We start from the raw sequence: 461,373 nt of genomic DNA, 5'->3' as shown, positions 1-461,373 counted from the left end.
CCGGGCGTAAACAACGGGCTGCCGGTCCGTGTGCGGTACACGATGGCCATTGCATTCAATATCGGGTTATAGGGTATAGTGAAGTAGGGTGAAGGTCGTCCGGCACATGCCGGCGGCCTCGTTATGTCCCTGGAGGCTGCATGCAAAAGGCCCCGGAATTTATTCCGGGGCCTTGCTGTCATATATAGGTTAAGCCTGGCTGACGGCCTAAGCCTGAACGGTTTGTTTTTCTACCCATTTTCGAGCGTTGACGAAAGCTTCAAGCCATGGCGAAACCTCGTCCTGCCGGCCTGCCGGGTAATTGGCCCAGTGCCACTGGAAGAGCGAGCGTTCAATGTGTGGCATCATGACCAGGTGACGGCCGGTAGGGTCACACAGCATGGCCGTATTAAAATCTGAGCCATTCGGACTTGCAGGATATGCCTCATAGGCATATTTGGCCACGATGTTGTACCTGTTCTCTTCATACGGCAGCTGGAAACGGCCTTCTCCGTGCGAAACCCAGACACCCAGGGTGCTTCCGGCGAGCGAGGAGAGCATGACCGAGTCATTTTCCGCTATCGTGAGTGATGTGAAAACGCTTTCGTGCTTTCCACTTTCATTGTGCAGCATTTTTGGTTTTTGCTCATGATCGGGATTGATCAGCCCGAGCTCCACAAACAACTGGCAGCCGTTACAAACGCCGACCGAAAGGGTGTCTTGCCGTTTGAAAAACTTTTCAAGGGTTAACCGGGCCGTTTCGTTATACAGAAACGCACCGGCCCATCCTTTGGCAGAGCCCAATACGTCAGAATTTGAAAAGCCGCCTACGGCACCGATAAACCTGATATCTTCCAGAGTTTCACGGCCGCTGATCAGGTCGGTCATGTGTACGTCTTTCACGTCAAAGCCTGCCAGGAACATGGCGTTGGCCAGTTCACGCTCAGAATTGCTGCCCTTCTCGCGAATGATCGCCGCTTTCGGGCGAGGGCGGGCCGGATCAATGGCCGGTTTACGGCCATCAAAATGGTCAGGGAAACGGTACTTTAACACCTGGTGTTTGTAGTTATCAAAACGTTCTTTGGCCTTCTTTTGCCCGCTTTGTTTACAATCGAGGAGGTATGAGGTTTTGAACCAAACATCGCGCAATTCGTCGATATCAAAGGAATAGGCTGTTTCACCGTTTTTAATTTCCAGAACGGCCGACTGGCTAACGCTGCCAAGCTTTGTGAAGGCAATGCCTTCCTGGCTAAGTAATGTGGCCGCTGCCTCCTCAGCCTGGAAAACAACAGCGATGTTCTCGGCAAAAAGCAGTTTGATGCTGTCTGTTTCGTTTAGTTCGCTTAAGTCAAGCTGAGCGCCCAGGTCCCTGTCGGCAAAACACATTTCAAGCAGTGTGGTAATGAGGCCACCGCTGCCTACATCGTGGCCGGCCCGGATATGTCCGCCTTTGATCAGCTGCTGCAGGGCATTGAACGCCCGGCTAAACTGCCCTGCGTCGGTCACGTCTGGCGCTTCATTTCCAATGCCGTTCAGGATCTGCGCGAAAGACGAACCGCCGAGTTTGTAAGCGTCGCCAGACAGGTTAATGTAATAGATGCCGCCGCCGTCTTTCTGCAATACAGGCTCGACAACCTGCCGCAGATTGCTGCAGTTACCGGCGGCCGAGATGATAACGGTGCCCGGAGCAACTACGTCGCCATCCTTGTATTTCTGTTTCATTGACAGGGAGTCTTTTCCTGTCGGAATGTTGATACCCAGGTCAATGGCAAAGGCAGAACAGGCAGCCACGGCCTGGTATAGCCTGGCGTCTTCGCCCTCATTCTTGCAGGCCCACATCCAGTTTGCCGAAAGCGAAACGCTTTTCAGTCCGTCTTTCAGCGGTGCCCATACAATATTAGACAATGCTTCGCCGATCGCGAGACGACTGCCGGCTGCCGGGTCAATCAGGGCTGCAACCGGAGCATGGCCTACTGAAGTTGCAATGCCTTCAATGCCCTGGAAATCCAGTGCCATGACGCCGCAGTTATTCAAGGGCAGCTGCAGCGGTCCTGCACACTGCTGTTTTGCTACCCTTCCGCCTACACAGCGGTCCACTTTATTGGTGAGCCAGTCTTTCGAAGCTACTGCTTCAAGCTGCAGCACCTGCTGCAGGTATTCTGGAAGCTTTTGCTGATCGTAGGCCAGCGCTTTATAGTTCCGAGCAACAGACCGGTCTTCCATGACAACTTTCGGCGAGCTACCGAACATGTCTTTTAACTCAAGATCCATTGGTTTTACCCCGGTGGTTGCTGATTCGAAGGTGAAACGGTTATCGCCGGTTACAGCGCCCACCGTGTACATCGGGGCCCTTTCGCGTGCGGCGATCTTTTCAAGCCTTTTCACGCTCTCCCGGCCAATAACCAGGCCCATGCGTTCCTGTGATTCGTTGCCGATGATTTCTTTGGCTGAAAGGGTAGGGTCGCCCACCGGAAGTTTATCCAGGTCGATCCTGCCGCCGGTTTCTTCAACGAGTTCAGAGAGACAGTTCAGGTGGCCGCCGGCGCCGTGGTCATGTATGGAAATGATGTCGTTGTTGTCACTTTCAACCATGGCCCTGACGGCATTGGCTGCGCGTTTCTGCATCTCAGGATTGGAGCGCTGAATGGCATTAAGTTCAATACCTGAACCGTGTTCGCCCGTGTCGGCAGAAGACACGGCTGCACCGCCCATGCCGATTCGGTAATTTTCACCACCCAGAATAACGATCTGGTCGCCGGTCTGTGGCTGTTTCTTTTTCGCCTGGCTGGCTTTTCCGTAACCAATGCCGCCAGCCAGCATGATGACCTTGTCAAAGCCGAGTTTGCGGGCAGGGGCGTCGAGCGCTTCATTGTGCTCGTCATGTTCAAATGTAAGCACTGAACCGGTAATGAGCGGCTGTCCGAACTTGTTGCCGAAATCAGTGGCGCCGTTCGAAGCTTTGATCAGGATATCAACCGGGGTTTGGTACAGCCACTTCCGTTCTTCCATACCCTGTTCCCAGGGCCGGTCTGCCTCAAGGCGGGGTAACGCCGTCATGTAAATGGCCGTGCCCGCAAGCGGCAGCGAACCCTGACCGCCGGCCAGCCTGTCGCGGATTTCTCCGCCCGAGCCGGTTGCGGCACCATTGAAAGGCTCAACTGTGGTCGGAAAATTATGTGTTTCTGCTTTCAGGGAAATAACTGACTCGAAATCAGAGACCTGGTAAAAGTCAGGTTCATCGGCGCGCGCAGGCGCAAATTGCTGCACGACCGGACCTTTAATGAAGGCCACGTTGTCTTTATAGGCAGAAACAATATCGTTGGGGTGTGTTTCTGAAGTTTTTCTAATCAGCTTGAAAAGCGAGGTTTCCTGTTCTACGCCGTCAATGACAAATTTGCCGTTAAATATTTTGTGGCGGCAGTGCTCGGAATTGACCTGCGAAAAGCCGAATACTTCCGAGTCGGTAAGCGGGCGGCCCAGGCGTTTCGCCAGTGCTTCGAGGTAGGCGACTTCTTCCTCGCTTAGCGAGAGGCCCTCCTGTTTGTTATAAGCGGCAATGTCAGTAATCTGCAGGATTGGCTCGGGCTGGATGTGAATGGTATACGTTTCCTGAGTCAGGCCATCATATTTTTGCGAGAGCATCGGGTCGAAATCTGCAAACGTGGCATCGACCTTTTGAAACGCTTCAATGCGAATAATACCCTGTATATCCATGTTCTGGGTTATTTCAACTGCATTGGTGCTCCAGGGCGTGATCATGGCTGCCCGGGGTCCTACATAGAAACCATCCAATCCGGAGGTTTGCTGCAGCCTGGCGCCGCCAAAGAGCCATTCGAGTTTTGTAATATCGGCAGGGGAAAAATCCTTCTCGGTCTGAACCGCGAAAACCGAATCAGACTGGCTTAAAAAGAAATGAATCATGCTTTGATTTTCAAGTCGCAAAGTTACGGTAAATTTTAAAAAAAAGTTCGGTGGGCGGGGTATTTTGTTGGGTTTTTATTAATTTTACGGGCAATTAATTTAGCCCTTCTGCGGCTTTTTCACCAGCAAAAAAGCATGTTTAACCGCATTCACCATGTCGCAGTCATCTGCTCCGATTATGAACGTTCAAAAGATTTTTATGTCAATAAACTTGGCTTCGAAATACGCGGAGAATATTACCGGGAAGACCGGCAGTCGTACAAGCTGGACCTGGCGCTGAAGGGCGAATACCAGATCGAATTGTTTTCCTTTCCATCTCCGCCCGCACGGCCTTCGCGCCCCGAGGCCCGCGGGCTCCGGCACCTCGCGTTCGAGGTCGGTGACCTGGCAGCGGTGATCGCCCAGCTCAATGAAAAAGGTATTGCAACCGAGCCGGTACGCATCGATGAATTTACGGGCAGGGCCTTTACTTTTTTCGCTGACCCCGACGAGCTCCCCATTGAGCTGTATGAGAAATAAAGATCAGCCTTTCCGGTTCAAAAGATTTTCGGTTGAGCAGGAAGGCTGTGCCATGAAGATCAATACCGATGGTGTACTGCTCGGCGCAATGGCATCTGCCATACGGCCTTTGCGCATTCTTGATGTTGGCACAGGAACCGGTGTGATCGCGCTGATGCTTGCCCAGCGTTTTCCGCAGGCACGCGTCGAGGCGGTAGAGATCGATCCGGCCGCAGCACACCGGGCGGGACATAATTTTTCTGCATCACCGTTTGCTGCACGTATGGCCCTGACCGGGGCTGATATCAGAACGTTCCGGGCTGCAGAACCGTATGACATGGTTGTTTCCAATCCGCCTTTTTTTAGCGGCGACCTGAAGAATCCCGACCTTAGAAAACAGCTGGCCCGCCATGCTGAAGCCGGGTTTTTCGAGTCTCTTTTTGCAGCAATCTCGGGACTGCTTACACCTGATGGCGTATTTTGGATCATTATTCCTGCCAGACAGGCAGCAGTGCTGATTGAAATCGCCGCGGAGGCCGGCCTTTTTTGCTGCCGGCGTGTACGGGTGCGTTCAGACGATTCGAAGCCTGTTATTCGCGAGATCCTGGTTTTTGGCTACAGCGCGACGCCGGTCAGTACAGGGGACCTGTCGATCTATGCGGCGCACCAGGTTTACAGTGCCGCATACCGCGCCCTTCTGGGCAATTTTCTGCTGGCCTTATAATATGATCCGGCTATGCCGGATCGGGGGCAGCACGAGTATATTTGCAACATGAAAACCATCGGACTGATATCAGACACGCACGGCTACCTGGACCCGGCCGTTTTCAAACATTTTGCCGACTGCGATGAGATCTGGCATGGAGGCGACTTCGGTGCAGGCGTTGCCGAAGCCCTGGCCGATTTCAAGCCGCTGCGGGGCGTCTGGGGTAATATTGACGGAAAAGAGGTCCGTTCGGCATTTCCCGAACATAATCGATTTAGCTGTGAACAGGTAGATGTGTGGATGACCCATATTGGCGGTTATCCTGGCCGGTACGCTCCGCAGGTTAAGCCGGAAATTTACACTAAGCCACCGAAATTGTTCATTAGCGGGCATTCGCATATTTTAAAAGTGATGTTTGATGAAAAAATCAAATGCCTGCATATAAACCCCGGTGCGGCCGGAAAATCGGGCTGGCATAAAGTTCAAACCTTGATTCGTTTTTGCATTTCTGAAGAAAATATCCATAACTTAGCCGTCATAGAATTAGCGAATAGATAACGTATAAAGTACACTAAGTATGAATTCAGGAGTAAAAACCCTTGGCCAGTTTATCATTGAAAAGCAGGCAGACTTTCCCTATGCAAAGGGCGAACTGTCGAGGCTGCTGCGCGATATTGCCATCGCTGCGAAGATCGTGAACAGGGAAGTAAACAAAGCCGGCCTGGTCGATATTCTGGGCGATCTGGGCACAACGAATATCCAGGGTGAAGGGCAGAAAAAACTGGACGTGTACGCCAATGAGCAGTTCATATCTGCTTTGAGCAGCGGAGGTGAATGCTGCATCGTGGCATCAGAAGAGAACGATGACATCATTTATATTGATTCGGCGGTGTCGCACAATGCAAAGTATATCGTTTGCATCGACCCGCTCGACGGCTCTTCGAACATCGATTGTAATGTAGCCGTTGGTACGATCTTTTCCATTTACAGGCGCAAGAGCACAAACGGACGGGCGGCGCTGGAAGATGTGCTGCAAAAAGGAACTGAGCAGGTAGCCGCCGGTTATGTGATCTACGGATCGAGCACCATGCTGGTCTATACCACAGGTAAAGGAGTAAATGGGTTTACACTTGACCCCTCGATCGGTGAATTCTGTTTGTCGCATCCCGAATTAAAGATCCCTGAAGACGGCACGATTTATTCAATTAACGAGGGGAATTATGTGCATTTCCCGGAAGGTGTGAAAAAATATATCAAACACTGCCAGGTGGAAGACGCCGGTACCCGTCGTCCTTACACATCCCGTTACATTGGGTCGATGGTGGCAGATATACACCGCAACCTCATAAAAGGCGGCATTTATATTTACCCCACAACGGCAGCCTCGCCGGGGGGCAAGCTCCGGTTACTTTATGAATGCAACCCGATGGCGTTCATTGTGGAGCAGGCAGGGGGCAAGGCGTCAGACGGCAGCAGCCGCATTCTTGACATCGATCCTGTAACCCTGCATCAGCGTTGCCCGATCTTTATCGGTTCGGCGCGGATGGTGCGCCAGGCCGAAGCATTCATGCAGGGCAATGCTGCAGCCGGGCAGGACACGCAGGCTGAAGCCAGGCTTGAAGAGCTGGGCATTATAGGTGGTATCGACTAACAGGCGGCAGACTGAGGTCAGCCAGTTTGCGGCCGCATGGTTTACACCTGTGTTTAATAAAGTTTGTTTTGTTGTTCGGCTTCAAACACGGTGTCTATGGCCAGGCTGGCGGGGTTCTGATAGGCCGCAACGGCCAGGCGGTCGCAGCGTTCATTTTCCGGGTGGGCATTGTGACCCTTGATCCATGTAAACCGAACCTGATGCTGTTTGTACAGGGCCAGGAAGCGCAGCCAGAGATCCTTGTTTTTTTTGCCGGCAAAGCCTTTTGTTACCCATCCGAAAAGCCACTTTTTCTCGACCGCGTCGACAACATATTTAGAGTCTGAAAACACCATGACCTGCTGCCCCGGATTTTTGAGTGCACGCAGCCCTTCAATAACCGCAAAAAGTTCCATGCGGTTGTTGGTGGTTAACCGGAACCCGCCACTCAATTCTTTATAATGCTGTCCCGAACGGAGAATGGTACCCCAGCCGCCGGGCCCCGGGTTACCGCTTGCAGCGCCGTCTGTATAAATTTCGATCATTGAAGCGCAAAGCTAAATTATTTGTTCAAAAAAGCGGATAACCGGCGAGCGGCATGTTAGGAAATCAAAACACGGCAAGACGGCGACTGGTACTACCATCCCATGTGGTGTGTATTAAGCAGCCTTTTTGATAAACCGCCTGCGCAAAAAATTTCTCAGCGGAATGTCCACCCACCGCATGACTACGTAAGCAAAAAGCACCAGTAAAATTGTGCCAATGGCTGTAATCCAGCCCATTTCAGTCATGCCGGGCCTGAACTTCTCGAGGTAACTGTAAAATATCCAGATAAATGGGTAGTGGACCATGTACAAGGGATAAGATAACTCGCCCGACAAGCGGCAAAGTTTGTCGAAAGCGGGCCTGAGTACGGCGCCTGCGCCGAGTGCAACCAGCAATGGGCTGCAGAACATGATGAGCAGCGGATCAACAAAAGGACTGGTTTTTGTGTCAAACGGCACCATAAAAATGAGCATGGCCACAATGGCCAGCGGCAAAAAACCAAGACGCGTTTTGATGATCCAGTTTGATCGGTAGATCAGGATACCGGCAAGGAAGGAGTAAGAGACCCGGATGGCACCACCGCTGACGTTGTCGCCGCCCCAGCCCACGCTTAAAAATCCCGTTTTCCAGGCCTCATAACAAACAGCCAGTGCGGCCAGTACCAGCAATACCCACAGCATTTTTTTGCCCAGGCGTATCAGCACAAACGCGTAGACTATGTTCGCAATGTATTCCCAGAACAATGACCATGTCGGCGCGTTGAGGTGGAATAAATTCAGGTAACGCTCGGGTACTATGGGATAGGGTATCATGAAGCAGGAGGTCAGGAACAGCGCCAGGATCTGCGATGAATACTTTTCGGCCAGGTTACTGAAAGGATCAGTTACAAAAAGAACGAGGCCGATAACAGAACCGATGATCACCAATGGGTGCAGGCGAATCAGTCGAAGTTTAAAAAAGTTCCATGTGCCCAGCGAAGGTAATTTGTCATCGTACGCATAAGCCATGACGAAACCTGAAAGGCAGAAGAAAAAGTCAACTGCGAGATAGGCGTGGGCGATAAAGTTGTCGGCCGGGTTTGGCTTAACGATCTCCATGAAATGGAAGATGACAACGGCCAGTGCGGCTACGCCGCGCAAGCCGTCGAGAATGGCAAAATGCTGCTTGCTTTGCAGCAAGCCGGTCGGAGATGTGTTTGCGGTCATTTCTGTGTGTCTGGTCAAACTTAAAAAAACTTTCAGTTTTTTTCTTACACCTTTTAGGTTTCTAAAACCTAGAAGGTGTAAGAAACTGGAAGGTGTGTGTGTAATATGTTGGCACGGATATTAGGCGATATGAGACCCTGGCGTTTGGCGATAAACAGCTGGCCGGGCAGGCTTAAAATATGAAAGCACTGGTAACTGGCGCTACTGGCGCTACTGGAAAAGACCTCGTAAAGAAGCTGCTGGCAGACAATGCGTTCAGCGAGGTGCATATTTTTGTACGCCGGCCTGCGGGCCTGCAGCACAATAAACTCACGGTTCATGTGGTCGATTTTGACCGGTCGGATACCTGGAAGCACCTGGTAACCGGCGATGTCGCTTTTTCCTGCCTCGGCACAACCCTCAGAGCGGCGGGCAGTAAAGAGGCACAATGGAAAATAGATCATGATTACCAGTACAGTTTTGCCAGCGCCGCCCGCACCAACGGTGTACCGAATTACATTCTGGTTTCGGCTGCGGGTGCGAACCCGGCATCGTTCATCTTTTACAGCAAAATGAAAGGCCAGTTGGAACAGAAGATTGAAAAGCTTGCCTTTGATAAAACGGTGCTGTTCCAGCCTGGTCCGCTGCTGCGTGACAACAGCGACCGTGCGGCTGAACAATTTGGCGTAGCTGTTATCAGGTTTTGCAACAGGCTTGGCCTGCTCCAAAGCCATAAACCGTTGCCTACAGAAACATTGGCAGCTGCCATGGCAAATGCAGCACGTACCGCCAAACCTGGTGTTCAACGCCTGAGTACGAAACAAATATTTGCGCTGGCGTACTAATTGGGCTTGGCCTGGATACACTCCAGGAAACAACATATTTTCTGTGCAACAGGCTGGGAACCTGCAGCCTGCAGTGTTCCGAGCTTCGCAGGCGAACTGTCTGTTGTTGCTAAACCTGGGCGGCGCGGGCACGAAGCGGAGCGGAGTAAAGCAGCGCACAGGGCTACCGGCTGCCATGGGCACTGCGCCTTCATTTCCAGAAAAGACAAAACATACTTCTGGCCCGACAGACTTTGTGCATCTATAGCCGTGCATGAAGAACAGGTCGCGATTTTGCTTTGCTTAGGAACATGCTGTCCTTAGCAAGCATAAAAATGCCGTACTTTGACGCCGTTCACTTTATGGATATACAGGAAAAACAAGCTCACCTCAGCGCTCTAAAGGCGAAATTCGATAGTTATTCGCCGATAACGTCTGAATCATGGGCGTGTATACAGGAAGCGGTACGGTTCCAGCTTGTAAAAAAAGGAGAAGTTTTGCTCCGCGCATCGCAGATTTCCAGGCGTCTTTTTTTTATCTGCAAAGGTGCTTTACGGGCCTTTTGCACGGATGTTGCGGGCAACAGCTATAACAAGAATCTTTTTCTGGAGAATGACTTTGCCGGCTCTACCGTATCTGCCATTTTGAAGACCCCGTCAACATTCACGCTCGAATGCCTGGAAGACTCCGTTTTGATCAGTATTGATTACAGCAGCTACAGAAACCTGATCTTTAGCCGCGGCGACCTGAAAGACTTTTATATTGCTTACCTGGAACGCAACTGGGTCATTGAAAAAGAACAGCGCGAGGTTTCGATTGTCCAGGAAAATGCAACATTGCGTTACCTTCGTTTTCTGCAGCAGCACCCTGATGCAGACCGGCGCATCGCCCTGCAGCACATCGCCTCGCACCTGGGTATTACGCCGACGCAACTCAGCCGCATCAGAAAAAATATAAAAAAATAGACTTTCAACATATGTAAAGGGTTCCGGAAAATCTCCCGATTACCTTTGTTTCATGAAACAGATTTTTGTGATTTGTCTGGCGTTTGCCGGTGGTGTTTTTCTGGCTGTTCAGGCGGCCCTGAATTCCCATCTCGGCCTTTTGCTAAAGAAACCGCTTCTTGCCACCGTAGCCCAGTCAGCCAGCGGACTGATCTTTTCGCTGCTGCTGGTCGCCCTGGCAGCAAAAGAGCTGCCGGCGGTCCAGACCGTCAGGCAGGTTCCAGCCTACCTTTGGTTTATGGGCGGCTTGTTCAGCGTGCTGGGCGTCAGCCTGTATTATTTTGCCATTCCGAGACTTGGGCTTTCTACGATGATTTCGCTTGGACTGTCAGGGCAACTGGTGTTCGCTATCATGGCCGGGCACTATGGCTGGTTAAACGTTGCGACCGAACCCCTGACGCTGAAACGCCTCCTGGGTATCGTGTTCATGTTAGCGGGAATTTTACTCATCAAATTAAAATAAAATGGATCGAAACGACCTCATCAATGCAAGTATCGCGAACCTCACCACCCTCTGGAAAGCGGCCGCCGCACCACAGCAGGGCTATTTTCCCGGGAATGATTTCGACTATTGTCTTGTACCCGGATCAGACTGGCCAAACAAACTTTGGTTCAGTGAAAATATCCAAACCGGTACCTTGGAGCGCGCCCGGATCGTTTGCCTTTCACTGGCGGCAAACATGACCGTTCCGGTTTGGCAGACGGCTGCGACGCCAACCCAGATGTTTGCCGATGCCGGGTTCAGACTACGGTTTGAACAAATTGGGATGTCGATGCAGCCGGACCACCGGCCGCAAAGCAAAACCCAGCTTCGATTTGAGCGGGCAACAACGCCTGCGCAATTCACGGCCTGGACAGCAATTTATCCGCAGGCCTTTGGCTACGGGATAAATCATTCGGTCCTTGAGGGCGCCTTCAGGACAATCGGCTTCTATCTGGCCTTCTGCGGGGAGGTTCCAGTCGGAACAGCCATGGTTTGCCAGACTGGCAAAATATTTGGCGTGCATGGCGTGGGTATCGTGCCTGACATGAGAAGGCGCGGTTTTGCTGCTGAGATCATGGAATTTCTGCTTGATCTCGCTTTTGAAAGCCGGGCCGAACTGGTCACGCTTCAAGCCTCTGCCATGGGCCGGGAACTGTATACGAAACTTGGCTTTCAGGAAGATTTTATCCTCAGAACCTATAGCCTCCAGGACTCAGCATGCACCTGAATGCAAAGCGGGACCGGCTATCGGTGATTCTTTGAAGCGACAGACCTCATACCAACCCGAGGCCTGTACATTGCGTATTGCGTTCAGGTAAATTCGCGGACAAATCCTAACTTTATAAAAAGCTTTTTATGATCCCTTTCCACGACATTCTTGTATTTGCATTTGCCGCCTTTATCCTGGTCATTAGCCCGGGCCCGAACATGATTTACCTGATATCCCGTTCCATTACACAGGGCAAAAAGGCTGGGCTGATCTCCCTGCTTGGCGTTGCCTGCGGATTTCTTTTTCACATCCTGATGGTGGCTTACGGGCTTACAGCCTTGCTTTTTGCGGTTCCTCTTGCGTACACCGCGCTGAAGGTTTGCGGCGTTGGATACTTATTGTATCTCGCTTTTCAGGCGGTAAGGCCCAATGGTACGAACGTTTTTGCCGCCACCCGCGATCTGCCTGCAGACAAGCCAGGCAAGCTGTTCAGGATCGGACTGTTCACGAACGTGCTGAACCCGAAGACAGCGGTCTTTTACATGTCATTGTTTCCGCAGTTTATACACCCGGAGCATGGTTCGGTTGCGGCGCAGTGCCTGCAGCTTGGCTTTGTGCAGATAGCGGTCAGTTTCAGCATCAATTTTCTGATCATCATGTCGGCAGCCCGCGCCGCCCGTTTTTTTGCGAGGCAGCCAGCCTGGATCAGTGTTCAGCAATGGGTTATGGCCAGCGTGCTGACCTGGCTGGCGCTTAAGATTGCGTTTTCAAAGGCAAAGTGAAACACAAACCGCATGCTTGGTTTAAAAAAAGCCGCGTGTCTGCGCGGCTTCGTGATTTGTTCATAGGGGTGAACCGAACTGATAACCAGCCGCGGCAATCCGCCATCTTTGCGGATTTTGCTGCAGCTAAAACAGCTGTTCTTCAGGTGGTTTAACGCCACCCATGCGCAGGTACACCGTGGTCTGTCCGCGGTGGTGTGCCTGGTGCTCAAGGGTTTTCACCATGGCAATTGCCCTGGTCATTTCGAACTTGTTAAACACGCGCACGTTTTCACGCATTTGCTGTTCGGACATTTTTCTTAGGTTGCTGATCACAAAATCATAGCTCTCCATCACGATCTTAGTCACGTTTGCTTTAGACTGGTCTGTGCTTTTTTCCAGCGATCCAAGTGCAACAGGGCTTTTTAGGTCAGCGCCGGCTGCGAACAGTGCGTAGTTGGCATCGGCAAGGTGCAAAAACTGCGCGGCAAATGAACGCATCTCCTGCGTAGGTTTCAACTCGTATTTCCCATCGGGCATGGCGTCGAGGTAAGCCTGAGTGTACGTTTTGGAGCGTTCCCATTCTTTTACCAATTCGTTTATACTGACTTGTGCTGCTGCGGTAAGGCGACCAGCGAAAACCAACAGGATGATAGCTAAAAATCTGAGTTTCATAATTAATTGTATTTGTTTAGGTATTGATAAATAATTGCGGGCGTAAATGCCGGTTACAAGGATGGGGGCTTGCTCCTGAACCTCCGCCCGCGAAAATGAGGCCAGTCGCCCGCAGCTTGTGCCGGGTGCCGGTTTTGCAGCGGAAATATAGAGATAAGATCTGGCATGAGCGTGGCAAGCAACGTTACAAATGTAGCTATTTTGGATTGTACCGGATAGGGGTAAACGCGGCAATATGCCGGGGCGATTCGGACCTTCCCAATAGAAAATGAACAAATCCCGATTTTATCGATCATCTTAAACATCTTGGCTGGAACAAGTTCGAACCACTGATGTTATGGTCGTATCGCGGCAGTTCGGGTACCCGGCGGCGGCGTAAGGTGGGCTGAAGGTCTTCTGTTGCGATTTGTTTATAGCGCCTCAGACGATGTGATAAAATGAACCGGACAGACACTTGCCTTGACAAATTTTTCCCGGTAGTGTTCAATGTCAGCCGTGGTTACCGCTTCGTGATAAAGTTTAGCCTACAGTCTTGATAAGAATACCAAGAACCGCTGCGATGGCGATGACATGTGGTTCTTTTATCCGCTTGCTGTATACCAGTGCGAGCCCGCTGCTCAAGGCGATAAGCAGGGTAGGCAGGTCAATAATTGACCGCATAGCAATGATCATAACCGAGCCGACGAGGGCGCCGATGACGGCAGCCGTGATCCCATCTACAAAGGCCCGGATACTTGCATTTTTGGCAACTTTTTTGAAAAACGGCGCCAGTACAACCGTAAATAGAAAGCATGGCAAAAAGGTTGCCAGTGCTGCCACAGAAGCGCCAGGAAAACCGCTCACAAGGTAGCCAATAAAGCCAACGGTAATCACCACCGGCCCGGGCGTGATCATTGCTACCGCAACCGCATCGACAAATTCGTTTTCGGTTAACCAGTGGTGGTTGCTTACAACCCCGGCATAGAGAAACGGCACGATAGCCAATCCGCTTCCAAATACAAATGTTCCGGCTTTCAGAAAGAAAAGACCAAGAGTTACAAGCGTCTCTTTCGGGTAACTTCCCAGGCCGGTGCCGGCAAATATGATTATCGGTAAGCCTTCCGGCTTTCTGGCCCACCGGGGGGGTGCTTTAACAAACATGTAGATCAGACCACAACTCACTAACAGTATGATCTGTTCTTCTTGAGTCAGAACCGTCATCATGATCGCAAGAAGATAAAACAGCCACAATAACCAATTGCTCTTTACTGAGGAAAAGTTCATTTTGCCGACAGATTTCAGGGTGAGTCTGCAGGCACTGATCCCAATGATCCCGATTACGGCTGCACCCACGCCATAAAACACATCCTGCATCCAGCTCATTCCGCTATAAAGTTGATAAGCCATTCCTAACAAAAGGACCATTATGAAAGATGGTAATACAAAGGCCAATCCTGTTAGCGTGGCGCCGCGCAAACCGTAATGAACAAATCCAATGTAAATCCCCAATTGCGCAGCCAAAGGTCCAGGCGCCAGTTGCGCCAATGCTAGCCCTTCTCTGTACTCCTCTTCCGTAAGCCACTGTTCCCGTTCGACCAGGTCACGGTGCATATAGCCAACCAATGCCACCGGCCCGCCGAAACCCCAGGTACCCAATTTTAGGAAATATAGGGTGATGTCTTTTAAGGTGTATTTCATGTCCCGTTAGAATGCGATACCGAACTGAAAACCAAGGGTAAGCGAGGTGGGTTTGTCGTTCCCAAAGCGCACCGGCAGCGGAACAGCAGCGAACATGCTGCTGGTTTTTCCTTTTATAATTGTCTTGTTAAGTACCGGCGTGAGGCCATAACGCCCCGAAGTTTCAAAAGCGGCCCGGCCGGCAAAAGTAAAACCTTTGCCAAGCGCAACCAGCAGGCCGGGGTGGAAGGTGAAATTCGCCATCTTACTGGTGCGATTTTCGGCACGCACAGTGGGAACGAATTCGGCAGAGAAACCTATCGTCTTGTTTTTCCAGATGTTGATGCCAACCGGCATGCCGACAACGTAGTGATCACCAAAGTTCGCATCGGTCCCGGTTTTGCTGAAAGTCACAACAGGATGGAGGATGCCCGCATAGACGGCGATTCTGGGGTAAGCCTGCACCGGGGCTTGTTGGGCATAACTGCCACCGGTCGTGACCAGCAACAGAGGAAGAAAAATTTTATTTTTCATAAATAGCCTTGCATATGCTGCAAGGTTATCAATGATTTGAAAAACGAAATTGTACGAATTTAACGAATGGTCTGATTTTTACTTTTTGAAGGACTTTCGGTAAGCTGATGGACTCTCACCTGTGAACTTTTTGAAGATCCGGTTGAAATGGCTTTGATCTGAAAAACCTGTCAGATAGGCGATTTCGGTTAAACTGTTGTTGGATGCAGCGATCAGCTCCCGGGCCTTTTCGATGCGCAGCTTGCGCATGTAATCGCCAAAACTCAGGCTGTCAAAGTATTTGGAAAACTCGCGCGAAAGGTAGGCCGGGTTGATCTGGAGTTCCTGCGAGGCTTGTTGCAGGCTCAAGGTCATCGTGGTATCTAATTGATCCTGAATCATTTCTTTGAGCGTTTCGGCCCATTCTGGGCGCTTTTTGCCTTTTTCCCGCTTCAGAAATTGGTTATAGACCTGGAGCAAAACCTGCTCTACCGGTCCGTCCTGTACATGTTTTTTTTTGAATAAGTGTGTTGCCCAACTGTAAAGCCCATCATAAATGGTCATGCCGACCTTCAACAGTTCCTGATCGTCTTCAATGTTGTACGCCAAACCCGAGAAAATGGCTTCTAACCCGGCAGCCTGCCTGGCAAAATCATGCCGGTCTGTATCAGCGCCCCGCACGATGTCGGCCATGCGCCGCAGTGCCGGATCTTTTAGCTGGTGCTTTTTGATGATGTAGTCAAATGTGCATTGATCATTATAGTGGCTGTATTCAACATCTGGCAAGTCAAATGGTATAGCGCCGAATTTTTCCGCTGTGGTCAGTACTTCGGCATATGGCGTATAAATGATTTCAGCATCGGGATCGACGAAACGTTTAATCAGCCAGGGGCTGGCAATGCGGTCAATCTTGGGGCGTTCCCGGGTAATCCATTTCATGCTAAAAACTCTAAAGATGGATAAATGTAGCAATCACAACAGATTTAAAGATGTCAGTGATAGCTTTCGCTGGCAGAATTAACTAACGACTAAAAAACTGACTAGAAAAAAAGCAGTTCTGAACAGAACTGCTTTTTTTTAATGCTGGGGTGGAATATGGGGCTCGAACCCACGACCTCCTGAACCACAATCAGGCGCTCTAACCGACTGAGCTAAAACCACCGTGTTTTAAGAGACGCAAAAATACGATTTTTTACATTCGGCGCAAATATTTTTGTCCCTGCACGCCACAACGCATGATTAAGCCGCTGCAAAACAATAATTTATTTTTTCTTGCCGCTTGGCATGCGGGTAGTGAAGCAGCTCATTACAGGGCCAGCGACCTGAATTGACAAGACAAAGACATTCCAAACACGTTAAGCAAATCGGCAAATATTTATCATTGTGTGTCTGATCCCGAACCTAAACTTAAATACAATGAGAATCCTCATCATCGGTGCGCACGGTACCATTGGAAAAAGATTGACCCCAGCTTTGGCCGGCAGGCATGAAGTACTCTCTGCCGGAAGAAACAGCGGCGACTACCGAGTAGATGTTTCAGACGAAGCATCTGTCAAAGCATTGTACAACCAGGTTAGCAACGTGGATGCCTGCATCTGCGTGGCCGCTTCCGGACCACTCGACAATTTTAGCACCCTAACCGAAGAACAATTGCTAAAGGATATGAAAGGAAAACTCTTTGGCCAGATCAACCTCGTTTTGCTGGGCCAGAATTGGTTGAATACCGGCGGATCGTTTACCTTAACATCAGGTATATTTGCCGACCAGCCTTATCCGGGGGTCACGGGCGGAGCAGTGACCAGCGGCGCCCTGCACAGCTTCACGCGTGCTGCAGCCTGCGAATTGAAAAACAAGATCAGGGTTAATTGCGTGAGTCCCGGCATGGCAGCAGACGCTGCCGAAGCATTTGGACACCTGTTTCCCGGGCTGAAAGCGGTTTCTATGGAAGAGTTGGTCGCTGCCTATGTGGCTAGCGTGGAAGGGTCGGAAAGCGGCCGCATTTACCGTGCCTATGGGTAGGCCGCTTCTGCCGCATTAACTCCTGGATACTCTGCTTGCTCGGTTTTACCGCTTTCTGCGGAAAAAATAACGGATAACTTACACCTATGATGTTTACTGATTTACCGATTTCATTATATTGCAGCCAAAATCATCGAATTTGAGCTTTCTAACCGTAACCTATGGCTTGTCGCGGAGCGTAAAGGGGGAATTTCTGGACCCGTCGGCGCTACTCCTGATTTACGATGTGGTCAGCCATGCCGTTAGCTGGGAACATTCAGGACGGCTCAGCTCTCCTGAACGCAAAGCCCCACAGGACGAGTTCAGGCCAAGTAACCTGATCCTGCACCCCGATGAGATCCTGTTGCTTCGGGAAAAGGCCGGCGAACTTGTTGCCATGAACGAGCCCGGTTTCCAGCTTTCGTATTTTACCCGATTAAAGTTATCTGCAAGTGAAGAATGGCGCTGGTATTCCAGTTCACTAAAAATACTGGCCCGCGATGCGCAAAACAATGTAAGCCATGTGCTGATCTACAGCTTCCCTATGCAGCTTGACGCAAACGTAAAACGCAAGCTGGAGCGTTTGCAGGCCGACCAGCTTTTTATGCTGCGTCATGCCGACCGTTTTGACACGTTAACCAGCCGGGAGCGGGAAATTCTGCAACACCAGGCATCTGGCAAGACGGCGCAGGAAAGCGCAGATGCCTTGTTCATCTCTGAACAAACGGTAAAAACCCACCGCAAAAACATCCGGGCCAAACTCGACTCACCCTCGCTGCCGGTGTTGTTCCAGTTTGCACGTGCATTCGACCTGGTGTAAACCGGCAGACCCGCTGCTGCGCGCTTTGCTTTAAGACTGCGTATTTGCTTCATGCGATTCAATGGCCTCGCGAATGGAATTAAGGAGAGGTAAATCAATCTCGCAACCTTCCTGCTCGCAATGATCATGGGCATTGCCGTCAAGTCTGATGTTTCCAAGTACTTCGTCCTGCAAGCTGATCTGGTACCGGCCTTCGCCAAGATTTTCGATCGTGAACACTTTGCCTTCACCGCCATCGGCCACTTCTACTCTGAATTGTTGCATATCTTTTTTTACGAATAAACGCGGGCGGCGGCTAAATTGTTCGGGCAGGACCCTTTCGGGCGACCCGCAGCTTTCAATTGTCCAGATCTGCACTTTATGAAACAATGGCAGCCCAGCGTTGTTAGCATTTTAAATACTACAGCTATGAAATACAGAAAGTTATTCGCGAAAGCGTTCATGAGAAATTCAGGCAACGATGCTGCGGTAGCCACAGCACTGGTGGCGGGACTTGCAGTTGGTGCCGTATTGGCGGTTTTATTCGCTCCAGACAGCGGTCGAAATGTGCGGCGCAGGATCGGGGAACAGGGTGGCGGACTGGCCTCAGGAATTAAAGATATATATGGCTCCCTGCGGGCAAAAATAAATGGTGCATCTGAAGAAGCCGCAGATGCGGCAACCGAACATGAAGTGCCGCACTTCAAGAAACAGGTTCAGAAAAAACCAAAGTCTGACATCAAAGAGATTCTTCATGAAGCGCATGCCGACGAGCCGTCGCAGCAGCAAGAGGAGCAGAGCTAGTTGCGACTGACTTTCCAGGAATATTAAGTACCGGTCGTTGTGCCGGTACTTTTCTTTGAAAGTCGTACGCGCTTGCGCAAAATATTCATCAACAATTGTCGGAGGATTTCCGAAACTCAACCATTCGTAAAAGCGTGCCGTCAGCCCGCCTGATGTCGTAGCCGGCCGCAGGCTCGAATCCCAGTTTATGGCCAATGGTAATTCCACTTTTATTGCCTTGTTCTACCAGGAAATAAAGGTACCGGAACTGGAACTGTTTTTTGGCGAGAGATACCAGGAAACGGACGCATTCGGTGCCAAAGCCAAGGCCCCGCGCTTCGGGGGCCAGCCATAGACGGAGTTCGAGACCCGGCGTGCCTAGGTGGCGCAGCGCAGCGGTGCCTGCAAACTTTTCATTTTCTTTTTGTCTGATGGTTAGCCACAGCGACAGGCCAGACGCCGTTTCCTGCTTAATCTGCTCCATGCAGGCCTTATCGCCTTTTTCAACAGCGCCCGGCACACCTGCAGGGAAAAGACTGCTATCCGTACAAAAACCGGCTGCCAGACGGTCAATATCTGCCGGAGTCAGCGAACCGAACAAGAGCCGTTTGCTCCTGGCATGCGTAAACTGGTGGGCAGATGTCGCCATAGGTTGCCGAAATTTTTCTTTATGTTAAAGGTCTTGTAAGCTGATAAACAATAAGTTGTTCCTGTATAAACGGCGCACTGTACAATGCGGCCTGCCAGGCAGTGTGCAAAAAGTAGCGTAGCTTTTCGTTGCGACAAAGTCCAGCCAGCCGTACCGCCTGTACATACTGCTGCGTATGCAAATGTACTTGCCTGTTATAGGTTTTGCAATACCGGGGTAGCCCTTAGTTTTTGTTCCGTGACAGCTGTTTATTCAGCTCGAAGGCCGCACTGATCAGTGCGAGATGTGTAAAGGCCTGCGGAAAATTGCCCAGGTGTTCCCCGCGATGCCCAAGTTCTTCACCGAACAGCCCGAGGTGGTTGGCATAACCAATCATCTTTTCAAAGTTTTCTACTGCACGTTCTACCTGCCCGCCTTTAGCCAGCGCCTCGATAAACCAAAAAGAACACATGTTAAAGGTACCTTCTTTACCGTCCAGGCCGTCTACCTGTTTAATGTCGTTGCGGTACCTGTAGACAAGCACATCCTGCATTAAATCCCTGTCTATGGCTTCGAGGGTCTTGACCCATCTTGGTTCGAGCGGTGAAATGAAGTGGGTAAGCGGCATCAGCAAAACACTGGCATCAACGTGCTCAGCACCTTTGTATTGAACCCAGGCCTGGGCCTTTTCGTTCCAGAAATTGGTATATATGTCTTCATACAGCTCGCTTCGTACCTGGTGCCACTCATTTTCAGGATAAGGAAAGGAGCGGTGCTCGGCAATCTTAATGGCCCTGTCCATGGCTACCCAGCACATGAGCCTGGTATGCAGAAATTCCTTTTTGGTACTCCTGATCTCCCAAATGCCGTGATCGGGTTTTTTCCAGTTTTTGATAACGCATTGCACCTGCTTTTCGATCAGCTGCCAGAACTCGAAGGTAATGGGTTTGTGCGATTTGTCGTAAATATAGATCGTATCGATCAGCTCGCCGTAAATATCGATCTGCAGCTGGCTGGCGGCATCATTGCCAATGCGTACCGGTGCAGAATCCCGGTATCCCCTAAATTGTTTCAGGGTCTTTTCTTTCGGTCCGGGTTTGCCGTCAATGGTATAGACGAGCTGCAGGTCAGTGTTTTTACAGAGGCTAAAGATCCAGTCAATGAAGGCGGTCGCCTCATCGTTAAATCCCAGGCGCAGAAAGGCATACATAGTAAAAGCTGCATCCCTGATCCAGGTATACCGGTAGTCCCAGTTGCGTGAGCCACCCAGAATTTCTGGCAGTCCAAAGGTGGGCGCGGCCACTACAGAACCAAATTCGGCCGAGGTAAGCAGTTTCAGGGTGATAACCGACCGCTGGATGAGTTCGCTGTACCTGCCATGATAGGTGCTTTTGCTGATCCAGTTTCGCCAGTAATCGACCGTTTCCCGGTAGGCGGCGCCTTTATATGTTTCAAAGTCGCATTGCAGTTCATCCTGTTCGGGCAGCTCGAGCACGACGTAGGCTGTCTCGCCTTCGGCCAGGACAAATGTGGCATAACCATTACCATTGCGCTGCACCATGTCGAAATCGGCCATCAGGCGGAGCTCCAGCTTTTCCCCCTCGGTGCTGAACCGTAATTCCCCATCGGCTGATGTGCAGGTATGCGGTTCCGACGCATAAGCAAAACGGGGTACACAGCGCATGCGAAAGGTAATTGCACCGCGTATGGTATGTATTTTTCGTACAATGGCTGTTGGCCTGCGTCCGTGGCCGTTTTCAATGGGCATGTAGTCGGTCAGTTCGGCAATGCCTTCCTCCGCAAAGAACCGGGTAAGCAATACTGCTGTGGCAGGCTGGTACAGCTGTTTGCATGTGTAATCGGCCAGGTCAGGTTCTATGGAAAAATAGCCACCCGTTTCGCCGTCGAGCATACCGGCAAAAACCGTAGCCGAGTCAAACCGGGGCAGGCACATAAAATCGATCGAACCGTGAAGTGAAACAAGGGCAACCGTTCGCAAGTTGCCGATAATGCCATAGTTTTCTATGGGCTGAAATGGCCGCGTTTTGTGTTTCATGTACATGTACAAGGTTTAAGAAGCCACATTTGTTTTGCGGAGCCACCTGCAGAGCTGCGGAGCGGGAAGATTGCGTAAACGCCGGGTTGATTTGCAAAGTGAATGGTTAGCACTTGATGCGATGGCACGTGACCTGTGAAGCCTCTTGCCTGATGTCTGTTAGCGATCCAAACCCACCGATAGGGAAGATAGATCAGTGCTGCATCGCTTCAGCCTGGCCAGGTTAGCAGGCAGGGCCCGGTAAAGGCAGGCCGACCAGGCCGGGCACACTCCCCGTCAGGCTGGTTCTTTATGCCCGAGCAAAAACAGTGTGGAAAGGATAAGCAGGCTGCCCGCATAATCGAAGGCCGAAAAGTCGACATGCAACCAGGATACTGCGATGATCGCCGCAGAGAGTGGTTCTGCAGATGCAAGCAGGCTTGCCGTCTGCGCACCGACCAGGCGGATGGCCGTCAGGTAGGCGTAGAAAGAAACCAGGCTACCGCAAAGAATAATGAATGCGAGAAAAGCCCAGGTGTAAATGTCCCAGGTTCCTGATACCTGCCAGGGCGCGTGAACAAAAGAGAAAACCAGTCCGCCAATGAACATGGCCCAGCCAATCAGCTGCACAGAGCTGAACTTGGACATCAACCTCGTGGGATAGATGCTGTAAAAGGCTAGTGTGACCGCCGATGCGATTCCCCAGAAAAGAGCGGCAGGCGTAATGGACAGCTCGCCCGGGTCGCCATGCGTAACAAGCAGGAATGTTCCCGAAACAGCCATGGCCAAAGCCAGGTACGTAACCGGAGCTGGCCATCTGCCTTTTTTAAGGGCCAGATACACGGTAATGAGCACAGGGCCTGCATACTGCAGTACCGTCGCGGTAGCGGCATTCGAATGACTGATCGCGGCAAAGTAGGTGTACTGCACGGCCAGCATACCAAACAGACTAAAAATAATTAACTCCATGCTATCTCGTGGCTCTTTCCAGATGGCAAGAATTCGCTTTCCCGTTGCTGCCGCGCCAACCGAAAGAAGAATGAGCCCTGAAACCAACAGTCGCACGGTAACAAGCCATTCAGTATTGATACCCCGTTGCGTAAATAAAAATTGCCCCAGCGCTCCGGATACACCCCAGATCGTAGCGGCAGTGATGACCAGGACGAAGCCTTTGAATTTGTTGTGTGCGTGTGCCATTGACAGTGCAAAGGTAATAGATCTCGGCAGCAGGCCGGTCTGCCTGCGCCTGCCTGTCGCTATTTCCTCAAACAATTTTTTTTAGTGTCGGTTCTACATGCAGTCTGGCTGCTGCAGTGTATTGACCCCGCAATCAAACCAGGATGCCAGTTGATAGATCAGAAACACAGCATTACTTACACGGAATATATGACCACGAACACAAAAGCAGAAAAGCGCAAAAAGAAGAAAGTAACCCTTAAAGGTCTTTGGGAGGTATTGAAATCGGCCTTTACCGGATTTGGCGAACATAAAGTAACCAAAATGAGTGGCTCACTGGCTTACTATACGGTCTTTTCCATGGCTCCGCTATTGGTCGTGATCATCTCCCTGTGTGGTATTTTCCTGGGCCAGGAGGCAGCGGAGGGTACCATTTACAGGCAATTAGACGAGTTTATGGGCAAGGACACAGCAGTGCAGCTGCAAGACATCGTGAGAAAAGCCTCACTGGGCGACAAGGGAACCGTAGCGTTCATCATCGGCCTTGTCACCTTACTTATTGGCTCAACCACCATTTTTGGCGATATACAGGACTCGATCAACACCATCTGGGGGCTGAAACCCAAACCCAAACGGGGCTGGCTCAAGATGTTACAAAACAGGTTTTTGTCTTTTTCAGTCATCATCAGCCTGGGTTTTGTGCTGCTGGTGTCGCTTGCTGTGACAGCGGTGCTCGACGGACTAAGCCAGGCCCTGCAGGCCAGGTATGAAGATGTGTCTGTTGTGCTGTTTTACATTCTGAACCAGGCTGTCACGCTGGCTGTGATCTCACTGATCTTTGGCGTAATCTTTAAAGTGCTTCCCGACGGCATTATCAAATGGCGGGATGTGATTTTGGGCTCTATGGTCACCGCCGTGCTGTTTATGCTTGGTAAATTCGGGATATCCATTTACATTGGCCAGAGTGATGTAGGCAGTACATATGGTGCCGCGGGCTCGCTCGTCGTGGTGTTGTTGTGGGCTTATTATTCTTCCATTATCTTGTATTTCGGTGCTGAATTTACAAAAGCGTATGCCATGGCGTATGGTTCGGAGATCCATCCGAAGCATTATGCTGTGACGACAAAGGAGGTCGAAGTGGAAACCGGCGGACAGTCGGTACAGGAGACTGAAGCCGAAAAAGGCTCAGCATAAACCCCGCAGCGGTCAGGATTCAACCGTCTTTTTGACACAATGCAGACTACTGATGGGTCACACAACCGGGATTTTCTGCTCATCTTTGCGGCTTCCCAAAAGCAACCCCGATGAAAAGACCCGGCCATTTCGTTTTAATCCTGATATTGGGCAGTCTTGCTGCCCTGAGTCCTTTCTCGATAGACATGTACTTGCCGGGCTTTGACGTCATTGCCCGAGATCTGAAAACAAGCGTGCCGTCAGTATCGTTGTCCTTATCAGGTTTCTTTATCGGTATATCGGCAGGGCAGCTGCTGTATGGCCCCTTGCTTGACAAGTTCGGGCGTAAACTGCCTTTGTACTTTGGCATGGCGCTGTATATCGCGGCCTCGCTGGGTTGCCTGGCTGTTACTGATATTGATCAGCTTATTGTGTTGCGGTTTGTACAAGCCATTGGCAGTTGCGCGGCTTCTGTTGCGGCCATGGCCATGGTGCGCGACCTGTTTACGGTGGCAGAGAGCCCGAAAGTTTTTGCATCGCTGATGCTGGTTATCGCCGTTTCACCCATGCTTGCTCCAACTGCGGGCGGATATCTGATCGAAGCCTTTGGCTGGCAGTGGGTCTTCGTTTTTCTGGCTTTCATGGCCGCTGCCATTCTGGTCGCCGTGATCTTTTTCCTTCCTGAAAGTTACCAGCCAGACCGCGCTTATTCGCTAAAGCCAGGACCAATTCTGCGCAGCATGACAGCTGTAGCTACGAATCCACAGTTCTTCACCTACTGCCTGGTCAACGCACTCACCTTCGCAGGGCTTTTCGCTTATGTAGCTGCCTCGCCCATTGTGTTCATGACCATTTTTGGGGTTAGCAAAACCGGGTATGGATGGATCTTTGCGTTGTTATCTGTAGCTTTTATTGGCCTGAGTCAGGTGAACAGCCTGCTGCTACGCTGGTTTAACAGCAATAAGGTGATCGCACTTGCTCTGCCTGCCCAGGCGCTGATCAGTCTGGCATTTCTTGCTGCTGCTGCTGCCGGCTGGCTTAACCTGTATTCGACCGTCGCATTTATCGCTTTGTACCTTGGCTGTCTGGGGCTCATCAATCCAAATTCTGCAGCCTTGACGCTGGCCCCGTTTAACAAGAACGCCGGCAGTGCCTCTGCGCTGATGGGCGCCCTGCAAATGGGACTTGGCGCGCTTGCTTCTGTTGTTGTGAGCCTGTTTCCTGAAAAGTCCAGCCTGCCCATGCCATTGATCATGGCCGTTGTTGCCGTACTGGCCTGGTTGATTCTGCTCGCCGGACGCAGGCTGATCACCCGTCAGGTGGAAGCAGAGCCTGGACTGAGCACAGTCGCGCACTAGCTGCGCCTGGTATTTTAATTTTTTTATTTTTTACTGTAGCGAAACCAGGATGGTGCCCGTAGTCAAATCTGTAGGTCTGATCGAAGCCTTAACTGATATGCCGATATTGTCAGTTAAAGCTCACAAGTCAAAGCCAGCTGAAACGATTAAGCCCTGACGCCTTATATTTGAATTAATCCCCGATACCGCTAACCACGGTATGTACTATAAGAAACCTGAACCGACCGATGGGAAACGTAGAAATCTTTCCGCCACCTGAAATTCTTAAAAAATACGTCCGGTACATTTGGGCGTTGAACATCAATGACGATGCGACGAATAAAAAGATCCTGCACATTTTTGCCGACAAATATCCGCGGCTGATTTTCCAGGACCTGGACACTAAAGAAGCGCTCAAACAGATCGACGGTTCTCCGCTGGCGCCAACTTTCCTGGCAGGTATTGTAAATAAATACAAAAATTACATCATAGAGGGATCTTATGCCCATGTGGGCGTAAGCTTTTTTCCGGGCGCCATTAAAAAACTATTTGGCATCGACGCTTTCGAGCTGGTCAATATGGTTCCCGACATCAGGGATTTCTACAGGTTCGAATTGAATGAGCAGTTAACCGAGACTAAAAGTAATGCAGAAAAGGTCAAGCTGATTTCAGACTATTTGGTCAGTTGTTACCACCGGCAGTACGGAGAGGATTTCATCGTGGCCGACTTTCTGCGCAACCACCAGCAGCTGACCTACAAAGAAGTTTTAAAGAAATATTCGATTTCTGAACGGCAGTTTCAACGCCGCTTTTACCAGTATGTAGGCATCAGCCCGGTTATGTACAAGCGGCTCAGCAGGTTTGAAAATGCTTTAAGCATGCTGCGCAATAAAGAACACCGGAACACCTCCGATATTGCTTACGAACTGAATTATACCGATCATTCGCATTTTATCAGGGAGTTTAAGGAATTTACCGGCCTGACACCGAACAGCTTCCTGAAGCACCCCAAGATCGTAGAAGAAAGCAGTTCGTTTTTGAGTCAGATATGAGGCCTTTCCGGTCAGATCTGACTAACTGGCTTTATTCATAAAGTATGGCCTTCACTTGTGTGTAATATAGGGTCGTCATTGCTTCAAAGCCTGAATCCGTCCCGATGCAAAGCCAGATTTCCCCTTTGCTGTTCGTCGATCCCGAAAAGCTGCCGAGTCTTTTAACCAGCCGGTACTCCTCTGTCGTCGTCCCGTTTGTGACGTTGCCGATAACCTGCATGTCTTTGCCGTCTACCGCCTGGTTGGCCTTATCAATGTTCATGCGGTAATAGCCGGTTTGCTGGTTCAATACCTTCTGAGGTTCGAGTGGCATCATCCCCGCCTTCAGGTATACGCTTTCGCCCGGTGCGCCGCCTGCACCGGCCCGGCCTGATGGTACAGCTGTGGCGAATGTGACTTCGAGATCCATCTGATACACTTTATTCGGGAGCAGTCCTGTTAATTTTTTTCTAAAGAACATGAACAGGTCATCGCTGCGGTTCATGCCTGAAATGCGAAAGCCGCCTTTCGATGCGTCGAGCGGCGCGGGGAGCGTGGCATAACCCTGTTGGAGCTGGAATTTCGTTTCTTCGCCGGCCGGATAGTCGGCAAAGTCGGCCGTCCAGCCTGAAACAGCACTTTCAAAAGAATCGTTCACCGACATTACAGGAACAACCTGCGGTTTGTCTGTTTTTTTGCATCCCGAAAGCAGGACAAACACAAGAGAAATGAAAGGTAAGTAGTTGCGTAGCATGATGTACCCTTTAGTATGGACACATACGTATACCGGCTCCGCATCGCTACGCCGGGAATTGTGGCGGTTAATTTATTTTTCAGAACTTAGTTGCAGATGGACCAGATCAGAACTTACTTTGAACGCTTTGCGCCGGTCGGAGAGACCGACTGGGCGTTTTTCTCCTCAAGGCTGCGCTACCGCAAAGTACCCCGTAAAACGGCTTTGCTCCAGGCCGGTTCGGTCGAAAACTACCTGTCTTTTCTGTCTGAAGGCATAGTGAGGTGTCTGGTAACCAGGGAATTTGAAGAAACGACCTTCGCATTTGTTTTCCAGGGAGAATTTATAAGTGGCTACGATTCCTTCCTGACGCGCCGGCCATCCGGTTACCGGATCGAAACGCTAACAAACGCGGTGCTTTGGCAGATCAGCTGGGAAGACCTGCAGGAAGTTTATAAACATACGGAAGTGGGCAATGCCATCGGCCGTTTTGCAGGAGAACATCTCTTTCTGGAAAAATCCAAACGCGAACTCTCGTTTTTAACCCGCAGTGCCGAACAACGGTACCGCGATTTGTTCAGCGAGAAACCGAGGTTGCTGAAAGAGATTCCCTTAAAATATCTGGCTTCTTATATCGGTATTACGCCACAGGCACTCAGTCGCATTCGCCGCCGAATTACTTAACCTGGGTTCATTGACAGCAGGGTAGCGGTTTGCGACATTTGGCGTATGAAGGTTATATGGGTATTACTCGTTGTAACGGCGGCAGCTTACTTGTGGCTGCGCCTGTTTAGAAACCGCCACGATTGGCAGTTGGCGGCACGCACAGGCCTGTCGGCCATGCTTTTGTTCACCGCGCTCGGGCACTTTATGTTTACTGCCGGCATGAGCCGCATGATTCCGGATCCCGTACCGGGAAAAGTATTTCTGGTTATACTGACCGGTATACTTGAAATTGCGGCAGCTGTTGGTTTACAGGTCAAAAAAACACGGCAGCTTACTGCAAGGCTGCTGCTGGTCTTTTTTGTGCTGATTTTGCCTGCAAATATTCATGCGGCACTGACGCACCTGAATTTGTACACCGCCGAAGCAAATGGGCCGGGGCCTGAGTACCTTTGGATCAGGATACCTGAACAGGTATTTTATTTCGCATGGGTGTATTTCTCGGCGATTTGGAGGCCGCGCAGCGCCCCGGCAGGATGTTAGTCCGGCGGATTGCTGCCCGGCTCACTTCCGGTTTCGCCTTTATTCCCTTTCCCGGCGTCTGCACGTGCTTCCTCGGCACCATAATCACCGCCGCCAAAGTCTTTGGCAAGGTTTCCGGCATCGCTCTCAACCTTATTCTCCGATTCATTTTCGTTGCTTTTGTACACCGGAACCTGTCTGTGAGGCATATTTGATGTTTCAGCGTCTTGTTTTATTTCTTTTTTCTTATCCGTTTCCATGGTGCTTTTTGAAAATAAACACCTCCTGAAGTCAATAGTTTTGAGACTATCGTAATAGTCTGTCTGCCATGATATTACCTGAACAGGTGATGCGTGTACATAGGGCCGGGACTTTCGGCTCAAGCCAGGTTAAAGGCATGATTCGGGAGGGGGAGTATGCGCATTGTTCGGCAGTCGCCTGCAGCCCACTGAGTTCTCAAAAAAAAAGCCGCCTCATCCATGTGATGAGACGGCTCTTTAAAGGCTGTTGCTGCCCGATCAGCGCGTACAATTGGCTGTCCAGGTTTGGTTACCACGTTTAACCAGCATTTTTAGCGAGCTTGCGTCGATGGTAATTCCCGTCACGCCAGAACCCACACTCACGTAGGTGTTGTCGCCGGCTTTTTCAAAATTGACATCAGTAATGTCAGGGATATTGTTTCCAAAGAAAAACTTGTACGATGTAGAACCGACCTTGGTCACGGTTACTTTGCCGTCAGAGCTGTTGATGTTGTTGGTGCCATCGTTATAGCTAACCGTTCCCCGATAAGTGCCGACGAAGAAATCTGTCGTTGCCGGATCCTTATCCTTTTTACACGATCCAAATCCCACAAGGGCGATCATTAACAAGCTGAGCAATTGAACTGTCTTTTTCATATAGGTATTTTTAATAATGTATTTGTCCAGAGACAAAGTGAATGCCAAAAAGTTGTTACAAAGGGCTGGTCCGCCAAGAGTCAACCGGAATAATGCCCGGTTTTTTTACTATAATTGACTCATTATTAGTTTGATGCATTTTTGGTCGATTTTTGGTTCGCATCAGCTGGTCAGGGTTCACAGGTATGGCGGTGAACAGACCAGTTATGTGTACAGTATCGGCCGATCGCGCCCGGACCGGATGTTTAAAACCCGTAAGCCCAGCCGGAATCTTTGCCGGGAAGCACCAAATTCGTACGTTTGTCTTAGCCAGATATACCAGATATGAGCAGGTCCTGCGCCATTCTTCTTACGTTTGTGTTGTTTAGCCTGCAGGTCGCCGCCCAGTCTGGCGCAAGGCAGGAAGTAAACACGTTGATCGATAGCCTGCAGGCGCATACACGCCGCACTGCGCCCGAACGGCTTTACATACACACAGACCGGGACGGGTATCTCGCTGCTGACACCATCTGGTTCAAAGCCTATTTGTTTAACGGTTCTTTGCTCGGTCCTTCAGAACAAAGCCGCATCATGTATGTAGAGTTGATATCTGACAGCAATGCGGTCGTTGCCAGACAGATGATTCCTGTTGCCTACGGTCTGGCAGGCGGAACAATCGTCCTGCCCGACAAACTGACGCAGGGCACGTACCTGCTTCGGGGGTATACGAATTGGATGCGCAACCAGGGTACAGCACATTTTTTTAGCAAAGAGCTTTTTATTGGCACGCCTGCAGCGGGCGACTGGCTGCTGCATTACAAGCCGCGTTTTGCCAGCGCCCCAGGCGCGCGGCAGGTCAGGCTCGACTTGCGGTTCAGGCAGTTGGACGAAACGCTGGTTGGGCTTCGCGAAATGAAACTTGCCGTTAGCCAGGGTAAAAAGAACCTGGTCAGGACCAATACCGAAACCGGCCTGGATGGCGATGCGTACGTGGATTTTGAACTGCCCGAGTCTAATGTGAAGCCTGACCTTGTTTTGTCTGTTCAGGACCGGCGCAAGACCGGCAACCAGCAAACCATTCGCCTGCCGCTCATTTTTAACCGTGCTGAACACCGTGACATCCAGTTTCTGCCCGAGGGCGGAAATCTGGTTGCCGGCCTTCCTGTCTTGGTGGCCTTCAAGTCGCTTCATGAAGATGGCACCGGAGCCCATGTGGGCGGCCAGGTCATTAATCAGGAGGGTAAAACCATTGTCGAGTTTGTTTCCGAACACCTCGGCATGGGGGCCTTTCGCTTTACGCCGGAGCCTGGCTCAACCTATAAGGCCAGGATTATTTTGCCCGGCGGGGGAAGCAAAGACTATCCGCTGCCGGCGGTAAAACCATCAGGGATAATCCTGTCTGTCTTTAATGACCTGGCAAACGATTCGTGCCTCGTGCGAGTGCTCGCAGCAGGAACCGCAACACCGACCGGCCAGCGTTACTTCCTGGTTGGTCACAGCCGGGGAATCGTGGCTTTTGCCGCAGCGATTGGGTTGAGCCAGAGTTTTGCGACGCTGAAAATAAGTAAAAAGGCGTTCCCCAGCGGCGTGGCGAGGATTACGCTGCTTGATGCAAACAGACAACCCCTTGCCGAGCGGGCTTTTTATGTAGACCACCAGGATGCGCTGCGTGTAAAGATCGTGCCCTCTAAAACCCAGTATGCGCTGCGCGACTCGGTGAACCTGACCCTGCAGGTTACAGACGCGGGAGGGAAGCCGGTCAGGGGTAGTTTTTCGCTGTCGGTTACCGCCAATAGCCAGGTTCGTTCAGACAGCTTGCGGAATGATAACATGACCCGTTCGGTTCTGCTGCACGCTGAACTGAAAGGAAACGTTGAGCAGCCTGCCTACTATGAGGGTGCCGCGGGTAGCCCCCGTAAGTGGCGGCATCTTGATCTTCTTCTGCTTACCCAGGCTTGGGTGAAATTTGATATAGCCGCTGCTTTCAGGCCGCCTGCTGTGCCCGCTTATGCGGCCGAAAAAGAATTTGTGGTGAGCGGTACGGTAACCAATGCCTTCAATAAGCCCGTTCCCGGGGCGCCGCTGGCACTTTTTTCCAAAAAGCCGGTAACCGTTCTGGATACGGTGGCAGATGCACGCGGCCGCTTTATGTTTACCGGCCTGGTTCCCGTTGATACGGCCATATACTTTATTCAGGCCAAAAACAGAAGGGGAAAGAGTTTTAACGTTGGGCTGGAAGTCGATATTATCCCGCCCCCAGCTTTGCCGGCCCCGGTTCTGCGTAGACTTCCCTGGTTTGCGAACATTGATACCGCCAGCCTGGTTAAAAGCCAGCAGCAGGTTGCGCTCAGGCGTGAGCAGGAGTCGGCCACCGGCATCCGCCTTCAGGAGGTGATAATCAGGGGTAAGAAACTTGTGCCCGATTCAAAAAACGTGAACGGGCCGGGGGCCGCCGATGTCATTTTTGATGAGGCGGATATGATCAAGGCAGGACGAACCACCCTTGGCGACCTGCTCAGAAGCCAGCTGAAAAATTTCGGCGAACGGACTTCGAAAACCGGCGAGCGCTTCCACACGGTTAATTTTGTGCCTATGCATCTGATCATCGATGGCAAGGATGTCGACTTTTTTTTACCGCCGGGAACGCCGCGATATGAATACTTCAGGCAGCTGCTCGATTATTTCAGTGCGGAGGAAATTAAGGGTATTGAGGTCATGTATTCGGGAAAATACCAGATGGGCTATACCAGCCGTTACCTGCACCCTATGGCTGTTTTTTATGAACACTCGTTTGTCGAAGTCACCACCCGCTCAGGCCACGGCCCGATGATGCGAAAAAGCATTGGTACCCTGGTGCACCGTCCGCTGCCATTTACCTTACCCAAAACATTTTACACCCCTCGATACCGGCCGGGTGCAAAGGCCGACGGTTCTGATATGCGTGCAACGATTCATTGGGAGCCTAACCTGACCACCGATTCGGCAGGTATTGCCCGGATCGGCTTTTTCACGGCTGATAAAGCAGGCACCTATGTTATCAACGTACAGGGAACTGATCTGGCTGGTTCATTGGGCTTTGGCCGGGCCGATCTGCATGTGCGGCGCACGAACGCAAACGAACCGGAGGCCGCAACAGGCTTGTGACCGGCAGATGGGATGGACTACCGGGAGTTTGCAATCTGGACTACCGGGACATGCCGGCAGGGACTTAATTTAGGGCGTTTTAAAAGAACATCCGCCGGCCCCCATGGATCTAACTTCAGGAAAAATATGCAGTACATGCGGCACGCAGTACCCACAGCAAGAATTGTCAGGTACCTGCGTCATCTGTGCAGATGACCGTCAGTATGTGCCGGCGGGCGGACAGGTCTGGACAGACCGATCGCAGCTGCACGATACATTCCATGTAAGCTGGCAGGAGCTGGGCCCCCGTCTTTCTGACCTCCGGTTAAGCCCGAGGTTTGCCATTGGGCAGCGCGCCATCCTCGTCAGAAGTCCGGGAGGAAACGTGCTCTGGGACTGCATTCCATTGCTGGACGAGCAGACCCGCATACGCATCGAAGCGCTGGGGGGACTGCGCGCCATTGCCTTATCACACCCGCATTTCTGCAGCAACATGAACGAATGGGCCGAAGCTTTCAACTGCGAAATTCTGATTCACGCATCAAATTCGCCCTGGATTGTCAACCGGACGCCCAGGCTTAACCTGTGGCAGGGAGATATGCTTTACCTTTGGGATGACCTTTCGCTGCTGAAACTGGGCGGGCATTTCCCGGGCAGCAGTGTGTTATACGCGCCTTCTCTTTCTGCAGGCGGAACCGTTTTACTCGGCGATACGCTGATGGTTTCGCCAAACGGCCGCCACTTGTCTGCAATGTACAGCTACCCGAATCGCATGCCATTACCGCTACAAACTGTTGCAGCTATTTTCGACCGGCTTGACATGTTGGCTTACGATACGGTACACAGCTATGACCGTGCCCTCAGCATTTATGGAAATGCCCGGCAGATTGCGGCAACCTCCCGCGAACGATACGGCGTGTAATTTCCGGCTAAACCGGGATTCCCATTTGTGTGACCGTTAAGAGGCAAGCGGGCCGCTCCATTTTTTTTCCATTCCTCCGGTTTTCTGTTGCTTACTGTTAAGTCACGGTTTCGCAGGCGCGCCTGTCTTAAAACAAAACAGCGGCCCGACTCGCTCGTTCCGCTGTTTCTATCATTAACTAACTTTCTACAAAGTATGAAAGTGGGAGTTGGCCGCTTGTGCCAGGAATGCATTAATTTACATCCCAGAATATCTTAGAGGTAATCAGGTCGCCACCTATAGCTGATGCGGCTGCTGCGCGATTGGCTGTGTTCAGAGTTTGTTCATTGATCGGATAGATCAGGCGGACAGGGATGACCAGGCCTGGTGAAATGGTTTCTCCCGGAGGCGCCGTTGCCGGACTTGGGGGTGCAAGCACCGGGTAGTCAAGGCGTTTCCATTCCACCCAGGCGTCGTAGCCGCGGTTATACAAAGCAATCCATTTCTGCAGGCCGATTTTCTCGCGGTAGTTTGCCGAAGCAGAACTCCAGGCCACGTCAGGACGCGCCAGATAGGTGGCTGCCTGCGCTGTGGTTCCGCCCCAGTACAGAATAGATGAAGTAATGGCGTTGTTGTAATGTGTTTCAGCAGTGCCTGGAACCGTGAATCCTCTGGCAGCGGCTTCTGCCAGCGCAAACTCCACTTCGGTATAGTCCAGCAGCAGTGCTTCGAAGTCATACGCCGCGATTTTGGGGTTCAGCGTTGAAAAGTTACTGTATGAGTTCGAGAAGCCATAATAACCTCCTACAAAATTTCCGCCTACGGTGGTAAAGAACCCAGCGCGTCGCGGATCCTGCAGGCTGTTCAGTTTGTCAATAAATGGCTTGGCACCCACGTAGTCTTTACGCGTGGTTAACCCCGGATTAGTCGCATTGGCAATTGGATTGTTGTTTGGGGTGGTTTTCATGTACCTAAAGGTCAGGTTGTCAGCGGCGCTGGTCATGACATTCGGTGCAGCCGCTTCAATCAGGGTCTTTGCTTTTGCAGGATCCTTATCGGCCAGGATCAGCCCCAGGCGCAGTTTCAAGGAGTTGCCAAATTTTCGCCATTTGGCAATATCGCCGTTATAAAACACGTCGGCCGCGCCGTAGCCGGTTGCGCCGCTGTTAAGCGTTGTCAGGGCGGCGTCGAGCCGGGTCAGCAGGTCAGCATAAATCGTGGCCGCGTCATCGTACTTAGGCTGTGTCTTCGTTACGTCAAGGGCCTCTGAATAAGGAATATTTCCATACGTGTTGACGAGTGTAGACCAGGCCATTACCTCCATTATCTCAGTTTGGGCAAGCTGCGAAGCTTTGGTTGGCGCAGCCATAAACTGATCGGCGGTAATGAGTTTCCTCGCCTCGCGCAGGTCCATCAGCACGTCGCGGTACAACGCCTGCCAGAACGCCTGCGGAATGGGCCGGGCGAGCAGGTTATACCTGGGCTCGTCCAGGTATTCTGTCGAAGTCCAGTACTGGGCATAAAACCTGAAAGGGTTGTTATTCACGCTGGGCGAGGTGATGATATCAGAAAAACTTTTCGCTGCGGCTGTGAACAGCGGTGGCGCAGTGGCCACCTGCGGGTTTTTTATGTCGATATTATAGTCGGATTTATCCTTGGCGCAGGCGCTCAGCAGCGCGGCGGCAGCAAGTATACAGGTTATCTTTTTCATTTGTGTAGGCTTAAAGTTTGAATCTCAGGTTAAAACCAATCGTTCTCACGGCAGGGTACGAGCCACTTTGGTAGCCCGACAGGTTGCCTGAACTAAGTGCGTCTTCAGGATCTGCGTAAGGTACATTTTTGTGAATGATCCAGAGGTTGCGCCCGATCAAAGAAGCTTCAACGCCTTTGAAGGGCCTGATTTTTTCAACAAGGCGGGCCGGCAGGGCGTAGCTGAGTGAAACCTCGCGCAGTTTGATGTAACTGGCGTCATAAATCCGCATGGCCCTTGGCGGGTTTTGCGAGTAGCCAAAAGGTGTAATTGCCGAAGTCGATGCATCCACACGGATGTTATTTGGTGTGCCGTCTTCCTTAACACCGGGTAAGATGATCCCGCCGCCATTGGCAAGCGTATTTCGCAATGGGTTACCAAGGTCGTTCAGGCCTGCAGTACCAGGATAAAGACCGGTTCCGTTGCCATACCACTGGTCAAGTGAAAACAGGTCGCCGCCCTGCCGCATGTCGATCAGGAAATTCAACGCGATGTTCTTGTACTTGAGCCCGTTCTGAAGTCCGGCCATAAAGTCCGGGTTCGGGTCGCCAATAATGTGATTGGATTGTGTTGTGACCTTGTAGTAACCGGTAGGCAGCACAACCGGCTGGCCATTCAGGTATACGAAGTCTGTTCCGCGGATCACGCCGTAAGGCTGTCCTTCTGCGGCATTCAGTGTTACCCCGCCCTGAAGTGCGGCCAGTTCGATGTTTCCGCCTGCATCGGGATCCAGCTTAAGCACGATATTGCGGTTGCTTGTAAAGTTAAGGTTGATGTTCCAGGAGAAATTCTGCGTCTTCACAGGTGTGCCGTACAAGCTAAGCTCAATACCTTTATTTTCAACCTCGCCAGCATTTACATACCTGGCAGTATAGCCGGTTGCCGAGCTCACCGATACCGGCGTAATCTGGTCAATAGACAGTGTGCGGTATAACGTTACGTCAAATCCGAGCCGGCTTTTAAAGAATGAGGCTTCGACCCCTGCTTCCAGGCTTCGGGTACGTTCAGGACGCAGCGCAGGATTGTTTTTTGTGTTTGATACCGAAAAAAGCGGCAGCACATCGAATGAAGTAGGTTTGGTATAGACATCATACACGCTGAGCGGCGGAGCATCGTTTCCCACCTGGGCGTAGTTGACACGCAGTTTACCATAGGATAACCACGTTTGCTGTTTCATCAGTTCTGAGAATGTGAAACCGGCCGCGACCGAGGGGTACCAGAACTCGTTGTTCGTGGTGGGCAGAGTAGAGGATACGTCGCGACGTATCGTGGCATCGAGAACGAGCATGTTGCGGTAGCCGAACGTGGCGCTGGCAAAGTGGCCATCTACTGCCCGGCGCTGGTAAATTTCAACCGGCGCTTCGATCGGACTGACGGAGTTCAGCAACGAATAAAGATCTGGGGCCACCAGGCCGCCGTTGGTCTGCGCACGGATCGAATTGACATTGTCGCGGCGCAGGTTGGCACCAAGAAGTCCGCGGAATGTGAACACCTCTGAAAAATCATGTTTGAAGTTCAGCAGGAGGTCATAATTTGTTTCGCTGGCGTTCCGGTTGGTGCGGGCATAAGAAGAAACGGCGTAACTGCCAACTGCAATTCGTTCTTCCTGCAGGTCGCCCGTGCCGTCGTAAGTAACGCGGCCAAGCACGTCGAGCCACTCCGCGAATTTATAAGTGGCGGTAATATTTCCGAAGAAATGGTTGCGGGAATCTGTTACAAGGTTCTTATAACGGGTAAAGTAAGGGTTATCAGCGTAAATGGGTCGCGTGCCTGTTGCATCAGACCAGTTCCATGTAATATTGCGGCGGTTCCTGAAAAATGCATCTTTGAGTTCCAGCATATCCACGTTGGTCTGGTACCATTGACGGAAATTCTGGTTCGGGTTCAGGTTGGCATAACCTGTGCCGTAACGCCCCAGCCCTTCAATACGTGAATAGTTTGCGGAGGCCTCGACACGCAGGTTTTTCGCCATTTCGCGCGATGCGCCAAAGTTGAACAGGTTTTTGGTAATCTTGCTGTTCGGCAATACGCCGTTTTCGTCGTTGCGGGTGTAGCCTACTTTATACGTGGTGTTTTCACCTCCGCCGTCAATGGCGATACTCTGGTTAGATACCAGGGCGGTTTCATAAAACTTGTCAGGTCCGTTTGCCGCTGCTACCCATGGGGTTTTTTGTTTATAGGTGGGAGAGGAGGGATCAAGCGAACCCCACTGGTAAACAAGCAGGCTCGGGTTAAACCGCGGTCCGTAAGAAGCATCGGAAGTAAACTGGGTGATCAGCTCTTTGCCGTTGCCAAAAATGTCCCGGTACCAGAAGCCGGGTACAGGAACCGGGTTTCCTGCACCGTCGGTAGCTGGTGTGCCATAGCCTGCGCCATACTCTTTCTGGTATTCAGGGAAAGTCGTTTTGTCAATATTGCCCCAGGTCAAGCCACTGTTAACAGAGAAATTTGTACTGCCTTTCCGGCCTTTTTTGGTCGTAATGATAATTACTCCATTTGCGGCACGTGATCCGTAAAGCGCAGTTGCGGCAGCGCCTTTCAGTACGTTCATGCTTTCTACATCGTCGGGATTGATGTCTGCAGCGGCGTTACCGTAGTCAAACCCGGCGCGGCCGGTCTGCTGGTTGGCGGTGTTGATATTCGCATTACTGACCGGCACACCATCTATTACGAACAGCGCCTGGTTGTTACCGCTTATTGACTTGAAACCGCGGATCACGACGTTCGTCGAACCGCCCATCGTGTTGTTTCTCCTGATGTCGAGGCCGGCAACCTTGCCGCCCAGGGAGTTGACCAGGTTGTTGTCGCGGGTGCGGGTAATGTCTTCCGCGCGCACTTCCTGCGCGGCGTAAGCCAACTCATTTTTTTTCCGGGTAATACCGAGGGCGGTCACTACCACTTCGCTGAGTTCTTTTGAGTCTGAAGCCAGTTCCACATTCAGGGTAGTGCCGCTGCCTACCTGTCTGGTCTGTGTTACATAACCTACAGAACTGAAGACCAGCGATGCGCCGGCCTGTACAGAAATCGTATAGGTACCATCTGCATTGGTAGAGGTGCCGGTCTGGCTGCCGCTAACGCGTACACTGACGCCGGGTATCGGCTGTCCGTCTCCCTGGTCGCGGACCGTGCCGCTCACGTTTTTTTGCTGTGCAATTGCATTCCACGAGAGCAGCAGAATGCCGAGCAAGCTGAGTAAAGTTTTTTTCATATGAATCTTTGGTCGGTTAATTACCTGAAATCCTGACGGCCTGCCGGCAAGGCAGATCCTCCGGAAATTTCAGGCCGTTAAAATAATCGCCGCCGGCCCGGAGAGGTGGTCAGCTGGATGTGTTATATGGTCAATTCAGAAGCCGATTTGTCCACTTTAGCTTTTACCTTCGCGAATAACGGGTGCAGAAACCCCAGCATGCAGGAAATTTTTGCTCCAGCCGTTCCGTTCCGGTACAGCCGGATCTCCTGCCGCAGCCTGGTAAAAAACTGAAGGGCCTGGTATGATAGCCTACCCCCGGGCCGGCAGAGCCCTCATTATTCGTCTCACTGCGTCGGATTTGTACTATTATTTGCAGCAAGACGCAGACATATTTGTAATGCATTACCTAAACTTCACTACCTATTGTCATGAGAAATCCAAAATTTTTTCACCCGGTCATTAATTTACAGGATATGAAGCCCATTGAAGGCCTTGATATTCCCGGCCCCCGCTTCAAACGCCGGTTCCTGGTCACCTTCCGGGAAAAGCTTATTCCAGTGTGTGAAGCAGAGATCGGCGCTTTTTGTATCGATGACAAAGCTCTGTACCTCCATACCATGGGCCACCGTCAATATGTGATCGCTTATACCCTCGATCAACTGGAAACTTTGCTCGATCCTGAGCTGTTCTTCCGCGCCAACCGACAGAGCATCATCGCATATCATGCCATCAAAGAACTTGAATATTACGATGAGCGGAAACTGAAGGTAATCCTTAAGTGCGAAGGCCCCGCAGAGGTGATCGTTAGCAAAGCCCGCGCCCAGGTGCTGATCGCCTGGCTGGAAAACCAGTACAACTAAGCTACTGGTCTTTTCGGAATTTTATTTGTCTGTACGTTTGCAAGACGTCAATTGCCTGTAAAACCGAAAGGCTGTCCCTCGCGGACAGCCTTTTCGCAATTAACAAAACAAATATATGACGAGCAATCATATGAATTTGCTTCCCTGGAACCGGGAAGCTGGAATAGGAGCGGTTTGGGGGCGGATTCGAACCGCCGTAAAAGGCTTATGAGGCCTCCACCTGAGCCACTCGGTCACCCAACCAGTTCACTTGCGGATATGTTGTCTCTTCACAGGCGCCATGCCCGCCTGCCTGATGTTCTTCTTCTGCAGCCGGGTATCCTGACGATACGCCTTGTGTCGGGAAGGCATCGAAGTCGGCAATACAGGGATATTCAAAATAAACTGACATAACCATCTAAATTTAGCTGAAACCCTGCGCAGCCCCGGCCTCTTCTGAAACAACCATCCGGAACAAATATAAATACAAAAACTATATTTCCTATAGAAATAGTAGAATTAATTCTAATTTTTTTAAAATCATTGTTTGAATGCCCCGGATAGGGTATTTAACTGGTGTCAGGTCCAGTTGCCCTGCCGAATCAGCCGATCCGGACCGGTAAGTCATGGCAAAAAAAAAACCGGCACGCAGGGCGTACCGGTCAGTAATTATATGTCGACAATCTTATTCGCTGTCGCGCAGCGCCTTGATTTTGTCGTGTGCTACTTTAAGACCTGATTTCTGTTCGGTGATCATGTCACGCAGCGCTGCAGAAATATCGGTTTCATCGAGTGCCATTTTATAGGCCTTTTGGGCAGCGTCTTCGCCAAACTCGCAATTTTCAAGTACGGTCTTCCGGTCATGTCCGGTAAAAACCGCTTTAACGTCCATCCAGGCCCGGTAGATCTTTCCCGAGGTGGTTGTGCCCTTCTCCATTTCCTCGCCCATTACTTCAACTTCCTGTCCGAGTGCCATTCTATACTGACGGCTCTGATCGATCATTTCCAGGAAGAGCGTGCGCAGGTCTTCGTTTCCTTCTTGTAATTCTTCAAGCGCTTTCTCATATCCGACAATGCGGTCATTATTAATTTCTACCAGATCGTTAAGCACTTCGGCGCTTACTGTTGCTGTTTTCATAGTGATTCAATTTTGTTTGTATTTTCAACATGCCCGAGGCGAAAAGGTTTGTCACAACTTTAAACAGCAGGGGAGTGGCGGCTGCACAGCGGTTCGCTGTCATTGCGTATATTTGCCCCGATGAATGCCTTAAAGCTGCGCCGGGTGCGCGTTACCCGATACGTTACGCCATTGCGCGAAGGCGGCTCCATGCCAGCCCTTGCCGAAGCAGATGACGGATTTTTGTATGTACTTAAATTTCGCGGCGCCGGACAGGGCGAAAATGCCCTGATCGCCGAACTGATTGGAGGTGAAATAGCCAGACGACTTGGACTGCGGGTACCGGAACTGGTATTTGCCGACCTGGACGAGGCCTTTGGCCGGACCGAACCTGATGAGGAAATACAGGACCTGCTAAAATTCAGTACCGGGCTCAACCTGGCGCTGCACTTTCTTTCAGGATCAATCACCTTTGACCCTGCCGTTTCCGTTGTAGATGAAGAAATGGCATCGAAAATCGTCTGGCTGGATTGCCTGCTCACCAATATGGACAGAACTGCCCGCAATACCAATATGTTGTGGTGGCACAAGGAACTCTGGCTAATTGACCATGGTGCCTCGCTGTACTTTCACCATTCCTGGCACAACTGGGAAGATCAGGCTGTGAAACCTTTTTTGCTGGTTAAGGATCACGTGTTGCTTCGCCGTGCGGGCAGGCTGGAAGAAATGGATGCCTTACTCAAACCTCTGCTTACCCCGGAAATCATTGCCGGAATAGTCGGGCTGATCCCCGACGAGTGGTTGACCGGCGGCACATTTGATACACCTTCCGCGTACCGGGCAGCTTATGTTCAGTTCTTAACCTCCAGGCTGGCCCACTCGGCAGTCTTCGTAAAAGCGGCAATCGATGCAAGAGGAACTGTTTGAGTATGCCGTGATTCGCCTCGTTCCGCGTGTGGAGCGTGAAGAGTTCATCAATGTTGGTGTGGTGCTGTATTGCGCGCGCGCAAAATTCCTTCAAACGAAAACCGCGCTGGCAGAAGAACGGCTTTCGGCACTCTCGCCAGAGACCGATGCTGCAGAGATACACACGCATCTGGAAACATTCTGCCTCATCAGCGAAGGCCGCCCGTGTGGTTCGCCAATTGCCGAACTGGACGCAGCCTCGCGCTTCAGGTGGCTTACGGCGACCAGGAGCACGATTCTCCAGTGTTCAAAAGTGCATCCTGGCTTTACCGCCTCGCCGGCTGAAACCCTCTCGCGGTTGTTTTCGCAGCTGGTTGGGTAAGGTGTTACAGCAACCGCGTATGCACGAAGATTGATATCGCCCTGCTCAGGAATGAGCGAAAAGCCGGGTCTGAGCCGCCCTGCTCCAGGGTAAAGCGTTCGTCGTTCAGGTAAAGCTGGCCCAGCCCTTCGTATGCCTCGGCCTGTTTGTCTGCTGCGCCGGCTGTGCCCCAGAGCTGACGCGTATTGTGGTAGTGCACCTCCACAAGATCCTGTACCTGGATATCTGCGGGATCCTTATGCTTCAGGCGGGAAAGCTCGGCAGCGAGCGATTTTTGCCTCGCCACCAGCAGCTTCAGTTCGTCTTTCGACAGTTTTTCCAGGTGGCGCTCGGCGTGTGCAACAACTTCTGCGCCATAGGCGGCTACAGCACCTTTCCGATAAGCTGCAGCCTCATCGTGTGGCATGCCGTCATAGAGTTCTTCTGGTGATAACATGGTTTTGCTCTTTAGTTTATAAATGGTGTTGTCAATATTTTTTAGCAGTGTGCCGAGCCGCGCCCGCTTGGCTGAAAGCGCTTTGCGGTGACCATTAAGGGCTGCAACAAGGTCAAATCCGGGCTCATCCAGTATGCGGGCGATCGCTTTCAGCGGTACATCCAGCTCCCGGTAAAACAGGATCTGCTGCAGACGCAGCAGCTGGGCCGATCCATACAGGCGGTATCCGGAGGGCGACCGCAGGGCTGGCTTCAGCAAACCATTGCCGTCATAGAGGTGCAGCGTGCGCACACTTACGCCAGACAGGCGAGATACCTGCCTGACTGTATACTGTTGTTTATTCATGGTGTACGATTTACCCGCAAAGCTAGGCCATGACCCGGGGTGAGGGTCAAGGAAAATTTTAATAAATACAGTAAAGTGGTGATTTAGAGCAAATTATTTTGATGTGTTGCCCGCGATCTGGCCTGAAGCAGACGCTCCAGCTCGGTGATCAGGTCGGCTTGTGCGGCGTTTATTTTAACCCGCGCGGTGCCTGCATCGAACCACTCGATCCGGTCGACCTCTGCGAACTCGCCGAACTTGCCCGAACGGGGCGGCCATTCCATTCGAAAGGTGTTGGCCTTTACCTGTCCACCATCGAATGCGCCTTCACAGGCCCAGCAATGCACTTGCTTGCCGCCTTTTTGTGTAATGGGCTGGAGTTCAAGATAGGGGCCAGATGGTGTCAACCCGGTTTCCTCACTGAACTCCCGCAAGGCCGCCTGCAGGAGCGCTTCGCCGGGTTCGGGCTCACCTTTGGGAACGGACCACCAGCCCTCATCGCGCCGTACAAACAGCGGTCCGCCAGGGTGTGCAAGAAGGAATTCCGGCCCCCGGGGCGTGTTGCGGTAAACCAATAAACCGGCGCTGAGTTTTGCCATTTTGCCTCGTGTTTCCATTTAACAAGTCGCAGGCTGCCTTGTTTGGTGGACAGGCGTAACTTTCTGTCTGTACCGTTTTAAGGCATGATAATCATCTTGGCGCTTTTGGAACCATAACCCGTGGTAAGCCTGTAAATGTAAATGCCCGGCGCCAGGCCGCCCGGTTTATAATCGAACTGATGGCTTCCCGCTTCGAGCAAGCCGCTTGCAATCACGGCCATACGCTTTCCCTGAGTATCGAATACAGCCAGTTCGGTTTGCCCGCCTTCGGGCAGGTTAAATTCTATCGTGGTCAGGTTACTTACCGGGTTGGGGTAATTTTGTTTCAAAACAAGGGCATTCTCAGTGCCTGCATCACCCGGAACGGGGTAGGCCTGCGCGAGTGCAGCTGCGGTTTGGGTTATTTCTTCTTGGCTGTCGCCGGCTATGATCGCAAAACTAAATACCTGTTTCGCGCCCGCGGCTATTGAAACCGGTCCGTAGCCCGTCACAAAACAAACATCTGCATTGCCATTTACATTCTGGCCAAGGCCGTCGCTGCTTACGCCCGAAAGCAGCAGCTGCAGTTTTTCACTGGCCGTGAAGCTGCGGTCGGTCAGCGCGTTGCCCGCCAGCGAAGCTGAAAGGGGTGTATACAGTGCACGGAAAGATCTGTTAAGCAGTTTGATCCCGACATAGGGATGTTTGCCAGTTTTTGCTTCGAAAAACGCCGTTTTGGTTGCCTTATCATAGCGCGCAAGTTCGCCGGTTCCATCGCCGAAATCCCAATCGGTAAACAGGCCAAGGTACAGGCCTTGCAGGCCCGCGGTTCCCGGATTGCTTACCTCGTAATTGACGATCACTGCTTTTGCGCGTTCAGTATCCTTGAAAGCGATATGCCTGTTTTCAACAACGACACCGGGTCTGTTCGGCGCATCGCGATCGTCGAAGCTGGCGCTGGCCTCAAAAAGGCGCGCGTCGTTGCTGACCAGTTTGGCAGCCGTTCGTTTGACGAAATCTTCATCTGCAGTGAGGTCGGTCGCCCGGACGTTGTTGGCCAGTTTTCCGGACTCCGTACCGATCATCAGAGAGGCCTCGAACAACAGGTTCTGGTCTTTGTAGCGAAAGCCCTGCCCGATGTTACTGGTATTTTCCTTAAAGCCGATGCGTCCGTTGCTGGTCAGGGTGGTACTGATTTCATTGACCCGGTAATTCAGGTAATCGAGCGCAAAAGTTTGGTTAAAATATGCATAATCCTGGTACACTCCGCCGTTGCCATTAAGGCTAAGTCTGAATTCAACGACTTCATTATCAGATATTCCTGGCAGAACGTCAATGCTGAACGGCTCAGTGGCTGTCCTGATTGCTCCGGTAGCCATATTGCCGACAGATATTTCGGGATTGCGGATTCTCACTGAGGGGTTGGTGGTGGAGAGCCTGACGCTAAGGCCGGTAACGGGTATCAGAAAGTTTTTGAGGTCTACAAAAAGGCGGAGCGTATCGCCGGCGCGGTAATTACCAAAGGGATTTGTTGCCCGCAATGCTGCAATGCGCACTGAGGCTGGGTTTTCTGTCATGGCACGGAATACGTTCAGCCTGCCGCTGCCCATTTTTTCGCTGTAGTTCGTGCCGTTGAAAATTGGATCGGCAGTTACGCGAAGCAGTTCTCCGATCTGCCGGGCATCATAGGCGGGACGGTGCGTTTTGACCAGGGCAGCAGCGCTCGTCACGATGGGCGTTGACATTGATGTTCCTGAAAGAAATCCGTAACTTTTGTCGTACATGGTGCTGTAGATCGATGTTCCGGGCGCGGCGATACCAATGTGGCGGCCATAGTTCGAGGTGCCGCTCTTTGCATCGGTACCGTTAACATCGGCTACTGCCAGCACGCCTTCATAGGCCGCAGGATATTCTGGCTGCTCAGCGTTACTGTTGCCGGCGGCCGCAACGATGAGACACCCGCGGGCAAGGGCATAATTCACGACATCGCGGCCATAGGCGCCACCTACCGGACCCGACCAGGAGCAATTGATAATTTGCGCGCCATGGTCGGCGGCATACTTGATGCCTTCATAGCCTTTCGAAATCAATGTCGCATTATCATCCGGCCCGGCTTTGATGATCATGAGTTTTGCTGAACCGGCAATGCTTGCTACGCCGAGGCCATTGTTTGAAACTGCTGAAGCCAGGCCGCTCACGTGAATGCCGTGCTGGCTGTTGCGGGATTTTACGTTCGGGTCATTATCGGTGACCGGGTTATTGGTGCTTGCGCCGGCGAAGTCCCAGCCATAATAGTTATCTGTAAATCCATCCCCATCATCATCCACGCCGTTTACCGGGTCGGCGGTGTTCAAAAATAAGTTGGGTGCAAGGTCAGGGTGGCTGGTCTCGCTGCCCGAATCTACGATTGCAATGACCACGCCCGAAGCCTGTGTCAGCAGATCCCAGGCCTGTGGCGCACGTACCTGCGACAGGTAAGGGCTTTGTGCTACGCCCGGGTCGTTCGGTGTATAACCAGTCCGGTAAATGTAACTCGGTTCGGCATAGACCACATTCTGGTCTGTTAGTAATTCATTTATCGACGCGACCACATCTGCCTGTGCAGACAATTTGAGCTCATAAATCTTATCAAGACCGGCCGGCACCGCTGCGGTTTGTGGCAACCTGGCTGCGGAAGCGAATGGCTGCCTGACAGACATGATGCGGCCTTTGCCGAGCGTCATGTTCCCCTGTGAAACCGCTATACCATTCACTTTGGGCTCCTGCCTAAATTTTACGATCACGGTATTGGGCAGGTAATGCTGGTCGGTGACGCCGGCGGGAAGTACAAATCGCCGTTTTTGGACCGGGGCGACCTGCGCCAGACATTCGATGCTGCAACAGAGCAGGATGAACAGAATTTTTTTCATATAATTTTGGCTGGCAGCCCTTCGTTCTCCCGGCACCGGCTGAAATTAGCCAATTTCCGGGAATTGGAAAAGATGCACCAGCCATTCGCAGCAAAATCTTCCTGAGCGCCCGGCACATGTGCCCCATGGCCGGCCATTTGCCAGGGCCGTTCCTCCGGTTGCCATAGTCAGGCCTTTATTTCGTTTGCTTGCGATTTTGTTTTATTTTGCTCACCTGTATCAGGAAGTTGGCAATTAAAATTAACGTAATAAAACGACGAGACAGAACAGTACAGGACGCCGAAATGGGCGCGGTTGCGCATTTTTAGCTAAACCAAATATTGTAAGCCGGGCTTATGACTAAATTTTCATTCAAAACCCTGATGTTTTCAGGATTTTATATTGTTTCGCTTTTATTGTTCACTTTTTCTGCGGGCGCACAACTGAGTACGCGGTCGCTGCGCACAAATTACCGGTACAACCCGCTGGGTACCGATGAACCCCGGCCAGCCTTCAGCTGGAAGCTGCACAGCCAGGTAAGGGCTGCCATGCAAAAGGCATATGAACTGCGTGTTTTTACCCAACCGGGTACAAAAACAATCTGGACAAGCGGAAAAGTTAGCTCCGATCAAAACCTCCATGTTGAATACAAAGGCCCGGCACTTACTTCGGCAACTCGGTACTTCTGGCAGGTACGGGTTTGGGACAACCGCAACAAAGTATCGGCCTGGTCTGAACCTGCCTTATGGGAGACCGGCCTGCTGCAGACCGACGACTGGAAAGCACAGTGGATTACGAGCGTACGCGAAACCGGTGGCAAGGCAGCGCCCGCTGCCGAATTCAGGAAGGTCTTCAGGATCAATGGCCCCATCAAATCGGCCAGGCTTTATACAACCGCCCTCGGGCTCTATGAAACCTTTCTGAACGGCAGCCGCATCAGTGAAGATTGCCTGGCGCCCGGCTGGACCTCCTACAACCACCGCATCCAGTACCAGACTTATGATGTGACAGCGCAGCTTAAACCCGGCGACAATGCCGCCCTCACCATGGTAGGCGACGGCTGGTACCGGGGCAACCTGGGTTACAAAGGGAGCCGGGCAATTTATGGCCGCGAGGCCGCGCTGCTTTACCAGCTTGTCATTACCTACGCAGATGGCCGCAAACAATATGTCGTATCAGACAACAGCTGGCAAAGCGCTTTTGACGGGCCTGTACGCGCGTCAGACATTTACAATGGAGAAGTCTATGATGCCCGCCGCGAACGCCCTGCTTCTTTGCCTGGCTTCGATGCAAAAAATTGGCTGGGTGTGAGGTCCATGAATGCTCCTGCCGGCAAACTGGTTGCACCGGTAGGGCCGGCTGTGAAAAAACAAGAGCGTATCCGGCCGGTAAAGATCACCCGGCTGGGCCCGCAGGAGTTGCTGGTCGACTTCGGTCAGAACCTGGTGGGCTGGGCCATACTCAGGTTAAAAGGAAGGCCCGGCGACAGTGTACATGTACAACACGCTGAGGTACTCGACAAAGAGGGGAGGTTTTATACCGAAAACCTGCGTGCAGCCGCGCAGCAAAACACCTTTGTTCTCGACGGTAAAGAGCGGTGGTACAGTCCGCGGTTTACCTGGCAGGGCTTCCGATATCTCCGCATTACCGGATATCGTGGCTTGCCAGACAGCAGCAGCCTGATGGCCAGGGCGCTCTACTCTGATATGGATCCGAATGGTACGTTCCTCACATCGAACGCCCTCGTGAACCAGCTGCAGCACAACATTCAATGGGGCCAGAAGGGTAATTTTATTGACGTACCGACCGACTGTCCGCAGCGTGATGAGCGTCTCGGCTGGACCGGCGATGCACAGGTCTTTTTCAATACAGCCGCTTTCAACATGGATGTATCGGGCTTTTTTATCAAATGGCTTCGCGACCTGAAAGCCGATCAGCTACCGAACGGCATGGTCCCTGCCGTTATCCCGGACATCCGGGAGCAGGCCAATTCAGGATCGGCGGGTTGGGGAGATGCTTCGACCATCATTCCCTGGAATTTTTACCTGGCTTACGGCGACCGTGCCTTACTCGATTCCCAGTACAACAGCATGAAGGCCTGGGTCGGTTACATCAGGAGCATGAGCAAAAATGACCTGTGGAACAGCGGCCGGCATTATGGTGATTGGTTGTTTTATGAACTTGATGACGATCGTGACGGAAAATCTGCGATTACAGATAAGTACCTGATCGCGCAGGCGTTCTGGGCAGCCTCACTGCAGCATGTAATCGATGCGGCCCGGATTCTGGGCAGGGAACAGGACGAGAAACAGTATACTGCGATGCTTAAAGACGTGAAGAACGCATTTATGCGGGAATATGTTACCCCATCGGGCCGGCTGGTATCCGGTTCGCAAACGGCTTATGTGCTCGCACTGCATTTTGACCTGCTGCCAGAAGCGCTGCGCAGCCAGGCGGCAGAACGGCTCGTTGAAAACATCAGGTCTTACAACGATCACCTCACTACCGGATTTTTAGGCACACCTTACCTGTGTCATGTGCTCAGCCGCTTTGGCTACAATGACATTGCCTACAGGCTGCTTTTACAAGAGACCTATCCGTCCTGGCTGTACCCGGTAAAAAAGGGAGCGACCACCATCTGGGAGCGATGGGATGGCATCAAGCCCAACGGTACTTTTCAAACCGCAAAAATGAATTCTTTTAACCATTATGCCTATGGCGCCATTGGCGAATGGATGTACCGGCAAATGGCAGGAATCGGGCAGGAGCCGGGCTCTACTGCATATAAAAAGATACTCATCGCACCAAAACCAGGAGGCGGATTTTCTGAGGTAAAAGCTACGCTCGAAACCGGAAATGGCAAGGTGCTGTCTGCCTGGACGCTCAAAGAAGGCAAATTTAACCTGACGGTCGAAGTGCCCGCGAACAGCACGGCGCGCATCATCCTGCCCGCTGCTGCCGGTGCAGCTGTTGCAGAGGGCAACGCGCCACTGGAGAAAGCAACCGGGTTGAGCCGCGTAACCAGGCTTGGGAACGACCTGCAGGTGGAGGCCGGGAGCGGCCGGTATGAATTCAGCTACGTTCAGAAGAAATAATGGCGCTGAACAGAAGAACATTTATACGACTGGGCACGCTGGCAACAGCCGGCTGCGCCCTGCACGATACGCTGTTGTACGCCACCGTACCAGCCGTGCAGCCCGAGAACAGGGCGGTGGGCGTGCTGCGGAAGCATTTCCTGGAGCCACCAGATGCCAGCAAATCGTCAGGATACTGGTGGTGGTTTAACGGCAGGGTAGACCGCAACGGCATTACACGCGACCTGGAGGAGTTTCACAACAAAGGCATCGGCGAGGTATTGCTGGTTAACACGGCAGGCGGGCTTGGCGGTGTTCCTTATCCACAGGGCGCGAAGTTTCTGTCAGACGAGTGGCGGGCGCTGTACCGACATGCCATGTCAGAAGCGAAAAGGTTGAACATCGGTGTAGGCATTAACATGAGTTCGGGCTGGTGCATGGGCGGTCCCTGGATCGAACCTCAGGATGCCGGACGCTGGTACCTGCAGGCCGAAATGGAGCTCGACGGACCGCAGAATTTTTCGGGCGCTTTGCCGCTTCCTGGAAACCGCTCGGGCTATAAACATGTGTTTAACCCGCCGGGCTACAAGGACTATATTGACCTGCCGCTCGAGCAGCTCGACTACCGCGATACCGCCGTCGTGGCCATACCGGTCCAGGAGGGAGCCAGGTTAAATGACCGCCGTGCGGCGGTGCTGCCTGCCAAAGCAAACCGGCGCGACGCCAGCAATTTCGCCCGTGCTTCAGACGTGTATGGTCCTGCGCTTTTTGAATGGAGCCCCGCAGCTGGCGACCGCCCCATAGCGCCCGAGGCCGTGATCGATCTGAGCAACTGTATCGATCCTGAAGGCAACCTGCAATGGGCAGTTCCTCAGGGAAAATGGAAAATTATCCGCACCGGACACCGGATGACAGGCTCCCGCCTCATGATCGCCCAGCCTGAAGCAGACGGGCTTTCCATCGGTTGGTTTGACCGCCGGGGTGTCGAAATCCAGTTTGAAAAGCTGGGCAGGATTTTTATTGAAGAAGCGGCCAGGGTTGGCAACAAGCCGCTGTACTTTTGCGACGACAGCTTTGAAGACGGGTTTCCGAACTGGACGGACCGGATTATTACACAATTTAAAAAATACCGCGGTTACGATCCCGTTCCCTACCTGCCGGTACTTTCCGGTTACCTGGTCGGCAGCGCCGGCATTTCAGACCGTTTTCTGCATGACTACCGCAAAACGATGGCTGATCTGATGGCCGATGAGCATTACGGGCGTTTTGCGGAACTTTGCCATGAACACGGCATGCTGGTGCAGAATGAGTCTGCGGGACCCAGCCGTTCGGCCACCGTGTGTTTGGACGGTATGAAAAACCTGGGTCGCAGTGATTTCCCCATGGGCGAGTTCTGGCTCGGCATTACCCACGAAGATGAGGCAACGCTCGCGGCAGACCAGCCCTATGGTGTATCGAGGCTGGACAGCGGGTACAACAAGGTCACTAAAATGGTGGCATCGGCTGCCCATACCTATGGAAAAAAAATGGTCTCGGCAGAAGCATTTACAAGCATGCGGCACTGGCTGGATTATCCCGGATCCCTGAAACAGTCTTTGGACCGCGCGTTCTGTGAAGGTGTTAACCGGGTTGCGATCCATACCTTAACGGCATCCAGGCCATCAGATGGCAAGCCGGGCTATGAATACGGGGCAGGTACCCACTTTAACCCGAATGTAACCTGGTGGGAGTTTTCGAAGCCTTTTCTCGACTATATTGCCCGGTCGCAACATTTACTGCGGCAGGGCCATTTCGTAGCTGATGTACTTTTTTATACCGGCGATTTTGCCCCGAATGTCGCGCCCCAGAAGCATGTACCGCCTACCTTGGGTGCGGGTTATGATTATGACCACTGTAACGAAGAGGTGTTGGTGCAACGGCTGGAGAGCCGTGCTGGTAAACTGATCCTGCCCGATGGCATGACTTACCGTCTGCTTGTTTTACCAGACCTAAAACGAATGTCGCTGGAGGCGCTCGAAAAGATCGTTTCGCTGGTACAAAAGGGTGCCACCGTGCTGGGACCGCCCCCCGGGGAGGTCTCTGGACTGAAAAATTATCCGCAATGTGACGGCGACCTGAAAGCGCTGGTCAACAAGCTCTGGGGCAGCTTAGATGGCCATCAACGAACCACCGGGAGGTTTGGCAAGGGTCGGATAATCTGGGGGAAATCTGCGCGCGAGGTCCTGTCCGGTGACGGCGTTCTGCCAGATTTTGAATACCGGGAGAGGGATAAGGCAGAGCTGGACTTTATTCACCGTAAGCTGCCTGAGGCCGACGTTTATTTTGTATCGAACCGGCATGGGCGGCCGGCAACGGCAGTTTGCAGCTTCCGCGATGCAGCAGGGCCTGCCGAGCTCTGGGACCCGGTTACCGGCAAAAGCCAGCCGGTCGCTTTCGACCGCCGGGCTGGCCGCGCAGATGTGCAGCTGCAGTTCCATGCCTTTCAGTCCTGGTTTCTGGTGTTTCCGCACGGCGCAAAAGCCGTCAGACCAATTCCCGTTTGCCCGGCGTTTCAAAACCGCCTTATCCTGGATCGGCCATGGTCTGTAGCGTTCGATGCTGCCTGGGGCGGACCGGCGCAGCCTGTTCTGTTCGGTTCGCTGACAGACTGGACAGCACATGAAGACGAACGCATTCGTTATTATTCAGGTAAAGCTGTTTACCATACCACCTTTAGCCTGCCCCATGAACCGGCCGGGCAGGCGTTCATTGACCTCGGTACAGTTAAAAACATTGCATCAGTAAAACTGAACGGGCAGGACCTGGGCATTGTCTGGACTGCGCCCTGGCATGCAGCTGCGGGGAACAGCATGAGGTCCGGCAATAACGAACTTGAAGTCACGGTGATCAACCTGTGGCCGAATCGCCTGCTCAAAGACGCGACCTTGCCAAAGTCAGAGCGGCTTACAACTACCAATATTCAACTTAAAAAAGATGCCCGACTATTGTCGTCTGGGCTTCTGGGGCCGGTTACAGTGAAGTGGTAACAAAAAAAACCGGATCTAACGATCCGGTTTCCTTATTACATATTGTGCACTGGTTATTTTGAGCAATCGAGCCTGGTCAGGTTAACCCCGTTAACCAGGATTTCAAATTCTGTGCGGCGGTTAAGCTGCTGCATGGCCTCGGTACATGGCCGGTCGTTGCAATTGTTAACCAGGTGGCTTTTCCCATAATACTCGACGCGGATCCTGCCGGCATTTATACCCTGCGAGACCAGGTAACTTTTCACTGAATTACCCCGGTTCAGTGAGAGTTTCTTGTTGTAGGCTACAGAGGCCCTCGTATCGGTATGACTGGATGTGATCACAGTCATTTCAGGATGCGCTTTCATCAAAGCAACGAGTTTATTCAGGTTTGGCTGGGCATCGGGACGAATGTTGTACTTGTCGAGGTCATAATATACCGGATCTGCCTGGAAGATGCGTTTCAGTGAATCGCAATGTTCTAAAACCCATTGCTGATCAGTTTTTGGCCGGTGCAGTTCGATAACAACATTCATGTTCTGATCGGTCCGCAGGCCGGTTGTGGTCAGGAATTTGCCGTTGTTCAGGTATCCGGGTTTGGAAGCAAGCAAATCGTAATCGGTTTCCTTTTCGAGTTCCAGGTTAAACCGGCCATCGACATCGGTGGTAACGGTTCGTGTAACACCGTCTGCAGAAATCGCGACCAGGCTGTTTGACAGCCGCTGACGGCTCAGGGCATCGATGACAAGGCCTGACAGGGTGAGCTTGAACACTTTATGCTCAAATGCATAAATGTCATCATTCCCCGTGCGGTTGGACGAGAAAAATCCCTTATCGCGTTCGTCGTTGGTAATCATGCCGAAATCATCTGCCGGCGAGTTGATCGGGCTACCCAGGTTTACCGGAGGGTACATTGGTTTGATATCGCGCAGTGTGGTTTCGAAGATGTCAAGTCCGCCAATACCGGGATGCCCGGTAGAGGAGAAGTACAATTTATTGTCCTTATCCCAGTAAGGAAACATTTCATCGCCTTCAGTATTGATCTTAGGTCCCATATTTACCGGCTTGCCCCACAAACCCTCCGGTCCGGTCCTGACCGAATAATACAGGTCCGTACCGCCGTATCCGCCTTTTTTGTCGCTTACGAAAATCAGGACGTCACCTTTTGGACTCAGTGCGGGGTGGCCTACAGAGTATTCATCGTTGTTATATGGAAATTCTTCAATGATATCCCATTCCTTGCCCTTGGCTACAAAAAGTTTGAGTTTATTCACGCCGGTGCTGCTGGTACGCGTACGGCCCGCATTGTAATTGTTCCGGGTAAACATCAGCGAGCCTTCGGGCAGGATAATGGCCGAGCCTTCGTGGTAACTGCTGTTGATGTGGCTGTTCAGTTTCCTGGCCGGCATCAATGTTTTTTCCTTGATCTCGACGGTATCTAACCGTACATGGTCGAGCTTGTCAATAAAGTACAGGTCGGTAAAGGCCGAGCGGTCCCATTGAAACACATACGCGCTGTTCACGGTGCGGTTGCTGCTGAACATGAGGCCATTTTTGTAATAAATTGGCGAATACTCGGTTGCAGGACTGTTGATATTGGTGTAAAAAACCCGCCAGTCGGCTGCATTTTTGGTAAACCGGCGCACGTCGGTGCGGGCAAAAGCCTGCGCACGTTTGTCTGACGGAACAAGATTCAGGTATTTGCGGTACCACTGTTCTGACAGCTCGTACTGTTCGTTGTTGGCCAGGGCTTCGGCATAGTGAAGAGCCCATTCAGGCTTCACCTTATCTTCGGTAACCAGCTGCCCGTACCAGTGCAGGGCACGTTCATAATTTTTCGTCTGCCGGTAACTTTCTGCCAGCATTTCGGTTGCCGGCACGTAGTAAGGATATTTCTTTTTGAACTGCAGCAGGGCATCGATGGCCGCGGTATATTGCAGTGTTTCATACGCATCCGTAGCTTTTTTCAGGACCATGTCATTCTCCCTGGGTTGTGGCGCACTGAAATTTTGTGCCATCGCCCCGAGTCCGATCGTCAGGAAAAAACAAATGGAGAGAAGTTTCTTTGTCATGTGATCTTTATCAGAAGAATCTGGGTGATAATATTTTATTCCTGTCGAAGCTGAATTCATAACGGATCATGATCTCGTGGCTTCCTGAATTGAACCGCTTGAGGGCAGTGGTGCTCGCATCGTAAGCGTAACCAAGGTAAAACTGCGGACTAACCTGAATGCCCAGTAAACCGGATACATCGGCATTGGTGCGGTAAAGGCCACCGACAGAGATGAAATCTTTAATCCAGAATGTGGCCTGGATATCGCCCTCTACCGGGGCGCCCTTGACAGCCTTGACGAGAACTGAAGGCTTGAACTTGAAATCTTCGCCTACCGGGAACACATACCCTGTGGTGAAAAAGAAGTGCGGCACCTGGCGGGCACTGAGTTCTGTGTTCTCGTTCAGCTTATTGGGCAGCAGATCTAGCGCAGATAGTCCGGCATAGAATTTTTCGGTGTGGTAAAAGGCGCCCGCACCCGCATTTGCTATGGTTTTGCTTACATTCTGGCTAAACGCCGGATCGATCGCAGCGCCGCTTCCGAGATCTACCGAGCCATAGTTTGCTTTGTACTGCATGGCGCTGGCCTGCAGGCCGAACGAAAGTTTGGCCTCATTGTTCAGTGTCAGGTGGTAGGCGTAGCTGCCAATTGCACCTGTGGTGCTGGTTATGCCGAGGCGGTCGTCAAAAACCTGGATACCAAGGCCCATGCGCTCTCCATTTAAAGGCGATTGCACGGTGACATTACCGGTTCGGGGCGCCCCGTCAATGCCCGACCACTGGCTCCGGTAAAAGGCCGAGGCAGAAATGGCGTTGCGGTTGCCGGTGTAGGCCGGGTTAATGGCCATCATGTTGAAAACATATTGTGAGTACATGGCATCCTGCTGTGCTTGTGCCGTGCTGATCAATCCAAGTATAAAAAGGAAGATTTTAAAGAAGTTGCGCATAATTATCTGTTAATCGTGATATAGCCTACATATTTTTCAGTATCGTCCAGGATCACTACATAATAGTAGGTTCCTGCCGGCACGTCGGAGCCAATGTGCAGACCGACATTGCATTTACCATCCCAGCTGTTGTCGTAAGTGGTGTTCTTGTAGACGCTGTTGGCCCAGCGGTTAAAGACCTCGAGGCTCACCTTGCGGTTACCGGTATTGTTTACGATAAACTTATCGTTGATGCCGTCGCCGTTTGGCGAAAAACCGCCTGGAATAAATAAAGGTTGCTTTTTCAGTTCGACGGGGGTCGTGGAAGGCGTGTTCGTCTGACTTGGCGTGAGCGTGTTTGACGACAGCTTGAAGGCGATGTTTCCGTTCAGAACGGATGCACCCTCAATAATTGCTGTGTTTTGGAATGTTCCCTCTTTCTCGGCCGGTAAGATATTAAGTTTTAGCTCAATCTGGTTGGTAGCGCCAACGGCCAGCGTACTGGAAGCATCGAGCATTTGTTTAACCGAAGTTCCATTGAACGCATTATTTACCTTAAGGGTCGCGTTGCCGACCGTTGATAGTGAGGTGACGCGGAATGTCGTTCCTGCAAAAACATCGGCCAGGTCGTCGATCAGGCTCACTTTTTCCAGGTCAACAACCCCGAAATTGCTCGCTTTGAACAGGAAGGTCACGTTATAACTGCCGTCTGCGGCCTTGGCCAGCGAGGTAACTGCTTTTGTAAGACCGATCTCTGGTTTTGGAACAGTCAGGTCTACCGGGGTAGGTGAGGGCGGCAGGTCAGGACCCGGGGTAACGCTGTTGGCCGAAGTAGCCGTCGCTGGCGTGTTATCGAGCGTTGACAGGCCGCGGGCGACGGCTGTGTTCAGGAAGGTGCCGTCGCGGTTCGTCGCGGTCACATTCAGGTCCAGACTGATCTGTCCTGTTGCGCCAACGGCTAAAGTGCTGCTGCCTGCAAGCAATTCCCTGTTGCTGCCGCCGTTAAAAGCATCGTTGATGGCCAGTGTGCCGGTTGCGTTTTTGGCCACGACCGTATATACAGCGCCGCTGAATACAGCAGCCAGGTCGTCTGTTACGCTAACCTCTTTCATCGGAGCCTGTCCGTAATTGCCTACCGTGAACTGGTAACGGATGGTATAACTGCCGTTCGAGTTTCTGACCGAGCTAACCAGCGTTTTTGTCAGGCCGATCTTCGGCGCCGGGGCGGTTAGTGGAACCGGTGTTGGTGAGGGCGTAAGGTCAGGACCTGGCGTCGCGCTATTGGCTGAGTTTGCAGTAACAGGGGTACCTGAGGGCGTTACGCGGCCTGCAGCCACAGCGGTATTTTGGTAGGTGCGGTATACAGCTGGCGTGATGCGGATGTCCAGGGTTACCTGTCCGCTTGCACCCACCGCAAGTGTACTCTGCGGATTCAACAGTTCTGTATTGCTGGTTCCGTTAAAGGCTGTATTGATCACCAGGCTGGCGCCGTTTGAAATGCGTTTGTCTGCTACTGTAAATGTACTGCCCGAGAAAGTTGCAGCGAGGTCGTCCTGCAGGCTTACACTCTGCAGGGCCACATTGCCGTAATTGCTTACGGTGAACTGGAAGCGGGCTGTGTAGCTGCCGTCCGGATTGTAGGAAAGTGTCTGAAGTGCCTTTGTAACGCCGATGCGCGGAGCAGGGGCGGCAAGCGGAACGGGCGTCGGCGAAGGGCTGAGGTTGGGGCTCGGCGTGGCGCTGTTTGATGAATTCGCGCTTACCGGTGTGTTGTCTGCTGTCGATATGCCGGATGCGGTTGCAGTGTTTTCGTAGGTCTGGTAGACGGATGGCGTGACGCGGATATCCAGACTAACCTGACCGCTGGCGCCTACAGCCAGTGTGCTTTGCGAACCGAGCAATTCCGTTTCGCTGGTGCCGTTGTACGCATTATTGATAACCAGGTTTGAATTGCTCACCACACTTTTCGCTGTTACGGTAAATGTGCTTCCGGCAAATGTTGTTGCAAGGTTATCGCGCAGGCTCACATTGCGAAGTGCAGCGTTGCCGTAGTTGTTAAGCGTGAACAGGAAACGGGCAGAATAACTGCCGTCCTGATTCAGGGTAAGGTTCTGCAGAACCTTGGTAATGCCGATTTTGGGTGTTGATACCTCGTTCACCGTCACTTTAACATCGTCTGTACCCTGACAAGTCCCTGTTCCGCTCACGGTCCAGCGAAACACATACTCGCCGCCCAAAAGATTTGATACGCCGGTATTGTACTGCGTGGTGCTGGCAAATACGGGGGCGGGCGCACCGGCAGGGGCAGAAACAACAGTCCATGTACCGCTCTGGCCGGCTGTGGGCTGGCTGGCGGCTAAGGTGGTGGCAACCGGAGCAGCCGTGGTTTTTGCCACGGTTTGATCGGGACCTGCTTGTGCGGCGGCCTGCGCCTGCATGGTAACGGTAATGCCAGCCGGACTCGAAGACTTGCCCAGGTTGTCCCTGATCGTATACGAGGCTGTAAAGGTTCCCGGTGTTGCGCCGGCTTCTGGTGTGAATATGATGCTGCCTGTTTGGTTATTCACCGTAAACACCCCTTTTCCGGGCACAGTCAGGCTTTGCTGCAGATTTGGAGTGTAGGGGTCAAAGTCAATCGTGGCCGGATTAATTGTGCCGCCACTCGTTGATGGCGTGGCCAATTGGGCAACGTTCGTCGTTGCACTGGAACCCTGGCAGGTCGACATGGTGATATCGGCCGCTGTCGAATACGTAGTGTTGTATTCCTCAATGCGCACATTACGGATTTCGTGAAAGTTGGTAGACAAGCCTGTCGAAGCAGCAATGCCATACGCCAGGTTAGCCGGGGCCGCTTCAAGGTAAGCATAGTTGTCGATAATGGTCCGTGTAACCGGTGTTGGCCCGCCGGTAATGACCCGCACGGTAATGTCAAAGCCAACAGTGGCCGAGGGCTTCAGTTCAACAATTATCCGACGGTAGTTCGGGTCGGTTAGGCTGGTATTGCGGACGCCTGTTGCAGGAATCAGGTTAAAAGGCGGGTTTGCTTCATCGGCAGGGGTGAACCGTTTCAGAAACTTGTAGTTGTTCGGGTTGTTGAAGTCCATGCCATCGCCTTTTCCGCGGAGCGTAATCGACCCGGGACGGAACCCGTCACCGCCTTGCCGTCCTTCGCTGGCATTCGAAAAGTTACCGTATTCATCGATTCCAATGCCAAGGTATCCTTTACTGACCCCGGCCGACTGGCCCTGCGGGATGTTGATCTGCGAATAACCAAGTGAGCCGCCGAATCCTCCGATCGTAAAGTTTGATGTGGCTGCCGCATCGAACAGAAAAAAACAGATGCCGTCAGCACCCGTGCCGCCATACGTGTAATACTCCACATCGATCTTAAGGCCATTTACCGAGGGAAAGGACGTTGTGTTGTAGATGTAGCCTTTTTGGTATTCCCTGTTATTGGTTAACCGGAGAAAGCCCTGTCCTTCAGCATCGGTAATTGTGGTGCCGTTGGGGCCGTCTATCGGGCCCTTGCCGGCCGTCAGAAACGCAGGTGATTCACCGCCGAACTCTGTATAAGGGGCCGTAGAGTTGCGGAAGCTGAATACATAAGGAAAGGTAGCCTGCTGGGCTGATGCGAAATGCGCACTGAAAAAAGCAAACAGCAGAAGAATAGGAAGTAACTTTTTTACCATAATGATGATCTAGTAAATGTAATTTTAGGTAATCTTACTGACCATCTTATTGGCAAAACATGAGCCATTACAAGGCAATTGTTGGTCGCGTAGCCGCGCTTATACAGACAGGGGTATGATTACAAGGTAAAAATACATAATTCCATGAAAACTATCTGCCGAAAAAACGTGGCGTCACCGGGAAGAAATGTCGATATTGATCGAATAGGGCAATTCTGAAAAGCTGAACGGGACCTTCAATCCGCAGGGCAAAAAATAACACCATAAATTTTTTCGCTTTGTGCTGATCGCCCGCGGAACGCTCAAAATTCAAAATATGGGGAAATTATTCCTCGTTTTTTAGCGGTCTTACGGGGAAAATCTGTTACGTGCCTCAAATAGGCTCCCTGCATTTTCAACAGCAATGGCTCCGGTCTGTGACTGCATGAAATAAACAGCAGGGGAGTAGGTTTCAGCCCTGGCCCGGCACATGGCAAATTGCTCGATGTCAGTGTTGTGACCGCTGAGCGGGCATGAGGCTGTAGTTTTTGTCGATGAACTGGAGCATTCTTCGGGGCTTTTTACCTACTTTGGCGGCCTGAAACCTATGTTCAAGTATCCGTGCACCACTACTTATCGAACCGTTGCCAGCCTATCGGGGCCTTTGGCTTGAAACTTGCCACCACCCAAGCTGCCTGGAAGACTTGTTTTTCTCTACGGCAAAACCTTATATTTATAACCTATTATATTCCTTATTGATGAGATCTGCTACCCGAAGTATTGTTTGTTTTACTCTACTTTCAGCCTTTTGCCACTTGGCACGTGCCCAGGAAAGCATGATGGGAGAAATTTCGCTGGTTTACCTGGAGAAACTGATTGCTACCGCGAAAGAAAATTATCCCCGCATGAAAAATTTCAACGACCAGGTGGCGCGCGCCAAGCTCGACATTGGCCGCCAGAGCGTTTCCTGGCTCGATTTCTTTAACCTGTCTTACGTTAAACAGCCTCAAAATAACATAACCGTTACAAATCCCATTACCGGAGCTCCTGAATCTGGAAGTACGTTGAGCCCGGTTCTGTTGAACGGCTTCCAGTTTGGGGTGGGTGTGAACATCGGAACGCTTTTTCAGAAACCTTACAATGTAAAGCAGTCCCGAATCGATTACCGCATTGCGCAGACAAACCGTGAGGAGTATATCCTGACCCTCGAATCGGAGGTAAAACGGCGTTACTACCAGTATATCCAGAGCCTGGAAGTGCTTCGCATTCAGACAAAAGGTCTTGTTGACATTCAAAACAGCTTCAGAGATGTGCGTGCAAAATACGAGAAAGGAGCTGCTACATTTTCTGAATACAACAGCGCCATGACAACAGTAAGTGCCCAGGCGCAGGGTAAGATTGCTGCCGAAGCCGCTTTCCTGACAGCCAAAGTTGCACTGGAAGAAATGCTGGGTAAACGATTGGAGGAGGTTAAATAAGATGGAGCTTAAAAAATTTTTACAACTGCTGCTGAAGAACAGGTATGTCCTGATCCTGGTTCCGATCATTACCGTCATCATTACTTATTTCCTGACCAGGAAAATGCCCGACATGTACACCTCACAGGTCCAGATCGCAACAGGTATCGTAGACAATACCCAAAGTGTACCCAGTATCCTGGGTGCAGACGTTCTGCAGGAGAACCGGATTAACCAGGAATTCAGCAATCTGATTGAAATGATGCGGCTTAAAAAAATCATTGACCTGGTTTCCTACCGACTCATGCTGAATGACATGGAAGGGCGCAAGCCGTTTCGTTCGGCCAGCAATATGGTGCAGGGCCTGAGTCCCGAGGCCAGGCGCAAAGCCATAGCGGTATTCAAAGAAAAATACCGTACCAAACAAAGCCTGAACCTGACTAACCCCGAGCAAAAGAACCTGGATGACCTGCTGCATTCCATGCAGTATCACGAGTCAGACCTGCGCAACAAGCTCAGCATTTTTAGGTTGGGTTCAAGCGATTTTATTTATATCCAGTACGAGTCTGAAAACCCACAATTGTCAGCATATGTCATCAATACGCTTGCCGATGAATTCCTGGCCTATTACTCAGCCCTGCTTCGTGAAAACCACAACCGGTCTGTCGCATACCTCGAAGACCTGTTGAAACAGAAGTTTAAAACCATGAACGATAAAATTCTTGGTTTGCAGGATTATAAGATCAAAAATGGTGTACTGAACATCAGCGAGCAATCTTCGAGTATATACGGGCAAATGATGGCATTCGAGTCGAAGAAAAAGGAGGCCGAAAAAGACGTGGCCTCGCTTACGGGGGCCATCCGGAACATCAACAACAAATTTGAGCCGAATGCACGGGAATATGTCGAGTCCACACTGATCAGACCGAACCAGCAGATCACAGAAACGCGCGAAAAGCTGCGCAACTTGTATGACAAGTATGTAGAGAATGATTTTGATGAATGGTACCAGCCAAAAATCGACTCGCTGCAGAATGTCATGAGCCGGCAGATCAATGCTGTGAATGATAATTATGTGGGTAACCCGCTCAGTACAGCGCAAAGCCTCCGCCAGCAGAAGGTTACGCTCGAAATCCAGCTAGACCTGGCAAGATACAGCGTTCAATCACTCAACAAATCGATTGAAAACCTCAACAAGCAGTTCAGCGCCCTCGTGCCGAATGAGGCTGTGGTACAAAGTTACGACCGCGATATCGAAGTGGCCAGCAAGGAGTACCTGGAAATCTTAAATCGTTACAACCAGATCAAGATGGAATCCGGTTTTTCGGGCAAACTGCGGATTGTACAGGATGCGATGCCGGGAACGCTTGTACCATCTAAAAAAATGCTGCTGGTCATCATCAGCGGCGTGATCAGTCTGATCTTCTGCCTTGTGGTGTTTTTTGTAATCTATTACTTTGATAGTTCCATCCGCAACGCGAAAGACCTGGCCAATCAGACCGGCCTGCCTGTTCTCAGCGAACTCAACCGGATCGATGCAGGCAGCCTGCAAATGAAATCACTCTGGGAAAGCCGCTCACTGCCTGCCGATCTGCAGCGTTTCAAAGACCAGATTCGCTCTGTACGGCTCGAGGTAGCGCGTGAAATGCAGCTTTTGTCGCCAGACAGCCAGGTGCTGATGGTTAACAGCATTGGCGACCGCGAGGGCAAGTCACTGATGACGCTCGGCCTGGCCTACGCTTTTGCCGTTACAAACCGTAAGGTGCTGCTCATCGACGGAAATTTCCACAACCCCGGCCTGACCAAAATCATGAGCCAGCCACTTATGCTGGAAGAATACCTGATGTCGGGCGAGATGGGACAGGTTTCGAACGAAAGAGGCAGTGTGTTCGCGCTGGGCAACCAGGGCGGAGACAAGTCTCTTCTGGAACTCATTGATTCAAAAACTGTTACCCAGCGTCTGGCTGTGCTCAAAGAACATTTCGATATCATTCTGGTCGAGACTGCATCGCTGATACACATTGACAAATCACGCGAATGGCTGGATTTTGCCGATGCGGTCGTTTCGGTATTCGAAGCAGATCAGTCGCTTACAGAGGAAAAGAAGGCGCACGTTGCCTTCCTGGAATCGCTGAAACCGAAATTTTTAGGGTGGGTACTGAACAAGGTAGGCACAGCAGCCGGCCGTAAATAAGGTGAACGCATGATGGTTGTCTGGATCATAATACAAGTGCTTATCGGGTTCCATCTGGTTTTCCCGCTGCTGCTTTATGGGTTTTACCTGCTGCGCAAAGCAGTGGGTAGCGGATCGGTCGCCGCAGTACCAACGGAGCCGGCAGACTATGCTGTGATCATTACGGCCTATGAGCAAACGCACCAGCTGCCTGCAGCCATCCAATCCATCCTGGATCAGCATGAGCAGAATTTTATTGTTTACGTGGTGCTGGATAACTGCAAACCAGGCAGCTTTGACTATTCGCACGAAAAAGTTGTGCTCCTCTGGCCTGAACAGGTACTGGCCGGCAACGTTCGTTCACACTTTTATGCGATTAACAGGTTTGTACGTCCGCACAACAGGTTGACAATTATAGACAGCGATAATCTGGCCGACCCAGCCTACCTGGCCGAACTCAACGTTTTCTTTGACCGGGGCTATGAAGCTGTGCAAGGGGTAAGAGATCCAAAAAACCTGAATACCACACTGGCCTGCCTGGACGCCGCCCGCGATATTTATTACCACTTCTATGATGGCCGGTTATTGTATGGCGCCGGCTCTTCCGCTACGCTGGCGGGCTCAGGAATGGCTTTTACAACACGTCTTTACCAGGACTGCCTGGCCGGTTTCGACATGCAGGGAGCTGGCTTTGACAAGGTACTGCAAAACCGCATTCTGCGAATGAATAAGCGAATTGCCTTTGCGGACCGGGCAGTTGTCTACGATGAAAAAACTACACAGGCAGGGCAGCTGGTGAACCAGCGGTCACGCTGGATCAACACGTGGTTTTCGTTTTTTTATTTTGGATTTGGCCTGGTGGGACAGGGATTATTCAGGCTGCGCATGAATCAGTTACTTTTCGGCCTGGTGTTGTTGCGCCCGCCGCTTTTTATCTTTTTGCTGCTCTCAATTGTGTGTATGCTGGCTAATGTCTTTGTGTCTGCAACAGCTGTGATCATTTGGCTGGCCGGTTTCGTCTGTTTCGTGGGCGGTTTTCTGCTGTCGCTGGCTCATGGCAAGACCGACCGGCGCATTTTTCGGGCGTTGCTGCATATTCCCAAATTTATCTGGCTCCAGGTTACCGCGCTGCTTTTTGCGGCCAGGGCAAACCAGCGGTCGGTAGCTACCAAACATGATTGATGCACCATGAGAACCAATCCCGACAAGAAACCGCAAACCACGGTCAAACTTGATCCTGTCAAGGAACTTTCACGTAAAGCGGCGATTATCCTCGCATTTATCAGTGTGTTTGCATTTTTTATTAAAATACTGTTTTTGTAACCGGGCAATCCTGCGCAAGCAGTTTGTCCGCCTATCTATATGAAAAGCACCCTGTCTGATAAAAATACTGCACTTTACGTGGTCCTGGTGGCTGGCGGCCTGGTCCTGTCTGCGCTGATCGGTATGCTCGGCATTGTAGGGGCAGGGCTCATCGGTGCACTGGTGGCCGGCGTTCCGCTTGTGTACCTCGTGGTTACCCGCCCTAAATTCGGCATCATGGTGCTGATCGTGATGGCTTTCCTGGTGATGTGGGTAATTCGAATGGGTGTGATCAGTTTTCCGCTGGGGACGCTGATGGACGGAATGGAGGCATTACTTATTCTTGGTTTTTTTATCAAGCAAAAGCAGCGCCCCGACTGGAGTTTTATGAAACAACCCATTTCGATTCTTGTGCTTGTCTGGGTTACCTACAACCTGGTCCAGGTAGCAAACCCCGTGGCTGAGTCACGCATGGCCTGGGTGTATACAATCAGGAGTGTGGCGGCCGTTATGCTGCTTTTTTTTGTGTTTTGTTACCAGGTTGACAAGGTCTGGTTTATTCGCTGGATCCTGAAGATCTGGCTTTTTCTTAGTTTTTTCGCCGCCCTTTACGCCATCAAGCAGGAGATGTTTGGGTTCTTTCAATTTGAACTGAACTCGATCAGCGACCCACTGACCACTAACCTGCTGTTTATTGACGGCCACTGGCGCAAGTTCTCTATTTTTTCAGATCCGGTAGCCTTTTCATACAACATGGTTATTGGCACCATTATCTGTATCGTGCTGATCTTTGGTAGGTTGCCTGTCTGGAAAAAGATTGTGCTTGCATGTCTTGCGGCCCTGTTTATGGTCGTCATGCTGTTCTCCGGAACGCGCGGTGCTTATGTGCTGCTGCCGGCAGCGATGGTCTTGCTTGCGGTTATGAATTACAACCGCCGCGTTCTCATTTTTTCGGTTATTGGCGGCGTGTTTTTCCTGCTGCTTGTGCGGCTGCCAACTTCCAACCCCGCCATTGTTCGTTTTCAATCTGCGTTTACGCCTTCAGACGATGCCTCTTTCAATGTGCGGAAAATGAACCAAAAACGTATACAGCCTTATATCCTGACCCACCCGATTGGAGGCGGCCTTGGCGCGACCGGTGTCTGGGGTGTACGCTTCGCGCCTTATTCTTTTCTGGCCAACTTCCCGCCGGATAGCGGTTATGTACGCGTCGCCGTAGAGTTGGGATGGGTTGGCCTGATCATTTTCTGCACACTGATGTTTATCATTCTCAGAACGGGAATCAATAATTATTACCTGATCCGCGACCCGGAACTCAAGACGTACACATTAGCCATGGTATTGGTCATTTTTGCGCTTGGTATCGGAAATTACCCGCAGGAGGCCCTCGTACAGTTTCCGAATAACATTCTTTTTTACCTGTCTGCCGCATTGATTGTGGCTTGCAAAAAGTTAGATGATCAACAACAATTAACCGCCCCGATACAGGCATAAGCTAACCAATATGCTCAGGAACAAAACCATATTCATCTTTAGCCTGATGAAGTTTGACGGCCTTGCGTCGACAAATTATACTATCGCCCGCGAACTTGCCAAACACAATACCGTTTATTATATCGACAATCCGTTCACCACGCGCGACTGCATGAGGCAGAAGGACAGCCTTGAATTCCTGGTGCGCAAACCGCATTTCAGGAATGGGGCCGAAGGTGTGATTGACACAGACCTGCCGGGTCTCAAAGTGCTGATCTGCCCGCCGGTGCTTACCATCAATTTTTTACCGGAGGGCTGGCTCTACAGGCTGTTGCTCAGAAGAAATGAGCGGCGCGTGGTCAGGCGCATCAGGCAGCTGATCAGGCGTGAAAATATCGGCGAGTATATTTTTATCAATGCTTTCAATTTCCACTACCCGGCCATCGGCAGGTTACTCCGGCCAGCTTTGCAGGTATACCATGCGGTTGATCCCATTATTGTTCCGTATGACCGCCGGCATGGGCTGAAATCAGAACGCGAACTGGTGGCAACGAGCGATCTTGTTATTTGCACAAGCAAGGCGCTTTATGAACAGCACAAGCGGCTCAATCCTGAAACTTATTTTGTGCCCAACGCGGCAGATTTTAGTCACAGCAGCCGTGCAGCAGACCCCGCACTTGCTTTACACCCTTCGCTTTCAGGAATTAATCGGCCCATAGCCGGTTATCTCGGTAATATTGAAAGGCGTATGGATTTTGCATTGCTGCAGGAGGTGGCGCGCAGCAATGCGGACCTGTCTTTCGTATTTGCGGGACCGGTAGAAGGGAACTTCATTCCTGACAGCCTGCAGCAGCTTTCGAACGTCCATTTCACGGGCGCCGTGCGCTACGACGAGATACCGGCGGTTTTGAAAGGCTTTGATGTGTGCATGATCCCCTTTGCGAAAGATGAGGTAAGTTCGACCATTTTTCCGCTTAAATTATTTGAATACCTCGGGGCAGGTAAACCTGTGGTAATCACAGACTTCAACCCCGACCTGCAGCAGTTTACCCACGGCGAAGCAAGATTCTGCAGTACAGCAACCGAGTTTTCAGACGCCATTCGCAAGGTGCTTCCCCTGCGCGAACCCGCCGATGTTGCGGCCCGGCAGGCTGTGGCGAAAGAAAACACATGGACCCGCCGGGGGGAGGAGTTCTCAGCGCTTTTAGAGACGGCGCTGGAAAAGAAAAAGCGGCAGATTTAAACAATATTTCTATATCTTCGAAACACGCGTTCTCAACTGCTATAACGAGCAAGCGACTAAAACCATCTACCAATGAGCAGTGACAAGGATAATTACTGGATTAAATCGGGTCTCATCAATCTGATTCAAAATTTCTCGGGAACGATACTGAGCCTTGCTATATTTTTTATCCTTGTGCGCCTGCTGGATAAGCATGATTACGGGGTGTGGGGATTGTATATGCAGACCATTACCATTCTTGAGTTTATTCGAAATGGGCTGGTGCAAAGCGCCCTGATCAAGTTCATGTCGGGAAGCGATGCAAAAGAACACAACCACATTTTCTCAGCAACATTGACTATAAGCGGCAGCCTGACTCTGGTATGCATCATCCTTAATCTGCTGTTTGCCGGTTACCTGGCCGATGCCCTGAATGCCCCCGAACTGAAACCCATGTTTTACCTGTATAACATTGTCTTCATTTTCTCAGGTGTGCTCACGCAGATCAATTGTGTAGAGCAGGCCAACCTGAAGTATGTAGGCGTGTTTGTAAGCAACACGGTCAGGCAAATTATCCTTTGTCTTTTCCTGGTGGTTGTCTTTTTCGGGAATATGAAAACCGATGTAATGACGCTTGTCTGGGTACAAATCTTCTGTACAATCGTGGGCCTGATCATTTCCTGGTTTTACACCCGTAAATACATCCATTTCAAATACGTTTTCAGCAAGGGCTGGATGCTGCGCATTTTTCACTATGGCAAATACGCTTTTGCAACCTGGGTCAGTTCGATTCTGGCGGGCACCATAGACCAATGGATGCTGGCTGGCATCATCTCGCCCGTGGCTTCAGGAGCATTCAGCATTGCAGTACGCATCGGAAACCTGATCGACATCCCGACAAACGCCGTGGCCACCATTGTCTTCCCGCAAAGTGCCAAACGCATTGAAACCGAGGGTAAAGGTGCCATCAAATACCTGTATGAACGCTCGGTAGGCATTATTCTGGCTATGGTCATCCCGGCGGTGATTTTTATTTATGTTTTCGATGCTTTTTTTCTCAGGCTGCTGGCGGGCGACAAATATGCCAATGCAGTTCCGATATTGAATGTTACGCTGCTGTACTGCATTTTCGGGCCATTTGGCAGGCAGTTCGGTGTAATCATGGATTCGATCGGTAAGACACGCGTTACCTCTTTTGTTGTGATCCTGAATGCAGTCGTCGTGCTTGTACTCAACTATTTCCTGATTCACCGCTATGGTGTAATGGGAGCTGCGTATTCCACGCTGATCGCCAATGTATTTGGTTTTATCGTAGCGCAAACCATTCTGCACAAGGAACTCAGGGTGAACGCCTTCAATGCGCTTATTTACGCCTACCGTTTTTACCCTGAATTCTGGAACAGGTACATCCGGAAACGCATGCCTGAATCCACATCATAACTTAGTTTCTGCCGAACAGTTTAAAGAAGAATTTTTTTAGTTTCTGCGTTCCCTTTTGCATAAAACGGTTGCTGCGCGCAGCCGGCCTGAATCCTCTGAAGGCGGTGCGGCCCAGGTAACCGTAAAATAGGTCGCGGAATTGCACATTACCCTGGTAGTCCTCATAAATTGGCTTTTGTGCAATGAAATGGACCAGGTTGGGCAGCTGCTGGTACTCAAACGAGGCAAATGCGTTCCAGGAAGGATCAATCGGCGTCCAGTTATCGGCCAGGGCCACATTGAGTCCGTATTGGTCCGGGAATTTAGCAAAACGCCTGTTTTCGTAAATAATGCGAAGTACTTCCTCACCCAGGTTCCTGGCTTTCCAGGCTTTCAGGTCGAGCAGCAATACGCCGCTGTTAAAATAGGGAGACTTGCCTGAAAGACCCAGTTCCCGGTAGTTACCTACCCCTGCAGGGTTGTCAAAGGTTCCGAGCGGGTCAAGCACGGCGCCGGCAATGCGGCCCTGCAGATCGGTATTCCAGAGTTCGCTGATCTCGCCATTTACAATTGTATCTACATCCAGGTAAATGACCCGCTCCAGTCCGGGCAGCGTTTCGCTGATGAAAAGCCTGGCATAAATGTTCAGGGGATACATGGTCAGGTCAATCGGTACCCTGGCATTTGCAGGAATAGCCTTTTTCAGAGGAATCCAGTTCAGTGTAAAGTCGGGTGCGGCGACAGACTGTTCGACCTGCTTTTTGCGCCCCGTGCTGATCTGGTCGTCGATGATGTAATAAGAAATAGGCTCGCCGGTATGGTGATTCTCGGCAATCGACTTCAACAACGCACACAACATTTCTGCATAATGGTTGTCACATATACTTACCAGGGTGATTGTTGTTGCCATAGTTTCTTTTTAGCTGCCGGTGTTAAACACCTGTATTGTTAGTCTTGTTGCGCGGTGTCAATTACATCCCGCCAGATAAACCGTTTGGTCATAACCTTTTTGGGATGTTCTTTGCCGATCCTGAAGCCCATCCAATTTTTAGGGGCAATGATCTTTGTCGTTTTGTCTGAGAGATAGGCCGCCCACCAAGAAAAACTGCTGTTTGATATGATCTTGATGTCGGCATTCAGGATGATCTGAAAATCGATGATCTCATTGTTGTACGAAAAGATAAAATTCGGTTTTTCGCCAAAGAATTTTTTTACGTAATCAATGTCGTCGCTTACAAAATAAACAAGGTAGGTATCCAGGTTCTCTATGCTGTCCAGCTGCGCTTTGAAATAGGTGATGGGAAGGGAAATGTCCCGTTTCAAATAGGTGAGGTAGTCTGTTCGGCGAATGTGAACGACAATGGTCCTGTTGTTTCTGAACGATTCGCCGAAGAGCGTGTCAAACTGATCTGTATATTTTTTCTTGATTTTAAATGTCGGTTTAAATCTTGCAGGCGTGTGTTCGTAATAAAAATCTGTTTGAAAAAAACCTGTATAAAGGGTGCCGTTAACGGGATCCACATGGCGCGGTACCTGGATATTCTGGATGTAATTTCGTTTCAATGGCAGGACATGCCCCATTGTCCGGGCAAAAACCGAATAGATCTTGGAACTGATGGTCAGGTTATGGTACATACCCAGGTCGAAATACTGGCCGATCCTGGAATGATGCGGGTTGACAAAAAACATGATCTTGCCCGGCGCACGCGATCTCAGGTAGCAGAAAAAGGCAAACTGAAAAAGCTGGTTACCCAGGCGGCCGTTAAATTTTACACCGATCATGTTCAGATTGTCTTATGCTTAATAGTTTCGGATAAATTGCTTGACTTCATCATCATTCTTTGCATGCAAAATCTGAGCTCCGGAAAACTTCGGATACAGTTTATGGTAACAGCCGAAATGATGTTCGGGGCCTTGTTTACTGAGAATAATATTGGTACCGCCAAAATAGCTCGCCAGCGTTGCCGTGCCGCCATGAATGGACAGGAATTTTGATGCATTGGCGTATACCTGCAGCTGCAGGTGGTTAAAATTATTTGCCTTAGCCCGGTTTTCCCGCCAGAGATTCTCCAGGAGAATGACCTCCGGGTGCGTCTTTTCCAGCCAGGAATACTCGTCCATGTCATAAATGTCGCTGTTGTCCATGGTAATGTTTTGCGGGCGGGGCCGGTTGTAGATAATGGTGTACCTGTCTTTCAGTTCAGAAATGATGTGGTCGAGCAGCTCAATGCTGAAAAAACTGATCGGGGGGCCGTCCCATTCCATGTTATAGCGGTTGGCAATGACCAGCACCGGCTTGTCAAAGACATATACATTGTTCTGGTACGTCTCTTTCAAAGGTACCTGCGCCCACTTATTCATGTCATAATCTTGGCTGTACAGGATCCTTGGCATTTCGAAATTATAGTTGCCCTCCGGACGGCGGGTGTCATATTTTTCCTCATGCGCCGGCGAGAAGAAGTAAAGCTCGCGGGTAAACTTAGAAGACTCGGTTTTTTTTAGCGTACCGTTCTTGTGATGCCAGTAAGCGAAGGGGAGGGCAAATTGCAGCTCGGGGGCAAATTCCCCGTCAAACGATGTGACCTTGTATTTTGGCTTGAAAATATAATCACGCAAAAGGTATTTTGCCTGAACGGCAATGCAATAATAGGTATCGCGGTAGTAGTACCGTAAACTCCAATGCATCTTGCCGTAACGCAGGCGCACGTAGGCGCTGAAAATTTTATTAAGGATGTTTCTTAGCATATTATCCCTTTACATATTCGCTAACGCGGCTAAGATGCAATTTTAACCGGTTCTTAAACGATTGCACAATGCCGCCCTCTGCAATAAGCCTCCTGGACGAGGTAAAGGCCCGCGTTTTGTCGCCGGTAACCAGCTGCAGCCGCCCCTGGGTCTTCAGGTTCACCGCCATCTTTCCGTCTTCAGCCTCGTCGACAAAATAATCGCTTCCAAGCGCGTTGTCAAACTTCCTGACCTGGCTTACCTGGAAGCCGGTGGTGCGCCGGGCAACTTCGGTCACAAAGCCCATATTCAGCCCCAGAAAGTTAATGTGTTCACGGTTTCTTTTCCTTACCCGGATCAGCAACCCGGCAACCTTCTCGTACAGGTAGTATGGAAGCCGGCTCTGGCCCAGGCCGGGCATGAAGCTGTAACGGCCGTAAACGCCTACAATTTCACTGTTCCGTTCCATAGGTCTGACCATATATTCCATCCAGGTAGGGGGATAGAACGTGTCTGAATCGGCGCACAGATGGAATTTTCCGCCCGCTACCTGCAATCCCAGCTGCCTCGCGTGTGGTGTGCCCTGCTCGGGCTGCAACACGTTGCGCACGCCAATGCGGTCCAGAAGCTCCTGAGTCCTGTCTGTCGAATTGTTGTTGATAACAACGATCTCAACGGCACGGGCGGTTGTATTGGCCGCAAGCGAGGAAAGGGTGCGGAAAATGTTGTTCTGTTCGTTCCACGCGGGTATCATGACCGAAATTTCTGGCGCATCGGCCTGGAAGCGCTTCAGGCGCTCACGCAGGTCTGCTATGTCTGCCTCAGTCAGGCTGTCATAATTTTTCCCTGTGTACAGGTGTGGCCTGATCCAGGCTGGAAGGTTAAAAATCGACATCAGTTTAAAAAATAATTGTAGTTAAACCTGAGGTGCCTGTACAGGTGCCTGGCTATACGGATCGGTAAATTTGTCGGGTGCCGACGCCAGTCGCGTTCAAACGTACTGGGCTCGTCGCTCGAGTTTTTTTGCTCAAAAAGGTCTTCGAACCGCTCGTAAAATAAGGCTTTTCCGTTTTTTTTCAGAAAAGACATCATCATGCTGTATTCCGCCTTCTCTACATTAACACCTTCCTTGTAGCTGCCAAATTTATCCATAAAGCTGCTGCGCCGCAGGTGCGGGTGGTCGCTGTACATGTAGAACTTTTTATAACTGCCCAGAATATTCAGGGCATTGAACTTCATGACTGAAAAACCGTCGCGAAAATGTTCTAGGTAAGGAAAACGCTGGTAGGCATAGTAGCGCACCATATCCAGCGAGGGATCCTCGGCCATCCAGGCAACAGAAGAAAGGAGTTTTGGCGGAAAAGCCGGCAGCGGTACGAAGTCTTCCTGCACATACAGGGTGAGCGGCCTGGATACCGCACGCTGCCCCTTGTTGATGTTGTTGCCCAAGCCGCGGTTTACCGGCGTAGTAACCAGGACAAAGCCATAACCTGCGGCCAGGTTTTGAAGCGCCTGCAGGTTTTGCGGCTGGCTGCCGTCATCAGACACGACAATTTCGCCAAAGCTGCATTCGAGGTCTTCCCAGGCTTGCAACTGCCGCTCGAGCGATGCAGGCCTGTTGTAGTGCGTAACGAGCAGACTGATGTCGGGGAAATGATTTTTTTGTGTCTTCATACCTGAAGTCGGAATTTACTGTTCCCCTGACCGGTAACAGGGAGATGTATTGAGCCGGAATATTAAAAATAAAGGTCCTTATAACATTTTGCAACTTTATACTGAAGGAATATTTTCCGGAGCGCGCGAACAAAGATATTGTTTTTGGTGCGCCAGTCGGGCCTGTAAGAAGCGGTGCTCGGCTCGTCGGCGTTATTCATCTCATCGAAAAGCGCATATACGTCGTGAAACAAAATGGCTTTGCCCTTCTTTTTCAGAAAGTCAATGGTCATGGTGTATTCGGTGATGTTCACATTCTCGCCCTCACGGTAGCGCCCAAATTTTTCAAGAAAGTTGCTTCGCCTCAGGTGCGGGTGGTCGCTGTAATAATGGAATTTCGGGTAACCGGGATAATACCATTTAAACACCAGTTCATCGAAACCCCTGGCATAGGGCTTTGTATAAGGGTAGGGATAGTACGCAAACAGGCGCGCAATGTCAATGGAAGCATCGGCCTCAAGCAGTTCAAATGCATCCCTGAAATGTTCGGTAAAGGCAGGTTTCGGTACGAAATCTTCCTGCGCATATAAAGTATAGGGCCGGGTTACGGCATCCTGTCCCTTATTGATGTTATTACCCAGTCCTTTGTTTTGCGGTGTGGTGATCAACCTGAAGCGAAAACGTTCCTGAAGCGCTTTCACCTTATCCAGGTGCTCAGGTTTGCTCCCGTCGTCAGACACGACGATCTCGCCGAAACTCACACCAAGTTGTTCCCAGGCCAGTAACTGCCGCTCCAGCGATGCTGAACGGTTATAAATGGTAACGAGAAGAGCGATATTTTCGTAGTGTTGAGCTGGCATATACAGTGATCAGACGTAGGATGATGTTAACCGGTTATCTTTTTAACTTTTTTCCAGAGTTTTAGTTTCACCTTTTCTATAAAAGCGCGAAGCCTGCTGCGCGGGGTAAACCCTTTCCAGGGCGTTTTTTCCAGGTAGGCAAAAAACTCGCTCGCGTATTTTTTACTGAAATAATAATGCTCGTAGATCGGTTTTACCATGATAAAGTGGATCAGCCAGGGGTCGTCCATCTCCTCAGTGGCGTACACGTTCCAACGGTGGTCCAGCTTGTGCCAGTTGTTTACAAAAACAATATTCAGCCCGTATTGATCCGCATAAGTGATGTGTTCCAGGTTCTTTCTGACCACCTCAAAGACCTGGTCAGTTACATTGGTCTTTCGCCAGAAATCGAGCTCCATAATAAGCAGGCCGCTGTTAAAATAAGGCGTTTCATGAGGATAGCCAAGTTCGCGGAAGTTTTTCACCGCCGCCCATTGCCGGCCCCCGAAACTCTCCATAGGATCCTGAACAGCTGCAATGTGTTTGCCCTGCAGATCTGTATACCAAAGAGCAGAAATGTCTTTGCGTACAATCATGTCAACGTCCAGATAGAGCAGCCGCTTGACTTTTTCAGGAATGAAATGAGGCGCGAACAATCTGGTAAAGACTGTGATGGGATAAATCGTATTATCGAGTGGGAAGTTGAATCCCTGAGGAATCACATCCCGGTTCTGGTGCCAGATTATGGTGATCTTGTCGGGATCGACAGACTTTTCCAGGCGTGTGATGTTGCGCCGGCTGATGCCCGTGCTGACAATGTGGTAATCGATGTGTTCGCCGCTGTGGTGGTTATCGCTGACAGACTTCAGGAGGGCCGCAAGCATGACGGCGAGTTTGTTGTCTGAGACCGATAAGATGGTGATGTTTTCCTGTTTCATTCGAAGTAGCCCGCGTAACGTGCCTTACAATCCGCTTAGCCGCGTTTTTTGTTGATCATTTTGCTTGAAGCCTTAACCAGTTTGTAATAGACCTTTCTCCATAACCTGATGTAATTGCTAACGGGGCTGTAATTGGCCCATGGCGTCATATCGAGGTATTTGTAGAAAGTATCCTGGTAATATTTGCTGCCATTATATGACTTGTAGATCGGCTTGATATCAATAAAATGCATAATATAGGGGTCCTTGATGTCCAGGATAGCCTTACAGTTCCAGCGCGGGTCAAGCTCGAACCACTTGTTGGCAAACACCACGTTTAGCGGGTATTGATCGGCCAGGCTCAGGTATTCTTTATTTTCTTCACTGCAGCGTATAATCTGCTCCGGAATATTTGCTTCGCGCCAGGCTTTTGTTTTTATGTGCAGCAGACCGCTGTTGAAATATTTGGTGTCAGGCGACAGGCCCAACTGGGCATAATTTCTGATGCCCGCCCATTCACAGCTCACAACCTGAGAGTGGTCCTGCACACAGCCTACCATGTAATCGCCGATATCGGTATGCCAAAGTTTTGAAATATCGGTTACCACGATCATGTCCACATCCAGGTACAAGACTTTTTCAGCCTCCGGCGGAATAATGTAAGGGGCAAACATCCGCATGTATGCTACGAAGGGCAGGGCTGAACCATCAACCGGCAGCACCATGTCTTTCGGCAACACCGACTTCATGTTGCAGAAATGAAGGCCATACGCCTCCGGATTCAGGATGGTTTTCAGCTTGGCGATGTTTTCGCTTGTGATGCCGTTATCGATAATGTAAAACTCGATCCGCTCTCCGGATGTGTGGTTCTGCTCAACAGACTTTAATAATGCAGCCAGGAGAATGGCGTAGTGGTTGTCTGTTGCGATGACGATGTATATGGTATCTTGTTGCATTGACATGGCGGTGCGCTAAGTTACAGATTTACACTCATTGTTTGGTTTCTTTTGTATTCTTTCCAGATACGCAACGCTGAGCTAAGGGACGGAACCGCAAAAAACGGCAACGAAAAAGCGGGACAATGCTGTCCCGCTTGATGATATGAGAAGTGGATATTACTTGGTGTAAATGTTCGCATGATTCCGGTAGCCGGCCGCGGTGTTGTAATGCCAGTCGGCAAACGATGCTCCGCCGGACCTTGCCCAGGCATCAAAATTCAGGTAGGCAGACGAAATGGACCTGGTCTCAACAGGGTAAAGAAATGAACCATAAATATCGATGGCAAACGGCCTGTTATCTGCAGTCATGTAAAATCTGCCGGTTGCAGGGTTCGAAGTATCGCCTTCTTTGCCAAACAAGGCCGTATTGGCTAGAGCCGTTGGCTTGTAATTAACCAAGTGCACTTCTCTGCCGCGTTCCAGTTTGCTGATCATGAACGGGTTAAAAGGTGCAGAGGCTGTGAATTCATCACTTTGCGGCGTACTGAACAGGATGTTCAGGGTAACCGGACTGCCTGTAATTTTCTGTGATGCGGTTTGTGTGTTCACCATCGTCGCATTTGTTCCGAATAGATTCCTGTAATTATCAAATGCAATGATGACCGCTTCGTTGTGTCCTTTTTCAAGTCCGTTGGCATCCAGCTGAATGTAACTTCCGGCAGAAATGCTGCTTCCGGTAACGGCGGCGACCTGCGACGGAGCCAGGCCGGTCAGTGCCACGCCGAATCCGTTTTGGAAACTCGCGCCGGCTGCAAGCGGTTTGTATTCTGCAGTAAGGTCTTTTACCTTGTTGCTGGCACTGATGGCGAACTTGTACCGGTAGCTTACCACCAGGTCGTTCATGTCATAATCGGCAACGATAGGCCACTGATCTTCGAAGGCGAGTGTACCCCAAACAGATTCGCTTGGATAATACCGGTTGTAAGCACGTTCAGGATCGTTCGGGTAGGCGTCACTTTCATCAGGAATACCATCGCCGTCCGTGTCTTCAATTTTATCGTCAAGAAAAGGAATGTCTTCAGGCGAAATGGCTTCTACCGGGTTTGACTGCGCGTAAAACATCAGGTCGTTGAAGTCCTGGTCGCTGCCTTGTCCGGCGGTGCGGTTAATGTCTTCAAAGCCAACAATAAATGTCTTCTGGCCTGAATTGTTCAATAATACATTGTGTCTTTTCAGTTTACCGTTCTCGGGGTTAAGTTCTTCGTTGGTGTAGAACTTCTGTGCGTTGAAGTCAACAGATCCATCGTTTCTGTAAGCATTTTGCAGCAGCACGAAGCCGATCGAGGTTCCAGGTGCAAAACGGCCGATCTTGACCTTATCGCCCTGAACCATGCTGCCTTCGCCGCGGGCGCCTGCCAGCGATGCATTCGGCAATACGAGGTGTACAGTACTGATGTCAGCTTCGGTGCGTGGCTTCTGCCCGGTCGGATAGGTATAATACCCCAGCGAGTTCCGGTAATCGGCGCCTTCGTGGATAAACGTGATCCACACATCTGCAGTTTTGGTGATCGTCAGATCGGTTGGCGCTTCAGTAGCGAGGTATTTTTCCTGTGCCACCTTCGATTCAGGCAACGTATGGTTGATCTGCTCCATCAGGCTTGCAAAGTCAATGTTATCTACTGCCTCACGTACCAGCGGTCTGCCCAGGTTGTCAAATTTAGTTTTGTCATACACATATTGTGTGGCCGCGGTCAGGGGCGAAGCAGATTTCAGCGGAACGTCGGTTGCTGCCGTTTTCTGCAGGCTGATGTTTCCGGAATAACCCGTAGGGCCGCCAATGATTGCGCTAACCGACTGGTCTCCGCCTATATAAGCCTGAACAAAACGCGCCAAACCTACGTAGGCTGGGTCAATAACCACCTCTTTCATTGCTGTCGGTACGTTAAGCGTAGTTCTTACATAACCATCTTCATCACTCATGACCGTGGTCAGGGCTGTGCCTTTGGCTTGTGTTTCCATTCCGTAAATGGAAACGAGCACTTTAGCAACAGGCTGGTTGGTGCGGGTAAGCAGCCGCACGTTCACCTTGATCTGGCGGGTTGTGTTGTATGCGAAACCATCTGGAGCCGCTTTTTCGGTGTTGTTGGGTAATGTCTCCTCCGGGCCGGCCTGCTTTTTACAGGACGTCACTGCAAATAGGGCAAGGACAGGGAGAATTGGTAATAGTTTCTTCATTTTCTTAGGGGGATACGTGTATTGTGTACGCACTAAAATGAAAGAATGGTGCCTGCGCCTATGAACTGGGTAATAATTATCGTAATTTCATGAAAACCAGTGTTATAAATAAATTTTTAATTTTTTGTTGTTGGTATTGTGGGGAAATTTTTTCCCTTTTTTATTTCCACTGATGCTGCAATTGGGGAATCTCCGCATCGCATCCAAAAACCGGAAAGCCGGGCCAACTTGCGCGAAACGGCGTTTTCTGGTAAACTTCCGGCTAGGAACCGGTTATGTTGAGAACGGCCATGAATTCATTGCGGTGCGTCTGCGGTTCGTAAGCATAAACAAAACGCTCGCTTGCATGCGTAATAATAGAAAGGCCATAACTTTCGGGCAGCAGTTCGATCGACGTCTCGTCGACCAGGGGATTCAGAAACCTGAACGAATAGGGGCCCTGCACGGCGATCAGGTGATTATTGTTTTTTCCAAAACTGATGTGCAGTTCCGTGGTGCCGGCGGGAAAGGGAAAACCGGCTTCTTCGCAGAAAAATCTGAGCGGCGAACCTGTATAAGTCTTGCAGATGGTAAGCTGTTCCACATCCAGCGTTACCAGCATCCGGGCGCGTGCATCGGTTACGTGTTTTAGGAAATTGGTCGCCATTTCAATAAGGACGAGCCGCACCTTTCGCAATAAACCTGCGTTGTGAACGCCATAGCTACGCAGTTTTTCCAGCACACTGCTGCTTACCTGGTATAGTCCGTCTGCAGTTTCAGGAATTTCAATCGGGATGGAAATAGGGAGGTGATTCATCAAATCAGGACGTGGCAGTTTCTGGAGAGTCTTTGATGACAAAAACTTTGTCGAGACGTGTCAGTTCAAAAAGGTTCTGGATGTCCTCGTTGAGCTCGGTTAGTGTCAGCTGGCCCTTTAAGGGCAACAGGTTCTTCAGTATCGCGACCAGGGCACCAAGAAAACTGCTGTCCAGGTAGGTGACGTTTTTGAAAGATATGACAAGCTGTGTTTCCCCGGATTGGATGTCTTGCAGAACCTTATCCTTGAAACTTTCCGCTTTAGAAAGGTTGGCCTCGCGTTCCTCGATCGTGATCAATAAAACGTCGTTGATCTTTTCTTTTTTTAAGTTCATGTTATTTGCGTTTAATAATGATGATGCTGCAGTCGTCTACCTGGGCCTGGTTTTTATTGAATAACTGGTCTTTGATGGTTTCGGTCGATACACCTTTGACTTTGAGGCCGAGAAGTTTGCCTTTAAACAACTCGAGGTCTGATTTTTTCTGGCCGTTCATTTCAAAATCGATCATGCCGTCTGAGATCATGTAAAGTTCTTCGCCACGCTCCATCACGATCTCGGTCTCATCAAACGGAAACTGCTCGGTAAAGCCCAGCAGAATACCAGACGACTGGAAACTGTGCAATCCCTGTTCGTGGTTGTCGAATTTGAGGATGGGCAGGTCTCCGGCACCAGAGTACAGCACGCGTCCTTCCTGATCGTCCAGCAACACGATGCTTACTGTTGAGAATATATCTTCCAGCAACTCGTCTGCAAACAGTACTTTATTCAGTTTTGACAGGATTTCAGACAGTGAGTAATTCTCATTATACACGCAAAGCCTGATTGCCGAGCGGATGTAACTCAGGAAACTGAAGGAGAAAAACCAGGCGCCCCAGCGTTTGCCCATTACGTCGCCAAGAATGACAAAGGTATAGCGGTCGTCTACGCGCACAAAGTCAATAAAATCGCCCCCTGGCTGGTCCTGGTAAAACTTGCTGTAATAGTTGATGCTGAATTTTTGAAGCTGAGGGGCCTTGCGTGGAATATTGCGCAGATTCAGTTTTTCGGCAATTTCCTTCAATTCGCTGAGCGACCGTTCATAATGTTCCCGTACCGCGAGCATCAGGTTGTTGATCTTGGAAAGGATGCGCGCGGGTGGAATATCCTTCGCCATATAATCGATCGCTTTCAGATCAAGCCCCTGCTGAATGAAATGCTCGTCGTTTACCGAGGTCAGAAACAGGAAGGGAACGTTGCGCAGCTGCTTGTTTTGAAGCAGCCGCTTTCTGAAGTCGAAACCATTCTTATCAGGCATCTCGTAATCAGAAATGATCAGGTCGGGTATGCGGTCTTCCAGTATCTTTTCAGCCTCATCTACAGAGAGGGCCGTGGCGCAGGAATAGCCATGGTTGGTCAGCAGCCGCTCATACAGCTTCAGCTGAATGATATCATCATCAACCAGAAGAATGTTTTTATCCATCGATCTTCGTATTTATCAGTGACCTGATCATTATAAAAATACCTGTAGCAACGATAATCAGACTGATCAGGTCCATCAGCGTAAAACCGTCATCGGCCGTAAAATAAAAAATGGTGAACATTTCAAAATAAGGCGGAGCCGGCATGACGATCATCGCGAAACCAAGTGTTATCAGCAAGATACCTACAAAAAGCCTGAATACGTTCACGACCCGCGCGTTCAACCGGATTTTTTTTGCTTCGCGCGAATCGAGGTGATTGCTTGTAAGCAGGAACTCAAGCTGGTCGAGGGTTTCTAGGTTAGCTCCACCCATAGACATGCGCTGAATTTCTTTTACAAGGCTCTTGTTGTTCAATTTGGTTTCCAAAGCCTGGTCAAGCTTTGACTTTAGTTTTTTTATGTTTTCAGAGTCCAGGTCACTGGCCTCCAGTAAATTAATAAATTCATCAAGTTTTCGATGTACCGCTTCACCGTCATCATCAAGATGCCGGAGGCGGTTTAAATCATCTGAAAGTTTATCGTTCTTCGCCAAAATGTACTAATTTCAGGCTTTCTTATCTGTAGCCTGATTCATGCCTCTTTTATCTATCATCACTGTTAACTACAACCAGCCTGAAGCTACGCTTCAACTTTTGGATTCGATCTCAGCCTGTGCTCCTGAATGCAGTTATGAACTGATCCTGGTCGATAATGGCAGCGGGCCTGAAAGCGTCGAACAATTTAAGTTATTAAACAAAGATATTCAATTTATCCGTTCAGAAAAAAATCTGGGCTTTGCAGGTGGAAATAACCTGGGAATCAGGCAGGCAACCGGCAAATATCTTTTCCTGGTCAACAATGATACTGAATTTACCCCTGGGCTGGCCGACCAGTTGATCGCCACATTGGAACGTAATCCGCAGGCAGGAATGGTATCGCCGAAGATCAGGTACTACGACGAGAAGGAAATTATACAGTATGCAGGTTTCACACCGATGAACTATTTTACCTGCCGGAACCGCTGCATCGGGCAGTGGGAGGTCGATAAAGGGCAGTACGACAATTATGAAGGTGAAACGGGTTTCGTGCACGGCGCCGCCATGATGGTAAGCCGGCAGGCGCTCGTGCGCGCAGGGATGATGGCTGAAAATTACTTTTTATACTACGAGGAAATGGATTGGTGCGACCGGATCAGCCAGGCGGGCTTTAAGATCATGCTGAACACACGTGCGCTGATTTTTCATAAAGAGTCGCTGGCGGTAGGCAAGAAAAGTGCTTTAAAGGAATATTTCATGAACCGCAACCGGATTCTGTTTATCAGGCGGAACGCCGGCGGCTTGCAGCGCACTTTTTTTTGGCTTTATTTTGTCACCTTTGTGGCGATGCGAAATACCTTCGCTTATCTGAAAAACGGCGACACTGCATTTATCGCCGTGTTCTGGCGGGCAGTGTGGTGGAACCTCACACAACGGCGCGACAGTACAAAACTCGGTTTTGACCTGAAATAAAAAACCATGGAAATAGTTTTCTGGATAGCTCTCTTTCTGATCGTATATACCTATGTGGGTTATGGCGTATTGCTTTTTATTCTGCTGAAAGTACGGCGGCTGCTGGCAGGCAGGCGGGTACCGCCAGAGCCGGCGTTTCATGATCTGCCCTCCTGCACATTGATCGTGGCCGTGTACAATGAGACGGGCCTGCTGCAGCAAAAAATTGCCAATACCCTCGCATTACAATATCCTGCTGGAAAATTAAAGTTTATTTTCGTTACAGACGGCTCAACAGATGGCAGCGATGCGGTGATTCGCTCTTTCCCACAGATTGGCCTCCTGCACAAACCTGGCCGTGCCGGCAAAATTGCAGCCGTTCATCGGGCCATGGAACAGGTCGATACTGAAGTTGTTGCTTTTACCGATGCGAACACGTTTCTAAACCCCGAAGCATTGCTTAAAATCTGCCGCCACTATGCCGATGCAGCGGTTGGAGCGGTAGCCGGAGAAAAACGCGTCATGATGGAAGAACAAGACGATGCCAGCGCTGCTGGCGAAGGGTTTTACTGGAAATATGAATCGAAACTGAAACAGTGGGATTCCGAACTGCATTCTGTGGTCGGGGCGGCCGGCGAACTGTTTAGCGTAAGACGTTCGCTGTATGTGCCCGTGCGTGCCGATACCATTCTAGATGACTTCATGATCTCCATGAACATCGCCAGTGCAGGCTACCGCATTGTCTATGAACCTGAAGCATATGCCATGGAAGGCGCCTCTGCCGATGTGGGTGAGGAACTGAAACGCAAAGTTCGGATTGCCGCCGGTGGCATTCAATCTGTGGTTCGCCTTAAGGCATTGCTGCTGCCCTTCAAATACCCGGTGCTCAGTTTTCAGTATGTGAGTCACCGCGTACTCCGTTGGACAATCACACCGCTGCTGCTCATCCTGGTGTTTATATTGAACGGCTTCCTGGCCTGGCAGCGCGCCGGGCTCATTTATGACCTGCTTATGCTGGCGCAGGTCGCTTTCTATACTCTTGCATATACAGGCTACCTCCTTGAAAAGCGGCAACTGAAGGTGAAGGCCGCCTTTATCCCGTATTATTTTTGCATGATGAATTATGCCGTACTGGCCGGAATAATCCGTTACATGAACGGCAAGCAATCAGCTGCCTGGGAAAAGGCCAGGAGAAAATAAAAGAGCGCGTCTGATCTGACGCGCTCTCAACATGGTTATTTATAAATGTTATTCGTTTGCCGGTAACCTGCCGCGGTATTCACATACCAGTCGAGGTAGCTGGTCCCGCCTGATTTGGCCCAGTCCAGGAACCGCAGGTAGGTGGAACTGATGGACTTGGTCTCTGAAGGGTAGCTGAAGGCATCGGCAAAGTTCAGTGCCCATGGCGAGTTGTTTTTATCCAGGTAGTACCGGCCGGTTGCAGGCGCGCTGTTATCTGCTCCGGTTGTAAAGAGGCTCTTGTCTGCCTTGTCTGTCGGCACATTGTTCGGCAGGTGAACCTCGTAGGCACGCCTGCGGTTGCTGATCAGGAAGGGATTGTAGGGAGCCGTGCCCAGTGCTGCCGTGGTGACGGGTGATGTGAACCTGACCGTTACGCTGGCAATGCTGCCTGTAGCTTTTGCTTTAGACGGGTCGGTATTGACCTGCGGGCTTCCGTCAGCGTTTTTAAGCAGGTTTTCGTGGTTGTCAAATGGAATAATGACAGCCCGTGCCTGACCCGCTTCAACGCCATTAGCCGCCTGGGTTACGTAACCATTGGTCAGACTCTGGCCGCTCACCGATGCCACGGCGCTGGATGCAACAGGAAGCTGAACACCAAAGCCGTTTTTGAAGTCGGCACCTGCCGCAATGGGCTGAAAGTCGCCCGTCATTTCGACCACGTTGTTGCCCGCGTTGCTGACATAGGTGTAGCGGTAGTTCACCACCAGGTCGTTCACATCATAGTCACCCTGGTTTGGCCAGTTGTCTTCGAAAGCAAGTGTTGCCCAGCTGTTTGCCGAAGGATAATAACTGGTGTAGGCCCTGGCTGCGTCATTCGGAAATTCGTCCAGGTCATCCTCGACGCCATCGCCATCGCTGTCCACGCGTGTGTCGATCAGCGCCACGTTGGTTGTCGAGATGGATCCTGCGCGGGAGCCAGAGGCATAAACAACCAGGTCGTTAAAGTCATTGTCTGAGCTCGATGTGCGGTTGATATCTTCAAATCCGAAGAGAAATAGGTTATGCCTGCTGTCGTACAGCATCACCGAATGTTTCCGCAGGGATGTGTTGCTTTCAGGGTTGAAACGACTGTCTGTGTAGAACTTGGTATTGGTGTACGAGACGCCCGAACTGGCGCTCCAGGCGTCCTGTATCAATACCAGCGCGACGGTTGTTCCGGCATTGAACCGGCCCAAACTTACCTTGTTTCCTGTTCTGAGACCGCCAGACGAGCCATAGGCAGAAGCATTCGGAAATACGTATGTAACGGCATCTATGGCCCCCACCAATGATGATCCGGATGCCTGCGTGGGCGGATTGTTGGTCGGATAACTATACCAGGCCAAGGAATTCCGGTAGCTTGCGCCTTCTGAGACGAAAGTGATGAAGACCTCGGTATCGTTCTGTGTTACCACGATGTTTGATTGTACTGTACTGGTCAAGTATTCAGGATGCGTCTGCGTCAGCGGCAGTCCTTCAGGGATAGAGGCGTTGATATAAGATAACAGGCTTGCATCGATCACGTCGGATGTCGTGGACAGGTATTTTGGCCTGCCCAGGCTGAAAGGGTACTCGCTGGTATTTACGACGGCATCGGCCGCGCTGGTGTAGGGAGAGGGAAAGCCGTAGTCGGTGCCGAAGAGACCCTGTGTGCTGGCATCACCGCGAAATTTCTCCAGGCTTGCCATGGCAGAATTGGCTGAACTGATCACAACATCGCCGCTTAATCCGTTTTCACCCCCAATTACAATATTTACTGTTGATTTTCCCTTAATCACCGACCTCACCTCGTTGAGCAGGCCGGTGTACTTAGGTAAGATGGCTATCGTATCCAGGTAAGAGGGAACGCTGATGACACCTTTTACAAAACCGGCGCCGTCACTGACCCCCTTCATAAAAGTCTTTTCAGGAGCATCTGCGGCGACCACAGTCACAACGGCGCCCGCCACAGGTTGGTTGTTGTTGCTCAGCAACTGGATGCTGACGTTTACCTGGTGGGTTGTCAGGTAACTGAACGAGGCGGGAATGCCGTTTCCGGGTTCTTCAGACGGATCTGGTTCAGGGCCGGAGCTGTCTTTTTTACAGGCTGCAATGCTGAGGATAACGAGAAGAAATCCCGCGAGGAGTTTAAATTTGTTCATAATAGGAATTGTTGATTGATAAAGGGAAAGTGAACGGGATGAGGATCCTCATTCAGAATGGCTTGGCATATGAGCATGTAGGGAATCATGTGCTATTGTTCCGGCCTTAAAGCTGTTACTTATAGCTTAACATGGCTGTGTAAAATTTGTTTTGGTGCCTGTAGTCCCGATTGCCGCTTAACCCCGGCGCTGTGTTCAGCATTTCCAGAACGCCAGCGGGGCGCCGGGCGGGAGTGCAAGGCTGGCCACATAGTTGCGGCTGATCTTGAAACTGTAAAGTTTATATGCGCCTTCAGGCATGGTGACCACATCGGGCAGGCTGCAGATCTGGTTCATGTTTTCGATGACCCGCTTGCCTGAGGCTTTGAGAAGTGCCTCTTTACGTGTCCAGATCTCATAAAAATAAACTGCATTGTTTCGCTGCCGCTGTACATAAGACATCTCATCGCTCGAGAAACTGTGAATCGATATACTTTCAAAGTCGAAAGCATGGTTCATAAATTCGAGGTCTATGCCGACCGCCGCCTGACCAAGGGCAATGAGAATCTGGTCCTCGGTATGACTGATGCTGAATTTTACCTGGTTCGTTTCAGCCCGCTTTCGCAACAGGACAGGTTCCAGGTGGTAGGTATGCAGCAGTTCAGACAGGAAGGTATTCAGAAAATACTTGCTCACGATATACCGTTCGCGTTCTTTTTTATTGAACAGACGGCTTACCTTGCCCAGTTCCCGTTCTGATAAATAATCTGAATAACTGCGCCTGATGTTCTTGAAGTGGCTGCTGGCCCGAATGGAGAAAACATGTGTTTTTTCAGGACTTAAGGATTGTTCCGGATGGTAATTTTTCCATTTCAGATCAATTATTAAGTTTTTTCCTGTGGTATTCATGTATGAATAGTGTTTGTATCGATTTTTTAAGGACGAATTAATGATGAAAATCGGTTGATGGCCTTTAAATCGATTGTAAAATATTGAAAATATACCTTAAAGTCTTACTTTGATTTCATAAAAGTAAAAAAATGAGTCCTGTGTGTGTTAATGTTAGTTGTTTGCACTTTTTAATAAAAAAGCCCGCTTCTATGGACGGCTTAAGACCAAATGTTAAAAACCACTAAATTATGCCGGCCCCCTGCGGAAACCACAGTTTCTTTATGTAGCTTTAGTTACAGAGTTAAAAAAATGTTTTATCTCCCTGTTGGTGTTATTCGGTGGTGGTAACAGACCGCAATTTCAGTGCTGGCAGACAGCGGTATTTATTACGGAAGCAACACAGGGGGTTTATCAACCCTAACATGAGCGCGGAATTTTTTTGCAGGCCTCTGACCCGTCAAGGTATTGCGGGTACCTTGTCCCGTCAGGGTAACGTTATGGTGATAGACCGGTATTTTTTTGCCTGCGCATGCCCGGTTACGCCCATGATCGCGTATCTTGCGGCACAACACATCAAATTTCTGCAACAGGGGAGCCTTTGGGTTTCGCCGATATACCGCAGAAAGAAACCTCGGTTATGAAAAGGATTCTTTCTACATATTCAGCTGCTACACGGGCAGACGAAATTGTTCAGGGCATGGACCTGAGTGGAAAGCGCTGTATCGTTACGGGAGCCGGTTCTGGCATTGGTGTGGAAATTGCACGGGTGCTGGCTTCTGCCGGTGCCTCGGTCACGCTCGCAGTCAGAAACATCAGGGCGGGGAATACGGTTGCTGAAAGCATCCGCATGCAAACGCGAAACCGTTCAGTGCATGCGGCAGAACTTGATTTAAACAGCCGCAAGTCGGTTCAGTCATTTTGCAAAAAATGGAAAGGGCCGCTGCACATACTGATCAACAATGCAGGAATTATGGCCTTGCCTCACCTGACCCTTAGTCCTGAGGGCTGGGAAATGCAGTTTGCAACGAACTACCTCGGGCACTTTGCGCTCGCCTGGGGTCTTCAGGAAGCCCTTGCAGATGCTGCATCGGCCCGGATTGTAACCGTCAGCTCGAGTGCCAACCTGCTTTCACCGGTAGTTTTTGATGACCTTCATTTCGCTTTTCGGCCGTATGATCCGTGGCTGGCTTATGCGCAGTCGAAAACCGCCAATATCTTGTTTGCCGTGGCCTCTTCCATTTGGTGGGAAGGTTTGGGGATTACGTCAAATGCCCTGAACCCCGGAGCAGTAGCCACAGGGCTGCCAAGACACATTGGCGGACAATTGCATGCGCCCATCGAGCCCCTCAAAACCGTTGAACAGGCGGCAGCAACGTCGGTGTTCCTGGCGGTGTCGCCGCTGGTAGAAGGCGTCGGCGGACGCTATTTTGAAAATTGCAATGAAGCCATTACAGTGGCGCAACGCCCTGATAATTACATTGGTGTGGCCCCTTACGCCCTCGACCAGCAGAACGCCATGCGGTTGTGGGACGAAACACTTTACCTGTTAAAGTAGTTATAGGTAAGACCAAAGTGATTTTCCCATGCCAGCTGTTCAAGAGAAGACCGTATCTTTTTCAAAGTTCAGACTCATTGTCCTGTTAATTATTTCCCTTTCGGTAGCTGCCGGTGCTGCGGCTGCGCTTGTCTTCATGGCAAAGGCCGCAACCCTGCCCCGCGAGGCGGGACTGCTGCGCGCTCTGGCCATTCTTTTTCTCGTCGGTAACGGACTTTTTTCCTTGTTCCTCTTCAGTAAACTGATGGCCGGACGGCCCGCCCTTGTGATCACAGCAGAAGGTTTTTACGATTCATCGGGTGGGATCCATTCTGGTTTTATCCATTGGAACACTGTTGAAAAAATTGAGCAGGTGCGCCTGGCCGGCCAGGATTTTATCGTGGTTTTTTTAAGTGATCCTTTCGCCTACCTGAGGCAACAGTCCGTTTCCTGGAAACGCCGCCTTCTTGCGCTTAAGAATGGTACGGTGGGATCGCCGGTCGTGATCAGTATGCAGGGACTGTCCTGCAGTGCGGCGCAACTGAGGCAACTGCTCGAAAGCTCGCACGCCAGGCAGGTCTGATCATGCGTTTATCTTAACAGGAGAATTCGCTGGTCGGATTAACGCCCGTCCGCATGCAGGCCTCTGTCGGCCAGGAGCAATTCGCCCTTCACCAGCCAGGAACAGCCAAAGGCCATGAGTGCAATTGCTTCAAGCCACAGCACAGGTTTCAGGTTAACCACGGCTGGGCATTTGTCGAGTGTAGAAAAGTAGAGCGCAAGGAGCAGGATACAAACCAGAATAATAGCCCCGCATGTTCTGAATACCCGGTTTCGCTTCCTTTTTTCAGGTGTTGTGCCGGCCGATGGTGCGGAACGGGTAAAGAGGAAAAAGCAAAAGTAAACCATGTCCAGAAAAAGCAGCGCCGCGGCAGCATAATGGATATATCCTGTCAGGCTGTCCTGCCTGTAGGGTTCGAGCCGGCAGCTGTCGAACGGCGGAATGGCGCCTGTGGGAAAAAAAGCCACTCCAAGCGCAAATACCGATGCAAGTTTTGCAGCCAGGCGGTCTGCCAGACTATAGGCCCGGTAGGCGAAGAAAAAGAAGGCTACCACGCACAGCACGCCGACAAAAAGGTCGCGCATGTTCGTGTGGTAATAACCGCTGATCGAACTTTGCAGTTCGGTACAGGCCCCTGAAAGGAGGGAGCCAAACGCCAGCGCAAAGGGAAAACAGAACCCCAACACACCGACCATTTTGCGTAAACGCCGGTAGGATAACGCATCGCCGTCTTTCATCGCTTGCCTGTTCGTGCTGTTAACAATTTGATGTCTTCTAAAGATAGGCATCCCGGGCTACACGCACAAGCCAACAGATGAACGCTGGCGCCTTAAGAATGCTGACCTAAATTTTTGTTGCATCTAAAATACTGGTTTCCTATATTTACAACCATTAGGTTGTTTTTATGAAGAGAGATATTTTCCAGGCAATAGCAGATCCGGCGCGCCGGGCAATGATCCTGCTGATTGCCGGCGGCACCGTTACCCAGCATGCCTTGGCTGAACACTTTGACATGAGCCAGCAGGCTGTAGCCAAACATATCGGTGTACTAATCGATTCGGCCCTTGTAAAAAAAACGCGGACCGGGCGCGAAGTATCTTATACGCTCGAGATGCAGAAGCTCGATGAACTGGAACAGTGGATTGCAACCTTCAGGAGTATCTGGGCCAGCCGCTTTGACCAGCTTGGCGAGCTGTTAACAGAATTAAAACAAGAAAATCCATGAATACGATAAATTCTTTTCAGTTCCGCACAGATAAAGAAAAGCGGATGATCTATGTAGAGAAACATTTTGATGCTTCAGGGCCGTTGGTCTGGAGAACGTGGACTGAACCTGATCTGCTTGACAAGTGGTGGGCCCCGAAACCCTGGAAGGCCCGCACCCGCGAAATGAAGTTTGAAAAAAATGGGTTCTGGCATTATGCCATGGTCGGACCGGAAGGTGAATGCCATTGGGCAATTTTTAATTACAACAGCATCGAACCTGAACGCGGCTTTTCAGGAAGCAGTGCTTTTACCGACGAACAGCGCAGCAGCACCGATGGCCCCGTTTCGTTTTGGTCAACAGTTTTCGACAGTTCGGCCGGCCGTACCAGGGTGAAGATCGATATTGCCTTTGAGGAACTCGCTGCCCTGGAAACGATGATCGGCATGGGGTTCAGGGAAGGTTTCGAATCAGGGCTTCAGAACCTGGATATGCTTCTGCCAGGGTTGTCATAGTTATTGCCTGTCAGCCTTGTTCGAACTGCCGTCTGCAGGGTCGAGCTGGCCATATTCCCAAATATCGAATTTGTGTTCGGGCAGGTAATACACCACTTTAAAATAGGGTTCAGGGTGCCCGGGTGCGCTGAGGCCGACTTCATAAACCGGTTCGCCGTTGATCTCTGTCTTTTTTGCGCTGAAACCGATGGGCTGGGTGGTGGTGGCGTCTGCCACGCGTCTGACGACGGGGTCTTTTATGTTAGCAAGGTAAAAAAGAAGTGCATTTTTTATCTGTTCGGTTCCCCAGTCTGACAGGGTACTGTCTTTCTCAGTCAGTTTCAGCTCGATGGGCTGCTGCTTCATCCGTTTGCCCAATCGCCCGCTGGCAAGCACCCGGAGCGAGGCAACAAAGGGCCTGACAGAAACGGCTTGCGCATCGCCGGCAGGTACATAACGTTTATTGTTCCATTGTACAGAAACGCGGTCGCCCCGGTAGAGCTGCGGCATATCGACCTGGCTGCAGATCATATCGAGCGTGTCGCCTTCCCCGACGAGCAGCAGCAGGTCGTCATCTCCGTCCTGATCCAGGTGCAAAAAAGTAAACTCTCCCTGTTCGATTGCGCCGGCAAGTTCAGGCTGCTGTACTGCGGCGGCCCCGCTGGTGTCGGTGTCAGCGCCTGCGGCGTAGCCGCCGGCTTTGTGATCTCCGCAGGAAAACAGCAACACAAATATCATTGAAAGCGGCACGGCGCGGATTGGTAGGGCAAACCTCATTTTTCAAACATTTAGGCGGCTAAAATACATAAACGCTGTGAAATGCGGCGGCTTAGCGCGCTGCCAGGGTCCGGCAACCCTGCATGTTGCCCTGGGGTGGCGCGTCGTAACAAAACGTTCATTTGGTTATCAAAGTGATAAAACAATTCAATCGTCATGAATAACAACAGGTGGCTGAGGTCTGTACTGCTGACCGTTTCTTTGTTTAGCCTTGCCCTCCAGGCGTCGGCCCAGGATCATAATCGTCGGCTGTACGATTCCGTCGCCAACCGGATTCGCACCAGTTACAATGGGCATCGGCCGCACGAGATATATGAACTGACATCCGAGTCCTTTCGTAAAAAGATGACTGCCGGCCAGTTCGCAGAAGGAATGAATAAATTCTTCGCAAAGGCAGGCAGCTGGCAATCTGTAGCCTACAAAGATGCAAATGAAAAAGGATTCGACTATCTCGGTAAGTTTGAAAATTCCGATTACCTGTTTTCCCTGAAGCTGGATCAAACTGGCCGGGCGAGCCGGATTAATTTCGCGGCGGCCCCGCGCGTTATTCCCGATAAGGTGCAAGCTGTTAAATCGAGCAACCGCTTGCAAGACAGCATTGACCGGATGGTCGAGAAGGTGGCTCGGCCCTATATTCAGAAGGGAAATACAGCGGGACTTCTGATTGCATGGATTGGAAATGACGGAGTGAGGCGGTACAGCTATGGTACGACGGCGGCTGGCGCCGGCAAACTCCCGGATGCCGATGTGACTGTCTTTGAGATTGGTTCTGTAACAAAGACCTTCACAGCCCTTTTACTGGCCATTGAGGTGGCCGCGGGCCGCATGAAACTCGAAGACCCGGTAAGCCGCTACCTGCCGGATTCGATACCCGAACTCGAATACCACGGAACTCCCGTGACTCTGAAGCACCTGGCAAGCCACACGTCCGGACTGCCGCGACTGCCGCAAAACATTTTCACAGGAAATGCCGATCCGCTCAATCCATACAAACACTACACGGCAGACTCGCTTTATCGCTTTCTGCGCACCCACCGCATAACGGTCGGGCCGGGCACCAAGTTTTCGTATTCCAACCTCGGCGCCGGGCTGCTGGGCACCATCCTGGCAAGACAAAGCGGCAAAACCTTTGGCAGGCTGATTGAAGAGCGCATCGCCCGGCCATTAGGCATGATGAGGACAAAGGTCAGTCTCACACCGGCTGAATTGCAGAATATGGCGCAAGGGCATAACGAGACCGGCAGGGGCGTACCACCCTGGGATCTCGGACCATTGCAGGGTTCAGGTGCCATCCGCTCTACTTTGAACGACATGATCGTTTATACACAGGCGCAGCTGAAACCCGGGGGTACTTTGAAAAAGGCTATTGAGCTGAGTCATCATGCTGTATTTACGGGTGGCGAGCAGCGCATGGCGCTTGGCTGGCGCATCGACAGCGTGTCGGGGCATTCCTTGCTGCATCATTCGGGGGGCACGGGTGGCTTCCGGTCTTTTGTGGGGCTCGATACCTCCAGGGGTATGGGTATCGTTATTCTCTCCAATGCTGCAGAGGAAGTGACTGAATTGGGTATGGAGTTGCTGACCAGGCAAAAAGCTCATTAACGAACCGGCTGGTGACTTTTTACGGTACGGCTGTTTCGTCGGGCTCACCGTGCGACTCAAAACGTCCGGTGCCTTCTGTAATATGGATCTTGTAAACGACCAGCCGATCATATTTTGCAGGATCAATGCCGTGCGACGGCCCGCCTAATGGCCGGTCAGAAATGGGCATGATTCGCCTGATGATTCCCTGCATGGCCTGCTGCCGCTCCTCGCCAGACAACTCTTCGAAAGTGCCCCATAAAATCACACTTTTCCAGCTGGAACTGCTGGCAATGGCGTCAACCTGGAAACAGACCTTCGGCGATTCGCGCATCATGGTCACCTTCTTTCCTTCGCCAGAATGGGCGTAAACCGCATTTTCGCTGTACACATAACTAACGGGCACGATGTAGGTCTCGCCCCCGGCATGACATCCCAGTCGCCCAATGGTCTGGCTTTCCAGCAAATCAATAATTTCTCGTTTGTTCAGTTCTCCAAGCATGGCAAATGTTTAACCGGGGCAAATTACAAATAAGAACGGCGCTTTACAACCGGGGGGGGTACTTTCCGGCTTTGCCCCGATTTAAATCCGACGAGTCTATGCACCGGCCTGATGAAGCGGCGACTGGCGAAGTTTCCCGAGCAGGCGGTGCAGGTCTGTAACCACCCGGCCCGCTGCAACCTATTCGTTTTCCAAACGGTAAATGGCGATGCCAGAGAGGATAATTTGCTCCCCGGTCGCGGCTATGCCAAGATATGGACCTTCGTGCGTACCCAGCAACCGCCAGCGCACAACTACCCTGTCATGCTCGGCTACCAGGTCATCCACTTCATAACGGGCATCCGGCAGGGCCCAGCGGATCTGTTCATAGAATGCCAGGAAAATTTCGGCCCGGTTGGTGTGCCGGCCGGCCAGTCATGCGAAGTGAAGCCGGGAGAAAGCAGCTCGCCGGCCAATTCAAGGTTCCAGTTGGCTGAAACTTCGGTGTAGAGCCGCCCGCTTTGTTTGTGGTTGAACATTCTGTTTTCATGTTGTTCTGTTGATGCCGGCATGTCTTATGTATGCCGACAGTGGCAGAACTACCGTATATAACAAACCGGAAATCGTGAAATCCTGCTGTGTTTGCGCCTTTTTTGTGCCCCAAGGCTGGACGTTTGTATCCTGACAGGCGGGAGAGCGGGCATCTGAAGGGGCAGGCTAGGGGATGTCGGGCCATTAGAAAGAAGCGAACGGCCGCAGCACCGGTAGCCCGCCCGGGCACTCCTGAATTAACAAATATACATGCGTTTCTATCTAACCATGCCGATTGAGGCAAGGTGCCTTCGATGCGAAGCGCAGGCGCGCAAAGAATTGGTTGACGTGGGTGCGTAAGGGGAGGACGTCGGCAAAAAAAAGGACTCTGAAATAACCAAAGTCCCTTTTCACCCTAATTGGGTTTTTAACCAGTACCCCGGAAGGGATTCGAACCCCTGACCCACGGTTTAGAAAACCGTTGCTCTATCCAACTGAGCTACCGAGGCCTTTGCCGGCATACGCCGGCTAAACGTGCTGCAAATATAGAATTTGAACCGGATTATGGCAAGAGGATTTTAAAATCACTTTACTGTTCATAACCAGCAATAAACCAGGTTGTTATTTTTGTTCGGTAAGCTTGCTGCAATTCTCACAGCGACCGGTTGCCACAAAACTGAGCTGCTGCAGGCTGAAACCCGGGGGCAGATTCAATTTAAAATGCGGCAAATGTGCATTATCGATGCAGTAAACTTTCTGGCAATTCACGCAATTGAAATGCAGGTGTTCATCGTGGTGGGCGTGTTCGCTGCAATTGTTGTGGCAAAACGCATAATTGGCAGTTCCCTGGTTGTCAATAATGCGGTGTATGATTCCTTTTTCCTCGAATGTTTTCAGGATGCGGTACAAGGTTACGCGGTCAATGTCTTTACCAACTACATGTTCTATATCTGGCTGGGAAGCTGCCGCCTCACTGCCTGAAAGAATATCCAATACCCGCAAACGGGCTCCTGTTTTTTTTAATCCGTTCTTAACCAGGAGCGCTTCATGCTGATTCAACTGATCTGTGTTCATGCCTGAAAAATATAGACAAAGATACCTAATTTTTATGAGCTCCTATTTCAGTTCAGCCTCGATGAGGGTAAAAGCAGGTTGTCCGTTTTCGCTCGTGTTAATAAGCAGCCGCCCTTTTAGTCTGACCGGTTCGGCATCAAAGGCAATGGGGCGCTTCATCCTGACGACTACCATTTCCGGAATATCGCCGGTTCCGCAATAGGGGCATTGGGCGATCGGCACCACAGACAAAAGGAACTCGGAGAACGTAGCTGTTGCCTTAGTCGGGTAGATATATCCCGGCAGCTCGACCGGCTTATTTGCAAGCGCTTTCAATTCGTCAGGAAATACCGCAACCCACTTTAGTTTGCCAACCTGTTTATCGTGTTTGAGCGCAAGTTTTTTCCAGGTCGGCGTCATGAGCTCCGTGTGGATATCCTGCGCAGACAGGCCTGAGGCGATCAGCAGCAGGCAAATCAGCAGCGCGGTTGGTCTTTTCATATTACATATTTTTGGATAGGATGCGCGCCACATCTGCCCGGTAGGTCTGAAGAGCAGGCAGCAGCGAGGCCACCAGACCAATGCCGATGCCGGCCAGGAGCAGCCAGCATTCTGCGGCAGCAAAAAACCACGGGTCGAGTCTGGCCTGGGACGATTCCTGGTAATGACCGATAAGAAAAAGTGCGCCATGGCCGATCAGGAGACCTGCCACAGACCCCACCAGGGTTACTAAAAGGCTTTCCAGGACCACGAGGAAAAAAATCTTGTACCGGGAGGCGCCCAGGCAGCGCATCACTGCCAGGTCATACTTCCTTTCTTTCATTGAATTGTACAGGCTGATGAATACACTCAGCGCCGCAATGACCATGATGAGCACTGCAAACCATTGAAGCGTTTCGACACCCACGCCGATGAGAGAGAACAGGCGGGCGCTTTCCATGGCCGGCGATGCAGCCTGCAGGCTGGTCGACTGGTTCACCATGCGCGGAAACAGCACGACCGACATTGGAGAACGGTATTGGATCAGCAGTGCTGTAATTTCTTCGGGTGCCGCCTCTTCTTCCGGATGTTCTCCCGCTTCTTCGTGATGCGGTTCCTCAGGTGCATGCATCTTGTAGATACTTCCCAGATTCGTCAGCACAAGGTTATCTGTTACACCGCCCGAAGGTTCGAGAACGCCGGTAACGGTATACGCGTTGTGCCGGTGTGTATCTTCTTCACTGCTGAGCCCATGCGCCCCATAAAATTTATCGCCGGCCTTAAGGCCTGTCTCGGCCGCCACCTGGCTGCCAATGGTCGCCTCCAGGTCTGCTTTCCAGAACCTGCCTGATGCAACCTGCAGATTGTACAGTTTTATAAATTTAGCGTTTGTGCCCACAATGCGGTGCCCGGCGTAATTGTCGCCCAGCGCCAGCGGAACAGCCTGTTTTACGAGCGGGTTGCGGGCAAGTGCATCGGCCTCTGCTGCAGGTATGTTTCCCGTTGGAAAATCAATGTGGTAAATACTGCTGAGGATGAGCTGCAGCGGACTGCCCTTGGCGCCAACGACTAGGTCTATGTCTTTTGCATTTTTGTCCAGCTTATCACTGATCTGCGCCGATGCAAGCAGCAGGATAGAAAGGATACCGATGCCGAACGCCACCAGAACGATGTTCAGGAAAGTGCTCAGTTTATTTCTAAGCAGGCTCTTAACGGCTATTTGAAAGATATTCATCAGAGAATGTATTCATTGTTCAGGTGGTCCCTGACACGTTTGTCATGGGTGGCAATCAGCAGGGTAGCCTCGTTGGCAGCAGCTTGTTCGCGCAGCAGGGCGATCACGCTCTCGGCATTTTGGTCATCAAGGCTCGATGTGGGTTCATCAGCGATCAGTACCAGCGGTTTGTTAACAAGCGCACGCGCAACCGACAGGCGCTGCAGCTGGCCCTGACTTAACTCATCCGGGTAGCGGTCAGATTTTTCTGAGAGGCCCAGTTCGCCCAGCAGAAGATCGATTCTCTTGCGATCAGACCGCAGGCCGGCCATAGACTGGGCCAATTCCAGGTTTTCGGCCACACGGAGACTGCGTACCAGGTGCGGACGCTGAAAAACGATGCCGATGTGCCGGCCCCGAAAACGGTCAAGTTCACGTGCACTTAGGCCGTAAAGCGAAGTGCCCGAAATTTCTACCCGGCCGCTCTCCGGCCGCAGGAGGCCACTCATGATGTTGATCAACGTACTTTTGCCGCTTCCCGATGCGCCTAGTAACAGCCACTGTTCCTGCTGTTTCAGGTGCCAGTCTGCAAATTGCAAAGTGGGGCCCTGTTTGTACCGGTAAGTTAATCCCTGGATAGAAATCATGGATGCTTGTGGTTAAAGGCTCAAATATACGTTTCTTAGAGGATGTACCGGGTGCGTTTAGTGGATTGAGGAACCGCCAGTTTCGCTTTGCACTGCCTGTTGAACCGCAGATTAAAAAAATGCGCCAGGGCAATGCTGATTCCTCCGGCGGGGACCAGCACACTTTCGGGCAGGCTCGTCTCCAGCAGATGCCCGCTGGCTATGGCTGCGAACCCGGCACCCACAAGCAGCAGGGGTAAGGGCCGCCGGTGGTGATACCGGTAGGAATGAAGAATAGATCCCAAAGCAAGCAGCAGGCTGAGCAGGATCATTCCGGCTTCGAGCGCCGGGTGTGCCAGGAAAGTCATGCCCCACAAGGGCAGGATTCCCATAACGAATGGCAATGCGGCACAGTGAATGGCGCATAGGCCTGAAGCGGTGATGCCGAGGCGGTCGGCCTGTAAGATGTTGTTCATGTCAGATAAATAAATCCAAATATAAACGCAATTTTGTTGCAATTGTTTAGCTCTCTTTACAACTGCAACAATATTGCATTAAAATGATTTATCAGCTCAAGTCTGGCGAAGGGCCTTGCTGGTCCACGATATGAAGTATAACACAGGTCCAGGAGGAATATGAAGGAAGGTGCCAGTTCAACATGAGCGTTATTGCGCCATTCGGGAAGCGGGGCGCTTTTTCTTTTTGCCCCACCAGATGATGAACCCGGTGATGGGAAGGGAGCCGGCAATGAAACTGGCACAGAAGGCAAGTATTTTACCTGGCAGGCCCCAGATGGCGCCTACATGGATATCGTAGTTCATGCCAATGATCTTTTCGCCCGCATTTTTTTCGCTATAGTTTCGGCGGTCCAGCAATTTGCCGGTAAACTGGTCGAACTGCAGCTCGTCGGTATCATAGTACGTTTCCAGGCCACGGTATCCGGTCACATAGATCACCGCTTCTTTGCCCGGGGCAGCGGGCGAAAGGCCAATGCGGTCTGCATCAGGCAAGATTTTCCCTGCCTGCGTAAAGGCTGCCTGAAGCGGGTCACTTGCCGGCACTGCGGTCGAGTCTGATTTAGTTAGCCTCGTTGCCGGCGGGGCTGTGCTGCCAGAGGCAACCACATACACGGTCTGCTGAAACCATTGGAACGCCCATACCAACCCGGTCAGCGCGAGCACTAGGGCAACCAGCATCGCGTAAAAACCAGGCACATTGTGCAGGTCGTAATTTAAGCGTTTGAAACCGGCCTTCCATTTGATCCTGAAGCTTTTATCGCGGTTGGCACGGTTCCATTTTTTTGGCCACCACATGATCAGGCCGGTAAAAAGCAGCACAATGAAGATGAGCGTAGCCACACCAACAATTTTCTGACCCGGATTGTCGTTAAGGAGCAGGCTCCAGTGGATCATCTTCACAATGTTGAAGAAATTGTGCTTGTAATCGAAGACTTTCGTCACTTCGCCCGAATAGGGGTCAACCGATACCATATCGTAATAATCGATAACTCCAAAATAGGTTGCCGCATTGGGATCTCCGACCTGGTAGGTCCCGAACTGCCAGGTGCGTCCGGGGTCCCTGAAGGTGGTTATGAAACTAATCTTTTTATTGCCGCCAAGTGCGCGCTCGGCGTTAGCCTTGAGTGTGTTCAGCGGCAAGGGTTGCTGCCCGGAAGGCGGCGTTTGAACATAAAAAGCCTGGGGGTAGAGAAGCTCGTTGATCTCCTGTTGAAAAACGAATAAACAGCCGGTCAGAGAAATGATAAAAACGATCAGCCCCGATGCAAGTCCAAGCCAGAGGTGAAGCCAGCCGGTTATGCGTCTGAAGGCAGATTTTTTCGATTTTTTTCGCCTGCGCAGAAGGCTGCGCAGGCCGGAAATCGCTGTTTTTTTTGCCGCCGGTGCTGTCCCGATCATCATTTAGCCGACTTCGGTGAAAAGCGTAACCATATGCCAGATCGTTTCATAGGGCTTACCCTGGTGAGTTCCGGCCTTTTTTTCTTCGCGCACGGCTTCCAGGAAATGGGCGCCGGCAACGGGTTTCCATGCCGCCTCACCGTTCGTACCTGTCTTGATTTCGACGGGTTTGGCGCCCGGCGCTACCAGGGTAATCGGGTGGGCTGCAAGCGGTTTCTTGTCAAAATGAAGTGCCAGTTTTGCATCCTTGCCCGCTTTTGCGCCAGCCAGGCCAGTGATATCGAAAGGCGCTGTACAACTGTGCTTGCCGGCTTTGGTTCCTACCTGAACATCGGCCAGCGCGTAATACTGCAATTTGCCTGCATTGTAAACGTCTGCTACTTCATGCACAATACTCAAGGTGTAAAGGCCGTCTTTCTCAGGCGTAAACGAGGCACTGTAAAATCCGGTTTCCTGAGTCGTAGGCAGGATGACCCGTTTGCCGTCAGGACCTGTCAATGCAAGTTCGAAACTGCGCAGGTTGCTGAACCATTTCGCGGTCGAGTCCCGTTCATTGTCTGCATATTCCCCGAAAAAGACTTTCACGTCTTGTTTCTGTCCTTTTGTTCCTCTGGTTTTCGTTTCGATCCAAAGGGCGTGTGCAAAAGCCTGTACGCAGCCAAACATTAACAGCAAAATAAATAATACCGGTTTTTTCATATCTGAATACTTTTATCTGGTAATTCAATCTTTATTTAGATTGATTAAAATTAAGCAAATGTACCATTGGAGCCGAATAAAATGAAATCTTATTCAAAATAATCTGCAGCTGCCCTGTGCCTGCGAGCAGGCGGGTGTTATCACGCTTTCGATTGCCGGCTAACCCATCTTACAGGCGTGTTCTGAATGAGTTGGGCGGCGGTCCGGCCTTTTCAGGCGTCGGCAGCTCAATCGCAGAACAAATGCTTAAAAAATTTAACATTGCCCTAATCCCCGCCAAACATCTCATCGCCAAATTTGTTATAACTAAGACCAAATGTATGAGCATGTTGAGCAACTATTTTCCCTTACAATTTGATGTAAAGGGTAAGCCTTTTAAAGGCTTTTGCATGAAAATTCAGGACGATTTCCATGAAACTTATGCGGTAATCCTGGAAGGTTACCATTCTTTTTGTGTGTGGATGGACGAAAAAGCAGAAAAATGGAAAACCTCTAAATCGGCCGGGATCGAAGAGGAAGCCATTGATCAAATCATTGGTATCCTGCACAATCCGGCAGAAAAAACCGGTAAAACCGCATAATTTTTTCTCCATTTTCCCTGTTCAAAGGTTCCTTTAGTTGATTTTGTGTATCTTGTTTGCATCTAATATCAACTAAACAGAACAAACTATGAACAGAAAAAGTACCCTTTTTCTGGTTTTTCTGCTTTTCGCATGTACCACTTTTGCCCAGCAAACCATTCGGGGCAAAATTACCGATGCGGAAACCGGCGAAGCCATTCCAGGGGTGAGCGTAGTGGTTAAAGGAACCACCAGCGGCGTCTCATCCCAGCCAGACGGCACCTATTCCATTATCACCTCCGCCAATGGCGCCGTGTTGGTCTTCAGTTCAGTCGGTTATCTCAGTCAGGAAATTCCCGCAGGAACACGCACGCAGATCAGCGTTGCCATGCGTTCCAGCAACACGGAACTTTCTGAAGTCGTTGTTACGGCATTGGGTATACGCCGGGAAGAACGTTCCATTGGTTACTCCGCGCAACAGGTAAAGGGCGAGAACCTGACCTTTACTAAAGAGCAGAATGTTATCGGCTCGCTGGCCGGGAAAGTTTCAGGTGTTCAGGTGACCGGCTCATCTGGAGCCAGTATGGGCGGTACGCAAAAAGTCAAGATCAGAAGCGTCAATTCCATTACCGGCAACGGAAGCCCGCTGATGGTTGTAGACGGTACACCGATTGCGCAAAATAATTTTGGCGGCGATGCCAATGGCGTTGATTATGGAAATGTGTCGCAGGACATCAATCCGGAAGACATCGAATCGGTTAACGTGCTGAAAGGGCCGGCCGCCTCGGCACTTTACGGGATACGCGGCCAATATGGCGTAATCCTCATCACAACCAAAAAAGGAAGCCGCGGCGCCAAAAAGGTATCCGTTAACCTGAACACCTCTTACATGCAGGAACGTGTCGGCAACTTCATGCCCCTGCAGAACATTTATGGCGTGGGTAACAACCAGACCTTCCTGACACTTGCCAATGGCCAGAAATATGTGAACGGAAACGACGAAAGCTGGGGCCCGAAAATGGATGGTACCCCGGTTCGCATGTATTACAGTTTTTATCCGCAAGATCCCCAGTTCGGCCAGCTCACACCTTTTGTACCACAGCCTGATAATATCAAGGACTTTTTCGAGACCGGTCATAACGTGAACAATGGAATTTCACTGACCGGAAATACCGAGAAATCAAACTACCGCGTCAGCTACAACAACGCCTATATTAATGGCACCATCCCCAACACCTGGCTGAAACGCAACAACCTGGGTTTTGCCGGAAGTTTTGATCTTGCAGAAAAATTGAAACTCGGCATCAATGCCAATTATGCCAACAACGAAGGACAACGCCCCACCCAGGGATACCAGGGTTCTTTTACAGGTGCTGTGCAGTGGTTTCAGCGCAATCTGGATATCAATCGCCTCCGCAGCTACAAATATCCTGACGGGACGATTATGAACTGGAATGTTAACCCGACTTCGGCAGGCATCATTACAAACAACCGTCCCAGCGACTGGAATAATCCGTTCTTCGATGCTTATGAATCGCTTAACAATGACAGCAGGGACCGGCTCTTTGGCGATATCAACCTCAGTTACCAGGTGCTGCCTTCTCTGAAACTGAGCGGTTTTGTACGTTCAGACATGTACACACAGAACATTTCGCACAAGGAAGCCGCCGGAGGCCGTTTGCTGGATGGTTATTCTGTGAATAAATACCAGAACACAGAAAATAACTACGAGTTCCTTGCCGAGTTTCAGAAAAAGTTCGGCGACATGTCGCTGAACCTGAATGCTGGCGCAAACTTATACACCCTGAATTTTGATTTTACCTCGCAGGCTACCGTAGGCGGACTGTCGAGTCCTGGCCTCTATACCATTGCAGCCTCCGTTGACCGGCCGGTCAGCACATCGGGCCGGCGCCGCAAACACGTGCGCAGCGCGTACGCCATGGCCTCGGTAGGATTTAAGGACATTTATTTTCTGGATGCATCCATCAGAAATGATGTTTCTTCCACGCTGCCGTCGAACAACAATTCGTACGTTTATCCCTCAGTATCGGGCAGTATGATGTTCAGCGAGCTGCTGAAATGGGAGCCTCTCTCTTTCGGAAAGCTCCGCGCCAGCTATGCAATTGCCGGTTCTGACCTCGATCCTTACCAGATCCTGATGGCGTACGGCCTCGGCAGCGTTTACCAGACCAATACTTCGTCTATCAATACCATCCTGGTGCCCGACTTGCTGAAAAACCCCAATATCAAACCTGCCTTTGCAAGGGCGTTTGAAGTTGGAACAGACCTTAAATTCTTTGGGGATCGCCTTGGGCTCGAGTTTACCTGGTACATGCAGCGCAACAAAGACCAGATCATTAACCTGTCTGTTTCCGGAGCGAGCGGATTTGACCGCACCATCGTCAATGCCGGTCTTATTGAAAACAAAGGCATCGAGCTTTCTCTGAACGCCTTACCCGTCAAATCAAAATTCCTGACCTGGAACACCAGCATCAACCTGGCACGGAACAGGAACAAGGTGGTCGATCTTTACCCCGGTGTAGATGTCTATGAGCTTGATGCGAATCTGTATTCGAGCCAGACCATGTTCCTGAATTCGACAAGGGGTGCTTCTTTCGGTAACCTCGTCGGACCCGGGTACCAGGTTGACCCAGCTACCGGAAAATATGTTCTAGGTGCTGACAACCTGCCTGTAACGGCAACAAACAAAGATTTTGGCAGTGTCCTGCCGCAGTTTACCGGCGGGTTTGTTAACAATTTCAGGATCGGAAGTTTTGACCTGGCGGCCGTAATCGATTTCCAGCAGGGCGGCAAATTTTTCAGCTGGTCGCGGATGCTTGCAGTTAAATCAGGTCAGGCGCTGGAGACAGCAGGTCTGAATGAAAATGGCGTCAATGTGCGCGAGCCGCTGGCAAACGGTGGCGGCGTGCGGATGAACGGCATTTATGCGCCAGGCACCCGCCAGACCATCAACGGTGTATCAACCGATGTTGGCGGGCGCGAATTTAACGGTTATGTAGACGCCCGCTCGTATTACCGCAATGCCATCGGCACCAGAATTTACGATGAATGGGTGTATGATGCTTCGTTCGTAAAACTCAGGGAAGTGAGTCTGGGGTATAACCTCAGCGCCGATCTGCTGAAAAAAACACCGTTCCGTGCTGCCAAGCTAGCCGTGATTGCGCGTAACCCGGTTATGATCTGGCAAAAAGCCCCTAAAGGGATAGACCCCTCAGAGCTGTCTTCAGGAAGTGCCGCCATCAGTTGGATCGAAAAGGGCGAATTACAAACTGTCCGTTCATTCGGTCTTAACCTGAATCTTACGTTTTAATTAGGAAACATGAAAAAATCACTAAAATATTTCGGCGTGCCCCTTATCCTGGGCATGCTGAGCTCCGGGTGTACGAAGTTCGACGATTCACTTAATATCGATCCGAATGCCCCGACCATCCTTTCCGGTACCAAACTTATCGCGAACGCTGAATTTTACCTGCCAGATATGAGTTCAAGCCCATACGGTGTACACTACCCGCAGTATCTATCGAATACTTCGTTCACAGAAAACAGCAGATACGTAACGGTTAACTTTAGCTTTTCGGGTTTGTATGCGGGACCGCTTATGAACCTGCAGGAAGTCATTAACAACAGTTCGCGTTTGCTGCCAGACGAGGGTGCGCCAGCCAACCAGCTTGCTGTGGCAAAAATTCTGAAAGCTTATTTCTTCTGGCACATGACCGATCGCTGGGGTGACCTGCCTTATAGCGAAGCGCTCAAAGGCGCTGACAACTTTACACCTAAGTATGATTCACAGCAGGCGATCTACAATTCACTTTTCACGTTGCTCGACGAAGCAAATGCCGCTATTGTAGCCGGAACGATCAAGAACGACATCGTGTATAACGGCGACATGACGCGCTGGAAAAAACTGGGCAATACGATTCACCTGCTCATGGCCCTGCGTTTAACTAAAGTGGACCCTGATAAAGGCCGTGCAGAATTTAACAAAGCGTTTGCCAATGGCATCATGACCGGCAATACGGATAACCTGGCTTACCCGCACCTGGCCAATACGGCCAACCAGAATTATTGGTATAACTCGTTTACCAATCTTGGCCGGAACTGGTTTGCCCTGAGCAAGCCGCTTGTAGATTACATGCTTCCGCTGAACGATCCGCGCCTGCCGGTCTATGGAAATAAAAACAACAGCGGGAATTACGTTGGACTGGAGTATGGCAAGGCTGTAGCCAATTCGGCCGATGCGAATACGGTATCGTTGCTGGGAACAGGTCTGCGTCAGCAGAATTCTCCGGTTTACCTGGTTACCTATGCCCAAGCCCTGTTCGCGCTCGCCGAGGCAGCAAAAATAGGATGGATAACCGGTGGTGACGCAGTGGCACGCACCAATTACGAACGCGCCGTCGAATATTCAATTCGCCAGTGGAACAACAACGATGTTACAAACCTGCCTGCTTACCTGGCCAATGCCGAAGTGGCATATACGCCGGCTGATGCGCTGCGTAAAATCGGTTACCAGCGCTGGTTGCACTTGTTCCTGCATGGCTATGAAGGCTGGGCAGAATGGCGCCGTACCGGTTACCCTGCACTGGTTGCAGCTCCCGGAGCGAACGGCGACAGAATTCCCCGCAGAGAGGCCTATGGTACACAGGAAAGAAGTATCAATCCGGCCAACTACAACGCCGCGGTTTCGGCGTTTCCCTACGGAGGGGCCGACGACCTGAATGCGCGGGTCTGGTGGGATAAACCCTAGTACCGCACACAAAAAAAATCCCCGGTCAGTACAACCGGGGATTTTTTCTTTTAGCCGAAGAAAAAATACGCGAGGAATATACCTGCAATGATCCCCACCAGGTCTGCAAGCAGCATGGCACCGACCGAATAGCGGGTGTTCCTGACGCTGATGGCGCCGTAATAGACGGCGATAATGTAAAATGTTGTATCTGTAGACCCCTGCAGTGTGGCAGAAAGCCTGCCGGCAAATGAGTCGACCCCGTGTGTTGTCATCGTATTGATCATCATGCCCCGGGCACCGCTTCCGCTGAGCGGTTTGATCAAAGCCGTTGGAATGCCATCAATGAACCGGGTATCTGTACCCAAAGCCGTAAAAACATACTTAAAGCCGCTGATGATGAGCTCAAAAGTGCCGCTGGTACGCAGCAGGCTGATGGCGATCAGCATGCCGACCAGGTAGGGTATAATTTTTACAGAGGTTTCAAAACCACCGCGCGCGCCCTCTACGAAGGCTTCAAAAACATTGATTTTTTTGTAGACGGCACCAAGAATGATCAGGAGGAAAATGAGCAGGATCAAACCGTTACTCAGAATGCCTGAAAAGGATTGCAGGCCGTCGGCGCTTAGCGTGTTCAGGTAAAGCACCAGCATCATGATGGCTGCCGAGATGCCCAGGACCCAGGCCATGATAACCGGCTGGAAAACCCTAATTTTCTGCTTGTAAGAAACGATCAGCATGGCGGCCATGGTGGTAATGAATGTTCCGATCATGCAGGGAATGAAGATATCGGTCGGGTTTGCCGCGTTCAGCGAAGCACGAACGGCAATGATGCTGACCGGAATCAGCGTTAGGCCCGAAGCATGCAGGCAAAGAAACATAATCTGCGCATTGGACGCGGTTTCCTTGTCCTTGTTTAGCTCCTGCAGGCTTTCCATCGCTTTTAGCCCGAAGGGCGTAGCCGCATTGTCGAGTCCGAGCAGGTTGGCCGAAAAGTTCATAACCATGTGCCCCGTGGCCGGATGCCCTTTGGGTATTTCAGGAAATAATCTGGAAAAAAAGGGACTGATGATCCTTGATAGAAGCCTGATGCCCCCGGCGCGCTCGGCAATGCTCATGAACCCCATAAACAGCGCCATGATCCCGATCAGTTTCAGGCAAATATTTACTGCTGTCCAGCAGGTCTCAATTACACCATCCATTTTAAGCGGATTGGCAGCATCATCTGCCTTGCCCACGACCATCCAGTTGAAAATGTCGCTCTGACCAAAAAAGAAGCACTTGATTCCCGCCACAACGATCGCCACAATAATGAAGGCAGACCATATCCTGCTTAATGCCATAGAATGTTTGTTTTAAAGCTATGAAAGTATAAAATTTTTGTTTCTCCGGCCTTTTCTGAACGACAAAATAATCCGTTCTCCGTCATGCAGGTCGAAATCGGCCTCGCTTTCAACATGCACCGGTACCGCAATGCGGAGCGCTTCGCCGGTTATCTCCTCATAAGCCTGGTAGCTATGCAGATCGCCGAGGTCTTTGACCTGGTAAAACTGTGCTGTGGTCGCTGCGTTGTGCTCGGGAATCTCCTGGTAATTGAGTCCGATATCGGCAACGACTCCGTTCACCTGCACCCTGCGCAGCATGACATGCATGAGGGTCTCGGAATTTTTTGGAATTTCAAAATAACGGTCCAGCGCATTTCCGGGGCTCACTCCGCCTGCAATAGCCTGCAGCCCTGCCAGTATCGAAAGAAAATAATATTCGCGCAGGCGCTGTTTTTCAGGGTCCCGCTGCAGTCCGCCGGCCTCGATGAGAATGGTTGCCATACCGGCCTGTTGAAAGTTGTCTCCAAATGCGCGCGGTTCGTGGCTGTCGTCAAAAAGCCCGATCTGGTCAGGCACTAAAGGCGAGATGCGGCTGTACATCTGGGCAATGACAGCGGCAGCCCTGGTCCGGGCCGGGCCGAAAGTAAGCCCGGGCGTGTCTGCCGGAGCCAGGTAGGAGAGGCTGGCTGGTTTGCCCGTTGCGGCAACGCTCCAAAGGGTAGACTGGTCATGCAGGTTAAAACCATAGTCGGGCGTGTGGCGTTCACGCGTTGCTTTCAGCACGCGGGCCTCGGCAGTGACCGTTTGTAGGTAATCTCGATTGATGTCGATTCCCTGCGCTGACCGGCGTGTAAAACGTTCGGCGCCATCGGGGTTGACCATTGGCAGCAGGAGCAGGGTACAGTGTTCCTGTATTTGTTTCCATTCCTCTTTGAATGCAGGGTGGTCAAGAAACCTGAACAGGTCAAACATGGCCATCGTTCCTGTCGCTTCATCACCATGCATCTGGCTCCAGAGAAAAATCTTCACGGGGCCGTTCCCCCACGAGACCAGTCGCAGGCTGCGGCCCTCGGCAGATTGTCCGATTTCTTCAACACTGAATGCCGGCGGCAAACGATCGAGTAAGGGCTGCAGGGCAGCGTGTTTGAAAAAGCGGTCGGTGAGTGCCGGTTCACGGAAGGTGCTGTACTGTGCTAGGAGGTGTTCCATAGAAAAAATAAAAACTCCGGCCCGGGGCCGGAGTTCAGGTTATGGTTTATCGTCTGTAAGTTCAAAACCCCAGCTTCGGCCTTTTTCGGTGGCTGGTATGCCGCCGGTCATCCAGAGCGGCGCTTTTGCACCCTTCAGGTAGTAATCGAAAAATTGCTGCTCGCGGATCTGGATGTCCTTTCGGTTCTGTCTTTCTACAAGATTGTGCGCCTCACCGTTGTAATTCAGCAGCCACACCGGTTTGCCGAGTCGTTTTAAACCGGTAAAAAGTTCAATGCCCTGGTACCATGGCACTGCTCCGTCAGCATCGTTCGCCATGATGGCCAATGGGGTATTGACTTTAGGGAGCATAAACAATGGTGAGTTCTGTATGTACAGTTCCGGTTTTTCCCAGAGTGTTGCGCCGATACGGCTTTGTGTACGCTCATACTGAAACTGCCGGTTCATACCGCTTTCCCAGCGAATGCCGCCGTAAGCCGAAGTCATGTTGGCTACAGGTGCGCCTGCCCATGCTGCGGCATACATGTCATTCTGGGTGATCAGGTAGGCTACCTGGTAACCACCCCAGCTCTGGCCCTGAATACCGATCTTGGTACCGTCTACCCAGCTGTTCTTTTTCAGGCTTTCTACACCCGAATTGATAAACTCAACCGCAGAAGGACCTGGCTGTCCAATCTCGTAGCTGATATCCGGTGCAAACACCAGGTATCCGTTGCTGACGAAAAACGGAATATTCAGGCGGGAAGGAGTAGGCGCAGGCGGTTGGTAACTGTACAGGGTTTCGGAAAGTTTTTCGTAGAAATACACGATCATCGGGTATTTCTTTAACGGGTCAAAGTTCTCCGGTTTGTACAGGATACCGTCAGATTTGTAACCTTTAGGTGTGGTCCAGTGAACGAGTTCTGCGGTGCCCCAATTATAATTGGCCTGCTGCGGATTGGTATTGCTAAGTTTGGTTTCAGTTTTAAGGTCGGTTGTGAAATAGAGATTTGGCGATTGCATATAATTGCCTTTGTCAAACAGGTACAGTTCTGCGTCTTTCGCCTTCGTAAGCGGAGAATATTTGAATTTCCCCATTAGCAGCAGCTCGGGATCTTTTGCAGTTCCGGTGTTGACGCGGTAAAAGCCATTCTCCTTGGTTTTTTCGCTGAAGGCGCTGACATAAATATGCTGCTTGCTCTTCAAAAACCTGTCTTCGTCTGATCCCGGGCCAAAAGGCAGGTTCAGGCGGCTAAAACGGCCATTCCTGTTTTCATAACGGAAGCTGAGGCCATTGGCACGGCCGAAACCATTGGTCAGGTTGCGCGGCTTGCTTTTTCCGTCAGGAGCGAAAGACCAGATATCGTAGCGGTCGTAAATCAATACCGATCTGTCGTCTTCGGTCCAGGCTGCCAGCCCATAGCTCTGTGCGTCGTCGGGTACATCGTTCAGCTCGTCTGCGAACTTTTCTACCATGCCCGCATTCAGCTGCACAACCTGGCCGGTCTTGATGATGTAGCTGTACCAGTTTCCTTTGCGGCGGTCAAAATAGACCACATACTGCCCGTTGGGTGAGACCTCTGCACTGCCGCTCAGATCGTCAATAATTTTTTTGCGGCTGCCGTCGGTGGTGCTGACCAGGTAATAATCGCGACTGGTCCCACCGAGCCACTGCTGCTGGGCGCGCCGTCCGAAATCAGTTGAAGCCAGAACAAAAGGCGCATTGCCCCGGTCTGCCAGCTGGGCATCGGGCAGCCGTTCATCTGTAAGCCTGATAACCTTCGGATTACTGTTGAAAACGTCTATCACGCTCAGGAAACTGCGTTTGCTTTCCCGATCGGCGTTTTTAAGCTGCATAGGTTGCAGGTAATCGTCCTTATAACCCCAGATGTCGAGCTTGGCTACCTCAGACTCGATGATCGTCGTGTCTTTGGGCTTACGGTCGGGCGCGATACCGAAAAACAACTTGTTGCCATCCTGGCTGAAGCCGATCTTTGCCTCGCCGCTAACCGACCATTTAGGCGGGATCCCGGGCATGTCGCCCTCTACCAGGACCTGCGCTGTGTCTGAACCCGGAAAGGCAAAGTAGATCCTGAAGTTTTTGGTCTCTTTTTTCTCGGGATCGGTTTCGCCTGTAAAGGCAATATTTTCGCCCTCTTCGTCAAAAACGAAGTTACTGAAATTGCCTTTGCCGGCAACCAGCGTGCGGGCGGTATTCTTTTCCAGGTTATGCAAAAAAACACCCGCTTTGACTTCGGGTGTCTTCGGCGAACCCTGAACCGCGTAAACAAGCTGTTTACCGTCTTTGCTGAATGCATAACCGGCTACCGAACGGAAAGTGCGCAGCGTACCGGCAGCCAGGTTCCTTAAAACAAGATCACTTGATTCGCGGCCGCTGCTCTTCTTGGGGTCTTCGGTGGGGGCTTTTTTTGCGGTATCGGCAGCTGGTTCAAGCTGGTAAGCCAGGAAAGCACCGCCTTTATCGGCGAACTTGAAGGTTCGCACGCGCGGCACTTTGACAATCGCCGTCCCACCCAGGGTTACAATGCCCAGGCTGTCTTTTGGCATGTCGGCCGGTTTTTTCTTTTTTATTTTTGCCTGCCGTAGGTCTTTGTAATGTGGTTTGATCAGGAAAGCAAGATATTTTGAATCGGCGCTGAAGTCGGCATCAGCCCCCCGGGGTACCGTTATTTTAACCGGCCCGTTTGTGCTTCCTGCATAAAGTACAGCATCGCCCTGCTGCCGGGTAACGGTATAAAAATACCAGTGCCCATCGTTGGTGAGGCGGCGTTCGCCGAGCGCTTCCCAGGAGTCATAAACGGAATGGTCGAGTGGCTTTTTTTGCCCATAAGCCAGGCTGGCCAGGCAGCAGCAAAGCAGCAGCAGTATTCTTCGCATTGTAATGGTTGTTTGGGTTATGAATAATCCCTAAAAATTGCAATTTTTTACGGTAGACCCAAAAGGAGATCAAAATTTTACAATAAGAATCAGAAAATGCACGAAAACAAAAAAGGGCCCTGGCGGACCCTTTCTGTTCAATAGCACTATTTATTTTTTACCTTTTGGCAGCGCTTGCTGTTGACGCATGTAATCGTCAAGACGCTGCTGGAACTTTGATTTTTTCCGTTTCTCTTCGGGTTTAGCCTTGTTTTCCTGGATCATGGCGTGAATTTTCTCGTCGTCTACCATTCTGCGAATGATAAACTGAAGGCCGAAGGTCATCATGTTGGCCAGGAAGTAGTAATAGTTCAGGCCCGACGGGTAACTGTTCAGTACGCCCAGGAAAATGATTGGCATGATGTAGCCAATGTATTTCATCTGGTTGTTGGCGGCGCTGCCGGATGTCAGGTTGTTGTAATAGGCCTGAACCAGTTGCGAAGCGGTCATTAGCAGACACATTAAACTGAGGTGGTCACCAATGAAAGGAATGGTGAAGCCGAATTTCACAAACTCATCATAGGTCGAGAGGTCTTTCATCCACAGAAAACTTTCGCCGCGCAGTTCAAAAAGGTTCGGGAAGAAAAAAAAGAAGGCCATTACGATTGGTAATTGAAGCAGCATCGGTAAACAGCCGCCCAGCGGATTAACCCCTGCCTTTTTATACAGTTTCAGGTATTCCTGCTGAAGCAGGGTAGGATTGTCATCGCCAACTTTGCCCTTGATTTCATCCATTTCCGGTTTCAGTACACGCATTTTCGCCATCGAAAGGTATGACTTGTAAGTGAGCGGCATGAGCACCAGTTTAAGAATAACGGTCAGCACCAGAATGATCAGGCCATAACCCCAGTTGAAACTCTCCAGGAGGTTGAACAGCGGGAGTACGATAAAACGGTTGATGTACTTAAGCGGCCAGTAACCCATGTTCACCTGTTTTTCGAGCTCATAGCCCTGCGCTTTCAATGCCGAGAACTTGTTCGATCCGAAGTAGAACTCCATGCTGTAGGCCTGGTCTGCCTGGTGCGTATAAGGAAGGTCCATATTGGCACCGTACCATTTCACTTCCCGGTTCCCGGTTGGAATGCGCACTTCCAGGCTTCCTTTGTCAAAGCCGTTTTTGTTGATCAGTACAGCAGAAAAGAAGTGCTGTTTAAATGAGAACCATTGAATTTTATCCTCCGTGAGCTCTTTTTTGTCATCTTTTGCTTCGCTCAGGTTGTCGACGCCTTCGTTCAGGTATTTGTAATAAGGCGCTGAGTACCGGTGTTCACTTTCAATGGATTGCTCCTGCTGCAGCAGGGTCGACTCCCAGTTCAGGGTCAGGCTGTTTCCTGAAATAACCTGTTGCATGCCCACCACGTTGATATTAAACTCGACCTTATTTGATCCCGGTTTCAATGCGTAACGGTATTCGAGGTATTGCCCCGGGCCATACATGGCACGCATACTCAATTCGCCGTTGTTCTGCTTTGGGGTAAAAAAGAGTTCGTTCGTATTGAACACCCGGCCGGCGGCATTAAGTTTAAACCCGAATTTGTTGCCCGGGCCGTTGAACAGGATCAGGGGCCGGCCATCGAAGGTTTTTGCGCCCTTTACTTCAGCTGAAAAAATTCTGCCGCCTTTGTTGCTGAAAGTCAGCTTCAGGTTTTCGTTTTCGAGCACAGATGTTTGCTCGGCACCTGTCAGCGCAGCGCCGAACGGACCTTTCAATGTAGCCGAATCTGGCGTACGCACGGCTGCCGGGGCGATGTTCCTTGCTGCCGGACCTGCCGTTTTTGTTGTAGCCTCTTTTTTCTGTCTTTCCCTTTCTTTCTGAATTTCTGCCTCGCTTGGTTTGAAAAAGTAGAACGAAGCTCCGAAAATGATCAGGATCAGGAAGAGGCCTGTGAATGTATTTCTATCCATTATAATGTTTGCTGCTTTTATTTGCTTGGTTTTTTAGCGTGTTCTTTTGCAGCGGCGACAAATTTAACAAAAAGTGGGTGAGGATTTGCTACGGTCGACTTTAATTCCGGGTGGAATTGTCCGCCAATGAAAAAGGGGTGGTTTTTTAGCTCAATAATTTCGACAAGCTTGCTTTCGGGATTGATCCCAGAGGCGATCATGCCTGCGTCTTCATACTGCTGCAGGTAAGCGCTGTTGAACTCGTACCGGTGGCGGTGACGTTCGGTGATGTGGGTGCGTCCGTAAATGGCAAATGCCTTGCTGCCTTTTTTCAGGTCGCACGGGTAAGAGCCCAGGCGCATGGTGCCGCCTTTTTCTGTGATCTTTTTCTGCTCCTCCATCATATTGATGACAGGATGTGCACAGTTTTCGTCAATTTCAGTGGTGTGCGCACCTTCCAGGCCAATGACATTGCGGCCATACTCGATAACGGCACATTGCATGCCCAGGCAGATGCCGAAAAAAGGAACGTTGTTTTCGCGAACATACCTGATGGTGTCAATTTTACCTTCTATGCCGCGGCTGCCAAAACCCGGCGCCACGAGAACGCCGTCCAGGTGGCCCAGTTTTTCATGCGCATTGTCAGGATAAATGCCCTCAGAGTGGATATATTCTACTTTTACCTTGCACTCATTCTTTGACCCTGCGTGTACGAAACCTTCAATAATGGATTTATACGCATCCGGCAATTCCACATACTTACCGACCAGGCCGATCCTGACCTCTGAAGTCGGGTTTTTGAGACGGCCAAGGAATTCTTTCCAGCTTTCCATGTCGGGCTCATTCTTCTGAGCAAGTTTCAGTTTACTGAGCACGGTTTTATCGAGCTGCTCTTTCATCATCAGCAAAGGCACATCGTAGATGGTCGACGCATCGCGCGACTCGATAACGGCATTGACATTGACATTACAGAACAGGGCGATTTTTTTACGGATGTCTTGCGAAATGGGATGTTCGGTGCGGCATACGAGGATATCCGGCTGGATGCCGTACTCAAGCAGCGCTTTGACCGAGTGTTGTGTTGGCTTGGTTTTCAGCTCGCCTGCGGCAGCCAGGAAAGGAATCAGCGTGAGGTGAATGACGATGGCGTTGTTTGCACCTTCTTCCCATTTGAATTGCCGCACAGCCTCGATAAACGGCAGCGACTCGATGTCGCCAACCGTACCGCCAAGTTCAGTTATTACGATGTCGAACTCGCCGCTGTTTCCCAGGATGCGCATGTTGCGTTTGATTTCATCTGTGATGTGCGGAACCACCTGAACGGTCTTGCCCAGGTAGGCACCCTGACGTTCGGCATTGATTACGTTCTGATAAATGCGCCCGGTCGTAATGTTGTTTGCCTGTGATGTAGGAACATTCAGGAAACGTTCATAATGACCCAGGTCCAGGTCAGTTTCGGCGCCGTCTTCAGTAACGAAGCATTCTCCGTGCTCATAAGGGTTTAACGTTCCCGGATCGATGTTGATATAAGGATCAAATTTCTGAATGGTTACCCGGTAACCCCTAGCTTGCAGGAGTTTAGCTAATGATGCGGAAATGATGCCTTTACCCAAAGAGGATGTGACACCGCCCGTAACAAAAATATACTTCGTCATGATTTGTGAGTTTATTCGGCCTTACCTGAAAACAGGTTCGGTTTTCATTTTGTACGGGATACAAAGGTAGAAAATTTAGGGGCATTCAGGGGTTTTGTTGATAAGATATTTATCAAAAGCTGAAATAAAAAATGCCCGGGGGAGACCGGGCAGCTCATTATATTTGGTTTGTTAGATTGGGTTCAGGTTGATCTTGCAACTTGCCTTATAAAAGGAACAGTGTCAAATTCTTTACACTAAGATAAAGTTAATTTAAAAATTGCAAGTTGCATGAAATTCACAGTAAAAAAAACGAATAAAACTGTAACTATTTGATAATTAGGATTATAAATTTAAATTATATCAATTCCACTCATTTTGTCGAATTTCGGCGACCGGGACGATATCTTAGTGTAATAATTACACTAAGTGCTGTCGGGATCTGAAAAGGTGACCTGGAGCAGCGCAACTTTGTTTCAGCTGCCTCCGTGTGTTTGCCGATTAGCAACATTTGTAATAGATGCGAACCCCGCCTGCGGCAGCCGACCAGCCGATGTAAACATTGGTCTCTTTTCCGAGCCGGTATTTAAAACCGTTAAGACGGCTTTTTTTGAGCTCTTCGTAAAAGGCTTTGTCAGGAACGTTGGCGTCAGCCTGTTCGTTTTCTGTAACGGCCGGAATCAGGAAGTTCTCCTCGTCGAAGAACCGGTTGACTTCTTCTGTCAGAAAGGCGGCCTGATTTTTTTCTTTAGAAAGGTCAAGTTCTGAATCGTAATTTGCAAAAAGGTCTTTCGCGGCGATGCTGGTCCTGTAAATTTCACGGCCGTCGGCCTTGCTGATGCTAAAAACCAGCGTGCCTGAAGCAAGGGTCTTCCCATTAAAGGTAAGCCGGAAAGTATCTTTTTTTGTGCTGTCTGAAAAATATACGGCAGCTTCTTTTGGCGGCAGTAGTATTGCGGTGTTTTGTTTGTCGGCACCGGGCTGACATGCGAGACACAGCAACGGAATCAGGGCATACAGGATTCTTTTCATATACATAGGTTACCGCCAAGATAGCTTTTTTTTCGAATTGCCGTTCAGATCAGGTGAGCAACCTTTTCGAGGTCTTGAGGGGTGTCGATCGCTACGGTTTCAAGTTCGGTTTCCCGGGTATAGATGCGCATACCATGTTCAAGCCAGCGAAGCTGCTCCAGGCTTTCGGCCTGCTCAAGCGGCGCCGGCAACAATTCACGGATCTGGCGCAAAGCTGCAGCACGATAGCCGTAAATGCCCAGGTGTTTGTAATAAACGTGCCGGGCCAGCCAGTTGTCTGTACTGTCATTTCTAAAGTAAGGAATGGGGTGCCTGCTGAAATAGACGGCCTCCTGCTCCTGGCTGCACACGACCTTGGGGATATTCGGGTTAAAAAGCTCTTCAGCTGCCGTTATCTTTTTGATGAGCGTGGCAAGCTGCACCTGCTTGCCTGCAAAACAACGCGCAACAAGCGTGATTTGCGCAGGATCGATGAACGGCTCATCGCCCTGGATGTTGATCAGTACATCATAACCGGGCAGCAGTTCGAGTACCTCGGCGCAGCGGTCAGTTCCGCTCTGGTGTTCGGCGGCGGTCATGATAAACCGGCCGCCAAAGCCCTTTACCTCGTCGGCAATGCGCTGGTCATCGGTTGCCACGACAACAAGTTCCAGTTCGCTGCACTTACTGGCTTGCTCATATACGCGCCTGATCATGGTTTTGCCGCCAATGTCTGCCAGCGGCTTACCGGGAAACCTGGACGAGGCATAACGCGCCGGTATGACTCCTAAAATACGTGACATCTTTTAAAATAAACCGTTTATTTCTGCTTCTACCGCCTGGATCACGAGGCTCAGGTCTTCGACATTGTTGCTGAAATCGAGGCGGTCTTTATCAAGTATCAACAAGCGGCCCAACTGATAGTTTTGTATCCAGTTTTCATATTTTTCATTCAGCTTAGACAGGTAATCGATCCTGATGCTGGCCTCATATTCCCTGCCGCGGCGCTGGATGTTGTTAACCAGCGTTGGCACTGATGCGCGTAAATAGATCAGCAGGTCAGGCGGTTTGATGAAAGAGGTAATGTTGTCAAAAATTGCGCGGTAGTTGTGGTAGTCGCGGGTGGTCATCAGGCTCATTTCATGAAGGTTCTCAGCAAAAATGTAGGCATCTTCATAAATCGTGCGATCCTGGATCACGTTGCGCTTGCTTTTTTCAATATCGACAAGCTGCTGGAAACGGCTGTTTAGAAAATAGATCTGCAGGTTAAAACTCCAGCGTTTCATGTCGCTGTAAAAATCTTCGAGATAGGGGTTGTTGTCTACCGCTTCGTACAAGGCTTCCCAACCGTAATTTTTTGCCAGCAGACCCGTCAGGGTTGTTTTGCCGGCACCGATGTTTCCAACAATCGCTATGTGCATATTGATTCAATTCGAGGTGCAGATTTTGCCCTTAGGCAGACTAATATAACATTCTCCCGCAACATGCGGGTTATGGGTATTTTTCTAAAAACTTCTGAATCCGATCAGCTCGCGAACTTCCCTAACGGTCTTAGACGCGCTTTCGCGGCCTTTTTCCCGGCCAATGGCAGCAACCTTTTTCAGATAGTCAGTGTCGGCCGCAATGACCTGCATGCGCTCCCTGATCGGCGCTGTAGCGAGGATCATGTCTTCGGCAAGTTGCTTCTTGAAATCGCCGTAACGGATGGCACATTGGTTGTACAGTGCTTCAAAGTGCGCAAGTGTATCGGGGGCAGAGACGACTTTCATCAGGTCGAACAGGTTCTGGATCGGCTCCGGCTTTGGTTGGTTCTCGACGGTCGGGCCGCCATCACTTACTGCCCGCATTACTTTTTTTCTGATTACTTCAGGCTCATCTGAAAGATTGATGACGTTGCCTTCACCCTCAGATTTGCCCATTTTGCCTTTGCCGTCAAGGCCTGGTACTTTGACCAGATTGGTTGCGTAGGTAAACGCAAAGGGCTCAGGAAAATAGTCGCTGTTGTAAAGGCGGTTAAACCTGTTTCCGAAGGTACGGGCCATTTCCAGGTGCTGTTCCTGATCTTTGCCGACCGGGACCTTGGTGGCTTTGTGGATCAGGATATCTGCCGCCATCAGAACCGGGTAGGTGAGTAAGCCGGCATTCACATTGTCCGGATTGCCGCGAACCTTATCCTTGAACGAGGCGCTGCGTTCCAGTTCGCCTACGTAAGCGTTCATATTCAGATACAGGTAGAGTTCGGTTACTTCAGGCACATCAGACTGGATATAAATGGTACTCAGCTCTGGGTCAATGCCGCAGGCCAGGTATTCAACCAGTACCTGCCTCACATTGCCGTGCAGGTTGGCTGGTGTGGGATGCGTGGTCAGCGAATGAAGGTCTGCAATAAAGAAAAAACAATTGTAGTCGTGCTGCATCTGCACGAAGTTCTTCAATGCCCCGTAATAGTTGCCAAGATGTAACTTTCCTGTAGAGCGAATCCCGCTCACTACCGTTTCTTTCATGCGGCGAAATTAAGAAAGAATTGAAACATTCGGCAGATCAATTCGCAGCACCCGGAAAATTCGTGGCATTTTTTTTTATTTTTGGCGGGTATATGAAAATCCTCAAACAGCTTCACCGTGTCTGGTTCATGCTCCTGGTTTTCATTTTTTTTCTCCTGTTTTTCCCATTTTATTACCTCAGTTCAAGAAATGAACGGTTTTACCCCGTTCTGAATTTTTTCAGACGCCTGCACAGTTTTCTGGCAAGTGCCCTGGCAGGAATCTTTTACGTGTATCATGTTGAACAGCGGCTACCGGCCGGCGCAACATATATTTACTGTGCCAACCATACGTCAAATCTCGATATCATGGTTTTTTGCATCCTGGCCAAGGGCAGTTACCATTTCATGGGAAAGGAGGAGCTGCTGAAAAACCCGATACTCCGGTTGTTCTTTAAGACCATAGATATTACCGTAAACCGGGATAGCAAGATATCTTCATTCCGCGCCTTCAAAAAAGCCGGCGAAAACCTGGATAAAGGGATGAGCCTGGTCATTTTTCCCGAAGGCAAGATAGATGACCAGTATCCGCCCCGCCTGCACAGCTTCAAAAATGGGCCGTTCAGGCTGGCCATAGACAAAAATATTCCGATCGTTCCGGTGTCAATTGCCGATATTTGGAAAGTTTTGTGGGACGATGGGAGCAGGCTGGGCTCGAGGCCGGGACGCTGCCGGATATTCGTTCATGCCCCGGTGAGCGTGACAGGATTATCGCTGGCTGATGATGAACAGCTCCGCGACCATGTTTTTGAAAAAATTAAAAGTAAACTGACAGACCAATGAACCTCGATAAAGAGCGTATTTATAAGATCGCCGACCTGGCACGTATTCACATAGAAGATAAAGATATTGATACATTGCGTGCAGACATGAACAGGATTCTTACATTCATGGAAAAACTGAACGAGCTTGATACCACTCATGTCGAGCCGCTCCGGTACATGAACGAACAGGTAAATACCTGGCGGGCAGATGAAGTGAGGAATGAACTGAGTACTGAAGAGGGGCTGATGAATGCTGCCGAACACAACGACCGGTTTTTTCTCGTTCCGAAGATTATTGAAAAATAAAGCGGGCTGTAACATTCACTTGGCACTGCCTGTCTAAAAAGAAAAAGCGATGCAGAAAGATACCCCACTGATCATTATCAAAGATATCGGCCGGAAGTACGTTATTGGAACGGAAGTGATCCATGCCATAAAGTCGGTTTCTCTTGAGATCAAAAAAGGCGAGTTTGTAGCCTTGATGGGGCCGTCAGGTTCAGGAAAGTCTACGCTCATGAACATTTTAGGCTGCCTGGACACGCCAAGCAAGGGCGACTACATTCTGAACGGCATCAATGTGAGCCAGATGTCTGATGATGCACTGGCTGAAGTGAGAAACAAAGAAATTGGTTTTGTATTTCAAACGTTTAACCTGCTTCCGAGATCAACCTCGCTTGATAATGTGGCCCTGCCGCTTATTTATGCTGGTGCAAGCCGTAAAGAGCGGGAAGAACGCGCCGCCAAAGCGCTGGAGAATGTGGGCCTTGGCAACCGCATGGACCACAAACCCAACGAACTCTCGGGCGGGCAGCGGCAGCGGGTTGCTGTAGCACGTGCACTGATCAATGACCCTTCTATTATTCTTGCCGATGAGCCCACGGGAAACCTGGACACCAAAACCTCGATCGAGATCATGGGATTGTTGGAAGAGATACACAGCCGCGGCAATACGATTATCCTGGTTACCCATGAAGAAGATATTGCGCAGCATGCCCACCGGATCGTCAGGATGCGCGATGGCCTGGTAGAAAATGATTACCCGAACACAGACGTAAAGTCGGTATCTCCCCGTTTGCAGGCCCTTCGCGATTCAGGATCAGACTGGGAAAAGATCAGCTAGACTTACAAAGTGCGAATAAAGAGCCTTAGTCCGTAAGGCTTTTTTTATACCTTATTCTCATGAAGATTTACACTAAAACCGGCGATAAAGGAGAAACTTCTCTTATTGGCGGCACAAGGGTTTCAAAGGCGCATGTACGCATTGAAAGCTACGGCACGGTCGATGAACTTAACTCATATATAGGCCTGATTGCGAGCCATGAAACCGGTGTGCATACAGGCCAGCTGCTGAAAGAAATACAAGACAGGTTATTTACCATCGGTTCATCGCTGGCTGCAGACCCGGAAAAATCCAGGATGAAAATCCCCGACCTCACTGCCGATGATGTCTTGCTGCTCGAGAACGAAATGGATCAGATGAATGCGGCGCTGCCTGAGCTCAGGCACTTCATCCTGCCAGGGGGAGGAACGGCTGCCGCTTTCTGCCATATTGCCCGCTGTGTGTGCCGCCGGGCAGAGCGTCTGGTTATTGCACTTTCTGCAGAAAGCTTTGTGGACCAGCAGGTTATAATTTACCTTAACCGGCTTAGCGACTACCTGTTTGTTCTGGCACGGAAACTGTGCAGCGATGCCGGAAAGGAAGAAAATAAGTGGATTCCACGCGTTTAAATACGTTGAAAAAAATGTTTGGATATTAGATTATTTTTAATATACTTTTGCGATTAATTGAAATACACTAAAATTTAACAACAGGGAATATGTATTGGACACTAGAATTGGCATCACACCTGGAAGATGCGCCATGGCCTGCAACTAAAGATGAATTAATTGATTACGGCATTCGTTCAGGTGCCCCTGTCGAGGTGATTGAGAACCTTCAGGCACTGGAAGATGACGGCGAGCCCTATGAAAGTATCGAGGAAATCTGGCCGGATTACCCGACCAAGGAAGATTTTTTCTTTAACGAAGATGAATACTAGTTTTACTTAACGATATCAGAGGCCGGATGCAAATCCGGCCTTTCTTTTTTTGTCTCCCATTCTTTTTGCCTAAGTGTCAGTGCTGTGTCTGTTTTTTGTTGGTCCAAACGAAACAATCAGTCGGCAGTGCATGTTTAATCACCAAATAACATACTTAAAAACTAAATTAAGAACCTATGGGAAATTTATTGTATTTGGTTGCCGTTGTATTGGTTATACTCTGGGTAATCGGCTTTTTCTTTAATGGATTTGGTGATGTGGGTGGTATCATTCACGTCCTGCTCGTCATCGCAGTTATTGCCATCTTGCTCAAAGTGATAAACAGGGCAGCATAATCGCCAGAAAATATATTAATCAACCCGGTTGCAGACAGCACCGGGTTTTTTTATGGCTTGGGCACAAGCAGTGCTTCGGCCAGAATGAGGTCTGCAGGATAAGTGATCTTGATGTTCGTGCGTTCGCCCTGCTCCAGGAAAATTTCCACACCTGAAGATTCCACTACACTCGCATCATCTGTATAGCCCTTGTTATAGGGTCTGCCATAGGCGGGCAGTAACTGCGATGACCGGAACACCTGCGGCGTTTGGACCAGGAATACCTGCCGGCGGTCTGTCGCTCGGTTTTTCCCCCCGGCTGCGATCCGGATGCTATCTGTAGCCTGCACTGCGGCTACGGCATTTCCTTCGCGTGCGGCACTGGTATAACAGCGGTCAATCAATTCGGTACTGACAAGGGGGCGGGCAGCATCATGGACAGATACAATACCAGGTTCTGTGATCAGGGACAGCGCGTTTTTAACAGAATGGAAGCGTTCAATACCCGATTGTACGATCTGGTGGGGGATGCGGAAATCAAAGGTTTTGCACAATGACGCCCAACGCGCCTGTTCAGCTGGATGAAGCACAAGGATGATGTCCGGCTGAAATGAACTGGAGGCGAAGGCCTGCAGCGTATACATCAGCAGCGGCCTGCCATTCAGCGGCAGGAACTGTTTAGGTACGTCTGCACCCATCCGGTTCCCGCTGCCCCCGGCAACGACAATAGCGTAGTGCCTCATGCCACACCGTTTAGATGATCAGCATGGCGTCGCCATAGCTGTAAAAGCGGTATTTTTCTTTCACCGCAATCTCATAGGCGTTCATGACATTGTCATAGCCGCCAAAGGCTGCGATCATCATGAGGAGCGTAGATTCTGGTGTATGGAAATTGGTGATCATCGAGTTTGCGATGCTGAAATCATAAGGAGGGAAGATGAACTTGCTCGTCCAGTCGCTCGCTGCTTTCAATGTATGGCTGGCAGATACAGCAGACTCGATCGCACGCATGCTTGTCGTTCCGACCGCGCAGATGCGTCGTTTCTCTTCGAGTGCTTTATTTACAATACGTGCGTCGCGGTCTTCGATAATAAACTGCTCAGAGTCCATCTTGTGTTTGGTCAGGTCTTCCACTTCCACCGGACGAAATGTGCCAAGGCCCACATGGAGGGTTACTTCAGCAAACTCAATCCCTTTAAGTTCGAGCCGTTTCATCAGCTCACGGCTAAAGTGCAGGCCGGCTGTCGGAGCCGCTACTGCGCCCTCGTGTTTAGCGAAGATGGTCTGGTACCTTTCTTTGTCCTGGGCTGTAGCCTTGCGCTTAATGTATTTGGGAAGGGGTGTTTCGCCCAGAATCTCTACATTTTTCCGGAACTCTTCATCCGTACCGTCGAACAGGAAACGTATGGTGCGACCGCGTGAAGTGGTATTGTCCACAACTTCGGCAACGAGCAGATCGTCATCGCCGAAATACAGCTTGTTGCCCACCCGAATCTTTCTTGCAGGATCTACAAGTACATCCCAGAGCCGCAATTCCTTATTCAGCTCACGAAGCAAGAACACCTCGATGGTGGCGCCGGTCTTTTCCTTGTTGCCATAAAGACGTGCCGGGAATACTTTCGTGTTGTTCAGGATCATGACATCCTTATCGTCAAAATAGTCCAAGACATCTTTAAAAATCTTGTGTTCAATCTTACCACTGTCTTTATGCAGAACCATTAAACGGGCTTCGTCCCGGTTTTCTGAAGGAGTACTTGCGATGAGCGAGTCGGGCAAATTGAACTTAAACTGCGATAATTTCATAATCTGACTTGATATTTTAAGGGCGCAAATTTACAAAAATAATTTCTTTTTTAAGATTGCATAAAACGCATCAGGTAATTAACCGGTTACAGGGCCAATTTGTTGCTGTCAGACCACTATAAATTTGCTTTTGTATCTTTTTTACTAAGACGCGGCTTTATGTAACCTTTTTGGTTAGTTTTGGTCTAAACGTTAATTATGATCGTTTTCAGACTTATTGGCGAAAGCTTTCGCTTCGCGCTCGACGCCATTCGCCAGAACAAGCTTCGCACCATTTTGTCACTGCTGGGCATTACCATCGGTATTTTTACCATTATAGCCGTTTTCACTGCTGTAGATACGCTTCGCAATAAACTGCAGGAAAGCGTTGATAAACTGGGCTCTAAAACAATCTTTATCCAGAAGTGGCCCTGGGGAGGTTTCGGCGATTACCCCTGGTGGAAATACATGAACAGACCTGAGCCTTCACCCCGGGATTATGAACAGTTGCGCAGGCGCATGGAGAATGCCCAGGGCATTACTTACGAGGCAGCTGCACAAAACCGGGTCATCAAATACCGGAGTTCTTCGGTTGAAGGCGCAACGGTCTGGGCTGCCTCGGCCGACTTTGACAAAACCTGGAGTTTTGAATTGCAGGAGGGACGATACTTTACTGAAAACGAAAGTAAATCAGGCACACCTATCTGCGTGATGGGCGCTGAAATAGCCGAAGGCTTGTTTGGCGGCGGGGCTGCCGTAGGTAAACAGGTCAAGGTAATGGGCAGGCGCGTTACCGTTGTGGGCGTGTTCAAGAAAGAGGGCGAAGATATGCTGGGCATGTCGCAGGATAAAAACGTCCTGATCCCGATCAATTTTGCCAAAGGACTTTTCGATATCAGGAATGAACGGTACGACCCGCAGATTACGGTACGGGGAAACGATCAGGTAAGTCTGGAGGAGATAGAAAGCGAACTTCAGGGGCTGATGCGTTCTATTCACCGGCTCAAACCCGGCCAGGAAGATGATTTTGCGCTGAATAAAACGACCATCATTTCCAACCAGCTCGACACCATGTTCAGTATGGTTAAAATTGCCGGTTGGGTCATCGGCGGTTTTTCCATCCTGGTTGGTGGTTTTGGTATAGCCAATATCATGTTTGTGTCGGTCAAGGAGCGCACCAACATCATCGGCATACAGAAATCACTTGGGGCGAAAAACTATTTTATTCTGCTGCAGTTCATGTTCGAAGCAATTTTGCTTTGTTTGCTGGGCGGCCTGCTTGGACTGCTGTTTGTCTTTATCTTCACGCAGGTGTTCACGCATCTGCTCGATATAGAGATCATTCTGGATATGGGCAACATCATACTCGGGATTGGCATTTCGGTGATTATTGGCAGCATTTCCGGTTTTTCGCCGGCATTTTCCGCCTCGAGGCTCGATCCCGTCGAAGCGATCCGTTCCTAAGTTCCAGCGCAATTTAGCTGACACTATAAAAAAATCCCCCGCGGGCTGTTGCTGGCGGGGGATTTTAATATGTAAAGCTGTTTGTTAATTCAACTTGGCCAAGGCTGCTTCAATCTGCTTCATGGCCTTTATGAGTTGCTCTTCAGCAGCTGCGTAAGAGATCCGGATACAATCGGCATTACCAAAGGCTTCGCCGGTAACCGTCGAAACGTGCGCTTCGTTGAGCAGGTAAAGGCTCAGGTCTTCGGCCGAGTAAATGGTTAAACCATTGTAGCTTTTTCCAAAATAACTTTTTACCTCCGGGAAGAAATAAAACGCTCCTTCAGGCAAATTTACCTGGATACCGGGAATTTCTTTCAGTAAACCGTAAACCAGGTCCCGGCGCTTTTTAAATTCTGTACGCATATCTTCCACGCTGTTCAATCCTGCATTGTAGGCAGCCAGCGCAGCGCGCTGTGAAATCGAGGAGGTTCCGGACGTGATCTGGCCCTGCAGTTTGTCGCAGGCTTTCGCGATTTCTCTCGAAGACACCGAATAACCGACCCGCCAGCCGGTCATGGCGTAGGCTTTTGAGAAACCGTTGATGATGATGACACGGTCTTTCACACTGTCGAATGATGCGATGGAGGTATGACCTTCACCAAAATTGATGTGCTCGTATATTTCGTCAGATATGATGAAAATATTAGGGTGTTTTTCAAATACCCTGACCAGCCCCTCGAGCTCGTCTTTTGAGTATACTGAACCTGTTGGGTTACAGGGCGAAGAGAACATGAAAAGTTTGGTTTTCGGCGTGATCGCCGCCTCAAGTTCCTCAGGGGTTATTTTAAAATTGTTTTCTACAGTAGCGTTAATGAAAACCGACTCGCCCTCGGCCAGTTTGATCATCTCAGAATATGATACCCAATAAGGGGTAGGTACGATCACCTCATCACCCGGGTTGACCAGGCACATAACGACATTGGCCAGGCTTTGTTTTGCGCCTGTTGAAACCACAATATCATCTGCTTCGTAATCAAGCCCGTTCTCGTCCTTCAGCTTCTTTACAATAGCTTTCCGCAGGTCAGGATAGCCTGATACGGGCGTGTAGTAAGAGAAGTTGTCATCGATCGCCTTTTTTGCAGCTTCCTTTACATCCTCAGGAGTGAAAAAGTCAGGTTCGCCAAAACTAAGGTTGATCACATCGATCCCTTTGGCAGACAGCTCACGGCCAAGTTTTGCCATTTTGATCGTTTGCGATTCAGACAGGTTGTTGATTCTTTTAGATAAATACGTCATGGTCAATTCGTTTGGCGCAAATATAGGAACCAAATATTATTCTGCGCCAAAAAAGCGGCAATTTCACTAAGTAATTTCTGTTATTACTGTATTTTTGGCAAAAAAAAGGCATGACGAAGAGAAAGAAGGCAATCGTGATTTCTTTGTGTATCAGCGTCCTGCTTATGCTGGCCAAGTTTACGGCGTTTTTCATCAGCGGCTCGAATGCCATTTTAACTGATGCTGCCGAAAGTATTGTTAACGTCATTGCAAGCAGTTTTGCGTTTTACAGCGTTTATCTGAGCACACGTCCGCGCGATGAGAACCACCCTTATGGCCATGGAAAGGTCGAGTTCTTTTCGGCCTTTGTAGAGGGGACACTCATCCTCATTGCCGGTATCATCATTATCGGAAAATCCATTTATAGTATCCTCAGCCCGGAGCCCCTGCAGCAGCTCTTTGAGGGTACGCTGATCATCGCCATCGCGGGATTAATTAACTTGGTAACAGGTCTTTTCCTGATCCGCACCGGGCGTCAGGAAAATTCGATGGCCCTGGTGGCCGATGGCAGGCATCTCCTGACCGATACGTATACCAGCGCTGCGCTCGTTGTGGGCTTGGTACTGATGCTGCTGACCGACCTGTACTGGCTGGACAGCCTGTTGTCTGTCGCAGCCGGCTTATACATTGTCTTTACTGGATATAAACTGACACGCGAGTCTGTCGGTGGTCTGATGGACGAAAGTGATCTGAAACTTGTTTCGGCCGTTGTCGATATCCTGCAGGATCACCGCGCTGATGCCTGGATCGATGTCCATAACCTGAGAACCCAACAATACGGGCCCGAACTGCATATAGATTGCCATGTAACCCTGCCTTATTATTATGATCTGACTCGGGTACACAAAGAAATTTCTGATATTGACGATCTGATCAACGAAAAGAAACTGCGCGAAACGGAGTTGTTTATACACGCTGATCCGTGTCTGCCCCAGTGTTGCCACTATTGCCGCATGAAAGATTGCCCGGTCAGACAGGAACCGCAGTCAAAAGACTTTACCTGGACCATCGAGAATACCACCCGCAACAAAAAACATTTCGAAAATGAGCTACTTTAACGTACGGGTTTATGGCCTGCTTGTGAACGACCGGCAGGAGGTGCTGGTTAGCGATGAGGAAGAGTTTGGTTTTCGCTTCAGCAAGTTTCCGGGCGGGGGCCTCGAACTGGGCGAAGGCCTGATTGATGGGCTGAAACGTGAGTTTATGGAAGAATGCAATGCAGAGATCGATGTTTTGCGGCATTTTTACACCACTGATTTTTACGAGAAGTCGTCTTTCAATGACAGCCAGGTGATCAGCGTTTATTACCTGGTGAAAGAGCGGGCACCCTTGCGCCTTCATTTCAAGGAACAGGTGTTTGATTTTGATGCCGATGGCGATATCCGTCAGGCATTCAGATGGGTGGGCATCGCGCAACTTGACCCTGCCGATATAACGTTCAAAACCGACAAAACCGCAGTAACACTACTTAAAGAACATTACACAAATGACATTAGCCGAACGTGACAGAAAGGTGGTCTGGCATCCATATACCCAAATGAAAAATGCCTTGCCGGCCATCGGTATTACGCATGCCGCCGGCCCTTACCTGTATGCAGAGCATGGTAAACGGTATATAGATGCCGTATCGTCCTGGTGGGTCAATATTCACGGGCACTCACATCCGTACATTGCAGAAAAGGTATCCGCGCAACTAAAGAGCCTGGAGCATGTGATTTTTGCCGGATTTACCCATGAGCCCGCGGTCGAACTGGCCGAGCGGCTGCTGCCACTGCTGCCAGGGCAGCAGGACAAAGTATTTTATAGCGATAACGGATCGACGGCGGTTGAGGTTGCGTTGAAGATGTGCATACAGTTCTGGGGAAATGCCGGCAAGCCACGGAGAAAGATCCTCGCATTCAGAAACGCCTACCATGGCGATACTTTCGGCGCCATGTCTGTAAGCGGAAGAAGCATATTTACCGATGCTTTCGCGCCCTACCTGTTTGATGTCGAATTTATCGATCTGCCCACCGCTGATAATATAGCGGCTTTGAAGGCACATATTACCTCGCTTGGCGAAGAACTTGCCTGTTTTATTTTTGAGCCACTGGTACTCGGCTCGGGCGGGATGCTGATGTACCAGGCAGCATTGCTGGACGAACTGCTTGAGTGCTGCCGCCAGCAGGAGGTGCTGTTGATTGCTGATGAAGTTATGACAGGTTTTGGCCGTACCGGCCGGTCTTTCGCTACCGGTTATCTTGACCAGGCGCCCGATATTTTTTGCCTCAGCAAAGGACTTACAGGCGGTACCATGCCGCTGGGCATTACGACCTGCACAGACCGGATTTACGAAGCATTTTTTAGCGACGACAAACTTAAGACGCTTTACCACGGACACTCTTTTACAGCCAATCCGATAGCCTGTACCGCGGCCCTGGCGAGTCTTGACCTGTTTGTTGAGCCGGAAACACAGCTGAACCTGTACCGGATCAGCAGGCAGCATGCCGCATTTGCCGCCAAACTCAGCGGACATACCCGGCTCAGAGACATCAGGCAGACTGGAACCATACTTGCCCTGGAATGGGAAACAGGTTTAGATACCTCGTACCTGAGCGGCCTGCGCGACAGGCTTTATACCTGGTTTCTGGAACGCGGCATTTTGATGAGGCCCCTGGGAAATATCATTTACCTGATGCCGCCTTATATCATTGCTGATGAAGATTTAGCCTATATTTACACACAAATTGAACAGGCACTTGCCGAAATCTGATATGGAATTTACACAAGTTTTAGATAAAATAGTAAAAGACAACTTTTTGCATGCCAAGTGGTTAAATACGTTATCATTCATGGAAAATGCAGGTGCACGGAAAATCTCTGCCTCAGAAAGTAAGGACCAGGTTAACATCATTGTGCTTAAGCATGCTGCTGAAGAACACCGCCACGCATACTATTTAAAAAAACAAATTGCCAAAGTAGATCCGCTGGCTTGCAAGACTTATAAAAACGATGAATTGCTCACGCCCCGGTCTACGCGCTTTTACCTGCATGCGCTCGATATCGCGGTGTGCCGTTACCTGAAAAAGCAATTTGCTTTATCAGGTGAAGACCTGAAATTCGCGGCTTATTTATTCGTGACCTACGCGATCGAAGTACGCGCTGATGAACTATACCCGGTTTACCAGTCAGTATTGGACCAGCACAGCAGCAAGGTAAATGTTAAATCCATTATTCTCGAAGAAGAGGGACATCTTGAAGAAATGATCAGTCAGCTTGAAACCTTCAGTCCGGAGTGGAAAGCGCATGCGGCACATGTTGTTGAGATAGAAACAGCACTGTTTAACCAGTGGGTTCAGGAGCTTGGTAAAACCATGCAGCCTGAGCCAGTGAACTAGACGGCGACCACTTTACCGGGAGTAATGGCATAGGAGCGGTCTCCGGCCGACTGTCTGATCGTGCTCAGGCCCGTAAAAAGGCTGAAAGCCGGTAATACGGCAAAGTCTTTCCCGAAGTAATAGCAAGGAAACCGAAGTTTTTGCCGTGCTTTTCCCTGTAGGGTGATACCTGGATGGATATGTCCGCTAATCGGGTACAATTCTTCTTCCGTGCATTTTGGCGCATCATGAATAAAACAAAATGGCCCGAGGCAGAAAGAAGGACTGTGCAGTTCAATACCAAGCGCAGCATAGTCGGCATCGCTTAGCAGATCATGATTACCCTTTACAAGAATAAGGCGCAACGCCGAATGCTGCTTACGCCAGTCGGCGAAATGCGCAATGTCACTGTTCAGGCTGTGGTGAAACATATCGCCTGTTACCAGCAGGCAATCAGGCTGATAACGTTCCAGTAAAAATGACAGTCTTGAAAGGTCATTGATGCCGATTGTTGCAGGGACAGGAACACCGGCACGCCTGAAATGCGCCGATTTTCCGAGGTGAAGATCACTCAATACCAGGAAGCCGTGATCAGGCAGGTAGATTGCACGCTCTTCATCCAGAATAATTCTCTCTCCCTTGCAATTTATTTCCATTCGTCTTCCTTTTGCGCTTCGGCAGTCATTCGTACCACGCGTTGTTCGAGCTCTTCAGAACTCATGTTTTCCCGGAGACTGTCTACTTTGATCGGGAAAGATAGCGGTGTGAACGACTGCGGTTCGGTTATTACGATGCGGCTGTCCTGGATGCGGTGTAGGGCGGCAGCAAGCCGCGGTTCCTCCAGCTGATCGTAGAACACTTCGTCATAAGCCTGGCGCAAAAGTAAGTTATGTTTATCGTAGTCTGCAAAAACATTAAAAAATAAACCCGCTGAAGACTGCAGATGCCGGTTTGCCACATGTTTACCGGGATAACCCTGAAAGACCAACCCTGAAATACACGCAATGTCCCGAAATTTACGTCTGGCCATTTCAGTCGAGTTGATGCTGAGTGTGATGTCTTCAGAAAGGTTTTTGGGCGAAAATACATCATAGGCAATGCCTTCATCGAACGGGATCTCCTGGTCGCTGAGCAACTCGAAGCCATAGTCGTTCATTGCGATCGAAAAACTGATTGGCAACAGCCGGCTCAGCCTGAATGCGACCAGTGCCGCGAGCACTTCGTGAACGAGGCGGCCTTCGAAAGGGTAGGCGAACAAATGAAAGCCTTCTTTATTGCTGATCAGCTCGATCAGCAATTCATCATTCTTGGGTACGTGCGATGTGCGTTGCTGGCGCAGAAAAAGCGGGTATATGAACCTGAGTTCGGGGTCAGGATGGTTTTCCTGCAGGGCTTCGTTGTATTTCTTGCGCAAAACGGAACCGAGGTTTGATGACAAGGGCAGCCGGCCTCCGTTCCAGCTGGGGCTGATTGCTTTCTTTTTTTTACTGCGTCGAACAAGAACGGTCATGTCTTTAACCTGCGCAAGTTCAAGGATGCGGCCGGCGAGCGTAAAACTGTCGCCGGGCTTAAGTTTAGAAATGAAGGTTTCTTCGACCATACCGATGTAGCCGCCGCTGATAAACTTTACTTTCAGCATGGCATCGCTCACAATGGTCCCAATGTGCAGGCGGTGCCGCATGGCGGTCATTCGGCTGGTCACTTTCCAACGGCCGTCTGTGTCGCGAATTACCTTTTTAAATTCCTCATAGGCACCAAGCGTGTCGCCGCCCGAGGTGATAAATTGCATGATCCAGTTCCATTCCTCGGGCAGGATGTCTCTGAAGGCATGTGTTCCCTGAACCTCGGCAAATGTTTCGGCATCGTCAAAGCCATCGCCTACAGCCAGGGTAACCAGGTATTGAGTCAGCGTATCGAATGACAGGATAACGGGTTCACGGGGTTCTATATTTTGATTCCTGGCCGCTTCTTTTATGGCTGCGGCTTCAACCAGTTCGAGCGCATGGGTTGGCATAAAATAAATGACAGACGTTTCGAAAGGGGAGTGGCCGCTCCTGCCGGCACGCTGTAAGAACCTGGCAACACCTTTCGGCGAACCCACCTGAACAACGGTATCAACGGGCTTAAAATCGACGCCAAGGTCGAGGGAGGAGGTGCAGATAACGGCTTTTAATGCTCCCGAGTGCAGGGCATCTTCGATCCAACCACGAAGTTCATTATCTATAGAGCCATGATGCACGGCCAGCAGGCCTGCCAGGTCTGGATCTACCTGCAACATGCGCTGGTACCACATCTCTGCCTGTCCACGGGTATTGGTAAAAATAAGGGTTGTGCGGCTTTTGTTAATGATCGGCACCAATTTCTCGGCCATATTGAGGCCAAGATGCCCGGCCCATGGCAGGGTTTCCAGGTTATCGGGAAGTATGGAGTGTATTTCGATTTTCTTTTCCAGCTCAGCTCTGACAATGGTCCTGGGCTTCTTCGGGTCCGGCACCAAAACTTCCAGTGCCTGCTCGATATTGCCAATGGTGGCCGATATGCCCCAAACCCGCGCCTCAGGCAGATTTAGCTTTCTTTTCATGCCGTTGATGCGGCTAATGGCCAGTTCCACAAGCACACCACGTTTGGAGCCGAGCAACTCGTGCCATTCATCTGCAACGATACATTGCAGACCTTCGAAGATTTCCGAACTTCCTTTCTGAGCCAGCAACAGATGCATGCTTTCGGGCGTAATGATCAGGATTTCGGGCATGGAGCGTTTTTGCCGGGCCTTTTCAGCGGTCGTCGTATCGCCGTTGCGGATACCAACCTCCCAGTTCATCTCGAGTTCCAGGAGGCTCTCGATCATTGCCCGGCCAATGTCTTTGCCAAGCGCGCGAAGCGGTGTAATCCAGATCAGCTTGAGCCGGTTTTTGCTGGTTTGCCTGGGAAGTTCTTTCAGGCCAAAGGATTCAATCAGCGGAGCGAGGAACAGTGAGAAGGTTTTTCCGAAGCCTGTGGGGGCATTAACCAATCCATTAAACCCCTGAAGATACTTTTCCCAGGCCCGTTCCTGGAAGGGGAAGGGCTTTCGTTTTGCAGAACGAAGCCAGGACTTGATCTTTTTATAACCCGGGTGGTTGCTGAGCATGTATTTGTTGCGGGGTGAAAGGAATCGTAAAATTAATGCAATAGAGCCAAACAGGTTCTATTCCGCACGCTTTTTTGCCTCGTCGCCGGCTTTTGTCAAGGCCTGGCTTGACAAGAGCAGTTGGCGAAGGTCGTCGAGCGTATTAATTTCTGCCGCGGTTTTATCTTTGCGCCAGCGTAAAATACGCGGAAATCGGAGTGCAAGCCCTGCTTTGTGTCTTTTGCTTTCTGCAATACCTTCAAAAGCAATTTCGAACACGAGTTCTGGTTTAACCGTACGCACGGGACCAAATTTCTCTATCGCATTTCTTTTTACAAACGCATCTACCTGCCTGATCTCCTGGTCGGTAAGACCCGAATAGGCTTTTGCAATGGTAATCAGATTTTCTCCGTCGCGTACTGCGAAGGTATAATCGGTAAAAAAATTTGCCCTTCGGCCGGCGCCCTTCTGGGCATAAATCATAACGGTATCGACCGTATACGGGTTCACCTTCCATTTCCACCAGTCTCCTCTTTTTCGCCCACTGTGGTACAATGAGTCGAGGTTTTTGAGCATCACGCCTTCGCTGTTGTTGTCGCGGCTTGATTCGCGTACAGTTGCGAGATCTGCCCAGTTATGGTAGGTGATAATCTGCGATGGCACGATGCCTGCAGAAGGAGGTAATTTACTCAGGATCTCTTCGAGTATTTTGCGGCGTTCGCGCAAGGGTTGATCACGAATGTCACGGCCCTCGTGTTCGAGAAGGTCGTAAGCAAAAAAACCGATGGGCGCATCTTCCAGTTGCTTTTTACTGATGGTTTTGCGGTTTAAACGCTGCTGCAACGTACTGAAGGGAAGTACCTGTCCATTCCTTGCGGCGAGGATTTCACCGTCTAGTACGGTCCCATTATCCAGGATCCCGGCCAGCACATGCAGTTCAGGGAATTGATCGGTAATCAGTTCCTCGCCGCGCGACCAGATAAACAATTCATCATTGCGTTTAATGATCTGACCCCTGATTCCATCCCATTTCCATTCGGCCTGCCAGTTCGCTTCCGGACCTAATGTTGCGGGTTCCTGTTCCAGGGCATAAGCAAGACAGAAAGGGTAGGGCCAGGAATTGTCTGTATTTACATGGCTGCCGCCTACAAGGTCTTCGTAAGCAATGGTATATGGGTCCCATTTGCCCATAATGCTGTGCATGATTTTGTTGCTGTCTGCCGCTTCTTTTTTTGCCAGCGAGTTGACAAGGGTTTTTGCTGAAACGCCGATGCGAAAATTGCCTGATATAAGTTTATTGAAAATGAACCGTTCTGCGGTAGCCAGGTGATTCCAGGCGTTCAGGATAAATGTTTTTTTTTCATCTTCCGGTAGTTTTTCAATGGCCTGAAGTTCTGCGATCCATTGGTTTAGCGGCAGTTCGAGCAGGCTTGCTGCCCTCGGAAGAATGAGTGCGATTGTTTCGCTCAGGTCTCCAACGTTATGATAACTTTCATTGAAAAGCCATTCAGGGGTGCCGCTTAATTCGCAAGCCCACATCTTCAGCAAGCTTGAGTTTACGGGTCGTTTGGGTTTTTTACCGGTAAACAGGGCAATGACCCAGACGCGGTCCTGTTCGTCGGCAGACTGAAAATAGTTAACAAGAGCTTCAATCTTATCGTTGGTCTTGTTGCTGGTTTCCAGTTCCTGTATCAGTTGGGCGAAGCGTTTCATGATGGGGTTTCTGTTGTTATAGCGTCTTCATCTTCTTCTGCACCGTACTGCGTTCTTACTTCTTCCGAATAGATGCCTGACTCATTAAGAAAGCGGCTGAATGCTGCGGTAAAGCCGTGCGTTACATATACTGTTTCAGCCCCTGTTTCGCGGATTGCGCTTAACAGGCCGGGCCAGTCTGCATGGTCGCTCAGGGCAAAGCCTGCATCTGCACTTTGCCAGCGGCGGTGCGACCGCACCTGCATCCACCCTGAACAAACACCCGTAACGGGACTGATCAATGTTTTGATCCACCGGCTTGTACGCATCACCGGCGGCACGATCATGATGCCTTGCTGCAGCATATCTTTGGTTGTTTCGGGCGAGATTCTGGTGGCTTCGGGAATGGTTACACCGGCCTGTCTTAAGGCATCATTCAGGTTGGCAATTGAACTGTGTACGTATACGGGGTGCGCTCCCGCCAGGGCATTAAGCAATCTTTGGGCCTTACCCAGACTGTAGGCAACCAGTACAGTGCTTTTACCCTTCGAAATGTTCTCCCGGGCCCATCGCAAGATTTCTGCCATGACAATCTCTTGCGGCTGCCATTTATATACAGGGAGTCCGAAAGTGCTTTCAGTAACGAACGTATGGCATTTTACAGGTTCAAAGGGCGTACTGATGCCGTCGTATTCGGTTTTATAATCACCCGAAACGACACAGATCTCACCTTTATATTCAAGCCTGATCTGTGCCGATCCGATAATGTGGCCGGCAGGATGGAAAGAAATCCGAACGCCATTTCTGGTTATTGATTGCCCATAATCAAGGGTTTCTATCTTAAGGTCTTCGCCTATGCGCCGGTGCAGTATAGGTTTAGTCAGGGTGTGGCACAGGTAATGTGCATTACCGGCTTTTACGTGGTCACTGTGGCCGTGAGTGGTTACTGCATAATCTACAGGACGCCAGGGGTCGATGTAAAAATCACCTTGTTTGCAATATATACCTTTGTTTGTGAAACTGATCAGGCCCATGCTGAATTTAACAAACCACCACTTGTTTAGTTTGAACCTGTAAATTATCGGCTCAAAACCCGATAATTTGAAATATCGGCTCAAAACCCGATAATTTTAAATATCGGCTCAAAACCCGATAATTTTAAATATCGGCTCAAAACCCGATAATTGTAAATATCGGCTAAAAACCCGATAATTGTAAATATCGGTCAAAAGCCCGATATTTATTTGACATGGAAGCAATCATAACAGGAGATGTTATCGGCTCGCGCCAATTGGAAACAACCTGGCTGCAGGTTTTAAAAGCGGCCCTGCGTAGCCAGGCACAAGCCGATAAAAACTGGGAAATTTATCGTGGAGATAGTTTTCAACTCCGTGTGCCGGCAGAAGAGGCGCTACACGCCGCATTTTATATCAAAGCTTGTATGCGTACGCTGAAAAATGGCGATGTGCGTATGGGAATAGGTGTTGGCCAGCCCGGCAACCAGACGGTTAAACTGACAGAAGCCATGGGAGAAGCCTTTGTTCATTCGGGCAAAGCTTTTGATGAACTGGAAGAAAAAAAAATGAGCCTGAATTTCGCCAGTGCCGATACTGCATTTGATAAACATATCAATCTCATGATCAGCCTTGCATTGATCGCAGCAGATAACTGGAGCCCCGTCATGGCAGAAACGGTCAAAGTTGCAATGGAAAACAAAGATCTGGTTCAGGCCGAACTGGCTGTGAAAATGGCTAAATCGCAATCTTCTGTAAGTGAGTCGCTTAAACGCGCTTATTTCCAGGAAATCATGGATCTGGATGCCTATTACCGTGAGGAATTGCAAACCTCGGCCTAGGTATACACCACATGAAGAATTGAATCATCAGCAATATGGAAATCATCCTCATCAAATTACTCCTGGCTCATCTTCTGGGCGATTTTGTTCTGCAACCGAACGCCTGGGTGGCAGACAAGGAGCGTCTTAAACTGGCTTCAGGAAAACTGTACCTGCACGTGGCGCTTCATATCATACTGGCCTTTGTGTTCCTGGCAAACAGCGAAGCATGGACGGCGGCATTACTGATTGGTATTTTCCACTTCGTTATCGATGCTGCAAAGCTTAAATTCCAAAAAGACAACACCAAACGAACCTGGTTTTTTATCGATCAGCTACTTCATCTATTTACGATTGCGGTGGTCAGCTGGCTGTATAGCGGGCAACCCGCTTTCTGGCCTGGTTTTATAGCTGAAACAAAATTATGGGGAATAATTTGCGCCGCACTTTTTTTAACCATGCCTGCTGCTACAATAATTCGGGTCGTCATTGCCCGTTGGATTCCCGAAACACCGTTAAGCGCCTCCGCCGACAGAAAATCATTGCAGGATGCTGGCCGTTTCATCGGAATCCTGGAGCGGCTTCTGATTTATATCTTTGTGTTAACGGGACATTTTGAAGCTGTTGGCTTCCTGCTGGCGGCCAAATCGATTTTCAGATTCGGAGATCTGAAAGAAGCTCAGGATATCAAGTTAACGGAATATGTGCTCATCGGTACCCTCCTTAGTTTCGGAATAGCGACCGTAACGGGATTGCTTGCAGCAGGCCTATCATGAAAATGCCCGGTAAGCAGCGCTTCCGGGCATCAGAACTTTTTCTTCTACCTTGCACCAGGCGGACAGTGCTCCTTTAAAAACCGGGTGTATGTCAGGCTCAGGTGTTTGCCCGTGCCTTCGCCCTCAGAGATACTGTGTGTACGGTTGGGGTAAGCCATCATCTGAAAAGTTTTTCCATGTCTGATCAATTCATTGATCAGCATTTCAGCATTCTGATAATGAACATTATCATCGCCTGTTCCGTGAATGTACAGGAGATTGCCTTTAAGGTTACCAGCATACGTGATCGGCGAACCTTTTACATACGCTTCGGTTGTTTTAAGCGGTGAACCCATATAACGCTCCTGGTAAATATTATCGTAGGTAAGCTGGTTGCCTACCGCAGCAATTGCGATCCCTGTCTGGTAGATATCAGGATATTGGAACAGCAGGTTCAGAGTAGATGAACCGCCGCCACTCCATCCCCAGACCGCCACACGGCCCGCATCAAGATAAGGCCGGCTTGCAAGCAGTTTTTTGGCACCCTGAGCCTGATCACGAATGTTAAGCGTGCCAATCTTCTGGTAAATGCTTTTTCTCCATTCGCGGCCTTTCGGGGCAGGCGCGCCGCGGTTCTCCAGTGAAACATATACATACCCATCGGCCATCATATCGCCCGCATACAAAAAATTCTGACCAGCACCCCAGGTGTCGGTTACAGTCTGTGATGCTGGCTCGCCGTATACATAAAATACCACCGGATATTTTTTTGACGGGTTAAAATCAGCCGGTTTCTGCATCCAGCCGTCAAGCGTAACTCCGTCTTCTGTGGTAACCTGGAAAAACTCCACCTTATTTTTCGGGGGCGTTCTCTTGGCCAGCTGGTTGGTTAAACTTCCATCCATGGTCAAGGGATTTCCTGTGCTGAGGTTCATCCATTCCTGGATTGGCGCTACAGCTGCGCTGCTGAAGGTATGCCGGGCAAACAATCCATTGGGCGAGATATCATAATTATGCGTTCCAGGAAAAATACTTGGTGTAACCTGCTCCAGTTTTCCCTTGCCATCCAGCTTTGTTCTAAACAGGTAACGCTGCGTAGCGTTTGCAGGTGAAGCCAGAAAATAGACATAGTTGTTTTTTTCATCGACCAGTTTCAGTTCGATGATGTCATAGTCGCCTTTTGTGATCAAAGAAGATCTTTTCCCGTCGCTGGTCAGGCGATAAAGGTGTTTCCAGCCATCTTTTTCACTTTGCCAGATGAATTCCTTACCCCCGCTGATCCAATTCCAGCCAGGGGCTGCATCGATCCAGGCTTTGTCTTTCTCACTAAAGATTTGTCGTACGCTGCCATTGGCTGCATTGCCTATGAACAGTTTACTTTCATTCTGCTCCCTGTTCAATTGCTGCAGAATGATGTTATTTGTGCCCGGAATCCATTCCATTCTGGGAATGTAATTCTGTACCTGGTCGCCAGGCACATTTACCCAGGAAGTTTTTGCAGTAGCGATATCCACGATGCCGATTTTACATGCCGAGGGATCCTGGCCAACCTTCGGATACTCGACCGGAATGGTGTAAGAGTAAATCGAATCAATGTTATCGATCATCAGGAAATTTTTAATCTTCGTTGCATCGATTTGCCAGTAAGCGAGAGACCTACCGTCAGGACTCCATCTGAACCCATCCCTGCAGTCAAATTCTTCTTCATAGGCCCAGTCAAACGTTCCGTTGATCAGCCGTTTCGTCCCGTCGAGGGTTAAGGCTTTGGTAATCCCGGTACTCAGGTCATCGACATACAGGTTGTGTTCACTGACATACGCTACCTCGTTTCCCGATGGTGAAAATTTAGCAAACATAAGCGAAGAAGCGGGTTTGTCGCGGCCAATCCGGGCGAGCTTCTGTGTTTTGAGGTCAAGCACCCAATAGTCGCCCCGGGTGTCATACCGCCAGACCTTTTTGCTGTTTGTGTAAATAAGGACTTTTGATCCATCAGCAGAAAATGCGAAGTCGCGGATGTTGATCTGCTTTCCTTCAGCTTTGAGATTGGCAGCAGCAACAAGCACTTTTCGTTCAGTTTTCGGTAAACTGACGGAAACCAGGTTTCCCCGTTCTATGGCATAATAACCATTTCCGTCTTCAGTCCACCTGATTTTTTGTGCCGCGGCCGGAAGAACCATGCAGACACTCAGCACAGCAACAGCGATCAGTTTTTTGGTAACTTTTAAGATCATATAGGAATTTATTCAGTTGAAGCTTACAAAAAAAAGCTTTTTAACCAGCCTTTCAAAAATAAGGAGGTTAAAAAGCTTTCAACTAGCAGATTGCCGGATCTATTGTCCGCCCATCTTCATCAGATCTTCCATGGTGGTTACTTCGTAACCGCTCGGAACGGCGATAGATAAGGCACCGATTTTTTCTTCTTTTAAGGATTTAAGTGTCGCGGTCACGCCCACGCCGTTTTGTACAACGCTGTATTTTACAGGGAAAGCCTTGAGCTCTGGAAAATAGCTCGCTGCGCCGATCTGCGGAAGTTCGACGTCTTTTGTAGCCCAAAGCTCGTGGCTTGTGCCTTTATCATCTTTATAGGTATACTTTTCTGCATTATAGCCAGCAATCGTTTGTTTTTCGCCAGTGGCTTTGAAATCGCTGTATTTCGTTGTACCCATTACTTTTTCGATATCTTCTTTTGTCTGTTTAACAGCAAACTGTTTTTGCGCAACAGGAACGTCAACAAGCATCACACCTGTTTTTTGTGCATTATCGGTGATGATGCTGATCAGTGCAGGTCCCTGCTCCATTTCGATCTTTGTAATATTGCCATTGAATTTCAACTTGGTTTCATTCGGCAACGGCATGCCTTGCATCATGTCTTGCTGCTCTTTCGTCAGCTTGTACTCCACGCCGTAAGTCAACGACCCCTCGTTGATCTTTTTCTGTGCCTGAGCATAAATGGCCGAGCTTGCTAAAATGACGGCAAGTACACCGGTTTTGATTGATTTGAACATATAAATTAATTAAATTTTTTACCAGTTGAGTTTCTCTTTACGTAAAAAGGAACCTATGCCTTTCTTGAAATCTTCACTTTCCCTCACCTCAGCATTTATTCTTATGGCGTTTTCCAGGCTGTCTTCCAGCGAGGTATTTAGGTTCATCGTGACAAGCCGTTTAGTTACAGCGAGGGAGTTTCCGGAATTGTTTTCACACAAATCTATAGCAAATTCACTTACTTTTTGAGTGATCTCTTCTTTTTTTGTTACGAAATTGATCAATCCATAAGTCAGGGCTTCTGCTGCGCTGAACGTCCGCCCTGTCAGCAAGAGTTCCCGCGCCACATTTCCGGGTATTTTTCGGAGGAGGAAGGATGCCACGATTGCGGGAACAAATCCAATCCTGGTTTCGGTATAGCCAAATATCGCTTCGGGAATCGCAAATGAGATGTCACACACTGCAGCCAGGCCGCATCCACCAGCAATCGCATGGCCTTCCACCTGCGCAATGACGATCTTTTCCAGCCTGTGAATCAGTCTGAAAAGTTCCGCAAGCCGCTGAGAGTCTTTCAGATTTTCTTCGTAACTGTTGTTGCCGATTTGCTGAAGATAGGCCAGGTCGGCACCTGCGCTAAAGCTTGAACCGGCAGCCTTGATGACGATCACTTTAACTGCCGGATCTTCATCTGCAGCCCTTAAGGCATCTTTCAATTCGCTGACAAGATCGGGGTTAAGCGCATTGCGCTTGTCAGGCCTGTTCAGGGTAATTGAGGCAATACGGCGATCGACCGCATAAAGAATAACTTTTTCCACAGCTCAGTTTTTTCAAATATAACGATCTATGCCGTGTTTGGGTGCTATTGCGACACATGAATAATGACAGCGGGCTCGGCCTTCAATTGCTGAAAAGGCACACCGGCTGATTTTGATCTTTCTTCCCAGTATGCGGTTACTGTTCGGCTGCAAGTAGCGTCTGCAACAATCAGCCGGGGTTTGCCCTGAAATTTAGCAGTTACATGACGTACCTGATGCAACCATACGATATCATATTGCTGGTCGCTGACGCCTGGCGGCTCGTATTGCCCGACAAGAATTCGTTTGTTGCCAAATGTGATGACCTGGTTCCGTGCTGGGACCTGTTGAACTGGCAGAAGCTTTATATGCCTCACCTGTAAACTGTCCAGACATGGCTTTACGGCCATCTGGTAGGCCTTGTCTTTCAGGGCAAGATCACTAAGCACCGTTGCTTTGTTACCATGAATAAATGCAGCTGCGTAATTGGAATGCAGACTATAAAAAACAATTAGTCGCCGGTTGGCCATATTACAATTCTTCCAGGAGAAAAGCGCTTCAAGTGTGAACAAGGAAAAAAGCGCAAGCCAAATCCACACTGCCTTAAACGTCTGTGCGGCGCGTGTAAAACATAGGATGACGACAGTGATAAGCGCTACCTGTATAGGTGATAGCCAGATCTGGTCAATTGTTGCGCCCGGTAGCTGCGCCATCCACTTCAAACCGGCATTCATCCCGACTATAATCAGTTCGGTAAGTTTACCCAAAAAGTCTATTCTGAACAGCAGCAATGCCATTCCCAGGTACATGACCAGCGCCACAGGCAGTGTAAGAAACAGGTTTGCAGGCAGGAATAATACAGGAAACTGGTGGAAATAATAAAGCGCGACAGGATAGGTGCTGATTTGTGCCGCAAGTGATGTTGCACACAGGCGCCACAGCTGATCGGCCAGAAGATTACGTAGTGGCAGCAGACAGTAAATTGGGTACTGAAAAGTTAAAAGTCCGAAAACCGAGAGGAAAGACAGCTGAAAGCCGACATCTGTTAAAAGAAAAGGATCAAAATTGAGCAGGAGGAAGGCTGAAAAGGCGAGTGTGTTGTAGGCGTTTGTATTCCTGCCGCTCGCATCGGCAATCAGGAACACACTGATCATGACCGCCGCGCGCAAAACAGACGGAGAAAAGCCGGTAAGCAGGGCATACAGCCAGATAACTGCACCGGCGATGGCCGGCTTTAGCCATCGCTTAAACAAACGGTGCGTAAACTGTTTCAGCACCTGATCAAGCATGAAATAGACGAGGGCCAGATGCATGCCAGACACTGAGAGCGCGTGTATGGTACCCGTTTCTGCATACGCCTCCATCACTTCGCTGCTTACGTCTGTGCGTGTACCAAGCAGCAGGGTGGCTGCAACGGCCCTGGCTTCGCTGTCTTGCATGGCCCGGTTCAAAACCGATGCACAATTTTCGCGCAATGACAGTGCGAAGGCCTTTATCGGGTGGCCCTGATGTGATTTAACCTTCTTTACATAACCTTTGGCTGCCGTGAGCCGGTGGTAGATATTTTTCCCTGCCAGCCAGTTTCGGTAGTTGAATTGCGCAGGATTAAGTGGCCTGGTCGTTTCTGTGATTTTACCCCTCAGCAGCAGCACATCCCCGTAAACCGGTGTCTGAACTGGTTTCAGTAAAATAAGCTGCAGTTTTCCGCTGGTGCGGAACTTCTGCTGCCCAATGAATGTCGCTTCGACCCTTCCGGTAACAGCAAAAGTTTTGGCTGTATTCCTTGGCTCCTCAATAATTTTTACCAGGAACACCTGGGCATTTAACCTGCTGAAATGGTCTTTTTTGAGCCGCTCATCGGCATGTGTATAACAAAAAGCGCCACCTGTATAGGCTGCAAGTATGCAAAGCATACCTGACAGATATTTTTTCCTGTTCAGCGTGAAACCGGTATAAAACACGAAACACAGCACCATCAGCAAGATCATGGAAATCGGAAGTAACCCGCTCAGAGGCCTGTACAGATCTCTGTACGACACGTACATGCCGGCCAGCCAGGGCAACAACAGGCGAACAAAAACTATCTCGGCCGCAAATACCTTTGCTTTCATTCGAACAGGTAGCGCAGTTGGATCCTGAAATCAACGTAAGGTCTGGTCTCGTCTATTCCGGCAGCCTGCATGCGCCAGAGCGTGCCCCAGCGAAAATAACAGTCTGCCCCCTTAAAGAGCTTGTACCTGGCATTGAGGTAAGCCTTTAGTCCGCGGCCGCTAAAGACGCCGAATGCAGCACCATAAAGAACATCATTCTCATAGGCATAGATGCGACTGTTGTACGACGCCGTACGGAACCATCCAAGCCGTAAATTCGCGCTTAACCTTGCGAACGGTTTTGCCCATTGTACGTCCTGATAAATGAGCAGGCCATATTCTGGTAAAGCAAGTTTCCGGTAATTTGATAATTCAACCCGGGTTTGCAGGGTAACCTGTCGGCCCGGCATCCATTGGCCTTCCAGCCGGTAATTGCTGCGACCTGTATCTTCAGGAAACGCGCTGTACAGCACACTGCCGTTCTGCGCCTTGGTTTCCGTTTTCATTCGCAGCGTAAACCTGGACACTTTATCCGGGGTCCAGCTCAACTCAGCAAAATGTTCGCGACCGGAAGACGGCGCATCTACCCGGTACCGAAGCCATGGAAAAGAAAACCAGTCTGTGTAGGCTGAAAAATTCCATTTGCCAAGGTGTAATTGAATTCCGGTATACAACCCCCTTTCGTTTGAAGTTTCCGATCCTTCTGCAACGCCCTGCGCAAAGAAGTTTTGAAAACTGGCGGCGTAGTTCCTGTAGCTAAGCCCCAGCGAAATAGCCCTCGACAAACTGAGTAGCATCCCTTGAATCAAAGCCACCCTACCTGACCCGTCTGCTGCCACCTCGCCGGAAAACGATACATTTCGCAACGTATAGCCATAAGCAAGTCCACAATTGAAAAGTTTGTCGCCCCTAAAATCAAGCAATTCGTATACCTGTTTGCCCGGGGCAAATGTCCTGTTAAACATCGTGACAAAGCTGGTAAGGGTCGCCTCGAGCCGGCCCCTCGTAAACTGCATCGCGCCGCCATAAACCAGCTGCCCGAGACGCTGCCGGTTGCGCAACTCTGAAGGTGTGCGGTGCAGGCCCGATTGCTGCAGTGCCGTAACCGTTCCGTCTTCAGAAACAGACGCGTCAAGCATCCGCTTTGAGCCAAAAAGGGTTAGCTCATGTGTTAGGCCGGTCTTGAGCGTAATCGCCAGGCCGCGCAGAAAGGCATACTCATTTACCGAGTAGTAGGGGCGCAGTCCAGTTTCTTTCCGTGCCGTACTGGTTATATCCGGGCTTTTACCAAAGCTGAAGCCCGTCCACATGGTCAGGCCCTGCCCAAATTGCAGGCCGTAGTCGCCCAACACGATTTGCCTTAAAGGTCCATTGCCCTTGAAAGACAGGTTAGCCGAAACAAAATCCGGAAGGTGAGCACCGCCGGCTACCAGGGGTTCGCCCGGGTCTTTTTCCAGTGTAAGCCCGGCATTGACCGCCCCTGTGCCGCTTAACCGGTACCTCAGCAGCATGCGATCAGGGGAACCGGTTCCTTTGTTTTCCGCACTGTCCTTCAGGCCAAGGCCATATCGCAGCAGCAAGTCATGGCCAGCACTGAACAGGGCCCGCCGCTGGGTGGGGCTTGGCGCACAAGTCACGAAAGGCTTGAGCGCCTGTATCACTTTTTCACTGAACCCCGGCAGCGCCTGCAGCTCAAGTAAGTCTAAAAGCGCGCCGCTTTCCTTTATATGAGCAAGCAAGTTGGTAATTTGTATTGGCGAGAGAAAAAAAAGTTGTTTCAGTTCTGTCGCAGTAGCCTGGTTGAGGTTCAGGGGATGTTTCTGCAGATACTCGAGTGTACCTGTCAACTCGCTCATGTCGTAGTGTTCAGGAATGGCTTCGGCCATGCTCTCGATCACGTCGGTAATTTCCTTTTCACCAGCCTGACGCGCAAACGCCGGCCTGACGAGACAGATCGCCAGCAGCAGCAACCATCTAAAAAGCATAACCAGCAGAGATTTGCGGTGACAAACCAAGAACCGGGTGCGCGGCAACGGCCAGCTCACATTGTAATGAGCCTGGCCGCCAGCCCAGTCCAGCGTACTGCACAAAGGGCTTTGATTGCAGTCCGCCGCGGAATAAAACTCTGTTTAATACCGCGTACTCGAGCCCTGCCCGGATACCCCTCATTTCTGGCGAGTCTGTATAGAAATCGCTAAGCAGCAGCAATCTGTCTGATGCCTGCCAGGCAAGTCCTAAACCGATAAGGGGCTTTGTCGGGAAATGTTTTGTACTGAAATCCCGGATAAAGGCGCCTGCGGTCAGCGATTCAGTACACGCGATATGAATACCTGCGGAGGCAGCCGCCCCGAGTTCTGACCCATATCCTGCAATCGCCTGCCTGGAACAGGAGAGGGCCAGACCGGCAGAGACACGCCTGCCAAACTTGCGGCTATACGCGAGCCGTGCGCCTGTCTGCGTAAAGGAATCAAACCCGTAGCGCTCAGCCGATAAACTGAATGCACCCCCGTGGGAGGGAATGACCACTGCGATGGCGGCCGTAGCCAGGTCCGTCACAAGATGTTGGCGTGTATGCGACAGTCCGATAAACACCCTTCCGGATAGGGATACGCCTGCCGGATTTCCGTTGACTGACCAGGGATCAGTTAACGCAGCGGTGCATTGCGCCATGCCATACGAACGCGCGCCCTGCGAGACCTGGGCAAAACACGGCGATGCGATAAAAAATAAAAAAAGAAAAAAGTACATAGATCAGGGATAGTTTCCTAATCTACGATAAAAATTTAATTAAAAATAAAATAATTATATTTCTTCGTTTATTTTTAACAGAAATGATTTGATACGCTCGAGTGAGTCAATAATCTTCTGGGTTTCCCTAACATCACCCTTGTTATTTTTGAGGTATTCTTTAGCTCCTTTGAGCGTGAAGCCTTTTTCATCGACCAGGTTAAAAATGATCCTCAGGTTTTCAATGTCTTCGGGTGTAAAAAGGCGATTTCCCTTTTTATTCTTTTTCGGCTGCAGGATATCGAACTCTTTTTCGTAAAACCTGATCTGGGATGCGTTCACACCGAACATTTCAGTGACTTCACCCATCGTGTAGTACATTTTATTGATTTCTCTTTCCTTGTATGGCATATTTTTATATTGACTATGAGCGATTTAGGATGTTTACTTAAAGTATTCAAATGTAATCGGATTTTAGCTGAAAACCACAATAAAATTTTAATTTTGTCGCTTCAATTCCATCAAGATGACAGCAAAAGAGATCAGGCAGGCGTTCCTTAATTTTTTCGAACTTAAACAACATCGCATTGTAAGTTCAGCACCGATCGTAGTTAAAAACGATCCGACGCTGATGTTTACGAATGCAGGCATGAACCAGTTCAAGGAAATTTTTCTGGGTGAAAAACCTGCCAGCTTTAACCGGGTTGCCGATACCCAGCGCTGTCTCCGGGTTTCTGGGAAACACAACGATCTTGAGGAGGTGGGCATCGATACCTACCACCACACGATGTTTGAAATGCTTGGTAACTGGAGTTTTGGCGATTATTTTAAAAAGGAGGCCATATCCTGGAGCTGGGAATTGCTTACTGAGGTTTACCAGATACCGAAAGACCGGCTGTATGTTACGATTTTTCAGGGCGATGAGCGTGAAGGCCTGCCCAGGGATGAGGAAGCCTATCAGATATGGAAGGAGTTTGTTCCGGCAGAACGTATACTTGAAGGAAATAAGAAGGATAACTTTTGGGAGATGGGTGAGACCGGACCCTGCGGCTCCTGTTCAGAGATCCATGTAGATTGCCGGAGTGACGAGGAACGAAGCGAGACGCCGGGAGCGGCGCTTGTAAATGCGGATCACCCGCAGGTAATTGAAATATGGAATAATGTCTTTATGCAGTACAACAGGCTGAAAGACGGCAGTTTACAAGATCTACCTTCCAAACACGTTGATACGGGAATGGGTTTCGAACGCTTGGTTCGGGTGTTGCAGCGAAAATCTTCGAACTACGACACAGACGTGTTCCAGCCGCTTATTGAGTTTATTGCATCGCATTCAGGTATTGCCTACGGTGCTGATGAGCAAAAAGACATCGCCATGCGTGTCATGGCAGACCACGTACGTGCCATTTCGTTTGTGATTGCTGACGGGCAGTTGCCATCAAACAACAAGGCTGGCTACGTGATCAGGCGTATTTTACGCAGAGCGGTTCGTTATGCCTATACTTTTCTTTCGCTGAAAGAGCCATTTCTGAACCGACTGGTGCCGGTCCTTGCAGACCAGTTTGCAGGGGTATTTGACGAACTTTCCGCCCAGCGGGATTTTGTTCAGAAGGTCATTCTTGAAGAGGAGCAATCTTTTCTTCGTACGCTGGCCACCGGAATTCAGCGCTTTGAGCGCTATTCCGCCGAGGGCGGTGTAATTACAGGCGCTTTCGCTTTTGAACTGTATGATACTTTCGGCTTTCCTATTGATCTGACCGAATTAATGGCCAGGGAGAAAGGGCTCAACGTCGATATGGATGGTTTCCAGGCTGCACTGACGCAACAGAAAGACCGTTCAAGGGCAGCTACGGCTATAGATGCCGGCGACTGGATCGTACTTTCGCCGCTCGAAGAAAGCACCTTTGTTGGCTACGATGAGCTCGAAATCGAAACGGAAATCGTGAAATACCGTAAAGTTAACAGCAAAGGGAAAGATCAGTACCATCTTGTACTGCGCGAAACGCCGTTTTACGCAGAAAGCGGCGGCCAGGTTGGCGATACAGGCAGGCTCGAAGATCACAGCCGGCTGTTTTATGTAGATGTCATCGACACGCGCAAAGAGAACGGACTTACCATACATATCACAGAAACCCTTCCTGAAACACTTGAAGGGAAATTCTGGGCGGTTGTTGATGAAGACAGGCGCCGTCTTACAGAAAACAACCACTCTGCTACGCACCTGCTTCATGCAGCCTTGAAACAGGTCCTGGGTGGTCACGTAAATCAGAAAGGGTCGCTGGTTAATGCAGATTATCTGCGTTTTGACTTCTCTCATTTTGCAAAAATTACCGATGAAGAGCTACTTCAGATTGAACAGATCGTCAACGCCAGAGTGCGCGAAAACATCCCGTTGGTAGAAGCGCGAAACGTGCCCTATCAGCAAGCGCTTGACAGCGGGGTCACGGCCTTGTTCGGTGAAAAATATGGTGATTTTGTTCGGATCATCACATTCGATGATCATTTCTCGAAAGAGCTGTGCGGCGGTACGCATGTCAGGGCAACGGGACAGATCGGTTTTGTAAAAATCGTGGCTGAAAGTGCAGTCGCAGCAGGTGTTCGCAGAATTGAAGCCATTACTGCCGACCGTGCCCAGGAGTTTATTTTAGGCCAAAACACGCAGATCCAGGCCCTGAAATCCCTGCTTAAAGGAGCCAAAGACCTGCCCGCTGCAGTTCATACCCTTTTGGATGAGAACAACCGGCTGCGTCGTGAAATGGAAAAACATTTAATGGAGCGGGCCGCCGGCATGAAGACCGAAGTGGCAGCGGCTGTACGCATTGTTAACGGACTGAACCTGATTACTTTCGCTGTCGATCTGCCCAGTGCTGATGCTGTTAAGAATCTTGCATATGCTGTAAAGGACATGGTGCCTCACCTGGTCCTGGTATTGACCAGCCTGATTGATGGCAAGCCAGGCATCACTGTACTGTTATCTGATAACGTAGTTCAGGAACGCGGCCTGAACGCTTCTGCCATGGTTCGTGAGCTGGCAAAAGAAATTCAGGGTGGTGGTGGCGGCCAGCCGTTTTTTGCTACGGCCGGCGGCAAAAAGTCCGAAGGACTGGCATTGGTTCCGGCAATTGCAGAGCGTCTGATCAGCTAAAAAGAAAGGCCTTTCAATGACTGAAAGGCCTTTTTACTTAGTTATATATGGTTATCGGATAATCCTATCCATATGCGGGCCACGTTTATAAGCCCGGCCATGATCTCGGCCACTGCTGCGATAATATGTTTTTGAGTGTCTGTAATATTCGCGTGAACTTCGCCCGTAATACCCGCTGTGGCTGCTTCGGTAGTGTTTAGGATGTTTGTAACTCTTGTAATATACTTTCTGCGTGCGATAACTGTTGTAGGGATTTCCGTGGTATACGACCTTTCGGGCCCTGTGGAAATTGTAGCCTCTGTGACGTGCCGGAACGTAGTGTGAGCGCACCCAGTGCCCGCGATTCATGTACACATACTGGCGCTTGGGCACATAATAGTACGTGTCAATGTCTGGAAGGTAGTAGTAATTGACCCGGTTGTATCCTGCCGGAAGCCAGGTCGGCGCTGTACCGATGTTCACGTTGATGCTGACTTGCGCATGTACTTCGCTGCTGGCCAGGGAACCCAGTCCGATCAACAGCATTACCCATAATTTTTTCATAATAAATGCATTTGTGTGTACGTATAAAACCTTTCCCAAATTCATGCCAATCGGTCAAAATACGCATAACTTAACCGGGGATAGCCGAATTTGGTTATATTTGTAAAAACGGTCTCCCTTCGTTTTTAATATAGATACTGCCTGTAAATGCATACAGATCACGAAATTGATACAACCGAATTTGAGCTGGTTTCAGGACTTGAAATCCACGTTCAACTCAATACCAAAAGCAAAATATTTTGTTCTGATAGTGCAGCTTACGGCGCCGGACCTAACGAACACATTTCGCCTGTATCTTTGGCTTTGCCAGGCGCATTGCCGAAATTAAACCGGGAAGTTGTTGCCAAAGCCATCAGGATGGGGCTGGCCCTGAACTGCCAGGTCAACCAGCATAATTTTTTTGACCGTAAAAATTACTTTTACGCTGACCTGCCCAAGGGTTACCAGATTACGCAAGACCGCATGCCCATCTGCGGGAAGGGCTATCTTGATGTGACGCTCAAAGATGGAAGCACCAGCAGGATCGGAATTAACCGCATTCACCTGGAAGAAGATGCAGGTAAGAGTATTCATGACCAGGACGACAAGTTTTCTTACATTGACCTGAATCGTGCAGGCGTTCCGCTCATAGAAATTGTGACTGAGCCTGATATCCGTTCGGCAGAGGAGGCTGCGGCACTGTTTTCGGAGATCAGGAAACTGGTGCGCCATCTGGACGTGAGCGACGGTAACATGGAAGAGGGAAGCCTGCGTTGCGACGCCAACATCTCCATCCGGCCGCAGGGCGAAAAAACATTTGGCACCCGCTGCGAGGTGAAGAACCTCAACTCGATCCGGAATGTCAGGAGAGCCATTCAACATGAATTTTCCCGGCAGGAACGGCTTATCCGTTCGGGCGGTTCGGTTATTCAGAGCACGCTGAATTTTGACGCTGAGGCGGGCACTACCTCGCCCATGCGCGAAAAGGAAGAGGCCAATGATTACCGTTACTTTGCAGATCCCGACCTGCAGCCTGTATACATATCGGATGCCTGGCTGGCGGAGATCAGGGCTGCAATGCCGGCGATGCCTGAAGAACTCGCTGCCGGTCTTCAGCAGAAATACGGACTTGCTGCTGCCGATGCGTTGATCATTGCTCGCGATGCAGACCAGTACGGTTATTTCCTGGAAGGCGCAGATCTGGTGCAGCAGCCGAAGATCCTTGCTAACTGGATGCTTGGGCCTGTTAAAAGTATTTTGAATGACCGCGAGGCAGACTTTAATACGTTTGCAGTTCGTCCGGCAAGACTGGCGGCCGTTATCAGCCTGGTCGAGTCGAAAAAGGTTACGCAGAACCTGGCTGTTCAGAAACTACTTCCTGCAATGGCCGAAGCTCCCGATCACGATCCCGCAATGCTGGCCGAGCAGATGAACCTGCTGATTGTTGAAGACAGCGATGAACTTGAATCTTTTATCGCTGCCGTCTTTGAGAAGTTTCCGGCCCAGGTCGAGTCGTTCAAAAAAGGGAAGAAAGGTGTACTCGGTCTGTTCGTAGGCGAGGTGATGAAACTTGCCAAAGGCAAGGCTGACCCGAAAACGGTCAACGAAAAAATAATATCAAAACTTAAGTAACGACACGTGAAAAAATTATATGCATTGCTGTTCGCCGCCGCCGCCCTGGCTGCCTGCGGTCCTTCAGACAGTTTTACAATTTCTGGAACATTTAAAAATCCGGGCGAGAACACGAAAGTTTTTCTCTATGGCCTGAACAACGGCCAGATGATACCGGTAGATTCTACCGTACTTTCTGCCGGTGGTGAATTTAAGTTTGAGCGCAAGGCTACGGGCGCCGATTTTTACCGCGTGGGCAGCGGAAACTCCGAGTACATGCTGATCGCCAGGAACGGGGACAAGATCACACTCGACGCCGACCTGACCGATCCCCAGCAAAATTACAAGATTGAAGGGGGGGAGGAAACCGATAAACTTACTGAATTCAACAAATTACGTGGCGATTTCGGGAAAAAGCTTGGAGCAATTCAGCAGCGTTTTGAGGCTGAAGTTTCGGCCAATCCTGCGCAGCGCTCGGCGATCTATGAAAAAATACAACCCGAATACAATGCGATTAAATCTGCTGCTGATGCTGCGACCTTAAAATTTGCGAATGACAACAAAGATAACCTTGCGGGTTTTTATGCGGCAAATACGCTAAGTCCGATCGAATATGAGCAGGAATTGATCGCCTTTTCTGACGCCATCAAAGGCAGAGTGGCTGGAAATGCTGCCGTCGATAAGTTCGTTAAGCAAATGGCCGATCTGAAAACGGTATCAGTGGGACAGCTCGCACCTGCATTTACCCTCAAAAGCATAGACAACAAGCCTGTAAATCTTGCTGATTTTAAGGGTAAATATGTGCTGATCGACTTCTGGGCATCCTGGTGCCAGCCATGCAGGCAGGAAAATCCGAATATTGTACGGGTGTTTAAGAAGTACAGCACAAAGAATTTCACGATTTTAGGCGTCTCACTGGATACTGACCCTGCAGCCTGGAAACAGGCCATTGCTGCAGACGGACTGACCTGGACTCATGCCGGCGAATTAATGGATTTCAACGGCCCGACAGTCGAAAAGTACCGCGTACAGGCTATTCCTACATCTTTTCTGGTCGATCCTTCAGGCAAGATCGTTGCTAAAAACCTGCGGGGTGACGATCTTGAAGCCTTCTTAGCCAAAACGTTATAAGAAACTGATTGTTAATGGCATGTTGCCTCTTAACGATTTATTAACCTTGCATTAACCTTACAATGGATCTGAGTGCATACTTTCGTAACAAACTTTAAGACATGAGTAATGCCAAGCAAAAGATCCTGGTAGTAGACGATGAACCGGATATCCTTGAACTGATCGAATACAATCTGAAAAAGGAAGGATACCAGGTATTCCTGGCACCCAATGGCCAGGAAGGAATTTCCGTAGCGAAAAAAGTTCAGCCCGACCTGATTATCCTTGACATCATGATGCCAAAAATGGATGGGATAGAGGCCTGCCGGATCATGAGGGGTATTCCGGAATTTAAAAATACTTTCATGGTATTTCTTACGGCTCGCAGCGAGGAATATTCTGAAATTGCCGGATTTAATGTAGGTGCAGACGATTACATAGCCAAACCGATCAAACCGCGGGCACTTGTTAGCCGGATCAATGCGATTCTGAGACGTAATTCAAGCACTGATGAGGTGTCTGAAAACAAAGTCGAAGTAGGCGACCTCGTCATTGACCGGGAATCTTACCTCGTGTTCCAGGACAGTAAAAAGGTTGTACTCGCGAAGAAAGAATTTGAACTTCTTTATCTGCTGGCCTCGAAACCCGGCAAGGTTTATACACGTGAAGCGATCCTGAAGAACATTTGGGAAGATTCTGTTGTCGTGACCAACCGCACCATCGATGTCCACATCCGCAAATTGCGCGAAAAGCTGGGCGAGCATTATGTTTCTACCGTAAAAGGCGTTGGCTATAAGTTTGAATTAAGTTAAGGGCACTTCGTTAGCAACCTGCTTATAAATAATGAATATCAGGTAGGTCCGGTGCCTGGGAAATCGTATTTTTGCACTTTATACTGAATTGTGAAAATACCCGCCTTTAAATCGATGGTCCTGTTTGAAAACGATGATTATGTTGTCGTTAACAAACCGCCCTTTATTGCCTCACTCGATGAGCGAAACGCGCCTGGTGATTTGAATATGCTGCGTCTGGCCAGGCAGTACAGCCCGGATGCCCAGGTCTGTCACCGGTTGGACAAGGAAACGTCAGGTTGCCTGCTTATTGCTAAAACACCCGATGCCTACCGCTCTGCTTCCATGCAATTTGAACGGCGTAAAGTGACGAAGAACTACCATGCCATTGTAAACGGCCACGTGATTTTCACAGACTTGCTGGTAGACCTTCCCATTTTGAACGCAGGCAACAAAAATGTTTCTATTGACAGGAAGGAAGGTAAACGCGCCGAGACCATCTTCAATTCGCTAACCTATTTCAAGCACTATACCCTGGTTAATTGCCAGCCAATTACAGGTCGCATGCACCAGATCCGGATTCATCTCGCTACGCAGAAAGCATCGATCTGCGGCGATGAATTGTATAAAGGCAAACCGGTTTTTCTTTCGGCGATTAAGCGCGGTTTTCGCCTGGCCAAAGGAGAGGAAGAGCAACCGATAATGAAACGCTTTGCGCTTCATGCCCGCTCGCTCGTATTTAAGGGAATGGATGAATCTGAAATCCTGGTCGAAGCGCCATACCCTAAGGACTTTGCCGTACTGCTTAGCTTGCTTGAAAAATACGACAGTTAGCAGTAACCGTACGCAAGCACGTTTGTTTTCCGGCTGGTAAGGCTTACCTTTGGGCAACTGCATAAGTCGTGCCCATGTATGAAAGTCTCACCAGGGCGGTAAACAAGATCAATTCCTACCGCAAAACGAAAATATCGAACCGCAATTTCCTTGTCTTTGCTGCCGTCGTAGTTGGCATACTCTCCGGCCTGGCCGCTGCCTTGCTGAAGTCATTGACGCATCATATTGAAGACTTTTTGCAGACCGGATTTCACTGGCAATACAAGTACTATCTCTACCTGTTGTTTCCCTTCATTGGTATCCTCTTGTCGGTATTGTATGTGCGTCGCTTTATTGTGAAAGGTAAGTTTGAAACCGGGCTGACGCCGCTGTTGCGCAGCATCTCGGGGCGCTCAAGCCGTGTTGAGTTTCACAACATCTATTCGCAGATCATTACCGCAGCTGTCACCGTCGGTTTTGGCGGTTCGACCGGGCTTGAAGCGCCGGTGGTAACCAGCGGGTCGTCAATTGGGTCAAACCTCGGCCGCTTTCTTGGCTTATCTTACCGGGAAGTTACTCTGCTGCTGGCCTGTGGGGCTGCGGGCGCCATTGCCGGAGCATTCAACAGCCCCATAGCCGGTATTGTCTTTGCCATAGAGATCCTTCTTCCTGAGTTTACCATACCGGTTTTCATTCCGCTATTGCTAGCGTCGGCAACGGCTTCAGTGGTAGCCCGGCTGTTTTACAGCGAGCAGCTGTTTTATATTGTAAGCCAGGGCTGGGAAACAAAGGCACTCATCTGGTACGTTATCCTGGCCTGTTTGATCGGCCTCTTTTCGATCTACTTTATCAAAGCCAACCAGGCCGTGAAATCATTTTTTTACCGCATCAAAAGTCCCTACAGAAGAGTTGTTGTAGGCGGACTTGCCCTTGGAGCACTGGTTTTTCTTTTCCCGACACTGTATGGCGAGGGCTATGTAACTATCAAAAACCTATTGCTGGGTGATTACAATTCCGTTATAAACAACAGCATTTTCTCGTCTTATAATGAATTTCCTGCAGTTTTACTGCTATTCACGCTGTTAACGGTTTTTGCCAAATCCATTGCAACGCTTGTGACCCTGGGCGCCGGCGGTAACGGAGGTACATTTGCGCCAAGCCTGATCATAGGCGGATTGCTGGGTTTTACACTTGCCTATACCATTAACCTGACCGGTCTGGCCCACGTCAATGTGGGTAATTTTATCGTAGCTGGTATGGCGGCAGCGCTCGGCTCTATTATGCATGCGCCGCTCACAGGCATTTTTCTCATAGCCGAGATTACAGGTGGATATATTTTGATGGTGCCCTTGATGATCACAACTGCCATTTCTTACCTCATCAGCCGCAGTTACCAGAAGCATTCTATTTACGCAAAACCACTCGCAGATGCCGGGGAATTGATGTCGCACGAGGATAAAGACACGACTGTGCTGCGCATGATGAAACTTAAATACCTCATTGAAAAGGATTTCAGTGCCGTAGAACCACAGGAACAGGTGCGCAGCAGGCTATCGGGGCTTTTCAAATCCAGGCATAACATCTACCCTGTGCTCACAGAAGAGCGCGTATTCCTGGGGCTTGTTTATGCAGAAGATCTCTTTCAGCAGGTATTGAAAAATAATGCAGAGCAGCCCGTAATATTCAGCGAGTTGATGCAGCCCGCACCGCAGGTTCTTGCGCCCGATACCGAGTTGCAGGCTGTTCTGGCCGGCATGGAGAATGAACAGGCCTGGCTGTTGCCAGTTGTTGACAGCAGGGGCGTTTTCCTGGGTTTTGTGTCCAAGACGGCGATATTTAACAAGTACCGCGCTTTGCTGGCCAGACAGGCAGACTATCTGGCATAAATTAATAGTATTGCACGATCTTCGCCTGTATAACGGTGGATTTGCCACTGTGGCTGGTGGTGAAAATCAAGAAGTCTGTATCTGCTGCGCCCTTGTTGTATTTCTTTGATAATTCGGCGGCTTTTACGGGAAAATTTCTAGCAATTATATTTCCAGCCAGTTTTTTTTGTTTTTTGAACGACTGCCAGTCCATGACCGACAGAACTTGGAAAATTCTTCCAGGAAACGCGGCCTCCGCCCGGTCTCCTGTATACAGGTGACTTTGCGGCGCTATTTTCTGCAAACCGAAGTCGACCGCGACCTGATTAAAAGCGCCCGATTTCATGACCGCGGCATCGGGTTCAAACAAGTATGCAAGTGGCCTGGCCGCAATCTGCGCAGGCATATTTTCTGCTCCGGTTTTTACCAAGAGCTGCTTTTGTGTTGCATTGAGGCTGGCTGCGACGATTTTCGGTGTCATCGATGTTTCTGTGTCCAAAATCCACAAAAGCTCCCTGCATTCATTGCGTACGCTGACAATGTGTATTTCGCTCACGCCGCCCAGTTCACGGATACCCGCCTGCAAGTCTATCAACGGGGAGCTCTTGATCAGCAGGCGGCCTGCGCGCGAGCGAAGCAGGGCAAGCTGCGGCAGGATATTTGGCTGACAGTCAGCAAACAGAAACACTTTGCCTGTGGTTCCCCTGCGCACGGGATCCAGGTAAATGGTTCCGTAGGTTTCCTGCGTTGATTGAAGAAATTCCAGTCCGTCTGCATGCAAAAAACTGATGTTTCCTGTGCCCAGTTGACCGGCATTGTGTCTGGCCATTTTCAGCAGGCCGGGATTCAGTTCGCAATGCAGCACCTGCCTTGACCGTAGTGAAAAAAAATAGCTGTCTACGCCAAAGCCGCCTGTAAGATCGGCAACAGTTTCACCGCGAACGAGTTGAGACTTATATTCGGCCGTTATCTCCGAAGAGGCCTGCTCAATAGAAAGCAGCGGCGGGAAATAAATGCCGGGTGTGGCAAACCAGGTTGGTAGTTTTTTGCGGCTGTTTTTCCGTGCGGCAATCTGCAGCGACAGGGCAGCCGGGCTGATGCCCTGGAACGGACTCACCGATAAGGCCAGCCGGTGCACATCTGCGTCAATGTGGTCATGCAGCCAGGCCTGAACCTCGGGTTGCAGCAGCGCCGGATCCATATCAAGACTTGTTTTTCATAACCATCTGGCAGGTATGCCGGCTTTTCACTTCCAGGATAATATCCTTGTTCTCGGTTACCCGGTCTATTGTCTCCTGGTTGTAATAACGAATGGTGACCAGCTCCATATTCGTGTTGTACTTCACCCTGAAGTCTTTCTGCAGGCTTTCCAGCAAAGCATCCAGCTTACGTGTATCGTGGTCAATGCTGACTGAAAAGCTGAGTGCCGAATTGAGCATGGTGTTGACCTTGACCTTATGCTGATGAAAAATGCCGAAAATGGTGCTCAGGTTTTCTTCAATGATAAAGGAATAGTCTTTAGGCAACACAGAGATAAGCACCTGATTCACTTTGAAGATAAACGATGGAACCGGCAGGGGATTGGGCTGGTTGTTAATTTCGGTATGCGCGCCTGCGGGCTCGATAAATGATCTTACAAGCAGGGGTATGTCCTTGTTTTGAAGTGGTTTAATGGTTTTTGGATGAATAACCGTCGCGCCGTAATAGGTGAGCTCGATCGCATCGTGATAGGACATCTGCGGAATTTTTTCCGTGTGTTCGAACCATTTCGGGTCTGCATTGAGCACCCCCGGCACATCTTTCCAGATGGTCAGCGAACGGGCATTCAGCACTGAAGCAAAAATAGCGGCCGAATAATCGGAGCCCTCACGGCCAAGCGTCGTTGTGTAATTTTCGCTGGTTCCGCCAATGAAACCCTGGGTAACCGCCACCTGATTCTTTAGTAGCCGGGTAAGATGACTTGCCTCGCGTTCGGTCAGAGCCCAATCGACCTTGCCTTCACGGTAAGTGTTGTCGGTTTTGATGTAGTTTCTCGCGTCGGCCCATACCGACACACAGCCCGATGCATTTAAGACAGCATGCAGGATTTTGCTGGAAACGACTTCGCCCATCGAAACGATCTGGTCATACAGGTAGTCCGGATCGTCTTGCGCCTCTTCTTCCAGCAACCAGTCAATTTCTACAAAGGTATTCGAGATTTCATCAAAAATGGAATGCCCCGGATCAGGAAACAGCTCTGTCAGCACATCAAAATGAATTTGTTTAATCTCCTCAAACAAAGCGTTCGTGTGGCTGTCGCCGGAAAGATAAGCATAAGCAAGTTTCTCTAACCGGTCTGTTACGCCATGAAGCGCAGATACGACCACGAGCAGCTCGTCTTTTTTTGCGCTGCTGATGATACTGACTACATTTTTTATTCCCGATGCATCTTTTACCGATGCACCACCGAATTTGTAAACTTCCATGTATGTGTGTTGTTGCGCGGCTATGATCTGTCCCAAGCGGCAAAGACCGGCCGCAACTTGAAAATACGGTTAATCCTCAAAAGGAAAACTGCGGATGTAAGCGCTGTCAAAAGAGGCGTTAAGCCAGCCGGGTTCTACCCGTGCTGCATATTTCCGGTAAAAATTCAGGGCCGGTTCGTTCCAGTCCAACACCTGCCAGGTCATTCCATGGTAATTCCGGTCTCGCGCTTCCTGCATCACGCGTTCAAAAAGCAACTTGCCTACGCCTTTTCCCCGGCATTGATCGGTAACTAAAAAATCTTCGAGGTATAACCGGCGCCCTTTCCAGGTAGAATAACGGGTGTAGAAAATGGCCAGGCCAATAACAGTATCATCCGCTTCGGCGAGGAAGGCCTCCCATACCGGGCGCTCGCCGAAACCAGCATCAATGAATTCGTCCATCGTTACGGTAACTTCCTCTGGTGCCCGCTCATAAACGGCCAGTTCGTTGATCAGTTCCATCATTCGCGCACAATCGCTGCGAAGCGCTTTACGTATTTTGATCTCACTCATTTGTTTTCCTGATTTACGCCCTCCTGGCGGGGTTTGATGTTACGCTTGCCAAAGATGCTGCTGCCGATGCGTACCATGGTACTGCCTTCTTCAATGGCTATCTTGTAATCATCTGACATGCCCATTGAAATCTCGCGGAAATAATCAGCATCTCTGAAAAAACTTTCTTTGAGTCCTTTGAAAAACGTTCTCAGTTCATAAAATTCGGCTTTGATCTGTTTAGGGTTTTTCGTATTCGTGGCAATGCCCATGACACCGGCGATACGTACATTGGCCAGGGAAGCAAATGTTTCAGAGCGCAGCAGGTCGATGGCCTCGTCAAAACCAAGACCGAATTTCGTTTCTTCATCGGCAATATAGATTTGCAGCAGACAGTCGATAACACGGTTGTGTTTCAGTGCCTGTTTATTGATCTCTGTCAGCAGCCTGAGGCTGTCTACTGCATGAATCAGTTTCACGAAAGGCGCTATGTACTTGACTTTATTGGTTTGCAGATGGCCGATCAGGTGCCATTCAATATCTTTGGGCAGCTGTTCATATTTGTCGGCCATCTCCTGTACAAGGTTTTCGCCAAAAATACGCTGACCGGCAGCATACGCCTCTTCGATCAGTCCAACGGGCTGCGTCTTGGAAACCGCAACCAATTGCACGTCGATTGCCGAAAGCTCGTTTTTATATTTTAACAAATTATCTGCAATGCTCATTTATTGGTATTTTTGGGTAAAATTAAAAACCTCGCCAGATAATTAAGAGGTTTTAACGCACAATGAGAAAATTAATTTTAGGGTGCTGGCTGGCTGTCCTGCCCTTTGGCTGCAAACCGGGTATTCCGGAAGATGTCATTCAGCCCCGGCAAATGGAAGATATCCTGGTCGACATTCACCTGGTAGACGGCTATTTAACCGCGATGCCGCGACAGGACTCTGTTAAACAGACCGGGGCTGCCTACTACAAAGGTATCTATGAAAAGTTTGGAACAGATTCTGCCGGATACAACCGCAGCCTGGATTATTATTATACCAATCCTGAGGTGTTCAACGAGATTTACGTTAAAGTGACCAGGCGGTTGAAAAAACTGCAGGCAAAACAATCTAAAGTTGATTCCCTTTCCCTGGTGCAGGCCACGAAAAAAGCCAGCGCCACCACCAAGCGCGATTCTGTGAAAAAAGCAGACTCGCTGAAAAAAGTGCTTCAGGTCAAAAAGACTGATTCATTGAAGAAGGTCCGGGCCGACTCCCTGAAGCACAGCAAAAAACGTATACGCAAAAATGTTATATCCCGATAATTGCCAGGAAAGACTCGGTTTCACAGAAATCCGGCAACTGGTTTCCAAAAACTGCCTGAGCCCGATGGGCCAGGAACTGGTCGCGAAAATGCAGGTCATGACGCGATATGACCAGATCAACAAATTTTTACGCCAGACACATGAATTCAAGAGCATCCTGGAGAATGGCGAACCCTTGCAGATCAACGCCTTCTTTGACATTAAGGCACTGATCGATAAGATAAAGGTCGAGGGAACGTTCCTGCTTGAAGAGGAATGGTTCAACTTGTATATTTCCCTGCAGACCGTGTTTTCGGTGCTCCGGTTTTTTGACGACCGCAAAGGAGTTTACCCGAACCTGGAGGCCTTGTTCGAGCATTTGCCCATTGAGAAAAACCTGCTGCGCGAGATCGAAAAAGTGCTGGACGCAAAGGGCCGGATCAAACCGAATGCATCGCGCGAGCTGCAGGAAATTACCGCGGCGATCAGCAAGGGCGAGCAGGATGTTCGCAAAAGAATGGATGCCATTTACCGCCAGGCAACGGCCAGCAACTGGGTGGCCGACGGCAGCCTGACCATTCGCGACGGACGCATGTGTATTCCCCTGCTGGCTGAACATAAACGAAAGCTGAAAGGCTTTATCCATGACGAATCGGCTTCCGGACAAACCGTGTATATGGAGCCCGAAGAAGTTTTCACATTGAACAACAAGCTGCGCGATCTTGAATTTGATCGCCGGCGCGAGATCATACGCATCCTGATCGCGCTGACCAATGCCGTCAGGCCCTATAGCGCCTTGCTGCTTAGTTACCATGGCTTCCTAACCAAATTTGACTTTGTACGTGCCAAGTCGCTTTTTGCCATGCAGATTGAGGCCGGTATGCCCGTGCTTGTTAAGGAAGCCAGAATGCGCCTTGTCAACGCCCGTCACCCCTTGTTATTCCTGTCTTTTCGGGAAGAAGGCAAGCAGGTCGTACCGCTCAACGTACACATTGACCAGCACACCCGCATTGTGCTGGTTTCAGGGCCTAATGCCGGAGGCAAATCGGTCTGCATGAAAACGATCGGACTCCTGCAGATGATGCTGCAGTCGGGTTTGCTGATCCCAGTAGACGAGCAAAGCGAAGTTGGCATTTTTGACCAGATCTTTGCCGATATTGGCGATGACCAGTCGATCGAAAGCGACCTGAGTACCTACAGCGCCCACCTGACCAAGATGCGATATTTTGTAGAGCATGCCACGCCCAAAACACTGGTCATGATCGATGAATTTGGAACAGGAACAGACCCGCAGTTTGGAGGCCCAATGGCCGAAGCCGTGTTGCAGGTTATCAACAATAAGAAAGCAAGGGGCGTGATTACTACCCACTATTCAAACCTGAAGTTGTTTGCAGGCAATACCGAAGGACTTGAAAATGCATCCATGCTGTTCGACAACCGCAACATGCGGCCTTTGTATGTACTGGAAATGGGCAAGCCCGGCAGTTCTTATGCATTCGAGATCGCTCAGAATATCGGCCTTCCGCGCGAGGTAATTGAACTGGCGAGAGAAAAAACGGGGAGCAACCAGAATCGCCTGGACAGCCTGCTCGTTGACCTGGAACGCGAAAAGAAGACCATTCATGAGTCGCGCGTTGCGCTGGCCAACCAACAAAACAAAGCAAAGAACCTCGTGGCAGAGAACGAGAAATTGAAGCTCTTCCTGGAAGAAAACCGGAAAGTCCTGTTGCGGGAAGCCAAGGCGGAAGCGCAGAATATTATCAGGAATGCCAATAAATTGGTCGAGAACACCATCTCCGAAATTCGCGAGAAACAGGCCGAAAAAGACGTAACCCGTTCGCTGCGCCAGAGCCTTCAGCAGGAGCTGGCCAAACACCAGGTCGCTGAAGAGCCGGTGAAACAGGCCGAGCCGGCCTCTGGTGCCATAGCGGTGAACGACTGGGTCAAACTGACAGACAGCGATACCACGGGGCAGGTACTCGAGATTAACCGGGATAACCTGGTACTGGCCATTGGCGATCTTCGGTCGGTTGTAAAACGCAGCCGTGTGCAAAAGATCAGTCATAAGCAGTTGAAGAAAGAGGTGAGGACGGGGTCATTCGGCGCCAAGATGACCGAGGTTGTTGCTTCTTTCAGTCCGGAACTGGACCTGCGCGGCATGCGCGGCGAGGAGGCTTTACATGAAGTTGAAAAATACCTGGACAAGGCGATCATGATGGGCTTCCCGTCCATTAAACTGATACATGGGCGGGGAGACGGTATTCTCCGCAAACTGATTCGCGATTACCTGAAAAAATATAGTCAGGTAAGTCGCATGGAAGATGAGCACGCTGACCGGGGTGGAGATGGAATAACCTACGTTTACCTCGCGTAATGAAAGCCTGCAAAAGCTAAAACCAATTGAGGTGGACATTGTTATTTAAGGATTAATTCCTGCCCCAATGAGACTCATCAAACTGGCTTTTATCGTCCTGCTTTTTTTCACCACATGTAAAAAGAATCCTGGCGGGGGTGCTGATTTGCCCGATGCCGAAATCAAAACCCGCGTAGTCGCATCGGGGCTTACCGAACCCTGGGAAATGGCCATGGGACCTGACGGGCAAATCTGGTTTACAGAAAGAGGAGGTCGTATAGCGCGCCTGAATATTGGCAACGGCGCTGTCAGTACCCTGTACCGCATTCCTGACGTGTCTGCACAGGGCGAAGGCGGTTTACTGGGTATGGCACTCCATCCAGATTTCAGCAACAACCCGTATGTATATGTTTCTTACAATTATGGCAGCCCCTACCGGCAAAAGGTGGTGCGTTTTACCTTTTCAAACAATACGCTTGGCAGCCCTGTCATTTTGCTTGACGGGATTCCTGCGGCCTCGATACATAATGGTTCCAGGCTGCTGATCACGACAGACCGCAAATTACTTGTGACCACAGGCGATGCGAATGTGGCTGCTAGTGCGCAGAATATGGGCTCGTTATCGGGGAAGTTGCTCCGGCTAAACCTGGATGGCAGCATTCCCGCAGACAACCCCTCGGCAGGTAGTGCGGTCTGGAGTTTTGGACATCGTAACGCGCAGGGACTGGTGCAGGTAGGAAACCGCCTCTATGTCTCAGAGCACGGGCCTGGCAGTGATGATGAGATCAACCTGATCGAGAAGAACCGGAATTATGGTTGGCCGAATGTACTGGGCTATTGTAATGAAAACGCTGAAAAATCTTTCTGTGCCGAGAAAAATGTTGCAGAGCCGCTCGTCGCCTGGACACCCACAATCGCCCCGGCAGGCCTTAGCTATTATAACAACGATTACATTCCGCAGTGGCGCAATTCTCTGCTGCTGGCAGTGCTGAAAAACAAAAAGCTGGTTCAGCTCAAATTAAGCGCCGATGGCTCGAAGGTAGAAAGTCAGCAGGATTATTTTGTGAACACCTTTGGCCGTTTACGGGCCGTATTGCCTGTGGCTGATGGTAAGATCTATTTGGCAACAGACGAGGGTACGAACGATAAAATTATTGAAGTGTATAAATAGCGAAAGGCTTCTTATTTCTTTTTGTTGCCCGGGCATTTTTTGCAGCGGTTACCCTTCTTGTATTTTTTACAGCATTTTTTAAATTCCGCACTGCAGCAAAACAAAGTGCCGATTCCTTTCATCAGTTCCGGGTCGGTAGGAATGAGGTCGGTAAACCCCTGGCTGTCATCACGCTCAAAAATCATCTCCACAAAACTAGGTTTTATTAAGATCAATTCAAAATTAGAATTTCTGTAAAGTTGAGCACAGGTCTCGGCCGCTTTCCTTAATTTAGCAAAAACCAAATATATGATCTACAAAGTTGTCTCCTCTGCCCAAGAGGCGATTGCCGACATTCCCGACGGGGCCACACTTATGCTGGGAGGCTTCGGACTCTGCGGCATTCCAGAGAACTGCATTGCCGCCCTGGTTGCACGTAACGTCACGAATCTAACTTGTATCTCGAACAACGCCGGGGTCGATGATTTTGGCATCGGGCTGATGCTGCACAAAAGACAGGTGAAAAAAATGATTGCGTCTTATGTTGGCGAGAATGCCGAATTCGAGCGGCAACTGCTTAGCGGCGAACTTGAGGTCGAGCTTATCCCTCAGGGAACGCTCGCTACCCGATGTATGGCGGCGGGATATGGCATGCCGGCAATTTTTACGCCGGCCGGCATCGGTACAGAAATAGCCGAAGGCAAAGAGATCCGGCAGTTCAATGGCAAAGACTACCTCATGGAAATGGCTTTTGAAGCTGATTTTGCGATTGTTAAGGCATGGAAGGGCGACACAGCCGGCAACCTGGTTTACCGGGCAACGAGCCGGAATTTTAACCCTGTGATGGCCATGGCCGGTAAAATTACGATCGCCGAAGTAGAAGAGCTCGTTGAGCCCGGAGAACTCGATCCTGATCACATTCACACCCCGGGCATTTATGTTCACCGCATCTTTAAAGGCTCAGGGTATGAAAAAAGAATTGAACAGCGAACCGTACGAAAAAGTGAATCGAATGAAGCGTCTGCTTCGTAAAACACAACTATGTTAAGCAAAGAACAGATTGCCCGTCGCATTGCGAAAGAGATCAAGAACGGGTATTACGTAAACCTCGGCATTGGTATTCCCACCCTGGTTGCCAACTATATTCCCGAAAACATCCAGGTCGTTCTGCAGTCAGAGAACGGCTTGCTTGGCATGGGGCCATTTCCTTTCGAAGGTGAAGAAGATCCCGACCTAATCAATGCAGGTAAACAAACCATTACGACCTTACCGGGAAGCTCTGTATTCGATTCGGCTATGAGTTTCGGTATGATTCGCGCACAAAAAGTTGACCTGACCATCCTGGGCGCAATGGAAGTTTCCGAGAACGGTGATATCGCAAATTGGAAAATTCCGGGTAAGATGGTCAAAGGCATGGGAGGGGCAATGGACCTGGTCGCTTCTGCAAAAAACATCATTGTGGCCATGCAACATGTCAACAAAGCGGGCGAAAGCAAATTGCTTCCGGCATGTACGCTGCCGTTAACAGGCGTAAAATGTATCAAAAAGATCGTTACAGAACTGGCCGTCCTCGATGTGCTGCCAGAGGGTGGATTTTATCTGCTGGAGCGCGCGCCTGATGTATCGGTCGATTATATAAGGGATGCAACCAAGGGCAGGCTTGTTGTTCCCGACCATGTACCGGCCATGGATATGGCTTAGCCGGGCATATCGCATAAACATGACTTCCGGGAAGAAATGCCCAACCACAAGGCCGACATGGAAATACACGGATCAGGGCTGGTCATAATAGGTAGCGTCACGTACAATCCGCCCTTCCCGGATCTTCAGGACCGTGCAAATGGGAAGCTCAAAAGGTTTACCTGCTTCCGTTCCTTTGGCGGTGAATTCAACGACAACCGTCTCACCATCCACATGCATGGACCGTATACTGTCGCGCACGTCTGGCACAGATTCCTGCATTGCTGCATATTTTGCTTCGGTCTCTGCCCGGCTTTGCCACACGAATCTCTGCCCCAGCGCCGGATCCAGGAACTGGGCCGTGTCAGCATACATTGCGGCATAAGCCTTCCAGTTGTGCGCATTGAAGTAAAAAAACAGGGAGTCGGCGACCGCTCTTATTGTGCCTCCTGTGTTCATCGGGCGATCTGAGCAAGCGGTAACAGCCAGTGTGCTGCAGATCAGCCATGCGAATTTGGTTTGTAAGTTCATCATTTGTCTTTTTTGGTAACAGTCCGTGTAGTCAGGCGGCTAAAATAAAATCAAGAGACCCCTTTGTATTGTACGAACCCGACCAGAAGTTACTTATTCAGAAAAAAATTAGCCATTGAAGGCGTATCGAAAAAGTAGCTTCCGGGATCTTCGCCACTGAATGCCTTGAAGTTCCTGATGAAATGTGACTGATCATAATAGCCGGAAACGAAGGTGATTTCCTGCCACGTGCTTTTTCCTTCGCGGATGAGCTGCCAGATATGGCTGAACCGGATAACCTGTGCATACAACTTCGGCGAGAGTCCCACATAGTGTCTGAACAGCCGTTGCAATTGCCTTTCTGTAACGCCGGTAGCAGCACATAGCCCAGCAGTACTGATTTGTCCTCGCTGCCCGAAAATCAGCGCAACGGCGGTCTCCACAGGATTATCCTGCCAGCGCCCGGAAATCTTCAAAAAGTGACTGTCCAATATGCTGGTAAGCTGTTCCTTTGTAGGTCCGGCCGGAATGCCGCTCTGAAATACGTTAAGGCGTTCGTAGGCAGGAAGGCTTAAATCGGCAATGACATCGGTAAGGCGATGCATGGGCAGATCATAAAGTTGAGTGAGACCCGTAGGTTTAAATTTTACGGCGAACATCCCGGTTTTTCCTGTGTTCCGGATGCTGAAGAAACTGGTAAGCTGGCCCGCTACGATTTGGAGACTGCTATGTTTCCAGGCGCCCTGCTGGTTATTTTCGTAAGGATCGCCATAATGGAAAATTAACTCTGGAAAACCGTCCGGAATAATTTTTTCAATGCGCGTCCCGGTGTCGCTGTCTTCCATCAGCCAGTAACATTCAATGATCCGGGCAAGATCTGGGTGAGGAGAGAAGCGTTCGAAGATCATGGCGACAGAGTCAGCGGCCTGTTCTGTGTTGCTCCAGCCTGACTTTGACTTCTTGCGAGATCAATTCGGTCGCACGGATAATGTCGTCGGGATCATTGCTGTTGTTTTCGACGATCTTGTGGCAATGAGAGCGGTAGGGCAGTAGAAACTCGTTATACGAGGGCATGACATGGTTGTGCCATTTATAGCGTACATCATCTTCCGGGTAACCACGTTCCATGCCGTCGCGCATAATGCGGCGGTCAAGGGCTACCTGCTCGTCTGCCTCCACAAAAATCCGCAGGTCAAGCAAGGCATCGATTTCCTTGAAGTGCAGGATAAACAGCCCTTCAACGATCAGGATGGGTGCCGGCTTGATTTCGAGTATTTTAACGACTGCAAGGGGGTTATTGAAATTGTATTCTTTTTTGTAAACGGCTTCGCCGCTAATCAGCTTGCGTATATCGCTTAGAAACTGCCCGTCGTCGATGGTAGAAGGCAGGTCGAAATTGTAAAGTTTATTTTCTTCCTGCGTCATTTCGCCCGCATGAATGTAGTAGTCATCCTGCGATACCAGCGTCACCTCATCCTGTACAAAATGGTGAAGAAAACAATTCAGAAAAAACGTCTTGCCGGAGCCGCTTCCGCCGGCAATGCCGATAATAAAAGGTCTATTGTTCATTTTCCTGAACGCCGTAGGAGAGGTTACAAAAAAATCGTTTATCAAGCGCACCCAATGAATCGGCCACCGCTTTCGTCATGACGATGATGACATCTTTGGTGGTTTCATTTTCGGTAAATTTACCCACTACTTTGGCAAAGGTGGTCCGGTTCGTCATCGGGTTGGTTACCTTGATGACTGTACCGATCGGTGCCGTGCGGTGCAACACCAGCATTTTACTGGCATCCAGCTCCGGGTCTGTAATAAATACAGCAGTCCCTTTTTCTTCCACCTGGTTGAGGCCGTACCTGCTTGCCGGATACCGTAGAGACGGGTCTTTCAGTGTATCGCCGTTTGCCGGCGTTTCTTCTGCGCCGGCAACAGGTTTTGGAGGGTATTCGCCCTTAATGAGCAATTTCTGGCCGGTGGTCAATGCATTGTTGCCAAGGTTATTTTTACGCTTAATCTCATCCATCGTCACGCCATGTTTGACAGATATCGAATAAATGGTTTCGTTCGAAGCGACTGTATGCTCAACATAACCCGGCGTTGCCGTTTTGGCCGAAGCATCCACTTCATAAGTTTTACCCGCAGGCGCAGGTTGGGAACTCCGCGGAGTGGCTGTAACCGGAGGTTGCACAGCCGGCTTCTCGGGTGCCGTGCGGGTATCCTGTACAACACGCTGATTGGTTTCCTGCTGGGTATTTTCGGTGCTGCCCGCAAGCGTACCCTGGTTTGACGGAATGCGCAGAACCTGGCCGATGCTCAGGTTAATGGTGCGCAGGTTATTGACACGTTTAATTTCGTTCACCGTTGTGCCATACCGTTGGGCAAGCAGGTTGAGATTTTCCTTCCGTTGAACAACGTGTTCAACAAGGCCGGTTTCGGGGACTGATTGCGCTGGCTGTGCCTGTGCAGCCTCTTTTTGCTGCTGTGCGGCCTGTGCCCGTTGTTCGGTTTGGTATTGAGGGTTGGTAGGCTGTGCAGAAGTGAAGTCGATTTGGGTAGGAACCTTTATGATGACCCCGATGCTCAGGAATTTATTCTTGTTGAAACTCATGATATCTTTAGGCGCAACATTATAACGCCTGCCAATCGAGTAATAGGTGTCTTTTGCATCGACCTTGTGTACGACGACCCGCTTTCCGTTGTTGTTTTCCACACTAATGGAATCGGGCACCACAGCCGCATTGCTCTTGGCCGCAAAAAAAAGCGGCAAGGCAACCGTAACTAAAAATTTATACATCTATGATCCTATAAAACTATGAAAACAAGGGTACAATAATACGAATATTCTGGCATACCTTGTGATTACTAAACGGCATCTTAACATTGGTATTGTGGCAGCCCCGCACAATAATAGCTGCCCGCAAACATTTGCTGAAACCGATTGTTTTGAGGTGGTAAAACTACTCAAATACCATGGACGCAAAAGAAATAAGCTTGAACGAAAAAGCGGTCAGACCAATTGTCGATATGCTCAATGATTACCTGGCAAACTACCACATTCACTACCAGAAACTGCGTGGCTGTCACTGGAACATCAAGGGCCAGAATTTTTTCACCTTACATATAAAATTTGAAGAGCTGTATACGGAAGCTCAGACCACTATTGATGAGATCGCAGAGCGCGTGCTTACACTCGGTAAACCGCCGCACAGCCGGTTTGAGGACTACATCAGGGCATCAACCATCAAGGAAGTTGATACCATCGGCATGGCAGACCTCGATATGGTAGACGAAATCCTGGCAGATATGGCCAAACTGATCGAACTGGAACGTGAACTACTCGACGCGACCGAACAGGCTGGCGACGATGGCACCAACGACATGGTAAACAGGTTTATGCAGTTTAAAGAAAAAACCACCTGGATGTTGCGCTCATTTGCCGGCAAAAAATAAACGCTGCAAGCAGGAACAGGCCGCCGTATTTCCAGCCAACCTGGATTTGCGGCGGCTTTTTCATTGGTTTGATTCAGCCATCGCCAATTGATTTCTATCTTTGCCAAATGGGCTATAAAAATTTGCGCGATTGCGTCAACGACCTGGAGCGGAACGGCCACCTGGTACGGGTTACTGAAGAAGTTGATCCATACCTGGAAATGGCAGCCATACACATGCGTGTTTTTGACGCAAAAGGACCTGCATTACTTTTTGAAAACATAAAAGGCAGCAGTTTTCCGGCCGTTTCCAACCTGTTTGGAACACTCGAACGGTCGGCTTTTATGTTCCGGGACAGCCTTGGTGCAGTAAAACAACTCGTGTCGCTCCGTTCAGACCCCGTAAAAGCGCTTCGCAACCCGCTTAAATATGCAGGCAGCGCGGCGCAGGCCTTTTCTGCACTTCCGTGGAAGCTCGGCTATTCGTGGAATCATTTCAGCGAAACCACCATATCGGCCCTGCCTCAGATCGTCAACTGGCCTATGGACGGGGGGCCGTTCGTGACCATGCCGCAGGTTTATACCGAAGACCCCGACCGCAAGGGCGTAATGAATGCCAACCTTGGTATGTACCGGATTCAGCTGGCAGGGAATGACTACCTGCAAAACCAGGAGATCGGGCTTCATTACCAGATTCACCGGGGCATTGGCGTACACCAGAGCAAAGCCAACGCAAAAGGACAGCCTTTAAAGGTGAGCATTTTTGTTGGCGGCCCGCCGGCTCATCCCCTGGCTGCAGTTATGCCGCTTCCTGAAGGTTTATCTGAACTGACCTTCGCGGGAGCACTGGGCAACAGGCGGTTCCGTTATTTTTACGACCGGGAGGGTTTCTGCCTGTCGGCCGATGCTGATTTTGTCATCACCGGCACGGTCTATCCACAAGAGAACAAACCTGAAGGCCCGTTTGGAGACCACTTGGGCTATTACAGCCTGGTTCATCCTTTTCCCCTGATGAAAGTACACAAGGTTTATCACCGCAAAGATGCGATCTGGTCGTTCACCGTGGTGGGCCGGCCTCCGCAGGAGGATACCGCTTTTGGTGCATTGATCCACGAAATAACAGGTGCGGCAATGCCTAAAGAGATCAACGGATTAAAAGAAGTTCATGCGGTCGACGCAGCCGGTGTGCATCCGCTGCTGTTTGCCATTGGCAGCGAGCGTTACACCCCATACCTGGACGACCGGAAACCTCAGGAGATTCTGACTATTTCAAACCATATTCTCGGTAAAAACCAGCTTAGTCTGGCCAAATACCTGTTTATTGCTGCACGTGAAGATAATGAGCAGCTTTCCACACATGACATTGAACAGTTCCTGCTCCATGTGCTCGAGCGGATCGATTTGATGCGGGATCTTCATTTCCATACCAATACTACCATCGACACCCTCGACTACAGCGGCAGCGGACTAAACAGCGGTTCCAAATTGGTGCTGGCTGCTGCCGGTAAGCCAAAACGCCGCCTGGCAAGCGTACTGCCGGCTGGCCTGACCGGTAGCATGGGGAATGCGTTGATGGCCATCCCGGGGATAGTTGCTGTTCAGGCGCCTGCTTACCTGAATGCGGAAGCAACTGAGGAACTGGTCTCAGCTATAGAGCGTGACTTGCCTGAAAATTCGAGACAGGACACCGTTATCCTGGTACTCTGCGACGATGCCGGTTTTACGGCCGCAACTATCAGCAACCTGGTTTGGGTAACGTTTACCCGCAGCAACCCGGCGGCAGATGTATATGGGCTGGGCGCAATCGTAAAAGACAAACACTGGGGTTGTGCGGGACCGCTCGTTATTGACGCGCGCAAGAAACCACATCATGCACCCGAGCTTGTGAAAGATCCGGGTGTTGAACAGCGTATTAACAGGCTGGGAGCGCAGGGGCGTTCGCTGTACGGAATTATCTGAGTAAAGCGGCAGCGCCGCAACTAAATAAAAAGCCGCCGGCAGGTCATTCCTCCGGCGGCTTTTCTATACTAACTTGTATTAGAATCTTAAACCAACAGTCAGGAAAATGTTGTTTTTCCCGGTTTTTGCATCAGCAATCGGCTCTGACCCATCAGCTAAGCCATAGGTCGTAAAGCTGCTCTTGTAATCATGATATTGGTAAGCAAGGTCGATTGAATAGTTTTTCACACGATAGCCAAGGCCGCCACTGTAGGTCTTTGTTGCAAAATCGCCGTTGTCATCGTTTTGGAAAGCACTTCCGTTAATCCCGTAGCCGGCGCGCAAACTAATCAGGTCCAGTTTGTACTCAGCCCCGAAACGGAAATTTACTGCCTCTTTGTACAGGTTTTTTACCGCGTTGTTGTTAGAGGCAATGGTTGCCGCGTCGCCATTGTTGTTGTTGCGGTTAAATACCATACTGGCGTAGTCAATGTAGTCAATGTCTGCACTGATCAATGCCGTGCCGCCGATCACATAACTGGCACCAAGCGATCCCTTAAGCGGGGTACGCAGGTTGTAGGTGAAAGGGAACTCGTCAGGTGTGTTGGTATAATTCCGGCTAAAACTCGCCTTGGTAAGCCGGTTGTCAACAGTTTCTGTGTAGATATCTTCGACGGTAAACCACGTTGGCGTCTGTAGGGTGGCTCCAATACGGAATTCGCTGACCGGTCGGAAGATCATGCCAATGCGGGCATTAATACCTGAACCTTTTGACTCCTGTGAGGTACGGTAAGTCAGGTCATAATTGTGAATGCTCGGGTTGCTTACCTGGTCTGTCTCATTCGGATCAACATTGACAGTCCCTTTTTCCATATAATTCAGGTTGCGCATGTAGCGGGTGTTTACCAGGCCCAGGCTACCCCCGATGTAAAATTCATTTGAAATGTTGAATGCTACATTGAAGTTAAGTTCTGACACTGAGCCGGTCCGGGTATCATTGATCCGGTTTGAGTTTGACGACGGTGTACCCAGGCCGTACGTGCCATCGTAATTGATCAGGAAACTGTCGTATGCCATGGCAGGCAGACCAGCAAATCCATTATTATTTGGCGCCAGGCCGGTTTCATTGGCCAGTTCGCTAAAGAAATTACGAATCGATGGTCCTGAATTGGCTGTGCCGGCATAATCATAAAAGGCACTGAAATCGTTGTTCCGGTTGTAGTTAATCCCCAATACCACGCTAAGCAGGCCTTTATCGGTATTCTCGCCCGTATTGCGGGTTGTCGGATTATACCAGGCCACGCCCAGCTGGTTCAGGTTCAGCATGCCTTTGTTCGATTTCGAAGCTTGCCCAAGGTATTGGGTGGAAGCCGAAGTCTGGTTAAACTCGGGCGTGAACGAAAATTCTGACCGGGTGAAAAAACCCATCCCGGCCGGGTTGCCGCCCATTGAGCTGATGTCGCCGCCCAGGCCGATCTGTGCGCCGCCTAAACCCCGTATGCGGGCAGAAGCGCCGTAATTTGACTGGGAAAAGCGCAGCGCGTCTCCTTCATATTGTGCATATGCAGTGCTTGCAGCAGCTACTGTAATTGCTGCAAGCATGATTGAAAATTTCTTCATTTGTGTTTGTGTGCGTTAAGACTAGCCCCTTCCCCTGGTTGGACGTCCGCCGCCGCCGCCGCTGCTGCCTGATGACCCGCCGCCAGAATTAGAAGGTGGAGGCGTGTAGGTTGGCCTGGATTCTGTACGTGCAGGCGGCGTATAGGTTGGGCGGCTGTTTTCGCTGTTGCCACGGCTCGGCCTGTTGTACTCGGTGTTCCCGTTGCTGCGTGTTGAAGGATTGCTGCCGTTGCCCGAACTGCGGTCAGGACGGTACATTTCTGAACGCGACCGGCCGGAAACCCGGTCGCCATTGGCATCGGTAACTGCGGTACGCGAGCGCGGGCTCAATCCGTTGTAGGCGTTACCCTCGCCGCGGCTAGGCCTTGCATAGTCGCTGCCGCGTGCCGGCCGAGGCCTGTAGTCCGGTACATTGGTCGTGCGGCCGGTATACCAGCCACCGGTTCCGCCCCAATAACCTCCGCCACCCCAGCCAATGCCGCCGCCCCAGTAGTTGCCATAACCCCAGTAAGGCGACCAGTAATTGTTCCAGCCCCAGTAAGGCGACCAGGCAGAATTCCAGCCCCAGTTGTTCCAGCCCCATCCGCCGTAAGGCGAATTCCAGTAGTTGCCATAAAATGGTCCGCCAAGTCCGAAGCCGAGCGACAGCCCGCTTCCATAGTACCCGTAATACGGATCATAATACGTACGCCATGGGCTGCCGTAGTAAAATCTGTTGATTCTTGATGAGTAATCCATGTCGTAATAAGGATCGCTTGTGCCGTAGTACTCATCGTCGTAATAACTCTGCGTGCCTCTTGCCGCCTGCGGTACAGCTTTACGCTCCACCACGCGCGCCTGGGCGTTTGAATTATACACATCGTCGCTGGTCGTATTGCTCGCCAGCTTCGAGGTTGAGCAGGATGCCATGAACAAGGTCACGACAACCGCTAACGGTAAAATTTTGTGTACAGGTCTCATATTATTTGGTGTTGTGTGTTAGAATTTTTTTGTAGGTATAAATTTATAAATTTGCAGCCATACATACTAATAAAATAGCTGCAATTTACGTTCCATTAACATTATGAGCAAAGAAATAACGAGCCGTGTAACGGATTATTCACAATGGTATAACGACATCGTCGTTAAGGCCGATCTGGCAGAGCATTCTGCCGTAAGGGGGTGCATGGTTATCAAGCCCCATGGCTACGCCATCTGGGAAAAAATGCAGGCCGTGCTGGACCGCATGTTCAAGGAAACCGGACACAGCAACGCTTATTTCCCGCTCTTTATACCCAAGTCTTATTTTTCGAAAGAGGCAAGCCATGTGGACGGTTTTGCAACCGAATGCGCGGTGGTTACGCACTATCGCCTGAAAAATGACGGCAACGGGAACATCGTAGTGGATGAGAACGCGAAACTGGAAGAAGAACTGGTCGTAAGGCCAACTTCAGAAACCATTATCTGGAATACATACAAGGGCTGGATCGAGTCGTACCGGGATCTGCCGATCCTGGTTAACCAGTGGGCGAACGTGGTGCGATGGGAAATGCGAACCAGGCTGTTCCTGCGTACCGCAGAGTTTTTGTGGCAGGAAGGGCACACAGCCCATGCAACCCAGGAGGAAGCCATAGAAGAAAGCGAACGCATGCTTCATGTTTACGCCGATTTTGTGGAGAATTGGATGGCTGTTCCGGTGGTCAGGGGCAGAAAATCGGCCAATGAACGTTTTGCCGGCGCCCTGGAAACTTACTGTATTGAGGCACTCATGCAGGATGGAAAGGCGCTTCAGGCTGGTACCTCACATTTCCTGGGGCAGAACTTCGCGAAGGCATTCGACGTCAAATTTACCGGCCGCGATGGCAAACTCGAATACGTTTGGGCTACTTCGTGGGGCGTCTCTACCCGTTTAATCGGTGCGCTGATCATGGCACACAGCGATGACTCCGGACTGGTCATTCCGCCGAAACTTGCGCCCATCCAGGTGGTCATCGTTCCGATCTACAAGGGAACCGAAGAGCTCGATGCAATCAGCTCGTTCGTCAGCGAACTCGTTGTTAAACTTAAGGCGAAGGGCATTGCCGTTAAATACGACGACCGGGATACACAACGCCCTGGATTCAAATTTGCGGAGTATGAAATGAAGGGCGTGCCTGTGCGCATCGCCGTCGGTAAACGCGACATGGAAAACGGCACAGTCGAGGTAGCCCGCCGGGATACCAAAACGAAATTGACTGTAGGCCAGGATGGCCTGGAAATTTACCTTCAGCAGTTGCTGGAAGAAATTCAGCAGAACCTGTTTGACCGCGCACTTGCTTTCCGCGATTCACATATTACACCGGCCAATTCGTATGAAGAATTCAAGCAGCTTCTCGATGAGAAAGGCGGCTTTATTTCAGCGCACTGGGACGGTACACCGGAGACCGAGCAGCGCATTAAAGAGGAAACGAAAGCGACCATTCGCTGCATTCCGCTTGACAATCCTCGGGAAGAGGGTGTCTGCATACTGACCGGAAAACCGTCTACACAGCGCGTGCTGTTTGCACGGGCTTATTAATGCCTGTTCGTACGCACAGGGCACATTCAAGATATAGATGAACGCAGAAGAAAACTATCAGCAAATTCTTGCGGAACTGAAAAACAGGGCTTCAGTCAAACAAGCGACCTACCGGAGCACCAGGGCCGTATTTGAAGAACTTAAATCGGTGCTTTCGGGCATAGCCGGCTCCATGCAAAAAGACCACCAGGACCCTGCGGTCGAAGTGGCCTACCGGGAAAACAACCAGTTCGAAGCACAGCTTAAATTTTCGGGCGACATGCTGGTCGCTTCGATGCACAGCAATGTTTTTACTTTCCCGGAAGAGCACCGCATCCGGCAGGCTCCTGCGGTTGCGGTCGATTCGTCAGCGGCGTATTGCGGCGTCATCTATATCCATAATTTCCTTGCCGATTCCATTAAATACAACCGGCTGGCCGATGTAGGGTACCTGGTGGCGCGCATATTTGTTAACCGCAACAAACAATTCCTGGTAGAGGGCGAGGGCCAGCTTGGTTTTCTCTGGAGTGAGTTTTCAACGCAGGTCATGGATCGTGCGCACTTGCTGAACATTGCCCAGCAGGCTGTTCTGCATTGCATCAAATCTGACCTGGTGGCGCCGCCGTTCGCCGCCGAAAAAATGCTCACACTTGACCAGAAACAGTCGATGATCGCGAACAGCGGTTACCCAACAGGCAAACACATTGGCTACCGCTTCAGGGCGGAGCTGGAAAACGAAAACAACGTATCATGAAATTTGCAACAAAAGCCATACATGCAGGGCAGGAGCCCGATCCAAGCACCGGAGCGGTGATGACCCCCATCTACCAGACATCTACCTACTGGCAGAAATCGCCCGGAGACAACAAAGGTTATGAGTATTCCCGCGGTACCAACCCGACCAGGAAAGCACTTGAAGATTGCATGGCGGCACTGGAGAACGCCAGGTATGGTCTTGCTTTTTCGAGTGGGATGGGGGCGACCGATGCCGTGATGAAATTGCTCAACCCCGGCGACCAAGTAATTACGGGAAATGACCTGTACGGAGGCTCATACCGCATATTCACAAAAATTTTCAGCAAGTACGGCATCAAATTCCATTTCCTGGACATGAGCGATCCCGAAAGTATCATTCCATATATCAATGAAAAAACGCGGTTGATCTGGATCGAAACGCCCACAAATCCAACCATGCAAGTTGTTGATATCGAGGCTGTAGCCCGGATTGCCAAAAAACACGACCTGATCCTGACGGTCGATAACACGTTCGCTTCCCCGTACCTGCAAAACCCGATTGATCTGGGCGCAGATATCGTGATGCACTCGGTAACGAAATACATCGGCGGCCATTCTGATGTGGTCATGGGCGCCCTGTTGCTCAACAATGAGCAATTGTACAAGGATCTTTGGTTCATTTATAATGCCTGCGGGGCAACGCCAGGACCACAGGATGCTTTTCTGGTGCTGAGGGGGATCAAAACCCTGCACCTGCGCATGCGTGCGCATTGTGAAAACGGAGAACGTGTTGCCCGTTACCTGAAAACCCATCCAAAGGTCGACAAGATCTACTGGCCGGGTTTTGAGGACCATCCCGGCCATGAAATCGCCAAGAAACAGATGCGTGGCTTTGGCGGCATGATATCCATTACCCTCAAAGACGCCGATCTTCAGGAGACCTTTCGTGTTGCATCAGGTTTTAAGGTCTTTACACTTGCCGAGTCACTCGGCGGGGTGGAATCGCTCATCAACCATCCTGTAAGCATGACACATGGTTCTATTCCGAAGGCAGAACGGGAAAAAGCAGGCGTAACCGATAATTTGCTGCGGCTTAGCGTTGGTGTCGAAGACATTGAAGACCTGCTGGCCGACCTTGAACAGGCACTTGCATAAGAAGGGGGTGATGAGCCAGGACCTCAAGGCTTTTCTTGATGCCAAAGCAGACTGGTACAACCGTCCTGAATTTATAGCCGCCGACCCGGTCAGTATTCCGCACCGGTTCACAAAAAAGCAGGATATCGAAATTGCCGGGTTCTTTGCCGCCGTACTGGCCTGGGGACAGCGCAAAACGATCATTAATAAATGCCTGGAATTAATGGCCCGCATGGATGACGCGCCTTATGACTTTATAACCGGCCACAGCGATCATGACCTGAAACGTTTGCTTGGCTTCAAACACCGCACGTTCAACGACACAGACCTGCTGTACTTCGTGGCATTTTTCAGGGCGCACTACCGGCGGCACAGCAGCCTTGAGGCGGCCTTTATTCCTGGGATGGATACCTTTAATCCGGCTTACCTGGAGGCCGGCTTTCCTGGTCTGCCGGCAGCCGAAGCGGTCAGTTCGCCGGTTTGTTTGCAGGGGGCGCTCCGGTTTGATCTGCAGGACGCGCTTGACCATTTTCGGCGGTACTTCTTTTCCTTACCTGACTTTCCTGACCGTACAAAGAAACACGTATCGGCGCCCAGCCAGAAATCGACGTGCAAACGGCTGTGTATGTTTTTGCGTTGGATGGTCCGGGCAGATGACCGTGGAGTCGATTTTGGTATCTGGAAGACGCTCAGGCCGGCTCAGCTGATCTGTCCCTGCGACGTTCATGTAGACCGCGTGGCGCGGAATCTCGGCCTGATATCCAGGAAACAAACCGACTGGCTTACAGCGGTCGAGCTGACCGCTGCATTGCGGTGTTTCGATCCTGAAGATCCGGTCAGATACGATTTTGCCCTGTTCGGGCTGGGCGTTGAAGGCGCCATTTAACTGAAATCCGTTTAAGTAATGACAGCGCATAACTCAATAGACCCATTGATTACGGTATCGGCCGAAATTGAAAAATTCGGCACCGAAGCCGCTGAAAAAGCTGGATGGCGATACATCCTGGTGCCAGCGGCGCTGGCGGGCATACTCAGGCCGGGACACCGTCAAAGCTACCGGGTTAAGGGTTTGATTGACCGCGTCCCGGTTGAGGGCATGTCGCTGGTGCCTGTAGGCGGTGGTGACTTTATCCTGGCACTGAACGGGCCGCTGCGGCGGCAGCTGGGCAAAAAGGAAGGCGATGTCGTGACCGCGGTCCTGCAGGAAGATAAAGATTTTAAGATTGAAATGCCTGAAGACCTGGAAATGTGCCTCCTAGATGAACCTGGAACACTTGAAAAGTTCATGGCGCAGCCCAAATCACACCGGAACTATTTTATCAACTGGATCAACCAGGCAAAAACATTGCCTACCCGTGAGAAACGGCTCGTCATGACGGTGAATGCTATGCTTCGGGGGCTGGACTTTGGTGGCATGATCCGCGCTGAACAAGCCAGCCGGAAAGATGCACGCAGTTAAGTACTGCGCTGGGGCGCTGTTAGTTGAGATTCGCTGCTCTTTATCGCGCGCCTGTAATTCCTGAACCAACTGCTGATTTTCATCTGGATCACCCCGAAAAAGGCTTCCCTGAAAATTCGTGTGCTCATCTTTGAAACGCCTTCTGTGCGGTCGGTAAAAATGATGGGTACTTCGACGACTGTAAAACCATATTTGATGGCGGTGAATTTCATCTCGATCTGAAATGCGTAACCTACGAACCGTATCTTGTCGAGCGGTATGGTCTCCAAAACCTCGCGTCTGAAACACTTGAAACCTGCAGTAGCATCCTGTATCGTGATGCGCGTAATGAACCGCACATACATGGAAGCAAAGTAAGACATGAGCACGCGACCCATAGGCCAATTCACGACATTTACTCCTTTTACATAACGTGAGCCAACGGCTACATCGGCATTGCCTGCTGTGGGCAAACAGGCGTGGCGCAGCCTGATCAGGTCGTCGGGATTATGAGAAAAATCGGCATCCATTTCGAAAATGTATGCATAGCCATGATCGAGCGCCCATTTGAACCCATGGATATAGGCCGTACCAAGTCCCAGTTTACCGCTGCGTTCTTCGATGAAGAGGTGACCGTCATACTCCTGCTGCAGGGCTTTAACAATATCGGCGGTCCCATCCGGCGACCCATCGTCAATAATCAGCACATGGAAAGGCTGAGCAAGTGAAAAGACCTTGCGTACGATCTTTTCGATATTTTCCTTTTCGTTATACGTGGGAATGATGACGAGGCTGTCTGACACTGTCTGGATATTGGTAATGGGCGGTCTCAAATAAATTGCGGGTAAAACTACGCATAAAAAACAAAAACCCGCAGCACGGTGCCTGTGCTGCGGGTTAAAATGTGTTAAACTCCTCAGTCCTGAGCGGCCATGAGTTTTTGCAACCATTTGGTCATCAGGAACAGGATGGCAGAGGCAACGCCGGCCATGACAACAAACAGCATAAAAAATTCGTTCAGGTTGCTCATTTCATACCCCAGGAAAGAAGTTGTCTTGCCTGCTTCAGGATACAGTGAGCTCAGTTTTCCCGCCAGCACGTTCGCAATGGCGTTGGCAGTAAACCACACCGCCATTAGCAGCGACGCGAATTTAAAAGGCGCGAGTTTATTGACCAGCGAAAGCCCGATGGGCGAAAGGCAGAGCTCGCCCCAGGTGTGAAACGCATACATGCCTATGAGCCAGATCATGCTGACCTTGATGCCGGGTCCGGCATCCTTGACACCCGTTGCAATCCAGAAATACCCAAGCGCCAGGAACAGGAGACCAAGGGCCATTTTGGTTGGAGCCGATGGTTCGCGTTTGCCCATTTTCATCCAGATCAGTGCAAAAATGAAAGAGAATATGACCACGAAGGTTGAATTGAGCGACTGGAACCAACTGGCAGGAACTACGAAAAAGCCGAGGTCGCGCTGTGTTTGTTCTTCTGCAAAGAAGGTCAGCGAGGCGCCGGCCTGTTCAAATGCGCTCCAGAAAAAGATGACGAAGAAGGAAACGATGAAAATGACCAGTACTTTTTTCTTTTCGGCCGACGAAAGTTTCGGATCAAGAAAGATCATAGCTGCAATGATCACGATCGCCGCCAGCATCAGGTAACTCAGGAAACTGAATTTCTGCGCATCGACATACAGCAGCCCTACACATATGCCCGAGTAGATAAGCAGCCCCAGGTAGACCAGCACCTGGTTGGGCCGTTTTTTCTTTTCAAGGCCATGCTCGGGTTCCAGGCCAAGCAGTGCACCTTCAGGATCACGCACATGTTTATCGCGGAAAATGATAAACACGATCACGGCGAGCAGCATGGCGACAGCTCCCGCCAGGAAAGCCCATTTAAAATCGGCAGGATCGCCGGTGTCGCCCACAAGGCCGCAAATAAAAGGCCCGAATGCTCCTCCAACGTTGATACCCATATAAAAGATGGTGTATGCTGCGTCTTTGCGGTGGTCTCCGGCAGGATAAAGCTGGCCCACCATTGACGAAATATTGGGCTTGAAAAAACCATTACCCGAAATCATGAAACCAAGTCCAGAGAAGAAGAGGAAGGTGCTGAGGTCTGGCGCACTCTGGTAAACGGATGCGCAGGCAAAAAGGATGAGCTCACCGAGGGCCATCAGCAGTCCGCCGGTTACGATCGATCGGCGATTTCCCCAGTAACGATCTGCCACGAACCCCCCGATCAGTGGCGTGAGGTAAACCAGGCCGGTATAACTGCCGTACAGGTTCGAAGAAAAAACTTTGTCAAGCAGCAGCGCTTTGGTCATGAACAGGACAAGCACGGCCCGCATGCCATAATAGTTGAAGCGCTCCCACATTTCGGTTGCAAACAGCACGTACAGTCCCTTTGGGTGCCCCGAAGGCGAACTGTCGAGCTTTTCCGGCTTCATAATTTCTGATTGGTCCATTAGTCTTATTTTAGTTAATGATGAGTAAGCTTATGTATGCCTTTGGATGATTGATCGCAGCCATTTGATCATCAGGAAAATAACCAACCCGGCCAGCATGCAGGCTGCGAAATTGACCCAAAAGAAATTGGCCTTGTCGTTGTAACTGTCCCACATGGAGGCCAGCACGCCGCTGAGTTTGTTGCCGATCGAAGTGGCCAGGAACCAACCGCCCATGAGCAGGGAGGTAAGCCGTGGCGGCGCAACCTTCGAGACCAGCGAAAGACCGATGGGCGAAAGGAACAGCTCGCCAATGGTAATTACACCGTAAGAGGCGATCAGCCACCAGGCAGAAGATTTTTCCATGGTAATATCGGTCGAATAGATGGCCATGGCCATGATCGAGGTAGAAAGGCCTGTTATCAGCAGGCCCCAACCAATTTTGGCAGGTGTGGACGGCTCGGCATTACGTTTCCTGAGGAAGGAAAAGAACGAAATGACCAATGGCGTGAGGATGATGATGAAAAAGGGGTTGACCGACTGAAAGATCTCGGTCGAAACCAATTGCACCTTTGAAGCTGGTTCCGGCCATTTTTCTTTAGGCAGGTTCTGAAAATAGGGATGTGGCGAAACGGTCATCACTTTTTCGCCAGAGGCGTCTTTTAGCTGCCGAAAATAGCGATCATGTGCCGGGAAGGAGTCAGGCCTGGCCGACAGCTCCTGTACCATGCCGAAAGGACGCACCGCATCTGCTGCTGGCGGGCTGATCTGCCGGTCGGTATAAGTTTCGGCGAAATTGGTCAGCGCTGAAGAGTTCTGTTTAAAAACAGCCCAGAAAACAATAACTACAGCGAAAATAGAAAGCAGCGCTGCAATGCGCGACTTATCTTCTTTATTGGATCTGACGAGCAGGTGCACATAAAAACCGATTACCGGAATACAGGCTGTGATGAAGGCATCTGTCGAATCTGAGCCGAAAATAGTTCCCGGTATAAACCAGCCGAGCACCCCCGCCACAAGCATGGGCAGAATGACCAGCCACACGACCCTTTTAACGGGCATGTCTTCAGGATTTGCGGGTTTCATGACGTCTGCATAACGAATGTGCCGGTCGCCGGCCATAAACCAGGCTGTGCCGATCAGCATGCCGATCCCTGCCGCTGCAAAAGCGTAACCCCAGCCATAAGCGTTGCGCATGTAAGCGGCTACAAAATTACAGATAAAGGCGCCTACATTGATGCTCATGTAGAAAATGTTGTAGCCATTGTCTTTCAGGCTCCGGTTGGTCGGAGCGTCATAAAGGTTTCCAAGCAGGGTGGAGATATTGGGCTTAAAAAATCCGTTTCCGACAACCAGCAGCAAGACCGCAGGCCAGAAAGCTTCGGTTTGCGGAATGGCCAGCATAAAATATCCGGCAGACATCATGAGTCCGCCAAGAATGACAGATTTGCGGTACCCAAGTACCTTATCGGCCATCAGGCCACCGATAAAAGGAGTGAGGTAAACAAGCCCGAGGTAAGTGCCAACGATGTCTGATGCTTCCCGGTTGTCGTAGCCAAAGCCGCCTTTCGGGTCTTTAAGGTAAAGCAATAAAATGCCGAGCATCAGGTAATACCCGAAGCGTTCCCACATTTCGGTAAAAAACAAAACAGAGAGCCCCTTTGGATGCCGGGGCTTTGAAGAATCAGACATAATTTGTTTGGGTGTAGGTTTGCTCAAGCCGCGCAAGATAAAAACTGCCGGCCAAAGGGACAAATAGTTCGCCGGCAGTTCTGCAATTTATATACTTCTAGATCTTTTCAACAACAATTGCGCTCGCGCCGCCACCGCCGTTGCAGATCCCTGCAACACCGATCTTGCCGCCATTCTTTTGCATGACTGATAACAGCGTGACAAGGATTCTTGCGCCCGAGGCGCCAAGCGGGTGACCCAGGGAAACGGCACCCCCTCTCAGGTTTACCCTTGATTGGTCCAGGCCAAGTGCCTGGTTATTCGCCAGGGCGACGACTGAAAAAGCCTCGTTGATCTCGAAATGATCGACCTCAGTGATTTGAATGCCAGCAGCTTCGAGTGCACGTGGTATGGCTTTGGCCGGTGCGGTCGTAAACCACTCAGGCGCCTGCTGTGCATCGGCAAAACCCCTGATCCGTGCAAGGGGGGTAAGACCCGCACTTGCCGCTTTTTCAGCACTCATCAACACCAAAGCGGCAGCACCGTCGTTCAGGGTGGAGGCATTTGCGGCTGTTACCGTGCCGTCTTTTTTGAAAACAGGTTTGAGACCGAGAATTTTCTCGAATTTAACGGTGGCAGGCTCTTCATCGCGGTCAATCAAGGTGTCGCCTTTCCGGTCTGTCACCGTAACAGGCACGATCTCGTCGGTAAACTCTCCTTTTTCCTGGGCGGTCTGCGCACGTTTGTATGATTCGATTGCGTAAGCATCCTGAGCCTCCCGGCCAATGCCGCATTCAGCAGCACAAAGTTCAGCGGCCGAGCCCATGTGGTAATCGTTATACACGTCCCAGAGGCCGTCTTTAACCAATCCGTCGGTTAGCTGACCATGGCCGAGCCGGTAACCGTTTCGCACTTTATCGAGGTAATAAGGTACGTTGCTCATGCTTTCCATCCCCCCGGCAACGACGACATCCTGCTGGCCGAGCGCAATGCTCTGGGCGGCCAACATCACGGCCTTCATGCCCGATGCGCAAACTTTATTAACGGTCGTGGCGGGCAGGTCTGGCAGCCCGGCAAATTTAGCTGCCTGGGTGGCCGGGGCCTGACCAAGGTTGGCAGAGAGGACATTGCCCATGTAAACTTCACCGACCTCTAGCGGGTCAATGCCTGCTTTTTCTATGGCTGCTTTAATGGCTATTCCGCCCAGCTGACTTGCTGATAATGAGGAAAGCGAGCCGCCGAAACTGCCAATAGGCGTACGCACAGCTGCTACGATGACGACATCTTTCATGTGTGTTCCTTTTTGAATACTGGTTAGTGCTGCTAAGATAGGGCTTTCGCCCGAATGCACAAGATGGGTCCCGGTAAAAGGGGAGTTAAGCCGGTTTATCGCCGGCTTTCCTTTTCCTTGCCTTCAGGGCCTGGCTAAGCAGGTATTCGATCTGGCCGTTGGTGCTGCGAAATTCTTCGGCAGCCCATTGTTCCAGTTCCTGCATCATCGCCGGACTCACCCTTAACACAAATGCTTTCTTTTCTTTATCAGGCATAAACTGGTTTCTGAACATTCTTTGGATAGAGCAGGATAAAACTTTTGGTGTGAACTGCAAACTGGCCGTTATGCGACAAGCTGTCGAAAGAAATCCTGCGTTGTGTATACCCCGTACTTTTTAAGGATACAGGGTTCCCGCATTGACCACAGGCGATACATTGCGCTCCCCGCAAAGAACGACCAACAGGTTGCTTACCATGGCCGCCTTCCGTTCTTCGTCCAGCTCGACAATGCCTTTTTCAGACAAGCGGGCAAGCGCCATCTCGACCATGCCTACGGCTCCTTCTACGATCTGTTTCCTCGCGGCTACAACAGCTGTGGCCTGCTGCCGCTGCAGCATGGCTCCGGCAATTTCTGGCGCATAAGCCAGGTGTGAGAGGCGTGCTTCCAAGACTTCGATTCCGGCCCGGTCCAGGCGCTCGCTCAATTCGCTTTCAAGCAGCGCGCTCACTTTTTCTGCACCATCTTTCAGCGTAATGGACGCCTCTTCATCTTCAAAATTGTCATAAGGGAAGAGGTTGGCCAAATGCCGAACGGCCGCTTCACTCTGAATGGATACATATTGCATGTAATTTTCCACAGAGAAAGTGGCTTTCGCTGTTTCTTTCACCTGCCAGACCACGACAGCGGCAATTTCAATGGGATTACCCAGTTTGTCATTTACTTTGATCTGCTGGCCGTTCAGGTTGTTGGCGCGAAGCGATACGCGTTTTTTTACTGTCAAGGGGTTAACGCAGAAAAAGCCATCGCTTTTTACTGTGCCGACGTATTTACCGAAAAGCGTCAGCACCTTGGCCTCGTTCGGGTCATTGATGATCAATCCCGGAAGTACCAAAATCAAATCGGCGGCCAGCACCAGCGAGCCTGTCCAGTAAAATGCGTTGACAAGGGCCAGCACGCCTGCGGCCAGTGCGATCAAAAATAAAAAGAAGATGAGATAGCCAGAAGGCGGATGAATAATTTTTTCCTGATACATATGATATTAATTTGATATCATAAATGTAGCAAGTTCAACTGAACTTTTCAAGGGTGCGCAGCAAAACTTATTGTTAAAATTTATGTTTATTTTTGGGCGCACTAATTGTCACTCACATTTTGGCCAAGATCAAACGAAATTCCCAGCGGCTTCTTTACCGGAAATACTCTTCGAACATCAAGTATATCATGATGGTGATATCGGTGCTGGTTATTACTCTTTACTTACCAAAGCAGCCGCGTTTCCGGTACGAATTTGAAAAAGGGAAGAACTGGATGAACAGGGACTTGGTGGCACCGTTCAGTTTCGCGATTTTAAAAACGCCGGGGCAGATCCTGGCCGACCGGAACGAAGTGCTTAAAAACGTCTTGCCTGTGTACCAGCTGAATAAAAAGCTGGGGGATATCGAAATAGAAAGTTTTTCTGGTGAGTTTGATGTAAAGTGGGCATCGGCGGCGCCAGGCGAGCGGGAGCGGGATGCAAACAAAGCCCGCGCGGTAGCCCTTCTGACTGCGATTTACAGGAAAGGAGTGGTCGGCGTCAACAACATGCACCTGGGAGGCAAGAGCAGTTACGACTTTTCACTGCTGACCGACAATGTTTCGAAAAGGCTGAGTACACAGGATGTGTTTACGACGGAGGGGGCCGTTAACTATTTCAGGACAAACTTCAAATCGACAAGCGTTAGGGCAAATGAAATGGTCAATGAACTGGCTGAAGGCCACATCAGGCCGAACATTTCTTTTGATGAACGGTTGACGGCCGTTGTGCAGCAGAATACCATTGAAAATATATCCTCGACACGCGGAATGGTGCAGAAAGGCGAGCTGATCGTGTCGCGCAATGCGGTGATCGATGATGAAATTTATCAGAAGCTCGAATCGTTCAGGACCACGTACGATGCGCAGACCAAAAGCATCGGCAGCAGTGCGCAGGTGTACATCGGCCAGGTACTATTGGTTGGTTTCACCATTTCGCTCCTAATGATCTTCCTGGCCATGTTCAGAAAAGACATTTATGCTGATAACCGGCAGCTGTCGCTCATCCTGATCGTGGTAACCGGTATGCTGCTGGCGCTGACGTTTGCCATTAAGATGAACCTGCCCAGTCTGTATTATATTCCGTTTTGTATTGTTCCGATTATTATCCGCATCCTGTTTGATACCCGGCTGGCGCTTTACCTGCACCTGCTGGTGATCCTGGTGGCGGGCTTTTTTGTGGGCAACGCCTTTGAGTTTGTTTTTTACCAGGTTACCGCTGGCATGGTGGCCATTTACAGCATTAAAAACTTCATTAAACGCGCGCGTTTCCTGCTTTCTGCCTTTTATATCCTGCTGGCCTACCTGATTTCGTTCCTGGGCATTGCTTTGCTGCGCGAAGGTTCGTTCGGTGAGATTGAATGGCTGAATTTTGCGCCGTTCGTATTCAGTGTGTTGCTGTCCCTCCTGGCTTATCCGCTGATCTGGGCCTTTGAGCGGGTGTTCGGCATCACCTCTGACGTGGCGCTGATCGAGCTGACCAATACCAACAACAAGCTGCTGCGTGACCTGGCTTTTAAGGCGCCGGGCACGTTCCAACACTCGCTGCAGGTGGCCAACCTGGCCGAGGCGGCGATCTTTAAGATCGGCGGGAACGCCTTGCTCGTGCGTGCGGGCGCATTGTATCACGACATTGGTAAGATGGAGAACCCGCAGTATTTTATCGAGAACCAGAATACGGCCGAAAGTCCGCACGATAAGCTGCCATATGAACAAAGTGCCCAGATCATCATTCAGCATGTACACAAGGGGATTGAGATTACCAGGAAACATCAGCTGCCGGAAGCGGTAATTGATTTTATCCGCACGCACCACGGCAATACGCGGGTCGACTATTTTTACCAGTCATTCCTGAAAAATTCGCCTGAAAAGTTTGTCGATGAAAACACCTTCCGGTACCCCGGGCCGATCCCGTTTTCGAAGGAAACCGGGGTGCTCATGCTTGCCGATTCGGTCGAGGCGGCTTCACGAAGCCTCAAAAATCCGGATATGGAAAGCATCAATGCACTGGTAGAACGGATCATTAATTACAAGCTGGAGCAGGACCAGCTCGATAATTGCGATCTGACCTTAAAAGATATTGAAACTATTAAGCTGATATTCAAGACAATGTTGATGAGCATCTACCACGTGCGGATAGATTATCAACAACATGCGTAATTTTTTTTTGCAGAATACACTGAATTGCTATATTTGCAGACCTTAAAACAGCGGCAGGACTGCTTGCTGAAAGGTGAGGTGAGGTGCCTGAGAGGCCGAAAGGAACAGTTTGCTAAACTGTCGTACGGGCAACCGTACCGCGGGTTCGAATCCCGCTCTCACCGCTGACTCAGTCAGTTTTCGGGGTGTAGCGTAGCCCGGTATCGCGCCACATTTGGGATGTGGAGGTCGTAGGTTCGAATCCTGCCACCCCGACAAACGAAACAGAAGCCTCCGCGTAGCGGGGGCTTTGCTGTTTCCGGCCCGACCGAAGCCGCAGGCTTCAGGGAGGGGCGGGAACAGCAAAGCCCAGAAAAACCTCAGGTTTTTCGGCTTCTGTTTCGTTTGTCTACCCCCCTCCAGGATCGCGCGAGGAACGAGCGCAATCCTGCCACCCCGACCAAATCCCCCTTGAGAGAAACCGCAGGTTTCGGTGAAAGCATGAAGAGAAACCGGAGGCTTCGCATAAAAGCACAGCATTCGCGCCTGAATGGCGTGGCCGAAAGCGGAACAGGTCTACGCTTGCCGAGCGAGGAAGATTAGTAGAGAAGCGCAATCCTGCCACCCCGACCAAATCCCCCTTGAGAGAAACCGCAGGTTCGACGAAAAGCCAGGAAACCGCAGGTTTCGACAAAAATCGGAGTATTCACGGGCTGAATGTATCGGTGCCAGCCGAGGCAAGAGGTATCTGCCTCAAGTGTCAGCTGCCTTCAGGAACGAGCGCAATCCTGCCACCACGATGAAACCACAAAAACCGCTCTTCACATGTTGAATAGCGGTTTTTGTTATTAGCCATATGCCGACTACCGTAATCAACGGCTATTTCTTTTCGCATCCTGTCGGATCTTGGATTTGCGAAAAGCCACTGTTTCCTACACATGTGGGCACCTTGTTCTGCATCAGCGGTCTCTTGTAACCCGCGTGTTATCCACTTACTTTTAGAGAATCGATCAGGTCATCCTCCAGTACCAAATGAAACTGCAGCACTGCCGGGCTTCCGGGAAATGTACCAGATACCTTTGCGGTCAGTATTCCCTTCGGTCCGGTCGCCTCATATTTGAGGGGCTCCATGAAACTTTGGTATTTCTCATTGGCATCTTCTATCCATTGGCGGATTTCTGTTTTCCCTTTGTGGGTTTTACCTTCGTCATGAACGACGGCAGAATCGGTGAAACACGCTACATAAGCGTTGCTGTCGTGGTTGTTTTGCGTTTCAATAAAGCGCTCTACTACTTTGTGTAATTTCATGGTTGTTTTACTTGCTTTTCAAATTGTTGGAATTGTTCCTCCGTCAATGACGAATTCAGAGCCACTCAGATAGTTAGCCCGTGGCGAGGCAAGGAAGCCGACAAGTTCAGCAACCTCTTCGGGTTCTGCGGGTCTTCCGGCTGGTATGCCGCCAAGGGCAGCGATAACGCTTTTCTGCGCATCCTCAATAGAACAGTTTGAGCTCCTGGCGATCCGTTCCAGAAAATGCTTGACATTTTCGGTGTTGATCCAGCCCGGGGAAACCGTCAGCACCCGCACCCCTTTGGCCGTTACTTCTTTTGCCAAGCCTTTGCTGTAGTTGATGAGTCCGGCTTTAGCGGCGGCATAGGGGAGTGTTGCATCGTACAAGGGGAGCCGACCCTGGATAGAAGCAATGTGAATGATCACACCGTTACCCCGCCCAAGCATCTGGGGCAGGAATGCCCTGTCTAACCTGACCGGTGCGAATAAGTTTGTACTGATCGTTTTTTCCCAATGCTCATCGCTGAGTGCTGCGAAGCCGCCGCCCGGTGTTTCTGAGGCGCCCAGGTTGTTGACGAGAATATCCAATCTGCCGTAGCGCTCCAATGTTTCGCTGGCAACCAAAGCTGCTGCGCCGCGCTGGCTCAGGTCAGCCGCGATAAAATGCACGTCCGGATCTGCCTGTTCGGGTATGTTTCTTGCCGTGATGACAACGGTAGCGCCTGCGGCTTTTAAGCGAGCGGCGATCGCTTTTCCGGCGCCCTTTGTGCCGCCCGTTACGAGGGCTATCTTCCCAGATAGTTCATGGCTGTAATTGGTCTGCTGTTCCATAAATCTTTAATTTTATGCAAATCTCAGCAGTACGCCGGTACCAAACAATTACGGGCTTACGAATCAAATAGGGACAAACTTATCCGTATTGCTCGCTTAATCAGTTCAGTGTATATTTGTATAATGTACGTGAAAAAGATAACACCGTCGCTTAATTGCGGACTTGATCTGGTTGGTGAAGTGCTGTACGGCAAATGGAAAATCCGTATCCTTTGGTTCATTCACGAAGGTAACCGGCGACCCAGTGAATTACAGCGGAAGATTCCCGACGTTACCAGGAGGGTGCTGAACGTACAACTGAAAGAATTGCAGGACCATGAAATGGTCACTAAGACCATATACCCGGTAATGCCTCCGAAAGTGGAATATGAATTGACCGCGTTTGGAAAAACGCTTATCCCGCTTATTCAATCAATCGGGCTCTGGGGTGACGAACATCAGGAGCGGCTGCGCAGGGTCATTTTGAGTCAGAACAAACTTTCGTCAGCTCGACCCGAAGAGGCTTACGATGTGGATGAGCCAACTCGCGCGTTGCTGCCGTTTTGACGTGTTTGTGCAGCGGCAGCCGTAAATTGCCTGTTATACAAGCGCGATCCTGCCACCCGGCCAACCTTTTAAACCAAGCCCTCGGTTTTTGCTGTTTTTAACCAATCACTTAAGACACTGCAAGGCGACTTAAAGCAAGTGTTCGTCCCGGCCGGTCTTGCCGGCAGCTGGCCGGTGATGATGGGTGTTTTCCGCCACAAAGTGCTGCAGACTTCGTTGATTGAATTCTTATCGTTTCACAGTTTGTTTATTGTCTGTCTCACGGGAAGACTAGACGGTACTTTCTGATATTCGGACATCGTTGATATCGAGTAAATGTTCGGCTTTGCGTATTGCCTCGTCGGTGAAGGTTTTCTCGTTCTTCATTTTAAATAACTCATTACGTTGCTGGGCATGGATGTCGAACATGATCTGCTGGAATTCTTCGCGTTCCGATGCCCGGCTGCTGCAGACCTCATCAGAGCTCAGGTTCTGCCGGTGCCCTTCAATCTCCCGTCTTAGCTTCTCCGCATATGCTTTCACCAGGCTATTGCTGTATGCAGAGGCGTGGCGCGTATCCAAGTGACGGAGCGCCAGGGTATCTAATCTGAGCCTGATGCCGGCATGCTGCTCGTGCTCCGGAAGCACCGGATCCAATTCCCCAATCTTGATCAACCTGATCACCGCCGGAAGGGTCAAACCCTGAAAAACGAGGGTAATAAGGATCACCACGAAGGTTATAAAAATGATCAGGTCGCGATGTGGAAACGGTTCGCCATTACCCATATATAACGGTATCGATAAAGCCGAGGCCAAGGATACGACCCCGCGCATCCCCGCCCAGCCAATGATGAGCGGGTTTTTCCAACCCGCTGAGGGAAGCCGGCGCCATTTTTTGCTGAACAACCGGGGGATATGTGCCGTGGCGAAAACCCACAGTAACCTGATGGCGATCGCAATCAGACTGATAAATACGCCGTATTTTACCGCCTGAATTAGCGATACATCACCCATGCCCCGCACAATAACCGGCAGTTCAAGACCGATAAGTATAAACACCAGGGTATTCATTACGAAAACGAGCGTGTGCCAGACAGCGACCATATTTACGCGGGTACCACCTGTTCTGAAGATCTCATGCGAGCGGAAAGACATGAACAGGCCACCGCTCACTACAGCCATGACACCGGAATAATGAAAGTGTTCTGCCGACAAGAAAAGTATGTAAGGCGTCATCACGGTCAACGTAGCGTCGATGGCGGCAGAGGTAGGCAGAAACCGATGGATCACGTACATGACATGCGCCCCGGCCAGGCCGACAACCACCCCCATGCCCGATACCATGAAGAACTGCCCGGTTGCCTGCTGCATGGAGAAAACCCCCGTCAGGATGGCGGCCAACGCGAAACGGAATACAATCAGCGACGAGGCGTCGTTTACGAGGCTTTCGCCCTCCAGGATCGTAATGGTCCGGTTGGGTACTTTCAGACCTTTGAGTACGGTTGTCGCAGCGACCGCGTCTGGAGGGGATATGATACCTCCCAGCAGGAAGCCCAGGGCCAGTGTAAAGCCGGGAATGAAAGCGTGGGCGGCATGCGCAACGACGAAAGAAGTGAAGAATACCAGGCCAAACGCCAGCATGATAATGCCTTTGCTCCATTTTTTGAATTCTTTCCAGGACGTGTACCATGCTGCTTCATAAAGCAGGGGTGGCAGGAAGACCAGGAAGATGAGTTCGGGGTCTAACTCCAGCGGCGGTATGCCCGGAATAAAACCGATTCCTAACCCGGCCAGCACCAGAAAGATCGGATAAGCAATACGGATCTTCTGGGCAAGCATGACCAGCAGCATCACTACAAAAAGAAGTCCCAGGATGAGCAACAGGTTTTGGTGCATTTTTATCGTTAGAATGAATGATCCGAAGTTAAAGGTTTTATGTCAGCAACAAAAAATCTGTTCGTGTGCCAGATGATCCCATCATTTTCTTTCGGTTTGTCTTCTAATTCATTTCCGTTGCGATCTTAATATCGCCTTTCAAAATCCTGGATACTGGGCAATTTTCAGCTACGCGAACCAACCTTTCCTGCAGCTCCAGATCTGCTTCCTGCCTGATAACGATTCTGCGAACAATTTTCAGGACTGTACGGTGGTTCTCGATTCCCTGGTGCATGTTGGCCTCAACTTCAATCTCCGGAATGTCCAGGCCTTTCAGATCAATGTACATGCGGAGCGTAGCCAGTGTGCAGGAAACAAGAGATGACAGCAAAAGCGTATAAGGGTCAGGCCCCTTATCTTTTCCTCCCAGTATTTCAGGTTCATCCGTGATCAGTACGCCATTCCGCCATTGAATGGCTGTTTCAAACTTCTTGCCGCCTATCTTCCCCCTGACCGGCGTTTCCAGCAGATACTTCATTGATGCCAGTCTTTTTCCCAGATATCCTCATATTGCATGGGATGGCGTCTGAATTGCATATTTACATAGGGGCACAGCGCTACGATTTTCAGTTGTTTCTCTCTGGCATAGCTGACCAATTGCGCCAATAGCAATTTTGCAAAACCCTGGCCTTCGAACTCGGGGTCAACCTCAGTATGAAATACGGTCAGCCGGCTGTTGGTCATCGCTATATCCATTTTTCCGGCTTTTACCTCATTGCTAAAGAGCTGTACTTCGCCGCGTGCATGGCCTGTTAAAGTTATCCTGGTACTTTCCATCGTGCTATAATTCGTTTTGATTATCGTCAATTTGAATGGTCAAAGCACCTGAGGGGCAACCGGCGACCTGGTCGATCAGCTCCCGGGTGGTTGCATTTTCCAAACGTATCCAGGGCCGTGCTTTCGGATCGTAAACCTGAGGCAGCGCCCTGACACAATGGCCTGCATGAATACATGCTTCTCGTTTCCAGAGGATGGCAATTTCCCCGTTCTGGTATTTTCGGATCTCCATAATGTCTCTTTTAAGCTGGATGTCTAACCTCTGACGAACGGCACAAAAACTACCGGCCTGACCCGAGGTAAGGATTGATGTCAGGCGACACGCAAATCTCTATAACCCGGTTAAAAAGAAAGATGATGTTTGTCTAAAAAGAAAGTCGATAAAAGTCTACTTTCTTATCTTTAAAAAGGCAGTCATTTCAGATTGTGCTGGCGTTTAACACGACTCAGCGTGTCCTTATTGATACCTATATAAGATGCGATAATATGCTGTGGAAAACGTTCAATAAGCTCCGGATAACATGCCGCAAATTCTGCGTAGCGCTTATCTGCCGGGGAACTTATTGCAGATGTCAGGCGCCGGTTGTTGGCCATGATATTGCGCTCATCGAGCCTAAGCCTCATTTCGCGGTACGCAGGAAGCTTTTCCTGCAGCTCATCCACGCTTGCCTTGGTAATTAAAAGCAATTCGCAGTGTTCGCAGGCCTCGATATGGTACGGGCTTGGCGTAGCGTACACAAAACTTTCGCGGTCGCCCATCCACCAGTCTTCAATGCCCAGCCGTACAATGTGTTCAGCGCCTTTTTCATCTACTGAATACATGCGCATGGCACCTTTCACGATGAATGCAAAATGCCTGCAATGGTCCCCGGCCTGTAAAAGAAATTGCCTTTTCCTTAACCTGTGCGGAACAAATGTTCGTTTGATTAAGGCCTTTTCCTCGTCTGAAAGTGGATCTGAGACAAATTTCGTCAAATACCGAAAAAAAGCGTCGTGCATATAGGCCTCGTATCTTTTAAATATTGAATGTTACCGGTCTTCGGACAAATATAATACTAAAAGCATGTGGTTGCCAACAGCAGCGTTCGGGGCCAAGCCATGGCCTGTAAGATCCGGGATATAGGCGCCATGCGCTGAACAGTCTGCGGGAAATCCATAGACAATTATCTACGGCATTTCATTACAAACATCATCTTTCCGTTTCTCCAGGATCATGAAATTTGTGTTATCAGAAGTAAACAAAGTTGTCATGAGATCCATACAGGGCCTTTTATTCGGCGATCCACCCCGCCTGCATCCTTTTCGGCAAGCGGCCGGGCATAGGTTGGTAAAGACATTTGATGGTGCAGGTAAACAAACCGCCTTTTAGGCAACGCAATTTTTTAATAATTCATTATATACAGCTACTACAATGACAAAAAATGTAAAAACAGGGCTAGAGGCGCTCCTTCGTCCGGAGGACAGTATCGTATTGCTGATCGATCACCAACCTTTCCAGTTCACGAATCTGAACAGCCATGATCCGCAGGCGGTCATCAATGCTGCCGCAGCACTTGCCAAAGCGGCAAAATTGTTCAACGTACCAACCGTCCTAACGACCGTTATAGCAGAGCGTGGAGGACTTCTCGTTAAACAGATTCAGGATGTATTCCCCGAGCAAAAGCCTGTTAACCGTACCTTCATCAATACTTGGCAGGACCCGAATGTTACAACTTTAGTGGCTGAGACGGGCCGCAAACAATTGATTATAGCTGGCCTTTATACGGAGATCTGTGTGGCCATGCCGGCGATCCAGGCTGCAGGAGAAGGATACGATGTATACGTGGTCACAGATGCCTGCGGGGCGGTTTCAGTCGAGGCACATGACATGGCCGTGCGCCGTATGGAAGCGCATGGCATTACCCCTATGAACTGGATAGCCGTAATTTCTGAATGGCAGCGTGATCATTCCAGAACTGAAACGGGGCCTGGACTAGCAGATATCCTTTTAGAACACGGCGGGGCCAGCGGCGTGGCATTCCTCTGGGAACAACAGTTGTTGAATACGCCGGTACCGGCCTTGTAACCTGGGGTGGCAAGGTAACATCAGAACATTCCAGATGTTGCTGGGTTTCCTGTCGCAGCACTTCAAATGTATAACTCACAACAAATACTATTTTTATCCCTATAAATTTAATTATGCTGGACATCGTTATTTCTTCGCGCTCAACGGAGATTATCCCGGGTTTTACCGTCAGACGCCTTTTACCTTACCAGCTCCGACGGATGGTGGGGCCCTTTATTTTTATGGACCACGGCGGACCAATCGGTATGCCAACCGCTATACACAGTAACCTGGATGTGCTGCCGCATCCCCACATTGGTTTATCAACTGTAAGTTATTTGTTTAGCGGGGAAATCGTGCACAGGGATTCTCTTGGCGTTCAGCAGGCCATCAAACCAGGCGAAGTGAACTGGATGACCGCCGGTAAAGGAATTGCCCACAGCGAACGTTTTGAAGATCCGGCCATCAGGGCCGGCGGGAAACTGGAAATGTTACAGACCTGGGTGGCTTTGCCTGAGAGGGACGAGGAGTCCGATCCATCCTTCCACAACTATAAACCCGAACAGTTGCCGGTTTTCACCGATACCGGTGTTTGGCTGCGCATGATTGCAGGTGAAGCCTTCGGGCTGAAAAGCGGTGTAAAAACTACATCACCTTTGTTTTACCTGCATGTGGTACTGGAAGAAGGTGCCCGGTTCGGTCTGCCTGAAGGCTATAGTGAAAGAGGGGTATACATTGTGCATGGAAGTATCCGGGTGAATGGGGTGCAATACCAGGAAGGACAGCTGCTGGTGTTCAGCACTGGCGTTGATCCTGTGATCCTTGCAGCTGAGCGAACCACGCTGATGATGCTGGGTGGCGAGCACCTGGGCGACCGCTACATTTGGTGGAATTTTGTATCGAGCCGCAGGGAAAGGATCGAACAGGCCAAAGAAGACTGGAGGCAGGGCCGCATTCTGTTACCCCCTTCAGACAACGCTGAATACATTCCATTGCCCGCAACCCAGTCAAGGCCTGCGGGCGGACCACCGCCCAATACCTTGTCCTGATAGCAACGCAGTGGGATAGGCCGAAATGAATACATACAAACTTAAAGACACAAAAATAAAGATGGAAATAGGCATAGACAGTTTCGCGTCGGCCATGTACGGAAGTAATGAGCTGAATAGCATTGATGCCATGGAACAATTGCTGGACAGAATTGCAGCAGCAGACGAGGCTGGCCTGGATGTTTTCGGGATTGGAGAACATCATAAAAAAGAATTTCTGGATTCAGTTCCGGCGGTCATACTGGCAGCTGCTGCTGCCCGTACAAAAAGGATCAGGCTGATGAGCGCCGTGACCGTGTTGAGCACATCAGATCCGGTGCGGGTGTTTCAGCAATTCGCCACATTGGACATTATTTCTAAAGGCCGTGCGGAGATCATTGCCGGCCGGGGTTCTGCAACAGAAGCATTCCCCTTGTTCGGATTCGACCTGAATGATTATGATGCCCTTTTTAAAGAGAAATTAAAGCTGTTGCTACAGATCAGGGACGAAGAATTCGTTACCTGGTCGGGTAAGTTCAGACCCGCTTTGCATAACCAGCCGGTGTATCCCCGGCCAGTACAAAAGAAATTGCCCGTATGGGTGGGCGTGGGAGGTACAGCGCAATCATTTGTGCGGGCCGGTATGCTGGGGCTTCCCCTTATGGTGGCAGTCATTGGCGGAGAGACCGAGCGTTTCCGGCCGCTTATTGATCTGTACAGAGCATCGGGTAAAGAAGCTGGATTTAAGCCGGAAGAGCTGAAGGTCGGATTGCATTCGCCAGGCTATGTAGGTGATACTGATGAGTCAGCTATCGCAGATTATTATCCCGGGTATATAGAATCATGGTCGAAAGTAGGCCAGGAGCGTGGCTGGCCTCCGGTTACCAAAGCCCAGTTTGACGCAGGTGTTTCATCCAAAGGTGTCCTGGTCGTCGGCGGACCGGAAACGGTGGCCGAAAAGCTGAAAAGGCATAGCGATGCGCTCGGCGGTATCGACGTGTTCACATTCCAAATGGACATGGCAGGACTGACACATCAGCAGTTGATGCGCGCTATCGAACTGATTGGCAGCAAAGTTATTCCGTTGGTCCGTCAGGGCGCGGGACGCTAGTCTTCAGCCAAATATTTACTGAACCTTAACAGCATAGCTATATTCATCATGAAAAAGAAAAGCAGTTTCTCAACCCAGGGCCAAAGGGCCGACATCGGCGAGCTGGAAATATACCGGATGCTGCCTAACCGGTACGCCGACGCGGTAGGACCATTCGTGTTTCTCGACCATATCGTTCCCCGGATACAGACCGAAATTAACAAGGAGGGTACCGGTGCCCACCCGCACCGCGGTATCGCCACGCTAACCTATGTCCTGAACGGAGAGGATGAACATTTCGATAGTGCCGGGAATTATGCCAAAGTACATTCGGGCGGGGTGCAATGGATGAATGCGGGTAATGGTATCATTCATGATGAAACGCTGAACCATGACGCCCAAACGGATTCAAAGCTCGTTCACGCATTTCAATTCTGGATCAATCTGCCTGCGAAAATCAAACTCGGGAAGCCTGCCTACTTGGCGATCGAAGGCAGTGAAGTTCCTGTCAAACTGCTGCCGGAAGGAAGCGGGTGGGTCAAGGTAATGGTGGGCTCGTTTGAGGAAATTCACGCTACAATACCGGGTTATTCAGAACAGTTTCTCTACCATGTACACCTGGAGCCGGGTGCCGGCTTTACAACAAGCTTTGCGGATAAAATTGAAGTTGCGGTTTTTTTGCCTGCATTGCCGGCTTTGATAAATGATGAAAATTTCAGCGCCGGTGATTTCATCGAATTTGACAGAGCCGCGGGCGAACTGGAATTGAAAAATGAGGGGCATGACCCCTGCGATCTGCTGCTGTTTGGCGGCGAGGCCTATCTTGAACCTATCGTCGCTCAGGGGCCTTTCGTTATGAACTCTTTATCAGAAATTGCAGACGCTTATAAAGACCTGTATGCCGGTCGGTACGGGACGATAGATTACGAACAGCAGCGATCGAAGACTGAATATTAGCCGTTTTCAGGTATTTACCAGAAACGATGCGGCGGCCGGCTCTCGCCTTCATTTTATGCCAGGATGAAAGAAGTTCATTCGATAAAACAGCGCCTTACAAACCCCTAATAACGGACCTGTTTAAACCGATCTTTTATAAAGGAAAGCAAAACGGTATCGCTTGCTAAAAATTTCAGGCTGTCTTTACTGACCTCGAAGCGGTTGGCTTTCGCCAATTGCCTGAAGAAGATACTTTCCCCATTCGGCACACAGCCTATTTGGGTGGCGGCGAGCGGCCCAATTTTAATGCCGTTATTTTTGGCCTGAAAGGGCCCCGAAAAGTAGTTACAGCCCGAGAAGCCCTGTATTTGACGTTTTTTGTAATCGATTGTTATGACAGGCTTTTTTTCTCCGAATGCGCTGTGTATGATGCTGGTGCCTCGATGAATGCAGGTCAGTTTCCATTGCCCGTGAAGGTCTTCAGGCTTGGAAAACAAGGTTTTTTCAGCGTTGGGTTTACAACAGACCAGGGCTGAGATCATGGTAAGGCAGACAACAGATTTGCAGATGTTCATGGATTAGTTTAAAATTCAGATGCAGAATCCGCAACATTCCATAAATGCGGTTCATTGTTATTTTTCTTCCTGCCGCATATCACGACAACCGGATGCAGAATGGGCAAGCCTCCCGAATAACTTGCGTACCAGACAGGCGGCTAAGCCGCCGCAGCCTGGCGCTGCTTTCCGGTCGCTGGCAGCAGCCGGTTCAGTAAATTTTCAATGAGCGGCGCTAGCGGTATAAACAGCAGCACACCGGTGGTGTTGAACGCCATATGGGCATTGGCTATTTTCTGTTCAAGACTTGCATTGCCCGAAACCTGTTCTATCAAGCCTACGAAAAGGGGAAAGATCAGCAGACCAAGAGCAATAGAGATCATATTGAAAAACAGGTGAAAGACGCCGGTCTTCACTGCCTGCCTGTCAGAACGGATGGTAGCCAGCAGGGTGTCTGAGCAGGTACCAAGTTCTGCACCAATCATAACGGCAATACCGCCGCCCAGGTTGAGCAGGCCTTTCTTTGCCAAAGTTATCACCATGCCTACTGTTGCCGATGAGGATTGAATGACCAGGGTAACCAAAGCGCCGACAGCGGTGCCCCTCAAGGGGCTGTCGAGTTTTTCCATCCATGTTAAAAAAGCCGGGTCGTCTTTCAGGGGACCAACTGCCCGTTCCATTGTATAGAGACCAAAGAACAGGATGCCAAAATAAAGCATCACTTTACCGGTACTGGAAACCTGTTCGCTTTTTGAGAACAGGCTGAACATCAGCCCGAGGAAAATTGGTATGGGCGAGTATTGCCCAATGTCCAGTGCGATCAGCTGGCTTGAAAACGTGGTTCCAATGTTCGCGCCCATTACAATACCCATCGACTGCCTGAATGTTAAGGCGCCCGCGTTGACCAGGACAACCGTCATAATGATCACTGCCGACGATGAATCGAGAATTGTCGTGATCACCGTTCCGGTAAGTATGGCTGAGAATATGGTTTTGGTAAAATAGCCGAGCCATTTTTTTGCCTTATCGCCAAGCAGTGCGCTAAGGGTAGCTGACAGGTTGTTGATGGCGAAAAGGAAAAGACCAAGCCCGCCCAGAACAAGCAGTATAATTTCCCACATATGTCTATTGTATAATTATCTTAAGGAAACAATTGAGGAGTAGATCCTGGTAGATTAACAATCTGTGAGGCAGCAGGTTCGACGGTATATATTATGCTTTTGTAAATAAATATTACATTAGTATCACTTCATGACAAAGATGCTGGCAGGTAGGCTTCAGTTCCTGCTTTTGTTCGGGAGTCTGACTGAGGGCATCCTTGACCGCTATGGCGAGCGTCATTTTTCACGTTATATTGAAAGTAGCCCAGGCATCCCTTCCAAATCTCTCCGAAAGAAACCGCAGGTCTTTGATTTCAACGCTTTCTTTGTGATTCAAGATGTTTGACCATCAAGGTTTCCTGGAAACCGACACCCCCATGTTCAATGGTGATGTCCTTAACTTTTTCCCATCCGTTCGCAAGGTAAAAAGACAGGCCTTCCGGTGAAGCGGCCAGTTCGATGCTGCTGATGCCGATCGCAATGGCAAACCGCTCCAGATGCTGCATCATGAATTGGCCTATGCCCATATTCCTGTATTCCAGCCGTGTATAAAAACCATATACGAAGGCATTCTCAAGTGCAACGGTTCCGACAATTTTCCCGTCGAACCAGGCGCAAAAAATGTGTTGTTTTTCAATTTTGGCATGCATGGCTTCTGGCGAGTAGTAGTTTAAAAAAATCTGCCATTGCTCCCTGCTGTAGTGTGGCAGCAGTGTGGTCTTCGCATTCGCACAGATCATCTCACTGAGCGCTGCTGCGTCGGCAGCCGTTGCCGGCCTGATAGAAATTTCATTTTTCATAGTCATTCATCGTTCAAGCGTTATTTCCGGTCCGAGCGGTTTCATGAGCCGGATGCTGTTTGGATAACATGATGGGAAGAGCAATGATCAGGAAAATGTAAAAGCCGGACACGGGTTCCAGCGTACAGCCGATTAGTCCCACAATTAAGAGGTAGTAGCCATACCGTTTTGGAATAGGTTGCCGGCATTGATTTAAATGATGCTGGACAACACTTCCCAACAGCATGACAAATGCACCCGCGATTTCATACCAGAAAAAGCTTGCCCGACCGGGATGCCCCACAAGGGTGTTGGTGATTCCGGAGTTCCAAATCTGCGTCGCCAGATTCCAGTTTTCTACAAAGCCGAGGATTACGTGCAGAATTCCGGTAATCAGGATAAAATTGCCGATGTTCCGGTCATACTTGTTTAATTTTTGATTTTTCATTTGCCACTTAAATTTAAACGTTTGGTAATTTTCGAACCGCTAAGGGGCCGGAGCCCTGGTCCTGTTGCCGGTACCTGCTCAACTCGAGTATTGTAAACCCGGTTGCAAATAGCAGGAGGGTGGCACCCATACAAATTGCAAAGGCCGCAACCATAAGCCGGAGTCCGATCCAAAGAAAGACCGCGTTCGTGAATAGCGTAAGCAACAACAAGAAACGCGCATACCCATTGTACCCGGTATATCTTATAAATAGATATAAGTTGGCCAGGCCAATAAACGCAAGACCGGCGCCGAACATGGCATTGAAACCAAGCCATAGTTTCCAGACATTACCTTCGGCGCCCATGCGTATATGGGAGACCTGCATATTGGCAATCAATGTCGAATCTGCCGGGTGCAGATCGGTAGAATAAAATGTATCGTGGAAGTGCAGCAGGCCAAAAAAAGAAAGCACTGCCGCGCCTAAAATTAGCATTTTCCTTGCCATGTTCGTTTTCTTACGGGCATAAAGCCGATCGTAGCTTTATCCAGACAAAGTTATTCCCGCTGCGCCGACGGCCTTTGAATAAAAGCGACAAAATTCAATCAGATCAGTTTGCAGATCCTGTGTATGATTCGGAGGCTGTGTGGTTATGGAAATCAACGCCTGCGGGTTGCGACTATAGAGCAGTTGGCGTTAGACCGGTGTATTTTCTGATTTCCCGACTTAAGTGAGCCTGGTCAGCGTAACCGCACTCAAATGCAATTTCTGAAAGCTTTTTGACCGGATGCCTGGCCTGAATAAGTTGTTGAGCAGAACGGTAACGGACGATGTTCGTAAACTCTTTTGGACTTAAACCGACATGGTACTGGAAACTTCGCTGCAGCTGCTTCACTGTTGTACAATGTTGCTCTGCCAATTTACAGACTGATATATTGCCACGGCATTCCCTGACCGTCTGAATAACAGGTAATAGCGAACGCCCAGGCAGCCGTAGTTTTTTGTGGAAGAAAGCATCGAAAGCAGCGCGGGCATTTTTGAGAACCGAGCCGGGTTCAGGAATGAGATCGGCGGCTAGTTCCAGAATGTGATCGGTTGTTTCGTGAAGAGAAGAAAAGTTGTAGAAGTGCGAAAAGGCAGCGGGTTTAAAGCGAATTCCCGCCAGGTGCGTTTCCTGCGATGTGATCGCTTCCTGGAAATATTTAATGGCGCCGCCCAAATATCCTTTGCCATTCCTGAGTGTTAGGTTCGCGTATTCCGCACGAAATTCTGCGCCGAGGTTGATCATGATATCGATACAACCATCAGGCATGACCTTCAAAACAGATGGCGCCTCTTCACTACAGGTTATTTCCCAATAAGCATCGATAAAAGGTGCCAGGTGGCTGTGCGGTTTAATTTCCTGGAATTTCACGGTTTGATTCGGCGTCTAATAAGGAGGTAAATGTACGGGGTTTTGATGTATCCGCATATTTGAATGATTTCTAACCGCTCGCAACAAGCTGGCATATCCCTGACCAGCAATTGTCTGATAGGCTTACATTGGCCAACGTGAACCGCCGGCAGTGTCGGCCTGTGCCTGGAACCAAAATGACCTGCACTGCTCCGAACTGTGTAAAACGGCCTTGTAAATCCACCCAGCCAGCTGAAAAACAATGGCCTATTTCAGATACTGTGCCAGCATATGTATAAATGCGCACACTTTTTTCTCACTTCCGTGTAATAACCTGTCCCGCCGCTGTATAACCAACTGTGCCAGTTATACAGTTTGCTTCACAACAATCTGTAAACCAATAACTTTTATCTTTTTTGATTTACCTTAGTTGATATTATTAATGACCTATTTATTTCTATTAATTCAAAAACTCGACATGCAACGTTGGACTATTTATAACTGTTTATTTTGGTTAATATTTTTAACATCGTGTGGTTCAGGACGAAATTTGGTTTACTTCAGTGACCTGAAATCTGCATCTGCTAACGCAAGCCACATTGTAAATGAGGTTGAACCAAAGATTATGAAAAATGACCTGCTTGGCGTCGTCGTGACGACGACCAGTGCAGAGTCTAACCTGCTGTTTGCAGCCAATACCACTACGATCAGCGCAAGCGGGATGTACGAGCGGGAAGGTTTCAGGGTTGACAAAAACGGCGACATTAAGTTTCCGGTCGTTGGGAACATTAAACTGGAAGGGCTTTCAATTAGTGAAGCGCAAAAGGTGCTGGAAAGAGCAGTAGACCGCTTTGTCAAAAACCCGATCGTTACTGTCAAGTACATGAATTTCCGCGTTACCGTTATCGGCGAGGTAAACCATCCTGCAACTTTCACCGTCTCGAACGAGAAGATCAGCATCCTGGAAGCGCTCGGTATGGCCGGAGACATGACTCCCTATGGCAAACGTGAGAATGTATTGATTATCCGGGAGAACGATGGACAACGCACCACCACACGTGTCAACCTGAACCAAAAGGACGTACTCAATTCGCCCTACTTCTACCTGAGACAGAACGACGTTATCTATGTGGAACCTGACAAAGCCAAGGCAGTAGAATATAGCCGCAGCACCCGCTCACTTCCTGTACTGGTTGCTGTGATTTCTGGCGCAGCCGTGCTGGCGACAGCGTTATTGAACAGATTATAACAAGTTAACAATTTCAGATCATGGCATTTCAACAACAAAATAAGATGCAGAAGCAAGATTTAATGACGCAGTTGCTCCATTACGCGGGCTACTGGCGCCTGTTCTTTCTCTGCCTCGTGCTCGGCTTGTGCGGCTCCTACATGTATATGCAACTCACGGTTCCGCAGTATAAAATTAAAAGCACCCTGCTGGTGCTTGAAGACACCAAGGGTGACGGTATGCTTAAAGGCACAGCCTTCAGCGACCTGAATATGTTCAAGTCTTCCAGTACCGTCGACAACGAAATGGAGGTAATTCGCTCCCGCGACCTGATTTACAAGGTACTAAGCCGGCTGTCTCTTCAAACTTCCTACTATACCAAACCCCTGTTACTGAAGAGAGAGGTCTACGCAACCAACAGCCCTTTGAGGGTAGAGACCTTTAAGCTGACTGAGGCGGCCTACAAAAAGGAACTGCGGCTGGAAACCATAGATGACCTGCGTTTCCGGTTAACCGATGGCAAGTATTCGGGCGTGTTCCGGTTCGGTGAACAGGTTAGCCGGCCAGCTTACCAGATCCGGGTCAGTAAATCAAAAAAGTTTCGCAACAACTCTCCCGATCTGTTTGTCAAGTTCTCAGACCTGCGGGTACTGGCCGAAGCCTACAGCATCAGCAAACTTGTGGTGTTGCCGGTCGTGAAAGACGCGAACACGATTGTTCTCAGCCTTGTCGATCCATTGCCACAGCGCGGACTGGACGTCTTAAACACCTTGATTGAACTGTACAACAATGAAAACGTCGAGAAGAGAAACCTGATTGCCATCAATACCATTCGTTTTATCGACAAAAAGCTGGCATTTCTTTCCGGAGACCTTTCAGGCGTAGAGGCAGATGTAGAGAATTACAAACGGTCTAACAGAATCACCGAACTCAGCGCCGATGCGCAGCAAAGCCTGGCATCGTCTGGCGATTACAGCCAGCAGCTGGCCGAAACGGAGGTTCAGCTGGAACTGGTCCAATCCCTGCTTTCCTATCTGGGGGACTCGGGCAACTCGTTTACCATGGTACCAACCACACTCGGTCTCAAGGACCCGACACTGCTCAACCTGATGGAAAAATATAATAATTTGCAGGTCGAAAGAGAACGCTTACTGCGTACAAACAGGATAGACAATCCGCTGGTGGCGAACATTTCAGAACAGCTGGCGGGTTTGAAACGAAGCCTGACAGAGAACCTGCAGGTGATCCGGAAAGGCCTGGCACTTGAACGCAACGGGTTCATGCGCAAGTCGCGGCAGTTTGAAGCGCAGCTGAGCAACGTTCCTGTCGTGGAACGGGGCTTGCTGGAGCGCAGCCGTGTTCAGGGGGTTAAAACAAGTATTTATCATTATCTGCTTCAGAAGCGAGAAGAAACGGAACTTTCACTTTCAGCTACCATACCCACGTCGCAGGTTATTGACCGGCCGGCCTACAGCGCCATACCTGTCAAACCCCGTGGGCAACTGGTGTATTTGCTGGGGCTGATGGCCGGATTTGCAGTACCACTTTCATTCGTCAGGCTCAAGTCCCGCTTTAATACCAAGGTATCGGTTTTTACCGATGTGGAAGCAGTCTCGGGAAACGTAAAAGTACTTGGCGAACTGACACACAAGGCCATTGCCGGACCGATCGTTGTTCACCGGGACAAAACAACCACCATTTCAGAGCTGTTCAGGTACATCAGGAACAATTTGCAGTTCCTTAACGGCAATCAACGCAACCAGGTTCTGCTTGTTACATCATGTGCCCAGGGCGAAGGAAAGACGTTCTTTTCTGTTAACCTGGGGATCACGCTTTCGCTGGTCGATAAAAAGGTCGTTCTGCTTGAATTTGACCTGCGCAAACCCGACCTGCTGAAAGATATCAAAATGACAAATGAATATGGTCTGGCCGACTACCTGGCCGGCGATAAATTGTCGGTTTCAGATATACTGCAGCCCGTTTCGGGATCGCCGAACCTTTGGGCAATAGGATGCGGAAAAATTCCCAGAAACCCCTCAGAGCTGTTGCTCAGTAACCGGATCGGGGAGCTGTTCGAAGACCTGAAAAGCCGTTTCGATTACATTATTGTCGATACCTCGCCCGTAGGGCAGGTTTCAGACGCCTTTTCTCTTGCCGGATTTGCAGATTCGAGTATTTACGTTGTTCGTTATAACTATACAAATATTTCTGACCTGCGCGTACTCGAGGATATTTATACACATGATCGCCTCAGAAATCCGATGGTGGTCTTTAACGATGCCAAAAAAGAAAACCGGATATCACGTTATGGCCACTACGGCTATAACTAACGACCCTAATCTTTTGACGCCTGCGGGCGTATTATACCAGCCACCGGCCCATACGCCGGTCAACTTTAAACGAGCGTATGCTCTGACGCCTGCCGGCTTCTATCCATTGCCGGCGTAACCTAAACTACCGATGCAGCTGCTGCACAATGTGCCCTGCCTCGAATACCTGCCCCGGCAAAAACCTTTGAAAACAAAAACTCATGTAAGTGAGGTGGCGAAGCCGTATCCGGCCCTAAACGGACAGCCCGCTTGTGCATAGACCTGAAAACCTAAACAAATTTTTACCATGATGAATGCGATAAACCCGCAACTGCGTACGGGAAAGAGCTGGTATGTAGTGTATACCTGGCCACGATGGGAAAAAAAGGTCACCCGTACACTTGAACTGCAGGGAATCACAACGTATTGCCCATTGCGAACGGTAAAAAGCCAGTGGGCCGACCGCGTGAAAGATGTAGACCTGCCGCTGTTCGCCAGTTATGTTTTTATTCACATCAATATGCGCGACGAGCTCAAAGTAAGAAGCGCTGTGGGTGTGATTAATTTCGTCTATTTCATGGGCAAGCCGGCAAAGGTGGCCGACCACGTGATCGAAGACGTCAAAGCTTATCTCCGCAAATTTCCGCAGGCCGAGGTCGTTTCTTACCAGGCCTTCGGGGCAGGCGACCGTGTTCGGATCAAATCCGGCCTGATGAACGACAAGGAAGGGGAGGTGATCCGGGTAGAAGGGAAGCAGGTACTTGTCGTTATAGACAGCCTTTCATGCGCGTTGGTTTCCCGTTTGCCCGCTACGGTGCTTGCCCTGGCCCGTTAGCCCCATGAAGGTAAACGCAGGATGCCCTTTCAGCAACCAACAGGCCGGAGTAGCCGGCCATCAGCTGACACGATGAGCCTGAAAGAAAAAACCGTTGCGGCACTTGCATGGGCGCTGAGCCAGCAGCTCGGTGCGCAGTTTATCAACCTCGCGGTTAATATATTACTTGCCCGGATGTTGCTGCCTGCCGCTTTTGGTATGATCGCCATGCTTACGGTATTTATACAGGTAGCAAGCAGCCTGTTAGACAGCGGTTTAACCTCATCCCTGATCAGAGACCCCAAGGTTGCCCAAGCCGATTATTCCACCGTTTTTTTCTTCAATATCGGGGGGGCAGCTGTGGCGTACGGATTGGTTTTTATCTCCGCTCCGCTGGTACAGGAGTTTTATGCACAGGCTGGCCTTGCACCGGTGCTTCGCGTGTATGCCCTGGTTTTTGTGCTCAATGCTTTATTCAGTGTACAGAATGCGCGTCTGACCCGGCAAATGGATTTTAAAACGCAAATGGCCATGCAGGTACCCTCCGTATTTGCTGCAGGCCTGGTTGGGCTGCTGCTTGCCTACCTGGGTTTCGGCGTCTGGAGCCTGGTTTGGATGAACCTCTGTATCGCCTTTTTACTGGCGTTGCTGCACTGGAAGTTTTCATCCTGGCGGCCATCATGGGTATTCAGCGCTGTTTCTTTCAGGAAACATTTCAGGTTTGGCTATAAAATGACGCTCACGGGCTTACTCGAAATCGTTTACCGAAACGTGTATGTTTTGCTCATCGGCAAGTTTTACAATGCGGTCCAGCTGGGTTATTATGCGCGTGCAGATGCGCTCAGTCAGCTGCCGGTTGCCAGCATTTCTACAGTGATCGGGAAGGTAACGTATCCCATGTTCTCTGAAATTCAGGATGATCATCCACGCCTGAAGCAACTGTACAAAAAAATCATGCAGCAGGTCATTTTCTGGAACGCGCCGGTGCTCGTCTGCCTGGCGCTCGTAGCAAAACCACTGATCGTCGTGTTGCTGACAGAACGCTGGCTGCCCGCGGTACCCTACTTTCAGATCCTTGCCCTGGCCGGCGTTTTATATCCCATGCATGCTTATAACCTGAACATTCTCAAGGTGAAGGGCAGGAGCGACCTGGTGCTCAGGCTGGAAATTATTAAAAAAGTCTTTTGTGTAGCCGGTATCGCTATGGTTTTGCCTTTCGGTATTTATGGACTGCTGTATTTCCAGCTGGCATTCAGCATACTGGGTTATTACATCAATTCAGTGTACAGCGGCCGCCTGATCGGGTACGCTGCTGCCGAACAAATAGCAGACATGTTACCCGTGCTCGTCTCTTCAGGAGCAAGTACACTGTTTTGTCTGGCGGCAGAACGGTACTTTTTACCTGATCTTTCAGGCCGCAACTTCGTTCATCTTTTTGCTACGACCGGCCTGTTTTTTCTTGCCTATGGCACCATCAGCGCCGTTTTTCGGCTGCAGCCTGCTGTAGATCTCAAAAATATAATCTTAAAAAAATGATACCTGTAACGAAGCCATTTTTGCCTGATCTGCAGGCATACCATGCCTATGTAGGCAGTATCTGGGAAAGACAGTGGTTAACCAACAATGGTCCGCTTGTCAACGAACTGGAACTGAAACTGAAGGCCTACCTGGGCATCAACCACCTGTTATTTGTAAGCAGCGGCACGATAGCCCTGCAAATGGCTATCCGGGCGCTCGGGCTAACAGGCGAGATCATCACAACGCCTTTTTCTTTTGTTGCCACCACCAACAGCATTATTTGGGAAGGCTGCAAGCCGGTTTTTACCGACATCGACCCGGAGACATTCAATATTGATCCGCTCAAAATCGAGGCGGCCATCACACCTCAGACATCAGCCATCCTGGCTACCCATGTATATGGCAATCCATGCGATATTGCGGCCATCCAGGAAATCGCTCACCGGCATCAATTGAAGGTGATATACGATGCTGCACATTGTTTCGGCACGAAGTACAAAGGCAGATCGGTTTTCGCCTATGGCGACATCAGCATTACCAGCTTCCACGCTACGAAACTCTTTCACAGCACGGAGGGCGGGGCCGTTTTTACGGCTGATCCCGAACTGCTTCGAAAACTTTCCCTGCTCAGAAATTTCGGACACAACGGTGCCGAAGATTTCGCCGGGCTGGGCATTAACGGCAAAAACAGCGAGTTCCATGCTGCCATGGGCCTGTGTGTGCTCAAAAGCATAGATGATATCCTCGATAAGCGCAGGCTGCTTTCCTTCTACTATTGGCGAAAACTGAACGGGCTGCCACTTAAGTACCCGAAATTGAACAATGATCTTGATTACAACTACGCGTATTTTCCTGTGCTGTTCGATTCACAGGAACTGATGCTGAAATGTCTCAGGGCTCTGGAGAACGAGAAAATCTATTGCCGCCGGTATTTTTTTCCGGCGCTGCATACCCTTTCTCATACAGGTTCCGGACCACTTCCGGTCTGCGAATCGGTGGCCCGGCGAATCCTTTGCCTGCCCCTCTATCATACGTTAACGAGCAGCGACCTGGATCTGATTACCCGGATTATTTTTCGCGTACGCAATTACGAGCTGGAGCAGCCTGAAACTGCCCTGGCGGATGCAGCCCTCGAAGTCGTTTCATCAAACGCCGGCTAACATGCAAGATCAGACCAAGCCACTTGTCAGCATTTGTTGCATTACTTATAACCACGAGGCCTTTATTGCACAGGCACTGGAGGGATTTCTGATGCAGGAGACCAGCTTTCATTACGAAATTCTCATTGGCGACGACCGCTCTACCGATGCAACCGGACAAATTGCGGCTTCGTATGCAGCGCGGTATCCGGACCGGATCAGGCTTGTACCACGCGAGCAGAACCTCGGTGCCGTGCGCAACCACCTGCTCCTTATTGAAGAGGCAAAAGGGCGCTACATCGCCATGTGCGACGGCGACGACTTCTGGACGGACCCACTGAAACTGCAAAAGCAGATCATGCACCTTGAAACTCATCCCGAAGCTGTGATCTGCTGCTGTTACAGCCGGGTAATCGACGACCAGGGAAAACTGGTCTATGAGCACCCCGAACCACGGGCCTTGCAATTTTCCTACCAGCAGGTGCTCATGGGCGAGCGTGAAGAAACCCGGATGTCATCGGTGGTGGTACGGAACGTTCCCGAAATCAGGGACCTTTCTACCCAGCAATGGTATTACCAGGGCTTCGGTTCTGATACGTTATTTAAATTGTACGCCACCAGCCGAACAGGGCTGAAAATTCATGTGCTGCCCGAGGTCATGGCGGCCTACCGCTGGCATGCAGGCGGGGTGTGGAGCATGATTGATTCAAAACTCAGGAAGCACCGCATGGTAAGCGACTTCAACATCATGATCAGCCATTTCAGCTATTCCACTGGTATGAAGTACCGCCTGCTGGGTTTCTACATCCGGCGTTATTTCCTTTTTGACCTGCGCTATTTCAAGTTCCGCCGCGCACTGACCACACTTTCAAAACTTGCCTGATGAGCGGCCAGCCTATTGCGTTCCTCATCAATACGTTGGGTGGCGGCGGGGCCGAACGGGTGGTGACTCGGCTAAGCAGCAGCCTGGCAACGCAGGGGCGCCGGGTATTGATCATTTGCCTGAACAGCTCGCAGCAGGCTTACCCGCTGCATACCGGCGTTGCTGTGCATATACTGATCAGGGAAAGAACAGCGGGAAATTTCGTTGCCCGCATTCAATACGCCTGGCAGACTTTCTACCGGCTCATGGCGGTATTAAAACGGGAAAAACCCGGTTGTCTGATCGCCTTTATGACGAGTGCCAACATCTGGGCGGGGCTTACCGCGGGGCTGCGGAAAATCCCGTACATCGTTTCAGAACGGAATGCTCCGCAATACGGCGTGCACCAGCTCGGTTTTTTTAGCCTGCGCCTTTGCGCGGCGCTATACCGGAGGGCAGCAGCGCTTGTATTGCCTTCAGCGGGGATTGGCGAAGGACTCAAAAGGAAAAAGGTATTTGCAGGCCTGTCAAATGATATCGTTATTCATAACCCTGTTGAAAGCCGGATCGATTATGCGCCTGCGCGGGTATATGAAAAGCCGTTCATGCTGGCAGTAGGCCGGCTCACCTACCAGAAAGGCTTCGATCAACTCGTCACGGCGTACAGCAAACTCGGGCCGTCGGCACCTGACCTGCTTATTGCCGGTCAGGGCGAAGAAGAGCAGGCACTACGGCACCAAATTTCAGAACTCGGCCTAACAGGCAGGGTGATATTGCTCGGAGCGATAAAGCAACTGCAGGGCTATTACCTCCAGGCAGAATTGTTCATCCTTTCATCCAGGAACGAAGGGTACCCGAATGTATTGATCGAGGCCATGAGCTGTGGCTGTGCCGTTATAGCCACGAACTGCGAATTCGGTCCATCAGAAATTATCAGGCATGCTGAGAATGGTTTGCTTGTGGAAAACAGCAATCCGCCGGCCATGGCCAGTGCCATACGCAGGTTGCTTCGCGATCATAGGCTTCGCAATAAACTCGGGCATGCCGCAGCCAGGATCAGGGAAACCAACTCTATCGAACAGATTTCAGGCCGCTGGCTTGCACTTGTGAACCACTCAACCGCAGCCGGGCCGCTACCCTGTACAGAAACCAAACTTTAATACGCATAACATGAACATCTCATTTTCCCCACCATTCATTGATCAGCAGGTGATCGATGAAGTGCTTGACACCCTGCACACGAACTGGATCACCTCGGGGCCTAAAGTCAAAGCCCTCGAAGACGAGCTGATGGCCATTACCGGATCGCCGGCAGCCATTTGTGTCAATTCCTGGACCTCAGGTGCCATCATGGCCCTAAACTGGTTCGGCGTAGGCCCGGGCGATGAGGTGATCGTTCCCGCTTACTCATACTGCGCAACAGCCCTGTGCGTACTGCATTGCGGCGCCACTCCGGTAATGGTCGACATACTGGACGACCTGACCATAAATCCCGAAGCCGTTCTCGCCCGGATAACCCCCCGAACCAAGGCCATCATCGCTGTAGACATAGCGGGCTTGCCCTGTCACTACAACCGGCTCAACGAGCTGATTCATGCGAAAGACGTACGCGATCTTTTTGTACCGGCAAGCGTCAAGCAGGCCGATCTTGGCCGGATTCTGCTCATCAGCGACGCAGCGCATTCCATTGGCGCCAGCTACCAGGGCCGACCTGCCGCACTGATGAGTGACATGACAATTTTTTCGTTCCATGCTGTCAAAAATGTGACCACAGGCGAGGGTGGGTGCATTTGTCTGAACCTCCCGGCGGGGTTTGATGTGGCTACCGAAAGCCGCTACCTGAAAATGCTCTCCTTAAACGGGCAAAGTAAAGACGCGTTTACCAAATCTCAGGGCGGCAGCTGGCGCTACGATATCCTGTTCAAAGGCTTCAAAATGAACATGCCGGATATCTGTGCCGCAATTGGTCTTGCGCAGCTGAGGCAATATACCGCTGTCCTTTTGCCCATGCGCAAAAAAATATATCACAAATACCTGAGTGCGTTCATGGCGCAAGACTGGTTCATACCGCCTGTTTATGCCGACGGGATCCGTGAGTCCTCCTGCCACCTGTTCGCATTGCGCATCAGGGGCATTTCTGAAGAGGTCCGCGATGAACTGATCGCCGAACTGGCACTTTCAGGCATACAGGCCAACGTGCATTTCATCCCGATGCCGATGCTTACCTATTTCGAATCGCTCGGTTACCAGATCGCCGATTATCCCGAAAGCCGTCGCCAGTTTGCTTGGGAAATTTCGCTGCCCATTTATCCCCAATTGCGTGATGAGGAAACGGATTTTGTGATCGACTGCGTGCTGGATGCCGTGAACGCAAAGATCGGTTCAGTGGAAGTACCCGCTTTAACTGACTGACAATGAATAATAAAAGAATATTTGATATTGCGCTGTCGCTCATCGCGCTCCTGCTGCTCCTCCCGGTTCTGTTGCTGTTGGCAGTCCTGGTTCAGCTGAACTCGCCGGGCCCATCGTTTTACGCGCAGGAGCGTGTAGGCAGGCTGGGCAGGTGTTTCAGGTTATTAAAATTCCGCACCATGCATTGCAGAAATGCCGGCGGAAGCCTGTTGACAATCGGTATGCGGGACAGCCGCATTACGTCGCTCGGTTATTACCTGCGCAAGTATAAAATCGACGAATTTCCGCAACTGCTGAACGTGCTGAAGGGTGATATGAGTATCGTCGGGCCGCGTCCGGAGGTCTCCAAGTATGTTGCGCTCTACAACACCGAGCAGTTGAACGTACTTACTGTGCGGCCCGGTATGACCGATTGGGCATCAATTTGTTTTTTTGATGAGAACAGGTTGCTCGAGGAGGCTGCCGACCCCGAAGAATATTATGTGCAGCAAATTCTTCCGGTTAAGCTTTCATTCAACCTGCAATATATCAGGCGGCACAACTTAACAACCGATCTTCGAATCATCTTCCTGACCGGCAAACGAATGCTGGCCATACCGCGGCAACAACATCCGCTGGCGCACGCCTCCGAACAAGCATGAAAACACTGCGAATCATTGACTGGCCCGAACAGCGTTTTTATGGAGACAGCCATCCGCTGCATCGCTGGAAGCCGCTGCTGAAAGCATACGGCATCCTGATCGAGTTCTGCAGCAACCACCTGGACAGCAGGCTGGACGGGTCTGATTATTTGCTCATCCATTCCAGGTATTTCAAGGCTTGGCAGCACCTGCCTACGCGTACTCCGGGAAACGAAGCAGCGCTGCTCCGTTACCTATCTGTCATGAAAGGAAGAGTAGGGCGGCTCATTTGGTTTGATGCCGCAGATTCGAGTGGGTCTGCAGATCTGGCGCTGATGCCGCTCGTTGACGCAATATTGAAAAAACAACTGCTGAAGGATCGCAGCTATTATACCAACCGGTCGCCGGCGGCAGAATTAAGGATCTGGCTGAATAATCCCGGTACAGCACAGCCAGCCACACCCTTTCAGCCCTGCCAACCTGCCGAGCTGTCAAAGCTCAGGCTGGCCTGGAACCTCGGGTTGAATGATTACCGTTATTATGCCTGTAAAACAAGCCGGTTAAGCAATGTACTTAGCAGGAGAATTTACCCTGACCGGGTGGTCCCGGTACTGAAGAAACGTCCATATGATCTTGCTTTTCGGGGAACGCTTCATGCCGATGCCGCCGTAAATAACGTATCTGCGCAGCGCAATCAACTGTTGCAGTTACTTGGTACCCTCGGACGAAAGGTCGTAACGGGAAAAAATATCGGCAAGGCGGCCTACCTGCGGGAACTCAGAAACTCGAAGGTGAGCATCAGCCCTTACGGGTGGGGTGAGATCTGCTATCGGGACTTCGAGACCTTCCTTGCGGGAAGCCTGCTGATCAAACCTGACATGACGCACCTGGAAACATTTCCCAACCTGTTTCTTCCGGAACAGACCTACCTGCCGGTTCCATGGGACCTGACCGGTCTGAGCAACCTCGTACACCAGGTTCTGGACAACTATACCGAATACAGGCACATTGCCGAGCACGCGCAGGAACACTATCATAAACAGAGCAACGACGGGCACGCCTTTGTGTGCCAGCTGCTTCAAAGTATTGAACAATGACAACAAAAATAATGACCGGCCTTTTCATGTGCCTGTACCTGTACGCCATCTCACTCGGTGTGTTTATGACAGACCTGTTCAGGCTACCAGCGCCCTTGCTGTTTTGCCTCCCGCTTGTTTTCCTGTTCAAATGCCGGGAACGGGCTGATGGCAGCTATATCAACGAAGTCATGCTGCTGGCACTCGGTGCCTTTCTTTTTTATGCAGTGGGACTCGCTGACCTCACAGCCTTTATTGCGAACAGCCTGTGTATGGTGTTGTGTGCCGCCTACTTTTATTTTTTCGTTGGCGGCGAGCAGCCGCGTCTGCACCGAAGTATAGTCGTTTTCTTTTTGCTGCTCGGCATATCGGGCGCTGTTATGGTTCTCAATCACTTGTATGGCGCTTCTGTCGACAGCGTTCGGGAACAGGTACTTGGAGAAGAGGTCATGCAGAGCCCTTCCGGTTTGTCGACCAGCCAGTTTGTATTTGGTTACCAGGTTGCGGCTTTTTGCACCATGTTATTTGTAGCTTCTGTCGTTTACCGGCAGCCTGTGTACCTGCAGTTGCTCGCCTTTGCCATCTGTATTGCCCTGTTGCTGCTCGGTATGCAGCGATCGGCCTTTATCGCTTTCAGTATCGCTACTGTAATTTTCCTGGTTGCCTATTACCGCTACAAGGGAGTTTTCGCCATCGGCGCGCTGGTGCTTGCCTGTTTCCTTCTTTATCATTTTTATCTCCAGTTTCAGCTGGATGGTATCGAGAACATCATTACTAAAAATGAACACAACGACGCGGCCAGCAACCGTTCTTCATTGTCGGGAGAGAACTTGCGAATTTATCTCGATTACCCTTATGGACTGGTCTTTTATGGCAAAAACTGGGCAGACGTTATTTATCGCAACCAGGTCTTTTCGGCGGGAATTACTTCTCACAACGCCTACCTGATGTTTTTTACTTATCTCGGGCCCTTCCTTGGCCTGGGTCTACTGGCCATGATTTACCGGCGGCCTGTACAGATAATGCTCCGGGTTATCAGCGCGGTCCGTGAGCCGGAAAACCGCCTGCTGGTTTGCCTGGGCTTCTCGTTTTTAGCTACATCGATCAATGCCTTATCGCATAATCCCTGGCTCATCAGCAGCGACGGGCCAACGCTCTTCCTGTATTTCGCACTTCTGCATACCTGGAGCGCCAGGCAACAGACAGCCGCCTATCGCACACCTGCAACAAGTTTCGCCCATGCGTAAAACAAAAATTGTCCATGTAATCGGCTCGTTAAGCCGGGGAGGTGCGGAACGGCTGGTGGTCGACCTGTGCAATGAACTCAGTCGTTCGGCTTCGCTCGAAGTTGTGATCATTTCGCTGAAGTCGAATGAAGCGGGCAAGTCATTTGTCTCAGAAATCGGCCAGGCGGTACGCTATGTCACCTTTAACAAGGGTGCGGGATTTAGCTGGCAGGCACTCTGGTCACTTACCGCCTGGCTCAGGCGCGAGCAACCCGATGTGGTGCATTCTCACCTGAACGCATTCGAATACCTGTACCCCTATGTGCTGCTGAACCGGCGCAGTTCATGCGTGCATACGGTTCACAATATAGCCCCTGAAGAATGTCCTTCAATGCCGGTCAAAACATTGAGATCGCTTTTTTACCGATGGGGAAGTGTCAAACCCATTACCATTTCATTGGACGGACGCATTTCCTTTCGATCCTATTATGGGCTTGCAAACGATTGGCTGATCGAGAACGGCTGTAAGCCCGCAACGGCTGGTCAGGCGGTGAGTGAAAAATACCGACGGGCGTCCGGAACAAAGGTTCTGCTGCACGTGGCCCGCGTATCGCCCGAGAAGAACCAGGAGATGCTGATCCGGGTAGTCAGGAGATTCAATCAGGAAGAAACAACATGTTGCCGGCTGCTGATGATCGGGGAGGTGCACGACCTGGCGCTGGCAAATAAGTTAAAAACCCTGGCCGCGGGTGATGTGCACATCGAGTTTCTCGGCGGCCGCTCTGATGTAGCCGACTACCTGGCTGTTGCCGACATCTTCTGCCTGCCCAGTCTTTTTGAGGGCATGCCTATTTCCCTCCTCGAGGCCATGTCTGCCGGATGCATTCCCGTTTGCACCCCCGCCGGCGGCATGGGCGATGTCATTGACCATGGCTTTAACGGATTTCTCAGCGACGGCCTGGACGAGCACGCGTATTATCAGGCGCTCAAGACTGCTGTCTATTCGAAAGATACTGAACAACTGAGCGCTCGTGCCAGGGCAACATTTGCCACCAAATACCACATTTCTATTGCCGCCCAAAAACACAAGGCGCTTTATCAAACACTTGCTTCGCCAGAACCGGGCCAGGTGCAACAAACAATCCAACCAGAAAACAGCATATGATCAATTTTACACCGGCTGAGCGCCAGATTGTCCTCCAATTGGAAAGACTGAAAAGACAGGCGGGTTCGCACTCGCCGAGTATTTTTACCCTCCGGCAGAAGCTGGCAGACGTCGATATAAAAGTCGATGCCTGCTTCCTGTCAAACCCCTACGCCACGGAACTTTTTATAGAATATTTTAACCGTGAGATCCTGGAGACTGGCCGCATGCGCGACCTGATGGAATGCTATCCTTCGCAAAACCGGGTCATTGCAGAGACGCTGGCCGATTTTCTCCGGGTAGACCGCCGCCGCATATTTATTGGGAATGGGGCCATTGAAATCATACAGGCGGTCATTCATAACTTTGCCAGGCGCAAGGTCATCATCAACATCCCCACATTTTCCAGCTATTATGAGTACGTAAAGCCCGGGGTGGAGGTTGTTTTTAACCTGCTTAAAAAAGAGGATCATTATGAACTGGACGTGGATGAATATATCTCGATGGTCAAATCGCACCAGCCAGACACGATTGTCCTCATCAATCCGAACAATCCGAACGGAGCTTATACGAAGGTGTCGGCCATTCAGCGCATCCTGGAAGAATTGCCTTTTGTAGAACAGGTGATCGTAGATGAAAGCTTTATCCACTTTGCCTATGAAGACGAAAGTTATGGATTGATGTCGCTCAGTCACCTGGCAAGCCGTTATCCGAATCTTGTCGTGGTAAAAAGCATGTCTAAAGACTTCGGCGTAGCAGGAATCCGCGCCGGGTACGGGATTATGTCGCCAGACCGGGTAGAAACACTGCTCGCCAATGGTTACCTGTGGAATTCAAACGGCCTGGCCGAATATTTTTTCAGGCTGTATGCGCGGGAAGATTTTGCGCGCCGCTATGAAGAGGTCAGGATCAAATACATTCTTGAAAACCTGCAATTTATCAGCCGGCTCAAACAGGTCGAGGGCATCAAGGTCTATCCGAGCATGGCCAATTTTGTCCTGATCGAATTGCCGGCCGGCATTCGTTCGGCTGATTTCGTAGCCAAGCTGCTGATCACTTATGGTATATACGTCCGGGTTTGTGACGACAAAATAGGGTTGGAGGGGCAGTTTATCAGACTTGCCTCTCGCTCCAGCATTGAAAACGACTACATTCTGCAAAGCATTTCAGCCTGCCTGGACTTCAGCCTGGTCAAAGAACTCGAGAATGAGCAAGTGGATTAAAGAGCTGATCATTGAGTCGGTCAGACGATTTTTTATACTGAGACTCGGCGTGCTCGCCCGCTCCCGGCCTGGCAGCCGTACGGTTTATGTGGTAGACATCGATAACACGCTTGCCCATACCTGGCCCTCCCTGTGCGACGGCTATATACGAACCGAAGCAAGTCGTTATGAAACCCTCTCAATATTCAGGGGAATGCGCCAGCTTGTTGTCGAACAGGCTGCCGCAGGCCATCTCGTCGTTTTTGTCTCTGCCCGCAGTTACCATTGTTACTTTTCGACCATGCGCTGGCTCAGGGCCTGCGGCGTACCTTTCGATCAGCTGATCCTGGTTTATCGCGTGAGCGAGAAGATCGGTTTTATCGACCTCCTGATCGCAAAAGGATTGAACGTCGTGTATATCGACGATCTGAGCTACAACCATGAGGCAGGTGAAGTCCGGTTTTATGAAGAAACGATCCGCAGGGTCAGAAACATGCCTATCCGGTATTTCGGCCTTGCCGAGATCGAAGCAATCAATGATTCAATTGCCCGCACATGAAAAAAATTCTGAAAAGGTTTCGCCGGCTGGCGGCCATAATCACGCTGATCCGGTGGCCCTGGCTATTTCGGTGTTATAGCCGGAAGGCAAGCATTCTGTTGTGGATTCCAAAACTCTCTCTGCGTTATTTTGGTACGGACGCTTTTGTGTGGGACATGGCTACGCTCGCCTCTCTGGTCCGTAAGGGCGAACGCTTCAGGGTGGTTACCGGACTTCAGATTGGACGGTTTCATAACAAAAAGATTTTTTTTACCCTTAGCGGGACCTATAATGTTTATGGTTTTGCCGACCATACAAGCGTATTGCAACATGTCGCCATGCAGCTCGAGCAGCAGGGAAACCAGGTATACCCGGCCAGCCGCGAAGTGCTGTTCTGGGAAAATAAAGCACATATGCACCGGGCTTTCAAACAGTTGGGTGTCAATGAGCCCGAATCCAGCATTTGCGAGGATCCGGCAACACTCCTGCATATGCATCCCAGATTCCCGTTTCTGATCAAAAGCGAACATTCGTGTGCCTCTAAGGGCTTATATAAAATCGGTTCCAGGCAAGAGCTGGAGCAATTGATCCGGGACCCTGAATTCCAGAAATACAACAAACGAATTATCGTTCAGGAACTGATTAACATGCGCCGTGACCTGCGTGTCATCCTGGTTGGAAAGGAAATCGTTGCACATTACTGGCGCATTAATCTCGCGCCCGAATGGCGGCCAACGGCAACAAGCAAGGGCAGCAAAGTGGACTTTGACAGCTTCCCCGAGCATTGGCGTTCGCATATCCAGGAAACCTTTGCCACATTAGGCCTCACTACAGGTGCGTTCGATATCACCTGGCAGAACGACGACCTGGATACGCCGCCGCTATACCTGGAAGTGAGCCCGTTTTACCAGCCCAATCCCCGTATGGCCGCAGGAAATACACCCTATTCCAATTATAAAACCGGTTTGCAGCTCAGAAGATCCTGGGATGTGGGGTATGTCAGGCTGATCTTCGCGATCAAACACAAACAGGTGGCCGCATATCTCGACCCTTCAGGAGTTTCTCAGCCGGCCTTAGCCAATTAACTCATGGCCCGGATTAAAAAGATCCTGTTCCTTACGCCTTCAATGAGCAAGGGCGGGGCAGAAACACAGTTGCTGAAGCTGGCCATCTACCTGGTTTCGGCAGGATATCGTGTGCACATCGTTTCCTTAAAACCAATTAATGAATTTGAAGGGTTTTCACTGCCTCCTGATCTGCAGATCACTTATTTGCAGGAGTGGAAGTACAATGGTCTGGTAAACACTCGGAAACTGCTGGGCATCTGTGCCGCATTTAAACCTGATGTGGTGCTGGCCTTTATGTTCATCGCGATCCTCTTCGCCAGGGTCCTGAAAATGCGATTCTCGTTCCGGCTGATCTCGAGCATCCGTATATCGACCATTCAAACCAAATGGAAACTGCTGTTCCGGCTGACCGCGATGCTTGATGATGTGGTTGTTTATAATTCACAGGCCTCGAAACTCTGTTTCGAAAGCCGGGGCCTGGCAAGGCATAACGGCGTCGTTATTCATAACGGAATATCGGTTCCAGCGCAATGTGAGCGGCCCAGGGGGCAGGTATTTCGCTGGGTCTGCATTGCGCACCTGCGCTGGAACAAGGATTACAAGACACTGTTTAAGGCTATTTCTTTGCTTAAACACCGTTCCTTCCGGGTCTGTATCGTAGGTGACCTGGATAAATCTTCCTGGCCCAGGCAGATGATTGCAGAACTGGGTATTGATGCGCATGTAGAATTACTCGGGTTTCAGCAGGAGGCCGTTTCCGCCCTGAAGGGGGCAGATGCTTTCGTGCTTTCTTCAATTTCTGAAGGAATGCCGAATGCCATCCTCGAAGCCATGGCGCACGGCTGTCCGATCGTTGCCACCGACATTGCAGGGATCCGCGAATTGGTCCAGCCGGCCGCCTGCGGGTTTCTGAGCGCTGCCGGCAACGAACGGCAACTGGCTGCACGCATGGAAATGATGATGCAGCTGAGCGCAGGCGAGCGTATTCGCAAAGGACAGCAGGGCAGGGCCTTCGTCGAGCAGCATTTCGAAGATAAAAAGGTCATGGCCGACTGGCTGCGGCTTATCAACTCACCATCCATTTAACAAAACCACCATGTGCGGCATCTTCGGAACGCTTAATTACCACCAGGATATTGACGATATGATCCCGTTTAGCGGATTGTTGCATCGCGGCCCGGACCAACAGGGCAGCATGCGGGTCGACAACCTGAAGCTGTATCATACCCGGCTTTCTATACAGGACCTCAGCGAGGCCGGCAAACAGCCCATGATTTATAAAAACCTCTCCATCGTTTTCAATGGTGAAATATATAATCACCTGCAGCTTCGCGAGAAGTACCAGATTCGTGCGGCGTCAAATTCTGACACGCTAACCATTCTGATGCTGTACGAGCGGCTTGGTATGGCCATGCTCGACGAGTTTGACGGCATGTTTGCCTTTGCATTGTACGATAGGGAGAAAAAGCGGCTATTTCTGGCCAGAGACCGGGCCGGGAAAAAACCGCTGTATGTGTATCGCCACGCCGGCACCCTCGCCTTTTCTTCTGAGCTTAACCTGCTCAACGCGATTTTCCGCCCTGAACCCGATCTTTCTGCGCTCTCTGCATACCTATACCTGGGCCACCACTATCGCAAATCGGTGCCCTATAGAGGGGTTGAAGAACTTGAAAACGGCCATTACCTTCAGATCGGTACCGTTACCTTGGAAGAAAAGGACATTAGCTGGTTTTCTATGGAACGGCAGTACGCTGTTTCAGGTCGCCTGTCTTTTGGTGAAACGCTGGATGAAACAGACCGGCTTTTAAACAATGCGGTGCGCAGCCGCATGCTGACTTCAGATTTACCTGTGGGCAGCTTTTTAAGCGGGGGCATTGACAGTGGGCTCGTTACCGCGATGGCCGCGGCACACACGCCCAGGTTAAAGACTTTTACTGTAAAGATGGCCGGCGGGTTCGATGAGTCGGCACTCGCCCTTCAGGTGGCGCAGCGGTACGGCACCGAGCATACCACAATAGAAATTGAATTTTCTGACCTGTCTAACGACATCGAGCAGATTCTTGCCAACTATGGCGAACCGGTGTCAGACAATTCGGTTATTCCCAGTTATTATGTAGCGAGGGAAGCCAGCCGGCATCTCCGTGTCATTCTGAATGGCGACGGAGCTGATGAATTGTTTGGTGGCTACCGGCGGTACGTCCCATTTCGGTATCTGGACTTTTTCAAACCCCCTGGTTTGCTGTCGGGCGCGTCAAAGCTGCTGGACGCTGTGCTGCCCATTGCACACCAAAAACAGAGCAATTTTACTTATTTGAGGCGGCTGATCGCCTTCAGCGCGAAGAAAGATCCATTACAGGTTTATGCCTCAGCAGGGGCAGATCTGCTGAACGGCTTTGAAGACCAGTTTATCCAGCCGCCCGCACTCGATCACATTGCGGCAGATCTGGCCCGCATCAATCAGTCTGCAATGTCGCCGCTTAGCAAAATGCTGGTCATGGACTTTCAATCCATGTTATTTGGCCGGCTCCTGCCCAAGATGGATATCGCTACAATGGCCCACTCGCTTGAGGGCCGCAGCCCGTTCCTGGCACGGGACCTGCTGACTTTTGCCCCGAGCTTGTGCGACTCGGCAAAAATATCCGGTTTGGAGACCAAGTTTGTGCTCCGGCAGCTTGCAACCCGCTACCTGCCCGAGAATCTTGTGGGCCAGCCAAAACGCGGCTTCGAGGTTCCGCTTTCAGACTGGGTAGATGGCAAGCTCAAGGCGGTTATTGGCGATTACCTGACTGCTCCCGCGCCGCTCTATGCCGGCTTGATTTCGCCGCAGTTTGTATACAAGCTAATGGCCAGGAAGATCAGAATCTCTGATCAGCGCCGGGCAAAGATCCTCTTTGCCATTTTCAGTATGGAGGTGTGGAATAAAAAAAGAACGATGCGTCTCGCAAACGAACCCCAAATCTTACAATCATGAGCAAAATTCTTGTAACCGGCGCGGCCGGTTTTATTGGTTTTCACCTGGTTCAGGCCCTGCTTGCCCGCGGCGATGAAGTTGTCGGCATAGACAACCTGAACGACTATTACGACGTTTCACTGAAACACGCCCGGCTGGAGCAGTGCGGAATCTATCAGAAAGACCTGGTTCCGGCGGTGCTTACGGCCAGCGTGACGAACCCGGCCTATCAGTTCGCCCAGCTGGATCTGAATAACAGGCACGTGCTTCAGCAGCTTTTCGTAGACGAAGGGTTTGAACGTGTTTGTAACCTGGCAGCGCAGGCGGGTGTCAGGTACAGCCTGAGCAATCCATCAGCTTATATCGAGGCCAACATCAGCGGTTTTCTGAATGTCCTGGAATGTTGCCGGCACTTCAAAATCAAACACCTGGTCTACGCGAGTTCTTCGAGTGTATACGGACTGAATAAGAAAATGCCGTTTTCGGTTCGCGACGCCGCAGTACACCCGATATCACTGTACGCTGCATCAAAAAAATGCAATGAGCTGATGGCGCATACCTATAGCCATTTGTTTGGCATTCCCACGACCGGGCTGCGGTTTTTTACAGTATACGGCCCCTGGGGCAGGCCTGATATGGCGCTGTTTCTTTTTACGAAAGCGATTCTCGAAAATAAGCGTGTCGATGTTTATAATCACGGCAACATGAGACGTGATTTTACTTACATCGACGACATCGTCTCCGGTATATTGCAAGTGCTTGATACCCCCGCGTGTCCCGATCAGACCTGGGACCCGCAGCATCCCGACCCCTCCACATCGAGCGCCCCTTTCAGGGTACACAACCTGGGCCGCGGCTTGCCGGTGCGGCTATCAGACTTTATCTCTGAGATTGAAAGAAACACTGGAATTAAAGCCAAAGTGAATTTATTGCCCATTCAGGATGGCGACGTGGAAGAAACCTTTGCAGACATCGATAGTATGGCATCGCTTGCAGGATATGTTCCGGCGGTTTCTATAGCCGAGGGGGTAGGCAAGTTCGTTACCTGGTACCTCGAATTCTACGGCCGCGGGCTCGCCATCCCAGCGGCAGAAAAAGCAGCGGCAGTCTAAGCTACGCCTGATAAATTCGGCGGTATTTAACCTCACCAGCACCACGTTTCATACAAACTTGGACATTAAATATCCAAGTGCACAGCGCGGTTCAAAAAAAGTTTGAAAAAAGATAAAAAAAATCAAACAAAACGCCGTTCGTGATCGAGAGAAAATAATTAATGTCTGAATTTTATTTTGCTTTTTTTGTTTTCTGTATTCGTTATGCGTCTGTCATATTATGATAATTTACCCGTGTTTTGGATTAATTTCTGAAACCTTCCCTTTTTGAGTTACCCGAAAAAACACGCTTCATATACAAAAACGCGCTCATTTTCCCTAAAATCCCGATGTGTACCAAACCGAAAGCAGCATTCGTTACGGTTGTAAACTATCAGGAATATGAAGCACACACAAACTAACAAATCACTGGTCATGAACGCACTATTGGTACTGGCTGTCTTAGGAACTTCCAGCTGTGAAAAGCAGGTCACAGCACCGCCCGTTGCCGACCCACTGGTAATCACAAACAAGAAAAGTATAGTGAGCGAACCTTCAGGGCTGCTGGTAATCGACCAAAGGTACGTTACAGCAGAGGAGGGTAGCGCTTTCAAAGTGCGCGGGCTACCAGAGAGGGGGGACACACCGGATGACCTGGACGCCTCGAGCATGCGGCTGTTCGAGGACGGCCGCGAAATCGGGCCGGCACATGCACTGCACAGCGAGATCAGGCGAAACGGCAACGGCCGGTTCAGCCACTGGCAAAACGAATTGTTTTTTAGCGCCTCAGATAATTCTGACCCGCGCACCAACGGCCGCACGTATACTTACCAGCTGCACCGGGAGGCGCCGGCCCAGTCGCCGGGAATTCTTCTGCCGATACTGAGTAACGCGCCGCTTGGCTACGCATCTGTTAACGGCCGGACAACGGGCGGCGCCGGCGGAGTCGTCGTCACCGTGAGCAGCCTGAATGAACTGAGAAACGCGCTCGAGTCTGCGCAGACCCTGATTGTACGCGTCCAGGGTAACATCAGTGGAAGGGGCTTTTTGAATATCAAATCAAACAAGACAGTTTTGGGTTTGCCGGGTTCGGTGCTTGATGGTGTAGCACTCCTTATTTACGGAGCCAACAACATCATTCTTCAAAACCTGGTTATCAGAAATGTGGTCAACTATTCAAACATCATGATCAAGGAAGACGCGCATCATGTCTGGGTAGACCATTGCGACCTTTCTTCAGACCGTGACCATGGCTGGGATTACTATGACGGTTTATTAGACATCGGCAAACGGGCAGACTACATCAGTGTTTCCTGGAACCGCATGCATGACAACCACATCCCCATGCTCATTGGCTTTGACGACCGCAATACCGATGATGCAGGCCACCTGCGTGTAAGCGTTTATAATAATTACTTTTATAACGTTTCTGAGCGCCAGCCAAGCGTTCGATTCGGTACGGTTCATTGCTTCAACAACTACCACAGAAACGGAAGCGGCTATGCGATCGGTGTGACTATGAATGCGCTGGTACGAACAGACAATAACTATTTCGAAAACCAGAAAGAGCCCCTCAAAACGAATTATAATGCGCGCCCCGGACTGATCAGCGGTGCCGGAACGAACATTTACCGGAACTCGGGACAAAACCGCATTACAACAGAAGAATCGTTCTGGGCTCCGCCTTATAGCTACCGCGACCTGTTAAGCAGTGTTGCAGAGGTACCGGCGCTGGTTACCGCTGCTGCCGGTGCTACTTTAAAACTTTAAAACCAACCATTCTACGTGTAAACGCCCGGCAGTAATCCTGCCGGGTTTACATGTTTGCGGTGGTTTCTCCTCACTTGAACCCCAACGATTATGACGAAGAAAATTCTTATTGCCTGCGATTCGCCACGGTCGCTGCTCGATTTTCGGGGCAAGCTGATCGAGCAAATGGTCTTACAGAACGAGGTGTCGGTGTTTACGCCGCCCATCGAACAAGAATCCATCCGTACCAAACTCGCCGTGCTTGGCGTAACAGTATATGAAAATCATCTCCGGCCCAGTTCGGTAAGCCTGGTCCAGGACCTGCGGTATATGGCTGAGCTATACCGCCTGTTGCGGAAGCTTAAACCCGAGGTGTTTTTTCCTTATACTTTCAAGCCGGTTATCTATGGGACCATCGTGGCCCGGCTGTGTGGCATCAGGCGGATTACACCGATGCTCACGGGACTTGGCAATACATTTCTGCGGCGTAAACGGGGACCGACGCTGGTGCAGCGTATCACGCGCGCGTTGCTCAGCATCAGTCTTTCGCCGGCAAGGCACGTCCACCTGATCCTGCAGAACCCCGACGACTACGGTACATTGCGGCGCAGCGGCGTCTTAAAACGAGGAGCCAACGCACATGTGGTGAATGGCTCGGGCGTAGATCTTGAACAGTTTACCTACAGTAAGCCGCCGGTGAACCCGCCATCCTTTTTGATGGTATCACGACTGATCAATGCAAAGGGCGTACGGGAGTTTTACGAAGCGGCCAAGCTAACAAGGCTTAGCCACCCGGAAGCTACCTTTACCATTATCGGGGCCTTCGAAGACAACATTGATTCGATCAGCGCCGAGCTGTATGAACAGATTGCAGGCGGCAACGCCGTTCAATACCATGGCCTGGTATCAGATGTCAGGCCGTTTATTGAAGCCGCATCGGTTGTAGTTCTACCATCTTATTATGGCGAAGGTGTACCCCGGAGCCTGCTGGAAGCTATGGCAATGGGCAGGGCCATCATTACCTGCGATTCTGTTGGTTGCAGGGAAACGATCAACCCGGATCCGGGGTCTCGCAATGGATTGCTGGTGCAGGCCAGGAATGCGAAAGATCTTGCAGATAAAATGCACCACTATGTTGTCTGCCCTGAAGATATCGTTGATTCTGGCCGGAACGGCAGGGCCTTTGTCTGTCAAAAATTCGACGTACTGGCGGTCAATGCAGATATGCTGCGCATCATGGGCATACCGGCGTCGGTAGTGCCGGTTACTTGACGCAGGCCGTCCTTTTTGCCCAACGGTCGCTTCACTATCCTTATCGCTGCGCTGACCTTTGCCAGCTACGCAGTCCTGCCCCGAATTACTTTCATCCATTTTCACACGCCTGCCTATTCCGTATAGGCCGTTACCCTTGCTATGCCTGAAACGACCACACCATGACCAAAAGTTTTAAACATAAATTCGATATCCGTTCGTCAGCACCGGGTAAAATGAAATCAATCGGCGGGTACCTTGAACTCCAGCTCTCAAACGAGTCTGAATATTACCCGGCCCTGCTGCGACTGAATACCGGAAGAAATGCGCTGGAGTACATTCTAAAGACGAAGGCGTATACGCTGATCTACCTTCCTTACTTTACCTGCGAGGTGATTATGGAACCGGTTCGAAAACTGGGCATCCAATACCAGTTTTATACAATCAACGAACAGATGGAGCCGGTGCTGGATTTTGAGCTCGGCCCGAACGACTGCCTGCTCTATACCAATTATTTTGGTTTGAAGCAAGAAACAACCATCGCACTTAGAAAGCGTTTTGCAAACCTGATCGTCGACAACTCGCAGGGCTTCTTTTCAGAACCCGTAGCAGCCACAGATACATTTTATTCCTGCCGCAAATTTTTCGGGGTGCCCGATGGTGCTTACCTGCAGGTATCGGGGCCGGCGCGTCTTAAACTGGAGCGCGACGTATCGGTCGACCGTTTTTCGCACCTCATCAGAAGTATTGACCTGGGCATTGAGAACGGATATAGTGATTACCTGGCTAACAATAATGTGCTTTCGGGTAATCCCATCAGGAAAATGTCGGTACTCACGCAAAGCATTCTTTCGGGTGTGGCTTATAAAGCTTGTAAGTACCGGCGCAACGCCAACTTTATGTATTTGCATGATTTCCTGGTCAACCACAACGACTATGTCTTCGACGCGTCGAGCGTGAACGGACCAATGGTGTATCCTTTTTCGCACCCGTCCACATCGCTTCGCGAGAAACTGTTAGAAAAGCGGATCTATACGGCTACCTACTGGCCAAACGTATTCAGCTGGACCACAAAAAAGATGTATGAATATTATCTGGCGAGTCACCTTATTCCGCTGCCGATTGACCACCGCTACACCCATCTCGACATGAAGCGGATCATTAACGTGCTTAAAAATCACCTATGAAAGAACAGGTTTACCTGCGCCAGCTTCGTCTGTGCGATATGGAACATTCAGTTGTGTGGCGGAACACGCCTGCAATCTGGGTTCACACACGTTTCCGGCCCGAAAAGCTCATAACGCTTGCAGATGAACGGAGTTGGTTTTGTAAGACTGCATTGCGCACAGATGAGCTCAGGCTTGCGATTTGCCTCAAGGAAGACGACCGGTATATCGGGAACGTACAGCTGATTGGTATTGACCGGCAGACCGCCGAGTTCCACCTGTTCATCGGTGATTCCGCATGCCATGGGAAAGGCGTCGGTAAAGAAGCGACCTGGTTAATGCTGCGAATCGCCTTTCATGGCCTTTCGCTCCAAACGGTTACGCTGGCTGTGCATGAAGAGAATGCTGCTGCGCGGCACATCTATGAATCATACGGTTTCACAGAAACCACTTACCAAGAACCATTTCTTCAGATGCAGCTGCATCGTTCCGTGTTCACGGCTTATTAAACATCAGACTATGAAAAAAACTATTGCGCTGGCCGATCAGGCAGGCTGGAACGGCTATATCAGCCGCGCACACAGCCATGATTTTTACCACACCCAGGATTACCATTGTCTCGAGGCCTCGGGTGAAAGCCTTTTATTTGTGTTCGAAGAGAACGCAATATTTATCGCGATCCCGGTTGTGAAACGAAAAATTCCGGGGACAGACCGGTTTGATCTGTCTTCGGTCTACGGGTATACCGGGCCGGTATGCAACCTGCCATTCGCCGAGCTTTCCGGCGACTTTATTCACCGTTTTCGCCTTGCCTTCATGCAGTTCTTCGAAGAGGAGCGGGTGGTGTCGGTGTTTCTGAGGCTGCACCCCTTTTTTGACCAGCTGAACCTTTTTGAGCCACTGGGCGGGCTGTTTGACAACGGACAGGTTGTTGCGATCGACCTGCAGCTGCCCCTCGAGGCGCAGCGCTCCCAATACCAGACACAGGTGAAGTCAAAAATCAAGCAATTGCAAAAACGCGGTTTCACGGTGAAGGAAGCGCGGGGGCCGGAAGCGATCAGCACCTTTCATCAGATCTATACAGAAAACATGGTCCGTGTGAATGCCGCATCGCATTATCTTTTTTCCAAAGCGTACTTTTTCGCACTGCTCAACTCAACCCAATTTACCGCCAAGCTGCTGTTTGTTTACAATGAAGCCGGCGATTCGGTTTGCGGTACGGTCATCACGTTTGCGAGCGGTATCATGCAAGCGCACCTCATCGGAACCGCGAACGCCTATCTGGCAGACTCGCCGGCCAAACTGATGGTAGACGAAGCCAGTATACTCGGCCGGCAACTGGGTATGAAGTACTATAACCTGGGCGGGGGCTTTGGGTTCAGGGAGGATAACCTGTTCGGATGGAAGGCAAGTTTTTCACACACCAGGTTTCCATATACAACCTGGCGCTTCATAGCCGACCGGCAGCAGTATGCCGCCGCGGTGGCCAAGAAGATGTCAGGCACAGATGAAACGGTCGATTTTTTTCCACTTTACCGGTACAGCGAGCCATTGCTGGCAGAAAACTAGAAAATGAGAAAGTTTCTTTTTTACAAAACGTTTCATTCGCGCTGGCTGATCCTGGTCATCGATCAGGCGATCGTTTTCCTGTCCATGCTGAGTTCGGTACTCCTAGTGCAGGAACTGGGTGCGGCCAAGCGCCCTGTTGATGATATTTTACTTTGTCTGTTTGCCTATCATGCCGTGGCCGCACCGCTGTTTATTGTGATGCGTATGCATACGGGCATGATCCGTCATTCCAACCTGACAGACGTGTTTAAAGTCTTTAGGACAGTGCTGCTGGCGTCGCTGGTCTATTTTGTTGCTGGCTGGCTGGTCCTTGTTCCGCGTCTTGACCTTGACTGGAGGTGGTTCTACGCGCTTTCTGTGCTAAATCTTTTTGTCTCGGCGACTTTGCTGATGGTTTTGCGCATGGCGGTCAAGCTGCTGTTCTGTACGCTCAGCGATGTTCGGGATGAAAAGAAGGAGGCCATCCTGATTTACGGCACCGACAGGGATGCAGTGCTGATTAAACACGGCCTCGAGCTTGGTCCGCAGCCAGGCGTACACATCGTAGGTTTTATAGACGATAAACCGGCAAGAGCGCGTATGCATATTGAGCAGAAAAACGTCTACTGCAGAAATGAGATTCCCGGTCTGCATGCGCGTTACCACATCAGTAAACTCATCGTGTCTGCAAGCTGCAAGGATCCCGAGGCGCGCAAGGTTGTGGCCGAAACGTGCCTGGAAGCCGGCATCACCGTGACATCGGTGCCGGCGCCGGCCGACTGGTTAGACGGGGCGCTTCGCCTGGCCGATCTTCCGCCAATGAAAATCGAAGACCTGCTGCAGCGGGAGCCGATTACATTCGATCAGCGCCAGCTGTTCTTGGAATTAACAGGTAAGCGGGTGCTCGTTACTGGTGCAGCCGGATCTATCGGATCTGAGATTGTGCGGCAGGTACTTCAGTGCGAACCCGCACTGCTTATTTTATGCGACCAGGCGGAAACACCGCTGCACAACATGCAGCTCGAAATTGAATCGGCCTTTCCAGATAGCAACTGTATATTCTTTATGGCAAACATCCAGGATGAAAAACGCATGAACGGACTTTTTGCCGGATCCCGCCCGGAAATTGTTTTTCATGCCGCGGCATTGAAGCATGTACCGATGATGGAAAATAATCCGCAGGAGGCCGTAATGACGAATGTTTGGGGAACAAAAAACCTCGCCGACCTGTCAGTCTCTTTCAATGTAGAAAAATTTGTGATGATTTCGACAGATAAAGCCGTTAACCCCACGAACGTCATGGGCGCCTCCAAGCGCATTGCAGAAATGTACATTCAGTCTTTGCAGGGCGGCAGCAGTCATTTTGGTTCGAACACGTTGTTTATAACCACCCGGTTCGGGAATGTGCTGGGTTCGAATGGCTCGGTCGTTCCACGCTTCAAGAGCCAGATCGAGGCGGGCGGTCCGGTCACCATTACCCATCCTGAGATCAGGCGGTATTTTATGACCATTCCCGAGGCCGTTCAACTCGTTCTGGAGGCGGCAGCGATGGGCAGGGGGGGCGAGATTTATATTTTCGACATGGGCGAGCCGATCCGGATACTGGACCTGGCGCTTAACATGATCAAACTCTCAGGGCGGGTTCCTTACCAGGACGTAGATATCGTATATACAGGACTCAGACCGGGCGAGAAATTGTATGAAGAACTGTTAAACCAACAGGAAAATACGTTGCCCACCCATCACCACAAAATCTTGATCTCAGACATTGTACCGCTTCATTTCGAGCAGGTTAGCCGGGACGTGAAAGAATTACTTTGTATTAATTTAAAACAGAATGCCATGGAAACGGTTAGGAAGATGAAAAAAATCATTCCGGAGTATAGGAGTAACAATTCGGTATTCAATACACTTGATGCGGTTTTGCAGAGCTAATCAATTTAACAGTAAAAGCAATTCATATGCATGACGGAGAAACAATAGAGCTGATCATCAGGCGCGACCAGATCAGCATCAGTGAACTATCCCGGCGACTGCGGGTTAGCCGTAAATCAATCTATAATTGGTTTAAACAGGAACGGCTAAACATTGATATCATTGATCGGATTGGGCAGAGTATCGGCTACAGCATTGCCGGAGATTTTCCAGATAGATACCATAGTGATCAGGAAAATTCAGAAGCGGGAGAATCCCTGTCAGGACGGCCGTCAGAACAGGCCTCAGAGTCGCCGCAATACTGGCGGGATAAGTACATCAGGCTGCTGGAAGCCTATACAGATTTCCTCTCGCAACATCAGCCACAATTGAATAATGAACATTAAGCGAAACACCAGCAAAGCAAGCCGGAATGCTTGCTTTGCTGAACTCGTGTCGCTGGTTACGTCTATAAACGTAGAGTGGGCATGAAGACAGACATCAGGCAGCCTACCCACGCACTTAAAGAAAAAAACCGGCATGCGCTTTTATCTTATTGGGACCGGGACCTGGTTTGCAGGTTTGCAAACGCAGACTTTCGGTATTGGTTCGGCGAAACTCCTGAAAACGCGGTTGGCAAAACCACTTTAAAAGTTTTGCTGGGAGCCGCTTTCGACCAACACATGCCGCTAATTGAATCTGCTCTTGACGGATACAAAGAAAGCGAGCTGCTAGAAATGGAGGTAGAATCCGGTAAAACGATTCAGGTGGAGGCCTGCTATTTTCCCGATCCGGGGCCGGAAACCGTTGCCGGATTTTTTCTTTGCTTGTCTGAGCAGGAGCCGCTCGACTCAACCTACCTTAATACCCAGGCAAACACGGCCGGCCTTCAGTCAGGACAGCATAACGGCCCCCGCGACTGCATGATCAGGGTAAGCCGTTATCTTCAGAACCACCTTCTATCTGAATTCCCGACCATTAAGGAAATTGCCCGGGCGCACCTGATATCACCTTCCAAACTCATGCGCGATTTCCGGCTTATTTTCGGTACCAGTCCACATGAATACTACCGGATTCTTCAGATGGAATTTGCCGAACGTTATCTGGAAAGTACCGGGTGTCCGAAAAAAACCGTAGCCATGATGCTGGGCTTTTCGAATCCCACAAATTTCAACCTGCGCTACAAGCGCTATCTTGATGAAAAAGATTCAGCAGCAAAGGCGAGCCCTGCCAACACCAGGCCCGGCACAGACCACGATGTTTTGATCAGGCAGGTGCCTGTTGCGCTTGCTGTCCTCGATGTCAACAGGCAGTTTTTGCTTGCCTCGGAGAAATGGCTGGCAGAATTCCATCCCGATAGTCAGGATGTTCTCGGTAAAAGTTTTGTAGAGTTCTTTCCTGAGCATAACATCAACTGGCCTGCCACGCAGCCCGGCAAAAGCCGGGTGCATGCCAAGCCGCAGCGCACCTGTCTGCACGACAGGAACGGTAACCGGCACGAACTCTCGCTTACGATACGTCCCTGGACCGACCATTCCGGAAAGCCGGTGGGGTCGATCATATGCGCGATCCGCGCCGCCGACCTGGTCATTTGAATATGAGCAGCTATATTTTGGCTGTCAGTAGGTTCATGATGTTTAAAATACAACGTAATTTTATAAAATAGCTGTTAATGTCTTTTGAGGGGAAGGCGGCTACGGTCACCTGAAATAGCAACTTCATTCTTCACCAATTAAAAACATACTATGGTTATTAACGCGGGGGAAATAGTAGAACTGGCAGTACGCCGGCAAAATGTAAACATCAGTGAACTGTCAAGAAAGATGAACGTGAATCGACGTACCCTGTACAACTGGTTTCAGCAACGCAGGTTAAGTGCAGAGGTGGTACACAACATAGGTCGCATGATTCAACATGATTTTTCCAAAGACTTTACGGGCGAAAAGCAGATTCCGCTCATCGAAAGACCCCAGGAGAACAGTCCGAGCCGCCAAAGCGGCGACATGGAGCGCTCGGATGCTATCTTTTACTGGATGGAAAAATACATCAGGCTCCTGGAAGAATACAAGAACCTGCTGCAGAACAGTGAACCGCACCGGCTCATAAAATAAGCCGGGTTCGCAAGCGTGGGCCAAACCAAATCATTCCAGCATTTTTCATTCCTCCATTCAGGCGGTACCTTTTCTAAATCCCTGGTATAAGCCGTGCCCCGACTATGCGCCGCAAGAAAAATAAAAGCAGAAGTCATTTTATATTGTCCTATATTTATGGAGTATACCCGGATGAGGTGTACGAACAAATTTGACAAGGCAGTCCGTATAATCCTATTTTAAATTTGCTGACTGCTTGACCAGGCGCTGCTGCATCGGGGGGGACCGTTGTGCCATACATATTGCGATGCTCCGTGTCAAGCTGAAGAGGTAAAACTGCCGGTGATGAACTCTGATGTGGGTATCGCGAGAGATACGCCACTTAATATCAACCATAAACAGGCCATGACCAACGCATCAATTCAATTGAATTGGGACGCTCAGACAAAAGCTTTTGTAAACCACCGCTTCAATCGTCCCTGTGAAGCACGTATTCCTGGAAACAGCAGTCAAAATTTCAGGAGTCTTTTAAATTGCACAGCCCGGTCCGGGCTCAGACAATTCTTGCTGCTGCTAGCCTTGATGTGCATTGCAGCTGCTGTACGGGCGCAGGAACTACCCAGGGCCCTGCTCATCACCGGCAACGGGAATATTCCAAATCAACTTGATAACTACCCGCCGTGGACACACGATTTTCATAACGACGTGGTTATCCAGATCCTGGATCAGATCGTTGAAATTGATACCACCACAGATATGAAAGACCTGAACGCTGAAAATCTCAGGAAATACGACCTGGTGATCAGCAATTCGATGTTTCTGACGCCTGACGAAAAGCAGTTGAACGCACTTTGGGCTTTTGTGGCCGATGGTAAATCTTACCTTACCTTGCATAGCGGAATCCTGTCCTGCCTGAACTGGGATAAATATGAAACATTTATCGGGGGATTTTTTGTCGGCGGACCATCGACCGAGCCGCAAACACTCCGGGTCTATACCTCAAATTATGAATTTTGGGGTTTTCCATTGCGTTTTCGCAGCATGGAGCAGCATCCTGTTTCGAGGACGCTGGAAGATTTTGATACCAAAGATGAGTTGTACTATTTTCAGCCGACAAAAAAAGAGATCGATGTGATTGCCAGGTCTGAAAACCATCCGGTGATGTGGAGCCACCAGGTAGGCAAAGGCCGGGTCATGTGCCTGACGCTTGGCCATGACGAAGCGGCTAAAAAAGCTGCCGGTTACCAGGAACTGCTGAAAAATGGCGTGCGGTGGCTGACAGGGTATCCGCTTATTTATTCAGACAAGTGGCCACCAGTGTCTGACCGTAAAAAGGTATATCACGATTTCGTCAAGCTCGATGCACTTTCAGACAATCCCGGGGTTTCTGCTCTGGCAGAAGGGGATGCAACGTTTCTCTTGCTCAGGCAGAATGACCGCAGGAACCTCGACCTGGTGTTGGGCCCGCAGCGTGGTATGGCCACGTTTGGCCTTCGGCTGCTGGCAAAAAAGGGAAGAGAGTCGAAAAGAACGGTGACCATGCAGGTTGTGCCAGATGGCGAGGGAAATATTGCACGATATTATGGAAATACCATCGCGGCCACAACGGCTGAAAACCTCAGCCCGCTATTTGATCCACGTAACATGATTGATGGCGACACGCTTAGCCGGTGGTCCAGTAAAAAGTGTGATGAGGCCTTCGTGCTGCTCGATCTTGAAAAAAAATACAACGTCAGCAAAATCAAGATTCTTTGGGAGGCTTCTTATGCCAAAAAGTATGAGATCCTGTCGTCGACTGACAATAAAAACTGGAAGTCCATTTACAGCAATCAGCATGGCAGAGGCGGCATGGAAGAAATGCCGGTCAAGACCACAGCACGGTATCTCAAGGTGATGTTGCAGGAAAAACCGCCCGGTAAACGGGGCTTTTCGATTTACGAACTTGAAGTGTACCGGTAATTAGTGTCGCGCTTACCTGTGTGAAACCAGAAAGCATCCAAGAACAAGGTATTTAAAACATCTAAAAGACCGTAATGGGACAGGGGCGTGCAAGACGTTGCTGAGATGGATAATTTAAGTGATTGATCATTAAGTTGTTTGCAAGAAAGTGTAAAAAAAAGAGATCAGAATGCTTTTTATTTTTACCTTTGCAGCCGTCAGATCAACTGACTTCGGGGTGTAGCGTAGCCCGGTATCGCGCCACATTTGGGATGTGGAGGTCGTAGGTTCGAATCCTGCCACCCCGACAAACGAAACAGAAGCCTCCGCGTAGCGGGGGCTTTGCTGTTTCCGGCCCGACCGAAGCCGCAGGCTTCAGGGAGGGCGGGAACAGCAAAGCCTAGAAAAACCTCAGGTTTTTCGGTTTCTGTTTTGTTTGTCTGCCCCCCCTCCAGGATCGCGCGAGGAAGGAGCGCAATCCTGCCACCCCGCAGCCCAATTTCCCTCCGAGAGAAACCGCAGGTTTCGGTAAAAAGACAGGTGAAACCGCAGGTTTCGACAAAAATCAGAGCCCTGCGCGATTGGCCTTTTTACAGCAAAATACGTTCGTTGATGAGGGCGGCGGGTGTTTTACCAATTGTTTTTTGCATGCGGCATTAAGTGCGGCCGTTGTAATGTGCAGTTGGTCTGCATAAAAGGTCAACTTTTCTATTGATGAAAGTGTTCGTTAACCAGGCTTTTGTACTGCTGCACCAGGTGGCTGGTGCCATGTAAATGTGGCCCGACGCTTCGGACCAACTCTCTGAGCCTGGTTACAAGCAGATGAATATAGGCGCCCGCTGCAGGTCTCCTGAGCGCGCTCCGCTTAAAATCTTCATAGAAAACGGCAAAAAGATCGAATAGAGTATTCTTATCGGCAAGGACGATCTCGACCGGAAAATCAAATAATGTTCCCAAATTTTGCCTCGGGAGCAGTTCCCCTTAAAGAGTATAACAAAATCCCGTAGAAATCGGTGAAAAGTTCCAGCAGTGCGTGTGCCCGGGGTGCAGATAGTGTGGCCGTTGGCGCGATCACTTCGAATCGTTTATCGCCGATCTCGCAGAAACCTGCGTCCAGGTTAAGTAACAATCAACTCGTAATAATCAGCATGCCGGTGAGGGCTGGTCGGTTTGATTACTGCCTTCATCAGGCTCACCTTTATCGCCTGCTCTGTCTCCATTTTGTCCTTTAAGGGAGTTTCGGCAAGGTCTGCCTGCATGTAATTTAATGTTCTAAGATAACAGCAAATCGTTCAATAAGCAAGCAGCCGGGCTTTCGGGACCGAAAGTACCCTGCAATTATGGAACGAAAGGTCTGCCAGCACCTTTCAGCTAGAAATTTTTTCCTATGTTTTATTTGGAGCATAGGAAAAAATTTCTACCTTCGACCTGTTATGAGTAAAAGACAGGAAAACGGCCCGGTTGAGCCAACTAAATCAGAGCTTGAAATATTGCAGGTATTGTGGGAGCTAGGCCCGGCAACGGTGCGTACGGTTAATGATGAACTGCAAAAAATAAGGGAAATAAATTATGCTACGACGCTGAAGTTTATGCAGATCATGGCCGAAAAAGGGATGCTCATCCGCGATGAAAGCCAGATGAAACACATATACAGCGTTGCCCAGGAAGAACACAAGATGAAATCACACCTGCTCGATAAGTTTGTGGATTCGATGTATAAAGGGTCGGCCAGTAAGTTGGTGCTGCAATTACTTGGCAACAAAAAAAATTCGCTGCAGGAGCTGCAGGAGATAAAAGATATCCTTAAAAAACTGGAGGAATAACCATGGAAAATTTTTATGCTGCACTTGGCCAAACACTCATCCATTCATTATGGCAGGGAGCGATACTGGCTGGAATCACAGGGCTCATTGTCGTATTGACCCGCACTACAAAGGCGGCGAACCGTTATCTCCTGATGGTTGGTGTGATGGTACTGTTCGTGGTGGTATGTGCCGGTACCTTCGTACACCAGCTTTCCAGGCATGCCATAAGATCACAGACATCGGCTCACCTCACTTACGAAACCGGCGTTATTTCAGGTCATTCCATGGTCGCGAGCAGTCTCCAGGGGCGGGTCATACAGTATGTGGATAATAACATCAAGACGATTGTGGTGTTGTGGTGCGTTGTTGTATTGGTGCGCAGTCTGCAGCTGGCGATCAGCATGCGGGGCTTATCCCACCTGCGTCACAGGAATATCTTCGGGGTTGACGATATTTGGGTAGAACGGGTAGCAGCACTGGCCTCGCGCTTAGGTGTCGGTCGGGTCGTTGGTATAGCAGAATCAGGCATAGCAAAGGTACCCATGGTGATCGGGCATCTCAAGCCGCTTATCCTTGTTCCGACAGGCCTGTTGACCGCCTTATCGCCCGCTGAAGTCGAAGCCATTCTCCTGCATGAGCTGGCGCACATACAGCGCAGGGATTACCTGGTTAACTTGCTGCAAAGCTTCCTGGAGGTCATCTTTTTCTTCAACCCCGCGGTGCTGTGGTTATCCGCCCTCATTCGGAAAGAAAGGGAGAACTGCTGCGATGACATCACGGTTGCGCAAACCGGAAACAAGGTGAATTACATCCGCGCACTTGTATCCTTCCAGGAATACCAGCTATCGGCTCCTGCTTATGTCACGGCCTTCTCCGGCAGGCGCAGTCACTTGGTTGACCGCGTTAAACGCATGGCTTCGGGAACCAATCATGTTTTGAATTTTAAAGAGCGATGCGTGCTGATGGTGATGCTGTTTACTACCGGATTACTCACCGTAGCGTTCACCAGTGTTAAGCAGGTACAGCAGTTCGCAGCAAAGAGTCAAAAGGCTATCACACATGCCATTGTGTCGTCGGGCGATCCTATAGTAACGCAGTCAGGTCAGCCTGCCAGAAAAGTAAACACCATTCGCAACAAGGCTGAAACCGACACCAGGAAAATCCAAGTCACGAACACGGATGAAGGAAAACCAATGCGGCAGAACCGGCCGGCATCTGAAGATGGGGGTGAGAACACTTATTCATTGCCCGCGACGTCGGTAACACCTCCTAATCCTGGAAATGTGCTTGGGCCGGTCGATGCCGCCATTAAGCCTTTAGCGCCGCTGAAGGAACGGTCAGAGCCTTATAAGCCGACTTACAAGGGCTATCCTGCGAATGCAGCAAAAAAGCATGTTGCTTACCCCGTTACCACGCAGCAGTCAAAACCGACGATTAGCGACCGGATAACTGCTGAACTGATCAAAGACAAAATCATCAGCGGTGATGATAAGCATATATCGTTCAAACTCAGCAATTTTGAACTGGTTGTTAACGGCATACGCCAGTCAGATGAGGTGCAAAAGCGTTATAAGGACAAGTTTGTGCCGGCAACGAATGACAACAGTACCTGGACACTTTATAACAACTACGATACCAGTACCGAAACCAGGAAGTAAGCGAAAATATCCTCCGAAAAGAACTATTCATCTTACATGAACAGGTATACCTATGCCTGAAAAATCCTAAAGTGATAACTATGAAAATAAATTTTGCGGTTTTTTTAATCGCCTGGCTTTGTGCTGCCTCAACCTTTGTATGTGCCCAGGGTATAGGCGGCAAAGTAACCGATAACCGCCAACAGCCGCTCGTTGGCGCCAGTGTTTACCTCATGAAAGATTCGGTGCTTGTCAAAACCGCTCTGGCTGATGCAAGCGGTATGTTCAGTTTTTCTGGTGTAAAAGGCGGCACCTATCACATCCAGGTAAGCAAGGTAGGTTTTGTGCTTCACAAGACCGGTTTGCTGAAGCCTGACACCTCGCTTATACTTACCCTGCAACCCGAAGCGAAGGAGCTGAAAGAAATTGTCGTTACATCACGAAGGGCTTTTGTTGAGCAAAAGCTTGACCGCACGGTGGTTAATGTCGATGCTTTAATCAGCAACGCAGGCGCAACAGCCTTAGATGTGCTGGAGAAATCGCCGGGAGTACTGATCGATCAGAGCGGGGCCATCAGCTTAAAGGGAAAGGGCGGTGTAAAAATCTATATCGATGATAAGCCGACTTACCTGTCTGGCTCAGAGCTGGAGAATTACCTGCGCTCACTGGCCTCGTCTGCTATAGACCAGATAGAGCTGATGAGCAACCCACCCGCCAGATACGATGCGGCTGGTAATGGGGGAGTCATCAATATCCGCCTGAAGCGAAACAAGTCAAAAGGCTTCAATGGCGGACTCAATCTGAGCTATGCGCAGGGATCTTATGCCAAGACCAACAATGGGATGAATTTTACTTATCGCTACAACAAAATTAACCTCTTCGGAAATTTCAGCTATAACGTTAACAATGGCTTCAACGATCTCGATATCAACCGCCATTTTCTGACCAACGAAGGCCTGCCAGACTATGATTTCCTGCAAAATTCATTCATCAGGCGTAAATCCGGCAGCTACAATGCTAAGGTCGGCCTCGACTATTATTTTAGTGAAAAGTCAACCTTCGGCGTTGTGGTCAACGGGCTTTTAAACCCCGGCAACGTGAATACTTTAAATAAAAGCAGCTTCATCAACAGAGCAGGTTACATCGATTCTACCATCGTCGCTCTAAATCGTCAGGAAAACAGGTTCCGCAACGGATCGCTGAACTTAAACTATCGCCATCGGTTTGAAAAAGAAGGTCAAGAAATCACGTTCGATGCGGACTACCTGCGATATCAGAACAATATTGACCAATCGTTTGATAATACCGGTTCCCTACCTGATGGCGGTATCACCACGAACGAGTTGCTGACCGGGCATCTTCCGTCAAACATCCGTATATGGTCAGGAAAGACAGATTATGCCCATCCGTTTAGCGACGGTTTTAAACTGGAAAGCGGCTTGAAAAGCAGTTACACCCAAACTGACAATGTCGCGGCTTATTTCCTTACGCAAGGTGGGAAGACGACTCCGGATTATGGCAAAACGAACCATTTTATTTACAAGGAGCGCATAAGCGCGGGATACTTAAATCTTAACAAGAGCTGGAAGCGGATCTCGGTACAATTGGGCCTGCGGTTTGAGAACACAAGATCTGACGCACACCAGCTGGGCAATATAGAAAGACCCGATTCTGCTTTTCAACGGAGCTATAACGGACTTTTCCCAACCGCATATTTCGAGTACAAATTAGACAGCACCGGAACGCACAGCATCAATTTAAATTATGGCCGCCGAATTGACCGGCCTTACTACGAAGACCTTAATCCATTTTTATCTCCCCTTGATAAATTTACATATTATACCGGTAACCCTTTTCTCAGGCCAGCTTACACCAATAACCTCGAATTGTCTTACACGTTTAAGAACATTACTGCCGCCTTTAATTACAGCAAGACGAAGGATGAAGTAAACGAGACCATCGAGATCGTAGATGGTATTTATTACAGTCGGCCGGGCAACCTTGGTCAGATCGTTGTTAAAGGTGCCAGCGTTGACGCGGGTTTTGATCTTGCCAAATGGTTCAATTTCCATTTGTATGGCAGCTTAACGAATATTCATACCACCAGCCAGTTTTATACCGGCCTTTTAAATACGCAGGGTACATTCGTTTTCGTTCGCCCGGTATTTAAATTCAACTTGCCGAGCGACTGGACGGCCCAGCTGGATGCAGGTTATCAAAGCAAAGTAACCAATGCACAATTTGTTGCTTCGGCAAGGGGCAAGATCAATGCTGCTATGACCAAGAGGTTCTCGCCGTCACTTAGCCTAAGTCTGGTTGGTAACGACCTCTTTTATACTTTCAAAAACGCCGGCGATATCAATAACCTGGCAAATGTAAAAGCCAATTTCCTCAACCGAAGCGATACGCGCACGGTGGTGCTGTCGTTAAACTATCGTTTCGGCCAAGCCATCACCGGCCTCCGCAAGCATAACGCGAACGGCGCCGAGAGTGAAAAGAACAGGGTTAAAAATTAAATAAAAGCACCAGCCGGTATAAAAATCTAAAAGTTCTGCGGTGTGTTCCATTCTGAAAGGTTCCCCACTGGTACAGTGACCAGCAGCGGGCGTTGCAAACGGCTAAAGATTACACCTCCGAAAGGGTGAGCGGGCTGTGACGTTTACCTTGTTTTAAAAGAAAGCGGCCCCCTTGCTGTGGCCGGGCTTGTTAAGCTGCCAGGCCGGCTATGGCCGGCCTGGCAATAACCTGGATCGAACTTGTCATTGTGCCGTCGCCCGGTCTGCCAGGTATGCGGCCAATTGTCTGAAGGAAGCACCAAAACCTTGCTGCATGCTTTCTTCAATGGACACGAACCCATCCAATTCGGCAGTATTGGTGGTGAGTGGTGTTCCTGTCATCGTTATTTGCGTGCGTTCCCCGTCCTCAGTAAAAATCAGGCTGTACTGTATTTCTCGGGGAAGCGGGAAGCCGAAAGGGGCGTCTATCAGATTGCCCGCTTCATCTGTAAACGCATTGCTGAATTCAAGCAGGCGGAAAGGTTCGATTTTACCAAAAAGTAACCGGCCGTAATTGGTGCCGCCATCATGTACCATGACGAACCTGAACTGACCGCCGGGTCTAAAATCGAGGCTGATAACGGTGTTATCCGTTTCTTCAGGACCCCACCAGGCATTGAGTGCATCCGCGTCTGCAAAGGCATTGAATACGGCTTCGGCCGGGGCGTTGAACACATAGTTCAGCAGGAAAACCGCTTCGCGGTTCGTTTCAGATTTGTTCATGATCGTTGTTTTTTTCGTTCTGATTTTTAAGGTAATTGTCAAGCGAGCGGAATTTTTCTTTCCAGAACTTCCGGTTGTAATTGATCCAGTCGCTGACCTCGTCCAACCGGTCAAGATTCACCTCACAATAGCGTTCGCGGCCCTGTTTTCTGATGGCAATAAGTCCGCATTCATGCAGAATTCTGACATGTAGCGACACCGCCTGCCGGGTTACTTCAAACTGCTCGGCTATGGCATTTACGGGGAGCGACGGCTTTCGCGTAAGCAGCTCGATGATCTGGCGTCGCGTGGGGTCGGCTATTGCCTGAAAAGTATCTCGTCTTAAATCCATTCGCAAGTATTTGATTGCAAATATATGTGCAAACATTTACTTGCGCAATTTTATCTGATTTTTTTCGCAGCAATCATTTGCTGCGAAAAGCTGAACACGAAAGTATACGCGAGGGGAGAACTGCGGTTTAAACAGCAGGCAGTGGCGCGTTACACCACCGCCTCCTTATTATACTTGTTTTTGTACTCGATGGGCGAGAGGCCGGTAATTTTTTTGAACACGGTACGAAAGGCTTTGGTGTCGGTGTAACCGACTTCATACATGACCTCGTTGATGTTTTTGCGGGTATTTTCCAGGTGTTTTTTCGCAGCTTCGATTTTTACCCGCTGAATGTATTCGACAGGTGTGTTGTTGGTTGCTTTTTTGAACCGGCGCTCGAAATGCCGCCTGCCAATGGCGAACCGGGTGGCAAGCTCTTCAACCGAAATGCGTTCGGTTACATTGGTTTCGATAAACTCCTGGGCTTTGCGAATGGGTTCGTCTTCGTGTTTTTTCTGCCCGTTGAACATGGCAAACGGCGACTGGCTTTTGCGGTCAATTTCGATGGCGAAAAACTTGCTCGCGCGAATCGCCATCTGCCGGTCTGTGAACTTCTCAATCAGGTGCAGCAACAGGTTCCAATAGGAGCTCGCACCGCCGCTTGAGTACAATCCCTGTTCTTCGGTAATGATGCTGCCATCGGTCAGCGTTACTTCGGGAAAGCGGCTCCTGAACCGGTCGGCGAACAACCAATGGGTCGAGCATTTTTTTCCGTTCAGCAAACCCGTTTCAGCAAGCAGGAAGGCACCAACACAAAGCGAAGCCACTTCTGCGCCCGCCTGGTGCTGCTTTACAATCCACGGAATCACCTTTTTATTGAGGCTGAGCGCTTCTTCGATATTCGCACTGAGCGCCGGGATTATAATCAGATCGGTTTTTTTTACATCCTTCAGCAGGGCATCGGTTCGCACATAAAACACACCGTTATTAAGCGGTACCTCCCTGCTCAGGCCCACCATCTGCAGCTGGAACGCGGGCGGCTGTCCGCGCTCGGCCAGAAACTCGTTTACAGCGCTAAACATGTAACGGGGGTCCACAATACTTGCAGGCACAGCCTCTTGAAGGATCAGGATGGATATATGCTTCATTTTACCAGGTTTACGGGTTGCTTAAACGATACTATCCGTCTAAATTACACAATGTCTGACCGGAATTCCAAATCGGGCGGCATGGAGTCGCAACCGGCCCCCGTATTTGTCTCAAACATGACAGGCAAGGCTCGCGAAAGCAGCCTATTTTTGCTGAACAAGCACCTGCCTGCACCTGCAACCGCAGCTAACGGCGCGGCGTCATGACGATCATGCATATGAAAAAAGAAGAAACCGGCTCTGGAACAGTAGCCGAATACATCAAAGCCCAGGACCCAGCCGCTGCGCAATCCCTGCAAGAGACACGCGAACAGATCCTGGCGGCCGTTCCCGGGGCGACCGAGCTGATCAGTTACCAGATTCCAACCATTAAGTACCGTGAAGCGCCGCTGCTGGCTTATGCTGCCTATCCCAAACATTGCAGCTTGTATACGATGAGTAAAGCGGTTATGGAACGGTACAGCGACGAACTCTCGGGCTACAAAAAAACCGCGACAGCGGTGCACTTTGGGGCGGGAACTACCCTGCCGGCGACCCTGCTGTTAAAGATCATAGCTGACCGCATGGCCGAGACCGACTTCATGCTGCAACAACGGGAAGCTAAAAAAATGGCCAGACGGATGGCAGCCAAAAAAGGAAGATCATGAGAAAGGTGATCGTGTCGATGAATGTGACGCTTGACGGTTATCTCTCGGGACCTGAAGGCGAACTGGACTGGCATTTTGATGCCTGGTCTGCCGATATGGCCGGGGCACTTTGTACCGAACTGAATGGTGCAGACACGATCCTGCTGGGGCGGGAAAGCTATCTCGCTATGTCAGCTTACTGGTCATCCTGCGGCAGCGATCTTTATTTTCCGCGGGAAGACCTGGCTTTCGCTGACATGATGAACAACCACAAAAAGATTGTTTTTTCAAAAACACTTGAATACGCCAGCTGGAAAAACAGCACCCTCTGGCGCGGAACGGTTCGTGCAGCCATTTCCGACCTTCGCAAACAACCGGGAAAAAACATTATCGTTTATGGCAGCGGGAAACTGGTAGACGCGTTAGTGGCCGAGCAGCTGGTCGATATCTACCGCCTCTGGCTGCATCCTGTGGCACTCGGGCGGGGCAGGGCGCTCTTCAAAAAGCTGCGCAGCAGGCTTAACCTGAAACCGGAGTCTATTGAACGTTTCAGCTCAGGAGTCATTGCCCTGTCGTACGACGCCTTTTAACCGGCCGTTTACAGGTCGGCGAGTGAGAAAAACTGGTCCGCGCGTATACCTTTCTCAGCGTTCTGCAGTGTGCAGCATTCGTTGACAGGGTCGTGCTCAAAAAACAGGATGTAATTACCGGCCACTGCTTCTTCCAGGAAAGCCTGTTTTTCCTGCAGCGTTTTTAGTGGAAACATATCGTACGCCATCACATAAGGCAGGGGAATATGACTGGTAGAAGGCAGCAGATCGGCCATAAATACAAGCGTGTAGTTTTTATACCGGAGCTGGGGCAGCATCATGGCATCCGTATGGCCAAAAACATAGCGCACGTCGATGTCCGGATGGAAACCGGCACCTTTTTCCTGATCCAGGAAGTTCAACTGCCCGCTTTCACGAATGGGCAGGATATTTTCTTTCAGAAACGATGCCTTTTCCCTCGCGTTTGGTTCGGTTGCCCACTTCCAGTGCTGCTCATTACTCCAGAAACGGGCATTTTTAAAGGCGGGAACCAGCCGGGTGCCCTGTCGTTCTATCGAGCCGCCGCAGTGGTCAAAGTGCAGGTGCGTCAGGAAAACATCGGTAATATCATCCCGGTGAAAACCCAGCTTACCCAGTGATCGGTCTAAAGTGGCATTTCCATGCAGGTCATAGTGACCGAGAAATTTATCGTCCTGCTTGTTCCCGATGCCATTGTCGACCAGGATCAGCCGGTTTCCGTCCTCAATGAGCAGGCAGCGCATGGCCCAGGTGCAGCGGTTGTTTTCGTCGGCAGGGTTGCTTCGCTGCCAAAGCGTCTTGGGAACAACGCCGAACATGGCGCCGCCGTCGAGTTTGAAGAAGCCGGTATCGATCGTATAAAGTTTCATGCGGAAACGGTTTGTATGAAACAAACATACAAATTTTAGCATTGCCTGCGCCGAAACATAAAAAGCCCTTCCGCGTCTGCGAAAGGGCTTTTTTTACAAAGTATTCGTTCCGGTTACAGGTGGATAACCTCACCGTAGGCATCGGCCGCAGCTTCCATGATCGCTTCGCTCATGGTTGGGTGCGGGTGTACCGATTTGATCATTTCATGACCGGTTGTTTCGAGCTTGCGCGCTACGACGATCTCAGCAATCATCTCGGTTACGTTGAAACCGATCATATGCGCACCCAGCAACTCGCCGTACTTGGCATCGAAAATAAGTTTAACAAACCCGTCTTTTGCACCGGCTGCGCTGGCTTTACCAGAAGCAGAGAAGGGAAATTTACCAATCTTAAGCTCATAACCAGCTGCCTTGGCTGCTTTTTCGGTATAACCTACAGAAGCAATTTCAGGCGTACAATAAGTACAACCCGGTATGTTGTTGTAATTGAGCGGTTCAGCGTGCTGACCGGCAATCTTTTCAACGCAGATAATGCCTTCTGCTGAGGCCACGTGGGCGAGTGCCTGACCCGGAACCACATCGCCAATGGCATAGTAGCCTTTCACAGAAGTATTGTAGTATTCGTCAACGACGATTTTTCCTTTTTCGGTTTTGATACCGGTTTCTTCCAGGCCGATGTTTTCGATGTTTGCAACGACGCCCGCGGCCGAAAGAACGATCTCGCACTCCAGCGTTTTCATGCCTGAAGGTGTTTTGACCTGTACCTTGCAGCCTTCACCGGCTGTGTCTACAGATTCAACGCTCGAAGAGGTCATAACCTCTATGCCTGCTTTTTTGAAATTGCGCAGCAGCTGTTTTGATACGTCTTCGTCCTCGACCGGTACGATATTCTCCATAAACTCAACCACGGTTACCTTGGTACCCATGGTCGCATAAAAATAGGCAAACTCAACGCCGATGGCACCTGAGCCAACAATTACCATCGATTTCGGGAGTTCCGGGAGTACCATGGCCTGGCGGTAACCGATTACTTTCTTGCCATCCTGTTTCAGGTTCGGCAATTCTTTAGACCGCCCGCCGGTGGCAATGATAATGTGTTTGCCGGTTACCTCTTTCTGGCTGCCGTCGGCACCTTTGACTTCTATCTTATTACCGGGTTTCACTTTACCCGTGCCCATGATCACTTCGATCTTGTTCTTTTTCATCAGGAACTGAACGCCCTTACTCATGCCATCGGCAACGGCCCGGCTGCGTTTCACAACAGCGGAAAAATCAGCTGTAGCTTCTGCGGTCTGTATACCATAATCGGCGGCATGGTTGATGTACTCGAATACCTGGGCGCTTTTCAGCAGCGCTTTGGTCGGAATACAACCCCAGTTGAGGCAGATCCCGCCAAGGGATTCCCGTTCAATGATCGCGGTTTTCAATCCGAGCTGAGAAGCCCTGATCGCGGCAACGTAACCACCGGGACCGCTTCCTAATACAATAACGTCGTAGTTCATACTTCTATAAAGGAATAAAGTTTTAAACTATAGCGGCAACAGGCAGCCGATAGTTTTGCCAAAATTATAAAAAAATGTGGTTATGCAGTGAAGCAGGCCAGGGGCTCGTGTTTAAAGATGCGGTGCGCCGGCTACTGAACAGTGCACAACCAATTGAAAACATGCGTATTATGTTTCCTATCTCAAGCGCATGCCAGGCTAAAAAGAAGCTTGTGCGACATAAAAATCTACCTTTCGCAGACACAAACCCGCCAGGCAACTGTACAGCTGGCATGGCAGTACAAATAGCCTGTAATTATGTGTGATAAAAAGCTGAAATACAGGACTGTCTCCGGCCTGTTAAATGTGGAAAAAATTGACACGACTTAACAATAATTTAATAAATCAAAATTTCACATGCGTTGAATTATCTCTACCTTTGCGGCGGTATGAAAATGTACCAGGAAAGAACAACAAAACTATTCATTAAAAAAACAAGTATGAACAAATCTTTACTAGTCAAATTTCTGGTAATTGTGCTTGCTTTCGTGGGGGTTATAACAGGCGCAGAGGCCCAGGTTACGACTTCTTCCATGACGGGTACGGTTAGAGAGGGCACAAACCCGCTTCCCGGCGCAACGGTTAAGGCGGTGCACGAGCCGACAGGCACGCGGTACGTTGTAACGACCAATGCAGAAGGTCGATTCAGCATTGCCAACATGCGTGTGGGCGGGCCTTATTCTGTTGAAGTAAGTTATGTAGGCTACGAATCGGCCAAGTTTTCGGGCATTTCGGTCAAACTCGGCGAGCCGTTTGCCCTGAACGCAGAACTGAAAGACAATGCAAGTCAATTACAGGATATTGTTGTAACCGGTCAGCGTGACCCGCTGATGAACAGCAAGCGCACTGGTGCGGCAACGACTGTAAATGAAGAGCAGATCAAAGCGCTTCCAACCCTGAACAGAAGCCTCCAGGATTTCACCCGTTTAACGCCGCAGGCAAACGGAAACTCATTTGCCGGCTCAAGTGGCAAATTTAACAACCTGACTATCGATGGTGCGGTGAACAATGACGTTTTCGGTCTGACCTCATCAGGTCTTCCCGGCGGTAACGCAAACACCCAGCCTATTTCCCTTGATGCGATCCAGGAAATTCAGGTCGTTCTTGCTCCTTACGACGTTTCTTATGGCAACTTTACCGGTGGCGGCATCAACGCTGTTACCCGTTCAGGTTCAAACAAGGTAGAAGGATCTGCCTATTTCTTTGGCCGGAACGAAAGTATCGTTGGTAAAAATTCGCTTGGGGAAAAAGCAAGTGACTTTTACAACACGCAGTACGGTTTCCGTATCGGTGCGCCAATCGTTAAAGACAAGCTCTTTTTCTTCGTAAACGCCGAGCAGGTTAAAGTTCAGCAGCCCACCCTGTTTAATGCAGGCGACCCTAAAGGTGTTGTAAAACCGGCTTCCGTTGCAGACGTAGACGCGCTGGCCGCTTATGTTCAGAACCGGTATGGTTATGCCATTGGTTCGACTGCTGCCATTCCTGCAGAGACCAAAAGCGACAAAATTTTTGCACGCCTGGACTGGAACATCAATGACAAGCACCAACTGACCCTTCGTCATAACTACATCAATGCGTATGACGATAACATCAGCAGAACAGGCTCCCTGTTCCGCCTGGAGAACAATACCTATCAGTTTAAAAACAATCAGAATGTCAGCGTAATCGAATTGCGCTCGCAGTTCAATTCAAACCTGTCTAACAACCTGATCGTCGGTTATTCACGCATCCGTGACCGCCGGGCCTCTATCGGTCAGCTTTTTCCTCAGGTCGAAATCCAGAACTGGGCAGGTACCTCAGGTTCGACCCTGCAATTCGGTTCAGAACGCAGCTCGACCGCAAACGAACTTGACCAGGACATTATCGAGTTTACAGATAACCTGAAACTGCTTGTAGGTAACCACACCTTTACCCTCGGTACCCACAACGAATTCTTCAAATTCCGCAACCTGTTTGTAAACAACTACCGCGGACGCTACCGTTTCGGAAGCCTGGCAGATTTTTATGCCAACAAGCCTTCTAACATCGACGTGGTTTACCCTGCGGTTGCCGGAACACTCCCTGCTGCTGCATTCAGCGCGGCTCAGATTGGCGGTTATTTCCAGGATGAAATCCAGGTTGTTCCTGAATTCCGCCTGACTGCAGGTATCCGTGTAGACGTGCCGATTTTTAACGATAAACCAGCAAACAACCCGGCTGTGGCAGCATCTTTCCCTGGTTATGGAACAGACAATATTCCAAGCGGACAACTTCTTGTTTCTCCAAGACTTGGTTTTAACTGGGACTTGACCGGCGACCGCTCGCTGCAATTGCGTGGTGGTTCAGGTTTGTTTACCGGCCGCGTTCCTTTCGTATGGCTGTCTAACCAGTATGGCAATACCGGTCTTGATTACAAGAGCATTTCATTGTCAGGTGCAGCAGCCAATACCGCTGGTTTCCAGCCTGACCCTGAAAAACAAGGTTCTGTGGGTAATGCGGGATCAACCTACCAGGTGAACCTGATGAGCCCTAACTTTAAGATTCCGCAGGTTTTCCGCAACAACATTGCAGCAGACTTCAAACTTCCGGGCGGCATTATCGGTACGCTTGAGGCCATCTATACAAAAAACATCAACAACATCCTGTATAAGGACCTGAACGTTCGCCCTTCTGTGGCAAACATCAATCCTGCACTGTCAGGCGGTAATGACACCAGGCCGTTCTATGGCTCGAAAGTTAGCAGCACCTATACCGGCGCTTACCTGCTCGATAACACAAGTAAAGGTTCTGCATACAGCCTGACGGCCGAGTTCAAGAAAGGGTTCAGCAATGGCCTGTTCGCTAGCGCGGCTTATACCTACGGCCAGTCTAAAGACCTGAACTCAGGAACAAGCAGCACTGCACAGTCAAACTGGGAATTTAACCAGATTGTTCGCAATGCAAATGATCCCGAACTGGCCTATTCACTTTACGACCTGCGTCACCGCATCGTAGGCAGTCTTTCTTATGCCATCAACTATGGTCGTGAGAAAGCAAGCGGCACCACCATCTCCCTGTTCTATGCAGGCCGCTCCGGGGCTCCGTTTACTTACCTGTATAATGGTGACCTGAATGGTGACGGTGCTACCGGAAATGATCTGCTTTACGTACCGCGTTCACAGTCAGAGATCAGGATTGTGAGCAATCTTACTGTACGTCAGCCTGACGGAACCAGCCGTGTGTACACGCCACAGCAGCAATGGGATGCCTTAAACAACTTCATTAGCAATGATCCTAACCTGAGCGGCATCCGCGGCCAGTACACACAACGTAACGGCAGCCGTTTACCATGGGAGCATGTTGTAGACCTTCGCGTCATGCAGGATATCGGCACCATGATCGGTACAACCCGCAACCGTCTGCAGATCTCTTTCGATATCTTCAACGTGGGTAACCTGATTAATAAAGAGTGGGGCCGCCAGTACAACTTCAGCAACAGTTCTTATCAGCTGATTTCTTACAGCAGTTCAGGTAGTTCTTTCACCTTTTCACCAGAAACACTGCAACCTGCTTACAACGAGTCGTTCTCGTCAAGATGGCAGGGGCAATTGGGTGTTCGGTACCTGTTTAACTAGACAAGTACGCACAACCATTACGGGAAGCCCCCGGCAGCAAGACAATTGCTCCGGGGGCTTTTCTTTTTGCAGAAACATATTTTGTTAAATTGCCGCCCTTAAACGAATCAGATGATGCCGCAGCGACTGACCTATCCAGCTACAAAAAAAAACGACCATGCCGATAACTACTTCGGAACCACCATTGCTGATCCTTACCGCTGGCTGGAAAATGACCATGCCGCCGATACGGCCGCCTGGGTAAAAGCCCAGAATGCGATAACTGATGCTTACCTGGACCAAATTCCTTTTCGCGGCCGCATTCTGAGCAGGCTTGTTGAACTTTCAGACTACCCGCGAGAAAGCGCAGCCCGGCGCGCGGGGAGGTGGCTGTTCTTTTCGCGCAACAGCGGCCTGCAGAACCAGGCGGTTCTTTACGTGCAGGACGGGGCGGAAGGAAAAGCGGAAGTCCTGATCGATCCGAACCAGCTGTCTGAAGATGGTACCATTGCCATTCAGGCCACCGCCTTTTCCAAAAACCAGCGGTACTTTGCTTATTCGGTTGCAGCATCGGGCAGCGACTGGCAGGAAATCCTGGTGCTTGATTTTCAGCGCAGGGAACTGCTGGCAGACCGGATCGAGCATGTCAAGTTCAGCGGCATAAGCTGGGCAGGCGACGACGGATTTTACTACAGCGGTTATGAACAGCCACGGGACGAGAAAACGAAATTCAGCGCCGTCAGCACACACCAGCGGGTCTATTACCACCGCATCGGTACTGCTCAGACAGAAGACCTGCTCATATACGAAGATCGCGACCACCCGCTTCGGTATGTGGACGCCAGCCTGACCGAAGACGAACGTTTCCTGGTCCTGCACATTGCAGAAGGAACAGACGGTACCGAGATTCGCGTACGTGACCTCCAGGATCCGCATTCTTCAGGTTTCAGGACCGTTGTTGCAGGTTTTGATACGAACGCGGCGATTATCGGAAACGTCGGCGACAAACTGATTCTTCAGACCAATGCCGCGGCGCCACGGTTCAGGGTGGTGCTGATGGACCCCCGGAAGCCGGACACAGCAGACTGGTCCACGCTGATTCCCGAAGCAACAGAGACGCTTACAGATGTGGCAACCGGCGGCGGTAAACTCTTTGTTTCCTATCTGAAAGACGCATCGACGCTGGTACAGCAGCACCGCCTGGACGGAACTTTGGAGCACCAGATCTCGCTGCCAGGCCCGGGCACCGCCGCCGGCTTTGGCTGCCGTGCGCACGAAGACTATTTCTTCTATACGTTCACCTCGTTCACATACCCGGCAACGGTTTTCCGGTACGATATTGCCACTGGTTTGTCTGCACTTTACAAAAGCCCTGAACTGCGGTTCGACCCCGAGGCATTCGAGACCAAGCAGGTTTTTTACCCGAGCAAAGATGGGACACTGGTGCCCATGTTCATTACCGGCAAAAAGGGAATCGAACTGGATGGGAACAACCCGACCATGCTATACGCCTACGGCGGATTCAATATTAACCTGACACCTGCCTTTTCCAGTTCAAATATCGTTTGGCTGGAACAAGGTGGTATTTATTGTGTGGCTAATCTGCGCGGAGGCGGAGAATACGGCGAAGACTGGCATCAGGCCGGCATGCTGGACCGGAAGCAAAACGTGTTCGATGATTTCATTGCGGCGGCCGAATACCTGATCGCCGAAAAATATACCCGGCCCGAAAAACTTGCCATCCGGGGCGGAAGCAACGGGGGGCTGCTGGTCGGCGCCTGCATGACGCAGCGGCCCGAGCTGTTTGCAGCAGCTATTCCACAGGTTGGGGTGCTGGATATGCTGCGTTACCACAAGTTTACGGTAGGCTGGGGCTGGGTAGTGGAGTACGGCAGCAGCGATACCGAAGCCCAATTTCGTTATTTACTAAGTTATTCGCCGTTGCACAATTTGAGGTCAGGAACTTGTTATCCTGCCACGCTCATTACTACCGCAGACCATGACGACCGGGTGGTTCCGGCCCATTCCTTTAAGTTTGCTGCGGCCCTGCAGGAAGCGCAGGGCTGTGCGGCTCCGGCTTTGATCCGTATCGACATCCGTGCCGGCCACGGCGCCGGAAAACCCACAGCAAAACTGATCGATGAAATGGCCGACATCTGGAGTTTTGTCTGGGCCAATACTGGCGGAATTGTGGTGCAGCCGCTTCAGGAACCGCCCGGCAATACAAAGTCGCTTCATTGACCGGGAGGTGTGGTAGTGCCACGCGGTAAGGCGTATGCAGTCAGCAGCAAGGGTCACCTAAAGCGCCGCGAGTGCCTGCTCCATGTCTGCGATCAGGTCGTCGATGTGTTCCAGGCCGACGGATACGCGCACGAGGTTTCTCGGTGTCTTCGATTCCGGGCCTTCAACAGAAAACCGGTGTTCGATGAGGCTTTCCACGCCGCCCAGGCTGGTGGCCTGCGCAAAAAGGTGCAGGCTGTTCACAAGTTTCCGGGCTGCCGTTTCCCCGCCGCTCAGCAGGAATGAAAACGTACCGCCAAAGGCCGACATCTGTTTTTTCGCAATTTCATGCTGGGGGTGATCTGCATGTCCGGGATACAGCACCGATTCGACCTGGGCATGTCCGCGCAGGAAACCGGCCAGCCGGGCAGCATTTTCACAATGCCCGCGCATGCGGTAACTCAGCGTCTTGAGGCTGCGCAGCAGCAGGAAACAGTCAAAGGGTCCGGGAACCGCGCCCCCGGTCTGCTGGATGTTCCTGATGCGTTCCCAGAAGCTATCTTTTTTAGCCGTGATCAAGACGCCGCCAAGCACATCACTGTGTCCGCCGATGTATTTTGTTGTGGAGTGCATGACAAGGTCGGCGCCGAACAGAATGGGATTCTGCAGCAGGGGCGAAGCGAAGGTGCTGTCGCACGCGAAAATGATGTTCCTTTCTTTTGCTAAAGCACTGATGGCGGCCAGGTCGGTAATTTTCAGCATCGGGTTTGATGGGGTCTCGACCCAGATCAGCTTCGTTTCGGGCCTGAGCGCTGTCCTAACCTGATCCAGGTCGGTCTGGTCAACGAAATCAAAAGCGAGGCTCTTATTAAAAATGGTTAACAGTTGTTTTTTGAAACCCCAGTACATATCGTCGGGGGCAATGATGTGGCTGCCGGGCTCTAGTGCCTGGAAGAGCGACATGCCGGCTACATTGCCCGATGAAAATGCTGCTGCATCTTCACCCTTGTCCAGCCCGGCCAACACCTGTTCCAGTGCATCACGGTTCGGATTGCTGACCCGCGAGTACATGTGCCCGCCCGGGTAACCCCCGTTTTCGTCCCTGAAAAATGTAGTGCTAAGGTTGATGGGCTGCGTGACATCGCCGGTTGCCGCTTTGTAAAGATTTGCCGCGTGGATGCTTAAGGTTTCGGGTTTCATAGCTTAAAATTTTGAGTCGCGGAACCGAAGCGGCCGCATACAAATGTATCGGCAAAAAACCAAAACCGCCTTTTTTTTGGCAAGATTTATGTAAAGTTCTGGTCAAACCGGCCGCATGTATTGCGCCCGGGACCTTTAACAAAAACATAAACACTTAAACGATTTGAAAATGAAAAAGATAGTGCTCATCATGGCGCTCGCCATCAGTGCCCTCACCATTCAAAGCTGCTCTACACAAAACGCCGCCAGTGCACCCGCTACTGTACGCCGCGGCAGTGTAATCGGCAACTGGGTGCTGAACGACATTACTTTTGAAGGAATTCCGTCGCAGGCGGTGCGCGGCCTTTTTGGCGAAAACTCGTATGCCTGTTTTACCGGCAGCACCTGGAACCTGACCAACAGCGGCAATGGCAGTTATACCTTAACCGGCGGCACCGGCTGTGCATCGGGAACGCAGAACATATTCTGGTCGGCCAGCCCGAATGATCAGACCTTCCAGTTCAAGAAATTAATGGAGGGACAAAAGGCAAAAGACATTACAGATGGCTATCGCCTGGTCCTTGTATCTGCCGACAAGCAGTCTATGGTACTGAAATCGCCGATCGAATACGGAAATGCAACCGCAAATGTGGTTCTCAACTTTACCCGCGCAGCAAAATAAAAGATGACCAAAAACAGGAAGCACCGCAAGGTGCTTTTTTTATGCCCTGTCTACCGGGGCGGATGCAGGTTTCCATTTACAGCAGCACAAGCCGGGCCATTCAGCCCTGATGGCAGCGGCAGCCCCGGCAGGGCCGGGCTACAGCGAACAGCAGGAATGACGCAGGTCTGTGCAGACAACTGTGCTTCTGGAAAAAGGGCCCCTTGCAGCCCATCCGGATAACATGACAAGCTTACAACAAAATGATAGGCTTTCAGCGCGATAATTGTATTTTTGCCGGGTACAATACACTTCAGTATGTCTTCAGTAACCACATTATCTCAACTGGTTCAGGATCCGAATCTTGATGAAACGTTAAAAATCATTGCCAAAAAGGTCGCAGGGGGCGAGCGGATCAGTGCAGAAGAAGGCGTTTACCTGTACGAGCACGGTGAACTGGCTTACCTGGGTATCCTTGCCAATTACATTCGCGAGCAGAAACACGGCGACAACACCTATTTTAACCGCAATTTCCACATCGAACCCACCAATCTCTGTGTGTACGACTGTAAATTCTGCTCGTATTCACGCCTGCTTAAACAGCGCGATGAAGGCTGGGAAATGAGCGTTGACGCGATGATCGAAACGCTGAAAAAATATGATGACGAGCCGGTCACCGAAGTGCACATCACGGGTGGCGTGGTTCCCAAGCAGAACCTGGATTTTTATGCCGAGTTTTTTCGCCGGGCCAAGGCGCACCGCCCGGAACTGCACATCAAAGCGCTTACGCCGGTCGAGTATTTTTACATCTTCAAAAAGGCCAAACTGAGCCATTATGAGGGTATGAAGTACCTGAAAGAAGCAGGTCTCGATTCGATGCCCGGTGGCGGTGCAGAAATTTTCCACCCCGAGGTGCGCGAAAAAATTGCCCACGACAAATGCAACGCCGAACAATGGCTCGATATTCATAAACAGGCGCACAGCCTGGGCATGCGTTCAAACGCAACCATGTTATACGGGCACATCGAGGCGTTCTGGCACCGCATAGACCATATGGAGCGCCTGCGCCAGCTGCAGGACGAAACCGGCGGTTTTCAGGCTTTTATTCCCCTCAAGTTTCGCAACCAGAACAACCAGATGGAAAATGTACCCGAGGTTTCTGTGATCGAAGACCTGCGAAACTATGCCATTGCGCGCATCTATCTTGACAATTTTGAGCACATCAAAGCGTATTGGGCCATGATAAGCCGCGAAACGGCGCAATTGTCGCTCAACTTCGGCGTGGATGACATTGACGGCACGCTTGACGATACGACCAAAATTTATTCAATGGCCGGTGCCGAAGAGCAGACCCCGGCCATGAGCACCCGCGACCTGGCCAACCTGATCAAACAGGTAAACCGGCGGCCAATTGAACGCGATACCCTTTACAACGTAGTTACCGATTATTCAGACTATGTTTTTGACGATGAGCCAAAGCCGCAGTATTACAAGCTGCCGGTCATTAACTGACATTCATGGATAAAGAACTTTACATCATCAGGCACGGCGAGACCGAACTGAACCGGCTCGGCATTGTGCAGGGCAGGGGAATCGACGCTGATCTGAACGACACCGGGCGTGCCCAGGCGAAGGCTTTTTTCGATACCTACAAAAATGTGCCTTTCGACAAGGTATATACGTCGACCCTGAAACGCACGCACCAGACGGTACAGGCATTTATTGACGCAGGCATTCCCTGGCAGCAGCTTTCCGGACTGGATGAGCTGGCCTGGGGCGAATGGGAGGGACAGCCAAATACCGAGGAAGCGAGGGAAGTATTCAGGCAGCTGGTCGAAGAGTGGCTAAATGGAAATTACGATGCGCGGCTGAAGGGTGGCGAAAGTCCGCAGGAAGTTGCCGGCCGTCTGCAGGAAGCCCTGCAGACCATCGCTGCCGCTGCCGAAGAAAAGACCGTGCTGGTTTGCATGCACGGACGCGCGCTGCGTATCCTGCTTTGCCTGCTGTCTGGCAAACCGCTGAACCAGATGGCCGAGTTTGCCCATGCCAACACCATTCTTTACCGGGTGTCGCTGAGCGGTGGGAAATATGACATCATTGATCCAAACAACAGCGATCACCTTCAACTTTTAACACCTTAATATACCTTTGGAAAAAATCCGCATCTCTGCAGTATCCTATACGAATACAAAACCTTTCATATACGGCCTTCAACGCGCAGCCATTCTCGATGACATGGACCTGCAACTGGATATCCCTTCAGATTGCGCCGCCAAACTGATTGGCAGACAAGTAGATATCGGTCTGGTCCCGGTCGCAGTTTTCCCGCTGGTGCCTGAAGCCAACATTGTTGCCGACTATTGCATTGGCTCTGATGGAGCGGTGAATTCAGTCTTTATTTTTAGCAAGGTGCCGGTTGAGCAGATCAGGACCCTGCGGCTAGACAGCCATTCGCGCACCTCTAACCAGCTTGCCCGGGTGCTGCTCAGATTTTACTGGAAACAGGAGGTACGCCTCGTTAACGGCGATACGCCGGCCGACGCCATGGTACTCATTGGTGACCGCACATTCGGCCAGGCCGGTAACCATGCCTATGCGTATGACCTGGGCCGGGAATGGAAAGCTTTTACGGGCCTACCGTTCTTATACGCGGCGTGGATCGCAAACCGCGATATCGATGCCAGCTTTAAAGCAGCATTCAATGCGGCATTGAAGTATGGTCTTGATCACCGCAAGGAGGTGATCACTGCGCTGCCAGACTACCCCGGCTTCGACAAGCATGACTACCTGATGCACAAGCTCGATTTTAACCTGACCAACGGAAAGCGGGAAGCCATGGGCCGCTTCCTGGAATACATCAGGCAGTTGGATGACTGAGCCGGTGTAAATCGTTGATAACCCTTCAAATTTTCCACATTAAGGGTCTGAACAGATTTTTGACGCTATCTTTAGGGTTTTCGTAAACGCATATATTTTGGCAAAGAGCACGACAAAAGAGACGCCTTTAATGCAGCAATACAATGCCATCAAGGCGAAGTATCCCGGCGCGCTGCTGCTGTTCCGTGTCGGCGACTTTTATGAGACCTTCGGCGAAGACGCAGTAAAAACCGCCCAGATACTTGGGATCGTGCTGACCAGGCGGGCCAATGGGGCGGCCACGCACATCGAGCTGGCCGGTTTTCCGCATCACTCCCTTGACAACTATTTGTCAAAATTGGTTCGCGCGGGCCAGCGTGTAGCGATCTGCGACCAGCTTGAAGATCCCAAAACAACCAAGACCATTGTAAAACGGGGCGTAACTGAACTGGTTACGCCGGGGGTAGCGTACAGCGACAACATCATCAATCAAAAAAGCAACAACTACCTGGCCTGTGTATTTTTTGATAAAACGCAGGCGGGCGTTTCCTTTATTGATATTTCTACCGGCGAGTTCCTGCTTGCACAGGGCAGTACGGCATATATAGACAAGCTGCTTCAGGGTTTCAAACCCAATGAGGTTATTTTTCAGAAATCCAGGCGCGCGCATTTTTTGGAAGCATTCGGCGATAAGTTTTACACGTTCGGCATGGACGAGTGGCCCTTTACCACCGATTATGCCAACGAAGTACTGACCCGGCACTTTGATGTGAATTCATTAAAGGGCTTTGGCATTGAAAAACTGCAGGCCGGCATTGTGGCCGCTGGAGTTGCCCTGCATTACCTGGGCGAGACCGAGCATCGTAACCTGCAGCACGTGACCGCGCTGACGCGGATCGAAGAAGACCGGTACATGTGGCTTGACCGGTTCACCATCCGCAACCTGGAGCTCATCAGCAGTGCCAATGACAACGCCGTTACCCTGTTCGATGTACTCGATCAGACCGTTACGCCTATGGGCGCACGCATGCTGCAGCGCTGGATTGTGATGCCACTTAAAGAACTGCAGCCAATTACAGAGCGGCTGGAGATCGTAGATTATTTTGTGCAGCATAGCGGACTGAGGGAAGACCTGATCGGCCGCATCCGACAGATCGGCGATCTGGAACGCCTCATTTCAAAGGTTGGTCTGCAGAAAGCCGGTCCGAGGGAGCTGGTACAGCTTAAACGGTCGCTGCAGTGCATCGAAGACATCAAAGCTTTGCTGGCCGATCACGAGCATGCGTTTCTTGGTAAATTTGCAAAGGCACTTGATCCCTGCAGCGCGCTGCACCAGCAGATCGGGCGGGAATTGCAGGACGATCCGCCTGCCTTGCTGATCAAAGGGAATGTAATTGCAGACGGGGTAGATGAAGACCTGGACAAGTTGCGCAAGATCGCATTCGGAGGTAAAGATTACCTGGTCGAACTGCAGAAACGAGAGGCTGAGAGCACGGGTATTCCATCGCTTAAAATTGCCTTTAACAATGTGTTCGGTTATTACCTGGAGGTAACACATACGCATAAGGACAAGGTTCCCGACAGCTGGATCCGTAAACAGACGCTGGTCAATGCCGAGCGTTACATTACACCAGAACTGAAGGAATATGAAGACCAGATCCTGGGTGCGGAAGAAAAGATCCAGCAGATTGAGCAGCGCCTTTATGCAAAATTACTGCAAGATGCTGCCCGGTTCATTAAACCGGTACAGCAAAATGCCCTGTTAACGGCGCGGCTTGACTGCCTGCTGTGTTTTGCCTGCCTGGCAGAAAAAAATCACTACGTAAAGCCTGTGGTAACCGGCAGCAAGGTGCTCGACATTAAAGGCGGCCGGCACCCGGTTATTGAAAAGCGGCTGCCGGCGGGCGAGGAGTACATCACGAACGATGTTTACCTCGACAACGAGTCACAGCAGATCATCATTATTACCGGGCCGAACATGGCCGGTAAGTCTGCCCTGCTCAGGCAAACGGGCCTGATCGTGCTGATGGCACAGATGGGCTGCTTTGTTCCGGCCAAAGCGGCAGCCGTTGGTCTGACCGACAAAATATTTACGCGTGTCGGCGCTTCCGACAACCTGTCGTCGGGCGAGAGTACGTTTATGGTCGAGATGAATGAAACGGCCAGCATCCTGAACAACATTTCAGACAACAGCCTCATCCTGCTGGATGAGATTGGGCGTGGTACGAGCACTTATGACGGTATATCAATTGCCTGGGCCATAGCAGAGTTCCTGCACCAGCAGGCACACGTGCGGCCCAAGACCCTTTTTGCAACCCATTACCATGAGCTGAATGAGCTCTCGGCGACCATGCCGCGCATCAAAAACTTCAATGTGTCGGTCAAGGAAATGGGCAACAAGGTCATTTTTCTGCGCAAACTTGTACCCGGTGGCAGCGAACACAGCTTTGGTATTCATGTAGCAAAAATGGCCGGGATGCCGCCGCGTCTTGTGCAGCGTGCCGGCGAGATCCTTAAAAAATTGGAAATAGACCGTACCGAAGGGCAAAGCATCAAAGACAGCATTAAAAAAGTCCAGAACCAGGCTTACCAGCTGCAAATGTTTACGGTAGATGATCCCGTACTGATCAAAATCCGCGACAGCCTCAATAATCTTGACGTAAATGCGTTAACACCGGTAGAGGCCTTGCTGAAGCTCGACGAGATCCAGCGCCTCATTAAAACCTGACAACGCGAATGACCTTTTCCGAAAGCCGCACCCGATCTGCCATTTTCCTGTTGTTGCTGCTGTTTCTTGCCTCATGCGGGGCCAGGAGACAGCCGGTAACCTCTAATACGCGGGCAGCGCTCGCAGCTGATGCCATGGCCAGGATCGATAATAAGGAACTTTATCGTTTTATTAATCACTGGACCGGTGTACGTTACCGGCTTGGCGGACTGGACAAAAGCGGGGTCGACTGTTCGGGATTTGCCTACCTGCTGCAGAAACAGATTTACGGCAAGGAGCTGCCGCGGCGCTCCAGGGACCAGGCCGGCGTCATCAACCGGAAGTCACCTTCTCATTTAAAAGAGGGCGACCTTGTCTTTTTTTCGTTTGGCGGTAAAGATGTAGACCATGTCGGCGTGTACCTGAACAATGGCTTTTTTGTGCATGCCTCGACGACCCGCGGGGTCGTTGTAGACGACCTCAATTTGCCGGCTTATCAGAACGCCTTTACAGGCGGGGGACCAGTTAATAGATAATAAAGAGATGACAAGGAAAATCTTTTTCATGATTGCCCTGGCCTGCAGCACGCTGTTGGTTCAGGCACAAAAGGCCCTTCGGGCCGGCGACTTTATCGGTAATATTGAACTGATGGGCACCGACGATCGGTTGTTTAGCCTGAATGCCCAGAAAGGTGCAAAGGGCTTCATTATCGTCTTCATGTCGAATAGCTGCGATCACTGCATCAAGTACAAGGACCGCATCATTGCGCTAGATAACCGTTTTAAGAAGAAGGGTTTTCCCGTGGTTGCCATTGCACCTTACGGCGACGACCCCATTAAGTACCCGCTTGATGCCATGCCTAAAATGAAAGAATGGGTGCGCGCCAAAAATATCCGCTTTCCCTACCTGGCAGACCGGGCGTTCAAGTATTCGTACCTGTTCGGCATCAGGCACACGCCCGAAGCGGTCATTCTGCAGAGAAAGGGCTCGCAGTACGAGATCAAGTATATCGGTGATATTGACGACAATCCCGAACTGAAGAAGCCGCTTACCAACCGTTATGTAGAAAATATCCTGGCAAAGATCAGTTGAGTTTTTGACAGAAACCAGGGGCAGGAGACTTACATGTCTGCTGAACCACTTATCGAAGAAATGAAAACACGCCCGCAAGCAGACGATTCGTTCTGGAGAAAATACAGCAAGTTCGCCAAAACCGAGATCCTGATGTACCTGGTTATGGTCATTGGCATTGCGCTGGGTATCCTTCTACTTTCCTGAACCCGACTGGCCTTTTGTAAAAATGGCACGGCTCCGGTCCAGTTCAGCTATCTTGCTTATAAACTGGCTAAAGCTTTCGTAATCAGAAGCTAAAAAGTTTCCTTCGTTCATCTGCATGGTGCGCTTAAAGATCAGTTGGCTTCCGCTTTGAACGATCGTGACCTTGTAGGTGCCGAATTTCGTTTCTATGGTCTGGTCTGCCGGCTTGACCTTCATTTGCCAGGCCGCCGGAATATGGTAAACAATAGAGTCGACATCGGTATATCCGCGGTTCAGGTACAGGGGCATGGTCCGGGTACGCAGATCAGGGATGCTGTTTTGCCTGTTAAACGGGTTGACTGGCAGGTAAATGTTGTCTGTGCTGCCTGTTGCATAGAGCGGAAGGGTGCAGTTAAAGTTTTCCACGAAGACAGGTCCGGTACCTTCCTTTGTGCTAAAGCGAATGTCGTTCAGTTCGATGTTGTCCACATCATACTGTTCTTTCAGCTTTTCGAGGCGCTCCTTATCCTGCATATTGGCTATAGTCAGGTGCGCATCATACTGGCTGCCGGCAAAGGCTGTTTCGACCGAACCGGTCATGGTGCCGTTTTCAGCCACCTTAAAATTAGCCGTGCGCAACTGGGTGTTTTGCGCAGCGGTTAGCTTCGGCGTACGCAACAGTTTGCCGCCGCCCGGCGTACAGGCCAGGACGGTCCGGTCGTCGGTAAAGTCGCCAAGGAAACCAAAAGGCGCTTTCTGGCTGGTGCATTCCAGCCAGGTGGTGTCGCCTTTGAGCGGCAGGCACAGAATCACATGATTTCCCTGTTCCACACCCGGGAAATTCGGTATCAGGCTCTTTTTATAGTTCCCAGCACTGACAACGCAGTAATAGGACTCGATGCCCGCCACATCCAGCAGCGCCTGCATGTAATTAACGAGACCTTTACAATCGCCGTAAGCCATCTGGTCAACCTCTGCCGCGGGAATTGGCTGGAAACCACCTACGCCGATCTGTACACTGATATACCGCATCTTTTGCTGCATGTACTGGTACAGTTTCCTGGCCTTGGCCTTCTCGTCTGGCAGGTCTTTCACCATGTCGGCTACCAGGCCTTCTGTGTAAGGGGACAGTTTTCGCCGGCTCTTCAGAAAGTTCTCATACAGCCAGCCACCCAACTCTTCCCAATTGCTGTATTTGCCGGTAAAACCATGGTAGTAAAATTTGTCGGCAGCGATCCGCACACTCGGGCGGAAACTTTCGGGGTGGGGGCCGTAAGCTTCTGCGCGCACCGCAGGCAGGCCTGCAGCGCTCCAGGTCAATTTTTTTTGTTTATCGTTGAGTTCTTCAACCGGTTTGCCGGCAAAATTGAGGGCATTGATGCGAAAAGTGTCTTCGGCTCTGGCCAGGAAGGTAAACTGGCTTTTCTCAACTGAAATGTCAAAACCCGGGTTCGGGAGCCACTGTGGCAGCACCAGGTTTTGCCGTTCGCGTTCCTCGTATTCGTAAATAACGGTATAAGGGTAGACATCCTCGTTTGGAAGGAAGTGTTTCAAGCGGGAGTCGCTGAACAGCGTGCCGCCGTCAACCGCGCTTTCGTCTTCAAAGTCAGACAGGTTGAATTTAGCTTTCGGGATCCCGAATTCGTTCAGGATCTGCCCGCGCACATATTTAATACTGGAATTTTTGCTGTACATGAGCACCAGCCGGGCGTGTTCGCGGCCGTTTTTATTCAGTACCGTAAGCACCTTTCTTACCCGGGTTCCCACATCATTCGGCGCGCGCATGTCGACGGTTGTTTCCATATCGCGAATTACGGCGTTGGCGCGGGTTTTCAGTGCGGCAGGTATCTGGTCAACAGCGTATTGAGCAGCAGCGTGCAGGGCAGTAACAGACAGGAGCAGCGTTAAGATCCGGATTTTCATTAGGGCGTTTTTTTGAGGACGATATCGGTTTTCTGCAACTGGATGATCCGGCTGTAAAATTCTTTCAGGCTTGCATATTCCTGCGGGTCATAAATGGATTTGTCGTGCGTAAGCATCTGGGAAAAGGTCAGTGCGCCATTTTCAAAGGCGGTCTGCGTCAGGAACCGGCCGCCTTTTTCGGGCAGCGCAATAGACAGGTCTTTGGGTTTGTCTACAAGTGTGTAAGTTCCGGGGAAACGAATGTTGCACAGGATGCGGGTGTCCCGCTGGGCGCCCAGGTCGACCGGGTAGGTGCGGTTATCCAGGTTAAAGGGGTTCTTTTCAAAGCGATCAAGGATGAATGGGTTCAGGTACAGCTGGCTGTGATCCAGGCCCTGGAAAATATCCATCTCAACGTGGTAAACTTCCGAAAGGGTCAGGTCTAACGTGTCCAGGTTAGTGATGTCATACTTCAGTACCTTCATTTTGGTCATGCGTTCATCGTACTTTTCTACATACTCATCGAGGCTGTTGTAACTTTTAATCTGTTTACGGCGCTTGTGCGCGGCATATCCATTCGAATAAATGCTCAGCGTGGCCATTAACTTGCCCTGGTCATTGATATCGCCGTCAAGCACATACCGCACTGTTTCGCGTTGGGTGGCCTTCAGGTCAATCCACTCAGAAGGTTTTTTCAGGCTGATTACTCTTCCCTGGTCGTTGATACAATGAATGGGCAGGAGGCCGAAAGGCAGCAGGGGATCTGTCGCGTCGAGCAGGTAGGTCTTATCGGCAATGTTCAGTTTAGCCACAACATAGTCAAAGCCGGTCAGTACCGGGAACAGTTTGTTCACCGTGCCGTTGCTGCGCGTTGACAGGATCACGGCTTCGGCATCCAGGCCGGCCGCGGTGAGCGCCGAAATAAGGGCATAATTGATGTCTGCTGTGTTGCCGGTATGCGTTTCGAAAGCCTTTTTCACGCCGACATCAGACACGAAACCACGGTAATTATTCCAACGGATATTTTTGCTGATAAAGGCGTAGATAATTTTTGCTTTTTGCAGGGGATCAGAAGCGTTTGCAAGCAGCGGCATTACGGCTTCCTTGAATACATCGGCCCGTTTCATTTGTCCGCCCACATCCTTGTTGCCTTTCAGTTCGTAATCGATATCCCGCCAGGTTTTCGTAAGGTTCATCTTTACGCCGCGTATGGTCTGGTAATCGCTCAGTTCAAAATAAATGGCAGACTTGAAATTGGTTGCAGCGGTCATGAACTCCTCTTCGCGAAAAGCCGGCACAGAATCCATGGTGTAGGTCATTCTCGAACAATCCAGTTTTACGCCGGAGATGCTCAGGCATTCCCGGTCCAGTTTTGCGTCCTGTTTGCTTAGTTTGTATGGTCCCCGCAGCGTTACGTTGTAATTGTAGATAGCAGGAATGCGCGCTACAAAACTGCTGGTGCGTTTTGGCAGGTTGGACTGGAACTCCCAGGTGTGGAAATTGAAGAGCCTGGGCGAGCTGATCTTGTAGCTGTACTCAATGACAGAGCCCGGTTTCAGGTTTGGAAACGTAAACTTAACAAGTTTGTAATTGTTGTTTGCACGTTCTTCATAAATCTTCTTAGGATCAAGGTTATTGCGTACATACACGCCAAGGTCGGGGTTGAATGTCGCAGCCACGATTTCTGAGATCTCTTCGTTGCTGTCATAGTCGCTGCTCTGCCTGAGCGGAATGGTGATGTTGCCCTCATCAAAGCCCTCCTGGTTTAAAATCTTAATGCGGAGGTGATGGGTAAAGTATAGCCTGGTGTTGCCGCTGGCATCAAGATCGATCTTAGCGGTACCGTATTCATTCAATACAGCAGCATTCGCCTGGGCATCGAACTTGCGTATATCAAAGCTGGATTCGGCCTCACTGAAAAGACCAAAGTCAAAATCCTGCGCATGGGCATAGTTCAGCCCAAGGCCCAGGAAAAGGGACAATAAAATTTTCTTCATTCTTGTTTGTTTGCGGCAGCAAGATAAGCACATTCCGCGTCTGCGCCAATCGAACAAAAAAAAATATTTTTACTATTTCCCGATGAAATTGCCATTTTTGGGAAATAAAGGTGGCTGGAAATGAAGCCAAAGCCGCCAAAATCTTTTCCAGAAATGAAATTACAACTGAAACGTCCACTGGCATTTTTTGACATAGAAAGTACGGGTGTGAATGTAGGATCTGACCGCATTGTCGAACTTGCTGTATTGAAGGCCATGCCAGACGGGACTGAGCAGTTAAAGAGCTGGCGCGTTAATCCGGGTATGCCCATTCCGCTGCAATCGTCGCTTATTCACGGCATCTATGACGAAGACATTGCGCAGGCACCGCGGTTTGAAGCAGTGGCACAGGAAATTGCCGACTTTTTCGGCGAAAGCGACCTGGCCGGCTACAACTCCAACAAATTCGATATTCCCCTCTTGCTCGAGGAGTTTTTACGGGCAGGAATAGATTTCGACATGTGCGACCGCAAATTTGTCGACGTACAGAACATTTTTCACCAGATGGAGCAGCGCACACTGCGTGCTGCCTATAAATTTTATTGCAATGCAGACCTGATCAATGCGCACTCTGCCGAGGCAGACATTCGCGCCACATACGAGGTCCTGCTGGCCCAGCTGGATAAATATGCCGACGTGGCGTACGAAGACAAGCAGGGCAACAAGAGCTTCCCGGTAAAAAACGATGTCGAGGCACTGCACATTTTTACCAATCTCCAAAAGCCGGTAGATTTTGCCGGGCGGATGGTGTACAATGAAAGCAACGAGATTGTCTTCAATTTTGGTAAACACAAGGGCAAAACTACAGATGCGGTATTCGATATCGAACCCAGTTATTACGCCTGGATGAAACAGGGCGATTTTCCGCTTTACACCAAGAAAAAGCTTGACGAATGCTGGTCTGCCTGGAACGTAAAAAAACAAGAACAGCGCCAGGCCCGCCAACAGGAGGGCGGCGCCCAGCCACAGGAGCAAACAACCCGCCAGCCGCAGACTCCGCGTCCGCAACAGCAACAGCAACAAAAGGTTTACCGCAAGCCCCATCCGGGATACCAGCAGCAGAAACAAAAGCCTGATGGCCCGGTCACCGACGATATGCTGGAGCAACTTAAACTTAAGTTTGGCAAGTAAGCGGGTAGATCGAACTTGTTACACGAGGGGTTTTGCCGCGGGTCAGGAAATTGGTAAATTTACCAGCATACACACTGCCTGCTAACCACAGATGAAACAATTACGCTTATTTCTTTTTCCAGCGTTGCTGTGCCTGTCGCTCACAGATAAACAGCAGGTGAGGCGTATTTATTTTGAAGGGCCTGCACAGGGAACCAGTTATCACATCACGTATTATGCTCCCGATACGTTGCTGAGGCAGGAACAGGCAGACAGCCTGCTTGCCGTTATCGACGCATCGATGTCGTTGTACAAACCGGCCTCGCTGATCTCGAGGTTCAATGCCGGGCAGCAACCTGTCGAGCTCGATGAACACTTTCTGGCCGTAGCACAAAAGGCCATTGAGATCGGCCAAAAAACAGGCGGTTTATTTGACATGAGCATTCAACCGCTTACCCAGTTATGGGGCTTCGGTACTTCGGGCTTAAAAACCCAGCCAGACAGTGCTGCCGTACAACGGGCGCTTTCGGCTGTCGGTCCGTCCAAACTGAAGCTTGAAGGCCGGCACCTGCGCAAAATGATGCCCGGGGCCGGAGCCGATGTAAACGGCATTGCGCAAGGCTACACGGTCGACGCACTGGCAAAATTGCTCGCCAGCCGGGGTGTGAGCAACTTCCTGGTCGAAGTAGGCGGGGAGATCCGGGTATCAGGCAGGAAACTGCCATCAGGCGAGTCCATGCGCATTGGTATCGAATCGCCTGAAGCCGATGGGGCGGGCGTACACCCCATGCAGCGCATCCTCACACTTGCACAGGGGGCCATCACCACTTCCGGCAGCTACCGTAAATTTTACGAACGCGGGGGCAGGCACATCAACCACATCATTAGTCCGAAAACCGGTTACCCTGTCAGCAACGAACTTATCAGTGTCACGGTTTACGCGCCAGACGCCATGACGGCAGACGGCTACGACAATGCGCTGATGCTCATGGGTCTGGAACAGGCACTGGCATTTGTTGAAAAGCAGCCTGAACTGGCTGCCTACTTTATTTATCGAAAACCAGACGGCAACACCGCAGATACAGCTTCTACGCGTTTCGCAACATTGCTGCAACCAAAAGATACCAGGTAATGGAAAGGAGAAAATTTATACGCAACACCGGCCTGCTCACGGCCGCGGCTTTGTTCGAAGCACCCATGAACCAGCTGTTCGCCATGGCACCGGCTAAAGTTCTGAATCTGGGTATCATTGGTACAGGCGACCGCGGAACCGGCATGATGAGTATCGTGAGGACAATGAAAGACCGCTTCGCCATTAAAGCGGTATGTGATATTTTTGATTTCAGGCTTGCTGCCGCCAGAAAGATCAGTCCGGCTGCCACCTCTTACAACGATTACCGGAAACTGCTGGAAGACAAAACGATCGATGCAGTGGTCATTGCCACACCGCTTAACCTGCATTACAACATTGCGGTCGATGCCCTGGAAGCAGGCAAACACGTATACCTGGAAAAAACCATGACCTTCGACATTCCGCAGGCCCTGAAATTGGTTAAGCAGGCAGCCAGGTATCCGCGACAGATCGTACAGGTGGGGCACCAGTACCGGTATTCTCCGCTTTATTTCAAAGTGAAAGAAATGATCGACAAGGGCTATCTGGGCAAGGTGTCCCAGATCGACTGCCATTGGGACCGGAACTGGGACTGGAGGCGCGCAGTGCCGCAGGGCCTGAATGACCGGCAGATCAACTGGCGCCTGTACCGGGAGTTTTCTGGCGGCCTGCCTGCCGAACTTTTGTCGCACCAGATCGATTTCATCAACTGGGCGTTTAACACCCATCCCGACCAGGTGCTGGCTACCGGCGGCGTCGATGTGTACAAAGACGGCCGCGAAACGTTCGACAATGTGCAGGCCTTGCTGCGTTATAAGCAGACTGGCATGGTGGGTAACTTCGGTGCCACATGCGGCAACGCGCGCGACGGCTATATCTTCAAAATCAAAGGTACCAAGGGTATGATCTCGCTGCTGGTGAACGAAGGCGTGTTTTACCCCGAACCTGACACGCGGAAAGAGCTGCAGGTGGTTGACGGAGTAAGCGGAGCTACTAAAATAGAATGGAAAAAGGACGGCGGCATTGCCGTTCTGCCGGAGAAAACGAAAGATGGCACATACTACGCTTTCGAAGATTTCTACCGTGCGGTAACTGAACAGAAACAGCCGTCATCGAACGTGCATACGGGCGCCACTACGGCCGTTTGTGTACACATGATTAACCAGGCAGCCTTTAAAGGCACCGTCGAGAACTGGAAGCCCCAATACCACGTATAAAAAAGCCCGGACAATGGTTTTGTCCGGGCCTGGCATGGTTGCCACAACGGGTAGATTGTCCGTCAGCGCTGCGAGACGCGATTTAGACAGCAGTTACGCGGGTTTCAACATTGCCGCGTGTAGCTTTTGAATACGGGCAGGCGCGGTGCGCTTTCTCTGCAAGTGTTTGTGCCTGCTCGATGGCTATGCCCGGAATGTGCACATCGAGCGCAGCTGAAAGCACAAAAGCATTTCCGTCTTTATTGAACGAGATTTTCGTATCAACGCTGGCTGCCGAGACATCGACACCCTCGCGCGAAGCAACCGAGCCGAGTGCCCCCAAATAGCAGGCTCCCCAGGCCGCACCGAACAGTTGCTCAGGATTTGTAGCACCGCCCTCGCCACCAAGTTCCTTGGGTTTTTTAAGGTTGAAATCGATAATGCCGTCATCAGACCGTACATGGCCTTCGCGGCCGCCCGTTGCTGTTACAACAGCTGTATATACTGTTTCCATGGATACAAATTATTGGTATGCCTTTGTAAACAGCAGGCCGGTGTTTTGGTTTTCAGATGTTAATCTTTTCGGTAAGCCGGTAAATGTCGTATGCAATTTTCTGGATCCGGTCGAATTGTTCGGTTATAAACAATTCTGTTGTTTCGCTCCCTTCAGCCTGTCCGTTTTTTTGTTTGATCAGCGGAACATTGGCCCGGGTATCGCTCGGGCGTGACAGGATCTCCATGCCGCTTTTCAGCAGGTAGAGTGTGTTCCGGTACACCGGGCGGATGTCGTCGGGATGCTGGTGGCTGAAAGCATGTTCTTTATGGTAGAGGGAGAGGGTAGCCATGTGCGAAGACAACAGGTGGTTCAGCGCGGTAAACTGGTGCACCTCTTTAATAAATAACTGCTTGCTTTTGGGTTCAGAAAACATGCGCTGAAAGAGGCTGGCCAGGTTGGCGGTGCTTACATACACCTGTTTACGGGCGAGTTTATAACTGGTGCGGTCGTATGCATTGTCAAAATACAGCCGAGACACCTGCTCAAAATAGTTCATGTTCGCCTCGAGCACGTCGAGCATGGCTTCTTTCAGTTTCTCCGATTCCCAGTTGGGAAAGAGCGAATACGCAGCCAGGAAGGCAATGGCCGAGCCGATCAGGGTGTCGTAAATGCGTTCCTTTGCAACATCGAGCGTACCCATGCCGAGGAAATCAAACAGGATCAGGATGTACGGGGTCATGAACAGGACACTGACCACATAGTTCTTGCGCTGAAAACTGTAGCTGCCAATCATGCAAACAAGCAAAATGACGAAGAGGGTGCGCTGGTCATTAAAATAGTACAGAACAGCGGTACCGACAATGCCGCCAATCACCGTGCCGATGATCCGCTCAATATTGCGTTGTTTGGTCAGGCTGAAGCCGGGTTTGGAAATGACAAGAATGGTGAGCAGGATCCAGTAACTGTGCGAAGAGTCGAGCGCCTTAGCCACAATGAAACCGATAAGCATAACCACCGCAACGCGCAGCGAATGGCGGAAAACCGACGATTTTAACGTCAAATTTTCAAAAAACAGCTTTTTATCGATCGACTGCCGGGTAATGAATTTTTCGGTATCGATTTCTTCCCGTTTCTGGTCGCGGCTGTTGCGGGTCTTGAAATAACCGATAATGGTTCTGACCCGACCCAGGATATTCTCCAGGTTGACCTCGATGTTTTTCAAGGCAAGAATCCCATTGGTGCTGATCTTCAGCGCCGCCGCGTTTTTCTCCAGGACTGCTATCTCGTCTTTCAATGCGTTGATGTCGCGAACCAGCTGCCGGGGTGGGGCCGGTCTGCCGCCGCTTTTCAGCGCGAATGCGACATCATCAAGCGCATAAGAGATTTTGTTGATGATGCGTTCGTAGGAGTGAAGAATCCCGGTTGCGTCAAACTGTTCGTGGAGCGACCGGTAATTGTAGTATGTCGACATGACCTGTTCGAAGAGGTCGACCATATCTACAAACACAAGCAGCAAAAAACGGCTTTCCGGATTGGAATCGCGTACAATTTCGCGGGTTTTGAACATGATTTCCCGAACGGCTTCCTGTTTTTCGTGCACGGAGACCTGGAGTTTGAGCAATTCGGCGTACTGCGCATCGTAATCAATGTTTTGGTGATAAAACCGGGCCTTGGCGCGAAGAAAATCGCTCACCTCGATAATCGAGTCGCTCAAAAACTGCTGCAGCACCCGGTAGGGTCTTAAGCGGTAAAAAATGTAGCTGAGCGCCGAGTACCACAAGGCACCGGCCAGGATAAGCCCGGCGTGCAGGAGCACCTCCTGCCAGGGTCGCACATCATCGATACTTAGTACCATGACCAGCAGGGTGGCGGTGCCGATGGAAGCCGCCCTGGTGCCATACAGGTTAAACATGGAAAGGACGAAACTGCTGCCCACCAGAAGCACACCGATAAAGTAGGTATTGCGGTTGGTGAGCCCGGTCAGGATCGAAAACACAAAAATAAGTGCGGCAGTGATCAGCATGGCATTACGCCGGTGTACCGCGGGGCCCGGCGTATCGACAACGCTGGCACATAAAGCGCCGAGCGAGAGGGTCATGCCGTAATTAAAGTGTCCGAACTGCGCCAGGATAAGCGGCGGAAGGAGCACCCCGATGGTAATACGCAAGCCGTCTGCGAAGTACGTACTTAGCAAGAAATCCTGGATGTTTCTGACCGGTTCGCGCAGCTGCATGTATCTGTTTTCGTGTTGCGGCATAAATATAGGCTTTTCAGCATGAACTGCCATTGCGCCTTCAAACAACTTTCCGGCCAGAAGCGTTCGCCACCACCGTGTGGAAATGCAAAGGTCTGCGCGTGTGCAAAACCGCTGCCACTTTAGCGATAAACGTTTGTTAATGATCTGAATTAGCTGTTTTTTGTTTAAGATAAATGTTAATAACATGGCATTGTTTGGTTTATAACTTGTTCATAAAAAATGAGTTAAGAAGCTTGTATATATCCGTGATAATGCTGAAATTAGATCTTATCAAACACGGAGTACTTTGATTGTCTGACTGAAAACCAAAAGATGACCAGGTTGAAAGACAGGTTGTCGGAATTTCAAAAACCGATTAGATGGCCGGAAAACGAAAGTTTCCGGGTAAATCTAAAAGTCGCCGAGAGGCTGACTGTTCGACAGACGAGCTCACAGAATGATACATGTTCTACGGAACGCAAGATCAGGATGGGAGGAAGATCCCGCAGGCACTCGACAGAGGAGCCAGGGTGAAACAAAGTAAAGACCGGTTCGATGCCTTGCTTGATTTTACGGAAGAGAGCAGGGTTAAAACGGAGAAAAGAATCGCAAGAGGACATTCTCCGTTTTGCTTTTTACAGATTTCGCGGCAAAATATATGGCTGCAGCTTTTTATAACAGACCTGAAATGCTAATTTTAGTGCATGGCGGATAAAAAAGCGGTCAAACGGCCAGACAACCAGCGTAAGATCTTTGTGCTGGACACTTCCGTGATCCTTTATGACCACAGTGCGGTCAACAGCTTTAAGGAGCACGATGTGGCCGTACCGATCCAGGTACTGGAAGAACTCGACAATTTCAAGAATGGGAATGAAACGCGGAACTTTGAAGCCAGGAGTTTTTTCAGGATGATCGACCGCCTATCCGGACAACTGCTCATCAGCGAATGGATCCCACTGAACGGTGCGGGCAGCGGCAAGTTTAAAATTGCGCTCGACGAACTTCCTGCAGGACTGAATGCAGAGAAGATATTCGGCAGCGCCAAATTTGACCACCGCATCCTGAACTCGGCCCTGGTACTGAAGGAACAGCATCCCGAGCAGCGGGTTGTGCTGGTGTCGAAAGACATTGGCCTCAGGCTGAAAGCCAAATCGCTCGATCTGCAGGCAGAAGATTACGAGACCGGCAAGGTAAAAAACGTCGATGAGCTATATACCGGCCGCACGCTTTGCCGCAATTTCCCGGCGCCTTTGCTGGAGCAGGTCCGCGCGGGAGCGGCTGCATCGCAAGAGCTGCTACAAAACCTGCCTGCTACCAATGCGAACCATTTTTATATCCTGAAGTCAGGCAGGAAAGGCCTGAACGCCTTTTTCAGCGTCAGCGATGGCATGCTTTTGCCGGTGCAAAACCGGCAGGCCTTCAAGATCTCGCCAAAAAATCCTGAGCAGGCCTTCGCCATGCACGCCCTGCTCGACCCGGCACTGAAACTGGTCACCATACAGGGCAATGCCGGCACAGGCAAGACGTTGCTGGCCCTTGCCTGCGCACTCGAACAACGCAAGGACTTCAGACAGATCTATGTTACGCGACCCATTGTTCCGCTCAGCAATAAAGATATTGGGTACCTGCCAGGCGATATCAAGTCAAAGGTCGACCCATATATGGCGCCCATCTGGGACAACCTTCGCTTTATCAAGGAACAATTTGCAGCAGAAGACAAGATGGTGTACAAGATTGATGAACTGGTCAGTACTGACAAGATCACGATCGCTCCGCTTGCCTTTATACGCGGCCGCACGCTGACCAAGATCTTTTTTATTGTAGACGAGGCGCAGAACCTAACCCCGCACGAGGTCAAGACGATCATTTCGCGGGCCGGCGAGGGGACGAAAATCGTGTTCACCGGCGATATCTACCAGATTGATACGCCCTACCTGGATACGGCCAGCAACGGACTCAGTTATCTCATTGAGAACGCAAAACACCATCCGCTGTATGCGCACATTACGCTGCAAAAAGGTGAACGCAGCGAACTCGCCAACGTAGCTACAGAACTGCTCTAATTTTAACCGGCATATGTACACGAGAGACGAAACCAGGCAGATCAGGCAGGCCTTTTGGACGGCATTCGGGCAATATATGGCGCTGCACCCTTCGGCAGAAGGAGAAAAGGTTGGCTGGATCAATTACAAGACCGGTATCAAACACCTTTACTTTAAGATGGACGCCGGCAGCCATCATGCCAGTATAGCCATCGAGATGGCGCACCCTGACGCAGGGATCCGTGCATTGATGTACGAACAGTTCCTGCCCTTCCGCACCTTGCTGCATGGCATGCTCGGCGAGGAGTGGGACTGGAGCAGTGAACACCAGGATGCTTTTGGCAAGACCTCCGCCCGGATCGGTACCGAACTCGGCGGCGTCAGCGTTTTTAACCGGAGCGACTGGCCTGCTCTGATTTCCTTTTTCAAACCACGCATGCTGGTTCTTGATGCATTCTGGACAGACGCGCAATACAGTTTTGAATTGTTCAGGTAACCAGATGTATGCTTTCCTCGATTTTACGCTGACCGTTGTCCACCTGCTGGTTATTTGTTTTAATCTTTTCGGATGGGTCTGGTCACGCAGCCGCCGCCTGCACCTCCTGGTTTCAGGCCTTACGGCCGCTTCCTGGCTGGTGCTCGGGATCTGGTATGGTCTGGGCTATTGCCCGATTACCGATTGGCAGTGGCAGGTCAAGGGACACCTCGGCGAGCAGAACCTGCCGGCTTCTTTCATCACCTACTGGCTCAATACAGTTTGGAGACTGAACCTGCCAGAGTCACTCATCGATGCCGGCACGGCAATTGGCTTTTTCCTGGCCCTGGCCAGTTCGCTGTATCTCTATTTTTCCGGGCGTAAGACTTGACACTAGTGTGGCGACGGGGCGGCAGCAGAAACGGGTTTGTCACCATGGTACTTGCGCAGCGAGCGCATACAGATCAGCAGGCCGGCCAGCGTAAGCGCAGCGCTCAGAAAAAAGGGCGCTCCGGGCAGATACACCGGGGCATTTTTATCGATAAAGTAAGAGAACAACTGGGTCATGATGAGGGGGCCGATCATTGCCGTTAAGCTCATTAAGCCCGACATGATGCCTTGCAATTCTCCCTGGGCATTGTCGGGTATCACGTTCGAGATAATTCCCTGCATGGCGGGGCCTGAGATGCCAGCCAGCGCATAGGGCACCAGAAAAGCAAACATCATCCAGCCGGCTGTAGCCAGGCCAAAGGCGACAAACCCAATGGCGTAGAGGAAAAGACCAATGAACACGGCGCGGCGTGCCCCGAGCTTTGGAATGATGATGCGGATCAGCCAGCCCTGTATCAGGGCGACGGTGACACCCACAAAACCGAGCGAGTAACCAACCATGGTTTCCGACCATTGGAAACGGTGCATGGTGTAATATGTCCAGACCGATTGTACGGAATGCCCTGAGATGTACAGCAGCACCATGGCACCAAGCAAACCGGCAATGGAGGGATACCGGCCAATGTGCCGCAACGACCCGACCGGGTTGGCGCGGCGCCATTCGAACTTTCGGCGTTTTGCCGCAGGTAACGATTCGGGCAGGATGAAAAAACCATACAGGCAATTCAACAAAGACAGTCCAGCCGCAAATAAAAAGGGTGCCTGTACGCCGAACTTGCTGAGTAAGCCGCCAATAACGGGGCCGATGATGAAACCCAGCCCGAAAGCAGCGCCCACCAAGCCAAAGTTTTGTGCTTTTGTTTCAGGTGTGCTAACGTCGGCAATATAGGCTTGAGCCGTACTGAAACTGGCGCCGGTTATACCGGCAATGATTCGGCCAGCGAACAGCCAGAAAACGCTCGGCGAAAAGGCGAGAAAGAGGTAATCCAGGCCAAGGCCGAACAGCGAGGCGAGCAACACGGGGCGGCGGCCGTAACGGTCGCTCAACCCGCCAAGAACCGGGGCACTGATAAAGAGCATTGCTGAATAGGCAATCGTAAGCCAGCCCCCATAATCCGCCGCTTCGGCCAGGCCTCCGCCGGTCAGGCGCTCAATGAGCGTAGGAACCACTGGAATGATGATGCCAACGCCTGTAAAGTCGATCAGCATGGTAATGAAGATAAAGGTAATGGCAGCGTTTGGTCTGGGTTTCATGGCTCGGAAGTAGGCTGCTAAAGATACATGCTCATTCCCGGAAAGCCTACACCCGTTGAAAATAAAAACTGCAGGATTTCGCTCAGATTTTACTCATTCAAACTTCCAAATTTAATTCTGAATGAACTATTAATGTATTAATAATCATGTGCTTACAGTATTTGTGTTAAACATCATATTTACACATATCAAGCCTCGTCAGCAATATGGCAGTCAGAGCGCCAAATAATATTTTGAATTAATTATTAAAATTCTGTATATCAGATATTTAAATTCCTGTACATCAACTAATACTGCTGTCGCTGATAAGCCTCCCGAAAATCCTTTCTCATGTCTTTAAACCGGCTGATGACCGTCTGGATAAATGCTTCATCAATGATCTGGAAAATCTCGTTCACACCGCCGCCGGAAAGGTCCAGCTCGGCAAGTTTATAACTTTGTTCCAGTGTACCCTGCTCAAATTTGACAATGTACTTCTGGTTCATAAAAAAAATGGAAATTTTGCATTCTGGGTGCGGAAGTTCTGCTATAACACGCATGGTAATATGTTTAAATGGAATAGTTCCTGCCGTTTAATGTGCCTTTGACTGCTACAACCCTGAACCTGGCGAAAAGTTCCTCGCTGTACCACTGTTCGGCGCGTGTGCGCTTGATCACGGCGGCATGGTCATGGTGCTTGTAGGCGTAATTTTTCATGAGTTCGGTATTTTCCCAGATGGAAAAGGTAGCCTGTCTGAAGAATGGGTTTTCGCCCAGTCCGGCAGCCAGGATAAAGCCGGGTGCTGTACGCATGGCTGCCGAAGCTTTTCTGATATCAGAGCGAAAGGCCTTCATCTTGCCCGGCCGTATGGTAGCCCGGGTCAGTACGGCCACGCGTGCATCACCTGATGCGGGGAGCGGGGCGCTAACAAAAGGCTGTTTTCCATCCCATAACCCGTGCGAGGCGACAGGCTGCAGCACGACAGAAAACTGTTCTGCAGCAAAAAGCCTGAACCAGAAAGCTACGAATGAGCTGACCTGGAACCGCTGCATGGCTTTTTCATTTGCCCAGCAGGTCAGGAGCCCCCAGTGCCGGTAATCTGCGGGCAGATCAGGCTGTGCATCGCCGCCTGCTCCGAGCAGTTTGTAAAAGGTAATTTGCCTGTTCAGCCAGAGCGGCAAGTGAAGCAGCGCCATCCCCATAAACGCAAAGGGTATAAAAATGGTCTTGAACCGCGTTACCGTTAAAAGTACCTGCATGCTTAGATCCTGACACCCATTTCACGCAGCAGGAAGTCGGCCTTGTCGATCTTCTGCGCTACCCAAAGCACATAACGGATGTCGACGCCGATCGAACGGCTGTATTTTTCATTCCAGGCGTAGTCATTAATCGTCGCGCCGTAAGCGCGGTCAAAGTTCACGCCCACCAGCTCGCCATCAGCGTTCATGATCGGCGATCCCGAATTGCCGCCGGTGGTGTCCATATTATACAGAAATGACACCGGAACATCGTGGAGATCTTTCTTTATATAAGGACCGAAATCCTTTGCCTGCCAGCGTCTTTTGAGTTCGGCTGGGTAAGCAAAGTCCGGGTTATTGCCTGCGCCTTTTTCGAAGATACCACCTACCGATGTGTACGGCTTCATGTAGGTGGCATCTGCCGGACTGTAGCCCCGCACATACCCGTAGGTTAGCCGGAGCGTGCTGTTTGCGTCAGGTATAAATGCTTTTTTCAGGAATTGTTCTTTTACCCCGACATAATCGCCCATGAGACGGTTCAACAAGCCATCACGGCGGTCTTTCTCAGGTTTTAACTGAGTAATGAGCTGATCGATCTCTATTGAGAAATCCACCATTGGGTCTTTCATGGCCGTCAGGGCCTGCGCTGAGCGCAACAGCTCGTCCATAACAAATTGCTTCCTGCTGAGCCTGGTGCTGCCGATCAGTTTCTCTGCCTGCTGTTCGGCAGCTGCCGCACCGGCACCACGACCTGACAGGCGGTCTGCGGCAGTGATACGCTGGTTTTGCGGGAGGGCAGCGGCGTCTGCCAGCATCCGGCCCAGAATGCGGCGGTCTGCATCGGCATCGAACGAATCATAGATTGCCTCGATTTCCTTTTTCACGGCCGGCAGCCGTTCATTGAAATGAGCCTGTCTTGCTGTTGCTGGTTGTGTAGACAATTCGGTTCTGAAACTGTTCAGCGTACCGGCCACTTTCAGCAGGCTGGTTGAACTGTAGATCTGGCTCAGCCACATGTCGCGGTAAGCGTCGCTGTAAATCAGTTTGTACAGGGCCCCGATGTCTTTCATCAGTGAACCGTAACGGGATCTTAATGCTGCGTTGTCGTCAATAAATGCCGCAAGATCGGCATCTTCTTTGCGTTTTTCGGCAACAAGGTCAATGCCCTGCAGGCCCTGCAGTTTGCCGCGGTAATTTTTCATAACGTTCGCATTGCGTTTAATGCGCGTGGCAAGCCGCAACGCCGTGGCGGCGTCTTTTTTACCCGCTGTTTCCATGGCCTTATTCTGGAAATCGTAAAGTTCAGACGTGTAAGGCAGCAGGTAGTTCTGCTGGTAAGAAATAAAGTCTGCGGGTCGGTGGCGAAATGTGCGGCCGGGATACCCGAGAATAAAGACAAAGTCTTCTTCGCTGGTTCCTTTTGGATTTACCTTCAGGAATTTTTTTGGTTTGTAAGGAACGTTATCACGCGAGTAAGCGGCCGGTTTGCCGTCGCGGCCAACGTAAGCGCGCATAAAAGAATAGTCGCCGGTATGGCGCGGCCACACCCAATTGTCTGTTTCTCCGCCAAACTCGCCGATCTTCCTGTTCGGTACATAAACCAGGCGTACGTCCCGGATCATGCGATACCGGAACAGCACATAGGTCTTGCCGATAAACATTTCTGAGACTTCAGCCTTAATGCCCGGATCTGCCTGCTCTGCTTCGCGTGCTACATTTTTCATTGCGTTGTTGATTACTGCCAGGCGCGAGGCGGGGTCAGCAATTGTTGCGGCAGCACCTAATATTTTGTCAGAAACATCTACATAACTTTCTGTAATCCGGCAAGTTAGTCCCTTTGCCTCTATTTCTTCCTGATGAGATCTGGCCACAAAACCGTTATTCAGGTAATCGTGCTCGGGCGTGCTGGCCTGTTGAACGGCGCCGAAAGCGCAGTGGTGATTGGTAATGATCAGTCCTTCGGCAGAAACAAAAGAGCCGGTGCAGCCGCCTACATTCACAAGTGCGTCAACAAGGCTGCTTTTGCCCTCCGGGCTATAGATCTCCTCCTGGGAAATGCGCAGGCCGGCTTTCTTAAGGTCCAGACGTTTCAGTTCGCTAAGCGGGTACATGCCTTCTTCGGGCGGCAGCCCTGCCGCAAAAAATCCAAGGCACAAAGCTGAAGTGACAAGTAAGCTTTTAAGGTACATATCGGTGTGTGTTAAGCTACAATGAGGCAAATCTATAAAATTTTGATGTTGATGTCTTCAATGTGGAGAAGTATAAACATTGTTTTCGGCATGTCAGGATCAGGGCCCTCTGTCAGAATACAGGGACAATTGTTTATTTTTGTGCATGAAATACAGACATGGCTGAAGACCTGATTATAGAACGCAATGCCGGCAAAGCCGGGCAATATGAGTCGCTGCTTCCGCAGCTGCAGGCTTTACTTCCGGGCGAGACCGACCCGGTCGCAAACATGGGCAACTTGTGTGCTGCGCTGAAAGAGCAATTTGGCTGGCTTTGGGTTGGGTTTTACCTGGTAAAAGGCGATGAGCTGGTGCTTGGCCCGTTCCAGGGACCCGTAGCCTGCACCCGCATCCGCAAAGGAAAAGGTGTCTGCGGTACCGCCTGGGCAGAAGCGCGGACGCTGATCGTTCCCGACGTGGAAGCATTTCCCGGGCATATTGCCTGCAGTTCGCTGTCACGCTCAGAAATTGTGCTACCACTGGTGTCTGAAGGACAGGTCGTTGGTGTGCTTGATGTCGACAGCGTTGATTTGAATAGCTTTGACAGCACAGATGAGAAATACCTTACCAAAGCTTTAACCCTGCTGAATTATGCCGGATAACCGGAAGCTCCCCGCCGATTTTTATCTGAATAATAACGTCATCAAATTGGCTGTAAGTCTTTTGGGAAAAGTGCTTTATACAAAAATTAATGAACAGATAACCGCCGGGATCATCGTAGAGACAGAGGCTTATAACGGTGTTACAGACAAAGCATCGCATGCCTATGGCGGCCGACGCACAAACCGTACAGAAATCATGTACGGGGCAGGCGGCGTTTCATACGTCTATCTTTGTTACGGCATGCACTGTTTGTTCAATGTGGTCACCTCGGGGCCGGGCGAACCTCATGCGGTGCTTGTGCGCGGCATTGAGCCGCTTGAAGGGCTGGAGCTGATGATGGGCAGGCGAAAAGCACTGGTGCACAAGCCGAACCTGACAGCGGGTCCAGGTTCGGCAGCAAAAGCCCTGGGAATTGACCGCCTGCTAAACGGTCAGGACCTGACAGGCGACCACATCTGGATAGAGGATCACGGCATTCGGTATGCCGAAAACCAAATCGTTTCAGGGCCCAGAATAGGAGTAGACTATGCAGGCGAAGATGCGCTGCTTCCCTGGCGATTTTATGTTCGGGGCAATCCCTATGTCAGCAAGCCTAACAAGGGTTGATTGTCGCATTTCAGAAACCTTTCGATTCAATTGTTGTTTCTTGGAAGTAAACCGGAGCAGGTCCGGAAAAATCAAAAAAAACATGAAAAACGAAAAGAATATTGCCATTCTGAAAGAGAAAGCAGAAGCCGTGCGCATCTGCATGTTTACGACCCTGTCAAAAGACGAAGATGAGCTCTCAAGCCGCCCAATGGCTACTGCGAAAATTGAGGAAAATGGCAGCATCTGGTTCTTCACCAACGAATACTCCCTGAAATCTGAAGAAATATCGCGCGAGAACGAAGTGCTGCTGGCTTACAGCAATCCCTCAGACAACACGTATATCGCCGTAAAGGGTAAAGCCGAACTGGTGGACGATGATGTGCGAAAAGCAGAATATTTTAATCCGTTTGTCAAAGCGTGGTTCCCGGACGGTCTGGAAGACCCCCGTTTAACCCTGATTAAGGTCACACCTTCGGCTGCTGAGTACTGGGACAGCAGCTCATCAAAAATGGTGGTATTGTTCAACATGCTGAAGGCAGTGGTTACCGGGAAACAGCCTGATATGGGCGACCACGATACCATTAAATTTTAACAGTACACGCGAAAACGGTATCTTGACGTGATGCAGGCAGAATCAGCTATTTGCGCAGCACTCGATCAACACGGCTTCGCATTGTTACCGGGCATTTTTGATAAGGCGGAAGTCAGGCCGCTGACCTCGCTCATTGACGGACTGGAACCGGAGGGCGAAAAGTTCAGACGACGTGCCGGTGTGTTTGCCATCAGGCAGTTTCTGGAGGCCGCGCCCGCCGTATTTCCCCTGATCTTTAACCGGCGGCTTGCCCACCGGCTCGGGCGGATCATCCCGGGTTTCAGTTTGGTACGGTCGGTGTTTTTTGATAAACCTGAAGGCTCAAACTGGTTTGTACCGCCGCACCAGGATCTTACCATCCAGCTGACCGGGAAGGTGCCCTCAGCCAGTTTTACAAACTGGACCGTGAAAGACGGCCGTTTTGCCGCCCAACCTCCGGTTCGAGTACTCGAAGGCATGCTGACCGTACGCGTTCACCTCGATAACACTGACGAAAGCAACGGCGCCCTTCAGGTGCGGCCCTGCTCACACCGGCTGGGGATCATTGAGACAGAACGGGTATCGCTCGCCGGAAGAGATTATGTTACCTGTACGGCAAACGCCGGCGATGTACTACTGATGAAGCCGCTGCTGTTGCACCGGTCGTTAAGAAGTGACGCTGCAGCGAGGCGGCGGGTCATTCACCTGGAATTTTCGGCAGATTCGCTGCCAGATGGCGCGCGCTGGTCAGAACGTCAGGAATTACCAGGAACGCCAATTGTATCATTAAACAATCAATTATATGACTTCTAACATCCCCGAAGGGCACCATCAGGTGCTTCCTTACCTGATCCTGGCAGAGGCAGGTAAGTTCTATCATTTTATGCAGCAGGTCTTTGGCGCCACCGAGCGTTCCAGGGTGCTGCGAGAAGACGAAAACACCGTCATGCACGGCGAGTTGCAGGTAGGCGACACGGTTATCATGTATGCCAACGCCACGGCCGACTGGCCACCGCAGCCGGCAGGTCTTTTTATTTATGTTGATGATGCAGATGCAGCCTTTCAGCGTGCACGCGATGCCGGTGGCGAAAGCATCATGGAACCACAGGACCAATCGTATGGCCGGAGTGGCGGCATCAGGGATCCGTTCGGGAACACCTGGTGGATCACGACGCCCTAACTGAAAAATCAACGTATGCGCTTCAATGGCGGCGATCTTTTTGCTAATATTGAAGCGCATGAATTTTGAAAACACACTGGCATTTGCCAAGGCCCTGGACCAGGCCGATGAGCTTGCCGCTTTCCGGCATGAATTTTTATTTCCGCAGCAGAACGGGAAGACCATGCGTTACTTCTGCGGTAATTCCCTCGGCCTTCAGCCGGTAACTGCCCGGGCGGCGCTCGATGCACAGCTGGCCAACTGGCAGCAGCATGCGGTAGAGGGGTGGTTTACAGGCCAGCAGCCCTGGATGTTTTACCACAAGGAACTGAAGCGGCTCATGGCTCCGGTTGTCGGCGCCACAGAGGCTGAAGTTTGCCCCATGAATACCCTGACCGTTAACCTGCACCTGCTGCTCGTTAGCTTTTACCGGCCCGATAGCCACCGTTTCAAGATATTAATGGAAGCGGGGGCTTTTCCCTCAGACCAGTATGCCATCGAGAGCCAGATACGTTTTCACGGTCTGGACCCTGCAGCATGCATTGTTGAAGTTTCCCCCCGCCCCGGCGAGCAGCTGCTGCGCACACAAGATATTCTCGATGCCATTCATGACCACCGCGGCGAACTTGCCCTGGTGTTGTTCGGTGGTATTAACTATTATACCGGGCAGCTGTATGACCTGGAAAAGATAGCGGGAGCGGCCCGTGGTGCCGGAGCGCGTGTTGGTTTCGATCTGGCCCATGCCGCCGGCAACGTTCCGCTGGCACTGCATGACTGGCAGGTTGATTTTGCCTGCTGGTGTTCATACAAATACCAGAACGCTGGCCCGGGCGGCATTGCGGGCATCTTCGTGCATGAACGGCATTTTGACGATCGCGATCTGAAAAGATTTGCAGGGTGGTGGGGTTACGAGGAAGAGCGGCGTTTCCTCATGCAGAAAGGCTTTGTTGCGGGGGCGGGCGCCGACGGCTGGCAGGTCAGCTGTACCCAGGTACTACCCATGAGCCTTTACCATGCGGCACTGCTGCAGTTTGAGCGCGCCGGTTTTATGGAGCCGCTGCGTCGAAAGAGCATGGAATTGACGGCCTACCTGTATTGGGTCATCGGCGAGGTGAACCGTGCCGCCGGTAGCATCCTCTTCGAGATCATTACCCCGGCTGCACCGGCCGAGCGCGGTGCGCAGCTGTCAATTGTTGCAAAAAACAAGGGCAAGGAAGTGTTTGATGCGCTTGTTGAGCGGCAGTTTCTGGGCGACTGGCGCGAGCCCGATGTGATCAGGCTTAGCCCGGTGCCGCTTTACAATTCCTTCGAGGATGTATACCTGCTTGGCGAAGCGCTCCATGACATCAGCAGCAAACTATTCGCTTCATAAATTCGTTATCAGTCGTTATACCAGGTTAACTGAACACGCTACATGATCAATTATAATCCTAAAGACTGGATCAGCTTTATTTTTCGCATACACCGTGCAGATACTTTTTACAAGCTCTGGCCGCTCATGGTCAGCGTTGCAGTCCTTTCTGGCGGGCTCGCCTTTCTGGAGCTGAATTTCCTGAAGCTCTCGGCCAGCGATACGGTCAGAAATGTGGCCATGATGCACAACCTGCTTGGTTTCGTGATTTCCATGCTGCTCGTTTTTCGAACCAACTCCTCTTATGACCGCTGGTGGGAAGGCCGCAAGCTGCTGGGCGGACTTACAAACGTAAGCCGGAATTTTGCCATGAAGATCAGAGCCATGAAGCTGGAAAGCAAGGAGAATGAATTTTTTGAGTATGCCATTCCGAAATATGCTTTCGCGCTTAAAGAGCATTTGCGAGAGAAAAAATACTTTGGTAAAAACAGCATCCTGATCGAAGTCGAAGAGGCAAAACACATTCCCAACCAGATCGCTGGCCGCATGATCAGCCGGGTGTTTGAACTTGCGGCGGCGGGCAAGATTCCGCAAGAGCAGCTGATCAGCTTAAACGCAGACCTGAACCAGTTTACAGACATCTGCGGGGGGTGTGAACGAATCAAAAACACACCGATACCTTTTTCATACAGTGTATTTATCAAGAAGTTCATCTTTGTGTACGTCATTACACTGCCCATTGGCTGGGTATTCAGTCTTGGGTATTGGGTGATCCCGATTGTGCCCTTCATCCTGTACGTGCTGGCGAGCCTGGAACTGATCGCCGAGGAGATCGAAGATCCCTTTGGGTACGACGCGAATGACCTGCCGGTCGATACGATCTGCAACAACATCGAACGGCATGTAGGGGAAATTCTCGGACATGCTTAAAATCGCCTACGACCCGATCTACGCGCACCCGCTTCCCGAAGGGCACCGTTTTCCCATGCTAAAATATGAGTTGATTCCCGGGCAGCTGCTCCATGAAGGCACCATTACTGAAGACAATCTTTTCAGTCCGCAGCCGGTTAACGAAGCCGACATCCTGCGTACACATGAAGCCGAGTACTGGGGAGCCCTGAAAACGCTGACCTTACCGCCGCCGGCCCAGCGACGCATCGGCTTTCCGCTGACCGCCGACCTGGTAGACCGTGAACTGCGCATTACGCAGGGCACGATAGATGCCTGCCGGTTCAGTATGGTGTATGGCATTGCGTTCAATGTAGCCGGTGGTACACACCATGCCGGCAGCAACTGGGGTGAAGGTTTTTGCCTGCTGAACGATCAGGCCATCGCTGCCAACCACCTGCTGCACACAGGCCAGGCAGGGCAGGTACTGATCATTGATCTTGATGTGCACCAGGGCAATGGGACAGCCGAGATCTTTACACATGAGCCACGGGTCTTTACGTTCTCCATGCACGGCGACAAAAACTTTCCCTTTAGAAAAGAACGTTCTGACCTGGATCTTCCCCTGGCCGATGGCACCGGCGACGATGTTTACCTGGAATTGCTGGGCCGGCACCTGCCAATGCTGTTTGACCAGGTGCAGCCCGATTTTGTCTTTTACCTGGCCGGTGCCGATGTGCTGGCAACCGATAAACTGGGGAAACTGGCACTGAGCAGGGAAGCCTGCCGCGAGCGCGACCGCATGGTGCTGCAGGCCTGCCTTGATAGAGGTGTTCCCGTGCAGGTAAGCATGGGAGGGGGTTATTCTGAAGACATTCGGCACATTGTAGAGGCACACTGCAACACCTATCGCCTTGCCGTGCAGCTCTTTGGCTGATCAGCTTCGCGGATGGTACTGTGTAACCACTTCACGCAGGTAGTTGCGGTCCAGATGTGTGTAAATTTCGGTCGTTGTGATGCTCGCATGGCCAAGCATTTCCTGAACGGCACGAAGGTCGGCGCCGCCTTCAACCAGGTGCGTAGCGAAAGAATGCCGGAAGGTATGCGGACTGATGGTCTTTTTGATTCCCGCCTTCAACGCCAGTCCTTTGACGAGGTTGAAAACGCTGATGCGCGAAATCCGTTTCCCGAACCTGTTTAAAAAAACGTAGTCTTCGTGGCCTTTTTGTACCGGCTGGTGTACCCGCACCTCACCGAGGTATATCGCCAGCATGTTCGCTGCTGCATTGCCCATGGGTACCAGACGCTCTTTATTGCCTTTTCCGGTTACCTTCAGAAAGCCGATTTCGGGGTGCAGGCCCGAGCGCTTAAGTTCGACCAGCTCAGTTACCCGGAGTCCGCAGCCGTACAAGACCTCGATCATGGCTTTGTTGCGCATGCCTTCAGGTTTCGACGCATCGATCGCGGCGATCATGCTGTTGATCTCATCGAGGTTCAGGGTGTCAGGCAGCTTGCGCGAAAGCCTGGGCCCCTCAAGCAAACCCGCAGGGTCCTGCTCAATCGCGTTCTCCAAAAGCAGGTAATGAAAAAAAGATTTAAGCCCGGAAACGATGCGTGCCTGTGTGCTGGCTTCCATGCCCATCTCGTACAGCATGACGAGCAGCCCCTGAAGATCTTCAGAGCCGATAGCGGCCGGTACGGGATCCTTTCCCTGCAGCTGCAGGTATGAGATCAGCTTCCCGACATCTTTGACATAGGCGGCGACAGAATTTGCGCTGAGTCCGCGCTCCAGCTGCAGGTACGACCGGAAGCCATAAAGGTGCTGTTTGAGCTGCACAAAAAATTTGAATAAATGATTTTAAGGCCTAAGTTTGGCGCATGAAGATACAAATAATAAACGGACCGAACCTGAACCTGCTTGGGGTGCGTGAACCCTCCGTTTACGGAAATATGGACTTTGACACGTACATCGCCACGCTTCGTGAACAGTTCCCGAATGTTCAGATCGACTATTACCAGAGTAACGTAGAAGGCGAGATCATCAACAAACTTCATGAAACAGGATTTTCTTACGATGGGATCGTGCTCAACGGAGCAGGGTTTACTCACACATCGGTAGCCATAGGCGATGCCATTGCCGCCATCAAAACTCCTGTAGTTGAGGTACATATCTCGAACATTTACGCCCGGGAAGAGTACCGGCATATGTCGCTCACCGGAAAATATTGTAAAGGGGTACTGACCGGCTTCGGACTGGACGGTTACCGCATGGCTGTAGACTGCCTGGTCAGGAAGTAGTGCCGTAACAAAACTGATAACTTTTTTAGGAATGCCGGCGCAAGCGCTACTTTTATGCAGAGCACGTTAATTTAGATATGGCGGTTGTGGCTTCTGGCTGCAGCCGCTTTTTTTCAATATGAAGACAGCTTATAAATCCCTCGCACAACGGCTCATCGGCATGTCATGTTCCCTGCTACCCTTGCCGCTGACGGCGCAGCACCTGTCGCTCCCGGATGGCATCGAGGGCAGCACAACGGTCTTCGACCTGAAGCACAAACAATGGCACTATACCGACGAGCGGGATGCCCTGCACGAATCCCTGCCCGCCTCAACCTTCAAAATACTCCATTCCTGCATTGCATTGGAAGAAGGTGCCGTTGCTGATGAACGCCAGGTGCTGAAGTGGGATGGTACCGTTAACAAGTTCCTTGGCGAACCGTTCGCCGCCTGGAATGCCGATACCGACATGGAGCAGGCGTACCGGAACTCAACCATCTGGTTTTATGCAGAGATGGCCCGACGAGTCGGCAGACCGGTCTACCGTCGGTATTTCAAAGCCAGTTCGTATGGCAATGGCGATCTGCGCGAAACAGGTACGGACTTCTGGAACTACGGAACGTTTGGGGTAACGCCGGTTGGCCAGATCAATTTTCTGCGAAAGCTCTATTCCCGGCAACTGCCGTTTTCAGAACGTACCTATGCGATCGTGCAGCGGATCATGCGTACTGAACACGACGGCGGGGTGTTTTACGAAAAAACGGGCTGGACCCGGCAGGATGGAAAAGATATAGGCTGGTATGTCGGTTTTGTCGAGCAGAAAGCCAACGTTTATTTTTTCGCCACGCGATTAACAAAAAAGGCCCTGACCGCGCATCCTGGTTTTGGCGCACTGCGCAAATCGGTTACCATTGCGGTATTGAAGAAACTAGCCGGGGAGAAATAATGTGTCGTATAGAGCAGTTCAGCCTGGGCCGTCGCCTTTGCGCCCATCATGGTCAGCCTGCTCAATCGTCATCCCGGCAAAGGCAACGGCCAAGGAAGACCAACATCCAGACTACGCTATCGCTAACGACAACCCTGAGTCAAAGTTCATCGCGCGGGGAGGAATAATCTCTACTTCGGCAACTTTTCCATTCTAACAACCACAGGGATCGAGTTCAAAGACCGCAGAAAAGCCACGATCGCTGTTTTTTCGCTGTTGCTAAGCCGCAATCCGCGCAGCAATTTGTCGTTTTTAGGCAGGAGGGGGTCGTTAACCTGCTCGGGCCGCACCCGCTGTACGGGCATGCCGATGTTATACATATTCATGACACCCTCCATATCAGGGAACAGGCCGTTATGAAACCAGGGGGCGGTACGCATCACATTACGCAGTCCGGGGGTTCTGAAGCGCCCTACGTCTTCGACATTTTTGGTCACCTCATAGCGGCCCAGGTCCTGGTATTTACGTCCATAATAGGTGAGGCCCAGGTTATGGAACTCGCGGTCGGTAAACATAGGGCCATTGTGACAGTTGATGCAGCGGGCCTTGGTGCGGAAGAGGTGCAATCCAACAACCTGTTCATCTGTCAGCGCATTTTTTGTACCCGTAATGAACCGGTCAAAATCAGTGCGCCGGCTCACGATGGTGCGCTGGAATGTCGCCAGACTTTCGAAGATCCGCTTATTCGTCACCTTAGCCGATCCGAAGGCAGCCTGAAAATACGGCTGATAACCTTTTATCTTTCCGATCTTTTTGGCCAGTTCCTTCACGTCCTGGTGCATCTCATTGTGTGCGGCAATGGGGCTTTCGGCCTGGTCCTCCAGCGCCGCTGCCCGGCCGTCCCAGAATAGCCGCTCCGCATACCATACATTTTCGAGCGAGGGTGCATTACGCTTGTTGGGCTGGTGGTCGTGACCTACCGAAACCTGCCGGCCATCGGTCCAGTTCAAATCGGGCGCGTGACAGCTGGAGCAGGAAATCTGGTTCGAACCCGAAAGGCGGGGATCAAAAAACAGGATCTTTCCCAATTCGACGATTTTTTGAACTGAATCATTCTTCAGATCCACGGGCGAGGGCAGGAGTGGCCCCAGTTCCTCGAACTTTGCACCGCTGTCTACATGCGGTTTAGGCCACCGGGCAGATGGTCCTGAGTAAAGTTTACGCAGGGAATCGACCGGAATGGGATCGTCTTCCTGGTATTCGCTGCCGCGGAAAGAAATGATGGCGAGAACACAAAATACAAGAGCCAACGCTGCTAAAACCCGTTTCATGCGCTAAAAATAAAGATTTATACTGATGTTGCTAAAAAAACGGTCAGATCCGGGATTGGTCATCGCGCCGGCAACATGTTTCAATTGTTTCCATTTGGTGAGGTAGGTTCCTGACCAGGCAAGCCCCGTACGCAAACCGGGTACCAGTCGGGCTGTAACCAGGCTGAGGTTGAAATCAAGGGCAGCAAACTCACTTGTATTGTAAGCAAAATCAGGATAAATTACACCCCGGCTGAAAACCGTCTCCTGGCTTGCCGGCACACTCAGGCGATTGTCTGAAGACCAGGAAAAGCGGCCCCCGGCATCAACCCGTACCTGATCGCCGCTGCTGAACCGGTTGAGAAAGCCTGCGCGTATACCGGGTTCGAACCGTGTAAAAGACACCTGATGTGCACTGATAATATCTTCGTGTGCGGTAGTGGAATAAGCAAGCGAAATCCCAAAATCGGGTTTGAAACTTGTCGCCCCCTTGTCAAACCGCAAGGTGTAAGCCGCTGCAGCACTGGTCTGGTCATAATAATAATTGGTCCCGCCCTTGGTCACATTAAAATCGCTCGCGGCCGTATTTGAAGCAGTTAGCTCAAGTTGTTGCGTGCTTTTGTCATTGTGGTAGGTGAAAAGCCCCTGAACGTCGAGCCTTGCGGTATTAAACCTGCCGATATCAGCCGTCGCGGTCGAACGCTCCAGACGGATCATGTTTGTTTCCCCGCGCTTTTCATAGCGGACAGAACTCATGATTTCCAATCGGTTTCCTGCATAAACATAACCTGCCTCCCCACCATATACCCGCACACGCCGGTGAAATTCCTGGTTGCCCTGGCGAATGGCGATCAGACCATAACCCTGAATCAGGTAGTTTATTCGGTCCGGGAACGCGGGGCTGAGCCGGTACTGAATACTCTTGAACGTGAGGATATTCTGCTCATCTCCGTACCCCCAGATGCCCCCGGCATACCAGGTGTGGCTTGCGTGCTGATACGTTACCTGCGGACGCAATTTCAAAGAAAAGGCATTGACCTCCGGCCGGGGATCGACGGACCGGGTCGAGGTTTTAAAATCGTAATCGATACCCGAACCGATATTCAGTTTGCCAGGTACGAGCGCATACAGCAGCATGCCAGACAGGCTATACGCCGTTCGCTGGAACGGTCCCGGCTTGATCGATCCGTAATAATACGGTTGCTCAACATCCTCTGTTCCTTTGGCGCTCCAGGCCAGGCTGTCCTGGTAATTCCGCGTCAGTTTAATCCGTCCCCAGGTCCGAAAACGTTTAAACGTATTGATTCCTTCAATGCCCAGACGCGCCTGCTGATCCATGAAAGGCTGCTGTGCTTTGCGGAACGAACCCCGGGTAAGTCCGTAACCCACTTCGATGGCTGCAGTCGAACTATCTTTAAAGCTGGCCAATCCGGCAAGGTTGCCGGTCTGGTAGCCGAATTGCCGGAGCGCGATGGGGTTCAGATACAGGCTGTCTGCCGGCCGTTGCGCAAAAGCGCCGGCAGACAGGACGAACAGTGTTATGAAAAAGAAAACTCTCAAGGCTATTTAAATGCGGTTTTCGACGGATCGGCCCGGTCCAGTTCTGTAAAGTCGTTTTTAGAGTTGTTGGTGTCCTGAAGAACGCGACGACCGGCAACCGTTCGCGCAGTTTTGCGAATCAGCGACTGCGATGAATACTGGCCTTTTGATACAAATGTAAACCCGGCATCAAGGCTGGCCTGAAGTCTTTGGGGAAACTGGTTGTCGGAAAGGGGCGGCTGTACCTCGACAGCGTCAAGGACAACTGAAACCGGAATCTGGACATACAGTTTGGTGGATGCCGTTACATTGGTAATGTCTGGCGCTGCAAACTTGCCAAAAGACGCCACGTCCTGCGGGGTCTTTACCAGGAAATACGAGTCCCGGCCTGTGGCATCAAAAATGAGGTCGCGGTCGCCTCTCAGGATCACCGTCAGATTGGGCACACTTGGGTTGTTTACATCCGAATTGAGCGGATTGACACCCGGCTGATCGCCTACATACACCTCGAAATCGGCCTTGCTCAGATCGACAGTAAGCTCAGGATCACGCACGGTGATCTGCGTCCCGGTCGATCCGATATACGCACCCTTGTGGTTCAACGCCGTAGCGGCAATAATGATACTGGACCCGGGTTGCACGGGGTGCTGTTTTCCGGTACCGGGAATCATAAACATTGAACTGGCATAAATGTAATCTGAATTGGCCCTGGCATTGTTCATGCCTACTGCCTTTGTCCAGTCAAACTGGCCGCTGGGCAGGATGTAAGGCTTGGTAAAATCAATGGCTGTTTTTTTCGTGGGAATGCCATGTGCCTGTCCGAAACAAAGGCTGTCTGCATACAGCACCTTATTCGAGTTGTTGTAGATTTCAACAAAGCAGTCGCGGAAAGAAGCGCCATCCCGGCCGTTCGAGCCAGCATAATAAATCTGTTTCATAACCCAGTCGCCAATGGTTCCGGTCTGCAGCTCCAGCACCAGGCTGTTTTGCAGATTGATCAGCGACTGCGCTTTTGCACTGGCGTTGTAAACGATATCCTGTGTGGTGCTGATGCCGGTGGCCTGCGTATATTCAGCTGCAGCAATGGTCAGGCTGGCCTGAATGTCGTACGCACCGGGCATCAGGTTGTCAATTTCCACCAATCCCGTCGCGTCGGCCTGTGCTGCAAAAGATTGCCCGTTGTCTATATTTTGTACCGTTACCTTTGTTTTAGCCACGTCAAATCCATACGCAACCGCATTCGACTCGACCTGTAATTTGACCGAGAGTTTTACGGGTTGTACATCACCTGAACGGTCTTTCTTGCAGGCAGCAAACACCGCGGTAAGCAAAAGCAGGAAGAATAGATTTTTTTTCATAATTAAAATTTAAAAGATAATTCGGCTCCGACACTGATGGGGTCATTGAACACATACAATGTGCTGGTAGCCTCGTCGAAATACCGTGGTTGTACATTCAAAACGTTGTAAGCATTAATCGAAAAGCGAATACGTTTCCTGAACTCCTTTGACAGGCGCATGGACAGGTTGGCATAGGGAATGGGGAGACTCGCAAAAGAGTCGGCAGCCTGCGACTGCGCCAGATGGCCATAATCAGAATTCGCCGGGTCAAAATTGGCAATCGGGTAGCGCACCATATAGCGATCCAGATAGGCGATGGGTAGCCGCGAGTTCAGCGTTTTGGTCTCATCTTTCCAGGTCACATCCAGGATCGCCGAGACCACCAGTCCAAGTTTAGGGATGTGCGTGTTGGAATTGAGGCGGCTGGAAACAGACCACTTATCGTATTTATTGGCTTCATAAACGCCATACCAACCCTTTCTGCCTTCGCGGATGAATACTTCATTGGCAATGGCAGAGCGGTCGCCGGACTGTCGGTAGGTACTGTAGCCAAATACAGAATTAAAGGAGAAGCTGGTCTGAATAGCCGGTATTTTTTTGGTGTTGACCAACCATTCTATGCCTGAACTTGAGGAACTAACCAGGTTACCCACTTCCGAAATGGTCAGGCCTGGCCAGATGGTATCGCGTCCAGCAGAAACATAACCGGGTTTGTTAGCGCCATTTGGCACAGCGGTATAGACCGGAACCGCCAGCGGATAATAGTTTTGTTGCGTATTGAAACCCCGGCTGTTGACCTTGTGATACGCGTTAAGAGAGGTGGTGAAAAACGGCTTGGTCAGTGACATACCCAGCTCTATTTGTTGGGACCGGGCCGGTTTCAGGTCGCTGTTGTCTGGCACAAAACGCGTGGTATGAACCAGATAGAGGCTGTTTCGCACATCCCCTGTATAGTAATCAATTAAAGGTAAATCAATATATGTCGGTCCAGGATAGCGGTAGGCCATTGTAGGCGCTTTGCTGGAAATGCCATAAGCCACATTGGCTTTCAAGCCGTTGCCCAGTTCAAGGTTACTGTTTATCCTCGGTTGAAAACTGGCAAACCCATTTTGAAAGTCGAGGCGCAGGCCCGCTGCCGTATGCAGTGTCTTGCCAAAGATGCTGATCTTAAACCGGTCTTCAACATACGCACCGATGTTTACCAATGCGGGAACAAACTCGAAACTATAAGGGCGTTCGTTTTTGTTGCCTGAGTTGGGCAGCCGCGGACGGTTTGGGTCTGCCAGGACGCCGGTCCCGCCATTCGATGCGCGCGAAAAACTCAGGCCTGTACTGAGGGTATGAACGGTTTTACCAATTTGAAAAGCAGACAGGAGATCAAGGCCACTGTTGATGTTGAATGGCCTGCCAATGATGTGGTCAACAGCTGTATAGTTGCCCGGGATGTAAAAGCCCTCGTAGGTCCCGGTGGTATCTTTCCCGGCCATGCCGCGTGGCGAACCATTCAGGTAATAGTCAGCATAACTCTCGTTGTAGGAGCGGTCAATCCCGATGGTAAAGTTCAGCGATTTCAGATAACCGTGATCAAACGTGTAACTGGTGCGATTACCAATGCGGATGGAACGCGCCTTTGAATAGGTGCGGCGGAGGCGCTCGTCGTCGGGGTCAGTTTTAGCATTGTCGAATTTTTCGCTCAGATCGACCGACAGATTGTTTTTTAACCCTTTGGCAAAGTACGAAGTCCACATGGCGCCGCCGTTCAGCCGGCTGTATGCCTTCATTTTGTCGCGGGGATCATCATTGCTCATCAGATAATTGAGATTGATGTTGATGGCGCCGGCTTTATTCTTCAGCTTAAAACCCTTAGACAGCGACGTATTCGTTGAACCGCCGTTAAATCTTGCGGCGAACTGGTATGGCGTTTCGCCGGCCTGGCGGTTGATGATGACCGCGCCGTCAGTCATATCGCCATATTTTACAGGTGCTACGCCCTGGATGACCTCAATGCTCTCAATGTTATCGGCAGGAATGTCCCTCAAGTCGATACCACCAAAAGTAACGTCATACCGGCGGCTGTTTCTGGAATCAGATAATGTGCTGCCGCTTGCCCCGAAGGTGCCGAGGTTCCGGCTTTGCATGTTTGCATTATTGGTTTGAACAATGCCGTCTACAACAATGCCAATCCCCATCGAGTTGTTTGAAGCCGCAGCGCCGTCAAGATTGCCACGAAGCGTCAGGTTTTGCGGCCCCTGCAAATCAAGCGGCACCATCTTTTTACCCGGAAGGTTGTTCAGGATGTCCGTCAGGCTGAACGCCTGGGCTTGCTCAATCGCCTGCCGGTCAAACAGGAGCGAACTGTTTGAAGAGGCAGGCTGACGCACGAAATTTACCTCCACCTCGCGCAGGTTCAGGTTGAGCGGCTGAAGACGGAACAACAGGTCGCTGGACAGGCTGTTCACCACCGTATCGAGCGAACGGTAGCCCACGGCCGTAACGCGGATCTGCACTTTCCCAACGCCAGAAACCGAAAGACTAAATGCCCCATTTTCGGCTGCATAGCTTTGCAGGCCTGTTTCAGGGCTGGATACTGTGGCAAAGGCAATTGGGTCGCGCGGTCCGAAGATGCGACCAGAGATGCGCTGCTGCGCGACAGCATGAATAGAGATGATCAGAAAAAACAGCGTAGTAAATTTCGTCTTCAATGCGGGTAAATCCAATCTTGCGCAAAAATGCGCAAAAACCAGCAATCGCGACGAATTTATTTAGAATTAATCTTAATTAATGGTAGACATCAGTTGCCGCGTCTTGTTCTGAAACCTGAAGAACAGCAGGATAGAGGCTGTTACCAGTCCAAGCACCAGGCCATACCAAATGCCGTCTATTCCCCATCTAAGCTGGATGCCGAGCAGGTAACCGACCGGAATTCCTACTACCCAATACGAAAGGAAAGTGATCAGCGTAGGGACGTTCACATCGCCAATTCCGCGAAGAATGCCCAGGCCGACTACCTGTGTTCCGTCGAACAGCTGGAAAAATCCTGCAAGAATCAGCAACTGACTGGCGACGACAATGACCGCGCCGTCTGAAGTGTAGATATAAGGGAGCAGGTTGCAGGCCAGCATGAACAGCAGCGCCGTACAGGTCATAAACAGCAGGGTAACGTGGTAGCTTGCAATGGCCGAGCGGCGCAGGTCTGTAAATGCTTTCGCGCCCAGGTTTGTGCCCGTTTTAATGGTGGCAGCAGAGGCAATTCCGCTTGCCATCATATAAGTAATCGCCGCCAGGTTAATGGCCACCTGGTGCGCAGCCTGCTGTACTGCGCCAATGGTACCCGCAAGGATGGCCGCACCACTGAAAGCGCTGATCTCGAACAGGTACTGCAGGGCTACTGGCATGCCCAGTTTCACAATGCGCAGACCGCGTACCCGGTCAAAAAGTCCGAGCCGAAAGCCGGTGAGGTAAACTTTGAAGTGTTTCGAACGCATCACATACGTACACATCACAACAGCCATCAGGCAGCGGTCAATCAACGTGCTCCAGCCCACACCGTTTACGCCCATTGGTTCAATGCCAAACAAGCCTTTTACAAAAACGACACCCAGGATCACGTTAAGCACATTGCCCCAGATCGAAACCATCATGGCCTGTTTGGTGAAGCCCAGGCCCTCGGTAAACTGTTTAAAAGTCTGAAAAATAAGCAGCGGAATAATGCTGATGCCCAGCAGGCCGAGGTAGGGTTTGGCATAGGCCACCACATCCGGACTCTGGTTCAGGTGGTCAATGATCAGCAGCGTGCCGAAGTGGATAAAAAGATAAAGCAAAATGCCGACGGCAATATTGATCAGCAGGCTGACCGACAAAAGCCGGCCGCATTCTGCAGCGTTGCGTTCCCCGTTTTCGCGTGCTACGAGCGGGGTAAGTCCGTAGGAGATGCCCAACCCAAACACCATGACCAGCATAAATACGCTGTTCACGAGCGAGACGGCCGCCAGTTGCACGGTGCCGGCAAAATGCCCGACAATCACGCTGTCGGCCAGGTGTACCAGGGTGTGGCCGAGTTGCGAAACCACGATTGGGAGCGCCAGGTGCAGATTTTCCTTATAGTAGGATTTGTATTTTTGGTAGATAGAAGGGATCATAAGGCGACAAAGATCGTGATTTCCGCGTCAACTGAAGCTCATTTTTATCAGGAGGCCTGTAGTCCGCCGGCCTGGGTAAAATACTCCTCTCTCTCAGATGTATGGGCGCTGACCACTCCTGCAAGGATCAGGCTGACCAGGATTTTTTGTGTTTTGCGGTAGGAAGCGCGGATCAGCTTGCTGAACTGTTTGAGCGTAATGCGTCCGTTTTCTTCCAGGTAACTGAGCAGCTTTTTTTCATTATCTGAAAAAACGATGACCTGGTCGGTCGGTTGTGCGGTTTGTTTGAGTACATCGACGATGATCCTGCTGGCCAGAACGGTTTTATCCCGGATGCGGATATAGGCCCACCATTTGCCCTGTTCGTCGAGCGCATAGTGCGGCTTCGTATCGCTTTCAGGAATCTCTGCAACCAGGACCAATTTATCGTCTACATAAACTTCTTCGAAGCGGATGTCGATGGCCGGGCGACAGAACTGCGTGGCCGACTTTTCCAGCATGTAGCGTTCCTCGTCTTCGCTTTTCAGTCCTTTGATGCGGCCATCGTCGGCGACGCCGACCAGCAGTTTGCCGCCCTGGTTGTTGGCAAAAGCGACGAGGCTCTTGGCGATTTTTTCGTTGCTGGTAATGGTCTTTTTAAAATCGAGGGTCGTTCCTTCTCCCTGGAGGATGAGCTTCTTGATGTTCATGACGCATACAAGGTACAAAATTATCTGCAGGGGTTCGTCGACCGGATGTCAGATCGGAAGGTAGCTGGCCGTATGGGCACAAAACGCGGGTGGGGAGCGGAGCGCAAAAAAAAAGCCGGTTGGTGAACCGGCTTTTTGGGGATAGCAAAATTATTTTGCGTTTTTCTTTTCAGTAACTTCGGTGCGGATTTCCTGAGCAAGTACTTTCAGGTCTTGCATGCCTTTACGTACGCGTGTTCCGGCTGCTGCATTTCCAGCGCTATAGAATTTTTCTACGTCGGTTTCGATTGAAGCAACGAGTGCTTTCACTTTCTCGAATTTTTCCATATTTATCTGTTTTAAATTTTTTCAATAATAGCCAAAGAATGTTATTTCCCGGCACTTTTTGTGTTTTTTTTCTTTGCGGCGCACAACTGGCTGACCTGTAGTGCCTAAAGATCAACTTAACCCGCAGAAGCAACATGCATATTGTGTTGCTTACCCCTTCAGAACGCTGCAAACAGGCATTTGTTATTGGGTAAGGGCTGTGTTTTTGCATGAAAGCTGAAAATTCTTTTGCAAGATATTCAGTAATGTTAAAATAATAATTCTATATTTGCACTCCCAAAAACGGGAAATGATTCCGTAGCTCAGCCGGTAGAGCATAACACTTTTAATGTTGGGGTCCTGGGTTCGAGTCCCAGCGGGATCACAGAAAAACACCTCAAAATGGCTTAAAACCCTGCAGATGACATCATCTGCAGGGTTTTTTGTTTTTGGACTGTGCCAAAATATGCATCAAATCGCATCCTTAAGGTGTCCGATTCGGTGCTTCGGAACTGCACCGTTTTTCGCAGCACCGAATAGCTTGTAAAATACTGTATATCAAAATGTTTTACAGATAAACATCTTGATATTGATTCGGCATACAGGAAAAATCCCAAAGAGCTTAAAAGTTGGGCTGAGCAGGAGGAAGAAAGATTGCGTGCCATTAGAAAAGTCGAAGAAAGTGCAAGGCAGTCCATCGAGCAGGCAGAACGGGAAAGAGAAGAAGTGAATCGGTTGAAAGAGCGAAAAGACGGGGATTTCAAATAAAACATAACCTCGCATTGCCAAAAGAAAAGGGCGAACTTATATTAAAATTTTGGAGGGCAAAAATATATCACCACATTTGACATATAGTGTCAAGTGCAAATTTTCAAACGACAATATGAACGTTAAACAAACAACAGGTGAGATATTGCGAGAAAGCCGAGAAAAAAAAGGGTTACTGCTTAGACAAGTAGCTGCCTTACTCGACATTGACACAGCAATACTAAGTAAAATAGAACGTGGGGAACGAAAAGCAACCAAGGAGCAAATTTTAAAACTTGCTGATATTCTCGACCTAAAAAAGGACGAATTGCTTATTCAATATCTTAGTGAAAAAATTGCTTATGACCTCGTGAATGAAGATGTAGCTGGAAAGACATTAAAGGTAGCGGAACAAAAAGTTGCCTATTTAAAAAGTAAGAAATGAATCAAGACGAACTAAAGGAACATATAAATTGGATAAATCCTCTTGCAGACAAGGAAAAAGTGAGTTTGCAGGAATATTTGGAGTTTTACAAAAACAGAATTACGCAAGACAGCGAAAGGCTTTTTGTTTCTGATTTTTTATTTCCGCTACTTGGTGAAGAAAATATAAAATACGTTGTTCCTCAATATCCGTTTCTTGATTCCGAAGGTAGGACAAGGCGAATAGATTTTGTATTGTGGAAAGGCGATAAAAAATTGGCGTTGGAAGTAAACGGAGAAACTTACCACGCAGAAGGCGTTATTGCCCGAGAAATGTATGATGATAACCTGAACCGTCAAAACGAAATCCTAAGTGCAGGTTATTTTCTTTTACGCTTTTCTTATTCGCAGCTACAACACCCGCTTTGGAGAAAGCAAGTCAGCGATAGCATAAGACGACTTATCTATAGGAATATACCTGAACTCCTATCTGAAAATTTGGTTGAGCCAAACCATCTACAACAACAGACATTGCAACAACTTGATTTGCGTAGAAGTTTCGGCTGGAAAAAAGGAATAGTTGTTTTGCCGACAGGAACAGGGAAAACATTTTTGTCAGCGTTTGATACGAAGAAAGTAACAGGCAAAATACTATTTATCGTTCACAGACTTGATATTTTAAGCCAGTCGAGAGACTCTTTTGAGAAAATCTATCCGAAAGAAGCGTTGGGACTTTTGACTGGTGATGTGAAAGAAAACACGGATGCCCGTATTCTTTTTGCTTCAAAGGACACATTGAGAAATCCTGATGTTTTATATCAATACAAAGCCAATGAATTTGATTACATCATTGTTGATGAAGTTCATCACGGACAAGCTCAATCCTATCAAATCATCCTTGATTACTTTCAGCCCAATTTCTTTATGCTTGGCTTAACAGCCACGCCTGACAGAATGGACAGAAAGGATATTTTTGAACTGTTCGACTACCAAAAAGTTTTTGAATACACGTTAAACGAAGCTATTGAAAATGGCTTTCTTGTCCCTTACACTTATTACGGACTAAAAGATAATATTGATTATTCCCAAATCCGTTATAAGGGAAACAAATATAATGTCAATGACCTTGATAGAGCCTTAATCATAAAAGGCCGCAATGAACAGATTTTAAAGGAATATTTAAAAAAAGGAAAAGGATTTAAAACAGTTGGTTTTTGTGCTTCTGTAAAGCATGCGGAAGCAATGGCGAAGTTTTTCAATGAAAATGGTATTCCGTCTTATGCGATTACTTCCGAAACACCAAACCGAAACGAGTTAATAAAACAATTCAGAGAAAATAAATTCACTGTCGCATTCACCGTTGACTTATTTAATGAGGGAGTAGATTTTCCCGATTTACGAGTTTTACTGTTCTTACGACCAACTGAATCAAAAACAGTTTTCATTCAGCAACTTGGCAGAGGATTAAGACTTTGCGGAGGAAAAGACAATGTGACCATCCTCGATTTTATCAGCAACTACCAAAAAGCGAACAAAATTCGTGAGTACCTTTCCAAAGGAAAGAACGAACAGAAAAATCCGAAAACAGGCAGAATTGAAAAAATCATTTACGAGTATTCGCCGAAATGTGCTGTTCATTTCGATGCTGAAGTAGAACAAATACTTGATGCACAAGACAAAGCAGGTAGAGAAATTACCAAAGAAGATTTAATTGCAGCTTACTATGATTTAGCCGAGTCGTTAGGACGGAAGCCAACACAACAGGAAATCAATGAGCAAGGCGAATTTAAAGTTGCTCGTTATCTCGCTCTATTCGGTTCTTGGGTGAAATTCTTGCGGGAAATCGGAGAATTTACAGAGGCGAGCTATCATTTCCCGCAAGGCTTACATCTTGGACACATTTTGTATATTTTGAAAACGTTGCTTGGCGGACGTTTGAAGGGAATGCACCTTGACGAAAAGTATATCCGAATTAGAGGAAACCTTGGCGAAGACAGATTAGGAGCATTTCAACGACAAACTAAATACAAGCTGCAAGGTTTAATGGAACTTGGTTTAGTTGTTGACGATAGAAAAGTAGGCGCAGACATTGACTACGAATTACAGCTTACGCCAAAAGGAAAAGAAGTAGCGGAAGCACTAAAACCGTTATTCAAAAAGCTTGACCTAACATTTAAGGGCAAAGATAGAGATATTCCGTCTTGGGAAATGAACGCCCAACCGTCCACTTTCAATGAAGCATTAAGACACTTCATTCAGCAATACCCGAAAGAGGGAAAACTTATTACAAAAGTTTTATTGGATATGCACGCTGTCGGTCTAATGCTCAACTACCTTTATCGAGTTGAACGCAAAGCAACCATCACCAAAAACAGCATTTACCAAAATTTCTTTAAAGCATCATTTGTTGCCAATTATTGCGACCGAAACGGTATAGAAGCTGCAACCGAAGAAGGAGCAAGGAGGAGATGCCCGTTTCTTCTAAATATTCTTGAAGCAACAGGAGTCATCAAACAAGAGACAAGCTCAATCGAAGTATTGGAGTTTGTTCTTTCCAATCAAATTTTAGCAATTCAACATAATGAAAACGAGCGAGAAATAGCGGAACGTATCAACAAAATTGAAAACGCACCTGACAAACTTCCAAAAGAGGAAGTTTCATTATTAAAAGAAACTTTTGGTAAAGAGTTTCTTTCTGAAAAGTATTATTTAAAAACATTTAAAATCATAAAATAGCATGGCAAATAAATCACATTTCAACGCAGGACATATAGCGATGAACACGCTAAAAAAGAATGGTGTCGCTCACAGCAGTCAGATTGAAACAAAAATGCCTGAAAAAACCTATCATGGTTTATTCACAAAAGATGCTGTTGAATTTTTAAAACAAATGCCTGATTCATCAGTACAGTTGGTTTTAATTGACCCACCATATAATATTGACTTGGCTCATTGGGACACTTTTGAAAATTACCTTGATTGGGCAAAACAATGGTTAGATGAAATATACCGAATACTTACTGACACAGGTAATTGTGTAATCTTTGGTGGCTTCCAATATCAGGATTTAAAGAAGGGCGACTTATTGGAAATTATGCACTACACGAGACATAACACTGATTTACGTTTCACAAATCTCGTAATTTGGTATTACAAAAACGGAATGAGTGCCCATCGTTTTTTTGCAAACCGCCACGAGGAAGCAATATGGCTGTCAAAAACCAAAAATTACTTTTTTGATTTGGATTCCGTTCGTGTACCTTACGATGAAGAAAGTAAGAAGACGGCATTAAAAGACAAACGCCTCTTGCCAGAAAGTATCGAAAAAGGCAAAAATCCTACGAATGTTTGGGAAATCGGAAGGCTTAATGGAAATTCCGTAGAACGTGTTGGACACCCAACACAGAAACCACTTGAACTGATCCGTAGGTTTGTAAAAGGATTGTCTTATCCAGGTTCTTTGGTGCTTGACTTTTTTGGCGGTTCGGGAACTACAGGACGAATTTGTATTGAAGAAAGTAGAAACTCTATCTTAGTGGATAACGACCCCGCAATGTTAGATTATTTCAAGAAGCATAGGCAATCAATGAATGGCAATATCTTTTCTGCACCTTACGAAATTAAAGTGAGCCCTAATCTGGATGAATTTTTGGGCATTGTGAAAAACGAAGTTGAAATAGAATGTTAAATAAGATTACTAAAGCATGGAAGAAAGAACTTTACAAGACCTATCTGAAGTAATTCAAAGCTCAAATATCAATTTTCTCTTTGGTGCAGGCACTTCTACACCTTTTCTTCCATTGCTTGGTAATATAGAAAAATTACTCAACGAAGCAGCAGACGAAACGGCAAGAGAAACACAGTACAAAGAGTATTTCAATAAAGTAATGTTGCCTAATAAAAAGGTAATTGACAATTCTATTTCAACTGATGAATACGAACAAACAAAAAAGAGCTATGACGACTTTTTTCTTGCTTTGTCAGAAGTTATTTTGCAACGTAAAAGCACGATATTGAGTAAGCAGGTTAATGTGTTTACGACAAATATTGATGTACTGATGGAAACATCACTTGAACGACTTTTGATTGAATACAATGACGGATTTTCAGGGAAACTTAATCCTACTTTCAGTTCAGCCCACTACAAAAAATCAATTCAGCAAAGAAGTTTGCATTTTGACCATGTTTCTGAAATTCCTGTTTTTAACATCATCAAAGTTCATGGCTCATTAACTTGGCAGCAGTCTGATGATAAAATAATGTTTGCACGTTCATTAAATCACATTGACGAAGCTACATCAGGAAAAACGGGAAATGGATTTTTAGAGCCTTACAAACGAATACTTGTTGTAAATCCCGAAGAATCCAAACACTTGGAAAGTGTGTTAAATCTCTATTACTATGAGCTGCTGCGAATGTATTCCAGTGAATTGGAGAAAGAAAATTCCACTTTGTTTATTGTTGGTTTTTCCATGGATGACAAGCACATCAAGGAAATTACATTAAGAGCGGCTAAAGCAAACCCTACTCTTAGAATATTTGTTTGTTGTTCGCAAAGTTCTAACGAAAAAATGTATACAAAATTGGAAGTCACGCAACACCCCAATATACAAGTATTAACACCTGACAGCGATACAGAAAAGTTTACGCTTGATTGCTTTACGAATAATATTCTGAAAATGGTTGTGGAAAAAAAGAGCAGTAAAGATGTCGAGCCAGAAAAGTAAAATAAGTGAAACGCTATTAAGGGAATCCATTTTTATTATTGGTACAGTTTCTTCTGTTGAAGGAAGAAAAATAAGAGTCAAGGTAAAAAAGGACAAAAATCTATCGCATTTGTCATATCGTGGCAGAACGATAAAAAACGTTTCGGTTGGCAGCTACATAAAAATTACAAAGGGATTTATCGAAATTATTGGTAAGGTTGAAGGAGAATACATCAAAGAAGAAACTGTTTACAACAGAGAGTACAAAAAAGATGAGTTGAAAATTTCTCGGTTTTTAGAGGTTTCTTTATTCGGGCATTTTAGCAAAAAAGAAGATAGATTCAAACAAGGTATAAAAGAAATGCCTTTGATAGATAATGAATGCTATTTGCTTGACAGAGATGAGTTTAATAAACTTCATCGTTTCTTCAGTGACGAAAGAACTATCACAGTGGGTGTATTAACAGAAGAACCTTCGCAGGAAATAAAACTTAGCATCAAAAAGCTTTTTGCAAGCCATATTGGTGTTTTTGGAAATACAGGAAGCGGAAAATCCAATACACTTGCAAGAATATTTTCCGAATTATTTAATGCAAATACGGATAAAGATAATTTTAAAAACAATGCGAGTTTTGTAATTATTGACTTCAATGGAGAATACACGAAAGAAGATTTAATTACGAAAAATAAAAAATCATACAACCTTACCACCCGAAATTCAGACGGTGATAAATACCCAATCAAGCAGTCAAACATCGAACGACTTGAAATAATATCCGTATTGCTTGAAGCGACAGAGAAAACTCAAAAACCATTTCTTAATCGTGCAATCAGGAATGAGTATTTGGAAGAGGATTTTGAAAATAGGACAAAGGCGAATGTCTTAAAAACTGTAAAAGATATTTTGCATAAAGGCGACCCAAATCTTTCGGTTGCAATTTTTAGTGAGTATTTTTCCCATTTACGGCAGTTGGAAACTAACGGGCAAAATGTGGCTTCTGGTATATTAAATAAGATAGAATCAGGAGACTTAAAATATCATTCTAATAGTTCAACTTATTATATTGGGCAGTATTATGCCAATTCAGATATAGAGAATGTAATACTAAATGCGTTTCCTAACTTAAATACTATCGCAATTGATTCATCAAATCTCGGAAAGCTAAAATTTAAAATACTATCTCAATACTATCACGAAATAATCAACGGCTACTCAAACCAAGAACATATCCGCCCCTTAATCGGACGAATGTTTAAAAAGTTTGAAATGCTTGGAAAACTCATCACAACAGACAATTATAATTCAGCTGATAACAATTTGGAAGTCATAAATCTTAAAGATGTCAACTTGGAAATGAAAAAAACACTTCCACTTATTATTGTTAAACAACTATATGATGAGCATAAGGAAGTAGGAGATTTTGAACTCAAATCATTACACATTGTTATTGACGAAGCACATAATATTCTTTCCTCCGCATCAGAAAGAGAGAGCGAAACGTGGAAAGACTATCGTCTTGAAACATTTGAGGAACTTATTAAAGAAGGCAGAAAATTCAGCACATTTCTTACTGTTTCAAGTCAAAGACCGTATGACATTTCGCCAACAATTATTTCACAGCTACACAACTACTTTATTCACCGTTTGATAAATGACCTTGATATAAAAGCTATCGAAAAAACCGTTGCTTACTTAGACAAGCTTTCATTTGAATCTATTCCAGTTTTGGCCGTAGGTAGTTGTTTCATTGCAGGGCTTGCATCGGATATTCCTGTAAAAGTAGATATTGATTTGTTACCGATAGAACGGCAACCAAGAAGTGAAACTATTAATTTAGAGAAAGCTTGGAACGATAATACAAGCCAACCCGATCAGGAAATACTATAATCCCCCGCACATCTGTGGCCTGCGAAACCCCTGCACTCATGGCCTTGGCCGTTCTCGCTTTGGCTGTTTACGGAATTGGTTTGGCGACCTAACTCTATGAAAAAAAGGATTGTTAATATCGGGGGATTTCGTATCTTTATCATAACAAAGTACATTGACTGATTGGAAAAGGTTCTATCGGGAGAACAGAAAAGACTACAAAGGCGGTCATATTAAAGGTGACCTATTCGGTTACCTCTCTTGATGGGTTACTTGCTAACAATAATAAAATGAACGATTTAGGGCAGTAGTGGAAAATCCTTCCACTCGCCAACCAAATGTAATCAACAATTATCCGGTAGCTAATCGGGTTAGTAAGAGGTTTACAACCACGTCAAAATGTAGCAACTCTCAATCTTAATTGCGTAATTTTCACTATCTTCAACCATCATTTGCCTCAATTCATCCATTTCACAGGTGTCAAATTCGGTGCTTCTGTCGAGATTTGAGCTCAAAAAACGGTCCCAGAAGTTCAGAAACGATATAGTCCAGATCCCAGCGGGACACACATCTTGCAAAACGCTTATCAGACTACTTCTAGCAATTCGAAACAACCCTGATCACCCAAAATCTTATTCAGCCATCCCAGCCTGTCTGGCAATCAATTTCAGATCTTTTATTTCCAAAATCTTTTTGTTGTAGCCAACCGCCAGTGTTCGCGTCAATGCCGTTGTAATTTCGTCATAAGTCAAGGTTTGCTTCGGGAAAACAAATGGGTAGATCAGGTTAAGTCCTTTGTAAATCAGCCGCACGTTTTGTTGCGCTTTCATGGGAACGATAAAACCTGGCCGGAAGCTGTAAGCGGCTTTGAAAGGCAGCTCATTTAGCGCATTCTCGGTTTTGCCTTTTATTCTTGCCCACATGATTTTTCCCTTTTCCGAACTGTCTGCATACACGCCGGACAAGTAAAAGAAAACCATCTCCGGATTCAGCAGGACCAGTTCCTTTGCAAACAGGAGGGTGGTGTCAAAGGTGATCTCGCTATATTTCTGTTCCGTCATGCCAAAGGAGCTTATTCCTGCGCAATAGAAGCAGCCGTCATAGCCCGTTAATTGCGTTCGATATGAGGCCAACTCTGTAAAATCTTTTACAATCAGTTCAGCCAGTTTGGGATGCCTTAAAGGAGACGCCCTTCGGTTCACCATCAGTATTTCGGTAATATCGGGATGATCGAGCGCTGCCAGCAACACACCTTCGCCAATCATGCCTGTGGCGCCTGTTAGTATTATTTTCATATTTTTTATGTTCACTGTTGTCCGGGGAAAGTTTTGCGAAAGTCTTTAGCTCCTCGCTTTTTAATAAATGTACAGCTGTGGAATCGAACCGCTCACCGCCACAGGGGGCTCCTCCGAAACCGCAAGCCAAATTGTTTCTACTGCGAATTGTGCGGTGAGGAATCTCACCTTTGCTCGTTACAAGGCTTTTTCCATTAAGTTGACGGCAATGCCCAGCACCAGGAATATCCCTCCGCGTTACACTGCGATCGGCATAAATCAATGCCCTGCTCATCGGCCTTCAATCATTCTCCAGAACATCAGGAATGTATCCTCAATTATATCCTGTTGTTCTCTTTTACTAAATGAATTCGAAGACAGGTACTGGTTTACGCCAAATACCTGGTTGCTGATTAAGGCATACAACAACGTTACATCCATATCAACGATCTGTTGCCCGGCAATGGCCTCTCTAAACAATTGTAATACAGGAGCCACCTGGACCGATACTTCATCAGCGCCAACCTTTTTCAGGTAGGGGGAATTGGAAAACTGCGCAAGAAATGAAAATTCGTTCGGGTTGCGGAGCGACCATTTCAACGATTCTTCGTAGTAGGCTTTGATGGCGCCCTTTCTCGAGTTCACTTTTGCCAGGGCAGCCTGTATACCTTCTGCAGCCTGCTTTTTCAATTTTGAATAAAGCGAAACGATCAATTCATCTTTGGTCGGGAAAAAATAAAACAAAGTTCCCGTCGCAACACCAGCCTCTTTGGCAATCTTGCTCGTGGGCGTATCCGTAAATCCCTGTGATACAAATAATGTCAGGGCGGTTTGAAGCAGCTTTTCTTTTTTATCCATACGTAAGTGTTTGCGAAACCGCAAATCACGGCCCGAGTTTACAGTCTCTATTTATCAAAATACTGACTGTTTAGTCAGTCTAACAAATGTACAACAATTTATCTGGCGACAACTATTCAGGCAAATCATCATGTGAGTCGGAAAGAGCAACGGTTGATTGGTCAACAAGGCCAAACGCGAGGTCCGCTTTCATGAAGTAGGAGGCAGGGCCGGCCGTCCAGGCGGAGCAACGGAAGGGGCCTCTGCCAAAATCGAAGGGAAACAAAATAATATCGGATGATTGAATGATGAAAAGACATCGTTTTGGATCGTTCATGAGGAGATCAAAAAATACTTCCTTATTTTGTCGCTATGTCCGGCGCTGAATTTACAGACCTCATCGTAGCCACGCACCTTGATAGAAAGGTAGGCAAAGACCAGGAATCGTCTGCCGCTTTCGATGTACGGGAGGCGCATTGGCTCAGCATTTATGAAATCGGCCGGCTGGAGTTTTATGCCTTCCTCTACAGCCATTGTCAGGATGCACACGATCTGCGCAACTGGCTGGTTGAGTTGAAGGGCGCAGATGAGGTGGCGAAGGCAAATCTCCGCTTCGAGCAGTATATAAACGGTTCCGTTACCGGCCGCACCGCAACGGCGGTTCCGCATACACTGCTTACCGCAGGAGACTTAGAACACTGGCGGGATCATGGTTTCTTAAAAATCAGTGCGCATATACCGCCGGACTATTGCGACGCGGTGAAAGCGTATATCTGCGAATATCTCCACATCGATCTCCACGACAGGACTACCTGGTATCCTGCTCAGTCCGATTGGCAGGGACTGATGCTGCAGACCTACCAGCACCCGGCCATCGCGGCGATCAGGCAGCATCCTGATAGCAGCCAGCTTTTTGCGGAGTTATACCAGACTTATAATATCGTAGCCAATACGGAAAAGGTGAGTTACAATCCGCCCGAGACAGCCAGCTGGACATTCCGGCATGACCGGCTGCACTGGGATATTGACATGAGCAAAGCGGCTGATTATTACATACAGGGCCTGGTGTACCTGGACGATGTGCCGGAGAACAGGGGGCCACTCCGGCTTGTACCCGGCTTTCACCACCAATACAACGCATACGTCAAAACATTCGAAACGCCAGAAGCCGCCCAAGTGTCCATCCAGAAGCATCCCGATGCCATACCCGTACCCGGCAAAAAAGGGGATGTGATACTGTGGCAGCAAACCCTGCCACACGCGGCCAGCGCCAACCATTCCAGTCTGCCCCGTTTTGTGCAGTATGTAAGCTTTACAAAGTTGTAGCAGCACCTGTAGAAAAAAACGTTCCCGTTAAATCTTGCAATTTGGTAAAGATTTGGGCCGTCGTAATGTTACAACAATACAAAACGTCGACAAAGCTGGAGACTTAAATAAAAAACCTGTTAACGACCCATCAGACCAAGCGATTAAATCTTTAAATCCAGCAGCAAATCGTTTTGATTTCGCACATAAATATCACGGACTGCGAAAGCCAGCTTTCAATCGCTTTTTCTGTACGCGTGTCTGCGAATAAAATGGCGGCCGACGTATGCCGCGTTGTGCTTTGATCCCGGTTTAAGGCACATGCAAGATTGGCGAATAAGAGATCGGCTTTACATTGAAATTTTAGTTAAATTGCATGAATGAAAGTTTCAATCGGAAAAAAGGCCGAACATTCTAGACGTTATGCCTGGATCGCCGAACATCGGGGAGGTCCGCTTTCGTTGTCTGATCGGCAGCAACTGATTCGATGGGCCAGGGAGTGTATAGAACACGTATTATTTTTAACAGAAGGCCAAGCCGATTCAAGGATACTTGACGCTTTGAATACGGCCAAAACGTGGGAGGCTAGCGGTGTTTCTACCGGCACCTGCATGAAAGCATCACTTGCTGCTCATGCTGCGGCCAGGTTATCAAGTAACGAAATTCATAAAAATATCTCCAGAGGGGCTGGGCAAGCTGTTGCAACCGCCCATATGGCAGACCACTCACTTGGCGGCGCGTTTTATGCGTTGAAAGCAATCAAAATTGCTAACGGTAATGTGCTTGCAGAAAAGCAGTGGCAAGAAGAAAAGTTGTCGGCTTTACCTGTTCGATTGCAGACATTAATCAGGGATACCTGGCAGGAAAAAAAGCTTGATCAGCGCATCTGAGTTACTTGTGTCGCATATTATTGATATTTCATACTGATCGCAGGATTTACCTACTTATCCTGGCCACCTTGTATCCTTCCCACAATTTTTCAGCTGAACTTTACGGATTATGTTCCGTATGTTGAGTCAAGTGTAGATAGAATAAAGCGCTAAATTTATCTTAACGAGGTACAACCGTGCTATATTTTCCGTAAGTTTCGTACAACAATAGCTAAAAAATGACAGTTAAGACGATTAGATGCTACGTGCTGCTCAGTGTTATAATAAGTATCGGCCTGGGTTGTAAGAAAGCCGTACAGGTGCAGCCTCCTGTTAAAGGTGATTTAAAGATAAATCTCTTAGGAAACATGGTTCCTCAAACTTTTGATATTGAGAACGGCATGTTTGCTGTTATACAATTCAAAGGCTCACATTTGAAATATCGTTTTGATTTGAACAGGATCGATGCGAATTATTATGTGGGGCTCCTGGCAGCGGCTCAAAAAACATCGACCACAATTAAAGTGTACGTGACCAAACAAACAGAAATTGTGAGCATGGAGAAATAATTTCAAAAAACTTCCACCCATATTTTCTTACTTTCGCACCAGTAAAATCTGCCTAAAAAAAGTCCTATTCATGCTCCAATATTTTTCGTTTAGTATCGCCATTGCTTTCATCTCCTGGATTGTGGGGATGATCTTAAATGCAATGTTTGCGAAAACGGATTTCTATCAGGCACACCTGCTGAGCCTGAATTTCATTAAAAATGAGCAACTGAACGCTTTGCTGGGTCTGGAACCCTTTAAATGGATCATCATGCATAGTTTCTTTAAGTACCTCAATCCGAAACTCTCCATAAAGAAAAAGATTGTGCCCGCCGAGCTGGCGGTCTACCGTGCTGAAATGACCCTGGCAGAACTGAATCACCTCTTCGCATTTGCTTTCATGTTACTTTTTGTTGCCTTCAAACTTTTCCAGGGCTTGTATCTGTTTGCGCTGGTACTATTGGTTGTGAACGTGCTCACAAACCTTTATCCAAGTTTGTTGCAGCAGCAGAACAAGCGGCGAATTGACCGCTACATGGCTGTCTTGCAAAGACGTTCGGTTAGCGCCTAACTGTTGGTCTCTTAACCTGGTACTTTTCAAGCATCGCAAAAACGCTCGAAATATGCCGAACCTCCGGGGTGCATACTTCGGAGAAATTGCCTGCTATCAGCACATTCATCCTAACGCGCCCCTGTCTATCAACGTTCTTCTGGGGATTTTGCCAGAATAACCTGATATTTGGATGGCCTGTTCTTTTTAAATTTATCTTTATGGCCATCCAGACCTTACCGTTCAGCACCCTGATATCGATCGAGAGGACTTCCGCCACGCCGGTCTTCAGGCAATTGGCCGGTGCGATAATCACACTCATCAGCAACGGGAAAATAAAACCGGGGCATCAGCTGCCTTCTACCCGGGAAATGGCTGGCCTGATCAAACTGAACCGGACGACGGTGGTGGCTGCCTATGACGAGTTAAGCGCGCAAGGCTGGCTCGAAGTTGACGGCAGAAAAGGAATGTTCGTTTCAAAGCGACTGCCGGTGGTCGGGCCCCAATCTTTTAAATCAGCAAACCATTCGACGTCAGATGGTTCAGGTGAGAAAGATTTTTATCGGCAGATAAGTTTCGGGCGGCCTCCTCGCCATGAGGTAAAACCGTTTCATCTGATGATCAACGACGGGTACCCAGACCACAGGATTGCACCTCTGAACTCCATATTTAACCGTTACAAAACCTTATTCACAAAAAACCATTTGCAGGGACCATTGCTGACCGGGAACCCTGCCGGCAGCTTATCCCTGCGAACTGAACTTGCCGGCTTTTTATCAAAAACAAGAGGTTTAAATATTGACAGCGAAAACCTGCTGGTTACGGCTGGCGCACAGCTGGCAATTTATATTGCGGCAAGTATGGTGTTAAAAGCCGGGAGTACGGTCATCGTTGCAGATCTGAACTATATATTGGCCGATAAGCTGTTTGAACAGTTAGGCGCAAAATTGCTGAAAGTCAAGGTTGATGAGCATGGCATCGATGTCGATGCAATCGAAGAGATTTGCAGCAGATCCAGGCCCGACCTCTTATATATCATCCCGCACCACCATCATCCGACAACAGTAACGCTGAGTGCCGAAAGGAGGATGAAGTTATTAGATATTATCAGCAGATACCAATTGCCCGTAATAGAAGATGATTACGACTATGATTTTCATTACAATAACAGTCCGGTCTTACCGCTTGCCAGCGCTGACCACAACGGTTATGTGCTCTATGTTGGGTCCATATCCAAAAACTTAGCGCCCTCCATCCGGATGGGATACCTGGTTGGCAGTGTGGACTTTGTTAAGCAAGCTTCCAGGCTCAAACAATTGATAGACATCAGGGGAGACGTTTTATATGAAGAGTCTATAGCTCATCTTTTTAGCACTGGCGAAATGCAAAGGCATTTACGGAGGTCAGTAAAATTATACCGGCAGCGGCGCAACCGGTTCTGTGAACTTTTAAAGGCCTCATTGGGAAACCTTGTACAGTTTACTGTACCTCAGGGAGGCATGGCTGTGTGGATTACTTTTCCTGAAGATTACTCCATCAGCGAATTGTCTGATCGGCTGTACGAAAAGGGCATTTATATGAATGACGGCAGTATTTTCCGGTATTCGGATACAGTAAACGGTATCAGACTTGGTTTCGCATCACTTAACGATGCTGAGATGGAAACATTTGCGCATGCCCTTGCGCAGGTCAGATAACCGGAGGCGTGTCCGCATTCGGCAGGCCCCCGGTTAAGTGCAGGATAGGCTTAGTTAGCCTTTAACCAATCATCAAAAGTGATACGGCCCCGCCGAAATTCGCCAAGCGGCACCAACAGATCTCCCGGAATTTCAAAAAACATATACTGATTCTCATCATTCGAAATAAGGACCTTGCTGTCGTCTGTATGGTCAAGATATTTTTGGACGAAATCAGTCATGCGCGCGCGTTCCGGACCAGCAATTTCAACCGTTCCATTCCTCGGATCTTCTAACGCGATCTGCACGACAAAGTCAACCACATCTGATGCGGCTATCGGCTGGTAGTCAACTGTAGAAATATTCACCCCCGTCTCATCGCCCTGAACGTCAATCAACGTGGTCATGTGTTCATGAAATTGCGTGGAGCGGATAACGGTATAAGGAATTCCGGAATTTTTAATGTAATCTTCCTGATCTTTTTTGGCCTGAAGATAGCCGATGTAAGTAGCGCGGTCCGTACCAACGATCGATAAAACAACGTGGTGTTTCACGCCCGCCGTTTTTTCTAAGGCAGCAAGGTTTTTCCCTGCGGTTCGAAAGAAATGCAGCGCTGTCTGCTCATCCGGTGATGCTGCGTTCGAGAGATCGATCACTACCTCAGTCGCTTCCAGCGCTTCTGCAAGACCTTCACCTGTGACAACATCTATCCCGTTTGATGGTGATCCAATGACCACTTCATGACCTGCCCCGGTCAGTTTTCTGCTAACAGCTTTACCGATTAGCCCCGTTCCTCCAAGTACTAAAATTTTCATATGCAAGTTGATTTTTTATTAAGTCAATTCGCGCATCGCAATTGATCGAACCGCTATGGTACCCGACCGCAATGCCTTGACAAAATAAGTGATTCATTGGATGAGATTGACCATCCAAACTTTGCAAATGAAACCATCCAGTACAGAATGGGATTAGCCTCGGTACAGTTGCGGACTATCTTATCTTTAAATGAGCACGAGGTTTATAGACCTAAAATATTACCGTAGGTATCTGTGTTACATTCGTCAAGCCGATAAAGCGCTTTGACTTGAATTGTGCTCCAAACGGTTTCTTCCTGGTTCTTTTTATCGTCGAACATGTTCCCCCCCGAGGTTGTGCTTTTTTTCCTGGTGACGTAATTGATGCTCGTATTGCTTGCTGCTCCCGAAGCCCGGTGAAATTCAGTATGATCAAAGCCTATGAGCTCCATTGCGTTATGCTGATAGCGGAACTTATAAGATGCGCTGTTTACATACCATGATCCGCAACTAAGCCAGTAGTTGAAGACGATACAGAGCAGGCCCTTTTTTATAGAAAGATCGCCGTCCTGTAATAAAGGGTCGGCGAGGCAGGGACTATCCTCGTCATTTGCGGGTGGGATAAAACCTTTATCATTCTGTGAAACCAGTTGATATCCGTTCTTATGTTTCAGGAATACCATCAGCGTCCGGGGATTCACGTTGAGTGTATCGTCGCCCAAACCATCCTGAGGTCTGAAATTATCCAGGTCGGTATCCTCAATGACAATAGCGTCATCACTGATCCCATCCTTGTTCAGATCACCGCTTGCATGGGCAATGACTTTCCATCCTTTCGGAACAAAATCTTCCATCAACGGTCTGGTCTCTGTTCGGGCCGACCTGCCTTCGGTTGCTTGCTGAGGGGCAGCTGCAGCCCTGGGGTCAGTATCAGGCACTGATTTCCGGGTCGGTTTCCGGGCGTTGTTACAACTGGCAAATAGCATTGGGACAACAATAAAAAGCACGTGTAATCCACGGCGGCGATTACCCGCTTGAAACAAATTCTTGTTCTTTCCTGAGCCTGTTTTCTTCATAATTTTCATCGTAGTTTACCGCGCATTTGCCTTTTCCGACAATGTGTTCGTCGTGGTGGGTCTGCCTTCGCGCACAAGAACTACTTTTGAGCAAAGCTTGGCTTCAACTTGTTCAGCGGAGGACACGCCAATATGTTTATTTTAAAATTAACAGGTTAAACACGCCATTGCCCTAACCAGTTGCTGTCTGCTGACTTCAGCGTTCAACAGATGTTTGTGCAAATATAGGCCGCTTCTGGAAACTTTCTGGCGGCTGCGTATCGCGACCGGTAAAAAACCTTCTGCATATGCTGCTTTCGTCCTGGGTGGATATTTAGCGTCCGCTAGAAAACATAGGCCGGCTGTCACTATTAGATCTGCCTGCAAAGCGAGCGCAACCGACCGGTAAAAGATTACACTCATTTACTGTACCTGTATAGCTTCGATAGCCGGTGCAGGCTACTGAACAAACTGAACAACAATCAGCAACCGCGATTATTTAATTTGCTGCAACCAAACACAGACAAACATCGGCTGATCATGAGACATTCAAGAGAACGGCCGAACCAACGCTGACTCGAACAACACACTTTGCCGGTAAAGTCGACTCGGCCCCTGTAAAACAACCAAATAAACTAAGAATATGTTAGACGATGCATTAAAAGCCCAGATTAAAGACAAGTTAACCGGTTACCTGACCAAGGGGGTCTCGACCGTGTTGAGCGGTGCCGGCGGAACGGCCCTGAAAATGATTTTGAATTTGCTTGCTGAAGGTACGGTAGATCCGACCGCGGCCATGCTTGAAAAAATTTACGATGAACTAAACGCGATCAAGGACAAGATTAAAAACCTGCCCCATGCCACCAGCGTTTTCGTGATCTATGAAACCGCAATCAATGACGCGCAGCTCTACACCGAAACCATCGGCGATCTGCTTGATTTTAATGAAGAGCGGGAAGCACTCTTTGGCTCCTATGAGGCATACCTCTCCAGCCTGGGCGCCGAACAATGGCAAACGATGGCTAAATTTCTCACGATTGAACCCAAAGAAACCTATTATTCCTTTATTAATGGTATTTTAAGGGCAGCTTATGGGATCAATATTGCAAACATTACCCAGGTAAAAGCTGATGCTGTGATCCCGTTTGGCGACAGCAGCAAAAGTTATGCACGGGTGGTGAGTGAGACCGATCTGGACAGCATACCGGCCAACTTTTACGAATTTGTTGACACACAGATTTCAATCCGGAACGCCGTATTTACAGCGACGAGTGGTGTTATCCTATGTGCGCAGCTGGTTTTGAAGACCTTCCAGGACGTAGTGGACAGCCGCCAGGGGAAGGGTGTATTGCGTGCAGATGCGCTGGCACTGGACAGCCGGCTAATGGATAAGATCGCGGCAACGCTCAACAACCCGGAAACGAAGCTTAACTTCATGACCACCGAACAGCGCCCCATACCAAATATCCTGACCAAATTGCTCATTCCTGTTCTCCAGGCGCCGCAATATTTGTGTGGCAACGCTTATACACTGTTCAACGCCATCATCAGCAAGCAAAAAGTCAGGCTGCAAAATATCGCGCGAAAAAAATATCTCGTGCTTTCCGGACCCGAGGGGTTCAGCCTGGCCAACCGCATAGCCGGCACATGCGATTACTGGGGCACCGACTTTTCTGATACTGCCATTTCCTGGACCGTTGAATTCACCGATCCGAGAAACAGTATCGTCACGATAACCGGACCTGGTATTGGCTATTTATACATGTTCAATCCGGATCCGGTTGTGAGCAATAAGATTTGGGTGTCTCCATCAAAAACAAACTTCGGCGAGGTCGGAGCCCGGGTCAAAAATTCTTATTACTGGCAGCTGCAGCTTGTCCCGGCGGGCAGCACGAAAAGCGGCCCGGGTGCATTTCTTTTTACGCTCACCAACACCAAAGAAGACAAAGCGCTGGTAAACAGGATATTCCTGGTAGGCAGCGATGAAGCCGGTTCTTACAAACTGGACAAGTATGACGGCAACCACCAGTGGAATCTGGTCCCGGTCTGAAAATTGGATTCAGAAACTTATTGATATGATCACAGAAAGGCGAAACGCGTGTTTCGCCTTTTTTTCCTGTGACTAAGGGGTAGGATGAGAAATCCTGCTGCCCGGGGTGAGGCAACTTGCCTGGAAAAGTCATGAAAGATTACGCGATACACCAGGGAAACTCCACTGTCGGGGGAAGCATTGATGCAACCAGAGAGGTGTTTCAGTTGAAGCTCATCACGGATGGCCATGTTTGGATGGAAATGATCGGAAGCAGAAACCAAACCTCACATACCTATAACAAAACAACTGTTGACGAAATTTTTCAAAAGATTCTAAACGATTATTATCCCGCATTATTGAGCTTTCAGGCAAACATAGAAGCAAAACGAAGAGGCGAGCAGGGTGATATTCTGATATGGTAACATTCGGTTTAAGCAAGGAAACGATCGGTAAGATCAACGGTATATTCCACAAGTATCCGGTCATAGAGCGGATATTGATATATGGTTGCAGGGCAAAAGGAACTTTCTGTCCCTCGTCTGATATTGACCTGACACTCATGGGCGACCAGATTGACCTCAGTATTCAGTACGCTATTGAGAACGATTTAGACGATTTATTGCTGCCCTATAAATTTGACTTGTCCGTCTTTAAGAAGATAGACAATCCAGACTTTATCGAACACATAAACAGGGTGGGAAAAGAATTTTACCTGCGCCGGCATGACGAATACGGCGGCAACCAAATCCGGTTTGCCGGGATCACCAGATGACCATTCGGTTCTTTACGTATTAGAGATATGCTATTAAGGCGTTGAACCGGGTTAAAAAGATTGTTCAGTTGATCGGGCATCGTATGCATGAGGCCAGTTGGAAACATGCGCCGCAGCACTGAGCATGTGCTTCAGAATAAAAAGGTTAGCCCCTGTACACACAGATTTTATCAATAATACGGCAGAACAGCAGTCGACGACGCTCATCTATGCCTGTGAACACAGCTTGCAGGTGCACCCTTGTGGTCAGCGTTTAAGCCGCAGTTTATCGGCAAACGCCTTCAGGTTTTCATCCTCCGGGTATGTCTTCAGCGCAACGTCGGTTGCTTTGGCGGCAGCAGCCAGATTGCCCGCTTTCTCGAGCAGCTGTGCACGGGTCAGATGTCCTTCGGCATTCGTTAAGAACGTTCCCTTTGCGATGTTCGCAGCCTCGGTAAGCAACTTCGGATCCTCACAATACAGCAGTACCTCGTATAATTTCGACTGAAGAAACGGCTGATCGGCCTCTTTTTTTCTTCCCATCCTTTCAATCAGGGCCAAATATGCTTTCCAGCGCTCGGTAATGAGCAGGTGCTCAAACTTGGCCTTGCTCATTAATTCCGCTGCCAGGGCGGGATCGGCCGCCTGGAGTTTTTTTTCAAGGGCGGGCCAATCTACCGTGGCCCTGACGGGGCCGGTGTAGACTGTCATCGGTCCATATTGCGTGGCCGCACTGTTTGTTCTGAGCGCGGGAACGACCAACTCCCGGTAATAGATATCCCTCAGAAGATCGATGCGGCTGTCTGCTCCGATAACAGAATCAATTTTATTTGGATGATTGCGCAGCATCTGATACCCGCGGTCGTTCATGGATTCGGTGAATTCCGTGATCAGGGATATGCCTTCTTCATCAAACAGGTTTGTCTTCAGGCGCTGCCATGTCCTGCCATATTTCTGGTAATTCGCCGTTTCGCCGGTCTGTTTGGCCATTTTTACGAGCGCAGACAGCATGGCAGAATCGCGGGCGCCGCTGTCATATCTTTTCTGCATGATCCGGTAGGGACTCCCGGTTTCAAAGACCGGGGTTACTTTTTGCATAAAAGAGGCAGGCGTGGGGCTGGCGCCCGTTATGCGGCGAACCAGTTTGCCATCTGCGTCAACGAACAGGAAGGTCGGGTAGGAACTGACCTCATATTTTGTTTGCAGCATCCTTGCCAAGGGGCGCTGGGCAACGGTAAGCCGGTTATCATTGGCCGTAGAGTCAAACTGAATGCGCAGGTTCACAAAATGTTTATTGAAATAATTGGCCACGAGGGTATCCGGAAAAATTTCCTGATCCATCTTTTTGCAGGGAACACACCATGTGGTGTGCGCATCGATAAAGATGAGCTTGTTGGCTCGCCGCGCCTCTGCGCTGACCAGGTCCCAATCAGCCTGCTCCATGAATTGTATCGGTTGCTGGGCTCTTGCCTGGAATGCCAGGAGAGCGGAGAGGACAAAACAGATACTGAACGTCAGATAAAAGCGCATAAGTTTTAATTTATTGCGGCCGGTATCAGGTGAACTGCCTGTATTAGCAGACCTTACCCAAATCTGTCGCGACTTTAACCGCAACTTCACTCGTTTAAAGCACAACTTTCCGGATATGTGCGGGGCCGGCGCAAACACGCAGTCCGGAAGGAGTCACCGAAATTAATGGTTTAATTACAGGACTTAATTTAGCAATTTTATCTGGAACTTTTATGGGGTTTAAGTTCGGGTATAAATTGGCAGATCAAAAGCAAGTATTATAATGTGCGTGCAGGGTTTTAGCCAAAGAGCCTCAAACCGATCTCTACTGCATAACCGGCTGAAACAGTTTCCATTTCCCTTCCGATATCACCTCGACTACACCTCCGGTCACTTTAAGCGCAGTCTTGTCATCAATCGGGTAGGATGGTACCGAAATCCCCGCCGCCACCTTTTCCAGGTTCTCCAGCGAATTATGCGGAAACAACACATGGTCTTAATGAGGGTGGATCGCGAAATCAGGCCATCCCGGCGATTTAGGCGTTTCTTCAGGCAATGTGTGGTTGCCGAAAGTTGTGCCGTACCGGGTCAGGATCATACTTCCTGCACTCAGTCCAATATATACCATTTTTTCCAGCAAGCCGGGAAGCAGGGCGGCGAGGCCTGACCGCTGCATCCAGTACGTCAGGTACTGACAGTCGCCACCGCCAACCAACAGGACGTCGGTTTCCGGGAGCAGATCTGCCCATATTTCTTTTTTCAGGGTGGGCAGGGCCGTCAGTTCCAATAGGCCGAGCGATTTCCAGCCCAGTTCACAAAATGGGTCGCCAAGTGTTCCGCAAACTACCCGTCGCAGGAGATCGGGTCCGCCCGCTACGCCATAAATGGCTGTTGGAATTAGAAGCGCCCGTGCTTCAACGACAGGTTTTCCCAAAAGATCAACGAGTGCTTTGCCGATGCCGGCATTGCTATTCCAGCCGATGTGAGCAGAAGTTTCATGGTATTCGATAAAATGGACGGCTCAAACTTAATTTTTCGCGCGGATACCAGTCCGAGGGATTCGTGGCATTCTGAGGGAGGATTTGTGACATCCTTGCGAAAATTTGATTATCAATGCCGTTTCGGTTTTGCGTTAGATCACAACGTACGGACAGATACAGCTATAAAATCACCTGACCGCTGCTAAAGGCGCAGTGTTGCTGCCGCCTGTTTAAAGGTGGCAGCATTTTGTGTGCGGAAATGCGGTTAGCGGAAACTGCAATAACATTTTCCGGGTTCCGCCTCCTACCGCTGTACGATGCTCCAAACAACGCCGAGCACAACGTGGAACAGTAAAATAGAAACAATCACGGCAAGACTTCGCCCTAGCAAAGCCCATTTACTGTACCCGAATGCAGAAAAAAGCTGCCGGTAAAACCAAATGCCGTAAACCAGAATGGATGGGGAGATCAAGGCCATATACAGGATGCGCAGCACGCTGATGTTGGGATAAAGGATGATTACAAACGTGAAAGCGAGACCAATCAGCAGCTCTGAAGCAGCTTTATAGGAGTTGGCAACCAGGTGTTCAGAGAAGTTCAGTCTAGCTTTCCTGAACCATAAGAAACTAAAGACCGAATTTAGCGGTACCATCAGCACGATGACAAGTTTCGGATATTTTGATATAAATTGCTCAAGCGTTGTCATGGCCTGCCGGTTGTTGCCCGGGGCAAGGTCTGAAAGTTTGACATGCACGTAGGGCGCAATGAGTGTCGTAATCGTCAGGATAAGTAAAATCAGCGTAATGAAGCTAAAGTAGTTTACACGTTTTCCCTGTATGTATTCGCGCACACTATGGCCCGGCCGGGTAAACAACTGCTTCACGGTAAACAGCAAGCCCCGGTCTACATGCCATACGCCATGTACAAAATCGTGCTCAACAAAATGTTTGATCGAATACCGGTGTGTGGTGGATTTCTGGCCGCATTTCGGGCAATAGGTTTCTGTTAGGTGAGTGGCGCAATTCAGGCAAGCGGATGACATAGTCGTGAGCAGTTTGGTAATATATTTGTTTTATACGGTTACCTGGCGAGCAGGCAGGGACGAAGAAAAAACGATGTGCATGGTAACCCAGTTACAGCAAACCGCTTCTTAGGCAGGCAAAAATAAGACAAATGTTCCAATCGGTCGGGCTTTTGAATTGAAAATGTCGATCAGCAGGATTTCAGCGGCCGGGTCCCTGTCTCCGGGCCGATCGGACACCGCCAGGCTGAAGACCTGAAAAGCCCGGCTGACTAAAAGAGACCTGCCGTAAGAAAAGATGCCGGGGCCGTGCGCAGGCGGAACCTGGTTAACAGTGGTGGCGGGCTAACACCAGGACGCAACCTTGACCCGGCAGCGAGGCAGAACGGCGAACCAGGCGGGCAAAACATACAGTCTCCTGCGGCAGCTGTGTTGCTATGTTTTGTATCTTGACCTTGAATAATCACTACAAATGAGAAAACTGGTTTTATTTGCGCATCTGTCGCTTGATGGTTTTGCCGGCGATGCAAAAGGCGGTCTTGGGTTCCTGTCTTACGACCACGAACTCCAGCAATTTGCCGACGAAGTGGTCGGTACCGTTGGCGCAGCACTCTATGGCAAAAACACCTATCACCTGATGGAAGCTTACTGGCCCGGGGTATTTAACGATCCGAACGCCGACCAGCATGCTTTGGCACACGCCAGGTGGGTTCAGGACATTCCTAAAATTGTCTTCTCGACCACCCTGACAGCCGCCCACTGGCAAAATACGCGACTCATCAGCGGTGACATCGCACCGGAGGTCCGCAAACTGAAAGAAGCAGAGGGAAAAGATCTTGTCGTTTTTGGTAGCCCAGGACTGGCCAAAAGCCTGCTGGCGCTCGGTCTGATCGACGAATTTAAACTCACCTTACACCCGGTTATACTTGGAGGGGGTATCAGCCTTTTCGAAAAAGCAAGTCAGTTGAACAGCCTCGTGTTGTTGAAATCACAAACACTCGGCTCTGGTGTCGTAACCTTACATTACACAAAGCGATAGAGCGACTTCTCGCCTTGTGATTGGCGCACGCTGAAGGCGATTGTCCTTTTCAGCCCGCTGAAATGTCGGAAGACACCGGTCTAAACATGACCGGTGGAGATTACCTTTGCATCAAACCTATCAATTATGTCATTTCAAGGATATTTAAAAACGATTAAAGAGAAAACGGGCAAAGGGCCTGAAGACTTTCAGGCGCTGGCTACCGAAAAGGGTTTTGTCAGGGACGGACAGCTGCAGGTCAAGGCCACCGAAGTGACCAACTGGCTGAAAGCAGATTTTGAGCTCGGACACGGCCATGCCATGGCCATTTATGCCCTCCTCAAAGGACTGAAAGATCAGCACAGCCAATAACATGATTTCGGCAGCAGATAAACTGAACACGGCCCGGCTGTTTTCATCGGGGCATTTTGCCGATGTGGCCGACCGGCTGGCAGATGATGTGGAATTTCACATCTTTGAAGACGGAAAACACTTTGTGGGTAAGCCGGAAGTGCAGGAATTTTGTAGCGGTATCGAGGCATACTTTGCATCGGTCGAGACAAACTTTCGGGAGCACGGTCACCTAATGAGCGAAAACAGGGTAGCCATTTATGGCTACGCAACTTTTAGCCGGGACGGTAAGCTGCTCAACGCAGTCAACTCCTGTGACGTATATGAGTTTGATGACCAGGGGCTGATCAAAACCATTTATTCTTACTGCAACGGCCAACAGCAGGCCATGAAATAAAATTCTGAAATCGCAGCACCCAGACCGGGAGGATGCTGATAGCTGGTCGGTATTGAGGTCTGAAAAAAAATCGCCAAAGGCTATTCATCCTTTTTGCTGACATACTGATCTCTAACGTACCTCGAGATATAGGTACTCAGACCTTTGCCCGCCTGTGCGCGCTTTTTCATTGCTTCGACGTGCTTCGGGCCGGCGCTTGCGTAACTGTATTCGTAGACGCCGCCTTGCACAAATCGGACCCTGATAAACGTCTCGCCGATCTCATACGCGGCTACCCCCGAGCCACCATTCGCGTTTGCATACTTTTCCATCCTTCAGAATACCGCAGCGGGCAAAATTTGTTTTATTAAAAAGCCTCCCGGATTGACACAAACCGGTTACCGGAAGTTCGTCAGGCTATCCACAGTTGACAAGGTAATGCCCTTAAGATATACGCCCCCGGCGTACGCTTGAAAATCCCGGTTTCAAATCATTTTTAAGTCTTAAGGCATCGAAATACACCTCATTTTTTTCATTTTTTTAATAAAAATCAGGCTTACAGCCGAATTTATACGGTATTTCCATTTTTTTTACCTTCAGGTTAACTTAATCCCGAATTAATAATCAATTTACATTATGTTTTTTTTGCTTTCATTTAAGATTGTTACAAATCGAATTTATGTTTAATTAACTTTTATTTGGTTAATTGCGGAATCACCAACAAACAAATGGCTCCCGCTATCAAATCATCAAATTTTATATGTACCAAAACCACTACTTTTCTTTTGACTGGCAGAAATTGCTTTTCCTGCTGGGCGCGCTCCTGTTCAGTGCAAGTGTTGCACTCGCTCAACAAGCGGTTACCGGCAAGGTGACCGACCTGAAGGGTGAAGCCATGCCAGGCGTAACCGTCAGGCTGAAAAATTCTACGTCCGGTGTTGTCACCAATGCATCCGGCATTTATTCGATTGGAATTTCAGATGCGAAAAGTGTGCTGTCCTTTTCGTTTCTGGGCTACAAAACCCAGGAAGTAGCATTGAACGGGCGCACTACACTTGATGTTCAGCTCACCGAAGACCGTGCATCGCTTGAGGACGTTGTCGTGATCGGTTACGGCGAGGTAAAACGCAAGGACCTGACGGGTTCAGTTTCGTCTGTAAACATCAAAGATCTGGAGAATCTGCCCGTACCGCGTGTAGACCAGATGCTGCAGGGCCGCATTGCCGGTGCCGAGATCACCTCGACAACAGGCGAGCCCGGCGCCAAAACCTCGATCCGCATCCGCGGTACGCGTTCCATTTCAGCCACAAACGAGCCGCTGTTCGTGGTAGACGGCGTAATGGATGCCATTGACGACCTGAACCAGTTGAACCCGAGCGATGTTGAATCAATCCAGGTGCTGAAAGATGCATCTTCGACCGCCATCTATGGCTCACGCGGCAGCAACGGCGTGGTCCTGATCACTACAAAATCAGGCAACTCGAGCGGGAAAAACAACTTTTCATTCCGTGCTGATGTAGGCATGTCGCAAATTCCTCGCTACCTCGATCTGATGAATGCCCAGGAATTTGCCGAACTGCAGAATGACCGGTATTACTTTGCCAGTACAGCCAACCAAACCAAACCACTGGAAGAATATCCTTATCCCAACCCGGCGGCGCTGGGCGAGGGGACCAACTGGACCAAAGAAATCACCCGTGTGGCTCCCTATCAGAACTATACTTTCTCAGCCTCTGGCGGCGACAAAACCACCAAGTATTACTTCTCGGCCAACTTTAACGACAACCAGGGCATCATCATCAACAGCGGTATGCAACGCTACCAGGGCAGATTTAACCTGGACAAGACGCTGGGCAAATACGTGAAAGGTGGCTTGCGACTCAACTACTCCTACATTGACCAGGCGGTGAACAAGGCCGATGTGGGCACCAATACGCTTTGGTACCGGTCCAGCTTGTTCCTGGCACCAACCATGCCTGCTTACAAACCCGACGGCAGCTTCAACGACTGGAACTCCCAGTGGTACAGCGGAACGCTGTTCGACTCGCCGCTGGCCAATTCTATCCTGCAGCGTAAAGATGAGCTAAAAAAAAGCTTGTCGTCTATGATTTTCGCAGAGGTCACCCCCATGAAGAACCTCACGATCAGAAGTTCACTTTCTTTCTATGACCACAACCGGTTTGACGACACCTTCATTCCGTCAACACTGCCCACCCGGGCCAGCAAAAATACCGGTGCATATGCCTACAAGCGTGCTTACCGTACAGGTAACGTCCTGAATGAGAATACAATCAATTACAAAAAGACCTGGAACAAGAGACACAATTTCGACGCGCTGTACGGCTTTACCTTCCAGTCGCTTTCGTTCACGAACATGACCGCCAGCGGCGATGGTTATTTTATCGATGATATCGAAACCAACGACCTCACGGCCATTCCGTCGAAAGAAACCCTGAACGCAACTTCACTTCGCGAGGAGCAGCAAAGAATTTCGCACCTGGGGCGTATCAATTACAACTATGCCAGCAAATATTACCTGACCTTTACCGGCCGGGCGGATGCCGCTTCCAATTTCGCGGCCAACCATAAATGGGGCTTTTTCCCCTCGGCCGCATTGAAATGGAATATCAAGAATGAAAGTTTCCTGAAAAAATTTAAAGGGATCAACGAACTATCCCTGCGCCTGAGCGGCGGTGTATCGGGCAATGATGCCATTTCCAAATACCAGTCCCTGGCCAGGCTGACTTCCACCTCAAGCGGTTACATCTTCGACGGACAGATCCCTGCGGCATACTATCCGTCGCGTATTGCCAACGAAGGCCTGAGCTGGGAAAAAACAACATCTTACAACCTGGGCCTGGACCTGAGTATCCTGAACAACAAAGTCGATTTTACGCTCGATCTGTACAGCGCCAACACCAAAGACCTGCTGCTTACCGTGCAACTGCCCTCACACAGTGGTTACACCAGCCGCATCACCAACATCGGAGCCACCTCAAACCGCGGTGTCGAGCTGACCGTCAATACCGACAACATCAGCCGCCCGAAATTTTCCTGGTCAACCACATTCACCTTTGCGCACAACAAACAAATGGTCGACGACATCGGCGGCCTTGACCGGATCTCCGTATACAACAATGCCTGGGGCGCACAGTACATGATGTACGGATACGTGAAAGACCGTCCGCTGAACGCGCTTTGGGGTATGCAATACGGCGGCGTCTGGAAGTCCCAGCAGGAAATTGACCAAAACAAGATCGATAAACGGTTTGCATCATCGGCAGTAAGTTATTACTCGCCCGGAAGGCAGCGCTACATTGACCAGAACCAGGACGGCATTCTGGACAACAACGACCTGGTTTACCTGGGGAATGCAGATCCGAAATTGTATGGAGGCATCCAGAACTCATTCAGCCTTTACAAGGTCAACTTCAGTTTCTACCTGAACTATTCATTGGGCGGAAAGATCTATAACCCGATTGAGACATTCATGGGCACAGGCACTTACCTGTCTAACCAGTTCCGCTACATGGTGAACGCCTGGCATCCGGTCCGCAACCCGACCTCAGATTATCCGCGGGCCGATTCAAAGGATGACATCCCGAACGACCGTTTTGTGCACAATGCAAGTTTCCTGCGCCTGAAAAACGCTACCATCAGCTACAATTTTGTGCTCGACAAGATGACGCGGAATGCGGTTAAGTCGCTCACCCTGAGCGTAAGCGGAAACAACCTGTACCTCTGGAAATACTACAACGGTTACGACCCGGAGGTTTCAACTGAAAGCGAGGGCTCGACCATCCGCCGGATGGACAATGGCGCTTATCCGGCCAGCCGGACCGTTACGTTCAGCGCAGAAGTTAAATTTTAATCACCCCTTATTATTATTTAAATATCATGAAATCACATATAAAAAATCTTGTAGCGGGATCAATGATGGCTCTGGTAACCCTGAGTGCCTGCGAGAAAGCTTTGGAGGAAGAGCCGCGCAGTTTTGTGGCGCCCGATCTGTTTTTCAAAAATGAAGCGCAATGCCTCACCGCCCTGAATGGCGCGCATATTCCACTGAATGCAATCTTCAGTTCTGACCTGATCGTCGCCAACGAGGCCTGTACCGACCTGGCCTTTCTCAACTCGGCAGATCTGGATGCAAAATTTGAGATCTCGCCCGCCAATCCGGGCATGGGCCAGGCCATCTGGGAGCAAAGTTACAAAGGTGTCATGTATTGCAACGCCGCCATCGAGGGCATCAAAGGCGCACCAATAAATGAAGACCGTAAAAAGGCCCTGCTGGCCGAAGGCATTACACTCCGGGCACTCTACTACTATGTGCTCACCTCTACCTTTGGTGATGTTCCTTATTACACCGACGATGTATCCACACTCAAAACACTTGAAGAAGTGATGCAGCTTGGCCGTATGGATGCCAAGGTAACCCGGAACACGCTCATCCAGGAGTTGAAAGAATATGCGCCCAGCCTGCCCGCACAGCGTACTTCCAGCATTCCGGGTAACCGGATTTCAAGCAGCATGGCTTATACACTGATTGCGAAAATGTCAATGTGGAACAAGGATTTTGCAACGGCGCTTACCGCTTTGAAAGAGATCCAGAAAATATATGGTCAGCTGGCACAATACCCGCTCGAAGACACGTATTTCAGGAACAAAAACACGCCGGAATCAATTTTTGAAGTCCAGTTTACCTGGTCGGCCACCGGTTTGAAAAAAACCTCAACGGTAGCCTGCTTCTTCACGCCAACTAAACAGTCCGGGAAAGACATTTATGACGGTGTACAGATTCCCGAACTGGGTTCTAAAGCCAATCCGTTCGCATCCATTACGCCATCGGCCTATTTTGTGTCACTGTACGACCTGAACGATCCTCGGCGTAACATCATCCTGGCTTACACCTACAACGACAAATGGTTCAGCCGACCACAAACGCTGAACGGGACGGGTAAACCATGGATGGGCCCAAAATTCTGGTGTCCGGGCATGGACAACATCTCTGACGGCAACAACCAGAAAGTGTTCCGCTATGCCGATGTGCTGCTGATGATCGCTGAATGTGCCAATGAACTGGGCGACGCAAATACTGCGATGAGTGCAATTAACGAGGTCAAAGCACGCGCTTCTCAGGATTACGTACTGACCGAATATCCGGGCAAGGACCAATTCTTCCAGGAAGTGAAAGATGAGCGGGCCCGCGAACTGATGGGCGAGTACGGCCGCAAATGGGACCTCGTGCGCTGGGGTATTTTTTACAATTCGGTTAAGCAGACCACCGCCGAGGAGTGGGAGGTGATTAAAGCCAACCTGCGCCCTTACCATGAATATTACCCAATCTCTGACCGCGAAGTTACCCGCTCCAGGGGCATACTCACCAACCCTGCTTACACCGGTTTTTAATGAATCAATTATCGCTATACAACAGATATGAAACTTTTTACAGATAAGCAGTCGTCTCTGCTGCTCGGATTCGTGCTTTTCTGCGCCGCGCTTTTCCAGTTTGCGTGCCAGAAAGATGAATTCAGAAAATTCAGTACCGACCTGGCTTTAAACTCGAAAATCGTCCGGGTGGCCGACAGTGCCGGATCCACTCGTTTGCAGGTTTACGCAGACGGAAACTGGGATGTTTCTGCTCCGCAGGATGCGGGCTGGCTAAAATTTGACCGCAATTCAGGCAGCGGAAAGGGTGAGTTCCTGGTTTCGTTCACCGAGAACCACGGCAACCTGCCCCGGGCGGCCAAGATTCTCATTTCGGCCGCCGGCAAAACCGATACCATCAGCCTGCAGCAGCGCGGCATTACGCCTGCGCTCCGTTTCGCCGACGATACCATGGTAGGCATTGGCAACGGGGGCGAAATGAAGACCCTGTTAACCACCAATGTTCCATTCGAACTGATGAAACAAACCGTGTCTTATCAGGCCGAAAGCAACTGGATAACCGGGCTGAAGATGGACAATGGATTTCTGAAAGCCACCCTGGCAAAAAACACCCGGGCTGAGGCCAGGGAAGGCAAAATCCTGCTTTCGTACCTGGATGCTTTTGGCACGGTGACCAGAGACTCGATCCTGGTTTCGCAGAACCCTAAGGCAGATTACGATAGTGCCGTGCTGAAGGATTTTGCCTACGTGAAAAGTGCCCTGGCCGCCGGAACCATTACTGAAGATATTTATGTGGAAGGTGTGGTGGTGAGCGACAAGGGCAACCCCAACATGGGCCTCAACCCCAACAAAAGCACCAACAAACACGAGATCGATAAGGCCGAAAATGCGCTTACCGTATATGTGCAAAGTAATGATGGAAAATCGGGACTTCATATACGTACCAAAACTGCCGGCGACAATGTATACGGTCGTTTTGAGCGTGTAAAGATCTGGCTGAAGGGCGTGGTCTTGCGCAAGGAAACCAATCCGGCCCGTGTCATGCTGGACCAGGTACCGGCGCTGAACATCATGGCTAAAGATGCCGGAACGCCGGTTCCTGCCCGCGCGGTGTACATGAAAGACCTGAAAGACGATGACCTGTACACCTACGTTAAACTGCGGGATGTGGAGATTTCTATCCCTTCTGGCAGCTATTTCAATGTAAATGAAGGCTACAACATGCGTACCGATGCTTACCCGATGAACATTCGCGACATAAACGGCAGCAACCTGTACATGATCACGAATATTGATGTGCCTTACCGCCGCAATGGTAAACGGGTACCACAGGGCTCAGGCGATATATCAGGCATCCTCGTGCACGAAAAACTACAGCGCTACGGCACGAACATCGGCCCGTACTCGATCCGGCATGTCACCGAGGAAGACATTGCCCTTCAAGCTGAACGTCAGAACGGCTTTTCAAACGTGCTGGTTGAGTGGAGCCGCTTCAAGACTGAGTTTACGGCCGGAGCAACCGCCGCGCGGAACCCGCTGACACCCGATGTTGGCACCGGAACTTTGACGCACAGCGAAAAACCAGCGCTCGATTTTACCACCACCGGTATCTTCGGCTCGTCTGACTACAATGGCCTGATCCCAGAAGCTTCGACCGTAAAAGGCGCTATTGAGAATGGGGCATTTACGGCCAGAAACTGGTGGAACACCACAAAAAACCGCGGCTCGTGGTGGCTGGTCCGGGTATCGACCAAAGAAGTTTCGAAACCGATCTCCCTCCAGGTCGAAGGCCATAATGACATTGGCGGTCCGAGAAACTTCGTTGTAGAATGGTCAGCCACAGGCGAGGAGACCAGTACCTGGAACGTGGCCGGTGAATATACACTGGAAGACGTGACCAATTGGTCGAACACCTTGGTTACGCAGGTGCCGGGCATGAAGGCCGTTAACTTCCAGTTTCCGCAGGCCGCCTCAGGTCTCGACAACCTGTACATCCGCCTGCGGGTTAAAAACCGCACCGTAGGGACGGCAACCAGCCCGACCGCCGGTACACTGGCCGTGAACGGACTGAGTAGGTTAAGCCACCTGTCTATTAAATACAATAAATAAAGTAAACCAGCGGGGCCCTTCACGGGGTCCCGCTTTTTCAAATGATCCGGCGAAGCTGCCGGCCTGAAGCATGGCCGGTACCCCGGCAAAATCTAAACATGATGAGCAGAAAACTGATTTTCATTCTGGCAGGTATTTTTTTCGCATTATACACCCGTGCACAGCTGCCAAACGACCAATCCCTCAGGTTGCGGGTAGGCGTATATAACGTAGGCCATTTTAACCAGGGCAGCCTTGGCGGTTTCCAGGGATTGCCTACTCAGGCGAGGGCAGAGATAATGAACTGGCGGCGGTGGATAGGCAAACAGAGTCTTGATATCTTCGCGTTTAACGAATGGAACAAACACTTCGACAAAGACAGCGTATTTATTGCCGATCAGGCACTGCTGGAGCCATTTTACAAGAACCGGTATTTCGGCCGTCAGAACCGGTGGATTTACAATGGTATCGCCACCAATTACAAACTGACCAACATCAGGGAAAAGCGCTGGCCGGGCGATTATTATGCCATCATCGGCGATCTTAAGATCGGCAAAAAAGTGATTACCGTGATGTCCAGCCATCTGCCCTGGCAGAAAGGGCAGCATCTCCCGGGGCTCGACTCGCTGCTGGCAGAAATGAAAAAATATGAATACCTGATCTGCATGGGCGACATGAATGCCAGCGACGCCGAGCAGCTTCGTTTTGAGAAAGATGGCTTCAATATCGCAAACGGAGGGTACATGGGCTGGTTTACCACTGCGGCGGGCAACGCCAGGGCTGCCGGTGTAACGGGTGGACTTAACATGAACATTGACAACATTGTAACCACGAAGAACATCAAAATTCTGAACGTTTCTGCGCCTTTCACCGGGTTAAATGACCTGGACCATCTGCCTGTACTCGCTGACCTGATCGTGACCTGGTAACCGGAGTGATCAGCTTGGTAACCCATCTTGATAAAGCCTGACACGTTATTAGTGAGCCTGCGGTTGAACACCCGCAATCGTTCACCAGATTATTTAAAACAAGAACCAGCTTATTGCCGCCCGAATACAGCCGGTCATTCCAATAAGCTGCCAACAAGGGCAATGGCTTCAACATCAACATGAAGCCATTGTTTTTATTTTCAACGTACCGGCGCAATACAAAACTACGCCATAGAGAACAGCCCAAAGGGGTTACCCTCGCTGTCGGCGCAGATGGAACAGAACCTCCATTCGCCAATTGAAAACTTCGGTTGCCTGACCACTCCGCCGGCCGGAGCTACGCGGCTTTCCTCGACGCTACAATCGTTACAGGGAAAATAAACCATTGTGTTTACGCATTGTCCATCGCCTTCCTTGACGCCTGGCATCTCGACCAGTGCCCCTGATACCCCCTGGTTTTCCATAGGGGAAAAAAATGCCATTTTCATGCCTTGCGGCGAATCACCTGGCGCACCGCTGTCAATAAAGCTGGTGCCGAGTACGGCATTGTAAAATTTCTTTGCCCGCTCCATATCTTTTACATAGATCTCGAACCAGGCGATGATGTTTTCATTCATTCTTACATGTTTATGTGCTCCTCTAATTTAAGCAGGCGCAGGCAGAAGGACCGCGGCCGTTCGTGTCATTTTCCAGGGTGATATAAGACAAATGCACCAGCGGGATTACATTTGATGGCGCAGGTTCAGATCTGCATAGGGCTTTTTGCGCAATGCGACGGCTAGAGTGACTGGCTGCACGCTCGCAACACCCAGACCTGCTTCCCTAAAAATGTTTATGAAACTTTCATAATTCTACAACAAAACCCGGTCTGACATGTTATATAATTAATACGCCGGCACGGTGCCGGGTTTTACATTCTTCTTTATTCCAACACCCGGTTTTAGCACATCTGTTTGTTTGCATTGAGTTGATCAGCACATCAGATATGTCTACCAGAAAGCTAAAATTCTCCACACCTTCGGGTTCTCCCTTTTACGCAACGCTCAGAAGCCGCGTAGATCAGTATTTCAAACAACAGCAGCGAAGTCCGCATGCCAACGGACAGATGTGGGGCAAAACGATGTTTTTCCTGGCGGGCTTTATCGGTATTTACCTGCTGATTATCCTCGGGCCGTTTTCTCCCCTGGTATTGTTGTCTCTGGCGGCAGCGCTCGGGATGTTCAGCGCATTTGTAGGTTTCAACATTTGCCACGACGCCATTCACGGTGCGTTTTCAGGCAGCCGCAAAGTAAACCGGTTCCTCAGTTTCATTTTCAACCTGATTGGTGCCAATCCATATGTATGGAGCATTACGCACAATGTTATTCACCATACGTACACGAACATACCCGGGCATGATGAAGACATCGAAATTGCGCCGGGCCTGATCCGCGTGGCGAAAGAAGATGATATCAACCCGATACAGCGTTACCAGCACTGGTATGCTTTCCCGCTGTACAGTCTGGCGTCGCTCTCCTGGGTCTTCCGAAAGGACTACGTCAAATTCTTCAGGAAAAGCGTGAGTGCGCATACCGGCAGTCATCCCCGTATGGAATATTTTAACCTGTTTTTTTACAAAGCGCTCTACTATTTCCTGTTTCTTGCACTTCCGGTGATGGTGATGGACGTAAGCTGGTGGCAGGTGATGATCGGTTTCCTCGTCCTGCACTTTGCCGAAGGGCTTACCATGGGCCTGGTGTTTCAACTGGCGCACGTCGTGGAGGGGACAAGTTTTCCGTCGCCGAACGCCCAGGGAAAAATGGATGAAGTCTGGGCCGAACACCAAATGCATACAACGGCAAATTTCGCAACACAGAACCGGCTCATGGGATTCTTTCTCGGTGGATTAAACCGCCAGATTGAGCACCACCTTTTCCCAAAGGTCTGCCACATTCACTACCGTGACATAGCCGTTATTGTGAGGCAGGCAGCCGCAGAATTTAACCTGCCTTATATTGAAAATAAAAGTTTCCTGGCAGCACTGCGCTCGCACTACCTGATTTTAAAAAAGTTTGGAATGGAGGCCAGCGACAACAGCCGGATTGCCGCCAAGGCAGCTGAACGCGCCGCGTCGGCTTGCTAAACGACCTACATTTGCATGGCTTCTACCTGCAGCCTGCGGCAAGCCGCATTTCATGGTTATATTCCATTCGTTCGGTTTTGCCGTTAGACTCATAGATGGATGTTTCCTTTTCCTTGCGGGATGTGATGCGGCCCGACTCATCTTTCTGATAGGTATAGGTGCGTACTAGCCTGTCTACATAATTCGGATTCACGTTCACGTAAGTGCTCGAAGCAATGACATTGCGGGATGCTCTGCCAAGCAGCCGGTGCGGTATATAAAAATTCAGCACGCGCTTGTCGAGCACCTCCATGGCAAGCAGCGCTTCGTCTGCCTGATCCGGTTGATAGGTGTACGTCGTTTCCTGGGTAACGTTTTCGAGCCCTACACCGCGTTCCCGCATCCGCGTCAGGTTCCCGTTTTCATAAAACAGCTCAAAGGTGGTGAACAGCTGGTTTTGCAGAAACATCTTTACTGAAGATAGGTAACCTTCCGTGTTGTAGCTCAGTTCATGGTATTCCTGGCCACCGGCGCGGCTAATCCGAACCGCGCGGCCGTTTGCCAGGTCAACATGGGCCTCGGCATCTTCATCGTTATAGACTGTAAGGCGTCCGTTTTCATAGACATAGCGAATTGCCGATCCGTTAGAAGCAATGCTCTCCAGGCGGCGCTGGTTCCCGAAGGCCATCACGATGTCGTCGCCTTTGTTCCCGTCGTAATAGGTTGTATACGTATTTTTGCAGGGCGAACTTTCCTCTGCAGGAATTTCAGGATTTTTCTTTTTGCAGGCCCAGACGCAGATAAGCAGCGCGGCCAGGATACCGATAGCGTTATGTTTTGTCATGAATGGCCTGGGTCAAAAATCATTCCGCAGTGATGCACACGGCTGGCAAACCTTAAAGTTCTTAATAAGCCGTCCAGCCCGCATCGGCGGTAATCACTGATCCGTTAACGAAGCGGGACTCGTGGCTGGCCAGAAAAAGAGCGATTCCGGCAATATCTTCCGGATCTCCGGTGCCTGGTGCATTGGTTACACCTGCGCTCATTCTTTCAAAACCGAAGGGGTGTGGGTGCGCATCTGTCAGGATCGACGTTGCCACGCCCCCCGGCGCAATCGCATTGCACCTGATGTTTTGCCCTGCGTATTGGTAACCAACACTTTTGGTCAGGCCGATCACGCCATGTTTGGATGCGGTATAGGCTGCACCCGCCCGGCCGCCAAACAGGCCACCAATCGATGCTACATTGACAATCACCCCCGAACGCTGTGCTGTAAAAAAGCCGAGTGCAGTGCGGGTCATTAAAAAAGTTCCCGTGAGGTTAACGGCGATCAAACGGTCCCAAAGTTCATTGCTGGTGTCGCCGGCGGGGGTAAAGTCGTCCATGATACCGGCATTATTAACCAGGATGTCGACCCGGCCGAACTGCTCGAGTGTAAAAGAAACAAGGTTCTCGACTTCGTCTGAACGGGAAATATCCGCCGGGTAACACAAAGCGGTGCCCTCGGCTTCCCGAATTTCACCTGCAAGTGCTTCAATGTTTTCGTTTCGGAGGTCAACGAGCAGTACTTTGGCGCCCTCGGCGCAGAAAAGGGTTGCAATGGCGCGGCCGATCCCCGACCCGGCGCCTGTTACAATGGCAACTTTGTCTTGTAATTTCATGTTTCTAATTTGCGGCAAAGCCGAAGTAGCAGGATCCGGACTTCAGGCGAAATTAAGACAACACCCAGTCGATTTTTTTAACCATGATCAGGCTAAAACATGATGGTAGTCAGGTTTGAAATTTGGAGGCTGCAGGCTCGAATGAGAACCGGGCGCGCCGAACTCCCCGCGACAGTTAACCCACAATGGTCCTTCAGGGCGGTAGCGAAAAATCTGTTTGGGATTTCGAACAGACCCGGCCTCCGCTACCGCCACTCCGGATTGCGCCGTTTGAGATGACAGGGCGCCTCATCACGCAGATGGATTCAGAAACAATATTTGCTTTGACATGGTTAACAAATGCCGTTTGTCCCTTAAACCGGCAGGATCGGCGTGCCTGCTTTCCAGACCTGAGTGATGGACAGGCTGTCTGAAATGTTGCTTGTCGGGTCGCCGTCAACCAATACAAGATCGGCGCGTCTTCCAATGCTGATCTCGCCACGGTCAGTCAGGCCGAACCGCCTGCATGGAACTGACGTGGCCGCGCGCAGTGCCTCGATCGGGGTCATCCCGGCTTCGACCAGCAGTTGCATTTCATGGTGTACGCTTACGCCATGGGCCAGGCCGCCCAGGTGTGGCGCCGGGACGGAGACATCGGTTCCTACAAGTATATCCACGCCTGCCCGGTGAAGATCCATGACGTTTTTATAGCTGTCTTCGATTTTACCGCCGGGGAATGTATGGAAACAGGAACACATGGTCTTTACCCACTGGCTGTCCAGTTTGGGCGCCACCCGTTCGTCATGAGCCATCGCACAGGCATTCTTACCGATAATCGAAGCGTTCAGCACCAGGCAGGGTGTCACGAAGATGTTCTTTTCAGCAATCTGCCGGACAAGGCTGGCTGTCCATTCGGGCCGGTCTATAAAAAGATGGGCAAGTCCGTCAATACCAATGTTAACTGCGGTCCTGGCCGCTTCTGCTGTTAAAACATGTGCAACGGTAAGCATGCCAAGCGCATGTGCTTCTGAAACGGCTGCCTGCATAACGGGTTCGCTGATCATTGGAAGTCCCGGACTGTTCATGACCGTACCTTCCTCGATCATGACCTTGAAATAGTCTGCACCGTTCGCGAACTGCCGGTGCACGAACTGCCGCGCGCCGGCTGCTGTTGTTACGTCCGGACCACCCTGCTCCGCCGCCTCCTGGCGCTCATGCGCCTGGAGAAAGGCGATTTTTTCTTCTTCGCTCATTCGCTCCATTTCCTTCAGCACAAAGTCCGGAATGCCATCACCCTTGGGAATCAGTTCATCCGGGTGCCCGCCCGGAGGCGTAAGTCCCATTCCTGCCGAGCGTACATCGGCAATGTCTGTGATATTGACCAGCTGAAGCGCCCGGCCTTGTTTTGTAAAGCCGCCCATCATCTCCAGTTCGGTGGTCACACCAAACTGCAGTGCGCAGCGCAGGCTATCGACCGAGGTGTGGGTATGTGCATCGATCAGTCCCGGAAGGAGGGTAGCGCCGGTTCCGTCAATGACCACTGCATTGTGCGGAACCTCGGCGCCAATGGCCAGGATTCCTTCTGTAGAGAAAATGACGTTGGTTTTTCCGAGCGAGCTGCTGCCGTCGAAAACTGTTGCATTGACAACAGCTGTTGTTTGATGTTTATGCATATGTGTAGATTATAAAATTTAATGCCCGCCCCGCACCGCCATTGGCCACGCGCTGGCGCAACAAAAATCAGTATCTTATCTATCCAAAAACAGCTACATTTGGGCATAAAATAGTCTGAATGGGTAATGGTTTTTGAATTTGATGCCGCCGGAGGCCAGTCGTTGCTTGAAGCCTTTGCAAGCTTTGCAGGGAGCGAGATCCGCAATGGTGCATTTGAAATTCCCGAAAAGTTAGGTTCAGGTTATGTAAGAGGAGTAAAGCCGGGTTCGTCATTGAAACTGATGCTGCAGTGCTGCCGGTTCAACACCGACCTGCTGTTTCGGCGGGTCGCCGCGAAAGATGCCAGGCACAACGTGACTTTTACCTTTCAGATGGGGACGCTTCCCGGCCTTGTGAAACCTTTCCGGCAAGACATGCCTGCTGCCCGTGGCCGTATCCCTGCTGTGAAAATTACCTCCGCCAATATTGATTATGAGATCCTGATCCCGGGCAATACGGATGTATTTGCAGTTATCATCGTCATTCACCAGAGCGACCTGGTCGAATTGTTTAACTCCGGTGCAGAACACAGCCTGCTCCAGGACATCCTGGCCAAAGAAAAACCCTACCTGTTCGAAGAACTTCTGTCGCCGAAAATGCAGCAAGTGGCCGCCCAAATGTTTGATCCGGGGGTGCCGGAGGAGCTGTCAGCCTTTTTTTACCGGGTCAAGGCCCAGGAACTGATCTGCCTGTTTTTTGCCGCATTACTCGAACGCCGGGACCTGCGCAACCATCCGCTCAACGCATCAGACGTTGTCATGGCATACCAGGTTCGCGACCATGTCATAGCTGACCTCGGCGCGGTGCCCAGCCTGCCGGCGTTGGCTGGCCTGGCAAACATGAGTGAAAGTAAACTGAAACGGCTGTTCAGACAAATCTTTGGCGATAGCATCTATAACTACTACCAGGCCTTGCGCATGAGAGAAGCTGCAAACCTCATTGGCCGGCAGGGCCTTTCGGTAGCTGAAACCGGTTACCGGCTTGGTTTTACAAATCTGAGCCATTTTGCCCGGCTGTTTGAACGCTACCACGGATTAAAACCAAAAAAATACGCCATGCAAAAAGGCGAAACGCCATCGCCTGCCAAATAACCGGCTTTCGTTTAAAATCATCACCAAACGCCAATCAGCAATCCGTCAGCTGGAAATCAGCGTGTGACGTAGCGGAGGGCACTCTTAGCCGATGGCTTTATACGTGGCAAGAAACCAATTTCCTGTGGAAAACCCGCTTTTTGGAAACGTTTTAAACAAATGCATTTCGCAAGGGTTACAGAGATACAAATACAGGAAAGCATGAAAGACCGCAAGACATCAGGAAACCGGTCGGCCCATACAGCCTGTACATGTACCACCGAAAATGAAATGGATTTTAACCACCTAAACCCCAATTTATGTTTTACCATATTCAAAAACTGATCAATCCGATTGTTGTCGACGAACCAGATCCGGCGGCAGCAAACGCCCTGCAAGAAGGCCTTGGCGGCCAATTTGGTGAAATGCGCACCATGATGCAGTTCCTTTTTCAAAGCTTTAACTTTCGCGGCAACGGTATTCCTTACCTCGACCTGATTCAGGGTATCGGTATTGAAGAGATCAGCCACGTAGAGCTGATCAGTAAAACCATTGCGCAACTGCTAGACGGTGCCCCGGGTTACAACGGCGATAAGTTTGACACCCCAGGAGCAGGCGGTGAGGCTACGCTTGATATTGGCCGCCTTGCGAAAAACCCGCACCATTTTATTCATGGTGCACAAGGTGCATTACCGGTCGACGCCGCCGGCAATCCATGGAGCGGCTCGTACGTACACAACCACGGCAACCTCGTGCTCGACCTGATGGATAACCTGGTACTCGAAGCGACCGGACGTACACAGAAAGCGCGTATTTACCAGATGTCTGATAACAAAACGCTCCGGGCCACGATTGCATTCCTGATCGTTCGCGATGAGGCGCACCAGATGGCTTTTGCGAAGGCCCTTGAAACGCTCGGTATTGACTGGGCCAAAACGCTGCCTATTCCAAAATTCGATTCGTCGCAGTACCCGGAAGTAAAAAAACTGCTCGATGCAGGTCTGCACCGCGAGCAATACCATTTCCGTCTTGATTCTTCGATGATGGACCTCATTTTCAGCGGCAGTGCGCCTGCAAATGACGGTACTGAGCTGGTCACGAAAAAAGAACCGGATGAATCTTACCCAATCCCCGTTGCACCGGAAAGACCCGAGGAGTTTGCTCCGGGGCTCGATCCCGAAATGCAAAGTCTTGCAGACGCTTTGACAGAGTTCAAAGAAAAAACCATCAAAACGATGGAAAAAAAGGCCGGACCAAATCCGCGGAAAAAAAAGTAAGATAACAAAAACAAAAGGAGGCCCGTGGCCTCCTTTTTTGTTTTAAAACTGGCGCTCAACCGGGAACGCTAATCCCACATGGTTCCGTTTAACCCAAGTACCGTGCCGATCCAAAGAATAAATACATAGCCCAGAATGCCGATCACTGTTCCTAAAACGGCTTTCCAGCCGCCCATGGCGCGTAAGTTACCAAGCAAATGGTAGAAGGCTCCGCCCATGGCACCCGCTACAGGTACCATCAGCAATGGCTTGACCTGCCAGTAGGCCGGCCAGGCAGGATTCCCTTTACCTGCTCCGATTAAAAAATACGCGATTACAAAAAATGCGATGCCCGCGCCAATCAGCATGGGTTTGATCAGGGTGCTTGTTCCCTGTTTCCTGAGATTCTCGTTTTGTGTCATATCTGATATAAATTAGTTTGGTTTATCTAAAAGTGCTTTGAAAAACAAAGTTAATAAAAAACACTTTGCATTTCAAAGTAATCATCGTTTTTTTTATTAGCGGGTTGGGGGCTCAGTTTTTGCGTACCTTGAGCGGCTGACAATTCTGGAGCCCAACCGACTGGACGCTCGTGATTATTGCCCGGCAGGGACCGACTTTTCTGTGCGACGGCGAGGGGGAGCCCAGGTATACCCCTTTTGCCTTATATTTGGGCCTGGCTTTTTATTTAACCACTCTCATTAATGAATATTTGTGTTTTTTGCGGCTCAAGCCCCGGCAACGATCGGGTTTACATGCAACAGGCCTTCGGGCTTGGCGCCATGCTGGCCAACCTCGACATCGGTCTTGTTTATGGCGGCGCCAATGTTGGCCTAATGGGTGCTGTAGCCGACGGCTGTCTGGCACAGGGTGGCCGGGTAACCGGCGTGCTGCCGCATTTTCTGCAGGCCAAAGAAATTGCACATCCGCAGCTGAGCGAATTGGTTTTCGTTGAAACCATGCATGAGCGCAAGATCCGGATGAGCGAGATCAGCGATGCCGTGATCGCCATGCCCGGCGGTTTTGGCACCCTGGAAGAACTTTTCGAAATGCTGACCTGGGGCCAGCTCGGCCTGCACAGCAAACCGGTTGCTCTGTTTAACGTGGGCGGCTTTTTTGATCCGCTGTTACGCTTTGTCGATGAAATGGTTGCGGCGGGTTTCCTGAAAAAAGTATACCGCGACCTGCTGATCGTATCTGCAGACAGCGCTGCGCTGATCGAATCAATCCGCAAGTATGAACCGCCGGTTGTACAGAAATGGATCACAAAAGAAACCACATGAGCAGGTACTGGTGGCTGATTCTCTTTGTGGTCAACTGCCTGTCCTGCCACTCGCCGGTCAGTCAACGCGCTGAACTTGCAGATACTGCCGAGCAGGCAGCTGATGCCGTGGTACCCGAAAAACCGGTGGCCGCGCCGCCAGCAAGTAGCGGGGCCGGCAATTGGGATGGGATTTACCGCATCAACGTAGCTGGCGAGGAAACGACCAGCGGGACCAGCAGCTCCACCTATCATTTTAAAGTCAGGGGTCAGAAGGCCGAACTCACCATGACCACTTATCACGAGCCCATTCGCTGCGAAGGAATTTACCTGTGTGAAGAAAAAAGCGGGCAGCTACGGCTCACATATGCCGGTCATGAACAGGACTGCCGGCAAGACGGCCAGGACTTCCTGATCAGGCAGGAGGGCGGGCAATTCTATATCAAAGGTTATTTTGGCGAAGCCTATGCCGGTCAATGGCTCGAACTGATGCGTGTACCAGCTCACTGATACACCTACTTAGGTTGTTTTTCATTCATTACACGGCATTCAGGCGATCAGGTTGCGCCGTAGCTGCTGCAGCGCCGAAGGTTTTCCGGTGCGCTTCACCCCATTTCTCCAGGTCCTGCCAAATGGGACTGAGCGCCATTCCGGTATCGGTCAGTTCGTATTCCACACGGGCAGGCACTTCTGCATACACCGTTCGTTTGATCAGGTGATCACGCTGCAGTTCTTTCAGCTGCAGGGTCAGCATGCGTTCTGAGATGTTTGGCAGCTGGTCGCGAAGTTCACTGAACCGTTTCCGGTTCGTACCCAGTTTATACAGGATCAGCAATTTCCAGCGGCCGCCGATCAGGTCGAGTGCATGAACGACCCCGCAAAAACTGCTGAGTATGGCCTTGTTCAGGCTATTGGTTGATGTTTCCTTCCGTTTTGACATACATTTTTGTTCGTTCCCAACAATGGGTTGCGGTGTGCTGAATTTGTTGCTCAGCCTGTAATTTTGGATGTTCAAATTTACAAAAGAAAGTATCGCAAATGAAAGTACTTATCGTTTACGCACACCCGGAACCACAAAGTTTCAACGGTGCCATGTACCGCCAGGCCATTGAATCGTTACAGCACGCCGGCCATGAAGTACGGGTCGCTGACCTGACTGGCCAACAGTTCGACCCCGTGTCGGGCAGGCACAATTTCAGAACGTTAAACGAACCCGACTTTTTCAAACAACAACTGGAAGAACTGCACGCAAGCCGGACGGGCGGCTTTGCTGCCGAGATTGCTGCAGAGCAGGAGAAGCTGGAATGGTGCGACATCATGATCTGGCAGTTTCCACTCTGGTGGTTCAGCGTGCCGGCAATTTTAAAAGGCTGGGTAGACCGTGTGTTTGCCATGGGTCGTATCTATGGCGCAGGGCGCTTGTACGCCAATGGTACCTTCAAAGGCAAGCGAGCGCTGCTGTCGGTGACCATGGGGGGCGCTGCCGCCGATTACATTGACGGTGGGCTCAACGGCGAACTGGCCGGCATTCTGAGGCCCTTGCACCGGGGCATCCTGGAGTTTACAGGGTTTACGGTCCTCGAGCCACAGGTAGTTTATGGGCCGGCCAGGCTGGACGAGCAGGCACGCCGGACTGAATTGCAACGCTGGCATGAGCGCCTGCTGCAGCTGGAGAACGAGCAGGGAATCGAAGTTGGCAGGTACCGTTAGAAACCCGGTTTTACCGGCGGGGTTATAAAAAGAGGCGATAAATTGGGCAAAAAACGGAGATTTGTTATCTTAGGCCTAAATGTCTACACCCTTTGTTTCTGACCAGGCTTCCGGCGATTTTAATTACTACCTGAATGGCGAAAGCGAAATTGCCAGGCTGCTGATTACGCAGGACTGGAGCAATTCGGCGCTTGGTCCGCGGGCCGAATGGCCTGAGGCCCTGCAGTATGCGCTGGGCATGTGCCTGGGGAGCCCGTACCCGATCGCATTGTATTGGGGCCCGGAGTACCTGCTGCTTTACAATGATGCTTACATCAGCATCGCGGCTCACCGCCACCCGGCCTGTTTTGGCAAACCGAGGGGAGAGATCTGGCCGGAAAGCTGGGCAGAGGTGCGGCCGCAATTTGAAGCGGTTTTGTTCCGCGGCAAGGGCACCAGGATTTTTGACAAACAGTTTCCGATAAAACGCTTCGGCAGGCTGGAGGAATGTTATTTCGACTACAACCTGTCGCCGGTTGTTGACCGCTCCGGGAAGATCAGGGGGGTCATGAACGCCATTATAGAGACCACGTACCGGGTTATCAATGAGCGCAGGAACAAACTGCTTTACCGCTTCAGTTTCGAGTCGAACATTTTCCATTCGCAGGCGCAGGGATACCAGGAAAGCCTGGACCTGCTCAATATTTTTGACAGCGATATTCCATTCAGCATTTTGTATTTCCAGGATCCTGACAACGGCACGTACGTGCTTACACAAGCCACCGGGGTATCGAAGGAAACGGCTTTGTCATTGACCCTTCCGCTGGCGACTGTCAGGCAATCGGGAACGCCGCTGCTGATCGGCGAGCTTGCAAAAACATGGACCACTGTGTATCCCAAAGACTGGCCTGATCCGATAGACCAGGTCATGATCCTGCCGGTCAGGCAGGGCGAAAACCAGGTGAGCGGGCTGCTCGTTTGCGGCATTCACCCCGGCATTGCCATGGATGCCAGTTACAAGCTGTTCCTTGAAGCTGTTGCAGGGCACATCAGCCACTCGATTGCAAACGGCAGCAATTATGAAACTGAAAAAAAGCACCAGTTGCGCATCCGCGACAGCGAAGACCAGTTTCAGTTTGCCATTGATGCGGCCGGTCTTGGCACCTGGGACCTGAATCCTGCCACCAACCGCTTTGTGGGTAATGAGCGTCTCAAGTCCTGGTTCGGCTTGTCCTCATCTGAAGAAATTGAACTGTCCCGCGCAACCGATATCATTGACATTGAAGACCGGGCAAGGGTGATCGCCGCCATCCAGGAAGCCATGACTTACCGTTCTGGCGGTGCTTACTTTGCAGAATACAAGATCAGCACACCGGCAGATAAAACACCGCGTATTGTTCGCGCCAAGGGCAAGGCGTTGTTTAATGAGAATGAGCAGGTCATCCGTTTCAGCGGTACGCTACAGGACATTACCGAAGAACGCCAGTTCAGTGCTGCGCTCGAAGAAACGAACAGCCGCCTGCAGATTGCACTCGAGGCGGCCAGGCTGGGCTCGTATGACCTGGACCTGAAAACCCGCGAAATGTACTGCACGCCGCAATTCAAACTGAATTTCGGCTGGCCGCCGGACCGCGATTTTGCCTATGACGACCTGATTTCGCTTGTCAGGCCTGAATACCGCCCGTATGTAGACCAGCAGATCAGGCAGGCCATTGAGCACGACACGGTGTACCACGCCGAGTATGAGATCAGCTGGCCCGACGGATCCCTGCACTGGATCAGCGCTTCGGGTAAACCACGGTATGACAAAGACGGACGCGCACAGCGCATCATTGGCGTAACCAGCGATATCACCGACCAGATTACCGCGCGTACGGCCCTGGAGAATGCCTTTGAACAGATGAAACTTTCACAAAACGCTGCACAACTTGGCTCGTTCGATATGGATGTGCCGGCCGGCAGACTGGAGTGGGATGAGCGCTGCTGCCGGTTGTTCGGTATCTTCAGCTCGCGCGATATAGACTTTGAAAGAGACTTCGTAGCCAACCTGCACCCCGACGACCGTGACAAGGTGCTGAATGAAGTAAAAAAAGCACTGGTGCGCACAGTTAGCAATGGCGACTATGATGTCGAATACCGCACTGTCGGCGCCGAAGATCACAAACTCAGGTGGGTCAAGGCCAAAGGAAAGGTCATGTTTAACGATAAAGATGAACCGCTGCGTTTTACCGGGGCCGTACTCGATATTACCGATCAGAAACAGGATGAATTGCGCAAAAACGACTTCATCAGTATGGTTAGCCATGAACTGAAAACACCGCTAACCTCGCTGAAAGCCTACGTACAGATCCTGAACAACCGGGCACGCAAATCGGGAGATCATTTTGCTTCTGAATCTTTGAACAAAGTGGAGCAACAGGTGAATAAGATGACCGGCATGATCAACAGTTTCCTTAACGTGGCCAGGCTGGAATCGGGCAAAATTCAGTTGGATAAATCGACCTTCGAACTGCCAGCCATGCTTGCCGAAGTGGTCGACGAGGCCAAACCGATCATGGGTACACATACCATCTTACTTGAAGCCGGCGAGCCGGTTACTTTATTTGCCGATCAGAACAAAATTGTCCAGGTCATGATGAACCTCGTCAGTAACGCAGTGAAATACTCCCCGCGGGGAAAAGTGGTCAGGATAGCCTGGACGAAGCAGGATGGCGACGCGGTGATCAGCGTGCAGGACGAGGGCATGGGCATCAAACCTGATGACATCAACCTGCTTTTCAAGCGGTTCTACAGGGTAGAAAGTCCGCATACCCGCAACATTTCCGGTTTCGGCATCGGCCTTTACCTGTCGGCCGAGATTGTCCAGCGGCATGGCGGTAATATTTGGGTAGAAAGCGAGAAAGGGGTAGGCTCCACGTTTTTCTTCAGCCTTCCCCTTCCTGGATAAGTTATCCGGCAAAAGCCAGTTCCTGTACAATCTTTCCCACATACACGTTGAAAAAATTATAATCGGTCATGGGTGCATCGGTAATACCGACGTTCCTGCCCATTGTTACAATCTGACCGCGGTGGTAGGCGCTGTGCGTCATGCAGTGAAGCACATACTCGAAGTTTTCGAAATCGCTCTGGAACCAGGGGCTGACCAGGAGGTTGTTTTCCTGAAAATCCTGTTCTTCCATGGCATTGATGTAGTCTGACAGTTCGGCGCTTTGCCTGGCTATGCCGGCAAGAATTTCGGCAGTGTCGTCGCTGAATGCGCCAGGTGCCCAATCGCCCCTGCGTTTAATCGCGTTCAGCCAGTAATCCTGTGTCTCCCAGATGTGGCGGAGCGTCTGGCTGATACTGGAAAAGCTCGATGCCACTTCCTGTTCAAGTAATGCCGCTGGTTTGGTTTGAAGCCAGTTAACGAAGGTTTGATTTGCCCATTGGTTGTAGCTTGCATAATTTTTCATCAGGCTGCCGATGGTGCGGTAGGCGGGGGTGTTGTTGTGCGGTTTCATAACGATTTCTTTTTGTTTATTCAAAGAAACCAACCGCCACTGACAACCCTATGTCACCGCAAAAAAAAGAATTTTCAAAAAAACAGCCCTGTTTTTCAGGCGCCAGACCCGCTCATTTTTAGCGTACAGGACAGCTCGAAAGTTTATGGCGTATTCTGTGCCAGCACCATCAGGCCTTCCCAAACAGAAGTCATCAGCTTGCGCGTGGAATCGTCTGTAAGCTGGCCAAACTCGTCAAACTTATCGGCAGCGCCTGCAAGATAAAATTCGGGTTGCTGCAGGGGCTGCATGTTCAGGTAGACCAATACCTGGCGCAGGTGGTGAACTGCGCCGAAGGCGCCCAGGTTGTATGGTGTGCAACCCAGCACGGCTACGGGCTTACCGTTCCAGCAATTGTTGCCTTGCGGCCGGGAACCCCAGTCCAGGGCATTCTTAATAACCGGAGAATATGACCGGTTGTACTCGGGCGTTGCCAGAACCACGACATCGGCAGCCATGGCCTGCTCGTGCAGGCGCTTTACGGGCTCGGGCAGGTCCTGTTCCAGGTCCTGGTTCAGCAGCGGCAGGTCGCTGATGTCGACCAGGTTGACCGTCACGCCTTCGGGAGCAAGTGCGGCAAAAGCTTTAAGTGTTTTTGTGGTATACGATTCCTTTCTTAGGCTACCTGAAAGTGCGGCTACAGTAATGTTCATGGCTTGTTGTTTTTGGAAACAACACGTAAGCCGGAGGAATGTTTGTACGGATCGAAACCGGCAACCATTGGCTGCTTCATCTCGTCCATCAGGCGCACGGCCAGCTCCCAGCTGCGTTTGTTCAGGTCGATCAGCACCCGCATGCGCTCGCGCTTGCGGGCCCGCCGGCTGTTGGCCAGATCAGTAAGCGGATGACTTACCGCTTCGAAATTGGCCATTTCCACCAGTTCATCGCGCGACGATACATAACGGGGCACGTGCAAAGACCATTTAAACGCATCCTGCTTAGCCACAACGGTAAGCCGACACGGAAAAAATAACTGGCATGGTCATATATCCGGATATAGTCGTTTACCCGTACAGATGCCGCCGACCGAATCGACCGTGATGGCGCCCGGCTTGACGGCCGGAAATAAAACCTGCATGGCCAACCTGGCTTTTAGAAGCAAGGCCTGTTTTGATACACCAGGATGATTGCATGTCGAATCTGTCATTAATGTACCTGCCCGTCACCGGAATATAGTCCTCCAGCGAAACGGTATCTGGCATGATAGCCAGGTTCATTGCCCGCGTTGTGATTTTGTTGTGTTGACTGTAGCAGCTACAGCAGGAAACAGCAATGTTGCCGGAGCCAGCTGAAAAATAATTAACGGAGGCTTCATAGGGTGTAATTGTGCGCAAACAAATTTATATTTCTTAAACTTTTTCATATATCAGAAAAGTACATGATGAGATTAAACCTGCGCCATGGCTTAAAGAAGGCCTTTGGTGATGATTTCAAAAAAAGCGCCCCGGAACTTATCGCTGACCGGAATGCGTTTCCCGCCTATATAAATTTGGTTATCCTGTATGCGTGTAATGCGTTCAGTGTTCACGATCCATGAATTGTGTACCCTGAAAAAAGGCAGCGTAAGCTGTTCGGCCATTTCTTTCATTCGTTTATAAACGAGCAGGTCCCCGCCGGTCGTTACCAGGCGCAGATATTCTTTTTCGCCTTCGATGTATAAAAGGTCGTTCAGGCTAATGCGGTTAATCGTTTTTCCAGATTTGACAAAGAACCAATCCGGTCGAGGCGCTGCCGGTGCAAGATCGGTTGTGGTGGCAGGCGGCTCAAAAGCCCGCTCAATCTTTCCCCGCGCCGCGAGAAAGCGTCCGAGTGTGATGGGTTTGAGCAAATAATCGAGCGTGTTGAAACCGTAACTCGCCGCCGCAAATTCTGAGTAGGCAGTCGTAAAAACCAGTCGGGTAGTTCCCGGCAGTAAAGCCGCCAGTTCCATGCCGCTTAACCGGGGCATGTTGATGTCGAGAAAAATCAGATCAGCTGTGTTGTTCCGCAGAAAGTCGAGCGCTTCGCGCGCATCGTAACAGCAGGCGGAAATTTCCCAATCTGTATTTTCCAGGATCAAGACCCGCAGCAGGGCTACGGCATTGGGTTCATCATCTACGATCAGGCAGCTGAGTTTCATGTTACGGGAAATTTGAGAACGGCTTTGTACCCGTCCTTTTCTATACCTGTTTCCAATACGAAGCGGCCGGGATAGAGCATATCAAGGCGCCGGCGCAGATTAAGTAACCCAAAACCGCCTGTGCTCTTTGTTGTGCTCACAGTGAGCGTGTTCCGGGTTTCGAAAAGAACGTGTGACCCGGCTGCCTGCAGTTGAATCCGGATTACGTTGTCTGTCCGCGACTTGTCGACTCCATGTTTGAAGATGTTTTCAACGAAGGTCATAAGCAGCATGGGCGGAATGCGCAGGGCGGGATTGAAATCGGTGTGAAAACTGAGCTGAAGGGGATGTCGCATGCGTAACTGTTCAAGCGCCAGGTAGTTTTCAAGAAAAAGCACCTCGGTACTGATGGGAACCAGCTCTTTCGGGCTTTCCTCTACGAAATAACGCATCATTTGCGCCAGTTTATCGACCAGTGCGGCCGTTCTTGGCGCCTCTAGGTAGGCTTCGTAATAAATATTATTCAGCGTATTGAAAAGGAAGTGCGGCTGCACCCGGTTCTTCAGCAAGGCAATCTCAGCATGGTTCTTTTGGGTTATGATGCGTTCATTTTGCTGCTTCAGGCTAAAGTAAGCAATGGCCATGCGAAAAATGAAGCTGAGCACGTACACCAGAAAACCGCCTGTGATGTAGTACAGGTAGCGCGAAAACGTTAGTGTTCCCTGCTGTTCCGGATGAAGGCTGTTATAAAGTTGCAGCACCAGAAAAGTACGAAGCATGCTGATGCCGGTTACGTAGATAACCGAGGCGACAACGTACCAGGCCCGGTGGCCTTTCTCGTAGAGCCTGGGAAAGAGCAGGAAAATGTTACCATATATAATCAGCGCAGAAAAAACCACACTTGCGACTGAATAAGCCAGGGCGGGCAGTAAACCATCCTCTCCCAGAATTGATAGAAAGAGGATAACAAAAACCGCAGACCAGACCAGCCATTGTAACTGCCTCAGGCTCAAATCAAACCATGCCGCATGTCGCTTCATGTTCAAAAGTACGAACCGGCAGCTGCTTTTCAGGCCTTTTTCAACTGTTGACCTTAAAATTTAAACGGATGGCAAAGAATGACTTTACTGCCAAAAAATTGAAAAGACACCTTATTCGGTTGAATTGTCTCTGCTGCTACCAACATCGCCTGCATTTTTACTATAAAAAATCCTTAACATGAAAAAAAAGCTATTGATCTTTATCTGTATTCTAAGTTATGCGGCCGCAGCATCAGCCTCGGCCGATACCCTCGGAAGAAACCTGAAACTGGACATTTCCCGTCTTAAGCCCGGAATGCGGCAGTACCTGGTTATCATGCAGCAGCCGGCTGCTAAGAAAAAACTGGCCTTCTGGTACTGGCAGCGACGCCTTTCGTTGGGCAGCCACCTGGGCAAACCGACCATTGTTATTGACCAGCAGTGGTTTAGCAGCGACAGTTCGGGTTACAGGGCTGTACGTTCGGTGAACCGGGCCACAGACTTTCAGCCAGTTTTTCATTCAGAAGCCGGTGGTGGCAAAATGCGGGCCGTGAACTGGTCGGAACGGGAAATCAGGGGTGCAGACACCGTTGCGGGTAATGCCAGCAAAGACCTCGCAATCACCTTGAACGCACCGGCCTGGAACTGGAACCTGGATCTGGAGACTTTCGAAATGCTCCCGCTTGCCGCAGGCAAAACCTTCGTTATCAATTTCCTGGATATCGGACAGGATGCGCCAAAGTTAGCAACCTACCAGGTCGTGGGCAGCGAAAACATCCGCACCTTCGACAACCGGCAGGTCGACTGCTGGGTGTTGCGTTCGGTCAGTGAGCATAACGGTCGTGAGTATACCCAGTCGTTCTGGATCAGCAAAGCAAATCATGAGTTCCTGAAAGAAGAAGATGAGTTTGGCGGGATGTTACGGTACAAGATCAAGATGCCTGATACCGTGCCTGATATCGGAAAAAACTTCGCGAAGTAGTTCACCTAAAATTGCTCATCAGAAAGCAGGGAAAAAGAAAAATCTGCCATCTTTGTTGTATGGTCTCAAACACAGCAAGGCTTGATTACCTGAGGCAGTTCCATGAATTGCCTCAGGATGATTATGACCTGTTCCAGGCCGCGCTTAAGCCACGCAGTTTTAAAAGAGGGGAGCGGCTCGTGGATCCCGGTCATGTGCAGCGTGAACTCTACCTGATCAGGCAGGGCGTGCAGATGTCTTATTTTGAAACTGCCGAGCGGCAACACGTCATCGCATTTACCTACCCGCCAGACTTTTGCGCCATTCCAGGCTCTTTTTCGCGGCAGCAGGCGGCTCCATACGCGCTGGTTTGCCTGACCGACACAGATGCAGATTGTATCTCCTATAGCGCCCTGACCGCTCTTTTTGACCGCTCGCAGCATTTGGAACGGCTGTTCAGGCGCATGACAGAAGCCATCCTTGCAGGGCTGATTAGCCGGCACATTGACCTGCACGCGTTCAGCATGGAAGCCCGGTATCGCGCTTTCTGCCAGCGAAGCGGCCATTTGCTGCAGCTCGTGCCCCATAAGTACATTGCTTCTTACCTTGGTATCGATGCAACAAATTTCAGCAAGCTCTACAATCAGGTGCCGTTCTGATCTTGGTGCGCACCAAGAATTTAGTCGCATGGGCGTGCGAAATTTGCCAGAAAACTGCTTTATGATACATACATGGCTGGACAAACACGAATATCCCTTTACATCCCGATATTTTGCACAGGGCGCCTTTCGGCAGCATTACATTGATGAGGGTGCGGGCCAAATCCTGCTCTTTGTGCATGGCACACCGTCCTGGAGCTTCGAGTTCAGAAACCTGATCAGCGCATTACACAGCAATTACCGCTGTGTTGCGCCCGACCACCTTGGTTTCGGGCTGTCTGACAAGCCGGGCTCGTTCCCATACTCGACCCCGAGACACAGTGAACTGCTGGAAACTTTTGTCTCAGGCCTGGGGCTCAAAAACATTACGCTGGTTGTACATGATTTTGGCGGGCCAATCGGTCTGAGCTTTGCCATGCGCAGGCCGGACCTGGTACAGCGCATTGTTGTGCTGAACAGCTGGCTTTGGAGCAGCGCAGACGAACCCGGATTTAAAAAACTTAAAAAGGCGTTGTCTGGTCCTTGGGTGCCTTTCCTGTATAAATACCTGAACTTTCCACTTCGGGTATTGCTTCCTGCCAGTTTTGGCCGGCGCAAGCTGCCGCACAAAATACGCAGACAATACCGTAAACCGTATGCTTCGGTTCGTGATCGGGTGGCCTTACTCGCATGTGCCCGTGCCCTGCTGCGGGACCAGGACTGGTTTGAGTCGCTGTGGCAAAAAAGGGGGGTGCTTGCGGCAAAACCGGTTTTAATTTTATGGGGAACACGTGATCCGATGATTGCGCCGGCGTATGCTGAACGGTTCAGCGGAGGTTTCCCTTTGGCGCAGCTGTATTATATTGAGAACGCAGGACATTTTCCGCATGAAGAGGAGCCGGACTGCATCGTTTCGCTCATACGGGCCTTTATAGAGTAACAGTACTTGGATGAAATAACTCCATAACTGATCAGCGCATAAACAACATGGCTGTATCCGTGCAGGTTGTCTTGTAAAACCGGCTGACCGTATTGCAAGATGCCTGCAGCTGCGGGTCCCGGCGGCAAGCCTTTTCGGTTTTGCTGAGTGACCGGAAGACAAAAAAAAACCGCCCCCAAACGGAGGCGGTTTTTTTTCATTAATGTATGAAGGAAATCTGATTAAGCGATTTTAACATTAACTGCGTTCAGGCCTTTTCTGCCTTGCTCGACGTCGTAAGTTACTGAATCATTCTCACGAATGTTGTCCAGCAACCCAGAAGAATGAACAAAGATTTCGCTATCGCCATTTGCTGGCACGATGAATCCAAAACCTTTAGTCTCATTGAAGAATTTTACTGTTCCTTGTTGCATTATATTTTATTTAATTATTTTCAAATTTACCTCTTTTATTTTGAAAATACAAACTTTATTTATTTTTAATTGAACCTGCAAAACTGCCTGCTAATCCGGGCAAACACAGCAGGAGGCCGCCGTTAGCAATCAGATCGTGTCGGGTTGGTTGCCCCGCCAATAGCGTCTGCCAGTTTTAAGGGGAGGCGCGGCAGCTGGTTCAGCCGAGACGCAGTCTTTGTTCAGGACAATGCATTGGTTACTGATAAAACCAAATTATTAGCAGCCTGTTCCGATTCATCCAATTCATAATTATTTTTATGTTTTCTTTTTGCATGGTTAAAGCCGCTCATTCAGGCAGCTGCCCAGATAAAAATATGAAAGCACTGATATTTAACACACCGGGCGGCACCGACGTCCTGGAATACAGAGACGTACCGGATCCCATTTTGACTCCGGGTCATCTGCTCGTCAAAACGGAGGCGATCGGGTTAAACTACGCTGATCTCATGCGCCGCAGCGGCGTCTACCCACTTAGCGGAGAGGCGCCTTACATTAATGGTTATGAGGGTGCAGGAACCGTGATCGACGCCAACGGTCAAATTGGTTTCAGCGCGGGAGACCGGGTGTGTTTTGCCGATGTCCCCTTTGCCAATGCCTCCCTGGTCGCTGTTCCCGCAGACCATGCCATTCCGCTGCCCGCCGGGATCAGCTTCGAGACCGCCGCTTCAGTCATGCTGCAGGGCCTGACGGCACAGTTTTTAACTGCCGACTGTCACCAGGTGCGGGAAGGAGAGACCGTTCTGGTGCACGCCGCGGCCGGAGGCGTTGGGCAGTTGCTGGTCCAGGTCGGTAAGTTGCTGGGTGCAAAGTTAATCTGCCTGGTTTCTTCAGCGGAAAAAAAGGAAATCGTCCAGGCCCTGGGTGCCGACGCTGTTTTTACTTACAATGAAAACTGGGTGTCGGCGGTGCAGGCACATCAGCCTGAAGGGGTAGACGTGGTCTATGACAGCGTTGGCACCACACTAAAAGACAGTCTTGCCGCTACGCGGGTCAGGGGGCAGGTAGTGTTGTTTGGCCTGGCCGGCGGTTCACTCGATCTGGGCAACCCGCTGCTTCTCATCGCAGAATCAAAGACCATTACCGGCGGAGACCTTTGGAATTACCTGACTTCCCGCGAGGAGCGCATACGGCGTTCGGCAGAGCTATTCGGCTGGCTGGGTAGCAGACAGGTGCGTCCTGCCCGTCCGCATTGTTTTCAGCTGTCTGAGGGAAAAGCAGCCCACGATTTCATGGAGAGCCGCAAAAGCACGGGTAAAATCTTGCTGATCCCTTAAAAACAGGTTATGATTTATGCTACTCCAGAAAAGAGGAATTCCTCACCATCGACGGCATTGCGTTCTAACGTCCATCCTCATGCATTAAAGTTGAAACGCTGGCAAACTATCTTCGGTAAACCAAAATGCCTGAATACAGCCGTTTCGATAACCTTCGTAATAATCGTTCAGATGGGGGAAATATGTACGCAGTTCCTCTATATATGCAAGCTTCCCTTCCAAATAATTAAGCTTACTCTGTCGCATGGCAATTTCATTCGCGACTGATCGCATGGTTATATAACAACCGCGAGCGGAGGTGTCGCAATATTCCTTTGTCGTCTGTTCATTGGTGCTTCCGGTCAGCGAAACTTTGTAAAACGTTGGTACCGGTTCATAAACCATTGCGTTTTTGAATAGTTCCTTAGTTTCATTTAACACCTCAGATATTCCTTTGGCCAGGCCACATGTATATGTCATCGAAGCAGTGACGGCGCAATATCGGTTCAAATATACCTCGGCAGAAACATAACCAGTCAATTGAGGTGGCGTTACAGGTCCCCCATTGTTATCACATACATTGCCCACTCCATCGCTGTCGATATCCTGTTGATCCGGGTTCGGAGTGTCCGGACAGTTATCCAGGTTGTCCGGCACGGAATCGCAGTCCCGGTCGTCAATGTAGGGACATGGCGGTTCGTTAGCGACCTTATTGGTTGCTCGTTTCGCAGATTGTGAAGGGTGTTCCAGCAATTGGTCGCGTTCACAGGCGCTAAAGACTGCCGTCAACAGAAGGACAGCAAGAAGGGATCTCCGGTTCATTTTTAGGGCTAATTGCCATAAAGATTGCAAATTGCAATAAGAAATGCAATAGTTAATCTTAACATTAATCCACCCGATTTTCGATCAAGTAGCTCTAGTTTCAGATCATCTCCAGCTGTGTAATATAGCTCGGGTCGACGACCGCCCCGCAACATGATCGATCTCGTCCAACAAGGAAGGAGGTATGCGCTCCCTTTTGCGGAACCAGCGTGCGCAGGCTGAATTGCACTAACGCCTGAGCAATTTTGCGGTAACCAGTGCTAGGGAAAAAACGATGCCCGCAGCCAAGTATTTGCGGTGTGCCTTTGGTTTGCCGGGAAGCCCCCAGCCACCATGCACCGCATTTCCATATTTAACCGGGGTAAAGATATTTCCGTTCGTACGCGCAATTTCATCTGCCTGTTTCAGGTAAGATCTGATTACTGTTCCGGCAATGGCTCGTGTAAGTGCCGGGAATGCCGCATAAGACATACGCATCAGCGTTGAAAAACTGCCAACCATCTTTTCGCTCTGCGGATGTTCTGCAAGCGCTACCACTTCATGTGCCAGGCGTTGCGGATCATAGACCGGCGGCCCCGGCCTCAGAACTTTGCCGGTATAATTTGCCGCATGCTGTATACCGGGGGTATCCAGGAATGCGGGGTAAGCGTCGCAGACGTGTATATCCGGGAACCGGCGCAGCTCACCTTTTAGTGCAGCCGAAAAACCCCGCAGCCCAAATTTGCTCGCAGAATATCCGGCACCGCCGGGCACAGGCAGGAACCCGCCGATAGAAATGTTGTTGATGAGTATACCCCGCTGCTGTTTTTTGAAATAGGGCAGCACAGCATGTGCACCATGCATATAGCCCAGCAAGTTGGTCGAGACGACCTGTTGCGTCACTTCCATAGGCGTCGCATCGAACTCGCCAACAGCCAGTACGCCTGCGTTATTTACCCAAACATCTATCCCGGGCCCGAAATCGGCTGCGGCCGCTGCCAGGTTAATGACCGAGCGGTGGTCAGACACATCGGTCGTGACCACCAGGGCAGGGCTGCCCAGTTGCCGGCATTCTATGGCAACTTCTTCAAGGGCAACAGTGTTTCTTGCCGCCAGAACCAGGTTGTGGCCCTGCTCAGCAAAAGCCAGTGCAATGGCGCGGCCTGCCCCGCTCGAGGCACCGGTGACCACGATGGTTTTTTTAGAATCTTGCATGTCTTTGTAACCCCTTAACCAGCGGAATGTTTGCCAGACATCCGCTCATTGGCGCACCGGAACACTCTCCAAGCAGTTCGATGCGTCGATCAAGCCCGGTACAACATTGCGCAGCAGTGTTAAAGATTGTTAAAACCATGCGTCACAAGTCTGCGATCGCTAATTTGACCACGGATTATCTAGACCCACGCGATGAAACCCTTTCTCCTTTTTGTTTTTTGTACGCTTTATGCCCTTGCCCTACAGGCGCGCCAGCAAGATGTCTCAGTCGTGTCGCGGTTAAACGCGCAGATCAGACCGATCCAAACCCTGCGGGCAGACAGTTCTTTTGAAGATATTGCGTTCCTGGAAGAGAAGCTCCGTGACAAGGACCTGATCGGCCTGGGCGAAGTTACCCATGGCACGGCCGAGGTTTTCCGCTACAAGGACAGGCTGGTCAGGTTTCTGGTAAGCCGGATGGGTTTCCGGGCCATTGCTTTTGAGAGTGATTTTATCGCCATGGAAAACATCGATGCGTACATCAACGGGAAAACGGATAGCCTGACCTTGCTGTCGGGTACGGCCCTCGGCGGCTCGAACCGGCCCATGATTAATTGGCTTAGGGCCTATAACCTGGAGCGTAAAGCAACCGACCGTGTGCACGTTTTTGGCGTCGAATTGCGGGAACTGGGTAACATCAGCCGGAAACTGGTCCGGGTTATTCCGGGGCTTTCTGCGGCAGACAGCCTGTTGCTAAAAAACGTGGCACTTCAGCCGTACAACAAACTAACCAGGCAGGACCAGGAAGCGCTGGGCTCCCTGATTGCCCGGCTGAACACCAGCCAGCTTCCGGAACTGCAACGGCATTATCTGGATATGTTGAAACAGGTGCTCCTGTATGCAAAAACGAAAATGTCCTACCGCGATGCGGCCATGCACAAAACGTGACCTGGCTGAAGAACCGCGTTAAAGACGGAAAAGTGATCGTCTGGGCACACAATGGTCACCTGGCCAGATCAGACCTATATGGCTATCCGCCTCTGGGTGCGCACCTGGACAGGCAGTACGGTTCAAGGTATGCGGTCATTGCAACAGACTTCAACCATGGCGAGGCCTATGTCAATATCTTTGTCGCCAGGAATAAACCTTTACTGGGCTTCCGGCCCCGCTATTTTCCCCCGGCACCCGAAAAAGCGTATGAATTTTATTTTGCACAATGCCGGCACCAGCACTTCATCCTGGAAACTGCTACAAAAGATGAGGTCCTGGCGAAATTCCTCCGCACCCCGAAAGACATGAGAATGATTGGTGCCTGGAACATTCCGGCGTATAAAAAACTGTCGATTGCCGACAACTTCGACTTCATTGTGTACCTCGGGAAGACCCGCAGCCAGTGGTAGTTGCATCGCTGACGGTGGCGTAAATGCGCCGGCGCTTACCGGACCACGCGGTAGGTCATTATATCGGTGCCACCGGCACCGAAAATCAAACCCTTGACGCCCTCAAGAACAAGGGGTTTGTCATTTTCAAAATGCCGGGAATACGCCCGGTAATCATTTTGCGCCGTTCTCGCATCAATCACATACATGTGCCAGAAGTTGTAGCCAGAGGGTAGGGAAATGATTACCTTGCGACCCGCGTCAAGCTCATTATCAATAACCTTAAACAGTTCATCGAAAGGAAAGCCTTCGCCACGAGGTCTGCCGAACTGATGCCGGAACTTCAGTCCGGCAAGCGTCTTGCCATCAAAATCGGCGAAACTGCCGTCGGCCTTGTTCTGCCAGCCGTGCTGCAGGTCATAATACGCCGGGCTCACTTTATGGTGGTGTTTCAAGACAAGTTCGACGCTCATGGGTATACAGGACATGCCATAAAGCTGCCGGTGGGCGGCAACAATTTTGTGAACTGAACGGGCGGTTACGCGGCCAGGCTGCTGCGCAGAGAGGTTTGCGGCGGTGGCGACCAGGACCAGCCACAGCAGGTATTTGCAAAGCTTCATTCAGATTTTTTCTCAAATACCAAGGTAAGAATCTCCCTGCAGAATTCCCACCATGGCTTTGAAATTTCAAGTCCGGTCTTCTGACTCGCTGCTCCGCGCTAAGAGCTGAGCGCAGCTGGCCGACCCGGCAGCCTGCCGGCAGTCAGTTTTACGTGACAAACGTAAGATACGACCAGAATGAGCAGGATAACAAGTGGCGTAACCTGGTGCTGTGCCGGATCGCCTGCCTGGTTGTGTGCCAGAAAGGCCGAGATAAAGTTGATAGAAAACCCCGCATAAGCCCATTCCTTCACCCGGGCGGGCACCCCAGGAATGCCAAGCGCCAGCAGGCCCAGCAGTTTGGCTATCGCCAGTTCGACCCTGAACCAATCCGGAAACCCAAGGTGTTCGAAACCCTGTTTCATGGCCGGTGCCGACAGGTAATTATAAACCGAAAAAAGCATCATGAGCACAATGATGCCCGTGCTGACCCAATAAGTAATTTTTAACGTTTTCATGTAATCTGTTTTTGAATGGCCAAAGATACCGCCAGATAGTTTACTTTTGTAACTGGTTTACCCGAGGAAACCGGTTTCATGCGGGAAACTATTTTCATGATGGCACAAACAGAACACCACGACAAATCGGCCTGTGCGGCCCACCACCTGGCCATACGCGATACCATGGACCTCTTAAGCGGAAAGTGGAAAGTACGCATCATCGGTTCGCTCGGTTTCGGGAAGAAACGGTTTATGGAACTCATTCACGATGTTGAAGGCATCGCGGCAAAAATGCTGTCGAAAGAACTCCAGGAACTGGAGCAAAACGGCCTGGTTACCCGGACAGTAAAAAACACAAAACCCATTACCGTCGAATACGAACTCACAGCATATGGATCCACTTTACATCCGCTTATCAATGAAATGGCAGCCTGGGGCGCACAGCACCGCAAAAAACTTAAACAGGAGATGTCGGCAAAGCCATAGTGGATGCCGGTATGGAAGCGCTTTGGCAGCGAGAAAATGCCGCTCTTCAGCAAAAGCGACAACCAATTCGAACTAAAATTGGCGATATCCGCACACCGGCCAATTCGATCAAAACCGATCACGAACTTGGCCTTGCCTTGTTGCAGACCGGAAACCTGGATGCACGGCTGCTGGTACGCGATATAAAACGGCTCGATCTGGAAAATGTGGGGTGATCCGGCAACGGTACTGTGGTTGAGCTGTATGAGGCGCAGCCAAAGCGCTGCATTGCCCTGCAACCGTTTCGTTTGTTAGGGGATATGTTTATATTCGGGCATGACGCGCTTTCCGTTCTTCCTGTTGCTGGTATTCATGGCTTTTGCCACGCAGGCCAGGCAGCGGCTTGCAGAAAAAACAGCCTGGTATACCCGGTCCCAGCCATCCAGCAAACTTTTTGTTCATTTTGATAAAAACATCTACGCAGATGGCGAAACGGCCTGGTTTACTGCGTACCTATTTGGCGGTGCCGCCGGCCAGCACAACGTTTTGTGTGTGGCGCTGGTCCGGGACCGCGACTCGGCACTGGTCAAACAGGAGAAATTCGTGATGGGCAATGGCCTGTCATTTGGTCAGCTGCAATTGCCTGACAGCCTGGCCACAGGCAGGTACCGCCTGGTGGCGTTTACCAACCGGGTGTACCGCGGCCGCCCCGAAGCCCTGTTTGTGCAACCCGTTACCGTCAAAACCGCACGCCAGCTGCCCTTTCACCTGCGGCTGGTTCTCGAGGAACCACTTGATACCCTGAGTGCTGATGCGCGGCTGCGGCTGGCTGTTACAGGCAGCGATTCCAGGTTTTTGCCAAAACCGGTCGAGGTGAGCTACCAGTATGGGCACCGGCGGATCAAAGCCCGCACCGATGTAGCAGGGCAGCTCGCTTTCAGACTGCCGCTTGATCAGGCTGTGCAGGATCCCGGTGTTTATGTGCGGGCAGTATGGAAAAACGATACAGATCAGGTTATCCTGCCACTTATTCTGCCGGTACGCCGGGCGGTCGTCGGATTTTATCCGGAAGGCGGCCAGCTGGTTTGCGGGCTTCCGGGCAGGGTGGGTTTAGAGTTACATGACCAGTATGGGGCGCCGGTGGCAGCCACCGCTACCGTTTACGAAGATGAGCGGGCGCTATTCCAGGTGCGCACAAACAGCCAGGGCGCGGGCCGTTTTGTGGTGAACTGCCTGGAGAACCGGCAATACACCCTACGCATTAAACACCCGCAACTTCGCGACAGTACTTTTCACCTGCCCCGCGCACTGGCGCATGGCGTAGCGATCAGTATGGGAAAGGCCGTAACCGGCGACACGCTCAGGCTCCGCATCATGAGCAACAACCAACAACAGCTGAACCTCTACCTGCATGATTTTAAAAACACTTTTCTGGCTGTCAGGCACGAATTTAAAGGACAGCTGCAAAGTCTGGTATTCCCCCTGGGTGACGTTCCGCAGGGGCTTTGCGCCCTGACCGTGACCGATAGCCTGGACCGCCCGCTCGCCGAGCGCCTTTTTTATGCGCATTATCGCGCGCCCGGTTCACATGTTTCGGTACAGCCTGACAAAAAGAAATATGCCCGGCGGCAGGAGGTGCTGTTAGACCTGGGATTGCTGCCCGGTACTGATACAGCTCTCGTTTCCATTGCCTGCGTACAAAGCAACCGCCTGAGCGCATTCAACCAGACTGATATCGTAAGCCATGTAGCACTGCGCGATGATCTGGCCGACTTTCCGCTAACCCTGCAAGCCCTGCGGCAGCCAGACCAACTGGAAGACCTGTTGCTGCTGCGCGGCTGGCGGCGGTACAGCTGGAATAAACTCATCACAGTCCGGGCTGTCGATACCCTGGTCAGCGCAGACAGCATGCTTGTTACGGGCGCCGTGACCAGGAACGGCAAAAATATACGTGCAGCGACAGAACTGCTGCGTTTTACCGGTCAGCAGTTCCGGCAGGTCCGAACCAGCACCGACGGCCGTTTCCGCTTAAATCTGCCCGATTTGCTGGCTCCCGCCGACAAGCAGGTTTACATTTTCTTACCCGGTACAGCCTCTGCAACGCACCAGGTCCGGGTGTACGATCCCTACCAGGAACTCGCGCAACGCTATGGCCGGCAATTCTTCGCACCGCCAGTACCCATGGCCCCCATGGTTGAACAGGAAAACAAGGAGCTCGCCCTTGCCAACCATGAGCGGAGCATTACCCTGCAGGAGGTGGTGATCCGTAAAAGACCGGACGATCCGTTTTTGGCCACAGCAAGGGGACCGAACCCCTGCGGAGATTACGTGTGCCGCTTCAACATCCTTAACTGCCCGAACCATAGGAGCGATGTAGACAACAGGCCACCGGAGCGCGGAAAGGTATATACAGTTAACGGCGCAAAGCTGATCTATCCCGGTTGTACTGACCTGCTGCCAAAAGGAACTTCTTACGTTAAGGTGAATCCTGTTTACGTGCATAAGGAATTTTATGTAAACACTTTTACTGAACCGGTAAACCAGGCCATCTGGTCCACCCTGTACTGGAACCATGCCGTAACGCTGGGTCGCAGTAAAACGGCACAGCTGCGCTTCTTTACCGGCGATACTACCGGTATGTTCCGAATCGTTGTGCAGGGTATCGGCGATGCCGGAGTCGTCTATGAAACATGCGAGATCGAGGTAACAGCCGGAGGCGAAAAATAAAATGTTCAGGCACCCACGGTTGTTCGCACCGGCTGGGGAAGGCGCTGCAGACCGTGGGTGAGCCGCCAGGCCGGCCCGCGTGCTGACTGTACCCGGCCGAAAAAGGCAAACTGTGTCTTGCAGGTGTATTGCGCTTAACGTAACTTGGATCAGGCATAGATACCATGAAAAAATCCATTCACAATACGGAACATTATAAATGGGGGGCAGACTGCGACGGATGGCATCTTCTGAAATCACCGACTTTAAGCGTGATCCAGGAGCGTATACCTCCCGGGGCGGGCGAAGCGCTTCACTACCACGAGCGCAGCCAGCAACTCTTTTATATCCTCTCGGGAACCGCCACTTTTCTGGTCGGAACTACCACCGAAATCCTGGCTGCAGGTGAAAGCATACACATTCCCGGAGGAGAAGCACACCTGATCAGAAACGACAGCGCCCAGCTGCTCAACTTCCTTGTCATCTCTGAGCCGATGGCACATGGCGACCGCATCAACCTTTGACCGGCAAACACTAAAGCTACTGACCACTCAACGAAAACAATATGACAGATCCCAACAAATTTGCCGGCAAATGGCTTCGTGCCTGGAATGCACATGACCTGGACGGCGTACTCGCGCATTTTGCCGAAGATGTAGAAATTGCCACACCCATGATCAGGATTGCGACGGGCAAGGACCAGGACACTCTCAGCGGTAAAGAGGCTGTGAAGAACTATTGGGCAACGGCGCTTAACAAGTTTCCTTCACTGAAATTTGACATGATCTGTGTTACGGCAGGTGTCAACTCAGTGGCGTTATATTACAAGACGGTTATGGACAAAACGGCCGTCGAGGTGATGTTTTTCGACCAGAACGGCCTGGTTAACCGGATGCATGCTTTTTACAGCCTGGATGCAGGCGCCGCGCAATAATGCGCAGCCAGTAACCGCCTGCAGTCTGCCGCGCTACACTGCCCTTGCGAAATTGCCCAGCTGTTTCAGTTTCTGGCGCAGTTCCTCAGTCCAGGGCAACCCGAAAGAGAGCCGCAGGCAGTTGTTAAACTGTTCCTGCAAGGTAAACATACGGCCGGGCGCAATGCAGATTCCCTGTTTAAGGGCAAGCTCATACAATTTCACGGTATTGGTTGTATCGGCCAGCTCTATCCAGAGCGAAAGCCCACCCTGCGGCCTGCTCGTCCCGGTGCCTTCTGGAAAATAATCTGCAACTGTACCCATATACCTGGCGCAGTTTTCTTCCAGGCTGCGCCTGAGCTGCCGCAGGTGTTTGTCATATTTGCCGGTGCTCATGAACGTGCCTGCCGCTTCCTGTACAAGCGGGGGCGAGGAGAGGGCATGAACGAGCTTGAGTTTTAATATCTGTTCCTTATACCGGCCGGGTGCGACCCAGCCAACGCGATAACCAGGAGCGAGCGTCTTGGAAAGTGAGCCGCACCACAAGACGTTTCCGGTGGTATCAAACGTTTTGCAGCAGACAGGGCGCTGCAGACCAAAGTGAAGATCGCCATAAATATCATCTTCAATGATCGGAACTCCGCGCGCTGCAAACAGCCCTACCATTTCTTTTTTGTGGACATCAGGCATCAGGCTGCCAAGCGGAGTATTAAAGTTCGGAACGACAAGGCAAAGGTCTATTTTCGGCAGCACTTGCCGCAGGGCTTCCATATCAAGCCCTGTAATCGGGTGTGTAGGTAGTTCCAGTACGCGCAAACCCAGGCTGAGCGCCAACTGCAGGATACCAGGATAACAGGGGCTTTCAATGGCTATAGTCTGACCTGGCCTGCTCAGCGCCATCAGGCAGAAAGAAAGCGCATTCATGGCGCCGTTCGTTGTAACCAGCTCATCTTCGTGAAGGTTTCCGCCCCAGGCCAGCGAACGCTGTGCAACCATTCGCCGCAACCGGACATTTCCCTGCAATGATTCATAAGCGGCGCCGCCCGAGCCCAGCTGCTGGGTGGCCTGGATCAGCTCTTTTTTTAATTTGGCCAGCGGCAACAGCCCCGCCGATGGAACATTGATTGAAAAAAGCGTTAGCTTTTCGTTCCCCATGTGGCTGTAAACTTTGGTGATCAGTTCTTTAGGCTCGAGGCTGGCCGGCTCCGGATGCGGCCTGCTCGGCGCTGCGAGCGGCTGCCTGACATAAGCGGGCTGACTGACAAAATACCCTGACTGGGGTTTGGAATAAACCAGTGCGCGGTCGCTCAATTGAACGAAGATCCGCTTGGCAGTATTCATGCCGATTCCATATCTCTTACACAGCATTCTGACCGAGGGCAACTTGTCGCCCGGTTTCAGCACGCCCCGGTTAATCAGCGCAGCAAGCTCGTCGGCAACCTGCCGGTACAAATAGTCTTTTGTCATGCTGGCAATTTAACTGTATCCATCAAAATACCCAAAACTGAATCTGTTATGTTTTTCGGTGGCTGCTATTTTTGCCCCAACGAAAACTATTCACCATGATAAATACCAACAACAATTCAGTCAGCGGCGGAGCCGGTTATGCCGGCTGGTTAAACGGCTTCCTTGGCGTGTTGATCTTCAGTGGTTCACTACCTGCTACACGCGTCGCTGTGCGCAATTTCGACCCGCTGTTCCTGACCGTAGCTCGAGCCTCGATTGCAGGCTTGCTGGCGCTGGCGCTGCTGCTGGCTTTCAGGGAGAAGGTGCCGGGCAGGAAACACCGCGCTGGCCTGCTGATCGTTTCGGCCGGGGCGGTTATCGGCTTCCCGTTATTTACTGCGCTGGCACTGCAACACATTACTTCAGCGCATTCAATTGTTTTCATCGGTTTGTTGCCCCTTGCCACCTCGGTATTCGGGGTCATGCGCACCGGCATCCGTCCCCCGGGCGCCTTCTGGTGGTTTTCGATTGCCGGCAGCCTGCTGGTGGGAGGCTACGCCATGGCCCAGGGATTCAGCGTGTCGTTAACAGGCGACCTGCTCATGCTTTCGGCGGTCATTCTCTGCGGACTGGCCTATGCCGAGGGCGCGCAACTTTCAAAAACGCTGGGCGGCTGGCAGGTCATTTCATGGGCCCTGGTATTGTCGCTACCGGTCATGTTGCCTGCCGTCTGGTTATTATGTCCACAGAGTTTTCAAGGAGTCAGGCCGGCATCCTGGCTGGGCCTGGGTTATGTTTCGGTTTTCAGCATGCTGGTGGGTTTTGTGTTCTGGTACCGGGGGCTGGCGCAGGGTGGCATTGCCGCCGTAGGGCAATTGCAGCTGCTGCAGCCGTTTTTCGGCCTGGCACTTGCGGCGGCACTGCTGCGCGAACACGTCAGTGCCGGGATGTTTCTGACCGCCATCGGGGTCATTCTCTGCGTGGCCGGCTCTAAACGATTTTCCCGGCCATGACGGTGATGCCATGCCTGCGCAGGCATGATAAAAAGCGCGAAAGCGACCGAACTGCCAGGCAGCGTGTGCCTATACCCTGAAGTGGCCAATGTGCCACAGGACACCCGAAGGATCATGAAGAAAACACTCGTCGCCCCAGTCGTTTGCACGAACAGGCAGCAACCTGACACCCGGGTACCTACCCGGCAGATCCAGGGCTTTTAATTCCTGGTAAGAACTTTCTGCATCAGTTACCTCTAAAAACAGCATGGTGTTGTCTACCCAATCTTTGTTATAATATTTTTGAAGGTAAAATGACAGGCCGCCCATTTCGAACACAGACATATCGGCCGATATAACGCTTTCACGGAAACCCATGTCCCGGTAAAAGCTTCGTGAAAGGTCAAAATCTATTGCACCTATAAAGGGCCTCAACGACTTCAGGTTTTGATTCATGATAACGGTGTTCAAACAAAGGTACAAAAATAGGAGCGGAGAGTACCCGGCCCGGCTGTCGACTGCGCAGTATATTTTTTACATTTGCTCAGGGTCAGGCATGACCTGGAACTATAAAAATACTCAGGCGGGAGGCCGATATGATCAGAACAGAACCAATCATTGCTGTAAAAAACGTTGAAGAAAGTTCCCGGTGGTACCAAAGGTTACTGGGCTGCCAGAGCATGCATGGCGGTGATACGTTCGAAATTCTGGCAGATACAGATGGAACTGTATTGCTGTGCCTGCACCGCTGGGGCGAACATGACCACCCAACCATGACCCGACCACTGCCCGGTACGGGTCATGGGCTGATCCTGTACTTCAGGGTTCAGGAGCTTGGGCAGGTCTGGCAAAACGCTGTCAGCCTGAAACTACAAATCGAACAGAAACCCCATTTAAATCCCAATTCAGGTAAACGGCAGTTTAGTTTAAGAGATCCCGACAAGTATTACCTCATCATCTCCGGTTAGGCCACTGGTTACCGATCGATCAGCTGCCGCAATGTTTTTCCCGCAGGCTGTTGCAAGGATCATGCAAAGTGGTACAGGAAAACAACGTCGCCGGTGTACGCAGGTTTTGCGCATCCTTTGATCATCAATGTTGCCTGGATGACTACTTTGGTTGTTCCGCGCAGGTTGGCAATAGACATCAGCTTGGCGCCCAGCTGCACTTCGCTGCCCACCACAACGGCCTGCCCAAATTTGAAACGCTCTATGCCGTAATTGATCTCCATTTTGATATTCCTGACATCGGCGATCTGTTTCCACAAGTAGGGGATCAGGGCGAGGGTCAGATAACCATGGGCTATGGTTGCACCGAACGGGCCTTCGCTCTTCGCCCGCTCGGGGTCCACATGTATCCATTGATGGTCCAACGTGGCATCAGCGAAACTATTAATCTGCTGTTGATCAATGGTGTGCCAGTTGGATACGCCCAACTCTTTTCCCAGGTGAGACTGGTACTCTTCAAAACTGTTTATAATTAGCATATTCCTTTTTAACGGATTAATTTATATTTTAGGTGTTGTTGCCGGGGTGCAGTGCGCCAATAGAAGCCGTAAAAATATTAAAAATTGCGAGTTTAGGAACACCTGAGGTGTATCCCATCATGTTAAAGCTTGTGTAGTTGAAGTGTTAAAGGATTAACTTACCTTTGGTAGGCACTCCAGCCCGAAAATTGCCGACCATGCAAAATAAAAACGACGAGATAAAGATGCTCATTGAACTCAACGATGAGCTGGAAAATTATTTTCAGAACACGATCATTCCGCAGCTCTTTGTCGACGCGCAACTGGTGCTGCGTAAATTTACACCGCCTGCCATGAAGCAGTTCAAGCTGAAGGCAACGTTCATAGGCAAACACATAGCCGACATTCATGAGAACTTCCGGTTTCCCACCATCATTGAAAACATACAGCATGTAATTGATTCAGGCGAGATTCTGGAAAAGGAGATACAGACCACCGATATGCGCTGGTTCCAGATGAACATCATTCCTTACCTTATCAGGCGGGAAAAGAAAAACAACGGGGTCATCATCACGTTCGTAGACATTACTGCACGTATCAGAGACCTGCGTGAGCAGGAAAAACTGATTGCTGAACACGAACTGTTGCTGGATACCATTGCGCATGACATCAAAAATCCGCTGACAGCCCTCGGCATGACGATCGATATGCTGAAAAAAATCCCGGAAAAGGGCATGGAACGGTTTCCGCGACTGTTGCAGAACGTTGAAAGCAGCTTGCTTAAAATGAAGACGATTATTGCCGACCTGGTGCAGTCGCGGTGGCAGGGACCACGGTATCAGGCTGTAGACGAACTGCTCGATCTGCAAAATATACTGGAAGATGTCAGGCTCACCCTGTCGCATCAGATCCAGCATTCTTCAGCCCTGATCAGGACAGAGGTAGGCGTTTCGGAGATTACCTTTGCCAGGCGCAAGCTGCGCAGCGTTATCTACAACCTGGTTAACAATGCCATCAAATACAGGTCAGACGAACGCCGGCCGGAAATCAACATCCGCTCTTACGAAGCGGATGGTTTTGCTGTAATCAGTGTAGCTGATAACGGGATCGGTATCGACAGCCGGCACCTGGATTCAATATTTAACAAATTTGAGCGTTTGGCTGATACGGGTGAGGGAGACGGCGTTGGACTTTACCTTGTAAAACAAATCATGGAAAGTGCGGGCGGCAAGATCACCGTGGAAAGTGAGCCGGGTAAAGGATCGGTGTTCAGCGTTTATCTTAAAAATCAAAAATAGTGCACGATACCTTGTCACCGTGCAGCCGCCGGCGTCCGCCTGGCCTATCGTTCGTTTCGAAGCCCTGGACCGCTAAAATGGCGGGCAAGAACAATGGAAATAAGGACAGAAAAAAATTCTACAACACACATATTTTCTAGAATAAAATTTTAAAATATTATTAATTACAAAATTTTATTTTAATTGACTTTTTTTATGTACTTTTGTGTATAAAATAAATACAATGCAACAAGGAACAGTAAAATTTTTCAATGAGACAAAAGGTTTTGGATTTATCGTGCCAGCAAATGGCGATAGCGAAATCTTTGTTCATTCTTCAGGCTTGATGGATAACATTCGTGAGAATGACCAGGTAAGCTACGACATCGAGCACGGTAGAAAAGGCCTGAATGCAATTAATGTTAAGATCAGCTAATCAGATTTCGATTATAATTGTAAAGCACCTGTTGAACAGGTGCTTTTTTTTTTGCCGTTTTTCGGCCGCGACACAGGCCCGCCGGTAAGCGGTGTGCGGAACCGGAACTGCTGCATGTCCATTTACGCTCGGACAAGGATTGATTTAGAACGGAAAATCTTATATTGTCTATCATACCACCCGTATACTTTAATCATCCTATGAAGACAAAACAGATTTGGGCCAACCTCGGCGTAGAAGACGTTGAACGCAGCGCTACCTTTTATCATGCGCTTGGCATCAGGCCAAGTGGAAATCCTTCGAAGACGCTCGTAAGCTTTCTTTTCGCCGACAATGATCTGGTCATACATTTTTGACAAGTCAGAACTGGCAAAGGCGTTCGGCGGCACCAGCGCTGACCTTAGCAGTGGCAACGAAATCATGTTTTCCCTGTCAGCTGAGTCTGAAGCCGATGTTCAGGAATGGATTAGAATGGCCCGGCAAGCCGGCGGCACCATATTCCGCGAAGCTGCGTACGACGAATACGGATTCTTTTATGGCGGTTTTGCCGATCCGGACGGACATAAGTTCAATGTGCTCCTGATTGAGCCTGGTATGTAAAAATTTCCACCTTACGGGCTATCATACACCGCTGCACCTGGCAGCAGACCTACAGCAATCGAAAGTCATCATTTCTGTAGCTGGCCAGCAGCGGGTTATCGGCTCCCAGTTCAGTAATCAGGTAACTGATCTGGTTGGCCCCGCAGATCCGGATGCGCTGCGCCGTATTCAGTTTCTCTGAAATGCTCAACACCGCAGTTTTCTTGGCCGACCTGATAATTGCTTTTTTAACCTGCACCACATCCCAATCCATATCGGTCAGCCCTTCCTCGGCTGAAAAAGCATTCGCGCCAAGCAGGCAAAGGTCAACACGGATATCGATCAGCTGATTGATAACGCTGGCGCCAACATGCAGGTTTGCGTTTTTGTTCAATTTACCGCCAATGGTGATCACTTCCAGGTTGCTGTGGTCTGAAAGCGTAATGGCTACCTGGGGACTGATCGTAAAAAAAGTGACTTTCAGGTTTTCGGGAATCATGCGTGCAAACTCCAGAATGGTTGTGCCGCCTTCAGTCAGGATCACCATGTCATTTTTAATCAGCTTCAGGGTTTTTTCGGCAATGGCCTTTTTCTCTTTCAGCGCATACACCTCATTCTGAGCATTGAACGGCGCCACAAAAGACTTGCTGGCGGCACCGCCATGCACTTTGAGCACCTGCCCGGTCTCGGCAAGTTCTTTCAGATCGCGCCTTACCGTATCATCTGAAATGTTCAGCAGCGCACTGAGATCTGCAGACAGAACCTTGTTATGAAGGTTGATCTCTCTCATAATGAGTTTGTGTCTTTCTTCTTTCCGCATGGGTGCAAAACGACTTTTAGGTCTGTAAAACTACGCTATTTTTTCACAAGGAAGCCCGAAAACCGCATGCTTTTTATCCTTTTCCGGTTTTTATGCGGTTTTGAATGTGCGAAAGGTGGCAGGACTGTAGCAGCAGTCATGCCATACATCAGTCTATAAATGTGACTTTTATACATTAATGAAGAATTTTAGTTTTTTTTCAAACAAAATTTGCTTGCTAGTTTTTTGCGGTTATATTTGCTTAATAAACCGCATAAAAAACGCATATTATACCTGGTTTTTTATGTACGCAACTAAACCAACCAAACTAATTATATGCACAGAATTTTAAAATTCTTGTTTTTGCTGTTCCTGATCACGGAGGCAAAGGCACGAGATTTTTCTTTTTACCAGGAGACAGATCTCAAACTCATAACTGGTAAAGTCATCGACGAAGCCAGGCTTCCGTTGATCGGTGTTTCGGTCAGGATCAAGGGCGGGACCGGCGGATCGATCAGCAACGCGGAAGGAGAGTTCTCTATCGGTGTACGCAGTAACCGGGACTCGATCCAGTTTTCGTTTGTGGGTTACAAAACGCAAACCATCAGTGCAAACGTAACAGGTCCGGTGACGGTTCAGCTTCTTCCCGATAATAAACGCGACCTGGACGATGTGGCGGTTGTCGGCTATGGAACCCAGAAAAAGGTATCTGTTACCGGTTCATTGTCATCCATTTCGGTCAGGGAGATGGAAAAGACTTCAACACCTTCACTTTCAAATGCCATTGCAGGTAAACTTCCGGGAATCATTACCCGGCAGGCCAGCGGTGAGCCCGGCGGCGATGCCGCACAGGTGTACATCAGGGGCTTATCGACCTTTGGCAGCAACGGGCCTTTGGTGCTGATTGATGGGGTAGAGCGAAACATGAATCAGATCAACGCCCAGGAAATCGAAAGTTTTACGATTCTGAAAGACGCATCGGCAACCGCAATTTATGGGGTGCGCGGCGCAAACGGCGTTATCCTGATCAACACCAAGCGGGGAGAATCGGGAAAACCAAGAATTACCTACCGCGGGGAAGTGGCCGGGCTAACGGCGCTGCGCTTACCCGAGTACATTAATGGCGGCCAATATGCTTCGCTGATGAATGAGGCGCTTATCAATTCGAACCAATCGCCCCGCTGGACCCCAGAAGAATTGCGGAAGTTCTATGACGGCTCAGATCCTTACCTGTACCCCAACTCAAACTGGACAGAAGCGGTGCTGAAACGCAACACCTGGCAAACGATCAACAACTTAACGGTTACAGGCGGTTCTGAGATCATTAAATACTATACGAACGTAGGATTTACTTTACAGGACGGCCTGTACCAGCAGGATCCGAATAACAAGTTCAACACGAACGCAAACATCAAACGTTACAACTTCAGGAGCAATGTCGACATCAACCTGTCGAAAAGCCTGACCATGCAGCTCAGCCTGGGCGGCATCATCAGCACGGGAAACTATCCCGGATTTGGCATGTCTGACATCTTTGCTTCCATGAAGGTCATCTCGCCGATTGCCTATCCGGTCAGAAATCCTGACGGAACACCCGGCGGCGCATCAACCTATATCGGCTGGAATCCCTGGGGCCGTGTTACCCAATCCGGTTACGCCACCCAGGATGGCAGCACGCTTCAAAGCACCTTTGGCGCTAAGTGGGACCTATCTTCATTTACAACAAAAGGCCTCTCAATCAGGGGATTGTTCGCCTACGACCGCAACAGCCAGACCACGAATGCGCGGCCCAAGGCTTTCGAAGTGAAGCGTTACCTGGGCCAGGACCCCCTGACCGGTAAAGACCTGTACAGCGCAGCGTTCAGGGAAGAGCAGCCGCTTGGCTACTCGATCGGCAGCGCAGGCAACAGGCTCATGTATACCGAACTGCAACTGAACTACGACCGCAATTTCGGCCGTCATGACGTTACCGCCATGCTGTTGTTTAACCAGAATGAGAACGTTAACCTAACTGCCTCCAGTTCCATCCTGAACATTCCGCAGAGAAGACAGGGTGTTGCCGGCCGGGCCACCTACGGTTACAACAACCGGTATTTCGCCGAGCTCAATTTTGGCTACAATGGTTCAGAAAACTTTCCTCCGGGCAAGCGGTACGGGTTCTTCCCTTCATTTTCTGCCGGCTGGGTAATATCAAACGAAGACTTCTGGAAAATACCGGCAGTGAGTTCGCTGAAGATCAGGGCTTCGCACGGAAAAGTGGGTAACGACCAAATTTCCGGCAGCAGGTTTCTGTTCCTGAGCACGATCAGGACGCAGGGGCAGAGTTATCTCTTCGGTCCGGGACAGGAAGCGCTTTACGGCATGGAGGAGAATGCCATCGGGAACCAGAACGTAACCTGGGAAACCGCAGACAAGAACAACATCGGGCTCGACCTGGGCCTGTTCAAAAATATCCTGACCCTGCAGGTAGACGTGTTCAGCGAAAAGCGCCAGAACATTCTCCTGCAACGCCGCACCGTACCCGCAGCTGCAGGCTTCTTCCCCTGGTCTATTCCTTTCGGGAACCTGGGCATCATCAAAAACAAGGGTATTGACGCCCTGCTCGAAGTTAAACATACCACCAGCAGCGGCCTGTTCTATTCTTTCAGGGGCAATTTCACATTCGCCAGGAACACCATCATTGAAAACGATGAGGCCCTTAAACGCTTTTCTTACCTTTCAGAAAAGGGACTTCGCCTTGGCCAGTCATTCGCCTTCGTTTCAGACGGCTTCTTCCAGTCGCAGCAGGAAATAGAGACCAGTCCGAGGCAAACGTTCTCGCAGGTCAGGGTCGGCGATGTAAAGTACAAGGACATTAACGGCGATGGCGTTATCGATTCCTTTGACCAGATCCCTGCCGGTTATTCACGCCTTCCTGAGATGAGTTTCGGTTTTGGCAGTACCTTCTCATTCAAAAACTTTGATGTGAGTGTGTATTTTACGGGTGCGGCGCGCACCAGCGTATTTCTCAGCGGCTCGTCCATGTGGCCTTTCTTTGACGGCCTCGGCGTAAACAACGTCATGACCGAATATTACGATAACCGGTGGACCCCGACCAGCCGAGACGCGCTTTACCCGGCTATAGACGTTGGCAATAATCCGAATAACTTCCTGAATTCGACCGTATGGATGCGCAATGGCAACTACCTGCGGTTAAGGAACGCTGAAATCGGCTACACGTTAGGCAAGGGGCTGAGTAACCGCATGGGCCTCAAAAACCTGAGGTTGTTTGTAAACGGAATGAACCTGGCAACCTGGGACCACATCAAAGTAATGGATCCTGAATCCAATGACGGCACAGGAGCCTACCCGCTGCAGCGTTCAGTCAACTTTGGGTTCCAGATCGATTTTAAATAGAAGTAACATGAAAAAGAATTACACCTACATATTATTGGCTTTATTCAGCGTGTCTGTGACTTTTTCCGCCTGCGAAAAGTACCTCGACAAAAGCCCGGAAGAAGACATTACAATCGAAGAGGCTTTCCGGCAGCGCAAGTACGCCGAAGCTTTCCTGGTCGATATCTACGCGGGCCTGCCGAACGAAATCTATTTCACCGACATGATCGATATCAATCCGTTCATTGTCGCCTCTGATGAAATGAATGTGCCCTGGCCGGAGAAATTTCCTAAAATGATGAATAAAGGAAGCTGGAACGCGTTCAATGTTGCCGGGCAGATCTACAAAAACATGTACGAGGGCATCAGGAAGGCGAATATTTTCCTGAAGTACATTGAACTGACGCCGCTATCAACGGAGTTTACAGCTGTAACCCGCGACCGCTGGATCGGCGAAGCCAGGTTTCTGCGCGCCTTTTACCACTTTCAACTTATGCGCATTTACGGGCCTGTGCCGATCATGGACTATGCCGCTGGCGTAGCCGATGATTTTACGCAGATCAAGCGCAGACCCATGGAAGAGTGCGTGGCTTTCGTTGCCTCAGAGTGCGACAGGGCAGCCAGCATGCTGCCCATGAATGTGGTAGAGAACCGCGACCTCGGCAGGCCTACTGCAGCTGCCGCGCTGGCACTGAAGGCCAGGCTGCTGCTTTACAATGCAAGTCCGCTGTGGAACGGCAATCCTGACTATGCGCCGGTGGCAGATAAACAGGGCATGAAACTGTTCTCCCAGACTTATGTGGCAGACAAATGGAACCTAGCCGCGGCGGCAGCAAAGACTTGCATTGAACAATGCGAAGCAGCCGGCTACAAGCTGTTTGACCGCTATGCCGACCCTGTAAAAAACTACCAGCAGCTCTTTCTGGAAAATAACAATTCAGAGGTCTTGTTTGCCCGCAACTCGGGCCGGGACAACTGGATGGAAAAAAGCGCCTTTCCAGGAAGTCTGGGCGGCTGGAATGGTTGGAACCCCACGCAAAACCAGATCGATGCTTACAACATGGCCGACGGTTCAGTACCCATTACCGGCTACGGCAGCGATGGTGCCCCGGTAATTAACCCGCTGTCTGGTTATGTAGAAAGCGGTTATGCCACTACTGCCCACCCGGCCGGCAGGTGGATGGCAGACACCAGGAACATGTATGTGAACCGCGATCCGCGCTTTTATGCAACGATCAATTTTAACGGCGCCTTTTTTATTGACCGCAGGGTCCAGTTCTGGTCTACCGGCGCAGACGGACGGGGTAATGCCGGCCGCGACTACAATACGACCGGCTATCTGCTCAAGAAATTTATCGACCCCGGTGTAAGCCTCATCCAGGGAAGGTCTTCGCTTAAAACCTGGATCTATTTCCGCCTGGGCGAGTTTTACCTGAATTATGCCGAAGCACTGAACGAAGCAGGCGGCCCCGCGCCCGCAGTCTATGATGCCGTAAACCGCATCAGGAACCGGGCAGGCATGCCCAACCTGCCTGCAAACCTTTCGGCACAGGAAATGCGCGAGCGCATTCGCAATGAACGCCGAGTAGAACTGGCATTTGAAACACACCGGTATTTTGACACCCGCCGCTGGAAAATTTCGACGCAGACCGACAACGGCCCGATCTACGGACTGAACGTTGCTGCCGGCACCTCGCTCAAAGACGATGTCTTTTACAGGAGAATGCTCGTCGAGTCTCGGATCTTCCAGGGCCCCAAACATTACCTGTTCCCCATCCCGCAAAGTGAAATAGACAAAAGCCCAAACCTGGTTCAGAACCCCGGCTGGTAAACACAATAGCAACAGGTGAAGCCCTTTGCTTTGAGCGGCTTCATCTTCTTTAAATAACTTGAACAGATGAAAAATATATTTCAATGGTTATGCGGCATGGCGGTTATTCTTACCGTTGCCGCATGCAGCAAAGAAGTCCATGTAAACCTGGACATCCCGGGGGCCGATGATTTTCAGCAGCTGTACATGCCGCAGGCAAACCAGAACCCTATACAACGAAGTCTGAGCATTACAGATAAGACCGACACCCTGGTTTACAGCGCTTTTCTCGGCGGCAGCCAGGACAATGCGAAAGATGTCGAACTCAGGTTCGTGGTCGATGCGGCCAAAGTAACTGAGTTTAACGCCAAAAACGGAACCAGTTATGCGCTCATGCCTGCTGGCAGTTACACGCTCAGCAATGAGCAGGCCGTTATAAAAAGCGGCGAAAAGAGTACCGGCGCCCTGCATATCAAACTCAAAACCAAGGGTTTTATGCTTCCTTTTCAAAGCTACCTGCTACCCGTCAGTATAAAAGATGCCAGCGCCCGGATCAATGGTGAACTCAAAACGAGCTATTACCTGATTACGGGATCTTACGCCCCCGGCGAAGTGCCGCGGGAGAAATCCATTTCGTTCGGCGCCGAAGCGGCTGGGAACGTGATGTTTGATTTCGACGGCAAACTGATCAGGAGAACCAGCGAAGGCAACCTTTTGCTTTATCCTGCAAACGTCGACGGCACATTCGGTACACCGGGCCAAATCGGGTCCGGCTGGAACATCTTCAACATGATCTTTTATTATGGCGGTGACCGGCTTATTGCCCGCTGGGGAAGCGGTGCAGGAGACATTGTGCAGTATGCAATAACAAAAAGCGGTGTGATTGGCGGGAGCAAGGGCATTGGCCAGGGCTGGGGCATTTTCAGCAGGATCGTTCCGTTCAAAGGCATGCTGCTCGGTATCGACAACGGAGGCAAGATGACCATGTATCCGCTTGATGCGGCCGGCAACTTTGACTTCGGCAAAATAAAAGATATCGGCTCCGGTTGGAATGCATTTACAACAGTCTTTGCCTACAAAAACAGCCTGATCGCCATCGAGCCGGGGGGCGATATGTACCAGTTCCCGCTGTCAGATACCGGGGAATTTGGTGCCAGGAAGAAAGTAGGCAGCGGCTGGAACATGTACGGTTCAGTGTTTGCAGCAGGCGATGACCTGCTCGCGCTAGACAGCAGCGGAGACCTCTGGCGGTACAAGTTTAATCCAGCAGGATTCTGGCCATTACAAAAGTAACAAACACATACAAATGGCGCCCGGGCATGAGCCCCGGGGCTCATGCCCGGGCGCCGTTCCTACACACCATGAGAAAAACGAGATATATCATTTTGGTCCTGGCGCTTGTTTTGACGGCAACCGCCCAAAACGTTCGGGCATATAACGACAAAGAACTGAACAAAGAAGCCGCATACGGGCTCATTAAGCGGGTATTGCCTGAGCACGCCGGTAAATTCGAGATCGCCTACATTCCAAAAGAGAAAGGCAACGATGTGTTTGAGCTCGAAAGTAAAAACAACAGGATTGTGCTGCGCGGAAACAACGGCATATCGGTTGCCAGTGCATTAAACCACTGGCTCAAGCATTATGCGCATTGTGAAATTACCTGGAACGGAACCAACCTGAACATTCCCGACCCTTTCCCGCAGGTACCTGTAAAAGTCCGCAAACTGACACCGCACGAATACCGCTACTATTTCAATTATTGCACCTTCAATTACACCGCCACCTGGTGGGACTGGAAACGTTGGGAGTGGGAAATCGACTTCATGGCCATGAACGGCATCAATATGCCGCTGGCGCTAACCGGACAAAATTCAATCTGGGACAAGGTTTACCGCAGCATGGGCTTTACAGACAAAGATATGGATGCATTCTTCAGCGGCCCGGCTTACACCAACTGGTTCTGGATGGGTAACCTGGATGCCTGGGGCGGCCCCATGTCAAAAAACTTTATGCAAAAACAGGAAGCCCTGCAGAAGAAAATACTTGAGCGCGAACGGTCTTTCGGCATGACGCCGATTCTGCCATCTTTCACCGGGCACGTACCGCCTTCATTTAAGGACCGCTTTCCCCATATTAAGGTCAACACGCAGCAATGGGGCATCAACGTGGCTCCAGCCTATGTACTGAATCCTGAAACGCCCATGTTCAAAGAGATCGGGAAAAAATTTCTCGAAGAACTGATCAAGACCTTCGGCACAGACCACCTGTACTCGGCAGACACGTTCAATGAAATGACCCCGGTAAGTAACGACTCGACTTATCTGGGCGGCATGGCCCGAAAGATTTATGAGTCTATGGCGGCTGTAGATCCGCAGGCAACCTGGATCATGCAAGGCTGGATGTTCCTGGACCGTCCCAATTTCTGGCAGCCGACGCAAATGAAAGCCTTGTTCAACGCAGTACCGGATGACAAACTCATTGTGCTGGACCTGAACAGCGAATTAAACCCTGTCTGGAGCCGCACAGACGCCTTTTACGGCCAAAAATGGATCTGGTGTATGCTTCACAACTTCGGCGGCCGCATCAGCATGTTTGGCGACATGAACAGCATAGCAGCAGACCCCGCGGCAGCGCTTCAAGCCAGGGGAAAAGGCAATTTATCCGGCATCGGCCTGACCATGGAAGGCATCGAGCAAAACCCCGCAATTTATGCGCTGATGCTGGACCACGTCTGGAACACAGCACCCATTGTGCTGGACGACTGGCTTAAGGCTTATGCAAGAAGGCGCTATGGCCAGAAAAGCCCGGCGGCTGAAAAGGCCTGGGAAATATTGAAAAATACCGTTTACAGTCACCAGCCGTGGTGGGGTACCAACTCGATCATTACCGGACGGCCAACGTTCAGCCCGGCAACTGTATGGACCTATACTGAGATCCCATACAACACCAAAGAACTGCTTGGCGCGTGGAAACATCTCCTTGACGCCTCGGCCGACCTGCGCAATAGCGACGGCTTCAGATATGACATTGTCGATGTGGCCCGGCAGGTACTGGCCAATTATGCCAACGAGCTGCAGCAGGACTTTGCCCGGGATTATGAACAGAAAAACATGGCCGCATTTAACAGGAAGAGCGCGCTTTTCCTCGACCTGATCGACGACATGGACAACCTGCTGTCTACCCGAAAAGATTTCCTGCTCGGTGCCTGGCTCAACAGCGCAAAAGCCATGGGCGACAATGCCCGGGAAAAACAGCTTTATGAGCGCAATGCCAGAGACCTGATTACGCTATGGCTGGATAAGGACTGCAACATTCATGAATATGCCTGTAAAGAATGGGCCGGCATGCTTAAAGGATTTTACAAACCGCGGTGGCAGCAGTTTTTTGCAGAAGTTCAAAAGCAGGCCGCTGCAGGCAAACCAATTGATCAGAAACGGTTTGAGGAGGAGATCAAAAACTGGGAATGGAAATGGGTTAACGCTACCGAACCTTATACCGACAAACCCAAAGGCGATGCGGTTGCTGTAGCCAGGGCACTGTATACAAAGTACAGCAACAGGGTTGAACAGGCCTACACACAAAACAAACACACAAAATAACGATATGAAACAATTAAAACTCAGCATCCTGCCCTGGCTTGTCGCCTTGTTGTTGTTCTCCGCAACAAAAACCCTGGCACAGCCTGCCGGCACAGCCGCTAAACTGAATGAAAAGGCCAGTTACGACCTGATCAAACGGATCCTGCCCGCGTATGCCGACCGGTTCCTGGTAGAAGAGGTTCCCGCAGACCATGACAAAGACGTCTTTGAACTTGAAACAAAGGGCAATAAGATCGTATTAAGGGGGAACAATGGTGTATCGGTAGCCAGCGCGCTGAACCACTGGCTCAAGAACTACGCCCATTGCGAAATTAGCTGGAACGGAACCAACCTGAACATTCCGAAACCGTTTCCCATGGTACCCGCAAAGGTCAGAAAAGCAACACCACATGACTACCGGCATTACTTAAACTATTGCACCATCAACTACACCTCGTCCTGGTGGGATTGGAAACGCTGGGAATGGGAGATCGACTTTATGGCGCTTAACGGCGTGAACATGCCGCTTGCCATGATCGGACAGAACGCCTTGTGGGACCGCGTGTACCGCAGCATGGGTTTTGATGATAAGGATATGGACGCCTTCTTTACCGGCCCGGCCTATTTCATGTGGTTCTGGGCGGGCAATATAGACGGGCTGAACGGGCCGCTGCCTAAAAGCTGGATGAGCAGTCACGAAGCCCTGGAAAAAAAGATCCTGGCAAGAGAACGTGAACTGGGCATGAAACCCATCCTGCCTGCTTTCAGCGGACACGTGCCGCCGACCTTTAAGTCGCGTTTCCCCAACGCGAAGGTTGATAAACTGAACTGGGAAGGCCGCTTTGCCGATACCTATGTGCTGCATCCGGACGATCCGCTCTTCCAGCAGATCGCAGACAAATTTATGGCAGAGCAGGATAAAACTTTTGGCAATGCCGACCACCTGTATGGTGCAGATACATTTAACGAGATGTACCTGCCGTATACCGATACGGCCTATGTACGGAAAATCGGCACTGCCGTTTATCAGGGCATGGCCAAGGCCGACCCCAAAGCCGTATGGGTCATGCAGGGCTGGATGTTCTGGGACAAACGCGACTTCTGGAAACCTGATGTGGTAAAAAATTACCTGAGCGGCGTGCCAGACGACAAACTGATCATACTTGACCTGTTTGCCGATGAGCAGCCGATCTGGACCAAAACCGATGCGTTCTGGGGGAAACAATGGATCTGGTGCATGCTGCACAACTTCGGCGGCAGAAACCCGCTGTTCGGTAACCTGGACTATATCGGGCGCGAACCTGCAGAAATGGTACACGATCCCAACCGTGGCCGCTTATCGGGAATTGGGCTTGTACCCGAGGGTATTGAGCAAAACCCCGTCATTTATTCGCTTATGCTGGAACATGTCTGGAATGACCGGCCCATCGATGTAAAAAAATGGCTGGTCGATTATACCAGGAGCAGGTACGGCAAACGCCATCCGGAGACCGAAAAAGCCTGGTCGGTGCTGCATAAGACGGTGTATGCGCAGGAGGGAAGTTACGAGACCATCATTTCGGGCCGCCCGACCCACGAACCGGATGCGGGCTGGACCATTACTGCGCTGCCCTACGATGCTGACAAACTTTTGCCCGCATGGACACACCTGCTGAATGCGGCCGATGCATTCAAACAAGTAGATGGCTACCAGTACGACCTGGTCAACGTAGGTCGCCAGGTCATGGCCAATTACGCAACCGCTTTACAACGCCAGTTTGCGAAAGACTTTAAACAGAAAAACCTTGCTGCATATAAACAACGTACGGCAGCGTTTATGACCCTCATCGCTGACATGGACAAACTGATGGCTACGCGCCCGGATTTTTTGCTGGGCAAGTGGCTCAATGATGCCAAAAAATGGGCAACCAATGAAAAAGAAAGCCGGCTGTACGAAATGAACGCCCGCGACCTCGTTACCCTTTGGGGCGGCAAAGACGCATCGTTGCATGAATACGCTAACAAACAGTGGTCGGGCCTTTTCAACGGCTTTTATGGCAAACGGTGGCAGCAGTTTTTTGCCGCGACGACGGCTGCACTTGCGCAGAGAAAATCGTTCGACCAGGAAGCGTTTGAAGAACGCATTAAAGACTGGGAATGGAATTGGGTAAACGGCCGCGAGCAGTATGCAGATAAACCAGCAGGCGATCCGGTCGCAGTTTCCCGGGAGATGTACAAAAAGTACGCTGCAAAAATTGCCAGAATCTATAGTGAAAATCCTCAATTAAAAAAATAACCCCTAAGAGAACATTAAATGACCAGAATTACAGAACAATCATCCCGATACGATAACCTGGAGACAAAATCAGTTGAAGAACTTACGCGTTACATAAACCAGGAAGACGCGAGGGTTGCGGGCGCCATCAAAGAAGCGTTACCTCAGATCAATGCACTGATTACACAGATTGTCAGCAAATTATCTGCCCACGGGCGGATGTTTTACATCGGTGCCGGAAGCGGCGGCAGGTTATCGGTGCTCGATGTGATCGAGCTGCCCACGACCTATGGCGTAGAACCAGGCCGTGTTAACGCCATCCTGGCCGGCGGCGCCGACCGCCTTGTCGAGGCCCTGGAAGAAAAGGAAGATGATGTGAACGAGGCCTGGGCGAAACTTACTGAAGCAAACATCTCGCCGGCTGATATTGTGGTAGGTATCTCCGCAAGCGGAAGTACACCTTTCGTGCTGGAAGGATTAAAAAAATGCCGGGAAAATCAGATCACCACCGGCTGTATTGTCAGCAATCCTGACTCGGTTATCGCCGCCCAGGCCGACTACCCGGTAGAAGTCATTACCGGTCCGGAATTTATTACCGGCAGCACCCGCATGAAATGCGGAACGGCCCAGAAAATGATCTTTGACATGATTTCGACCACCACCATGATCAGACTGGGCCGCGTGCAGGGCAACAGCATGGTCAACGTGAAGCTCATCAATGATAAGATCGTAGACCGCGCGGTGCTGATGCTGATGAACAAATCGGGAATAAGCAATTACGCCGAGGCGAAAACGCTGCTGCTCCAGCACGGATCAGTTAAAGCTGCGCTTGAAGCTTTTGCACCCAAATACATCTAAATCATGGGTATGCCATATGTTTTCAGGATCATACTCCTCGTGCTGCTGGGCGTGCCCCTGGCCCTCCGGGCTCAGTCGGAAAAAGAAAAGCTGGGGGTCATTCCCGCGCCGGCCGAGGTCAGGATGGCCGCCGGTTTTTTCAGAATCGACAGCCGGACCAGGTTATGGTACAGCGATGAGACGGCAAAAAAAACTGCGGTCCAGCTGAACGATTACCTGCAGAAAAACCATGGACTGACCCTGCAGTTAAAGCAAGGTCAGGGTCAGGCTCAGGGCAATACCCTGGCCTTTTCGACAACTGCCAGCCTGGGGCCCGAAGCCTATACACTGCAATCAGGACCTGGCGGCATACGCATCAGCGGTGACGCTGCCGGATTGTTCTACGGACTGCAAACGCTGCTGCAGATGTGCAGCAAAACCGGCGGGCAGTTGCGTGTTGCCGCTGCAGAAATATCAGACAGACCGCGTTACGCGTTCAGGGGCATTATGCAGGATGTTGGTTACCATATTTACCCGGTTTCATTTATAAAAAGCCAGATCGATATGCTGGCGAAATATAAAATGAATGTTTATCACTGGCACCTGACAGAAGACCATGGCTGGCGCATCGAGATCAAAAAATACCCGAAGCTGACCAGCATAGGTGCGTACCGGGAAAGCACACAGATCAGCCACTATACAGACTCGCTGACCGGGCAGGATCACCAGCCCTACGGCGGCTTCTATTCGCAGGACGAGATCAGGGACGTAGTGGCCTACGCCGCTGCGCGAAATGTGACGGTTATCCCCGAGATCGAACTGCCTGGCCACTCGCTGGCGGCTTTGGCTGCCTACCCTGAAATGGCCTGCGGCGACAAGCCCGGTCCGTTCAAGGTGGCGCAGAACTGGGGCATTTTTGAAGACGTGTATTGCGCAGGGAAGGAGCAGACCTTTCACTTCCTGCAGGATGTGCTGACCGAAGTGATGGATCTTTTCCCCTCCAGGTACATCCACATCGGCGGCGATGAATGCCCAAAAGAGCGGTGGAAAGCCTGCAAATATTGCCAGCAGCGCATTCGGGCCGAAGGCCTGAAAAATGAATTCGAGCTGCAGAGTTATTTTGTGAAGCGCATCGAGCGCTTTGTCAATGGCAAAGGCCGCCAGATCATCGGCTGGGACGAGATTCGTGAAGGCGGCCTGGCCCCGAATGCAACTGTTATGGCCTGGCGAAGCATTGATGAAGGGATCAAGGCTGCCCAGGAGAACCATGATGTCGTCATGGCACCGATGTCGCATGTTTATTTCGATTTTCTGCAGGGACCCCGCGACCGGGAACCGTTGGCCATTGGCTGGGGTTTTAACCCTGCAGAGCGCGTTTATGCCTATGACCCAACGCCGGCGCAGCTGACTGCAGACCAGAAAAAACACATTATTGGCGTAGAAGCACCCATCTGGACGGAACACATGGACACGCACCGAAAGGTGGAATACATGCTTTACCCGCGCCTGATGGCGCTCGCTGAAATTGCATGGACATTTCCGGAACGAAAAGACTCGGTCGATTTTTTCGAGCACAGGTTGCCAAAACACCTGGCCGAGCTTGATCAGTCTGACATTGTGTACCGCGTGCCAGGGCCAATCGGGCTGCGTGACACCACCCTGCAAGGCAGTAAATTTACGATCAGCCTCAGGCCACCTGTTTCCGGCGCCAAGATCTATTATAATTTTGACGGCCAGGATGCCCGGGAAACCGATTATCTCTACGAAAAACCCTTCGACGTGATCCTGAAAAAAGGGGAGAAGCGGCAAATGAAATCTGTCGTCGTTACACCTTCAGGCAAACGCAGCGCCGGCACAACCACACTGTTCAGGAACCCATAAATGACCACAATGAACAAACTGTTTATTTTAACCCTGTTCATCTCATCCAGCCTGTTGCAGGGTCTAATCGGCCGTGCACAGACACAGGCGGTTTATCAGGCCGGGAGCGCAACGGTCAGCCTGGAACCAGGCCCAGCAGATTTTTCCCTGGCCCTTGCTGGCTACGGTTTCCCGAGGGGTGGCCGGTTCAGCATAGACTGGAAAGCTGCCTCATTGCCACTCAGCAAATTCAAGTCCGGGAAAACGGGAAAACGCTGGAAGGCCGTTGCCCTTGCGAACCATTTTCCCACCGGCACGATCAGCGTAACTGCCTATAAAAACAGGCTCCTTGCGCTGACGGCAAATGATGAACTGTACCGGCTGGATGCCGGCAACCTGAAAGGTGAATGGATTCGGTTTGCTGCATTCAACGGTTCAGGGTATGATGTCCATTTACAGTCCATCACGATCCACAGCGCAACGCTGTATGGCTTGAGCAAAGACGGCAAAGTCTACCGTGCCGGTCACCAGAGTTCGGCAGATCTTTCTGCCCGCGCACTCGCCATTAGCCAGGGCAAATCGGCCATTGTCATGGTAGGAACTGATCTTTGCGGTTTTAACCATGATTTCATAAATTCGATAAAACAGGAGGCGTACCGCCGGCACGGCCTGAACCCGGAAGCTTTGCTGATCAATGCCTCGCATACGCACTTTGCGCCCGCTACGCAGGACTGGACAACATGGGGCAGTCACCAGCTGCCCGACACAAATTACCTGAACGGCGTGGTGCGCCCGGCCATACTCAAAGCCATTGCACTCGCGCTGAAAAACAGGAAACCTGCATGGCTCTCTTTCGGCAGGGGTAAAACTGACATCGGACATAACCGCACCCTGCCAGGTAGCGATGCGCCTTATGACAATGACCTCGATGTGCTGCAGGTAGAACGCACCGGCGACCATTCAAAATCGCTCGTGTTTTTAACAGGCTGTCATCCCGTATTCAAAAATGAAGGTGCGGAAGGTTTTACGCTCAGCGCAAATTACCCCGGCATAACCCGGGCGCTGCTGCAGCAGGAGGCCGGCATCGGCGATGCCCTGTTTTTGCAGGGGTGCGGCGGCGACATCAACCCGGTCAGTACAGACCATGTTAAAACGGGTACCGACCTGGCGGCTAACGTCAGGTCCATTTTGCGGCAGCCGATGCAGCAGATCAGCGGCGGGATCAATTTCCACGTCGACTCCGTCCAGTTCCCTGTAAAACCCTGGAGCCGCGAACAAATTGCCGCGTTCCGGAAAGAGAACGACAATGGCCGCGGCGACGTGACGGCGGAAAAAAATGTTCGCTGGTCCGACCTGATGACCAGGCTTGACCAGCAGGGCCGCATGCCGCGCACCATGCCCGTGTACATGCAAACGCTCAATATTGGCAACTGGAAACTTGTCGGCATTTCGCGTGAAACCGTAACCTCTTACAGCCTTGCCGTAAAACAGTTGTGGCCGGGTAAACTGGTCAGCGTTGCCGGCTATTGCAACGACGTTTCGAGTTACCTGCCTACATCCAGGCACATTAGCGCCGGCGTTTACGAAGGCAACGATTCCTTTTTCTGGTACGGACAGCCTTCCGTCTTTCCCCTGAATGTATTTGAAACCATCATCAAACAGATCAAAGCCAACAACCATTAAGCATGGCAAACAAACCCGGACTTAACCCGCTCGTCATTATCGGCATTCTATTTTTTATTTTTGGCTTTGTTACCTGGCTGAGTTCGGTACTGATCCCTTACCTGCAGCTGGCCTGCGAGCTCAACAATTTCCAATCGTACCTCGTGGCTTTCGCCTTTTACATTTCTTATTTCCTGATGGGCATTCCTTCGGGCTGGATACTGAAAAAAACGGGCTTCAAAAACGGGCTCGCTATTGGCCTGCTCCTCGTCGCGGCCGGTTCACTGCTGTTCATCCCCGCAGCAATGGCACGGTATTACCCGCTATTTTTGTTTGGGCTGTTTGTTCAGGGCGCCGGTCTCACCATCCTGCAAACCGGGTCCAATCCTTATGTGGCCATACTTGGCCCCAAAGAAAGCGCTGCCAGGCGAATCAGCTTTATGGGCATTTGCAACGGGGTGGCGGGTGCCCTGGCGCCGGTTATACTTGGCGCCGTGATTCTGAATGATGCAGATGCGCTGACAGCCAGATTGAAGACGCTGAATGCGGTGCAGAAGACGGCAGAACTGGATGCCCTGGCAAACAAGGTCATCGTGCCATACCTGGTCATTACCGCGGTCGTATTCCTGCTGGCCATACTCATCAGGTTGTCCGGTTTGCCCGAAGTGAATGAGGAGGATATCGAAGAAGAACCGGCTTCGGACCGGCTGGCGGCAAAAACCTCGATCATCCAGTTCCCGCATTTGCTGCTCGGTGTATTTATTCTTTTTCTGTATACGGGGGTAGAGGTCATTGCGGGCAACAGCATCATCGGCTACGGCGCTTTCCAGGGCATACCGATTGCTACGGCAAAGTTTTTCACCTCATTTACACTGATCAGCATGCTCGGCGGTTACCTGATCGGGATCATCTGCATTCCACGGTTCTTTAGCCAGGAAAGTGCCCTCAAGATCTCGGCCGTGCTCGGCGTTGTCTTTTCGGTCGCGGCAGTTTTCACCGGCGGACTCAGCTCGGTTGTTTTCGTAGCCCTGCTTGGCCTGGCCAATTCGCTGATGTGGCCTTCAATCTGGCCCCTGGCCATAGCAGGACTTGGCAGGTTTACGAAGACCGGTTCTTCACTGCTGGTCATGGCCATTTCAGGTGCGGCGTTGCTTCCCCTGTTGTATGGTTACCTGGCAGATCAGATCGACCCGCAGCAGGCCTACTGGATGGCTGTACCCTGTTACCTGGCCATCGGCTATTATGCCGTGTCCGGTCATAAACTGGGCAAAACGCCGGCAGGACAGGCCACCGGTAAGCAGCGTTCGGGGTAAATAAGTTCAGGCCCTGACCAGAAACAACCCGTAAAAGATGTCCGTCAGCAGGTACGGCAACTAACCGATTGCCGGATAGGGAGTCCCGGTGCCTGTTTCGCACAGGGCTTTCAAGCTGCCCAGGAACAAAGCCCAGGCATAACTACAGGAAGCAAATTCATCGCTGTAATCCTTCCAGCCTTCATGACGAAAAAGAAGGATCGCGCCTTGTTGATGAGGCACGGTTTCAAAGGTAACGGTCGTTCCAATCCACTCATGATAGGCCTGCAGGCAGTGCCATTTCACCTTGCTGTAGGGCTTTAGCTCAACTACTTCCATCTCTTTAAAGTAATCGTCAAAAACAAAGCGGGCTATACTTCCGACTTGGGGTTTCGCCATGGTATCGGGTGTCCACCAGCCGGCCAGGCCATCCTGCGTGCTGAGCGCGGCAAATACCTTTTCTACGGGAACCCCGATCAGCAGCCGGTGGCAGATGCTTTTTGCAGACCCCGTATGCCCTGCCGGGGTTGCCGGTTCAGGGTCCGCAGTGTCAAGCGGGGTTGGGCTTCCTTTGCCTGTTTCGATCAGGTTTTTAAGGCTGTCCTGGATGTAATGTGTCCAGGCATCGTGACAGATCTGGAAACACTCGAAAGCCGGAACCAGGCCTTCGTGAGTAAAACGCAGCACGGTGCGGTCGTCCTGCTTTGAAATGTCGAAAATGATATTGGTTCCCGTCCATTCCGTTTCGTCTGTCGTAAACTTGAAATAATTGTCGATAACATGCCAGACCATTCTCTGATCAGGTTTAAACGTTGTTATCTGCATCTTTGCGCGGTGAACGTCCTGGTAGTGGTATGTAAATTCGCCATTGGCCCGGTCGGTATGGCCTGAAACATTTTCTGACCACCAGCCGCGAACATGGCTGATGGCCTGGAAAACCTCCGCGGGCGTAGCCGCTACAGTAATGGTGGTGCTGAAATCCTCGTTTCTCATCGTTTGTTTTAATTGTAATTACGATCTGCGTGTATCGCCATGCTAAATTACAGTTGCCAAAGCCTGGCCGGCAGACGGCAGCTGGACAACATAAGGGGCCGATATGGACAAAATTCAACGCACAGCTTGTCCCGGCCAGCTGGAATGCCGGCCGAAACGGGTGGCCTGCACAACAGGGTCGTCAACAAACATATTTTTACCTTATTTTACACCTCAAATAACCCCTTAAACAGGCATGAACTTCCGGATAATTGAGCCAGGCAGTGATCTGTCAGCGCTCGTCAAATGTTACTGGGTACTGGAAAGCAGCAAAGAACAGACGCCACAAAAAAATACGATCGTGCCAGACGGCTGCATGAAGATGATTTTCCACTATGGCGATCCTTACCGGCATTTAAGCGATACGCACAACAGTGTCCTGCTGCCGCGGTGTTTTGTGATCGGGCAGTTGACCAAGCCATACCTGGTACAGCCCACAGGGAAGACGGGTACCTTTTTTGTGTGCTTTCATCCGAACGGGTTTTTACCATTCTCATCCATGCCGATCAAAGCCATGGAAAACACAGCGGTTCCGCTGCTTACGCTATTCGGGAAACAGGGACAGCAACTTGAGCACAGAATTCTGGCGGCCCAAACTGCTGAAGAGCGGATTGACCTGGTCGAGCCCTTTCTGCTTGGCCGCTTAACCGATACGCGGACAGTTGACCACCTGATTCGCTCAGCGGTCGAGACTATACTGACCGCCAATGGCCAGCTTTCGGTCAATGCGCTCTCCAGCCAGGCCCACACCCACCGCAGGCAGCTTGTCAGGAAATTTGCTGCAGCCATCGGCTTAAGTCCGAAACAGCTTTCGAAAACGGTCAGGCTTCAGGCTGCTTTGAAGACATTGCTTACTGAGGATGTTCCCAGCCTGACCCAATTGGCCTATCAAAACGAATATTACGACCAGGCCCACTTTATCAAAGACTTCAGGGAGTTTACCGGACTTACGCCCAAAGAGTTTTATGGCGACCGCCTCAAGATGTCGCTGATCTTTGACACGGTATCTTAGCGCTGTCCCGTTTTTACAATTTCAGCACAGAAATACCATGCAGTTTTGCCGGCGAACTTAATTTTTTAACAATGAAAAATGTAAATCCAGTGGGCTGGTTCGACCTCTATGTCGCTGACCTGGCCCGGGCAAAAAGATTCTATGAAACTGTGTTCTCGATTCAACTGTCTGACCTGCCGCCCGAATGGGGCAGGCAGGCGATGTTTCCTGCAGATGAACAGGGTCTGAACATTTCGGGTGCACTCGTCGAAAAAACGGCACAGCATGCGGCCGGAAACAACACGGTCATTTATTTCGTAACCGACGATTGTGTGACCGAAGAGGGTCGTGTCGAAGCGGCCGGCGGTAAAATTCTGCAATCAAAAATGGCCATCGGCGAGTATGGTTTCATGTCGCTCGTCATGGATACAGAGGGCAACACAATCGGTCTTCATTCCCGGCAATAAACCACCGGCGACAGCGAAACCACTTTGCTGTCGCCAATCTATAAGGCGGCTCGAGGCTAGACAGGCAGCTTAACCCCTGTAAAAAGGCAGTCTCCGGATTGACGCGTCTTCGGCGGTCCGGTTTGCCGTCATCTTTTTCGGGCTTATGCCCGGGTTTAATGGCATGGATCGTTTCCATGTTAAATTTGATTCTTGGGCAAAACGCCTCAAATCATGCTAAAAAGAATACGGCTTTCCATAACAGACGCTCATTGTGTCCCGGTTGCCCGCCGGCAAACAGGCACAAAACAAATTCGAAAAACAAGCAACATCGAGGGTTGATATGGACAGCCATGTTTCTTACTTTTGGCTGTCATCCAACATCCTAATTCACTGCAGCTTGAAACACCTGACCATTTTAGTGCCCGACGCACAAACCTCGCTAAACACTTTTGCCTGCATCATCGGGGCCTACGATATTTTTACCCGCGCCAACCAGCATTGGGTCGGCCAGGGTAAGGATCCGGTTTTTACGGTCTGCCTGGCCGGTGTATCTGAAAATGCTGTCATCCAGCAGGATATCATGAGCATCAGGCCTGAGTTCAGGCTTTCACAGGTTGCCGGAACGAACCTCATCCTGATCCCGGCCATCAGCCTGGATTTTGAGCGGCCGGAAGGCGGAAACATTGAGCTGACCGGCTGGATCAGGGAACAGTACAACAAGGGTGCTGAAGTAGCAAGCATGTGCTCGGGCGGGCTAATGCTGGCATCGACCGGCCTGCTCGATGGAAAAAGCTGTTCCATTCACTGGAATGCTGTCGACAAACTGAAAAACCTCTTCCCCAGGGTGCTGGTAAAAACAGAGCGCCTGATTACCGATGCCGAAGGCATTTATACGAACGGCGGCGGGTATTCCTTTCTGAACCTGGTGCTGTACCTGGTCGAAAAATACTATAACCGGGAAACCGCCATCTATTGTTCCAAGATCTACCAGATCGAAATTGACAGGCAAAACCAATCGGCCTTTACCATTTTTACCGGGCAAAAAGCGCACGGAGACGAGGTGATCCGGAAGGCACAGGCCTTTATTGAAGACCATTTCAGGGAAAAGATTTCTGTGCAGGATCTTTCAACTCGGTTTGCCGTGGGGAGGCGCAATTTTGACCGGCGTTTTATCAAGGCGACCGGCAACACCCCGGTCGAATATGTACAGCGGGTAAAGGTCGAATCGGCCAAAAAGAGCCTGGAAAGCACCCGTAAAACGATCAGCGAAGTCATGTATGAGGTCGGTTATGCCGATGTAAAGGCTTTCAGGGAAGTGTTCAGGCGTATAACAGGCATGTCGCCGCTTGAATATAAGAACAAGTACAACAAGGAAGGCGCCGATCTCGCTGCAATGAGTTAAAAAGCAACCAGGGCTTTCAGCCCTGTGCTTTGCAGCATCCGGTTCCGGGCTGTTGTGTCCGGTTTAGCTGTTGCGGGAAGAAAAAAAGTGAATGAGAAAACCCATGGTCCGAGTGTAATATTTTTGTGGTATTCATGCCTGCGCAATCGTTTGACTGTGCTAGATTTGCCTGCGGGATCGTTTTCCCTGCTTGCCAGTCTCAAAGGGTCTGTTACTTTTGCCCGCCAGACCAAGCCACTTTCATCATGAAGTTTTCTCTAATGCGTTTTCTGCTGTTGGCCATGGCCACAGGATCTCTGCCGTATGCCACTGTTGCCCAATCTGCACCCGACGACCCTTTTACGAGGTCGCTGAGTGGTTTTGCCTTCGGGAAAAAGCAGGGCCCTACAGGCAGGGAATGGGAATCTCCCGGCGAGTTGTCCTGGAACAAAGAGCTTCCCAGGGCATGTTTTTTTTCGTTTGCAAACGCTGCCGAGGCCCGGAAAGTGCTGCCCGAAAACAGCACATACTGGAAAACCTGGATGGTACCTGGAAATTTAACTGGGTAAAACATCCTGATGAGCGTCCGAAAAACTTTTTCGAAAATTCTTTCGATGTATCAAACTGGGATGACGTCCCGGTGCCCATGAGCTGGAACATTCATGGCATTCAGAAAGACGGTTCCCTGAAGTACGGGATTCCGATTTACGTAAACCAGCAGGTTATTTTCCAGCACAGCGTCAAACCTGGCGACTGGAAGGGGGGTGTGATGCGTACGCCGCGCCCGGACTGGACCGCGTACACCTACCGGAATGAGGTCGGCTCGTACAAACGCAGCTTCGAGGTTCCGGGCAATTGGAGCGGTCGCGAAATATTTATCAATTTTGACGGTGTCGATTCCTTCTTTTACCTCTGGATAAATGGTCAGTATGTTGGGTTTTCCAAAAATTCCCGCAACCTGGCCTCTTTTAACATCACACCTTACCTGAATAAAAAGGGGAGCAACACGGTTTCGGTGGCTGTATACCGCAATTCTGACGCTTCGTTTATCGAGGCGCAGGACATGTTTCGCCTGCCGGGTATTTTCCGCACCGTTTCGCTGACTGCAAAACCCAGGGTGCATATCCGCGACCTGGCTGTTATTCCCGACCTGACCAATGCCTACCGCGATGGCGTGCTGCGCGTTGCCGCAGACCTCCGGAACCTGGGTTCTAAAGCAGCCAGAGGCTACACCGTGGCATACACGCTTTTCGCAAATAAGCTATATAGCGATGTTACCGAAAAAGTGGGCGCCGCAGTTCTCAGCCCTTCTGCAAGACACAATGTGGCAGCGCAGTCGAGTCAGCTGGTTAAAGACCAGGTTACATTGCAGGGGCCGCGGCTTTGGTCGGCTGAGCAGCCTTACCGCTATACCCTGGTTGCTGAGCTGAAAGACGCGCGCAACAGAACCGTAGAAACGGTCTCCACCATCGTGGGTTTTCGTAAGATTGAGATCAAGGACACGAAAGCTGCCGATGATGAGTTCGGGCTGGCCGGGCGTTATTTTTACATCAACGGGAAAACGGTCAAGCTGAAAGGCGTGAACCGGCATGAGACCAATCCTGAAAAAGGCAAGGTTGTTACACGCCGGCAAATGGAAGAAGAGATCAGGCTGATGAAACGAGCCAACATCAACCATGTGCGTACGGCACACTATCCTGACGATCCGTACTGGTATTTCCTTTGCGATAAATATGGCATTTACCTGGAAGACGAAGCGAACATCGAAAGCCACGAGTATTATTACGGCGATGCTTCCCTTTCTCATCCCCCTGAGTGGCGGGACGCCCATGTGGCCCGCAACGTGGAACTGGTGCAGGCAGATATCAACCACCCTTCGGTCGTGATCTGGTCGCTGGGTAATGAGGCGGGGCCGGGAAATAATTTTGTCGAAGCCTATAAAGCCATCAAAAAGATCGATGTTTCGCGGCCTGTGCAATACGAACGCAACAACAACATCGTCGATATGGGTTCCAACCAGTATCCTTCCATCAGCTGGGTAAGGGCAGCAGTTTCGGGTAAATTCAACCTGAAATATCCCTTTCACATATCAGAATATGCCCATTCCATGGGCAATGCCGCGGGCAACCTGATCGACTACTGGGAAGCCATCGAATCAACCAATTTTTTTATGGGCGGGGCCATCTGGGACTGGATCGACCAGTCCATGTATACCTACGACAAGCAGACCGGCGAGCGGTTCCTTGCTTATGGTGGAAATTTTGGCGACAAACCAAACGACGGCACTTTTGTAAACAACGGGCTCATCTTTGCCGATATGACCGAAAAGCCGCAATACTATGAAGTAAAAAAAGTATATCAGTATGTCGGTGTAAAAGCGGCAGATATCCGGCAGGGCAAAATTGAGGTATTTAACAAAAACTACTTCAGTTCGCTGGCCGATTACGAAATGCAATGGGCGGTCTATGAAGATGGGAAGGAAATCGAAAGGTCGGCCAGCTTTTCGGGTCCTGCAGAACCTTTGGGACCAAGACAACGGGCCACTTATTCCCTTAGGGGCTTTGATTTTGCGCGTTTGAAACCGCAATCAGAATATTTTTTAAAAATACAGTTTGTGTTAAAGGAAGACCGGTTCTGGGCCGCCAGGGGGCACGTACAGATGGAAGAGCAGTTGCTGCTTAAAAAAGCTGAACAGAAACCCCGGCTTGCCGCAGTTGCGACGGGTAAAGAGATTAGCCTCTCAGACCAGGGACATTTGAAGCTGCTTAGCGGCGATGGCTTCCAGGCACAGTTCGATACAAAAACCGGCAGCTTGCACAGCCTGAATTACAGGGGAGAAACGATCATACGGGATGGGGAAGGACCCAAACTGGACGCCTACCGGGCACCGGTCGATAACGACAATTGGGCTTACCAGCAATGGATCGCCAAAGGCCTGCACAACCTCAGGCATAAGGCCCTGGCCGGTTCGGTGTTCAAACGGGCTGATGGCGCGGTGGTGCTTTCCTTCCTGGTCGAGTCGCAGGCACCCAATCCGGCAACCATTCGCGGTGGCACTTCAGGCACATACACCATCGAGGAGCATACCGACCGGCCTTTTGGCTCCTCAGATTTCAAATTCACCACGAACCAGGTATGGACCGTGTACAAGGACGGTTCGGTCGAACTCGAGTCGGCTGTGACCTCGAACGATGAAGGTTTTGTCCTGGCCCGGCTGGGTTATTCCCTGCAACTTCCCGGGCAGCTGAGCCGGTATACCTATTACGGCCGCGGACCAGTAAACAACTACGCCGACCGCAAGACAGCACAGAACATTGAGCAGCACGAAAGCACCGTTCAAAAGCAGTTCGTAAACTGGGCCAACCCGCAAAGCATGAGCAACAACGAAGAAGTGCGCTGGGCAGCCCTGACCGATAATACGGGCAACGGCGCCATATTTGTGGCCAAAGGCCCGGTTTCGGCATCGGCGCTGGCCTGGAGCGAACTTGAACTTACGCTGGCTACACACCCCCACAAGCTGCCAAAAAGTTCAGGTACGCACCTGCACCTGGACGCCGCCGTAACGGGTCTGGGCGGCAACAGCTGCGGGCAAGGCCCGCCATTGGAAGAAGACCGGGTCAAAGCTGCACCGCGATCGTTTGGTTTGATGATCCGGCCGGTAGCCAACAACAACTTCAGGCAGCAGGCAAACGTTTCAGCCTCCGGCGAGATGCCCCTCACCGTTGTCAGGAACAAGCTTGGCGAGGTAAGCATCACCAGCGATCGCCGGGATGCCGTGCTTGTTTACCAGGCAGGAAAAAGCAAGCCGCAAATTTACAGTCAACCTTTTCCGTTTCGCAATGGCGGAGACATAAGGGCCTGGTACAAAGACAATACCCGGCTGACATCCTCGGTCAGTTTTCCGAAGATCGAAACTGTGCCGCTGAGCGTCATTTTCGCTTCCAGCGAAGAGACAGGAGAGGAGGCTAAATTGCTGGTCGATGGCAATGCGAACTCGATTTGGCACACCATGTATTCGGTTACCGTGGCGCAATACCCGCATTGGGTGGACCTGGACATGGGCGGGAACAAAGTCATTAGGGGCTTTACCTACCTGCCCAGGCAGGACGGACCAAATGGCCGCATTAAGGAATACAAGATCCAGGTCAGTGCAGACGGGAAACGCTGGTCTGAGGCCATTGCCAGCGGCAGTTTTGTCAACGAAGCGAAATTGCAAACCATCAGATTCAGCCAGCCGGTAAAGGCGCGCTACCTGCGTTTTACGGCCCTGGGCTCGCAAAACGGTGCCGATTTTGCATCGGGTGCAGAATTTGGGGTAATTGCAGATTAGCCGGGCATTGACAACAAAAAAATGCGCCGGCTGTCCGGCCTTTTTTTGTCAGCAGCAAAAAAAGCCTGGTAAATGGGCTACGGGTTTCCGGAAAACCGCCGGTATTACAACAGCTAATTTGTGTGCTCATTTAAAACCACATTTTATGGAGTACTACGTAAACGCCCAGCGCCAGCCCAACGGCGATCATGAGGTGCATGAGGAGCGCTGCACGTACATGCCCGGGGCAGCGAACCGGCGGTATCTTGGCAGTTTTTCAAACTGTTATGCCGCCGTAGCAGCGGCCAAACAGATTTACCCGGCAGCAAACGGCTGCTTGCATTGCTGCCCGGCCTGCCATACAGGTTAAAGGTACCACAGCGGGGCGGACCTGCTGTGGTTGTTCAAAGCCGGCTGGTTTACCCGGCCGGCTTTAAAATTGTACGCATCAGGACTCCTGCGGCGGCCCATTCGGATCCATCCACACGTATTCCCAGTGGTGCCCGTCAGGGTCGTCAAAACTGTGCTGGTACATAAAGCCATAATCGCTCGCCGGGTTGGGTATCGTTGCGCCGGCCGCTTCTGCCTTTGCCACCATTTCATTCACGGCCTCCCTGCTGTCTGCAGACAGGCAGATGGAACATTCTACGGCTTTATGCGCGTCGACAATCTGTTTTTCAGTAAAGGTCTGGAAAAATGCCCTTTTAAGCAGCATAACGAAAATTGTGTCGCTGATGACCATGCAGGTCGCTTTTTCGTCGGTGAATTGCGGATTAAAGCTGTAGCCTAGTTTCGTGAAAAAGGCGACAGCGCGTTCCAGGTCTTCAACCGGAAGGTTTAAATAAATTTGAGTTGCCATGTGGATTAGCTAATGATGTAGTGCAAAAATGCAGCATCGCCTCTCATGTTTGGGCATGCGGATACGACAAGCTGCGGGGTCAATTGAGACTTTTGCAGAAAATGAATGCATCATAGGCGGCCGAAGCCGACATGGCCCGCAACCGTGCCCTCAGTTTAACTGATGTACGTTTACATTGCGAAGCATTATTGAAGCAGGACCCCGGAGGCCGTCAAATGCTGATTTTTCTGCGCTGATCTTTACCACACAGGAAGTTAAGGGATTGGCAATTCCAGATATTGGTTATCATGGCAGTAAAAAAACATCCTGCATCAACAAGAATAAGCGGGACAGGAAGTATGAGAAAGTCGCCAACGTTGGCGGTAAATACAATGGTGTGAACTGGAAACGCACAGGCAACGACGCGATAAAAGAGATCTGGAGCGGCGAAGCATCGTTTTATATGCCTGTTGGTGGTCACGATCAAAACTAGTCGCTGCCACCAGAAACGGGGTTAAATACCTCGGGAGCGGATAAAGACACGCCAGCCAATTGGTTCAGTCTGAATGAATGTTTTAAAAGCCGGGCCCGGACAATCCGGGCCCTTTTTAATTTCAACTCAGCCTTTACCGCCAACCCAGTCCGGGGGCAACGTGCGTCAGTATGGACGACAACACGTGCACATTGTAGTCCACGCCGAGGGTATTGGGTATGGTCAGCAGGAGGGTATCTGCTTCTTTTATTGCCTCATCTTCTGCGAGTTCCCTGATCAGCTGGTCGGGTTCGGCAGCGTAACTTCTCCCAAATATGGCGCGTTTGTCGGCCTCGATCATACCGATCTTATCTGTCCGGTCCGCTTCCTGGCCAAAATAGTAGCGGTCCTGGTCGTTCACCAGCGCAAAGATCGATCGGCTTACCGATACACGGGGCTCCCGGGTATGTCCGGCTTTTTTCCAGGCCTCTTTGTACAGGCGGATCTGCTCGGCCTGCTGGATATGAAATGGCTTCCCGCTTTCATCATATTTGAGGGTAGAGCTCTGCAGGTACATGCCGTTCTCAGCAGCCCAGACTGCCGTAGCGTTCGAGGCGGCGCCCCACCAGATGCGTTCACGCAGGCCTTCCGAATGTGGCTCCAGTCGGAGCAGACCGGGCGGGTTCGGGAACATCGGGTACGGGTTGGGCTGCGCAAATCCGGCTCCATCCAGTTTCCCAAGAAACTCGAGTGCTTTCTTCCGGCCCATGTCGGCATCGCTTTCTCCCGGTTCCGGTGCATAACCAAAGTAGCGCCATCCTTCAATGACCTGCTCGGGCGAACCCCTGCTGATACCCAGCTGCAGCCTGCCGCCCGAGATCAGATCGGCCGCTCCGGCATCTTCAACCATATACAGCGGGTTTTCATAACGCATGTCGATCACCCCGGTGCCGATCTCGATCCTGCTCGTTTTCGCGCCAACGGCAGCCAGCAAAGGAAACGGTGAAGCCAGCTGTGCCGCGAAATGGTGCACCCTGAAATAGGCACCGTCCAGGCCAATTTCCTCAGCCGCTACCGCCAGGTCGATTGATTGCAATAGCGTGTCGGCTGCCGTGCGCGCCCGGTATGAGGGATGATTGGCCCAGTGGCCAAACGATAAGAATCCAATTTTCTTCATAGCTGCTAAAAACAAAATAAGTCGGGCCGCATTGCCAATTGCAAATGTGGCTCCGGCAAACATACCGATCGCTGGTGAAATACCATGATAGCTTCGAACAGAAGCATGTCAAAATTTCCATTTTGTGCAATCGCAATGCAGGCTGAAAATGCAGCGCATATTACTTGTAAATATTAAACAGAACTGTTAGTTTCGGCGCAGTTAACAGCTCTGAAATGAATTGCACCAACTGCGACACAGAAATACACACCGCATACTGCCCGAACTGCGGACAACCTGCTCATGTTAAGCGAATTAACAGCCATTATCTTGTTCATGAAATTGAGCATGTACTACACTTTGAAAAAGGAATTCTCTTCACGATCAGAGAATTACTCACAAGACCGGGAGAAAATGTAAGACGTTTCATCTCTGAAAACCGAAGCCGCCTGGTTAAACCGATCATTTTTATCATCGTCACCTCGCTTGTTTACAGCCTGGTCAGCCATTTTTTTCATATCGAAAGCAGTACCATGCAAGTCGGCGAAGCAAAACCATCAGCTGCCGATCACATCATGAAGTGGGTACAGGACCATTATGGTTATTCGAACATTATCATGGGCGTGTTTATAGCCCAGTGGATCCGGTTATTTTTCCGCAAGTATGATTACAATGTTTTCGAGATCCTGATTCTGCTTTGTTTCGTCATGGGCATGGGCATGTTGTTTTCCGCACTGTTCGCCATCATCCAGGGCCTCACACACATCGGTCTGACACAGGTCGGGAGTTTTGTGGGTGTTGTCTACTGTACCTGGGCCATCGGGCAATTCTTTGACAAAAAGAAGGCAGCCAGTTACCTGAAAGCATTTGCCGCCTACGTGCTGGGCATGATCACCTTCATGCTTATTGTGATCTTATTGGGTGCATCAATAGATCTAATTTTAGCCTGACATGCAAAAGAAACGGTCGGTCAATTTCATCCTCCTTATCATCGTCATTATCCTTGGCACCACCCTGTACAAGCAGTTCGATTTTGGCACTTTCATATTTCAGCAACCGGCTATGGCGGTCGTGTACGGCATTACATTTCTTGCCTGCCTGTTCTTATTGATCAAAGCGTACAGGGGCAAACAATAGATTTGCTGCCCTGTACTCAATTACCAGGCGTTCGTGCAGGTTCGGGCATACTGAATGGATAGCAGGCAGCCCTGAATAAATGTTGGCGAGCAATGCGCTGCCCGCGCCGCCTGCGTCAGTTCGCTGAATGAAGGCCAAGCCTGTTTCCTTCCGGGTCAGTAAACAGTGCGAAGAACCCCATTTCAGGGCTTATCTCCGTTTTTGGAAGCATGACTTTTCCACCTGCGGCTTCTACTTTTCTCAGCACCGGCTGGAGATCAGCTCCGGCCTGCAAATAAATGATCGCGCCGGTTGCCGAGGGGTTGTAGTCAGGACCTTTAACAAGGATCAGGTTTACGGCTCCTTCGGCAGCCGGGACCACGCCCATCTGGGTGCCGGACATGTCTGTTGTTTCAATGGTTACGTCCAATACCGACCCGTAAAACTTAAGGGCCCTTGAAAAATCGGTTACCGGGATTTCGACAATGGAAATGAGGTTGTTCATGTTTTTTGTGTTAAACGACTGTTTATGAATGTTTTTTGAGTGGTGCACACGGTCCTGACAGGCGCCGAGCCCGATCATTAGCAAAAGAACAATACCAGCTGCGCGTGTTTCCATCTTTTTACAGAATTGGTTTCTGCTGTAAAAGTAGCGGGCGCTTTGAGGAGCAAATAGTAAAATTGCGACAGCTTAATCTTTGCTGTAAAAGACGGAAGCAAGCATCAGTTCACCAGCTGCCAGGAAATATTTAGGTGTTGTTCCCGTAAACTCTTTAAAGTCTTTTATGAAGTGGTTCTGGTCGTAATAGGCGCTTTCGTATGCAACGCGGGTAAGCGTATCATTTTCCCGGTTCAGCAACAGTTTCAGGGCTGCCTGCAACCTGAGTACCTTTCCCAGCTGCTTCGGACTGAGGCCGATCTGCTTCCTGAACTTTCGCTCCAGTTGCCTGCGTACCGACAGGTCTTCGCCGAGAACCGCTTGAATTGGCAAGCTGCCCTTGCTGGCCAGCAGCGTGTGTACCGTCGATTTCACCAGTCGGTCAACGGTTGTGCTGTCCTGCAGCCTGCGCAGTAAAAATGCTTCAATAATCTCAATTCGCTGCGGCGTTCCCGGTGCATGTATCACCTCATTGGTCAACTCATCGGCTGTTTCCCGCCCGAATAACCTCGCCAGGGCCGTTTCCCTGTTGGCCAGGTCCTGAATCGGTGTAGCTGAAAAATTGGCGAAACCGTGCGGATAGAACCTGACGGCAAATGTTTTGACCTGCCCGGCAGGCTGAATGTAGAAAGGCTCCAGGATCTGCCCCAGCACCATAGCCCTCGGCTGTAGAATGAAGCCGGTTTCAGAAACGTATCTTTTGATATCGTCGCCCATGATAAAGGCCAGCTCAATACAGCCGTCGGGAACGATCCGCTGCTTTTCTGAACTATATCCGGCAGGCACTTCCAGCGTCCAGTAATATTTAACCAGTGCGGCCAGTTCCTGTCCAGGTTTAAAGGTCTGGTAGTCCATTCGGGTTGCCAGCGGGCAAGTTGGCCGGTTAAGATGACAGGTTTCTGGACTTGATTTCCTTGTTGAGCGTATTCAGACTGATAAGCAGGGGCAAAAGCGTGATGGGCAGGCTAAAAACCGGGATCAATGCGACAGCCATATTTTTAACGCCCCGGGTGGCGGCAAGGTACCCCAGAATGCCGAGCGCAACGAGGTAAAATACGCCCAGTCCGATGATGGCGCCTTTAAGCAGGTTTCTTTGTTTGATTAATTTTTCATCCGTTAAGCCGGCAGCAGCGTTTGTCTTCATAATTTATTCAGTCTCCCCAAATTTAGCATTTTCTTTACTTGCGCGCCCGGATCGCAGCGAGAAAGTATAGATTTTTGTGAAACGTAATCAGCAACAGACAAATCACGAAGACCAGGCACTTCTAAAAAAGTCGCAATTAGCCCCTTGTGTTGTCGTTTTAACACGCAACAATCTTCCGGACACCGAGTACATTTGCATGCATATCAGTTCATTATGCGAAAATTAATCATGAAAATGTCGGTTTCGGTCGACGGTTTTGTATGCGATGCGGAAGGTGGTAAAGATTGGCTGTTCAGCACTGCAGATAGCGCGTCGATGGCGCGCAGCCTTGCCGGCATCCGGCAGGCCGGGCTGATCCTGCTTGGCCGGAAAACATTCGTGTCCATTGCGCGGTACTGGCCTGCGGCAACGGGACCCTTTGCCGCGCCGATGAACGAAATCCCGAAAGCCGTGTTTACCAAAAATGGGTTCAGCGGCCTTGACTTTCGGAAGAGCGAAGAAGAACGGTCGCCCGCAGAAGTTTCCTGGGCCACTGCCCGGATTTTTGATGGCGACCTGGCCCGGGCGGTTAGCCGGCTTAAAGCAGAGCCGGGCAAGCCCATTGTAGCACTTGGCGGAGGCGGCTTGATGCAGAGCCTGGTCGCGACCGGCCTGATCGATGAATACCAGCTGTTCGTTCACCCGGTTGTGTTGGGCAATGGCCTGCCGGTATTTAACAGGCTCCAAAAGCCGCTTTACCTGAAACCGGCAGAGGTGGAAGTGTTTCCCGGCGGGACAATAGCCATGAATTACCGGATGTAGCATCTGGCCGTACTGAACATAAATAAAAAAAAGATGAAGGCTTCAAGGCCAACTCCGCTTAAAGCAGAAAACCTGCTCCAGCTGTATGCCTGGCTTCCCGAGTCGGAACGGCTTATGGTCGATGTCTTGCGGCAGATCGTAATCGCGGCCCTTCCCGATTACTGCAGGGAAAAAATAGCTTACAATGTGCCGTTTTTTTATGGCAACAAAGGTATCTGTATCATCTGGCCGGCAAGCATCCCACGGGGCGGCATCAAAGAAGGCGTGCTGCTGGGCTTTTGGTGGGGCTGTAAGTTAAACGATGCTGCAGCGTACCTGGCCAGGGGTACAAACAAGCAGGTTTATTACAGGACTTACCGCAGCTGGCAGGAGATTGACGAAGCATCCATCAGGACCCTGCTTGCAGAAGCTGTCAAAATAGACAGGAGCTTTAGCAAAAAGACCAGAACCACGCCGTTTGGCAAACGTTAAGCCCATTTTTTTCGCAGCCATTTGCGCACCGGTTCGTCATACCATTTTAAAGCGGTATACCCCAGCGCAATGCTGCCAGCCAGGATGAGCAGGGCAAAAGGCCAGGCGCCGGCAACGCTGATGCCATTGTTGTTGCTGATCCAGGCTACGTATAAGTACACCAGTGGATAATGCACCAGGTAGAGCGGGTAGGAGATGTCGCCCAGGAACCTGCAAATGCGGCCTTCAGCCGGGCTGTTGATCATGCCACTTGCGCCAAGGTAAACGATGAGGGGGAAAACACAGATGATGACGACCGATTAGTAGATCCCGTTCATCCAGAGCTGCTCGGCGCCGCTGATACGCGGCATGTATAAGGCCGTGGCCAGCAGCACGCTGCACCATAAAAAGGCGTTCTTTACGCGGATCGGTTTGAAGACACGCGGCAGGAGCAGACCGGCAAAAAATGGAAACATCGTGCGCGTCAGGCCAACGCGCAGCTGCTCGGCGGTGAGGGCCCATCCGCCGCTCACATCGCCGTTCGGACTGCTGATGGCCAGGTGTGCCAGTGCCGCGGCCGCCAGGAGAACCAGGATACCAAGGGGGGTCCGGGAAAACTTCCCGACACCCAAAGCATAAAACATATTGGCGATGTATTCAAAGAAGAGCGACCAACCCACGCTGTTCAGGAGGTGTATTTCCTGCCAGCCGCGTATATCCATAGAAAGCGGGATGGGTAGCTGCCAAAGGTCATTTTACCCCAGCGGTCGTCGTAAGCATAACCGATCACGAAGCCCGACAGGAGGAAGAAGAAATCGACCGCAAGGTAACCATGGTTTACCAGGATATCCAGGTGGCCGGTGCCCAGCGGCTCGGCCAGGTGAAAGGTCACGACAATGATGGCAGCCACTCCACGAAGTCCGTCTAGAATAGGATAGTGGGTTTGGCAGTTAATTGGCGCGCGCTCATGGCAACAGGTGTTTGGTGCGGCGTAAAGTTAAACGATTGAGCGGGTATCAAAAAATGTTTGACAATGCTGAATGACAAGCGGGCGGCAGAAAATCACCGCCAAAATGAAATCAATAAAGATGAGGGGGATGAGGGCAGCCGGCCCGACCTCTTCCGGAGGTCCCGGAAGACCCGGTTGCGTCCAGTAAAGACCTATTAAAACTTTAAAAAACAGAAACATGAACATCAATCTTTTGTACGATTTTTCCGTAGACCGGGAAAATCAGATCATTCACATTACACGCGAATTTAATGCCGGGCCGGAACTGGTTTGGCAAGCCTGGACAACAGCCAGACTCCTCGACCAGTGGTGTGCGCCAAATCCCTACCGCACAGAAACCAAGGTGCTGGACCTGCGGCAAGGTGGGATCTGGCAATACGCTATTGTAAGCCCTGAAGGACAAAAACACTGGAGCCGGCATGACTACCAACATATCGAGACCCGAAAAAGCATGACAGAGCTGCGGGCATTTTGTGATGAGGGCGGGCAGGTGGTTCCCGGTTTTCTGCCAACTGAAGCGACGACCACCTTTGAAGAGGCGGAGGCCGGAACACGGGTCACCATTCATGAGCGTTATGGCAGTCAGGAGATATTCGAAAAAATGGCCACAGAAACCCACAAAAAAGGCTTTTCGTCGCATTTGAAAAATCTTGACAGGTTGTTATTGACCTTGCAGGCCGGATAGTAAGGGTAGCCAGGAAGCAGCCGGCGCTTCCTGGCCCGGTATGACCGGGCAGCATGGTTTGCGGGCGTAAATTGTGTTGGAACCAGGAATGTGATGAGTGCGACGCGGATCTGGTTCGAGCCTATTGGCATGGTTGTAGACAGGATTGACCAGACAAATGACCGCAGATGAGAAAGCTATCGTTTCCAAAAATTAAGCAAAATATCCGGCGCCTTTCAGAAGGCGGGTTCAAGCAGATCTTTAGCCGGATCGACCAGATGGGCATTAAAAAAGGGGTGGACGAAATGGGTATTGAAAGATTCGTCAACCAGTGCGCGTTGATGGCGGCAGGTTCCGGCCTGGTTACGGGGGTAGGGGGCCTGGGATCCATGCTGATCGGCATTCCGCTCGACATCATCAACCTGATTACCCAGCAATTCCGGGTTACCCTGGCTATTTCCTACCACCAGACCGGCAGGTACGAGATCCGCTTCGAGGACTTCTTCAAAATCATAGCCCGGTCGCTGAAAGCAGATACCAAACTGGCCCTCAGCAAAAATATCATGGAAGAGGTAGCCGAAAGGCTCCTGCTGTCTGTCGGTTCAAAAACCTACCAGCGCCTGGTGCCCATTGTTGGCGGCATTGTGGGCGGCGCGGTGAATTATTATTTCATTAAAGGGGTTGCGAAGACCTTGCAGCAGCCGTAGGGAATATCCGGATGCGCTGAGACCACTCAGCACGCTGTGCAGCGGGTTATATCCAGCCTACTTTTTTCCTCCATTGGCAGAATACTTCATCGTGGGAATGGAGATTTATGGCATCACCCGGATATTTGCTTTCGGTAATCAGCTTTTCATCGTGTGCTGACAAGCCCAGCTCCTCACGCAGGCGAACCATAACCTCCCAATCTTCGACGGGATACAGGCCACGGTCGCCGAACTGGGTACCATACCGCTGCGGCCTTCCCTCGAAAAAGCAGATCCGGTCGTACAGGTACGCCTGGTGTTGCGGGTTAACATCATCCCCGGCGGCGCAGATCAGCGCATAACATCTTTTCATAAAAGCAGGTCTGCCGATGGCGTGCTGGACAATAAGTCAGGCTGCGTCGCTGGCTTGCGGGCCCACATTTGACCGGGTTGGATACCCCATGGCATCAATAATCACTTCCAGCCGTGCGGCATTGCTTTCATGAACGCGCTCCATATCGGGATTATAACCCGGCGACAGGAGGTTCGCTTTTAAAAGCATGTCGCGCACGCGCAGGTCGTACTGCGCCATGTCGATCAATTCATTAGCAATGGGTGTATTCATCAGATCAATTTGGCGTGCATCTTTTTTCTCCCGCAAGGAATGGGTAATCCAGTTGTTGGCATATCCGGATCGAGCGCCACAGTACGATCCTGGTGACACCGAACCGGGAAGGGGGTACCAGCAAAGGGATCACTACTTTTCCGGAGTCAACTCATCGTTTGTTCTGTTGACCCGTGTATAGCTTGAGTCGACTGCCAGGGATTCCTCACCCTCCGGGCTGATGTTATACATGGTAATTTTTAAAGTATCAGCCGTGGGACAGTGAATTTCGGTACGCCAACCCCAATCGGGATGGTCCGGCACTTCATATGCGCCCAATAAAGAAATGTAACCATCCTGGCTGATTGTTCCGTTACAATTCATGATTTTTCCGCTCATGCCCCAGGAATCGACCCAGGAGGCGGTAAGCTCCTGAGCTTTATTGACGTTGCCGATGAGCAATAAACCATCCTGGCTGGCACCCTCATGCTGCCAGTCATAGTCGAGCACCAGGAATTTGCCGTTTGCCACGGACTTAACTGATAAATCTGAATCGGATATAAAATCGGGATCCGGTAACCAATTCAGGATCAAACGATAGGTGCCGCGCCAATGCCCGGCAAGGCTGCTGCTTAAGTTCATGATTTCCATAGCACATTTTTCTAAAGATATGATTTCCCCCGTTTTCGTTGCTGTTTGATGTGAAGTTTAAATGTGCTGCATTTGGGGTTGCTCCTCGGCAGAGCCCGTTTCCGTTTCTTAATGAACGCCACTAAACTAAACTCGCAAATTACAAACTGTTTCAAATATGGGGAGGTGACATCCCCGACTCGCCGGTCTTTGAAAAAGCTTCCGGATGTTGTAAGAAGTCGCGATAAATTCTAAGTTCGTGCCAGGCAATCGCGCACCAAATATCGGGGATACGGCTTGTAGCAGTTCGTGACCGAGATAGCATGATTTGCCCGTTTTAAATAAAGAATTTATGGCCACAGCATGGCAACAGTTTGCGCACTTTTTTAAGAAAGCAGAGATTCCGGCAAAAACGGTTCTTTTGCGGGAGGGGGAGGTTGCGCGGAAGATCTATTACATTGAAAAAGGATGCTTCAGGCTCTCTTTAAACAGCGAAGGGAAAGACATCACCTGCCAGTTCTTTTTTGAGGGGGAAGGGATATCCTCGGCCGAGAGTTTCAAATACGCCAGGCCAAGTTTGTACACAATTGAAAGTATCGAGCCATCAATCATCTATACCCTGGACAAGGAAGATTTCCAAATGATGATCCGCCAGTCACCCGCCATAAAGGAAGAATTGGAGGAACGCACTTTTCAGCAGCTGCTCATCATGGAAAAGTTGTTTATTTCAAGAATCAAAAATTCGCCGGAAAAACGCTACGAGGAATTAATCTCGCAGTACCCGCATATCCTGCAACGGGTGCCGCAGCACTACATCGCTTCTTTCCTGGGCATTACACCCGTGTCACTTAGCAGAATCAGAAACCGCCGGTAGTATTTATTAACAAAAGTTATCGTCTCTGTATCCTGCAGAAGTTAGTTTTGATCTGTCTAAAAGATCTTTTTATGAAAAGTTTTAACATACAGATTGCAACTGAAGACCTCGATTATCTGCATAGGCGGCTGGCCGATCTGCGCTGGCCCGATCATTCGGATGACGATGGATGGGAGCGGGGTATTCCGGTAAACTACCTGAAGAAACTAACGAATTACTGGGCAACCCAATTCGACTGGCGAAAACAGGAAGACCTCCTAAATCAGTATCCGCAGTTCATTACGGAAATTGACGGGCAAGCTATCCATTACATCCATATCCGGGCAAACAAACCCAACGCAGTACCGCTGCTGTTAATTCATGGCTGGCCCGGGTCTTTTGCAGATTTTATCCCTGTCATCGAACCGCTTACCGCTCCCCAGGCAGCCGGTCAGCTGGCGTTCGACCTTGTTATTCCCTCCATCCCCGGCTTCACATTTTCTGTGCCGGTTCACGGTACCGGCTGGAACATGATTCGCATTGCCGCCGCCTTCAAAGCGCTGATGACAAAACTTGGGTATGGGCGGTACGGTGTTCACGGAGGAGACATGGGCGCCGGAATAGCCGGAATGCTTTCAGGAATGGCCGCAAATGAACTGATCGGTACGCACATCAGCTCCGATTTCTTTTCGATCGCCGGGCTCGGCATGTACCCTTCAGACCCCGCAGCGCTTTCGGCGGAAGAGCTCTCGACCCTGGACCGGATGAAAGCCCATAAGAAAAACGGCACGGCTTACCTGGATATCCAGGCCACCAGACCTGGTACCATCGGCATTGCGCTGACAGACAGTCCGCTGGCGCAACTCGCATGGATGGCCGAAAAGTACAGAGAGTGGTCAGACGCGTCGGCAGATTTACCGGAAGATGCCATCGGTATTGATCGGCTGTTGACCAATGTTTCCCTCTACTGGTTCACCAAAACCGGCGCATCAAGCGCAAAAATTCTGGCGGAAAATATGCAGATGGCATTTAACTGGGGTGGGGACGATACAGCCGCTGAGGGTTGGGAACTGCCTGCAGTTCCCTCGGCAACGGCCTGCTTCGGCAAAAAAGAAGATGAATCCTTTTTACGAAAAGTTGCTGCGCTCATGGGCACGCCAAACCGCTACACCTATTATACGCGGGGCGGACACTTTCCTGCATTGGAGGTACCCCACTTATTGGTGCATGACATCCGGGAATTTTATACAGACATTGTCACATCATGACAAAAAAAGAAATCATCCAACTCCGGCAATGGAACCAGGGACTGAGTCAATCGCGCTTTGATGATCCGGAGGGCGTTGTGAGCCATTTCGGAGCGATGCAGGCGCAGGATTATTCCATGTCGCTTTGGGCAGTCGCGCTTCGCATGAAAAATCCCGGGCGGGGTCAGGTCGAAGCATGTGTGAACACCGGCAAGCTGATCCGCACGCATGTCCTGCGCCCAACCTGGCACCTTGTACACCAGCAGGACATCAGGTGGATGATGCGGCTATCAGCGCCATCGCTGAGAAAAGCTACGCAGTTTATTGATAAGCAGGAAGGTCTGACCGACGATCTGTTCAAGTGCGTATGGCCGGTCATTGAAAAGCAGCTTCAGCAAAATCCTTCCCTGAGCAAAGAGGAAATCATGGCATGTTTGTCGGCTGAGTCCTTTAGAATCAGCAATTTGCTCGCCACGCAAATACTGATCAGAGCCGAGATTGACATGCTGATCTGCAATGGCGATAAAAAAGGGAGCTACGCCTTGTTCGACACGAAAGTTCCGCCGGCGCCTGACGTGCCGCGGCAGGAAAGCATCGTGAGGCTGGCTGAAATATATTTCAGGTCGAGAGGACCCGCCACATTAAAAGATTTTTCCTGGTGGAGCGGTCTTCCGCTGAAAGATGCCCAGATGGGCGTGGCGGAACTGGCGCTTAACCGGATCAGCTGTGAAAACATGACCTTTTATTTCAATGAGCCTGCAGGCCTGGGCAAACAGCGAGCGCTGGCACTTTTGCCTTGTTACGATGAATATACTGTGTCTTATTCCGAAGGCCGTGACCTGGCATTACCTGCGCATGTCGACAAGCAAAAACTCGGGAACGGCATTTTTAAACCGACCGTTCTTTACGGTGAGGCAATTGTTGGAACCTGGAAGAAGAACGGGAAGGGGACCGGCGTAGAGCTTGCCCGGTTCCCGGATCAAAAACCCATTCCGGAAAATGTATTGGATAGCGCTGTATCGAAATTCCTGGACTTTATACGATAGTTAAAAGGAGTTGATTCTTTGCTAGCCATAACACACGCTACCAGGTTGAGCGTATAAACGTAAGATAAAAGCTTAACTGAAAGAACGTCTGAAATCCAGTGGCGACATACTCGTTTTAAGCTTAAATAGTTTACTAAAGGACTGCGGATGCTCAAATCCCAGTTCATAGGCAATCTCGCTGATCGAAGCCTGACTTGTCGATAACTGTTCCTTTGCTTTTTCAATCAGGTGGTGATGAATGTGCTGTTGAGCATTTTGCCCGGTAAGTGATCGCAGCGTGTCGCTTAAATAACTCGCACTGATGTTTAGTTGAGCAGAAAGAAACTGGACAGTGGGAAGCCCCTGCTTTTGCGCGTGTGGTGACTGGAAGCAGGTGCGTAAAATGTCTTCTACCTTTTGGAGTAAATCGGTGTTTGCTGCCTTACGGGTGATGAATTGCCGGCTGTAGAACCGGTTTGCATAATTTAGCAGCAATTCAATCTGGGAAATAACAACATCCTGGCTGAAATGATCAATCCTGTCTTTTAATTCTTCTTCGATACTTTGAAAAACAGTAATAATTGTAGTTTTTTCTTTCTCCGACAGGTGTAATGCTTCATTGATCGAATAGGAAAAAAAGCCATACGCCTTAATTTTTTTGGCGAGTTCGTAACCCAGTAAAAAGTCGGGGTGGAAAAGCAAAGTATAACCTGATTGATCACTGATCGGTTCGTGGCCTCCTGTGATCTGGTTCGGCGAAACGAAAAACATTCCTCCTTCGTCAAAATCGTAATAATGCTGCCCATATTTGAACTTTCCCTGAAAGTTCATCTTATAGGATATCTTGTAAAAACTCAAGATGTGGGGACTGGGGAGTTTTTCCAGCGGAATGGTATCATCGGCATTATTTATTAAACTTACCAATGGGTGCATAGGTGCCGGCATATCCAGCGCCTTATGCAACCTTGATAAAGAATTAAATCTGTGGTTAGACATTTCATCCTTCATTTTGTCTATTTATAATTTACTTTCAATGCTGCCTAACGCACCCGGTACGCCGTTCAGGCTTTTCTTTGCTTGTTCCCAACTTGAATCGGTCGAATCGAATGCACTCCGAATATAGGCAAGAATGCTTTCACATACAAAGGCAACACGCACCGGATCTTCATCACTGGTTTCGCGGGCATCATAGCCTGATATGCCACCAAAAATGTGTTCAGCGCCGAACACGGTTAGCAGGTCCTTGGGGCCGGGGCTTTGATAATAAGCGTCTGCGCGCCAGTTGTCGACATCAGAGAACATGAGGTTTTTGTCCTGGTCCCCATTCACAATGAGTGCTGGCAGAGTCATGGTGTTGAAATTGCCGGCCGCTAAAACGGGATAGAGCTGTCTCGCGGCTCCGTTAAACCCTTCGGGTCCACCAGACGCGCCAATCAGCACCCGGGCTTTTAATCTCGGTTCTGCGGCATTCACTACTTGGCCGGTTGCGGGGTCAGTTACCTCCATCCCAGCCAGCATGGCTACGGTCTGGCCGCCCATTGAATGGCCGATGGCGGCGACTTTTGTTTTATCTGTCCTTCCAGTTAACCCGGGTACGGTGGAAATAATTTCGTCCAGATGATCCAGGATAAATTTCATGTCTGCCGGGCGCGAACTCCAGAACAAGGGTGCTTCGGGAAGGGAAGAGGAAAGTCCGAGTGTTTTCGAATTTTGATGCGTAGGTTGAATGACGACAAACCCTTTTGCCGCAAAAAAATCTGCCATGGGCCCATACCCTCGGTACGAAGAGAGAAAGTTGGAGGGGCCATGCCCATGCGAAAGAAGAATAACCGGCAGATTGTTTCCGCTGGCGGGAGCAGAAATTTTGATTTCGAGGTCTACATGACGGCCGGCAACTGGCAATACAACCGGACTAAAACTGATGATGGGTGTTTGTGACTGTTTCATTTTATTTTTTATTTTGATACAGGCAAAGTTCATCAGTCTTCGGCTTGCCGGCGTAGTCAAAACGGGGCATTGCATAGCCAAACTCAGGAAACGGGTATTCATAACCAGGTTAAGGATGTGAGCGAGATCGTGAAAAGCGGCAAAGCTGAAAAGAGACGTGACACATTCTTTTAGGAATTGTCTCAGTTTCGTAATCCCGCTGGGCCTTGCTTCACGCTCGTTCCTCGCGGTCTGCGCCGGCTAGCCAAACGAAGGGATAACTAGGTTTTTGTTTATTGCACGCTGGGACGCTCGTTCCCCGCATTCAGCACAGGCTAGCCACAAGGTTTTGGCTTATTGCACACTGGGATGCTCGTTCCTCGCCCCCAACATAAGCTTCTTCCTTCCCTCGGCGCTTGACGGCCCCCAAGCGGGATGCGGTAAACGAAACAAGCCATCTTCCGATGGCTTTTACAGTTCAGTGAACTCAAAATAGCTAGTTATATTACTCTAGAATTATGGTAGCCGGAATTGGAATTGCTATAGTTGTTAAAAAAACCGGGAAATCTCACAATCCATTTTGTGAAAAATTCTGATGGACTGAAACAGAAGATTAAGATAGAACACTTCGGCCTCATCATGATTGAAGTTGAGCTCCCTGAAAGCTGCTTAGTAAGCCCAATTTTCTTATTTTAGCCTGCCAGAAATACTCAATTATTTTCCATATGACTAGAAAGCTGTTATTTATATTGGTGTTAAGCATCGTGTTTAATTTGAATTCTAAAGCACAGAACAAAGCAATAATTCCGTCTGATGTAATTCCGTTTCAGGTAGCTGTGGAAAAATCCATCTATAAAAGTAAAAATGCCTTAGCCCTGAAAATCAAGGGTGAAGCTGACGCAGACAATACAGTGGCAATCCTGAAGGATATTGATTTTCATAATGGTATCATTGAAGCTACAATTAGTGGGCAGCCTCTTGCAAACGCCGGAGAAACAGCCCGTGGGTTTGTAGGTATTGCGTTTCGGGCGGCGTTGGATGCTTCTAAAATGGAGGTTTTTTATTTACGTCCTACCAATGGCCGTGCAAATGATCAACTACGCAGAAACCACTCCAGCCAGTATATTTCTATTCCGGGATATCCCTGGGAGAAATTGAGAAAGGAAACACCAGGACAGTATGAAGCATATGTAGATATCTTGCCTGCGGAATGGATCAAAATAAAAATTGTAGTAAAGGATGAAACCGCCAGGCTGTATGTTAATGGTGCTTCTGAGCCTACTTTAATTGTAAATGACTTAAAGCAAGGTAAAGATATTCGGGGAAGTATTGGGTTATGGATAGGTCCCGGCACATTAGGCCACTTTACTGATGTTAAGGTAACCAAAGAAGATTGATAAATATTATATAAAATTCTGATAGAGCCGCCAAATCAAATTCTCGACGTCGTTCATCTAAATCCAAGCCCTTATCAGGGCAGCACCGCCCACTGAATATTTTATCCGACACATTTGGAACGGAAAGAAGGCCGCGACTAAATATTGTTTTTGAGTGCCCGCATGAAGTCTCGACTTTCGTAAAATCCAGCGGCAATTTCAATCCTGGAAAGCAAGGTGCGATCAGACGGCATTTCGCGGCTTTGATGGAAAAACGGAAGTCCGCCCCAAATCATGCGCTGCTTCATCTCTTTAATCGTGCATTAGAGGCGAAGACCTTAGAAAAAACCTGCTAGTTGTATTTTCCGCGTTCGAACCCGTAGCAAAAGAGGAAATCAACATGAGCATTTCAACAATTCAAATCGAAGCTTTGCAGCAAAATCTCCGAAATGATCAGATCTGGCAAATTGTTCCGGCATTTTCGACCGCAACAGCCTTTTTTACACCACGAAGCAAGAAGAAGGACACGAAAGAAACGGATCCCGTGAACAATTTAGTAACAATACTTTCACCTTTTAAAACAATACGATCGTTACGGGTACTTCGAACGTGAAGAATTCACGCTTTTTTTTGACAGCAAGGAAAACTTTGATAAAAACTACGACAGCAATTGGTGGTATTATTTTAGGTAAAAATTTGTAAAATCGTGGCTTCAATTTTTTTGTGATAATCGGATGTGAAGGCGACATTGCGAATGCGCGACAATCCACTATCGAAGAGACTTATTGATCAATAGATACCATGCACGATAAAAATATATCCCGAATCTTAAAAATGCCCTTTGCCTCCGTGTATCCGCACTACCTGGAAAAAGCGGAGAAAAAGAACCGCACAAAAGAAGAGGTACATCAGGTCATTTTCTGGCTGACCGGATATGACGAAGCAGCATTGCAGAAGCATCTTGAAGAAAAGACCAATTTTGAATATTTTTTCAGCCAGGCACAGATCAATCCCAACGCTTCGAAAATTACAGGGCTGATCTGCGGCTACCGCGTCGAGGAAATTGAAGACAAACTGATTCGTGAAATCAGGTATATGGATAAGCTGATTGACGAACTGGCGAAAGGCAAATCTTTGGATAAGATATTAAGAAAGTAGTATTGGGAGGATCAATCCGAAATTGGGGAATTTTCTGTTTCCCAAATGGGCGAGGGGCCGATGTGAAAATTGATTCTATATGGCATGGTCCATTCGCGGATTGAATGTATGCCTAAGGCAGCATCTAGCTTTGCAACTAATTCTACACAAGATATTAAGTGTAACAACCTGTACATTAATTGATTATGCGCCATTCGGTGAGTCAATTTAACCATTTTGCCTTACTCACCGAATCACTCACCAAAGTTTTGTGAATTCGTGCGAATTCTGGCAATTCCCTAAAAGCAAAAACCCTGCTAATCGTGCGATTGCAGGGTTTTATACATTTTGGTGTGATCCCGCTGGGATCGTATAATATTGGCGTAACCTTCTGATTTTCAATACAAAGACTAACTTCAGTAGCAACAGGCGACCTAAAAATCTACCATTTACTTTGTACTTACTTGAAGTCGTTTAAAGAACTTATCTATAACACAAATATAACATTTTGTTATAGAAAATTATGGCAGCAACAATGACGTTTATTGCATTAATAATAAATGTTTATAAAACCGTTTGATGTTATTTTGACTACTGTCGATAATGATTCTGGTTCAGTTTCATCTAGTGATGAGAACCAAGCGGCTAGTAGGCCATTGATAGGCCATGCATTATAGCAATCTTTCTATATCAAGTAATATTTTCTAATAAACAGTATCATTGTGAAAGAAGATTTAATTGCAAGAATGTGTTCTAATAGTGGATTTTTACATAAATAACAATATTCGTCTCTACCATCGATAATAAATAGTTATCTATAATGTATCTTTAGATCGTTCATTCACCTGTTTGGTTATATCAAAAGCTGCGTTAAGAGATTTTAAATACCGTCAGGATATTATGACAGATAATCTTAGATACGAAAGAGCATCTAATACTTGCGGAGAAAAAATAAGAACCTTATTATCCCTTTATCATTTTGTTTTTCTAAAATTTACTCGCCACCGGTTTTTTTCATCAAGCCTAGCAGAAGATATGATATTTGTCAAATACCGTTCAAGATAAGGTAACAGTTTGTTATTAGGCTCGCCGTTGGCAAAGAACATTGGTTTTTTTTGAATGACCGCAAGCTCCGCATAGGGCGACGGTAATAAACTGATCACTTCTGTTAACGCTTCCGGTGTTAAATATCGGCCAATCGCCTGTAATAATTCTGCGGTGTCAGCGACCGACGGTTGTTTAAGGAAAAGAGCGACCCGGAACTCCAGTGAAAAATCTGGAACCCTGTCTGTATTGACGCTCAATAACTTACCTAATGCAAGGGCGAGGTTATCGGTGAGATCCGCCGCCTGCAACCGTTTAAGATAGATCAATTTTCGTTCAACCGTAAGACCAGGATAGTTGATCAATTGTACATATTGCTGTGGTGACAGCGGCCAATCCAATTCCAGATATTTTTCTTCGTTATCAAGTACAAAGGATAACACAAGACCCGGATGGTGGGTATTGACCGCATTCAGACCGTCCTCAGTAAAATCCAGTGTACCGGTATCGATCAATGCTATAACTTTTAAATCATCCAGGTTTTCCAGTCCCAGATCATCATACTTGTTGTGCGCTTGCTCGGCGATCAAATTGTATAGATCAAGGCGCAACTGGCCCTCATTGAGCAGTCGGACCTCCAATTCGGCGGCTGCAGCTTTATGGTCAGCTGATTTGAAAAAGCTATTCCAGGCATCTTTAATCAAGGAGCCTGGGGCGGGACTGTTCAAATAGATAATCAGTATATCGGTAACAGCCTCCGCTGCCATGTAATATTCTAAGATGTTTCCCCAGGTCTTTTCGACCCTTTCATATTTCAATAACCAATCCCAATAGTCACTCTGCACAGCGGTAATGGTCTTTATGATCACCTGCTGGCGAATGATCAACTGTTCTTTAAAAGCGTTATCGATATCATCATAAGCCAATAATTCGATGAGTGCTAATTCAGACTCCTGGATATTGGTATCTATTTTTAAAAGTACATTTTCGGTGTATACATTGATATTGGCTTTGATATAATTAAAAACGCCTTGTGCCCGGCTTTCACGAATAATAGTGTATTGACTTAGCACCCATTTTTCAGCAGTAGCCGGTTTGAAAAGATCCGGGTAGGCGTTAAAAACGATCATTATATTTTCAGGTGTAAGCGTATACCGGTCATTATCAACTATATCTTCAAAAATATCCACCACGGTATCACCTTTTTGCAGATGGTCAAAAACAATATCAAGTTTTGCTAAAGTGTCCTTGATATTCTGTTTGTTAGCCACCTTTTTAAAGATTTCGACATAGTGGGTCATGGTTTGCAGGTAAGTGGTGAATTTACCCGAACCATCAAAGTTCACAATAAGATCAGCCGGTACATGCTCTAGGATAAGGCATAAATACCTATCCAATATTTCGTCATCATAAGCGATATCATCATAAAGTTTATCCCAAAATAAAGGGAAGTGAACGGCTAGTTTTTTCAAAAACTGCGGTATTTCGGTTCCTTTTTCCAGGTAGTCTTCGGTGAAATATAACGGCCCCTCGCTTTCTGCTAACTGCTCGAATAAGATGCGCGGCTCTGCTTCCCGATCGTCATATTTCAATATCCAATCAAAGAATGTGATGTTGAGAATTTCTACCTGGCCATAATTGCCGATGCTGAGCCAGTTAGTGACAATGGTCGCAATATTGTTCAGCGGAAGGTCAAATGCCAATCGTTTACGCCTTGTAAGGCTTTGCACGAAATCCATATCAGCCTGGCTCAGGCTACCCTCGATAAAGTACGATATATACATTGGGTAATGTTCATCGATATACCCGCCGCCTATAAGGAATTCCAGTAAAGGTTTATTACTAAACTCTGCGGGCAATGCGAATTCAGGAAAGGAATTCATGACCTGCTGGATTCTGTAACCCTGTATCTCAGACCTTTTGCGATTATGTGCTTTGATCAGTGCCCGTTGCGTCTGGATCTCATTTTCCGAAATGGCGATCAGTTTTTTCCTGCGCGCGTTGTAGGTATCGGCATGCAGCGATTGCTCGATCTGTGCAAACGAGATACGTAAGACATCATCTCCCAAATAATATCCCGCTGGTTTACGGTAGCTAAACGAAGACAGGGAGGTCAATTTTTTGAAATTCTCATCTTTAAGCAGTTCGGCAATGCTCATGTCATTGTTACCCAAACTAAGCACACTATTATTCGGTAGTTCAGCCAAAATAGCTGTAAGGTATACGGAATTCAATTCCTTTATATCCTGATGCTTCATTTCATTAAGGCTCTCGATTTTATTTTCGGCTGCGGCTATTTCCAAATCGATTTCTTCTGTATGGGTAGCGATAAAACCCTTCTTGGTATTAATAAACTTATATACATCACCATCCTGCTTGTGCAGTTTTGCAAATTCATCGGGATAGAGATTTTTATAAATAATGATCGACAACATTTTTTCAGCATCGAGGCCTTTACCGATCTGTGTCAAATAGATCTTAAATTCATTGATGATGTTTATTAATAGCCGCATATCCTGAATATACAGGGTGACAGTATTAAAAAAAGAATTAGCGATCGGCTTATCCAATGTAACGGTATCCAGTTTCCGGTTAAGCTCATCGCCTGAATTTGACGTATTGATGATCGGTATGACGGGTATGATGATATCAAAGAATTTTGCCCTATCAGTATCTTTAAACATGTCATCACGTACTGCGTAAACAAAGTTTACCGGCCTTCCGACCTGCCGGCTATTATTGATAAGGCTGTTTACTTCTCGCAGTTTAGTAAATATTTCTGCGTCTTCAAAGCGGTCAAGATCTTCAATAACGATCACATCATAGGGGGTTACCTGAAAAAAATAAACGATTTCGTCCAGGTGTTTATTGAAAATCGAGCGATCCTCTTTGTCGGACAATTCAAGGCTACCACTAGTGAGACCCAGCTTCGAAAACCTGAAGCTTTTTAATGTCCGGTAAAACATATAGATAATAATACTTATCCCAAAAAGAAAATAACCTATTGAAAAGTAGTTAATCAGGTCCTTTTGGGCCAGGCTCAAACATTGCCACCAGGAAAATTTGGCGATAAAATCGGGTTTATAGATATTAAAAAAACAGACACCAAGTAACACCAAGCCTAGTGTCACAAAAGCCATTTCTGTTTTGGTGGTGTGACTTATCTTTTTAAACCGAGAATCCGGCAATTCCCTGTTTTTTACATGATAGATAAGTTGCTGTAATATACTCAGTTCCACTTTTTGACGCCAGTCGTCCTGTTCTTTGAATTCCTTGTCAAATGTTGCCAGGGAAATATTCAAATACTTGAACTCCCGGTATTTGGATTGGAAAGTCGCGATCACGCTGCTTTTACCTGAGCCATACGGACCCGTAAGTGCAATATTTGATACGTTGATATTGCGCAAAGCCCAGTATAAGCTTTTTTCATACGTTTCGTTTTTAGTCGCATTCGAAGTTGGCCCAAGATCTTCCAACTTCATCGAATTGGGATTGATGATGTACTTAGTAAGCCTTAAATCGATGTTATTTAGCCAACGAACGGTATAAACAATAAGAAGCCCGGTTTTCGTCTTTAAAAAAACAAGTAACTTCTGATGCCATTTTAATTTAATAATCATAGGTCTTGTCGGCTCAGTAATTATATTCGTCATAAGGCTCAGGTATTAAAGGTTGATTAGATACTAACTTTATTTGGCATAAAGTAAATGGCGTATTTATATGAATAATGTATCGTAATATTTATTCGGAATATATGATAGGTTGAGTTCACTATTTTAATTAAGCCAATTGTTTGCACCAATCTTTAAAGGAAAGCTGGACGCGCTGAAAATCATCCTCCGATGGTAACAGGCCGTTGTGGGCGACTACGTTTCTTGTTTTCTCAAGTTCTTCCAAACGCAATTCGACGAACTTTATATCGTGAATCTTATGGGCGAACTCAACAGGATATTTTCGAATGATTGTGACGAGATCTGCCCAATCCAGATAATATAGCGGTGAGCCGTCGCCACGGTTGCTCAGCCATTTATTTTTAAGTTCTTTGGCTTTCCGATCCTTATATTTTGTAACCATACCCGCGCTGGCAGCCGCGTCCCACCATTTTTCACCCAAGCTTTTCGTTAAGACATCTTCAATGAGTCGGCGGGCTGAGTTTTCGTAACAATGAATGACCACATATAATTCCGCCATTTTTTGAGCCGCATTAACATCATCAATTGTTAAAAATGGCGTTTGGCTCAGATCAACTGTTGTAGTAATACTTACAGGTTCAGTGTAGAAGACCGAAGCGTATTTTTTGTCCAAGTCTACCTGAATAGATCTTGTCAGTTTAAAATGGTCTGCTTTCAGTCCCTTCGTCACATTTCGGGATTTTTTTAATGCGTTCCGTAAATACGTGATATTGTAAAGAGGTAAAGAAGCTTTGGTAAAATAACCATTGATGCCTTTAATGTCGATCTCGGGTTCAGCTTCTGTTTTGCAGTTGAACCACATAAAAGCCACAACAGCATCAAACTTAGAGAGTTTGTGAATGTCGGCGAGGTCACAAAATTTGTCGAATATTGATATCATTTATTATGCTTTATCTTTTTTCGCCATCGATTGTTCCAAATAATTAAGTCCGGAGGTTGTTAGCTGGATATTGGCCAGATCAGCACTGCTTACCCAACTTTTATGGAAGCTGGTATCGATAATGCTTTGCGCGATTGACGAAGGCAAAGCCACACCGATTTGCCGATAACATGTAAAAATATGATCAACACCTATAGGCGTTAGTTTTAACTTCTGAGTAAGATAATACACAAAGATCAAATTTTTATCGAAGTTGCTTTTTGGGGAAAACGATCCGTAAAAATCATTCAAGCTTTGCTCGCCTTTAGGATATAGGTTTAAGTCAGCTACTACAGACGGCAAACCGCCACTTTTCTTCTTCTTGCCAGTTTTTCCTCCGGACCCAGGTGTAATTTCAGATGTGTCAGGTTCCACTACCGCTTTCTTTACGGTAGTTTTTTTCCGGCCGGTTGGTTTTGCTGAGCCCTTTTCTTTGCCTGAGATCAGATCGATAAGGTAAGGCAACTTTGTGCTTTTCAACCGAAAGGTTCCTTCTTTAACAGTAGAGAAATAATGTTTAAAAAGCGAATTCCAATTGTCGTGAAACTTCTTTTTCCGCGGTTGTGTGCTTCTTTTGGAGAGGTAGATTTGCTGCACTTCGCTTTTGGTAAAAGTATCCTTACCATGGTTGCTGGCGTAGAAGGCATATATCGCAATCCATTCCGGTTCAGAACAATGAACATTTCTTTCCACATCATGAATGTGCGGCAAGTCAGGAATGACGGAATTTTGTGACACGGAGACAACAGGATCATCAGCCATTTGCCGTTCTCCGACCTTGTCGGCAAGCAAATTTTCAAGATCTTCTGTAGAGGAAATGTCTATGGTACCCGCCGGCAACATCGTGCCAGAAACACCCCTGTTACCTGTTAAATTATCGATGATCCCGGATATGCCGATCTTACCAACCTCATCGGTCAAAGCTACAGCGCAATAAGTCTCGTCTTTTGTTTTCCGAAAAGTGACGGTATTCAAAGACTGAGCACCAAGTTCACTTTTCGCAGTGCTTGCGCCGCACTGTGCACAAAACTTCGCGTTTTTTGGCAGGGTTGCCGCACAGGAATCGCATTTTACTTTTTGACCACATTCGTGGCAATAAGCGGCGGTATCATCTAATTGTGCCTCACAGGCTTTACATTGGAGTGTATTCATCTTTAATTGGTTAATTCATGTTCAACTACTTGTTCACCGTGTATGCTGAGTTGGATATCATTCATCGATCTGATCTCCAGCCAACCTTTAATTTTCTTAGTGTCCACTATGCTTTGGTAAATATTTCCCGGTACTTTCAGGGAAAGCGATTTATAGCAGGTGTAGATATGGCTGAGTGTGACAGGGGTTTCCTGTAATATCTTTTCCAAATAATAAACGAACATCAAGTTTCGCTCAAAAAATGTGCTTGCTGAATGTCGTTCGTAGAAACTGCGAATGGTTTCTACATGCGGCTGCTTCAAGTTCAGTGACGACAGCATCTGTGGCCCCTTGTTTTTCAAAGCGGACTTGCCAGCCTTTTTAATTTTTTTGGATGCGACAGCGTCTCCACCAACCCCTTGTTCAATTACCGGAGGGTGCTGATCGTAGTCTAAGATGTAGTGCGATTGTTCCAGTCCCTTTTGCGAAAGGATGAACTCATTTTCGTTCAATATCTTGATTAAGCCGTTACTGATTAACCGGTTGAAATTCGCTGAAAAATTTTTCATGCGATTCAAGTTTTTGCGTTTAGATACTTCGTAGAGGGTCTTAATCGCTGGTTCAGAAAAAGGTTCTTTACCGAAATTCGACGCGTAAAAGCCGTAAATCAGTATCCATTCACCCTCCGTTTTTGGCAAGTCTCGCATAACCACTTCTTTGATATGCGGAAAGCGGATACTATCGCTTGTTTGTGAGCCTTCTTGTAGTCCTATATTTTCTGACTCTACCACCGAAACTGAATTACCCAAATTCGGGATCACCTTTTCTATCATAAAGTCCTTAAAAACTGCGAATTCTTCGCGAACGACTTTTTCATTCCCCTCCAAGTCCAACTCCAAACCATTCCATTTGAACCGCATTTTAAAATTTTCCATGTTATAATGATATGTAAAGAACAAATATATACACGGTTCACTTCGTTTTCATCAATTATTTATTAACATACTATACACTTTTTCAACAGATTACACTTAATAGTTGTTGTGCTTTTGTTGCGTTATGTATGTAAGAACATCAAGATTCCTTTGATTATCGAATATCAATCATTAGTAAAAATGCTTTAAAAAGTTTACGAAAGCATTTTATTGCTATTAAAGAGAACTAAAACAAATTTTATTTGATTCTATTTTCTAAAATTCATTAGTATGACATTATTCTTGTTGATTCTTGAATAGAAGTTTTATTTAATAACTATTTAAATTGTTAAAAATCAACATGTTACAATAATGTTGTCTTGATAATTTTTTATTTTATTTAAGAAAAATGCTGTTTGCCGTAAGTTTCATAAAATAATTACTGCTGGTCACCTAGAGAAAACGGTTCGTTATTTGCTGAAATGGTTGATTATCTAAACTCTTTCAACGCTTTCAATAGTTTGGGGGAAGCTTAAGAGAATATGGAAACATCACTTTAGCGATTAATAATTTATAAAAAAATAGATCGAACTTAATCCGCATAATGATGCGAAAAAAAGATGAAGATACTGGATAAAGTTCAGATATTGCAAATCTGCCGATACGAGGCCCGCAGTGTGTATAGTGTATATCCCAAGTCCACTTAAAAGAAGTGAAGTTTAAACCAGATATTTGTTTATAAAGCAATAGCGGCTTTGTCTACCAAAACTGAAAGGTATATACGTTGCCAGTTCTTCTGTAGTGCTAACGATATGTTGTAAAATCCTCGGATTATAATTCACAGTATCATAGGCATAAACCTTGTCAATTAGTTTATAAATTATAACGTACTGCTGAATCCTTTATTCCTACTCGGTTATACTCGGGTACCTTTTTTTACACCGCTCACCACCTTTGCTGGCATAAACATTTACAGTTATGACAGCAATAAAAGACAACCAGCAACAAAAGCCAACCATTCAGCGGGATCAGTTGATTACCCTGGGGGACCTGATCGAATTTAAGGAAGCGTTATTAAAAGACATCGCAGGCCTCATGCAACAGCGCGTTGCCGAGCCAGCCAAACGCTGGCTCAAATCTGACGAGGTGCGTAAGATGCTGCGCCTGTCGGCAGGCAAGCTGCAATACCTTCGGGACAAAGGCATCATCCCCTTTACCAAACTTGGCGGCATTACCTATTATGACTACCAGGAAATCATGCAGCTTATGGAATCCGGCCACTATGAAACGCACCTGAGAGTAGCCTGATGAGAAGGGCAAAAAGAAGGCCGGAACGATCAGCAAAAATCGCCCAAACAAGGCAGGTAAAAACCTATGCGGAAACATTGGGCTTCGGCTACAACATTCCACCCGAGCCGGAATTTGTGGCCATTTATTTCGACCAGCAAGGCTGCGGGGATCAAGCCGAAAGCTTCTATCGTCACTACCAAAAGGAACGGTGGAAAACCATCACCGGTGCCGCTATTCGCAATTGGAAAGTACTGGCAGCGGAGTGGATTTTTGACCATCGGCAGTTCCTGAAACGACAGGCAAGATTATCAAAATATCAATCAATCATTTAACAGATGCAAGGAGTTCAGCACGGCGACCAAAGGAGACGCATTTCCCGTTTTGCGGAAATAGCTAGATGTATTTTCGTATACGAAACGTCTTTTTCGGGTGCCGCGGAACTTGCACCTGATGGATCAAAACAGTAAAGTATATGGGCAGAAAAAAAGCAGCACAGCCGGATGAAATATTAACCCATCCCGTCATCTTCCGGATAACCGAAAAAGCCTGGAAAGAGCTGGACAAGATCCGGGCGAACAGCGACTGTCGTACCGTTGGCGAAGTCGTACGGCGCATCCTTTCGAGCCAGGAAGTGATTTACTTTCATAAGGATGCTTCCATGGACGGGCCAATGGAAAACCTGGTCACCATCAAAGAAGAAATACGCAGGATCGGTACCAATATCAACCAGGTTACCCGCTACCTGAATACCACAAAAAAAGATGATGAAAAGAACAGCCATGCCGCAAAAGTCGCAGAGCTTTTCCGGCAGATAGAACCGAAGATCAGCGTGCTGCTGTCGCTCATTTCCCAACTCGCCAAAAAATGGTTGCAAAGATAAAAAGCGGTAAAAGCATCCGGGGTATCCTGATGTACAACTGTAACCCTTCCAAAAACTCGGACTGTTTGAGTGACGAAAAAACGTAACTTTAACAGAAGGATGAAAAAGTCAAAAATCAGCGAGTCACAGATCGTTTCAGCGATCAAGGAACATGAGGCTGGGAAATCAGCGGCGGACATTTGCCGTGCATTAGGTGTTCACCAAGCCACTTTTTACAATTGGAAGAAGAAGTATTCCGGAATGGATAATCAGGAACTTCGTCGTTTAAAGGAGCTGGAAGAAGAAAACCGTCGGTTAAAGCATATGTATGCGGAACTAGCTCTTGATAACAAGATTCTTAAAGATGTGTTGTCAAAAAAGTTCTAAAGCCCTGCCAGCGCAAAGACATGGCTGCTTATGTGATCGCCCGGTATCATATCAGCATCAGCAGGGCTTGCAAGATTATATGCTTGCCAAAGTCCATGTATTATTATACCAGGATCAAAGACGATAGTGCGACCATTTTGAAGCTTCAGGAGCTGGCCGTTAAGCACCCAACCGAAGGGCAAGATCTTTATTACAGCCGTATCCGCCGGGAAGGCCTGAAGTGGAATTATAAGCGGGTGCGCAGAGTTTACCTGATACTTGGAATGAATAAGCGGAGGAAAGCAAAGAGGCGTGTTCCCCACCGTGTTAAACAACCTCTGTGTCAACCCGAAAACTACACTGAGACTTGGTCTTTAGATTTTATGAGTGATGTGCTGGTGAACAAAAGGAAATTCCGGACCCTGAATGTAATTGATGTTTTAACAGGGAAGCCATTGCTATAGAAGCCGCCCATAGCATGCCTGCACAGCTGGTCACCCGATTACTAGACAGGATCATGCGAGAAAAAGGCAAACCTAAGCGGATCAGGACTGATAACGGACCAGAGTTTATCAGCAGGGAGTTCCGGGACTGGTGTGGCGCTAAAGGTATTAAGGTTCAGTACATCCAGCCAGGCAGACCTATGCAAAACGGTTATATCGAACGCTTTAACAGAACCTTCAGGGAAAACATCCTGGACGCTTACCTTTTTGAGGACATCACCCAGGTGCAGATCCTGGCCGAGGAATGGATGCAGGATTATAATTACAATAGACCACATGACGCCCTAAACGGCAAAACACCAGCGGAGTATAAGGCCCTGCCGGCGGCGTGTCGTCATTAAGCCAACTTGAAAAAAGTTGGCTTAACAACAACAGAGATATTAGATTTGAAATCTCGTCATAAAACCGGTTCGAATTCCGGGAGGGTTACAATTTAAAAAGCATATTGGTTCATTATGATATACACGATTTCTGAATTGCCGGATATCATTTAGTTTAGCAGCAATACTACTTCTATTTTCAACCGCTGGTTTATTGGCAAAACATGTTAAAGGCGCACCTCCAATCAAACGGAAATGATGGGTTTCAAAAAGACTTGTCCAAAAACCAAAAGTTTGTTCTGCAATAACTTTACCGGCAGTCACGGCGGCTCCTTTTCGTCTGATAGCGGCTTCTGCATTTTGCACCGAGTGTCTCATCTGGAATCGAGATCTGGATAAAGAAGGATTACTCATGAAGTGTGCCTTTTGATTAACGATCCAATCTGCGTCTGCAAACTGTACAATCATTTGTGCATTAATTGCGTTCCTTATAAATATTTCAAAAAGATTGAGCAAAGGATAGGGTTCCTGTGATACCCGAAGATTTATTTTATACAGCTTTTGAGCTTTAGTCTTAGAGTTGCCACAAGCAATTAGAAAACGATCTAGCCTCGGTTTTGAAATAAATTGTTCTAGCTGTTGATATTTCAATTTAGTATTGCATTAAAGATTAAAAGTATGTACATTTGTAATGTAATGCTTAATAAAGCCTCTTTTTGGAAACAAAAACGTAATTAAGTTTAAGAATTAAGCCCTGGTCATTGCCAGGGCTTTCTTTTTTGCTATCGGGTGAAGTCAAGAAGCCGATTTAAATACACCTTTCTCGGTGAATATTTTCTTATTTAGCTCCTTCATATTATTGCTGATCTTTCGCTTAGTAATTCTTGCATAGATCTGTGTGCTGCGCAAATCTTTATGGCCAAGCATTTTGCCGACCGTTTCCAGCGGCACGTCATTTTCCAATGTTACCGTCGTGGCAAAAGTATGCCGGGCGGTATGTGTAGTCAGTTCTTTTCTGATGCCGCAGATATCGGCCAGTTCTTTTAAGTACACATTATAGCGGTAATTGCTGTTAACAGGCAGCAGCTTGTTGTTAGCCACGCAGTAGGGATGATCTTTATACTTTTTTATGATAGCAAGCGGAATAGGCATCAGCGGAACCGTTTCTTCAACACCGGTTTTCGCCCTGTCTTTTGTGATCCATAGTTGACCGTCCACGCCCTTAAAGATATTTTCCGGCTCCAGGTTATAAGTTGTTTCATAGGCATATCCCGTAAAGCAGCAGAAAATATAAACGTCCCGCACTTCTTCAAGGCGTTTAATAGCAATCTTCTTCTTATATATCTTTTGAATTTCATGCGCCTCCAGGCATTCCCGGTCAGGCTGCACATAAGTACACTTAAATCCATTGATGGCGTTGCGCTTGATCCAGCCCTCATCTATTGCTCGGTCAATGACCTGCTTTAAGGTATTTACATATTTCATAGCCGTATTCTCGCCAATATCATCCATGATCAGGTGGTGGTAAAAGTTGGTCGCCAGCGCCATTTGCACATCGTCAAGGGCAATATCATTGAGTTTGTACTTCTTTTTTAAAAACACTTTAATTTTTCCTTCCAGCCGCTCATAGCGGGCAAGGGTTTTGTCGGAACCTTTCTGTTTGCTCACCTTTTCCGCAAACTCTTTGTTGTGCAACTGAAAGGCATTTAGCAGTGTTTTGCTTACAATTGCTTTTGGCATATAGGCTTCTTTAATCATGGCCGCGCTAACTTTAGCATGGGAAGCTTCTAACAGGATGTAGCATTTTTCAAGTCCGGATTTTGTTTTTGTGATATAGCTGTTGATAGCCTTCTGATCGGGGCAGTCTTTGCCTGCGCCAGTTTTTGCATCCCAATATTCAGGGTCGATTTCTTACCGGACGAAAACTCATCCTTTTTGCCGTCAACAGTAATTCTTACATAGATGGGAACTAGGCCGTCTCTGCTCTTTTTTGGGGTGTTCAGATAGAACAGAATCGAAAGATTTTCATTTACTTTCATAACCATTTTTTTTTAAGTGAAACATGGTTCTCTGAACTGAAAATCAAATAGATATATCGGAATCTAAGCGAAATTCGGTCGCCTAATTTCCGTAAAATAAATAGGCGACCGAATAGGCGACCGATTTACCTGCATTTAGTTAGTCTTGTTTGTATTGAAATTTCCGCTTTTTAACGGTTTAGAAGGGTATTTAAACAAAAATGGCCTTCTTTCGAAGGCCATCTGTGATCCCGCTGGGACTCGAACCCAGGACCCCAACATTAAAAGTGTTATGCTCTACCGGCTGAGCTACGGAATCAACTTCGTCGGCAACGTGTAACCGTTTCCTTTAAAGTGGTGCAAATATAGCCATGCAAGGTATTTCCTCCAAATCTCAACAGCATTTTTCTGCGAAACAGGGGATAGGCAATTGATTTTTAGGGGAATTAGTTTTTCAACCGCGGGAATCAGGCGGGTTTGGGAAGCCAGTACCTGCCAACGAGAAAAAAGAGAAGAACAAGGAGAAAAGACCGTTCGAAGTTGAAAATGGAGTAAAAAGTGAAAAGCTTCCACCCACCGCCACACCCCCTAGAGCGCAACATAGGCCCCGACTAAGGTCTGAAGACTCAAATCTCAAATCTGACGGGGTGGCCGTCTAAATACGAATGACGAACTACGATATACCCCCCATCCAAAACACCAAATCAACCCTTCACACTGCTCGCCGCGATTACCTTCCAGCCGCTGGCAACCTGTTTCCATACCCGTGTAAACTGCAACTCGTCATCGAACGGTGCACCGGCGTAACTGCCGCTTACACGTTTGCGGACCGAGACAACCGCACAGTCATCGATCAGGCGGATCTGTTGGTTGCTTATAACAATACCGGCAATCGACAATGCGCCACTCCGGTGACTCGCCAGGTCCTGCTCCTTGTTCATCACATACCCAAGGTGATTCGTGAACAAAAGCTTATCGTGCAGTAACTGGTCCAGAACGGCTAAGTCGCTGTTGCGTATGGCGCCGATCAATTTTTCTTCCAATGCGGCAATGTGCTGGGATTGAATCATAGGGATTAACTAGGTTTGATCGCCAAGTTAAGAAATCCCCGGCGAAAGTCTGCGGCTTACAGCCATGAGATCAAACGCGCACTTCGTGTATCAATAACACTATCTTTTGCAATTCACTTGTAAAATCCTTAAACTAATGATAAGTTTAAGCCCTGAACCAAATACGCTAACTAAATTTTATAATAATTTCGATGGACAAACTTCAAACCCTCGATTATGTCGTATTCCTCTTTTACTTCATAATCGTTTCCGGCTATGGCTTCTGGATCTATAAAAAGAAGAAGAAAGACCAGGCCGACTCTGCCGATTACTTCCTCGCAGAAGGCTCGCTGACCTGGTGGGCAATCGGCGCCTCACTCATCGCCTCAAACATCTCGGCCGAACAAATGATCGGCATGAGCGGCTCGGGTTTCAAACTCGGCCTCGCCATTTCGGCCTACGAATGGATGGCGGCAGCAACCCTCATCATCGTGGCCATTTTTTTTATGCCGGTGTACCTGAAGAACAAGATCTTCACCATGCCGCAGTTCCTGCACCAACGTTACAACGGCACGGTAGCCATGATCATGGCCGTTTTCTGGCTCATGCTGTACATCGTGGTCAACCTCATGTCGATCCTTTACCTCGGCGCCCTGGCCATTAGCGGCATTTCGGGCATCAGCATCACCGTATGTATCCTGGCCCTGGCCATCTTCGCCATCTTCATCACCCTGGGTGGCATGAAGGTGATTGGTTATACCGACGTGATCCAGGTCTTTTTCCTCGTACTGGGCGGCCTTGTGGCTACTTACCTGGCGCTGAACCTCATCTCGGGCGGAGGCGGCATCGGCAAGGGTTTCGCCATTCTGCAGGAAGGGGCCTCCGAACATTTCCACCTCATTTTCGAAAAAGATAACCCGAACTACATCGACTTGCCCGGCCTCAGCGTGCTGATCGGCGGCATGTGGATCGCCAACCTGAGTTACTGGGGCTGTAACCAATACATCACCCAGCGTGCACTCGGCGCCAGTTTACCGGTTGCCCGCAGCGGACTGCTTTTTGCAGCTTTCCTGAAAATGCTCATGCCGGTTATCGTGGTTATCCCGGGTATTGCCGTTTACTACATCATTAAGAACGATGCAGGCGGCATCAGCCCCGACGCACTGCTGACCTCTGGCGGCGTGCAGGACCCGAATAAAGCTTATCCGGCACTGCTGGGTCTGCTGCCCATCGGCCTGAAAGGCCTGTCTTTTGCGGCACTGACTGCGGCTATCGTGGCATCGCTGGCCGGCAAAGCAAACAGCATTGCAACCATCTTTACCCTCGATATTTATAAAAAAGCCTTCGCGCCCGAAGCTTCAGAAGGTCGCCTGGTTGGCGTAGGCAAGATCACCGTTGTGGTGTCCATGCTGCTTGCCGTGCTGCTTTCGCTGGTTATCGGCGATGCGCTGATGGGCGAGGGTAAACAAGGTTTCCAATACATCCAGGAATACACCGGTTTTGTTTCGCCGGGTATCTTTGCCATGTTCATCCTCGGGTTCTTCTGGAAAAAGACCACCTCAAACGCGGCCCTGTTCGCGACAATCGGCGGTTTCGTATTCTCGGTTATTCTGAAGTTCCTGCCCATGTGGGTCGACCTTTCGTTCCTGCATGCATCGGGCTGGTCCGTTCCAAACGGAGCCGGTGTTTACGAAATTCCGTTCATGGACCGCATGTCTATCGTATTCCTGTGCTGTATCATCGGTATGTTCATCATCAGCAAGGTAGAGAACGCACGCGGCGTGAAACCGAAAGGCCTTGAGGTCGATGCCTCCATGTTCAAAGTATCAACCTCTTTCGCGGTCGGCTCATTGCTGATCGTTGGTATGCTTGTGGCGCTCTACTCCGTTTACTGGTAGTGTGACACCTCAAATAAAAAGGCCCTGGTCATTGCGATCAGGGCCTTTTTTATTAAGAGACAAAGGTCTTCTGGTAACTCAGCGGGCTTTTGCCTGTAATTTCCTTAAAGTACTTGTGAAAACTGGCAAAGTTGTAGAAACCGCTCTCGTAACACACTTCCTTGACGGTCATCCGGCTTTCGATCAACAGCTTGCAGGCATGTCCCACGCGGATCTCGTTGATGAACCGGGAATAGGTCTTGCCGCTTTTCGACTTGAAGTACTTGCAGAAAGAATGATGGCTTACCCGCGCCACCTCGGCGATTTCAGCCAGCTGGATCTTCTTCTTAAAATTCGTGATGCTATAATTGTAAATAGATTGGATGCGGTCTTTTTCTGAATCCTGGAAATTGTATCTGAAGCCAAGTGAAGCCAGCAGCGTTTTATCCTTGGCGCGGGCAATGCTGGTCAGCGCCTCCAGCAGCCTGATCAGGCGCGTGGTGCCCTCCGTTTCGGTCAGCTGCCTGATGATGGCCGATATGGCCACACTTTCATCGGCACCAATGCGCACACCCCGGCGGGACTGCTCGAGTACCTTTCGCAGTTCATGGTTTTCGGGCAGCTCTAGGAAGGCTTGTCCGAAAAAATTCTCTTTAAAATGAATGGCCCAGACCTCAACCTCGCTGCCGTCACGAAAATATTCCTCGTCGAAGCGCCAGTAATGGGGCAGGTTGCTACCCACAAGCACCACATCGCCGGGTTTGAAAGACAGCATGCTGTCGCCAATGAACTGCGTGCCTGTACCCTTGCGCACGTAGATCAGTTCGGTTTCCTCGTGGTAATGCCAGCGGTTGTTGATATCAGGCGCTGTATCGCGCCGCGCGCTGAAAGAATGCAGGGTGTCTGTAGAAACTTTTAAGAGTTGCGGTTTCATTCTTTTGTGCTTAAACTGGAGGAATTGCGTTTACAATAAAATTAAAGATATTGGACAATATTAAGTCACCGAAATCAAATAACGGCAAAATCATACAATAATTAGCCAAAACCAGACAATCAACTCTGGCAAACCGGACCTTTATTTGTAAGACGGCAACCGTACAAGCTAACCACGCTTTCGCCGCCGCGCGTAGGGTCCGCCAGGGAGCACCTGCGCCTAAAGACCTCTTGCATGCCATGCAAGCGCTCATACGGACAGTCAAGGCGCGGCCAATTTTACAAAACACCACCGGCCCGGGCCGGAAATTATCGCTTGAGCATGAACCAACGCATACTACAAATTCACGAAAAAGACAATGTGCTGGTGGCACTGGCCGATTTACCCGCAGGAAGCAGCCTGACTTTCAAAGGCGAAACGTTCTACCTGACCGAGGAAATCCCGGCCAAGCATAAGTTCTTTATGCAGGATCTGGACGCAGGTGCGGCGGTCACTATGTATGGGGTACTCGTGGGCCGCACCCAGGTGCCGGTTACCCGGGGAAGCCGCATGCGTACCGAAAATACCAAACATGCAGCTGAACCCTACGCTTACCGCGATGCTGTGTACAACTGGCAGGCGCCGGATACAACGGCCTGGCAGCAGCGCACATTTGACGGTTATCACCGCGCCGACGGGCGCGTAGGCACAGCCAATTACTGGCTCTTCATTCCAACCGTTTTTTGCGAAAACCGCAACCTTGACGTGATCAAAGAGGCCCTGCACAATGAACTGGGTTATTCGGTTAACGAGCAGTATAAAAGATATACACAGTCCCTGGCCCAAGCCTACCGGGAAGGCCGCGCACTGCCCGATGCCAGTGTACAGTTCGCCGCCGCAGAACCGGCAAACCGGCTGTTTCAAAACATAGACGGCATTAAATTTCTGAACCACAGCGGTGGTTGCGGCGGAACCCGGCAGGATGCCGACACACTCAGCAAACTGCTTGCGGCTTATGCAGACCACCCGAACGTGGCCGGGGTAACCCTGCTTAGCCTGGGCTGCCAGCACCTGCAGGTGGCCGACTTCCAGCGCGATCTGGCGGCACGAAACCCCGCATTCGGCAAACCGCTTCTCATTTTTGAGCAGCAGCGTACGCAAAGTGAAGCACAGCTGATCGCCGATGCCATCAGGCAGACTTTCGAAGGGCTCATCGCAGCCAACCGCACCGGGCGGCAGCCTGCACCGCTAAGCAAACTGTCGGTCGGCGTAAAATGCGGCGGAAGCGATGGTTTCAGCGGCATTTCGGCCAATCCGGCCGTTGGGCATTGCGCCGACCTGCTTGTTGGGCTCGGGGCACAGGTGCTGCTCGCCGAATTTCCGGAACTGTGCGGCGTGGAACAGGAGCTGATTGACCGCACGCCCGAACGGCGGGTTGCCGAGAAATTCATCCGGCTGATGACGGAATATGATGAAATGGCACACCGAGTGGGTTCCGGGTTTTTCATGAACCCTTCGCCGGGGAACATCCGGGACGGACTGATTACCGATGCCATGAAATCTGCCGGGGCGGCCAAAAAAGGCGGTTCTGCACCGGTAGCCGATGTACTCGATTACACAGAACCGGCTATCCGGCCAGGGTTAAACCTGGTGTGCACACCCGGGAACGATGTAGAAGCCACAACGGGCAAGGCGGCGGCAGGTGCAACGCTGATCCTGTTTACCACCGGACTGGGCACTCCGACAGGCAATCCTGTTTGTCCAACAATCAAAATAGCCACAAACTCAGCCCTGGCCAGCCGCATGAGCGACATCATTGATATCGACACCGGCCCGGTCATACGCGGCGAAAAAAGCCTTGCAGAAATGGGTGCAGATATCCTGGAGTATTGCATTGAGGTGGCCAGCGGGCGTAGCCTGCCGAAGGCGGTGCAGTTGAACCAGGACGATTTTATTCCCTGGAAACGGGGCGTTAGCTTGTAAAAAGAAAGACTATGTTCTCTTTAAATCATAAAAAGGCAGTGGTAACCGGCGGCGGAAGCGGCATTGGCCAGGCCATTGCCGTTGCGCTGGCCGCACAAGGCGCCGAGGTACACATCATCGAGCTCAGTACCGACAAGGCCACCGCAACACTCAGCCAGATTACACAGGCAGGCAACCAGGCGTACAGCCATGCCTGCAATGTGGCCGATCAGGCGGCAGTAGGACAGGCCTTTTCGCAGATCGGCCCGATCAATATCCTCGTCAACAATGCCGGTATCGCACACATCGGCAAGGCCGACACCACAACCGAGGCTGATTTCGACCGCGTCATGCAAGTGAACGTCAAGGGCGTGTACAACTGCCTTTTTGCCGGCATTCCGCAACTGCGGCAGGCAGGAGGGGGCGTAATCCTGAACATGGCATCAATCGCCGCGCTGGTTGGTCTTCCCGACCGCTTTGCGTACAGTGCGGCAAAAGGAGCGGTCAAAGCCATGACCATGAGCGTAGCCAAAGACTACATCCATGAAAACATCCGCTGCAATTCCATATCGCCGGCACGGGTACACACCCCTTTCGTAGACGGATTCCTGCAGCAGAACTATCCGGATCAGGTGGCAGAGATGTTCGAAAAGCTGAGCAAAACACAGCCCATAGGCCGCATGGCCAGGCCCGAAGAGGTCGCTGCGCTGGCGGTTTACCTTTGCAGCGACGAAGCCGGCTTCATTACTGGTGTGGACTATCCGATAGACGGCGGCTTTACCACTTTGAATAATTAAATTAGGATAAAAATACAGCATGAAACTGATCAGATACGGAAATCCGGGCCAGGAAAGACCTGGCGTTATCATCAACGACAAAATGTTCGATGTGTCGGCCTGGGTAAACGACTATGACGAAGCCTTTTTCGGCGGCGACGGCCTGGCCGGCCTGCGCCATACAATAGGCACAGAACAATTGAGCGAGATACCGGCAGGTACGCGACTCGGCGCACCGCTGGCCAGGCCGTCAAAAATCATCTGTGTGGGCCTGAACTACAAAGACCATGCAGCTGAGACAAATGCACCTATTCCGGCAGAACCGATTCTTTTCTTCAAATCGACCACGGCGATCGCCGGTCCGAACGATGACCTGGTCATTCCCCGCAACAGCCAGAAAACCGACTGGGAGGTCGAACTGGCCCTGGTGATTGGCAAAAAAGCCAGCTACGTGACTGAAGCAGATGCGCTTAAACATGTGGCAGGGTATACGCTCCATAACGATTACAGCGAACGGGAATTTCAGCTGGAAAGAAACGGACAGTGGGTTAAAGGCAAAAGCTGCGACACCTTCGCGCCCATCGGCCCGTTTATTGCCACCCCTGATGAACTGCAGGATGTACACAACCTGCGACTCTGGCTAACGGTTAACGGAAAAATGCTGCAGGATGGCAGCACGGCCAACCTGATCTTCAACATTCCTTACCTCGTATCATACATCAGCCAGTTTATGACCCTGCTACCGGGCGATGTCATTACCACCGGCACACCAGCGGGCGTGGGGCTGGGCCAGAAACCCGAACCCTGGTACCTCAAACCGGGCGATGTGGTGGAACTGGGAATTGACGGACTGGGAAGCAGCCGGCAGGTAGCCCGTGCTTACGAATCATAAAACGCATGAACCGCTACTGCCTTTCTCTCGACCTGGTCGATGACCCCGCGCTGATCGCCGCCTACGATGCACACCATGCGGCGGTTTGGCCAGAAGTACTTGACAGCATACGAAACTCGGGTATTCTTGCCATGGAGATTTACCGCACCGGCAACCGCCTGTTTATGATAATGGAAACCGCTGCCGGCTTTTCGTTCGACGCCAAGACGGAAGCTGATGCAGCCAATGCGAAAGTGCAGGACTGGGAAACGCTGATGTGGACCTATCAGCAGCAGCTGCCTGGCAGCAAACCGGGCGAAAAGTGGCGGTTAATGGTTCGGATATTCAGCTTTTCTGTATGATAGACAGCCATGTGCATTTCTGGAATTACGATCCCAGGCGGGATGCCTGGATTACGCCAGACATGCAGGCTATCAGGCAGGATTTTCTGCCCGCTCAGTTTGAGCAGGTTAATCCCGGCGCTGGTTGTGTGGCCGTTCAGGCCAGCCAAACTGATCTGGAGACCGGTTTTTTGTTGCAGCTGGCCAGCGACAATCCGACGATCCAGGGAGTCGTAGGCTGGACGGACCTGCGGGCGCCCAATGTGGAAGATACGCTCGCGCAGTACAAAACCTTGGCGTTGCTAAAAGGCTTCAGGCATATTGTCCAGGCAGAACCCGAGGGGTTTCTGGCACAGCCAGACTTTATACGCGGCATACATGCCCTTGGCCGGGCCGGTTTTAGGTACGACATCCTGGTATTCTCGCAGCAGCTGACCGAAGTGGCAGCGTTCCTGGAAGCCTGTCCGCCACAGCCCTTTGTGCTGGACCATTGCGCAAAGCCAGCCATTGCTTCAGGCCGGATCGACGACTGGACCGCGGATATACAGCGCATTGCCAGGCACCCCAACGTGTCCTGCAAAGTTTCGGGCTTGCTGACGGAAGCCAACTGGCAAAACTGGTCGGCTAAAGAGATCTATCCGTATCTTGATGTCGTTTTCAGCGCATTTGGCATAGAAAGGCTGCTTTTTGGCAGCGACTGGCCACTGGTGCAATTGGCCGGCGGGTACCGGGCCTGGCTGAACCTGCTCAGCGCTTACCTGGATGGTTTTTCTGAGGCTGAAAAAACGGCTTTTTTTGGCGGCAATGCTGCCAGGTTTTATACATTATCCTGATGGACCTGAATTTAAAAGACAAAGTATTTATCGTTACCGGCGGTGCCAAGGGCATCGGCGCCTCGATTGTGAGTTTGCTTGCGGCAGAGGGGGCCCTGCCCATTATCGTGGGCCGGAACGAAGCTGACAATGCGGCCTTGACAAGCCACTTGACTGAACAGGGGCAACGCGCAGCCTTTGTGACGGCCGAACTGAACGAGCCGGCGCGCTGCGCGGGGGTCATCGCCGAAACGCTCAGACGTTTCGGGCGCATTGACGGACTTGTCAACAACGCCGGCCAGAACGATGGTGTGGGGCTTGAAGACGGAAGTTATGAAGCCTTCATGGCCTCGTTACACAAAAGCCTGATTCATTATTACCTGCTGGCGCAGCATGCACTGCCCGCGCTGAAGCTGAGCAAGGGCAGCATCCTGAACATCAGCAGCAAAACGGCTGAGACAGGGCAGGGGGGCACCTCGGGTTATGCAGCGGCCAACGGCGGCCGGAACGCGCTGACCAGGGAATGGGCGGTCGAACTGTTGCCGTATGGCATTCGTGTGAACGCGATTGTGGTAAGCGAGTGCTGGACGCCTCAGTACGAAACCTGGGTCCATTCTTTTGCAGACGGTGCAGAGAAACTTGAGGAAATTACCAGGCGCATTCCGCTTGGGCAACGCATGACCAGCAGCGAGGAGATTGCCAATGCCGCTGTCTTCCTGCTCTCTGAACGTTCCAGCCATACCACAGGCCAGCTGCTGCATGTTGACGGTGGTTATGTACACCTGGACAGGGCCATCCGCTAGCCTGTCAGGCAATAAAATTTCATGTACCGAACTTCTGTTGCAATTTAATCGATTAAGCCTATCTTTATCCGCATGAAAAGAGTGTCTATCAAAGATATTGCCCAGGCAGTCGGTGTTTCGACAGCTCTGGTTTCTTACGTGCTGAATAACAAGGAAAAAGAAGCCCGGGTGGGTCAGAAGATTGCCGAAGTGATTCGCGTGAAGGCCAGGGAACTGGGGTATCAGCCCAACCAGATCGCCAAAAGCCTGAAAACCGGCCGGTCGCAAACCATCGGTCTGATCGTGGCAGACATTTCCAACCCGTTTTTTGCCAACATTGCCCGCACCATCGAGGACGAGGCCAAAAAATACAATTATACCGTGATCTTCGGCAGCTCTGATGAGGCTGCAGACAAGTCGCAGAACCTGATTAACATCCTGCTGGAAAGGCAGGTAGATGGCTTTATCATTGCGCCGACCGAAGGTTCGGAAGAACAAATTCGCAGTTTACAGGACCAGCGCATTCCTTTTGTCCTCATTGACCGGTATTTTCCAGATATACAGACCAACTTTGTTGTGACGAACAATTACCAGGCATCGTACCAGGCTGTACGGCACCTGGCCGGGCAGCACCGCAAAAAGATCGCCATGATCGCTTATAAAAGCGAGCTGGTGCACATGAAAGAGCGGGAGCGGGGTTACCTTGATGCGCTCAAAGACAGCGGCCTTGATTCTGACCTGAACCTGGTTAAAGAGATCAGCTACAACTTTATCCAGCGGGAGGTAGGCGAGGTAATGGGCCAACTGATGCGCGGCCATCCCGATATCGACGCTTTTTTCTTTGGAAGCAACGCTTTATCGATGGGCGGCCTGCGGTACCTGAACCGCAACAATTACCGAATTCCTGAAACCATATCTGTGGTCTGTTTCGACGAAAGCGAGGCATTCGACCTGTTTTATGCACCGCTGACATTTGTGAACCAGCCCTTGCTCGAAATGGGCAAAGAAGCGGTCCGCATCCTGGCCGAACAGATCAGCGGCAAACAACCACAATTGGACCAGGTGTTTGTAGATTCTGCGCTGATTGTCCGGGAGAAGCATTAAGAGCACCGCCGAATCAGACATCAGGAACCGGGCATAAAGCCCGCTTTGCACAACTGGGTGCCAGAGGAGCAGTGCCTGTCAATAGAGCCCTTACGGCGGTATACCAGCTGCCTTTGATCGTTGCGAAGTGGCCTTGTATTGTCTCGCCACAGAACAGCCGCCCGCCTTTTGCTTCTTTTCGGCGGGGAAAAGAAGTAGCCGCCGCGGTTAGGAGCGGCTCCAATTGCTTTTTTAGGTGAACCAGGAGCCAGGAATAAAGACCGCGGCGGCGACCTGCAATGCGCTTATATGCTGAGTTTGTCAATGTCATGCTGAGCTTGTCAATGTCATGTTGAGCTTGTCGAAGCATGGATCCAGCATATACAGAACCAAAAATAAAAACCGGGGCCCCTAAGCGGAATCAAGAGCCGGGAACAAGGAATAAAGACCAGGGCGCATACCCGTCGGCCGTCCACACCATTATGTCATTCAGGGCGAAAGCGAAGAATCTGTTCGTATCCCCACTCCTCATTCCGGAACCACAGCTTGATTGTCTGGCGGGCAAACCGCGCGGTGAGGAATCTCCCGCTGCTGTTATTCAGCTGTAATCCATGTTTTGTATCACAACACAACAAGCCCCGCGCCCCGTACTGGAGAGATTCCTCCGCGCTACGCTGGCATTCTCAGAATGACAGTAAGGGTTGGGTGGGCCACGGGAACCGGGATGGGTGCAAAGACAATAAGGAGCGCTCCGGCTGAACAACATTTAAAAGGCACGCTGGCCATACGCCAAGTAAGCGCCACCAGACACATCCAGCCGCTGCCATGCATAATCGTTTTAGTGAACCTCCAAACGGCATCCTCACAGAAACCGCAAAACGTAACAAAAAAATTAATCCGAAAATCAAAAAAAATATTTGGTTGTTTAAACGTTTAAGCTTAAGTTTGAGTAAACGAACCAAATTATAAACCAAATCGAGCCATGCTTCGCCACATCTAACTGGCGTTTTTTTCGAACATGTAGCTTAAACGTGTAAGCTAGTTTTCCGGAGAACGGAGCACAAGCCGATTCTTAAATGATCAAAATTAAACCGCCAGGGCGGCATGGGCTGCCGCATGGCCAAATTTTACCACACATGAATCTAACCAGACTTTTTTCTTTCTTGCTTATTGTGCTCGCTGCCAGCCAGCTCAAGGCTCAGAAACCGGCCTCCTTTAACGGCCTCGACATGAACATGGGCAACCTCTCGCGTTTATCTGACGCGCAGACGCGTTCTATCAGCCCCGAGAACTTTACCGGGGCAAAAGGAAAGGGCGGCATGGCAGATCCTGTCAAACAAAACGGCCAGCGAAATGTGGCCAACGCCGCTCACGCCTCCCGCGATCTCGGCCTCGGCTGGAAAGTGAACCCCTTTATCACCATCAACTCCAAAGAAACGATTACCATTGCCGAAATCGACGGCTCGGGCGCCATACAGCACATCTGGATGACGCCTACCGGCAATTGGAATTTTTCCATCATCCGCTTTTACTGGGACGACGAATCCGAACCATCGGTCGAAGCGCCCGTCGGAGCTTTCTTTGGCATGGGCTGGGGCAGGTATTCACACCTGAATTCCATGGCCATGACCGTCAACCCGGGAAGTGCCTTCAACAGTTACTGGAAGATGCCTTTCCGCAAGAAATGCCGCATCACCATGGAAAACATAGACGAACGGCCTATGAACCTGTATTACCAGGTCGACTACACCCTCACGCCTGTTGGTGAAGACGAAGCGTACTTCCATGCGCAGTTTCGCCGCAGCCGCCACAGTCCGACATCCCTGCATACCATCGTAGACGGGATTAAGGGCAAAGGACACTATGTAGGCACCTATATGGGCGTTGGCGTGACGAACAACGGCTGGTGGGGCGAAGGAGAAATCAAATTTTTCATGGATGGCGACAAGGATTACGCCACCATTGTAGGGACCGGTACAGAGGACTATTTCTGTGGCTCGTATAACTTTGACAGCCGTAAGAAAACAGCTTCGGGTGCTGAAATTACAGACTACACAGAGTTCAATACTCCCTTCGCCGGCCTGCACCAGGTTTTGCGCGGCGACGGCCATTATGAGGTTTCCCAGCGTTTCGGCATGTACCGCTGGCACATCATGGATCCTGTCCGCTTTGAAAAAGACCTGAAGATCACCATACAGGATCTTGGCTGGCGTTCAGAAGGCCGGTACCTGGCTCAGCGCTCTGATATTGTAACTGTTGCTTACTGGTACCAGCGCGAACCACACGCCCGTTTCCCTAAACTTCCTTCTAAAGACGAACTGGAAGTGAACTAACCGGCTGCCTGACCAGCAGCTCAACCACGCTATCAACCAATCAACTAAATAAGGAAACATGATGAAAAGTACAGTACAGGCATTCGCCGTACAGCAGTACGGTAAGATCCGCAGCACTTTACTGGCCGGCCTTTGCCTCGCAGTCCTGATCGCTGCCTGGCCATCCCTTGCCCAGGCGCAGCAGGCCCGCAAGGTTGGCGGGGTCGTCCGCGACGAAGCGGGCGAGGCCCTGGCAGGCGTCAGTGTGCAGCTGAAAGGCACCACCACGCGGGCAGCTACCAATGCGCAGGGGCGTTATGAGATCAGTGCGCCGGCCGGGGGCGGGGTGCTCGTTTTCAGTTTCATAGGCATGCAGACACGAGAGCTAACCCTGGGGAGCGGGAATACCTATGACATCCAGCTGCAACCTGCTGCAAATGAACTGGACGAGGTGCGTATCTACACGGGTTACATGACCCAGAAGAAAGCCGATTTAACCGGCGCCGTAACGGCTGTAACCCGTGATGATTTTGTCAAAAACCCGAGTGCGAATGTACTCCGGTCGCTTCAAGGCAAGGTACCCGGTGTAAACATCACCACCAACGGCAACCCGGCCGAAGAAATCGGCATCCAGGTTCGTGGCGTCACATCGATCAATTCCTCGCCGCCGCTTATTGTACTGGACGGACAGCCGGTCAGCATCAACCTGCGCGACATCAACCCGAACGATATTGAAGGCATCCAGTTTCTTAAAGACGCCTCGTCGGCCTCGATTTACGGCTCGCGGGCCGCAGGCGGAGTCATTCTGATCAACACTAAAAAAGGTCGCAAGGGAGAAAACGAGATTACCTACGAAACGTACATGGGTCTGCAGAAAATAACCGGCGTTCCAGACATGCTCAATGCCGAACAATACGGTCGCGGTCTGTGGCAGGCCACCGTTAACGACGGCATTGATCCCGCTACCATCCGCATTTTCAATTATGACTGGAACACCAATGCACAGGGTATTCCTGTATTGAACCGCGTAACCCCGGTGCCCTGGCTCAATAACCAGAAAACAATGCCCTCGGCCAACACCAACTGGTTTGATGAAGGCACGCGTACTGGTCTGCAGCAAAACCACCAGGTAACCATATCGGGCGGCAGGGAACGTTCGTCGAGTTTGCTTTCGCTCAACTACTACAACAATGACGGTACGCAGATCACCTCTCAGTTCAGGCGGTACTCGGCCAGGTTCAACAATGAATACGACCTGATCAAAGGCCGGCTAACCGTGGGCGAAAACCTGACGCTGACCAACCTCAAGGTGCGCAGTGTAAACAGTACCTACCAGTTCCTGGTCATGCCGCCAAATGTGCCTGTATATGACAACAATGGCGGCTGGGGCGGTTCGGCAATGGGATTGGGCATGGACGACTTTAACAACCCGATCCGCGAACTGGAATTAAGCAAAGACAATGGGTTTAACTTCATGAAAGTCTTAGGCAATGCCTATGTCAACCTCAAAATACTTGACAACCTGAATTTCAGAAGTCAGTTTGGTGTCGATTACAGCATGTCTTACCTGCGCGATATTCAGCGCAAATGGGCGGAAGGCGGCGGCCGGGGAAGCGACATCAACGGGGTTCGTCAAACAAACGGCCAGAACCTGGGCTATACCTGGACCAATACCGCTACCTACAATTTAACCCTTGGCAAAAGCGTGATCGACATGCTGGCCGGCACAGAAATCTACAAATTCGTGGCCGAAGATATCAACTCTTATCGGGACGGACTCGAAGCCGAAGACCGGGACTACGCGTATCTCGGTGCCGCAGCCGGCGACCGCAAGGAACAATTTGGCGGTGGTGACGAGCGCAGGCTCGCTTCTTTCTTTGGTAAGGTCAACTACGCCTTTGCATCCAGATACCTGCTTTCTGCTACGATCAGGCAGGATGGTGCTTCTGTTTTCGGAGCCAACAACCGCTATGCTGTTTTTCCGGCATTTTCTGCGGGATGGCGCATCAGCGAAGAAAAATTCATGAAAAGCCTGACGGCGATCAACGACCTGAAGATCCGTGCAAGCTGGGGGCAAAACGGAAACTCTGAACCACTGGGCGCCGGACGGCTTTACAACATCTACGCTACAGACTTCAACGGCACCTCTTATCCCATTGCCGGCAACCCCTCAGGAAGCATTCCAAGTGGTTTGCTGCGCCGGCGCCTGGGCAATGCAGACCTTCGCTGGGAAGCAACGACCCAGGTTAACCTCGGTGTCGACTTCGCCCTGCTGAAGAACCGGCTGAGCGGATCGTTTGACTGGTTTGACAAAACAACCACCGGCATGCTGTTCGAACCGCCGTACCCTGCTGCACTTGGCGAAGGTGGTTACCGCTTCATCAATGCGGGCAACATGAACAACAAGGGCGTAGAGCTGGTGCTGAGCTGGGCGGGCCGCGCTAAGGACTTTAGTTACAACATTACCGGCAACATGGCTGCCTACCGGAACCAGATCGTTTCCGTACCTGAAAGTTTTAAATATGTATATGCCGGCAATGGCCTGCTCGACAACATCATTGGCCGTTCCCGCAATTCGCACTACGGCCTGGTTGCCGACGGCATCTTCAAAACGCAGGAGGAAGTGGACAACTCTGCCCGCCAGAACGGCAAGGGGCTGGGGCGCATCCGCTACAAAGACCTGGACGGCGACGGCGTCATCAATGAAGTGTACGACCGCGCCTGGCTGGGCACATCAGACCCAAAACTTACAGCCGGTCTCAACTTTGCCGCCACGTACAAAAACTTCGACATTACCTTTTTCTTCCAGGGCTTTTTCGGCAACACCGTTTACAACGCCTGGAAAGAATCGAGCGATTTCTGGAACATTGGTATCCAGAAAGACCGGAACCATCCGGTACGCATCCTTGATGCCTGGTCGCCGCTCAATCCCAACTCTGACATTCCCGCCTTATCAAGGGGCGATGCCAACGGCGAAAAGCGCTTTTCATCATACTACCTGGAAAACGGTTCTTACGTGAAACTGCGTACGCTTGACATCGGCTACTCATTCCCTGCGCAGCTCGTGCAGCGCTGGAGCATGAAACGGCTCCGCGTATACGTCTCCGGTCAGAACCTGCTTACCCTGAAAAAGACCTGGGGAGACGACCGGTTTACCGCTGGTGATCCCGAGAACCCGGGTACCGGCTATCCCATGCCCGTTACCGGATTTATTGGTTTAAATGTTACTTTTTAAAACGCTAGTTATGAAACACATAAAACTCAGCATACTCATCTTCGTACTGGTCGGTATGATCGGCTGCAAGAAGTTCCTGGAAGTTAATCCGAAGGGCGTGCTGTCTGAAGAGCAGGCGCAGGACCCGGCGCAGATCGAGAAGTTCGTGATTGCAGCTTACTCCCATATGGCCGGCCTGGGGTACGGCGATACACACAACCCGTGGATCCAGAGCGTGCGCTCTGATGATGCCTACAAAGGCGGCGGCGGCCTTAACGACCAGACGCCCTGGCACGAAATGGAGTTGTTTGCTCCCGTAACCTCCAACATTGGCAACAATGATGGTCCGTGGTTTGCCGGTTACCGCGGCATCAGCCGGGCCAATACAGCACTTAACCTGCTTTCGAAGGTCGATGCAGCAGCCTTCCCGGCTAAAGACCAGCGGGTTGCTGAAATGAAATTCATCAGGGCCTGGATCTATCTGGGTATGAAACTGCGCTGGCGGTATATCCCTTTCATCAGCGAAACCACGCCCAACGATGCAGACGCTGTAGCCAAGGTACCCAATCGCGAGCCGAACCAGAACGATCTTCCCCTCTGGGACCGCATCATCAAAGATTTTGAAGAGGCCGCGGCCGCTTTACCTGAAACGCAGGCCGAAAAAGGACGACCCACCCGGTATGCCGCACACGCGTTTGCAGCGAAGTCACTGCTGTTTCGGGCCTATGAAAAAGACGACCGCCACCAGGTCGTGAACATCAACAAGGAAACGCTGACCAAGGCGCTGGCGCACATTGACCTGATCATGGCCAAAGATGGTTCAACTTATGATCTGGAGCCAGATTTCGCCAACAATTTCCTGATCCAGTATGACAACAACACCAAAGAGTCCCTTTGGGAGGTTCAGTACTCAATTGACGATGGCACCACAGACGGGCGTCTGAACCGGGGCGATGAACTGAACGCGCCTTACTGGGCGCCTTTCTTTGCCTGCTGTGACTTCCACAAGCCATCGCACACGCTGGTTAACGCCTTTAAGACCGATAACGGCGGCCTGCCAGATTTTACGGGTTACAACAACACAGAGATGAAGGGAAACACCTACGTTGCCTATTTCAAAAGTCACAGTTTTGATCCCAGGCTCAGCCATACCGTAGCCATTCCGGGTTACCCTTTCAAATACAACAACCAGCTGATCTATGAGGAAGCCGCTACGCGCGATGCAGCCCAGTACGGTTACTTTAAATCGCTTAAGGAACAGGTCCTTCCCGACTGTGACTGTGTCTTCAAGCCTTTTTTTGTTTACAACTCAATGAACAAAAAGGAAATACGGTATGCCGAAGTATTGTTGTGGAAAGCAGAGATCCTGATCCAGCTGGGTAGGGAACAGGAGGCGCTGCCCCTGGTAAACCGCATCAGAACCCGTGCCGCGAACAGTACGGCGCGTCTTAAAAAGCCTGATGGCACACCCTGGATGGATTACCGGGCTGACACCTACAAACCCGGTGTAAACTGCACCTGGACAAAGGAGTTTGCCATGCAGGCTGTGATCTGGGAAAACCGGCTTGAACTGGCCAACGAAGGGCGCAGGTTCTTCGACCTGATGCGCTGGGGCATTCTTGAACCGACCATGAACGCCTATTTTGCCAAAGAGGGCGATCGTTTTGCCTGGAACCGGCAGGGCCGTTTTGTAGCCGGACGTGATGAATTCCTACCCATACCGCAGCCCCAAATGAACTACTCTCAGGGCAGTTATACTCAGAACCCGGGATATTAATCAGCAGACCATGAAAAGATACATAAGCCTTTGCCTGATGCTGCTTGTGCTGGCAGCCTGCAAAAAATCCACAGATTACAGCAAACCTGGCGTTAGCCTGCCGGCGGTTACCAATGTAACGCTGCAGAAGACCGGTGCCAAAAACGTTACCCTGGGCTGGACCGTGCCGCAGGGCATGCCGGCCGAGATTGAACAGCCGCTCAGCGCCAACATACAGGTTACAGAGGTGATCAGCCCAACGCGGACGATCGTCATCAACGAGTTTACGGTTGCCGCCAGCCCGTCAACGTTTAGCTATGAATTGCCCAATGCCACGAAGACCTACCGCTTTATCGTGAAACTCTTTGGCAGAACACGAAATAAGGATGTAAATTATGCATCCAGTATTTATTCGCTCGGGCAAACGGTTCAATACACCCCCTGAGCACCTAAACCGACCTATACTCCTCAAATTAAATGAACAACCTGAACACTACACGAACCATTGCCGCAGGTTTGCTGGGACTCTTCCTGGCCGGCTGCAGCGGCAGCAACAAAGAAAAGGATCAGAAAGACATGACTGCATTCGAAAAAGGGACCTTTGGCTATGACCTGGCCTTCCTGCAAGACAAAGACAGCCTGGTGGTATTGAAAGACAGCTCCGGCCAGGGCCAGCTGATCGTATCGGCCAGGTACCAGGGAAAAGTCTTCACGTCGACCGCAGCAGGCCCGGAGGGCAAGAGCTTTGGCTGGGTCAATTACAAAGCGTTTGACCAGCCGGTAGATCCGCACATGAACGCTTACGGCGGTGAGGACCGGCTATGGCTGGGGCCGGAGGGTGGTAAATTTTCGCTCTTTTTCAAGCCCGGTACAAAAATGGAGTTTGATAACTGGCATACGCCACCGGGCATTGACAGCGAAAGCTGGGAACTGGCCGCGGCTACAGAAAAAAAAGCTTCCCTGCGTAAAGACATGGAGCTGCAAAACTATGCGGGCACACCCATTAAACTGGGTATTGAACGCGACATCGAAGTAATTGAACATGCTGGCATTGCCCGCCTGCTGGGCATCAGCCTGGGTTCAGGCATGCAGACCGTTGGTTTCCGTACCACCAATGTACTGATCAACAAAGGCAGCAATGCCTGGGATGAGCAAACGGGGGCGCCCTGCCTGTGGAACCTGGACATGTTTAGCCCCTCGCCGGGTACGGTCATCGTTATTCCTTACGAGGAAGGCGCCGCCGGCAAGGTGGCAACAACCGATTATTTCGGTGAGATCGCTAAAGACAGGATCGCTTACAAGAACGGGGTGCTTCTCTTCAAAGCCGACGGGAAATCGCGCGGCAAATTGGGCATACCGCCCGTACGCGTTAAAAATGTAGCCGGCAGTTACGCTGCAGACAGCAAAGTGCTGACCATTACCCTGTTTGACATAAACAATAAGGCAAAATACCTGAACCAGGAATGGCGCACCGACCGCGAACCCTACAGCGGCGATGCCATGAATGCCTATAACGACGGGCCGCTGGCAGACGGCAGCCAGATGGGTCCGTTCTACGAAATCGAAAGCGTATCGCCGGCTGCTTTCCTGAAGCCCGGCGGCAGACTGAGCCACAGCCACAGCGTATTTCATTTTACCGGCAATGAAAAAGGTCTCGACGCGATCGCCCGAAAAGTGCTCGGCGTATCGCTCGCAGAGATTGCAGAGACATTCAAAAAATAGATCGCCAGACAGAAAACACCCTTATATGAATAATTATCCTAAGATCGGCATCCGGCCGATTATTGACGGCCGTTTAGGCGGCATCCGTGAATCGCTCGAAGAAACGACAATGAATATGGCGCGCAGCGTAGCCGAACTGTACAGCAGCCAGCTTAAATACCCTGACGGCTCACCGGTGCAGTGCATTATTGCAGACACCTGCATTGGCGGTGTAAAGGAAGCCGCCGCATGCGCCGATAAGTTTGAGGCAAACCAGGTAGGCGTGTCGCTGTCGGTTACGCCCTGCTGGTGTTACGGTTCAGAAACCATGGACATGAACCCGCTTACACCCAAAGCCATCTGGGGCTTTAACGGCACCGAGCGGCCCGGTGCAGTTTACCTTGCCGCAACATTGGCGGCGCACAACCAGAAAGGATTGCCCGCCTTCGGGATTTACGGCAGCGATGTCCAGGACCTCGGCGATGCCGTGATCCCGGCAGATGTAAGCGACCGCCTGCTTCGTTTTGCAAAAGCGGGCCTCGCCGTTGCCATGATGCGCGGCAAATCTTACCTCGCTATCGGGTCGGTCTCTATGGGCATTGTCGGTTCTATCGTCGATCCTGACTTTTTTCAGCAATACCTGGGCATGCGCAATGAATATGTCGACTCTTCTGAGGTGCTCAGGCGCATTGAGCAGGAAATTTATGACCGCGAGGAATTTGAACGCGCCATCGAGTGGACGCGCAACAATTGCCGGGAAGGTGCAGACCTGAACCGGGAAGAAAAAATAAAGTCCCGCGAAGAAAAAGACAAAGACTGGGAGTTCGTGGTTAAGATGACCCTGATCATCCGCGACCTGATGACCGGCAATGACAAGCTGCATGAAATTGGCTTTAGCGAAGAAGCCCATGGCCACAATGCCATCGTGTCGGGTTTCCAGGGACAGCGGCAGTGGACCGATTTTCTGCCCAACGGGGACTTTTCTGAAGCCATCCTTAACTCTTCATTTGACTGGAACGGCCTTCGCGCGCCTTACATGGTAGCCACAGAAAACGATGCGTTGAACGGCGTCTCCATGCTGTTTAACTACCTGCTCACCAACACGGCGCAGATTTTTGCCGATGTGCGCACGTTCTGGAGCCCGGAAGCCGTAAAACGTGTGGCCGGCTGGGAGCCTACGGGCCGTGCCAAAGATGGCTTTATACACCTGATCAATTCCGGCTCGGCAACACTTGACGGATCGGGCAGACAGCAGCTGGATGGCAAACCCGCCATGAAACCTTTCTGGGCTATTTCTGAAGAGGAAGCCGCGGCCTGTCTTGACGCCACAACCTGGTACCCGGCCAACCGGGATTACTTCAGGGGCGGGGGGTATTCATCAAAATTCCTGACCAAAGGTGAGATGCCCGTTACCATGTGCCGGCTCAACCTGGTACGGGGCATCGGGCCGGTGCTGCAGATTGCAGAGGGCTGGGCTGTCGACCTGCCAGATGAGGTGCACGATACGCTCGACAAGCGCACCGATTTCACCTGGCCCACGACCTGGTTTGTACCGCGCTTAACCGGCTCGGGTGCCTTTCGCGATGTGTATTCAGTCATGGCCAACTGGGGATCCAACCATGGTGCCATCAGTTACGGGCACATCGGGCCCGACCTGATCAGCATGGCTGCGATGTTGCGAATCCCGGTAAATATGCACAATATTGGGGAGGCCGACGTCTTCCGTCCGTCGGCCTGGGCATCGTTTGGAATGGACCCCGAGGGGTCAGACTACCGTGCATGCCAGGTTTACGGATCACTTTACAAATAAAACCATGAGAAAAAACAAACCGAAATCCCTCTTCCGCACCGAAAACGGCACCAGTTACCTGGTTCCCTTCATTTTTATCTGTAGTCTTTTCCTGCTCTGGGGTTTCGCCCACGGCCTGCTCGATGTACTTGACAAACATTTCCAGGACATTCTTCATGTATCGAAAGCACAGTCAGGCTTCATCCAGTTTTCGCTTTATATCGGTTACCTGGCTATGGCCATTCCGGCCGGCCTGTTCATGAAACGCTTTGGTTACCAGCGCGGCATCATTCTCGGACTGATCATATTTGCAGTCGGGGCCTTCCTGTTTTATCCCGCGGCCAAACTGGCTTCGTTCCTGCCGTTCCTGCTTGCCTTGTTTGTGCTGGCCTGCGGGCTCGCTTTCCTGGAAACGGCAGCAAACCCTTACTCGACCATCCTGGGGCCAAAAGAATACGCTGCCAGGCGGATCAACATTTCGCAGTCTTTCAATGGCCTGGGCTGGATTCTTGGTCCGCTTATGGGCGGCTTGTTTATTTTTGGTGCAGAAAGCTCGGGAGAAAGCAACAAGTTTGACTCCCTGCTCAAGCCTTACATGATGATCGGGGTGATCGTCGTCGCGGTAGCCATTCTTTTTATGATCATCAGGTTGCCTGAGGTCAAAGAAGACAGCGACAGCGAAACGGCCGAAGATCCGCCCATGCGCAACCTGCTCAGGCACCCGGCCTTCGTTTTGGCCGTTATTGCCCAGTTTCTTTACGTCGCTGCCCAGACCGGTGTCAACTCATTTTTTATTAATTATGTGACCGAGACCATACCAGACGTGCGCACGCCTGTTGCGGGCATCATGGAGCACCTGGGCTGGTTTGGTGATGTTTTCATGCCAAGAAACGCAGAACAGGCCGCATCGCTGATTCTTGCCATTGGCGGCATGGGTTTATTCTGGATCGGCCGCCTCACAGGCTCATACCTTATGAAATTCATCTTGCCGCAGCGCCTGCTTGGCTTTTACGCGGTTGCAAATACCATCCTTGTGGGTGTGGTCCTGATGGAGTGGGGCTGGGCTTCGGTAGTTGCGCTATTTCTTACCTATTTCTTTATGTCGGTTATGTTCCCGACCATCTTTGCGCTCGGCGTATTCGACCTGGGGCCACTTACCAAAAAAGGCGCCTCGTTCCTGGTCATGGCCGTTGCCGGAGGAGCATTCTGCCCGCCGGTTATGGGCGCCATCGGCGACAGTTTCGGCATGTCTATCGCCTTTGTGATCCCGATGGTCTGTTTTGCCTTTATTGCCTGGTATGCCATCTGGGGTATCGGCAAAAAGATCGACGCCAGAGACATGGCGGTTCATCACCATTAACTTGAAAAAATGATTTCCAACGATTTTTGTATAGGTGTAGATTTCGGTACCGACTCGGTGCGCTCCATCATTGTGGATGCGCACTCGGGTACCGAACTATCCAGTGCTGTTTACGTATATCCGCGCTGGGCTGACGGTCTTTATTGCGACCCCGCGCAAAACCAGTTCAGGCAGCATCCCCGCGATTACATCGAAGGCCTGGAACAGACCATAAAAAAATGTTTGCTGCAGGCCGGACCCACCGTTCAGAGCAACATCATGGCCATCTCGGTCGATACCACCGGCTCGACTCCTGTAGCGGTCGACGAGTCGGGCACGCCGCTGGCGCTGCTGCCCGCTTTCGAGAACAACCCGAACGCCATGTTCGTGCTCTGGAAAGACCATACGGCTGTTGCTGAGGCACTTGAAATTAACCAGCACGCCAGAACGCTTCGTCCAGATTTTACAGCCTATTCTGGCGGAATCTATTCTTCAGAATGGTTCTGGTCGAAACTGTTGCATGTGCTCAGGGAAGACCCCCAGGTACGCAATGCCTGTTACACCTGGGTAGAGCATTGCGATTGGGTGCCGTTCCTGCTCACCGGCGGCCGCAGTGCGGACCACCTGCGCCGGGGCGTTTGTGCCGCTGGGCATAAAGGTCTCTGGGCGGCTGAGCACGGCGGTTTTCCCCCAGATTCTTTCTTTTCTTCCCTTGATCCCCTGTTGAAGGGTTATGCCGCCGGCATGCAAAAAACCCTGTACACCTCAGACCAGGCGGCGGGCACGCTGTCTGAAGAATGGGCGCAGCGGCTCGGGCTTTCTGCCCGCGTAGTGGTGGGTATCGGCGCCATTGATGCACACATGGGTGCGGTAGGCGGGGAGATCGAACCCTATCACCTGAGTAAGGTGATCGGCACCTCGACCTGCGATATGCTCGTTGCGCCCGGCAATGAAGTCGGCGGAACGCTGGTTCGCGGTATCTGCGGACAGGTGCAGGGTTCCATCATACCCGGAATGATTGGCATGGAGGCGGGTCAGTCTGCCTTTGGCGATGCCTATGCCTGGTTCAAGAACCTGCTCACCTGGCCGCTGCAGCACCTGCTGGCCAAGGCCGAATCACTCGATGCGGGCCAGGCCAGAATGCTGATGCAGACACTCTCTGACCAGGTATTGTCAGAACTAAGCCGTCAGGCCGGCCAGATCGTGCCCGACGAACAGAGCGAGGTGGCCATAGACTGGCTGAACGGTCGCCGCACGCCAGACGCCAACCAATTGCTCAAAGCCGCAGTTAGCGGCCTGAGCCTGGCCAGCGACGCGCCGCGTATATTCCGGGCGCTGGTCGAGTCGACCTGTTTCGGGGCGCGCAAGATCAGCGACCGCTTTGTAGCCGAAGGCATACCCGTAAAAGGTTTGATCGGCGTGGGCGGCATTGCAAAAAAATCGCCTTTCGTCATGCAGATGCTTGCCGATGTGATGGGCATGCCGATCCGCATTCACCATTCCGAGCAGACCTGCGCATTGGGTGCCGCCATGTTCGCCGCTACGGCCGCGGGCATTTATCCACAGGTAGAAGAGGCCATGGCTGCGATGGGCAAGGGCTTCGATCTTGAATACAAACCCGATCCGCAGCGACAGGCTTTATACGACCAGCGGTTTAAAAAATATGAAGCGCTTTGCGCCTTTGCTGAAACACAAACACTTGAACCATAAAACCTTAAACAAATGAAGAACAACCGCAGATCCTTTTTAAGGAATGTAGCCATTGGCGGAATCGGCGTTGCTGCAGCCCCTTCGCTGCTTTTTAACGGCAGCGCCAATGCAGCAGAAGTCGCCGCCGGCAAGTCGGTGCTGCAGCGCAAAAGTAAAAGCGGCCGCGCTTACAACTCCGCATACTCAGGCGAGTTCAACAACAGAATCGCTTTTCCGATCGGCGGCATCGGGGCCGGCATGCTGGCCCTCGAGGGAACCGGTTCCATCTCCCATGTCTCCGTACGCCATAATCCCGAAATGTTTAACGAACCCGCCATGTTTGCGGCGATTTCGGTCAAAGGGCACAAAGACGGCGCAAGGGTTGTCGAGGGCATGGTGCCTGAATGGAAAAAATTCGGCGCCCGCGACTCCGGTCTTGGCGGCACGGGTGGTGCAACATGGGGCCTTCCCCGTTTTGAACGGGCCAGTTTCCAGGCCCGGTTCCCTTTCGGCGAGATTGCGCTCGAAGACGGCAGCATCCCGGTTAAAGCCAGCATTAAAGGCTGGAGCCCATTTGTTCCCAACGATGAAGACAGTGCCAGCCTTCCGGTTGGCGCCCTCGAATATACCTTTACCAACACAGGCAGCAAAACAGAAGAATACCTGTTCTCGTACAACAGCCGGAACTTTATGTGGCAGCCCGACACGCGAAATTATATTTCCGGGATCAACAATGGCTTTGTCCTGGCTGCCGAAGGCACCAAAAACGATCCGCATAAAAAAGGGGAGTTTGCCATTTTTACCGATGCCGAACAGGCGGTGGTGAATCATTGCTGGTTCAGGGGTGGCTGGTTCGACGGTCTGACCATGATCTGGAACACGATCAGCGAGGCCGAACCCAAAGCCGTTCCGCCGGTCGAAAAAGATGCCCCGGGTGCATCACTGTTCGTTCCGTTCACACTGAAACCCGGTCAGCAGAAAACCATACGCGTCATGATGGCCTGGTATGTACCCAGCACGAAACTGCGCATGGGGGTTGTCAATCCTGACGATCAGGCCAGGGTAGACAAAGATCCTGCCCTGCAATACTACCGGCCATGGTACAGCAGCCAGTTTAAGACCGTTCAGGAAGCGGCTGATTTCTGGAAGAAAAACTACACCAGCCTGTACAAAAAGACACGGCTGTTTACCGATACGTTTTACGATACAACGCTGCCCGACGAAGTAACCGAAGCTGTGGCGGCGAACCTGACCATACTCAAATCGCCAACCGTGATGCGGCAATATGACGGCAGGTTCTGGTGCTGGGAAGGCTGCGGCGATACCTGGGGCAGCTGCCATGGCTCATGCACACACGTCTGGAACTATGCACAGGCAGTATCCCACCTGTTCCCCAGGCTGGAACGCAGCCTGCGGGAAACCGAGTTCAACGAAAGCCAGAATGCCGAAGGCCACCAGATGTTCCGCTCGAACCTGCCGATTACCCCGGTTAAGCATGACTTCCATGCCGCAGCCGACGGGCAGCTTGGGGGCATCATGAAGGTACACCGCGAATGGCGCATCAGCGGTGATACGGCCTGGCTCAAAACCATGTATCCGAAGGTAAAACAGAGTTTCGACTACTGCAGCAAAACCTGGGACCCGAAAGGGAAAGGATTCGTGGAAGAACCGCACCACAATACCTACGACATTGAGTTCTGGGGACCAACCGGTTTCGCAACCAGCTTTTACCTGGGTGCCGCCCAGGCGCTGGTCGCCATGGGAAAAGCATTGCGGGCAGATGTAAAGAAATATGAGACGCTGCTTGCAAAGGGCCGCAGTTACATGGAGACTGACCTGTACGACGGCGAATATTTCATTCAGAAGATCCAGTGGAAAGGGCTGGAAGCACCCGACCCAACCAAGGCACAGTCGTTCCACACCCAATACACGCCAGAAGCGCTCGAAGTGCTGCAGCAGGAGGGACCAAAATACCAATACGGTACCGGATGCCTCTCTGACGGGGTTATGGGCGCCTGGATGTCGCGTGTTTGCGGCCTGAAAGATCCGTTTGACAGCGAGAAAATCAAAAGCCACCTGGTGGCCGTGCACAAACACAATTACAAGCCCGACCTCCGCGAGCATGCCAATCCGCAGCGCCCAACCTTTGCCATTGGCGAAGACGGCGGTCTGCTCTTGTGTTCCTGGCCCAAAGGCGGCATGCTGTCGCTGCCGTTTGTGTACAGCAATGAAGTGTGGACAGGTATTGAATACCAAGTAGCTTCGCACCTGATGTTGCTGGGCGAAGTGGAAAAAGGACTCGATATCGTCAGGGCCTGCCGGGACCGCTACGACGGCCGGGTCAGAAACCCGTACAACGAGTACGAATGCGGGCACTGGTACGCGCGGGCGCTTTCCAGTTACGCCATGCTGGAGGCATTGACGGGCGCACGATACGACGCGGTAGACAAAACGTTACATATCGATTCGAAAGTCGGGAACTTTACCAGCTTTTTAGCTACAAGTACCGGGTTTGGAACAGTAAGCCTGGAAAACGGTAAACCGAGCCTGAAAGTTGTTCACGGAACCATTCCCGTAAAAAAAGTAATGGTCGGCGGCCAGACGGCACGTCTTACCTAAAACCAAGCCTATGCATTAAACGAAGACCCCCAATACAGAACATTTCCGGGCAAGGCCCGGAAATGCAGATTAACGTTGCGGCAGTTACCACGTCCTGAGAAAACCGGTTTCTGCCCGGGCTTTCAACCTTAACCAAACAAATTTATGAAAAAAAATGTACGCAAAAGCCTGAAGCTTTTATGTGCCAGGTCCTTGCGTCCCTATGCTGCCGTGATCCTCTCGGGATGCATGATTCCCCTCACCAGCCACGCCAGCCTGAACAACCACCGCCCTGCAGCCTTTTCGGCTCGCAGCTTCCGCAATGTTGCCAGTTGGGTGCTCAAAGGGAAAGTAGTCGATGAAAACGGCGATGCCCTTGCAGGGGCCAGCGTGAGGGTCAAAAATTCAACCAGAAACATGGTTACCGATGTGAGCGGTAACTTCATTATCGAAATCGAGCAGGAAAGTGAAATCCTGGTCATTTCGTACGTGGGCTATAAAACAAAAGAACAGCTGGCAGGCACTTTGCGAACGGTAACCATCCGCCTGGAGCCCGATGAGGAAAATCAGAAACTGAACGAAGTGGTCGTTGTTGGGTTCGGAAAACAGAAAAAGGTTTCGGTAACGGGGGCCGTATCAGAAGCACCGATCAAGAACATTCAGCGCATCGCTACCCCGTCATTATCCAATGCGCTTGCCGGGAGCATGCCTGGTATTGTAACCAGGCAGGCATCCGGGGAGCCGGGCTTCGATGGCGGTCAGGTCTTTATACGCGGATTTGGCACCTGGGCAAACCGCAGCCCGCTGATCCTGGTCGATGGTGTTCAGCGCGACATCAATACCGTCAACGTCCAGGAAGTCGAAAGCCTGACGATGCTCAAAGATGCATCGGCAACCGCAGTTTACGGTGTACAGGGTGCCAACGGGGTTATCCTGATCACAACCAAACGCGGTGCGCTCGGCAAGCCGAAGGTCATTTTCAGAACTGAGACTGCCGCGCTGACGGCGATGCGCATGCCTGAGTACATCAACGGCGGCGAGTATGCCAGCCTGATCAATGAGGCGCGGGCAAACGTGGCCCTGCCGGCACGTTACACACCTGAAGAGATCCGGAAGTTTTATGATGGCTCTGACCCATACCTGTATCCGAATGTAGACTGGACCAACACCGTCCTGAAGAAAAATACCTGGCAAAGCCTGAACAACCTGGGTGTGAGCGGCGGCAACGAGATCGTCAAGTACTACACCAACGTAGGCTACACGATTCAGAACGGGATTTACCGGCAAGACCCGAGCAACATTTACAACAACAATGCACAACTGCAACGTTATAATTACCGCTCGAACGTCGACATCAATCTCTCTAAAACCCTGGCCATTGATCTCGGCGTTGGCGGGATCATCCAGCAGGGCAATTATCCGGGCAGATCTGCACCCGCTATTTTCGACGCGCTGAAAGTCACTTCGCCGATCAATTTCCCTGTTACAAACCCTGACGGCAGTATTGCCGGCAAAACAACTTCTTACCTGCAGAACAATCCTTATGGCTTTGTTACCCGCTCCGGTTATACCAGGCAGGACCGCAACACCATACAAGGCACTTTTGGCGCCAGGTGGGACCTCGGAAAGCTGCTTACCCAGGGATTGTCGCTGAACGGCCGTTTTGCTTATGACCATAGTTACGCAGCTTCTACAGACCGGTTTAAGGCTTACGCCATCAGGCAATACCTCGGAAAAGATGCGGCGGGCAAGGACATTTATGCCAGTCCGAACATCCGCGAGGAGCAGGCCATAGGTTATGGTCTCAATAACGGCGCCAGCCGGGCTATTTACCAGGAGGCGTCGGCCAATTACAACCGCGCATTCGGCAAACACACCCTGACCGGTCTGCTGCTATATAACCGACGGGAATACATTGACTTAACCGCATCCTCATCGATTAACAATTTACCATACCGCCGACAGGGAATTGCAGCCAGGGCAACCTATGCCTATGACAAACGGTACCTGGCCGAGTTTAACATGGGTTACAACGGGTCTGAGAATTTCCCTGACGGTAAACAGTACGGCTTCTTTCCGTCCGGATCGGTTGGCTGGGTGGTCAGCAATGAAAAATTCTGGAATCCGAAGGTCATCAACAACCTGAAAATTCGGGCTTCTTACGGGCAGGTTGGCAACGACGCGATCGGCGGCCGGCGCTTCCTTTTCCTGACAACGATCAACAAAGGGGGGCAGTCTACTTTCTTTGGCGACAACCAGGCATATTTTCAGGGGTATGACGAAGACCAGATCGGGAACGCAGACGTAACCTGGGAGGTTTCGAATAAAGCGAACCTGGGACTGGACCTCGAGCTCTTTAACGGTGCGATTACGCTGCAGGTAGATGCGTTCAAGGAAAAACGCAACGGGATCCTGATTCAACGGGGAGTCATTCCGCGGGTAACCGGCTTCTACCCATGGGCCATCCCCTATGCCAACCTTGGCGAGGCAAAAAATCATGGCCTAGACGGCATGCTTGAGTTTAAGCAGAACTTTGCCAGTTCGTTCTTCTACAACGTTCGCGGAACCTTTACCTATGCCCGCAGCATCCTGGTTAAAAACGATGATCCCATTCCTAAATACGATTACCAGTCTTTTATAGGCCAGCGGATAGACCAGCCCCTCGGCCTGGTGGCGCTTGGCTTCTTTAAAGATCAGGCCGAGATTGATGCAAGTCCGCAGCAAAAATATATGACGAACGTCAGGCCGGGCGACATCAAATACCAGGATACCAACGGCGACAACGTAATCGATGATTTTGACCGCGTACCGATCGGTTATGCGCGCACGCCTGAAATCGTTTATGGCGCAGGCGGTACCATCGGTTACAAAGGTTTCGAACTGGGCCTGTTCTTTACCGGCGCTGCAAACGTAAGCACCTTCGTAGACGGGCCTTCCATGTATCCGTTCCAAATGGGTGAGGGAACCTACAACATCCTGCGGGAGTATTACGACAACCGCTGGACACCCTCAAATCCTGAGGCAAGGTATCCGAGGGCATCGCCAATGGAAAACCCGAATAACAACCGCACCAATTCGCTTTACCTGAGAAACGGTGCCTACCTGCGCCTGAAAAGTGCCGAGGTGGCCTATGGCTTTAAAATTAGCGGCCTGCGCAGGTTTGGGCTCGAAAGCGTGCGCGCATTTGTAAATGGCATGAACCTGATTACCTGGGACCACATCAAGGTGATCGATCCTGAATCCAATTACGGTACAGGCGGCTATCCGTTGCAGCGGAGCATCAACGGCGGACTCCAGCTTACATTTTGACCCCCCAGCTGATGAAAAGGAATATTTACCACAGTTATCAACCTGTCAGAAAAGACATTATGAAACAACTAATCTATGGCTTCTTGTGCCTGATCCTACTTTCGTGCGGCCTGTCCTGCAAAAAGGATTACCTGAAAAAAGCACCGGATGAGGACCTGAACATTGACAAGGTGTTCAGCGAGCGGCGTTATGCCGAGGCATTTTTATCTTCGGCTTACAGCAATCTGCCCACCATGGCCAATGCGGCCGATGATGCCACGCGGAACCCCTTTACCGGTGCATCTGACGAAATGGAGATCACCTTCCTGGGTGCGTACTCGCACTTGCTGAATTCGGGTTCATGGAGTGCAGACTATTACTGGCCAGACATCTGGGGTTACATGTATGAGGGCGTTCGCAAGACAAATCTCTTCATTGACAACATCGACAAAGTGCCGATGGATGAAAAGGAAAAAATGAACTGGAAGGGCGAAGCGATCTTTCTACGTGCATACTATCATTTTATCATGGCCCGCATTCACGGACCAATTCCCATAGCTGACCATACCTACACACTGGAAGAAGACTTTACAAAAATTAAACGGGCACCCATAGACCAGGTTATCGCCTTTATAACGACCGAGTGTGACCGGGCAGCACCTATGCTGGACTACCAGGTAACCGCTGATAAGCTTGGTCGTGCCACCCGCGTGGCCTGCCTGGCCCTTAAGGCTCAAGCGCTGCTGTACATGGCCAGCCCGTTGTGGAACGGAAATCCTGATTACACCGGTTTGAAAAACAAAGATGGGGAAGCGCTGTTTCCGCAATTCAATGGCGAACGCTGGCGAAACGCCGCCAATGCGGCCAAAGCGGCTATTGATCAGAGCGAAGCCAACGGCTACGGGTTGTTTCGTGCCCCCGACAACGATCCGGTGAACAATTACCAGCAGCTTTTCCTGGCCCGCAACAACAAAGAGGTTCTGTTTGCGCGCAACCTTGCTGTTAATTCGCATTTCGAACGCTGTGCCAACCCTGTAGGGTATGGAGGTTTCTCAATCTTTTGCCCTACACAGGAACTGGTCGATGCTTATGAAATGGCCAACGGCCAACAGCCCATTACGGGTTACAATCCAGACGGCAGCCCCGTCGTAAACCCAGCTTCGGGTTACCAGGAAACCGGCTTTGCAGCAAGCGCGAGTTCAAAGAACTACCACCCGGCCGGCATAAGAAACATGTATGTAAACCGGGAGCCGCGTTTTTACGCCAGCATCAATTACAACGGTGCGATCTGGAAGGGCAGGGGTATTCAGTTCTGGTTTACCGGACTGGACGGCCGGCAGCGAACGGGTTCCGACTATTGCGTTTCAGGATACCTGCAGAAGAAATACGTGAACCCGACTTCAAACATCCCGGGTAACATCTTTTCGCTGAACACCTTCATTTATTTCCGCCTGGGCGAGTTGTACCTGAATTATGCCGAAGCGCTGAACGAGGCTGATGGTCCGGTGGCAGACGTGTATAAATACATGAACGCGATCCGTGACCGTTCCGGTCTGCCGGGTCTTCCCGCCGGACTTACCAAAGATGCCATGCGCGAACGCATCAGGCATGAAAGACAGATCGAACTGGCTTTTGAAGCGCACCGGTACTTTGATACACACCGCTGGAAAATTGCCGCGCAGGTGGATAACCGGGAAATACACGGCATGAACATCGGGGCCGGCACCAGCCTGACCGATGAAAACTACTACAAACGTGTGGTGATCGAAAAGCGGGTGTTTTTGGCGCCGAAGCATTACCTCTGGCCCATTCAGCAGGCAGAAATCAATAAAAACCAAAACCTCGTACAAAACGTAGGCTGGTAAATTTCCATAAGGCAGCTCATAGCCGGTTTGACCAGCGCAGCGGGGAGACACCCAGGCGCTGGTTTTTTGTTCTAACGCGGCGTAGCGAGGAAGGTCCCGCTGTACGAAGTCCCTGTCTACTGCTTCTGCAGCACGCACGTGATGCGTCGTGTTCGCTATTTCTGGTTCTTGGCTTCCCTCAACCATGCAGGACTTACATGGTTTTCACTCCGTTCAGCCTTGACGCCGGCGCAAAAAAAAGCCCGCCAGATCTCTCCGGCGGGCTTTGTGCGGTTTTAGCCAGGTTAGAACAATGTAAATTCTACCCTGCGGTTTTTCTGACGGCCTTCGGCAGTCTTGTTGCTGGCAATTGGCTGGTTTGGTCCGTAACCGGTTGCTTCAATCCGTGATGCGTTTGCACCCTGGCTTACCAGGTAAGCTTTTACTGATTCTGCACGCTCTTTAGAAAGGCGCAGGTTCAGTGCCATTGAACCGGTATTGTCTGTATGACCAGCCAGTTTCAGGCTGAAGTTCTTTTCAACGAGCAGGGCCGCAACACGGTTCAGCGTTGGATAAGAGCTTGAACGGATGGTTGCTTTACCCAGGTCAAACTCCAGGTTTCTGATCGCCTCGTCAACCACCTTGCGGTCGGCCTCAGTTACGATCACTTTTTCACGAACAACCGGTCTTGGTGTTTTCAGTGGGCATCCTGAACCATCTACAACCGTGTTGGCAGGTGTACCAGGGCATTTGTCAAATTTGTTGGCTACGCCGTCTCCATCCTCATCGCCCATGTCCTGCTCATATTTTTCCATGTCGCGGCGGCTTTGTGCTTCGTGTGCACTCAGCGACCGGCGCAGGTTTTCACTTTCGCGGCTCAGGCCGGGAATCGGGCTGTGGTTAGCCAGTTGCGGCTTGTCGCGACGGCCCAGGGCAACTTCCACACCCGCATACCCGTATGAGAAGTTATCATTTCCGCTGCCATAGTTGTAACCGTCAAAATTGTCACTTTTCACAAAGTTAACCTGGTAACCAAGGTCGATATTTACACCCCTCGATACAGCGATCTTGAAGCCGAGCGCAGCCGGAATAAACCAGTTTTCCTGGTATCCCTGATCAGCAACACCCAGGTTACGGGTGGTAGCGGCAGATGACATGTAACCGGCACCGGCAGCAACATAAGGAGAAAAAAGACTGCGGTCGTTCAGGATGCTGAAGTTAGCCAGGGTAACATTAGCCTTCAGCGCTGCCGACCATTCGATGTGGGTTTTAAACCGCGAATCTTCATAGGCAGGACCTGCAGGTAGACCAGCGGCACGAAGCCCTTCAACGTTACCGGCCAGGAAATCGGCCTGGAGTCCGAAGCTTGGCGTAAATTGTTTTTTCACAAAACCGCCGTAACCCCAGTTTTCGGTCGGTGTGTTAAAGTCGTTGGTTTTTCCCCTGAAAATGGTGTAAGGTGTCAGTACCCCTCCGTTTAGCCCGACAGACCAGGTGCGAAATTCGCGGGGTGTATTTTCTGAAGTCGTCGTTTCCTGTGCGTAAGACTGCGTTGCCAGTGCGCAAAGCGAAAGAATTACGGCTGATTTAGTAATTGTTTTCATATTTCTAGATCTTGTGTTCGTCCCGACCCCCAAGGCCTGAACTGTTGGGACCCGTATTGAAAAGACCTTGCCAACATTGTGCGGAAATGAAACAAACCCGTTACTTTCAGCGGTTTATCTGCCTTTTCCTGCAGACCAGCCTGATCATTCCGGCCTCAAAACACGTCCACTTTTCTGGACAAACGGACGAATCAGCACCCTTGAACTCTAGTAAAGATGTTTTCAGATCAAAAACAATTTGCTAATATTTTTAGTATATTTGAAAACAAATAGGTCGTTATGCAAAAAGACAAGCAGGTAATACATATGGACCTGGACTCGTTTTTCGTCTCGGTCGAGGTTAGGAAAAACCCGGCGCTCGCGGGCAAGCCCGTTATCATTGGCGGGAGTTCTGACAGGGGGGTAGTGGCATCCTGCAGTTATGAAGCCCGGAAATACGGTATTCACTCAGCCATGCCGTCGCGGCTGGCCAGGCAGCTTTGTCCGCAGGCCATTTTTGTAAAAGGCAGCATGGAAGAGTACAGCAAGGAGTCGCAGGTGGTAACCGGGGTCCTGAAAGAGCGTGTGCCCGTGCTGGAAAAAGCAAGCATCGACGAGCATTACATTGACATGACCGGAATGGACCGTTTCTTCGGGGCCATGAAATTTGCGTCCGGCCTTAAAGAAACCATTCTGAAAGAAACAGGGCTGCCGGTCTCTTTCGGGCTTTCTGTCAATAAAATGGTATCAAAGGTAGCGACCAATGAAAGTAAACCGAACGGACAGCTGCAGGTACCTTTCCCGCACGTGCAAACTTTTCTCGATCCGCTGATGATCAGCAAAATTCCCGGGCTGGGCGAGTCGACTTTTCGCAAGCTGAGCGAAATGGGCGTCAGGTATGTGCGCACACTGAAAGAAATTCCGCAGGAGCTGATGTTCAAGATTCTGGGTAAAAACGGCCTGAGTTTATCGCAGAAAGCCAACGGCATCGATCTTTCGCCGATCGTGCCATACCAGGAACGCAAGTCTATCGGCACGCAGCAGACCTTTGAGTCAGATACAATGGATATACCGAAGCTGAAAGCGCTCCTGGCCCGCATGGTGACCGAGTTAACGTTTGAGCTGCGCCAGCAACGCAAATTAACTGCGTGTATTACCGTCACGATCCGGTACAGCAATTTTGAAACGGTTACGCAACAAGCCATGATCCCTTATACCTCACTAGACTCACTGCTCATTGGCAAAGCGCGGGACCTGTTCGATAAAGTATATAAAAAACGTATGCTGCTGCGACTGGTGGGCGTGAAACTTTCCCACCTGGTTAGCGGACATGAGCAGATTGATCTGTACCATACGGCCGAGGAGCGGTACAGCCTCTACCAGGCCATGGACCGTGTCCGGGCGCGCTACGGCATGAACAGCCTTGTCCTGGCCACCGCGCTTGATATGCCGGGCCGTAAATAAGTCTACCATGTTCCTGAACGTACATTCTCAATACAGCCTGCGTTACGGCATCATGGACATTGAAGACCTGGTGCAGGAGGCGAAATTGCACGGCATCGGGGCCTTCGCACTGACAGACATCAACAACGCTACGGGCGCCCTGCGTTTCATCAGGCGCTGCGCCAAACTGGCCCGGGGCACGGCACAAACTGAAAAAGAAGACTTCGAGCCTGCCTATCAGCTTAAGCCCATTACCGGGATCGATTTCCGCGCCGATAACAACTGCCGCTATGTCGGCATTGCGCGCAGCAGGGAAGGCATGCGACAGTTAAACAGCCACCTCACCGATTACCAGCTGCGCGGGGAACCATTCGGTAGCCGTGCTCCGGTGCTGAGCGAAGTTTTTATCATTTATCCCTTCCGCCAGGCGCCCGCCGACCTGCTTGCACATGAATACGTCGGCATTCGGGCAGACGAACTGAACCAACTCTACGGCAAACTCAACGCAGAACTGAAATCGAAACTGGTGTGCTGGCAACCCGTAACCGTTCGCGACAAGTACGACTACCGGCTGCATGAGTACCTGCGGGCCATTGATTGCAATACTTTGCTTGCAAAGGTAGACGATACCCGGAAGTGCCGCCCCGACGAGCGGTTTATGACAGCGGAAAAACTGGCCGCCAGTTATGCCAGCTATCCCTTTATCTGCGAAAACACCCGCCGGCTGGTAGATAACTGTGACCTGTCTGGCTACCTGGAAGAACCGAAGGCGAAAAATAAAAAACACTTTACCGGGAGTGCCGAAGACGACCGTTCACTGCTCAGAAAACTTACCTACGAAGCCTTCCCGTACCGTTATGCCGCCGACGACAGGGAAGCACGGGCCCGCGTTGAAAAAGAGCTCGCTGTGATCGAGAAACTGGAGTTCGTTTCGTACTTCCTGATCGTTTATGACATGATCCGTTTTTCGACCTCACGCGGGTTCTACCACGTTGGCCGGGGCTCCGGCGCAAACAGCATCGTTGCATATTGCCTGAAGATCACCGATGTTGACCCCATGGACCTGGACCTGTACTTCGAGCGATTCCTGAATGAACAACGCAGCAGTCCGCCCGATTTTGATATTGACTACGCCTGGAATGAGCGCGAAGAGGTACAGCGGTACATGTTCGGGAAATATGGTTCTGAGCACGTAGCGCTGCTGGGAACCATGAGCACCTTCGGCGACCGGGCCGTTATCCGGGAAATCGGTAAGGTCCTGGGCCTGCCCAAGTCTGAAATAGATGAATTCAGCGACCCGGCGCGGTCCGGACTGCACAGGGAAAATGCGATGTTCCAACGCATCATGCGGGTGTATGAACGGTTGCGCAAAATGCCCAACCAGCGTTCCATCCACTCAGGGGGCATCATCATTTCTGAGGAGCCCCTGAGTTATTACACGGCGCTTGATCTGCCACCCAAAGGTCTGCCAACCGTGCAGTGGGACATGTATGAGGCCGAGGAGATCGGTTTTGAAAAATTCGACGTGCTGAGCCAGCGCGGAATCGGGCACATTCGCGAAGCAGTAGAGCTGGTCAGGGAAAACCGGCAGCAAACAGTCGATATCCACAACTTCAAGTCGTTCAAACAGGATCCGCTGCTCAATGCAAACCTGCGCAACGCACAGGCCATCGGCTGTTTCTATATCGAATCGCCGGCCATGCGGCAGCTGCTCGGCAAACTGAATTGCAGCGATTACCTGACCCTGGTAGCCGCCAGTTCGATCATCAGGCCGGGAGTGGCGGGCTCTGGCATGATGAAGACCTATATCGAGAATTACCACAATCCGGAAGGGGTTAAATACTTACATCCGGTTATGGAAACGCATCTGAAGGAGACTTTTGGCGTCATGGTATACCAGGAAGATGTGATCAAAATCTGCCATCATTTTGCCGGCCTTGACCTGTCCGATTCTGATGTGCTGCGCAGGGCCATGAGTGGAAAGTTCCGCTCAGAGAAAGAGTTTGCAAAACTCGTGCAGCGCTTCTTTGACAGCGCCCGCCGGCTGGGCCGTGATGAAAGCACCATTACCGAGGTCTGGCGACAGGTCTCATCTTTTGCCGGCTTCAGTTTTTCAAAAGCACACTCGGCGTCGTTTGCCGTAGAAAGTTACCAGAGCCTGTACCTGAAAACATATTTCCCGAAAGAATTCATGGTAGCCGTTCTCAACAATTACGGGGGCTTTTACCCACGCTGGGTGTATGTGCACGAACTGAAGAAAACCGGCGCGCGCGTGCATTTACCCTGCGTTAACCAGAGCGAAATTCAGGTCAGTATAACCGGGAACGATGTCTGGCTTGGCTTCGCAGGGATTCAGGGCCTGGAAAAAAAAGTGGCCTGTTCCATCGTGGAACAGCGCACAGCCGGCGGAAAGTTTCGTAACCTGGGCGATTTTCTGAAGCGCAGCCAGACCGGCCTTGAGCAGGCGCTGATCCTGGCCAGGCTCGGGGCTCTGCGGTTTACCGGCCGAACCAAGAAAGAACTACTCTGGGACATTCACGATTTTTTGGGCCATAGACCGCAAATGAGCAAGGTCCCCGAACTGTTCGAACTGGCAAAAAAAACATTCACCTTACCCGAGCTCGAGCATTCAGAACTGGAAGATGCCTACAATGAGCTTGAATTGCTGGGTTATCCGCTCGGCGTCGACATGTTCAGCCTGTTAAAGACCAGCTACCGCGGCGATGTGCCGGCTGCCCGGCTGCGCGAAAAAATAGGGCAGACGGTAAAAATGGTGGGCAATTATGTATGTGAAAAACCCGTTCGCATGCGCAATAACGGAAAAATGTGGTTTGGTACCTTCCTGGACGCTGCCGGCGATTTTTTCGATACGGTACATTTTCCCGGCGCCTCGAACGGTTATCCGTTCCGGGGGCGGGGTTGTTACCTGATTCTTGGCAAGGTCATCGCAGATTTCGGTGTACCATCGGTCGAGGTGCAGCAGTTTGCCAAACTTGATATCCGCCTTAACCCGGCAGCAGCCGGTTAAGTCTGCGTTAGAAAACTGCGATCCCAATCTTTCCAGACCGGTTCGTAGCCGCGTTTCCTGATCATCTCAGCAATCTCGGCCGGACTCCGCTCGTCTGAAATTTCGAACTGCCCGAGCTCCTGTGCGGGGGCGGTATAACCGCCCGGGCTTGTACGGGAGCCGGCACTGATGCTGGTCACGCCAAGCCCGATCACATGATCCCTGAAACGCTGTTCCTCCCGGGTGGAAAGTGAGATTTCCAGTTCAGAGCTGAACAACCGCCAGGCGCAGATCAGCTGCACCAGTTCCCGGTCACTCATGTGTGTGTCGAACGTCAAAGGGCTGGGTTGCCCTTCCAGTTCAATAGGACGCAGCCGCGGAAAGGAAACCGAAAACCGGGTCTGCCAATAGGTTTTCTCCAGGTACCGCAGGTGCAGGGCGGTGAAAAAACAATCTGTTCGCCAGTCTTCAAGGCCGATCAGCGTGCCCAGGCCAATGCGGTGCACGTTTGCTTTGCCTAAGCGGTCGGGCGTTTCGAGCCGGTAATTGAAATTGGACTTCTTTCCTTTAGGATGGTGTTTGCGGTAATTATCCCGGTGGTAAGTTTCCTGGTAAACAAGCACGGCATGCAAACCTTCGGGTATAAGTACTTCATAGTCAGATTGGTCAAGCGGCTGCACTTCCATAGACAGTTGAGAAAAATGCGGCTTGAGCAGCCGAAGGGCTCGCTGCAGATAATCCACGCCAACAGTCAGGTTTGCCTCGCCGGTAACCAGCAGCACATGTTCATAGCCCATTTGCCTGATCACGGCGGCCTCAGCGAGGATACCCGCAGCATCGAGCGTTTTTCGGGGTATCTTGTTGTCCAGGCTGAACGCGCAATACGTGCAAATATTCTGGCAGGCATTGCTCAGGTAGAGGGGCACGTACATCTGGATGGTACGGCCGAAGCGCTGACGCGTTAACTCCTGGCTTTGCCGGGCCATTTCTTCGAGGTAGGGGGCCGCGGCCGGCGAGATCAGCGCCTTGAAATCTTCAAGCGAGCGTTTGCTGCGGGCCAGCGCCCGCTCCACATCATTTGCCGTTTTGCCGAGGATACTCACTTTGACTTCTTCCCAGTTGTACGAATCAAAAAGTGCTGTGAACATGGCCAAAATTAATGGTTAAGAAAAGCGGTTAAAGGACTGCTGGCTTCAGCGGCGCGGTTTATGGCTGGCAGCTCGGCTTCATAGGCCATCCGGCCGGCTTCCACGGCGAGCCGGAATGCAGCTGCCATACCCGCTGGATCGCCGCTTGCCGCGATCGCTGTATTGACGAGAACCGCGTCTGCACCGATCTCCATGGCCCGGGCGGCGTGCGAGGGCGCACCAATTCCCGCATCAACAATGACCGGCACCCGGCTCTGTTCAATGATGATCTCAAGAAAGTCAAGTGTCTTCAACCCTTTGTTCGTGCCGATCGGGGCGCCGAGCGGCATGACCGCGGCCGTTCCGGCCTCCTCGAGCTGTTTGCAAAGCACCGGGTCCGCATGGATGTAGGGCAAGACAATAAAACCCAGCCTGGCCAGGGCCTCTGTAGCCTTCAGCGTTTCTACCGCGTCAGGGAGCAGGTACTTCTGGTCAGGGTGTATTTCCAGTTTGAGCCAGTTTGTTTCCAGTGCCTCCCGGGCCAGCTCTGCAGCAAAGATTGCCTCGCGTGCATTCCTTGCGCCCGATGTGTTGGGCAGCAGGCTGATGCCCGGATGGTCAAGGGAACGGATCATTTCGTCGTTTTCTCCGGACCCGATGCGTTTCAAGGCGACCGTTACCAATTCAGATCCCGAAGCCAGCACAGCCTGTTCCATAAGCGCGGTACTGCCAAATTTGCCCGTACCCAGGAACAGGCGCGAACCAAATGATTTTCCAGCTATCGTTAATATTGACATGTCAGTAATTCGTTTATTATGTTGATTGTTTGACGCTTATCTTTCGAACGGCTCAACAGTCCCGACACTGCTACACCAGCAATACCGCTTGCCGCAAGCGCTGGGAGGTCGGCCAGTGTGATTCCGCCGATTGCATAAATGGGTATGACCGTCCCGGCCGAGCCCAGCGCCTTAAGCATTCTTTGATACCCCTCCAGCCCGAGGATGGGACTGAGTTTTGCTTTTGTGGTGGTATAAGCAAAGGGACCTAAACCAATGTAGTCGCAGCCTTCTGCCACACGCTGCAGAACGTCTTCGAGGGTATTGGCTGTGCCGCCAATGATCTTGCCGGTGCCAAGCCGCATGCGCGCTGTACCCACCGCCACGTCTGACAGGCCAAGATGCACACCGTCTGCACCTGTTTCAAAGGCGAGTTCAGGGTGGTCATTGACAATAAAGGTAGCGCCGTACCCGGAGCAAAGCTGCCTTACCTGTTCGGCCAGACGTCTACGCTCATCTTCACCTCCGTTTTTGTGCCGGAGCTGTATCCAGCCGCATCCTGCGTCCAGTACCTCGGTTATATGGCGCAGCTGTTCTTTGTTTGTTTCGCCCTGCGAAATGTATTGTACTCTATTCATCGTGGTAAGCAAGCAGGCCCGGGTGACTGGCCAGGCGTTTTTCGGTATAGTGTTTAGCGGTGCTGCAGGCGTTTTGCAGATCCAGTCCACGGGCCAGGCCGGCTGCAACGGCGCTTGAAAAAATACAGCCAGACCCGTGCTTTGGCCAGAGCCTTGTTTCCCCTGGTAAAAAAGTAGCCCTGAGTTCACCGTCCTGGAACAGGTAGTCAGTGCCGCGGCTGGCCTCCAGATGCCCGCCTTTAAGCAATACGGCCGTGTGTCTGGAGAGCGATGCCGCTGCATGGAAAGGATCTGCTGTGGCAGATAGGGCGCAGGCTTCGCCGGCATTTGGTGTAAGCAGGGTCATTCGGCTTAAAACAGCGGCAATTTCGTCCCGCCCGGGCAGTTCAAAGAGCGTAAAGCCAGAACTGCTTTGAAGCACCGGGTCCCAGACCAGCCGTAGACCAGGCTTCAGCGCGTGAAGCGCTTCCAGCAGCGCGGCCAGCAGGGGCATGTCCCGCACCAGCCCGATCTTCACTGTCCCAACCCTGCAAGCCGCCAGCAAGGGCGTTACCTGCGCCAGAATCTGGGCCAGCGACAGCCAGTTAACTGAAATAACGGTCGCTGGCGTTTGCACCGTAAGGGCAGACAATGCGGCCAGGCCCTGGCAGTGCAGCTGCTCGAATGTCTTGACATCGGCAAGTACACCCGCACCGCCGCTGGGATCGTAACCGGCTATACTGATGACCAGGGGTCTTTCTTGTTCCATGTTTCTTGTATACTTAAATAAGCTGCGACGGGATCGCCGGCCTGCCAGATGCTGCCAAGCACCGCAATGCTTGCAAATCCCCTGTGCAGCAGCTCGCTGCAGTTGTTTCCGGTTATCCCGCCAATGGCCACCATTCTGATCTGCGGCAGAGGCGGTGCCGAGACCTGGTTGCCGCCTGCACCGTACCCCGGCTTGGAAATGCTCTGAAATACCGGACCAAAGAATGCATAGCTGTATTGGTGCCCGGGTGGCAGGCCGGTGTCGCCTGCATGAACAGAGGTCGAATACACAATGTCAGGCTCGAAACGGCTTCGGCTATGCCTTGCCTCTGTACGGTCATGCAGCCTGCGGGTACCCGCTTGTTCAGCCAGGTCGTGGTGCTGGTGCAGGGCAACCCGGTTCCTGAACTCCGGCCTGATACCCGCCAGATAGGCCAGCTGCCCCGACCTGGACAGACCGGGCTTACGCAGGTGGAAGTATTCCATGCCCGCAGCGAACATCTGGTTTACCTGGGCGAGTTCGTTGTGAACCAAATCCGGATGCGAGACAACGACTAGCATTACAGGTAAATTTCGCTGCCCTGCTTTTTAAACGCTTCGGCCTTTTCGAAAAGTCCGGCCGCGGCAGAATCCCGTATTTCCTGAGTAATCTTCATGGAGCAGAACTTGGGCCCGCACATGGAACAGAAGTGTGCCACTTTAGCCCCTTCAGCCGGGAGTGTTTCGTCGTGGTATTCGCGGGCTGTATCCGGATCCAGCGAGAGGTTGAACTGGTCTTCCCACCTGAATTCGAAACGTGCCTTACTCAGGGCATTGTCGCGGTATTGTGCACCCGGATGGCCCTTTGCCAGGTCTGCGGCATGCGCGGCAAGCTTATAGGTAATGACGCCGTCTTTAACATCTTTGCGATTTGGCAGTCCGAGGTGCTCTTTGGGGGTTACATAACAAAGCATGGCCGTACCGAACCAACCGATCATCGCCGCGCCGATGGCCGAGGTAATGTGGTCGTAACCGGGCGCTATATCGGTGGTGAGCGGGCCGAGTGTATAGAAGGGCGCTTCTTTACAGGTAGCCAGCTGCTTGTCCATGTTTTCTTTGATCAGGTGCATGGGCACATGGCCGGGTCCTTCAACCATAACCTGCACATCATGTTCCCAGGCAAGCG

The 461,373-nt window shown here is 50.3% G+C and carries 417 protein-coding genes, 8 tRNA genes and 1 pseudogene (2 of these 426 only partly in view); 238 read left to right on the top strand and 188 right to left on the bottom strand.

What is annotated here, in order from left to right:
• On the top strand, positions 1-72 hold the final stretch of the coding sequence (locus C7T94_RS12740) for an energy transducer TonB (protein ID WP_162618673.1). The gene continues 747 nt to the left of window position 1, outside the view; 72 of the gene's 819 nt are visible here — the last part of the coding sequence; the start codon falls outside the window, past its left edge; the stop codon is at positions 70-72.
• Positions 73-207: 135 nt separating this feature from the next.
• Here the strand turns inward: C7T94_RS12740 and purL are convergent, their stop codons facing one another.
• Positions 208-3,900 carry a phosphoribosylformylglycinamidine synthase gene (gene purL, locus C7T94_RS12735; RefSeq protein WP_107215682.1) on the bottom strand — a complete coding sequence of 1,231 codons (3,693 nt, stop codon included), beginning with the start codon at positions 3,898-3,900 and terminating at the stop codon, positions 208-210.
• A 135-nt stretch (positions 3,901-4,035) separates the two neighbouring features.
• Between purL and gloA2 the strand changes: the two genes are divergently transcribed.
• The 4 genes from gloA2 to fbp are packed head-to-tail and all read left to right on the top strand — an operon-like array spanning position 4,036 to position 6,755.
• A complete protein-coding gene (gloA2, locus tag C7T94_RS12730) occupies positions 4,036-4,419 on the top strand; it encodes an SMU1112c/YaeR family gloxylase I-like metalloprotein (RefSeq protein ID WP_107215681.1) in 384 nt (127 codons plus the stop codon).
• Positions 4,409-5,122 carry a tRNA1(Val) (adenine(37)-N6)-methyltransferase gene (locus C7T94_RS12725; protein ID WP_107215680.1) on the top strand — a complete coding sequence of 238 codons (714 nt, stop codon included), beginning with the start codon at positions 4,409-4,411 and terminating at the stop codon, positions 5,120-5,122. Before gloA2 ends, C7T94_RS12725 begins: the two co-directional genes overlap by 11 nt.
• Positions 5,123-5,170: 48 nt before the next feature.
• Positions 5,171-5,662 carry a metallophosphoesterase family protein gene (locus C7T94_RS12720; protein WP_107215679.1) on the top strand — a complete coding sequence of 164 codons (492 nt, stop codon included), beginning with the start codon at positions 5,171-5,173 and terminating at the stop codon, positions 5,660-5,662.
• A gap of 19 nt (positions 5,663-5,681) precedes the next feature.
• Positions 5,682-6,755 carry a class 1 fructose-bisphosphatase gene (fbp, locus tag C7T94_RS12715; RefSeq protein ID WP_107215678.1) on the top strand — a complete coding sequence of 358 codons (1,074 nt, stop codon included), beginning with the start codon at positions 5,682-5,684 and terminating at the stop codon, positions 6,753-6,755.
• Between the two features lie 53 nt (positions 6,756-6,808).
• On the opposite strand, the gene rnhA is transcribed toward fbp, so the two are convergent.
• Positions 6,809-7,279 (bottom strand): ribonuclease HI, encoded by a 471-nt coding sequence (rnhA, locus tag C7T94_RS12710; RefSeq protein ID WP_107215677.1) that lies wholly within the window; start codon positions 7,277-7,279, stop codon positions 6,809-6,811.
• 114 nt (positions 7,280-7,393) lie between these two features.
• Entirely contained in the window at positions 7,394-8,485 is a 1,092-nt protein-coding gene (locus C7T94_RS12705) for an acyltransferase family protein (RefSeq protein WP_107215676.1), read from the bottom strand.
• 179 nt (positions 8,486-8,664) lie between these two features.
• On the opposite strand from C7T94_RS12705, the gene C7T94_RS12700 reads away from it, so the two are divergent.
• From C7T94_RS12700 to C7T94_RS12680, 5 genes are all read left to right on the top strand, one after another.
• Complete coding sequence (locus tag C7T94_RS12700; RefSeq protein WP_107215675.1) at positions 8,665-9,309, top strand: NAD(P)H-binding protein; 645 nt, start codon at positions 8,665-8,667, stop codon at positions 9,307-9,309.
• Positions 9,310-9,623: 314 nt separating this feature from the next.
• Complete coding sequence (locus C7T94_RS12695; RefSeq protein ID WP_204353275.1) at positions 9,624-10,253, top strand: Crp/Fnr family transcriptional regulator; 630 nt, start codon at positions 9,624-9,626, stop codon at positions 10,251-10,253.
• A gap of 52 nt (positions 10,254-10,305) precedes the next feature.
• A complete protein-coding gene (locus tag C7T94_RS12690; RefSeq protein WP_107215674.1) occupies positions 10,306-10,755 on the top strand; it encodes a DMT family transporter in 450 nt (149 codons plus the stop codon).
• A 1-nt stretch (position 10,756) separates the two neighbouring features.
• On the top strand, positions 10,757-11,503 hold the full coding sequence (locus C7T94_RS12685; RefSeq protein WP_107215673.1) for a GNAT family N-acetyltransferase: 747 nt from the start codon (positions 10,757-10,759) through the stop codon (positions 11,501-11,503).
• 128 nt (positions 11,504-11,631) lie between these two features.
• A complete protein-coding gene (locus C7T94_RS12680; protein WP_107215672.1) occupies positions 11,632-12,267 on the top strand; it encodes a LysE family translocator in 636 nt (211 codons plus the stop codon).
• Between the two features lie 126 nt (positions 12,268-12,393).
• Here C7T94_RS12680 and C7T94_RS12675 read toward each other — a convergent pair whose 3' ends face one another.
• From C7T94_RS12675 to C7T94_RS12655, 5 genes are all read right to left on the bottom strand, one after another.
• The gene (locus C7T94_RS12675) at positions 12,394-12,921 is read right to left on the bottom strand and encodes a DinB family protein (RefSeq protein WP_107215671.1); all 528 of its coding nucleotides are present in this window, start codon (positions 12,919-12,921) and stop codon (positions 12,394-12,396) included.
• Between the two features lie 519 nt (positions 12,922-13,440).
• Positions 13,441-14,598 (bottom strand): chromate transporter, encoded by a 1,158-nt coding sequence (locus C7T94_RS12670; RefSeq protein WP_107215670.1) that lies wholly within the window; start codon positions 14,596-14,598, stop codon positions 13,441-13,443.
• Positions 14,599-14,604: 6 nt separating this feature from the next.
• Positions 14,605-15,111, bottom strand: a complete 507-nt coding sequence (locus tag C7T94_RS12665; RefSeq protein WP_107215669.1) for a hypothetical protein — start codon at positions 15,109-15,111, stop codon at positions 14,605-14,607.
• 78 nt (positions 15,112-15,189) lie between these two features.
• Positions 15,190-16,029 carry a chromate resistance protein ChrB domain-containing protein gene (locus C7T94_RS12660; RefSeq protein ID WP_107215668.1) on the bottom strand — a complete coding sequence of 280 codons (840 nt, stop codon included), beginning with the start codon at positions 16,027-16,029 and terminating at the stop codon, positions 15,190-15,192.
• A 145-nt stretch (positions 16,030-16,174) separates the two neighbouring features.
• Positions 16,175-16,251: transfer RNA gene (locus C7T94_RS12655), tRNA-His, on the bottom strand.
• A gap of 255 nt (positions 16,252-16,506) precedes the next feature.
• Here C7T94_RS12655 and C7T94_RS12650 point away from each other — a divergent pair.
• Positions 16,507-17,109, top strand: a complete 603-nt coding sequence (locus C7T94_RS12650; RefSeq protein WP_107215667.1) for a short chain dehydrogenase — start codon at positions 16,507-16,509, stop codon at positions 17,107-17,109.
• A gap of 139 nt (positions 17,110-17,248) precedes the next feature.
• A complete protein-coding gene (locus tag C7T94_RS19525) occupies positions 17,249-17,908 on the top strand; it encodes a LuxR family transcriptional regulator (protein ID WP_204353274.1) in 660 nt (219 codons plus the stop codon).
• A gap of 30 nt (positions 17,909-17,938) precedes the next feature.
• Here C7T94_RS19525 and C7T94_RS12640 read toward each other — a convergent pair whose 3' ends face one another.
• On the bottom strand, positions 17,939-18,172 hold the full coding sequence (locus C7T94_RS12640) for a hypothetical protein (RefSeq protein WP_107216108.1): 234 nt from the start codon (positions 18,170-18,172) through the stop codon (positions 17,939-17,941).
• A 144-nt stretch (positions 18,173-18,316) separates the two neighbouring features.
• Between C7T94_RS12640 and C7T94_RS12635 the strand changes: the two genes are divergently transcribed.
• A complete protein-coding gene (locus C7T94_RS12635; RefSeq protein ID WP_162618672.1) occupies positions 18,317-18,691 on the top strand; it encodes a YtxH domain-containing protein in 375 nt (124 codons plus the stop codon).
• 88 nt (positions 18,692-18,779) lie between these two features.
• On the opposite strand, the gene C7T94_RS12630 is transcribed toward C7T94_RS12635, so the two are convergent.
• The 3 genes from C7T94_RS12630 to C7T94_RS12620 form a co-directional block, all read right to left on the bottom strand.
• Positions 18,780-19,319: a GNAT family N-acetyltransferase gene (locus C7T94_RS12630; protein ID WP_107215666.1), complete on the bottom strand. Its 540-nt coding sequence runs from the start codon at positions 19,317-19,319 to the stop codon at positions 18,780-18,782.
• Between the two features lie 223 nt (positions 19,320-19,542).
• Entirely contained in the window at positions 19,543-21,354 is a 1,812-nt protein-coding gene (locus C7T94_RS12625) for a glycoside hydrolase family 15 protein (protein WP_107216106.1), read from the bottom strand.
• A 276-nt stretch (positions 21,355-21,630) separates the two neighbouring features.
• A complete protein-coding gene (locus C7T94_RS12620) occupies positions 21,631-22,530 on the bottom strand; it encodes an EamA family transporter (RefSeq protein WP_107216105.1) in 900 nt (299 codons plus the stop codon).
• Between the two features lie 189 nt (positions 22,531-22,719).
• Between C7T94_RS12620 and C7T94_RS12615 the strand changes: the two genes are divergently transcribed.
• The 3 genes from C7T94_RS12615 to C7T94_RS12605 all read left to right on the top strand — a co-directional run bounded on the left by C7T94_RS12615 (position 22,720) and on the right by C7T94_RS12605 (position 26,071).
• Positions 22,720-23,703: a YihY/virulence factor BrkB family protein gene (locus C7T94_RS12615; protein WP_107216104.1), complete on the top strand. Its 984-nt coding sequence runs from the start codon at positions 22,720-22,722 to the stop codon at positions 23,701-23,703.
• Positions 23,704-23,813: 110 nt separating this feature from the next.
• Positions 23,814-25,040 carry a multidrug effflux MFS transporter gene (locus C7T94_RS12610; RefSeq protein ID WP_107215665.1) on the top strand — a complete coding sequence of 409 codons (1,227 nt, stop codon included), beginning with the start codon at positions 23,814-23,816 and terminating at the stop codon, positions 25,038-25,040.
• Positions 25,041-25,267: 227 nt separating this feature from the next.
• The gene (locus C7T94_RS12605) at positions 25,268-26,071 is read left to right on the top strand and encodes a helix-turn-helix domain-containing protein (protein WP_107215664.1); all 804 of its coding nucleotides are present in this window, start codon (positions 25,268-25,270) and stop codon (positions 26,069-26,071) included.
• Positions 26,072-26,102: 31 nt separating this feature from the next.
• On the opposite strand, the gene C7T94_RS12600 is transcribed toward C7T94_RS12605, so the two are convergent.
• Positions 26,103-26,804 carry a hypothetical protein gene (locus C7T94_RS12600; RefSeq protein WP_107215663.1) on the bottom strand — a complete coding sequence of 234 codons (702 nt, stop codon included), beginning with the start codon at positions 26,802-26,804 and terminating at the stop codon, positions 26,103-26,105.
• A gap of 96 nt (positions 26,805-26,900) precedes the next feature.
• On the opposite strand from C7T94_RS12600, the gene C7T94_RS12595 reads away from it, so the two are divergent.
• A complete protein-coding gene (locus C7T94_RS12595) occupies positions 26,901-27,467 on the top strand; it encodes a Crp/Fnr family transcriptional regulator (RefSeq protein ID WP_107215662.1) in 567 nt (188 codons plus the stop codon).
• A 45-nt stretch (positions 27,468-27,512) separates the two neighbouring features.
• Positions 27,513-27,989, top strand: a complete 477-nt coding sequence (locus C7T94_RS12590) for a DoxX family protein (protein WP_107215661.1) — start codon at positions 27,513-27,515, stop codon at positions 27,987-27,989.
• On the opposite strand, the gene C7T94_RS12585 is transcribed toward C7T94_RS12590, so the two are convergent.
• Positions 27,986-28,177, bottom strand: coding sequence for a hypothetical protein (locus C7T94_RS12585; protein WP_239495007.1), 192 nt, complete (start codon positions 28,175-28,177; stop codon positions 27,986-27,988). The genes C7T94_RS12590 and C7T94_RS12585 overlap by 4 nt on opposite strands.
• A gap of 309 nt (positions 28,178-28,486) precedes the next feature.
• On the bottom strand, positions 28,487-28,864 hold the full coding sequence (locus tag C7T94_RS12580; protein WP_107216103.1) for a hypothetical protein: 378 nt from the start codon (positions 28,862-28,864) through the stop codon (positions 28,487-28,489).
• A gap of 324 nt (positions 28,865-29,188) precedes the next feature.
• Between C7T94_RS12580 and C7T94_RS12570 the strand changes: the two genes are divergently transcribed.
• On the top strand, positions 29,189-31,987 hold the full coding sequence (locus tag C7T94_RS12570) for a carboxypeptidase-like regulatory domain-containing protein (RefSeq protein ID WP_107215658.1): 2,799 nt from the start codon (positions 29,189-29,191) through the stop codon (positions 31,985-31,987).
• Between the two features lie 103 nt (positions 31,988-32,090).
• Positions 32,091-32,888, top strand: coding sequence for an MBL fold metallo-hydrolase (locus C7T94_RS12565; protein ID WP_107215657.1), 798 nt, complete (start codon positions 32,091-32,093; stop codon positions 32,886-32,888).
• 232 nt (positions 32,889-33,120) lie between these two features.
• Here the strand turns inward: C7T94_RS12565 and C7T94_RS12560 are convergent, their stop codons facing one another.
• Both C7T94_RS12560 and C7T94_RS12555 read right to left on the bottom strand, forming a co-directional pair.
• Entirely contained in the window at positions 33,121-34,578 is a 1,458-nt protein-coding gene (locus tag C7T94_RS12560) for a SusD/RagB family nutrient-binding outer membrane lipoprotein (protein WP_107215656.1), read from the bottom strand.
• A 10-nt stretch (positions 34,579-34,588) separates the two neighbouring features.
• Positions 34,589-37,825 (bottom strand): SusC/RagA family TonB-linked outer membrane protein, encoded by a 3,237-nt coding sequence (locus C7T94_RS12555; protein WP_107215655.1) that lies wholly within the window; start codon positions 37,823-37,825, stop codon positions 34,589-34,591.
• A 410-nt stretch (positions 37,826-38,235) separates the two neighbouring features.
• On the opposite strand from C7T94_RS12555, the gene C7T94_RS12550 reads away from it, so the two are divergent.
• Positions 38,236-38,667, top strand: coding sequence for a LytR/AlgR family response regulator transcription factor (locus C7T94_RS12550; RefSeq protein WP_107215654.1), 432 nt, complete (start codon positions 38,236-38,238; stop codon positions 38,665-38,667).
• A gap of 170 nt (positions 38,668-38,837) precedes the next feature.
• Here the strand turns inward: C7T94_RS12550 and C7T94_RS12545 are convergent.
• Positions 38,838-38,910: transfer RNA gene (locus C7T94_RS12545), tRNA-Met, on the bottom strand.
• Between the two features lie 421 nt (positions 38,911-39,331).
• The gene (locus C7T94_RS12540) at positions 39,332-39,784 is read right to left on the bottom strand and encodes a PA2169 family four-helix-bundle protein (RefSeq protein WP_107215653.1); all 453 of its coding nucleotides are present in this window, start codon (positions 39,782-39,784) and stop codon (positions 39,332-39,334) included.
• 120 nt (positions 39,785-39,904) lie between these two features.
• Here C7T94_RS12540 and C7T94_RS12535 point away from each other — a divergent pair, with 120 nt between their 5' ends.
• On the top strand, positions 39,905-40,690 hold the full coding sequence (locus C7T94_RS12535) for a HipA family kinase (RefSeq protein ID WP_107215652.1): 786 nt from the start codon (positions 39,905-39,907) through the stop codon (positions 40,688-40,690).
• The gene (locus C7T94_RS12530; protein ID WP_107215651.1) at positions 40,671-41,051 is read left to right on the top strand and encodes a DUF3037 domain-containing protein; all 381 of its coding nucleotides are present in this window, start codon (positions 40,671-40,673) and stop codon (positions 41,049-41,051) included. The genes C7T94_RS12535 and C7T94_RS12530 overlap by 20 nt, the downstream gene beginning before the upstream one ends.
• A gap of 4 nt (positions 41,052-41,055) precedes the next feature.
• On the opposite strand, the gene C7T94_RS12525 is transcribed toward C7T94_RS12530, so the two are convergent.
• From C7T94_RS12525 to C7T94_RS12515, 3 genes are all read right to left on the bottom strand, one after another.
• On the bottom strand, positions 41,056-41,832 hold the full coding sequence (locus C7T94_RS12525) for a MerR family transcriptional regulator (protein ID WP_107215650.1): 777 nt from the start codon (positions 41,830-41,832) through the stop codon (positions 41,056-41,058).
• A gap of 83 nt (positions 41,833-41,915) precedes the next feature.
• Positions 41,916-42,410 carry an NUDIX hydrolase gene (locus C7T94_RS12520; protein ID WP_107215649.1) on the bottom strand — a complete coding sequence of 165 codons (495 nt, stop codon included), beginning with the start codon at positions 42,408-42,410 and terminating at the stop codon, positions 41,916-41,918.
• Between the two features lie 77 nt (positions 42,411-42,487).
• Positions 42,488-45,298, bottom strand: coding sequence for a S8 family serine peptidase (locus C7T94_RS12515; protein WP_162618671.1), 2,811 nt, complete (start codon positions 45,296-45,298; stop codon positions 42,488-42,490).
• A gap of 335 nt (positions 45,299-45,633) precedes the next feature.
• Between C7T94_RS12515 and C7T94_RS12510 the strand changes: the two genes are divergently transcribed.
• Together C7T94_RS12510 and C7T94_RS12505 are read left to right on the top strand one after the other, a co-directional pair.
• On the top strand, positions 45,634-48,372 hold the full coding sequence (locus C7T94_RS12510; protein WP_239495006.1) for an alpha-L-rhamnosidase: 2,739 nt from the start codon (positions 45,634-45,636) through the stop codon (positions 48,370-48,372).
• Complete coding sequence (locus tag C7T94_RS12505; protein WP_107215647.1) at positions 48,372-51,377, top strand: glycosyl hydrolase; 3,006 nt, start codon at positions 48,372-48,374, stop codon at positions 51,375-51,377. Before C7T94_RS12510 ends, C7T94_RS12505 begins: the two co-directional genes overlap by 1 nt.
• Positions 51,378-51,430: 53 nt before the next feature.
• Here C7T94_RS12505 and C7T94_RS12500 read toward each other — a convergent pair whose 3' ends face one another.
• The 3 genes from C7T94_RS12500 to C7T94_RS12490 are packed head-to-tail and all read right to left on the bottom strand — an operon-like array spanning position 51,431 to position 58,024.
• Entirely contained in the window at positions 51,431-53,428 is a 1,998-nt protein-coding gene (locus C7T94_RS12500; protein ID WP_107215646.1) for an OmpA family protein, read from the bottom strand.
• 10 nt (positions 53,429-53,438) lie between these two features.
• The gene (locus tag C7T94_RS12495; RefSeq protein ID WP_107215645.1) at positions 53,439-54,356 is read right to left on the bottom strand and encodes a PorP/SprF family type IX secretion system membrane protein; all 918 of its coding nucleotides are present in this window, start codon (positions 54,354-54,356) and stop codon (positions 53,439-53,441) included.
• A gap of 2 nt (positions 54,357-54,358) precedes the next feature.
• The gene (locus tag C7T94_RS12490; RefSeq protein WP_107215644.1) at positions 54,359-58,024 is read right to left on the bottom strand and encodes a T9SS type B sorting domain-containing protein; all 3,666 of its coding nucleotides are present in this window, start codon (positions 58,022-58,024) and stop codon (positions 54,359-54,361) included.
• An 815-nt stretch (positions 58,025-58,839) separates the two neighbouring features.
• Between C7T94_RS12490 and C7T94_RS12485 the strand changes: the two genes are divergently transcribed.
• From C7T94_RS12485 to C7T94_RS12460, 6 genes are all read left to right on the top strand, one after another.
• On the top strand, positions 58,840-59,481 hold the full coding sequence (locus C7T94_RS12485; RefSeq protein ID WP_162618670.1) for a TolC family protein: 642 nt from the start codon (positions 58,840-58,842) through the stop codon (positions 59,479-59,481).
• Between the two features lies 1 nt (position 59,482).
• Positions 59,483-61,654 carry a GumC family protein gene (locus C7T94_RS12480; RefSeq protein ID WP_107215642.1) on the top strand — a complete coding sequence of 724 codons (2,172 nt, stop codon included), beginning with the start codon at positions 59,483-59,485 and terminating at the stop codon, positions 61,652-61,654.
• A 9-nt stretch (positions 61,655-61,663) separates the two neighbouring features.
• Complete coding sequence (locus tag C7T94_RS12475; protein WP_107215641.1) at positions 61,664-62,815, top strand: glycosyltransferase; 1,152 nt, start codon at positions 61,664-61,666, stop codon at positions 62,813-62,815.
• A gap of 180 nt (positions 62,816-62,995) precedes the next feature.
• Entirely contained in the window at positions 62,996-64,429 is a 1,434-nt protein-coding gene (locus C7T94_RS12470; protein WP_107215640.1) for an O-antigen ligase family protein, read from the top strand.
• A gap of 10 nt (positions 64,430-64,439) precedes the next feature.
• On the top strand, positions 64,440-65,651 hold the full coding sequence (locus C7T94_RS12465; RefSeq protein WP_107215639.1) for a glycosyltransferase: 1,212 nt from the start codon (positions 64,440-64,442) through the stop codon (positions 65,649-65,651).
• A 72-nt stretch (positions 65,652-65,723) separates the two neighbouring features.
• Complete coding sequence (locus tag C7T94_RS12460; protein WP_107215638.1) at positions 65,724-67,070, top strand: flippase; 1,347 nt, start codon at positions 65,724-65,726, stop codon at positions 67,068-67,070.
• 1 nt (position 67,071) lies between these two features.
• Here C7T94_RS12460 and C7T94_RS12455 read toward each other — a convergent pair whose 3' ends face one another.
• The 13 genes from C7T94_RS12455 to C7T94_RS12395 form a co-directional block, all read right to left on the bottom strand.
• A complete protein-coding gene (locus C7T94_RS12455; RefSeq protein WP_107215637.1) occupies positions 67,072-67,959 on the bottom strand; it encodes a glycosyltransferase family 8 protein in 888 nt (295 codons plus the stop codon).
• 38 nt (positions 67,960-67,997) lie between these two features.
• Entirely contained in the window at positions 67,998-68,831 is an 834-nt protein-coding gene (locus C7T94_RS12450; protein ID WP_107215636.1) for an alpha-1,2-fucosyltransferase, read from the bottom strand.
• 18 nt (positions 68,832-68,849) lie between these two features.
• The gene (locus tag C7T94_RS12445; RefSeq protein WP_204353273.1) at positions 68,850-69,794 is read right to left on the bottom strand and encodes a hypothetical protein; all 945 of its coding nucleotides are present in this window, start codon (positions 69,792-69,794) and stop codon (positions 68,850-68,852) included.
• Between the two features lies 1 nt (position 69,795).
• Positions 69,796-70,668, bottom strand: a complete 873-nt coding sequence (locus C7T94_RS12440; RefSeq protein ID WP_107215635.1) for a glycosyltransferase family A protein — start codon at positions 70,666-70,668, stop codon at positions 69,796-69,798.
• On the bottom strand, positions 70,668-71,447 hold the full coding sequence (locus C7T94_RS12435; protein WP_107215634.1) for a glycosyltransferase family 2 protein: 780 nt from the start codon (positions 71,445-71,447) through the stop codon (positions 70,668-70,670). Before C7T94_RS12435 ends, C7T94_RS12440 begins: the two co-directional genes overlap by 1 nt.
• A 62-nt stretch (positions 71,448-71,509) precedes the next feature.
• Entirely contained in the window at positions 71,510-72,286 is a 777-nt protein-coding gene (locus C7T94_RS12430; protein ID WP_107215633.1) for a glycosyltransferase, read from the bottom strand.
• A gap of 26 nt (positions 72,287-72,312) precedes the next feature.
• Positions 72,313-73,203, bottom strand: a complete 891-nt coding sequence (locus C7T94_RS12425; RefSeq protein ID WP_107215632.1) for a glycosyltransferase family 8 protein — start codon at positions 73,201-73,203, stop codon at positions 72,313-72,315.
• A 35-nt stretch (positions 73,204-73,238) separates the two neighbouring features.
• Positions 73,239-74,144: a glycosyltransferase family 8 protein gene (locus C7T94_RS12420; RefSeq protein ID WP_107215631.1), complete on the bottom strand. Its 906-nt coding sequence runs from the start codon at positions 74,142-74,144 to the stop codon at positions 73,239-73,241.
• Positions 74,145-74,297: 153 nt separating this feature from the next.
• Positions 74,298-76,355, bottom strand: a complete 2,058-nt coding sequence (locus C7T94_RS12415) for an LruC domain-containing protein (protein ID WP_107215630.1) — start codon at positions 76,353-76,355, stop codon at positions 74,298-74,300.
• A gap of 262 nt (positions 76,356-76,617) precedes the next feature.
• Positions 76,618-77,151 carry a hypothetical protein gene (locus tag C7T94_RS12410; protein ID WP_204353272.1) on the bottom strand — a complete coding sequence of 178 codons (534 nt, stop codon included), beginning with the start codon at positions 77,149-77,151 and terminating at the stop codon, positions 76,618-76,620.
• 4 nt (positions 77,152-77,155) lie between these two features.
• Complete coding sequence (locus C7T94_RS12405; RefSeq protein WP_107215628.1) at positions 77,156-77,485, bottom strand: STAS domain-containing protein; 330 nt, start codon at positions 77,483-77,485, stop codon at positions 77,156-77,158.
• Between the two features lies 1 nt (position 77,486).
• Positions 77,487-78,611 (bottom strand): fused response regulator/phosphatase, encoded by a 1,125-nt coding sequence (locus C7T94_RS12400; protein ID WP_107215627.1) that lies wholly within the window; start codon positions 78,609-78,611, stop codon positions 77,487-77,489.
• Entirely contained in the window at positions 78,604-79,143 is a 540-nt protein-coding gene (locus C7T94_RS12395; RefSeq protein ID WP_107215626.1) for a hypothetical protein, read from the bottom strand. Before C7T94_RS12395 ends, C7T94_RS12400 begins: the two co-directional genes overlap by 8 nt.
• A gap of 40 nt (positions 79,144-79,183) precedes the next feature.
• Here C7T94_RS12395 and C7T94_RS12390 point away from each other — a divergent pair, with 40 nt between their 5' ends.
• A complete protein-coding gene (locus tag C7T94_RS12390) occupies positions 79,184-80,098 on the top strand; it encodes a glycosyltransferase family 2 protein (protein ID WP_107215625.1) in 915 nt (304 codons plus the stop codon).
• Between the two features lie 6 nt (positions 80,099-80,104).
• Complete coding sequence (locus tag C7T94_RS12385) at positions 80,105-81,277, top strand: glycosyltransferase family 2 protein (RefSeq protein ID WP_107215624.1); 1,173 nt, start codon at positions 80,105-80,107, stop codon at positions 81,275-81,277.
• A 35-nt stretch (positions 81,278-81,312) separates the two neighbouring features.
• Here the strand turns inward: C7T94_RS12385 and C7T94_RS12380 are convergent, their stop codons facing one another.
• Together C7T94_RS12380 and C7T94_RS12375 are read right to left on the bottom strand one after the other, a co-directional pair.
• Positions 81,313-83,439, bottom strand: a complete 2,127-nt coding sequence (locus C7T94_RS12380; RefSeq protein ID WP_107215623.1) for an LruC domain-containing protein — start codon at positions 83,437-83,439, stop codon at positions 81,313-81,315.
• A gap of 195 nt (positions 83,440-83,634) precedes the next feature.
• Complete coding sequence (locus tag C7T94_RS12375) at positions 83,635-84,327, bottom strand: 4'-phosphopantetheinyl transferase family protein (protein WP_107215622.1); 693 nt, start codon at positions 84,325-84,327, stop codon at positions 83,635-83,637.
• 619 nt (positions 84,328-84,946) lie between these two features.
• Between C7T94_RS12375 and C7T94_RS12370 the strand changes: the two genes are divergently transcribed.
• Positions 84,947-85,864, top strand: a complete 918-nt coding sequence (locus C7T94_RS12370; RefSeq protein ID WP_107216100.1) for an SDR family NAD(P)-dependent oxidoreductase — start codon at positions 84,947-84,949, stop codon at positions 85,862-85,864.
• 28 nt (positions 85,865-85,892) lie between these two features.
• Entirely contained in the window at positions 85,893-86,426 is a 534-nt protein-coding gene (locus C7T94_RS12365; protein WP_107215621.1) for an STM3941 family protein, read from the top strand.
• Positions 86,427-86,464: 38 nt separating this feature from the next.
• Here C7T94_RS12365 and C7T94_RS12360 read toward each other — a convergent pair whose 3' ends face one another.
• Positions 86,465-87,142, bottom strand: a complete 678-nt coding sequence (locus C7T94_RS12360; RefSeq protein ID WP_162618669.1) for a DUF998 domain-containing protein — start codon at positions 87,140-87,142, stop codon at positions 86,465-86,467.
• Positions 87,143-87,309: 167 nt separating this feature from the next.
• Here C7T94_RS12360 and C7T94_RS12355 point away from each other — a divergent pair, with 167 nt between their 5' ends.
• Positions 87,310-87,630: an ArsR/SmtB family transcription factor gene (locus C7T94_RS12355; protein WP_107215619.1), complete on the top strand. Its 321-nt coding sequence runs from the start codon at positions 87,310-87,312 to the stop codon at positions 87,628-87,630.
• Entirely contained in the window at positions 87,627-88,124 is a 498-nt protein-coding gene (locus C7T94_RS12350) for an SRPBCC family protein (protein ID WP_107215618.1), read from the top strand. The genes C7T94_RS12355 and C7T94_RS12350 overlap by 4 nt, the downstream gene beginning before the upstream one ends.
• Here C7T94_RS12350 and C7T94_RS12345 read toward each other — a convergent pair whose 3' ends face one another.
• Positions 88,125-88,880, bottom strand: coding sequence for a hypothetical protein (locus tag C7T94_RS12345; RefSeq protein ID WP_107215617.1), 756 nt, complete (start codon positions 88,878-88,880; stop codon positions 88,125-88,127). It lies immediately after the preceding gene.
• A 156-nt stretch (positions 88,881-89,036) separates the two neighbouring features.
• On the opposite strand from C7T94_RS12345, the gene C7T94_RS12340 reads away from it, so the two are divergent.
• Entirely contained in the window at positions 89,037-90,482 is a 1,446-nt protein-coding gene (locus C7T94_RS12340; RefSeq protein ID WP_107215616.1) for a serine hydrolase domain-containing protein, read from the top strand.
• A 19-nt stretch (positions 90,483-90,501) separates the two neighbouring features.
• On the opposite strand, the gene C7T94_RS12335 is transcribed toward C7T94_RS12340, so the two are convergent.
• Positions 90,502-90,963 (bottom strand): pyridoxamine 5'-phosphate oxidase family protein, encoded by a 462-nt coding sequence (locus tag C7T94_RS12335; RefSeq protein WP_107215615.1) that lies wholly within the window; start codon positions 90,961-90,963, stop codon positions 90,502-90,504.
• A 111-nt stretch (positions 90,964-91,074) separates the two neighbouring features.
• Here C7T94_RS12335 and C7T94_RS19770 point away from each other — a divergent pair, with 111 nt between their 5' ends.
• The gene (locus tag C7T94_RS19770; protein ID WP_239495005.1) at positions 91,075-91,452 is read left to right on the top strand and encodes a hypothetical protein; all 378 of its coding nucleotides are present in this window, start codon (positions 91,075-91,077) and stop codon (positions 91,450-91,452) included.
• Positions 91,453-91,908: 456 nt separating this feature from the next.
• On the opposite strand, the gene C7T94_RS12320 is transcribed toward C7T94_RS19770, so the two are convergent.
• From C7T94_RS12320 to C7T94_RS12285, 8 genes are all read right to left on the bottom strand, one after another.
• Positions 91,909-91,982: transfer RNA gene (locus C7T94_RS12320), tRNA-Arg, on the bottom strand.
• A 112-nt stretch (positions 91,983-92,094) separates the two neighbouring features.
• Positions 92,095-92,547: a Fur family transcriptional regulator gene (locus C7T94_RS12315; RefSeq protein WP_107215612.1), complete on the bottom strand. Its 453-nt coding sequence runs from the start codon at positions 92,545-92,547 to the stop codon at positions 92,095-92,097.
• 42 nt (positions 92,548-92,589) lie between these two features.
• Positions 92,590-93,027: a hypothetical protein gene (locus C7T94_RS12310; protein WP_107215611.1), complete on the bottom strand. Its 438-nt coding sequence runs from the start codon at positions 93,025-93,027 to the stop codon at positions 92,590-92,592.
• A gap of 1 nt (position 93,028) precedes the next feature.
• Positions 93,029-94,240: an ABC transporter permease gene (locus tag C7T94_RS12305; RefSeq protein ID WP_107215610.1), complete on the bottom strand. Its 1,212-nt coding sequence runs from the start codon at positions 94,238-94,240 to the stop codon at positions 93,029-93,031.
• The gene (locus C7T94_RS12300; protein WP_107215609.1) at positions 94,240-94,866 is read right to left on the bottom strand and encodes an ABC transporter ATP-binding protein; all 627 of its coding nucleotides are present in this window, start codon (positions 94,864-94,866) and stop codon (positions 94,240-94,242) included. The genes C7T94_RS12305 and C7T94_RS12300 overlap by 1 nt, the downstream gene beginning before the upstream one ends.
• A 35-nt stretch (positions 94,867-94,901) precedes the next feature.
• The gene (locus tag C7T94_RS12295; RefSeq protein WP_107215608.1) at positions 94,902-95,321 is read right to left on the bottom strand and encodes a MerC domain-containing protein; all 420 of its coding nucleotides are present in this window, start codon (positions 95,319-95,321) and stop codon (positions 94,902-94,904) included.
• A 189-nt stretch (positions 95,322-95,510) separates the two neighbouring features.
• Positions 95,511-96,764, bottom strand: a complete 1,254-nt coding sequence (locus C7T94_RS12290) for a PepSY-associated TM helix domain-containing protein (protein WP_239495004.1) — start codon at positions 96,762-96,764, stop codon at positions 95,511-95,513.
• On the bottom strand, positions 96,765-97,460 hold the full coding sequence (locus C7T94_RS12285) for a nickel transport complex protein, NikM subunit, transmembrane (protein ID WP_107215607.1): 696 nt from the start codon (positions 97,458-97,460) through the stop codon (positions 96,765-96,767).
• A 389-nt stretch (positions 97,461-97,849) separates the two neighbouring features.
• Here C7T94_RS12285 and C7T94_RS19370 point away from each other — a divergent pair, with 389 nt between their 5' ends.
• The 3 genes from C7T94_RS19370 (at position 97,850) to C7T94_RS12270 (ending at position 102,788) form a co-directional block, all read left to right on the top strand.
• The gene (locus C7T94_RS19370; RefSeq protein WP_162618668.1) at positions 97,850-98,041 is read left to right on the top strand and encodes a hypothetical protein; all 192 of its coding nucleotides are present in this window, start codon (positions 97,850-97,852) and stop codon (positions 98,039-98,041) included.
• A gap of 88 nt (positions 98,042-98,129) precedes the next feature.
• Positions 98,130-101,351, top strand: a complete 3,222-nt coding sequence (locus tag C7T94_RS12275; protein ID WP_107215605.1) for a SusC/RagA family TonB-linked outer membrane protein — start codon at positions 98,130-98,132, stop codon at positions 101,349-101,351.
• Between the two features lie 9 nt (positions 101,352-101,360).
• On the top strand, positions 101,361-102,788 hold the full coding sequence (locus tag C7T94_RS12270) for a SusD/RagB family nutrient-binding outer membrane lipoprotein (protein WP_107215604.1): 1,428 nt from the start codon (positions 101,361-101,363) through the stop codon (positions 102,786-102,788).
• A gap of 50 nt (positions 102,789-102,838) precedes the next feature.
• Here C7T94_RS12270 and C7T94_RS12265 read toward each other — a convergent pair whose 3' ends face one another.
• From C7T94_RS12265 to trpS, 9 genes are all read right to left on the bottom strand, one after another.
• Positions 102,839-104,110, bottom strand: coding sequence for a nucleoside recognition domain-containing protein (locus tag C7T94_RS12265; protein ID WP_107215603.1), 1,272 nt, complete (start codon positions 104,108-104,110; stop codon positions 102,839-102,841).
• A gap of 18 nt (positions 104,111-104,128) precedes the next feature.
• Positions 104,129-105,301, bottom strand: coding sequence for a M14 family zinc carboxypeptidase (locus C7T94_RS12260; RefSeq protein WP_107215602.1), 1,173 nt, complete (start codon positions 105,299-105,301; stop codon positions 104,129-104,131).
• Between the two features lie 39 nt (positions 105,302-105,340).
• Positions 105,341-108,178 carry a S9 family peptidase gene (locus tag C7T94_RS12255; RefSeq protein WP_107215601.1) on the bottom strand — a complete coding sequence of 946 codons (2,838 nt, stop codon included), beginning with the start codon at positions 108,176-108,178 and terminating at the stop codon, positions 105,341-105,343.
• A gap of 150 nt (positions 108,179-108,328) precedes the next feature.
• The gene (gene yidC, locus C7T94_RS12250) at positions 108,329-110,122 is read right to left on the bottom strand and encodes a membrane protein insertase YidC (protein ID WP_107215600.1); all 1,794 of its coding nucleotides are present in this window, start codon (positions 110,120-110,122) and stop codon (positions 108,329-108,331) included.
• 17 nt (positions 110,123-110,139) lie between these two features.
• Positions 110,140-111,756 (bottom strand): CTP synthase, encoded by a 1,617-nt coding sequence (locus C7T94_RS12245; protein WP_107215599.1) that lies wholly within the window; start codon positions 111,754-111,756, stop codon positions 110,140-110,142.
• Between the two features lie 480 nt (positions 111,757-112,236).
• A complete protein-coding gene (locus C7T94_RS12240; protein WP_107215598.1) occupies positions 112,237-112,767 on the bottom strand; it encodes a hypothetical protein in 531 nt (176 codons plus the stop codon).
• Positions 112,768-112,811: 44 nt separating this feature from the next.
• The gene (gene kdsB / locus C7T94_RS12235; RefSeq protein ID WP_107215597.1) at positions 112,812-113,549 is read right to left on the bottom strand and encodes a 3-deoxy-manno-octulosonate cytidylyltransferase; all 738 of its coding nucleotides are present in this window, start codon (positions 113,547-113,549) and stop codon (positions 112,812-112,814) included.
• Positions 113,550-113,552: 3 nt separating this feature from the next.
• Positions 113,553-114,167 carry a deoxynucleoside kinase gene (locus C7T94_RS12230; protein ID WP_107215596.1) on the bottom strand — a complete coding sequence of 205 codons (615 nt, stop codon included), beginning with the start codon at positions 114,165-114,167 and terminating at the stop codon, positions 113,553-113,555.
• Between the two features lie 84 nt (positions 114,168-114,251).
• Positions 114,252-115,250 carry a tryptophan--tRNA ligase gene (gene trpS, locus C7T94_RS12225; RefSeq protein WP_107215595.1) on the bottom strand — a complete coding sequence of 333 codons (999 nt, stop codon included), beginning with the start codon at positions 115,248-115,250 and terminating at the stop codon, positions 114,252-114,254.
• A gap of 92 nt (positions 115,251-115,342) precedes the next feature.
• On the opposite strand from trpS, the gene C7T94_RS12220 reads away from it, so the two are divergent.
• The 6 genes from C7T94_RS12220 to C7T94_RS12195 all read left to right on the top strand — a co-directional run bounded on the left by C7T94_RS12220 (position 115,343) and on the right by C7T94_RS12195 (position 118,426).
• Complete coding sequence (locus C7T94_RS12220; protein ID WP_107216098.1) at positions 115,343-116,071, top strand: lysophospholipid acyltransferase family protein; 729 nt, start codon at positions 115,343-115,345, stop codon at positions 116,069-116,071.
• Positions 116,068-116,358: an Asp-tRNA(Asn)/Glu-tRNA(Gln) amidotransferase subunit GatC gene (gatC, locus tag C7T94_RS12215; RefSeq protein WP_107215594.1), complete on the top strand. Its 291-nt coding sequence runs from the start codon at positions 116,068-116,070 to the stop codon at positions 116,356-116,358. Before C7T94_RS12220 ends, gatC begins: the two co-directional genes overlap by 4 nt.
• Before the next feature lie 49 nt (positions 116,359-116,407).
• Complete coding sequence (locus tag C7T94_RS12210; protein WP_107215593.1) at positions 116,408-117,172, top strand: ABC transporter ATP-binding protein; 765 nt, start codon at positions 116,408-116,410, stop codon at positions 117,170-117,172.
• A gap of 59 nt (positions 117,173-117,231) precedes the next feature.
• Positions 117,232-117,780, top strand: a complete 549-nt coding sequence (locus C7T94_RS12205) for a cob(I)yrinic acid a,c-diamide adenosyltransferase (protein WP_107215592.1) — start codon at positions 117,232-117,234, stop codon at positions 117,778-117,780.
• Between the two features lie 89 nt (positions 117,781-117,869).
• Complete coding sequence (locus C7T94_RS12200) at positions 117,870-118,091, top strand: DUF2795 domain-containing protein (protein ID WP_107215591.1); 222 nt, start codon at positions 117,870-117,872, stop codon at positions 118,089-118,091.
• 176 nt (positions 118,092-118,267) lie between these two features.
• Positions 118,268-118,426, top strand: a complete 159-nt coding sequence (locus C7T94_RS12195; RefSeq protein WP_107215590.1) for a lmo0937 family membrane protein — start codon at positions 118,268-118,270, stop codon at positions 118,424-118,426.
• Between the two features lie 50 nt (positions 118,427-118,476).
• Here C7T94_RS12195 and C7T94_RS12190 read toward each other — a convergent pair whose 3' ends face one another.
• Both C7T94_RS12190 and queA read right to left on the bottom strand, forming a co-directional pair.
• Positions 118,477-119,148 carry a 2-C-methyl-D-erythritol 4-phosphate cytidylyltransferase gene (locus tag C7T94_RS12190; protein WP_107215589.1) on the bottom strand — a complete coding sequence of 224 codons (672 nt, stop codon included), beginning with the start codon at positions 119,146-119,148 and terminating at the stop codon, positions 118,477-118,479.
• Positions 119,149-119,158: 10 nt separating this feature from the next.
• Positions 119,159-120,208: a tRNA preQ1(34) S-adenosylmethionine ribosyltransferase-isomerase QueA gene (queA, locus tag C7T94_RS12185; protein ID WP_107215588.1), complete on the bottom strand. Its 1,050-nt coding sequence runs from the start codon at positions 120,206-120,208 to the stop codon at positions 119,159-119,161.
• 198 nt (positions 120,209-120,406) lie between these two features.
• On the opposite strand from queA, the gene C7T94_RS12180 reads away from it, so the two are divergent.
• On the top strand, positions 120,407-121,651 hold the full coding sequence (locus C7T94_RS12180; RefSeq protein ID WP_107215587.1) for an ABC transporter permease: 1,245 nt from the start codon (positions 120,407-120,409) through the stop codon (positions 121,649-121,651).
• A gap of 84 nt (positions 121,652-121,735) precedes the next feature.
• Here the strand turns inward: C7T94_RS12180 and C7T94_RS12175 are convergent, their stop codons facing one another.
• The gene (locus C7T94_RS12175) at positions 121,736-122,929 is read right to left on the bottom strand and encodes a pyridoxal phosphate-dependent aminotransferase (RefSeq protein WP_204353271.1); all 1,194 of its coding nucleotides are present in this window, start codon (positions 122,927-122,929) and stop codon (positions 121,736-121,738) included.
• Between the two features lie 110 nt (positions 122,930-123,039).
• Here C7T94_RS12175 and C7T94_RS12170 point away from each other — a divergent pair, with 110 nt between their 5' ends.
• Genes C7T94_RS12170 through C7T94_RS12155 form a run of 4 tightly spaced genes read left to right on the top strand, consistent with a single transcriptional unit; the run spans position 123,040 to position 126,345 of the window.
• Positions 123,040-124,026, top strand: coding sequence for a cation diffusion facilitator family transporter (locus C7T94_RS12170; protein WP_107215586.1), 987 nt, complete (start codon positions 123,040-123,042; stop codon positions 124,024-124,026).
• Positions 124,013-124,474, top strand: coding sequence for an NUDIX domain-containing protein (locus tag C7T94_RS12165; RefSeq protein ID WP_107215585.1), 462 nt, complete (start codon positions 124,013-124,015; stop codon positions 124,472-124,474). Before C7T94_RS12170 ends, C7T94_RS12165 begins: the two co-directional genes overlap by 14 nt.
• The gene (gene bioA, locus C7T94_RS12160) at positions 124,455-125,720 is read left to right on the top strand and encodes an adenosylmethionine--8-amino-7-oxononanoate transaminase (protein WP_107215584.1); all 1,266 of its coding nucleotides are present in this window, start codon (positions 124,455-124,457) and stop codon (positions 125,718-125,720) included. Before C7T94_RS12165 ends, bioA begins: the two co-directional genes overlap by 20 nt.
• 1 nt (position 125,721) lies before the next feature.
• Positions 125,722-126,345: a hypothetical protein gene (locus C7T94_RS12155; RefSeq protein WP_107215583.1), complete on the top strand. Its 624-nt coding sequence runs from the start codon at positions 125,722-125,724 to the stop codon at positions 126,343-126,345.
• Here the strand turns inward: C7T94_RS12155 and pdeM are convergent.
• From pdeM to C7T94_RS12135, 4 genes are read right to left on the bottom strand one after another with little or no spacing between them, the layout of a single operon-like run.
• Positions 126,342-126,980 (bottom strand): ligase-associated DNA damage response endonuclease PdeM, encoded by a 639-nt coding sequence (gene pdeM / locus C7T94_RS12150; protein ID WP_107215582.1) that lies wholly within the window; start codon positions 126,978-126,980, stop codon positions 126,342-126,344. The genes C7T94_RS12155 and pdeM overlap by 4 nt on opposite strands.
• Complete coding sequence (locus tag C7T94_RS12145) at positions 126,971-129,454, bottom strand: ligase-associated DNA damage response DEXH box helicase (RefSeq protein ID WP_107215581.1); 2,484 nt, start codon at positions 129,452-129,454, stop codon at positions 126,971-126,973. The genes pdeM and C7T94_RS12145 overlap by 10 nt, the downstream gene beginning before the upstream one ends.
• A gap of 57 nt (positions 129,455-129,511) precedes the next feature.
• Positions 129,512-131,146 carry an ATP-dependent DNA ligase gene (locus tag C7T94_RS12140; RefSeq protein ID WP_107215580.1) on the bottom strand — a complete coding sequence of 545 codons (1,635 nt, stop codon included), beginning with the start codon at positions 131,144-131,146 and terminating at the stop codon, positions 129,512-129,514.
• Positions 131,143-132,243: a ligase-associated DNA damage response exonuclease gene (locus C7T94_RS12135; protein WP_317046918.1), complete on the bottom strand. Its 1,101-nt coding sequence runs from the start codon at positions 132,241-132,243 to the stop codon at positions 131,143-131,145. Before C7T94_RS12135 ends, C7T94_RS12140 begins: the two co-directional genes overlap by 4 nt.
• A 131-nt stretch (positions 132,244-132,374) precedes the next feature.
• On the opposite strand from C7T94_RS12135, the gene C7T94_RS12130 reads away from it, so the two are divergent.
• Entirely contained in the window at positions 132,375-132,980 is a 606-nt protein-coding gene (locus C7T94_RS12130) for a transcriptional regulator (protein ID WP_107215579.1), read from the top strand.
• Between the two features lie 35 nt (positions 132,981-133,015).
• Positions 133,016-133,735, top strand: coding sequence for a DUF3307 domain-containing protein (locus C7T94_RS12125; RefSeq protein WP_107215578.1), 720 nt, complete (start codon positions 133,016-133,018; stop codon positions 133,733-133,735).
• Between the two features lie 44 nt (positions 133,736-133,779).
• Here C7T94_RS12125 and C7T94_RS12120 read toward each other — a convergent pair whose 3' ends face one another.
• From C7T94_RS12120 to C7T94_RS12090, 7 genes are all read right to left on the bottom strand, one after another.
• The gene (locus C7T94_RS12120) at positions 133,780-135,945 is read right to left on the bottom strand and encodes a S9 family peptidase (protein ID WP_107215577.1); all 2,166 of its coding nucleotides are present in this window, start codon (positions 135,943-135,945) and stop codon (positions 133,780-133,782) included.
• 99 nt (positions 135,946-136,044) lie between these two features.
• Complete coding sequence (locus C7T94_RS12115; protein WP_394341003.1) at positions 136,045-136,665, bottom strand: DUF4412 domain-containing protein; 621 nt, start codon at positions 136,663-136,665, stop codon at positions 136,045-136,047.
• Positions 136,666-136,737: 72 nt separating this feature from the next.
• Complete coding sequence (locus C7T94_RS12110; RefSeq protein ID WP_107215575.1) at positions 136,738-137,514, bottom strand: enoyl-CoA hydratase/isomerase family protein; 777 nt, start codon at positions 137,512-137,514, stop codon at positions 136,738-136,740.
• A gap of 44 nt (positions 137,515-137,558) precedes the next feature.
• The gene (locus C7T94_RS12105; RefSeq protein ID WP_107215574.1) at positions 137,559-139,604 is read right to left on the bottom strand and encodes a ComEC/Rec2 family competence protein; all 2,046 of its coding nucleotides are present in this window, start codon (positions 139,602-139,604) and stop codon (positions 137,559-137,561) included.
• Positions 139,601-141,568, bottom strand: a complete 1,968-nt coding sequence (locus C7T94_RS12100; protein ID WP_107215573.1) for a helix-hairpin-helix domain-containing protein — start codon at positions 141,566-141,568, stop codon at positions 139,601-139,603. Before C7T94_RS12100 ends, C7T94_RS12105 begins: the two co-directional genes overlap by 4 nt.
• Entirely contained in the window at positions 141,558-142,331 is a 774-nt protein-coding gene (locus C7T94_RS12095) for a PorV/PorQ family protein (protein WP_107215572.1), read from the bottom strand. The genes C7T94_RS12100 and C7T94_RS12095 overlap by 11 nt, the downstream gene beginning before the upstream one ends.
• Positions 142,332-142,385: 54 nt before the next feature.
• Positions 142,386-142,721: a MerR family transcriptional regulator gene (locus tag C7T94_RS12090; RefSeq protein WP_107215571.1), complete on the bottom strand. Its 336-nt coding sequence runs from the start codon at positions 142,719-142,721 to the stop codon at positions 142,386-142,388.
• A gap of 115 nt (positions 142,722-142,836) precedes the next feature.
• On the opposite strand from C7T94_RS12090, the gene alaS reads away from it, so the two are divergent.
• Positions 142,837-145,452, top strand: coding sequence for an alanine--tRNA ligase (gene alaS, locus C7T94_RS12085; protein ID WP_107215570.1), 2,616 nt, complete (start codon positions 142,837-142,839; stop codon positions 145,450-145,452).
• Positions 145,453-145,503: 51 nt separating this feature from the next.
• Here alaS and C7T94_RS12080 read toward each other — a convergent pair whose 3' ends face one another.
• The gene (locus tag C7T94_RS12080; protein ID WP_162618667.1) at positions 145,504-145,995 is read right to left on the bottom strand and encodes a hypothetical protein; all 492 of its coding nucleotides are present in this window, start codon (positions 145,993-145,995) and stop codon (positions 145,504-145,506) included.
• A 147-nt stretch (positions 145,996-146,142) separates the two neighbouring features.
• Here C7T94_RS12080 and gatB point away from each other — a divergent pair, with 147 nt between their 5' ends.
• The 5 genes from gatB (at position 146,143) to C7T94_RS12055 (ending at position 152,185) form a co-directional block, all read left to right on the top strand.
• Positions 146,143-147,606, top strand: coding sequence for an Asp-tRNA(Asn)/Glu-tRNA(Gln) amidotransferase subunit GatB (gatB, locus tag C7T94_RS12075; protein WP_107215568.1), 1,464 nt, complete (start codon positions 146,143-146,145; stop codon positions 147,604-147,606).
• Positions 147,607-147,612: 6 nt separating this feature from the next.
• Positions 147,613-148,716, top strand: a complete 1,104-nt coding sequence (locus tag C7T94_RS12070) for a TlpA disulfide reductase family protein (RefSeq protein ID WP_107215567.1) — start codon at positions 147,613-147,615, stop codon at positions 148,714-148,716.
• A 101-nt stretch (positions 148,717-148,817) separates the two neighbouring features.
• Positions 148,818-149,507, top strand: a complete 690-nt coding sequence (locus C7T94_RS12065) for a response regulator transcription factor (RefSeq protein WP_107215566.1) — start codon at positions 148,818-148,820, stop codon at positions 149,505-149,507.
• A gap of 90 nt (positions 149,508-149,597) precedes the next feature.
• A complete protein-coding gene (locus C7T94_RS12060; RefSeq protein ID WP_107215565.1) occupies positions 149,598-150,320 on the top strand; it encodes an RluA family pseudouridine synthase in 723 nt (240 codons plus the stop codon).
• Between the two features lie 74 nt (positions 150,321-150,394).
• Positions 150,395-152,185, top strand: a complete 1,791-nt coding sequence (locus C7T94_RS12055) for a chloride channel protein (protein WP_107215564.1) — start codon at positions 150,395-150,397, stop codon at positions 152,183-152,185.
• A gap of 1 nt (position 152,186) precedes the next feature.
• Here the strand turns inward: C7T94_RS12055 and C7T94_RS12050 are convergent, their stop codons facing one another.
• The 4 genes from C7T94_RS12050 to C7T94_RS12035 form a co-directional block, all read right to left on the bottom strand.
• Positions 152,187-153,365 carry a THUMP-like domain-containing protein gene (locus C7T94_RS12050; RefSeq protein ID WP_107215563.1) on the bottom strand — a complete coding sequence of 393 codons (1,179 nt, stop codon included), beginning with the start codon at positions 153,363-153,365 and terminating at the stop codon, positions 152,187-152,189.
• A gap of 1 nt (position 153,366) precedes the next feature.
• Positions 153,367-154,629, bottom strand: a complete 1,263-nt coding sequence (locus tag C7T94_RS12045) for an aspartate kinase (RefSeq protein ID WP_107216095.1) — start codon at positions 154,627-154,629, stop codon at positions 153,367-153,369.
• A gap of 69 nt (positions 154,630-154,698) precedes the next feature.
• The gene (locus C7T94_RS12040) at positions 154,699-155,181 is read right to left on the bottom strand and encodes a GNAT family N-acetyltransferase (protein ID WP_107215562.1); all 483 of its coding nucleotides are present in this window, start codon (positions 155,179-155,181) and stop codon (positions 154,699-154,701) included.
• Positions 155,178-155,885 (bottom strand): YggS family pyridoxal phosphate-dependent enzyme, encoded by a 708-nt coding sequence (locus C7T94_RS12035; RefSeq protein WP_107215561.1) that lies wholly within the window; start codon positions 155,883-155,885, stop codon positions 155,178-155,180. The genes C7T94_RS12040 and C7T94_RS12035 overlap by 4 nt, the downstream gene beginning before the upstream one ends.
• Positions 155,886-155,947: 62 nt before the next feature.
• Between C7T94_RS12035 and C7T94_RS12030 the strand changes: the two genes are divergently transcribed.
• From C7T94_RS12030 to C7T94_RS12010, 5 genes are all read left to right on the top strand, one after another.
• Complete coding sequence (locus C7T94_RS12030) at positions 155,948-156,466, top strand: DUF4296 domain-containing protein (protein WP_107215560.1); 519 nt, start codon at positions 155,948-155,950, stop codon at positions 156,464-156,466.
• Complete coding sequence (locus C7T94_RS12025; protein WP_107215559.1) at positions 156,450-158,819, top strand: endonuclease MutS2; 2,370 nt, start codon at positions 156,450-156,452, stop codon at positions 158,817-158,819. The genes C7T94_RS12030 and C7T94_RS12025 overlap by 17 nt, the downstream gene beginning before the upstream one ends.
• Positions 158,820-158,886: 67 nt before the next feature.
• Positions 158,887-159,969, top strand: coding sequence for a PQQ-dependent sugar dehydrogenase (locus C7T94_RS12020; protein ID WP_107215558.1), 1,083 nt, complete (start codon positions 158,887-158,889; stop codon positions 159,967-159,969).
• A 288-nt stretch (positions 159,970-160,257) separates the two neighbouring features.
• Positions 160,258-160,980, top strand: a complete 723-nt coding sequence (locus tag C7T94_RS12015) for a CoA transferase subunit A (protein ID WP_107215557.1) — start codon at positions 160,258-160,260, stop codon at positions 160,978-160,980.
• 9 nt (positions 160,981-160,989) lie between these two features.
• A complete protein-coding gene (locus tag C7T94_RS12010; RefSeq protein ID WP_107215556.1) occupies positions 160,990-161,649 on the top strand; it encodes a CoA transferase subunit B in 660 nt (219 codons plus the stop codon).
• A 72-nt stretch (positions 161,650-161,721) separates the two neighbouring features.
• On the opposite strand, the gene C7T94_RS12005 is transcribed toward C7T94_RS12010, so the two are convergent.
• The 4 genes from C7T94_RS12005 to C7T94_RS11990 form a co-directional block, all read right to left on the bottom strand.
• Positions 161,722-162,162 carry a nuclear transport factor 2 family protein gene (locus C7T94_RS12005; RefSeq protein WP_107215555.1) on the bottom strand — a complete coding sequence of 147 codons (441 nt, stop codon included), beginning with the start codon at positions 162,160-162,162 and terminating at the stop codon, positions 161,722-161,724.
• 86 nt (positions 162,163-162,248) lie between these two features.
• Positions 162,249-163,046, bottom strand: coding sequence for an AraC family transcriptional regulator (locus C7T94_RS12000; RefSeq protein ID WP_107215554.1), 798 nt, complete (start codon positions 163,044-163,046; stop codon positions 162,249-162,251).
• Positions 163,047-163,056: 10 nt separating this feature from the next.
• Positions 163,057-163,707 carry a uridine kinase family protein gene (locus C7T94_RS11995; RefSeq protein WP_107215553.1) on the bottom strand — a complete coding sequence of 217 codons (651 nt, stop codon included), beginning with the start codon at positions 163,705-163,707 and terminating at the stop codon, positions 163,057-163,059.
• Entirely contained in the window at positions 163,697-164,932 is a 1,236-nt protein-coding gene (locus C7T94_RS11990) for a DPBB and LysM peptidoglycan-binding domain-containing protein (RefSeq protein WP_107215552.1), read from the bottom strand. The genes C7T94_RS11995 and C7T94_RS11990 overlap by 11 nt, the downstream gene beginning before the upstream one ends.
• 176 nt (positions 164,933-165,108) lie before the next feature.
• Here C7T94_RS11990 and C7T94_RS11985 point away from each other — a divergent pair, with 176 nt between their 5' ends.
• Entirely contained in the window at positions 165,109-165,588 is a 480-nt protein-coding gene (locus C7T94_RS11985) for a Dps family protein (RefSeq protein ID WP_107215551.1), read from the top strand.
• Positions 165,589-165,695: 107 nt separating this feature from the next.
• Positions 165,696-167,525, top strand: coding sequence for a UbiD family decarboxylase (locus C7T94_RS11980; RefSeq protein ID WP_107215550.1), 1,830 nt, complete (start codon positions 165,696-165,698; stop codon positions 167,523-167,525).
• A gap of 78 nt (positions 167,526-167,603) precedes the next feature.
• Here C7T94_RS11980 and C7T94_RS11975 read toward each other — a convergent pair whose 3' ends face one another.
• Together C7T94_RS11975 and C7T94_RS11970 are read right to left on the bottom strand one after the other, a co-directional pair.
• Positions 167,604-169,124: an OmpP1/FadL family transporter gene (locus C7T94_RS11975; RefSeq protein WP_107215549.1), complete on the bottom strand. Its 1,521-nt coding sequence runs from the start codon at positions 169,122-169,124 to the stop codon at positions 167,604-167,606.
• Between the two features lie 21 nt (positions 169,125-169,145).
• Entirely contained in the window at positions 169,146-170,084 is a 939-nt protein-coding gene (locus tag C7T94_RS11970; protein ID WP_162618666.1) for a hypothetical protein, read from the bottom strand.
• A gap of 103 nt (positions 170,085-170,187) precedes the next feature.
• Between C7T94_RS11970 and proS the strand changes: the two genes are divergently transcribed.
• The 5 genes from proS to C7T94_RS11945 are packed head-to-tail and all read left to right on the top strand — an operon-like array spanning position 170,188 to position 174,967.
• The gene (proS, locus tag C7T94_RS11965) at positions 170,188-171,660 is read left to right on the top strand and encodes a proline--tRNA ligase (protein ID WP_107215547.1); all 1,473 of its coding nucleotides are present in this window, start codon (positions 170,188-170,190) and stop codon (positions 171,658-171,660) included.
• Between the two features lie 37 nt (positions 171,661-171,697).
• The gene (locus C7T94_RS11960) at positions 171,698-172,393 is read left to right on the top strand and encodes a hypothetical protein (protein WP_107215546.1); all 696 of its coding nucleotides are present in this window, start codon (positions 171,698-171,700) and stop codon (positions 172,391-172,393) included.
• Positions 172,390-173,529: a cystathionine gamma-synthase gene (locus C7T94_RS11955; protein ID WP_107215545.1), complete on the top strand. Its 1,140-nt coding sequence runs from the start codon at positions 172,390-172,392 to the stop codon at positions 173,527-173,529. Before C7T94_RS11960 ends, C7T94_RS11955 begins: the two co-directional genes overlap by 4 nt.
• Before the next feature lie 10 nt (positions 173,530-173,539).
• Positions 173,540-174,394, top strand: coding sequence for a TIGR02757 family protein (locus C7T94_RS11950; protein ID WP_107215544.1), 855 nt, complete (start codon positions 173,540-173,542; stop codon positions 174,392-174,394).
• Between the two features lie 18 nt (positions 174,395-174,412).
• Complete coding sequence (locus C7T94_RS11945; protein WP_239495003.1) at positions 174,413-174,967, top strand: YdeI/OmpD-associated family protein; 555 nt, start codon at positions 174,413-174,415, stop codon at positions 174,965-174,967.
• Here C7T94_RS11945 and C7T94_RS11940 read toward each other — a convergent pair.
• The 6 genes from C7T94_RS11940 to C7T94_RS11915 all read right to left on the bottom strand — a co-directional run bounded on the left by C7T94_RS11940 (position 174,964) and on the right by C7T94_RS11915 (position 181,582).
• Entirely contained in the window at positions 174,964-175,749 is a 786-nt protein-coding gene (locus tag C7T94_RS11940; protein WP_107216093.1) for a polyprenol monophosphomannose synthase, read from the bottom strand. The two genes, C7T94_RS11945 and C7T94_RS11940, sit on opposite strands and share 4 nt — an antisense overlap.
• 113 nt (positions 175,750-175,862) lie before the next feature.
• Entirely contained in the window at positions 175,863-177,407 is a 1,545-nt protein-coding gene (locus C7T94_RS11935) for a peptide MFS transporter (RefSeq protein ID WP_204353270.1), read from the bottom strand.
• 30 nt (positions 177,408-177,437) lie between these two features.
• Positions 177,438-179,078, bottom strand: coding sequence for a peptide MFS transporter (locus tag C7T94_RS11930; RefSeq protein ID WP_107216091.1), 1,641 nt, complete (start codon positions 179,076-179,078; stop codon positions 177,438-177,440).
• 97 nt (positions 179,079-179,175) lie between these two features.
• Complete coding sequence (locus C7T94_RS11925) at positions 179,176-180,348, bottom strand: acetyl-CoA C-acyltransferase (protein WP_107215543.1); 1,173 nt, start codon at positions 180,346-180,348, stop codon at positions 179,176-179,178.
• An 85-nt stretch (positions 180,349-180,433) separates the two neighbouring features.
• Positions 180,434-180,604: a type II toxin-antitoxin system antitoxin gene (locus tag C7T94_RS11920; RefSeq protein ID WP_107216090.1), complete on the bottom strand. Its 171-nt coding sequence runs from the start codon at positions 180,602-180,604 to the stop codon at positions 180,434-180,436.
• Between the two features lie 120 nt (positions 180,605-180,724).
• Entirely contained in the window at positions 180,725-181,582 is an 858-nt protein-coding gene (locus C7T94_RS11915) for an SPFH domain-containing protein (RefSeq protein WP_107215542.1), read from the bottom strand.
• A 119-nt stretch (positions 181,583-181,701) separates the two neighbouring features.
• On the opposite strand from C7T94_RS11915, the gene C7T94_RS11910 reads away from it, so the two are divergent.
• The 3 genes from C7T94_RS11910 to C7T94_RS11900 all read left to right on the top strand — a co-directional run bounded on the left by C7T94_RS11910 (position 181,702) and on the right by C7T94_RS11900 (position 184,035).
• Positions 181,702-183,780: an HD family phosphohydrolase gene (locus C7T94_RS11910; protein WP_394341001.1), complete on the top strand. Its 2,079-nt coding sequence runs from the start codon at positions 181,702-181,704 to the stop codon at positions 183,778-183,780.
• A 77-nt stretch (positions 183,781-183,857) separates the two neighbouring features.
• Positions 183,858-183,944 (top strand) — tRNA-Ser (locus C7T94_RS11905).
• 17 nt (positions 183,945-183,961) lie between these two features.
• A tRNA-Pro gene (locus C7T94_RS11900) sits at positions 183,962-184,035 on the top strand.
• 708 nt (positions 184,036-184,743) lie between these two features.
• On the opposite strand, the gene C7T94_RS11895 is transcribed toward C7T94_RS11900, so the two are convergent.
• Entirely contained in the window at positions 184,744-185,067 is a 324-nt protein-coding gene (locus tag C7T94_RS11895) for a nuclear transport factor 2 family protein (RefSeq protein ID WP_107215541.1), read from the bottom strand.
• A gap of 18 nt (positions 185,068-185,085) precedes the next feature.
• The gene (locus C7T94_RS11890) at positions 185,086-185,880 is read right to left on the bottom strand and encodes an SDR family oxidoreductase (protein WP_107215540.1); all 795 of its coding nucleotides are present in this window, start codon (positions 185,878-185,880) and stop codon (positions 185,086-185,088) included.
• A gap of 123 nt (positions 185,881-186,003) precedes the next feature.
• Between C7T94_RS11890 and C7T94_RS11885 the strand changes: the two genes are divergently transcribed.
• Positions 186,004-186,426, top strand: coding sequence for a winged helix-turn-helix transcriptional regulator (locus C7T94_RS11885; RefSeq protein ID WP_107215539.1), 423 nt, complete (start codon positions 186,004-186,006; stop codon positions 186,424-186,426).
• A gap of 270 nt (positions 186,427-186,696) precedes the next feature.
• On the opposite strand, the gene C7T94_RS11880 is transcribed toward C7T94_RS11885, so the two are convergent.
• The 5 genes from C7T94_RS11880 to C7T94_RS11860 form a co-directional block, all read right to left on the bottom strand.
• On the bottom strand, positions 186,697-188,301 hold the full coding sequence (locus C7T94_RS11880; RefSeq protein ID WP_107215538.1) for a Na+/H+ antiporter: 1,605 nt from the start codon (positions 188,299-188,301) through the stop codon (positions 186,697-186,699).
• 103 nt (positions 188,302-188,404) lie between these two features.
• Positions 188,405-188,818 carry an OsmC family protein gene (locus C7T94_RS11875; RefSeq protein ID WP_107215537.1) on the bottom strand — a complete coding sequence of 138 codons (414 nt, stop codon included), beginning with the start codon at positions 188,816-188,818 and terminating at the stop codon, positions 188,405-188,407.
• Positions 188,815-189,117 (bottom strand): GNAT family N-acetyltransferase, encoded by a 303-nt coding sequence (locus C7T94_RS11870; protein WP_107215536.1) that lies wholly within the window; start codon positions 189,115-189,117, stop codon positions 188,815-188,817. The genes C7T94_RS11875 and C7T94_RS11870 overlap by 4 nt, the downstream gene beginning before the upstream one ends.
• A gap of 4 nt (positions 189,118-189,121) precedes the next feature.
• Positions 189,122-189,349, bottom strand: coding sequence for a (4Fe-4S)-binding protein (locus C7T94_RS11865; RefSeq protein ID WP_107215535.1), 228 nt, complete (start codon positions 189,347-189,349; stop codon positions 189,122-189,124).
• 182 nt (positions 189,350-189,531) lie between these two features.
• Positions 189,532-190,116: a Crp/Fnr family transcriptional regulator gene (locus tag C7T94_RS11860; protein ID WP_107215534.1), complete on the bottom strand. Its 585-nt coding sequence runs from the start codon at positions 190,114-190,116 to the stop codon at positions 189,532-189,534.
• A 412-nt stretch (positions 190,117-190,528) separates the two neighbouring features.
• Here C7T94_RS11860 and C7T94_RS11855 point away from each other — a divergent pair, with 412 nt between their 5' ends.
• From C7T94_RS11855 to C7T94_RS11840, 4 genes are all read left to right on the top strand, one after another.
• A complete protein-coding gene (locus tag C7T94_RS11855; protein WP_107215533.1) occupies positions 190,529-191,182 on the top strand; it encodes an isochorismatase family protein in 654 nt (217 codons plus the stop codon).
• Between the two features lie 113 nt (positions 191,183-191,295).
• Complete coding sequence (locus C7T94_RS11850; RefSeq protein ID WP_107215532.1) at positions 191,296-192,210, top strand: pirin family protein; 915 nt, start codon at positions 191,296-191,298, stop codon at positions 192,208-192,210.
• A 25-nt stretch (positions 192,211-192,235) separates the two neighbouring features.
• Positions 192,236-193,300: an LLM class flavin-dependent oxidoreductase gene (locus tag C7T94_RS11845; RefSeq protein ID WP_239495002.1), complete on the top strand. Its 1,065-nt coding sequence runs from the start codon at positions 192,236-192,238 to the stop codon at positions 193,298-193,300.
• Positions 193,301-193,348: 48 nt separating this feature from the next.
• Positions 193,349-194,236 (top strand): pirin family protein, encoded by an 888-nt coding sequence (locus C7T94_RS11840; protein ID WP_107215531.1) that lies wholly within the window; start codon positions 193,349-193,351, stop codon positions 194,234-194,236.
• Between the two features lie 104 nt (positions 194,237-194,340).
• Here the strand turns inward: C7T94_RS11840 and C7T94_RS11835 are convergent, their stop codons facing one another.
• The 6 genes from C7T94_RS11835 to C7T94_RS11805 form a co-directional block, all read right to left on the bottom strand.
• Positions 194,341-194,790 carry an META domain-containing protein gene (locus C7T94_RS11835; RefSeq protein WP_107215530.1) on the bottom strand — a complete coding sequence of 150 codons (450 nt, stop codon included), beginning with the start codon at positions 194,788-194,790 and terminating at the stop codon, positions 194,341-194,343.
• A gap of 140 nt (positions 194,791-194,930) precedes the next feature.
• Positions 194,931-195,890 carry a Na/Pi cotransporter family protein gene (locus tag C7T94_RS11830; protein WP_107215529.1) on the bottom strand — a complete coding sequence of 320 codons (960 nt, stop codon included), beginning with the start codon at positions 195,888-195,890 and terminating at the stop codon, positions 194,931-194,933.
• A gap of 293 nt (positions 195,891-196,183) precedes the next feature.
• Positions 196,184-196,669 (bottom strand): GNAT family N-acetyltransferase, encoded by a 486-nt coding sequence (locus C7T94_RS11820; protein WP_162618665.1) that lies wholly within the window; start codon positions 196,667-196,669, stop codon positions 196,184-196,186.
• Between the two features lie 13 nt (positions 196,670-196,682).
• Entirely contained in the window at positions 196,683-197,096 is a 414-nt protein-coding gene (locus C7T94_RS11815) for a DUF6463 family protein (RefSeq protein ID WP_107215526.1), read from the bottom strand.
• A 13-nt stretch (positions 197,097-197,109) separates the two neighbouring features.
• Positions 197,110-197,583, bottom strand: a complete 474-nt coding sequence (locus C7T94_RS11810; RefSeq protein ID WP_107215525.1) for an LIC_13387 family protein — start codon at positions 197,581-197,583, stop codon at positions 197,110-197,112.
• 172 nt (positions 197,584-197,755) lie between these two features.
• The gene (locus C7T94_RS11805; RefSeq protein WP_107215524.1) at positions 197,756-198,490 is read right to left on the bottom strand and encodes a helix-turn-helix transcriptional regulator; all 735 of its coding nucleotides are present in this window, start codon (positions 198,488-198,490) and stop codon (positions 197,756-197,758) included.
• A gap of 604 nt (positions 198,491-199,094) precedes the next feature.
• Here C7T94_RS11805 and C7T94_RS11800 point away from each other — a divergent pair.
• The 29 genes from C7T94_RS11800 (at position 199,095) to C7T94_RS11660 (ending at position 231,629) form a co-directional block, all read left to right on the top strand.
• On the top strand, positions 199,095-199,718 hold the full coding sequence (locus tag C7T94_RS11800; RefSeq protein WP_239495001.1) for a polysaccharide biosynthesis/export family protein: 624 nt from the start codon (positions 199,095-199,097) through the stop codon (positions 199,716-199,718).
• Positions 199,719-199,762: 44 nt separating this feature from the next.
• Positions 199,763-202,027: a GumC family protein gene (locus C7T94_RS11795; RefSeq protein WP_239495000.1), complete on the top strand. Its 2,265-nt coding sequence runs from the start codon at positions 199,763-199,765 to the stop codon at positions 202,025-202,027.
• Between the two features lie 286 nt (positions 202,028-202,313).
• Entirely contained in the window at positions 202,314-202,841 is a 528-nt protein-coding gene (locus tag C7T94_RS11790) for a UpxY family transcription antiterminator (protein ID WP_239494999.1), read from the top strand.
• Between the two features lie 72 nt (positions 202,842-202,913).
• A complete protein-coding gene (locus C7T94_RS11785; protein WP_107215522.1) occupies positions 202,914-204,356 on the top strand; it encodes a lipopolysaccharide biosynthesis protein in 1,443 nt (480 codons plus the stop codon).
• Positions 204,353-205,498, top strand: a complete 1,146-nt coding sequence (locus tag C7T94_RS11780) for a DegT/DnrJ/EryC1/StrS family aminotransferase (protein ID WP_107215521.1) — start codon at positions 204,353-204,355, stop codon at positions 205,496-205,498. Before C7T94_RS11785 ends, C7T94_RS11780 begins: the two co-directional genes overlap by 4 nt.
• 1 nt (position 205,499) lies before the next feature.
• The gene (locus C7T94_RS11775) at positions 205,500-206,360 is read left to right on the top strand and encodes a glycosyltransferase family 2 protein (RefSeq protein WP_107215520.1); all 861 of its coding nucleotides are present in this window, start codon (positions 205,500-205,502) and stop codon (positions 206,358-206,360) included.
• Entirely contained in the window at positions 206,360-207,499 is a 1,140-nt protein-coding gene (locus tag C7T94_RS11770; protein ID WP_107215519.1) for a glycosyltransferase, read from the top strand. The genes C7T94_RS11775 and C7T94_RS11770 overlap by 1 nt, the downstream gene beginning before the upstream one ends.
• Positions 207,500-207,509: 10 nt before the next feature.
• Positions 207,510-208,751: a DegT/DnrJ/EryC1/StrS family aminotransferase gene (locus C7T94_RS11765; RefSeq protein ID WP_107215518.1), complete on the top strand. Its 1,242-nt coding sequence runs from the start codon at positions 207,510-207,512 to the stop codon at positions 208,749-208,751.
• A 2-nt stretch (positions 208,752-208,753) separates the two neighbouring features.
• The gene (locus tag C7T94_RS11760) at positions 208,754-209,392 is read left to right on the top strand and encodes a sugar transferase (protein ID WP_107215517.1); all 639 of its coding nucleotides are present in this window, start codon (positions 208,754-208,756) and stop codon (positions 209,390-209,392) included.
• Positions 209,389-210,468: a hypothetical protein gene (locus C7T94_RS11755; RefSeq protein ID WP_107215516.1), complete on the top strand. Its 1,080-nt coding sequence runs from the start codon at positions 209,389-209,391 to the stop codon at positions 210,466-210,468. Before C7T94_RS11760 ends, C7T94_RS11755 begins: the two co-directional genes overlap by 4 nt.
• Entirely contained in the window at positions 210,465-211,694 is a 1,230-nt protein-coding gene (locus C7T94_RS11750; RefSeq protein ID WP_107215515.1) for an O-antigen ligase family protein, read from the top strand. The genes C7T94_RS11755 and C7T94_RS11750 overlap by 4 nt, the downstream gene beginning before the upstream one ends.
• Positions 211,687-212,838, top strand: coding sequence for a glycosyltransferase family 4 protein (locus C7T94_RS11745; RefSeq protein ID WP_162618664.1), 1,152 nt, complete (start codon positions 211,687-211,689; stop codon positions 212,836-212,838). The genes C7T94_RS11750 and C7T94_RS11745 overlap by 8 nt, the downstream gene beginning before the upstream one ends.
• Positions 212,835-214,040 (top strand): pyridoxal phosphate-dependent aminotransferase, encoded by a 1,206-nt coding sequence (locus tag C7T94_RS11740; RefSeq protein WP_107215513.1) that lies wholly within the window; start codon positions 212,835-212,837, stop codon positions 214,038-214,040. Before C7T94_RS11745 ends, C7T94_RS11740 begins: the two co-directional genes overlap by 4 nt.
• Positions 214,024-214,578, top strand: a complete 555-nt coding sequence (locus tag C7T94_RS11735) for a hypothetical protein (protein ID WP_107215512.1) — start codon at positions 214,024-214,026, stop codon at positions 214,576-214,578. Before C7T94_RS11740 ends, C7T94_RS11735 begins: the two co-directional genes overlap by 17 nt.
• Entirely contained in the window at positions 214,575-215,642 is a 1,068-nt protein-coding gene (locus tag C7T94_RS11730) for an ATP-grasp domain-containing protein (RefSeq protein ID WP_107215511.1), read from the top strand. The genes C7T94_RS11735 and C7T94_RS11730 overlap by 4 nt, the downstream gene beginning before the upstream one ends.
• Before the next feature lie 3 nt (positions 215,643-215,645).
• On the top strand, positions 215,646-216,710 hold the full coding sequence (locus tag C7T94_RS11725) for a glycosyltransferase (RefSeq protein ID WP_107215510.1): 1,065 nt from the start codon (positions 215,646-215,648) through the stop codon (positions 216,708-216,710).
• 10 nt (positions 216,711-216,720) lie between these two features.
• Positions 216,721-218,595: an asparagine synthase (glutamine-hydrolyzing) gene (gene asnB, locus C7T94_RS11720; protein ID WP_107215509.1), complete on the top strand. Its 1,875-nt coding sequence runs from the start codon at positions 216,721-216,723 to the stop codon at positions 218,593-218,595.
• A complete protein-coding gene (locus C7T94_RS11715; RefSeq protein WP_107215508.1) occupies positions 218,592-219,686 on the top strand; it encodes an NAD-dependent epimerase in 1,095 nt (364 codons plus the stop codon). The genes asnB and C7T94_RS11715 overlap by 4 nt, the downstream gene beginning before the upstream one ends.
• Before the next feature lie 381 nt (positions 219,687-220,067).
• Positions 220,068-221,435, top strand: coding sequence for a pectate lyase family protein (locus C7T94_RS11710; protein ID WP_239494998.1), 1,368 nt, complete (start codon positions 220,068-220,070; stop codon positions 221,433-221,435).
• 90 nt (positions 221,436-221,525) lie between these two features.
• Positions 221,526-222,686: a glycosyltransferase family 4 protein gene (locus C7T94_RS11705; RefSeq protein ID WP_107215507.1), complete on the top strand. Its 1,161-nt coding sequence runs from the start codon at positions 221,526-221,528 to the stop codon at positions 222,684-222,686.
• 161 nt (positions 222,687-222,847) lie between these two features.
• Entirely contained in the window at positions 222,848-223,852 is a 1,005-nt protein-coding gene (locus C7T94_RS11700) for a hypothetical protein (RefSeq protein WP_107215506.1), read from the top strand.
• Complete coding sequence (locus tag C7T94_RS11695) at positions 223,849-224,340, top strand: GNAT family N-acetyltransferase (RefSeq protein WP_107215505.1); 492 nt, start codon at positions 223,849-223,851, stop codon at positions 224,338-224,340. Before C7T94_RS11700 ends, C7T94_RS11695 begins: the two co-directional genes overlap by 4 nt.
• Before the next feature lie 10 nt (positions 224,341-224,350).
• Positions 224,351-225,400 carry a GNAT family N-acetyltransferase gene (locus tag C7T94_RS11690; protein ID WP_107215504.1) on the top strand — a complete coding sequence of 350 codons (1,050 nt, stop codon included), beginning with the start codon at positions 224,351-224,353 and terminating at the stop codon, positions 225,398-225,400.
• 3 nt (positions 225,401-225,403) lie between these two features.
• Positions 225,404-227,314 (top strand): polysaccharide biosynthesis protein, encoded by a 1,911-nt coding sequence (locus C7T94_RS11685; RefSeq protein WP_107215503.1) that lies wholly within the window; start codon positions 225,404-225,406, stop codon positions 227,312-227,314.
• Between the two features lie 26 nt (positions 227,315-227,340).
• Positions 227,341-227,700: a helix-turn-helix domain-containing protein gene (locus C7T94_RS11680; RefSeq protein ID WP_107215502.1), complete on the top strand. Its 360-nt coding sequence runs from the start codon at positions 227,341-227,343 to the stop codon at positions 227,698-227,700.
• Between the two features lie 81 nt (positions 227,701-227,781).
• Positions 227,782-228,888 carry a PAS domain-containing protein gene (locus C7T94_RS11675; RefSeq protein WP_107215501.1) on the top strand — a complete coding sequence of 369 codons (1,107 nt, stop codon included), beginning with the start codon at positions 227,782-227,784 and terminating at the stop codon, positions 228,886-228,888.
• A gap of 150 nt (positions 228,889-229,038) precedes the next feature.
• Positions 229,039-229,404, top strand: coding sequence for a hypothetical protein (locus tag C7T94_RS11670; RefSeq protein ID WP_107215500.1), 366 nt, complete (start codon positions 229,039-229,041; stop codon positions 229,402-229,404).
• Positions 229,405-229,728: 324 nt separating this feature from the next.
• The gene (locus tag C7T94_RS11665) at positions 229,729-231,342 is read left to right on the top strand and encodes a ThuA domain-containing protein (protein WP_107215499.1); all 1,614 of its coding nucleotides are present in this window, start codon (positions 229,729-229,731) and stop codon (positions 231,340-231,342) included.
• A gap of 213 nt (positions 231,343-231,555) precedes the next feature.
• Positions 231,556-231,629: transfer RNA gene (locus tag C7T94_RS11660), tRNA-Pro, on the top strand.
• Between the two features lie 400 nt (positions 231,630-232,029).
• On the opposite strand, the gene C7T94_RS19365 is transcribed toward C7T94_RS11660, so the two are convergent.
• Complete coding sequence (locus C7T94_RS19365; RefSeq protein ID WP_162618663.1) at positions 232,030-232,278, bottom strand: hypothetical protein; 249 nt, start codon at positions 232,276-232,278, stop codon at positions 232,030-232,032.
• Between the two features lie 476 nt (positions 232,279-232,754).
• Between C7T94_RS19365 and C7T94_RS11655 the strand changes: the two genes are divergently transcribed.
• From C7T94_RS11655 to C7T94_RS11645, 3 genes are all read left to right on the top strand, one after another.
• Positions 232,755-233,144, top strand: a complete 390-nt coding sequence (locus tag C7T94_RS11655; RefSeq protein WP_107215498.1) for a BlaI/MecI/CopY family transcriptional regulator — start codon at positions 232,755-232,757, stop codon at positions 233,142-233,144.
• A 2-nt stretch (positions 233,145-233,146) separates the two neighbouring features.
• Positions 233,147-234,784, top strand: a complete 1,638-nt coding sequence (locus C7T94_RS11650) for a M56 family metallopeptidase (protein ID WP_107215497.1) — start codon at positions 233,147-233,149, stop codon at positions 234,782-234,784.
• Between the two features lie 80 nt (positions 234,785-234,864).
• Entirely contained in the window at positions 234,865-237,279 is a 2,415-nt protein-coding gene (locus C7T94_RS11645) for a TonB-dependent receptor (protein WP_107215496.1), read from the top strand.
• A gap of 243 nt (positions 237,280-237,522) precedes the next feature.
• Here the strand turns inward: C7T94_RS11645 and C7T94_RS11640 are convergent, their stop codons facing one another.
• From C7T94_RS11640 to C7T94_RS11630, 3 genes are all read right to left on the bottom strand, one after another.
• Complete coding sequence (locus C7T94_RS11640; protein WP_107215495.1) at positions 237,523-238,041, bottom strand: SRPBCC family protein; 519 nt, start codon at positions 238,039-238,041, stop codon at positions 237,523-237,525.
• Positions 238,028-238,372 (bottom strand): ArsR/SmtB family transcription factor, encoded by a 345-nt coding sequence (locus tag C7T94_RS11635; RefSeq protein ID WP_107215494.1) that lies wholly within the window; start codon positions 238,370-238,372, stop codon positions 238,028-238,030. The genes C7T94_RS11640 and C7T94_RS11635 overlap by 14 nt, the downstream gene beginning before the upstream one ends.
• 149 nt (positions 238,373-238,521) lie before the next feature.
• Entirely contained in the window at positions 238,522-239,499 is a 978-nt protein-coding gene (locus C7T94_RS11630; RefSeq protein ID WP_107215493.1) for a GlxA family transcriptional regulator, read from the bottom strand.
• 218 nt (positions 239,500-239,717) lie between these two features.
• Here C7T94_RS11630 and C7T94_RS11625 point away from each other — a divergent pair, with 218 nt between their 5' ends.
• Together C7T94_RS11625 and C7T94_RS11620 are read left to right on the top strand one after the other, a co-directional pair.
• Positions 239,718-240,146 (top strand): iron chaperone, encoded by a 429-nt coding sequence (locus tag C7T94_RS11625; RefSeq protein ID WP_162618662.1) that lies wholly within the window; start codon positions 239,718-239,720, stop codon positions 240,144-240,146.
• Positions 240,143-240,715 carry a dihydrofolate reductase family protein gene (locus C7T94_RS11620; RefSeq protein ID WP_107215491.1) on the top strand — a complete coding sequence of 191 codons (573 nt, stop codon included), beginning with the start codon at positions 240,143-240,145 and terminating at the stop codon, positions 240,713-240,715. The genes C7T94_RS11625 and C7T94_RS11620 overlap by 4 nt, the downstream gene beginning before the upstream one ends.
• A gap of 8 nt (positions 240,716-240,723) precedes the next feature.
• On the opposite strand, the gene C7T94_RS11615 is transcribed toward C7T94_RS11620, so the two are convergent.
• Entirely contained in the window at positions 240,724-241,563 is an 840-nt protein-coding gene (locus C7T94_RS11615; RefSeq protein ID WP_107216084.1) for an MBL fold metallo-hydrolase, read from the bottom strand.
• A 113-nt stretch (positions 241,564-241,676) separates the two neighbouring features.
• On the bottom strand, positions 241,677-243,065 hold the full coding sequence (gene lpdA / locus C7T94_RS11610) for a dihydrolipoyl dehydrogenase (RefSeq protein WP_107215490.1): 1,389 nt from the start codon (positions 243,063-243,065) through the stop codon (positions 241,677-241,679).
• A 479-nt stretch (positions 243,066-243,544) separates the two neighbouring features.
• Here lpdA and C7T94_RS11600 point away from each other — a divergent pair, with 479 nt between their 5' ends.
• Complete coding sequence (locus C7T94_RS11600; protein WP_107216083.1) at positions 243,545-246,697, top strand: TonB-dependent receptor; 3,153 nt, start codon at positions 243,545-243,547, stop codon at positions 246,695-246,697.
• A gap of 111 nt (positions 246,698-246,808) precedes the next feature.
• A complete protein-coding gene (locus C7T94_RS11595; protein ID WP_239494997.1) occupies positions 246,809-248,917 on the top strand; it encodes a prolyl oligopeptidase family serine peptidase in 2,109 nt (702 codons plus the stop codon).
• 57 nt (positions 248,918-248,974) lie between these two features.
• Here C7T94_RS11595 and C7T94_RS11590 read toward each other — a convergent pair whose 3' ends face one another.
• Positions 248,975-250,096 carry a trans-sulfuration enzyme family protein gene (locus C7T94_RS11590; protein WP_107215488.1) on the bottom strand — a complete coding sequence of 374 codons (1,122 nt, stop codon included), beginning with the start codon at positions 250,094-250,096 and terminating at the stop codon, positions 248,975-248,977.
• A 169-nt stretch (positions 250,097-250,265) separates the two neighbouring features.
• Here C7T94_RS11590 and C7T94_RS11585 point away from each other — a divergent pair, with 169 nt between their 5' ends.
• The 8 genes from C7T94_RS11585 to C7T94_RS19360 all read left to right on the top strand — a co-directional run bounded on the left by C7T94_RS11585 (position 250,266) and on the right by C7T94_RS19360 (position 257,577).
• Positions 250,266-250,757, top strand: coding sequence for a lipocalin family protein (locus C7T94_RS11585; RefSeq protein ID WP_107215487.1), 492 nt, complete (start codon positions 250,266-250,268; stop codon positions 250,755-250,757).
• Positions 250,758-251,054: 297 nt separating this feature from the next.
• Positions 251,055-252,248: an aminofutalosine synthase MqnE gene (gene mqnE / locus C7T94_RS11575; RefSeq protein ID WP_107215485.1), complete on the top strand. Its 1,194-nt coding sequence runs from the start codon at positions 251,055-251,057 to the stop codon at positions 252,246-252,248.
• Positions 252,249-252,253: 5 nt separating this feature from the next.
• Positions 252,254-252,877: a histidine phosphatase family protein gene (locus C7T94_RS11570; RefSeq protein WP_107215484.1), complete on the top strand. Its 624-nt coding sequence runs from the start codon at positions 252,254-252,256 to the stop codon at positions 252,875-252,877.
• Positions 252,878-252,884: 7 nt separating this feature from the next.
• A complete protein-coding gene (locus C7T94_RS11565; protein ID WP_107215483.1) occupies positions 252,885-253,613 on the top strand; it encodes a menaquinone biosynthetic enzyme MqnA/MqnD family protein in 729 nt (242 codons plus the stop codon).
• A 130-nt stretch (positions 253,614-253,743) separates the two neighbouring features.
• Positions 253,744-256,320, top strand: a complete 2,577-nt coding sequence (mutS, locus tag C7T94_RS11560; RefSeq protein WP_394341000.1) for a DNA mismatch repair protein MutS — start codon at positions 253,744-253,746, stop codon at positions 256,318-256,320.
• Positions 256,321-256,328: 8 nt separating this feature from the next.
• Complete coding sequence (locus tag C7T94_RS11555; RefSeq protein WP_107215481.1) at positions 256,329-256,835, top strand: C40 family peptidase; 507 nt, start codon at positions 256,329-256,331, stop codon at positions 256,833-256,835.
• A gap of 7 nt (positions 256,836-256,842) precedes the next feature.
• Complete coding sequence (locus C7T94_RS11550; RefSeq protein ID WP_107215480.1) at positions 256,843-257,391, top strand: redoxin domain-containing protein; 549 nt, start codon at positions 256,843-256,845, stop codon at positions 257,389-257,391.
• 33 nt (positions 257,392-257,424) lie between these two features.
• Positions 257,425-257,577, top strand: coding sequence for a hypothetical protein (locus tag C7T94_RS19360; protein WP_162618588.1), 153 nt, complete (start codon positions 257,425-257,427; stop codon positions 257,575-257,577).
• Here C7T94_RS19360 and C7T94_RS11545 read toward each other — a convergent pair.
• A complete protein-coding gene (locus tag C7T94_RS11545) occupies positions 257,566-259,479 on the bottom strand; it encodes a DUF3857 domain-containing protein (protein ID WP_107215479.1) in 1,914 nt (637 codons plus the stop codon). The two genes, C7T94_RS19360 and C7T94_RS11545, sit on opposite strands and share 12 nt — an antisense overlap.
• Positions 259,479-261,455: a DUF3857 domain-containing protein gene (locus C7T94_RS11540; protein ID WP_107215478.1), complete on the bottom strand. Its 1,977-nt coding sequence runs from the start codon at positions 261,453-261,455 to the stop codon at positions 259,479-259,481. Before C7T94_RS11540 ends, C7T94_RS11545 begins: the two co-directional genes overlap by 1 nt.
• A gap of 153 nt (positions 261,456-261,608) precedes the next feature.
• On the opposite strand from C7T94_RS11540, the gene C7T94_RS11535 reads away from it, so the two are divergent.
• The 3 genes from C7T94_RS11535 to C7T94_RS11525 all read left to right on the top strand — a co-directional run bounded on the left by C7T94_RS11535 (position 261,609) and on the right by C7T94_RS11525 (position 264,932).
• Positions 261,609-262,625: a 3'-5' exonuclease gene (locus tag C7T94_RS11535; protein ID WP_107216081.1), complete on the top strand. Its 1,017-nt coding sequence runs from the start codon at positions 261,609-261,611 to the stop codon at positions 262,623-262,625.
• A 91-nt stretch (positions 262,626-262,716) separates the two neighbouring features.
• Positions 262,717-263,736 (top strand): FAD:protein FMN transferase, encoded by a 1,020-nt coding sequence (locus C7T94_RS11530; protein ID WP_107215477.1) that lies wholly within the window; start codon positions 262,717-262,719, stop codon positions 263,734-263,736.
• Positions 263,736-264,932, top strand: a complete 1,197-nt coding sequence (locus C7T94_RS11525; protein WP_107215476.1) for a Gfo/Idh/MocA family protein — start codon at positions 263,736-263,738, stop codon at positions 264,930-264,932. The genes C7T94_RS11530 and C7T94_RS11525 overlap by 1 nt, the downstream gene beginning before the upstream one ends.
• 82 nt (positions 264,933-265,014) lie before the next feature.
• Here the strand turns inward: C7T94_RS11525 and C7T94_RS11520 are convergent, their stop codons facing one another.
• Positions 265,015-265,425: an organic hydroperoxide resistance protein gene (locus C7T94_RS11520; RefSeq protein WP_107215475.1), complete on the bottom strand. Its 411-nt coding sequence runs from the start codon at positions 265,423-265,425 to the stop codon at positions 265,015-265,017.
• A 52-nt stretch (positions 265,426-265,477) separates the two neighbouring features.
• The gene (locus C7T94_RS11515) at positions 265,478-267,664 is read right to left on the bottom strand and encodes an FUSC family membrane protein (protein ID WP_107216080.1); all 2,187 of its coding nucleotides are present in this window, start codon (positions 267,662-267,664) and stop codon (positions 265,478-265,480) included.
• Positions 267,665-268,347: 683 nt separating this feature from the next.
• On the opposite strand from C7T94_RS11515, the gene C7T94_RS11505 reads away from it, so the two are divergent.
• From C7T94_RS11505 to C7T94_RS11495, 3 genes are read left to right on the top strand one after another with little or no spacing between them, the layout of a single operon-like run.
• Positions 268,348-269,706 carry a PhoH family protein gene (locus tag C7T94_RS11505; RefSeq protein WP_107215473.1) on the top strand — a complete coding sequence of 453 codons (1,359 nt, stop codon included), beginning with the start codon at positions 268,348-268,350 and terminating at the stop codon, positions 269,704-269,706.
• Between the two features lie 13 nt (positions 269,707-269,719).
• A complete protein-coding gene (locus C7T94_RS11500) occupies positions 269,720-270,181 on the top strand; it encodes a DUF4268 domain-containing protein (protein ID WP_107215472.1) in 462 nt (153 codons plus the stop codon).
• 4 nt (positions 270,182-270,185) lie between these two features.
• Positions 270,186-270,551, top strand: a complete 366-nt coding sequence (locus C7T94_RS11495; protein WP_107215471.1) for a DUF2784 domain-containing protein — start codon at positions 270,186-270,188, stop codon at positions 270,549-270,551.
• 2 nt (positions 270,552-270,553) lie between these two features.
• Here C7T94_RS11495 and C7T94_RS11490 read toward each other — a convergent pair whose 3' ends face one another.
• The 4 genes from C7T94_RS11490 to C7T94_RS11475 all read right to left on the bottom strand — a co-directional run bounded on the left by C7T94_RS11490 (position 270,554) and on the right by C7T94_RS11475 (position 275,211).
• Positions 270,554-271,804 carry a TCR/Tet family MFS transporter gene (locus C7T94_RS11490; protein ID WP_107215470.1) on the bottom strand — a complete coding sequence of 417 codons (1,251 nt, stop codon included), beginning with the start codon at positions 271,802-271,804 and terminating at the stop codon, positions 270,554-270,556.
• A gap of 287 nt (positions 271,805-272,091) precedes the next feature.
• Positions 272,092-272,289: a hypothetical protein gene (locus C7T94_RS11485; protein ID WP_317046916.1), complete on the bottom strand. Its 198-nt coding sequence runs from the start codon at positions 272,287-272,289 to the stop codon at positions 272,092-272,094.
• Between the two features lie 64 nt (positions 272,290-272,353).
• Positions 272,354-273,043, bottom strand: a complete 690-nt coding sequence (locus C7T94_RS11480) for a DUF3291 domain-containing protein (RefSeq protein ID WP_107215468.1) — start codon at positions 273,041-273,043, stop codon at positions 272,354-272,356.
• Positions 273,044-273,045: 2 nt separating this feature from the next.
• Positions 273,046-275,211, bottom strand: coding sequence for a S46 family peptidase (locus C7T94_RS11475; protein WP_107215467.1), 2,166 nt, complete (start codon positions 275,209-275,211; stop codon positions 273,046-273,048).
• 158 nt (positions 275,212-275,369) lie between these two features.
• Here C7T94_RS11475 and C7T94_RS11470 point away from each other — a divergent pair, with 158 nt between their 5' ends.
• From C7T94_RS11470 to C7T94_RS11435, 8 genes are all read left to right on the top strand, one after another.
• Positions 275,370-275,852 carry a GAF domain-containing protein gene (locus tag C7T94_RS11470; RefSeq protein ID WP_107215466.1) on the top strand — a complete coding sequence of 161 codons (483 nt, stop codon included), beginning with the start codon at positions 275,370-275,372 and terminating at the stop codon, positions 275,850-275,852.
• A complete protein-coding gene (locus tag C7T94_RS11465) occupies positions 275,842-276,459 on the top strand; it encodes a DNA-3-methyladenine glycosylase (RefSeq protein ID WP_107215465.1) in 618 nt (205 codons plus the stop codon). The genes C7T94_RS11470 and C7T94_RS11465 overlap by 11 nt, the downstream gene beginning before the upstream one ends.
• A gap of 82 nt (positions 276,460-276,541) precedes the next feature.
• On the top strand, positions 276,542-277,033 hold the full coding sequence (locus C7T94_RS11460) for a pyridoxamine 5'-phosphate oxidase family protein (RefSeq protein WP_107216079.1): 492 nt from the start codon (positions 276,542-276,544) through the stop codon (positions 277,031-277,033).
• Between the two features lie 30 nt (positions 277,034-277,063).
• Positions 277,064-277,825: a phytanoyl-CoA dioxygenase family protein gene (locus C7T94_RS11455; RefSeq protein ID WP_107215464.1), complete on the top strand. Its 762-nt coding sequence runs from the start codon at positions 277,064-277,066 to the stop codon at positions 277,823-277,825.
• On the top strand, positions 277,815-278,192 hold the full coding sequence (locus C7T94_RS11450) for a VOC family protein (RefSeq protein ID WP_107215463.1): 378 nt from the start codon (positions 277,815-277,817) through the stop codon (positions 278,190-278,192). The genes C7T94_RS11455 and C7T94_RS11450 overlap by 11 nt, the downstream gene beginning before the upstream one ends.
• Before the next feature lie 58 nt (positions 278,193-278,250).
• Positions 278,251-279,543 (top strand): kynureninase, encoded by a 1,293-nt coding sequence (gene kynU / locus C7T94_RS11445; RefSeq protein ID WP_107215462.1) that lies wholly within the window; start codon positions 278,251-278,253, stop codon positions 279,541-279,543.
• A 42-nt stretch (positions 279,544-279,585) separates the two neighbouring features.
• Positions 279,586-280,452 (top strand): bestrophin family protein, encoded by an 867-nt coding sequence (locus C7T94_RS11440; protein WP_107215461.1) that lies wholly within the window; start codon positions 279,586-279,588, stop codon positions 280,450-280,452.
• A complete protein-coding gene (locus C7T94_RS11435) occupies positions 280,445-281,347 on the top strand; it encodes a histone deacetylase family protein (protein WP_107215460.1) in 903 nt (300 codons plus the stop codon). The genes C7T94_RS11440 and C7T94_RS11435 overlap by 8 nt, the downstream gene beginning before the upstream one ends.
• Here the strand turns inward: C7T94_RS11435 and xerD are convergent, their stop codons facing one another.
• Positions 281,348-282,247 carry a site-specific tyrosine recombinase XerD gene (gene xerD / locus C7T94_RS11430; RefSeq protein ID WP_107215459.1) on the bottom strand — a complete coding sequence of 300 codons (900 nt, stop codon included), beginning with the start codon at positions 282,245-282,247 and terminating at the stop codon, positions 281,348-281,350.
• Positions 282,248-282,288: 41 nt separating this feature from the next.
• Between xerD and aroQ the strand changes: the two genes are divergently transcribed.
• Both aroQ and C7T94_RS11420 read left to right on the top strand, forming a co-directional pair.
• On the top strand, positions 282,289-282,708 hold the full coding sequence (aroQ, locus tag C7T94_RS11425) for a type II 3-dehydroquinate dehydratase (protein WP_107215458.1): 420 nt from the start codon (positions 282,289-282,291) through the stop codon (positions 282,706-282,708).
• 118 nt (positions 282,709-282,826) lie between these two features.
• Entirely contained in the window at positions 282,827-283,633 is an 807-nt protein-coding gene (locus C7T94_RS11420; RefSeq protein WP_107215457.1) for a penicillin-binding transpeptidase domain-containing protein, read from the top strand.
• Between the two features lie 170 nt (positions 283,634-283,803).
• Here the strand turns inward: C7T94_RS11420 and C7T94_RS11415 are convergent, their stop codons facing one another.
• The 7 genes from C7T94_RS11415 to C7T94_RS11385 form a co-directional block, all read right to left on the bottom strand.
• Positions 283,804-284,943 (bottom strand): cytochrome-c peroxidase, encoded by a 1,140-nt coding sequence (locus C7T94_RS11415; RefSeq protein WP_107215456.1) that lies wholly within the window; start codon positions 284,941-284,943, stop codon positions 283,804-283,806.
• A 3-nt stretch (positions 284,944-284,946) separates the two neighbouring features.
• Positions 284,947-286,482 carry a DUF6850 family outer membrane beta-barrel protein gene (locus C7T94_RS11410; RefSeq protein ID WP_107215455.1) on the bottom strand — a complete coding sequence of 512 codons (1,536 nt, stop codon included), beginning with the start codon at positions 286,480-286,482 and terminating at the stop codon, positions 284,947-284,949.
• A 2-nt stretch (positions 286,483-286,484) separates the two neighbouring features.
• Complete coding sequence (locus C7T94_RS11405; protein ID WP_107215454.1) at positions 286,485-287,819, bottom strand: DUF4876 domain-containing protein; 1,335 nt, start codon at positions 287,817-287,819, stop codon at positions 286,485-286,487.
• A 2-nt stretch (positions 287,820-287,821) separates the two neighbouring features.
• Positions 287,822-290,503, bottom strand: coding sequence for a TonB-dependent receptor (locus C7T94_RS11400; protein ID WP_162618661.1), 2,682 nt, complete (start codon positions 290,501-290,503; stop codon positions 287,822-287,824).
• Between the two features lie 72 nt (positions 290,504-290,575).
• Positions 290,576-291,940 (bottom strand): MATE family efflux transporter, encoded by a 1,365-nt coding sequence (locus C7T94_RS11395; protein ID WP_107215452.1) that lies wholly within the window; start codon positions 291,938-291,940, stop codon positions 290,576-290,578.
• 47 nt (positions 291,941-291,987) lie between these two features.
• Positions 291,988-292,629 carry an AlbA family DNA-binding domain-containing protein gene (locus C7T94_RS11390; RefSeq protein WP_107215451.1) on the bottom strand — a complete coding sequence of 214 codons (642 nt, stop codon included), beginning with the start codon at positions 292,627-292,629 and terminating at the stop codon, positions 291,988-291,990.
• A gap of 150 nt (positions 292,630-292,779) precedes the next feature.
• Complete coding sequence (locus C7T94_RS11385) at positions 292,780-292,956, bottom strand: histone H1 (protein WP_107215450.1); 177 nt, start codon at positions 292,954-292,956, stop codon at positions 292,780-292,782.
• 291 nt (positions 292,957-293,247) lie between these two features.
• Here C7T94_RS11385 and C7T94_RS11380 point away from each other — a divergent pair.
• From C7T94_RS11380 to C7T94_RS11350, 6 genes are all read left to right on the top strand, one after another.
• A tRNA-Lys gene (locus C7T94_RS11380) sits at positions 293,248-293,320 on the top strand.
• Positions 293,321-293,818: 498 nt separating this feature from the next.
• On the top strand, positions 293,819-294,127 hold the full coding sequence (locus C7T94_RS11370; RefSeq protein ID WP_107215448.1) for a helix-turn-helix domain-containing protein: 309 nt from the start codon (positions 293,819-293,821) through the stop codon (positions 294,125-294,127).
• A complete protein-coding gene (locus C7T94_RS11365; protein WP_107215447.1) occupies positions 294,124-296,841 on the top strand; it encodes a DEAD/DEAH box helicase family protein in 2,718 nt (905 codons plus the stop codon). The genes C7T94_RS11370 and C7T94_RS11365 overlap by 4 nt, the downstream gene beginning before the upstream one ends.
• Before the next feature lies 1 nt (position 296,842).
• Positions 296,843-297,793 carry a DNA-methyltransferase gene (locus tag C7T94_RS11360; RefSeq protein WP_107215446.1) on the top strand — a complete coding sequence of 317 codons (951 nt, stop codon included), beginning with the start codon at positions 296,843-296,845 and terminating at the stop codon, positions 297,791-297,793.
• 16 nt (positions 297,794-297,809) lie between these two features.
• Positions 297,810-298,832 (top strand): SIR2 family protein, encoded by a 1,023-nt coding sequence (locus C7T94_RS11355; RefSeq protein WP_107215445.1) that lies wholly within the window; start codon positions 297,810-297,812, stop codon positions 298,830-298,832.
• Positions 298,813-300,699, top strand: coding sequence for an ATP-binding protein (locus C7T94_RS11350; RefSeq protein WP_107215444.1), 1,887 nt, complete (start codon positions 298,813-298,815; stop codon positions 300,697-300,699). The genes C7T94_RS11355 and C7T94_RS11350 overlap by 20 nt, the downstream gene beginning before the upstream one ends.
• A gap of 611 nt (positions 300,700-301,310) precedes the next feature.
• Here C7T94_RS11350 and C7T94_RS11340 read toward each other — a convergent pair.
• The gene (locus C7T94_RS11340; protein WP_107215442.1) at positions 301,311-301,973 is read right to left on the bottom strand and encodes an NAD-dependent epimerase/dehydratase family protein; all 663 of its coding nucleotides are present in this window, start codon (positions 301,971-301,973) and stop codon (positions 301,311-301,313) included.
• A 270-nt stretch (positions 301,974-302,243) separates the two neighbouring features.
• Positions 302,244-302,810 (bottom strand): TetR/AcrR family transcriptional regulator, encoded by a 567-nt coding sequence (locus C7T94_RS11335; RefSeq protein ID WP_107215441.1) that lies wholly within the window; start codon positions 302,808-302,810, stop codon positions 302,244-302,246.
• Positions 302,811-303,161: 351 nt separating this feature from the next.
• Between C7T94_RS11335 and C7T94_RS11325 the strand changes: the two genes are divergently transcribed.
• From C7T94_RS11325 to C7T94_RS11305, 5 genes are all read left to right on the top strand, one after another.
• Positions 303,162-304,115, top strand: a complete 954-nt coding sequence (locus tag C7T94_RS11325; protein ID WP_107215439.1) for a phytanoyl-CoA dioxygenase family protein — start codon at positions 303,162-303,164, stop codon at positions 304,113-304,115.
• A 359-nt stretch (positions 304,116-304,474) separates the two neighbouring features.
• Entirely contained in the window at positions 304,475-304,984 is a 510-nt protein-coding gene (locus C7T94_RS11320; protein WP_107215438.1) for a putative immunity protein, read from the top strand.
• 347 nt (positions 304,985-305,331) lie between these two features.
• A complete protein-coding gene (locus tag C7T94_RS19355) occupies positions 305,332-305,532 on the top strand; it encodes a hypothetical protein (protein ID WP_162618660.1) in 201 nt (66 codons plus the stop codon).
• 70 nt (positions 305,533-305,602) lie between these two features.
• Positions 305,603-306,082 carry a glycosyl-4,4'-diaponeurosporenoate acyltransferase CrtO family protein gene (locus C7T94_RS11310; protein ID WP_107215436.1) on the top strand — a complete coding sequence of 160 codons (480 nt, stop codon included), beginning with the start codon at positions 305,603-305,605 and terminating at the stop codon, positions 306,080-306,082.
• A 200-nt stretch (positions 306,083-306,282) separates the two neighbouring features.
• Positions 306,283-307,758 carry an aminotransferase-like domain-containing protein gene (locus C7T94_RS11305; RefSeq protein WP_107215435.1) on the top strand — a complete coding sequence of 492 codons (1,476 nt, stop codon included), beginning with the start codon at positions 306,283-306,285 and terminating at the stop codon, positions 307,756-307,758.
• 50 nt (positions 307,759-307,808) lie between these two features.
• Here the strand turns inward: C7T94_RS11305 and C7T94_RS11300 are convergent, their stop codons facing one another.
• Both C7T94_RS11300 and C7T94_RS11295 read right to left on the bottom strand, forming a co-directional pair.
• Complete coding sequence (locus tag C7T94_RS11300) at positions 307,809-308,552, bottom strand: SDR family oxidoreductase (protein WP_107215434.1); 744 nt, start codon at positions 308,550-308,552, stop codon at positions 307,809-307,811.
• A 203-nt stretch (positions 308,553-308,755) separates the two neighbouring features.
• Positions 308,756-309,385 carry a hypothetical protein gene (locus C7T94_RS11295; RefSeq protein ID WP_162618659.1) on the bottom strand — a complete coding sequence of 210 codons (630 nt, stop codon included), beginning with the start codon at positions 309,383-309,385 and terminating at the stop codon, positions 308,756-308,758.
• Positions 309,386-310,229: 844 nt separating this feature from the next.
• Here C7T94_RS11295 and C7T94_RS11290 point away from each other — a divergent pair.
• From C7T94_RS11290 to C7T94_RS11280, 3 genes are all read left to right on the top strand, one after another.
• Positions 310,230-311,636: a hypothetical protein gene (locus C7T94_RS11290; RefSeq protein WP_107215432.1), complete on the top strand. Its 1,407-nt coding sequence runs from the start codon at positions 310,230-310,232 to the stop codon at positions 311,634-311,636.
• A gap of 131 nt (positions 311,637-311,767) precedes the next feature.
• The gene (locus C7T94_RS11285) at positions 311,768-312,040 is read left to right on the top strand and encodes a nucleotidyltransferase substrate binding protein (RefSeq protein ID WP_107215431.1); all 273 of its coding nucleotides are present in this window, start codon (positions 311,768-311,770) and stop codon (positions 312,038-312,040) included.
• Positions 312,034-312,390 (top strand): nucleotidyltransferase domain-containing protein, encoded by a 357-nt coding sequence (locus C7T94_RS11280; protein WP_107215430.1) that lies wholly within the window; start codon positions 312,034-312,036, stop codon positions 312,388-312,390. Before C7T94_RS11285 ends, C7T94_RS11280 begins: the two co-directional genes overlap by 7 nt.
• Before the next feature lie 246 nt (positions 312,391-312,636).
• Here the strand turns inward: C7T94_RS11280 and C7T94_RS11275 are convergent, their stop codons facing one another.
• The 4 genes from C7T94_RS11275 to C7T94_RS11265 form a co-directional block, all read right to left on the bottom strand.
• Positions 312,637-313,899 carry a thioredoxin family protein gene (locus C7T94_RS11275; protein ID WP_162618658.1) on the bottom strand — a complete coding sequence of 421 codons (1,263 nt, stop codon included), beginning with the start codon at positions 313,897-313,899 and terminating at the stop codon, positions 312,637-312,639.
• A 304-nt stretch (positions 313,900-314,203) separates the two neighbouring features.
• Positions 314,204-314,365 carry a type 1 glutamine amidotransferase family protein gene (locus C7T94_RS19520; RefSeq protein ID WP_204353269.1) on the bottom strand — a complete coding sequence of 54 codons (162 nt, stop codon included), beginning with the start codon at positions 314,363-314,365 and terminating at the stop codon, positions 314,204-314,206.
• A 9-nt stretch (positions 314,366-314,374) separates the two neighbouring features.
• Positions 314,375-314,860, bottom strand: coding sequence for a Type 1 glutamine amidotransferase-like domain-containing protein (locus C7T94_RS11270; RefSeq protein WP_262503106.1), 486 nt, complete (start codon positions 314,858-314,860; stop codon positions 314,375-314,377).
• Between the two features lie 302 nt (positions 314,861-315,162).
• Positions 315,163-315,900 (bottom strand): DUF3667 domain-containing protein, encoded by a 738-nt coding sequence (locus C7T94_RS11265; protein ID WP_107215428.1) that lies wholly within the window; start codon positions 315,898-315,900, stop codon positions 315,163-315,165.
• A 451-nt stretch (positions 315,901-316,351) separates the two neighbouring features.
• Here C7T94_RS11265 and C7T94_RS11260 point away from each other — a divergent pair, with 451 nt between their 5' ends.
• The 3 genes from C7T94_RS11260 (at position 316,352) to C7T94_RS11250 (ending at position 317,645) form a co-directional block, all read left to right on the top strand.
• Positions 316,352-316,918, top strand: a complete 567-nt coding sequence (locus C7T94_RS11260; protein WP_107215427.1) for a dihydrofolate reductase family protein — start codon at positions 316,352-316,354, stop codon at positions 316,916-316,918.
• 126 nt (positions 316,919-317,044) lie between these two features.
• Positions 317,045-317,269: a DUF4287 domain-containing protein gene (locus C7T94_RS11255; RefSeq protein ID WP_107215426.1), complete on the top strand. Its 225-nt coding sequence runs from the start codon at positions 317,045-317,047 to the stop codon at positions 317,267-317,269.
• A gap of 1 nt (position 317,270) precedes the next feature.
• Entirely contained in the window at positions 317,271-317,645 is a 375-nt protein-coding gene (locus C7T94_RS11250) for a nuclear transport factor 2 family protein (RefSeq protein ID WP_107215425.1), read from the top strand.
• 80 nt (positions 317,646-317,725) lie between these two features.
• Here C7T94_RS11250 and C7T94_RS11245 read toward each other — a convergent pair whose 3' ends face one another.
• On the bottom strand, positions 317,726-317,956 hold the full coding sequence (locus tag C7T94_RS11245; protein WP_107215424.1) for a hypothetical protein: 231 nt from the start codon (positions 317,954-317,956) through the stop codon (positions 317,726-317,728).
• A 428-nt stretch (positions 317,957-318,384) separates the two neighbouring features.
• Here C7T94_RS11245 and C7T94_RS11240 point away from each other — a divergent pair, with 428 nt between their 5' ends.
• The 4 genes from C7T94_RS11240 to C7T94_RS11225 all read left to right on the top strand — a co-directional run bounded on the left by C7T94_RS11240 (position 318,385) and on the right by C7T94_RS11225 (position 326,029).
• On the top strand, positions 318,385-321,495 hold the full coding sequence (locus C7T94_RS11240) for a SusC/RagA family TonB-linked outer membrane protein (RefSeq protein WP_107215423.1): 3,111 nt from the start codon (positions 318,385-318,387) through the stop codon (positions 321,493-321,495).
• Positions 321,496-321,521: 26 nt separating this feature from the next.
• Positions 321,522-323,033: a RagB/SusD family nutrient uptake outer membrane protein gene (locus C7T94_RS11235; RefSeq protein WP_107215422.1), complete on the top strand. Its 1,512-nt coding sequence runs from the start codon at positions 321,522-321,524 to the stop codon at positions 323,031-323,033.
• A 27-nt stretch (positions 323,034-323,060) separates the two neighbouring features.
• A complete protein-coding gene (locus tag C7T94_RS11230) occupies positions 323,061-325,121 on the top strand; it encodes a BACON domain-containing protein (protein ID WP_107215421.1) in 2,061 nt (686 codons plus the stop codon).
• Positions 325,122-325,219: 98 nt separating this feature from the next.
• Positions 325,220-326,029, top strand: coding sequence for an endonuclease/exonuclease/phosphatase family protein (locus C7T94_RS11225; protein WP_204353267.1), 810 nt, complete (start codon positions 325,220-325,222; stop codon positions 326,027-326,029).
• A gap of 224 nt (positions 326,030-326,253) precedes the next feature.
• Here the strand turns inward: C7T94_RS11225 and C7T94_RS11220 are convergent, their stop codons facing one another.
• The gene (locus C7T94_RS11220; protein WP_107215420.1) at positions 326,254-326,646 is read right to left on the bottom strand and encodes a VOC family protein; all 393 of its coding nucleotides are present in this window, start codon (positions 326,644-326,646) and stop codon (positions 326,254-326,256) included.
• Between the two features lie 368 nt (positions 326,647-327,014).
• On the opposite strand from C7T94_RS11220, the gene C7T94_RS11215 reads away from it, so the two are divergent.
• Entirely contained in the window at positions 327,015-328,151 is a 1,137-nt protein-coding gene (locus C7T94_RS11215) for a fatty acid desaturase family protein (RefSeq protein ID WP_107215419.1), read from the top strand.
• Between the two features lie 22 nt (positions 328,152-328,173).
• On the opposite strand, the gene C7T94_RS11210 is transcribed toward C7T94_RS11215, so the two are convergent.
• The 3 genes from C7T94_RS11210 to C7T94_RS11200 form a co-directional block, all read right to left on the bottom strand.
• On the bottom strand, positions 328,174-328,974 hold the full coding sequence (locus C7T94_RS11210) for a DUF4595 domain-containing protein (protein WP_107215418.1): 801 nt from the start codon (positions 328,972-328,974) through the stop codon (positions 328,174-328,176).
• 61 nt (positions 328,975-329,035) lie between these two features.
• Positions 329,036-329,791, bottom strand: coding sequence for a glucose 1-dehydrogenase (locus C7T94_RS11205; protein WP_107215417.1), 756 nt, complete (start codon positions 329,789-329,791; stop codon positions 329,036-329,038).
• 353 nt (positions 329,792-330,144) lie between these two features.
• Entirely contained in the window at positions 330,145-331,443 is a 1,299-nt protein-coding gene (locus tag C7T94_RS11200) for an amidohydrolase family protein (RefSeq protein WP_107215416.1), read from the bottom strand.
• Between the two features lie 126 nt (positions 331,444-331,569).
• Between C7T94_RS11200 and C7T94_RS11195 the strand changes: the two genes are divergently transcribed.
• A complete protein-coding gene (locus tag C7T94_RS11195; RefSeq protein WP_107215415.1) occupies positions 331,570-332,574 on the top strand; it encodes a helix-turn-helix transcriptional regulator in 1,005 nt (334 codons plus the stop codon).
• Between the two features lie 299 nt (positions 332,575-332,873).
• The gene (locus C7T94_RS11190; RefSeq protein ID WP_107215414.1) at positions 332,874-333,830 is read left to right on the top strand and encodes a manganese catalase family protein; all 957 of its coding nucleotides are present in this window, start codon (positions 332,874-332,876) and stop codon (positions 333,828-333,830) included.
• A 68-nt stretch (positions 333,831-333,898) separates the two neighbouring features.
• On the opposite strand, the gene C7T94_RS11185 is transcribed toward C7T94_RS11190, so the two are convergent.
• Positions 333,899-334,231, bottom strand: a complete 333-nt coding sequence (locus tag C7T94_RS11185; RefSeq protein WP_107215413.1) for a potassium transporter KefB — start codon at positions 334,229-334,231, stop codon at positions 333,899-333,901.
• A gap of 282 nt (positions 334,232-334,513) precedes the next feature.
• Between C7T94_RS11185 and C7T94_RS11180 the strand changes: the two genes are divergently transcribed.
• Complete coding sequence (locus C7T94_RS11180; RefSeq protein WP_107215412.1) at positions 334,514-335,092, top strand: LOG family protein; 579 nt, start codon at positions 334,514-334,516, stop codon at positions 335,090-335,092.
• Complete coding sequence (locus C7T94_RS11175) at positions 335,089-335,580, top strand: hypothetical protein (RefSeq protein ID WP_107215411.1); 492 nt, start codon at positions 335,089-335,091, stop codon at positions 335,578-335,580. The genes C7T94_RS11180 and C7T94_RS11175 overlap by 4 nt, the downstream gene beginning before the upstream one ends.
• Positions 335,581-335,608: 28 nt before the next feature.
• On the opposite strand, the gene C7T94_RS11170 is transcribed toward C7T94_RS11175, so the two are convergent.
• Positions 335,609-336,010, bottom strand: a complete 402-nt coding sequence (locus C7T94_RS11170; RefSeq protein WP_107216077.1) for a winged helix-turn-helix transcriptional regulator — start codon at positions 336,008-336,010, stop codon at positions 335,609-335,611.
• Between the two features lie 98 nt (positions 336,011-336,108).
• Between C7T94_RS11170 and C7T94_RS11165 the strand changes: the two genes are divergently transcribed.
• Both C7T94_RS11165 and C7T94_RS11160 read left to right on the top strand, forming a co-directional pair.
• Entirely contained in the window at positions 336,109-336,780 is a 672-nt protein-coding gene (locus C7T94_RS11165) for an NAD(P)H-dependent oxidoreductase (protein ID WP_107215410.1), read from the top strand.
• A 79-nt stretch (positions 336,781-336,859) separates the two neighbouring features.
• Positions 336,860-339,706, top strand: a complete 2,847-nt coding sequence (locus tag C7T94_RS11160; protein WP_107215409.1) for a PAS domain-containing protein — start codon at positions 336,860-336,862, stop codon at positions 339,704-339,706.
• Between the two features lies 1 nt (position 339,707).
• Here C7T94_RS11160 and C7T94_RS11155 read toward each other — a convergent pair whose 3' ends face one another.
• The 5 genes from C7T94_RS11155 to C7T94_RS11130 form a co-directional block, all read right to left on the bottom strand.
• Entirely contained in the window at positions 339,708-340,259 is a 552-nt protein-coding gene (locus C7T94_RS11155; protein WP_107216076.1) for a DinB family protein, read from the bottom strand.
• 143 nt (positions 340,260-340,402) lie between these two features.
• The gene (locus C7T94_RS11150; RefSeq protein ID WP_107215408.1) at positions 340,403-340,951 is read right to left on the bottom strand and encodes an NADPH-dependent FMN reductase; all 549 of its coding nucleotides are present in this window, start codon (positions 340,949-340,951) and stop codon (positions 340,403-340,405) included.
• Entirely contained in the window at positions 340,948-341,208 is a 261-nt protein-coding gene (locus C7T94_RS11145) for a hypothetical protein (protein WP_162618657.1), read from the bottom strand. The genes C7T94_RS11150 and C7T94_RS11145 overlap by 4 nt, the downstream gene beginning before the upstream one ends.
• A gap of 495 nt (positions 341,209-341,703) precedes the next feature.
• The gene (locus C7T94_RS11135; protein WP_107215405.1) at positions 341,704-342,417 is read right to left on the bottom strand and encodes a LytR/AlgR family response regulator transcription factor; all 714 of its coding nucleotides are present in this window, start codon (positions 342,415-342,417) and stop codon (positions 341,704-341,706) included.
• Positions 342,414-343,436, bottom strand: coding sequence for a sensor histidine kinase (locus tag C7T94_RS11130; RefSeq protein WP_107215404.1), 1,023 nt, complete (start codon positions 343,434-343,436; stop codon positions 342,414-342,416). The genes C7T94_RS11135 and C7T94_RS11130 overlap by 4 nt, the downstream gene beginning before the upstream one ends.
• A 178-nt stretch (positions 343,437-343,614) precedes the next feature.
• Here C7T94_RS11130 and C7T94_RS11125 point away from each other — a divergent pair, with 178 nt between their 5' ends.
• From C7T94_RS11125 to C7T94_RS11115, 3 genes are all read left to right on the top strand, one after another.
• A complete protein-coding gene (locus tag C7T94_RS11125; RefSeq protein WP_107215403.1) occupies positions 343,615-344,397 on the top strand; it encodes a hypothetical protein in 783 nt (260 codons plus the stop codon).
• 59 nt (positions 344,398-344,456) lie between these two features.
• A complete protein-coding gene (locus tag C7T94_RS11120; RefSeq protein ID WP_107215402.1) occupies positions 344,457-345,035 on the top strand; it encodes a Crp/Fnr family transcriptional regulator in 579 nt (192 codons plus the stop codon).
• 61 nt (positions 345,036-345,096) lie between these two features.
• Positions 345,097-345,954, top strand: coding sequence for an alpha/beta fold hydrolase (locus C7T94_RS11115; protein ID WP_162618656.1), 858 nt, complete (start codon positions 345,097-345,099; stop codon positions 345,952-345,954).
• 221 nt (positions 345,955-346,175) lie between these two features.
• Here the strand turns inward: C7T94_RS11115 and C7T94_RS11110 are convergent, their stop codons facing one another.
• Positions 346,176-346,367, bottom strand: coding sequence for a cold-shock protein (locus C7T94_RS11110; protein ID WP_107215400.1), 192 nt, complete (start codon positions 346,365-346,367; stop codon positions 346,176-346,178).
• Positions 346,368-346,723: 356 nt separating this feature from the next.
• Between C7T94_RS11110 and C7T94_RS11105 the strand changes: the two genes are divergently transcribed.
• Complete coding sequence (locus C7T94_RS11105) at positions 346,724-347,683, top strand: quinone oxidoreductase family protein (protein ID WP_107216075.1); 960 nt, start codon at positions 346,724-346,726, stop codon at positions 347,681-347,683.
• An 84-nt stretch (positions 347,684-347,767) separates the two neighbouring features.
• On the opposite strand, the gene C7T94_RS19750 is transcribed toward C7T94_RS11105, so the two are convergent.
• Both C7T94_RS19750 and C7T94_RS11095 read right to left on the bottom strand, forming a co-directional pair.
• A complete protein-coding gene (locus C7T94_RS19750) occupies positions 347,768-348,484 on the bottom strand; it encodes a thrombospondin type 3 repeat-containing protein (protein WP_107215399.1) in 717 nt (238 codons plus the stop codon).
• 228 nt (positions 348,485-348,712) lie between these two features.
• Positions 348,713-349,678 carry an SDR family oxidoreductase gene (locus tag C7T94_RS11095; protein ID WP_107215398.1) on the bottom strand — a complete coding sequence of 322 codons (966 nt, stop codon included), beginning with the start codon at positions 349,676-349,678 and terminating at the stop codon, positions 348,713-348,715.
• 192 nt (positions 349,679-349,870) lie between these two features.
• Here C7T94_RS11095 and C7T94_RS11090 point away from each other — a divergent pair, with 192 nt between their 5' ends.
• Positions 349,871-350,605 (top strand): erythromycin esterase family protein, encoded by a 735-nt coding sequence (locus C7T94_RS11090; protein WP_107215397.1) that lies wholly within the window; start codon positions 349,871-349,873, stop codon positions 350,603-350,605.
• Entirely contained in the window at positions 350,602-351,057 is a 456-nt protein-coding gene (locus tag C7T94_RS11085; RefSeq protein WP_107215396.1) for an erythromycin esterase family protein, read from the top strand. The genes C7T94_RS11090 and C7T94_RS11085 overlap by 4 nt, the downstream gene beginning before the upstream one ends.
• A 35-nt stretch (positions 351,058-351,092) precedes the next feature.
• Here C7T94_RS11085 and C7T94_RS11080 read toward each other — a convergent pair whose 3' ends face one another.
• A complete protein-coding gene (locus tag C7T94_RS11080) occupies positions 351,093-351,656 on the bottom strand; it encodes a hypothetical protein (protein ID WP_107215395.1) in 564 nt (187 codons plus the stop codon).
• Positions 351,657-351,754: 98 nt separating this feature from the next.
• Entirely contained in the window at positions 351,755-352,153 is a 399-nt protein-coding gene (locus C7T94_RS11075; RefSeq protein ID WP_107215394.1) for a DoxX family protein, read from the bottom strand.
• A 96-nt stretch (positions 352,154-352,249) separates the two neighbouring features.
• Here C7T94_RS11075 and C7T94_RS11070 point away from each other — a divergent pair, with 96 nt between their 5' ends.
• The 5 genes from C7T94_RS11070 to C7T94_RS11050 all read left to right on the top strand — a co-directional run bounded on the left by C7T94_RS11070 (position 352,250) and on the right by C7T94_RS11050 (position 356,240).
• Positions 352,250-352,621 (top strand): winged helix-turn-helix transcriptional regulator, encoded by a 372-nt coding sequence (locus C7T94_RS11070; protein ID WP_107216074.1) that lies wholly within the window; start codon positions 352,250-352,252, stop codon positions 352,619-352,621.
• 11 nt (positions 352,622-352,632) lie between these two features.
• Complete coding sequence (locus tag C7T94_RS11065) at positions 352,633-352,836, top strand: hypothetical protein (RefSeq protein ID WP_162618655.1); 204 nt, start codon at positions 352,633-352,635, stop codon at positions 352,834-352,836.
• 100 nt (positions 352,837-352,936) lie between these two features.
• Complete coding sequence (locus C7T94_RS11060) at positions 352,937-355,327, top strand: hypothetical protein (RefSeq protein ID WP_107215392.1); 2,391 nt, start codon at positions 352,937-352,939, stop codon at positions 355,325-355,327.
• A gap of 164 nt (positions 355,328-355,491) precedes the next feature.
• Positions 355,492-355,830 (top strand): cupin domain-containing protein, encoded by a 339-nt coding sequence (locus C7T94_RS11055; RefSeq protein WP_107215391.1) that lies wholly within the window; start codon positions 355,492-355,494, stop codon positions 355,828-355,830.
• A gap of 41 nt (positions 355,831-355,871) precedes the next feature.
• Positions 355,872-356,240, top strand: coding sequence for a nuclear transport factor 2 family protein (locus tag C7T94_RS11050; protein WP_107215390.1), 369 nt, complete (start codon positions 355,872-355,874; stop codon positions 356,238-356,240).
• A 33-nt stretch (positions 356,241-356,273) separates the two neighbouring features.
• Here C7T94_RS11050 and C7T94_RS11045 read toward each other — a convergent pair whose 3' ends face one another.
• The gene (locus C7T94_RS11045) at positions 356,274-357,686 is read right to left on the bottom strand and encodes an aminotransferase-like domain-containing protein (protein ID WP_107215389.1); all 1,413 of its coding nucleotides are present in this window, start codon (positions 357,684-357,686) and stop codon (positions 356,274-356,276) included.
• A gap of 95 nt (positions 357,687-357,781) precedes the next feature.
• Between C7T94_RS11045 and C7T94_RS11040 the strand changes: the two genes are divergently transcribed.
• Entirely contained in the window at positions 357,782-358,678 is an 897-nt protein-coding gene (locus C7T94_RS11040; RefSeq protein ID WP_107215388.1) for a DMT family transporter, read from the top strand.
• A 69-nt stretch (positions 358,679-358,747) separates the two neighbouring features.
• Here the strand turns inward: C7T94_RS11040 and C7T94_RS11035 are convergent, their stop codons facing one another.
• Positions 358,748-359,113: a VOC family protein gene (locus C7T94_RS11035; protein WP_107215387.1), complete on the bottom strand. Its 366-nt coding sequence runs from the start codon at positions 359,111-359,113 to the stop codon at positions 358,748-358,750.
• Positions 359,114-359,253: 140 nt separating this feature from the next.
• Here C7T94_RS11035 and C7T94_RS11030 point away from each other — a divergent pair, with 140 nt between their 5' ends.
• Positions 359,254-359,625, top strand: a complete 372-nt coding sequence (locus tag C7T94_RS11030) for a VOC family protein (protein WP_107215386.1) — start codon at positions 359,254-359,256, stop codon at positions 359,623-359,625.
• Between the two features lie 59 nt (positions 359,626-359,684).
• Here the strand turns inward: C7T94_RS11030 and C7T94_RS11025 are convergent, their stop codons facing one another.
• A complete protein-coding gene (locus C7T94_RS11025; protein WP_107215385.1) occupies positions 359,685-360,143 on the bottom strand; it encodes a MaoC family dehydratase in 459 nt (152 codons plus the stop codon).
• A gap of 197 nt (positions 360,144-360,340) precedes the next feature.
• Between C7T94_RS11025 and C7T94_RS11020 the strand changes: the two genes are divergently transcribed.
• The 4 genes from C7T94_RS11020 to C7T94_RS11010 all read left to right on the top strand — a co-directional run bounded on the left by C7T94_RS11020 (position 360,341) and on the right by C7T94_RS11010 (position 362,435).
• Positions 360,341-361,420 carry a sensor histidine kinase gene (locus C7T94_RS11020; RefSeq protein ID WP_107215384.1) on the top strand — a complete coding sequence of 360 codons (1,080 nt, stop codon included), beginning with the start codon at positions 360,341-360,343 and terminating at the stop codon, positions 361,418-361,420.
• A 223-nt stretch (positions 361,421-361,643) separates the two neighbouring features.
• Positions 361,644-361,835: a cold-shock protein gene (locus C7T94_RS11015; RefSeq protein ID WP_107215383.1), complete on the top strand. Its 192-nt coding sequence runs from the start codon at positions 361,644-361,646 to the stop codon at positions 361,833-361,835.
• Positions 361,836-362,035: 200 nt separating this feature from the next.
• Positions 362,036-362,191, top strand: coding sequence for a VOC family protein (locus C7T94_RS19515; protein ID WP_204353266.1), 156 nt, complete (start codon positions 362,036-362,038; stop codon positions 362,189-362,191).
• On the top strand, positions 362,169-362,435 hold the full coding sequence (locus C7T94_RS11010; protein ID WP_204353265.1) for a VOC family protein: 267 nt from the start codon (positions 362,169-362,171) through the stop codon (positions 362,433-362,435). Before C7T94_RS19515 ends, C7T94_RS11010 begins: the two co-directional genes overlap by 23 nt.
• 49 nt (positions 362,436-362,484) lie before the next feature.
• Here C7T94_RS11010 and C7T94_RS11005 read toward each other — a convergent pair whose 3' ends face one another.
• Positions 362,485-363,234: a DeoR/GlpR family DNA-binding transcription regulator gene (locus tag C7T94_RS11005; RefSeq protein ID WP_107215382.1), complete on the bottom strand. Its 750-nt coding sequence runs from the start codon at positions 363,232-363,234 to the stop codon at positions 362,485-362,487.
• A 315-nt stretch (positions 363,235-363,549) separates the two neighbouring features.
• On the opposite strand from C7T94_RS11005, the gene C7T94_RS11000 reads away from it, so the two are divergent.
• The 9 genes from C7T94_RS11000 (at position 363,550) to C7T94_RS10960 (ending at position 379,902) form a co-directional block, all read left to right on the top strand.
• On the top strand, positions 363,550-366,609 hold the full coding sequence (locus C7T94_RS11000; RefSeq protein ID WP_239494995.1) for a SusC/RagA family TonB-linked outer membrane protein: 3,060 nt from the start codon (positions 363,550-363,552) through the stop codon (positions 366,607-366,609).
• Positions 366,610-366,616: 7 nt separating this feature from the next.
• On the top strand, positions 366,617-368,419 hold the full coding sequence (locus tag C7T94_RS10995; protein ID WP_107215381.1) for a RagB/SusD family nutrient uptake outer membrane protein: 1,803 nt from the start codon (positions 366,617-366,619) through the stop codon (positions 368,417-368,419).
• Between the two features lie 66 nt (positions 368,420-368,485).
• Positions 368,486-369,691 carry a BT_3987 domain-containing protein gene (locus C7T94_RS10990; protein WP_107215380.1) on the top strand — a complete coding sequence of 402 codons (1,206 nt, stop codon included), beginning with the start codon at positions 368,486-368,488 and terminating at the stop codon, positions 369,689-369,691.
• Between the two features lie 68 nt (positions 369,692-369,759).
• Entirely contained in the window at positions 369,760-371,997 is a 2,238-nt protein-coding gene (locus tag C7T94_RS10985; RefSeq protein WP_239494994.1) for an alpha-N-acetylglucosaminidase, read from the top strand.
• A 4-nt stretch (positions 371,998-372,001) separates the two neighbouring features.
• Entirely contained in the window at positions 372,002-374,251 is a 2,250-nt protein-coding gene (locus C7T94_RS10980) for an alpha-N-acetylglucosaminidase (RefSeq protein ID WP_107216071.1), read from the top strand.
• Positions 374,252-374,269: 18 nt separating this feature from the next.
• On the top strand, positions 374,270-375,088 hold the full coding sequence (locus C7T94_RS10975; RefSeq protein WP_107215379.1) for an N-acetylmuramic acid 6-phosphate etherase: 819 nt from the start codon (positions 374,270-374,272) through the stop codon (positions 375,086-375,088).
• 3 nt (positions 375,089-375,091) lie between these two features.
• Positions 375,092-376,948 (top strand): beta-N-acetylhexosaminidase, encoded by a 1,857-nt coding sequence (locus C7T94_RS10970; RefSeq protein WP_239494993.1) that lies wholly within the window; start codon positions 375,092-375,094, stop codon positions 376,946-376,948.
• A gap of 9 nt (positions 376,949-376,957) precedes the next feature.
• Entirely contained in the window at positions 376,958-378,610 is a 1,653-nt protein-coding gene (locus C7T94_RS10965) for a hypothetical protein (RefSeq protein ID WP_162618654.1), read from the top strand.
• Between the two features lie 2 nt (positions 378,611-378,612).
• The gene (locus tag C7T94_RS10960; protein ID WP_107215377.1) at positions 378,613-379,902 is read left to right on the top strand and encodes a sugar MFS transporter; all 1,290 of its coding nucleotides are present in this window, start codon (positions 378,613-378,615) and stop codon (positions 379,900-379,902) included.
• Between the two features lie 60 nt (positions 379,903-379,962).
• On the opposite strand, the gene C7T94_RS10955 is transcribed toward C7T94_RS10960, so the two are convergent.
• Positions 379,963-380,874, bottom strand: coding sequence for an SRPBCC family protein (locus tag C7T94_RS10955; RefSeq protein ID WP_107215376.1), 912 nt, complete (start codon positions 380,872-380,874; stop codon positions 379,963-379,965).
• A 235-nt stretch (positions 380,875-381,109) separates the two neighbouring features.
• On the opposite strand from C7T94_RS10955, the gene C7T94_RS10945 reads away from it, so the two are divergent.
• From C7T94_RS10945 to C7T94_RS10930, 3 genes are all read left to right on the top strand, one after another.
• Positions 381,110-381,925, top strand: a complete 816-nt coding sequence (locus tag C7T94_RS10945) for a helix-turn-helix transcriptional regulator (protein ID WP_107215374.1) — start codon at positions 381,110-381,112, stop codon at positions 381,923-381,925.
• A 71-nt stretch (positions 381,926-381,996) separates the two neighbouring features.
• On the top strand, positions 381,997-382,371 hold the full coding sequence (locus C7T94_RS10940) for a VOC family protein (protein ID WP_107215373.1): 375 nt from the start codon (positions 381,997-381,999) through the stop codon (positions 382,369-382,371).
• A 379-nt stretch (positions 382,372-382,750) separates the two neighbouring features.
• On the top strand, positions 382,751-383,755 hold the full coding sequence (locus C7T94_RS10930; RefSeq protein WP_107216069.1) for a GlxA family transcriptional regulator: 1,005 nt from the start codon (positions 382,751-382,753) through the stop codon (positions 383,753-383,755).
• Positions 383,756-383,966: 211 nt separating this feature from the next.
• Here the strand turns inward: C7T94_RS10930 and C7T94_RS19510 are convergent, their stop codons facing one another.
• Entirely contained in the window at positions 383,967-384,308 is a 342-nt protein-coding gene (locus C7T94_RS19510; RefSeq protein WP_204353303.1) for a hypothetical protein, read from the bottom strand.
• Between C7T94_RS19510 and C7T94_RS10920 the strand changes: the two genes are divergently transcribed.
• On the top strand, positions 384,201-388,064 hold the full coding sequence (locus C7T94_RS10920; protein WP_204353264.1) for a glycoside hydrolase family 2 TIM barrel-domain containing protein: 3,864 nt from the start codon (positions 384,201-384,203) through the stop codon (positions 388,062-388,064). The two genes, C7T94_RS19510 and C7T94_RS10920, sit on opposite strands and share 108 nt — an antisense overlap.
• A 145-nt stretch (positions 388,065-388,209) precedes the next feature.
• A complete protein-coding gene (locus tag C7T94_RS10915; RefSeq protein ID WP_107216068.1) occupies positions 388,210-388,413 on the top strand; it encodes a hypothetical protein in 204 nt (67 codons plus the stop codon).
• Between the two features lie 78 nt (positions 388,414-388,491).
• Here the strand turns inward: C7T94_RS10915 and C7T94_RS10910 are convergent, their stop codons facing one another.
• Complete coding sequence (locus C7T94_RS10910; protein WP_107215370.1) at positions 388,492-388,902, bottom strand: VOC family protein; 411 nt, start codon at positions 388,900-388,902, stop codon at positions 388,492-388,494.
• Positions 388,903-389,077: 175 nt separating this feature from the next.
• On the opposite strand from C7T94_RS10910, the gene C7T94_RS10905 reads away from it, so the two are divergent.
• Positions 389,078-389,374 carry a hypothetical protein gene (locus C7T94_RS10905; protein ID WP_107215369.1) on the top strand — a complete coding sequence of 99 codons (297 nt, stop codon included), beginning with the start codon at positions 389,078-389,080 and terminating at the stop codon, positions 389,372-389,374.
• Positions 389,375-389,507: 133 nt separating this feature from the next.
• Here the strand turns inward: C7T94_RS10905 and C7T94_RS10900 are convergent, their stop codons facing one another.
• Positions 389,508-390,530 carry an LLM class flavin-dependent oxidoreductase gene (locus C7T94_RS10900; RefSeq protein ID WP_107216067.1) on the bottom strand — a complete coding sequence of 341 codons (1,023 nt, stop codon included), beginning with the start codon at positions 390,528-390,530 and terminating at the stop codon, positions 389,508-389,510.
• Positions 390,531-390,745: 215 nt separating this feature from the next.
• Here C7T94_RS10900 and C7T94_RS10895 point away from each other — a divergent pair, with 215 nt between their 5' ends.
• Complete coding sequence (locus tag C7T94_RS10895) at positions 390,746-391,459, top strand: DUF3667 domain-containing protein (protein ID WP_107215368.1); 714 nt, start codon at positions 390,746-390,748, stop codon at positions 391,457-391,459.
• 1 nt (position 391,460) lies between these two features.
• Positions 391,461-391,646: a hypothetical protein gene (locus C7T94_RS10890; RefSeq protein WP_107215367.1), complete on the top strand. Its 186-nt coding sequence runs from the start codon at positions 391,461-391,463 to the stop codon at positions 391,644-391,646.
• A gap of 115 nt (positions 391,647-391,761) precedes the next feature.
• Here the strand turns inward: C7T94_RS10890 and C7T94_RS10885 are convergent, their stop codons facing one another.
• The 3 genes from C7T94_RS10885 to C7T94_RS10875 form a co-directional block, all read right to left on the bottom strand.
• Entirely contained in the window at positions 391,762-392,244 is a 483-nt protein-coding gene (locus C7T94_RS10885; RefSeq protein ID WP_204353263.1) for a VOC family protein, read from the bottom strand.
• Between the two features lie 72 nt (positions 392,245-392,316).
• Complete coding sequence (locus C7T94_RS10880; RefSeq protein WP_107215366.1) at positions 392,317-393,138, bottom strand: DUF6597 domain-containing transcriptional factor; 822 nt, start codon at positions 393,136-393,138, stop codon at positions 392,317-392,319.
• Between the two features lie 28 nt (positions 393,139-393,166).
• Positions 393,167-393,427: a hypothetical protein gene (locus C7T94_RS10875; protein WP_107215365.1), complete on the bottom strand. Its 261-nt coding sequence runs from the start codon at positions 393,425-393,427 to the stop codon at positions 393,167-393,169.
• A 213-nt stretch (positions 393,428-393,640) separates the two neighbouring features.
• Here C7T94_RS10875 and C7T94_RS10870 point away from each other — a divergent pair, with 213 nt between their 5' ends.
• Together C7T94_RS10870 and C7T94_RS10865 are read left to right on the top strand one after the other, a co-directional pair.
• Positions 393,641-394,228 carry a dihydrofolate reductase family protein gene (locus C7T94_RS10870; RefSeq protein WP_107215364.1) on the top strand — a complete coding sequence of 196 codons (588 nt, stop codon included), beginning with the start codon at positions 393,641-393,643 and terminating at the stop codon, positions 394,226-394,228.
• A 33-nt stretch (positions 394,229-394,261) separates the two neighbouring features.
• A complete protein-coding gene (locus C7T94_RS10865) occupies positions 394,262-394,699 on the top strand; it encodes a DUF1801 domain-containing protein (protein WP_107215363.1) in 438 nt (145 codons plus the stop codon).
• Here C7T94_RS10865 and C7T94_RS19625 read toward each other — a convergent pair.
• The 3 genes from C7T94_RS19625 to C7T94_RS19615 are packed head-to-tail and all read right to left on the bottom strand — an operon-like array spanning position 394,696 to position 395,588.
• Positions 394,696-394,944: an acyltransferase family protein gene (locus tag C7T94_RS19625; RefSeq protein ID WP_239494992.1), complete on the bottom strand. Its 249-nt coding sequence runs from the start codon at positions 394,942-394,944 to the stop codon at positions 394,696-394,698. The two genes, C7T94_RS10865 and C7T94_RS19625, sit on opposite strands and share 4 nt — an antisense overlap.
• A 54-nt stretch (positions 394,945-394,998) precedes the next feature.
• On the bottom strand, positions 394,999-395,400 hold the full coding sequence (locus C7T94_RS19620) for a hypothetical protein (RefSeq protein ID WP_239494991.1): 402 nt from the start codon (positions 395,398-395,400) through the stop codon (positions 394,999-395,001).
• Positions 395,364-395,588, bottom strand: a complete 225-nt coding sequence (locus C7T94_RS19615; protein ID WP_239494990.1) for an acyltransferase family protein — start codon at positions 395,586-395,588, stop codon at positions 395,364-395,366. The genes C7T94_RS19620 and C7T94_RS19615 overlap by 37 nt, the downstream gene beginning before the upstream one ends.
• A gap of 277 nt (positions 395,589-395,865) precedes the next feature.
• On the opposite strand from C7T94_RS19615, the gene C7T94_RS10850 reads away from it, so the two are divergent.
• Both C7T94_RS10850 and C7T94_RS10845 read left to right on the top strand, forming a co-directional pair.
• Positions 395,866-396,372, top strand: a complete 507-nt coding sequence (locus C7T94_RS10850; RefSeq protein ID WP_107215361.1) for an SRPBCC family protein — start codon at positions 395,866-395,868, stop codon at positions 396,370-396,372.
• 167 nt (positions 396,373-396,539) lie between these two features.
• Positions 396,540-397,058, top strand: coding sequence for a hypothetical protein (locus tag C7T94_RS10845; RefSeq protein WP_107215360.1), 519 nt, complete (start codon positions 396,540-396,542; stop codon positions 397,056-397,058).
• A 46-nt stretch (positions 397,059-397,104) separates the two neighbouring features.
• Here C7T94_RS10845 and C7T94_RS10840 read toward each other — a convergent pair whose 3' ends face one another.
• The 3 genes from C7T94_RS10840 to C7T94_RS10830 form a co-directional block, all read right to left on the bottom strand.
• Positions 397,105-397,410, bottom strand: a complete 306-nt coding sequence (locus C7T94_RS10840) for a hypothetical protein (protein WP_107215359.1) — start codon at positions 397,408-397,410, stop codon at positions 397,105-397,107.
• Between the two features lie 36 nt (positions 397,411-397,446).
• Positions 397,447-397,662, bottom strand: a complete 216-nt coding sequence (locus C7T94_RS10835; RefSeq protein ID WP_162618653.1) for a hypothetical protein — start codon at positions 397,660-397,662, stop codon at positions 397,447-397,449.
• A 132-nt stretch (positions 397,663-397,794) separates the two neighbouring features.
• Positions 397,795-398,292 (bottom strand): DUF1579 family protein, encoded by a 498-nt coding sequence (locus tag C7T94_RS10830; protein ID WP_107215357.1) that lies wholly within the window; start codon positions 398,290-398,292, stop codon positions 397,795-397,797.
• A 331-nt stretch (positions 398,293-398,623) separates the two neighbouring features.
• Here C7T94_RS10830 and C7T94_RS10825 point away from each other — a divergent pair, with 331 nt between their 5' ends.
• The 3 genes from C7T94_RS10825 (at position 398,624) to C7T94_RS10815 (ending at position 401,417) form a co-directional block, all read left to right on the top strand.
• Complete coding sequence (locus tag C7T94_RS10825; protein WP_107215356.1) at positions 398,624-399,145, top strand: Crp/Fnr family transcriptional regulator; 522 nt, start codon at positions 398,624-398,626, stop codon at positions 399,143-399,145.
• Between the two features lie 71 nt (positions 399,146-399,216).
• The gene (locus C7T94_RS10820; RefSeq protein ID WP_107215355.1) at positions 399,217-400,392 is read left to right on the top strand and encodes an epoxide hydrolase family protein; all 1,176 of its coding nucleotides are present in this window, start codon (positions 399,217-399,219) and stop codon (positions 400,390-400,392) included.
• Positions 400,389-401,417, top strand: coding sequence for a winged helix DNA-binding domain-containing protein (locus C7T94_RS10815; protein ID WP_107215354.1), 1,029 nt, complete (start codon positions 400,389-400,391; stop codon positions 401,415-401,417). Before C7T94_RS10820 ends, C7T94_RS10815 begins: the two co-directional genes overlap by 4 nt.
• A gap of 72 nt (positions 401,418-401,489) precedes the next feature.
• Here the strand turns inward: C7T94_RS10815 and C7T94_RS10810 are convergent, their stop codons facing one another.
• Positions 401,490-402,404, bottom strand: a complete 915-nt coding sequence (locus C7T94_RS10810) for a helix-turn-helix domain-containing protein (protein WP_107215353.1) — start codon at positions 402,402-402,404, stop codon at positions 401,490-401,492.
• Between the two features lie 9 nt (positions 402,405-402,413).
• A complete protein-coding gene (locus tag C7T94_RS10805) occupies positions 402,414-403,343 on the bottom strand; it encodes an alpha/beta hydrolase family protein (protein ID WP_107216065.1) in 930 nt (309 codons plus the stop codon).
• A gap of 704 nt (positions 403,344-404,047) precedes the next feature.
• Here C7T94_RS10805 and C7T94_RS10800 point away from each other — a divergent pair.
• Both C7T94_RS10800 and C7T94_RS10795 read left to right on the top strand, forming a co-directional pair.
• Positions 404,048-404,719: a hypothetical protein gene (locus tag C7T94_RS10800; RefSeq protein ID WP_107215352.1), complete on the top strand. Its 672-nt coding sequence runs from the start codon at positions 404,048-404,050 to the stop codon at positions 404,717-404,719.
• Between the two features lie 813 nt (positions 404,720-405,532).
• Positions 405,533-405,856, top strand: a complete 324-nt coding sequence (locus C7T94_RS10795; protein ID WP_239494989.1) for a DUF2200 domain-containing protein — start codon at positions 405,533-405,535, stop codon at positions 405,854-405,856.
• A gap of 953 nt (positions 405,857-406,809) precedes the next feature.
• Here the strand turns inward: C7T94_RS10795 and C7T94_RS10790 are convergent.
• The 4 genes from C7T94_RS10790 to C7T94_RS10775 all read right to left on the bottom strand — a co-directional run bounded on the left by C7T94_RS10790 (position 406,810) and on the right by C7T94_RS10775 (position 413,556).
• The gene (locus C7T94_RS10790; RefSeq protein WP_162618652.1) at positions 406,810-410,361 is read right to left on the bottom strand and encodes a YobI family P-loop NTPase; all 3,552 of its coding nucleotides are present in this window, start codon (positions 410,359-410,361) and stop codon (positions 406,810-406,812) included.
• Between the two features lie 298 nt (positions 410,362-410,659).
• Positions 410,660-411,451 (bottom strand): Swt1 family HEPN domain-containing protein, encoded by a 792-nt coding sequence (locus C7T94_RS10785; protein WP_107215349.1) that lies wholly within the window; start codon positions 411,449-411,451, stop codon positions 410,660-410,662.
• Between the two features lie 3 nt (positions 411,452-411,454).
• Positions 411,455-412,642, bottom strand: a complete 1,188-nt coding sequence (locus C7T94_RS10780; protein ID WP_107215348.1) for a zinc ribbon domain-containing protein — start codon at positions 412,640-412,642, stop codon at positions 411,455-411,457.
• 2 nt (positions 412,643-412,644) lie between these two features.
• Positions 412,645-413,556, bottom strand: coding sequence for a hypothetical protein (locus C7T94_RS10775; protein WP_107215347.1), 912 nt, complete (start codon positions 413,554-413,556; stop codon positions 412,645-412,647).
• A gap of 957 nt (positions 413,557-414,513) precedes the next feature.
• Here C7T94_RS10775 and C7T94_RS10770 point away from each other — a divergent pair.
• The 5 genes and pseudogenes from C7T94_RS10770 to C7T94_RS19500 form a co-directional block, all read left to right on the top strand.
• On the top strand, positions 414,514-414,843 hold the full coding sequence (locus C7T94_RS10770; protein WP_107215346.1) for a helix-turn-helix domain-containing protein: 330 nt from the start codon (positions 414,514-414,516) through the stop codon (positions 414,841-414,843).
• Positions 414,843-415,157 carry a hypothetical protein gene (locus C7T94_RS10765; RefSeq protein WP_107215345.1) on the top strand — a complete coding sequence of 105 codons (315 nt, stop codon included), beginning with the start codon at positions 414,843-414,845 and terminating at the stop codon, positions 415,155-415,157. The genes C7T94_RS10770 and C7T94_RS10765 overlap by 1 nt, the downstream gene beginning before the upstream one ends.
• 140 nt (positions 415,158-415,297) lie before the next feature.
• Positions 415,298-415,705: a plasmid mobilization relaxosome protein MobC gene (mobC, locus tag C7T94_RS10760; protein WP_107215344.1), complete on the top strand. Its 408-nt coding sequence runs from the start codon at positions 415,298-415,300 to the stop codon at positions 415,703-415,705.
• A 99-nt stretch (positions 415,706-415,804) separates the two neighbouring features.
• Positions 415,805-416,071: a transposase gene (locus C7T94_RS19505; RefSeq protein ID WP_204353262.1), complete on the top strand. Its 267-nt coding sequence runs from the start codon at positions 415,805-415,807 to the stop codon at positions 416,069-416,071.
• Between the two features lie 427 nt (positions 416,072-416,498).
• Positions 416,499-416,894: pseudogene (locus tag C7T94_RS19500) on the top strand (integrase core domain-containing protein); the annotation flags it as partial.
• 39 nt (positions 416,895-416,933) lie between these two features.
• On the opposite strand, the gene C7T94_RS10750 reads toward C7T94_RS19500, so the two are convergent.
• The 5 genes from C7T94_RS10750 to C7T94_RS10730 form a co-directional block, all read right to left on the bottom strand.
• On the bottom strand, positions 416,934-417,524 hold the full coding sequence (locus tag C7T94_RS10750) for a hypothetical protein (protein WP_107215343.1): 591 nt from the start codon (positions 417,522-417,524) through the stop codon (positions 416,934-416,936).
• Positions 417,525-417,668: 144 nt separating this feature from the next.
• Positions 417,669-418,613 carry a site-specific integrase gene (locus C7T94_RS10745; protein ID WP_162618651.1) on the bottom strand — a complete coding sequence of 315 codons (945 nt, stop codon included), beginning with the start codon at positions 418,611-418,613 and terminating at the stop codon, positions 417,669-417,671.
• Positions 418,614-418,660: 47 nt separating this feature from the next.
• Entirely contained in the window at positions 418,661-418,912 is a 252-nt protein-coding gene (locus C7T94_RS10740) for an Arm DNA-binding domain-containing protein (protein ID WP_162618650.1), read from the bottom strand.
• A 225-nt stretch (positions 418,913-419,137) separates the two neighbouring features.
• Positions 419,138-419,210: transfer RNA gene (locus tag C7T94_RS10735), tRNA-Lys, on the bottom strand.
• Between the two features lie 385 nt (positions 419,211-419,595).
• Positions 419,596-419,961, bottom strand: a complete 366-nt coding sequence (locus C7T94_RS10730) for a nuclear transport factor 2 family protein (RefSeq protein ID WP_107215340.1) — start codon at positions 419,959-419,961, stop codon at positions 419,596-419,598.
• Between the two features lie 191 nt (positions 419,962-420,152).
• Here C7T94_RS10730 and C7T94_RS10725 point away from each other — a divergent pair, with 191 nt between their 5' ends.
• On the top strand, positions 420,153-421,838 hold the full coding sequence (locus C7T94_RS10725) for a sodium/sugar symporter (protein WP_107215339.1): 1,686 nt from the start codon (positions 420,153-420,155) through the stop codon (positions 421,836-421,838).
• 52 nt (positions 421,839-421,890) lie between these two features.
• On the opposite strand, the gene C7T94_RS10720 is transcribed toward C7T94_RS10725, so the two are convergent.
• Complete coding sequence (locus C7T94_RS10720; RefSeq protein ID WP_107215338.1) at positions 421,891-422,751, bottom strand: AraC family transcriptional regulator; 861 nt, start codon at positions 422,749-422,751, stop codon at positions 421,891-421,893.
• A 321-nt stretch (positions 422,752-423,072) separates the two neighbouring features.
• Here C7T94_RS10720 and C7T94_RS10710 point away from each other — a divergent pair, with 321 nt between their 5' ends.
• The 18 genes from C7T94_RS10710 (at position 423,073) to C7T94_RS10615 (ending at position 450,908) form a co-directional block, all read left to right on the top strand.
• A complete protein-coding gene (locus C7T94_RS10710; RefSeq protein ID WP_107216064.1) occupies positions 423,073-424,713 on the top strand; it encodes a UxaA family hydrolase in 1,641 nt (546 codons plus the stop codon).
• 11 nt (positions 424,714-424,724) lie between these two features.
• Positions 424,725-425,489: an SDR family NAD(P)-dependent oxidoreductase gene (locus tag C7T94_RS10705; RefSeq protein ID WP_107215336.1), complete on the top strand. Its 765-nt coding sequence runs from the start codon at positions 424,725-424,727 to the stop codon at positions 425,487-425,489.
• 19 nt (positions 425,490-425,508) lie between these two features.
• Positions 425,509-426,360, top strand: a complete 852-nt coding sequence (locus C7T94_RS10700) for a fumarylacetoacetate hydrolase family protein (protein WP_107215335.1) — start codon at positions 425,509-425,511, stop codon at positions 426,358-426,360.
• Positions 426,361-426,365: 5 nt separating this feature from the next.
• Entirely contained in the window at positions 426,366-426,701 is a 336-nt protein-coding gene (locus C7T94_RS10695) for an L-rhamnose mutarotase (protein WP_107215334.1), read from the top strand.
• Positions 426,698-427,513, top strand: coding sequence for an amidohydrolase family protein (locus C7T94_RS10690; RefSeq protein ID WP_107215333.1), 816 nt, complete (start codon positions 426,698-426,700; stop codon positions 427,511-427,513). The genes C7T94_RS10695 and C7T94_RS10690 overlap by 4 nt, the downstream gene beginning before the upstream one ends.
• Entirely contained in the window at positions 427,513-428,295 is a 783-nt protein-coding gene (locus tag C7T94_RS10685; protein ID WP_107215332.1) for an L-fucose dehydrogenase, read from the top strand. Before C7T94_RS10690 ends, C7T94_RS10685 begins: the two co-directional genes overlap by 1 nt.
• Positions 428,296-428,367: 72 nt before the next feature.
• Positions 428,368-429,378, top strand: a complete 1,011-nt coding sequence (locus C7T94_RS10680; RefSeq protein WP_107215331.1) for a LacI family DNA-binding transcriptional regulator — start codon at positions 428,368-428,370, stop codon at positions 429,376-429,378.
• 1,115 nt (positions 429,379-430,493) lie between these two features.
• Positions 430,494-431,690 (top strand): glycoside hydrolase family 172 protein, encoded by a 1,197-nt coding sequence (locus tag C7T94_RS10665; protein ID WP_107216063.1) that lies wholly within the window; start codon positions 430,494-430,496, stop codon positions 431,688-431,690.
• 58 nt (positions 431,691-431,748) lie between these two features.
• Positions 431,749-434,904, top strand: a complete 3,156-nt coding sequence (locus C7T94_RS10660) for a SusC/RagA family TonB-linked outer membrane protein (protein WP_107215328.1) — start codon at positions 431,749-431,751, stop codon at positions 434,902-434,904.
• Between the two features lie 10 nt (positions 434,905-434,914).
• Positions 434,915-436,660, top strand: coding sequence for a RagB/SusD family nutrient uptake outer membrane protein (locus C7T94_RS10655; protein ID WP_107215327.1), 1,746 nt, complete (start codon positions 434,915-434,917; stop codon positions 436,658-436,660).
• 10 nt (positions 436,661-436,670) lie between these two features.
• The gene (locus C7T94_RS10650; protein WP_107215326.1) at positions 436,671-437,084 is read left to right on the top strand and encodes a DUF4945 domain-containing protein; all 414 of its coding nucleotides are present in this window, start codon (positions 436,671-436,673) and stop codon (positions 437,082-437,084) included.
• Positions 437,085-437,116: 32 nt separating this feature from the next.
• Positions 437,117-438,361: a DUF6786 family protein gene (locus tag C7T94_RS10645; RefSeq protein WP_107215325.1), complete on the top strand. Its 1,245-nt coding sequence runs from the start codon at positions 437,117-437,119 to the stop codon at positions 438,359-438,361.
• A gap of 25 nt (positions 438,362-438,386) precedes the next feature.
• Positions 438,387-440,150, top strand: a complete 1,764-nt coding sequence (locus C7T94_RS10640) for an L-fucose isomerase (RefSeq protein WP_107215324.1) — start codon at positions 438,387-438,389, stop codon at positions 440,148-440,150.
• A 4-nt stretch (positions 440,151-440,154) separates the two neighbouring features.
• The gene (gene fucP, locus C7T94_RS10635) at positions 440,155-441,489 is read left to right on the top strand and encodes an L-fucose:H+ symporter permease (RefSeq protein ID WP_107215323.1); all 1,335 of its coding nucleotides are present in this window, start codon (positions 440,155-440,157) and stop codon (positions 441,487-441,489) included.
• A 9-nt stretch (positions 441,490-441,498) separates the two neighbouring features.
• Positions 441,499-443,178: a ribulokinase gene (locus tag C7T94_RS10630; RefSeq protein ID WP_107215322.1), complete on the top strand. Its 1,680-nt coding sequence runs from the start codon at positions 441,499-441,501 to the stop codon at positions 443,176-443,178.
• A gap of 12 nt (positions 443,179-443,190) precedes the next feature.
• Positions 443,191-445,776, top strand: coding sequence for a GH116 family glycosyl hydrolase (locus tag C7T94_RS10625; RefSeq protein ID WP_107215321.1), 2,586 nt, complete (start codon positions 443,191-443,193; stop codon positions 445,774-445,776).
• A gap of 144 nt (positions 445,777-445,920) precedes the next feature.
• Positions 445,921-449,064 carry a SusC/RagA family TonB-linked outer membrane protein gene (locus tag C7T94_RS10620; protein WP_239494988.1) on the top strand — a complete coding sequence of 1,048 codons (3,144 nt, stop codon included), beginning with the start codon at positions 445,921-445,923 and terminating at the stop codon, positions 449,062-449,064.
• Positions 449,065-449,123: 59 nt separating this feature from the next.
• Positions 449,124-450,908 carry a RagB/SusD family nutrient uptake outer membrane protein gene (locus tag C7T94_RS10615; protein ID WP_107216061.1) on the top strand — a complete coding sequence of 595 codons (1,785 nt, stop codon included), beginning with the start codon at positions 449,124-449,126 and terminating at the stop codon, positions 450,906-450,908.
• 284 nt (positions 450,909-451,192) lie between these two features.
• Here C7T94_RS10615 and C7T94_RS10610 read toward each other — a convergent pair whose 3' ends face one another.
• A complete protein-coding gene (locus C7T94_RS10610; RefSeq protein WP_107215320.1) occupies positions 451,193-452,491 on the bottom strand; it encodes an OmpA family protein in 1,299 nt (432 codons plus the stop codon).
• Positions 452,492-452,770: 279 nt separating this feature from the next.
• On the opposite strand from C7T94_RS10610, the gene dinB reads away from it, so the two are divergent.
• Entirely contained in the window at positions 452,771-453,934 is a 1,164-nt protein-coding gene (gene dinB, locus C7T94_RS10605; protein ID WP_107215319.1) for a DNA polymerase IV, read from the top strand.
• Between the two features lie 7 nt (positions 453,935-453,941).
• On the top strand, positions 453,942-456,941 hold the full coding sequence (locus C7T94_RS10600) for a DNA polymerase III subunit alpha (protein ID WP_107215318.1): 3,000 nt from the start codon (positions 453,942-453,944) through the stop codon (positions 456,939-456,941).
• Here C7T94_RS10600 and thiH read toward each other — a convergent pair.
• The 6 genes in view from thiH to thiC are tightly spaced (at most 8 nt apart) and all read right to left on the bottom strand, a layout consistent with a single transcriptional unit that may run on beyond the window.
• The gene (thiH, locus tag C7T94_RS10595) at positions 456,938-458,068 is read right to left on the bottom strand and encodes a 2-iminoacetate synthase ThiH (RefSeq protein ID WP_107215317.1); all 1,131 of its coding nucleotides are present in this window, start codon (positions 458,066-458,068) and stop codon (positions 456,938-456,940) included. The genes C7T94_RS10600 and thiH overlap by 4 nt on opposite strands.
• An 8-nt stretch (positions 458,069-458,076) precedes the next feature.
• The gene (locus C7T94_RS10590) at positions 458,077-458,844 is read right to left on the bottom strand and encodes a thiazole synthase (RefSeq protein ID WP_107215316.1); all 768 of its coding nucleotides are present in this window, start codon (positions 458,842-458,844) and stop codon (positions 458,077-458,079) included.
• Positions 458,832-459,461, bottom strand: a complete 630-nt coding sequence (thiE, locus tag C7T94_RS10585; protein WP_107215315.1) for a thiamine phosphate synthase — start codon at positions 459,459-459,461, stop codon at positions 458,832-458,834. Before thiE ends, C7T94_RS10590 begins: the two co-directional genes overlap by 13 nt.
• Positions 459,454-460,209 carry a hydroxymethylpyrimidine/phosphomethylpyrimidine kinase gene (locus tag C7T94_RS10580; RefSeq protein ID WP_107215314.1) on the bottom strand — a complete coding sequence of 252 codons (756 nt, stop codon included), beginning with the start codon at positions 460,207-460,209 and terminating at the stop codon, positions 459,454-459,456. The genes thiE and C7T94_RS10580 overlap by 8 nt, the downstream gene beginning before the upstream one ends.
• Positions 460,176-460,769 carry a thiamine phosphate synthase gene (locus C7T94_RS10575; RefSeq protein ID WP_107215313.1) on the bottom strand — a complete coding sequence of 198 codons (594 nt, stop codon included), beginning with the start codon at positions 460,767-460,769 and terminating at the stop codon, positions 460,176-460,178. Before C7T94_RS10575 ends, C7T94_RS10580 begins: the two co-directional genes overlap by 34 nt.
• On the bottom strand, positions 460,769-461,373 hold the 3' end of the coding sequence (gene thiC, locus C7T94_RS10570; protein WP_107216060.1) for a phosphomethylpyrimidine synthase ThiC. It continues 1,240 nt past the right edge of the window; only the last 605 of its 1,845 coding nucleotides appear in the window; its start codon lies off the right edge, out of view; the stop codon is at positions 460,769-460,771. The genes C7T94_RS10575 and thiC overlap by 1 nt, the downstream gene beginning before the upstream one ends.

Origin of the sequence: Pedobacter yulinensis, from assembly GCF_003029735.1 — a bacterium.
Lineage (GTDB): Bacteria > Bacteroidota > Bacteroidia > Sphingobacteriales > Sphingobacteriaceae > Pedobacter > Pedobacter yulinensis.
The sequence above is the reverse complement of the archived record's forward strand: the minus strand, read 5'-3'. Positions and strand labels throughout refer to the sequence as shown.

Excerpts from the sequence above, each read along its gene's own strand:
- C7T94_RS11355 (WP_107215445.1), top strand. The coding sequence starts at position 297,810 with ATGGAAGAAAGAACTTTACAAGACCTATCTGAAGTAATTCAAAGCTCA.
- C7T94_RS11620 (WP_107215491.1), top strand. The coding sequence starts at position 240,143 with ATGAGAAAGGTGATCGTGTCGATGAATGTGACGCTTGACGGTTATCTC.
- C7T94_RS12465 (WP_107215639.1), top strand. The coding sequence starts at position 64,440 with ATGCTCAGGAACAAAACCATATTCATCTTTAGCCTGATGAAGTTTGAC.
- C7T94_RS12035 (WP_107215561.1), bottom strand. The coding sequence starts at position 155,885 with ATGAGCATTGCAGATAATTTGTTAAAATATAAAAACGAGCTTTCGGCA.
- C7T94_RS12090 (WP_107215571.1), bottom strand. The coding sequence starts at position 142,721 with ATGCCATACAAGGAAAGAGAAATCAATAAAATGTACTACACGATGGGT.
- C7T94_RS12485 (WP_162618670.1), top strand. The coding sequence starts at position 58,840 with ATGATGGGAGAAATTTCGCTGGTTTACCTGGAGAAACTGATTGCTACC.
- C7T94_RS11215 (WP_107215419.1), top strand. The coding sequence starts at position 327,015 with ATGTCTACCAGAAAGCTAAAATTCTCCACACCTTCGGGTTCTCCCTTT.
- C7T94_RS12005 (WP_107215555.1), bottom strand. The coding sequence starts at position 162,162 with ATGATGAACTTACAAACCAAATTCGCATGGCTGATCTGCAGCACACTG.
- C7T94_RS10780 (WP_107215348.1), bottom strand. The coding sequence starts at position 412,642 with ATGAATACACTCCAATGTAAAGCCTGTGAGGCACAATTAGATGATACC.
- C7T94_RS12335 (WP_107215615.1), bottom strand. The coding sequence starts at position 90,963 with ATGCTTGGAGAACTGAACAAACGAGAAATTATTGATTTGCTGGAAAGC.
- C7T94_RS12615 (WP_107216104.1), top strand. The coding sequence starts at position 22,720 with ATGACCACGAACACAAAAGCAGAAAAGCGCAAAAAGAAGAAAGTAACC.
- C7T94_RS11715 (WP_107215508.1), top strand. The coding sequence starts at position 218,592 with ATGAGCAAAATTCTTGTAACCGGCGCGGCCGGTTTTATTGGTTTTCAC.
- C7T94_RS11705 (WP_107215507.1), top strand. The coding sequence starts at position 221,526 with ATGACGAAGAAAATTCTTATTGCCTGCGATTCGCCACGGTCGCTGCTC.
- C7T94_RS10650 (WP_107215326.1), top strand. The coding sequence starts at position 436,671 with ATGAAAAGATACATAAGCCTTTGCCTGATGCTGCTTGTGCTGGCAGCC.
- C7T94_RS11095 (WP_107215398.1), bottom strand. The coding sequence starts at position 349,678 with ATGCAAGATTCTAAAAAAACCATCGTGGTCACCGGTGCCTCGAGCGGG.
- C7T94_RS12480 (WP_107215642.1), top strand. The coding sequence starts at position 59,483 with ATGGAGCTTAAAAAATTTTTACAACTGCTGCTGAAGAACAGGTATGTC.
- C7T94_RS19510 (WP_204353303.1), bottom strand. The coding sequence starts at position 384,308 with ATGTTTTACCCAGTTAAATTTCCAGGTACCATCCAGGTTTTCCAGTAT.
- C7T94_RS10820 (WP_107215355.1), top strand. The coding sequence starts at position 399,217 with ATGAAAAGTTTTAACATACAGATTGCAACTGAAGACCTCGATTATCTG.
- C7T94_RS12230 (WP_107215596.1), bottom strand. The coding sequence starts at position 114,167 with ATGCACATAGCGATTGTTGGAAACATCGGTGCCGGCAAAACAACCCTG.
- C7T94_RS10730 (WP_107215340.1), bottom strand. The coding sequence starts at position 419,961 with ATGATTCAATCCCAGCACATTGCCGCATTGGAAGAAAAATTGATCGGC.
- C7T94_RS12685 (WP_107215673.1), top strand. The coding sequence starts at position 10,757 with ATGGATCGAAACGACCTCATCAATGCAAGTATCGCGAACCTCACCACC.
- C7T94_RS11495 (WP_107215471.1), top strand. The coding sequence starts at position 270,186 with ATGTATGCTTTCCTCGATTTTACGCTGACCGTTGTCCACCTGCTGGTT.
- C7T94_RS11880 (WP_107215538.1), bottom strand. The coding sequence starts at position 188,301 with ATGCACCAAAACCTGTTGCTCATCCTGGGACTTCTTTTTGTAGTGATG.
- C7T94_RS12290 (WP_239495004.1), bottom strand. The coding sequence starts at position 96,764 with ATGATGATCGGGACAGCACCGGCGGCAAAAAAAACAGCGATTTCCGGC.
- C7T94_RS11040 (WP_107215388.1), top strand. The coding sequence starts at position 357,782 with ATGATAAATACCAACAACAATTCAGTCAGCGGCGGAGCCGGTTATGCC.
- C7T94_RS11800 (WP_239495001.1), top strand. The coding sequence starts at position 199,095 with ATGAAAAATGACCTGCTTGGCGTCGTCGTGACGACGACCAGTGCAGAG.
- C7T94_RS12275 (WP_107215605.1), top strand. The coding sequence starts at position 98,130 with ATGAACAGAAAAAGTACCCTTTTTCTGGTTTTTCTGCTTTTCGCATGT.
- C7T94_RS11530 (WP_107215477.1), top strand. The coding sequence starts at position 262,717 with ATGAAACAATTACGCTTATTTCTTTTTCCAGCGTTGCTGTGCCTGTCG.
- C7T94_RS12045 (WP_107216095.1), bottom strand. The coding sequence starts at position 154,629 with ATGGAAGTTTACAAATTCGGTGGTGCATCGGTAAAAGATGCATCGGGA.
- C7T94_RS10870 (WP_107215364.1), top strand. The coding sequence starts at position 393,641 with ATGCGAAAATTAATCATGAAAATGTCGGTTTCGGTCGACGGTTTTGTA.
- kdsB (WP_107215597.1), bottom strand. The coding sequence starts at position 113,549 with ATGTCACGTATTTTAGGAGTCATACCGGCGCGTTATGCCTCGTCCAGG.
- C7T94_RS12210 (WP_107215593.1), top strand. The coding sequence starts at position 116,408 with ATGCAGAAAGATACCCCACTGATCATTATCAAAGATATCGGCCGGAAG.
- C7T94_RS12245 (WP_107215599.1), bottom strand. The coding sequence starts at position 111,756 with ATGACGAAGTATATTTTTGTTACGGGCGGTGTCACATCCTCTTTGGGT.
- C7T94_RS12270 (WP_107215604.1), top strand. The coding sequence starts at position 101,361 with ATGAAAAAATCACTAAAATATTTCGGCGTGCCCCTTATCCTGGGCATG.
- C7T94_RS10630 (WP_107215322.1), top strand. The coding sequence starts at position 441,499 with ATGATTTCCAACGATTTTTGTATAGGTGTAGATTTCGGTACCGACTCG.
- C7T94_RS12040 (WP_107215562.1), bottom strand. The coding sequence starts at position 155,181 with ATGAGTGAGATCAAAATACGTAAAGCGCTTCGCAGCGATTGTGCGCGA.
- C7T94_RS11925 (WP_107215543.1), bottom strand. The coding sequence starts at position 180,348 with ATGAAAGATGTCGTCATCGTAGCAGCTGTGCGTACGCCTATTGGCAGT.
- C7T94_RS12580 (WP_107216103.1), bottom strand. The coding sequence starts at position 28,864 with ATGAAAAAGACAGTTCAATTGCTCAGCTTGTTAATGATCGCCCTTGTG.
- C7T94_RS11830 (WP_107215529.1), bottom strand. The coding sequence starts at position 195,890 with ATGTGGGAAATTATACTGCTTGTTCTGGGCGGGCTTGGTCTTTTCCTT.
- C7T94_RS10835 (WP_162618653.1), bottom strand. The coding sequence starts at position 397,662 with ATGAATACACCCATTGCTAATGAATTGATCGACATGGCGCAGTACGAC.
- C7T94_RS12435 (WP_107215634.1), bottom strand. The coding sequence starts at position 71,447 with ATGAAGACACAAAAAAATCATTTCCCCGACATCAGTCTGCTCGTTACG.
- C7T94_RS11480 (WP_107215468.1), bottom strand. The coding sequence starts at position 273,043 with ATGCAGGTACTTTTAACGGTAACGCGGTTCAAGACCATTTTTATACCC.
- C7T94_RS10790 (WP_162618652.1), bottom strand. The coding sequence starts at position 410,361 with ATGAAGTTGGAAGATCTTGGGCCAACTTCGAATGCGACTAAAAACGAA.
- C7T94_RS19770 (WP_239495005.1), top strand. The coding sequence starts at position 91,075 with ATGAAGCGGCGACTGGCGAAGTTTCCCGAGCAGGCGGTGCAGGTCTGT.
- C7T94_RS11960 (WP_107215546.1), top strand. The coding sequence starts at position 171,698 with ATGAACGCAGAAGAAAACTATCAGCAAATTCTTGCGGAACTGAAAAAC.
- C7T94_RS11190 (WP_107215414.1), top strand. The coding sequence starts at position 332,874 with ATGTTTTACCATATTCAAAAACTGATCAATCCGATTGTTGTCGACGAA.
- C7T94_RS11025 (WP_107215385.1), bottom strand. The coding sequence starts at position 360,143 with ATGCTAATTATAAACAGTTTTGAAGAGTACCAGTCTCACCTGGGAAAA.
- C7T94_RS12205 (WP_107215592.1), top strand. The coding sequence starts at position 117,232 with ATGAAGATTTACACTAAAACCGGCGATAAAGGAGAAACTTCTCTTATT.
- C7T94_RS11105 (WP_107216075.1), top strand. The coding sequence starts at position 346,724 with ATGAAAGCACTGATATTTAACACACCGGGCGGCACCGACGTCCTGGAA.
- C7T94_RS12295 (WP_107215608.1), bottom strand. The coding sequence starts at position 95,321 with ATGAACAACATCTTACAGGCCGACCGCCTCGGCATCACCGCTTCAGGC.
- C7T94_RS12100 (WP_107215573.1), bottom strand. The coding sequence starts at position 141,568 with ATGCTTTTTAGATGGTTGCTGCTGCTGGCGATCTGTCTCGTCAGGCCG.
- C7T94_RS11185 (WP_107215413.1), bottom strand. The coding sequence starts at position 334,231 with ATGACACAAAACGAGAATCTCAGGAAACAGGGAACAAGCACCCTGATC.
- C7T94_RS12025 (WP_107215559.1), top strand. The coding sequence starts at position 156,450 with ATGTTATATCCCGATAATTGCCAGGAAAGACTCGGTTTCACAGAAATC.
- C7T94_RS11490 (WP_107215470.1), bottom strand. The coding sequence starts at position 271,804 with ATGAAACCCAGACCAAACGCTGCCATTACCTTTATCTTCATTACCATG.
- C7T94_RS10985 (WP_239494994.1), top strand. The coding sequence starts at position 369,760 with ATGAGAAAAACGAGATATATCATTTTGGTCCTGGCGCTTGTTTTGACG.
- C7T94_RS12240 (WP_107215598.1), bottom strand. The coding sequence starts at position 112,767 with ATGAAAAGAATCCTGTATGCCCTGATTCCGTTGCTGTGTCTCGCATGT.
- C7T94_RS12190 (WP_107215589.1), bottom strand. The coding sequence starts at position 119,148 with ATGAGGCACTACGCTATTGTCGTTGCCGGGGGCAGCGGGAACCGGATG.
- C7T94_RS11545 (WP_107215479.1), bottom strand. The coding sequence starts at position 259,479 with ATGAAAATCCGGATCTTAACGCTGCTCCTGTCTGTTACTGCCCTGCAC.
- C7T94_RS12560 (WP_107215656.1), bottom strand. The coding sequence starts at position 34,578 with ATGAAAAAGATAACCTGTATACTTGCTGCCGCCGCGCTGCTGAGCGCC.
- fucP (WP_107215323.1), top strand. The coding sequence starts at position 440,155 with ATGAGAAAAAACAAACCGAAATCCCTCTTCCGCACCGAAAACGGCACC.
- C7T94_RS10590 (WP_107215316.1), bottom strand. The coding sequence starts at position 458,844 with ATGTCAATATTAACGATAGCTGGAAAATCATTTGGTTCGCGCCTGTTC.
- C7T94_RS19505 (WP_204353262.1), top strand. The coding sequence starts at position 415,805 with ATGAAAAAGTCAAAAATCAGCGAGTCACAGATCGTTTCAGCGATCAAG.
- yidC (WP_107215600.1), bottom strand. The coding sequence starts at position 110,122 with ATGGATAGAAATACATTCACAGGCCTCTTCCTGATCCTGATCATTTTC.
- C7T94_RS12420 (WP_107215631.1), bottom strand. The coding sequence starts at position 74,144 with ATGTCAATGCAACAAGATACCATATACATCGTCATCGCAACAGACAAC.
- C7T94_RS12540 (WP_107215653.1), bottom strand. The coding sequence starts at position 39,784 with ATGAAAACAGCAACAGTAAGCGCCGAAGTGCTTAACGATCTGGTAGAA.
- C7T94_RS11970 (WP_162618666.1), bottom strand. The coding sequence starts at position 170,084 with ATGAGACCTGTACACAAAATTTTACCGTTAGCGGTTGTCGTGACCTTG.
- C7T94_RS12690 (WP_107215674.1), top strand. The coding sequence starts at position 10,306 with ATGAAACAGATTTTTGTGATTTGTCTGGCGTTTGCCGGTGGTGTTTTT.
- C7T94_RS12300 (WP_107215609.1), bottom strand. The coding sequence starts at position 94,866 with ATGATTTCTATCCAGGGATTAACTTACCGGTACAAACAGGGCCCCACT.
- C7T94_RS11150 (WP_107215408.1), bottom strand. The coding sequence starts at position 340,951 with ATGAACATTACTGTAGCCGCACTTTCAGGTAGCCTAAGAAAGGAATCG.
- C7T94_RS12305 (WP_107215610.1), bottom strand. The coding sequence starts at position 94,240 with ATGAATATCTTTCAAATAGCCGTTAAGAGCCTGCTTAGAAATAAACTG.
- C7T94_RS11625 (WP_162618662.1), top strand. The coding sequence starts at position 239,718 with ATGAAAAAAGAAGAAACCGGCTCTGGAACAGTAGCCGAATACATCAAA.
- C7T94_RS12065 (WP_107215566.1), top strand. The coding sequence starts at position 148,818 with ATGAGTAATGCCAAGCAAAAGATCCTGGTAGTAGACGATGAACCGGAT.
- C7T94_RS11320 (WP_107215438.1), top strand. The coding sequence starts at position 304,475 with ATGAAAGTTTCAATCGGAAAAAAGGCCGAACATTCTAGACGTTATGCC.
- C7T94_RS11030 (WP_107215386.1), top strand. The coding sequence starts at position 359,254 with ATGATCAGAACAGAACCAATCATTGCTGTAAAAAACGTTGAAGAAAGT.
- C7T94_RS11265 (WP_107215428.1), bottom strand. The coding sequence starts at position 315,900 with ATGTCATCCGCTTGCCTGAATTGCGCCACTCACCTAACAGAAACCTAT.
- C7T94_RS10660 (WP_107215328.1), top strand. The coding sequence starts at position 431,749 with ATGATGAAAAGTACAGTACAGGCATTCGCCGTACAGCAGTACGGTAAG.
- C7T94_RS12605 (WP_107215664.1), top strand. The coding sequence starts at position 25,268 with ATGGGAAACGTAGAAATCTTTCCGCCACCTGAAATTCTTAAAAAATAC.
- C7T94_RS11015 (WP_107215383.1), top strand. The coding sequence starts at position 361,644 with ATGCAACAAGGAACAGTAAAATTTTTCAATGAGACAAAAGGTTTTGGA.
- C7T94_RS11360 (WP_107215446.1), top strand. The coding sequence starts at position 296,843 with ATGGCAAATAAATCACATTTCAACGCAGGACATATAGCGATGAACACG.
- C7T94_RS12260 (WP_107215602.1), bottom strand. The coding sequence starts at position 105,301 with ATGGAACACCTCCTAGCACAGTACAGCACCTTCCGTGAACCGGCACTC.
- C7T94_RS12375 (WP_107215622.1), bottom strand. The coding sequence starts at position 84,327 with ATGAATACCACAGGAAAAAACTTAATAATTGATCTGAAATGGAAAAAT.
- C7T94_RS11370 (WP_107215448.1), top strand. The coding sequence starts at position 293,819 with ATGAACGTTAAACAAACAACAGGTGAGATATTGCGAGAAAGCCGAGAA.
- C7T94_RS12565 (WP_107215657.1), top strand. The coding sequence starts at position 32,091 with ATGGATCTAACTTCAGGAAAAATATGCAGTACATGCGGCACGCAGTAC.
- C7T94_RS12385 (WP_107215624.1), top strand. The coding sequence starts at position 80,105 with ATGGAAATAGTTTTCTGGATAGCTCTCTTTCTGATCGTATATACCTAT.
- C7T94_RS19515 (WP_204353266.1), top strand. The coding sequence starts at position 362,036 with ATGAAGACAAAACAGATTTGGGCCAACCTCGGCGTAGAAGACGTTGAA.
- C7T94_RS11230 (WP_107215421.1), top strand. The coding sequence starts at position 323,061 with ATGAAACTTTTTACAGATAAGCAGTCGTCTCTGCTGCTCGGATTCGTG.
- C7T94_RS10850 (WP_107215361.1), top strand. The coding sequence starts at position 395,866 with ATGAACATCAATCTTTTGTACGATTTTTCCGTAGACCGGGAAAATCAG.
- C7T94_RS11115 (WP_162618656.1), top strand. The coding sequence starts at position 345,097 with ATGATACATACATGGCTGGACAAACACGAATATCCCTTTACATCCCGA.
- C7T94_RS12500 (WP_107215646.1), bottom strand. The coding sequence starts at position 53,428 with ATGACAAAGAAACTTCTCTCCATTTGTTTTTTCCTGACGATCGGACTC.
- C7T94_RS11210 (WP_107215418.1), bottom strand. The coding sequence starts at position 328,974 with ATGACAAAACATAACGCTATCGGTATCCTGGCCGCGCTGCTTATCTGC.
- C7T94_RS12555 (WP_107215655.1), bottom strand. The coding sequence starts at position 37,825 with ATGAAAAAAACTTTACTCAGCTTGCTCGGCATTCTGCTGCTCTCGTGG.
- C7T94_RS12105 (WP_107215574.1), bottom strand. The coding sequence starts at position 139,604 with ATGAAAGCAAAGGTATTTGCGGCCGAGATAGTTTTTGTTCGCCTGTTG.
- C7T94_RS11275 (WP_162618658.1), bottom strand. The coding sequence starts at position 313,899 with ATGCGCTTTTATCTGACGTTCAGTATCTGTTTTGTCCTCTCCGCTCTC.
- C7T94_RS11505 (WP_107215473.1), top strand. The coding sequence starts at position 268,348 with ATGGCGGATAAAAAAGCGGTCAAACGGCCAGACAACCAGCGTAAGATC.
- C7T94_RS11365 (WP_107215447.1), top strand. The coding sequence starts at position 294,124 with ATGAATCAAGACGAACTAAAGGAACATATAAATTGGATAAATCCTCTT.
- C7T94_RS12445 (WP_204353273.1), bottom strand. The coding sequence starts at position 69,794 with ATGCTAAGAAACATCCTTAATAAAATTTTCAGCGCCTACGTGCGCCTG.
- C7T94_RS11200 (WP_107215416.1), bottom strand. The coding sequence starts at position 331,443 with ATGCATAAACATCAAACAACAGCTGTTGTCAATGCAACAGTTTTCGAC.
- C7T94_RS12155 (WP_107215583.1), top strand. The coding sequence starts at position 125,722 with ATGGAATTTACACAAGTTTTAGATAAAATAGTAAAAGACAACTTTTTG.
- C7T94_RS12650 (WP_107215667.1), top strand. The coding sequence starts at position 16,507 with ATGAGAATCCTCATCATCGGTGCGCACGGTACCATTGGAAAAAGATTG.
- C7T94_RS11120 (WP_107215402.1), top strand. The coding sequence starts at position 344,457 with ATGGTCTCAAACACAGCAAGGCTTGATTACCTGAGGCAGTTCCATGAA.
- C7T94_RS11050 (WP_107215390.1), top strand. The coding sequence starts at position 355,872 with ATGACAGATCCCAACAAATTTGCCGGCAAATGGCTTCGTGCCTGGAAT.
- C7T94_RS11245 (WP_107215424.1), bottom strand. The coding sequence starts at position 317,956 with ATGGAAAAGTATGCAAACGCGAATGGTGGCTCGGGGGTAGCCGCGTAT.
- C7T94_RS10770 (WP_107215346.1), top strand. The coding sequence starts at position 414,514 with ATGACAGCAATAAAAGACAACCAGCAACAAAAGCCAACCATTCAGCGG.
- C7T94_RS11350 (WP_107215444.1), top strand. The coding sequence starts at position 298,813 with ATGTCGAGCCAGAAAAGTAAAATAAGTGAAACGCTATTAAGGGAATCC.
- C7T94_RS12220 (WP_107216098.1), top strand. The coding sequence starts at position 115,343 with ATGAAAATCCTCAAACAGCTTCACCGTGTCTGGTTCATGCTCCTGGTT.
- C7T94_RS11170 (WP_107216077.1), bottom strand. The coding sequence starts at position 336,010 with ATGTCAAAACGGAAGGAAACATCAACCAATAGCCTGAACAAGGCCATA.
- C7T94_RS11635 (WP_107215494.1), bottom strand. The coding sequence starts at position 238,372 with ATGGATTTAAGACGAGATACTTTTCAGGCAATAGCCGACCCCACGCGA.
- C7T94_RS11985 (WP_107215551.1), top strand. The coding sequence starts at position 165,109 with ATGGACGCAAAAGAAATAAGCTTGAACGAAAAAGCGGTCAGACCAATT.
- C7T94_RS19360 (WP_162618588.1), top strand. The coding sequence starts at position 257,425 with ATGTCTGCTGAACCACTTATCGAAGAAATGAAAACACGCCCGCAAGCA.
- C7T94_RS12140 (WP_107215580.1), bottom strand. The coding sequence starts at position 131,146 with ATGAAACGCTTCGCCCAACTGATACAGGAACTGGAAACCAGCAACAAG.
- C7T94_RS11305 (WP_107215435.1), top strand. The coding sequence starts at position 306,283 with ATGGCCATCCAGACCTTACCGTTCAGCACCCTGATATCGATCGAGAGG.
- C7T94_RS11780 (WP_107215521.1), top strand. The coding sequence starts at position 204,353 with ATGATACCTGTAACGAAGCCATTTTTGCCTGATCTGCAGGCATACCAT.
- C7T94_RS11295 (WP_162618659.1), bottom strand. The coding sequence starts at position 309,385 with ATGGAAGATTTTGTTCCGAAAGGATGGAAAGTCATTGCCCATGCAAGC.
- C7T94_RS11405 (WP_107215454.1), bottom strand. The coding sequence starts at position 287,819 with ATGAAAAAAAATCTATTCTTCCTGCTTTTGCTTACCGCGGTGTTTGCT.
- C7T94_RS11700 (WP_107215506.1), top strand. The coding sequence starts at position 222,848 with ATGACCAAAAGTTTTAAACATAAATTCGATATCCGTTCGTCAGCACCG.
- C7T94_RS11845 (WP_239495002.1), top strand. The coding sequence starts at position 192,236 with ATGAATACATACAAACTTAAAGACACAAAAATAAAGATGGAAATAGGC.
- C7T94_RS11090 (WP_107215397.1), top strand. The coding sequence starts at position 349,871 with ATGAAACCCTTTCTCCTTTTTGTTTTTTGTACGCTTTATGCCCTTGCC.
- C7T94_RS11285 (WP_107215431.1), top strand. The coding sequence starts at position 311,768 with ATGAAAGATTACGCGATACACCAGGGAAACTCCACTGTCGGGGGAAGC.
- gloA2 (WP_107215681.1), top strand. The coding sequence starts at position 4,036 with ATGTTTAACCGCATTCACCATGTCGCAGTCATCTGCTCCGATTATGAA.
- C7T94_RS11765 (WP_107215518.1), top strand. The coding sequence starts at position 207,510 with ATGAACATCTCATTTTCCCCACCATTCATTGATCAGCAGGTGATCGAT.
- C7T94_RS11165 (WP_107215410.1), top strand. The coding sequence starts at position 336,109 with ATGAAAGTACTTATCGTTTACGCACACCCGGAACCACAAAGTTTCAAC.
- C7T94_RS11010 (WP_204353265.1), top strand. The coding sequence starts at position 362,169 with ATGATCTGGTCATACATTTTTGACAAGTCAGAACTGGCAAAGGCGTTC.
- C7T94_RS12345 (WP_107215617.1), bottom strand. The coding sequence starts at position 88,880 with ATGAGGTTTGCCCTACCAATCCGCGCCGTGCCGCTTTCAATGATATTT.
- C7T94_RS11775 (WP_107215520.1), top strand. The coding sequence starts at position 205,500 with ATGCAAGATCAGACCAAGCCACTTGTCAGCATTTGTTGCATTACTTAT.
- C7T94_RS12130 (WP_107215579.1), top strand. The coding sequence starts at position 132,375 with ATGGAAGCAATCATAACAGGAGATGTTATCGGCTCGCGCCAATTGGAA.
- C7T94_RS11725 (WP_107215510.1), top strand. The coding sequence starts at position 215,646 with ATGGCCCGGATTAAAAAGATCCTGTTCCTTACGCCTTCAATGAGCAAG.
- C7T94_RS11645 (WP_107215496.1), top strand. The coding sequence starts at position 234,865 with ATGAAAATAAATTTTGCGGTTTTTTTAATCGCCTGGCTTTGTGCTGCC.
- C7T94_RS12360 (WP_162618669.1), bottom strand. The coding sequence starts at position 87,142 with ATGAAAGACGGCGATGCGTTATCCTACCGGCGTTTACGCAAAATGGTC.
- C7T94_RS10980 (WP_107216071.1), top strand. The coding sequence starts at position 372,002 with ATGAAACAATTAAAACTCAGCATCCTGCCCTGGCTTGTCGCCTTGTTG.
- C7T94_RS12095 (WP_107215572.1), bottom strand. The coding sequence starts at position 142,331 with ATGTACTTTTTTCTTTTTTTATTTTTTATCGCATCGCCGTGTTTTGCC.
- C7T94_RS12055 (WP_107215564.1), top strand. The coding sequence starts at position 150,395 with ATGTATGAAAGTCTCACCAGGGCGGTAAACAAGATCAATTCCTACCGC.
- C7T94_RS11865 (WP_107215535.1), bottom strand. The coding sequence starts at position 189,349 with ATGGAGATCCGAAAATACCAGAACGGGGAAATTGCCATCCTCTGGAAA.
- C7T94_RS11950 (WP_107215544.1), top strand. The coding sequence starts at position 173,540 with ATGAGCCAGGACCTCAAGGCTTTTCTTGATGCCAAAGCAGACTGGTAC.
- C7T94_RS10890 (WP_107215367.1), top strand. The coding sequence starts at position 391,461 with ATGCAAAAGAAACGGTCGGTCAATTTCATCCTCCTTATCATCGTCATT.
- C7T94_RS11740 (WP_107215513.1), top strand. The coding sequence starts at position 212,835 with ATGATCAATTTTACACCGGCTGAGCGCCAGATTGTCCTCCAATTGGAA.
- C7T94_RS10825 (WP_107215356.1), top strand. The coding sequence starts at position 398,624 with ATGGCCACAGCATGGCAACAGTTTGCGCACTTTTTTAAGAAAGCAGAG.
- C7T94_RS12170 (WP_107215586.1), top strand. The coding sequence starts at position 123,040 with ATGACGAAGAGAAAGAAGGCAATCGTGATTTCTTTGTGTATCAGCGTC.
- C7T94_RS11550 (WP_107215480.1), top strand. The coding sequence starts at position 256,843 with ATGACAAGGAAAATCTTTTTCATGATTGCCCTGGCCTGCAGCACGCTG.
- C7T94_RS11460 (WP_107216079.1), top strand. The coding sequence starts at position 276,542 with ATGAAAAACGAAAAGAATATTGCCATTCTGAAAGAGAAAGCAGAAGCC.
- C7T94_RS11875 (WP_107215537.1), bottom strand. The coding sequence starts at position 188,818 with ATGAAGTATCTGCTGGAAACGCCGGTCAGGGGGAAGATAGGCGGCAAG.
- C7T94_RS11205 (WP_107215417.1), bottom strand. The coding sequence starts at position 329,791 with ATGAAATTACAAGACAAAGTTGCCATTGTAACAGGCGCCGGGTCGGGG.
- C7T94_RS10865 (WP_107215363.1), top strand. The coding sequence starts at position 394,262 with ATGAAGGCTTCAAGGCCAACTCCGCTTAAAGCAGAAAACCTGCTCCAG.
- C7T94_RS12000 (WP_107215554.1), bottom strand. The coding sequence starts at position 163,046 with ATGATCTTCGAACGCTTCTCTCCTCACCCAGATCTTGCCCGGATCATT.
- C7T94_RS11155 (WP_107216076.1), bottom strand. The coding sequence starts at position 340,259 with ATGAAACCGCACAACAACACCCCCGCCTACCGCACCATCGGCAGCCTG.
- C7T94_RS12425 (WP_107215632.1), bottom strand. The coding sequence starts at position 73,203 with ATGAAACAGGAAAACATCACCATCTTATCGGTCTCAGACAACAAACTC.
- C7T94_RS12255 (WP_107215601.1), bottom strand. The coding sequence starts at position 108,178 with ATGCGAAGAATACTGCTGCTGCTTTGCTGCTGCCTGGCCAGCCTGGCT.
- C7T94_RS11890 (WP_107215540.1), bottom strand. The coding sequence starts at position 185,880 with ATGGAACAGCAGACCAATTACAGCCATGAACTATCTGGGAAGATAGCC.
- C7T94_RS11815 (WP_107215526.1), bottom strand. The coding sequence starts at position 197,096 with ATGAAAAATCAAAAATTAAACAAGTATGACCGGAACATCGGCAATTTT.
- C7T94_RS10580 (WP_107215314.1), bottom strand. The coding sequence starts at position 460,209 with ATGGAACAAGAAAGACCCCTGGTCATCAGTATAGCCGGTTACGATCCC.
- C7T94_RS11930 (WP_107216091.1), bottom strand. The coding sequence starts at position 179,078 with ATGTCTGATTCTTCAAAGCCCCGGCATCCAAAGGGGCTCTCTGTTTTG.
- C7T94_RS11055 (WP_107215391.1), top strand. The coding sequence starts at position 355,492 with ATGAAAAAATCCATTCACAATACGGAACATTATAAATGGGGGGCAGAC.
- C7T94_RS12440 (WP_107215635.1), bottom strand. The coding sequence starts at position 70,668 with ATGTCGATTTTTAACCTTCCAGCCTGGATCAGGCCACACCTGTACACA.
- C7T94_RS11435 (WP_107215460.1), top strand. The coding sequence starts at position 280,445 with ATGCTTAAAATCGCCTACGACCCGATCTACGCGCACCCGCTTCCCGAA.
- C7T94_RS11570 (WP_107215484.1), top strand. The coding sequence starts at position 252,254 with ATGGATAAAGAACTTTACATCATCAGGCACGGCGAGACCGAACTGAAC.
- C7T94_RS10915 (WP_107216068.1), top strand. The coding sequence starts at position 388,210 with ATGGAGTACTACGTAAACGCCCAGCGCCAGCCCAACGGCGATCATGAG.
- C7T94_RS12705 (WP_107215676.1), bottom strand. The coding sequence starts at position 8,485 with ATGACCGCAAACACATCTCCGACCGGCTTGCTGCAAAGCAAGCAGCAT.
- C7T94_RS19620 (WP_239494991.1), bottom strand. The coding sequence starts at position 395,400 with ATGGATATACGCGGCTGGCAGGAAATACACCTCCTGAACAGCGTGGGT.
- C7T94_RS11325 (WP_107215439.1), top strand. The coding sequence starts at position 303,162 with ATGTCCGGCGCTGAATTTACAGACCTCATCGTAGCCACGCACCTTGAT.
- C7T94_RS10955 (WP_107215376.1), bottom strand. The coding sequence starts at position 380,874 with ATGAGAAACGAGGATTTCAGCACCACCATTACTGTAGCGGCTACGCCC.
- C7T94_RS11515 (WP_107216080.1), bottom strand. The coding sequence starts at position 267,664 with ATGCCGCAACACGAAAACAGATACATGCAGCTGCGCGAACCGGTCAGA.
- C7T94_RS11045 (WP_107215389.1), bottom strand. The coding sequence starts at position 357,686 with ATGACAAAAGACTATTTGTACCGGCAGGTTGCCGACGAGCTTGCTGCG.
- C7T94_RS10970 (WP_239494993.1), top strand. The coding sequence starts at position 375,092 with ATGGGTATGCCATATGTTTTCAGGATCATACTCCTCGTGCTGCTGGGC.
- C7T94_RS11820 (WP_162618665.1), bottom strand. The coding sequence starts at position 196,669 with ATGAAAAATGAAATTTCTATCAGGCCGGCAACGGCTGCCGACGCAGCA.
- C7T94_RS11760 (WP_107215517.1), top strand. The coding sequence starts at position 208,754 with ATGAATAATAAAAGAATATTTGATATTGCGCTGTCGCTCATCGCGCTC.
- C7T94_RS11035 (WP_107215387.1), bottom strand. The coding sequence starts at position 359,113 with ATGAATCAAAACCTGAAGTCGTTGAGGCCCTTTATAGGTGCAATAGAT.
- C7T94_RS11220 (WP_107215420.1), bottom strand. The coding sequence starts at position 326,646 with ATGAATGAAAACATCATCGCCTGGTTCGAGATCTATGTAAAAGATATG.
- queA (WP_107215588.1), bottom strand. The coding sequence starts at position 120,208 with ATGAAATTATCGCAGTTTAAGTTCAATTTGCCCGACTCGCTCATCGCA.
- C7T94_RS10745 (WP_162618651.1), bottom strand. The coding sequence starts at position 418,613 with ATGCCAAAAGCAATTGTAAGCAAAACACTGCTAAATGCCTTTCAGTTG.
- C7T94_RS12490 (WP_107215644.1), bottom strand. The coding sequence starts at position 58,024 with ATGGTAAAAAAGTTACTTCCTATTCTTCTGCTGTTTGCTTTTTTCAGT.
- C7T94_RS12400 (WP_107215627.1), bottom strand. The coding sequence starts at position 78,611 with ATGGATAAAAACATTCTTCTGGTTGATGATGATATCATTCAGCTGAAG.
- C7T94_RS10785 (WP_107215349.1), bottom strand. The coding sequence starts at position 411,451 with ATGATATCAATATTCGACAAATTTTGTGACCTCGCCGACATTCACAAA.
- C7T94_RS11260 (WP_107215427.1), top strand. The coding sequence starts at position 316,352 with ATGAGAAAACTGGTTTTATTTGCGCATCTGTCGCTTGATGGTTTTGCC.
- C7T94_RS12430 (WP_107215633.1), bottom strand. The coding sequence starts at position 72,286 with ATGCCAGCTCAACACTACGAAAATATCGCTCTTCTCGTTACCATTTAT.
- C7T94_RS11755 (WP_107215516.1), top strand. The coding sequence starts at position 209,389 with ATGAAAACACTGCGAATCATTGACTGGCCCGAACAGCGTTTTTATGGA.
- fbp (WP_107215678.1), top strand. The coding sequence starts at position 5,682 with ATGAATTCAGGAGTAAAAACCCTTGGCCAGTTTATCATTGAAAAGCAG.
- C7T94_RS12315 (WP_107215612.1), bottom strand. The coding sequence starts at position 92,547 with ATGAACACAGATCAGTTGAATCAGCATGAAGCGCTCCTGGTTAAGAAC.
- C7T94_RS12030 (WP_107215560.1), top strand. The coding sequence starts at position 155,948 with ATGAGAAAATTAATTTTAGGGTGCTGGCTGGCTGTCCTGCCCTTTGGC.
- C7T94_RS12595 (WP_107215662.1), top strand. The coding sequence starts at position 26,901 with ATGGACCAGATCAGAACTTACTTTGAACGCTTTGCGCCGGTCGGAGAG.
- C7T94_RS12620 (WP_107216105.1), bottom strand. The coding sequence starts at position 22,530 with ATGGCACACGCACACAACAAATTCAAAGGCTTCGTCCTGGTCATCACT.
- C7T94_RS10775 (WP_107215347.1), bottom strand. The coding sequence starts at position 413,556 with ATGGAAAATTTTAAAATGCGGTTCAAATGGAATGGTTTGGAGTTGGAC.
- C7T94_RS12390 (WP_107215625.1), top strand. The coding sequence starts at position 79,184 with ATGCCTCTTTTATCTATCATCACTGTTAACTACAACCAGCCTGAAGCT.
- C7T94_RS11000 (WP_239494995.1), top strand. The coding sequence starts at position 363,550 with ATGCACAGAATTTTAAAATTCTTGTTTTTGCTGTTCCTGATCACGGAG.
- proS (WP_107215547.1), top strand. The coding sequence starts at position 170,188 with ATGAGCAAAGAAATAACGAGCCGTGTAACGGATTATTCACAATGGTAT.
- C7T94_RS11895 (WP_107215541.1), bottom strand. The coding sequence starts at position 185,067 with ATGAAATTACACAAAGTAGTAGAGCGCTTTATTGAAACGCAAAACAAC.
- C7T94_RS11690 (WP_107215504.1), top strand. The coding sequence starts at position 224,351 with ATGAAAAAAACTATTGCGCTGGCCGATCAGGCAGGCTGGAACGGCTAT.
- C7T94_RS10945 (WP_107215374.1), top strand. The coding sequence starts at position 381,110 with ATGAACTTCCGGATAATTGAGCCAGGCAGTGATCTGTCAGCGCTCGTC.
- mobC (WP_107215344.1), top strand. The coding sequence starts at position 415,298 with ATGGGCAGAAAAAAAGCAGCACAGCCGGATGAAATATTAACCCATCCC.
- C7T94_RS11250 (WP_107215425.1), top strand. The coding sequence starts at position 317,271 with ATGATTTCGGCAGCAGATAAACTGAACACGGCCCGGCTGTTTTCATCG.
- aroQ (WP_107215458.1), top strand. The coding sequence starts at position 282,289 with ATGAAGATACAAATAATAAACGGACCGAACCTGAACCTGCTTGGGGTG.
- C7T94_RS11300 (WP_107215434.1), bottom strand. The coding sequence starts at position 308,552 with ATGAAAATTTTAGTACTTGGAGGAACGGGGCTAATCGGTAAAGCTGTT.
- C7T94_RS11995 (WP_107215553.1), bottom strand. The coding sequence starts at position 163,707 with ATGAACAATAGACCTTTTATTATCGGCATTGCCGGCGGAAGCGGCTCC.
- C7T94_RS11680 (WP_107215502.1), top strand. The coding sequence starts at position 227,341 with ATGCATGACGGAGAAACAATAGAGCTGATCATCAGGCGCGACCAGATC.
- C7T94_RS11135 (WP_107215405.1), bottom strand. The coding sequence starts at position 342,417 with ATGAAACTCAGCTGCCTGATCGTAGATGATGAACCCAATGCCGTAGCC.
- alaS (WP_107215570.1), top strand. The coding sequence starts at position 142,837 with ATGACAGCAAAAGAGATCAGGCAGGCGTTCCTTAATTTTTTCGAACTT.
- C7T94_RS11975 (WP_107215549.1), bottom strand. The coding sequence starts at position 169,124 with ATGAAGAAATTTTCAATCATGCTTGCAGCAATTACAGTAGCTGCTGCA.
- C7T94_RS12020 (WP_107215558.1), top strand. The coding sequence starts at position 158,887 with ATGAGACTCATCAAACTGGCTTTTATCGTCCTGCTTTTTTTCACCACA.
- C7T94_RS12265 (WP_107215603.1), bottom strand. The coding sequence starts at position 104,110 with ATGGCATTAAGCAGGATATGGTCTGCCTTCATTATTGTGGCGATCGTT.
- C7T94_RS12200 (WP_107215591.1), top strand. The coding sequence starts at position 117,870 with ATGTATTGGACACTAGAATTGGCATCACACCTGGAAGATGCGCCATGG.
- C7T94_RS11255 (WP_107215426.1), top strand. The coding sequence starts at position 317,045 with ATGTCATTTCAAGGATATTTAAAAACGATTAAAGAGAAAACGGGCAAA.
- C7T94_RS11555 (WP_107215481.1), top strand. The coding sequence starts at position 256,329 with ATGACCTTTTCCGAAAGCCGCACCCGATCTGCCATTTTCCTGTTGTTG.
- C7T94_RS11655 (WP_107215498.1), top strand. The coding sequence starts at position 232,755 with ATGAGTAAAAGACAGGAAAACGGCCCGGTTGAGCCAACTAAATCAGAG.
- C7T94_RS10940 (WP_107215373.1), top strand. The coding sequence starts at position 381,997 with ATGAAAAATGTAAATCCAGTGGGCTGGTTCGACCTCTATGTCGCTGAC.
- C7T94_RS11525 (WP_107215476.1), top strand. The coding sequence starts at position 263,736 with ATGGAAAGGAGAAAATTTATACGCAACACCGGCCTGCTCACGGCCGCG.
- C7T94_RS10740 (WP_162618650.1), bottom strand. The coding sequence starts at position 418,912 with ATGAAAGTAAATGAAAATCTTTCGATTCTGTTCTATCTGAACACCCCA.
- asnB (WP_107215509.1), top strand. The coding sequence starts at position 216,721 with ATGTGCGGCATCTTCGGAACGCTTAATTACCACCAGGATATTGACGAT.
- C7T94_RS10910 (WP_107215370.1), bottom strand. The coding sequence starts at position 388,902 with ATGGCAACTCAAATTTATTTAAACCTTCCGGTTGAAGACCTGGAACGC.
- C7T94_RS11770 (WP_107215519.1), top strand. The coding sequence starts at position 206,360 with ATGAGCGGCCAGCCTATTGCGTTCCTCATCAATACGTTGGGTGGCGGC.
- C7T94_RS12165 (WP_107215585.1), top strand. The coding sequence starts at position 124,013 with ATGAGCTACTTTAACGTACGGGTTTATGGCCTGCTTGTGAACGACCGG.
- C7T94_RS11885 (WP_107215539.1), top strand. The coding sequence starts at position 186,004 with ATGTACGTGAAAAAGATAACACCGTCGCTTAATTGCGGACTTGATCTG.
- C7T94_RS10830 (WP_107215357.1), bottom strand. The coding sequence starts at position 398,292 with ATGGAAATCATGAACTTAAGCAGCAGCCTTGCCGGGCATTGGCGCGGC.
- C7T94_RS10625 (WP_107215321.1), top strand. The coding sequence starts at position 443,191 with ATGAAGAACAACCGCAGATCCTTTTTAAGGAATGTAGCCATTGGCGGA.
- C7T94_RS10620 (WP_239494988.1), top strand. The coding sequence starts at position 445,921 with ATGAAAAAAAATGTACGCAAAAGCCTGAAGCTTTTATGTGCCAGGTCC.
- C7T94_RS11075 (WP_107215394.1), bottom strand. The coding sequence starts at position 352,153 with ATGAAAACGTTAAAAATTACTTATTGGGTCAGCACGGGCATCATTGTG.
- C7T94_RS11695 (WP_107215505.1), top strand. The coding sequence starts at position 223,849 with ATGAAAGAACAGGTTTACCTGCGCCAGCTTCGTCTGTGCGATATGGAA.
- C7T94_RS10895 (WP_107215368.1), top strand. The coding sequence starts at position 390,746 with ATGAATTGCACCAACTGCGACACAGAAATACACACCGCATACTGCCCG.
- dinB (WP_107215319.1), top strand. The coding sequence starts at position 452,771 with ATGCAAAAAGACAAGCAGGTAATACATATGGACCTGGACTCGTTTTTC.
- C7T94_RS11415 (WP_107215456.1), bottom strand. The coding sequence starts at position 284,943 with ATGAAACGGGTTTTAGCAGCGTTGGCTCTTGTATTTTGTGTTCTCGCC.
- C7T94_RS11080 (WP_107215395.1), bottom strand. The coding sequence starts at position 351,656 with ATGAAGCTTTGCAAATACCTGCTGTGGCTGGTCCTGGTCGCCACCGCC.
- C7T94_RS10880 (WP_107215366.1), bottom strand. The coding sequence starts at position 393,138 with ATGGACTACCAGACCTTTAAACCTGGACAGGAACTGGCCGCACTGGTT.
- C7T94_RS11745 (WP_162618664.1), top strand. The coding sequence starts at position 211,687 with ATGCGTAAAACAAAAATTGTCCATGTAATCGGCTCGTTAAGCCGGGGA.
- C7T94_RS11455 (WP_107215464.1), top strand. The coding sequence starts at position 277,064 with ATGCAGGCAGAATCAGCTATTTGCGCAGCACTCGATCAACACGGCTTC.
- C7T94_RS12525 (WP_107215650.1), bottom strand. The coding sequence starts at position 41,832 with ATGAATAAACAACAGTATACAGTCAGGCAGGTATCTCGCCTGTCTGGC.
- C7T94_RS11710 (WP_239494998.1), top strand. The coding sequence starts at position 220,068 with ATGAAGCACACACAAACTAACAAATCACTGGTCATGAACGCACTATTG.
- C7T94_RS10805 (WP_107216065.1), bottom strand. The coding sequence starts at position 403,343 with ATGAAACAGTCACAAACACCCATCATCAGTTTTAGTCCGGTTGTATTG.
- C7T94_RS10665 (WP_107216063.1), top strand. The coding sequence starts at position 430,494 with ATGAATCTAACCAGACTTTTTTCTTTCTTGCTTATTGTGCTCGCTGCC.
- C7T94_RS11750 (WP_107215515.1), top strand. The coding sequence starts at position 210,465 with ATGACAACAAAAATAATGACCGGCCTTTTCATGTGCCTGTACCTGTAC.
- C7T94_RS11335 (WP_107215441.1), bottom strand. The coding sequence starts at position 302,810 with ATGGATAAAAAAGAAAAGCTGCTTCAAACCGCCCTGACATTATTTGTA.
- C7T94_RS12505 (WP_107215647.1), top strand. The coding sequence starts at position 48,372 with ATGGCGCTGAACAGAAGAACATTTATACGACTGGGCACGCTGGCAACA.
- C7T94_RS10960 (WP_107215377.1), top strand. The coding sequence starts at position 378,613 with ATGGCAAACAAACCCGGACTTAACCCGCTCGTCATTATCGGCATTCTA.
- thiE (WP_107215315.1), bottom strand. The coding sequence starts at position 459,461 with ATGAATAGAGTACAATACATTTCGCAGGGCGAAACAAACAAAGAACAG.
- C7T94_RS11920 (WP_107216090.1), bottom strand. The coding sequence starts at position 180,604 with ATGCCTGATAAAGAAAAGAAAGCATTTGTGTTAAGGGTGAGTCCGGCG.
- C7T94_RS11600 (WP_107216083.1), top strand. The coding sequence starts at position 243,545 with ATGAACAAATCTTTACTAGTCAAATTTCTGGTAATTGTGCTTGCTTTC.
- C7T94_RS11180 (WP_107215412.1), top strand. The coding sequence starts at position 334,514 with ATGAATATTTGTGTTTTTTGCGGCTCAAGCCCCGGCAACGATCGGGTT.
- C7T94_RS12695 (WP_204353275.1), top strand. The coding sequence starts at position 9,624 with ATGCCGTACTTTGACGCCGTTCACTTTATGGATATACAGGAAAAACAA.
- C7T94_RS12120 (WP_107215577.1), bottom strand. The coding sequence starts at position 135,945 with ATGATCTTAAAAGTTACCAAAAAACTGATCGCTGTTGCTGTGCTGAGT.
- C7T94_RS12625 (WP_107216106.1), bottom strand. The coding sequence starts at position 21,354 with ATGAAACACAAAACGCGGCCATTTCAGCCCATAGAAAACTATGGCATT.
- C7T94_RS12450 (WP_107215636.1), bottom strand. The coding sequence starts at position 68,831 with ATGATCGGTGTAAAATTTAACGGCCGCCTGGGTAACCAGCTTTTTCAG.
- C7T94_RS10700 (WP_107215335.1), top strand. The coding sequence starts at position 425,509 with ATGAAACTGATCAGATACGGAAATCCGGGCCAGGAAAGACCTGGCGTT.
- C7T94_RS12455 (WP_107215637.1), bottom strand. The coding sequence starts at position 67,959 with ATGGCAACAACAATCACCCTGGTAAGTATATGTGACAACCATTATGCA.
- C7T94_RS11290 (WP_107215432.1), top strand. The coding sequence starts at position 310,230 with ATGTTAGACGATGCATTAAAAGCCCAGATTAAAGACAAGTTAACCGGT.
- C7T94_RS11935 (WP_204353270.1), bottom strand. The coding sequence starts at position 177,407 with ATGGACCAATCAGAAATTATGAAGCCGGAAAAGCTCGACAGTTCGCCT.
- C7T94_RS10685 (WP_107215332.1), top strand. The coding sequence starts at position 427,513 with ATGGACCTGAATTTAAAAGACAAAGTATTTATCGTTACCGGCGGTGCC.
- C7T94_RS11125 (WP_107215403.1), top strand. The coding sequence starts at position 343,615 with ATGAAAAAAAAGCTATTGATCTTTATCTGTATTCTAAGTTATGCGGCC.
- C7T94_RS12635 (WP_162618672.1), top strand. The coding sequence starts at position 18,317 with ATGAAATACAGAAAGTTATTCGCGAAAGCGTTCATGAGAAATTCAGGC.
- C7T94_RS11590 (WP_107215488.1), bottom strand. The coding sequence starts at position 250,096 with ATGAAACCCGAAACCTTAAGCATCCACGCGGCAAATCTTTACAAAGCG.
- C7T94_RS12415 (WP_107215630.1), bottom strand. The coding sequence starts at position 76,355 with ATGAAGAAACTATTACCAATTCTCCCTGTCCTTGCCCTATTTGCAGTG.
- C7T94_RS10845 (WP_107215360.1), top strand. The coding sequence starts at position 396,540 with ATGAGAAAGCTATCGTTTCCAAAAATTAAGCAAAATATCCGGCGCCTT.
- C7T94_RS12370 (WP_107216100.1), top strand. The coding sequence starts at position 84,947 with ATGAAAAGGATTCTTTCTACATATTCAGCTGCTACACGGGCAGACGAA.
- C7T94_RS11485 (WP_317046916.1), bottom strand. The coding sequence starts at position 272,289 with ATGAACCAGAAGTACATTGTCAAATTTGAGCAGGGTACACTGGAACAA.
- C7T94_RS11340 (WP_107215442.1), bottom strand. The coding sequence starts at position 301,973 with ATGAAAATAATACTAACAGGCGCCACAGGCATGATTGGCGAAGGTGTG.
- C7T94_RS11785 (WP_107215522.1), top strand. The coding sequence starts at position 202,914 with ATGAGCCTGAAAGAAAAAACCGTTGCGGCACTTGCATGGGCGCTGAGC.
- C7T94_RS10690 (WP_107215333.1), top strand. The coding sequence starts at position 426,698 with ATGATAGACAGCCATGTGCATTTCTGGAATTACGATCCCAGGCGGGAT.
- C7T94_RS12630 (WP_107215666.1), bottom strand. The coding sequence starts at position 19,319 with ATGGCGACATCTGCCCACCAGTTTACGCATGCCAGGAGCAAACGGCTC.
- C7T94_RS19625 (WP_239494992.1), bottom strand. The coding sequence starts at position 394,944 with ATGATCAACAGCCCGGCTGAAGGCCGCATTTGCAGGTTCCTGGGCGAC.
- C7T94_RS10920 (WP_204353264.1), top strand. The coding sequence starts at position 384,201 with ATGTTTTTTTTCGTTTGCAAACGCTGCCGAGGCCCGGAAAGTGCTGCC.
- C7T94_RS12520 (WP_107215649.1), bottom strand. The coding sequence starts at position 42,410 with ATGGCAAAACTCAGCGCCGGTTTATTGGTTTACCGCAACACGCCCCGG.
- C7T94_RS10725 (WP_107215339.1), top strand. The coding sequence starts at position 420,153 with ATGGACAAACTTCAAACCCTCGATTATGTCGTATTCCTCTTTTACTTC.
- C7T94_RS11065 (WP_162618655.1), top strand. The coding sequence starts at position 352,633 with ATGGAAGCGCTTTGGCAGCGAGAAAATGCCGCTCTTCAGCAAAAGCGA.
- C7T94_RS10615 (WP_107216061.1), top strand. The coding sequence starts at position 449,124 with ATGAAACAACTAATCTATGGCTTCTTGTGCCTGATCCTACTTTCGTGC.
- C7T94_RS12725 (WP_107215680.1), top strand. The coding sequence starts at position 4,409 with ATGAGAAATAAAGATCAGCCTTTCCGGTTCAAAAGATTTTCGGTTGAG.
- C7T94_RS12405 (WP_107215628.1), bottom strand. The coding sequence starts at position 77,485 with ATGAACTTAAAAAAAGAAAAGATCAACGACGTTTTATTGATCACGATC.
- C7T94_RS11420 (WP_107215457.1), top strand. The coding sequence starts at position 282,827 with ATGAAGACAGCTTATAAATCCCTCGCACAACGGCTCATCGGCATGTCA.
- C7T94_RS11640 (WP_107215495.1), bottom strand. The coding sequence starts at position 238,041 with ATGAACAAATCTGAAACGAACCGCGAAGCGGTTTTCCTGCTGAACTAT.
- C7T94_RS10710 (WP_107216064.1), top strand. The coding sequence starts at position 423,073 with ATGAACCAACGCATACTACAAATTCACGAAAAAGACAATGTGCTGGTG.
- C7T94_RS10705 (WP_107215336.1), top strand. The coding sequence starts at position 424,725 with ATGTTCTCTTTAAATCATAAAAAGGCAGTGGTAACCGGCGGCGGAAGC.
- C7T94_RS11615 (WP_107216084.1), bottom strand. The coding sequence starts at position 241,563 with ATGAAACTTTATACGATCGATACCGGCTTCTTCAAACTCGACGGCGGC.
- C7T94_RS11440 (WP_107215461.1), top strand. The coding sequence starts at position 279,586 with ATGATCAATTATAATCCTAAAGACTGGATCAGCTTTATTTTTCGCATA.
- C7T94_RS19370 (WP_162618668.1), top strand. The coding sequence starts at position 97,850 with ATGAAAATTCAGGACGATTTCCATGAAACTTATGCGGTAATCCTGGAA.
- C7T94_RS12285 (WP_107215607.1), bottom strand. The coding sequence starts at position 97,460 with ATGAAAAAACCGGTATTATTTATTTTGCTGTTAATGTTTGGCTGCGTA.
- C7T94_RS11175 (WP_107215411.1), top strand. The coding sequence starts at position 335,089 with ATGAGCAGGTACTGGTGGCTGATTCTCTTTGTGGTCAACTGCCTGTCC.
- C7T94_RS12340 (WP_107215616.1), top strand. The coding sequence starts at position 89,037 with ATGAATAACAACAGGTGGCTGAGGTCTGTACTGCTGACCGTTTCTTTG.
- C7T94_RS10795 (WP_239494989.1), top strand. The coding sequence starts at position 405,533 with ATGCCCTTTGCCTCCGTGTATCCGCACTACCTGGAAAAAGCGGAGAAA.
- C7T94_RS11790 (WP_239494999.1), top strand. The coding sequence starts at position 202,314 with ATGATGAATGCGATAAACCCGCAACTGCGTACGGGAAAGAGCTGGTAT.
- C7T94_RS11385 (WP_107215450.1), bottom strand. The coding sequence starts at position 292,956 with ATGGAAAAATTCGAGAAAGTGAAAGCACTCGTTGCTTCAATCGAAACC.
- C7T94_RS11520 (WP_107215475.1), bottom strand. The coding sequence starts at position 265,425 with ATGGAAACAGTATATACAGCTGTTGTAACAGCAACGGGCGGCCGCGAA.
- C7T94_RS11060 (WP_107215392.1), top strand. The coding sequence starts at position 352,937 with ATGACGCGCTTTCCGTTCTTCCTGTTGCTGGTATTCATGGCTTTTGCC.
- C7T94_RS10610 (WP_107215320.1), bottom strand. The coding sequence starts at position 452,491 with ATGAAAACAATTACTAAATCAGCCGTAATTCTTTCGCTTTGCGCACTG.
- C7T94_RS11990 (WP_107215552.1), bottom strand. The coding sequence starts at position 164,932 with ATGTATAAATTTTTAGTTACGGTTGCCTTGCCGCTTTTTTTTGCGGCC.
- C7T94_RS12570 (WP_107215658.1), top strand. The coding sequence starts at position 29,189 with ATGAGCAGGTCCTGCGCCATTCTTCTTACGTTTGTGTTGTTTAGCCTG.
- C7T94_RS12015 (WP_107215557.1), top strand. The coding sequence starts at position 160,258 with ATGATCTACAAAGTTGTCTCCTCTGCCCAAGAGGCGATTGCCGACATT.
- C7T94_RS11395 (WP_107215452.1), bottom strand. The coding sequence starts at position 291,940 with ATGATCCCTTCTATCTACCAAAAATACAAATCCTACTATAAGGAAAAT.
- C7T94_RS11650 (WP_107215497.1), top strand. The coding sequence starts at position 233,147 with ATGGAAAATTTTTATGCTGCACTTGGCCAAACACTCATCCATTCATTA.
- C7T94_RS12665 (WP_107215669.1), bottom strand. The coding sequence starts at position 15,111 with ATGAAAAATAAAATTTTTCTTCCTCTGTTGCTGGTCACGACCGGTGGC.
- C7T94_RS11195 (WP_107215415.1), top strand. The coding sequence starts at position 331,570 with ATGGTTTTTGAATTTGATGCCGCCGGAGGCCAGTCGTTGCTTGAAGCC.
- C7T94_RS12700 (WP_107215675.1), top strand. The coding sequence starts at position 8,665 with ATGAAAGCACTGGTAACTGGCGCTACTGGCGCTACTGGAAAAGACCTC.
- C7T94_RS12530 (WP_107215651.1), top strand. The coding sequence starts at position 40,671 with ATGCAAGAGGAACTGTTTGAGTATGCCGTGATTCGCCTCGTTCCGCGT.
- C7T94_RS11470 (WP_107215466.1), top strand. The coding sequence starts at position 275,370 with ATGGCTGAAGACCTGATTATAGAACGCAATGCCGGCAAAGCCGGGCAA.
- C7T94_RS11310 (WP_107215436.1), top strand. The coding sequence starts at position 305,603 with ATGCTCCAATATTTTTCGTTTAGTATCGCCATTGCTTTCATCTCCTGG.
- C7T94_RS10900 (WP_107216067.1), bottom strand. The coding sequence starts at position 390,530 with ATGAAGAAAATTGGATTCTTATCGTTTGGCCACTGGGCCAATCATCCC.
- C7T94_RS12050 (WP_107215563.1), bottom strand. The coding sequence starts at position 153,365 with ATGGATCCGGCGCTGCTGCAACCCGAGGTTCAGGCCTGGCTGCATGAC.
- C7T94_RS11390 (WP_107215451.1), bottom strand. The coding sequence starts at position 292,629 with ATGAACATCAAGAAGCTCATCCTCCAGGGAGAAGGAACGACCCTCGAT.
- C7T94_RS12600 (WP_107215663.1), bottom strand. The coding sequence starts at position 26,804 with ATGCTACGCAACTACTTACCTTTCATTTCTCTTGTGTTTGTCCTGCTT.
- C7T94_RS10815 (WP_107215354.1), top strand. The coding sequence starts at position 400,389 with ATGACAAAAAAAGAAATCATCCAACTCCGGCAATGGAACCAGGGACTG.
- C7T94_RS11465 (WP_107215465.1), top strand. The coding sequence starts at position 275,842 with ATGCCGGATAACCGGAAGCTCCCCGCCGATTTTTATCTGAATAATAAC.
- C7T94_RS11915 (WP_107215542.1), bottom strand. The coding sequence starts at position 181,582 with ATGTATCAGGAAAAAATTATTCATCCGCCTTCTGGCTATCTCATCTTC.
- C7T94_RS12535 (WP_107215652.1), top strand. The coding sequence starts at position 39,905 with ATGAATGCCTTAAAGCTGCGCCGGGTGCGCGTTACCCGATACGTTACG.
- C7T94_RS10720 (WP_107215338.1), bottom strand. The coding sequence starts at position 422,751 with ATGAAACCGCAACTCTTAAAAGTTTCTACAGACACCCTGCATTCTTTC.
- C7T94_RS11670 (WP_107215500.1), top strand. The coding sequence starts at position 229,039 with ATGGTTATTAACGCGGGGGAAATAGTAGAACTGGCAGTACGCCGGCAA.
- C7T94_RS11585 (WP_107215487.1), top strand. The coding sequence starts at position 250,266 with ATGAAAAAGATAGTGCTCATCATGGCGCTCGCCATCAGTGCCCTCACC.
- C7T94_RS11675 (WP_107215501.1), top strand. The coding sequence starts at position 227,782 with ATGAAGACAGACATCAGGCAGCCTACCCACGCACTTAAAGAAAAAAAC.
- C7T94_RS12125 (WP_107215578.1), top strand. The coding sequence starts at position 133,016 with ATGGAAATCATCCTCATCAAATTACTCCTGGCTCATCTTCTGGGCGAT.
- C7T94_RS10640 (WP_107215324.1), top strand. The coding sequence starts at position 438,387 with ATGAATAATTATCCTAAGATCGGCATCCGGCCGATTATTGACGGCCGT.
- C7T94_RS11280 (WP_107215430.1), top strand. The coding sequence starts at position 312,034 with ATGGTAACATTCGGTTTAAGCAAGGAAACGATCGGTAAGATCAACGGT.
- thiH (WP_107215317.1), bottom strand. The coding sequence starts at position 458,068 with ATGTTCACAGCACTTTTTGATTCGTACAACTGGGAAGAAGTCAAAGTG.
- C7T94_RS11860 (WP_107215534.1), bottom strand. The coding sequence starts at position 190,116 with ATGCACGACGCTTTTTTTCGGTATTTGACGAAATTTGTCTCAGATCCA.
- C7T94_RS12380 (WP_107215623.1), bottom strand. The coding sequence starts at position 83,439 with ATGAACAAATTTAAACTCCTCGCGGGATTTCTTCTCGTTATCCTCAGC.
- C7T94_RS12510 (WP_239495006.1), top strand. The coding sequence starts at position 45,634 with ATGACTAAATTTTCATTCAAAACCCTGATGTTTTCAGGATTTTATATT.
- C7T94_RS12470 (WP_107215640.1), top strand. The coding sequence starts at position 62,996 with ATGAAAAGCACCCTGTCTGATAAAAATACTGCACTTTACGTGGTCCTG.
- C7T94_RS10575 (WP_107215313.1), bottom strand. The coding sequence starts at position 460,769 with ATGCTAGTCGTTGTCTCGCATCCGGATTTGGTTCACAACGAACTCGCC.
- C7T94_RS12680 (WP_107215672.1), top strand. The coding sequence starts at position 11,632 with ATGATCCCTTTCCACGACATTCTTGTATTTGCATTTGCCGCCTTTATC.
- C7T94_RS12720 (WP_107215679.1), top strand. The coding sequence starts at position 5,171 with ATGAAAACCATCGGACTGATATCAGACACGCACGGCTACCTGGACCCG.
- C7T94_RS10600 (WP_107215318.1), top strand. The coding sequence starts at position 453,942 with ATGTTCCTGAACGTACATTCTCAATACAGCCTGCGTTACGGCATCATG.
- gatB (WP_107215568.1), top strand. The coding sequence starts at position 146,143 with ATGCATACAGATCACGAAATTGATACAACCGAATTTGAGCTGGTTTCA.
- C7T94_RS12475 (WP_107215641.1), top strand. The coding sequence starts at position 61,664 with ATGATGGTTGTCTGGATCATAATACAAGTGCTTATCGGGTTCCATCTG.
- C7T94_RS10875 (WP_107215365.1), bottom strand. The coding sequence starts at position 393,427 with ATGAAGACAAACGCTGCTGCCGGCTTAACGGATGAAAAATTAATCAAA.
- C7T94_RS11535 (WP_107216081.1), top strand. The coding sequence starts at position 261,609 with ATGAAATTACAACTGAAACGTCCACTGGCATTTTTTGACATAGAAAGT.
- C7T94_RS12180 (WP_107215587.1), top strand. The coding sequence starts at position 120,407 with ATGATCGTTTTCAGACTTATTGGCGAAAGCTTTCGCTTCGCGCTCGAC.
- C7T94_RS11225 (WP_204353267.1), top strand. The coding sequence starts at position 325,220 with ATGATGAGCAGAAAACTGATTTTCATTCTGGCAGGTATTTTTTTCGCA.
- C7T94_RS10645 (WP_107215325.1), top strand. The coding sequence starts at position 437,117 with ATGAACAACCTGAACACTACACGAACCATTGCCGCAGGTTTGCTGGGA.
- C7T94_RS10680 (WP_107215331.1), top strand. The coding sequence starts at position 428,368 with ATGAAAAGAGTGTCTATCAAAGATATTGCCCAGGCAGTCGGTGTTTCG.
- C7T94_RS19355 (WP_162618660.1), top strand. The coding sequence starts at position 305,332 with ATGGTTCCTCAAACTTTTGATATTGAGAACGGCATGTTTGCTGTTATA.
- C7T94_RS12660 (WP_107215668.1), bottom strand. The coding sequence starts at position 16,029 with ATGAAATGGATTACCCGGGAACGCCCCAAGATTGACCGCATTGCCAGC.
- C7T94_RS11810 (WP_107215525.1), bottom strand. The coding sequence starts at position 197,583 with ATGGCAAGGAAAATGCTAATTTTAGGCGCGGCAGTGCTTTCTTTTTTT.
- C7T94_RS11500 (WP_107215472.1), top strand. The coding sequence starts at position 269,720 with ATGTACACGAGAGACGAAACCAGGCAGATCAGGCAGGCCTTTTGGACG.
- mqnE (WP_107215485.1), top strand. The coding sequence starts at position 251,055 with ATGTCTTCAGTAACCACATTATCTCAACTGGTTCAGGATCCGAATCTT.
- C7T94_RS11855 (WP_107215533.1), top strand. The coding sequence starts at position 190,529 with ATGACAAAAAATGTAAAAACAGGGCTAGAGGCGCTCCTTCGTCCGGAG.
- C7T94_RS12670 (WP_107215670.1), bottom strand. The coding sequence starts at position 14,598 with ATGAAATACACCTTAAAAGACATCACCCTATATTTCCTAAAATTGGGT.
- C7T94_RS12365 (WP_107215621.1), top strand. The coding sequence starts at position 85,893 with ATGCCAGCTGTTCAAGAGAAGACCGTATCTTTTTCAAAGTTCAGACTC.
- C7T94_RS10695 (WP_107215334.1), top strand. The coding sequence starts at position 426,366 with ATGAACCGCTACTGCCTTTCTCTCGACCTGGTCGATGACCCCGCGCTG.
- C7T94_RS11005 (WP_107215382.1), bottom strand. The coding sequence starts at position 363,234 with ATGCGGAAAGAAGAAAGACACAAACTCATTATGAGAGAGATCAACCTT.
- C7T94_RS11130 (WP_107215404.1), bottom strand. The coding sequence starts at position 343,436 with ATGAAGCGACATGCGGCATGGTTTGATTTGAGCCTGAGGCAGTTACAA.
- C7T94_RS10965 (WP_162618654.1), top strand. The coding sequence starts at position 376,958 with ATGAACAAACTGTTTATTTTAACCCTGTTCATCTCATCCAGCCTGTTG.
- C7T94_RS12495 (WP_107215645.1), bottom strand. The coding sequence starts at position 54,356 with ATGCGCAACTTCTTTAAAATCTTCCTTTTTATACTTGGATTGATCAGC.
- C7T94_RS10810 (WP_107215353.1), bottom strand. The coding sequence starts at position 402,404 with ATGAAGGATGAAATGTCTAACCACAGATTTAATTCTTTATCAAGGTTG.
- C7T94_RS12010 (WP_107215556.1), top strand. The coding sequence starts at position 160,990 with ATGTTAAGCAAAGAACAGATTGCCCGTCGCATTGCGAAAGAGATCAAG.
- pdeM (WP_107215582.1), bottom strand. The coding sequence starts at position 126,980 with ATGGAAATAAATTGCAAGGGAGAGAGAATTATTCTGGATGAAGAGCGT.
- C7T94_RS11870 (WP_107215536.1), bottom strand. The coding sequence starts at position 189,117 with ATGGAAAGTACCAGGATAACTTTAACAGGCCATGCACGCGGCGAAGTA.
- C7T94_RS11730 (WP_107215511.1), top strand. The coding sequence starts at position 214,575 with ATGAAAAAAATTCTGAAAAGGTTTCGCCGGCTGGCGGCCATAATCACG.
- C7T94_RS12515 (WP_162618671.1), bottom strand. The coding sequence starts at position 45,298 with ATGAAAAAAATTCTGTTCATCCTGCTCTGTTGCAGCATCGAATGTCTG.
- C7T94_RS11795 (WP_239495000.1), top strand. The coding sequence starts at position 199,763 with ATGCAGAAGCAAGATTTAATGACGCAGTTGCTCCATTACGCGGGCTAC.
- C7T94_RS11685 (WP_107215503.1), top strand. The coding sequence starts at position 225,404 with ATGAGAAAGTTTCTTTTTTACAAAACGTTTCATTCGCGCTGGCTGATC.
- C7T94_RS11450 (WP_107215463.1), top strand. The coding sequence starts at position 277,815 with ATGACTTCTAACATCCCCGAAGGGCACCATCAGGTGCTTCCTTACCTG.
- mutS (WP_394341000.1), top strand. The coding sequence starts at position 253,744 with ATGCAGCAATACAATGCCATCAAGGCGAAGTATCCCGGCGCGCTGCTG.
- C7T94_RS10765 (WP_107215345.1), top strand. The coding sequence starts at position 414,843 with ATGAGAAGGGCAAAAAGAAGGCCGGAACGATCAGCAAAAATCGCCCAA.
- C7T94_RS11955 (WP_107215545.1), top strand. The coding sequence starts at position 172,390 with ATGAAATTTGCAACAAAAGCCATACATGCAGGGCAGGAGCCCGATCCA.
- C7T94_RS12145 (WP_107215581.1), bottom strand. The coding sequence starts at position 129,454 with ATGCTCAGCAACCACCCGGGTTATAAAAAGATCAAGTCCTGGCTTCGT.
- C7T94_RS11630 (WP_107215493.1), bottom strand. The coding sequence starts at position 239,499 with ATGAAGCATATATCCATCCTGATCCTTCAAGAGGCTGTGCCTGCAAGT.
- C7T94_RS11850 (WP_107215532.1), top strand. The coding sequence starts at position 191,296 with ATGCTGGACATCGTTATTTCTTCGCGCTCAACGGAGATTATCCCGGGT.
- C7T94_RS11835 (WP_107215530.1), bottom strand. The coding sequence starts at position 194,790 with ATGAACATCTGCAAATCTGTTGTCTGCCTTACCATGATCTCAGCCCTG.
- C7T94_RS11840 (WP_107215531.1), top strand. The coding sequence starts at position 193,349 with ATGAAAAAGAAAAGCAGTTTCTCAACCCAGGGCCAAAGGGCCGACATC.
- C7T94_RS11235 (WP_107215422.1), top strand. The coding sequence starts at position 321,522 with ATGAAATCACATATAAAAAATCTTGTAGCGGGATCAATGATGGCTCTG.
- C7T94_RS11240 (WP_107215423.1), top strand. The coding sequence starts at position 318,385 with ATGTACCAAAACCACTACTTTTCTTTTGACTGGCAGAAATTGCTTTTC.
- C7T94_RS11160 (WP_107215409.1), top strand. The coding sequence starts at position 336,860 with ATGTCTACACCCTTTGTTTCTGACCAGGCTTCCGGCGATTTTAATTAC.
- C7T94_RS11110 (WP_107215400.1), bottom strand. The coding sequence starts at position 346,367 with ATGCAACAAGGAACAGTAAAATTCTTCAATGAGACTAAAGGTTTTGGA.
- purL (WP_107215682.1), bottom strand. The coding sequence starts at position 3,900 with ATGATTCATTTCTTTTTAAGCCAGTCTGATTCGGTTTTCGCGGTTCAG.
- C7T94_RS12355 (WP_107215619.1), top strand. The coding sequence starts at position 87,310 with ATGAAGAGAGATATTTTCCAGGCAATAGCAGATCCGGCGCGCCGGGCA.
- kynU (WP_107215462.1), top strand. The coding sequence starts at position 278,251 with ATGAATTTTGAAAACACACTGGCATTTGCCAAGGCCCTGGACCAGGCC.
- C7T94_RS12585 (WP_239495007.1), bottom strand. The coding sequence starts at position 28,177 with ATGCCTCACAGACAGGTTCCGGTGTACAAAAGCAACGAAAATGAATCG.
- C7T94_RS12310 (WP_107215611.1), bottom strand. The coding sequence starts at position 93,027 with ATGAAAAGACCAACCGCGCTGCTGATTTGCCTGCTGCTGATCGCCTCA.
- C7T94_RS10840 (WP_107215359.1), bottom strand. The coding sequence starts at position 397,410 with ATGAAAAGATGTTATGCGCTGATCTGCGCCGCCGGGGATGATGTTAAC.
- trpS (WP_107215595.1), bottom strand. The coding sequence starts at position 115,250 with ATGAAAGAAACGGTAGTGAGCGGGATTCGCTCTACAGGAAAGTTACAT.
- C7T94_RS12410 (WP_204353272.1), bottom strand. The coding sequence starts at position 77,151 with ATGAATCACCTCCCTATTTCCATCCCGATTGAAATTCCTGAAACTGCA.
- C7T94_RS19750 (WP_107215399.1), bottom strand. The coding sequence starts at position 348,484 with ATGAACCGGAGATCCCTTCTTGCTGTCCTTCTGTTGACGGCAGTCTTT.
- C7T94_RS12640 (WP_107216108.1), bottom strand. The coding sequence starts at position 18,172 with ATGCAACAATTCAGAGTAGAAGTGGCCGATGGCGGTGAAGGCAAAGTG.
- C7T94_RS12195 (WP_107215590.1), top strand. The coding sequence starts at position 118,268 with ATGGGAAATTTATTGTATTTGGTTGCCGTTGTATTGGTTATACTCTGG.
- C7T94_RS11945 (WP_239495003.1), top strand. The coding sequence starts at position 174,413 with ATGACAGCGCATAACTCAATAGACCCATTGATTACGGTATCGGCCGAA.
- C7T94_RS11475 (WP_107215467.1), bottom strand. The coding sequence starts at position 275,211 with ATGTACCTTAAAAGCTTACTTGTCACTTCAGCTTTGTGCCTTGGATTT.
- C7T94_RS12175 (WP_204353271.1), bottom strand. The coding sequence starts at position 122,929 with ATGACGTATTTATCTAAAAGAATCAACAACCTGTCTGAATCGCAAACG.
- bioA (WP_107215584.1), top strand. The coding sequence starts at position 124,455 with ATGACATTAGCCGAACGTGACAGAAAGGTGGTCTGGCATCCATATACC.
- C7T94_RS12350 (WP_107215618.1), top strand. The coding sequence starts at position 87,627 with ATGAATACGATAAATTCTTTTCAGTTCCGCACAGATAAAGAAAAGCGG.
- C7T94_RS11665 (WP_107215499.1), top strand. The coding sequence starts at position 229,729 with ATGAACTCTGATGTGGGTATCGCGAGAGATACGCCACTTAATATCAAC.
- C7T94_RS11540 (WP_107215478.1), bottom strand. The coding sequence starts at position 261,455 with ATGAAGAAAATTTTATTGTCCCTTTTCCTGGGCCTTGGGCTGAACTAT.
- lpdA (WP_107215490.1), bottom strand. The coding sequence starts at position 243,065 with ATGAACTACGACGTTATTGTATTAGGAAGCGGTCCCGGTGGTTACGTT.
- C7T94_RS12675 (WP_107215671.1), bottom strand. The coding sequence starts at position 12,921 with ATGAAACTCAGATTTTTAGCTATCATCCTGTTGGTTTTCGCTGGTCGC.
- C7T94_RS11020 (WP_107215384.1), top strand. The coding sequence starts at position 360,341 with ATGCAAAATAAAAACGACGAGATAAAGATGCTCATTGAACTCAACGAT.
- C7T94_RS11070 (WP_107216074.1), top strand. The coding sequence starts at position 352,250 with ATGATGGCACAAACAGAACACCACGACAAATCGGCCTGTGCGGCCCAC.
- C7T94_RS10655 (WP_107215327.1), top strand. The coding sequence starts at position 434,915 with ATGAAACACATAAAACTCAGCATACTCATCTTCGTACTGGTCGGTATG.
- C7T94_RS12610 (WP_107215665.1), top strand. The coding sequence starts at position 23,814 with ATGAAAAGACCCGGCCATTTCGTTTTAATCCTGATATTGGGCAGTCTT.
- C7T94_RS12550 (WP_107215654.1), top strand. The coding sequence starts at position 38,236 with ATGAGAAATCCAAAATTTTTTCACCCGGTCATTAATTTACAGGATATG.
- C7T94_RS10990 (WP_107215380.1), top strand. The coding sequence starts at position 368,486 with ATGAAAAATATATTTCAATGGTTATGCGGCATGGCGGTTATTCTTACC.
- rnhA (WP_107215677.1), bottom strand. The coding sequence starts at position 7,279 with ATGATCGAAATTTATACAGACGGCGCTGCAAGCGGTAACCCGGGGCCC.
- C7T94_RS11595 (WP_239494997.1), top strand. The coding sequence starts at position 246,809 with ATGATGCCGCAGCGACTGACCTATCCAGCTACAAAAAAAAACGACCAT.
- C7T94_RS10995 (WP_107215381.1), top strand. The coding sequence starts at position 366,617 with ATGAAAAAGAATTACACCTACATATTATTGGCTTTATTCAGCGTGTCT.
- C7T94_RS12590 (WP_107215661.1), top strand. The coding sequence starts at position 27,513 with ATGAAGGTTATATGGGTATTACTCGTTGTAACGGCGGCAGCTTACTTG.
- C7T94_RS10975 (WP_107215379.1), top strand. The coding sequence starts at position 374,270 with ATGACCAGAATTACAGAACAATCATCCCGATACGATAACCTGGAGACA.
- gatC (WP_107215594.1), top strand. The coding sequence starts at position 116,068 with ATGAACCTCGATAAAGAGCGTATTTATAAGATCGCCGACCTGGCACGT.
- C7T94_RS11735 (WP_107215512.1), top strand. The coding sequence starts at position 214,024 with ATGAGCAAGTGGATTAAAGAGCTGATCATTGAGTCGGTCAGACGATTT.
- C7T94_RS12080 (WP_162618667.1), bottom strand. The coding sequence starts at position 145,995 with ATGAAAAAATTATGGGTAATGCTGTTGATCGGACTGGGTTCCCTGGCC.
- C7T94_RS10885 (WP_204353263.1), bottom strand. The coding sequence starts at position 392,244 with ATGGAAACACGCGCAGCTGGTATTGTTCTTTTGCTAATGATCGGGCTC.
- C7T94_RS12460 (WP_107215638.1), top strand. The coding sequence starts at position 65,724 with ATGAGCAGTGACAAGGATAATTACTGGATTAAATCGGGTCTCATCAAT.
- C7T94_RS10800 (WP_107215352.1), top strand. The coding sequence starts at position 404,048 with ATGACTAGAAAGCTGTTATTTATATTGGTGTTAAGCATCGTGTTTAAT.
- C7T94_RS11980 (WP_107215550.1), top strand. The coding sequence starts at position 165,696 with ATGGGCTATAAAAATTTGCGCGATTGCGTCAACGACCTGGAGCGGAAC.